The sequence below is a fragment of the Lentisphaera marina genome, assembly GCF_028745505.1.
GTDB lineage: Bacteria > Verrucomicrobiota > Lentisphaeria > Lentisphaerales > Lentisphaeraceae > Lentisphaera > Lentisphaera marina.
Window position 1 is genome coordinate 57,672 of sequence record NZ_JAQZZL010000001.1, and the last position, 461,373, is coordinate 519,044.

At 40.9% G+C, this 461,373-nt stretch carries 390 protein-coding genes, 7 tRNA genes, 6 rRNA genes and 2 pseudogenes (2 of these 405 running past the window's edge); 219 read left to right on the forward strand and 186 right to left on the reverse strand.

Annotated features, from left to right (window positions below; translation table 11 throughout):
• A protein-coding gene (locus tag PQO01_RS00255) for a LamG-like jellyroll fold domain-containing protein (protein WP_274312038.1) crosses the window boundary here: on the forward strand, positions 1 to 1,186 show its 3' portion. 413 nt of this gene lie to the left of the window's left edge; 1,186 of the gene's 1,599 nt are visible here — the last part of the coding sequence; its start codon lies beyond the left edge, outside the window; it ends in the stop codon at positions 1,184 to 1,186.
• A gap of 19 nt (positions 1,187 to 1,205) precedes the next feature.
• On the opposite strand, the gene PQO01_RS00260 is transcribed toward PQO01_RS00255, so the two are convergent.
• Positions 1,206 to 1,817 carry a c-type cytochrome gene (locus PQO01_RS00260; RefSeq protein ID WP_274312039.1) on the reverse strand — a complete coding sequence of 204 codons (612 nt, stop codon included), beginning with the start codon at positions 1,815 to 1,817 and terminating at the stop codon, positions 1,206 to 1,208.
• A gap of 270 nt (positions 1,818 to 2,087) precedes the next feature.
• Between PQO01_RS00260 and rpsT the strand changes: the two genes are divergently transcribed.
• The 9 genes and pseudogenes from rpsT (at position 2,088) to cspE (ending at position 9,438) form a co-directional block, all read left to right on the forward strand.
• A complete protein-coding gene (gene rpsT, locus PQO01_RS00265; RefSeq protein ID WP_274312040.1) occupies positions 2,088 to 2,354 on the forward strand; it encodes a 30S ribosomal protein S20 in 267 nt (88 codons plus the stop codon).
• A 78-nt stretch (positions 2,355 to 2,432) separates the two neighbouring features.
• Complete coding sequence (gene rpsB, locus PQO01_RS00270) at positions 2,433 to 3,494, forward strand: 30S ribosomal protein S2 (RefSeq protein WP_274312041.1); 1,062 nt, start codon at positions 2,433 to 2,435, stop codon at positions 3,492 to 3,494.
• A 59-nt stretch (positions 3,495 to 3,553) separates the two neighbouring features.
• Positions 3,554 to 4,345 (forward strand): translation elongation factor Ts, encoded by a 792-nt coding sequence (gene tsf / locus PQO01_RS00275; protein ID WP_274312042.1) that lies wholly within the window; start codon positions 3,554 to 3,556, stop codon positions 4,343 to 4,345.
• A 9-nt stretch (positions 4,346 to 4,354) separates the two neighbouring features.
• Positions 4,355 to 4,933: pseudogene (gene pyrH, locus PQO01_RS00280) on the forward strand (UMP kinase); the annotation flags it as partial.
• Positions 4,934 to 4,995: 62 nt separating this feature from the next.
• The gene (locus PQO01_RS00285; RefSeq protein ID WP_274312032.1) at positions 4,996 to 6,084 is read left to right on the forward strand and encodes a transposase; all 1,089 of its coding nucleotides are present in this window, start codon (positions 4,996 to 4,998) and stop codon (positions 6,082 to 6,084) included.
• Positions 6,085 to 6,271: 187 nt separating this feature from the next.
• A complete protein-coding gene (locus PQO01_RS00290) occupies positions 6,272 to 6,400 on the forward strand; it encodes a hypothetical protein (protein WP_274312044.1) in 129 nt (42 codons plus the stop codon).
• Positions 6,401 to 6,516: 116 nt separating this feature from the next.
• Positions 6,517 to 7,122 carry a flavoprotein gene (locus tag PQO01_RS00295; protein WP_274312045.1) on the forward strand — a complete coding sequence of 202 codons (606 nt, stop codon included), beginning with the start codon at positions 6,517 to 6,519 and terminating at the stop codon, positions 7,120 to 7,122.
• Positions 7,115 to 8,992 carry an SLC13 family permease gene (locus tag PQO01_RS00300; protein ID WP_274312046.1) on the forward strand — a complete coding sequence of 626 codons (1,878 nt, stop codon included), beginning with the start codon at positions 7,115 to 7,117 and terminating at the stop codon, positions 8,990 to 8,992. Before PQO01_RS00295 ends, PQO01_RS00300 begins: the two co-directional genes overlap by 8 nt.
• Positions 8,993 to 9,231: 239 nt before the next feature.
• Positions 9,232 to 9,438 carry a transcription antiterminator/RNA stability regulator CspE gene (gene cspE, locus PQO01_RS00305; RefSeq protein ID WP_274312047.1) on the forward strand — a complete coding sequence of 69 codons (207 nt, stop codon included), beginning with the start codon at positions 9,232 to 9,234 and terminating at the stop codon, positions 9,436 to 9,438.
• A 68-nt stretch (positions 9,439 to 9,506) separates the two neighbouring features.
• On the opposite strand, the gene PQO01_RS00310 is transcribed toward cspE, so the two are convergent.
• The 3 genes from PQO01_RS00310 to PQO01_RS00320 all read right to left on the reverse strand — a co-directional run bounded on the left by PQO01_RS00310 (position 9,507) and on the right by PQO01_RS00320 (position 13,184).
• A complete protein-coding gene (locus tag PQO01_RS00310; protein ID WP_274312048.1) occupies positions 9,507 to 11,609 on the reverse strand; it encodes a protein-disulfide reductase DsbD family protein in 2,103 nt (700 codons plus the stop codon).
• Between the two features lie 116 nt (positions 11,610 to 11,725).
• A complete protein-coding gene (locus PQO01_RS00315; RefSeq protein WP_274312049.1) occupies positions 11,726 to 12,523 on the reverse strand; it encodes an alpha/beta hydrolase in 798 nt (265 codons plus the stop codon).
• A 7-nt stretch (positions 12,524 to 12,530) separates the two neighbouring features.
• Complete coding sequence (locus PQO01_RS00320) at positions 12,531 to 13,184, reverse strand: hypothetical protein (RefSeq protein WP_274312050.1); 654 nt, start codon at positions 13,182 to 13,184, stop codon at positions 12,531 to 12,533.
• Between the two features lie 224 nt (positions 13,185 to 13,408).
• Between PQO01_RS00320 and PQO01_RS00325 the strand changes: the two genes are divergently transcribed.
• The 7 genes from PQO01_RS00325 to PQO01_RS00355 all read left to right on the forward strand — a co-directional run bounded on the left by PQO01_RS00325 (position 13,409) and on the right by PQO01_RS00355 (position 20,601).
• Positions 13,409 to 14,518, forward strand: a complete 1,110-nt coding sequence (locus PQO01_RS00325; protein ID WP_274312051.1) for a peptide ABC transporter substrate-binding protein — start codon at positions 13,409 to 13,411, stop codon at positions 14,516 to 14,518.
• A gap of 65 nt (positions 14,519 to 14,583) precedes the next feature.
• The gene (locus tag PQO01_RS00330) at positions 14,584 to 15,777 is read left to right on the forward strand and encodes an ISL3 family transposase (RefSeq protein ID WP_274312052.1); all 1,194 of its coding nucleotides are present in this window, start codon (positions 14,584 to 14,586) and stop codon (positions 15,775 to 15,777) included.
• Positions 15,774 to 16,316: an ABC transporter substrate-binding protein gene (locus tag PQO01_RS00335; protein ID WP_274312053.1), complete on the forward strand. Its 543-nt coding sequence runs from the start codon at positions 15,774 to 15,776 to the stop codon at positions 16,314 to 16,316. Before PQO01_RS00330 ends, PQO01_RS00335 begins: the two co-directional genes overlap by 4 nt.
• Positions 16,313 to 17,248, forward strand: coding sequence for an ABC transporter permease (locus tag PQO01_RS00340; protein ID WP_274312054.1), 936 nt, complete (start codon positions 16,313 to 16,315; stop codon positions 17,246 to 17,248). The genes PQO01_RS00335 and PQO01_RS00340 overlap by 4 nt, the downstream gene beginning before the upstream one ends.
• A gap of 1 nt (position 17,249) precedes the next feature.
• Positions 17,250 to 18,638, forward strand: coding sequence for an ABC transporter permease (locus tag PQO01_RS00345; RefSeq protein ID WP_274312055.1), 1,389 nt, complete (start codon positions 17,250 to 17,252; stop codon positions 18,636 to 18,638).
• Positions 18,635 to 19,648, forward strand: coding sequence for an ABC transporter ATP-binding protein (locus tag PQO01_RS00350; protein ID WP_274312056.1), 1,014 nt, complete (start codon positions 18,635 to 18,637; stop codon positions 19,646 to 19,648). Before PQO01_RS00345 ends, PQO01_RS00350 begins: the two co-directional genes overlap by 4 nt.
• Positions 19,645 to 20,601 carry an ABC transporter ATP-binding protein gene (locus PQO01_RS00355; RefSeq protein WP_274312057.1) on the forward strand — a complete coding sequence of 319 codons (957 nt, stop codon included), beginning with the start codon at positions 19,645 to 19,647 and terminating at the stop codon, positions 20,599 to 20,601. The genes PQO01_RS00350 and PQO01_RS00355 overlap by 4 nt, the downstream gene beginning before the upstream one ends.
• 221 nt (positions 20,602 to 20,822) lie before the next feature.
• Here PQO01_RS00355 and PQO01_RS00360 read toward each other — a convergent pair whose 3' ends face one another.
• The 4 genes from PQO01_RS00360 to PQO01_RS00375 form a co-directional block, all read right to left on the reverse strand.
• Complete coding sequence (locus PQO01_RS00360) at positions 20,823 to 22,334, reverse strand: serine/threonine-protein kinase (RefSeq protein WP_274312058.1); 1,512 nt, start codon at positions 22,332 to 22,334, stop codon at positions 20,823 to 20,825.
• A gap of 277 nt (positions 22,335 to 22,611) precedes the next feature.
• Positions 22,612 to 22,785, reverse strand: coding sequence for a hypothetical protein (locus tag PQO01_RS00365; RefSeq protein ID WP_274312059.1), 174 nt, complete (start codon positions 22,783 to 22,785; stop codon positions 22,612 to 22,614).
• 393 nt (positions 22,786 to 23,178) lie between these two features.
• Positions 23,179 to 24,132 (reverse strand): transposase, encoded by a 954-nt coding sequence (locus PQO01_RS00370; protein WP_274312060.1) that lies wholly within the window; start codon positions 24,130 to 24,132, stop codon positions 23,179 to 23,181.
• 114 nt (positions 24,133 to 24,246) lie between these two features.
• Complete coding sequence (locus tag PQO01_RS00375) at positions 24,247 to 24,891, reverse strand: 6-phosphogluconolactonase (protein WP_274312061.1); 645 nt, start codon at positions 24,889 to 24,891, stop codon at positions 24,247 to 24,249.
• Between the two features lie 93 nt (positions 24,892 to 24,984).
• Here PQO01_RS00375 and PQO01_RS00380 point away from each other — a divergent pair, with 93 nt between their 5' ends.
• From PQO01_RS00380 to PQO01_RS00400, 5 genes are all read left to right on the forward strand, one after another.
• Positions 24,985 to 25,272, forward strand: a complete 288-nt coding sequence (locus PQO01_RS00380; RefSeq protein ID WP_274312062.1) for a twin-arginine translocase TatA/TatE family subunit — start codon at positions 24,985 to 24,987, stop codon at positions 25,270 to 25,272.
• Between the two features lie 66 nt (positions 25,273 to 25,338).
• On the forward strand, positions 25,339 to 26,769 hold the full coding sequence (gene tatC / locus PQO01_RS00385) for a twin-arginine translocase subunit TatC (RefSeq protein WP_274312063.1): 1,431 nt from the start codon (positions 25,339 to 25,341) through the stop codon (positions 26,767 to 26,769).
• Positions 26,762 to 29,827: an SNF2-related protein gene (locus tag PQO01_RS00390; protein ID WP_274312064.1), complete on the forward strand. Its 3,066-nt coding sequence runs from the start codon at positions 26,762 to 26,764 to the stop codon at positions 29,825 to 29,827. Before tatC ends, PQO01_RS00390 begins: the two co-directional genes overlap by 8 nt.
• A gap of 118 nt (positions 29,828 to 29,945) precedes the next feature.
• Positions 29,946 to 30,188, forward strand: a complete 243-nt coding sequence (locus PQO01_RS00395) for a hypothetical protein (RefSeq protein ID WP_274312065.1) — start codon at positions 29,946 to 29,948, stop codon at positions 30,186 to 30,188.
• A 165-nt stretch (positions 30,189 to 30,353) separates the two neighbouring features.
• Positions 30,354 to 31,268, forward strand: coding sequence for an aldo/keto reductase (locus PQO01_RS00400; protein ID WP_274312066.1), 915 nt, complete (start codon positions 30,354 to 30,356; stop codon positions 31,266 to 31,268).
• Here the strand turns inward: PQO01_RS00400 and PQO01_RS00405 are convergent.
• On the reverse strand, positions 31,252 to 31,722 hold the full coding sequence (locus PQO01_RS00405; protein ID WP_274312067.1) for a GreA/GreB family elongation factor: 471 nt from the start codon (positions 31,720 to 31,722) through the stop codon (positions 31,252 to 31,254). The two genes, PQO01_RS00400 and PQO01_RS00405, sit on opposite strands and share 17 nt — an antisense overlap.
• A 127-nt stretch (positions 31,723 to 31,849) precedes the next feature.
• Here PQO01_RS00405 and PQO01_RS00410 point away from each other — a divergent pair, with 127 nt between their 5' ends.
• Entirely contained in the window at positions 31,850 to 32,854 is a 1,005-nt protein-coding gene (locus PQO01_RS00410) for a tRNA dihydrouridine synthase (RefSeq protein WP_274312068.1), read from the forward strand.
• Here PQO01_RS00410 and PQO01_RS00415 read toward each other — a convergent pair whose 3' ends face one another.
• Positions 32,855 to 33,598, reverse strand: a complete 744-nt coding sequence (locus tag PQO01_RS00415) for a hypothetical protein (protein WP_274312069.1) — start codon at positions 33,596 to 33,598, stop codon at positions 32,855 to 32,857.
• Between the two features lie 180 nt (positions 33,599 to 33,778).
• Entirely contained in the window at positions 33,779 to 35,872 is a 2,094-nt protein-coding gene (locus tag PQO01_RS00420) for a hybrid sensor histidine kinase/response regulator (RefSeq protein ID WP_274312070.1), read from the reverse strand.
• 228 nt (positions 35,873 to 36,100) lie between these two features.
• Here PQO01_RS00420 and PQO01_RS00425 point away from each other — a divergent pair, with 228 nt between their 5' ends.
• Positions 36,101 to 37,267 (forward strand): IS256 family transposase, encoded by a 1,167-nt coding sequence (locus PQO01_RS00425; protein WP_274312071.1) that lies wholly within the window; start codon positions 36,101 to 36,103, stop codon positions 37,265 to 37,267.
• A gap of 138 nt (positions 37,268 to 37,405) precedes the next feature.
• On the opposite strand, the gene PQO01_RS00430 is transcribed toward PQO01_RS00425, so the two are convergent.
• The 6 genes from PQO01_RS00430 to PQO01_RS00455 form a co-directional block, all read right to left on the reverse strand.
• Positions 37,406 to 38,455 (reverse strand): ABC transporter substrate-binding protein, encoded by a 1,050-nt coding sequence (locus PQO01_RS00430; protein ID WP_274312072.1) that lies wholly within the window; start codon positions 38,453 to 38,455, stop codon positions 37,406 to 37,408.
• 201 nt (positions 38,456 to 38,656) lie between these two features.
• On the reverse strand, positions 38,657 to 39,346 hold the full coding sequence (gene aqpZ, locus PQO01_RS00435; protein WP_274312073.1) for an aquaporin Z: 690 nt from the start codon (positions 39,344 to 39,346) through the stop codon (positions 38,657 to 38,659).
• Between the two features lie 101 nt (positions 39,347 to 39,447).
• Positions 39,448 to 40,254 (reverse strand): class I SAM-dependent methyltransferase, encoded by an 807-nt coding sequence (locus tag PQO01_RS00440; protein WP_274312074.1) that lies wholly within the window; start codon positions 40,252 to 40,254, stop codon positions 39,448 to 39,450.
• The gene (locus PQO01_RS00445; RefSeq protein ID WP_274312075.1) at positions 40,241 to 42,313 is read right to left on the reverse strand and encodes a serine/threonine protein kinase; all 2,073 of its coding nucleotides are present in this window, start codon (positions 42,311 to 42,313) and stop codon (positions 40,241 to 40,243) included. The genes PQO01_RS00440 and PQO01_RS00445 overlap by 14 nt, the downstream gene beginning before the upstream one ends.
• Before the next feature lie 146 nt (positions 42,314 to 42,459).
• Entirely contained in the window at positions 42,460 to 43,608 is a 1,149-nt protein-coding gene (locus tag PQO01_RS00450) for a glycosyltransferase family 4 protein (protein WP_274312076.1), read from the reverse strand.
• Positions 43,605 to 44,408, reverse strand: coding sequence for a lipopolysaccharide kinase InaA family protein (locus tag PQO01_RS00455; RefSeq protein WP_274312077.1), 804 nt, complete (start codon positions 44,406 to 44,408; stop codon positions 43,605 to 43,607). Before PQO01_RS00455 ends, PQO01_RS00450 begins: the two co-directional genes overlap by 4 nt.
• A 208-nt stretch (positions 44,409 to 44,616) precedes the next feature.
• On the opposite strand from PQO01_RS00455, the gene gnd reads away from it, so the two are divergent.
• Positions 44,617 to 46,065, forward strand: coding sequence for a decarboxylating NADP(+)-dependent phosphogluconate dehydrogenase (gene gnd / locus PQO01_RS00460; RefSeq protein ID WP_274312078.1), 1,449 nt, complete (start codon positions 44,617 to 44,619; stop codon positions 46,063 to 46,065).
• Between the two features lie 75 nt (positions 46,066 to 46,140).
• On the opposite strand, the gene PQO01_RS00465 is transcribed toward gnd, so the two are convergent.
• A complete protein-coding gene (locus PQO01_RS00465; RefSeq protein WP_274312079.1) occupies positions 46,141 to 47,019 on the reverse strand; it encodes an SGNH/GDSL hydrolase family protein in 879 nt (292 codons plus the stop codon).
• Between the two features lie 155 nt (positions 47,020 to 47,174).
• On the opposite strand from PQO01_RS00465, the gene PQO01_RS00470 reads away from it, so the two are divergent.
• Entirely contained in the window at positions 47,175 to 47,552 is a 378-nt protein-coding gene (locus tag PQO01_RS00470; protein ID WP_274312080.1) for a DoxX-like family protein, read from the forward strand.
• Between the two features lies 1 nt (position 47,553).
• Here the strand turns inward: PQO01_RS00470 and PQO01_RS00475 are convergent, their stop codons facing one another.
• Positions 47,554 to 48,717 carry a THUMP domain-containing class I SAM-dependent RNA methyltransferase gene (locus PQO01_RS00475; RefSeq protein ID WP_274312081.1) on the reverse strand — a complete coding sequence of 388 codons (1,164 nt, stop codon included), beginning with the start codon at positions 48,715 to 48,717 and terminating at the stop codon, positions 47,554 to 47,556.
• 153 nt (positions 48,718 to 48,870) lie between these two features.
• Here PQO01_RS00475 and PQO01_RS00480 point away from each other — a divergent pair, with 153 nt between their 5' ends.
• From PQO01_RS00480 to PQO01_RS00495, 4 genes are all read left to right on the forward strand, one after another.
• Positions 48,871 to 49,404, forward strand: a complete 534-nt coding sequence (locus PQO01_RS00480) for a 3'-5' exonuclease (protein ID WP_274312082.1) — start codon at positions 48,871 to 48,873, stop codon at positions 49,402 to 49,404.
• A gap of 174 nt (positions 49,405 to 49,578) precedes the next feature.
• Positions 49,579 to 50,571 carry a glycoside hydrolase family 5 protein gene (locus tag PQO01_RS00485; RefSeq protein ID WP_274312083.1) on the forward strand — a complete coding sequence of 331 codons (993 nt, stop codon included), beginning with the start codon at positions 49,579 to 49,581 and terminating at the stop codon, positions 50,569 to 50,571.
• A gap of 96 nt (positions 50,572 to 50,667) precedes the next feature.
• Complete coding sequence (locus tag PQO01_RS00490; RefSeq protein ID WP_274312084.1) at positions 50,668 to 51,585, forward strand: mechanosensitive ion channel family protein; 918 nt, start codon at positions 50,668 to 50,670, stop codon at positions 51,583 to 51,585.
• On the forward strand, positions 51,563 to 51,838 hold the full coding sequence (locus PQO01_RS00495; protein ID WP_274312085.1) for a YhbY family RNA-binding protein: 276 nt from the start codon (positions 51,563 to 51,565) through the stop codon (positions 51,836 to 51,838). Before PQO01_RS00490 ends, PQO01_RS00495 begins: the two co-directional genes overlap by 23 nt.
• On the opposite strand, the gene PQO01_RS00500 is transcribed toward PQO01_RS00495, so the two are convergent.
• Together PQO01_RS00500 and PQO01_RS00505 are read right to left on the reverse strand one after the other, a co-directional pair.
• Positions 51,835 to 52,344, reverse strand: coding sequence for a hypothetical protein (locus tag PQO01_RS00500; RefSeq protein ID WP_274312086.1), 510 nt, complete (start codon positions 52,342 to 52,344; stop codon positions 51,835 to 51,837). The two genes, PQO01_RS00495 and PQO01_RS00500, sit on opposite strands and share 4 nt — an antisense overlap.
• The gene (locus PQO01_RS00505; protein WP_274312087.1) at positions 52,341 to 53,039 is read right to left on the reverse strand and encodes a hypothetical protein; all 699 of its coding nucleotides are present in this window, start codon (positions 53,037 to 53,039) and stop codon (positions 52,341 to 52,343) included. The genes PQO01_RS00500 and PQO01_RS00505 overlap by 4 nt, the downstream gene beginning before the upstream one ends.
• Positions 53,040 to 53,161: 122 nt before the next feature.
• Here PQO01_RS00505 and carA point away from each other — a divergent pair, with 122 nt between their 5' ends.
• The 4 genes from carA (at position 53,162) to PQO01_RS00520 (ending at position 56,314) form a co-directional block, all read left to right on the forward strand.
• Positions 53,162 to 54,322 (forward strand): glutamine-hydrolyzing carbamoyl-phosphate synthase small subunit, encoded by a 1,161-nt coding sequence (carA, locus tag PQO01_RS00510; protein WP_274312088.1) that lies wholly within the window; start codon positions 53,162 to 53,164, stop codon positions 54,320 to 54,322.
• An 85-nt stretch (positions 54,323 to 54,407) separates the two neighbouring features.
• On the forward strand, positions 54,408 to 54,626 hold the full coding sequence (locus tag PQO01_RS00515; protein ID WP_274312089.1) for a maltose acetyltransferase domain-containing protein: 219 nt from the start codon (positions 54,408 to 54,410) through the stop codon (positions 54,624 to 54,626).
• Positions 54,627 to 54,826: 200 nt separating this feature from the next.
• The gene (locus PQO01_RS21565) at positions 54,827 to 54,952 is read left to right on the forward strand and encodes an LbetaH domain-containing protein (RefSeq protein WP_420792905.1); all 126 of its coding nucleotides are present in this window, start codon (positions 54,827 to 54,829) and stop codon (positions 54,950 to 54,952) included.
• 195 nt (positions 54,953 to 55,147) lie between these two features.
• Positions 55,148 to 56,314, forward strand: a complete 1,167-nt coding sequence (locus PQO01_RS00520) for a hypothetical protein (RefSeq protein WP_274312090.1) — start codon at positions 55,148 to 55,150, stop codon at positions 56,312 to 56,314.
• A gap of 1 nt (position 56,315) precedes the next feature.
• Here the strand turns inward: PQO01_RS00520 and PQO01_RS00525 are convergent, their stop codons facing one another.
• From PQO01_RS00525 to rpmA, 3 genes are read right to left on the reverse strand one after another with little or no spacing between them, the layout of a single operon-like run.
• Positions 56,316 to 57,104, reverse strand: coding sequence for a PP2C family protein-serine/threonine phosphatase (locus PQO01_RS00525; protein WP_274312091.1), 789 nt, complete (start codon positions 57,102 to 57,104; stop codon positions 56,316 to 56,318).
• Positions 57,105 to 58,280 carry a GTPase ObgE gene (gene obgE / locus PQO01_RS00530; RefSeq protein ID WP_274312092.1) on the reverse strand — a complete coding sequence of 392 codons (1,176 nt, stop codon included), beginning with the start codon at positions 58,278 to 58,280 and terminating at the stop codon, positions 57,105 to 57,107. It abuts the gene before it with no gap.
• Between the two features lie 60 nt (positions 58,281 to 58,340).
• Positions 58,341 to 58,595 (reverse strand): 50S ribosomal protein L27, encoded by a 255-nt coding sequence (rpmA, locus tag PQO01_RS00535; RefSeq protein ID WP_274312093.1) that lies wholly within the window; start codon positions 58,593 to 58,595, stop codon positions 58,341 to 58,343.
• Positions 58,596 to 58,961: 366 nt separating this feature from the next.
• Here rpmA and thiS point away from each other — a divergent pair, with 366 nt between their 5' ends.
• The 4 genes from thiS (at position 58,962) to PQO01_RS00555 (ending at position 63,664) form a co-directional block, all read left to right on the forward strand.
• The gene (gene thiS / locus PQO01_RS00540) at positions 58,962 to 59,168 is read left to right on the forward strand and encodes a sulfur carrier protein ThiS (protein ID WP_274312094.1); all 207 of its coding nucleotides are present in this window, start codon (positions 58,962 to 58,964) and stop codon (positions 59,166 to 59,168) included.
• Between the two features lie 28 nt (positions 59,169 to 59,196).
• Positions 59,197 to 60,612 carry a 3-isopropylmalate dehydratase large subunit gene (gene leuC / locus PQO01_RS00545; protein WP_274312095.1) on the forward strand — a complete coding sequence of 472 codons (1,416 nt, stop codon included), beginning with the start codon at positions 59,197 to 59,199 and terminating at the stop codon, positions 60,610 to 60,612.
• Positions 60,613 to 60,616: 4 nt separating this feature from the next.
• A complete protein-coding gene (locus PQO01_RS00550; protein ID WP_274312096.1) occupies positions 60,617 to 61,225 on the forward strand; it encodes a 3-isopropylmalate dehydratase small subunit in 609 nt (202 codons plus the stop codon).
• A gap of 204 nt (positions 61,226 to 61,429) precedes the next feature.
• Positions 61,430 to 63,664 (forward strand): hybrid sensor histidine kinase/response regulator, encoded by a 2,235-nt coding sequence (locus PQO01_RS00555; protein WP_274312097.1) that lies wholly within the window; start codon positions 61,430 to 61,432, stop codon positions 63,662 to 63,664.
• Here the strand turns inward: PQO01_RS00555 and PQO01_RS00560 are convergent.
• Positions 63,650 to 65,845, reverse strand: coding sequence for a B12-binding domain-containing radical SAM protein (locus PQO01_RS00560; protein ID WP_274312098.1), 2,196 nt, complete (start codon positions 65,843 to 65,845; stop codon positions 63,650 to 63,652). The two genes, PQO01_RS00555 and PQO01_RS00560, sit on opposite strands and share 15 nt — an antisense overlap.
• A 189-nt stretch (positions 65,846 to 66,034) precedes the next feature.
• Between PQO01_RS00560 and PQO01_RS00565 the strand changes: the two genes are divergently transcribed.
• From PQO01_RS00565 to PQO01_RS00575, 3 genes are read left to right on the forward strand one after another with little or no spacing between them, the layout of a single operon-like run.
• Positions 66,035 to 66,901 (forward strand): ATP-dependent zinc protease family protein, encoded by an 867-nt coding sequence (locus PQO01_RS00565; RefSeq protein WP_274312099.1) that lies wholly within the window; start codon positions 66,035 to 66,037, stop codon positions 66,899 to 66,901.
• Complete coding sequence (locus PQO01_RS00570; protein WP_274312100.1) at positions 66,901 to 68,433, forward strand: inactive transglutaminase family protein; 1,533 nt, start codon at positions 66,901 to 66,903, stop codon at positions 68,431 to 68,433. Before PQO01_RS00565 ends, PQO01_RS00570 begins: the two co-directional genes overlap by 1 nt.
• Positions 68,430 to 69,380, forward strand: a complete 951-nt coding sequence (locus PQO01_RS00575; protein WP_274312101.1) for an alpha-L-glutamate ligase-like protein — start codon at positions 68,430 to 68,432, stop codon at positions 69,378 to 69,380. The genes PQO01_RS00570 and PQO01_RS00575 overlap by 4 nt, the downstream gene beginning before the upstream one ends.
• Before the next feature lie 3 nt (positions 69,381 to 69,383).
• Here PQO01_RS00575 and folK read toward each other — a convergent pair whose 3' ends face one another.
• The 4 genes from folK to PQO01_RS00595 are packed head-to-tail and all read right to left on the reverse strand — an operon-like array spanning position 69,384 to position 72,348.
• Entirely contained in the window at positions 69,384 to 69,887 is a 504-nt protein-coding gene (folK, locus tag PQO01_RS00580; RefSeq protein ID WP_274312102.1) for a 2-amino-4-hydroxy-6-hydroxymethyldihydropteridine diphosphokinase, read from the reverse strand.
• On the reverse strand, positions 69,887 to 70,249 hold the full coding sequence (folB, locus tag PQO01_RS00585; RefSeq protein WP_274312103.1) for a dihydroneopterin aldolase: 363 nt from the start codon (positions 70,247 to 70,249) through the stop codon (positions 69,887 to 69,889). The genes folK and folB overlap by 1 nt, the downstream gene beginning before the upstream one ends.
• On the reverse strand, positions 70,239 to 71,144 hold the full coding sequence (gene era / locus PQO01_RS00590; protein WP_274312104.1) for a GTPase Era: 906 nt from the start codon (positions 71,142 to 71,144) through the stop codon (positions 70,239 to 70,241). Before era ends, folB begins: the two co-directional genes overlap by 11 nt.
• Entirely contained in the window at positions 71,137 to 72,348 is a 1,212-nt protein-coding gene (locus PQO01_RS00595; protein ID WP_274312105.1) for a class I SAM-dependent RNA methyltransferase, read from the reverse strand. The genes era and PQO01_RS00595 overlap by 8 nt, the downstream gene beginning before the upstream one ends.
• Before the next feature lie 86 nt (positions 72,349 to 72,434).
• Here PQO01_RS00595 and PQO01_RS00600 point away from each other — a divergent pair, with 86 nt between their 5' ends.
• The 3 genes from PQO01_RS00600 to PQO01_RS00610 are packed head-to-tail and all read left to right on the forward strand — an operon-like array spanning position 72,435 to position 75,981.
• A complete protein-coding gene (locus tag PQO01_RS00600; RefSeq protein WP_274312106.1) occupies positions 72,435 to 74,768 on the forward strand; it encodes a hypothetical protein in 2,334 nt (777 codons plus the stop codon).
• A gap of 5 nt (positions 74,769 to 74,773) precedes the next feature.
• Positions 74,774 to 75,601 carry a class I SAM-dependent methyltransferase gene (locus tag PQO01_RS00605; RefSeq protein WP_274312107.1) on the forward strand — a complete coding sequence of 276 codons (828 nt, stop codon included), beginning with the start codon at positions 74,774 to 74,776 and terminating at the stop codon, positions 75,599 to 75,601.
• A gap of 44 nt (positions 75,602 to 75,645) precedes the next feature.
• On the forward strand, positions 75,646 to 75,981 hold the full coding sequence (locus PQO01_RS00610; RefSeq protein WP_274312108.1) for a YraN family protein: 336 nt from the start codon (positions 75,646 to 75,648) through the stop codon (positions 75,979 to 75,981).
• A gap of 4 nt (positions 75,982 to 75,985) precedes the next feature.
• On the opposite strand, the gene PQO01_RS00615 is transcribed toward PQO01_RS00610, so the two are convergent.
• The 5 genes from PQO01_RS00615 to PQO01_RS00635 form a co-directional block, all read right to left on the reverse strand.
• The gene (locus PQO01_RS00615; protein ID WP_274312109.1) at positions 75,986 to 78,136 is read right to left on the reverse strand and encodes a cation:dicarboxylate symporter family transporter; all 2,151 of its coding nucleotides are present in this window, start codon (positions 78,134 to 78,136) and stop codon (positions 75,986 to 75,988) included.
• Positions 78,137 to 78,163: 27 nt separating this feature from the next.
• Complete coding sequence (gene thiC / locus PQO01_RS00620) at positions 78,164 to 80,017, reverse strand: phosphomethylpyrimidine synthase ThiC (RefSeq protein ID WP_274312110.1); 1,854 nt, start codon at positions 80,015 to 80,017, stop codon at positions 78,164 to 78,166.
• A 122-nt stretch (positions 80,018 to 80,139) separates the two neighbouring features.
• Positions 80,140 to 81,096 carry a hypothetical protein gene (locus tag PQO01_RS00625; RefSeq protein ID WP_274312111.1) on the reverse strand — a complete coding sequence of 319 codons (957 nt, stop codon included), beginning with the start codon at positions 81,094 to 81,096 and terminating at the stop codon, positions 80,140 to 80,142.
• Between the two features lie 153 nt (positions 81,097 to 81,249).
• Positions 81,250 to 82,005 carry an ABC transporter ATP-binding protein gene (locus PQO01_RS00630; RefSeq protein ID WP_274312112.1) on the reverse strand — a complete coding sequence of 252 codons (756 nt, stop codon included), beginning with the start codon at positions 82,003 to 82,005 and terminating at the stop codon, positions 81,250 to 81,252.
• A 1-nt stretch (position 82,006) separates the two neighbouring features.
• Complete coding sequence (locus PQO01_RS00635) at positions 82,007 to 83,608, reverse strand: site-2 protease family protein (protein WP_274312113.1); 1,602 nt, start codon at positions 83,606 to 83,608, stop codon at positions 82,007 to 82,009.
• Positions 83,609 to 83,711: 103 nt separating this feature from the next.
• Between PQO01_RS00635 and rpe the strand changes: the two genes are divergently transcribed.
• Complete coding sequence (gene rpe, locus PQO01_RS00640; protein WP_274312114.1) at positions 83,712 to 84,386, forward strand: ribulose-phosphate 3-epimerase; 675 nt, start codon at positions 83,712 to 83,714, stop codon at positions 84,384 to 84,386.
• A gap of 61 nt (positions 84,387 to 84,447) precedes the next feature.
• On the opposite strand, the gene PQO01_RS00645 is transcribed toward rpe, so the two are convergent.
• From PQO01_RS00645 to PQO01_RS00680, 8 genes are all read right to left on the reverse strand, one after another.
• Positions 84,448 to 87,090 (reverse strand): MlaD family protein, encoded by a 2,643-nt coding sequence (locus PQO01_RS00645; RefSeq protein WP_274312115.1) that lies wholly within the window; start codon positions 87,088 to 87,090, stop codon positions 84,448 to 84,450.
• Positions 87,091 to 87,105: 15 nt separating this feature from the next.
• Positions 87,106 to 87,705, reverse strand: a complete 600-nt coding sequence (locus PQO01_RS00650) for a paraquat-inducible protein A (RefSeq protein ID WP_274312116.1) — start codon at positions 87,703 to 87,705, stop codon at positions 87,106 to 87,108.
• A complete protein-coding gene (locus tag PQO01_RS00655; RefSeq protein ID WP_274312117.1) occupies positions 87,686 to 88,285 on the reverse strand; it encodes a paraquat-inducible protein A in 600 nt (199 codons plus the stop codon). Before PQO01_RS00655 ends, PQO01_RS00650 begins: the two co-directional genes overlap by 20 nt.
• Positions 88,286 to 88,403: 118 nt before the next feature.
• Positions 88,404 to 89,525: a 2-iminoacetate synthase ThiH gene (thiH, locus tag PQO01_RS00660; protein WP_274312118.1), complete on the reverse strand. Its 1,122-nt coding sequence runs from the start codon at positions 89,523 to 89,525 to the stop codon at positions 88,404 to 88,406.
• Entirely contained in the window at positions 89,522 to 90,295 is a 774-nt protein-coding gene (locus tag PQO01_RS00665; protein ID WP_274312119.1) for a thiazole synthase, read from the reverse strand. The genes thiH and PQO01_RS00665 overlap by 4 nt, the downstream gene beginning before the upstream one ends.
• Before the next feature lie 3 nt (positions 90,296 to 90,298).
• On the reverse strand, positions 90,299 to 93,010 hold the full coding sequence (secD, locus tag PQO01_RS00670) for a protein translocase subunit SecD (RefSeq protein WP_274312120.1): 2,712 nt from the start codon (positions 93,008 to 93,010) through the stop codon (positions 90,299 to 90,301).
• 13 nt (positions 93,011 to 93,023) lie between these two features.
• Complete coding sequence (gene yajC / locus PQO01_RS00675; protein WP_274312121.1) at positions 93,024 to 93,341, reverse strand: preprotein translocase subunit YajC; 318 nt, start codon at positions 93,339 to 93,341, stop codon at positions 93,024 to 93,026.
• 152 nt (positions 93,342 to 93,493) lie between these two features.
• The gene (locus tag PQO01_RS00680; RefSeq protein ID WP_274312122.1) at positions 93,494 to 93,946 is read right to left on the reverse strand and encodes an SEL1-like repeat protein; all 453 of its coding nucleotides are present in this window, start codon (positions 93,944 to 93,946) and stop codon (positions 93,494 to 93,496) included.
• A gap of 160 nt (positions 93,947 to 94,106) precedes the next feature.
• Here PQO01_RS00680 and PQO01_RS00685 point away from each other — a divergent pair, with 160 nt between their 5' ends.
• From PQO01_RS00685 to PQO01_RS00705, 5 genes are all read left to right on the forward strand, one after another.
• Positions 94,107 to 94,379, forward strand: a complete 273-nt coding sequence (locus tag PQO01_RS00685) for a WXG100 family type VII secretion target (protein ID WP_274312123.1) — start codon at positions 94,107 to 94,109, stop codon at positions 94,377 to 94,379.
• Position 94,380: 1 nt separating this feature from the next.
• On the forward strand, positions 94,381 to 94,848 hold the full coding sequence (locus tag PQO01_RS00690) for a hypothetical protein (RefSeq protein WP_274312124.1): 468 nt from the start codon (positions 94,381 to 94,383) through the stop codon (positions 94,846 to 94,848).
• A complete protein-coding gene (locus PQO01_RS00695; RefSeq protein WP_274312125.1) occupies positions 94,845 to 95,060 on the forward strand; it encodes a hypothetical protein in 216 nt (71 codons plus the stop codon). The genes PQO01_RS00690 and PQO01_RS00695 overlap by 4 nt, the downstream gene beginning before the upstream one ends.
• Positions 95,057 to 98,875, forward strand: coding sequence for an FtsK/SpoIIIE domain-containing protein (locus PQO01_RS00700; protein WP_274312126.1), 3,819 nt, complete (start codon positions 95,057 to 95,059; stop codon positions 98,873 to 98,875). The genes PQO01_RS00695 and PQO01_RS00700 overlap by 4 nt, the downstream gene beginning before the upstream one ends.
• A gap of 75 nt (positions 98,876 to 98,950) precedes the next feature.
• The gene (locus tag PQO01_RS00705; protein ID WP_274312127.1) at positions 98,951 to 100,000 is read left to right on the forward strand and encodes an aldose epimerase family protein; all 1,050 of its coding nucleotides are present in this window, start codon (positions 98,951 to 98,953) and stop codon (positions 99,998 to 100,000) included.
• A gap of 340 nt (positions 100,001 to 100,340) precedes the next feature.
• Here the strand turns inward: PQO01_RS00705 and rrf (PQO01_RS00710) are convergent.
• From rrf (PQO01_RS00710) to hemF, 9 genes are all read right to left on the reverse strand, one after another.
• A 5S ribosomal RNA gene (gene rrf, locus PQO01_RS00710) occupies positions 100,341 to 100,455 on the reverse strand.
• A 128-nt stretch (positions 100,456 to 100,583) separates the two neighbouring features.
• Positions 100,584 to 103,500, reverse strand: a 23S ribosomal RNA gene (locus PQO01_RS00715).
• 228 nt (positions 103,501 to 103,728) lie between these two features.
• Positions 103,729 to 103,805 (reverse strand) — tRNA-Ile (locus PQO01_RS00720).
• A gap of 8 nt (positions 103,806 to 103,813) precedes the next feature.
• A tRNA-Ala gene (locus PQO01_RS00725) sits at positions 103,814 to 103,887 on the reverse strand.
• A gap of 128 nt (positions 103,888 to 104,015) precedes the next feature.
• Positions 104,016 to 105,531 (reverse strand): 16S ribosomal RNA (locus PQO01_RS00730).
• The 16S, 23S and 5S rRNA genes sit together here with 2 tRNA genes alongside, the layout of an rRNA operon.
• A 332-nt stretch (positions 105,532 to 105,863) precedes the next feature.
• On the reverse strand, positions 105,864 to 106,550 hold the full coding sequence (locus PQO01_RS00735; protein WP_274312128.1) for a uroporphyrinogen-III synthase: 687 nt from the start codon (positions 106,548 to 106,550) through the stop codon (positions 105,864 to 105,866).
• A gap of 4 nt (positions 106,551 to 106,554) precedes the next feature.
• Complete coding sequence (locus PQO01_RS00740; protein ID WP_274312129.1) at positions 106,555 to 107,460, reverse strand: NHL repeat-containing protein; 906 nt, start codon at positions 107,458 to 107,460, stop codon at positions 106,555 to 106,557.
• A complete protein-coding gene (locus PQO01_RS00745; protein ID WP_274312130.1) occupies positions 107,453 to 107,767 on the reverse strand; it encodes a hypothetical protein in 315 nt (104 codons plus the stop codon). Before PQO01_RS00745 ends, PQO01_RS00740 begins: the two co-directional genes overlap by 8 nt.
• Positions 107,767 to 108,681, reverse strand: coding sequence for an oxygen-dependent coproporphyrinogen oxidase (hemF, locus tag PQO01_RS00750; protein WP_274312131.1), 915 nt, complete (start codon positions 108,679 to 108,681; stop codon positions 107,767 to 107,769). The genes PQO01_RS00745 and hemF overlap by 1 nt, the downstream gene beginning before the upstream one ends.
• A gap of 249 nt (positions 108,682 to 108,930) precedes the next feature.
• On the opposite strand from hemF, the gene PQO01_RS00755 reads away from it, so the two are divergent.
• Entirely contained in the window at positions 108,931 to 109,353 is a 423-nt protein-coding gene (locus PQO01_RS00755; protein WP_274312132.1) for a hypothetical protein, read from the forward strand.
• Positions 109,354 to 109,424: 71 nt separating this feature from the next.
• Here PQO01_RS00755 and PQO01_RS00760 read toward each other — a convergent pair whose 3' ends face one another.
• The 10 genes from PQO01_RS00760 to pth are packed head-to-tail and all read right to left on the reverse strand — an operon-like array spanning position 109,425 to position 119,773.
• The gene (locus PQO01_RS00760) at positions 109,425 to 110,231 is read right to left on the reverse strand and encodes a phosphoribosylformylglycinamidine synthase subunit PurQ (RefSeq protein WP_274312133.1); all 807 of its coding nucleotides are present in this window, start codon (positions 110,229 to 110,231) and stop codon (positions 109,425 to 109,427) included.
• A gap of 2 nt (positions 110,232 to 110,233) precedes the next feature.
• Positions 110,234 to 113,197 (reverse strand): phosphoribosylformylglycinamidine synthase subunit PurL, encoded by a 2,964-nt coding sequence (locus PQO01_RS00765; RefSeq protein WP_274312134.1) that lies wholly within the window; start codon positions 113,195 to 113,197, stop codon positions 110,234 to 110,236.
• A gap of 10 nt (positions 113,198 to 113,207) precedes the next feature.
• Positions 113,208 to 113,663, reverse strand: a complete 456-nt coding sequence (locus PQO01_RS00770; protein WP_274312135.1) for a Fur family transcriptional regulator — start codon at positions 113,661 to 113,663, stop codon at positions 113,208 to 113,210.
• Between the two features lie 8 nt (positions 113,664 to 113,671).
• Positions 113,672 to 115,927: an outer membrane protein assembly factor BamA gene (bamA, locus tag PQO01_RS00775; protein ID WP_274312136.1), complete on the reverse strand. Its 2,256-nt coding sequence runs from the start codon at positions 115,925 to 115,927 to the stop codon at positions 113,672 to 113,674.
• 8 nt (positions 115,928 to 115,935) lie between these two features.
• The gene (dnaB, locus tag PQO01_RS00780) at positions 115,936 to 117,396 is read right to left on the reverse strand and encodes a replicative DNA helicase (RefSeq protein WP_274312137.1); all 1,461 of its coding nucleotides are present in this window, start codon (positions 117,394 to 117,396) and stop codon (positions 115,936 to 115,938) included.
• A gap of 6 nt (positions 117,397 to 117,402) precedes the next feature.
• Positions 117,403 to 117,852 (reverse strand): 50S ribosomal protein L9, encoded by a 450-nt coding sequence (rplI, locus tag PQO01_RS00785; RefSeq protein WP_274312138.1) that lies wholly within the window; start codon positions 117,850 to 117,852, stop codon positions 117,403 to 117,405.
• A gap of 10 nt (positions 117,853 to 117,862) precedes the next feature.
• Positions 117,863 to 118,099: a 30S ribosomal protein S18 gene (gene rpsR, locus PQO01_RS00790; protein ID WP_274312139.1), complete on the reverse strand. Its 237-nt coding sequence runs from the start codon at positions 118,097 to 118,099 to the stop codon at positions 117,863 to 117,865.
• Between the two features lie 36 nt (positions 118,100 to 118,135).
• Positions 118,136 to 118,786, reverse strand: a complete 651-nt coding sequence (locus PQO01_RS00795) for a single-stranded DNA-binding protein (protein ID WP_274312140.1) — start codon at positions 118,784 to 118,786, stop codon at positions 118,136 to 118,138.
• Between the two features lie 25 nt (positions 118,787 to 118,811).
• Complete coding sequence (gene rpsF, locus PQO01_RS00800; protein WP_274312141.1) at positions 118,812 to 119,132, reverse strand: 30S ribosomal protein S6; 321 nt, start codon at positions 119,130 to 119,132, stop codon at positions 118,812 to 118,814.
• Complete coding sequence (pth, locus tag PQO01_RS00805) at positions 119,129 to 119,773, reverse strand: aminoacyl-tRNA hydrolase (protein ID WP_274312142.1); 645 nt, start codon at positions 119,771 to 119,773, stop codon at positions 119,129 to 119,131. The genes rpsF and pth overlap by 4 nt, the downstream gene beginning before the upstream one ends.
• Positions 119,774 to 119,888: 115 nt before the next feature.
• Between pth and PQO01_RS00810 the strand changes: the two genes are divergently transcribed.
• Complete coding sequence (locus PQO01_RS00810; protein ID WP_274312143.1) at positions 119,889 to 121,625, forward strand: response regulator; 1,737 nt, start codon at positions 119,889 to 119,891, stop codon at positions 121,623 to 121,625.
• Between the two features lie 4 nt (positions 121,626 to 121,629).
• Entirely contained in the window at positions 121,630 to 122,604 is a 975-nt protein-coding gene (locus PQO01_RS00815) for a bifunctional methionine sulfoxide reductase B/A protein (RefSeq protein ID WP_274312144.1), read from the forward strand.
• A 2-nt stretch (positions 122,605 to 122,606) separates the two neighbouring features.
• Here PQO01_RS00815 and PQO01_RS00820 read toward each other — a convergent pair whose 3' ends face one another.
• Genes PQO01_RS00820 through yaaA form a run of 3 tightly spaced genes read right to left on the reverse strand, consistent with a single transcriptional unit; the run spans position 122,607 to position 124,151 of the window.
• Positions 122,607 to 123,062, reverse strand: coding sequence for an MEKHLA domain-containing protein (locus PQO01_RS00820; RefSeq protein ID WP_274312145.1), 456 nt, complete (start codon positions 123,060 to 123,062; stop codon positions 122,607 to 122,609).
• On the reverse strand, positions 123,055 to 123,381 hold the full coding sequence (locus PQO01_RS00825) for a cupin domain-containing protein (RefSeq protein WP_274312146.1): 327 nt from the start codon (positions 123,379 to 123,381) through the stop codon (positions 123,055 to 123,057). Before PQO01_RS00825 ends, PQO01_RS00820 begins: the two co-directional genes overlap by 8 nt.
• Positions 123,381 to 124,151 carry a peroxide stress protein YaaA gene (gene yaaA / locus PQO01_RS00830; protein WP_274312147.1) on the reverse strand — a complete coding sequence of 257 codons (771 nt, stop codon included), beginning with the start codon at positions 124,149 to 124,151 and terminating at the stop codon, positions 123,381 to 123,383. The genes PQO01_RS00825 and yaaA overlap by 1 nt, the downstream gene beginning before the upstream one ends.
• Positions 124,152 to 124,341: 190 nt before the next feature.
• Between yaaA and fusA the strand changes: the two genes are divergently transcribed.
• Together fusA and PQO01_RS00840 are read left to right on the forward strand one after the other, a co-directional pair.
• Complete coding sequence (gene fusA / locus PQO01_RS00835) at positions 124,342 to 126,429, forward strand: elongation factor G (RefSeq protein WP_274312148.1); 2,088 nt, start codon at positions 124,342 to 124,344, stop codon at positions 126,427 to 126,429.
• 203 nt (positions 126,430 to 126,632) lie between these two features.
• Positions 126,633 to 128,102, forward strand: a complete 1,470-nt coding sequence (locus PQO01_RS00840) for an IS5 family transposase (RefSeq protein ID WP_274312149.1) — start codon at positions 126,633 to 126,635, stop codon at positions 128,100 to 128,102.
• Positions 128,103 to 128,105: 3 nt separating this feature from the next.
• Here PQO01_RS00840 and PQO01_RS00845 read toward each other — a convergent pair whose 3' ends face one another.
• Together PQO01_RS00845 and PQO01_RS00850 are read right to left on the reverse strand one after the other, a co-directional pair.
• Positions 128,106 to 130,433, reverse strand: coding sequence for a protein kinase domain-containing protein (locus PQO01_RS00845; RefSeq protein WP_274312150.1), 2,328 nt, complete (start codon positions 130,431 to 130,433; stop codon positions 128,106 to 128,108).
• Between the two features lies 1 nt (position 130,434).
• Positions 130,435 to 131,031, reverse strand: coding sequence for an RNA polymerase sigma factor (locus PQO01_RS00850; protein ID WP_274312151.1), 597 nt, complete (start codon positions 131,029 to 131,031; stop codon positions 130,435 to 130,437).
• A 167-nt stretch (positions 131,032 to 131,198) separates the two neighbouring features.
• Between PQO01_RS00850 and PQO01_RS00855 the strand changes: the two genes are divergently transcribed.
• Positions 131,199 to 134,966, forward strand: a complete 3,768-nt coding sequence (locus PQO01_RS00855) for a 3-keto-alpha-glucoside-1,2-lyase-like domain-containing protein (protein ID WP_274312152.1) — start codon at positions 131,199 to 131,201, stop codon at positions 134,964 to 134,966.
• Positions 134,967 to 135,063: 97 nt separating this feature from the next.
• On the opposite strand, the gene PQO01_RS00860 is transcribed toward PQO01_RS00855, so the two are convergent.
• Positions 135,064 to 136,233, reverse strand: a complete 1,170-nt coding sequence (locus tag PQO01_RS00860; protein WP_274312153.1) for a hypothetical protein — start codon at positions 136,231 to 136,233, stop codon at positions 135,064 to 135,066.
• A 304-nt stretch (positions 136,234 to 136,537) separates the two neighbouring features.
• On the opposite strand from PQO01_RS00860, the gene PQO01_RS00865 reads away from it, so the two are divergent.
• A complete protein-coding gene (locus PQO01_RS00865; protein ID WP_274312154.1) occupies positions 136,538 to 137,725 on the forward strand; it encodes a phosphoglycerate kinase in 1,188 nt (395 codons plus the stop codon).
• Positions 137,726 to 137,795: 70 nt separating this feature from the next.
• Here the strand turns inward: PQO01_RS00865 and PQO01_RS00870 are convergent, their stop codons facing one another.
• Both PQO01_RS00870 and PQO01_RS00875 read right to left on the reverse strand, forming a co-directional pair.
• Positions 137,796 to 138,491, reverse strand: coding sequence for a pirin family protein (locus PQO01_RS00870; RefSeq protein ID WP_274312155.1), 696 nt, complete (start codon positions 138,489 to 138,491; stop codon positions 137,796 to 137,798).
• A 14-nt stretch (positions 138,492 to 138,505) separates the two neighbouring features.
• Positions 138,506 to 138,964, reverse strand: coding sequence for a DoxX family protein (locus PQO01_RS00875; protein WP_274312156.1), 459 nt, complete (start codon positions 138,962 to 138,964; stop codon positions 138,506 to 138,508).
• Positions 138,965 to 139,069: 105 nt separating this feature from the next.
• Between PQO01_RS00875 and PQO01_RS00880 the strand changes: the two genes are divergently transcribed.
• Positions 139,070 to 139,945 carry a LysR family transcriptional regulator gene (locus tag PQO01_RS00880; protein WP_274312157.1) on the forward strand — a complete coding sequence of 292 codons (876 nt, stop codon included), beginning with the start codon at positions 139,070 to 139,072 and terminating at the stop codon, positions 139,943 to 139,945.
• A 4-nt stretch (positions 139,946 to 139,949) separates the two neighbouring features.
• Here the strand turns inward: PQO01_RS00880 and PQO01_RS00885 are convergent, their stop codons facing one another.
• Together PQO01_RS00885 and surE are read right to left on the reverse strand one after the other, a co-directional pair.
• Entirely contained in the window at positions 139,950 to 140,330 is a 381-nt protein-coding gene (locus PQO01_RS00885) for a RidA family protein (protein WP_274312158.1), read from the reverse strand.
• Between the two features lie 11 nt (positions 140,331 to 140,341).
• The gene (gene surE, locus PQO01_RS00890) at positions 140,342 to 141,118 is read right to left on the reverse strand and encodes a 5'/3'-nucleotidase SurE (protein ID WP_274312159.1); all 777 of its coding nucleotides are present in this window, start codon (positions 141,116 to 141,118) and stop codon (positions 140,342 to 140,344) included.
• 202 nt (positions 141,119 to 141,320) lie between these two features.
• Between surE and PQO01_RS00895 the strand changes: the two genes are divergently transcribed.
• Together PQO01_RS00895 and aspS are read left to right on the forward strand one after the other, a co-directional pair.
• Positions 141,321 to 141,623: an HU family DNA-binding protein gene (locus PQO01_RS00895; RefSeq protein WP_274312160.1), complete on the forward strand. Its 303-nt coding sequence runs from the start codon at positions 141,321 to 141,323 to the stop codon at positions 141,621 to 141,623.
• A 71-nt stretch (positions 141,624 to 141,694) separates the two neighbouring features.
• Positions 141,695 to 143,470, forward strand: coding sequence for an aspartate--tRNA ligase (gene aspS, locus PQO01_RS00900; protein WP_274312161.1), 1,776 nt, complete (start codon positions 141,695 to 141,697; stop codon positions 143,468 to 143,470).
• A 75-nt stretch (positions 143,471 to 143,545) separates the two neighbouring features.
• Here the strand turns inward: aspS and PQO01_RS00905 are convergent, their stop codons facing one another.
• Positions 143,546 to 143,695 (reverse strand): hypothetical protein, encoded by a 150-nt coding sequence (locus PQO01_RS00905; protein WP_274312162.1) that lies wholly within the window; start codon positions 143,693 to 143,695, stop codon positions 143,546 to 143,548.
• 463 nt (positions 143,696 to 144,158) lie between these two features.
• Between PQO01_RS00905 and PQO01_RS00910 the strand changes: the two genes are divergently transcribed.
• Both PQO01_RS00910 and PQO01_RS00915 read left to right on the forward strand, forming a co-directional pair.
• Positions 144,159 to 144,971 (forward strand): M90 family metallopeptidase, encoded by an 813-nt coding sequence (locus PQO01_RS00910; protein ID WP_274312163.1) that lies wholly within the window; start codon positions 144,159 to 144,161, stop codon positions 144,969 to 144,971.
• 83 nt (positions 144,972 to 145,054) lie between these two features.
• Positions 145,055 to 146,470: a hypothetical protein gene (locus tag PQO01_RS00915; protein WP_274312164.1), complete on the forward strand. Its 1,416-nt coding sequence runs from the start codon at positions 145,055 to 145,057 to the stop codon at positions 146,468 to 146,470.
• Positions 146,471 to 146,785: 315 nt separating this feature from the next.
• On the opposite strand, the gene PQO01_RS00920 is transcribed toward PQO01_RS00915, so the two are convergent.
• The 4 genes from PQO01_RS00920 to PQO01_RS00935 form a co-directional block, all read right to left on the reverse strand.
• Positions 146,786 to 148,492: a hypothetical protein gene (locus PQO01_RS00920; RefSeq protein WP_274312165.1), complete on the reverse strand. Its 1,707-nt coding sequence runs from the start codon at positions 148,490 to 148,492 to the stop codon at positions 146,786 to 146,788.
• Positions 148,493 to 148,539: 47 nt separating this feature from the next.
• A complete protein-coding gene (locus tag PQO01_RS00925) occupies positions 148,540 to 150,048 on the reverse strand; it encodes a sulfatase (RefSeq protein WP_274312166.1) in 1,509 nt (502 codons plus the stop codon).
• Positions 150,049 to 150,208: 160 nt separating this feature from the next.
• Positions 150,209 to 151,681, reverse strand: coding sequence for a sulfatase (locus PQO01_RS00930; protein WP_274312167.1), 1,473 nt, complete (start codon positions 151,679 to 151,681; stop codon positions 150,209 to 150,211).
• A 497-nt stretch (positions 151,682 to 152,178) separates the two neighbouring features.
• Positions 152,179 to 152,781, reverse strand: coding sequence for an RNA polymerase sigma factor (locus PQO01_RS00935; protein WP_274312168.1), 603 nt, complete (start codon positions 152,779 to 152,781; stop codon positions 152,179 to 152,181).
• 736 nt (positions 152,782 to 153,517) lie between these two features.
• On the opposite strand from PQO01_RS00935, the gene PQO01_RS00940 reads away from it, so the two are divergent.
• Entirely contained in the window at positions 153,518 to 154,306 is a 789-nt protein-coding gene (locus tag PQO01_RS00940; protein ID WP_274312169.1) for a hypothetical protein, read from the forward strand.
• Between the two features lie 417 nt (positions 154,307 to 154,723).
• On the opposite strand, the gene PQO01_RS00945 is transcribed toward PQO01_RS00940, so the two are convergent.
• The 3 genes from PQO01_RS00945 to PQO01_RS00955 form a co-directional block, all read right to left on the reverse strand.
• Positions 154,724 to 156,793, reverse strand: coding sequence for a serine/threonine-protein kinase (locus tag PQO01_RS00945; protein WP_274312170.1), 2,070 nt, complete (start codon positions 156,791 to 156,793; stop codon positions 154,724 to 154,726).
• Positions 156,794 to 157,072: 279 nt separating this feature from the next.
• Positions 157,073 to 158,824, reverse strand: a complete 1,752-nt coding sequence (locus PQO01_RS00950; protein ID WP_274312171.1) for a glycoside hydrolase family 27 protein — start codon at positions 158,822 to 158,824, stop codon at positions 157,073 to 157,075.
• 798 nt (positions 158,825 to 159,622) lie between these two features.
• Positions 159,623 to 159,703, reverse strand: a tRNA-Leu gene (locus PQO01_RS00955).
• 306 nt (positions 159,704 to 160,009) lie between these two features.
• On the opposite strand from PQO01_RS00955, the gene PQO01_RS00960 reads away from it, so the two are divergent.
• Complete coding sequence (locus PQO01_RS00960; protein ID WP_274312172.1) at positions 160,010 to 161,212, forward strand: hypothetical protein; 1,203 nt, start codon at positions 160,010 to 160,012, stop codon at positions 161,210 to 161,212.
• Between the two features lie 224 nt (positions 161,213 to 161,436).
• On the opposite strand, the gene PQO01_RS00965 is transcribed toward PQO01_RS00960, so the two are convergent.
• The gene (locus tag PQO01_RS00965; RefSeq protein WP_274312173.1) at positions 161,437 to 162,078 is read right to left on the reverse strand and encodes a hypothetical protein; all 642 of its coding nucleotides are present in this window, start codon (positions 162,076 to 162,078) and stop codon (positions 161,437 to 161,439) included.
• A gap of 111 nt (positions 162,079 to 162,189) precedes the next feature.
• Positions 162,190 to 162,861 (reverse strand): HAD family hydrolase, encoded by a 672-nt coding sequence (locus tag PQO01_RS00970; protein WP_274312174.1) that lies wholly within the window; start codon positions 162,859 to 162,861, stop codon positions 162,190 to 162,192.
• A 124-nt stretch (positions 162,862 to 162,985) separates the two neighbouring features.
• Between PQO01_RS00970 and PQO01_RS00975 the strand changes: the two genes are divergently transcribed.
• The 10 genes from PQO01_RS00975 (at position 162,986) to yihA (ending at position 174,137) form a co-directional block, all read left to right on the forward strand.
• Complete coding sequence (locus tag PQO01_RS00975; protein ID WP_274312175.1) at positions 162,986 to 164,209, forward strand: hypothetical protein; 1,224 nt, start codon at positions 162,986 to 162,988, stop codon at positions 164,207 to 164,209.
• The gene (xerD, locus tag PQO01_RS00980) at positions 164,209 to 165,087 is read left to right on the forward strand and encodes a site-specific tyrosine recombinase XerD (protein WP_274312176.1); all 879 of its coding nucleotides are present in this window, start codon (positions 164,209 to 164,211) and stop codon (positions 165,085 to 165,087) included. The genes PQO01_RS00975 and xerD overlap by 1 nt, the downstream gene beginning before the upstream one ends.
• Positions 165,088 to 165,089: 2 nt before the next feature.
• A complete protein-coding gene (locus PQO01_RS00985) occupies positions 165,090 to 166,400 on the forward strand; it encodes a hypothetical protein (RefSeq protein WP_274312177.1) in 1,311 nt (436 codons plus the stop codon).
• Positions 166,401 to 166,505: 105 nt separating this feature from the next.
• Positions 166,506 to 166,595, forward strand: a tRNA-Ser gene (locus tag PQO01_RS00990).
• A gap of 240 nt (positions 166,596 to 166,835) precedes the next feature.
• A complete protein-coding gene (locus tag PQO01_RS00995; RefSeq protein WP_274312178.1) occupies positions 166,836 to 167,219 on the forward strand; it encodes a hypothetical protein in 384 nt (127 codons plus the stop codon).
• 23 nt (positions 167,220 to 167,242) lie between these two features.
• Positions 167,243 to 168,508: a porin family protein gene (locus PQO01_RS01000; RefSeq protein WP_274312179.1), complete on the forward strand. Its 1,266-nt coding sequence runs from the start codon at positions 167,243 to 167,245 to the stop codon at positions 168,506 to 168,508.
• 78 nt (positions 168,509 to 168,586) lie between these two features.
• Entirely contained in the window at positions 168,587 to 169,444 is an 858-nt protein-coding gene (locus PQO01_RS01005) for a polysaccharide biosynthesis/export family protein (RefSeq protein WP_274312180.1), read from the forward strand.
• 15 nt (positions 169,445 to 169,459) lie between these two features.
• Positions 169,460 to 171,583, forward strand: a complete 2,124-nt coding sequence (locus PQO01_RS01010; protein WP_274312181.1) for a polysaccharide biosynthesis tyrosine autokinase — start codon at positions 169,460 to 169,462, stop codon at positions 171,581 to 171,583.
• Between the two features lie 10 nt (positions 171,584 to 171,593).
• On the forward strand, positions 171,594 to 173,423 hold the full coding sequence (locus tag PQO01_RS01015) for an O-antigen ligase family protein (RefSeq protein ID WP_274312182.1): 1,830 nt from the start codon (positions 171,594 to 171,596) through the stop codon (positions 173,421 to 173,423).
• A 99-nt stretch (positions 173,424 to 173,522) separates the two neighbouring features.
• Complete coding sequence (yihA, locus tag PQO01_RS01020; protein WP_274312183.1) at positions 173,523 to 174,137, forward strand: ribosome biogenesis GTP-binding protein YihA/YsxC; 615 nt, start codon at positions 173,523 to 173,525, stop codon at positions 174,135 to 174,137.
• Between the two features lie 1,406 nt (positions 174,138 to 175,543).
• Here the strand turns inward: yihA and PQO01_RS21575 are convergent.
• Positions 175,544 to 176,110, reverse strand: coding sequence for a glycine zipper domain-containing protein (locus tag PQO01_RS21575; protein ID WP_420792906.1), 567 nt, complete (start codon positions 176,108 to 176,110; stop codon positions 175,544 to 175,546).
• Between the two features lie 742 nt (positions 176,111 to 176,852).
• Between PQO01_RS21575 and PQO01_RS01030 the strand changes: the two genes are divergently transcribed.
• From PQO01_RS01030 to PQO01_RS01055, 6 genes are all read left to right on the forward strand, one after another.
• Positions 176,853 to 176,926 (forward strand) — tRNA-Val (locus tag PQO01_RS01030).
• A 132-nt stretch (positions 176,927 to 177,058) separates the two neighbouring features.
• On the forward strand, positions 177,059 to 177,613 hold the full coding sequence (locus PQO01_RS01035) for an RNA polymerase sigma factor (RefSeq protein ID WP_274312185.1): 555 nt from the start codon (positions 177,059 to 177,061) through the stop codon (positions 177,611 to 177,613).
• The gene (locus tag PQO01_RS01040; RefSeq protein WP_274312186.1) at positions 177,610 to 179,157 is read left to right on the forward strand and encodes a LamG-like jellyroll fold domain-containing protein; all 1,548 of its coding nucleotides are present in this window, start codon (positions 177,610 to 177,612) and stop codon (positions 179,155 to 179,157) included. The genes PQO01_RS01035 and PQO01_RS01040 overlap by 4 nt, the downstream gene beginning before the upstream one ends.
• Before the next feature lie 188 nt (positions 179,158 to 179,345).
• Positions 179,346 to 181,706 (forward strand): hypothetical protein, encoded by a 2,361-nt coding sequence (locus PQO01_RS01045; RefSeq protein ID WP_274312187.1) that lies wholly within the window; start codon positions 179,346 to 179,348, stop codon positions 181,704 to 181,706.
• A 239-nt stretch (positions 181,707 to 181,945) separates the two neighbouring features.
• Positions 181,946 to 183,331, forward strand: coding sequence for a sulfatase family protein (locus tag PQO01_RS01050; RefSeq protein WP_274312188.1), 1,386 nt, complete (start codon positions 181,946 to 181,948; stop codon positions 183,329 to 183,331).
• 82 nt (positions 183,332 to 183,413) lie between these two features.
• Positions 183,414 to 184,136 carry a GDSL-type esterase/lipase family protein gene (locus tag PQO01_RS01055; RefSeq protein WP_274312189.1) on the forward strand — a complete coding sequence of 241 codons (723 nt, stop codon included), beginning with the start codon at positions 183,414 to 183,416 and terminating at the stop codon, positions 184,134 to 184,136.
• A gap of 47 nt (positions 184,137 to 184,183) precedes the next feature.
• Here the strand turns inward: PQO01_RS01055 and PQO01_RS01060 are convergent, their stop codons facing one another.
• From PQO01_RS01060 to PQO01_RS01070, 3 genes are all read right to left on the reverse strand, one after another.
• Positions 184,184 to 185,584 (reverse strand): sulfatase family protein, encoded by a 1,401-nt coding sequence (locus PQO01_RS01060; RefSeq protein ID WP_274312190.1) that lies wholly within the window; start codon positions 185,582 to 185,584, stop codon positions 184,184 to 184,186.
• 107 nt (positions 185,585 to 185,691) lie between these two features.
• The gene (locus PQO01_RS01065; RefSeq protein ID WP_274312191.1) at positions 185,692 to 187,185 is read right to left on the reverse strand and encodes an arylsulfatase; all 1,494 of its coding nucleotides are present in this window, start codon (positions 187,183 to 187,185) and stop codon (positions 185,692 to 185,694) included.
• 272 nt (positions 187,186 to 187,457) lie between these two features.
• Positions 187,458 to 189,620: a DUF7133 domain-containing protein gene (locus PQO01_RS01070; RefSeq protein ID WP_274312192.1), complete on the reverse strand. Its 2,163-nt coding sequence runs from the start codon at positions 189,618 to 189,620 to the stop codon at positions 187,458 to 187,460.
• A 346-nt stretch (positions 189,621 to 189,966) separates the two neighbouring features.
• On the opposite strand from PQO01_RS01070, the gene PQO01_RS01075 reads away from it, so the two are divergent.
• The 3 genes from PQO01_RS01075 (at position 189,967) to PQO01_RS01085 (ending at position 193,527) form a co-directional block, all read left to right on the forward strand.
• A complete protein-coding gene (locus tag PQO01_RS01075; RefSeq protein ID WP_274312193.1) occupies positions 189,967 to 190,569 on the forward strand; it encodes an RNA polymerase sigma factor in 603 nt (200 codons plus the stop codon).
• Between the two features lie 10 nt (positions 190,570 to 190,579).
• Positions 190,580 to 192,670 (forward strand): serine/threonine-protein kinase, encoded by a 2,091-nt coding sequence (locus tag PQO01_RS01080; protein WP_274312194.1) that lies wholly within the window; start codon positions 190,580 to 190,582, stop codon positions 192,668 to 192,670.
• A gap of 77 nt (positions 192,671 to 192,747) precedes the next feature.
• Positions 192,748 to 193,527, forward strand: coding sequence for an AraC family transcriptional regulator (locus tag PQO01_RS01085; RefSeq protein WP_274312195.1), 780 nt, complete (start codon positions 192,748 to 192,750; stop codon positions 193,525 to 193,527).
• Between the two features lie 108 nt (positions 193,528 to 193,635).
• On the opposite strand, the gene PQO01_RS01090 is transcribed toward PQO01_RS01085, so the two are convergent.
• Positions 193,636 to 194,406: a type II secretion system protein gene (locus PQO01_RS01090; RefSeq protein ID WP_274312196.1), complete on the reverse strand. Its 771-nt coding sequence runs from the start codon at positions 194,404 to 194,406 to the stop codon at positions 193,636 to 193,638.
• Between the two features lie 188 nt (positions 194,407 to 194,594).
• Between PQO01_RS01090 and PQO01_RS01095 the strand changes: the two genes are divergently transcribed.
• The 12 genes from PQO01_RS01095 (at position 194,595) to PQO01_RS01150 (ending at position 211,088) form a co-directional block, all read left to right on the forward strand.
• Positions 194,595 to 195,914 (forward strand): IS1380 family transposase, encoded by a 1,320-nt coding sequence (locus PQO01_RS01095; RefSeq protein WP_274311999.1) that lies wholly within the window; start codon positions 194,595 to 194,597, stop codon positions 195,912 to 195,914.
• Positions 195,915 to 196,451: 537 nt separating this feature from the next.
• Complete coding sequence (locus tag PQO01_RS01100) at positions 196,452 to 198,026, forward strand: glycoside hydrolase family protein (protein ID WP_274312197.1); 1,575 nt, start codon at positions 196,452 to 196,454, stop codon at positions 198,024 to 198,026.
• Positions 198,027 to 198,044: 18 nt separating this feature from the next.
• Positions 198,045 to 199,001: an alpha/beta hydrolase gene (locus PQO01_RS01105; RefSeq protein WP_274312198.1), complete on the forward strand. Its 957-nt coding sequence runs from the start codon at positions 198,045 to 198,047 to the stop codon at positions 198,999 to 199,001.
• A gap of 2 nt (positions 199,002 to 199,003) precedes the next feature.
• The gene (locus PQO01_RS01110; protein WP_274312199.1) at positions 199,004 to 200,476 is read left to right on the forward strand and encodes a sulfatase family protein; all 1,473 of its coding nucleotides are present in this window, start codon (positions 199,004 to 199,006) and stop codon (positions 200,474 to 200,476) included.
• 4 nt (positions 200,477 to 200,480) lie between these two features.
• Positions 200,481 to 201,893, forward strand: a complete 1,413-nt coding sequence (locus PQO01_RS01115) for a sulfatase family protein (protein ID WP_274312200.1) — start codon at positions 200,481 to 200,483, stop codon at positions 201,891 to 201,893.
• Between the two features lie 28 nt (positions 201,894 to 201,921).
• Positions 201,922 to 203,430, forward strand: coding sequence for a sulfatase family protein (locus PQO01_RS01120; protein ID WP_274312201.1), 1,509 nt, complete (start codon positions 201,922 to 201,924; stop codon positions 203,428 to 203,430).
• Complete coding sequence (locus PQO01_RS01125) at positions 203,427 to 204,404, forward strand: endonuclease/exonuclease/phosphatase family protein (RefSeq protein ID WP_274312202.1); 978 nt, start codon at positions 203,427 to 203,429, stop codon at positions 204,402 to 204,404. Before PQO01_RS01120 ends, PQO01_RS01125 begins: the two co-directional genes overlap by 4 nt.
• A gap of 37 nt (positions 204,405 to 204,441) precedes the next feature.
• A complete protein-coding gene (locus PQO01_RS01130) occupies positions 204,442 to 205,404 on the forward strand; it encodes an endonuclease/exonuclease/phosphatase family protein (RefSeq protein ID WP_274312203.1) in 963 nt (320 codons plus the stop codon).
• Between the two features lie 90 nt (positions 205,405 to 205,494).
• Positions 205,495 to 207,366 (forward strand): sulfatase, encoded by a 1,872-nt coding sequence (locus PQO01_RS01135; RefSeq protein ID WP_274312204.1) that lies wholly within the window; start codon positions 205,495 to 205,497, stop codon positions 207,364 to 207,366.
• 84 nt (positions 207,367 to 207,450) lie between these two features.
• Positions 207,451 to 208,404 carry a metallophosphoesterase family protein gene (locus tag PQO01_RS01140; protein WP_274312205.1) on the forward strand — a complete coding sequence of 318 codons (954 nt, stop codon included), beginning with the start codon at positions 207,451 to 207,453 and terminating at the stop codon, positions 208,402 to 208,404.
• 17 nt (positions 208,405 to 208,421) lie between these two features.
• Positions 208,422 to 209,240, forward strand: coding sequence for an endonuclease/exonuclease/phosphatase family protein (locus tag PQO01_RS01145; RefSeq protein ID WP_274312206.1), 819 nt, complete (start codon positions 208,422 to 208,424; stop codon positions 209,238 to 209,240).
• Positions 209,241 to 209,348: 108 nt separating this feature from the next.
• Positions 209,349 to 211,088 carry an alpha-L-fucosidase gene (locus tag PQO01_RS01150; RefSeq protein ID WP_274312207.1) on the forward strand — a complete coding sequence of 580 codons (1,740 nt, stop codon included), beginning with the start codon at positions 209,349 to 209,351 and terminating at the stop codon, positions 211,086 to 211,088.
• 291 nt (positions 211,089 to 211,379) lie between these two features.
• Here the strand turns inward: PQO01_RS01150 and PQO01_RS01155 are convergent, their stop codons facing one another.
• Positions 211,380 to 212,207 (reverse strand): transposase, encoded by an 828-nt coding sequence (locus tag PQO01_RS01155; protein ID WP_274312208.1) that lies wholly within the window; start codon positions 212,205 to 212,207, stop codon positions 211,380 to 211,382.
• Between the two features lie 367 nt (positions 212,208 to 212,574).
• Here PQO01_RS01155 and PQO01_RS01160 point away from each other — a divergent pair, with 367 nt between their 5' ends.
• The 4 genes from PQO01_RS01160 (at position 212,575) to PQO01_RS01175 (ending at position 221,528) form a co-directional block, all read left to right on the forward strand.
• Positions 212,575 to 213,366 (forward strand): prepilin-type N-terminal cleavage/methylation domain-containing protein, encoded by a 792-nt coding sequence (locus PQO01_RS01160; RefSeq protein ID WP_274312209.1) that lies wholly within the window; start codon positions 212,575 to 212,577, stop codon positions 213,364 to 213,366.
• Positions 213,367 to 213,681: 315 nt separating this feature from the next.
• Positions 213,682 to 214,626, forward strand: coding sequence for an alpha/beta hydrolase (locus PQO01_RS01165; protein WP_274312210.1), 945 nt, complete (start codon positions 213,682 to 213,684; stop codon positions 214,624 to 214,626).
• A gap of 67 nt (positions 214,627 to 214,693) precedes the next feature.
• Positions 214,694 to 216,235, forward strand: coding sequence for a sulfatase family protein (locus PQO01_RS01170; RefSeq protein ID WP_274312211.1), 1,542 nt, complete (start codon positions 214,694 to 214,696; stop codon positions 216,233 to 216,235).
• 31 nt (positions 216,236 to 216,266) lie between these two features.
• Positions 216,267 to 221,528: a glycosyl hydrolase family 95 catalytic domain-containing protein gene (locus PQO01_RS01175; protein ID WP_274312212.1), complete on the forward strand. Its 5,262-nt coding sequence runs from the start codon at positions 216,267 to 216,269 to the stop codon at positions 221,526 to 221,528.
• A 432-nt stretch (positions 221,529 to 221,960) separates the two neighbouring features.
• On the opposite strand, the gene PQO01_RS01180 is transcribed toward PQO01_RS01175, so the two are convergent.
• Both PQO01_RS01180 and PQO01_RS01185 read right to left on the reverse strand, forming a co-directional pair.
• A complete protein-coding gene (locus tag PQO01_RS01180) occupies positions 221,961 to 222,746 on the reverse strand; it encodes a type II secretion system protein (protein ID WP_274312213.1) in 786 nt (261 codons plus the stop codon).
• Between the two features lie 226 nt (positions 222,747 to 222,972).
• Entirely contained in the window at positions 222,973 to 223,137 is a 165-nt protein-coding gene (locus tag PQO01_RS01185; protein WP_274312214.1) for a PadR family transcriptional regulator, read from the reverse strand.
• Between the two features lie 306 nt (positions 223,138 to 223,443).
• Here PQO01_RS01185 and PQO01_RS01190 point away from each other — a divergent pair, with 306 nt between their 5' ends.
• Positions 223,444 to 224,928: an arylsulfatase gene (locus PQO01_RS01190; RefSeq protein WP_274312215.1), complete on the forward strand. Its 1,485-nt coding sequence runs from the start codon at positions 223,444 to 223,446 to the stop codon at positions 224,926 to 224,928.
• 15 nt (positions 224,929 to 224,943) lie between these two features.
• Here PQO01_RS01190 and PQO01_RS01195 read toward each other — a convergent pair whose 3' ends face one another.
• From PQO01_RS01195 to PQO01_RS01210, 4 genes are all read right to left on the reverse strand, one after another.
• On the reverse strand, positions 224,944 to 225,780 hold the full coding sequence (locus tag PQO01_RS01195; protein WP_274312216.1) for a hypothetical protein: 837 nt from the start codon (positions 225,778 to 225,780) through the stop codon (positions 224,944 to 224,946).
• A 52-nt stretch (positions 225,781 to 225,832) separates the two neighbouring features.
• Complete coding sequence (locus tag PQO01_RS01200; RefSeq protein ID WP_274312217.1) at positions 225,833 to 226,741, reverse strand: alpha/beta hydrolase; 909 nt, start codon at positions 226,739 to 226,741, stop codon at positions 225,833 to 225,835.
• A gap of 75 nt (positions 226,742 to 226,816) precedes the next feature.
• Positions 226,817 to 228,415: an IS1182 family transposase gene (locus PQO01_RS01205; RefSeq protein ID WP_274312218.1), complete on the reverse strand. Its 1,599-nt coding sequence runs from the start codon at positions 228,413 to 228,415 to the stop codon at positions 226,817 to 226,819.
• Positions 228,416 to 228,834: 419 nt separating this feature from the next.
• Positions 228,835 to 230,217, reverse strand: a complete 1,383-nt coding sequence (locus tag PQO01_RS01210) for an amidohydrolase family protein (protein WP_274312219.1) — start codon at positions 230,215 to 230,217, stop codon at positions 228,835 to 228,837.
• A gap of 618 nt (positions 230,218 to 230,835) precedes the next feature.
• Between PQO01_RS01210 and PQO01_RS01215 the strand changes: the two genes are divergently transcribed.
• Positions 230,836 to 231,615: a DUF1559 family PulG-like putative transporter gene (locus PQO01_RS01215; protein WP_274312220.1), complete on the forward strand. Its 780-nt coding sequence runs from the start codon at positions 230,836 to 230,838 to the stop codon at positions 231,613 to 231,615.
• Between the two features lie 263 nt (positions 231,616 to 231,878).
• Here PQO01_RS01215 and PQO01_RS01220 read toward each other — a convergent pair whose 3' ends face one another.
• Both PQO01_RS01220 and PQO01_RS01225 read right to left on the reverse strand, forming a co-directional pair.
• Entirely contained in the window at positions 231,879 to 232,811 is a 933-nt protein-coding gene (locus PQO01_RS01220) for an IS3 family transposase (protein ID WP_337994444.1), read from the reverse strand.
• A gap of 23 nt (positions 232,812 to 232,834) precedes the next feature.
• Positions 232,835 to 233,143: a transposase gene (locus tag PQO01_RS01225; RefSeq protein ID WP_274312221.1), complete on the reverse strand. Its 309-nt coding sequence runs from the start codon at positions 233,141 to 233,143 to the stop codon at positions 232,835 to 232,837.
• A 418-nt stretch (positions 233,144 to 233,561) separates the two neighbouring features.
• Between PQO01_RS01225 and PQO01_RS01230 the strand changes: the two genes are divergently transcribed.
• From PQO01_RS01230 to PQO01_RS01270, 9 genes are all read left to right on the forward strand, one after another.
• Entirely contained in the window at positions 233,562 to 234,320 is a 759-nt protein-coding gene (locus PQO01_RS01230; protein WP_274312222.1) for a prepilin-type N-terminal cleavage/methylation domain-containing protein, read from the forward strand.
• Positions 234,321 to 234,598: 278 nt separating this feature from the next.
• Positions 234,599 to 235,372: a prepilin-type N-terminal cleavage/methylation domain-containing protein gene (locus PQO01_RS01235; RefSeq protein ID WP_274312223.1), complete on the forward strand. Its 774-nt coding sequence runs from the start codon at positions 234,599 to 234,601 to the stop codon at positions 235,370 to 235,372.
• A gap of 292 nt (positions 235,373 to 235,664) precedes the next feature.
• Positions 235,665 to 236,396 carry a prepilin-type N-terminal cleavage/methylation domain-containing protein gene (locus tag PQO01_RS01240; protein ID WP_274312224.1) on the forward strand — a complete coding sequence of 244 codons (732 nt, stop codon included), beginning with the start codon at positions 235,665 to 235,667 and terminating at the stop codon, positions 236,394 to 236,396.
• A 256-nt stretch (positions 236,397 to 236,652) separates the two neighbouring features.
• Positions 236,653 to 238,449, forward strand: a complete 1,797-nt coding sequence (locus tag PQO01_RS01245) for an FAD-dependent oxidoreductase (RefSeq protein WP_274312225.1) — start codon at positions 236,653 to 236,655, stop codon at positions 238,447 to 238,449.
• Between the two features lie 90 nt (positions 238,450 to 238,539).
• Positions 238,540 to 239,475 (forward strand): DUF4405 domain-containing protein, encoded by a 936-nt coding sequence (locus tag PQO01_RS01250; protein WP_274312226.1) that lies wholly within the window; start codon positions 238,540 to 238,542, stop codon positions 239,473 to 239,475.
• A gap of 157 nt (positions 239,476 to 239,632) precedes the next feature.
• Positions 239,633 to 240,262 carry a type II secretion system protein gene (locus PQO01_RS01255; protein ID WP_274312227.1) on the forward strand — a complete coding sequence of 210 codons (630 nt, stop codon included), beginning with the start codon at positions 239,633 to 239,635 and terminating at the stop codon, positions 240,260 to 240,262.
• A gap of 155 nt (positions 240,263 to 240,417) precedes the next feature.
• Positions 240,418 to 241,569 (forward strand): serine hydrolase domain-containing protein, encoded by a 1,152-nt coding sequence (locus PQO01_RS01260; RefSeq protein WP_274312228.1) that lies wholly within the window; start codon positions 240,418 to 240,420, stop codon positions 241,567 to 241,569.
• Positions 241,570 to 241,580: 11 nt separating this feature from the next.
• Positions 241,581 to 242,339, forward strand: a complete 759-nt coding sequence (locus PQO01_RS01265) for a sialate O-acetylesterase (RefSeq protein ID WP_274312229.1) — start codon at positions 241,581 to 241,583, stop codon at positions 242,337 to 242,339.
• A 196-nt stretch (positions 242,340 to 242,535) separates the two neighbouring features.
• Positions 242,536 to 242,862: a hypothetical protein gene (locus PQO01_RS01270; protein WP_274312230.1), complete on the forward strand. Its 327-nt coding sequence runs from the start codon at positions 242,536 to 242,538 to the stop codon at positions 242,860 to 242,862.
• Positions 242,863 to 242,933: 71 nt separating this feature from the next.
• Here the strand turns inward: PQO01_RS01270 and PQO01_RS01275 are convergent, their stop codons facing one another.
• Genes PQO01_RS01275 through PQO01_RS01285 form a run of 3 tightly spaced genes read right to left on the reverse strand, consistent with a single transcriptional unit; the run spans position 242,934 to position 245,873 of the window.
• The gene (locus PQO01_RS01275) at positions 242,934 to 244,298 is read right to left on the reverse strand and encodes a TRAP transporter large permease (protein ID WP_274312231.1); all 1,365 of its coding nucleotides are present in this window, start codon (positions 244,296 to 244,298) and stop codon (positions 242,934 to 242,936) included.
• A complete protein-coding gene (locus PQO01_RS01280; RefSeq protein WP_274312232.1) occupies positions 244,288 to 244,794 on the reverse strand; it encodes a TRAP transporter small permease subunit in 507 nt (168 codons plus the stop codon). Before PQO01_RS01280 ends, PQO01_RS01275 begins: the two co-directional genes overlap by 11 nt.
• A complete protein-coding gene (locus PQO01_RS01285) occupies positions 244,791 to 245,873 on the reverse strand; it encodes a TRAP transporter substrate-binding protein (RefSeq protein WP_420792894.1) in 1,083 nt (360 codons plus the stop codon). The genes PQO01_RS01280 and PQO01_RS01285 overlap by 4 nt, the downstream gene beginning before the upstream one ends.
• A 175-nt stretch (positions 245,874 to 246,048) precedes the next feature.
• Here PQO01_RS01285 and PQO01_RS01290 point away from each other — a divergent pair, with 175 nt between their 5' ends.
• Entirely contained in the window at positions 246,049 to 246,681 is a 633-nt protein-coding gene (locus PQO01_RS01290) for a hypothetical protein (protein WP_274312234.1), read from the forward strand.
• Positions 246,682 to 246,744: 63 nt separating this feature from the next.
• Here PQO01_RS01290 and leuB read toward each other — a convergent pair whose 3' ends face one another.
• From leuB to PQO01_RS01305, 3 genes are read right to left on the reverse strand one after another with little or no spacing between them, the layout of a single operon-like run.
• A complete protein-coding gene (leuB, locus tag PQO01_RS01295) occupies positions 246,745 to 247,821 on the reverse strand; it encodes a 3-isopropylmalate dehydrogenase (RefSeq protein ID WP_274312235.1) in 1,077 nt (358 codons plus the stop codon).
• Positions 247,822 to 247,823: 2 nt separating this feature from the next.
• Positions 247,824 to 248,375, reverse strand: a complete 552-nt coding sequence (locus PQO01_RS01300) for a LeuD/DmdB family oxidoreductase small subunit (protein WP_274312236.1) — start codon at positions 248,373 to 248,375, stop codon at positions 247,824 to 247,826.
• A complete protein-coding gene (locus tag PQO01_RS01305; protein WP_274312237.1) occupies positions 248,375 to 249,679 on the reverse strand; it encodes a 3-isopropylmalate dehydratase large subunit in 1,305 nt (434 codons plus the stop codon). The genes PQO01_RS01300 and PQO01_RS01305 overlap by 1 nt, the downstream gene beginning before the upstream one ends.
• A 311-nt stretch (positions 249,680 to 249,990) precedes the next feature.
• Here PQO01_RS01305 and PQO01_RS01310 point away from each other — a divergent pair, with 311 nt between their 5' ends.
• The 8 genes from PQO01_RS01310 to PQO01_RS01345 all read left to right on the forward strand — a co-directional run bounded on the left by PQO01_RS01310 (position 249,991) and on the right by PQO01_RS01345 (position 261,237).
• On the forward strand, positions 249,991 to 250,338 hold the full coding sequence (locus PQO01_RS01310) for a helix-turn-helix domain-containing protein (RefSeq protein ID WP_274312238.1): 348 nt from the start codon (positions 249,991 to 249,993) through the stop codon (positions 250,336 to 250,338).
• A 121-nt stretch (positions 250,339 to 250,459) separates the two neighbouring features.
• Positions 250,460 to 252,973 carry a hypothetical protein gene (locus PQO01_RS01315; RefSeq protein WP_274312239.1) on the forward strand — a complete coding sequence of 838 codons (2,514 nt, stop codon included), beginning with the start codon at positions 250,460 to 250,462 and terminating at the stop codon, positions 252,971 to 252,973.
• A 249-nt stretch (positions 252,974 to 253,222) separates the two neighbouring features.
• Positions 253,223 to 255,034, forward strand: coding sequence for a toprim domain-containing protein (locus PQO01_RS01320; RefSeq protein WP_274312240.1), 1,812 nt, complete (start codon positions 253,223 to 253,225; stop codon positions 255,032 to 255,034).
• A 2-nt stretch (positions 255,035 to 255,036) separates the two neighbouring features.
• The gene (locus PQO01_RS01325; protein WP_274312241.1) at positions 255,037 to 257,463 is read left to right on the forward strand and encodes a DNA topoisomerase IV subunit A; all 2,427 of its coding nucleotides are present in this window, start codon (positions 255,037 to 255,039) and stop codon (positions 257,461 to 257,463) included.
• Positions 257,463 to 258,149 carry a hypothetical protein gene (locus PQO01_RS01330; protein WP_274312242.1) on the forward strand — a complete coding sequence of 229 codons (687 nt, stop codon included), beginning with the start codon at positions 257,463 to 257,465 and terminating at the stop codon, positions 258,147 to 258,149. The genes PQO01_RS01325 and PQO01_RS01330 overlap by 1 nt, the downstream gene beginning before the upstream one ends.
• Positions 258,150 to 258,357: 208 nt before the next feature.
• Entirely contained in the window at positions 258,358 to 259,635 is a 1,278-nt protein-coding gene (locus PQO01_RS01335) for a Gfo/Idh/MocA family protein (protein WP_274312243.1), read from the forward strand.
• Between the two features lie 159 nt (positions 259,636 to 259,794).
• On the forward strand, positions 259,795 to 260,892 hold the full coding sequence (locus PQO01_RS01340) for a Card1-like endonuclease domain-containing protein (RefSeq protein ID WP_274312244.1): 1,098 nt from the start codon (positions 259,795 to 259,797) through the stop codon (positions 260,890 to 260,892).
• 3 nt (positions 260,893 to 260,895) lie between these two features.
• Positions 260,896 to 261,237: a hypothetical protein gene (locus PQO01_RS01345; RefSeq protein ID WP_274312245.1), complete on the forward strand. Its 342-nt coding sequence runs from the start codon at positions 260,896 to 260,898 to the stop codon at positions 261,235 to 261,237.
• A gap of 15 nt (positions 261,238 to 261,252) precedes the next feature.
• On the opposite strand, the gene PQO01_RS01350 is transcribed toward PQO01_RS01345, so the two are convergent.
• Positions 261,253 to 261,567, reverse strand: coding sequence for an HNH endonuclease (locus PQO01_RS01350; RefSeq protein WP_274312246.1), 315 nt, complete (start codon positions 261,565 to 261,567; stop codon positions 261,253 to 261,255).
• Between the two features lie 104 nt (positions 261,568 to 261,671).
• On the opposite strand from PQO01_RS01350, the gene PQO01_RS01355 reads away from it, so the two are divergent.
• From PQO01_RS01355 to PQO01_RS01385, 7 genes are all read left to right on the forward strand, one after another.
• Positions 261,672 to 261,881: a hypothetical protein gene (locus tag PQO01_RS01355; protein ID WP_274312247.1), complete on the forward strand. Its 210-nt coding sequence runs from the start codon at positions 261,672 to 261,674 to the stop codon at positions 261,879 to 261,881.
• Between the two features lie 76 nt (positions 261,882 to 261,957).
• Positions 261,958 to 262,647, forward strand: a complete 690-nt coding sequence (locus tag PQO01_RS01360; protein WP_274312248.1) for a hypothetical protein — start codon at positions 261,958 to 261,960, stop codon at positions 262,645 to 262,647.
• Positions 262,647 to 264,365, forward strand: a complete 1,719-nt coding sequence (gene recJ, locus PQO01_RS01365; RefSeq protein WP_274312249.1) for a single-stranded-DNA-specific exonuclease RecJ — start codon at positions 262,647 to 262,649, stop codon at positions 264,363 to 264,365. Before PQO01_RS01360 ends, recJ begins: the two co-directional genes overlap by 1 nt.
• A 3-nt stretch (positions 264,366 to 264,368) precedes the next feature.
• Positions 264,369 to 265,064, forward strand: a complete 696-nt coding sequence (gene rnc, locus PQO01_RS01370; RefSeq protein WP_274312250.1) for a ribonuclease III — start codon at positions 264,369 to 264,371, stop codon at positions 265,062 to 265,064.
• A 2-nt stretch (positions 265,065 to 265,066) separates the two neighbouring features.
• Positions 265,067 to 266,104, forward strand: a complete 1,038-nt coding sequence (gene rlmN, locus PQO01_RS01375) for a dual-specificity RNA methyltransferase RlmN (RefSeq protein ID WP_274312251.1) — start codon at positions 265,067 to 265,069, stop codon at positions 266,102 to 266,104.
• 64 nt (positions 266,105 to 266,168) lie between these two features.
• Positions 266,169 to 267,290 (forward strand): hypothetical protein, encoded by a 1,122-nt coding sequence (locus tag PQO01_RS01380; RefSeq protein WP_274312252.1) that lies wholly within the window; start codon positions 266,169 to 266,171, stop codon positions 267,288 to 267,290.
• A gap of 56 nt (positions 267,291 to 267,346) precedes the next feature.
• A complete protein-coding gene (locus tag PQO01_RS01385; RefSeq protein WP_274312253.1) occupies positions 267,347 to 268,765 on the forward strand; it encodes an aldehyde dehydrogenase family protein in 1,419 nt (472 codons plus the stop codon).
• A 50-nt stretch (positions 268,766 to 268,815) separates the two neighbouring features.
• Here the strand turns inward: PQO01_RS01385 and PQO01_RS01390 are convergent, their stop codons facing one another.
• The 10 genes from PQO01_RS01390 to guaB form a co-directional block, all read right to left on the reverse strand.
• A complete protein-coding gene (locus PQO01_RS01390) occupies positions 268,816 to 269,766 on the reverse strand; it encodes a hypothetical protein (RefSeq protein WP_274312254.1) in 951 nt (316 codons plus the stop codon).
• A 16-nt stretch (positions 269,767 to 269,782) separates the two neighbouring features.
• The gene (locus PQO01_RS01395) at positions 269,783 to 272,239 is read right to left on the reverse strand and encodes a hypothetical protein (protein ID WP_274312255.1); all 2,457 of its coding nucleotides are present in this window, start codon (positions 272,237 to 272,239) and stop codon (positions 269,783 to 269,785) included.
• Between the two features lie 9 nt (positions 272,240 to 272,248).
• Entirely contained in the window at positions 272,249 to 274,714 is a 2,466-nt protein-coding gene (locus PQO01_RS01400) for a hypothetical protein (RefSeq protein WP_274312256.1), read from the reverse strand.
• Between the two features lie 14 nt (positions 274,715 to 274,728).
• The gene (locus PQO01_RS01405; protein ID WP_274312257.1) at positions 274,729 to 277,281 is read right to left on the reverse strand and encodes a hypothetical protein; all 2,553 of its coding nucleotides are present in this window, start codon (positions 277,279 to 277,281) and stop codon (positions 274,729 to 274,731) included.
• 136 nt (positions 277,282 to 277,417) lie between these two features.
• Complete coding sequence (locus PQO01_RS01410) at positions 277,418 to 278,431, reverse strand: hypothetical protein (RefSeq protein WP_274312258.1); 1,014 nt, start codon at positions 278,429 to 278,431, stop codon at positions 277,418 to 277,420.
• Position 278,432: 1 nt separating this feature from the next.
• Positions 278,433 to 279,407: an Amuc_1100 family pilus-like protein gene (locus PQO01_RS01415; RefSeq protein WP_274312259.1), complete on the reverse strand. Its 975-nt coding sequence runs from the start codon at positions 279,405 to 279,407 to the stop codon at positions 278,433 to 278,435.
• Positions 279,407 to 281,182 carry a type IV pilus assembly protein PilM gene (gene pilM, locus PQO01_RS01420; RefSeq protein ID WP_274312260.1) on the reverse strand — a complete coding sequence of 592 codons (1,776 nt, stop codon included), beginning with the start codon at positions 281,180 to 281,182 and terminating at the stop codon, positions 279,407 to 279,409. The genes PQO01_RS01415 and pilM overlap by 1 nt, the downstream gene beginning before the upstream one ends.
• 9 nt (positions 281,183 to 281,191) lie before the next feature.
• Positions 281,192 to 281,848: a hypothetical protein gene (locus tag PQO01_RS01425; RefSeq protein WP_274312261.1), complete on the reverse strand. Its 657-nt coding sequence runs from the start codon at positions 281,846 to 281,848 to the stop codon at positions 281,192 to 281,194.
• Between the two features lie 89 nt (positions 281,849 to 281,937).
• Positions 281,938 to 282,888 carry a flotillin-like FloA family protein gene (locus tag PQO01_RS01430; RefSeq protein ID WP_274312262.1) on the reverse strand — a complete coding sequence of 317 codons (951 nt, stop codon included), beginning with the start codon at positions 282,886 to 282,888 and terminating at the stop codon, positions 281,938 to 281,940.
• 1 nt (position 282,889) lies between these two features.
• Complete coding sequence (guaB, locus tag PQO01_RS01435; RefSeq protein ID WP_274312263.1) at positions 282,890 to 284,392, reverse strand: IMP dehydrogenase; 1,503 nt, start codon at positions 284,390 to 284,392, stop codon at positions 282,890 to 282,892.
• A gap of 203 nt (positions 284,393 to 284,595) precedes the next feature.
• Between guaB and glgB the strand changes: the two genes are divergently transcribed.
• Both glgB and PQO01_RS01445 read left to right on the forward strand, forming a co-directional pair.
• Entirely contained in the window at positions 284,596 to 286,773 is a 2,178-nt protein-coding gene (gene glgB, locus PQO01_RS01440) for a 1,4-alpha-glucan branching protein GlgB (protein WP_274312264.1), read from the forward strand.
• Positions 286,773 to 289,280, forward strand: a complete 2,508-nt coding sequence (locus PQO01_RS01445) for a hypothetical protein (protein ID WP_274312265.1) — start codon at positions 286,773 to 286,775, stop codon at positions 289,278 to 289,280. Before glgB ends, PQO01_RS01445 begins: the two co-directional genes overlap by 1 nt.
• A gap of 34 nt (positions 289,281 to 289,314) precedes the next feature.
• Here the strand turns inward: PQO01_RS01445 and PQO01_RS01450 are convergent, their stop codons facing one another.
• Positions 289,315 to 289,839, reverse strand: coding sequence for an ankyrin repeat domain-containing protein (locus PQO01_RS01450; protein ID WP_274312266.1), 525 nt, complete (start codon positions 289,837 to 289,839; stop codon positions 289,315 to 289,317).
• 172 nt (positions 289,840 to 290,011) lie between these two features.
• On the opposite strand from PQO01_RS01450, the gene PQO01_RS01455 reads away from it, so the two are divergent.
• The 7 genes from PQO01_RS01455 (at position 290,012) to ttcA (ending at position 296,654) form a co-directional block, all read left to right on the forward strand.
• Positions 290,012 to 291,688, forward strand: coding sequence for a hypothetical protein (locus tag PQO01_RS01455; protein WP_274312267.1), 1,677 nt, complete (start codon positions 290,012 to 290,014; stop codon positions 291,686 to 291,688).
• Positions 291,688 to 292,491 (forward strand): DUF1189 family protein, encoded by an 804-nt coding sequence (locus tag PQO01_RS01460; RefSeq protein WP_274312268.1) that lies wholly within the window; start codon positions 291,688 to 291,690, stop codon positions 292,489 to 292,491. Before PQO01_RS01455 ends, PQO01_RS01460 begins: the two co-directional genes overlap by 1 nt.
• A gap of 82 nt (positions 292,492 to 292,573) precedes the next feature.
• Positions 292,574 to 293,869, forward strand: coding sequence for a lyase family protein (locus PQO01_RS01465; protein WP_274312269.1), 1,296 nt, complete (start codon positions 292,574 to 292,576; stop codon positions 293,867 to 293,869).
• 30 nt (positions 293,870 to 293,899) lie between these two features.
• Complete coding sequence (locus PQO01_RS01470) at positions 293,900 to 294,550, forward strand: EboA domain-containing protein (RefSeq protein WP_274312270.1); 651 nt, start codon at positions 293,900 to 293,902, stop codon at positions 294,548 to 294,550.
• Entirely contained in the window at positions 294,547 to 295,437 is an 891-nt protein-coding gene (locus PQO01_RS01475) for a TatD family hydrolase (protein ID WP_274312271.1), read from the forward strand. Before PQO01_RS01470 ends, PQO01_RS01475 begins: the two co-directional genes overlap by 4 nt.
• Positions 295,430 to 295,915 carry an LptA/OstA family protein gene (locus PQO01_RS01480; protein ID WP_274312272.1) on the forward strand — a complete coding sequence of 162 codons (486 nt, stop codon included), beginning with the start codon at positions 295,430 to 295,432 and terminating at the stop codon, positions 295,913 to 295,915. The genes PQO01_RS01475 and PQO01_RS01480 overlap by 8 nt, the downstream gene beginning before the upstream one ends.
• Positions 295,899 to 296,654 carry a tRNA 2-thiocytidine(32) synthetase TtcA gene (gene ttcA, locus PQO01_RS01485; protein WP_274312273.1) on the forward strand — a complete coding sequence of 252 codons (756 nt, stop codon included), beginning with the start codon at positions 295,899 to 295,901 and terminating at the stop codon, positions 296,652 to 296,654. Before PQO01_RS01480 ends, ttcA begins: the two co-directional genes overlap by 17 nt.
• Positions 296,655 to 296,657: 3 nt before the next feature.
• On the opposite strand, the gene PQO01_RS01490 is transcribed toward ttcA, so the two are convergent.
• The 3 genes from PQO01_RS01490 to PQO01_RS01500 all read right to left on the reverse strand — a co-directional run bounded on the left by PQO01_RS01490 (position 296,658) and on the right by PQO01_RS01500 (position 298,723).
• Positions 296,658 to 298,049 (reverse strand): SLC13 family permease, encoded by a 1,392-nt coding sequence (locus PQO01_RS01490; protein ID WP_274312274.1) that lies wholly within the window; start codon positions 298,047 to 298,049, stop codon positions 296,658 to 296,660.
• A 120-nt stretch (positions 298,050 to 298,169) separates the two neighbouring features.
• A tRNA-Ser gene (locus tag PQO01_RS01495) sits at positions 298,170 to 298,259 on the reverse strand.
• Between the two features lie 86 nt (positions 298,260 to 298,345).
• Complete coding sequence (locus PQO01_RS01500; RefSeq protein WP_274312275.1) at positions 298,346 to 298,723, reverse strand: LysM peptidoglycan-binding domain-containing protein; 378 nt, start codon at positions 298,721 to 298,723, stop codon at positions 298,346 to 298,348.
• 101 nt (positions 298,724 to 298,824) lie between these two features.
• Here PQO01_RS01500 and PQO01_RS01505 point away from each other — a divergent pair, with 101 nt between their 5' ends.
• Genes PQO01_RS01505 through PQO01_RS01515 form a run of 3 tightly spaced genes read left to right on the forward strand, consistent with a single transcriptional unit; the run spans position 298,825 to position 300,853 of the window.
• The gene (locus PQO01_RS01505; RefSeq protein WP_274312276.1) at positions 298,825 to 299,550 is read left to right on the forward strand and encodes a PTS sugar transporter subunit IIA; all 726 of its coding nucleotides are present in this window, start codon (positions 298,825 to 298,827) and stop codon (positions 299,548 to 299,550) included.
• The gene (locus tag PQO01_RS01510; RefSeq protein WP_274312277.1) at positions 299,547 to 300,176 is read left to right on the forward strand and encodes a phosphoribosylanthranilate isomerase; all 630 of its coding nucleotides are present in this window, start codon (positions 299,547 to 299,549) and stop codon (positions 300,174 to 300,176) included. The genes PQO01_RS01505 and PQO01_RS01510 overlap by 4 nt, the downstream gene beginning before the upstream one ends.
• Before the next feature lie 23 nt (positions 300,177 to 300,199).
• Positions 300,200 to 300,853 carry a DUF3313 domain-containing protein gene (locus PQO01_RS01515; protein ID WP_274312278.1) on the forward strand — a complete coding sequence of 218 codons (654 nt, stop codon included), beginning with the start codon at positions 300,200 to 300,202 and terminating at the stop codon, positions 300,851 to 300,853.
• A 51-nt stretch (positions 300,854 to 300,904) separates the two neighbouring features.
• Here the strand turns inward: PQO01_RS01515 and PQO01_RS01520 are convergent, their stop codons facing one another.
• The 5 genes from PQO01_RS01520 to PQO01_RS01540 all read right to left on the reverse strand — a co-directional run bounded on the left by PQO01_RS01520 (position 300,905) and on the right by PQO01_RS01540 (position 308,387).
• Positions 300,905 to 302,338 (reverse strand): replication initiation protein, encoded by a 1,434-nt coding sequence (locus PQO01_RS01520; protein WP_274312279.1) that lies wholly within the window; start codon positions 302,336 to 302,338, stop codon positions 300,905 to 300,907.
• 108 nt (positions 302,339 to 302,446) lie between these two features.
• Positions 302,447 to 305,278 carry an RNA polymerase-associated protein RapA gene (gene rapA, locus PQO01_RS01525; RefSeq protein ID WP_274312280.1) on the reverse strand — a complete coding sequence of 944 codons (2,832 nt, stop codon included), beginning with the start codon at positions 305,276 to 305,278 and terminating at the stop codon, positions 302,447 to 302,449.
• A 347-nt stretch (positions 305,279 to 305,625) separates the two neighbouring features.
• Positions 305,626 to 306,129, reverse strand: a complete 504-nt coding sequence (locus tag PQO01_RS01530; RefSeq protein WP_274312281.1) for a YgjP-like metallopeptidase domain-containing protein — start codon at positions 306,127 to 306,129, stop codon at positions 305,626 to 305,628.
• Positions 306,130 to 306,143: 14 nt separating this feature from the next.
• The gene (locus tag PQO01_RS01535) at positions 306,144 to 307,223 is read right to left on the reverse strand and encodes a TFIIB-type zinc ribbon-containing protein (protein ID WP_274312282.1); all 1,080 of its coding nucleotides are present in this window, start codon (positions 307,221 to 307,223) and stop codon (positions 306,144 to 306,146) included.
• Between the two features lie 9 nt (positions 307,224 to 307,232).
• The gene (locus tag PQO01_RS01540; protein WP_274312283.1) at positions 307,233 to 308,387 is read right to left on the reverse strand and encodes an SPFH domain-containing protein; all 1,155 of its coding nucleotides are present in this window, start codon (positions 308,385 to 308,387) and stop codon (positions 307,233 to 307,235) included.
• Positions 308,388 to 308,718: 331 nt separating this feature from the next.
• Here PQO01_RS01540 and PQO01_RS01545 point away from each other — a divergent pair, with 331 nt between their 5' ends.
• The 3 genes and pseudogenes from PQO01_RS01545 (at position 308,719) to PQO01_RS01555 (ending at position 311,247) form a co-directional block, all read left to right on the forward strand.
• Positions 308,719 to 308,871, forward strand: a complete 153-nt coding sequence (locus PQO01_RS01545) for a hypothetical protein (RefSeq protein WP_274312284.1) — start codon at positions 308,719 to 308,721, stop codon at positions 308,869 to 308,871.
• 100 nt (positions 308,872 to 308,971) lie between these two features.
• A complete protein-coding gene (gene ftnA, locus PQO01_RS01550) occupies positions 308,972 to 309,514 on the forward strand; it encodes a non-heme ferritin (protein ID WP_274312285.1) in 543 nt (180 codons plus the stop codon).
• Positions 309,515 to 309,735: 221 nt separating this feature from the next.
• Positions 309,736 to 311,247: pseudogene (locus tag PQO01_RS01555) on the forward strand (sulfatase family protein).
• Here PQO01_RS01555 and PQO01_RS01565 read toward each other — a convergent pair.
• From PQO01_RS01565 to PQO01_RS01585, 5 genes are all read right to left on the reverse strand, one after another.
• A complete protein-coding gene (locus PQO01_RS01565; protein WP_274312286.1) occupies positions 311,244 to 311,765 on the reverse strand; it encodes an IclR family transcriptional regulator C-terminal domain-containing protein in 522 nt (173 codons plus the stop codon). The pseudogene PQO01_RS01555 and the gene PQO01_RS01565 overlap by 4 nt on opposite strands.
• 69 nt (positions 311,766 to 311,834) lie before the next feature.
• The gene (locus PQO01_RS01570) at positions 311,835 to 313,403 is read right to left on the reverse strand and encodes a sulfatase (RefSeq protein ID WP_274312287.1); all 1,569 of its coding nucleotides are present in this window, start codon (positions 313,401 to 313,403) and stop codon (positions 311,835 to 311,837) included.
• Positions 313,404 to 313,569: 166 nt separating this feature from the next.
• Positions 313,570 to 314,541 carry a tyrosine-type recombinase/integrase gene (locus PQO01_RS01575; protein ID WP_274312288.1) on the reverse strand — a complete coding sequence of 324 codons (972 nt, stop codon included), beginning with the start codon at positions 314,539 to 314,541 and terminating at the stop codon, positions 313,570 to 313,572.
• Between the two features lie 137 nt (positions 314,542 to 314,678).
• Positions 314,679 to 316,601: a RecQ family ATP-dependent DNA helicase gene (locus PQO01_RS01580; RefSeq protein ID WP_274312289.1), complete on the reverse strand. Its 1,923-nt coding sequence runs from the start codon at positions 316,599 to 316,601 to the stop codon at positions 314,679 to 314,681.
• The gene (locus PQO01_RS01585) at positions 316,601 to 317,671 is read right to left on the reverse strand and encodes an A/G-specific adenine glycosylase (protein WP_274312290.1); all 1,071 of its coding nucleotides are present in this window, start codon (positions 317,669 to 317,671) and stop codon (positions 316,601 to 316,603) included. The genes PQO01_RS01580 and PQO01_RS01585 overlap by 1 nt, the downstream gene beginning before the upstream one ends.
• Before the next feature lie 142 nt (positions 317,672 to 317,813).
• Here PQO01_RS01585 and PQO01_RS01590 point away from each other — a divergent pair, with 142 nt between their 5' ends.
• Positions 317,814 to 318,470: a cupin domain-containing protein gene (locus PQO01_RS01590; RefSeq protein ID WP_274312291.1), complete on the forward strand. Its 657-nt coding sequence runs from the start codon at positions 317,814 to 317,816 to the stop codon at positions 318,468 to 318,470.
• Here PQO01_RS01590 and PQO01_RS01595 read toward each other — a convergent pair.
• The 4 genes from PQO01_RS01595 to PQO01_RS01610 are packed head-to-tail and all read right to left on the reverse strand — an operon-like array spanning position 318,465 to position 320,035.
• Complete coding sequence (locus PQO01_RS01595; RefSeq protein ID WP_274312292.1) at positions 318,465 to 319,283, reverse strand: hypothetical protein; 819 nt, start codon at positions 319,281 to 319,283, stop codon at positions 318,465 to 318,467. The genes PQO01_RS01590 and PQO01_RS01595 overlap by 6 nt on opposite strands.
• Positions 319,280 to 319,753: a hypothetical protein gene (locus tag PQO01_RS01600; RefSeq protein ID WP_274312293.1), complete on the reverse strand. Its 474-nt coding sequence runs from the start codon at positions 319,751 to 319,753 to the stop codon at positions 319,280 to 319,282. The genes PQO01_RS01595 and PQO01_RS01600 overlap by 4 nt, the downstream gene beginning before the upstream one ends.
• Positions 319,731 to 319,886 (reverse strand): hypothetical protein, encoded by a 156-nt coding sequence (locus tag PQO01_RS01605; protein ID WP_274312294.1) that lies wholly within the window; start codon positions 319,884 to 319,886, stop codon positions 319,731 to 319,733. The genes PQO01_RS01600 and PQO01_RS01605 overlap by 23 nt, the downstream gene beginning before the upstream one ends.
• Before the next feature lie 2 nt (positions 319,887 to 319,888).
• Positions 319,889 to 320,035, reverse strand: a complete 147-nt coding sequence (locus tag PQO01_RS01610; protein WP_274312295.1) for a hypothetical protein — start codon at positions 320,033 to 320,035, stop codon at positions 319,889 to 319,891.
• Positions 320,036 to 320,166: 131 nt separating this feature from the next.
• Here PQO01_RS01610 and PQO01_RS01615 point away from each other — a divergent pair, with 131 nt between their 5' ends.
• From PQO01_RS01615 to PQO01_RS01675, 13 genes are all read left to right on the forward strand, one after another.
• Complete coding sequence (locus tag PQO01_RS01615) at positions 320,167 to 321,324, forward strand: sensor histidine kinase (protein ID WP_274312296.1); 1,158 nt, start codon at positions 320,167 to 320,169, stop codon at positions 321,322 to 321,324.
• Positions 321,317 to 322,708: a sigma-54-dependent transcriptional regulator gene (locus PQO01_RS01620; RefSeq protein WP_274312297.1), complete on the forward strand. Its 1,392-nt coding sequence runs from the start codon at positions 321,317 to 321,319 to the stop codon at positions 322,706 to 322,708. The genes PQO01_RS01615 and PQO01_RS01620 overlap by 8 nt, the downstream gene beginning before the upstream one ends.
• Before the next feature lies 1 nt (position 322,709).
• Positions 322,710 to 323,219, forward strand: a complete 510-nt coding sequence (gene coaD, locus PQO01_RS01625) for a pantetheine-phosphate adenylyltransferase (RefSeq protein WP_274312298.1) — start codon at positions 322,710 to 322,712, stop codon at positions 323,217 to 323,219.
• Positions 323,191 to 323,673, forward strand: coding sequence for a YceD family protein (locus PQO01_RS01630; protein ID WP_274312299.1), 483 nt, complete (start codon positions 323,191 to 323,193; stop codon positions 323,671 to 323,673). Before coaD ends, PQO01_RS01630 begins: the two co-directional genes overlap by 29 nt.
• A 29-nt stretch (positions 323,674 to 323,702) precedes the next feature.
• Positions 323,703 to 323,879 carry a 50S ribosomal protein L32 gene (rpmF, locus tag PQO01_RS01635; RefSeq protein WP_274312300.1) on the forward strand — a complete coding sequence of 59 codons (177 nt, stop codon included), beginning with the start codon at positions 323,703 to 323,705 and terminating at the stop codon, positions 323,877 to 323,879.
• A gap of 5 nt (positions 323,880 to 323,884) precedes the next feature.
• Positions 323,885 to 324,883, forward strand: a complete 999-nt coding sequence (plsX, locus tag PQO01_RS01640) for a phosphate acyltransferase PlsX (protein ID WP_274312301.1) — start codon at positions 323,885 to 323,887, stop codon at positions 324,881 to 324,883.
• Position 324,884: 1 nt separating this feature from the next.
• Positions 324,885 to 325,868, forward strand: a complete 984-nt coding sequence (locus tag PQO01_RS01645; protein ID WP_274312302.1) for a beta-ketoacyl-ACP synthase III — start codon at positions 324,885 to 324,887, stop codon at positions 325,866 to 325,868.
• A 19-nt stretch (positions 325,869 to 325,887) separates the two neighbouring features.
• Positions 325,888 to 326,631, forward strand: a complete 744-nt coding sequence (gene fabG, locus PQO01_RS01650; RefSeq protein WP_274312303.1) for a 3-oxoacyl-[acyl-carrier-protein] reductase — start codon at positions 325,888 to 325,890, stop codon at positions 326,629 to 326,631.
• 76 nt (positions 326,632 to 326,707) lie between these two features.
• Positions 326,708 to 326,941: an acyl carrier protein gene (locus tag PQO01_RS01655; protein WP_007279998.1), complete on the forward strand. Its 234-nt coding sequence runs from the start codon at positions 326,708 to 326,710 to the stop codon at positions 326,939 to 326,941.
• A gap of 27 nt (positions 326,942 to 326,968) precedes the next feature.
• Positions 326,969 to 328,210: a beta-ketoacyl-ACP synthase II gene (fabF, locus tag PQO01_RS01660; RefSeq protein WP_274312304.1), complete on the forward strand. Its 1,242-nt coding sequence runs from the start codon at positions 326,969 to 326,971 to the stop codon at positions 328,208 to 328,210.
• A 2-nt stretch (positions 328,211 to 328,212) separates the two neighbouring features.
• The gene (locus PQO01_RS01665) at positions 328,213 to 328,383 is read left to right on the forward strand and encodes a hypothetical protein (RefSeq protein WP_274312305.1); all 171 of its coding nucleotides are present in this window, start codon (positions 328,213 to 328,215) and stop codon (positions 328,381 to 328,383) included.
• A 29-nt stretch (positions 328,384 to 328,412) separates the two neighbouring features.
• The gene (ybeY, locus tag PQO01_RS01670; protein ID WP_274312306.1) at positions 328,413 to 328,895 is read left to right on the forward strand and encodes an rRNA maturation RNase YbeY; all 483 of its coding nucleotides are present in this window, start codon (positions 328,413 to 328,415) and stop codon (positions 328,893 to 328,895) included.
• Positions 328,895 to 330,148, forward strand: a complete 1,254-nt coding sequence (locus PQO01_RS01675) for a hemolysin family protein (RefSeq protein ID WP_274312307.1) — start codon at positions 328,895 to 328,897, stop codon at positions 330,146 to 330,148. The genes ybeY and PQO01_RS01675 overlap by 1 nt, the downstream gene beginning before the upstream one ends.
• On the opposite strand, the gene PQO01_RS01680 is transcribed toward PQO01_RS01675, so the two are convergent.
• Both PQO01_RS01680 and fdhD read right to left on the reverse strand, forming a co-directional pair.
• Positions 330,145 to 332,358: an FdhF/YdeP family oxidoreductase gene (locus PQO01_RS01680; protein WP_274312308.1), complete on the reverse strand. Its 2,214-nt coding sequence runs from the start codon at positions 332,356 to 332,358 to the stop codon at positions 330,145 to 330,147. The two genes, PQO01_RS01675 and PQO01_RS01680, sit on opposite strands and share 4 nt — an antisense overlap.
• Positions 332,359 to 332,366: 8 nt before the next feature.
• Positions 332,367 to 333,149: a formate dehydrogenase accessory sulfurtransferase FdhD gene (fdhD, locus tag PQO01_RS01685; protein WP_274312309.1), complete on the reverse strand. Its 783-nt coding sequence runs from the start codon at positions 333,147 to 333,149 to the stop codon at positions 332,367 to 332,369.
• A 165-nt stretch (positions 333,150 to 333,314) separates the two neighbouring features.
• On the opposite strand from fdhD, the gene PQO01_RS01690 reads away from it, so the two are divergent.
• The 3 genes from PQO01_RS01690 (at position 333,315) to PQO01_RS01700 (ending at position 336,320) form a co-directional block, all read left to right on the forward strand.
• Positions 333,315 to 334,718 (forward strand): phosphohexomutase domain-containing protein, encoded by a 1,404-nt coding sequence (locus PQO01_RS01690; RefSeq protein ID WP_274312310.1) that lies wholly within the window; start codon positions 333,315 to 333,317, stop codon positions 334,716 to 334,718.
• A gap of 66 nt (positions 334,719 to 334,784) precedes the next feature.
• Complete coding sequence (fcl, locus tag PQO01_RS01695; protein WP_274312311.1) at positions 334,785 to 335,756, forward strand: GDP-L-fucose synthase; 972 nt, start codon at positions 334,785 to 334,787, stop codon at positions 335,754 to 335,756.
• A gap of 96 nt (positions 335,757 to 335,852) precedes the next feature.
• Positions 335,853 to 336,320 carry a hypothetical protein gene (locus PQO01_RS01700; protein WP_274312312.1) on the forward strand — a complete coding sequence of 156 codons (468 nt, stop codon included), beginning with the start codon at positions 335,853 to 335,855 and terminating at the stop codon, positions 336,318 to 336,320.
• On the opposite strand, the gene PQO01_RS01705 is transcribed toward PQO01_RS01700, so the two are convergent.
• From PQO01_RS01705 to PQO01_RS01715, 3 genes are read right to left on the reverse strand one after another with little or no spacing between them, the layout of a single operon-like run.
• Positions 336,317 to 336,595 carry a peptidylprolyl isomerase gene (locus PQO01_RS01705; RefSeq protein WP_274312313.1) on the reverse strand — a complete coding sequence of 93 codons (279 nt, stop codon included), beginning with the start codon at positions 336,593 to 336,595 and terminating at the stop codon, positions 336,317 to 336,319. The two genes, PQO01_RS01700 and PQO01_RS01705, sit on opposite strands and share 4 nt — an antisense overlap.
• Positions 336,592 to 337,026, reverse strand: coding sequence for a hypothetical protein (locus PQO01_RS01710; protein WP_274312314.1), 435 nt, complete (start codon positions 337,024 to 337,026; stop codon positions 336,592 to 336,594). Before PQO01_RS01710 ends, PQO01_RS01705 begins: the two co-directional genes overlap by 4 nt.
• A complete protein-coding gene (locus PQO01_RS01715; protein ID WP_274312315.1) occupies positions 337,023 to 339,047 on the reverse strand; it encodes an ABC transporter ATP-binding protein in 2,025 nt (674 codons plus the stop codon). The genes PQO01_RS01710 and PQO01_RS01715 overlap by 4 nt, the downstream gene beginning before the upstream one ends.
• Positions 339,048 to 339,136: 89 nt before the next feature.
• On the opposite strand from PQO01_RS01715, the gene gshB reads away from it, so the two are divergent.
• The 7 genes from gshB (at position 339,137) to htpG (ending at position 344,599) form a co-directional block, all read left to right on the forward strand.
• Complete coding sequence (gene gshB, locus PQO01_RS01720) at positions 339,137 to 340,126, forward strand: glutathione synthase (protein ID WP_274312316.1); 990 nt, start codon at positions 339,137 to 339,139, stop codon at positions 340,124 to 340,126.
• Complete coding sequence (locus PQO01_RS01725) at positions 340,119 to 340,355, forward strand: glutaredoxin family protein (RefSeq protein WP_274312317.1); 237 nt, start codon at positions 340,119 to 340,121, stop codon at positions 340,353 to 340,355. The genes gshB and PQO01_RS01725 overlap by 8 nt, the downstream gene beginning before the upstream one ends.
• Positions 340,355 to 340,609, forward strand: a complete 255-nt coding sequence (locus PQO01_RS01730) for a BolA family protein (protein WP_274312318.1) — start codon at positions 340,355 to 340,357, stop codon at positions 340,607 to 340,609. Before PQO01_RS01725 ends, PQO01_RS01730 begins: the two co-directional genes overlap by 1 nt.
• A gap of 9 nt (positions 340,610 to 340,618) precedes the next feature.
• Positions 340,619 to 340,936: a Grx4 family monothiol glutaredoxin gene (gene grxD, locus PQO01_RS01735; RefSeq protein WP_274312319.1), complete on the forward strand. Its 318-nt coding sequence runs from the start codon at positions 340,619 to 340,621 to the stop codon at positions 340,934 to 340,936.
• Positions 340,936 to 341,331, forward strand: a complete 396-nt coding sequence (hisI, locus tag PQO01_RS01740; RefSeq protein WP_274312320.1) for a phosphoribosyl-AMP cyclohydrolase — start codon at positions 340,936 to 340,938, stop codon at positions 341,329 to 341,331. Before grxD ends, hisI begins: the two co-directional genes overlap by 1 nt.
• Before the next feature lie 135 nt (positions 341,332 to 341,466).
• A complete protein-coding gene (locus PQO01_RS01745) occupies positions 341,467 to 342,561 on the forward strand; it encodes a mechanosensitive ion channel family protein (protein WP_274312321.1) in 1,095 nt (364 codons plus the stop codon).
• 145 nt (positions 342,562 to 342,706) lie between these two features.
• Complete coding sequence (gene htpG, locus PQO01_RS01750) at positions 342,707 to 344,599, forward strand: molecular chaperone HtpG (RefSeq protein WP_274312322.1); 1,893 nt, start codon at positions 342,707 to 342,709, stop codon at positions 344,597 to 344,599.
• 75 nt (positions 344,600 to 344,674) lie between these two features.
• Here the strand turns inward: htpG and PQO01_RS01755 are convergent, their stop codons facing one another.
• The 3 genes from PQO01_RS01755 to PQO01_RS01765 are packed head-to-tail and all read right to left on the reverse strand — an operon-like array spanning position 344,675 to position 346,458.
• Entirely contained in the window at positions 344,675 to 345,094 is a 420-nt protein-coding gene (locus tag PQO01_RS01755) for a hypothetical protein (RefSeq protein WP_274312323.1), read from the reverse strand.
• A gap of 35 nt (positions 345,095 to 345,129) precedes the next feature.
• The gene (locus PQO01_RS01760) at positions 345,130 to 346,149 is read right to left on the reverse strand and encodes a hypothetical protein (RefSeq protein WP_274312324.1); all 1,020 of its coding nucleotides are present in this window, start codon (positions 346,147 to 346,149) and stop codon (positions 345,130 to 345,132) included.
• A gap of 48 nt (positions 346,150 to 346,197) precedes the next feature.
• Positions 346,198 to 346,458: a hypothetical protein gene (locus PQO01_RS01765; RefSeq protein ID WP_274312325.1), complete on the reverse strand. Its 261-nt coding sequence runs from the start codon at positions 346,456 to 346,458 to the stop codon at positions 346,198 to 346,200.
• 172 nt (positions 346,459 to 346,630) lie between these two features.
• On the opposite strand from PQO01_RS01765, the gene cmoB reads away from it, so the two are divergent.
• Genes cmoB through tsaB form a run of 6 tightly spaced genes read left to right on the forward strand, consistent with a single transcriptional unit; the run spans position 346,631 to position 353,616 of the window.
• Positions 346,631 to 347,587, forward strand: a complete 957-nt coding sequence (gene cmoB, locus PQO01_RS01770) for a tRNA 5-methoxyuridine(34)/uridine 5-oxyacetic acid(34) synthase CmoB (RefSeq protein ID WP_274312326.1) — start codon at positions 346,631 to 346,633, stop codon at positions 347,585 to 347,587.
• Positions 347,588 to 350,164: an O-antigen ligase family protein gene (locus tag PQO01_RS01775; protein WP_274312327.1), complete on the forward strand. Its 2,577-nt coding sequence runs from the start codon at positions 347,588 to 347,590 to the stop codon at positions 350,162 to 350,164.
• A gap of 3 nt (positions 350,165 to 350,167) precedes the next feature.
• Positions 350,168 to 351,631 (forward strand): methylenetetrahydrofolate reductase, encoded by a 1,464-nt coding sequence (locus tag PQO01_RS01780; RefSeq protein WP_274312328.1) that lies wholly within the window; start codon positions 350,168 to 350,170, stop codon positions 351,629 to 351,631.
• A complete protein-coding gene (locus PQO01_RS01785; RefSeq protein ID WP_274312329.1) occupies positions 351,624 to 352,523 on the forward strand; it encodes a thiamine-phosphate kinase in 900 nt (299 codons plus the stop codon). The genes PQO01_RS01780 and PQO01_RS01785 overlap by 8 nt, the downstream gene beginning before the upstream one ends.
• Positions 352,520 to 352,942: a tRNA (adenosine(37)-N6)-threonylcarbamoyltransferase complex ATPase subunit type 1 TsaE gene (gene tsaE / locus PQO01_RS01790; RefSeq protein ID WP_274312330.1), complete on the forward strand. Its 423-nt coding sequence runs from the start codon at positions 352,520 to 352,522 to the stop codon at positions 352,940 to 352,942. The genes PQO01_RS01785 and tsaE overlap by 4 nt, the downstream gene beginning before the upstream one ends.
• On the forward strand, positions 352,939 to 353,616 hold the full coding sequence (tsaB, locus tag PQO01_RS01795; protein ID WP_274312331.1) for a tRNA (adenosine(37)-N6)-threonylcarbamoyltransferase complex dimerization subunit type 1 TsaB: 678 nt from the start codon (positions 352,939 to 352,941) through the stop codon (positions 353,614 to 353,616). The genes tsaE and tsaB overlap by 4 nt, the downstream gene beginning before the upstream one ends.
• 51 nt (positions 353,617 to 353,667) lie before the next feature.
• Here tsaB and PQO01_RS01800 read toward each other — a convergent pair whose 3' ends face one another.
• On the reverse strand, positions 353,668 to 354,168 hold the full coding sequence (locus tag PQO01_RS01800) for an RDD family protein (RefSeq protein WP_274312332.1): 501 nt from the start codon (positions 354,166 to 354,168) through the stop codon (positions 353,668 to 353,670).
• A gap of 194 nt (positions 354,169 to 354,362) precedes the next feature.
• Here PQO01_RS01800 and PQO01_RS01805 point away from each other — a divergent pair, with 194 nt between their 5' ends.
• Together PQO01_RS01805 and PQO01_RS01810 are read left to right on the forward strand one after the other, a co-directional pair.
• Positions 354,363 to 355,727: an AIM24 family protein gene (locus PQO01_RS01805; protein ID WP_274312333.1), complete on the forward strand. Its 1,365-nt coding sequence runs from the start codon at positions 354,363 to 354,365 to the stop codon at positions 355,725 to 355,727.
• 2 nt (positions 355,728 to 355,729) lie between these two features.
• Positions 355,730 to 357,895 (forward strand): serine/threonine-protein kinase, encoded by a 2,166-nt coding sequence (locus tag PQO01_RS01810; RefSeq protein ID WP_274312334.1) that lies wholly within the window; start codon positions 355,730 to 355,732, stop codon positions 357,893 to 357,895.
• Here the strand turns inward: PQO01_RS01810 and PQO01_RS01815 are convergent.
• Positions 357,876 to 358,436 (reverse strand): RNA polymerase sigma factor, encoded by a 561-nt coding sequence (locus PQO01_RS01815; RefSeq protein WP_274312335.1) that lies wholly within the window; start codon positions 358,434 to 358,436, stop codon positions 357,876 to 357,878. The genes PQO01_RS01810 and PQO01_RS01815 overlap by 20 nt on opposite strands.
• A gap of 73 nt (positions 358,437 to 358,509) precedes the next feature.
• Positions 358,510 to 359,661, reverse strand: coding sequence for an acyl-CoA desaturase (locus PQO01_RS01820; protein ID WP_274312336.1), 1,152 nt, complete (start codon positions 359,659 to 359,661; stop codon positions 358,510 to 358,512).
• A 430-nt stretch (positions 359,662 to 360,091) separates the two neighbouring features.
• Between PQO01_RS01820 and PQO01_RS01825 the strand changes: the two genes are divergently transcribed.
• A complete protein-coding gene (locus PQO01_RS01825) occupies positions 360,092 to 360,490 on the forward strand; it encodes a BLUF domain-containing protein (RefSeq protein WP_274312337.1) in 399 nt (132 codons plus the stop codon).
• A 15-nt stretch (positions 360,491 to 360,505) separates the two neighbouring features.
• On the opposite strand, the gene PQO01_RS01830 is transcribed toward PQO01_RS01825, so the two are convergent.
• The 4 genes from PQO01_RS01830 to PQO01_RS01845 all read right to left on the reverse strand — a co-directional run bounded on the left by PQO01_RS01830 (position 360,506) and on the right by PQO01_RS01845 (position 364,925).
• On the reverse strand, positions 360,506 to 361,177 hold the full coding sequence (locus tag PQO01_RS01830; protein ID WP_274312338.1) for a hypothetical protein: 672 nt from the start codon (positions 361,175 to 361,177) through the stop codon (positions 360,506 to 360,508).
• Positions 361,174 to 363,060 carry a hypothetical protein gene (locus tag PQO01_RS01835; RefSeq protein WP_274312339.1) on the reverse strand — a complete coding sequence of 629 codons (1,887 nt, stop codon included), beginning with the start codon at positions 363,058 to 363,060 and terminating at the stop codon, positions 361,174 to 361,176. Before PQO01_RS01835 ends, PQO01_RS01830 begins: the two co-directional genes overlap by 4 nt.
• Positions 363,057 to 364,121, reverse strand: coding sequence for a PQQ-dependent sugar dehydrogenase (locus PQO01_RS01840; protein WP_274312340.1), 1,065 nt, complete (start codon positions 364,119 to 364,121; stop codon positions 363,057 to 363,059). Before PQO01_RS01840 ends, PQO01_RS01835 begins: the two co-directional genes overlap by 4 nt.
• 81 nt (positions 364,122 to 364,202) lie before the next feature.
• Positions 364,203 to 364,925, reverse strand: coding sequence for an RNA polymerase sigma factor (locus PQO01_RS01845; protein WP_274312341.1), 723 nt, complete (start codon positions 364,923 to 364,925; stop codon positions 364,203 to 364,205).
• A 76-nt stretch (positions 364,926 to 365,001) separates the two neighbouring features.
• Between PQO01_RS01845 and PQO01_RS01850 the strand changes: the two genes are divergently transcribed.
• The 3 genes from PQO01_RS01850 to PQO01_RS01860 all read left to right on the forward strand — a co-directional run bounded on the left by PQO01_RS01850 (position 365,002) and on the right by PQO01_RS01860 (position 368,837).
• A complete protein-coding gene (locus tag PQO01_RS01850; RefSeq protein ID WP_274312342.1) occupies positions 365,002 to 365,907 on the forward strand; it encodes a serine/threonine protein kinase in 906 nt (301 codons plus the stop codon).
• A gap of 86 nt (positions 365,908 to 365,993) precedes the next feature.
• A complete protein-coding gene (locus tag PQO01_RS01855; protein WP_274311999.1) occupies positions 365,994 to 367,313 on the forward strand; it encodes an IS1380 family transposase in 1,320 nt (439 codons plus the stop codon).
• A gap of 393 nt (positions 367,314 to 367,706) precedes the next feature.
• Positions 367,707 to 368,837 (forward strand): tetratricopeptide repeat protein, encoded by a 1,131-nt coding sequence (locus PQO01_RS01860; RefSeq protein WP_274312343.1) that lies wholly within the window; start codon positions 367,707 to 367,709, stop codon positions 368,835 to 368,837.
• A 5-nt stretch (positions 368,838 to 368,842) separates the two neighbouring features.
• Here PQO01_RS01860 and PQO01_RS01865 read toward each other — a convergent pair whose 3' ends face one another.
• Positions 368,843 to 369,199, reverse strand: a complete 357-nt coding sequence (locus PQO01_RS01865) for a VOC family protein (RefSeq protein ID WP_274312344.1) — start codon at positions 369,197 to 369,199, stop codon at positions 368,843 to 368,845.
• A 94-nt stretch (positions 369,200 to 369,293) separates the two neighbouring features.
• Here PQO01_RS01865 and PQO01_RS01870 point away from each other — a divergent pair, with 94 nt between their 5' ends.
• The 4 genes from PQO01_RS01870 (at position 369,294) to PQO01_RS01885 (ending at position 372,232) form a co-directional block, all read left to right on the forward strand.
• On the forward strand, positions 369,294 to 370,160 hold the full coding sequence (locus PQO01_RS01870; protein WP_274312345.1) for a cell division protein FtsQ/DivIB: 867 nt from the start codon (positions 369,294 to 369,296) through the stop codon (positions 370,158 to 370,160).
• Positions 370,157 to 370,555 carry a Fur family transcriptional regulator gene (locus tag PQO01_RS01875; RefSeq protein WP_274312346.1) on the forward strand — a complete coding sequence of 133 codons (399 nt, stop codon included), beginning with the start codon at positions 370,157 to 370,159 and terminating at the stop codon, positions 370,553 to 370,555. Before PQO01_RS01870 ends, PQO01_RS01875 begins: the two co-directional genes overlap by 4 nt.
• Before the next feature lie 78 nt (positions 370,556 to 370,633).
• On the forward strand, positions 370,634 to 371,401 hold the full coding sequence (locus PQO01_RS01880; RefSeq protein WP_274312347.1) for a methylenetetrahydrofolate reductase: 768 nt from the start codon (positions 370,634 to 370,636) through the stop codon (positions 371,399 to 371,401).
• A 51-nt stretch (positions 371,402 to 371,452) separates the two neighbouring features.
• Positions 371,453 to 372,232: a hypothetical protein gene (locus tag PQO01_RS01885; RefSeq protein ID WP_274312348.1), complete on the forward strand. Its 780-nt coding sequence runs from the start codon at positions 371,453 to 371,455 to the stop codon at positions 372,230 to 372,232.
• Here PQO01_RS01885 and PQO01_RS01890 read toward each other — a convergent pair.
• From PQO01_RS01890 to PQO01_RS01900, 3 genes are read right to left on the reverse strand one after another with little or no spacing between them, the layout of a single operon-like run.
• On the reverse strand, positions 372,229 to 373,215 hold the full coding sequence (locus PQO01_RS01890; protein WP_274312349.1) for a DUF4340 domain-containing protein: 987 nt from the start codon (positions 373,213 to 373,215) through the stop codon (positions 372,229 to 372,231). The genes PQO01_RS01885 and PQO01_RS01890 overlap by 4 nt on opposite strands.
• Positions 373,212 to 375,794 (reverse strand): Gldg family protein, encoded by a 2,583-nt coding sequence (locus tag PQO01_RS01895; RefSeq protein WP_274312350.1) that lies wholly within the window; start codon positions 375,792 to 375,794, stop codon positions 373,212 to 373,214. The genes PQO01_RS01890 and PQO01_RS01895 overlap by 4 nt, the downstream gene beginning before the upstream one ends.
• Positions 375,791 to 376,516, reverse strand: a complete 726-nt coding sequence (locus PQO01_RS01900; protein ID WP_274312351.1) for an ABC transporter ATP-binding protein — start codon at positions 376,514 to 376,516, stop codon at positions 375,791 to 375,793. The genes PQO01_RS01895 and PQO01_RS01900 overlap by 4 nt, the downstream gene beginning before the upstream one ends.
• Before the next feature lie 118 nt (positions 376,517 to 376,634).
• Here PQO01_RS01900 and PQO01_RS01905 point away from each other — a divergent pair, with 118 nt between their 5' ends.
• Together PQO01_RS01905 and PQO01_RS01910 are read left to right on the forward strand one after the other, a co-directional pair.
• Positions 376,635 to 378,248: a fumarate hydratase gene (locus PQO01_RS01905; RefSeq protein WP_274312352.1), complete on the forward strand. Its 1,614-nt coding sequence runs from the start codon at positions 376,635 to 376,637 to the stop codon at positions 378,246 to 378,248.
• 165 nt (positions 378,249 to 378,413) lie between these two features.
• A complete protein-coding gene (locus PQO01_RS01910) occupies positions 378,414 to 378,908 on the forward strand; it encodes a thioredoxin-like domain-containing protein (protein ID WP_274312353.1) in 495 nt (164 codons plus the stop codon).
• 666 nt (positions 378,909 to 379,574) lie between these two features.
• Here PQO01_RS01910 and rrf (PQO01_RS01915) read toward each other — a convergent pair.
• The 3 genes from rrf (PQO01_RS01915) to PQO01_RS01925 form a co-directional block, all read right to left on the reverse strand.
• Positions 379,575 to 379,689, reverse strand: a 5S ribosomal RNA gene (rrf, locus tag PQO01_RS01915).
• Between the two features lie 128 nt (positions 379,690 to 379,817).
• Positions 379,818 to 382,734: ribosomal RNA gene (locus PQO01_RS01920) — 23S ribosomal RNA — on the reverse strand.
• Positions 382,735 to 383,057: 323 nt separating this feature from the next.
• A 16S ribosomal RNA gene (locus PQO01_RS01925) occupies positions 383,058 to 384,573 on the reverse strand.
• A 460-nt stretch (positions 384,574 to 385,033) separates the two neighbouring features.
• On the opposite strand from PQO01_RS01925, the gene PQO01_RS01930 reads away from it, so the two are divergent.
• A complete protein-coding gene (locus tag PQO01_RS01930) occupies positions 385,034 to 385,486 on the forward strand; it encodes a dihydrofolate reductase (protein WP_274312354.1) in 453 nt (150 codons plus the stop codon).
• A gap of 79 nt (positions 385,487 to 385,565) precedes the next feature.
• Here PQO01_RS01930 and PQO01_RS01935 read toward each other — a convergent pair whose 3' ends face one another.
• From PQO01_RS01935 to PQO01_RS01955, 5 genes are all read right to left on the reverse strand, one after another.
• Positions 385,566 to 386,039, reverse strand: coding sequence for a nuclear transport factor 2 family protein (locus PQO01_RS01935; protein ID WP_274312355.1), 474 nt, complete (start codon positions 386,037 to 386,039; stop codon positions 385,566 to 385,568).
• Positions 386,040 to 386,085: 46 nt separating this feature from the next.
• Positions 386,086 to 386,526 carry a cyanase gene (gene cynS, locus PQO01_RS01940; RefSeq protein WP_274312356.1) on the reverse strand — a complete coding sequence of 147 codons (441 nt, stop codon included), beginning with the start codon at positions 386,524 to 386,526 and terminating at the stop codon, positions 386,086 to 386,088.
• 104 nt (positions 386,527 to 386,630) lie between these two features.
• The gene (locus PQO01_RS01945) at positions 386,631 to 387,476 is read right to left on the reverse strand and encodes an ABC transporter ATP-binding protein (protein ID WP_420792907.1); all 846 of its coding nucleotides are present in this window, start codon (positions 387,474 to 387,476) and stop codon (positions 386,631 to 386,633) included.
• Positions 387,477 to 388,304 carry a nitrate ABC transporter permease gene (ntrB, locus tag PQO01_RS01950; RefSeq protein WP_274312358.1) on the reverse strand — a complete coding sequence of 276 codons (828 nt, stop codon included), beginning with the start codon at positions 388,302 to 388,304 and terminating at the stop codon, positions 387,477 to 387,479.
• 4 nt (positions 388,305 to 388,308) lie between these two features.
• Entirely contained in the window at positions 388,309 to 389,781 is a 1,473-nt protein-coding gene (locus tag PQO01_RS01955; RefSeq protein WP_274312359.1) for a CmpA/NrtA family ABC transporter substrate-binding protein, read from the reverse strand.
• 508 nt (positions 389,782 to 390,289) lie between these two features.
• Here PQO01_RS01955 and PQO01_RS01960 point away from each other — a divergent pair.
• Positions 390,290 to 391,468, forward strand: coding sequence for a trans-sulfuration enzyme family protein (locus PQO01_RS01960; protein WP_274312360.1), 1,179 nt, complete (start codon positions 390,290 to 390,292; stop codon positions 391,466 to 391,468).
• Between the two features lie 72 nt (positions 391,469 to 391,540).
• Here the strand turns inward: PQO01_RS01960 and PQO01_RS01965 are convergent, their stop codons facing one another.
• A complete protein-coding gene (locus PQO01_RS01965; protein ID WP_274312361.1) occupies positions 391,541 to 393,613 on the reverse strand; it encodes a serine/threonine protein kinase in 2,073 nt (690 codons plus the stop codon).
• 110 nt (positions 393,614 to 393,723) lie between these two features.
• Between PQO01_RS01965 and PQO01_RS01970 the strand changes: the two genes are divergently transcribed.
• Positions 393,724 to 394,329: an RNA polymerase sigma factor gene (locus tag PQO01_RS01970; RefSeq protein ID WP_274312362.1), complete on the forward strand. Its 606-nt coding sequence runs from the start codon at positions 393,724 to 393,726 to the stop codon at positions 394,327 to 394,329.
• A 73-nt stretch (positions 394,330 to 394,402) separates the two neighbouring features.
• On the opposite strand, the gene PQO01_RS01975 is transcribed toward PQO01_RS01970, so the two are convergent.
• The gene (locus PQO01_RS01975; RefSeq protein WP_274312363.1) at positions 394,403 to 395,872 is read right to left on the reverse strand and encodes an arylsulfatase; all 1,470 of its coding nucleotides are present in this window, start codon (positions 395,870 to 395,872) and stop codon (positions 394,403 to 394,405) included.
• Positions 395,873 to 396,008: 136 nt separating this feature from the next.
• A complete protein-coding gene (locus PQO01_RS01980) occupies positions 396,009 to 397,007 on the reverse strand; it encodes a ribonuclease Z (protein WP_274312364.1) in 999 nt (332 codons plus the stop codon).
• Between the two features lie 75 nt (positions 397,008 to 397,082).
• On the opposite strand from PQO01_RS01980, the gene PQO01_RS01985 reads away from it, so the two are divergent.
• Together PQO01_RS01985 and PQO01_RS01990 are read left to right on the forward strand one after the other, a co-directional pair.
• Positions 397,083 to 398,213 carry a MalY/PatB family protein gene (locus tag PQO01_RS01985; protein WP_274312365.1) on the forward strand — a complete coding sequence of 377 codons (1,131 nt, stop codon included), beginning with the start codon at positions 397,083 to 397,085 and terminating at the stop codon, positions 398,211 to 398,213.
• 70 nt (positions 398,214 to 398,283) lie between these two features.
• Complete coding sequence (locus PQO01_RS01990) at positions 398,284 to 399,132, forward strand: N-acetylmuramoyl-L-alanine amidase (protein ID WP_274312366.1); 849 nt, start codon at positions 398,284 to 398,286, stop codon at positions 399,130 to 399,132.
• A gap of 95 nt (positions 399,133 to 399,227) precedes the next feature.
• On the opposite strand, the gene PQO01_RS01995 is transcribed toward PQO01_RS01990, so the two are convergent.
• Together PQO01_RS01995 and PQO01_RS02000 are read right to left on the reverse strand one after the other, a co-directional pair.
• Entirely contained in the window at positions 399,228 to 400,124 is an 897-nt protein-coding gene (locus tag PQO01_RS01995; protein WP_274312367.1) for a 50S ribosomal protein L11 methyltransferase, read from the reverse strand.
• A complete protein-coding gene (locus PQO01_RS02000) occupies positions 400,121 to 400,813 on the reverse strand; it encodes a hypothetical protein (protein WP_274312368.1) in 693 nt (230 codons plus the stop codon). The genes PQO01_RS01995 and PQO01_RS02000 overlap by 4 nt, the downstream gene beginning before the upstream one ends.
• 90 nt (positions 400,814 to 400,903) lie before the next feature.
• Between PQO01_RS02000 and PQO01_RS02005 the strand changes: the two genes are divergently transcribed.
• Positions 400,904 to 400,995, forward strand: a tRNA-Ser gene (locus PQO01_RS02005).
• Between the two features lie 60 nt (positions 400,996 to 401,055).
• Positions 401,056 to 401,910, forward strand: coding sequence for a DMT family transporter (locus tag PQO01_RS02010; protein WP_274312369.1), 855 nt, complete (start codon positions 401,056 to 401,058; stop codon positions 401,908 to 401,910).
• Here the strand turns inward: PQO01_RS02010 and PQO01_RS02015 are convergent.
• A complete protein-coding gene (locus PQO01_RS02015) occupies positions 401,907 to 402,278 on the reverse strand; it encodes an ankyrin repeat domain-containing protein (protein ID WP_274314054.1) in 372 nt (123 codons plus the stop codon). The two genes, PQO01_RS02010 and PQO01_RS02015, sit on opposite strands and share 4 nt — an antisense overlap.
• Before the next feature lie 140 nt (positions 402,279 to 402,418).
• Here PQO01_RS02015 and PQO01_RS02025 point away from each other — a divergent pair, with 140 nt between their 5' ends.
• Positions 402,419 to 403,093, forward strand: coding sequence for an IS1595 family transposase (locus PQO01_RS02025; protein WP_274312370.1), 675 nt, complete (start codon positions 402,419 to 402,421; stop codon positions 403,091 to 403,093).
• Between the two features lie 3 nt (positions 403,094 to 403,096).
• Here PQO01_RS02025 and PQO01_RS02030 read toward each other — a convergent pair whose 3' ends face one another.
• Together PQO01_RS02030 and PQO01_RS02035 are read right to left on the reverse strand one after the other, a co-directional pair.
• Positions 403,097 to 404,218 carry an ISL3 family transposase gene (locus PQO01_RS02030; protein ID WP_274312371.1) on the reverse strand — a complete coding sequence of 374 codons (1,122 nt, stop codon included), beginning with the start codon at positions 404,216 to 404,218 and terminating at the stop codon, positions 403,097 to 403,099.
• A 69-nt stretch (positions 404,219 to 404,287) separates the two neighbouring features.
• Positions 404,288 to 404,977: an ankyrin repeat domain-containing protein gene (locus tag PQO01_RS02035; protein WP_274312372.1), complete on the reverse strand. Its 690-nt coding sequence runs from the start codon at positions 404,975 to 404,977 to the stop codon at positions 404,288 to 404,290.
• Positions 404,978 to 405,192: 215 nt separating this feature from the next.
• Here PQO01_RS02035 and PQO01_RS02040 point away from each other — a divergent pair, with 215 nt between their 5' ends.
• On the forward strand, positions 405,193 to 406,701 hold the full coding sequence (locus PQO01_RS02040) for a phospholipase D family protein (RefSeq protein WP_274312373.1): 1,509 nt from the start codon (positions 405,193 to 405,195) through the stop codon (positions 406,699 to 406,701).
• A gap of 3 nt (positions 406,702 to 406,704) precedes the next feature.
• Here the strand turns inward: PQO01_RS02040 and PQO01_RS02045 are convergent, their stop codons facing one another.
• On the reverse strand, positions 406,705 to 408,552 hold the full coding sequence (locus PQO01_RS02045; protein WP_274312374.1) for an arylsulfatase: 1,848 nt from the start codon (positions 408,550 to 408,552) through the stop codon (positions 406,705 to 406,707).
• Between the two features lie 243 nt (positions 408,553 to 408,795).
• On the opposite strand from PQO01_RS02045, the gene PQO01_RS02050 reads away from it, so the two are divergent.
• The 9 genes from PQO01_RS02050 to PQO01_RS02090 all read left to right on the forward strand — a co-directional run bounded on the left by PQO01_RS02050 (position 408,796) and on the right by PQO01_RS02090 (position 419,539).
• The gene (locus PQO01_RS02050) at positions 408,796 to 410,364 is read left to right on the forward strand and encodes a 3-phosphoglycerate dehydrogenase family protein (protein ID WP_274312375.1); all 1,569 of its coding nucleotides are present in this window, start codon (positions 408,796 to 408,798) and stop codon (positions 410,362 to 410,364) included.
• A gap of 153 nt (positions 410,365 to 410,517) precedes the next feature.
• Positions 410,518 to 412,134: an ABC-F family ATP-binding cassette domain-containing protein gene (locus PQO01_RS02055; protein ID WP_274312376.1), complete on the forward strand. Its 1,617-nt coding sequence runs from the start codon at positions 410,518 to 410,520 to the stop codon at positions 412,132 to 412,134.
• Complete coding sequence (locus PQO01_RS02060; RefSeq protein WP_274312377.1) at positions 412,107 to 412,919, forward strand: CPBP family intramembrane glutamic endopeptidase; 813 nt, start codon at positions 412,107 to 412,109, stop codon at positions 412,917 to 412,919. Before PQO01_RS02055 ends, PQO01_RS02060 begins: the two co-directional genes overlap by 28 nt.
• Before the next feature lie 277 nt (positions 412,920 to 413,196).
• The gene (locus tag PQO01_RS02065) at positions 413,197 to 414,564 is read left to right on the forward strand and encodes a c-type cytochrome domain-containing protein (protein WP_274312378.1); all 1,368 of its coding nucleotides are present in this window, start codon (positions 413,197 to 413,199) and stop codon (positions 414,562 to 414,564) included.
• A 147-nt stretch (positions 414,565 to 414,711) separates the two neighbouring features.
• Complete coding sequence (locus PQO01_RS02070; RefSeq protein ID WP_274312379.1) at positions 414,712 to 415,089, forward strand: hypothetical protein; 378 nt, start codon at positions 414,712 to 414,714, stop codon at positions 415,087 to 415,089.
• A gap of 21 nt (positions 415,090 to 415,110) precedes the next feature.
• Positions 415,111 to 416,460 (forward strand): phosphoglucosamine mutase, encoded by a 1,350-nt coding sequence (gene glmM / locus PQO01_RS02075; RefSeq protein ID WP_274312380.1) that lies wholly within the window; start codon positions 415,111 to 415,113, stop codon positions 416,458 to 416,460.
• The gene (locus tag PQO01_RS02080; protein ID WP_274312381.1) at positions 416,457 to 417,269 is read left to right on the forward strand and encodes a DapH/DapD/GlmU-related protein; all 813 of its coding nucleotides are present in this window, start codon (positions 416,457 to 416,459) and stop codon (positions 417,267 to 417,269) included. Before glmM ends, PQO01_RS02080 begins: the two co-directional genes overlap by 4 nt.
• Complete coding sequence (locus PQO01_RS02085; protein WP_274312382.1) at positions 417,270 to 418,262, forward strand: tRNA dihydrouridine synthase; 993 nt, start codon at positions 417,270 to 417,272, stop codon at positions 418,260 to 418,262.
• A complete protein-coding gene (locus PQO01_RS02090; RefSeq protein WP_274312383.1) occupies positions 418,259 to 419,539 on the forward strand; it encodes a beta/alpha barrel domain-containing protein in 1,281 nt (426 codons plus the stop codon). The genes PQO01_RS02085 and PQO01_RS02090 overlap by 4 nt, the downstream gene beginning before the upstream one ends.
• Here the strand turns inward: PQO01_RS02090 and PQO01_RS02095 are convergent.
• The 3 genes from PQO01_RS02095 to PQO01_RS02105 are packed head-to-tail and all read right to left on the reverse strand — an operon-like array spanning position 419,533 to position 422,042.
• Entirely contained in the window at positions 419,533 to 420,459 is a 927-nt protein-coding gene (locus tag PQO01_RS02095; RefSeq protein WP_274312384.1) for a TIGR01777 family oxidoreductase, read from the reverse strand. The two genes, PQO01_RS02090 and PQO01_RS02095, sit on opposite strands and share 7 nt — an antisense overlap.
• 13 nt (positions 420,460 to 420,472) lie before the next feature.
• Positions 420,473 to 421,165 carry a hypothetical protein gene (locus tag PQO01_RS02100; RefSeq protein WP_274312385.1) on the reverse strand — a complete coding sequence of 231 codons (693 nt, stop codon included), beginning with the start codon at positions 421,163 to 421,165 and terminating at the stop codon, positions 420,473 to 420,475.
• On the reverse strand, positions 421,152 to 422,042 hold the full coding sequence (locus PQO01_RS02105; protein ID WP_274312386.1) for an SAM-dependent methyltransferase: 891 nt from the start codon (positions 422,040 to 422,042) through the stop codon (positions 421,152 to 421,154). The genes PQO01_RS02100 and PQO01_RS02105 overlap by 14 nt, the downstream gene beginning before the upstream one ends.
• Before the next feature lie 137 nt (positions 422,043 to 422,179).
• Between PQO01_RS02105 and PQO01_RS02110 the strand changes: the two genes are divergently transcribed.
• The 3 genes from PQO01_RS02110 to PQO01_RS02120 all read left to right on the forward strand — a co-directional run bounded on the left by PQO01_RS02110 (position 422,180) and on the right by PQO01_RS02120 (position 425,533).
• The gene (locus PQO01_RS02110) at positions 422,180 to 422,716 is read left to right on the forward strand and encodes a GbsR/MarR family transcriptional regulator (RefSeq protein WP_274312387.1); all 537 of its coding nucleotides are present in this window, start codon (positions 422,180 to 422,182) and stop codon (positions 422,714 to 422,716) included.
• Positions 422,717 to 422,797: 81 nt separating this feature from the next.
• Positions 422,798 to 423,547 (forward strand): GDSL-type esterase/lipase family protein, encoded by a 750-nt coding sequence (locus tag PQO01_RS02115; protein ID WP_274312388.1) that lies wholly within the window; start codon positions 422,798 to 422,800, stop codon positions 423,545 to 423,547.
• A gap of 183 nt (positions 423,548 to 423,730) precedes the next feature.
• A complete protein-coding gene (locus PQO01_RS02120) occupies positions 423,731 to 425,533 on the forward strand; it encodes a SulP family inorganic anion transporter (protein WP_274312389.1) in 1,803 nt (600 codons plus the stop codon).
• Between the two features lie 70 nt (positions 425,534 to 425,603).
• Here the strand turns inward: PQO01_RS02120 and PQO01_RS02125 are convergent, their stop codons facing one another.
• The 3 genes from PQO01_RS02125 to PQO01_RS02135 all read right to left on the reverse strand — a co-directional run bounded on the left by PQO01_RS02125 (position 425,604) and on the right by PQO01_RS02135 (position 428,946).
• The gene (locus PQO01_RS02125) at positions 425,604 to 426,185 is read right to left on the reverse strand and encodes a hypothetical protein (protein WP_274312390.1); all 582 of its coding nucleotides are present in this window, start codon (positions 426,183 to 426,185) and stop codon (positions 425,604 to 425,606) included.
• A 94-nt stretch (positions 426,186 to 426,279) separates the two neighbouring features.
• A complete protein-coding gene (locus PQO01_RS02130) occupies positions 426,280 to 427,182 on the reverse strand; it encodes a histone deacetylase family protein (protein WP_274312391.1) in 903 nt (300 codons plus the stop codon).
• A 45-nt stretch (positions 427,183 to 427,227) separates the two neighbouring features.
• Positions 427,228 to 428,946, reverse strand: coding sequence for an NERD domain-containing protein (locus PQO01_RS02135; RefSeq protein WP_274312392.1), 1,719 nt, complete (start codon positions 428,944 to 428,946; stop codon positions 427,228 to 427,230).
• Between the two features lie 178 nt (positions 428,947 to 429,124).
• Between PQO01_RS02135 and nadB the strand changes: the two genes are divergently transcribed.
• The 4 genes from nadB (at position 429,125) to gpmI (ending at position 433,459) form a co-directional block, all read left to right on the forward strand.
• A complete protein-coding gene (nadB, locus tag PQO01_RS02140) occupies positions 429,125 to 430,774 on the forward strand; it encodes an L-aspartate oxidase (RefSeq protein ID WP_274312393.1) in 1,650 nt (549 codons plus the stop codon).
• Position 430,775: 1 nt separating this feature from the next.
• On the forward strand, positions 430,776 to 431,369 hold the full coding sequence (gene trmB / locus PQO01_RS02145) for a tRNA (guanine(46)-N(7))-methyltransferase TrmB (protein WP_274312394.1): 594 nt from the start codon (positions 430,776 to 430,778) through the stop codon (positions 431,367 to 431,369).
• Positions 431,369 to 431,713: a hypothetical protein gene (locus PQO01_RS02150; protein ID WP_274312395.1), complete on the forward strand. Its 345-nt coding sequence runs from the start codon at positions 431,369 to 431,371 to the stop codon at positions 431,711 to 431,713. Before trmB ends, PQO01_RS02150 begins: the two co-directional genes overlap by 1 nt.
• Before the next feature lie 102 nt (positions 431,714 to 431,815).
• Positions 431,816 to 433,459 (forward strand): 2,3-bisphosphoglycerate-independent phosphoglycerate mutase, encoded by a 1,644-nt coding sequence (gpmI, locus tag PQO01_RS02155; RefSeq protein WP_274312396.1) that lies wholly within the window; start codon positions 431,816 to 431,818, stop codon positions 433,457 to 433,459.
• 109 nt (positions 433,460 to 433,568) lie between these two features.
• On the opposite strand, the gene PQO01_RS02160 is transcribed toward gpmI, so the two are convergent.
• Together PQO01_RS02160 and PQO01_RS02165 are read right to left on the reverse strand one after the other, a co-directional pair.
• The gene (locus tag PQO01_RS02160; protein WP_274312397.1) at positions 433,569 to 434,276 is read right to left on the reverse strand and encodes an SGNH/GDSL hydrolase family protein; all 708 of its coding nucleotides are present in this window, start codon (positions 434,274 to 434,276) and stop codon (positions 433,569 to 433,571) included.
• 79 nt (positions 434,277 to 434,355) lie between these two features.
• A complete protein-coding gene (locus PQO01_RS02165; RefSeq protein ID WP_274312398.1) occupies positions 434,356 to 434,772 on the reverse strand; it encodes a DUF420 domain-containing protein in 417 nt (138 codons plus the stop codon).
• Between the two features lie 174 nt (positions 434,773 to 434,946).
• Between PQO01_RS02165 and PQO01_RS02170 the strand changes: the two genes are divergently transcribed.
• A complete protein-coding gene (locus PQO01_RS02170) occupies positions 434,947 to 437,274 on the forward strand; it encodes a hypothetical protein (RefSeq protein WP_274312399.1) in 2,328 nt (775 codons plus the stop codon).
• 32 nt (positions 437,275 to 437,306) lie between these two features.
• Positions 437,307 to 438,080 (forward strand): SDR family NAD(P)-dependent oxidoreductase, encoded by a 774-nt coding sequence (locus PQO01_RS02175; RefSeq protein ID WP_274312400.1) that lies wholly within the window; start codon positions 437,307 to 437,309, stop codon positions 438,078 to 438,080.
• A 112-nt stretch (positions 438,081 to 438,192) separates the two neighbouring features.
• Here PQO01_RS02175 and PQO01_RS02180 read toward each other — a convergent pair whose 3' ends face one another.
• The gene (locus PQO01_RS02180; protein WP_274312401.1) at positions 438,193 to 438,435 is read right to left on the reverse strand and encodes a hypothetical protein; all 243 of its coding nucleotides are present in this window, start codon (positions 438,433 to 438,435) and stop codon (positions 438,193 to 438,195) included.
• A 19-nt stretch (positions 438,436 to 438,454) separates the two neighbouring features.
• Positions 438,455 to 439,279 carry an LpxI family protein gene (locus PQO01_RS02185; protein WP_274312402.1) on the reverse strand — a complete coding sequence of 275 codons (825 nt, stop codon included), beginning with the start codon at positions 439,277 to 439,279 and terminating at the stop codon, positions 438,455 to 438,457.
• A 370-nt stretch (positions 439,280 to 439,649) separates the two neighbouring features.
• On the opposite strand from PQO01_RS02185, the gene PQO01_RS02190 reads away from it, so the two are divergent.
• From PQO01_RS02190 to PQO01_RS02200, 3 genes are read left to right on the forward strand one after another with little or no spacing between them, the layout of a single operon-like run.
• Positions 439,650 to 441,491 (forward strand): ABC transporter ATP-binding protein, encoded by a 1,842-nt coding sequence (locus PQO01_RS02190; RefSeq protein ID WP_274312403.1) that lies wholly within the window; start codon positions 439,650 to 439,652, stop codon positions 441,489 to 441,491.
• Positions 441,488 to 443,215, forward strand: coding sequence for an ABC transporter ATP-binding protein (locus PQO01_RS02195; RefSeq protein ID WP_274312404.1), 1,728 nt, complete (start codon positions 441,488 to 441,490; stop codon positions 443,213 to 443,215). The genes PQO01_RS02190 and PQO01_RS02195 overlap by 4 nt, the downstream gene beginning before the upstream one ends.
• Complete coding sequence (locus tag PQO01_RS02200) at positions 443,208 to 443,876, forward strand: MBL fold metallo-hydrolase (protein WP_274312405.1); 669 nt, start codon at positions 443,208 to 443,210, stop codon at positions 443,874 to 443,876. The genes PQO01_RS02195 and PQO01_RS02200 overlap by 8 nt, the downstream gene beginning before the upstream one ends.
• A 20-nt stretch (positions 443,877 to 443,896) precedes the next feature.
• On the opposite strand, the gene PQO01_RS02205 is transcribed toward PQO01_RS02200, so the two are convergent.
• The 3 genes from PQO01_RS02205 to PQO01_RS02215 form a co-directional block, all read right to left on the reverse strand.
• Positions 443,897 to 444,376, reverse strand: coding sequence for a hypothetical protein (locus PQO01_RS02205; RefSeq protein WP_274312406.1), 480 nt, complete (start codon positions 444,374 to 444,376; stop codon positions 443,897 to 443,899).
• A gap of 270 nt (positions 444,377 to 444,646) precedes the next feature.
• Positions 444,647 to 445,729: a type IV pilus twitching motility protein PilT gene (locus PQO01_RS02210; protein WP_274312407.1), complete on the reverse strand. Its 1,083-nt coding sequence runs from the start codon at positions 445,727 to 445,729 to the stop codon at positions 444,647 to 444,649.
• A 9-nt stretch (positions 445,730 to 445,738) separates the two neighbouring features.
• Positions 445,739 to 447,172 carry a type IV pilus twitching motility protein PilT gene (locus tag PQO01_RS02215; RefSeq protein WP_274312408.1) on the reverse strand — a complete coding sequence of 478 codons (1,434 nt, stop codon included), beginning with the start codon at positions 447,170 to 447,172 and terminating at the stop codon, positions 445,739 to 445,741.
• 367 nt (positions 447,173 to 447,539) lie between these two features.
• On the opposite strand from PQO01_RS02215, the gene PQO01_RS02220 reads away from it, so the two are divergent.
• The gene (locus PQO01_RS02220) at positions 447,540 to 448,823 is read left to right on the forward strand and encodes a hypothetical protein (protein ID WP_274312409.1); all 1,284 of its coding nucleotides are present in this window, start codon (positions 447,540 to 447,542) and stop codon (positions 448,821 to 448,823) included.
• A 54-nt stretch (positions 448,824 to 448,877) separates the two neighbouring features.
• On the opposite strand, the gene PQO01_RS02225 is transcribed toward PQO01_RS02220, so the two are convergent.
• From PQO01_RS02225 to PQO01_RS02255, 7 genes are all read right to left on the reverse strand, one after another.
• A complete protein-coding gene (locus PQO01_RS02225) occupies positions 448,878 to 450,176 on the reverse strand; it encodes an ABC1 kinase family protein (protein ID WP_274312410.1) in 1,299 nt (432 codons plus the stop codon).
• On the reverse strand, positions 450,176 to 450,805 hold the full coding sequence (locus PQO01_RS02230; RefSeq protein WP_274312411.1) for a hypothetical protein: 630 nt from the start codon (positions 450,803 to 450,805) through the stop codon (positions 450,176 to 450,178). Before PQO01_RS02230 ends, PQO01_RS02225 begins: the two co-directional genes overlap by 1 nt.
• 114 nt (positions 450,806 to 450,919) lie before the next feature.
• The gene (locus PQO01_RS02235) at positions 450,920 to 451,702 is read right to left on the reverse strand and encodes an ABC transporter permease (RefSeq protein ID WP_274312412.1); all 783 of its coding nucleotides are present in this window, start codon (positions 451,700 to 451,702) and stop codon (positions 450,920 to 450,922) included.
• A complete protein-coding gene (locus tag PQO01_RS02240; protein WP_274312413.1) occupies positions 451,699 to 452,391 on the reverse strand; it encodes an ATP-binding cassette domain-containing protein in 693 nt (230 codons plus the stop codon). The genes PQO01_RS02235 and PQO01_RS02240 overlap by 4 nt, the downstream gene beginning before the upstream one ends.
• Before the next feature lie 4 nt (positions 452,392 to 452,395).
• A complete protein-coding gene (locus tag PQO01_RS02245; RefSeq protein ID WP_274312414.1) occupies positions 452,396 to 454,399 on the reverse strand; it encodes a serine/threonine-protein kinase in 2,004 nt (667 codons plus the stop codon).
• Positions 454,400 to 454,996 (reverse strand): RNA polymerase sigma factor, encoded by a 597-nt coding sequence (locus PQO01_RS02250; protein ID WP_274312415.1) that lies wholly within the window; start codon positions 454,994 to 454,996, stop codon positions 454,400 to 454,402.
• A gap of 86 nt (positions 454,997 to 455,082) precedes the next feature.
• Positions 455,083 to 456,777 (reverse strand): sialate O-acetylesterase, encoded by a 1,695-nt coding sequence (locus PQO01_RS02255; RefSeq protein ID WP_274312416.1) that lies wholly within the window; start codon positions 456,775 to 456,777, stop codon positions 455,083 to 455,085.
• A gap of 234 nt (positions 456,778 to 457,011) precedes the next feature.
• Between PQO01_RS02255 and PQO01_RS02260 the strand changes: the two genes are divergently transcribed.
• From PQO01_RS02260 to PQO01_RS02280, 5 genes are all read left to right on the forward strand, one after another.
• On the forward strand, positions 457,012 to 457,500 hold the full coding sequence (locus tag PQO01_RS02260; protein ID WP_274312417.1) for a transporter substrate-binding domain-containing protein: 489 nt from the start codon (positions 457,012 to 457,014) through the stop codon (positions 457,498 to 457,500).
• A gap of 73 nt (positions 457,501 to 457,573) precedes the next feature.
• A complete protein-coding gene (locus PQO01_RS02265) occupies positions 457,574 to 458,470 on the forward strand; it encodes an MltF family protein (protein ID WP_337994433.1) in 897 nt (298 codons plus the stop codon).
• Between the two features lie 150 nt (positions 458,471 to 458,620).
• Positions 458,621 to 459,994 carry an alkaline phosphatase D family protein gene (locus tag PQO01_RS02270; protein WP_274312418.1) on the forward strand — a complete coding sequence of 458 codons (1,374 nt, stop codon included), beginning with the start codon at positions 458,621 to 458,623 and terminating at the stop codon, positions 459,992 to 459,994.
• Positions 459,991 to 460,914, forward strand: coding sequence for a ThuA domain-containing protein (locus tag PQO01_RS02275; RefSeq protein ID WP_274312419.1), 924 nt, complete (start codon positions 459,991 to 459,993; stop codon positions 460,912 to 460,914). The genes PQO01_RS02270 and PQO01_RS02275 overlap by 4 nt, the downstream gene beginning before the upstream one ends.
• Before the next feature lie 74 nt (positions 460,915 to 460,988).
• Positions 460,989 to 461,373, forward strand: partial view of an alpha/beta hydrolase gene (locus tag PQO01_RS02280; protein WP_274312420.1) — the 5' end (the start) only. The gene runs 461 nt beyond the window's last position; only the first 385 of its 846 coding nucleotides appear in the window; its start codon is at positions 460,989 to 460,991; the stop codon falls past the right edge of the window.

Below are 461,373 nucleotides of genomic sequence, written 5' to 3' on the forward strand. Positions count from 1 at the left end.
TAGCTCAAGTATCAATACTTATAACAATCGCCTGAAAGAAGGCCAAGATCTTAAAGCTGGTTGGCTTACAGTTAACAAGGGTAAAATAATACTTCAAATGAGTAGCGGCATGGAAATAAGCATCCAAGCTCCTACAAAACTCAAATTAATAAACAGCAGTTCCATACAATTAGATTTTGGTAAAATCCATCTTAAATCGGCTTTTGGAAGAAAAGGTTTTAGCGTCGACACCAAGTACGGAAAACTGAATGACCAAGGAGCGGAATTTGGCATACATATTGATTCCTCTATAGCTGCAAGTAATTGCTTCACAGGTGAACTAGCTTTTATTCAAGATGATTTCATTCAAATTATTCACGCAGGACAAAATTATTCTCTTAAAGATAGGCAGTTTATCGATAAAGAAATGTATGAAACTGCAGATAAAGTGAGAGCTCAAGTCAAAAAAGCCACTGCAGAGAAGCTCGCTTCCTGGCGTCAGTATTTACACAAACTTAAATACGATCCTTCGACCGCTTTCCTCTATCAATTCTCCCCTAATTCCGCAAGTCCACAAGAACTCATCCAAGAAGTCCATCGCAGTGAATTAGAGCCCGCCCACGGAAAAATTATTGGTGCCTCTTGGGAACAAGGGCGTTTCCCTGGTACACATAGTCTAAAATTTGATAGCCCAAATGACCGCGTTAAATTTTTCCTAAATGAAAAATTTGATGCCATGACTTATCATATGTGGGTTAAATTTGACAAACTCAATGAAAACAACAATCACCTAGGGATTTTCCTAAGTGAAAAATGGCACCCTCATCAAATCACACTGCAATATGTGAGCATTGCAAAAGGCTCATTTTTCAAAGTCCATAGCAAAGACAACTTTGGTCATAGTAGTACTTTTTTAAAACCAGAACAAATCTTGGGGAAATGGTTACTCATTTCCTTTACCTTTGATCTCGTAAATGAGCAAGTACACCTCTACCTCAATGGTAAAAATATTGATAAGACATTAAACATAAGTAGTACCCCATTGCAAGCTCCTTACATTGGCTGGTGCGACCTCATGAATTGGGTTCCCCTAAACTCTCAGGACATTCGAAACACACCCGGACAAGTAGATTTCCTCTCGATTCATCGACGAGCTTTTTCCGCTAAAGAAATCCTAGAGTTCTACGAAAAATCAAGGACTCCGTAAAACTCCAAAGTTTTAAGAACTAGCCTTTATCTTCCTCTACTTCATTGCTAAGCGTGCTTATATAAGCAAGTAAATCTTTCATTTCTTTTTCATTGGGATTTTTTCCCTCACCATGAGAACGGATACCCTGAGAAAACTTCTTAAACTGCCCTTGCAAGTACCAATCAATTTGTACATTCAGCGGTGGAGCTAACTTACTGCGAATCCCCAATCCTTTTTCACCATGGCAAGAAGCGCAGTCACGAGCATAAATTTTTGCACCTTGCTTATGATCACCTTCTTTTAAGGTCTGACGATTTTTCAAAGGTTTCATACCTTGAATATGCTTACCCAAAAAGGCAATACTCTTATCATCTAGAGTCTGAGTCATACTCTGCATCATTTTCCCTTCAAGATCCAAAGCATGTGCGCCACGTTTCCCATCACGGAAATGACGTAATTGCTGAGCCACATACCAACGTGGCAAACCCGCTATAGATGCAACTTTCATTGACTTCAAACCATGGCCATCATCCAAATGACAAGCCGTACAACGATCTTTAAATATTAGCTCGGCTTGCTCAGCCACTGTTGGCTCAGCTAAAATCGTAGCTGAAAATACACTACTTAATAAAACGAATAAAAACTTCATAGTTACCCTTAAACTTATTTTTTATAATCAAGTTAACATACTAAGCTTTATGTTACAAATATTATTGAGTTAACAGCTCTTTAAAAGATCTTGATAAAAAGTCCTTTGGCAAGCCACTAAAAATCCCCCGCAAACACCTTCATTTACATAGACTTAAAAATAAAGTATTTGACAGGCTTGAAAGTCATAGAAGAAACGCTATTTTCCGCGACCTTTTGTCTTCGGGCAATTGGAACAAGCATAATTATTAACAAATCTAGGAATTTAAATATGGCACACGCACCTTCTGCGAAAAGACATATAAGAGCCGACGAAAAAAAGCGCATCCGCAACAAGGCTCGCAAAAGCGCTATTACGACTTTTGAAAAGAAGTTCAACGCTTTTCTAAGCGAAGGCAACACTGAAGAAGCTAAAAAAGCTCTTCAAGTTTGTTTCTCTGCATACGACAGAGCAGCTAAAAAAGGCGTTGTAAAAAAGTCTACTGCTGATCGCAAGAAATCACGTCTTAATCTCGCTTTAAATAAAGCAAGTAAATAATTTAATACTACTAAAAAATACTTAAACTCGATTGCTTGATTACCGAAACTAAAGCATTCAAAACCAATAGGAAGAGATATGTCAATCAAAATTACTGACCTACTTGAAGCCGGCGTACACTTCGGCCACCAAACTCGTCGCTGGAATCCAAAAATGAAACCATACATTTACGGTTCTAGAAACGGTATCCACATTTTCGACCTGAGCAAAACTATGGTTGCTCTTAATAATGCTTGTAAATTCCTCTACTCAACAGTTGCTGATGGCGGCGATGTACTCTTCATTGGGACTAAGCGCCAATCACAAGAGATCGTAGAAGAAGCTGCAAAAGCTAGTAACATGCACTACATCTCATACCGCTGGCTGGGTGGTACTCTTACTAACCTTACTACTATCCGTAAGAGTGTTGCTAAGCTTAAAAAATACACAAAAATGGAAGAGGACGGTACTCTTGACGCAATGAAGAAGAAAGAAGCTTCACAAATTCGTCGCGAGAAAACTAAACTCGAAAACTCACTTTCTGGTATCATTGACCTTCAACGTCCACCTGCAGTAGTTGTTATTGTTGACATCAACAAAGAACACATTGCCATCAAAGAAGCTCACTCACTCGGTATTCCAGTTGTTGCTATCCTCGACTCAAACTCTAACCCTGACTCTGTTACTCACGGTATCCCTGGTAACGATGATGCTGTACGTTCTGTACAAGTTATCTTCGACCAACTCAGTGCTGCAGTTGTAGCTGGTAAAGGTATTGCTGACGCAAAAGCTGCTGAAAAAGCTAAAGAAGACAAGATCAAAGCTGAAAAAGCTAAAGCTGAAAAAGCTGAAAAAATCAAAGCAGACAAAGAAAAAGCTGAAAAAGCTAAAGCTGAGAAAGCTGAAAAGGCAAAAGAAGCTAAAGCTAAGAAAGCTGCTGAAGCTAAAGCTAAAAAAGCTGAAGAAGCTAAAGCCGCTCCTGCTAAAGAAGAGAAAGCTGAAGAAGCTGCTCCTGCTAAAGCTGAAGAAGCTGCTCCAAAAGCGAAAAAAGCTCCTGCTAAAAAAGCTGCTGCAAAGAAAGCTCCTGCTAAAGAAGAGAAGGCTGAAGAAGCTGCTCCTGCTAAAGCTGAAGAAGCTGCTGAGCCAGAAGCTAAAGCATAAGATTATTTTGATACCTTGCGACCTTCGGGTCGCATAAACAAAACTTAAGGAAAAAACAAATGGCTATTTCTGCTAAAGATATCGCTGCTCTCCGCAAAGCTACTAATTGCGGCCTCCTCGATTGCAAAAAAGCACTCACTGAATCCGAAGGCGACTTCGATAAAGCTGTTGAAATCCTCCGTAAAAGAGGCCAAGCTAAGGCTGTTAAAAAAGCTGGTCGCGAAGCTAACGAAGGTATTGTTGTTGCTAAAGTTGAAGGCAACAAAGCTGCGATCACACAACTTTCTTGTGAAACTGACTTCGTAGGTAACACTGACCGTTTCCGCGATTACGCTGCTTCACTTCTCGACAAAACTATTGCTAGCGACGCTAACGGCGACGTAACTGAAGCAATTGCTACACAAGAGAAAGACGACCTCATCTCAATGATTGCTACAATCGGCGAAAACATGCAAATCGTTTCAGCTCAGTCTTGGACCACTGAAGGTCAACTACACACTTACATCCACGGTAACGGCCGCATTGGTGTACTTGTTGACGTTGAAGGCGAAATTGACGAAGCTGGTTTAAAAGCTATCGGTATGCACATCGCTGCATTCAGCCCTTCTTATGTTGACGACTCTGCAGTACCTGCAACAGACGTTGAAAAAGAAAAAGCTATCTTTGCTGAAAAAGCAAAAGGTAAGCCTGCTGAGATCGCTGAAAAAATCGTTAATGGTTCAGTTCAAAAATGGTTCAAGGAAGTTTGCCTTGTAAACCAGCCTTGGATCATGGATGACAAAATCACTATTACACAAGCTTACCCTAAAGCTACTGTAAAGCGTTTCGCACTCTGCAAGATCGGTAAATAATCATTGCCTATGTCACCTGTATATAAACGAATCATACTCAAACTTAGCGGTGAAGTTCTTCGCTCTGACGACAACTGCATCAGCCCTGCCATTGTACAAGAAATGTCTGAGGCTATTAAATCAGTTGTCGATATGGGCGTCGAAGTTGCTCTAGTTATTGGCGGAGGAAATATCTTCCGCGGACTTAGCGCTTCTCGCAAAGGGATGGATCGTACCACAGGTGACTACATGGGAATGATGGCCACTTGCATCAATGCCCTGGCTCTTCAAGATGGCTTGGAGAGTCTCGGCATCCCAACTCGCGTTCAATCTGCCATTGCTATGCAGCAGATTTGCGAACCCTACATCCGACGTAAAGCCGTAAGGCACCTCGAAAAAGGTCGCGTCGTGATTTTTGCTGCTGGTACAGGCAGTCCTTATTTCTCTACAGACACAACAGCTGCACTTCGTGCTAACGAGATCAATGCTGAAGTCGTCTTAAAAGCTACTAAAGTTGATGGTATCTACGATAAAGACCCTGCAAAATTTGATGACGCCGTGAAGTATAAGGAAATCTCTTATACAGAGCCTTTTGCAAAAGTCATAAAACAAGCTGAATAAAAGTAGAAACATGTTATCTCAATAGTTACCAAAACAAAAAGAGAAAAAACATGAATCTACCCGGCTTATGGGATACCATAGAAAAGTATTTATTTCCAGGCTTAGAAGAACTTTTAGGCGGAGAATTAACTAAGAAAGAGAAAGAGTTTGTTCGCATCTGCACAATAACTGAGCTTGATCAGTTCAGCCATGAATTTGAATGGTGTGGATTTGGGCGACCTCCGAAAGATCATTTTAATATAGTGAAAGCTTACATAGCCAAATCCGTTTATAACTTCGATACAACAAGATCTTTTATAGACTTTCTCAAATCAAGTACAAAGATACGTCGTTTATGTGGTTGGGAATTTGCAAAACAGCTTCCTCATGAAAGTACTTTTTCTAGAGTATTTGCAGAAATCACCGCCTCTCAGCTCTGCCAAAGAATCCATGAATTCTTAGTGGTAAAACATTGTGGAGACACCTTAGTACCGCACATTAGTAGAGATTCTTCAGCAATTGAAGCTAGAGAAAAAGTCATGTCTGAACCAGGGGCTGAGCCTAAAGCCCCTAAGAAACGAGGGCGGCCTAAAAAAGGTGAGATCCGAATTAAAGAAAAAACCGTAGTGGAAAAGCAGGTCGACCGGTCACTTGAAGAAAACTTAAAAGAGCTCCCAACGCACTGTAATAAAGGGACAAAGAAAAACAGTAATGGTTATAAAGTTTCATGGAAAGGCTACAAGCTTCACTTAGATTGTATTGATGGAGATATACCAGTCGCAGGCCTATTGAGTTCAGCGTCTTTACACGACAGCCAAGCGGCAATCCCTTTAGCACAGATTAGCGCACAACGCATAACTAATTTATATGATTTAATGGATGCAGCCTATGATTCACCTTCTATCCATAAATTCAGCCATCTTTTAGGACATAAATCTATTATTGATCACAATCCTAGAAAAACTGGGGAGAAAAAGATTTTTGACCCGCCTGAAAAAGAACGGTACAAACAGCGGTCATCTGTTGAAAGAGTCTTTTCGAACTTAAAAGACAACTATGGTGGTAGGATGATCAGAGTACGAGGACATGCAAAAGTCATGACTCATCTAATGTTTGGCATTATTGCAATAACAGCAAACCAACTCTTCAAGACTATTTAGCAACTAACATAAAACTATACGTCATGATCAACTTGCGTCCATTTTTGGCTTGTTTATACTCACATGTATCCAATTTCGAGATACATGTGAGCGAGATCTTAAGATTTATCCTGGATGAACTTTTTAATCACTCTAATTCAGGACTTTTGCAAAAGGATCAGATTGTCTCAGTAAGCAACTTCAAGTCATGGACTCAACTGCTTTCACTTTATGCATGGACAACAACTTACCTATTATTGTTTTTGATTTCCATCAAGAAAACGTTCTGAAGAATATCCTCTGTGGCAACACAGATGCTGCAACAGTCGTAAAATAAGACTTTCTTTACCTCCCACTTAAAAGCCCTTTCATATTTAGCTCTTAGTCATTCGAGCTAAACTTGCGACTTTCGCACAAGGTCTTATATTGAGACCAAATTAATAGGATAGTCAAATGAGTGAGTGGAACTTTACACCTCCCCCATTAAGCACGCTCAGTGATCACGCAGTACGTAGCGATAGCCAAGCTCTAGCTGGAAAAACAATTGCTTTGTTTATTTCGGGAAGTATTGCCGCATACCGCTGTCCCGACCTCATTCGCGATCTCCGCAAACACGGTGCTCAAGTTCAAGTCTTTGTCAGCAAAAGCGCCCTGAATTTTGTTTCAGAAATGAGCCTCCATTGGACCTCGACTAAGGCCGTTATCAAATCTCTAAGCGCAGATGCTGAGCACCTGGAATCCGACTATGCTTACGACCTCTTCCTCATGGCTCCCGCGAGCTATAACAGTATCAACAAAATGGCCCAAGGAATTGCCGATAGTGCATTATCTACTGCCATGGCTTGCGCTTTAGGCTGTCTTGAATTCAAACAAACCCCCATCTTAATTTCCCCTTGTATGAATGGTATCATGCATAACAAAATCCTCATCGAGTCCATGAAGCGTCTAGATTCACTAGGCGTTAAGTTTATTACACCTCGTCAAGAAGATGGAAAAAATAAACTCCCCGAAATCACGACCATCACTCAACAATGCATCAAGGTTCTTACTAGTGAATAAACCCAACGGCATTTGCACCTACTTAATCATCCCTGGCATGGTTCTCATTGCCATGTTTACTTTAGATGTTTTTTCTTTTGCCACTTTCACCATGCTGCTTACCGGCTTGATGTTCATTTCGATCTTTAAAGACGTTGCTCAACCCTCTATCTGTGCAGTCGGGAGCTTTACATTTCTACTGCTTGGCTCAGTTATCTACGGTAAAGAACACGGGCTCACAAGTGAACAAATCCTAGAAAACAGCCGACAATTACTCTCGGGCTTTAGTTCTCCCACACTCATAACAGTCGGCGCTCTTTTCGTTGTTGCTGAAGGCGTCCGCTGTAGTGGGTGGCTGGAATACGCCTCTCAGAAAATTTTAAATAACGAAACTAACGAAAAGAAAGCGGCCCTACGCATAGCTTGCGCGGTCACTCCACTATCTGCTTTCATGAATAACACCCCTGTTGTGGCCATGTTCATTCCCGCCATCAAACGCTGGGCCAATCAACATAAAATCTCCCCTTCTCGCCTCCTCCTACCAATGGTATTTTTTACCACCCTCGGTGGCATGTGTACACTGATCGGTACTTCCACAAATCTCATTGTCCACGGAAAAATGCGACAATCCAACATTCCTGCTCTACAAGAAGGCCTTGGAATGTTCACCCTCACCCCCGTCGCACTCTTTTGCCTCGGCCTAGGCATAATTTGGATTATCTTTTTTGCCATTAAGCTCCTCCCAAAAAATGATAGTCACGACAGCGAACAAATCCGCACTTACATCATGAAAATGAAAGTAAGTCCTGTGAGCCCCGTAGACGGAAAGCGTGTTAAAGAAACAAACTTACAAAAAATTGATGGCCTTGTAATAATGAGTGCCAGCCGACCTTCAGGCAACACAGCTAACACAAACATCAGAAACTGGATCCTACTCAGCGGTGACATCTTAACTTTTTCCGGCGAAAAAAGCCATATGGAAGAACTGCAAAATATACCCGGTTTGATTCCTGTAGATTTAGATGCCGATAGTGAAGAATATCAGTTATATGAACTATTGATTCCACAAAACTCTGCACTCATGGGCAAGAGTATTGAGCAAATCTGGTTCCGTCAACGTTACATGGCGGCCGTGCTCTCATTACATCGTGGTTCTCAAGAAATCTCAAACTTCTTTAGTACTAAGCTAAAGACTGGCGATACACTTCTCATTGCCGCTCGTCCAACTTTTGTTGAATTCTGGCAAAACAGCTCTGACTTTACAATTTTATCAGAGATCGAACAGAGCGAAGATAAAAAGCCTCGCCCACCTCTATATCCTATTTTAATAACCTTCATCATGTCCGCTTTACCTGCTCTAGGACTTATCAACATCATGACTTCAGCCTTGACAGCTGCTCTACTGATGATTGCTCTAGAAAAAAATCTACAAGTTAGCCCCTTAAAATCCGTCGATCTCAACATCCTTGTTGTTATTGGTGCCGCACTCGGCTTATCGGTTGGGCTAGAGACAAGTGGTGCAGCAGCCCAAGTCGCCCATGGCCTCACCTTTTTAATCCCGGCCGACAATCCTCATTTAGCGCTTCTTTTATGCTGCCTCTTAACTTGGTTTTTAACTGAGCTAATCACCAACACCGCTGCCGTAGCCTTAACTTTCCCTATCGTTGTGGATGTTGCCAATTCCATGACTGTATCTCCGCTCCCCTTTGTCATTGGCTTAGCCATTGCTGGGTCTGCTTCCTTTGCAACTCCCATTGGCTACCAAACAAACATGATGGTTTATGCTCCAGGGAATTATAAGTTCTCTGATTACTTAAAAAGTGGGCTTCCGCTTTCGCTAATTGTCATTGCTTGCGCTTCGCTAATCATCCCTTTCTTTTTCAAATTTTAGAGGTTTTTAGCCTTTTTCACAAAAAACTTGCAAAAAATCAACACTATTTTAATGGTTTAGACTAAGTATTATAAAAATAAACCTATATCTTTCGACAGGTAAGATTTCAGTATCTACTTTATAGCAACACAACTTTTAGTGAAGTCGTTCCGTTCTTGGTAAGTAAATAATTTCTGCGTCTTTCCAGTCGTTGTGGTACTCAGTATCACGTGGTAATATTAAAACATTGGAGATTATTTATGTCTACAGTACAAGGCCGTGTAAAATGGTTTAACGAAACGAAAGGCTTCGGCTTTATCGAACAAGATGGTGGCAAAGATGTATTTGTACACTTTAGCGCAATCCAAGGTCAAGGTTTCAAAACTCTTGACGAAGGTCAAAAAGTAGAATTCGACGTAGAAGACGGACAGAAAGGTCCTCAAGCTGTAAATCTTACAGTTCTTTAAGAGCGTTTTCTTTTTATAAAAAAAGCCCCGCATCATTGATGCGGGGCTTTTTTTTGTCTTATCAAGACTTAGGGAATGGAATTAATTTCCTCAATCAACAAACCTTGAGTTAAAGTCGAAGGTAACACTCGCCATTTTGACTTACCATCATAAAGCACATACACTGGCACTGCTTTACGACCGTACTTCTTAATAGCCTCAGAAAGCTCTGGAGACTCATTCGTCATATCGGCCTCAAAGAGAGTCACACCCTTATCGATAAAAGCTTTGTAAGTATCCGCCTTACGAATGGCAGTGTTTTTATTCCACTGACAAATACCACACCACTTAGCAGTAAAGTCCACAAAATAAGGCTTGCCTTCCGCTTCTAACTTTTGAATCTCTGCCTCTAAATAAGGTTTCCAAACAATTTCTTCAGGTGCCTTTGTCGAAATAACTCCACCCTGCTGACTCGCGTCATAAGCAAAGGCCATACTAAAACCGCCAATCAACACTGCCAAAAGAATCGCGATCTTGCGAACTTTGGCTGACATCCAAGGTGTTCCCCAAGCGCCATAAATCCACAGAGCTAAAGCCAATCCTACCATGGCCGCCATGACGCGAATAGCCCAATCCACATCAATCATTGCCGCTAATGACCAGAAGAAATAAACCACCGCCAGCAACATCAAGAAACCCATCGATTGCTTAAAGCGCTCCATCCAAGCTCCGGGTTTAGGTAAAAACTTTAATAATTCCGGCTTAAAACCAAGAATTAAATAAGGTAAACTCAGGCCTAAACCCATAGCAGTAAAAGAAACTAAAAGAGGTAAAGTTGTCATCCCAAAAGTAGCTGCCAAGGCCGCCCCTAAAAAAGGCCCTGCACATGGAGTTGCCACTACAGTGGCAAGCACACCGCTCATAAAGGACCCACCATGACCATCTTTCTTAACCTTTTGACCTGCGCCCGTAAGCGAAACCCCCATTTCAAAGACACCAAAGAAATTCAGTGCTATCACAAATAAAAGCAGAACCATACCCAATAAAAATGCTGGATCCTGCAGCTGGAAGCCCCAAGTCAAATTAGGGTTTTTAGCTTTTAAAATAATAATGAAGAGGGAAAGCACCCAAAAAGAGAGGATAACCCCACCAGAATACGCTAGGCCATGACTAAGTGCGCTACCTTTCCCATCTTTTGATTGATTAAGGAAACTCTGGATTTTTAAAGCTAAAACAGGGAAAACACAAGGCATTAAATTGAGTAACAATCCCCCCACAAACATATAAGCTATTGTAATAAAGAAACCGGCTTTTTCCGTATCTTCTTCAAGGACTTCCTCATTTGCCCCTTCTTCAGTAGCACTAGCCTGTGAAGGCGCTACACTAGATAGTTTTGAACTATCAATCGAATAAGCTTTTTGTGTTTCGTCTGACTTAATTACTAAAGTCCCTAGCAAGACTTCATCCTGAGCTTCTGCGCCTTCAGCAAAATCGAGCTTTGCGATTATGTTTGATCCACTGTCTTGCCATTGCTGATCAAAAGGCACTAGATTCTGTGAATCATTAAAGAAATAAACTTTATCATTTGCATTCAACTTCTTTAAACTGAGTTCAAAACCTGATGCTTGACGCGCCACAGTCACCTCTAATTCTTCACTTACTTCTTGTGGTAAATAAGGCTGTGCTTTCTTTAAGGCTTCGGTAAATTTAGAGTTCGGCTGTTCGGAACCAAGCAACAAATTACTCGAGAAACTTAGCGTCTTCGGAGCAAAACAATTCTCATCATTACATACTTGAAACAAGTTATTTAACTCTATCTTTTGTTCGCCACTTAAACCCGCGTTCTTTTTAATCGTAAGCAAATGATATGAACCCCCTACGTAGGCAAATGTTTTTTGACCAAAGAACATTTTATATTTTGGCGCGCCCCAAAGAACATCAATCAACTCCATTCCTTCAGGCAACTTTGCCTCTATATCAAAAGGCACCCCACTCTCACCACCATTTTTCCAGTAATAACTAAAGCCATCCTTGATAGTAGTTTTTACCAAAACTCTCTGAGTATCTTTTTCCCAAGAGCTATACTCAGGAATTATTTCCGTACTAATCAAATCCTCATACGAGGGTGCACCAAATTGCGCCCATGTTGCGTGGCTCGCAAAAAAGCAAAGCAAAAGTAAAAGTTTATTCATGTTTCTATCCTATCTATTTTTAAAGACCTGTAGATAATTCCCTATTTAATAGGATTCCTTACAAGCCTTTTATGAAATTTGTCGATTTTAGCTATAAAGCATTAATTATTAACAAGTTAAAAACCACACTTAAAAAGCCATTGCTCACAGGAGTGGCGCCATTGACTATAATGGCTGTCCCTTCGATAATCTATAGTACCTAAGCCTACACCATGCGCGCCATCGGGATACACATGTAATTCATGAGGGATTTTTACTTTTTGCAGAGCCATTGCATACAAATATGAATTCTCGACAGGCACGGCATCATCTTCCGCTGTATGCCATAAAAATGTTGGTGGCGTCAAAGCATTGACCACTTTTTCGAGCGAGGTTTTATCAACTAAGCTTGGAGTAGGATTTTCACCTAAAAGATTTTCTTGTGAACCTAAATGCGCAAATTCACCCCAAGAAATTACCGGATAAGAAAGTATACATAAATCGGGACGCGCATTTACTTTTTCTAATTCATCCTGTACATCCTCATTGCCTTCGGCGTGTAGATTTGATAAACTTGCCGCCAAATGTCCCCCAGCCGAAAAACCAATCACACCCACTCTATTGGGGTCAATATTAAATTCTTTCGCATGCGCACGTATATACTGCATAGCACGACGTGCATCATTTAAGGCTTGTGGATATTTGCTAGGCGCCACCGAATAATCTAATACAAAGGCACTAATCCCCATGCTGTTAAACCACGCAGCAACCGGATCACCTTCTTGCTCTGAACAAAAGCCATACCCACCTCCAGGCAAAACTAAGACAGCGGCAAAATTTTCGCCACTTTCTAAAGCAAAGGGAGTCAAAGTTACCTTTTTAGGTAAGTTGGGGCATAAGTCACCCCACAAATTAATCTTATCGTATTTACTCATTTCTTTCCTAATTTTTATTGGCTTCATTTTTGATAAAGGCTGCAATGTATTCGAGTGCCTCATTTTTTAAGCCCCAACCAAATTTAAGCTCTTTAGAACCACCGCGAATATAAATAATTTTGACGGGTCGATTATTTTGTCTAACGGCGGAGTACTCCACGCTTACTTTCGTGCTTTTCTGATATAAAAATCGACGCTTCCAACCAATCGGCCCCACTCCTGAAAATATAGTCCCCCGACCATTTCCCATTGTAATAAGTCGTTTCCCAAATAACGAAAATAAACAAATAGAACTCAACAATATGGTACCGAATAAAAATGGCAGGCCAAAGAGCGACATGGTCAGGTTAAATTCACCCTTCATGATTTGAGTGCCATAAATCCCCCACATAGAAAAACCACCCCAAACCGCCGTAAAGGGGATGAGAAACAAAGCTATAGGGCTCATCTTTTTGTATACTAAACTTTTCCCATCCCCAAAATCTGGCTCGACTCTAAAACCCTTCGGCATCTGTAAATCTTTAAAGTCGGCAACTTGAGACTCTTCGCTCATCTCGGCAAAAGAATTCGTTTGCCCACAAGCCCTACACAAGGCTATATCGGCACTCACATTGACGTCGTCTAAATTAATTTCGCTATCACATCCTGGACACTTATACATAATCACTCCTCAGTTATCACTTCAAAATAACAAAGCCTTTGCTCTTCTACAAGCAATCTCGCCCTTTAATCTAAACATAGAGTCACTTTTTCATTTAAACTCAATAATTCACCCTCAGTAAATACATCGAACATTAACTTAGATAATCATTCTTTGCCTAATTATCTCACTTGAATACAGGCTCAACTCCGTTAAAATACATAGATCAATTAGGAGTACTCAACTTGTCGTTTTTTCGCTTTCTTACTTTTGCGCTTTTCGCAATAGCATTTTCTTCCTGTAAACAAGAAGGTGAAGGACTTAATTTTCAAAATCGTAGCATTGCCTACTCACTCTCACAAGAACCCCCCACTCTAAGTAGTATTGGCCCCGTATCTTCCGTAGCCTTCACAGTGCAGGCCCACATTTTTGAAGGCCTCATGCGCATGGACGAAAATAAAAAACTCGTCGGTGGAGTCGCAGAATCTTGGGAAATCAAAAAAAACTCCGCCAAATTTAAATTGCGCCACAATGCTACATGGTCCGATGGATCCCCCGTCACGGCTCACGATTTTGTCTTTGCTTGGCAAATCGCTAGTTCTCCTACTAATGAATATAATTTTATCATGGCACCAATTAAAAACTCTGCGCAAGTCGCTAAAGGCGAACTTGACTTAGATCAACTCGGAGTCAAAGCCATTGACGACCACACTTTAATTGTCGAATTCGCCTATCCCTGTGCCTACTTCCCCACCCTAACCACTTTTGTTAGCTTCATGCCCATCAAAGAAAGTTTCTTCAATAAATTTCCTGGCCGCGAGTATGCCTCTAATTCAGAAAAAATCCTTTATAATGGGCCTTTCACTATCAGTCGCTGGACCAAAGAAACTCAAATCAATCTCAGTAAAAATCCTCACTACTGGAATAGCGGTGAAGTTTGGCTCAACACGATTAAAATGCCGATCATTGATCAACCAAAAACTGTTCTCAATATGTTTGTTTCAAAAGATGTCTGCATGGCGTCCTTAGATGCCGACAACATCAAGAGTGCGCTTCAACAACGACTGCCCATGTCCACATATAAATCCGGTTTTGTTCTCTATGTGGAATATAATCAACGCGAGGGACGCTTAACTCAAAACAAAAAATTACGCAAAGCCATTTCCTTGGTCATCAGCTCCTATGATGTGGTTAACAAAGTACTCGGTACTCCCGGTAACCTCACTGCTCCAAGTATCTTCCCCTCATGGCTCCCCGGATCAGAGGGTGACTTGCACCGCGAGTACAACTTTGTACCCAATCCAGTGGACTATAAAAAAGGTTCTTCACGGATTTGCGTGATTTGCAATAATTAGTAAAAAAGTCGTTCTCATGATTAAGTTTGATTTACCACAATTAAACAAAATAAAGAGAACGACTTATGTTAACAGATAACTTCCTTTCAAATTTTTGGCAAGGTTTCGCAGTTGAAGATTTTTATATAGATAGAGATAAACTTAGAATTAAGCTTATCCCTCATAAAACGGCTTGCTGCGGACGTTGTGGCCTCATGGGCAATTCTATTCATGATATAAGCGAACGTAAGGTACGTGATTTATCATGTTTCGAATATAAAACATATCTAATAATACAAGTACGTAGAGTTAACTGCTTAGTATGTGGAGTAAGAACTGAGCACATACCGTGGCTAGCACCTTATTCTAGGGTGACAAAACGATTGAAGAATTATACTGAAGCTTTGTGCCGCATTCTTCCCATAAGTCATGTCTCGAATCTTTTAGGATTACATTGGACAACGGTAAAGGATATTGATAAGGGGCGTTTAATTCGTGAAGTTACAGAGCCAGATTATAGTAGAATCAAGCAGCTTGTAATGGATGAATTCGCTCTACACAAAGGTCATCGTTACGCAACTGTGATTGCTGATGCAAATACACAGCAGGTTCTATGGATTGGAGAAGGGAGGGCCAGGAAAAATATTCGACCTTTCTTTGAAGAACTCGGTGAGTACTGTCAGAATATTGAAGCAGTAGCAATGGATATGAATACATCTTTTGATTTGGAAGTGAAAGAACACTGTCCACACGCCGAGGTCGTTTATGATCTGTTTCATGTAATAGCAAAATATGGGCGTGAAGTTATTGATCGAGTTCGTGTAGATCGAGCTAATGAGTTGAAAGAGGACAAAAAAGCGAGAAAAGTAGTCAAGCAAGGACGCTGGTTATTACTGAAAAATAAATCTAATCTTCGCGGTTCTCAAGAAATTAAACTTCAAGAATTACTACAAGCCAATAAGCCTCTCGCTGTTGTTTACATGATGAAGCAGGCCTTAAAAGATATATGGTTTTGTCCCACAGTTAAAGAAGCCTTTAATAACTGGAGGTATTGGTTTAAGCAAGTGAAAGAATCAGGAATAAAGCCTCTTGAAAATTTTGCGAGAAAATTAAGACCCTACGTACGAGGCATTTTAGCATCCTCTAAGTTTCCATTAAACACAAGTGTTCTTGAAGGTATGAATAATAAAATCAAAGTAATCAAAAGAATGGCATACGGTTACAGAGATAGTACATACTTTTTCTTGAAAATCAGGGACGCCTTTCCCGGAAAACCGTGAAGAACCATAAAAAAGCGCAAGAGCTCATTGCGGAAGCTCGCAAAGAACTTGGCCTTGAACAAATAAAACTCAATTATTTAGTCACCGATTCTCCTGGCTCAATTAAAATGGCGGAATACATCCAATTTCAATTAAAAGATAAACTCAACATTGACCTCACTCTCGATATCCAAACCTTTAAACTTCGCATCGAAAAATCTAATCGAGGCGAATTTGACTTAGTCGGCGCCGGCTGGGGCCCCGATTATTACGATCCCATGACTTTTGGTGATTTATTTACCAGTTGGAACAATAATAATCGCGGTAAATTCAAAAATGCAGAATACGATCGACTCGTGACCGAAGCCAACGAATCCATTGACCCAAAAGTTCGCAGCCATAACTTTTTAAAAATGCATCAAATCTTGGTAGAAGAATGTCCCATTCACCCTGTCTTAGAGGGCGGAGGAATTTACGTCAGTGACCCACGCCTCAAAAACGTGCTCAGGGTTATCTCTGGTGGCGACCCCAACTTCACTTACGCTAGGATCGAAGAATGAAAAAATACCTTCTCAAACGACTCTGGCACGGGATTATCACCATACTCTTTATTTCTACCGCCACTTTCTTTGCCATGCACATGGTCCCAGGCGATCCACTGAGCAGTGAGAAAGCCATCACTCCCGAAACTCGTAAAGCTTTGGAAGCAGAATATGGCATTGATAAACCCTTATTCATTCAATACGGCATTTTCCTCAAAAAGACCTTCATCCATGGTGACCTTGGCTTTTCATATACTAATCGTAATACCAAGGTAAACGAAATCATTGCCAATCACTTTCCCGTTTCCGCTAAACTTGGACTCCTAGCTATTTTCTTTGCCACAAGTGGCGCCATCATGTGGGGTGCGATTGCCGCGAAATATCGCAATAAATTACCCGACTACACCAGTATGGTTCTCGTCATCCTTTTCATCTCTGTCCCCTCTTTTGTTTTTGCGAGTGGTGCTCAGTTACTCATTGTCAAACTCAATGCAGCTACGGGCTGGAACTTACCCTATCGCGGAACCGATTCCTTTGTCTCACAAATTGTCCCCGCCATGATCTTAGGACTTGGCACCATGGCCTTTTTAACGCGTATTATGCGATCTTCCCTACTCGAAGTCATTCATTCGGATTACATCCGTACTGCACGAGCTAAAGGCTTGAGCCCCAAACAAATTTTCTTTAGCCATGAGCTTCGCAATGCAGTGCTCCCCGTCATCACGATCATTGGCCCAGCAATCGCAGCCATTACCACGGGTAGTTTTGTCATCGAAACAATTTTCACCATCCCAGGCCTAGGGAAGTTTTTTGTCCAAGCCGTACAGCAAAATGATTACACCGTCATTATGGGCACCACCGTTTTCTACGGTAGCTTTCTCGTACTCACCGTTTTAGCAGTCGATATCGTTTACGGCTTTATTGATCCACGTATTCAGGTGGAGAAATAAAATGAAAAAAGCTACTGAAATCCCCGACATTGCAGAACTTGACTTTAGTCCTGTACCCAAAAGCGAAGCTCACGAAGAAAAAATGCGCCCTTCGCAATCTTATTGGCAAGATGCCATGCGACGATTTGTCAAAAACAAACGCGCCATGCTCGCGGCCTTAAGCCTAGTAATCATGCTTGGCATCTGCTTACTCGGACCTTTAGTTTGGCGAGTGGATCCAAACCTTCAGCAACTCAATGAAGCACTGCAATCTCCCAGCTGGAGTTTTGAAGGACGCACTGCAAAAGTTATTGCAGATCCCGATAATTCCCGAATGCAAACTTTTGTCCCTCAAGCTGGCATATTAAATTCCACAGTAGAAAACATCGTAACCGTCGGCCTCGCAAGTACTGTGCAGATACACTTAAGTTGGCAAGCCCCTCCCGGTGCCCACGCCTTCCAGATTTACCGTAACGAACTCCCACCACTTGATCGCAGCACTCTTGGTGTCCCTCTTGCCCTTGTGCGTGGACTCGAATACCGCGATGCTTTAAAGCTAGAGTTAATTGATTACTACTACTCTATTGTGGCTATTGACCAAGATGGTAAAGAAAGTGACAGCTACAAAACTCTACAGGTCAATGTCGAACAAGCCTTTAGTTTATCCGATGCGAAACGCTTGGGCTTTGATGTCGAAGTGGGAGATAGCGTAGTACTTAACGCCCACCCCCTAGGGACCGATAGCCTGGGACGCGATCTACTGGCTCGCATTATGAAAGGTGGTCAAGTCTCACTTTACATCGGTATTATTGCTCCTCTAATCTATATCTTCCTCGGCATCATTATTGGTGGGATTTCTGGTTATCTCGGTGGCAAGGCAGATAGCCTCATTATGCGATTCACTGACTTCGTCATTGCACTGCCCTTCCTCCTCTTTATGATTCTCTTCAAAGTCGCCGCAGGCAACTCCTCCGAAAACTCAATCAATATCATACTCTTCTCGCTGATTTTACTTTCTTGGCCAGGAAGTGCTCGCCTCATCAGGGGCCAAGTCCTCCAACTTAGAGAGGAACCCTATATTCAAGCTGCGCGCCTTTTAGGTGGTAGTCCTCTATATATCATATTTCGACACCTCTTGCCCAACACCCTCGGAGTCATTCTCGTGAGTTTAAGTTTCGCAATTCCTTCATGTATTTTTACTGAGGCCTTCCTTTCCTTCATCGGTATGGGCGTCGTTCTACCTGACACCTCTTGGGGTGCCATGTGTAACGAAGGTGTAAAACTCATGATCACTTACCCCTACCTGCTCATTGTCCCTTCAGTTTTCATTAGTATTACCGTACTCGCTTTTAATATCTTAGGGGATGGTCTACGCGATGCATTAGATGCAAAAATGAGGTCAAGAGAATGAGTAAAATACTTGAGATCAATAATCTTCACGTCGAGTTCGATACTTATGGTGGTACGGTTCATGCCGTGCGTGGGCTCGACCTCGCGGTTCAAAAAGGTGAAACACTTGCCGTGGTCGGCGAATCTGGCTGTGGTAAATCGGTGAGCTTCCAAGCTCTAATGGGACTTCTACCCATGCCTCCCGGACGTATTTCTTCTGGTTCCGCAAACTTTCAGGGGAATGATTTACTTAAGCTCAAAGAGTCTGAAATGCGCCCTTTGCGAGGTTCGCAAATCGCCATGATTTTTCAAGATCCCATGAGTTCTTTAAATCCCACAAAAAAGATCGGTGATCAAATTGCTGAGTCACTTATTATTCATAAAGGTATGAGCAAGCGTGATGCCCTTAAAGAAAGCCTAAAACTACTCGAATTAACTCGTATTGGAGAAGCACCAAAAAGACTTAATCAGTACCCCTTTGAATTTTCAGGCGGAATGCTTCAACGCGTTATGATCGCCATGGCAATCGCTTGTAAACCACAACTACTCATTGCCGATGAACCCACCACCGCTCTAGACGTGACTATCCAAGACCAAATCCTCGCCCTACTCAAAGACCTTCAAAAAGAATACGAGATGTCACTCATCCTCATCACCCATGACCTCGGCGTCGTGGCCCGTATGGCCGATCAAGTAGCCGTCATGTATGCGGGTCAAATAGTCGAAAATGGCTCGGTTGATGATATTTTTTATCGCTCGGCTCACCCCTACACTTTGGGTCTCAAGCAAGCACTTCCCAATTCCCAAGAAGGGAAATCGGCTCAGCTTATCCCCATCGATGGTAGCCCTCCCGATCTTTTCTCTCCTCCCAAGGCCTGTGCTTATGCCGCACGTTGTCCCATGGCTCGAAAAGTCTGCCTAGAGAAGGCACCACTCATTTTTGAAGCTAGCTCAAAGCATTTAAGTCGCTGTTGGCTTCAACACCCCCAAGCCCCCTCTCACCCTGAACTTTTTTGCGGAGAGCGCAAATGATCGAAATCAAACAAGTTTCCAAACATTTCCATCTCAGTAAAGGTCGCCATATCAAGGCTCTCGATCAAGTGAGCCTAGAAATTCACCCCAATGAGATCCTCGGCTTAGTTGGTGAGTCGGGCTCGGGCAAATCAACTCTTGGTAAAGTTCTTGCTGGGCTTCATCCCAAGACTATGGGATCGATCAAATATAAAGACGAAACTCTTCCTGATAATTATTCTGCAAAAGATTTCCTAAGACTCTCTAAAGAAATCCAAATGATTTTCCAAGATCCTTATTCATCTCTCAACCCGCGCATGACTGTCGGGGAAATAATTGGCGAGGGACTAAGCCTTAGAAAAGTAGCGAAAAAAACTATTCAGGAAAAAGTTCATGCGTGGTTACTCAAAGTCGGCCTACACCCCGATCATGCCTCGCGTTTCCCCCACGAATTCTCGGGTGGTCAACGCCAGCGCATCGGCATTGCACGCGCTCTTATTGTCGAACCTAAATTTGTCATTTGTGATGAACCCATCTCTGCCCTTGATGTATCAGTGCAAGCTCAAGTCATCCAACTTCTCCAAAAACTGAAAAATGATTTTGGCCTCACACTGCTCTTCATTGCCCATGACCTTTCCATGGTGCGCCACATTTCCGACCGCATCACCGTCCTCTATCTAGGACAAATTATGGAAATCGGTCCTGCTGATCAAGTTTTCTTTCATGCCAAACACCCCTACACACAAAAGCTCAATTCCTCTAACCCCCTACCGGATCCCAAGAGAGAACGAGAGCAACCCACAATTCAGGTGGATAATAGCGAGATCCCTTCGCCTTCCGAGATCCTTCGTGGATGCCCCTTCGCAAGTCGCTGCCCTCACGTCAGTCAAATCTGTAAAACCGAGCGCCCCGAACTCAAAAACATCGACAACAATCACCAAGTCGCCTGCCATCATTTAGACAAAATAAACTGAAACAACATTGAGAGTTATAATATTGTTATAGAATTATGAGAACGAATTTTTTAAGTTTAGAATAGGAACATGTAAACCAAACTTAAAGGACAGCTCATACTTAAAAATAATGACGTATAAATTTTATAGAAATAAGAAGTTCACTACCCCTTTAATAAGAACTGAAACCAACAAATACTTATACTTTAAGTTTTACGGCAATGCCAACAACTACACTAAGCTTATTGAATTTCTTTAATTAAACTAGCTAGCTCTGTATTCTGGGGAAATGTAGCTAAAGCATACACCAAACTTTCATTCGCTAATTCATAATCTTTATTTGAAATATAAAGATTGATTAGTTTTTTGTAGTTTTCTGGTGATGGATCCAGTGTCGCAAGTTGCTCAGTCAGAATGATCATCTCTGTTATATTTTTTTTATCTATATCAATTTTATCTAATTTTTCTTTGATCGATTTTACATGATTCCTGTACTCATTTACTTCTTTCTCCAACTTCAACTTTGCCAATAATTGCTTTTTATTTTTCATATTCTTAAGGTCTAATTCATGAGCTAAAGAATCTTTGTCTATAACCGTATTCGTGAAATTTAAATACCCTTGATAGCAAAATGATGTAAATGAAACAAAGAATAAAAAAAGCACCAAGCTTAAGCTCTTATTCCTACTTAAAACTAATTTGATTAACCTAATCTGACTAGCCTCTTCCGCGACGGTTGCAAAACCATGTAACCAAGCATCTATGTCCTCTTTTAAATCGTTTGTTCTTTGGTATCTTTCATTTAAATTTACCTGCATTGCTTTCTGAATTACAGGACTAATGGACTCCAAAGAGATTTTTGAACCCCACTTGTTAACATATTTTTCTCTGTACTTGGTATTCCCATTTATCTTATCTTGAAAAATGCCTTTAGTTGATTTTTTCAAAAATGGATCGGACAAATATACTATTTTATACAGTATGGCTCCAAGTGCATAGATATCTGCTCTCATATCAATTTCAAAATCAAGACATATCTGCTCAGGAGCCATATACATTGGAGTACCTAAAAATTGGCCATAGGCAGTTGTTTTACAGTTAAAATTATCCATCTGTCGTAGGGTGTGTACAAATGAATCCTCAAAATCGTAAACCGACTGCTTCCTTAAAAGTTGCTTAGTCTCCATAGGTGTACATACTTTGGCTATTCCCCAATCCATTACATACACTTCGCCATATTGACCAATCATAATATTATCGGGTTTTAGGTCTCGATGAACAATATATTTTGATGCTGCGTAGGTGATAGCGTCACATATTTTTATAAAAATCTGCAATAAAACATGTAGAGGGTACTTATCGACGTACTTTGGATTATGATCTGCTATTTGATTTAGGATCTCTTCTAGAGTTTCTCCCCTAACTAACTTCATAGCATAAAATGGCTCCCCATTATTACCTTGACACAAATCGTAAATTGAAATAATTGAAGGGTGATCTAATTGAGAAGTTATTTGAACCTCTTCTATGAAACGCTGTTTATCCAACTCCCCTATGTCTTTTTCCGGACTCATCATTTTCAAGGCCACATATCTTTGGCACTTAATGTCTTTTGCAAGAAACACATAAGACATCCCTCCTTTGGCAAGTAAACGAATAATTTTATATCTCGAATTAGAATCTATAAGTTTTGCTCCCGCATCAACCGTATCATCAACCGAATTTAATTGACTCGATATATCAAGTGTCTTCATAATCATTCCTCATTAATCCATTTTGTATAAGAAAGTTAATTCTCGAACGAAAAACAAGTTTTTTTTTTGGCGGGAATGCACCAAGTGAATTAAGTGAACCTTAAATGGACTAATGATTTATTAAAAAATCTCAATCCTCAAATAGATATATGAAAATCAAACACCCATGAATCACATTCATAAATGCTAAATTGACTATCACTTATATTTTGTAATAAACTAAAAAAGGCCCGTAAAAACGGACCTTTTTTGAGTGAATATGGATGCTAAGTCTAGATTATGCTTCTACTTGGCAAACCATTACTTCACCTTTAGTTGCACGTAAAAAACGTGCTAAGGGATAATCGCATGCGGGATCTTCTAAAGCCTCAGTAATGATCTTACCCTTTGCGCCATCTAATGCACCTTTGAATACTACGACCGTTTTCTTTGAACTAGTCAAAGCATTCATCGTCCAACTCCAGCGTTCTTTAGGTTCGTAAGATGCGGTAGAGAAAAAGAAAGAAAAAGAAAGGACAGGCCTTGGGGAAGAAAAAGAAAGGACAGGCCTTGGGGAAAGGCTAATCGAATAGAACTCCATGAAGAAAGAAAGGACAGGCCTTGGGGAAAGGCTAATCGAATAGAACTCCATAACTGATCTCGTTTCTTGTATTTAGGGTGTATTTAGGTGGTCAAAATCATCTATAAAAATTCATTTTATCTTTTTGTCAATAAAAGCGCAGAAATCGAGGAAAAACTTAGCCGAGGGAGTACAAAAACATCTAAAGTCAATGCAAGGGTCTCAAGACGGCTGTGAAGTCTTCCTGACTAAATTGAATATTTTGGATTAATTTGAGGGCTAAATTCAGCCCGATTTCCGCCTTGGCTTCAATGAATAAATATCATTCCATTCATTCTCAGTATAAGGCTTATGAATTCTTTTCCATTTCATCTTCTCTGAGAACTTGGCCAATTTCTCCCGGACGTACGCTTCTGAGCCAATGACTAGGCATTTTGTGAAGAATCTACACTTATGAATAAATAGATCATCCCAGGCGAGTTCTTCAGATAAATTAACTTCCCTAAAGAACTCGACCAAGGTTTGCGAATCAGCATTCTTATAACGACGTAGGCCAAGCATGTAAGCCCTAAAAACCTCTCTAAAATGCTTTTGCTTATCACTAACCCTCTTAGCTTCGATATCATAGCAAAAGAGATCAAAAAAATCATGGTCCGAATTTCCAACAGATCCTCCAGCGAGGCGATCAGCATACCCACAGAAAAAGAAATCTTTAGGATCAGTGACAAGCCCTGCTCTCACTGGATTCAGACTGATGTAAGCCATTACTCGAAGCAAAGAATCTGACTGAGGTGAAACCTCAATCATTTCTGAATCAAACCTCTGACCAAACAAGCGGCCCCAAGATGAATGTTCTCGATTAAACCACTGAACGAATCTTTGCTCAAAGTTTCCTATAATAAACGAAATATCATGAATTTTCTCTCTAAATTCATCACGCTGTGCTGAACTTATAAACTCAATCTCATCGTTTTGTTTAAACTTCCTGTAACGATTCAATAATGTGACATCATCCATTTGCTTAGTGGGTGGTACTTTTATTAAAAGATGAAAATGATTATCCATGAACACATAATCGATCACTTGATAGCTCAGCTTTGTATAGCCCGCAAAAAGTAATTCTTTGAGTTTATATTTCTCCTGATCTCGAAACAACATACGTCCACCAGCGACTCGATTGGTCACAAGATAATAAACTGCTTGATCTGAACAACTTTCTTTAATACGGTTATGAGCCATAACTTTCTCCTTTCCAATACGGAGAATATAAATCAATACATCATCAAAAGCAAATAACAAAAAAGGCCCGTTAAAACGGACCTTTTTTGAGTGAATGTGGATATTAAGTCTAGATTATGCTTCGACTTGGCAAACCATTACTTCACCTTTAGTTGCACGTAAAAAACGTGCTAATGGATAATCGCATGCAGGATCTTCTAACGCTTCAGTAAGAATCTTACCCTTTGCACCATCTAATGCGCCCTTGAATAGTACGACTGTTTTCTTTGAACTTGTCAAAGCATTCATAGTCCAACTCCAGCGTTCTTTAGGTTCGTAAGATGCTGTAGCACGTACGAGCCAATCAGCTTCTTTACCTTCTGTTTCTAAAGCATCAGAACCTGGAAACAAGCTCGCTATATGACCATCATCACCAAATCCGAGAAGTAGTAAATCAGCTTGCGGTAAATCGCCTTCACTTACTGACTGCATATAACCTGCAGCCATTTCTGCGTTGTCCGCAAATGGTAAAGGCACTAAGTCTTCATTACCTAAAAGTTCACGCACTTTACCAAAGTTACTACCAGAGTCATCATAGTCGACTAAACGCTCGTCATTCCAAGTCCAAGTCGTCTTTCCGTTTAGAGCTCCTAGGTCATTAAAACCTTGAATGAGTGGGGGGAGAGTCGAACCACCTGATAAAACTACGAGTCCCGCTAAGGAATTTTTCAGTTCGTCTGCTAAAGTGGCAAAACTATCATATTTCTTTATTTTATGCATTATTACTTATTCTCCTTGAGTATTTTGGCATGTAAATTAAAGTGAAGACCATAATTTTAAACAGCTTTCAAGCATAAACTTCAGGAATTAATTATGAATACAACACTTGCCTTCCTGGGTACACCAGAAATCGTTATGATTGTCGTAGCAGTACTCCTTATCTTTGGCCCTAAAAAAATTCCACAACTCGCCCGTTCACTTGGTAAAGCAAAACGCGAATTCAACGAAGCCAAAAGTGCCTTCAACGACGCTGTTGATGAGGAAGAATCTAAAGAAGAACCAAAAAAGATTGCACCTCCTGCTGAAGAAGAGATCGTAACTGATGAAGCTCCTACAGCGAAAGAGGAAGCAAAAGAAGAAGCTAAAAGCGAATCTAAATAAGCCCTCCTTTGCCAACTTTAATTTATCGCCACCCTATCAACATGGGGTGGTGTTTTTTTCTTGACTATGAATAACTACGACGATTATCACAACGCTGACGAGAACGATGAGAACCTACAAGAAATGGGTTTATTGGATCATTTAAATGATCTACGTGTGGCCATGTTTAAAGGCTTAATTGCTCTCTTGGTTCTTTTCCCTTTCGGCGCCTTTATGTCTAAACCGCTTATTGGCCAACTCACTTCAATGACCAAAGTCCCTACTCTACAGGCAATCATGCCGGCAGAGACTTTTATGGAACAACTCAAAGTCGGTCTCATCATTGCAGCATTCATGCTCATCCCCTACCTGACTTACTTGGCGTGGAACTTCATTTGCCCTGCCCTGTATGAAAAGGAAAAGCAATGGGGGAAAAACATTGTCGTTAGCTCAACATTGCTGTTTTTAGCAGGCTCCATGTTTGCCTACTTCCAAATCCTACCTGCCACACTCGACTTCTTTTATTCGCAAAATATCCCTGGCGTTGAATACAAACCACGACTCGCAAGTGTCACTGGTTTTGCATTGCAAATTTGCGGGGCATCTGGCCTCATGGCTCAGTTGCCGGTTATTACGACAATCCTCTACGCTCTTAATATTGTCAGCCTAGAGAAACTCAAATCTTCGCGAAGTATCGTATTTATTTCAATCCTCATTGTTTCTGCTTTACTCACTCCTCCAGATGTTTTTTCACAATGTATGATCGGTATACCCGCCTATGCCATTTTCGAAATCAGCCTTTTCCTTTGTGGCCTAATTGAGAGCAAACGTTCTGGAAAAAGCATACGACAAAAAATTCAGCAAGCTATTATTGCATTAATCATCCTTCTTGGGGGTGGCGCCTATTTAATGACCCGTGGCGCTGATTACTTAGAGAAACTCAAGAAAGATCGCGAAGCACCCGTGACTCAACTCAGCCAAGAAGAAGTACAAAAACTCATTACAGAACCCGAATCGCGCATTAAGCTCTTCGCAACTTTAGAGCAAGACAAGTTAGAGAAAAATGATCGACTGCTCATTTTGAACACAATGGCTAAAAACTGGTCTGAACTGAAGGGAATTGAGCGTGCACGCCTTATTCAAAACAACTTTATTTTAAAGCCTATTGAAGATAAAAACTCGCTAGATATTGAATTAGAGAACTTTATTAACCTCCCCGTTAATTTCCGTGCACAGTGGGCTTTTGAACTCAATGAGCAAACCTATTTGTGGCCAAACAATGAATTCACCTACCAATACAAGTACCAGGAAAATCGTGTTCTCGACCGTCTAATCTTAAAAAATATTAACCTAGCAATCCCTGCTCTGCAAAATATTAATGAGTGGTCAAATGTCACTCCTCTTCTACTCATTTTAGACGCCAAAAATATTGATGGCACTAACTTGACTGAACTCAATAAAATTTCTCAAGCAACATCAACTCCAGCTGCTAAACCACAGGCCGAAACACGTGATTGAATTTCTCAAAAAACATTGTCGCCCAGAAACTATTTCCTTAGCTCAACAGATTGCCGATGCCGGCATGGTCATTGCTCTTAGCCAACGTCCCAATGGCTTCAATGCCAAGATCGCTGCTCAACGTGGTCGATTGATGCAAGTCGACATTACGCTAAGCCCTGAGCAAGTTCACAACCGTTGCTCCTGCGGTGTCTCTGGCGCTCCTTGTGAGCACGCTGCGGCCGCTTTACTCGCTTGGGAAAAACGCTTCCCCGATAGCGCGCAATTTTTTCTCAATACAAAAGAAGAAGATTTGGCTCCGACTCAACCGCCTATCACTATCAGTCGTTCTAGTACGCCATCTTTGGAAAGCCTTTTACTCAACCTCAATCAGAAAAAAGCTGGCCTCGAAGTATTTGTCACTAGTGTCAACCCCACTCTTTTCACTTTAGAGATCAATATCACTTACGAGAAACGTAAATTTTCTTCCTCAAACTTTAAAAGTTTAACGGAAACAGGCACTGGCCCCGCAAAGCTTACAATTGATCACTTTGATATTGATGACCGCGAGATCATGAATCTCCTCGCAGATCTTCCCAAAGAAGGCCGTTTATGGACTGTGAAGGCGAGCTTACTCAATCGCGTCCTTAAACTTCGCCAAGGTCGCGAAATCAAACTTGAAGGTGAGATCGTACAAGTGATTGCCGATGATCTGCAAGCGGGCTTGCGTCGCACTTCGGAAAACGACGGTTTTGCCATCATCCCTGCCTTTCAACTAGACACTTTAGTCGACGTTAGCGAGTTCGAACTTTTCTACCTGCATGATGGTATTTGGGCATTGCTCAATCACAACCTTTGGAAAGTGAACGATAAGCTCCCTTATAAAACCATGAAAAAGTGGTTTGATGATGGGAAAATTCACCTCCCACGACTTCCTGAAGGCGATTTCATCCTCCCTCTCTTTGAAGATAATAAAGAAATTATTAAAGATCAAAGCTTACAACCGCGCCTCATTCTTGACTGGCAGGACATTTCAATTAAAATGGATCTCTTTTTTGATTATGGCGATGTACAATGCCGTTATAATGAAGAGACTTACGTCATTCCTTGTGGCAGCAAAACAATTTGCCGTGATCGCAACTTAGAAAGCGAATTTATCGAAGCCATCGAAAAAATGGGTTTCGTCGAAGAAAATAATTATTGGTGGATTGCTGGTTTTGATAAAATCGTCGCCTTTGCTATGGCATGGAAAGAGAATCGCCTCCCTCTACTATGGAACTTCTCTTGTTCACCTTCATTCCAGAAAGCTCTACTCAACAACCAAGTAGCGAGCTTAACTGTAAAAACTGAGAACGAAGGCCAACAACTCATTGATGTGGACCTCAAATTCCGTTCGCAGGACGAGCATTTAATTACTTGGAATGATTTACAAAAAGCCGTTCAACTCGACAAAGAATTTGTTTTCAGTGAAGATGGTACTTTAATTCGCATAGAAAATCAACTCAAAGAAACTGTTGCAGCACTTCCTGAGCTAAACATGACCAATCGTGGTAAAGTTCAATTCCCACGCCATCATGCCTTACTCATCAGCACACTCCTTCAACGCTTCTTTGACCCAAATGAAAAATCTAGCTGGTCCGGACTCTACGACATGGTTAATGGGCAAACTGCCGACCTCAGTCAGCTTGATAAAAGCCTCACAGAAATGCTACGTGATTATCAAGTCGATGGTCTTCATTGGTTAATCAACATGAAGAATGCCAACTGCGGCGCCATCTTAGCAGATGAAATGGGTCTCGGTAAAACCATCCAAACCCTCTCCATGTTGGCTTCATTAGATAAGACCGAGCCTTGCCTCATCGTCTGCCCTTCAAGTTTGATGGAAAACTGGCAAAAAGAAGCCAAACGTTTTACACCTGATTTAAAAACCTGTATCATTTCAGGCGATAGTACCGAGCGCAAAAAAGTTATTGGTGAGCGCTATGAATACGACATGCTTATTACATCCTACTCCTTACTTAGACGCGATATGGACCTTTATTCAAAAGTCAGATTCGATACGGTTGTCTTGGATGAAGCTCAACAAATCAAAAACCATCGTTCTCAGAGTGCTTTATCCTGCCGTAGCCTCCAGGCTGATAGCCGTTTAGCACTCACTGGTACCCCACTGGAAAACTCTGCTGCTGACCTTTGGTCAGTATTCGAATTTTTATCGCCAAGCTTGTTAGGTTCTAAGAAAAACTTTGAAGCGGCTTTCAAAGAAGACCAAGTTAACCCGAAGGCTCAGTATATTGCATTAAAGAAATTGCGCCCCTTCATTCTTCGTCGTCTGAAAAAAGATGTTTTGCCTCAATTACCTCCGAAACAGGAGCAGGTTATTGAGTTCAAACTTAGCGATCAAGAACAAGAACTTTATAAAGCGATTGCCGAAAACTTCCTACAAGATATTCTTCAGGATGAAACTGCATTTTCTAAGCGTCGTTTAGATATCTTATCGCTTATCACACGTTTGCGCCAAACCTGTTCTCACCCGGCTCTACTGCCAGAAGATTTTAAAGCTCAAGAAATTGAATCATCTAAATTTAAGCTCTTCCAAGAACTCGTTGAAGAAATTCGTGATTCGAGTCACCGAGCTCTAGTGTTCAGTCAGTTCACTTCCATGCTCAGTATCATGCGTGATTGGTTAGACGAACAAGGGATCAAATATTGTTACCTCGATGGTTCGACGAAAAAACGCCAGGACTTGGTTGATCAATTCAATGAAGATGAAGAGATTCAATTCTTCCTTCTCAGCCTCAAAGCTGGTGGTACAGGCCTGAACTTAACTGGTGCCGACACGGTTATTCACTATGACAACTGGTGGAATCCCATGGTCGTTAACCAAGCGAGTGACCGTGCTCACCGTATTGGTCAAACACGCAATGTAAACATCATTAAATTGGTTGCCCAAAACACTATTGAAGAGAAAATCATTCAATTACAGAAGACCAAAGAAAAGCTCTTTGATCAACTCGTTGAAGGTTCACTCAAATCCTCTTCTGAACTTTCGGAAAATGACATCCGCTTCTTGCTCGGCTAATCTTCATTTGACACTCAATCACTTCTATGGTATTATAAACTTGGAGTGATTGGAGGTAGTCAATAATATTTGACTTGCACACTCCTATATTAAAACATAAAAGAAAGGAGAGTGCCTTATGGAAGCACTAGCAGCAACATGTATGATAATTGGGGCAATAATTGCCATCATTTTTGGTTTCATTTTATTAATGAAAGCATTTCAAGAGTCAATTCTTTGGGGACTGGGTTACCTATTTGTACCATTCGTCAGCCTCATCTTTATTATTGTTCACTGGCAAGAAGCCAAAAGCCCCTTTTTGAAAGGTTTAATTGCCTTACCTTTTTACGGCCTGGGAATCGCATTAATGCCAACACAGTAAACTGACTGAGTTTTAAGCATTGGCTTGTATCCTGCGATACAAGCCTTTTTTTGTGGACCATTCAAAAACTCACCAAAACTTCATCCATTCTTACCCAAGTTTATTAGGCGAAATATAAATATCCTCATAAAGTAATAAATGAAAAAGATTTAGGAGTTCAACACAATGATCAATCGGCGTCAATTAATAAGTAAAGGTAGTGGACTGGCACTCGGCAGCTCTCTACTTCACCCCATACAAGCTACTCCCCAAGAGCTAAAAAAACTCGAGCTCATTGAACTCGGTAAAAGTGGGATTAAAACCAGTCGTCTTGCTCAAGGGACTGGCACTCGTGGTGGTGGACGCCACTCCAATCAAACACGACCTGGTTTTCAACATTTTGTCAAACTCATGCAACATGCTTACGATCGAGGTGTTAGGCTTTTTGACTTGGCAGATCAGTATGGCTCACATATTTATTTCCGTGAAGCACTACGACATATCCCCCGTGAAGAAATCACAATACTTAGTAAAGTCCAATACCGTCTTGATGGCAAAAAACCTCAAGACATGAGTCCTTCGGAGCAAAGACAATTCGCCAAAAATGCACTTGAACGCTTTCGATCTGAACTAAAAGTTGACGTGATCGACATTATGCTCATGCATAATATGACGACAGAAAAATGGGACGAAGAACTCGCTGGTTATATCGAAGTTTTACAGGAATATCAACAAGCGGGAAAGATTAAAGCCATTGGCATGTCTTGCCACACTCTACCTGCACTCAAGAGAGCTACTGAATTAGATTGGATGAATGTTGCTTTAACACGAATCAATCCCTATGGAAAAATCATGGACGGCCCTCCAGAAGAGGTGATGCCAATTCAGAGAAAATTTAAGCAAAAAGGTGTTGGGGTAATTGGCATGAAAATTTATGGTGCAGGAAAGTTACTTGATAAAAAAGATGAATGCATGCGTTTTGCACAAGGTCTCGATTACCTCGACTCTATGACCATCGGCTCTACAAGTACTGAGGAAATTGACGAAAATATTCGCCTCATGCAAAAATACCCTCACAGACTAACTAACTCAGTGAAATAATCTGATACCTCTGAGTTTTTCCATCGAGCTCTACACTTACTTGTTCTCCACAGTATTTCCCCAATAAGGCTTGTCCTAAGGGTGATGGTGGAGTGATTACTTGGATCCCATCTATTACGATTCCACCAGCTTGTGGACCCATAAATAAGTTGATCGAATCACTATGTTCATCTTCTAGTTCTATGAGTGCCGATAGTAAGATACGACATTTCTGATCAAAAGTGCGGATGCGCATCGCTTGATAAGCCGCAATTTCACTTTCCAACTCGGCATTGCGTTTCAATTGTCCCTCGACTAAATACGCAGCTTCCACAGATTTAGTTTCGTACTTACTTTTCGCTATATTTTCTTCATGAGTTGCGGTTTCCGCAGTTTCATTAATCGCCTCAAGCGATTCTTCATAATCTGCGCGCAAGCGCTCTATAATTCGTTCGACTAATTCATTCTTATTCATGGTAGGCAATGTACACAAACTAAGTCAAAACTTAAAGCCTTAGTGACAGGATTTTAAAGTCTTATTTTGATTGGTCTTAATGAAAAAATGTGCCATATTGCCGCCATATTTTATAAGGACAGATTTAATGAACAATTTTTGGAACGACATCAAAAGCCCTGGTATTGCTCTTGCCCCGATGGAGGATGTGACTGACACCGTTTTTCGCCAGATCCTTTTGGAAACGGCACAATCAAAAAATCTACAAGTTGTTTTTACAGAGTTCATTTCAACCGATGGCCTCTGTCATCCCATTGGGCACGACAAAGTTATTCACCGCTTCCTTATTTCTGATGAAGAGCGCAAACTTCTCAAAGAAAAAAATGTTAAAATTGTTGCTCAAGTTTGGGGTAAAAACCCTGATAAATTCTCAGAAGCTATTTCAAAATATGTTGACCCCGAAGTTTTTGATGGTGTGGATATCAACATGGGCTGCCCCGTCGCAAAAATCGTTAAACAAGGTGGTTGCTCTGCATTAATTGGCACTCCCGAAATTGCCAAAGAACTCGTTTTAGCAGCTAAAGCGGCAACCAAACTTCCCGTCAGCGTCAAGACTCGCACGGGAATTACAAAACACAAAACTGAAGAGTGGATCTCTCACCTTTTAGAAGTTGAGCCAGCCGCTATCACTTTGCATGGACGTACTCAAAAACAGCAATCTGAAGGTTTAGCAAGCTGGGAAGAAATTGCTAAGGGCGCACGTGTTCGAGATCAGCTCAAACCTCACATTCCCTTCTGGGGCAATGGTGATGTTCGCTCTATAGAGCAGGCTCATCAACTCTGTGAAGAACACCAACTCGATGGCGCTATGATTGGTCGAGGTGTTTTCCACAATCCATGGATTTTCAACACCGACTTACTTGGCGAAAATGTACTTCCTCCCGAAGAGAAAATAGCCTTGTTATGGCGTCATGCTTCACTCTACACATCATATTGGGGTTCACAGAAAAACTTCCTCACCTTGCGTCGCTTTTTCAAGATCTACGCACAGGGTTTCCCCGGAGCTAATGCCTTCCGGTCCGAGATCATGCAAACAAAAAAGCTTGAAGAAGTCCGTGCCCTACTGGAAAAGCACGAACTCTTTTTTGACTAACTAAGGTTCTTCAAGCTCAACACCTTCTGAATTTTCAATTCCTAGAAATTGATAGACATCATTTAGGCTTGGCTTCTTTATCAAAAAGAATATTAAAACTCCTATAAGCAGTATAGACAATAGACTCATAAGATAATTGATCTTAGATTTCTTAACTTGCGTTTGTGGACGACGACGCTCTCCACGTATTGTTTTGGAGGGGATTATTCTTTTGGGTTTTAAATAAGTGTCTTCAAATAAACCTTCATCCCGAAAAACTTCGACTTGGATTGGAAGGTCTTCTTCGGTCTTAGGTCTTGGTGGTGGGATTCGTTTACTACCTATTAAAAGGTCTAACTCAAGTTCGGGCTTTTCCACTTCATTTTCATCTGGCTCTACTAACTCTCGTCCAATAGAGCTTAAAGATTTAATTTCTTGGGTATCGTAAATACTTGTCTTTTCCCCATCTAAATTAATTGCTTCGCCCTCGTTCAAAGTTTGCTTGTCTGAATCATTCTTTAGCAAAGTTGGAATTTCATTCGATGGCTTAGAACTTAAACGACGAAGTGATTGAATCTCGTGTGTATCTAATGCATTTAGTTTGGCTTCCTCTGGGTCAAAGTAACGCGCCTCTTGTCCAGGCATGGGCACCAACATAGCTAAATTGCAACTTGCACAACGCACCTTGCAATCGATGTACTTTCTCGACGCTACTAAAGGTCGTTTACAACCTAAGCAATCAAATAGAACTTCTTCTGTCGACATTTTTTAACACCACCCAATTTGTATGGTGAAATTTACAATGGAAACAACTCGTCTTCAAGACATAAGTCGCTTTAGACATAAAATTCATGTTATAATCAAATGGGAATTTGAACATGTTCTATTGTTGCTTTCTTAAATAAATTAAACTCACAACACAAGACCGATTTAGCAACTACTAACTCAAATTTTATTTAACATTGAGTTTAAAATATGCTTTATTTCCATTTGGCTAAGTGGCTTTAACATAAAGCCATTACACACTTCTAAAGCCAATGCTCTTTGCTGTTCTCGTGTACTCAAAGCAATAATCTGGACATCTTTCATATGATCATCTTCTCTGAGGATTCTAACCACTTCAAAACCATCTAGTTTGGATATTTCTAAATCTAGGAAAATAATATCAGGCAAAAAATTCCTAGACTTACGCAATATCTCTATACCACTTTGTGCTTCCTCTATTTCACATTGATAAGATGAACAAGCTTTTTTGACAACATCTCGATTAAAAGCTTTATTATCTGCCACCAAAACTTTAAAAGTATCACCTTCAGTTATTTCCGAAGATTCAATATTATCTACTTCTTTAACTACAAGTTCAATATTTGGAATCCTGACTTCAAACACACTGCCTTTTCCGACCTCACTTTCAAAACTAAGGCTTCCACCCAAAAAGCCTAATAACTGTTTACACAAAGCCAAGCCTATGCCCACACCACTGCTGTCGTTATAATTGTCTGATTCATATTTTTCAAAAACATTAAAAATCTGATTTTGATGACTTTTTTCTATACCTGTACCAGTATCTTGAACAACAATCACTAAATCGACACATGTACTTTCAGCTCTTGAGGCATATGAAGATATAGAAACGCTAATGCCACCTTCTTCAGTAAATTTAATTGCATTATCAATCAAATGGCTCAAAATCTGATTCAATTTCATGCCATCAAGTAATACTAAGTCGGGAAGGCTGTCTCCATATTCAAACTTCATGTAGATACATTTTTTGGAACTCCTCCCCAAAAAGGATAATTCAATATCCCGAAAAAACGTCTTTAAATTCACAACAGAAAGCTCTTCTTCAAACTTCCCTGACTCTTGTTTTGAAAGGTCTAACAAATCATTAAGCATCTTAAGAAGAGTGTTTCCTGAACTCATGATATTTTTTAATAAATCTAATTTATTGGCATCTACTTCTTTTTGTTTCAATAATTGCGAAAAACCCAAAATCGCATTCATCGGAGTTCTAATTTCGTGACTCATATTTTTTAGAAATAAAGTTTTCGTTCTATTTGCTGCCTCTGCTTTATCTTTTTCATGAGCTAATTCTTCAGTTCTATCGATAACCAACTGCTGCATTTCATCTTGGTATTTCTCAATCTGACTTAACATATCATTAAACGATTCACCTAATACACTAATCTCTTCTGGAACGGTATGTGAGTTTGATGTTTGGTAGCGATCACCCTTGGCATACGATTTAATATTTTTAATCAGAGAGTCTAAAGGTCTTGAAATTGTGTAAGAAAAATAAATCCCCACAAAAACAACGACGAATAAAACTAAAACACTATAAATAATGAGTTTATTCAAACTCGCCTCAATCACAGAAATGACCGCATCATAACTTTGCGAGACTAAAACCGTAAACTGCGGACCTTGATAAGCACTACCATAGCGTAAGCCCTCTTTATCATACTCAAAACCTTTCTCACCTAAGCCTAACATCTCCTTTATAGAATTATCTACTGGCTGCAGGAGCTCTTTTTCACTAACCCCCGCGATAAAGCGACCATAGCCATCTATTAACTGAGCCTCCCCACTCTCACCAAAATCTAAATGCTCAATCACTTCTGTAACTTGATTAACGTTCAACTGAGCGCAAAGGACGTAATTCATTGCTCCTTCTTCACCATATACTGGTGAGGTGAAAGAAAAAACTATGTGTTGCGGGTCTAATGTAAAGTACGCGGGTGAAACTTGCGTTGTCTTTTCACTAAGTGTTTTTTTAAAATACTCTGAATGTTTAACTCCACCCGTGTAGTTGAAGTTAGTCGTCACTAAAACCCTACCTTCTATACTCACCAGAGAAATATTCTCAAAGTCTCCAATCAAGTCCTCTAACTGCTTAAGCTTAGCTCTTTTTTCTTCTATGGAGTAAGATTTTTCTCTAATAACTGGGTCTTCAACAATAAGGTTCATATCGCGTTCTGCATGAAGAAAAACTCTCTGAACATTATAATGGACTTCTTTAGCTAAAATATTTGAAGTCATCAAGTCTTTCGTCAACAAAGTTTTTTCTAAAAAATGGACTCCGCCAGGTAGTGTCCCAAATTTTCTGTAAATTCTGCTATAGCTCTACTTTAAGAGTTATGAATAGCTTCCGAGACTTCGCGAGAATGGGAACTTTCTCGTCGGAGCGAAATTGAGGAAGTTGTTTGTAACTCGGGGTAAAGAAGATGCAGAGTGGTGTTGCACCAAAACAACCCACAAGGAATTATTATGCACCACTCTACACACGAGAACAGTAGTGTCTTATTAGAAATGATCCACCAAGTCACAGAAAACGGCGAAAGCGGAATGCTTGAAGCTATGAGAGTATTACTAAATGAAGCGATGAAAGTAGAGAGAAGTAATTCTCTTGATGCTGCTCCATATGAACGCAATGAAAATCGCTTAGGTTATGCTAATGGCTATAAAAACAAAACCGTAAACACTCGACTTGGAGCAATGAAGCTCAACATTCCTCAAGTCAGAGGTGAAATCGATTTTTATCCAAGTTCTTTAGAAAAAGGCTTACGAAGTGAGCGAGCTTTGATGACAGCTATGGCCGAGAGTTATATTCAGGGAACTTCGACAAGAAAAGTCACGAAACTTCTAGAGAAAATGTGTGGTCTTTCCGTGAGTAAATCACAGGTGTCACGAGTTGTATCTGAGCTAGATGAAAGCTTAGAAAAGTGGCGTAACCGTCCTTTAGGGAAATATCATTACCTTTTGGTGGATGCGAGATACGAAAAAGTTAGAGTAGATAAGACTGTTCGAGATTGTGCTTTGTTAATTGCTTATGGGATAGATGAATCAGGAAAACGCTCAGTTTTAGGTACAAGTGTCTCTTTAAGTGAAGCTGAGGTTCATTGGAGAAACTTTTTCCTATCATTGAATGCTCGAGGACTTCATGGTCTTAAGATGATCACGAGCGACAGTCATTCGGGACTGAAAGCCGCTTTAACAACTGTCTTTGGGTCAATCCCATGGCAGAGGTGTCAATTTCATTTACAGCAGAATGCGGGGGCTTATGTGCCTAAGAAAGCGATGCGTTCAGAAGTTGCACAAGACATTCGAGATATCTTTAATACCCCTTCAAAACAGGACGCCGAAAGACTTTTAAAGCTTACTTGCTTAAAGTATGAAAACAGTGCTTCTCAATTATCTGAATGGATGGAATCCGCACTTCCTGAAGGCTTTTCTGTATTTGATTTAGATCGTTCTTGTTGGACAAAACTGAGAACCACCAATATGATTGAAAGACAGAATCGAGAAATTCTAAGGCGAACTAGAACCGTGTCTATTTTCCCAAATGAAGCTTCACTGCTTAGATTAGCGTCCGCTATTCTTATGGAATTAGATGAAACCTGGATAGCTACAAAAAGAGTTTATCTGTCTGTTTAACTAAAATTGGTCAACACCAATTTACAGAAACAACGGGACTCTATCCTCCGCCAACGCTTAAAGATGAAATGGCTATAACACTAATTAATACAAAATATATTAACACTCGGTGTTTTAAACTTAAGGCCTTGCCATTCATTATTTACCTGACTCTTGCAATTGATTAAAGAGGTAAAGGTAAAGTTCATTTATTACCTTGTTGTTATCTCTAATTTTCTCCTGTTTTTCACAGATCGCTAACAAACTCTCAGGCATATTAATCAATGGGTTTCTCAAAGACTCACTATCCAAATACTTCTCTGCTCCTTTCAATCCAGGAGCAGATTTAAATTGCAAGGCTATTTCAGCTGCCACTTGTGGGGTGTTGATGAATTCTAAAAATCTATAGGCATTAGCTTTATTTGGCGCATTTAAATTTACGCACATCATATCCCGCCATACACAGGGCCTATCTAAAGAATATATAAATTCAATATTGTCATTTTCTTCTTGATATAATAATGCATCTCCACTATACGCCATGGCAATCCAAACTTTCTCCTCAACTAAATCATCCAAGCCAGAATATAGATCTTGAAACACAGGTCGCATTTTTTTCACTTCTACTGCAAAATCATAAGCTCGATCATGATCTTTTTTACTTAAAGAATTCATGCTAAATCCCGCACCATTCATCAGCATATAAAAGATATCTGTCGGCTCATCTAATAATGAGATTTTACCTTTAAACCTTTTATCTGTAATGAGAAACCTGCAATCTTTAAAAGCCAAGTCCACATACCTTTTGTCAACTGCAAAACCTAATAGACCTATACTGTAGGGAACTCCGTAAGCCTCTGAACCTTTGAATAATGGGTGTGCACGTGAGTGTATTTTTACCGCAGCATCATCGATTTTTTCGATAATTCGTAGAGGTTCTAATATTGTAACAGCTTCATTCACATCTGCAATGGTTAAATCACAAAAACCGGGCTGTGATTGCAGAGTCGCCACCTGTTCATCAACCGTCTGAAACTCTTTTAGAATTACTTTAATCCCTGTCTCTTTCTCAAATTGCTCTAAGATATTCTGTGGAGTGTAATCCTCCCAATTATATAAAATCAACTCTTCTTGGGATGATTTTGGGTGCTCGGCAAGGGGGGCTGAGTCATGACAGGAACAATGCATCCACATGAGAGTTAAACTCATTAAAAGCCTCGGAATGTGTCTATTCATCTAATCCTCTTAAACCACACAATTTATAAATTCACCACCCCATAAATTACAACTGTGTTAACAGGGATACAAACGACTTTCAATTATATCGTACGCAATCTCATTCTTTTTAAATTTAAGACAAAAAAAGAGTAGCTATTTTCAGCTACTCTCTATTAAAACAAAGTAATTTAATTACTTATTATCTTTCTGGATAAAGCCATATATAAGAGCTCCTAAGACTGCTCCGATTATTGGTGCTACCCAAAACACCCATAGTTGAGATACAGCCCAATCTCCTACAAAAACTGCAACACCAGTGCTTCTAGCTGGATTCACCGAAGTATTGCTTACTGGAATACTAATTAAATGAATCAAAGTTAAACCTAAGCCAATTGCTATCGGCGCAAAACCCTTGGGAGCTCGCTCATCTGTTGCACCCATAATAATAAACAAGAACATCATCGTCATAACAATCTCACAAACTACAACAGCGACAAGGCTATATTGCCCTGGAGAGTGCTCTCCAAAACCATTTGAAGCGAAGCCTGCTGATAGTTCAAAACCAACCTTGCCACTCGCTATTAAGTAGAGTGCACCAGCACCTAAAACACCGCCGATAACTTGAGATACAATATATGGCAATAGTTCCTTTGATGAAAACCGTCCTCCTACGCACAAACCTATTGAGACTGCAGGATTTAAATGACAACCCGATATATGCCCAATTGCAAAGGCCATAGTTAATACTGTTAAACCAAAAGCTAGAGAAACTCCTACTAGACCTATACCTACTTCAGGAAAAGCCGCAGCTAAAACCGCACTACCACAACCGCCCAAGATAAGCCAAAATGTACCAACTAATTCTGCAATATATTTATTCATAATCCATCCTACTTTTATTTATCAAAGACGACTATATGTATTCTCTGTAGAAATAGTTAATGAAACACAAAAAATTAATAGGATTTTAACTAAAAGAAAAACTAGTCATTAAGTGTGGCGATATAAGTCACAACAAAGGGCACTTTCTTAATCTGAGGGTACATCTCTCGCCAAACTGTGCTGTCATAAGGCATAGATAAAAGAAGTTCATCCTCACTTTTGAATTCCAGATCTAAAGGTTTCAATTCCAAGACTCGTTCTATCTTAAAACCCGCTTCAATCAACCAATTTATATAAGTAGACAAGGGATACTGTCGAGTGCGTACAAAGCTTTCTTCATCTTCTGTAAATCGCACTTCACGTGGAGGTTCAAAATAATCGCTAAGAAACATCCCTTCTTCAAAATCATCTAATTGAATCCATTCACCTGCAAAGACAGGATGACCTGTTGTGATATGTAAGCGACCACCCGGAGATAAGATCTTAGCACATTTTTCTATGACAGCTTTCTGGTTTTCAGCAAAGGGAAATGCCCATGTACTATGAATAAAATCCCACTGCCCTAAATCTGAAGGATTAATATCATCCAAATCCAACTGTTGAAAGTCAAGCGTCAGTCCTGCCTCTTCGGCCATCTGTTTTCCATGAGCCAATTGCTCTTCAGAAATATCTGTCACTAAACATTTGGCACCTTGAGAAGCTAGATAAATAGAATTTTGGCCTGCACCTGCACCAAGCTCTAAACACCTTAAGCCATTGAGCTTTTCAGGTAATGCATTAACTGTGCTATCGCCAGGCAATAAGGGACCATAATGGAAATCATTTATTGATATTCGCGTTACTAACTGATACTCTTTTGAAGTCTCTTCCCAGTATTGTTTACTGCCGTTAAGCTCATTTTTTTCCACGTCTGGACACACTTTTTTTAAATTTCTCTTCTAGAGATTCAACTCTCTTTTTATTACTCTCGTAGAGCGACGTATTTTTATACTTTTGCTTGAGTGCAAGGATCTGAGCAATAGCAGAGCCCACTTCATTACGCTGCCAACTACTTTTGGCTTCTTGTAAATAATTCTCTAGGTCAAACTTTGCCATTCTTTTGGCTTCTTCTATCAAGAAGATTTCGAACTCAGAAACTTCTTCATTTTCATTCAAAGCACATGTTTGAAAGTTTCTAAACCAAAACAATAAGCTCAAGGCATCTTCTCTTGGTGACTGAGAACTGATAGACAATAAACTTTCTAGGCTCTTCAAATCAAAAGTACTTAGACTCAAACTTTTCAATTCACCACCCACAAGCCCCATAAGTATATCATTCTTTATAGAGCGCACTACAACTTCATCTTTGCCGTGCTTAATAACTAAGCCCATCAAAGAGACACCACCATCAACTAAGGAGTTTCTAACTTCACTCGATTTGATGATTATCTTCGACATTTGTTCTGACCACATGGGGTCATAAGCTTCACTATTTTTCAAGAATTCTAAAAGCTCTACACTGGATTTTTTCCCTAAGTAGAATCGCAAAATATCTCGTCTCATACTATCTCTTTCACTCTGTAAAGCCAAATTCCCTAAGTCTTGGTTCCCTAGGCTTGTATCTGAGTTTTCAAGCCCATCTCCTTCTTCCTTAGCTAGTTCTGATTCTTCACTAAAAAACTCATTTTGGCGACGTTCTCTAATCAAAATTTCTAAAACAGCTTCACGCCATTCTAGACATTCTTCTGCTTGGGGAGAACTAGGATATTTACTAAGGAATGATTCTATCTTTTTAAACAAACCGAAGGCTTCTACTGAGCTGATACTTTTATCCATAGATTGTGATAAAATAGTAAACTCACTTAGGCGTTTTTTATCGCCTTTATCAATTTTAATTGTTTTATCAACGGACTTATCGCTATTAAAAACAATTATCCCCACTAACAAAAGGACTGTTATCAAAGCCGTCAAAATCTGTAAACGCAAACTCTTTTTACGTTGCTGATTCCTTTTCTCGGTGAAACTAAAGCGTTTTTTAAAGATACGTGTAGAAAAGTTAGACGTTGTTGTCATATCATCCACATAGCGTCTTAAGAGACGTAAATCTTTAGCTAAATCACCAAAACTCATATAACGATCATCGGGATGTTTTGACATCATTTTGTCGATTACTGTCGCTAAATCTTTGGGCACGGAAGGATTCAAATCCTTAATGGTCGTAGCTTCATCTTCTAGGTGCTTCTTATTCACTTCTTTAATATTGCCATCAAAGGGTGCTTGCCCCGTCAAAGCTTCATATGCCGTCACACCCAAGGCATAAATATCTGCACGAGTATCTGTTTTTAAATTTAGAATCTGCTCAGGACTCGAGTATTTATAATCTCCATCTGAAAATCTTGATCTTGATCCCGCAAGCCCTATGTCGGAAATTTTAATTTGCCCTTTTGAGTCGATTAAAATATTTTCTGGCTTCACTGATAAATGTGGTAAGCCTTCGGAAGTCCAGGCATAATCTAGTGCATGGGCAATTTGAGATAATAAACGGATCGTCATATTCACTGGCAATTTGCCACGATCATCTATAAGTTGCCTTAAGTTCTGACCAAAAACATACTCTACTACTAAGTAATAGTAACCACTCTCTTCGTTTACAGAATAGGCTTGCACAATATTGGGATGATTTAAACGGGCAGCTACACGAGCTTCTTTAAAAAACTCAAGGATATGCTCTGAATGCTCTGCCATATCATTATCTAAAACTTTTAATGCTACGTCACGTACCAGAGTCTCTTGATAGGCTTTGTAAACCTCTCCCATACGACCTGAGCCAATGTGTTCTGAAACACAAAAATCGCCAATTATGTAACCTGGCTCAAAAGCTTTTGGCACCTTGAGAACCGTTCCACATGAACCACATTGAACTGCTTCCCCTGGCTTGCCATCATCTACTGAAACTGATTGTCCACAAGAAGTACATTTAAAACGCAAAACAACACCAATAATTTTTTTCAAATAATAATTTATAATTGAATAGACCTTTACTAGAAAGCAATTCGTCAAGATTGCTTTCATCGACTTCAAAAGAAGCTATAAGTCGTAAAAAACGCATTTTCTAAATTTAAAGACTCTATTGATTAACTGAAGGACCGAAAAACTTTCTCCATGTGACTGAAGTTTTTTTCATGAGTCAAGGGCTCTACCCTTTGACGCGCCTTCTCTCCGAGTACCTTTCTGTGATCCGTATCAAACAAACGCTCCATAGCAAATTCAAACTCATCTAAAGAATCTGGCCTGGTAATAACATAACCATTTTCACCTGAGTCAATCATCTCAGATGCTCCGTTGAAAGAAGTACTTATCACTGGCACTCCCGCCGCCATAGCCTCTAGCACAACTAAAGAACAAGGATCATACCACGTGGGCTGTAAATAGACATCCGAAGCCTGATAAACTAATTCCGGATTATCAACAGCCCCAAGAAATAGGAAGTAGCTCTCTAATCCCTTGGATTTTATTAATGCCTCATAAGCTTTCTTTTTCCCCTTACCCGCGACAACAACCAAGAAATTATCTTTCTTTTTGTGAAGGTGTTCTACCACCGAAATAATTTCTCGTAAGCCTTTAAGCTTAAAGTTGTGAGCCACTAAAGAGAAAATTATTTTATCTTCATCCAAGGAAAGTTGTTTTTTCGCTGCTTTCTTCTCTAAATCACTTGAAGGCTGAAATCGCTCAACATCCACTCCGTTATACACTAACTCTATTTGAGAATCATCGATATGATAAAACTCCTTCATGTGACTTTTTACCATTTCGCTAATGGCGATGAACTTAACATTTTTATCTGTAAAAATATCTCTTTCGATTTTCGCCGCCATTATATGCTTAGGGCTAATGGAATTTGATAAGCCTTTTAAGATTTGGTGTATGGGGCCCGTCAATAAACGATTCTGTTTGTGACTCGCTTTCGTGACTCCTCCATGGGGTTGGTACACATTAACTGCAGCACTGACGCCCGTTCCCATCACTACATCATACGAGCCTAACTTCACTCTCTTTTTAACCTGACTTAAAAAACTCCACCATTGAACCCAACGCATGGCTTTAGCTAGAGGCGAAAGCTTTATAATTTCAACACTCATCCGATCGTCAATCACATTCGTATCATGTGTGAAAAAGCTAACTTCATGACCCCGCTCAATAAGAAACTCAGCAAAGTCTCTCATATAAACCTGTTGTCCGCCGTAACGAGGGTTAAAGTGCTCAATAACAAAAGCAATCTTCACAATAAATACTCACCGTGCTTACTCTTCATGCGTTCCACACGTTGCATAACATGTTGCAAGAGTTTTTTATCCGAACTCGAAAGTTTTTTCGCACCCCTGTATGCCTTAAAAAAACGCATTTTATCACTCTGTGATACTGAGTCAGGAAAAGAGTAAAAGAGCTGACCTAAATCTTTCACAATCCATCGGCGTCTGAATTTATTGCGTTTTTGAACTCTCTGTAAGTCAATCAAAGAGAATAAATTCTTGTCTCCTGAAACATCTACAAAGATGTGACATAGATAAAAATCTCTATGATTGTAACCCTTTGAATGAAACTCCTTGGCAAAAACTCCTAATTGTGACCAGAAATCTTTTCTCTTCTGATCTAACAATTTGTGATCTCGCAAAAAATGATCACCTTGCACCCCTTTAACTTCTTTAGAGATGTAAAAGGAAACGGCTTCCCCACCGATCTTTCCTATTCCATAGGCCATTGGCACAGGGACATTTATATGGTCTTTGTGTAAAGCTTGTGTATTATCCCACTCAGTAATTGCTTCAAAATGTGGGCCAGATTTTCTAGTAGGCGAAGACTTTTTCCAATGACGTTTTAGGTAAATCATTTCATCTTCAAACTGTACCGAAACAGTCAAGCGACCGGGAACTTCTCGCATTGCAGTAAGGCCTTTACAAAAGAAAAAATCTTTAAAACTCAACAAGCCCACGCCAATTAATTTTTCTCTGTAATCGCGATTGACTTCAAATTTCTCAATTTCAAGCACACCACGCTGAAACGCGTCCGGGGGAGCTAAAGCCATTTATAAACCTACAATTTTAATTTAGAGTCTAAAATAACTGTAAGGGGCATTCTTACAACAACAATTTTGAAGAACTTTTTCGCCTATTTGTTGCATGTAACATTAACAGAGTGGCATAATTGCTTGTGCGTATATAGACTAAAAACAAACTAAGGCTATAGTCGAGAATCAACTGAAACAATAATATTGAATAAATTAGGAAAATCGTATGTCTCAAGCAGATATCGGTCTTATTGGTCTCGCCGTAATGGGCCAAAACCTAGTCATGAACATGAATGACCATGGTTATACTGTAGCTGTCTACAACCGCACAACTTCGAAAGTAGATGATTTCATGAATGGCGCTGCAAAAGGCAGTAATGTTATCGGCACTCATTCTGTAGAAGAATTTGTTAGCCAACTAAAAACGCCAAGACGCGTTATGCTCATGGTAAAAGCAGGCGAAGTCGTTGATAAGTTCATCAACACAATCGTCCCACACCTCGAAGCAGGCGACATTATCATTGATGGCGGAAACTCACTCTATACTGATTCAAACCGTCGTGTTGAAGAACTCGCGGCTAAAGGCCTTCGCTATATTGGCGCTGGTGTTTCTGGTGGCGAAGAAGGCGCTAGATTCGGCCCCTCAATCATGCCTGGTGGCGATCCCGAAGCATGGCCTGCAGTTAAAAATATCTTCCAAGATATTTCAGCAAAAGTTGACGGCGGCGAAGCTTGCTGTGACTGGGTAGGTAAAGGTGGCGCTGGTCACTATGTGAAAATGGTTCACAATGGCATCGAATACGGTGACATGCAACTTATCTGCGAAGCTTATCAACTCCTCAAGAATGCTGGTTTCTCCAACGATGAAATGCACGAGATTTTCAAGAAGTGGAATACAGGAGTTCTCGATTCTTTCTTAACTGAGATCACAACTGATATCCTTGGCTACAAACAAGAAGATGGTACTCACTTAGTTGACTCAATCTTAGACACTGCTGGTCAAAAAGGTACTGGTAAATGGACTGGTATTAATGCTCTTGACCTTGGCATGCCTTTGACACTTATTGCTGAATCAGTATTCGCTCGCTGCGTTTCTGCACTCAAAGATCAACGTGTTGAAGCTTCTAAAGTTCTCACTGGCCCGAATATTAAATTCACTGGCGACAAAGAAGCTTTCGTAAACGACGTTGAACAAGCTCTTTATGCTTCAAAAATCATTTCATACGCTCAAGGTTACATGCTCCTCAAAGAAGCTTCTGAAACCTATAAGTGGGATCTTGACTTTGGTGCTATCGCTCTCATGTGGCGTGGAGGTTGCATTATCCGTTCTGTTTTCTTGGGTAACATCAAGGATGCTTTCCAAGCAGATCCAAACCTTGAAAACCTACTTCTCAATGACTTCTTCAAAGATGCTATCCACACAGCCCAAGAAGGTTGGAGACGCACAGTTATCAAGGGTATTGAACTTGGCGTTCCTACACCTTGTTTCTCAACAGCATTAGCTTTCTACGATAGCTACCGCTCAGAAGTCCTTCCTGCTAACTTGCTCCAAGCTCAACGTGACTACTTCGGTGCTCACACTTATGAGCGTTTAGACAAGCCACGCGGTGAATTTTTCCACACCAACTGGACTGGTAAAGGTGGCGACGTTTCTTCTACAACTTACGACGTTTAAGAACTAAGCACCTCGCTTAAATAAAAAACCTCAGTGAAATCACTGAGGTTTTTTTGTACCAACTTTCGCTAGTGTTCAAGTAATAACATCAATCTCTTTCAATAACTCTGCCACACGTAATTCAGTCTCAGAAATTGAATCTGTTTTGAACACCTTAGCTCTCTCATAACCCACATACTTGAGCCAACCTCTGGATCGCAATTGGCGACGTTTCTCAACTAACTTGTAAAGTGGTGTTTTTTTAAGTTCAGTTAACTTTCCTCGCGACAATACGTCATGATTAAAGTTCAAATTTTTTAAAATAACTTGGGCTATAAATAAGTGCCCTTCCAAAGAGGGATGGATACCATCCTTACTGAAACAAAAATTTTTATTTTCTTTGCGCTGATCGCTAACATAAGTTGCCATAATTGAGTTGAGGTTTACACAAGTCACATTTTCTGGCGTCGCCGTACTCGTCCACTCTGAAAAAGCTGCCAAAGTTTCTTGGTATGCCTTGTATGGTGCTCGATAACTAAAATCTGCCGCTTCCGCATCTTGTAATAAGTTTGGTATTGCATGATCCTGAAAAAGTGGTGGAGTTATCAGGATGACTTCAGCCCCCACATTTTGACACTTCTTAACTAGCTCCAACATACCTTTCTTGTAAGCATCAAAGATATCTTTATTCAGTGGGTGATATATGCCATCATTCATACCATAACAAACAAAGACGACTTCAGGCTTAATTTTGCCTAAAGCACTACCCAAACGTTCATGTATACATGGGCGTGGAAAGGGGTGGTCATTTTCAGATAAACCTGAAGCTGTTTCTGAATTCAGCCCCAAACTGTAAAAATCAAAATTTTGCTCAGGTTTTTGCTTACGAAGAGCATACTCGATAAAACCGACATATTGCCCATCGTGAGTAATGCTATCGCCTAAAAATAAAACTCGCTTGTTACTTAGATCCATGTAATTACTTTCACTTCAAATTGAATAATAAAATGCAAAACAATCCCTGCTTAGATAAAAATCAAACTTTAGGCCCTAACAAATACCTGTAATGACGAAAAGGAAGTTTTCTTTTAAATGATTTTAGGATACAATTGAAACTAAAAGGCTTTATTATGACTGATCAATCAACTCAAAAAATATCTCGCTATAGTTTAGCTGCCATTTTTTTCTATCATGGTCTCGTTCCCAAATTACTCTTTAAAAGTGAGCAAGAAGTTTTAATGAACAATGCTTTTCTTCCTTTCATGGAGAAAGACTTTGCACTTACCTCTTCGGGGATAGCCGAAATCATCTACGCCTTAGCTTTAGTCATATTTTCTACGAACAAAAAACTTTTGTATCCTGCTATGGCCTTTAGCATACTCGCCACTCTTGCAATAATTATCCAACTACCGCAATTAATGACCCATGCGTTTAACCCTTTCTCAATTAATCTAGCCGTTTTTTCATTGGCCTTAATCGACCTAAAAAGCTTAGATCACAGCAAATAACTTAGGTCCATTTATTGCCGCGATACATCTCAAACTTACATAAGCGTCCGTCTAAGCCACCATTACTTAAAGGGAATTTTCGCGAAGGTCGCAAACCAATTTTCAAGATTAGTTTACGTTCGCCAAAATAAACCCATGCATTACTTCCAGAACATTTCTGCTTGAGGAAATCACCTATTTCACCTGTAAAAGATTCGACATCCTCATTTTTCATGAGGCGCATACCATACGGAGGATTTGTAATGATTGTACAAGGCTCAAGTTCCTCTAAGTCTTGAAAGCGACTTTGCGTGATTTTTATTTTGTCACCACCTGGTAGGTAGGATAAGTTCAGCATACTTGCTCTCACTGCCTCTGAATCCATATCAGAACCAGAAATCAAACCTTCCTTAGGGATTTTTATACGCGCATCAGCTTTTGCTTTAACCTCATCCCATATACCCTGATCAAAATCAGGCATATTTTCAAAACCAAAACGTTTCTTCAAATAACCAGAAGGAATTTTTGCTGCATACATAAGAGCTTCTGCTAAAATTGTGCCGGATCCACACATTGGGTCATATAGAGGAGTTTTGCCATCCCACTCAGAGGCACGAATAAAAGCCGCCCCTAAACTTTCCATCAAAGGCGCTTCAACTGAATCCTGGCGATAACCACGTTTGTGATGTGAACCACCTGAAAGGTCTAGAGCAATTGTCGCTTTATTTTTATTAATAAATAGATTGAGCCATATATCAGGATTTTTAGGATCTATATCGGGGCGCTCGCCACGTTTTTCACGTAAGCGGTCACAAATCGCATCTTTCATTTTTTGAGAAGCAAACTTCGAGTGATTAATTTTGCTGTTACCAACATTTGCAAAGATCGCAAATGTTTGGCCCGGCTGAATAATCTCTTCCCATTTCATTGTTTTAACACGCTGATAAAGCATATCTTCCGAGAGTGCATCAAAACGATGTAGTGGCGCCAAGAAACGCGAAAATAAACGTGAGCAATAGACGATTTTAAAGAGCGTTACCATGTCAGCATGAAAATGCATCCCTCGATAATCCTGTTGAATCTCTTGTGCGCCCAACTCTTTTAATTCATCTACACCAAGCTTTTTGGCTTCTTCAGAGATTTGTCCGTAAAACAAACCTGTTTTATGATATCTAAATTCTGTCATTTAAAATTTCCTAATTATTTTTGACAAAGTAATGCCAAAGTGCTTTTCGTCTCGTCCCCGCCTATTTTTCGTTAAAAATAAATCCCTATTCTACAAAGACTTTTGACTTCTCTTGTTCACGTTTTAAGATCTTAAAAACAAAAGTGAGCCAAAATGCTAGAATTCACCGCTATAGATTTTGAGACTGTACCTGGGGAACACGGCCCCATTGCAGCAGAGATCGGCCTAGTAGTTTTTAATGAATCTGGCGAAATCCTCCATTACTTCGAAGCTTCTGCTCCAGTCAATGACCTCTATGCAGCTTCAGCTCATTGCTGCGAATCAATAGTCTCGACCTGGCCAAAAATTAAACAGCACTTACAAAACAAGATTATCCTTGGCCATAATATTGGCTATGACTATGCCATCTTAAAAAAATGCTTCCCAGCTCTAACTATTGAACGCTCCATCGATAGCCTGCAAATTAGCCGCCAAGTTTACAGTAATACTTTTAGCGATTACAGCTTAACTTCCCTGTTAGAATGCCTTGATCTCAACAAGCAATTAGAAAAACTGCAAGTGAACGACCATTTCATTCCCCACCGTGCTTTATACGATGCCATGGGCTGTGCGCTTTTATGCCTTCATTTACTCAACAAGCCTAAAGGCCGGGAACTTATTTTCCCCCAGCAACAATCATTATTCTGAATATCGCAAGCCCTACAAAAATATTAGGTATTAATACACACTCTAGAACAAGTAAGAATGGCTGTTAACTCTACTGCATTCTACACAATTCCAAATAAATAAAAGAGCTCTCCTGTAAACTTTAGGCCCTCGCGTGCTATTAATAAGAATAAACAATAATCAATCCTTCAATTTATGAAAAACATTTTCTTTATCTTCTGTTGCTTCGCAGCTCTTGGCCTATACGCACAAACGCCATTTCAAAAATACGGTAAACTCCAATTAAAGGGCACTCAACTCTGTAGTAGTAAACAAGTGCCTATCCAATTAAAAGGCATGAGTACTCATGGTCTTCAATGGCATGGTTGGGGCAGTTTCCTAGGCGAAAAAAATCTAGATGTTTTAGCATATCAGTGGCAAGCAGACATTCTTCGTATTGCTATGTATTACGATGAAGGTGGCTACAAAACCAATCCAAAGAAATTCACCAAAATGCTTGATCAAGTAGTCGAAGAGACCCACAAACGTGGCATGTATAGCATTATTGATTGGCATATTTTAAAACCAGGCGATCCGTGGAACCGCATTGATGAAGCCAAAAAATTCTTTGCCTATATGTCCAAAAAACACAGCTCAAAAGGAACTGTTTTATACGAAATATGTAATGAGCCTAATGGTAAAGGGGTGGATTGGCCTCGAATAAAATCTTATGCCGAGCAAATCATTCCCATTATTAGAAAAAATGATCCTGATGGCATTATTTTAATTGGAACACCTGCCTGGGCTTCCTTAGGTATATCTGAAGGGAAAGTAGCGACTGACATTATAAGCAATGGCCTAAATCAAAAAAACTCACACAATGTCATGTTCAGCTTCCACTTCTATGCCGCGTCGCATAAGGACTTATACCGTAAAGAATTTAAAAAATTCTTAGGAAAAATCCCTTTGTTCATTACTGAATGGGGCAGTCAAGAAGCCTCCGGTGAAGGCAGGAATGATTGGCAGAGCGTTATGGAGTGGCATAAGATTCTCAATGAGTATAAAATCAGCTGGTGCAATTGGAATTACTCATCAGGTCATCGCTCAAGTGCGGTTTGGAAAAGCAACGTTAGCATCAATGGTCCTTTTGATGATTCACAACTCAAAGAATCTGGGCTCAAAGTGAAAGAACTTATCCGAGCTAAATGACCCATCTTCCTTAGCCTGTCAAAGATCCTCCCATTACGGTTTTTCGATTGTTATTAACACTTTATAGTAAAACAAATAACAAGAAAAGACATAATTATGGTACCACTCCCTAGCAATCCATCTCAACAACTCGAAAAAGGTCTTGAGATTTTTGACAGTTCTATAATATGGCTAATTATTGGCGCCATCGGAATTATCACTGCATCTATCTTATTTGCTTACATAGTCAATCGCACCTTAATTAAACGACTTGCTAAACAAATGAAGATGGACCGTGGCATTGAATTCGCCGTCCAAAAAGTAACTCAATATGTGGTAGTTGGTATAGGTGTTTATACGGCCTTTGCCTTTGTCGGACTTCCCGTGAGTGCTTTTGCAGGTGTTTTTGCCTTACTTTCTGTTGGTATTGGTTTCGGCTTGCAAAATATTACCGCCAATTTCATCAGTGGCATTATCTTACTCATTGAACGGCCTATAAAAGTCGGAGACCGCTTAACCGTTGGAGAAGTCTGGGGCGATGTTTCACGTATCAATTTACGTACTACTATAATTCAAACTCCTGACAACATGTCAATCATTGTCCCTAACTCAAAAATTCTTGATGATCAAATCATCAACTGGACTTTTGGCGATCATCGCATCCGAATTAAAATCCCTGTTGGCGTGGCTTATGGATCCGACATTCGCCTTGTAGAAAAAGCCTTGGGAGAAGCGGCTGAAAAACACAACCTTATCCTCAAAAAACCTAGCCCCCAAGTCTGGCTAAATGAATTTGCCGACTCTTCGCTTAACTTTGAGCTCCTCGTTTGGATAGAAAAAGCCACGGAAAGAGATCAAATTATAAGTGATGTCAATAAAATTATTTATAAGCTCTTTATAGACTACAATATTGAGATACCTTTCCCACAACGCGATCTAAACATTAAACAAAATGATCTCTTAAACATCAATCAAAGTCCCGACACTACCATCTCGGAACAACAGGAACAAAATGAAAAAAATAAGTGGCAGTGAAGCTCGTGCCCTACGAGCGCGCGGATCCAAACTCGAAGCAAGTGCAGTAATCGGTAAACGAGGACTCACAGAAGAAAACCTAAAAATCATTACTGAGGCCTTCCTAAAACAAGATTTGGTCAAAATTACTATTAGAAAGAAAGCTTTCGAGAACCCTAAGGAAGAAGCCATGAAAATTGCGGAGCAATTCGGAGCTACTATTGTACAACAATTAGGCAGTGCATTATTACTTTTTAAATCTTCAGAAGATTAAAGCTTTAACTCCGCACTCGAAGACACTTCTTCAGATTCTAGCTCCATTGGCGCTATAGCATAAACTATCTTTGCCTTAGCTAGGCTCTTTGGCACTTCAAAAAGAAGTCTTACACCAGCCCCTTCTTTAACCGTCCTAGAGCCTGACAAAGCAGGCTTAGGCTCTGACTTCCAACGCAATGATAATTTACTTGGAACATGGAACTCCCAGTTAATTTCATTAAAAGCTTCTGTATTAGAACCTATCAACTTACATTTATAGTCTTTAGCTCCTGCCTTTAAGACATAATCATATTTACCCAGACTACGACCTTCGCTTAAAATAAAGTTAAGAACAATAAATTTGTTGCCTTTCTCTGGTCTCAAGGTACTTGATTCACCAGAGCGCTCTATGACTTTTATTGATTCAGGCTTATTAATTTTAATAATATAACCTTCACGAAACACACTCTGACCTTGTACTAATAAGGCAGAAAAAACACATACGAAAACTAAATATAACTTCATTTATCAACACTCAATATTTTTTTCTGATGGGACTCAGCTTCAATTAATAAACCTTCAAGAACCTCCATAGGTTCCGTATCAACTTCCCAATCTCTGACAATAGAGAAATACATGGCATAATCCCCTCCGTCAACTCCTACGTCTTTCCATCGGGCAATTCTTCGCTTCAAAACATCTGTATATTCTTTGTCATCGGATGATACAATCAGTACTGCGGAACCAGAAATTGATAAATAGAGCTGATCTATTGTTTCGGATCTCTGCGCCACATCCTTAATATCCACCTGATCATTCAGAGTGACAACGAAAACTTCTAAATCACGTTCACCTGGAAAGCTATAAAATAATTGATAAATCACACCTGGGACCTGCTTACCAGGTAAAGTCGACATCAACCATCGTTTATACTTCACGAATGGCCGTCTTGATATCATTGTCACTTCTTTATCATCACTAAAGACAAAATAGCCGGCATCCAAAGCTTTTTCACGCTCCTCATCAGTAATGACTTGGTTGAGAATATACAAATCAATATCTTGGCGTGGTTTTTTGATCATAGTTTCATCTAAGTGTCCCACAAGAGCTACAAACTTAAATTCCGTCTTTTCCAGTTCAATTTCTCCTATTGCACACGAACTTAAAAAAGCGCATCCAAGCACTAAATAGATGAACCTTTTTATACATTTCATTTTCATAAACTTCATCCCATAAAGAAGATATTATTTTAACTCATAAAGGAGCTATAAAAGCAACTGGAAAAAACATGACTTGCGTTTAGATTCCCAACAATTAATAGAAAAATAAGGTAACATATTCAATGAGTCAAAGCTGGAATTGGAAAGTTCAAAGAGAAAAGCAAGCCTTTCTCGCTCTTGAAGACGGAACGATCTTCAGAGCTTACTCAATCGGAGCAGATAAAAACTGCTTGGGCGAAACTGTATTTAACACCGGAATGACTGGCTATCAGGAAATCCTCTCCGACCCATCCTACGCTGGTCAGTTTATTTGTATGACTTACCCTGAAATGGGTAATTATGGTACGACTCCAATAGACATGGAAGCACGAAAAACATTTTCCAATGGCTTAATCATACACAATAACAATGATGATAGCAACTGGAGAAGCGATAGTTCTTTGAGTCAATTCCTCAAAGATAATGGCATCCCTGCTCTCGCTGGCGTCGACACACGTGCCCTCACCTTAAAACTCCGTACTGATGGTGCAATGAAAAGTTACATTTGTTATGACGGATCAGTTAGTGAAGAAGAGGCCGTTGAACTTGCAAAGAACTGGAGTGGCTTAGAGGGACAAGACTACGCTGCAAAGGTAAGCTGCGACACTACTTTCGAATGGGATCCAGATGACTCTATTTCTTCTTCTTGGGGAACTGGGGCAGAGCTTCCAGAAGCTAAACACTCTTTAGTTGCCTATGACTTTGGTATTAAATGGAACATCTTGCGTGGCCTAAGGCGTAGTGGTTTTAAAGTAACCGTTGTACCTGCAAAAACTCCTGCTAGCGAAGTTATTGCCATGAACCCTGATGCTGTTTTCTTTTCTAATGGCCCTGCTGACCCCAAAGCCGTTACTTATGCAGTTGATGCTGCAAAAGAACTCATTGGTAAATACCCCATCATGGGCATCTGCCTTGGTCACCAAATCTTAGGCTTAGCCACTGGCGCAGACACCTACAAATTGAAATTTGGTCACCATGGCTGTAACCACCCCGTAAAAAACCTCCTCAAGGGTACAATCGAAATCAGTTCACAGAACCACAACTTTGCCATTGACCCCGATTCTGTTAATGACGACCTCATCGAAGTTACCCATATCAACTTAAATGATGATACAGTAGCTGGAATTCGTCACAAATCAGAAAAAATGTTTGCGGTTCAATACCACCCTGAAGCGGCTCCAGGACCTCATGACCCCTACTATTTATTCGAACAGTTCTACAAAATGGTAGAAGAAAGCAAATAATTTAAGTTTCACTTATAAAAATAGCTCTCCATTTGGAGAGCTATTTTTTTATCTATATATCCAAATTTAAACAGGAAAATGACTAATGAACAAAGAATTTGATAGCTCATTACCAAAACTCCTGAAACTAATCACTCGAGCCCGAAGCTTAAGCAATCAATACAATCAATTAGCTGCTGATAATAAAGATAAACTACACGAGATACTAACAGAGCTTTTGGGCAGCGTAACTGACGACAGTTATATAGACATCCCTTTTTATTGCGATTATGGCAAAAACATCCACATCGGAAAAAATGTTTAAATTGTACCTTTATCGACAATGACAAAATCACCATAGGTGATAACACACTTATCGCTTCTTCTGTAAACATCAGCACTGGCTTCCACCCTATCCCAGCTAAGTAGTGCGTTTTTCAAAGTGAAGATATAAGTAGTAAGTATAGAACGTTTAAGAAGCCTGTTACCATCGGAAAGAATTGCTGGATTGGAGCAAATGTAACAATTATCCCTGGAATAAATATTGGTGATAATACCACCATAGGTGCAGGTAGCGTTGTCGTAAAAGACATCCCAAGCAACTGTGTTGCCGTTGGCAACCCATGTAACGCGATTCGAAGCCTAGATTAAGCTACACCAAAGCTCTTATCATTACTTATGAGTCTCAGATCACACACTACACGAAGCAAGATAACGACCCGTCAACAACTATTCTGAGTATCCATGTCATGGATAGAATCAACCATGACTGTTGATATTCAGTAATTTAAGTGAAATCCTTTTGTTTTTATAAGCACCGCGATATATTGAGCAAAAGGATTTTTTATGCGCTTATTGTTTCTACTCATTTTCCCAATCAGCCTCTTTGCAGAAGTGGTTCTTACTTCGCAAAAAACACGACTCTACGCAATTAATGGCACAGTTTTAAAAAGTCTTGAAAAAGACCTTCGACTTGAAGTAGATTTATACGCTCGCGATAAAAAATATTATCAAATAAAGAACACCCAAAACCTAATCCTCGTTGCTGATACTATTGGTTTTGAGCAAATGCTTAATAATTCTGAAAAAAAGAAACTGAGTTTAGAGAATGCGTTCAATAGTCGTCAAAGAGAGCTTTTACGCATCAAATCTGAGTTAAAAACAATGGAAATTCAGATCCTAGAGACCCAACGTGACACCGCTCTCTCTTACCAATCAAGCTACCGCAGTGGCGGACGATACACCTACTCTTATACTCGGCTCATCTCAACAACAAAAGCCCGTAAAGTTATTGAGACCCTAAATGAAGAAAAAGAAAAACTTAAACTCGAACAAAATAAAATTTTTCGAGAGTCGATGAATATCAGTGCAGCACTCGGAGAAAACCAAGTCTATATAGAGAGGTTGAGCAAACTATTTACTGGCGCCGACAAAAACCATAACAAGTATATCATCACAAAAAAAGATGCCCCTGTATTCCTAGGAAGCCAAACCTTTACCCACCTCAAATTAGGTGAACTTGTGACAGCACGAGCTCATCCGAAGCATAGAAATTTCCACCAAGTCATTATCAATAAGAAAATCTACACTATTGCCTCTACTGACTTAGCAAATTTAAATGGACTCAAAATCGACTACAACAAGCGCATCACATCAAACTTGAGTGGCATCGAATTTCAAAAAAGGATTGTTGATGACTTGCAGACTTCTACCATTCTCCTGCAATCCATCATGCGGCAATTAACTGTCGACAAAGCTATTTCTGGTTATGTGAAAGTAAAAAACATGAGGGTACAGATCGACCCCAATACAGTACTCATCATCAATAACCAAAATGGAGATTCTGTTTACGTCCACAGTAATCGTGCGAAGAATGTCATTGAAGACTGGAGCTTAAGTCTAGCTGACAAAAAGCTTAAACTCAAAATCGCCGAAGCCAACTTACTGGAACGCCAAAAATTTAATGTGGATTTACGCCAAGAACAATCAGATGTCTTAGCACTACTGCAATAAACTAATCGTCAAAAATGACGATACCTGTAATATTATCTTTACCGCCTGCATCTAAAGAGCGATTGATAAGTTCAGTAAGAATTTTTTGCGGACTACGCAAATCAGTCATTAGGTCAGTCATGACTTGATGAGTTAATGAACCATAGAGTCCATCTGTACAAAACAAGTAACGATCACCTGCCCTTCGACGACAGATATTCACCTGCACATCGAGCGCTGAGCCTGCACCCATACAATTGGAGAGCAAATGACTTAGTGGATGGTTTTCAGCTTCCTCCGGCTTGAGATTACCGAGCTTCACCATTTTAGCAACCCAAGTCTGATCTTCAGTGATTTGCACTAAATTGCGACCGCGCTGCATATAAGCACGACTATCTCCCACTTGAGCAACAATCAGTCTACCAGGAACGAAAAGACCTGCGGTTATCGTAGTGCCCATCGCACGAGAAACATTGAGTTTTTCATTAATAGCAAAAATTTTATCATTGCACATCTTAATGGTTTCAACGAGGATTTGCTCTGATTCACGGAGTTTTGAGGTTGTCAAATCTGCCGATTGCCCCCAAATACGCCCAAGAGCTTCAGTCGCAAAATAACTGGCAAATTCGCCACCTTCGTGACCACCCATGCCATCTGTGACGACAACTAAAGTAACTTTATCACCTGGTAGTGTGACATAGAGATAAGAATCTTCATTATGTTCCCTTACTAAACCAACATGAGTCCCACCTGCCACCTTATCGGGGCTTATTGTAGAGCTCGGAGCTGCTTTTTTAAAGGCTTTAAACATTTAGATTTCTTCCTCATCTTCGTAGTCATCAAAATCATCATAATCTAAGTCCTCAACGTCAAATTCAAAATCGTCGTCAGAACTTATACCAAATTCATCGCCATCTGCCTCTAAATCAACAACAACTGCACCTTCTTTTCTATAGATATTCTTGAGTTTGGGCACATGTTTAACTTTTGCTTGACTGAGTTCCATGACGCGCTCATGAAGAAATTCTAAAACCCCATCAACCCCTTCGCGTAGTTCTGCGGTTACAGGGAAAATCTTTAGATCGGTTTCTTTTTGTAAACGCTCAAGATTTTCTTGTGACTCAGGAAAATCCATCTTATTCGCAAGGATCATGCAAGCGCGATCAGAGAGACCCTCTTCATAAAGATCGAGTTCTTCTTTGAGTTTGACTAAATCATCCAGCGGATCACGACCATCAGTACCATTCATATCAAGTACGTAAACTAAGCTATTAGTACGTTCGATGTGGCGTAAAAAGTGATGACCTAAGCCAATATTTTCGTGAGCGCCTTCAACTAAGCCAGGAATATCTGCAATCGTAATACGAGTAAAGTCAGGGAAATCTACCGTACCAACAATAGGATTGAGGGTTGTAAAGGGATATGCTGCGGTTTTTGCACCCGAGTTAGAAACTGAGTTCAAGAAGGTCGATTTACCCGCATTCGGATAACCCACAAGACCTACATCAGCAATTGTTTTTAATTCTAATAGAAGTACGAGCTCTTCACCCGGATAACCTTCTTCAGCTTGACGAGGGATGCGATTAACAGAGGTTGCAAAAGAGCGATTACCACGTCCGCCTTTACCTCCCTTGGCAATAACAATTTCTGATCCCGGTTCATCAATATCACAAATTTGATAGTTATCATTATTGATATCCATCACCACCGTACCAGGAGGAACTTTTACGTACAGATCATCACCTCGGTTACCATGCATATCAGAACCTAGGCCATTACCACCATGCTGAGCATCAATATGTTGGTTGAATTTTAAATCGACAAGGCTAGACGTCCCTGGGTCAGCCACAAAGATTACACTACCGCCGTCCCCACCGTTGCCACCATTTGGGCCACCTTTAGGGACGTACTTCTCGCGCCGGAAACTAATGCAGCCATTGCCACCATTACCAGCTTTTACATAGACTTTTATTCGATCAACAAACATAGGAAAAAAAAAGCCTCAAATCCTACGATCTGAGGCTAATTTCGAAATAAATTTCGATTTCTACTGTGCGAGTTCAGGAACGATGTTCACACGACGACCGTTACGGTCGAACTCTACACGTCCAGTTGAAAGTGCAAAAAGAGTGAAATCTCTTCCGCAACCTACGTTTTTACCTGGGTGAAATTTTGTTCCACGCTGACGTACGATAATAGTACCAGCGTTAACTTTTTGACCACCAAAGCGCTTAACTCCGAGCATTTTAGGATTGGAGTCGCGACCATTCTTGATACTACCTTGACCTTTCTTATGTGCCATAACAGTGTCTCTTATAATAAATTGTTAATAAATAAAATTGTAAAAAGTGATGCCCATAATAATCTAGTTCCTACAAAAGACAAGATCGACAGAAGGGATTTTTACAAAAAAAGTCTTCCTCTAATAAATCTACTTCATACCCAAGGCTTTTTGAACTGCCAGGACATAACTCAAGCTAACACAATCATTTGTATACGCAAGTAAAGACTAAGCTTACTCCTCATCCCTGAAGCAAAACACCTGCGCACATCGATAAGCTATGTGGGCACACAGATCCCATACTGTTGCAGAAATATACTGAATACTAAACTTCCCGTGAGTCAAAAGTGTGTTATAGTAGGCGCCGATTAAGTTTAAGGACAAGCAATGACAATAAATTTCAATGGCAAAGAAATGACTTTCAATTCTAGTATCAGTATTGCTGAACTACTCGAAAAAATTGAAGTCGACGGCCAACGCAACGGCGTAGCCCTCTGCCTCAATCTCGAAGTCCTCCCAAAAGACCTATGGGATGATACACAACTTTCTGATCAAGACCGCATCGACCTAGTCGTTGCTGCCCCTGGCGGTTAAATCTTTCTAAAATAACTAAGGAACTCAAATGGCTAAAAACCTTTATAATAAAGTCTTTGAAAAACACACGGTAAAAAAGCTCTCTTCTGGGCAGTACCAACTTTTCATGGGACTTCACATGATCCACGAAGTCACCTCACCGCAAGCTTTTGACATGATCAAAGAGCGCGGCCTAAATGTGCGCTACCCGCACAGAACTTTCGCGACAGTTGACCACATTATCCCCACCGACAACCAAGTTCGTCCACTGCGCGACACCATGGCCGAAGAAATGTTTAATGCTCTAGAGAAAAACACTGCCGCCAATGGCATCGAATTTTTCAATACTTCCACTGGCAAGCAAGGTATTGTGCATATCATCGCTCCAGAACAAGGCCTCACTCAACCCGGCATGACAATCTGTTGTGGCGACTCCCACACCTCTACTCATGGTGCCTTTGGCTCACTCGCTTTCGGTATCGGTACTTCACAAGTACGTGATGTCTTAGCTACACAAACACTTGCGGCCGCAAAACTCAAAGTGCGTCGTGTTGAAATCAATGGAACCCTAGGCGCTGGCGTTTACGCGAAAGACGTCGCCCTCTTCATCATTAATCGCTTGGGCGTAAAAGGTGGTGTCGGTTTTGCCTATGAGTATGCCGGTGAAGTTTTTGACAACATGAGCATGGACGAACGCATGACGGTCTGCAACATGGCAATTGAAGGCGGTGCTCGCATTGGTTATGTTAACCCTGATCAAACGACTTACGATTATCTTTCTGGGAAACCCTATGCACCTTCAGCCGATAAAATGGACGAAGCGATTGCCTACTGGGAAAGCATTAAATCTGATAAAGACGCCGAATATGATGACGTCGTTGTGTACAACGCTGCAGATATCGAACCTTTTGTCACTTGGGGCATCGCACCTGATCAATCAGTTGCGGTAAACGCAGAACTCCCTAAGGAAGAAGATTTCTCTGTTAATGACAAACCCCTTATTAAGGAGGCCTATGAATACATGGCTTTCACTCCTGGCGAAAAACTTATTGGCAAAGATGTTGACGTTGCTTTCATTGGTTCATGTACTAATGGCCGCCTATCGGACTTCGAAGAAGTCATCGACCTCATCAAGGATTCTGACTTAACTGTACCATCTACAGTAAAAGCACTAATTGTTCCCGGTTCACAAGAAGTTCGTCAAGAACTCATTCGCAAAGGCTATGACAAAATCTTTGAAGACAAAGGCTTTGAATTCCGTGAAGCAGGCTGCTCCATGTGCCTAGCAATGAACCCTGATAAACTTATAGGCAATCAAATTTGCGCTTCAACTTCGAATCGTAACTTCAAAGGTAGACAAGGTTCATCCACAGGGCGAACGCTCCTTATGTCTCCTGCCATGGTTGCGGCTGCCGCACTCACAGGCAAAGTTGTTGATGCCCGCGAAACTTTTAGTATAGGATAAGAACATGAATTCATCATCTATCACAAAAATCACCGGGACTGGCATTGCCGTACGAGGTAATGACATTGATACAGACCGTATTATTCCCGCACGTTTTTTAACCAAGATCACTTTTGAAGGCCTCGGTGCCGAAGCTTTTGCCGATGACCGTAAGCAACTTGCAGACAAGGGAGAAACTCATCCTTTCGACCAAGAAGCTCACAAAAACTCAAACATCCTACTCGTGAATAAAAACTTTGGTTGTGGCTCCTCTCGTGAACACGCGCCACAAGCGATCAAACGTCATGGAATTGACTGTATCATCGGCGAATCCTACTCGGAAATTTTCTTTGGGAATAACGTCTCTATCGGAGTTCCTTGCCTCAAGGTATCCGAAAGCGACATTGCGCTTTTACAAAATAAATGTGAAAGCGAACCCACTTGCGACTTCTCTGTTGACCTCGAAACTCTAGAGATCAAAGCTGGCGAACTCTCTGTCAAAGCCGAATTCCCCGAAGGTGCGCGCCAACAATTTATTGGTGGTACTTGGGACGTAACGGCTGAGCTCCTCCAAAACGACACGGATATCACTGCAACGGCAAATGATTTACCTTATTTCAATCACTGGCAATAAGCATTAAGCTAAAAGATTGATCCTATGAAGCCGCAAGAAAAATTCTTGCGGCTTTTTGATTCCTGCGAAAACGGCCTTATACCTTCTAGGCAAACAAATTAAATATTCATGAAAAACTAAAAACTCGCTCTTCTCACCGGAGAAAAACTTTGCAATCACAAAGACAAAAAGCTTATAGTTAAGAACTAAGCTAGCGAGTTTCTAATGAAAATAAAAAACCTATATCGAATTGCTATTTTAAGCATTATTTTACTCATTGCCCTCTTTAATTACACCTATGTTAAAGATACCGTAAAGCTTGAAAAAGAAAAACTTAACTACCTCAGCGATAACAATCTAAAAACCCTATCAGATCATCTAGATAGAGAAATCGTGAATGCGAAAATGAGTTTAGATCATATTCATCGACAGTTCACCATCTTTAAAACATCTCCAAGCAACTCTCGCATGAGCCGTGAACAACTAAGTGAACTCATGGCCCAGACAATTGCGCCTCACCAAAATCAATACAATACTTATTTCGCCCTAGAGCCTGAACTCTGCCAGAAACTTTTCAACACCCAAGCTCTCTCCAATGATGTTCACAAAAATTTAGTCCAATTGGGCACTCCAGAATACGGCAAAGCTGAAAATCGCATCGTAGAACATTTTAATGACCCTGAATACCAAAGCTCCCTAGATGAACAATGGTACCACATAGGCAAGCGTTCACAAGACTTTGAAATTACCGAAATATACTTCGACCACACCTACATGAAACAATGGATGTTTTCAGTCATCATCGGGCTCTACGACAATGACAAATTTGAAGGAGTTATCGGTGTCGACATCCTCCTCGATAGTTATTTTTCTTTAATCGAAAAGAACCACCTCAATAAAACAGGTGGCCTTTTTTTACTAGATCATCGTGACAACACCATCATAACTTCAGTTGATAGCAGTAAAGAACTGTCACCTTTTGCTGCAGATAAGAGAGGCAGCATGAAACTAAGTAGCCTACCCCATTGGTTAGAAGCGATAAATAACGGGCAACATGGCAGTGTAGTTCATGGGTCAAACGATGATAAATACCTCATTAGAAGTATCAGCTTGAAGAACCTACCATGGAAACTCGTCGCCTACCAAGACCTCCCGACGCTCTATAAAAACATTCGTCACAAAATCACTCTCATTATCGTCGGCTCGCTACTCATTATGGTTATTACAATTACCGGTTTTAATATTCTTTTTAAAATGATCAATGATTTGGTAGAAGATTTAGAGTATTCAAAAAATGAATCCGAAAAAGCGAAAAATCTAGCCGAACAATCCAATGCGGCCAAAAGCATTTTCCTAGCTAATATGAGCCACGAAATCAGAACACCACTCAATGCAATCATGGGTTTTTCTGAACTACTGCAAACCATGCCCCTTCAAGATAAGGCTTTAAACTATATAAAAAACATTTCTATCAGTAGCAAATCACTCACGAAACTCATCAACGACATCCTAGATCTATCAAAAATCGAAGCAGATAAACTCGAACTTTACTACAGTTCATTTCCTCTACAGAATTTCATTGAAGAGATCAAAGATTTATTCACCTATCGAATTAAGAAAAAGAAGCTAGACTTTGAAATCAAACTCGGCAAAGATCTTCCTAAATTTGTCAATCTTGATGAAGCACGCCTCAGACAGATCCTCATCAATATCGTTGGTAATGCAATCAAATTCACTAATTCTGGTTACGTGAGATTAAGCGTAAACCATGAAATAATCCCTGGCCCAGGCCATTATTGTAAGCTAATCTTTGAAATTGAAGATAGTGGTGAAGGCATTGACCTAAGCGAACAAGAAAAAATATTTAATGCCTTTCATCAAGTCCAAAGCCCCTCCAGTAAACGGCACGACGGAACTGGTCTCGGCCTCTCTATCAGTCTTCGCCTCATTAGAATGATGAATGGTAATATCAACGTAGAAAGTACACTTAACAAAGGATCTAAATTCAGCATTTATTTAAACCGTGTTCAAATCCCCGTAGAAAGTAAAATGGAGCTCAAAAGATTAAAAACTGCGCATAAATTCAACATAGCCGATTCGTGTATTTTAGTTGCAGATGATTTGGCCATCAATCGTGAATTAATTATTTCTTTCTTAGAAGACAAGAATAGCAAAATACTCGAAGCTAAAAATGGACGAGAAGTTATTGATTTATGTGAAAAAGAAAATGTCGACATCATCCTACTCGATATGGTAATGCCTGAAATGGATGGTTATGAAGCCGCCACCCTCCTCAAAGAAAATGAAAAAACCAAACAGATCCCTATAATTGCTGTAACGGCTTCCGCTCTAAAAGAAGACGAAATCAAACTGAGGAAAATCTGCGATGGCTATTTAGCCAAACCTTTCACTGGCGACAGCCTCATGGATGAACTTAAAAAGTTCCTATCGCCTTCTTAAATAAATCAGGGCAAAGTCTTCTAAACATTGCCAAAATTGACTTTCCTTGAAGGATTCAAAATCATCATCAAAGTACTGTGCATAATACTCCTTGAGTTCCCCATATGTAATAGCATCGTCATTTTCAATTCGCAACTGTGGCAACAAATGATACAACCACTCCGCCAAGGCTGCTGGTGCCGACAGAGTTAATTCTTTCGATTTGGAAACAAAGGTCAATTCACATTGTGGTTTATTTAAATCATCAATTAACACATCTCCACCAAGCCACAAAACTCTATCTTTGTCAAAGACTTTAACTGCTTTATAAAAGTCCTGTAAACGCTGACGAATTAAATGATTATCGTGACTTGTTTGAGGCACTTTATCTTTAAACCAAAAATCTAATTCTTCCTCGAAACCCAGGCCATGCATATAATTAAACAAGGCTTTTTTCAGACCTTCACTAAAGAAATCGTGATCACAACCAAGTGGATCTTCATGGCTAAGCTCATTTTTTGCGAAACCCGCAAATTCAGGCCCCGTGATTTTCACATCGTAACTATCGGGATCTTTTCCTATTGGACTATGTGCGGTAAGCGCAAAACGGTGCCAAAACCCCGAATCAATCATTTTTTCTTTAAAAAGCTGGCGCACCACCTCTAATGAATCAATTGTTTCTTGAGCCGTCTCAGTCGGAAAGCCATACATCAAATACGCATGGACCATAATGCCTGCATCGCTAAAAGCTTTTGTCGACTGACAAACTTGCGTAATGCCCGTCCCCTTTTTCATCTTCCTTAAAAGTCGCTCTGAAGCCACTTCCAAACCACCCGAAACTGCAATACAACCTGACGCTGATAATAGGCGACATAGATCTTTCGTGAAAGCTCGCTCAAAGCGTACATTAGTCCACCAAGATACTTTGATGCCTCTTACTAAGATCTCTTCTGCTAAATCTTGAAGTAAACTCGGAGGGGCGGCTTCATCGACGAAGTGAAAACCACTCACTCGGGTCTGCTCCATAAGTTTCACCATACGATCAACTAAAATTTTAGCAGGTGCTTCCGCATAGCGTTCAATATAATCCAAAGTAACATCACAAAAACTACAACGTTTCCAGTAGCAACCATGAGCCAAAGTCATCTTATTCCAACGCCCATCATTCCATAGCCTATGCATAGGATTGGCTAACTCAATAATAGATAAATAATTTTCTAAATCTAAACCCGTATAATCTGGAACACCCGTTTCTAGATGACTAAAATCTTCCTGTTGACAAGTGTTAACATATTCGACTTCACCCACATCATTCAACAGAAAAGTTCTAGATAAATTGCTTAAGTCACTCTCACCTTCCAACACTTTGAGAATCTGCGTCAAGGGTAACTCACCATCATCTAAACAAACAAAATCCACATAATCAAACAAGCGAGGATCGCAAAGCTCTCGTAACTCAGTATTAACGTAACCACCTCCCAAAACAATAGCACTCTCGGGAAAGCGTTTTCCTAGGTACTGAGCACACTTAAGGCCTCCGTACAAATTACCCGGGAAGGGGATACTCAAGGCAATAAGTTGAGGATTTAATTCAGAAACTTGATCTCCCAAAATCTCCAACATTTTAAGATCTAAAAAACTAGGCTCAGCTTGTAAAGCGTCATCCAAAAAATCAAATGAACTTGCTGCTACAGAGATCTTCTCTTTATAGCGTGAAAAACCAAAACCCGCATCCAAATTTTCACGAATAAAGTCCCCTAAATCTTCTAAGAAAAGCGTTGCTAAAAAGCGGGCAAAATCTTGCACCGCCATCTTACCAAAAATCTCTGAACTTAACTCATCCAAAATCTTGAACCTATCTCCCTCAGGTAAATAAGTCCTACTAAAAATACGTTGCGCTAAAGTGAGGTCTTTGTTTTGTAAAAAAATTATCACTGCATCAATAGTGGATTGATAATCTTTCCTTAAAGCCAAAGTTTTTTTTGCTTTCAAGCTCAAAGCTTCAGAACTTTCTTCAAGGTAGTTGAAAACTTGCCCTAAACCCGACGAAGAAAATACAGATAAAATCAAATCTAACCCCAAATCAAGCTGGCTAGCATGATAGCCTTGCGATTTTAAAAAATAATTTAAGTACGCCGTTCCCGGATAAGGAGTATTTAACTGAGTTAAAGGTGGTGTAATCAAAAGAACTTCAGCTTTCAAATGTTTTTCCTATTAATTATTTATTCTAAAAAACCACCTAAGTACAAATTTTCTAGCTCACTCATCAAAGTTTGCAAATAGACATCAATATTAACTAATTCTAAACTCGACTCAAGCAGTAATAATTTGCTTATTTCCTAGCTCACAAGTACTATGAACTTAGGAAAATCAAGTCAATTAGGAACCATCATGAAAATGCGCACATTATTTTTTATTGCCGTCGCTTTTGCACTCTTACCATCTTGCACGCAATTCAGTAAAGAGGAAGAAGTAAAAACTAGAAAAACTATCATCGGCGAAACTGCCTTTATTACGGTTGAAGAGGCCGGATTAGTTTACGATAGCCGAATCGATACGGGCGCTACAACCACCTCTATTAATGCCTTTGACATTCAAATTAAAGGAGGAGATAAAGAAAAGCAAAAGAACATCAATAAACTCGTGACCTTCAAGACTCGAAATAGAACTGGAAAAGTCGCCGTTATCTCAACACGTATCGTCAATGTCGTCATCGTAAGCAATTCACAAGGAAGAGAGTTCCGTTATGTTGTTGATTTAACACTAAACTGGAAAGGAAGCAGTCGAAAAGTTCGTGTCAATTTACGTAATCGTCAAGAAATGACCTATAAGCTGTTGATTGGAAGAAACTGGCTTAGCGGCAAATATTTAGTTGATGTCTCCAAGAAAGAACATGGTGAAGAAAGTGAAAATAAAGTGAAACATCGCGAAACTTTCCCTGTTAAATTACAAAATTACCAAAATGACTTAAGTGGAAGCTTCTGGGACAAATCTACATCGGCCATATATCCGAGTTCTTTCACGATGATAGAAGTAGATGGCAAACAAATGTTCCGCCTAAAATTCCCTGGGCAAACAAAGGCTGTAGATTTAGAGCTTGCTAAGCAATCAAAAAAATCCATCCCTGTAGCTCTTGCCATTTTAACAATCAATGGCAAACAAGTTAAACACCCCGTACAAATCATGAAGCACAAAATGGGCACAGACCTAAATATTGGTTCTGAACTCAAAGAACTCACATTTAAGGAACAAAAATAATGAGTGCAAAAGCGCAAGTTTACTTATGGTCCATGCTTCTTATCATCCTTGGTGCCGGAGCCATTTTTTATAAAAATGCAAAATTAGACATCCCTTTAACCCAAGGAGAAAAAAGAGATGTTTGGGTTGTAGAAGCACTGATTGAATTCCAAGCTCAAGACAAACCCGTAAAAGTCAAAGCCGCACTCCCAACCTACTATGCTCAATATAAGCTCCTTGAACAGCAAGGCTCCTCCAACGGCTATGGATTCTCTACTGAAGAAAGCCCTAATAAAAAGGCTGTATGGTCCAACCGCGCTCCCACACCCGGTAAACAAACGATATATTATACATTCAGTATTTTTGATACTAAAGAGATGCAATCGACTGCCGACAAAAACACCTATAAAATCGAAAGCCCTTATTTTGACCCCGCGTACAAAACTGCCGCCCTATCTTTAGTAGATTCTGCTTGGGCAAAATCTTCAGACAATAAAACTTTTGCTAAAGAAGTTATTCGCCGCTTGAACTTTGCAGACCCAGACCAAAACACCAACCTTGTTCGTAGTCTAATCAAAGGAACTTACACAGAAGCACACCTGGTTCGTGACTTACTCTTATTGAAGGAAGTTCCTGCAACTGTACTTCGAGGTTTGAAGCTAGAAGATGGTGTACGTAAGACAACTCCAGATAATTACCTAGCATTTTTCGACAAAACCTGGGGGATCATAAACCATGTCTCAGGTGAAGTTGGTGTGCCAAGCGATACTATATTCTGGGCTTTAACTTCTGTATTGGAAGTTGAAGGCTGTACCAATTCAAAAATCACTTTCTCTACAATCAAAAGTGAACAATCCGCAAAATCTTTAGCGATAAAAAACAGCTTAGAAGACTCTTCTCCTATTATGAGTTTTTCTATCTTCAGTCTACCACTTGAATTCCAAGCTGTTTTCAAACTACTCTTACTCATACCAGTAGGCACTCTTATCGTCGTAATCATTCGTAACTTAATAGGTCTATCCACTTCAGGGACTTTTATGCCTGTCCTTCTTGCGATTGCCTTTATTGAAACCGGACTCGTCAAGGGCCTTGTAGTCTTACTATTAATGATGACCTTAGGTCTGCTGATCAGGACTTACCTCTCTCGAATGAACCTCTTGCTTGTCCCTAGGATATCCGCCGTAGTTATTTGCGTCGTCATCTTGATGGCTTTTATCTCGGTCAGCTCTTATAAAATGGGCATTACTGGTGGCGTAAGCGTAACTTTCTTTCCCATGATCATTATTTCTTGGACCATTGAAAGAACTTCCATCATGTGGGAAGAACATGGTGGAAGGGAAGTCATAGAAAAAATGGGTGGAAGTTTAATCGTATCGGTAATCGTATACTTCGTTATGACTCATAGCTTTGTTAAATATTTCACTTTCACCTTCCCCGAAGTCATGCTCATCATGCTTGCCTTTGTCTTACTCATTGGAGTTTACACGGGCTATAGATTAACCGAACTCTTCCGCTTTGAACCTCTCCTTAAAGATGAGGACTTAAAACAATGAAATGGGCTTCACCATTTAAACTAAGAGAAAAGGGCATCCTCGGTATGAATGCTCGAAATTTTAGTTACGTCCTCTCCAAAAACAAGCGCGAATTATATCCTTTAGTCGACGATAAGATGGAAACTAAGCGCATTGCTTTACTTGAGGATCTAAGTGTCCCTGACCTCATCTGTTGCGTGAAGTACAATCACCAAATGAAGGAATTACATAATATCCTATCCACACAAAAAGAATTTGTGGTCAAGCCCGCAAAAGGATGTGCTGGCAAAGGAATTTTAGTCATTGTCGATCGTAACGAAAAAGGTTTCGTTAAAGCTTCCGGCTCAATTGTCACTTATGTTGAATTCAATCGTCATGTCGCAAGTATTCTTACAGGTATGTATTCACTTGGCGGAGTACCCGATTCTGCCATGTTTGAAAAACTTGTTCACTTTACAGACACCTTTAATGGATACACCTATCAAGGTGTGCCTGATATTCGAGTCATTATTTACCGAGGCTACCCTGTCATGGCCATGACCCGTCTTTCTACTAAAGTTTCGGATGGCAAAGCCAACCTACACCAAGGTGCCGTAGGCGTCGGACTGGATATTGTCACTGGGAAAGCAATCCAAGCTGTACAATTCAACAAGCTTGTCGATAAACACCCTGACACAGGACAATCCTTCGAAGGTCTAGCAATACCTAACTGGGACACCGTCCTCAAACTCTCAGCAAAAAGTTTTGATATTACTGGCTTGGGTTATTTGGGCGCAGACATTGTCTTGGACAAAGAACGTGGGCCCCTTATTCTTGAGCTAAATGCGCGCCCAGGATTATCTATACAAATTGCTAATGGTCACGGCTTAGGTCGTCGCTTACGCTACATAGATTCTGTAAATAAAAAGAGACGTAACATTGATGAAAAGTTGGCGCTCGTAAAAGAAAAATTTGTTGACTTTAAATAATTCTTAAATTTTATAATTTTCTTTAGCCATTTTATAAGCTTTCATTTCTCGCGTATCGTCACTAACTAAGTCTGATAATAACAATCCTTCTTTAGGATGCACTAGACCTGGAACTATCTCTAACAATGGCACATAAACGAAATCACGACTTAGGATTTCAGGATGTGGAATTTGCATGAATTCCGTATCTACTACCATTGAGCCATAAAGAACTAAATCTAAATCGAGTTTGCGTTCATCATGCTTATGCTCACCTTCCTGGCGGCCATACTTTTGTTCAATTGATCGTAGAACTTTATATTTCAAATCATAAGGGTCTAAATCTGTCTCAACTCGAACCACACCATTTAAAAACTCATGCTGACCTTCACTAGTTCCAAGGGCTCCATTTAGATAGAACTTTGACACTGCAGTAACTTTCAATACTTTTTCAAGCTCAATCAAAGCCGTACTAATACTACCAAAAGGATCTATATTTGAGCCTACTGCAATGTATGCGGTCTTCATTATTTCTCTCGATAAATTGAAATTGCTACATTATCAGCTAATTCCAATGCCTCTGGTTTATCAATCTTAATTTCACATGCTTGAACTAAATCTTTAGCCAAACATATTTTAGCGCAGAGTTCTGCTAACTTTTCAATCAATAAACATTCCGAAGTCTTTGCAATATGAGCTAACTCACGATGTAAGGAATCATAATCAACCGTATGATTAAGGTCATCACTTTGCCCTGCTTCTCTAAGATCTAAGTAAAGCTTTGCAGAGACAATAAAATCCTGTGGATTAATACGCTCTTCTGGATAGAGACCCAAAATAGCTTTGACTCGAATATTTTGGATATGAATAAGGTCAAACTTATTTATCATTGAGGTTCATCTCCTTCAAAAGGCCAATGCGATTCTGCCAATCTGGCATCACTTTCACAAAGAGGCGTAAATCGACAAATTTCTCAAAACTCTTCCCCAACTTACCTCTCGACTGGCGCTGAATCTCTTGTACCATTTTGCCTCCTGAACCAATCACAATTTGCTTCTGTGATTCACGCTCAACTAGTACAGTAGCTTCGATCTTAATTTTCTTCTCTCTCTCATCCCATTTATCTATCATCACTGCTAAGGAATGCGGCAATTCACTATGGAGAAGTTCTAAGGCACTTTCGCGAATGATATCTTCACCAATATCTCTCAGAAATGCATCTGCAATCTGATCATCTGGATATAGAAAAGGCCCCTTGGGGAGCATACCTTTTATCAATTCGAGCAAATCTGTGACACCATCATTTTTCAAGGCTGACATATGATGAATTTTGGGTTTTTCAGAAAAACGAGCGCAATAATTCAATTCCATTTCGCTAATTTCTTCTGCAGAGGCCTTATCACATTTATTGAACACTAAAATTGTTGGTTTATTACCTGCAGCTGCTGCCTTCGCGGCCATCTCATCTTCCATGCCAAATTCACGCATGGGGTCGCAGAGTAAAAGCGTGACATCATTTTTATCAATCGCTCGCTTAATCGTGCGATCCATCATTTCATCCATACGATTTTTACTCTCGTGGATTCCAGGTGTATCAGAAAAAATGATTTGTGCATCATCATCGGTATAAATCCCCACCCAACGTCTTCTTGTCGTGTGAGGGACACGCGATACTGCAGCAAGTTTATAACCTAAAGCTTGGTTGACAAAAGTTGACTTCCCCGCATTAGGACGCCCCACAATGGCAACATAACCACAGTTACCGTAACCGTAGTCTTCAAGCATTATCTAACTCAAGTAGAATTAAGGATTCAAAGTGAGATGTCTGCGGAAACATATCAAGCATTGCTAATTTTTTATGCTTATAACCCAAAGGCAAGATCTCTTTCAAGTCTCTTCCGAGAGTTCCTGGGTCGCAGGAAACATATAAAATCCATTTAGGAGATCTCTTACTAATTGCTTTAATTGTACCAGGCCCCACACCTGCGCGAGGTGGGTCTAGAATTAAGACTGTTTCGCCTATTAACTTACCTAGACGTTGACGAAGAAGTTTATTAACATCTCCCGCAATATACTTGTGCGTATCTAAAGATTGTTCTTGTGCATTAAAGTTTGCAGCTTCAACACCCTTAGGATCAATTTCCAAACCAACAACTTTAACTCCTCTCAAGCCCATGGAAAGGAAACCCGATCCACAAAAAGCATCAATGACAAAAGTACAGCCCTGCAAAGAAGCAATAACATCCGCACACATTCTCTGTAAAGCTTCGGCAACTTCTCGGTTAACCTGACTAAAAGAGCCGGCCGGCATCACGAACTCACGATCATTATAAACTTCTCGGCGCCAAGGAAGTCCTACAGGTGCCTTACCATAAAAGGCCACCGTTTCTTTATTGCCACTCGCATGACGAATTGTGGCTCGTAAAGGACGGTCGCGCTGACGATTTTTATGTCCCCATTTCGTTTTGTTTAAATCAGGAACCAATTCATTAACAGGCGGCTGAGCTAAAAGACATTCTTTAATTCTAACTAGGCTGCGATTATCACGCCCTATAAAACCGTATATCACTTCATCAGTTTCGCTACGACGAGCATTTAAACTAATTCTATTTCTATAATTCCACTTGTTACTGGAGCTCACGACTTCAACATCATCTTGATCAATATCTAGGCCACCAATTCGTTTCAAAACTTGACGAAATTGAGCTTCTTTAATTAAAACTTGTTCGTCATACTCGATGTGTTGATAGGCACAACCACCACATTCTCCAAAGTATTGACAGGGTGGATCGACGCGATTTGTCGAAGCCTCAATGACTTCGACAATTTCACCACGGCAAAAGTTTTTATTGTCTTTTACTATATTGACTTTAAGTTTTTCTCCTGGTGCAGAAAATGGGACAAAACAAACTCGTCCATCTTCTAGGCGACCAGCACCATCTCCGCCATAGGCGATATTATCAATCTCTAAAATTTCTTCACGTTCCATTATCTTCTCAAATTTATTTATGTACCATTATGTGACAAATACTCTACCATCACCTATAGTGATGAAAGTAAGCTTGGGTATAATTTATGAGTAGAATAGTTTTATTTATTTTTTTAGCAATAAATCTCTGTGCAGAAGAGACAACAAAGACAAGTCCCCCTGTACAAAAATCATTATTGAACACTAATCAAACTAAAGACTTTTTACGCTCTTCAGAAAAAGCTCTTAATGAGCACATCATAAAGCTTGTTAAAAACGACCCTTACAAACTCCTGAAAAATGCTGTTTTAGGCCAAGACCTAGTCATTTCCCAAGCTCTACAAAACTACCAGGCTCCTAGTATTAAAGTTTTTTCTACCGACACTTATTACCGCACCTTGATTCTTACGTGGCTGAAAGAAACAAAACCTCAATCCCAAGAAAATATTCTCCAACAAAACTCTTGGTTATTAAGTAAAGAATCTTTGGATTCTGTCATTTCTAAACTTCAAGACTTAGAACAGCAAAATAAAGATCAACTCTGGAACTTCCGCCTTAACTACGCCCTTAGTTTAGTCCATGAAGCCAAAGGCGACTTTAAAAAATCGCTAGATTCAATTAACAAAGCCTACACAAAACCCCAAGATCAAAATTCTCGATTCCTATTAAGACGAAGAATGATTATATGTTCAGCTCGCGCTGGCAACTTTTCTCACTACGAAAAATTCATCAATGAAACCTACAATGAAGAAGCTCGCAATCCCTTAATGGAGTATGAGAAATTACATGATCAACTCGCCCTCAAACTTCTCCAAGGCAAAGATAGTAGCACACTGCTGAAGCAAATTATCGATCACCAAAACGCAGACCTCGCACGTTCAATTCAAAGTTTAATTTTTACTGGTCAGCATCAAGAAGCTTATTTACTGAACCCAAAGGCAAGCTTACTCTTTCCTTTCCTAGTTGAGCTCAATCAATTTTCACTTGCCAAAAAACTACTCCCTGGAATTAAGGCTCCTCAAAAATCTTATTACTTCCTGAAGGTTTCAGGAACTATCCCAAAAGAACTTCAGTCAATATCGTCTCAAGCTGAGGAAGCAGAACAAGTCAGCCAAATATCATGGCTACTTAACAATAATTATCACCACGAAGAATATTACTCTAAGTTATATGACTTGAGTTTAAATAGCACTAATGCAAACACTAGTTTTTTAGCGCTAGCAAACCTAACTAAATCTAACAGTGCTGCAGAGCTCTATATGTATTTACAGAGTCGTCTACCAAAAAATGAGGCACTCAACTTCACCTGCTTGCTATCCTACACAAAAAATGCCAATTCCTTCTTGTCCTATATCGTTAAGATACAGCAACAACTTCGCCTCCAAGGCCCCGACTTAGATCAATTCATCAACCTATGCGCCTCCCTTGCTTTAGATAACAACCTCCCCGATGCTGCCCTTGGAAGTTTGAAAGTTATTGATGATAAGAACCAACACATCCAGCACATCATCACAGGGTCTATTGCCTTGCTTAGAAAAAAAGAATATTTAGGCGCCGCTCATAATGGCCTCATTAGACATGAAATGAAAATCCCAGAACTCATGGAGATCGCTACTTTTGCCTTAAATCAAAAAGGCTCGTTTGATAAAGCCCAAAAAGCTGACCAAATAGCCGAATCTTATTACCTCAATTTGGCACACCTCAACAAAACAGCTTTCTTTTTTAATAAAGTTAAGCAAAGAGACCTTCTCGAACAAATCTATTGGCGCCTGCAATCGCGTCCATTAGTCTTCAATAAAGATTCACTCATGCTCATCAATTCAGCGAGCACATATTTTTTACAACAAGAAGATCACCCGACTTGGGCAAAGTTTGCTGAACTCAAAGTGGCTTACGCTCTCCTTCAACCAAGCAAAGTCAACACTCCTGCTCAAGCCTTAGCCCTTCGCAAAGACTTATTGCGCTTACATCTTATCAAAGCTATTAACCAAGGGCAAGAAAAACGCATTATTCACTTTGCCAAAACTTGGGCGTCAGAGTTTACAATGGACATTGAACCTGTCCTTATTCTACATAAATATCAACTCCCCTACAGCGCTAAACTACTACAGCTAAAAACAGAGCTTTTTAATGATCGTTGGGCTAAACTAAGTAAACATATCAAACAATACCCAAAAGCAAGTATTCAACTAAACGAGATTGCTTGGATGGGAGCTTCCTGCTTCAAAAACCTTAACGAAGCTACACTCTATGCACAACGCGCCTATAGCCTTTCAAAACAAGCAGCTCACTTAGACACATGGGCTCAATGCCTCTATGCCACTGGCAAAATAAATAAAGCTGTTGAACTCTTGCAGGAATGTGTTAAACTCGAGCCAAATGTCAGTTACTTTTCGCAAAAGTTAACTCTCTGGAAAAACCACCTACCTGCACAGGAATAATCTGCATGAACAACAGCTACACCCTATTAGACTCTGGACACTTTAGAAAACTCGAAAATGTTGGTGGACAAATCATGGTTCGCCCTTGTCCACAAGCCTGCTGGGCTCCCAGCCTACCAAAGAAAGAATGGAATAAAGCTAAAGATATTTATTTGCGTAGCAATAAAGGTGGAGGTCAATGGAAATTTAATTCCCTGCCAGAACAATGGGATATTGTCTATCACAACCAAAAGATGATCCTTCGCCCAACAAACTTTGGTCATTTGGGTGTTTTTGCAGAAGCCGCAAGTAATTGGCAGTGGCTCAAAGATCAATCAAACTCAAATATTAAAGCCTTAAATATGTTTGCCTACACGGGCGGAAGTTCTCTAGCGATGGCAAAAGGTGGTGCACAGGTAACTCACCTTGACGCAGCAAAAGGAATTGTGGATTGGGCCAGACTGAATGCAGACGCCAATGATATTTCAAATATTCGTTGGATCGTTGATGACGTCAACCGTTTCCTTGATCGTGAAATACGACGCGGAAATAAATATGACGCTTTAGTTATGGATCCCCCCTCTTACGGCCGCGGGAGTAAGGGTGAGATTTGGAAAATTGAAGACGATATAATGCCCTACCTCGAACGATGTAAGGCCGTCATGAGCGACAAGCCAGCTTTTATTTTATTCACTTGTCATACGCCACACTTCACACCAAAGGTGCTAGATAATTTAATCTATACGGTGTGGGGTGAAAACCTTACCACTGAATCAGGCGAAATGACTATCCCACAAGATAGCTCTAAACGCACTATCCCCTCTGGTTTTTATACTCGCGTCACTTTCCCTTGAAAAAGAAGGCCAAACATTTAAAGACTGGCCAAAAAGGTGAAGCTATGGCCCTGCGCCAACTACGGCGCTGCGGCTTTGAAATATTGAGAAAAAATTACTCCCTAGAACATATAGGCGAAGTTGATATTATTGCTCGAGATGGCGCAACGCTATGTTTTGTAGAAGTCAAAAGTCGTCATCAAAATAAAACTCTAGACGTCCAACCTGCACAGGCGATTGATGCCAAGAAAAGACAACGTATTGCGAAGTGCGCAAAGTACTATCTTAAAAAACACTCCTTACTGCACTGTTCTTTTCGTTTTGATATTGTTGAAGTAGTTCTTGGTAAGTTTTTTTGGCAAGATAAGGTCTGTATTAGAACTCATGCTTTTGGGGAATAAAATTTTACCATAGCTTTAGTACATCACTACCAAAACACCAACGCTTTTTAACTACCTCAGCCCCCTTACCTAAAATCCAATAATCGTAGTTCTCTTTCTCAAAGCCATTTATTTCTTGTACTTTTAGCCATTGATTTAAGTAAGTCAAGAAACTTGCATCTCTCTCTGCTACTGCGCAAGCTAAAGCATAACGATGCACACTTGGCTTAGGTATCACCACACTATAGCCAGGGTGGTACAAGGTCCAAGCACTTCCTGCTTCTGCCGAAATCAGCAAAGCATCAAAATCGTTGTTCTCGGAGAAATACTCTCTTTCATCAGAAATAAACTGAAGCTCAATATTAGGCATTTTCTGCTCAATTGTATCAACGAATGGATTATTATCTAACACAGCGATTTTATAAGGATTATTTAAGCGATTTTCTTTCTTCGATAACTCTTTTTTCATATGGTCTTTCGTTACCAAAGCTAAATTAACCGTCATTACAGGATCCGAAAAACGTACACGATTGAGTAAGTCTGGTGAAAATGGCAAGCCGGACATCGCAATATCAATACTACCATTCTCTAAGAGCTCAGACATATTATCACGATCAAAGGGTATAAACTCTATTTTACACTTCAGGTTATGAGCCAAGCGATGAGCGTACTGAACATCAAAACCTCTAACTTCGCTTTGTTTATTTAAGTAAGTAAATGGCAGGTTTGCTTTCCGGTAACCAATACGAATAGCCCCACGTTCTAAGACACGCGTTTTGAGGTCTTTATCAAGCTGAGACTTTAATTCGGGCACTTTAGTAAATACAGTATTCTCTACAGGGTTGTAGATCTTTAAACGACTGAGAACTTCTCTTTTATTTTCAACATTTTTAATTGTTGCAGAAAAATAAAATTTCATTCCGACAAATGCCAATAAAGTTATAAGCATGGCCGGTATATTCGCCTTAAAAAGCTGGATAAAGGTAATCTTAAAACCCTCGGTCATAAATCTTATGGATATAAGAGTTAATGACACTAAGTGTATAGATGCTAATAAAATACCAAAACGCTTAGTCACAATTTCGGCCAACATAAACAGCTGGTACATATCTTCTGGTATCTGATAACTATTCAGTAAAAAAGGAATCGTTAAGCTTTTAGCACCAAAACTACTTAGCAGACCCGTAAGGGCGAAAGATGGATAACTGGTCAAAGGAACTTCCGTATTAACAAACCAACCTGCAAATAAAACGAACAAGAGGCTCATCACTTTCGCTAAATTTGGAAAGTTGAATGATATGGGAATAATAACATCAGCAAGTTCTTCATTTGTCTCATTAAGCCTTCCATTCATCTCCATAATTTTCTTGGAGCTATCCGCCAACATGGGTAGCACAATGAATAAGTTATTAAGTGTAAAAGCTGCTATTAATGGGTCTTTAATGCACTGGAGAATATCTTTATATTTATATCCTGTGATAGAACTAATTAGTGCCGGCAAAATAATAAAGGTCATTAAAATACAACAGACTACATAGGTGATAATAAAAACTTGTAGACGTTGTAATTCATCAGGTGAGATAGTCCCAGCCGCATTTGCTGTGATCGCAAAAACACCTATTGGAGAAAGACTTACCAGCTTTTTAGTAATCTTTGAAATGGCATCATTTAAGGTATTGAGATTATTCATCAAATGCTTTTTGGGTTCAATAGTAATTAAAGCAACACCTAATGCCATGCTAAAAATCACCACCGCTGGAACCGCTGAACTAGCTAAAGAATGAAATGGATTTGATGGTATATACAAATCATAATAATTAATAACTTTCGGCATAGCGACGGAACTCGCCTGAAAGAAATTCGCATTTTTTAATTCCGGAAAAACAAAAGGAACACACAATAACATAGCAATTGTGATAGCCCAGAGAGCCACAATAACCACACCGCCGCGAATAGCTAAGTTTTTTGCTTGCTCAAGAGAGAGTCCACCCAAGCCTTTGATCATCGATATTGTGATATAAGGCAGGATGGTCATCTGCATTATTTTAATAAATGCGTAACCTACATGGGACATCCATGCACATTTCTCACCAAAAAACAAGCCAACAACAAGGCCCAGACCAAGACCAATTAAAATCTTGGTGGACAGAGTCATTTTTTTCTTTTCTTTCGTCATCCCTTTTCCAGAATTTAACCTAAGCGATTAGCTCGGCTGATAAATTTCAGATCCTGAATCTTTGAACTCTTCGCTCTTCTCTTCCATGGCTTTTGCTAAGGCTTCTTCTTCTTTTAAGCCCTCTGCAGCTGCATAATCACGAACTTCTTGAGTAATCTTCATCGAACAGAATTGCGGGCCACACATTGAGCAGAAATGAGCAACTTTTGCGCCATCCTGTGGAAGGGTTTCATCATGAAAAGATCTTGCTGTATCTGGATCCAAACCTAAGTTAAACTGATCTTCCCAACGGAATTCAAAACGAGCTTTTGACAGAGCATTGTCGCGCGCCATAGCACCGGGGTGTCCCTTGGCTATATCTGCAGCATGAGCCGCGATTTTATAAGTAATAACACCAGTCTTAACATCATCACGATTAGGTAAGCCTAAATGCTCTTTAGGCGTCACATAACAAAGCATCGCACAACCATACCAACCAATCATTGCCGCACCAATCCCTGATGTAATATGATCATAACCTGGAGCAATATCAGTAATCAATGGGCCTAAAGTATAAAATGGCGCCTCATGACACCAATCCAACTGATTATCCATATTTTCTTTGATCATTTGCATTGGAACGTGACCCGGACCTTCATTCATAACCTGAACACCAAATTCCCATGCACGCTTGGTCAATTCACCTTGGACTTTTAATTCACCAAACTGAGCTTCATCATTAGCATCATTCACACTACCAGGACGCAGACCATCTCCAATAGAGAATGCCACATCGTACGCAGCCATAATTTTGCAGATATCATCCCAATGAGTATAAAGGAAGTTTTCTTTGTGGTGCGCCAAACACCATTTCGCCATAATCGAGCCACCGCGTGAAACAATACCAGTCAAACGACTTGCAGTCTTAGGCACATACTGGAGTAATACTCCAGCGTGAATAGTAAAGTAATCAACGCCCTGTTCAGCTTGTTCAATAAGAGTGTCTCTAAAGATTTCCCAGGTTAAGTCTTCGGCTTTACCGTTTACTTTTTCTAAAGCCTGATAAATCGGGACAGTTCCAATTGGAACTGGTGAGTTACGAAGAATCCATTCACGTGTCTCGTGAATATTGCGACCTGTAGAAAGATCCATTACATTATCAGCACCCCAACGAGTTGCCCAAACGAGCTTCTCCACTTCTTCTTCAATTGAAGAAGAAATCGCGCTATTACCGATATTAGCATTAATTTTAACTAAAAAGTTTCTGCCAATGATCATTGGCTCAGATTCTGGGTGGTTGATATTGTTGGGAATTATGGCACGACCAGCTGCAATTTCATCACGTACAAACTCAGGAGTGATTTGCTTTGGAGTATTCGCTCCGAAAGATTCACCTGGGTGAACAACCTTTTGATACATCTCCGCTTGTTGCATATTTTCACGAATAGCAATGTACTCCATCTCGGGAGTGATAATACCTTTCCTTGCATAATGAAGTTGAGTTACGCAGGAACCTTCTTTAGCTCGCAAAGGCTTGCGCTTACCTTCAAAGCGAATCTCATCCAAACTTGACTTCATACTGCGTGATTTTGTATATTCTGAGTTAATCTCAACTTCCTCTACATCTCCGCGAGCCAAAACCCAATCTGCACGCAAGGGCTCTAAGCCTTTAGTTACGTCAATTTCAATTGTAGGATCGGTATAAGGACCCGAAGTATCATAGATTAAAACAGGATCATTTTTCTCAGGGATATCACTCGTTTTAGTATCTGAACAAGTCACCTTACGCATTGCTACTTTAACTTCAGGGTGAATTTCACCCTGAACATATATTTTCTCTGAATTGGGAAAGGGATCTCTAGTGATCTTGTCCTGACTGACAACTTCCTGGTTTGTACTCATAATTTTTTCCTTGAATTAATAAATCTGCTCCAAAATAAGTTTTTTTTAGACTTATTCCACAGTTAGAACAAAAAAAGACCCGGACTTATTCCGGGCCTTTCAAAAAGTAGATTATGTAAGTCTTAGAAATTGCTTGCTTTTATATCCGATTCAATCAAATATGATTTAATTTTTACATTGTCGATTGCCATCTTCAAGCCTGATTTCCCTGGAGAAAAAGTAATATATTCACCTGAATTTCTACGAAAGCCATCTTTCAAAGAACTGGAATTTTTAGTGGTCATTACAACTTCACCGTTAAACAAAACAATATACTTACCGAGGAAACTATTCCATGAAATCGCAATATGATTCCATGCGCCATCTTTAAATGCATCCGCATTCATCTTTTTATCACAAAGAAAGTCAAAGTTTTGGCTCATGTATAAGCCATTTTTTTTCATCTCAGCTAATTCTTTCTCTGCATCATTTGCATAACGTTCTTTTAGGTCTTTTTCGACTTCTACATTTTCTGTCTCACTCAAAGGGCGATCATTTACAATATTATAACGCTTGCGATACATCCCTTCTTGCTCTTTAAGATCGGCTTCGAAATTCTGAGTTTTTTCTTCAATGATTTTTTCAACTGTCGGCAATTCTGCTACAAAAGTCGTAGCTCCACGCAAACTAAAACGACCAAATTTATCTAAAACTAAAGATAAAAAGGCCTCACTACCACGCTCTTCTACAATGATAGCTTCCTTATCTTTAACACCGAAGTCATTTTCAGTCGCCTTCAACCAAAAACCAACAGTAGCCACATTGGTGTCGTAAAATTTTTGGCCTACACGCAAGCGACCTTCGCTACGCCCTTTACCTTCGGTCAAATCGAGGGCATAACCTTCTTTACCAGCAATAAATTTAACTGAACCCTTAGTATAAAAATTGGACACCTCACCTGCAGCGGGAACAATTTGCGATGTATAACGGCTTACCTGCTTCACTTCTGCAGTATTAAAATTTTGATGATAAGTACTATCATCAGCAAGAAGAGCTGAACTCATCAATGCTACTGCACCTAAAAATAATGTATTTCTCATATAAAAACTCCTCAATTAATAAAATTCACTAAATAGACAATGATAAATTAATGAGGCCTTAGTCTTATGCAACCAAAAAGTTAATCGTATAGAGCCTGTCCTAAGAAAAAACCAACAAATCAGTACTTTTTCTTGTCTGCATTAACTTTAAGCTTAAAACTTAGAATGATTTGCCAAGCTCGCAAAAAGTTTGGTAAGCGAATTACATTGAGCTTGCTCTAGCACCTCGTCCTTGCATCCACTATAGACAAGTAAGCCTTTATGTAAGACCAATAATTTGTCACATAAATTCTCTGCTTCATCAAAATAATGTGTTGAATACATCATCATGCGCTGCGGACTTCGCATTTTCTTTATAAAGTCGGTCACTTGCAAGCGCGCCACGGGATCTAAGCCCGTTGTGGCCTCATCTAGAATTAATAAGTCTGGACCATGGATGAGCGCTCGGCAAATGTTTACTTTTTGTTTTTGTCCTGTTGAGTATTTATCTGTATAACGATCAACAAAATCGGCCATTTCCAAACGTTCGACAAAGTCATTAATTTGATTTTGTAAATCCCCCTCATCCATGGAGCACATGCGTCCAAAAAACTCCAAAGTCTCTCTTCCTGTCATGCGTTTGTAAAGCCCTGTACTCCCCGACAAAAAACCAACATGATTCCGAATTTTTTCATTTGCCTGCTCGTCGCCTTCAATATTATATTGAGAACCATTAAGCGAAAGCGAACCTTCGCTAGCTTTTAGTGTGGTCGCTAAAATACGTAAGAGTGTTGATTTACCGGCGCCATTCATCCCCAATAAACCGGCAGTATCACCAGGAGCTAATTCAAAACTAGCGTTTTTAAGTGCGTGTACCTCACCGGTACGTGCATCTCCAAAAGTACGACTGAGCCCCTTAACAATTAACATACTAAGAAATCTTAATTAATGACTCTACTTCTGACTTAGGTATTTCTTTCACCAATTCCCTTGTATCAACTTCTCGGCGCACATCATTAAATGTTGCGTAAAGCGCAAAAGTCATAAGTAAAAGCATGAACACTACGTAGATCGGCTGCAAAATCCCTGCGGGAACTTTGCGACGAGTGACCATCTCTAAGATAGCAATGACAATGTGACCACCATCTAAGACAGGGAAAGGTAGTAAATTAAAAATTGCCAAAGCCACATTAATCATTAAGACAAAACTCAAGCCTTCTACAAGACCAGATTGGCGAACGGTCTTATACATCCCACTAGAGATACCCACAAAACTTGACATCATCGAAATATCTACACCAGATTTAGGCGACACAAGCGCCTTCACTGTATCGTAAGTATTTTCCACAACTCGCGTAATCTGCACAACAGGATTAATTTTCTGTATGTCCATTTTTGGACCTACCCCAAGTTGCTTATAGCTGTGCGTAGGAACAAAAGCCAAATCTACTTCTTCATCACCACGACGAATTTTCATCTTCATCATCTCATTTTGATGCCGTGAAACTACTCCTTTAAAATCTTTGAGGTCGCTAACGGGATAACCGTTGACTTCTACAATTTCATCCCCTACTTTCATACCACCTTCTGCAGCAGGCGACTCAGCAACAACATCCATAACTCGAGGGAAGTCGCGAAAAATCATCCCCGCTCTCGCACTACTTTTCACTTGTGGACTAATTGTTAGAGTTTTTTCTTGACCATCACGCTCAATGACGAAAGTGAATTCACTTCTTTCGTCGGAATTGATAATATCACCAATTTGATAAAAGTAGCTGATTTTCTGATCATCAATTTGCTTGATAACATCACCACTTTGTAAACCGGTTTCCTCTGCAGCTGAGTCCTTTGCTATGCCTCCTAAATCTGCCGCATATAGAGATTCACTATCAAAACTCATTAAACGCAAACCTTCGTAATCCTTATTACCTTTAGGAGTGAAAGGACCTATGAGTAAACCTTTTTGGTCGCCTCGATCCACTTTCAAAGTGACGTCATCTCGCATGACGTATTCCATCATCGTCAATTGCTGACTAGTTGCAGCTTTACCATTAATTTCTCGAATGATGTCTCCAGACTTTAAACCCTTAGTGAACTCCACTGACTCTTTGGGAACCTTGGTAATTAACAAGCCTTCTGCCACAGGCGGCACGGGCTTGCCAACAAAATAAATTATCGTCCCCAAAACTAAGGCAAATAAAATGTTAAATAACGGTCCGGCTAAGGCCGTAATAATCCTATCGATTGGTTTTGCTTCAGGCAGTGGTTTACCATCTTCAGTTTGAGGTTCATTGGCCGCATCCATCTGGGGCAATGCCACATAACCTCCCAAGGGCAACCATCCAATGATGAAATCTATGTTTTTCCATCTTTTTGACAAAATCCTGTGACCAAAACCAATGGAAAATTTATCGACATGCATCTTCCTCCACAAGGCGGCTAACATGTGCCCCAATTCGTGAATAAATATACTAAAGCCGAAAAAGAATGCGACAAAAACAATTGATAAAATCCCTGCTAAGGCATCTGGCATAAAATTAACCTCTTTTTTCTAAAATCTGATTACCGTTCTACAATATTTAATCTAGTATATGCTCAATAAGCCTTCTTTCAATGATCATAGGACGACTCACGTTATGAAAATCTCTGCTTTCAAACCACAAGAAATCATCATCTCTCCATCTATACTCGCCGCAGATTTCGCAAACCTTGCCCCTGAGGTCAAAAGTGCTTATGAAGCCGATGCACAATTTCTCCACCTTGATGTCATGGATGGCCAATTCGTACCCAACATTTCCTTCGGTCCTGGAGTCATATCCAAATTGAAACCTCACTCAAAAGCTCTCTTTGATGCTCACCTCATGATTTGTCATCCACAAAACTATATCGAGGAATTTGCTAAGTCAGGTTGTGATCACGTTACTTTTCACATCGAGTCTGACTGCAATGCCCAAGAAGTCATTGATCAAATCCACTCTCATGGAATGAGTGCGGGCCTAACTTTAAAACCTGGCACTCCGATTGAAAGTATCCTACCCTATGTCGATAAAGTTGAAATGGTTTTAATCATGACGGTAGAACCCGGCTTTGGTGGCCAAAGCTTCATGCATGACATGGTTGAAAGAATAAGCATAGTCCGTAAACTAGCCGATGAAATAAACCCTAACCTTCACATACAAGTTGATGGTGGCATCAATAAAGAGACATCTAAAATTGTTCGTGAAGCAGGTGCTAACGTGTTAGTTGCGGGAACCGCATTCTTTCGCCATCCCGAAGGAATGAGTACCGCAAAAATAGATTTAAGCTCTTAATTCAAAACAGACTCGGACTAAACTTATGCTTATACCGTAAGAGCACATATAATTTGTAAAACTACTCTTTAACGATAACGGGCTTATATTCTAACCAATCTTCATCCGCTTCATTAAAGAGCTGAAAACGCTCCATTTCTCTAGCTAGACTTTGTGGCTTATCAGGAACAACCATAGTTATACCACCATGAATGATTGTTGATAAAGTTTCTGTACTCAATTTTACACCAAACAAACTGACATCCATGCCCATTGCAGTCGCATTATAGAAAATCGAGTTACGTCTAACTAAATAAGAGAATTCCGGATCAATAAATAAGCGCATCTCAACTCCAGTTGAATCTGTACTTAATTTAAATGCTTCAATACTTCCAATTTTTATCTGCCTATAAAAAACCGGAGAGCCCACACCTAAACTACTTAAGCGCTCACCTTTAAGAACTACCCTCAAGCCTTCTTTATTAATTGTATCAGCAGGTGCGGATTTCAAGAGTTCAAAATGAGATAAGCTATCCTGACGAAGCCCCTTATTCACTTTAATAAATGCACCTGTTACAATAGCTGCTGGGTTCTTAACTTGGTCAATATTAAACTCAAAATCTTCAATCCAAAAGATTGAGTCTTCTGCTAGAACATCTTTATACTCTTCTTGGATCAAGGTATCATAGCGTAATACATCTCGCACTAAACTTACTTTAGTCACTTGCCCTATAGTAATAGTTTTGTAAGTGATTTCACTACCGACTTTTAAACCTGACTCAAGCTCAGAGCTAAAACTTACTTCTATGTAAGAACTTTGAGCGTCATCTGAATTTTCGTATAAATTAAATTCATCTGGCAATGGGTCTTTACTAAAATCCAAAGGAGTTACATATGAAATCCCACCTGAAATAATACTTTCCACTGATCCTGTCACTAATTTTAACCCAGTCATATCTGCCTTGACTTCAAAGCCGCTCAAATCAAAAAACTTTGTGGATGCATTTACAGTATCTTTATAATCCCCTGTAATATAAATATCAACTTCTACTAAAGAGCTTTTCTTATTCAAATTATAAGACATGACTTTACCAACATCTATACCCTTGTAAATAATAGGTGAATCTTTTTTAATAGAACCAAGTTCCTTGCTTATAATGGTATAAAAAGCGCCACCATCTTCGGTGTAAATCTTATCTTTATAAGCTTTATGACTACCGAACAAAGAAAAAGTACTTTTCGGAACTTTATTACTTACATCTTTCGTCACTAAAGAGATCCCTGAATGAATCATCGAACTCAAGGACCCAACATTAAAGTACATACCTTTCAAGGAAATCTCACCTTCAACAGCACCTTGTAGATAAAATGAAGACGTTTCATTCACTAAATGCTTATATTCATCCGCTATAACAATATCAAAATCAACTTCATCCCCACCTTGTGTAATTCTTGAGCTAGTAAGCATCCCAATAATCAAATCATTATAGACGACATTAACTCCTGCCTTTAAATTATACGATTGATTCGCTTTCAAACGTAAATTCAAGCCTTCCATAATTGGCGGTGCAGTATTTAATGTGAATTCATTTATTAAATCATTTGATTTTGTGTGAGTTTCAAAAGTTATATATGGTCCTCTAGCCAAGGCATCTAAGCCTTGGACCTTAGTGAGCCCAATTTTGGGTTCAACAATCCAAAAGTAAGCATCCTTATTAGCTAAATGACGAAAATCTTTATTTAATTTAAGCTCAAATGTTGTTTCATCCTGCTTTGGATGATAAGACACCTTTTCAACAACACCTGCATGGATCCCTTTGTAGTATACATAAGTTGATTTCTCATCTATATTATAACCCTGTGGAGATGTAAGGTATATCAGATCATCTGCTAGAGCAGTTGCCTCATAATCTTCATATAATGTGTATTCAACACTGCCTTCACTGATTGCTTTACTATTCTCGGGCGAGCTCAATGATATACCACCTGCAATAACTGAAGCCAATGAATCCATACTAACACGAATACCTGCAAGTGATGCGCGTATATCAATCCCAGAGATCTTCCAGAATTTTGTTTTTTCTTTAATCAAGTGAGCATATTTTTCTTGAATATGAATAGAGTACTCAACACCTTGCTTTGTTAAAACAACATTCTCCACGTCTCCAACTACTATATCGCGAAACATGACAGGAGCACCTATTTTTAAATCGGAAGAATCCGCCAATAACTTGAACCTTAGCCCAGGATCAAAGGCATCGACCGGCGCGGTTGATTCCGCTTCAAAATCAAATTGATCTGGTAGACCCGCTAGTTTTATTTTGTCTTTACTTGGTGGCATCACCCCTATATAAACACCACTCAAAATAGTAGATAAACCACTAATCTCAGTCAAACTCACTTTTGGTTCAACTTTCCAAAAAATAGTTCCTCGTTTAGAAATGATCGCGGCTTTCTTCTCTAAAGTTAAAGTGGCATCTACCTTTGTAACGTCATTTTTATTAACTTCCAAACCCGTTATTTGTCCGATCTTAATGCCATTATAAACAAGAGGTGTTTTATCTACAGTTAAACCTTCTCCACTATCAAAAGTTATAACAACCTCAAAGCCTTTATTATCAAAAAATTTAAAAATCATCAGCCCTGCTACTGCCATAGCTACAATAGGGATAATCCAAACTACGTAAATTGGTTTTTTACTTTTCACCACTGCTTTTTGTTCCATCACATCTACCACTTTTTAATTATCAAACATTAATCTTGGGTCAAATTTTTCTGTGGCAATAATCGTAAAGATCACCGCTGCACAAAAAGAAATTGCCGCTGCACCAGTTTGGATTGTTGCCAAACCTTGAAATTGAACCATAGAAACCATCAAAGCGACCACAAAAATATCTAGCATTGACCATTTCCCTATTATATGAATTATATGAAAAAGCTTTAGCCCCAAAAGAGCTTTTTCTCTCTGCTTCAAATGTACGATCAGTAATAAGTAATAAACAACCGACAACTTAAATACAGGCACCGCCACACTAGCAATAAATATAATTAGACCTAAACCATAATCTTTATGGGACAAGAAATAAATAACTCCCTCCATTATAGTACTGCCCTCGTCAGAACCTAAACTCGTCACCACCATCATCGGCATTAAATTTGCCGGAATTAAAAACAATGTAGCTGCAATGACATAACCCCATGTTTGGGCAATCGAAGATGGCTTTCGTTGATATATCTCAGCACCACATCTTTGGCATTCATTATCACCTAATGAATGTAGTTCTTCACAGCTGAGGCACAAAACCCTACCTTCGCTAATATCAGTCTTCCATTTCATCATAGTGATTCCATAAATCTTCCGCATTAAACCAGCTCACAGTCACATAGTAACTCAGTAAGAAAAAAACAAATAAGTATAAGCCTGCATCAAGTTTTAGCGTTGCCATCCCAGCTAGTTTGACGATTGCCACAAATATAGATATCAAATAGACTTCAGCCATCGACCACGGCGCTAAGTGCTCATAATAAAGAAAAAGCTTTTTTAATTTCTTAATTGGCCGACCGATTTTTGCCGGGATAATCAAAGACATAATCAAAAACAACATGACCAAAGGAATAAATACCCCAACTGAAGATGCAATGATCGCAATAACGTAATACCCATCATGAAAAAAGAATAGAACGGCCTCCAGCAAAGTTACTGAATGAGATTGCCCCATAATTGTCAAAGTTAATATTGGCAAAAATAGTGTTGGAATAAAAAACAAAAATGCTGACAAAGCCATAACCAAAACTAAATCAAAAGATTCACCGGGTCGATAAAAAATAGACTGACAGCGCGGACAAGAGTACTGATGAGTCATATCAAAATGCTCAATCTCAATAATTAAACCACAATCTTTACAAGATGTTTCTTTCATAATTCCCTAACACTACCAAATAATACTAAGCTTATAATACTCGTGTTTATAAGTCTTCGCAAACATCACTCAATAAAGCTTAAGTAATTAGTCATGATAATAAATTATGAGCGTTCAGCTAGCCAATTAAACAAGGCTCCCAATCTTTCCACACAGCCTCATGATCACGGGATTCTATAATTGCAATAATATCATCAACATTTCTTTCATCCGTAATATCAAACTGCTTCAGAGCCGATTCAGGATTACAATAACCCCCAGGCTCCGTCGATGATTCGGCACTCATATGTGTCACACCCAAACCAATTAAGCCATCACGTAAAAAGGCTGGTTCACGAGTAGAGATATTGATCCCTAAATCAGGAAAGGCTAAACGCCAGGCCAAGATCAACTGCACCACATTCCGGTCACTCACATCTACCGCAGGCTTGTAATCAGTTTCAGATTCGCATAGGCGAGGTAAACTAATTGAATACTGAACACGCCAATAATTCTTCATCATCCAATCCAAATGCACTGCACAATTTAAGGTGTCTAATCGCCAATCTGGAGCCAAACCTAAGAGAACACCCATATTGATTTTTCTCATTTTTGCTTCAGCTCCTCGAGCAGGAGCATCCAAACGATAATCATAATCCTTTTTCTTCCCACGTAAATGTACCTGAGAATAAACTTCACGATCGTAAGTTTCTTGGTAAAGAGTTAGGGTATCGACTCCCGCCTCGACTAAATCTTCATATTCGTTTTGACGAAAAGGTGCCGTTTCAATCGCCACCGACGAAAAATAAGGTCGAACTGATTTTACCATTTTAGAAACATACTCTGACGTAACAATTTTCTGGTGTTCACCAGAAACTAATAACAGCTGACGAAAACCACGTTTATTAAGATAGACAGCCTCGGCTTCCATCTCTTTTTCATCAAGAGTTTTACGAGAAATCTTATTCTCCATTGTGAAGCCGCAGTAAGTACAGGTATTGGTACATTCATTGGACATATAGGCAGGTGCATAGAGGCGAATCACTTTACCATGACGCTCAAAAGTCAACTGACTCGAAAGTTGTGCTAATTCCTCTAAATAATGACTTGCTGCGGGAGATATGAGTAAAGAAAAAGTTTCTAAGCCCTCTTTTGGATATCCAGAATTAATAAGAGTTTCAATACGATCCTTATCTTCACAAGCTAAATTTGACTGAAGCTCACTTCGGTCAAAGGCATTAAAACTCTCTAAAAAACTCATTTCAGGAAGGAAGTAAGTGGGCTACTCGCAGAGGCTTGTGAACCTCGCTTTGCTAAGCCACATAAATAAGCTTTTCTACCAGCTTCTACTGCAACCGAGAATGCCTGTGCCATTCCGGCAGGATCAGAACTGGCAGCTAAAGCCGTATTAACCAAGACACAATCTGCCCCCATCTCCATGGCTTCACATGCATGAGACGGGGCACCTAAACCAGCGTCTACAACTACGGGTATGTTCGATTGCTCTATAATGATTTTTATCATTTCTTTAGTCTGCAAACCTTGATTGCAACCAATAGGCGCTGCTAAGGGCATCACTGTCGCACAGCCCACTTCTTCCAAGCGTTTAGCTAAAACTGGGTCTGCATTAATATATGGAAGAACAGTAAAGCCTTCTTTCACCAACACTTCTGCTGCTTTTAAAGTTTCAATCGGATCAGGTAGTAAATAACGTGGATCTGGGTGAATCTCTAGCTTCACCCATTTTGGCATACCTGCTGCATGAGCAAGCTTTGCCATAACCACGGCCTCTTCAGCCGTTGCCGCACCACTAGTATTTGGCAAAATCAAATATTTCTCAGGGTCTAGGGCATCAATAATGTTCTCACCCTTTTCACGTTCAAAATCTAAGCGGCGTAAAGCAACTGTTACTATCTCTGCTCCACTCGCCTCAATAGCCGACATCATTGCTGCATTATTTTGAAACTTACCCGTTCCCACAAAAAAGCGGGAACGAATTTCTCTACCAGCAATTACGAGCTTATCTGACATTGTTTATGATTCTTCTTCTTGGAAAACCGTTTGGTCGTTTTGACGCTTAATGTCACGCTCTTCACGATCCGCAGTAATGCGCTCAAGTTGAGTCGCCATACGGTTACAGACTATTGGTGCTGCTACGTAAATTGAAGAGAAAGTACCGATACCGATACCGATAGTAAGAACTGTAGCGAACTCTTGAACGCCGCCGCCAAGACAAAGAACGATAACAACAAATAATGTTGTAAGGGACGTAATAATTGTACGGCCTAGCATGTCATTAATGGCTGTATTCACAATTTCGAAAATTGAGCGTTTCTTAATATCGCCCGATTTCTCACGTATGCGGTCGTAAACGACAATCGTATCATTCAGTGAATAACCCATAATAGTTAATACGGCACCAATGATAGGAAGTGAAATTTGATTACCAAGAAGAACGAAAATACCAACTGCAATTAAGGCATCGTGCGCTAAGGCCGCAATCGCACCAAAGGCGAATACACTTTCAAAGCGGAAAGTAATATAGATAAAGATTGCTACCATCACCCATAGCATGGCGCCAAGAGCTTTACTCTTAAATTGTTCACCAACTAGACCACCAATACTTTCACCACCATTGTTGACAAAAGTAGCTCCCGTCTCTGAACCTAGTTTATTCAGTAATGCATCAACTTTCTTGGCAAATGCATCAGCATCTTCACCAGGTAGATCTTTGAATACAACTTCTAAACTCTTAGCATCTTCACCAACTGCTGTTTTGTATGCGAGTCGAGGGCTATTCACGCCCAAGTCAGAACTTAAAGCCGATGCAATTTTATCTTGATCGGGAGCATCGCCCGTCACTTGATAAGAAAGTGCCGTACCACCAGTGAAGTCCACACTTAAAGCATCTGAACCTTTGCTAACTAAGGTCACGATGGAAATAACACAAAGTATTGTTGATACTAAGAATGCTTTCTTACGGTTTTTCCAAAAATTGATATTCCATTTCTTTGATTGGCCTAAACCAGATATCATCTTCTTATCTCCACGCTCACCATTATTCATCCAATCGAAGAAAATACGAGATACGAAAATTGCTGTAAACATTGTTGTGATGATACCAATTGATAGTGTAATCGCGAAACCCTGAATTGGACCAGTACCAAAATTATAAAGAATTAATGCGGAGATAAAAGTTGTTAAGTTCGCATCGAAGATTGCTGTGAACGCACGAGCAAAACCTTCCCGACTTGCGTTATCTGCAATTCTACCAGTTGATAACTCTTCACGAATACGTTCAAAAATAAGTACATTGGAGTCAACCGCCATACCAAGCGTCAGTGCGATACCCGCAATACCTGGCAAAGTGAAAGTCGCACCATAAATCATCATTGATGTCGCTAGAAGAATTAAGTTAATCAAGAGACCCGCAGCTGCAAAAACACCTGGAAGTCTGTACCACCACATCATAAAGAGCATTACGCCGAGGACACCGATAATGGTCATCATCACGCCACTCTTGATTGAACTTGCACCTAGAGTTGCATCTGTACGTGATTCACCATCGATATTAATTTTAACTGGAAGTGAACCTGATTGAAGAACAAGTGCTAATTCAGCTGCTTCTTCGATACTGTCCATGCCATCGATCTGAGCGGAACCGCCATTAATGACAGTGTTAATTCTTGGTGCACTATAACAAACGCCATCGAGAACAATTGCTAAACGCTCTCCCACAAAACGCTCAGTAACTTCACCGAATTCTTTAGCACCAGTCTGGTTAAATGTTTTACTTACTACCCAGCTACCATTTTGGTCCTGGCCATAAGAAGTTTGAATAATGTCTTTACCTGTCATTTCAGGCTGAACTTTTAGAAGGAGAACTTCTGGTGGTCTTCCAGACTCATCTTCTTTACCGTAAACGATTTCATAGCCAATGTCTTCTGGCTGCTTCGGCCCATTTGGACGTGTTTCGTGAAGTGCGCGGAATTGAAGTTCTGCTTGACGAGTAATTAAAGATGCAATGGCATTTCTTTCTGCATCATTGACCACTGGAACACGTACGAGAACGGTATTTTCTGAGAAAGGACGGATTTCAGCTTCTGCAACACCCTTACTATCAATACGACGTTTAAGAACTTCAACGATTTTGTCGCGAACTTCAATAGCCGTGCCATCTGCTTCTTTTAATTCATTTGGATCAAAGGCAACGATAAATTCAACACCACCCTTAAGGTCAATACCGAGCTTCAAGCGACCTGTCACTTCACCTTGGAGGCGACTAACTACTTTCTTATTAGAGAAACGAGGCATATCAAAGAATTTAAATAGCTGTAAGCTCTCGCTGCGCGCGTTGTACATCAAAGCTTCAGAAGGGTTCATTGGTACTGGAGAATCCGCAGCTTTCTTTTTACCCGCTTTCACATCTGCTTCAGCTTGGTCGACGATTTTATTAAAAGTCTTAGCTTCTTCAGATGAAATATACTGATCTCTGACTTTTCTAAGAGCTCTGAGATCTCTAGCTTTATCACCAGTATTATCTTCGTTTGCCTCAATAATCAACTCAGATAGCTGCTTATCTAATTTCTCGGCTTCTGCATCATTTACTTTAGTTTGTAATGCTTTGGCAGATTCCTTGCGAATATGAGAAAATAAATCTTGGTTTTTAAGAGGCGTTGACTCCATCATCCATAGTGCGAGAACAATGAGAACCGCCAATAAACGGTATTTTACTGATTTTGACATTTTGACCCTCGCCTTACTTCTTTGACGCTTCGCTAACGACCGAGCGAACTGCGTTTTGATCTACTTTAACTACGGTCTTCTCTGCAATCTCAACTTGCAAAACGCCATCTTCGATAGCTTTAACCGAACCGTAAATACCACCCTCTAAGATAACTTCATCATCTTTAACCAAGGAGGCCACGCGTTCTTTGTGAGCTTGGACCTTCTTTTTCTGAGGTCGTAAAATTATTACGTAAAAAATCGCGTAGAAGACGACAAATATGGCGATAGTTTTCACCATTTCGGCGGGATTGCTCTGTCTTTGTGCTTGAGCTAATAAATCGAAGTTCATCAAACGAATATCCTATATTCTCTATAATTAAATTTTATTTCAAACCCTCAAGTTTAAACCCACTTCAAAAATTCTCCAGTCATCCCATGCTTTAGCAGAGATAAATATAGAGTTTTTGGCTCAAACTCATCAAAATACGGAGCGCGCGGCTCTTAGCGCGATCTTTCTAGGTAACGTAATTGGTGCCTTGCTTTAATGGAGCCTAGATCGGCTGCATTCTTCAGCCATTTCTTTGCAAGTGCCATATTGGGGCCGGGACCATAGTATCCATACTTGTGGATCATCGCCATTTGGTAACAAGCATCTTCATCACCTAACTCAGCCTGTGCGAGTGTTCTTTCATAGGCTTGACGACTCATTTTTCGGGTCACCAAAGCATAATCTGTCACCTCTTCATCTTTCATGACCTGCCCACTATTTTGAGCTGCTTTCATATTTTTCAGATACTCTGCCCTGTCTTTATCTGTATTGCTATCAAAGACTTTTTCATTTCGTGCGACAAATTCTTCTTCCTGAGTCATACCCTCGTAAGGATCTTCCTCATCTTCATTGGATTGACAGGAACAAAAGACACCAAGGCCCAGAAGGAAAATGATTTTTCTCATTTGATTGAATACCATATATTTTTTTGACTTATGAAAAACATTGAACTTATTTATTAATATCTCGTCTGAATTTAGCAAGTTTTAGGGTGATATTTTTTTATTGAACTGGAATTCTCCTTGCTCAATTATTAGCTTAAGGATGTAAACTAAGGACAACTGTATGGCCAAAGCTTCTATCGACCCGACCCAAGTTCGCGCGTTCGCCGCCGAACTCAAGAATTTCAACCAAGAATTACAGAATCGTATGCTCTCGCTTCGAGGACGCTATAAAGCACTAGGAGAAACTTGGCAGGACCAAGAACACGCTCGTTTTGCAGAGGAGTTCGAACGCGCAATGAAGAGCCTCAAGAAATTTGTTGAATGCTCAAATGACCAAGCGCCCCTTCTCATTAGGAAAGCCGACAAAATCGACGAATATTTAAAGCAAAGATAAAATGTCTAAGAAAGCCAACATCCAATCATTTGATGCCCTAGAGCAATTTGCCCTACATTTAAAAAAATCACGTGACCAAATCAATCAAGCCTCGGGCGAGATACGCAATGAAATACTGAGACGGCAAAAAACTATACAGGAAACCTTGCCACAACAAGTAAACAAGCAAATCCTTCATTGGCAAGAAGTCATCAAAAACACCAAGCAGCACTCGGGCTTACGCCCCTCTTCTGATGCGAAAGAAACCCTTCAGCGGGCCAAAGAAAAATTAACTGACTTAGAGAAAAAGAAATCTATCCTACAAAAATGGAAACAGAAACTCCCTGCCTTACTTGAACCTCACCAAGCACAGATAATTAAATTCCGCTCTTACACTGACTTAGAAATCCAACGCGCGAGCGAGACACTTATTAAACAAGTTCAGACTCTGGATGAGTACACACAAATCAAGGTGAAAAAACAATTATGAACTTTCTTACTCATCGTCAACACCTCTTAGAATTGAGTCAATTGAATCAACAAAAATGGATCAAACTGAAAATGCATTGGAAAGATGACAAAGCACTCGAATTCGATCGTGTTTATCTAAAAAATTTTCGCCGACATATCAGCCTAACGCTAGAAAGCTTAGATGAACTCGACCAAATCTTCAGACATTTTAAAGAGGAGTTTGACCAATGATATTCCCCTTAACTCCTGACAAATTAAAAAAGCAATTAGCCGAGCTAAACCATCATCAAAATAATGCTACCATCAAAATTGATAAGCTAAAAGATCAACAAGCACAAGACCTCGAAAAAACTCTCAGCATTTTCAATAATCAGAAGATGCATTTTTCAAAGGAACGCAACAAGATAAAGACTGAAATAGAAGAACGTTTTCGTGATCAAATTTTAAGTATCAAGCACAAGCAGCAGGAAGAAGTTCAACAAATTCAAAATGATTTACGTTATGAAGAGCAAATCATTCAAAACAAATATAACGAAATTGGTGATGTCGATCGTAAAAAAATGGCTGATGCCTGCAGAGAACACCGTGAAACATGGGATGAAGCTAGCCATGTGACTGAAGAACAATTCCTCGAACGATCTAGGAAACTGCAAGAAATCACCGAATCCTTAGATAAACAAACACAATTCTTCAAAAAAAACATTCGTCTCAAAGAAGCATTATTTACTGATGAAGCCTTAGAAGAGTTAATCTCTCAAGAACAAGAATTTGATCGCGAACTTGCTTTGGAAAGCTTAAGTTATGATGATGTCTTTAGCAAAGTTCAGCAACTTCATTTACAGCTCACAGATCTTTGTGGGAAGATAAAAAAGAAAATCATCTTTAAACTCTTTCAGATAATACGCCCTCTTATTGCTTATGCTATCATCGTCATTACCCACACGCCGTTGATCCTATTCTCATACAACTATAAGCCTGATTTTTTTCCAATATTGTACCCAGCTCTTTCAGCTACCATCTGTATCTGCCTGCTAAGCTCCTTATTACTTTTAAGAAAATCTTTATTAAACAAACTCTTACAAACAGCTAATAATGATCATGCACAAATTCAACCGCTGCTTAATTTCTGTAAAGAACTCGCAGAAAAAAATAAAGCAGACGCAGTAGAAAAACAGAGCGCTATCTTTATGAAGATTCAAAATCGAGAAGACATGAAGCTGGAAGAAAAACTACGCCTTATCGAAATTGAACAACTTGTTGAAATGGACAAAATCTCTAAAAGTTTTTATGAAAAAATCCACAAAATAGAAGCCGTAGGTAACAAAGCACTAGAACTAATCCTTAAGGAACGCCAAGAATTATGGGATCAACAAGACGTCAAAGCGAATGAATCTATTCGCAACCTCGTTGAAGAACATGAAACTGACTTAGCCAACATTAAAGAACACGCTGATTTAGAGCTAAAAGAAAAATCTGCGCAAGTTAAAGAAGAAATTGCCACTGCTTGTAAAACTTTACAAAAAAGTATTTCAGAAAGCTCTAAATACCAAGAAGTGCTCTTTCCCAACTTTGAACAAGCTCAAGAAACATGGAGTCCACAAAGTGACTTCCATAATCAAATTGCTTTCTCTTCAATTGAAGTCTCCTTGCATGATCAATTAAAGCACCCAGAAGACCCATATATTCAAGATCTGCTCCCAAAATCCATTACAGTCCCCACACTACTCGAACTACCCAATAACGCATCAGTCTATATAGACGCAGGGCAATCTAATAGAACTCGAGGATTACAGCTTTTACGCAATACGCTTTTACGTATTTTATTAACAATCCCTCCAGGTAAAGCACGCTTCACTTTTATAGATCCCCTTTCTTTGGGTGAAAACTTCGCCGCTTTCATGCACCTTAATGATTATCAAGAAATTCTAACAGGCGGAAAAATCAGCACAAAAGCTGGTCCTATAGAACAAGACCTCAATGACTTAAACGATCACCTCGAAACAGTTATCCAAAAATACCTCCGCAATGAGTACTCCAACATCTGTAAATATAATCTTGCTGCTGGCGAAATAGCCGAACCCTTCCGCTTCTTAGCTATCGCCGATTTCCCCTTCAATTTCTCTGAAGAAGCAATTAAAAGACTTATTACTATTGCTCAAAATGGTTCACGTTGTGGTGTCTACTTAGTCATCCACCACAACCCCGAATATCCCATCCCAGGCGGCTTACGTATAGATGAAATCAAGAACCACTGTATTTTCTTAGAACCCAAAGATGATAGCTTCGAGTGGAAAAAGGCTCCTTTCCGCCAAACACAGCTCAAGTTAGAAGCCATTCCATCTCCTGAACTAAGCAACGCGCTAATCAAGAAGGTTGGTGCAGCTTCATCAGATGCTTCCACCGTTAAAATCCCCTTTGAAAAAATCATCGAAAAAACGCCATGGAAAGCGAGCTCTAAGGACTCTCTTTCAGTAAGCATGGGACTTACCGGAACTCGTCAACAAGAACTTCACTTTGGTCATGGCACAGCTCAACATTGCTTACTAGCAGGCAAAACAGGTTCGGGCAAATCCAATCTCATTCATGTCATCATTACTAATATGGCAATCAAGTACTCCCCTGATGAACTACAATTCTTTCTAATTGATTTCAAAAAAGGTGTCGAGTTCAAAATCTATGCTAATGAGCTGCTACCACATGCACGTGCAATTGCCATAGAATCGGATCGAGAATTTGGGGTTAGCGTTCTTCGTGAAATTGATGCAGAACTCAAAAAAAGAGGCGATAAATTCCGCCATATAAATGCACAAAACATCAGCCAATTTCGTGATAGTTCCCAAGAAGTCATGCCTCGAATCTTGCTCGTCATTGATGAATTCCAAGAATTCTTCACTGAAGACGACAGCCTTGCTAAAGATGCCATCCTACTACTCGACCGTATTGTACGTCAAGGGCGTGCTTTTGGTATTCATGTTTTGCTAGGCTCTCAAACTTTGGGCGGTGCTCAAACTCTCCCACGTTCGACCATGGGTCAAATGGGAATTCGTATTGCCCTACAGTGTAACGAAAGTGACTCCTACCTCATATTCAACGAAAACAACAACGCAGCTCGTCTTCTCTCCAGACCAGGAGAAGCCATCCTCAACAGTCATTCAGGCCTACCAGAACATAACTCTCCCTTCCAAACGGCTTGGCTCAGCGAAGATAAACACCATAAGGAACTAGTAAAACTTAGGAGTAAACGAAGTGGTCATCCATTCATTTTTGAAGGCAATGTCCCTGCTCAACTCGTAACGTGTAAAGATTACATGGATTCCAAAGATTCATCCGAATTTTTTATTGGTGAACCCTGTGCCATTGAAGAAAGTCAAAAAATACAATTCACCAAATCTCCTAGTCAGAATGCTTTACTGATCACCTCTAATAAGGAGATAAGTCTGGGTATATTAATGAATGCCTTCGCTAAAGCACTACAATTAAATCAAGATAATCAGTTTTATTTACTCAATGGCTCAAAAGATGACAAGCAATCCCAAAGTTATTTCGATACCTTAACCGACAAAATCACCTCTGCTCTTCCTGGCAAAGCAGATACACTCATTGACCAACTCCATAAAACTTTACTTGAAAGACAAGAGCAAAGCGATGATCAAGCGATCTACGTCTTTGCTTCGAATTTTCAGCGTTTTAGAAATCTACAGAAAAAAGATGATTTCTCATGGGACGAAACTGAAAAATCGAGTGCTGATAAATTAGAAGAACTTATCCAGTTGGGGCCTGAAAACCATATCCACTTTTTCATTCACTGTGATTCCTTCTCAAGTTATTTACGCATCTTGAGCAACAAGCGCTTACAGGACTTTGATTATAGACTATTAAGTCAAATGTCTCAAACCGACTCATTGTCATGCATAGATAAAAGTGATGCAGCAAAACTTGAATTACACACAGCTTTACTGTATCAAGACCATAATGGCCTTGTGAAAAAGTTCCGTCCCCATGCTTTAGCTTCTATAAACTTCTATAAAGAACTCATCAGTCAGTAACTTAACACGTCATAAGCATTGTATAGGTCCGCACTGAAAGTATTTTGAAAAATCAATTTACTTAGGAATTATAAGATGAGCATCACAGCAGAAAACTTCACCGCAATCAAACTCTATACTTTACAAAACGAACAAGGCACCACGGTTAAAATCACTAACTTTGGAGCTATTATAACTTCCATAATTACTGCTGATCGCGATGGCAACTTTGCTGATATTGCTCTGGGTCATAATAGCTTAGATGAGTATCTCACAGCTGTGGATAAGCCATACTTTGGTGCCATTGCAGGCCCATACGCTAATCGTATTGCTAAAGGGCAATTCACTCTCAATGGTAAGACATACCAACTAGCTACAAACAATGGCGAAAACCATTTACATGGTGGAAACATAGGTTTAGATAAAGTCATTTGGTCTGCTACTGAACTAAAGGGTGAAGAATTCTCGGGACTTCAACTGAAATACACATCTAAAGATGGTGAAGAAAACTATCCTGGCGAAGTGAAATTCACCCTTGAGTATAAACTATGGGATAACAATGATCTAGAAATTACTTATCATGCAACAAGTGACCAAGACACTCCGATTACCCTTACAAATCATTCTTACTTCAATTTAAAAGGCGAAGGTAATGGCGACGTATTAGACCACCTTGTTTATATTAATGCTGATCACTACACACCCACTGATTCGACCGCCATCCCTACAGGTGAAATTGCACCAGTTGCCAATACTCCATTTGATTTCACTAATGAAAAAACTATTGCTCCTGTCATCTCTGCTAGCCATCAACAAATAGAATATGGCAATGGTTTTGATCATAATTTTGTTCTCAACAAAAATGATGATGAAAAAATGAGCCTCGCTGCTTCCGTTTATGAATCCAGTTCAGGTCGTTTCATGGAAGTTTTCACCGAAGAACCTGGAATCCAGTTTTATACTGGCAACTACCTTGATGGACGATTAAAAAGTAAAGCAGGGAAAAACTATATTCAACGAGGTGGACTTTGCTTAGAAACTCAGCATTTCCCTGACTCACCCAATCAAGAAAATTTCCCCTCCACTATTCTTAAAGCGGGCGACGTTTACTCAAGTAAAACGATCTATTCCTTTAGCACTAAGTAAAGTTCACATAAGATCCATTTATTTAAGCCACTGACATCTCAGTGGCTTTTTTGTATCTAAAACTATGGCTACGATTGGGTGTATATAACAGCGTAAGGATTAATCCCGTACAGATTCATTGTATGTAGTACAAACTTTAGTTTGCTTACGACTTCATGCTAATTAAATCTATATTTGAATTATCTATCACACGCTAAAGCGTGAACTACCTACCCTCTCCTTATACCTTAGAACCATCGCCCCCTATGCTAAATGCTTTCTATCTAACATCCTCATCCGCCCGTGCGGCAGCACAAAAAAAAGCACTGAATAATAAATTATTCAGTGCTTCGAAAAAAAAGGCTGGCAACGACCTGCTCTCCCACAGTCTTAACTGCAGTACCATCGGCGCTGGAGGTCTTAACTACCGAGTTCGGGATGGGATCGGGTGTGGCTCCTCCGCTGTGGTTACCAGCCGGAAAATGTTGGGAAGAAAACTTAGTGATGATTGAGTAGATCGCAAGACCTAACTTAGTAGAGTTAGTTACTTGTGTGCTTATTATCTTTTTTAGGTGGCATCGAGTTGATGACAACTAAAAAAGAGGTGGACAAGCCTCACGGCTGATTAGTACTGGTCAACTGAACATATTGCTATGCTTACATCTCCAGCCTATCGAACAGGTAGTCTTCCTGTAGCCTTTAGAGGATAAATCCTGGGATATCTCATCTTTAGGGGGGCTTGGCGCTTAGATGCTTTCAGCGCTTATCCTTTCGCGACTTAGCTACCCAGCAATGCACCTGGCGGTACAACTGGAACACCAGAGGTCACTCATTCCCGGTCCTCTCGTACTAGGGAATGCTCCTATCAAATATCCTACGCCCGCAGAGGATAAGGACCGAACTGTCTCACGACGTTCTGAACCCAGCTCGCGTACCACTTTAACCGGCGAACAGCCGGACCCTTGGGACCTTCTTCAGCCCCAGGATGTGATGAGCCGACATCGAGGTGCCAAACCGCACCGTCGCTATGGACGCTTGGGTGCGATAAGCCTGTTATCCCCAGAGTACCTTTTATCCGATGAGCAACGGCGATACCACTTTCCACCGCTGGATCACTAGGTCCTGCTTTCGCAACTGCTCCACCTGTCGGTGTTACAGTAAAGCCTACTTCTACCCTTACGCTCTACGTATGATTGCCGACCATACTGAGTAGACCTTCGAGCTCCTCCGTTACATTTTAGGAGGAAACCGCCCCAGTCAAACTGACCCTCTGAAACTGTCCCCCATCCGGATTCACGGACGTGGGGTTAGATGCCCAGACAGATAAGGGTGGTATTTCACTGACGACTCACAAACGCCTGACGACGCAAGTTCACAGTCTCCCACTTATGCTACACATATCTGCCCGAACAACAATATCAGATTACAGTAAAGGTTCATGGGGTCTTTCCGTCCATCTGCGGGTATCCGGCATTTTCACCGGAACTACAATTTCACCGAGATCCACGTTGAGACAGTGTCTGGATCGTTACACGATTCGTGCAGGTCGGAACTTACCCGACAAGGAATTTCGCTACCTTAGGACCGTTATAGTTACGGCCGACATTCACCAGGGCTTCATTTCGAAGCTTTGCCCGAAGGCTAACCTCTCCATTTGACCTTTTGGCATTGGTCACGTGTCACACCCTATACTTCCTCTTTCGAGTTTGCAGAGTGCTATGTTTTTGCTAAACAGTCGCCCAGACCTCTTAACTGCGACCCCCCTGAGGGGGCACCCCTTCTCCCGAAGTTACGGGGCTAATTTGCCGAGTTCCTTAACGTGGTTTCTCTCGCGCACCTTAGTCTACTCGACCTTCCTACCTGTGTCGGTTTTAGTACGGATAACTAAGCTTCAAACGCTTAGAAGCTTTTCTTGGCAGCATGGTTCCATGTTAGACGGTTCCACCCGAGGGTTTCTTCGCCCCATCACAGTTGGTTCTTATGTAAAGCGGATTTTCCTACTCTACGAATTGCCTGCTTGGTATGACTAATCCATCAGTCATTAACATTTTCCTTCCGCGTCCCTTCATCACTAAACTTAGCTAGTACAGGAATATTAACCTGTTGTCCATCGACTACGCCGTTGGGCCTCGCCTTAGGGTCCGACTAACCCTGGGGGGACGAACCTTGCCCAGGAAACCTTCGGATTTCGGTGACCAGGATTCTCACCTGGTTTTTCGTTACTTATGTCTGCATTCTCACTTCTATGCGGTCCACCTGTTGTTTCCATCAAGCTTCACTCCTGCATAGAACGCTCTCCTACCCCCAGCAAGCTGGGTCGCGTCTTCGGCAATGGGCTTTAGTCCCGATTATTTTCGGCGCAGAATCACTCGATCAGTGAGCTATTACGCACTCTTTAAATGGTGGCTGCCTCTAAGCCAACATCCTGATTGTCCAAGCAACTCCACATCCTTAATTCCACTTAGCCCATCTTGGGGGCCTTAGACGGCGATCTGGGCTGTTTCCCTTTTGTCTATGCGGCTTGTCCCACATAGACTGACTCCTGAGCTCATAAATTTACGGTATTCGGAGTTTGATATTTGTTGGTACCCCGGTAAGGGCCCGCGAAAAATCAGTAGCTCTACCCCCGTAAAGAAGCACTCAAGGCTAGCCCTAAAGCTATTTCGGAGAGAACCAGCTATCACTGAGTTTGATTGGCCTTTCACCCCTATCCACAAGTCATCCAAGCGTTTTTCAGCACGCAATGGTTCGGTCCTCCACCCGATGTTACTCGGGCTTCAACCTGCTCATGGATAGATCACTCAGTTTCGGGTCTACTGCATACGACTTAAATCGCACTATTCGTACTCGCTTTCGCTTCGGCTCCGTTTAATAACTTAACCTTGCCGTATACAGTAAGTCGCAGACTCATTATGCAAAAGGCATGCGGTACATCATATAAAGATGACCCACACTTTGTAGATGTATGATTTCAGGTTCTATTTCACTCCCCTTACGGGGTTCTTTTCGCCTTTCCCTCACGGTACTGGTTCACTATCGGTCACTAACGAGTATTTAGCCTTGGAAGGTGGCCCTCCCTGATTCAGACCGGGTTTCACGTGTCCGGCCCTACTTGGGATACCCGCTATATATTAAAGAAATTTCATCTACGGGACTATCACCCTCTGTGGTTCGATTTTCCAAACGATTCTACTATTTCTTCAATACAATGTTGCAGGTCCCGCAACCCCTAAAAGCATGCTTTTAGGTTTAGGCTCTTGCGCGTTCGCTCGCCGCTACTAGCGCAATCTCGGTTGATTTCTTTTCCTCTAGGTACTGAGATGTTTCACTTCCCTAGGTTCGCCTCCCTGACCTATTTATTCAGTCAGGGATAACTGGACATAACTCCAGCTGGGTTTCCCCATTCGGATACCCCCGGATCAAAGCTTTTTTGCAGCTCCCCGAGGATTTTCGCAGCTTAACGCGTCCTTCATCGCCTGTTAGTGCCAAGGCATCCATCATACACCCTTACTAGCTTGTCCACCAAAAATATTAAAAATAATATCTTCAGCGACACACCTAATTCTTACTAAGTCTTTCTTTGTCTTGTATTCTTTTGGTTTGCGATCTTGGTATAAATTGTTTTTTGGTTTGTTCTTTCAATTATAAATAATTAAAAGACCTCAATTATACTTTGACTCTTTCATTCTATTGTTTTCTTCCTTTCAAAGATCTAAAGCTTTTTCCCACTTTCGGGAAGGCTTAAATTCTGGTACGCGCACCAGGATTTGAACCTGGGACCTCATCGTTATCAGCGATGCGCTCTAACCAACTGAGCTATGCGCGTATCTAAAGTGGAGCCTATGGAATTCGAATCCATGACCTCCGCCTTGCAAGGGCGGCGCTCTAGCCAGCTGAGCTAAGGCCCCGTATTAAATACAGCATTAGATACTCAATGTCTGAATTATACGATAGTAACGGGGTAATAAGTCTTTTAAAAAAGTACTCTAATCAAGAAGTAAATCTTGAGTCGAGGTTAGTCTTTTTCATTCCTTAAAAAGGAGGTGATCCAGCCGCTGGTTCCCCAACGGCTACCTTGTTACGACTTCATCCCAGTCACTAAGCCCACCTTCGGCGTCTGCCTCCTGCAAGCAGGTTGGCGCAACGACTTCGGGTGAACTCAGCTCCCATGATGTGACGGGCGGTGTGTACAAGGCCCGGGAACGTATTCAATGAGCCGTAGCTGATGCCCATTTACTAGCGATTCCATCTTCATGGAGTCGAGTTGCAGACTCCAATCCGTACTGAGACCGGTTTTGGGGATTCGCTTCCTATCACTAGGTCGCTGCCCTTTGTACCGGCCATTGTAGCACGTGTGCAGCCCCGGGTGTAAGGGCCATACTGACTTGACGTCGTCCACACCTTCCTCCCGCTTAACACGGGCAGTCTCCTTAAGGTTCTCAGCATTACCTGTTAGCAAGTAAGGATATGGGTTGCGCTCGTTGCCGGACTTAACCGAACACTTCACAGCACGAGCTGACGACAGCCATGCAGCACCTGTTTTTGCGCCCCGAAGGGAATTCGACTTTCACCGAACGTCGCTCAATGTCAAACCCGGGTAAGGTTCTTCGCGTTGCCTCGAATTAAGCCACATGCTCCACCGCTTGTGCGGGCCCCCGTCAATTCCTTTGAGTTTTAGTCTTGCGACCGTACTTCCCAGGCGGTACACTTATCGCGTTAGCTTAGACACTGATCCGACTAACCAGACCAACATCGAGTGTACAACGTTTACTGCTAAGACTACAAGGGTATCTAATCCTTTTCGCTACCTTAGCCTTCGTCCATGAGTGTCAGTATTGTGCCAGTAAGCTGCCTTCGCCTTTGGTCTTCCTTGTGATATCTACGCATTCCACCGCTACACCACAAATTCCGCTTACCTCTCACATACTCTAGTCTACCAGTTTCAAATGCAGGTTCAGTGTTAAGCACTGAAATTTCACATCTGACTTAGTAAACCACCTGCGGACCCTTTACGCCCAGTAATTCCGAATAATGCTCGCCACCTACGTATTACCGCGGCTGCTGGCACGTAGTTAGCCGTGGCTTCCTCTGGGGGTACCATCATCGTTTTTCCCCCCTGACAGATCTTTACAACCCGAAGGCCGTCTTCGATCACGCGGCATTGCTCCGTCACGCTTTCGCGCATTGCGGAAGATTCTCGACTGCAGCCTCCCGCAGGAGTCTGGGCAGTGTCTCAGTCCCAGTGTGGGTGATCGTCCTCTCAGACCACCTAGCCGTCATAGCCTTGGTAAGCTTTTACCTTACCAACTAGCATAATGGCACGCGAACTCATCCCTAAGCGTAACCTTTAAATATTAGATCATGCGATCTTATATTCACATCCGGTTTTAGCAGTCGTTTCCAACTGTTGTTCCAAACTTAGGGGCAGATTATTCACGCGTTACTCACCCTTTCGCCACTTTCCATTCACCGAAGTGAATTTCTCGTTCAACTTGCATGCCTAATCCATGCCGCCAGCATTCATTCTGAGCCAGGATCAAACTCTCCAATCAATTGATTGTGTTTGTATCCGACTTAATTACTTAAAATATTTCTATTGAGTTTTCTCTCGAAAAAATTAACTCTTAAACCATCTCTGATTTAGGAGCCCGTTACTATCATATAATTCAACTATCAAACATCTTCTTTTTCTTGCTCGTAAAGCGCGCTTTCGGCTTCGTTTTGTACCCGTCGTTTCTGACAGGGCTCTTAGGATACCGCCAGTTCTTTTTTCCGCAAACGATTTTAGCTAAAAAAATTGATTTTTTTTGCCAAGTTCGCAAAACACCCACTACACATATTTTAAAAATGTTGATAATAAGATATTTACAAAAAACAAGAGATCTTAGATAAATAAAGCTTTTACCGTCTCTTCAGCATTAGCTTCTCGAGCAAGTGTGAAATCCTGGTCAGAATACTGCTTAAAAGTAACAGCTGTCGACCCACCTATAAGAGCAATCTTCTTGTTATTTAGTGAAGTCGATCCCTTAGATGAGAAGTAAGCTTCGACTGCAGATGAGCTAAAAAAGCAAATTGCATCAAAGTCTGGCAGCAAATCTAAGACTCTTTGCTCTGGAAGATAAAAATCATGCCGCGCTACACTTATCCCATGCGACGCCAAGTAATCCACTAAATCATTTTTAGCCAAACCTGAACAAGGAAACAAAATACGCTTGCCTATAAATTCATCTTTTCGCTTAATAATTTCTTTGGCTAATGAAGTCGCACAGAAAGAGGAAGTGGGCATTAAGGAACATGCCCTACCATAATCACTCTCTAAGGCATCCGCAGTAGAAGGGCCGACACAAGCTGCTTTATCAAAGTGATTCAGAGGATACAGATGCTGCATGTAAAGGCGAACAGCCGTAGGTGATGTGAAAATTACCCAATCACTTTTGCCTAGAAGCCCAATAGACCCCTTTATTATTTTCATTGTCTGTAATGGCAAATCCAAAGCCGTGGCAGAATAATCGTCTAAGACTTTTCTTGCTTTCTTATTAGTATCAGGAAAACCTGTAAGCAATACCCGCAACGGGTTACTCCTCAGAACTCGGTCTAGGTTTTAGAGCGGGAAGCAAACTTATTGTATTTGTGAAGTATTGCGGAACTAGCAAAGCATTTTTCTCTGGATAATAACTAATTGCCTGGGGTGTCACAATTCCGCTCTTAAACAATCTTGCTCCACGCTTACCACTCCAATCCAAATCAAAAAGGAAAATACTTTCTTTATCCTTATGAAGTAGATAAAGCTCTCCTTCAGAGCCTTGACATAAATCCATAAAGCCCTCGCCACCCGATTTCGCATTTGAGCTAAGCTTAATTGTTTTCTCTGCCTTATCAGTTTGACAATTGTAGACATACAAAAGATCTCTAACTGAACTTAATACATAGAGTCGGCCATCATCATATAACATACCACTAGGTCTAGGAATTTTATTAGTCATTGCTTTAACTTCTGGCTTGGCAGAATACAAGCCTTCTACCTTATAGAGAATATTTGCTTGTAAATCTGTAAAATACAAATCTCCAGAATCTGTCAAAGCCATTGATTTGAGGTGCTTCACTTTAGGTAAAGGAATCAACTTTTTAGGCTTTAAAGACAAGCCATCAATATCAAAGATCGCTATCTGCTTACAATCACCAACAATTAAAGACTTATTATCCAAGATCATCTTTACTGGCGCCTGAATATCTTTTCTTTTACCTGAGTTTGAATGCAAGACTTTAAAGACATTTCTTCTTGGCTTTTCAAAAGGGTTGGAAATCAGAACTATCTCTGCGTAGGAGTCTGCTACATTTTCTACACCTTTCATATTACTAACAAGAAAAGCTTTTTTGGCAGGGTAATAAACTATCGAAGAAGGCCTATCTAAACCAGGATTCTGTAATGCTTGACCAAATAGGCTAAATGTAAATAATAAGGCTAATAACAATCTAAACATATAATTTCCTAAACAAAGCTAAAGTAACGTAAGAGTCTAATTTGGCGGTCGAAATCATCAAGTGACTCCCCTGCCAATAGGCCTTGATATCCTGCTCTAAGGCAGATTCATCTTCAATTGAGATTTGGCGAAAAAAAGCTACTTCACTCTGCTCTGCCGGCTCGAAAAACACCCAGACTTCATAATCATTCTCGTAGAGACCATAAGCCTGCATAGGATTTGATGAACTAGCTATCTCTTTAAGGCGGACATTCGCATTATCAATACTGACAATTAAATCTTCTTTTGCAAATTTTAAAATTCTCATTAGACCCAATCCTTTGGCTTCAAAAAATAATCAGTCAATCGTGCTTCTTCAGAGCCTTTTGGATACTGAGCACAATAATCCCAGCTAACCAAAGGTGGCATAGACATCAAAATTGCTTCTGTTCTACCGCCAGACTGCAGACCAAAAAGTGTACCTCGATCATAGACCAAGTTAAACTCCACATATCGACCACGTCTCTGTACTTGAAAGTTCCTTTCTCGCTCTCCGTAGGGGTGGTTTTTTCTCTTTTCAGCAATCGGGAGGTAGGCATCCAAGAAAGAATCTCCTATAGCTTTCATAAAATCAAACGATTTATCAAAACCCCATTCATTAAGGTCATCAAAAAAAACACCGCCTACACCGCGCTGTTCATCTCTATGCTTTAAATAAAAATAATCATCACACCACTTTTTATAGCGATCATAAACACCTTCACCAAAGGGCTCGCAAGCTTTCTTAGCAGTACTATGCCAATGCTGACAATCCTCGTCAAAACCGTAATAAGGTGTTAAATCATAACCGCCGCCAAACCACCAAGTTGGATTTTCTTCACCTGCACTAAAGAAACGTACATTCGCATGTGTCGTTGGCATGTAGGGGTTCCGAGGGTGAAGTACTAATGAAACACCCGCAGCCTTAAAAGGTTTATTCGCAATCTCGCCTCTATGCGCAGAGGCTGAACCAGGTAATTTCGCCCCTTCGACACAAGAAAAGTTAACACCCCCCTTCTCGAAAACAGCCCCCTCTTTTATAACGGCACTTACACCAAAACCATTTAGTCCTGTCTCTCCATCTTTATCCCAACGATCAAACTCGAAAGATTGCTCTCCATCAAAATCTTCTAAGCCTTTGCAAATATTTTTTTGTAAGGCTTGTAGATAAGTAGTAATCTGATGGAAGTCCACCTGCGACATATATAACTCCGAATTTTCTATTGAGAGCCAATATAGTTTTCAATTGCTGAATGTTAAGTGGAAATACTATCGCGATCTTTAATTATACGTGAAGCCGGTGCATTTTTTTGCAATTAGACTGAATTATAAGTACAATAGATACAAATGATACTTATTTTAAGTAATCAACAGTAAATTTCCATTATCAACTTTTTGATTACAAAAGCTCTAGCATATTAAGTTAAACATACTCATTAATAAAGGATACAAATGAAACTTCTTTACACTCTAATTGCTTTTATCTCCATACAAACATTATATGCAGACAGCACTAAACAAAGTTTTCAAGAATTCATTTTAGGGCGCTGGGAATTTGACGTTCCTAACGCCATTAAAGAGCAAGAAAAAAACTTAAAAAAAGAGCTCCCAGAAAAACTCAAGAACCAAGTCAAAGAACAACTCGAGGGCTCTATAGTTATTATTAAAAAAGATGAGATCGAAGTTCTCCTCATCTCCTCTGAGAAAAAATTAAAATACACCGTAAAAGAAGTTGGTCCTAATTACATAAAAACTTCTATCACATACCCACTTGGTGGCGTTGAAAATAGAACATTCATCTATGAAAACGACCTTCTCTACGTACGTGAAGGAGACAAAAACTATATGATCCTCAAAAAGATCGTTAAAAAGTAAGCTTCACACCCTGTACACAAAAAAAGCTCTTCACAATGAAGAGCTTTTTTTATATCTAAATGGAATAAAGACTAGAGTAATTCCGCCTCTGCGAACTGCACTGCATTTCTAAATATCTGCATACCCAGACCTTCTTCAGGAAGAGTACCGTTAATTTTTTGCTGCGTCCAATGAGGGTGATTAAAAGGAGAAATATAAGCCTCCGGGTGTGGCATCAAGCCAAACACTCTACCAGACTTATCACATATCCCTGCAATACTATTCTGCGAACCATTTGGATTCATCGGAAATTCTTGTGTCGGTTCAATCGTCACTGGGTCTGCATAGCGAAGACAAACATGACCGCCTTCTTCAAGTTGATTTAAAGTCTCATCATCCATGGCTACTAATTTACCTTCGCCATGACGAATTGGAACTGGTAGAACATGAATCCCCTTTGTGAATACACACTGAGAATCCTCTTCGACTTTTAATGTCACCCAATTATCGCGGAAAGTTCCACAATCATTGTGCTGCAGTGCGACTTCTTGATTAAAAAGACCCTTTAAGGCTGGGACAATACCCAAACGAGTCATGGTTTGAAATCCATTGCAGATACCAATAATTAGCTTACCCGAATCAATAAAAGATTCTAACTCTTGACGCAAACCATGCTTAATACGATTCGCCAACACTGTGCCCGAACCCAAATGGTCGCCAAAAGAAAAACCACCAATGAATGCCAAGACATGGTACTCATTCAAGTTCTCAGGGGATTTAAGTAAGTCATTCAAATGAATCTTACTTGCACTTGCTCCAGCAGCTTCAAAAGCCACTGCAGTTTCTTTTTCACAATTAAGGCCAAGACCTGTAATAATTAATGCTTTAACGCGACTCATGATTAAACTCCATCCAATGTCTTTTTATAAGACTTAACTAAGTTTTCTAAATTAAGTGCAGCTACAATGTGCTTACCCTGACGAATAACTAATTCATCATCTAAGGTTACTACACCTACTTTCGCAAAAGACACACCGGCTAATGCTGCTTCGAATTCACTTGCCTTGTCAGGTGCTACCGTAGCTACCAAACGACTATTAGATTCAGAGAATAACAATTCTGTTTCACTTAAGTCATCAGATGGGATTGAGTTGATATCAATCTCCATACCCAAACGACCTGCAATGGATTTTCTCGCAAATGCTGCCGCTAGACCACCAAATGCTGGTGCATGTAATGAGTGAACTAACTCCGCATCAGTCGCCTGGTGAACTTGCTTATAAATTTTCTTTGCTTCATCTGCATTAACTTTAGGCACTTTATTACCTACATAGCCTTTGAGTGATGCATACTGAGAACCACCTAATTCGGCAAAAGTCTCACCAATTACGTAAACGTAATCACCCGCTCGCTTGGATGAAAGTGTCACTGATTTTGAAATATCTTTCATCGGTGCAATTGCAGAAAAAAGAAGCGTTGGAGGGATAGAAATTTTCTTGCCACCACGAGTGCTGTCGTTCTTCATAGAATCTTTACCAGAAATACAAGGAAGCATAAAAGCTTTACAGTAGTCATATAGAGCTTGGTTGGAGCGAACCAACTGAGCGAGTTTATATTGTCCATCAGGAGTTTTTGCAGATTCCACTGGATCCGGCCAACAAAAGTTGTCAAGGCCAGCAACTTTCTCAATTGAACCACCCACAGCAACAATCTTACGAAGGCACATATCAATAATAGATGCAGTCATGTGATAAGTATCGATATCTGAATACGATGGTGCAAGACCATTGGAAAGCACAAAACCTTCTTGAGTCATTGGCTCTGCCATGAAGACCGATGCATCAGAATCAACATCAGCTTCCACACCTACATAAGGTTTCACTACTGACAAAGCTTTCACTTCGTGATCGTATTGACGTGCTTTGTACTCACTTGAACACAAGTTTAAACTTGCTAGCAATTCGTGAATATCATCTGAGATTTCACTTTCAAACTCTTCAGGGATTTCTTCAAATACTGGAGCATCCCATTTTGCTTTTAACTGAAGCTTAGGGTTACCACCGTGCATAAAATCAAGATCTAAAAATGCTACCGTAAGTTCATTGTATACGAGGTGACATTTACCGGAGTCATTGAAAGTACCTAAAACGGTAGCTTCAACATCACGCTCACCTGCTAATGTAAGGAAAGCATCAACTTTCTCTGCGGGGACCGCAAAACTCATGCGTTCTTGAGCTTCAGAAACAAAGATTTCCCAAGGCTGAAGACCAGCATATTTTAAAGGTGCTTTAGCTAAATCAACGTAACAACCATTACACTCAGTCGCCATTTCACCAATTGATGAAGAAAGACCACCTGCGCCATTATCAGTAACAAAACGGTAAAGATCTGCGTCACGTGCTTCGTATAAAAAGTCAGCAGCTTTTTTCTGTGTGATAGGGTCACCAATCTGAACAGCTGCAACTGGAGAGTCTTTATGAAGCTCTTCTGATGAGAATGTTGCGCCATGAATACCATCTTTACCAATACGACCACCAACCATAACAATGAGGTCACCTGGTTCAATAGTCTTAAGAGATGCTGATTTACCATGCTGCTTGTGAGGTAAAATACCTACTGTACCACAATAAACTAATGGCTTACCAATGTAACGCGCATCAAAATACTCCCAGCCTAAGCCATAAGGAATACCCGATTGGTTACCACCTTCAATAACACCCTGGTGAACACCATCGCGGATTCGACGTGGGTGAAGTAGACCTTCAGGCACTTCACTGGAATCAACAAAAGGCGAACCTAAGCAATAGCCCCATACATTCACTAGCATCTCAGCGCCCGTGCCAGTACCCATGATATCACGGTTAACACCAACAATCCCAGTCATTGCACCACCGTAGGGGTCGAGTGCTGATGGACTATTATGAGTTTCTAGTTTAAATGCCAAGTCATATTTTTCGTTAAAAGTAATTACACCAGCGTTGTCGTGGAATACAGAGACTAACCAATCAACTTGCTCACCTATTTCAAAAGTCGACTTTTTGATATAACTCTTGTAGAGTGAGTTGATCGTCTCAACATTGCCTTCTGCATCCGTATACTCAATATCTGCCGCGAAAATTTTGTGTGAACAGTGCTCACTCCAACTCTGTGCTAAACATTCTAGTTCAGCATCTGTCAATTTACCTTTTAGACCAAGTGCTTCACGCTCAGGGTCATTATTGTTAATGGCATAATCGCGAATAGCCTGCATTTCGTCTAATTGAAGAGCTAAAGTCTTAGAATTAGAAATATCCATGAGCTCATCATCGCTAACGTCAATATTGATGAAATCTACTTTAGGTTCTTCGGTCGCAACAAATTCTGGAACATTAATGGGACTACCATTGTGCTTCCATTCTTCAAAAGACATGATTGCCACACTTTGAATCAACTCATTTGCTAATAAATCTTTAGCAATATGTTCTATGTCTGTCTTCTTTAAATTAGGTGAACTAATAAAATACTCTCTAGAACTATATACTTTTTCTTCTTCAGTGAGAGGGCGTCCGATAATATCACGTATAGCTTCTCTAGCCGTACGAGAAACATTATCAGTTACACCTGCCAAAAAGCCTACTGAAATAAACCAATCAAAAGTTCTTTCTTCAAAGGCGCCAATAACACCTTGCTGTAATACAGGGTTGACAATTTCTTTTAAAACTTCTTCAGCAGACTTTCTTGCGAAATTCGCATCTATTGTTAAAATTTCAGCCGTCTCTACCTTATTTAAATCATAAGATAAAATAGACTTAGCTTTTTTCTGAACCGTGTGTCCAGCAGGATCATCCATCCCGATTCGTGGGCTTATTTCCAAGCGATATATCATTTTATTACCTTTAATTATTGGCTTCAGCATCATCATCTGTACAATCACCACAGATTCCAAATAGCTGCAAGCTATGATCTTTTATTACAAAACCATGATCGAGACAAACTTTCTCTTGTAACTCTTCTATTCGTGGTTCTAAAAATTCAACAACCTTATCGCATTTCAGGCATACTAAGTGATCGTGATGAGCACGATCTACCATGTTTTCGTAATGCTGATGCTTATGTCCTAGGGTTGTTTTGTGAACAATCTTCATGTCATGAAGAATATCCAAAGTTCTGTAAACTGTCGCTCGCGAAACTTTAACACCACCAACACTGAGGTCGGCAGCAAATTGATCAGCATCAAAGTGATCTTTTCGTTTCATAACTTCTTCAAGGATAATCACCCTTTCACGCGTCACTTTTAAGCCCATGATTTTGAGCTGTGCTTTAAAACGATCTAAAATTTCTTCGTACGGCATAATTTATCCTAAAAGTTGTATCCCATATTAAAATGGAAGCTTCCTGAATCATCTTCTGTCTCAGAATTATCGACTACTGGTTTACCGTAATAGAGTTCAACCACACCAATTGGTAAGTTAATTCTAAGACCGGGCCCTGTAGTTAAACTGAGGTCACTTAAATCAGCAAAGTCATAGGAATCTTCCCACACATTACCCGCATCCACAAACCAAACCCCATTGAAAGTTTTATTAAATGGTACATCAAGCTCTGCTGATAGTAATAGGAATGAAGCACCACCTAAGGGATCTTCATTTGAATCAACTGGGCCTAATTCACGTTCATCATAACCACGAACTCGACCGATACCACCACCAAAATATCGATCGTAAATCGGATCATCGCCAATTAAGGTATTGACCTCGGCATGTAGTTTAAGCACTGACTCTTCAAAAGCTTCATTATACGTCGTCCAACGCACTTTAAATTTCCCCGATTCATTATCAGAGCCGATCACAATAGACTGTAATTCAGACGTGAATTGCATAATCCCACCTTCATTGGGGCGTCGAGTACTATTACGAGTATCTTTTCGTAAAGTTAAGATATAAGCTGATGAAATATCAGTTGTTTCTTCATCTTCCATTTCTTTAGATACATCATCATCCATGTCTAATTCAATTTGATATAAACGATGGGCATGACGGATGGTCCACAGAGGATATTTAGACAACCTTTTGGTCAAACCAACTTCATAACCTAGCTTTTCTTGATCATACTCATCATAATATCTTTCCGACATAAAAAATGATGTACTTAAAGATAAGGGTTTTCCCATAAACCATGGATCTACCCAACCAATTGATAAATCTTGTCGCTCAGAACCAAATTTCGCACGCGATTGAAATCTTTGACCACCGCCAATAAAAGGCCACCCTTCATACAAATCGAAATTTGATTGAGAAAATTCAATACTACCCACAAATGAATCTGCAGAAGAAAAACCGCCGCCAAGACCAATTTGCCCCGTACTCTTTTCTTCAACCTTTAACTGTAGATCTTTATAACCTTCTATTTCAGTATCAACTGCAGTTAGATCCACCTTTTCAAAATAGTTCATATTAATCAAACGCTTTTTAGACTTATCAATCAAGTCTTTATTAGCTTTATCATCTGGCTGAATTGCCAATTCTCGTCTGATTACATATTCTTTCGTGTCATTGTTACCTGTGATAATGATATCTCTAATCTTGGAAGGTTTACCCTCCACAATTCTGTAGTTGACATCAACAATATGTGTTTGTGGATTGGGATTTAATTGTGCTGAACAATACAGATCTAAATAACCTTCATTCTGATATTTCGTTGTCATCCGATCAATATCGGCATCTTCCACAAGCGTTGAATAAGTAAAGCCAGACTTAGCAGTCACTAATTTTTCTAAATCAGCGGTTGAGTAAATACTGTTGCCAGAAATTGTTACGTTACCCACGATATAAGGGCGCCCCTCTGTGATAAAGATATCCAACTCTAAGTATTCGCCATCGTCTTTTTTGACAACTTTTTCTATTTTAAAGTCTAAATAACCTCTCGATTTATACTGACGTTTAATTAATTTTTGGTCCGCATCAAAAATCAACTCATTAAAAAAACCTGTATCAAACATGTAACGCCAAAAACTGGGCTTAGTATTGATCATATCTGCTAAGTCATCATCTAGAAATACTGTGTTTCCGTGGAAGCGCACCTCATCAACTTGCAAACTACTTTTTTCATCAACTACAATACGTAAAATTACTTCTTCAGGATCGTTTGTCTTTTCAACATTAAAAAAGATATCGGCATTATAGTAACCTTCATCATCGTAAAGCTTTTTAATATTATGCTTATCTGCTGCCATCACAGCTTCATCCAGAGGCTCATCTACCACTAAATCAAGTTCGTCGATAATGTCTTCATCATCTAATTCTTCGTTACCTTCCACAAGGATTTCGATCAATTTGGGACGGCGTGTAACAGTTATTTTCAAGACGCCAGCATCTTCGTCAAACTCTGTTTCTACATTAATAAACTCATTAGTTTGATACAGTCGACGGATGTCACTTGATAAAACTCTTGGCGATAGAGTGGTGCCTGGTTTTGATTTAATATTATTGAGAACAAAACCCGATTGAATTTTTTCCCCTTTAGAATTATACACCTGAACTTCCGTAATATTTTTTGCCAAAGCAAAAGAAGTAAATAGAAATATAATAAGTATTATTTTATACGTTTGTTTTAACATGACACCCTCTAGAATTGATCACTATCATAATCACCCGCAAATCCTGCTTGGGGGTCATTATCTATAAATTTTGTATATTGTGGCATGAAGTTTAATTCAACAATGCCCGTTTCACCATTACGGTTCTTAGCCACAATCAGCTCTGTCATTATACCTTCGGCTTCAATTTTCGCCTGATCTTCCTCAATTTGTTGACCTCTATCTCTATGGAGGATCATAACAATATCGGCATCCTGTTCAATTGAACCCGATTCACGTAGTTGAGACAGCTTAGGTCGTGCGGCTTCTTTACTTGCCCCACCCTGCTCTGCTTGACGGTTCATCTGTGCCAAGATAATCACAGGTATGTTGAGCTCTTTGGCAATCCCTTTAATCGCACCAGAAATCTGCGCAACTTCTTGCTCACGACTGGCATTGCGATTAAGTCCACGACCTCGTAAGAGCTGCAAGTAGTCAATAACGATTAAGTCAACGTCAAACTTTTCTTTCATGCGTCGCGATTTCGCACGCAATTCCATTACGTCTAATTGAGCCGAATCATCAATGTGAATTTCAGTATCTGCCAAAATATTGGCAGCTTTCTGAATATTAGCAAAATCATTAGTTGTTACATTCATGTTGCCTATATCTTTCAAGCTTATTTCAGCTTCAGAGGCAACCATTCTCAAAACGAGTGATTGCGTATTCATCTCCAGCGAGAAAACTCCCACTGCAATGTTTTTATCACTCTGTCCTCTAGTATTTGCTAGAGCCACATTCGCGGCAATATTCATTGCCAAAGTTGTTTTACCAATCGATGGACGTGCGGCTAAAACAATCATCTCGCCCCGCTTAAGACCACCAATTTTATCATCTAAGTCGCGATAACCAGTAGAAAAACCTCTCTCACCTTTATCGCCTTCAGCGAGTCTGAAGATTGTCCCCATTGCCGCATCAAGCTCATCTTTTAAGGCAACAGATTCTTCCTTAAATAGGTTGTCGGAAATATCAATAACTTCTTTATGAAGTTGATCTAGCACTGCACCCGCTGTTGCATCATCCTGCAAACATTGGTCGAGTGTTTCACTTGAGCGTCTAATTAAACGTCTAAGTACAGAGGCATCTTGAACGATATCTAAATATTTATCAAAATTTGCCGTACTAGGAACTGAGTTCATCAATTCAAGTAGGTAAACTTCTCCGCCTGCCTGAACGAGCTCTGAGCCTTTCTTCAAAGCATTGGCTAAAGTTAATACATCGACTGCCTCTTCATTTTTTGCCATTTCGAACAAAGCGCCCGAAATATACTGGTGAGCAGCAGAAAAGAATGCTTCACGAGTTTTGAGGATCGACATCGAATTAACAATGAGAGAGGGGTCATTGAGCATACAGCCCAAGACCCCTTTTTCCGCATCTATATTATGCGGTAAAGGTCGCTCCCCTGAGAGGAGCGACCCAAAATTTACTGCAGTATCAGTTTTGTTTTCCACTGCTGTTTATGCTTTCACCACCCACACTTTAAGTGTAGCACTGACTTCTGCATGAACTTTCACAGATACTTCATGTACACCGAGTGTTTTGATAGCTTCGCCAACAGCAATTTTACGACGGTCAACTTCAATACCATCTTTAACAAGAAGGTCGTGAATTTCCGTTACAGTTACTGAACCGAATAACTTGTCATCTTCACCAGCCTGCATTGGGATAGTGATTGATGTTTCGTTAATTTTAGCTGCGAGCTCTTGAGCTACGGCAACTTCAGCTTCATGTGCAGCTGCAACTTTCGCGCGACGTGCTTCAATCTGCTTTAAAACTACTTGACTTGCGTGTACAGCTAAGTCACGTGGAAAAAGGTAGTTACGTGCGTAACCGTTTGCCACTTTAACTGTATCACCAACTTTACCGAGTTTTTCGATATTATCTAAAAGTACTACTTCGATAGCCATGATAAACTCCTTATTTCACCAATGCGATGTTACGTGCGCGCTTGATAGCCGAAGCAAGCATTGCTTGGTATCTTTTGCTAACACCTGTAATACGACGAGGAAGAATACGACCACCTTCAGTCATGAATTTTTTTAATACATCTGCATCAGTAAAATCGATGTATGTAACTTTTTGCTCGCTGAAGCGACAAACTTTTGCTCTTACTGCAGCTTTTTTACGCTTTGATTTTCTTCTTTGATTAGCCATTTGCTTTTTCCTTATAAATTAAATTGCTTCCAAAACTCAGAATGGAATATCGTCTTCCACGTCATCTACATCGAATACAGGTGCGGGAGGAATCTCTGCCTGCATCGACTGGGGTGCCTGTTGCGCTACTTGAGGTGCTTGCTGCACTGCTTCAAAAGTTGGCGGAGTTGCCACTGGAGCTGCATTCATTGCTTGTCCTTGGGGAGGCTGAGCATAAGAATTTTGCTGCGCAGGAGCAGGTGCCTGACTCGGCGCTACTGGTTCCATATAAGATGGTGCTTGTGGTTGTGCTGATGGTACAGGTGCAGCTTGCTGGTATTGCGAGTTTCCTTGCTGACTGCCACCATCACCTCTGCTGCTATTTAAGAACTGCACTCGCTCTGCGGTAACAGAATGACGTTGTCTGGCTTGACCAGTTGTCTTATCTTGCCATTGCTCGAGTCTAAGTGAGCCTTCAATAAAAACAGATGAACCCTTTCTGAGGTATGTGTTGGATGTCTCTGCTTGGCGTCCCCATGCTACTACATCTACATATAAAGTATCTTCGCGACTTTCTCCTGAGGCCGTACGATAAGGTCGGCTAACAGCCAAACGTAAAGTACAGACAGCTTGACCAGAAGCCAATTGCCTTAACTCAGGATCTCTTGTGAGATTGCCCATTAAAAATACTTTATTAAAAGATGCCATGGTTAATTCCAGTAAAGACCGTTAATTACTTATTAAGATCTAATGTTACCGGGTTTTCTGGGATCTCGTAGTTATAAACAACAGTTCTGAGAACTGTGTTATCCAAACGGTAACTTTCGATAAACTCACTTACTTTATCTTCTGGAAGATTAAGGAAGAAACGTAGGTAAAGACCTGAAGTACGCTTGCCAATGGCACGTGCGAACTGCTTTCTACCCATGTTTTTCACTGTAACATCGCCGCCACCTAGGGCTACGATTTGCTCTTCGACCTTTTTAGAGAAGGCTTCACCGCCATCTTCATACTTGCGGTCATTCAAGATGAATATTGCATCATATTTTTTCATTTCTTTGTCTCCTGATTCGGTTGACTTGAATCGTTCGGCACCGTGCCATTGAACGTATTCATTGCAGCATCACACCCTTTGGTGCAAAGCATCAGTACGGCATCCACAGACGTAGATACCGCCCGAGAAATAAGCTCCATTTCTAATAATGTAAAGTCCGATAAGACATAATCTGCAACATCTGCACCCTTTCCAGGATGATCCACACCAATTCTCATACGATAAAAGTCAGCCCCACCAAAATACTGTAAAATAGACTTCACTCCGTTATGCCCACCAGCACTACCTCCCAAACGCAAACGTAAACGCCCAACCTTGAGACTCATCTCATCGTAAATCACAATTATATCTTCAGACTTAACTGAATTCTTTTTTGCGAATTTCTTTATCGCTTCACCAGAATTATTCATGTAAGTCATGGGCTTAACAAAAATAAGACGATGACCTTCGTGCTCACATTCAGCATACTCTGCTCGCCATTTCTTCTTCAACTTCAAGGAGAACTGCTCAAGAAATAAATCAATGACTTTAAAACCCACATTATGCCGCGTGTTTTCGTAGGAAGCCCCGGGGTTACCTAAACCACAGATAAGATAAGTCTTTTGATCATTTCCATTCTGATTATTAAAAAAGGGAAACATTTCACACCTAATTTATTATTATAAAGCCTGAAAATAACTGTAAAAAAAGCTAATACACTCTCTCGTATTTGATCATTTTCTTTTTTTTTGAATTAAGTGGAGTTATTATTTCATCATGCCACATAACAAATCCACCATCTTAGCACTCTCAAGTGACTACGACACAAGGATGTTTTTCTTTGATCAGATCAAGCGAAAAGACGTCAACTTACTTGTGCGCCAAACACGCGAACGCGCCCTGCACCTTTTATCTATTTCTGATATCGCTCTTATCATTATCGACCGCAACTTAGAAGACTGCACCGGACTCGAACTCATCCAAGAAATCAAGCAGAGCAACCTCTACTTCAATGACACTCCGATATATGCGCTAGGACATCAAGACAAAGAAGAAGAAGAGTGCATAGAGTTTTTCGACTCTGGCGCCGACGACTACTCTCCCAGCCCTGTTTCACCCTCCGTTTTCCAAGCTCGCGTCAACAAACTCCTGAATTGGTCCATCAAACAGAAAAACAACCCTGTTAAACTTTCTACACAAATGGATTCAAAAGAGATTCCTGGCATCCTTCAACTCCTCGAAACTGAACAGTCAACAGGCATTTTACAGGCATCACACTCAAAAGACTATGCTCAAGCAATCCTGCACAAGGGAAAGATCATTGAGGCACATACTGAATACTGCACTGGTAAAGATGCCATAACAGAAATACTTGCCTGGCCTTTTGCACAAATTAAATTCACAGAAAACGATGACGCCCCAGATAAAGTCGAAAAACCAAAGACACTCAATATATCCGCGACACTGATGGATTGTGTTTTAGATGTTGACATTTACAACGATGCTAAACAACGCCTCAACGACACCGAACTCGCTTTTGAACATGGGACTAAAGCACTACCAGGAAACAGTAACCGCGTGGCCAAACAAGTCGTCACTATGGCAAACTCGGGACTCAGCCTTGGAGAAATTTACGACGCCATACGAGTTAACCAGCGTCACCTGACTTTAATGATCGATCAAATGATCAAAGTCGGTTACATCAAAATTGCACCACCGCCATTTGATAATTATTCAAAAGACAATGGCCAATCACTTCGCGCCATCCGCACAACGGACAGCCTTGCACAATGCAAAGAAGATCTCAGCAAACTCCGCTTTCCACTAAGCAAAGAACTAAGCGAAGTCCCCTACGCGAGCGCTTCAATTTTAATTGACCATAGCCAACCTTCACTCATTTTAGCTGGAGACAGCTCTAACACAGTTAAGTGCGCCTTTGAGACAATGCTCAAAGTCGCTGCCAACTCATCTCAAGTACACGCAAAAACGAGCTCGCAGAGAAAAGGCGAAAAACGAACGACCTTAATCTTTGATAAACACACCACAATTGACTTAGTATGTACCGCGCAGAAGCTAGACCATCATTATTTAAGCAATCTTCAAAAAGACTACTCAAGCTGTACATCAATCATTTATTGTATTTCATCACTCGATAACCCTTCTAATCAAGCCAACCATAGAAACATAAGAAAACTCCGCAATGTTTTCTCCGTCCCCTTCACAGTTGCCTTGTTATCGGAACCCGCAGAAGGTTATGAGCCCACTTTTACTTTTGAATGTGGCAAATGTACCCACAAACTCAAAATAGAAATGAGCCTCGAAGGCTCGATCGGCAAATGCCCCATTTGCAGTACCGAAGTCAAAACCCCCGACTGCCTAGCTTATGCCAAGGAAAAATTACACATCGTTGAAAATGTTCCTATCGTCACACTTCCAGCTAGGTCCGACTCTTCATGGAGCACCTTATTATCCATGATTTGCGATGATATTTTAGACACAAAAACCTATAGGTGACCCCATGCAAAAAAGCCTCCAAATCATTAGCCTAATCTTTTTACTTCAATTTTTTTGTTTTGCTGAAAACGCAAAGAATGATTCCCCAGACAAAGGAAAAACCATCATGTCCTACAATAAACTCACCCCAGAAGAAGCTTACGTCATTGAACAAAAAGGCACTGAACGTCCTTTCACTGGCGAATACACTAACAACAAAGCCAAAGGCACTTACATCTGCCGAAAGTGCAATGCCCCTCTCTACAAATCAGACGACAAGTTTGACTCACGTTGTGGATGGCCTAGCTTTGACGATGAAATTAAGGATGCCGTTCGCAGAGAAACCGATGCCGATGGACGCCGTACAGAAATCCTTTGTAAAAACTGCGATGGTCACTTAGGCCATGTCTTTTTAGGCGAAGGCTTTACGCAAAAGAATACTCGTCATTGCGTCAACTCACTCTCTATGAAATTCATTAAAGACGGCGATGATTTACCAAAAGTTGTGCCCGAGCCCAAGAAAGCCAAAGCCATTTTTGCTTCAGGATGTTTCTGGGGAACTGAATATTGGCTCCAAAAAGCTCCTGGCGTTCTCTCTGCAACCTCGGGCTATATTGGTGGACACGTCAAGAACCCAACGTATAAACAAATTTGCACGGGATTAACAGGTCATTACGAAGCTGTAGAAGTCGTTTACAACCCCGACATAACAGATTACGAGACCTTAGCCAAACTCTACTTTGAAACTCACAATCCAGAGCAAGCCAATGGTCAAGGCCCAGATATTGGCTCACAATATTTGCCTGCCGTCTTCTACTTTGACGACGAGCAAAAAGCTACAATAGAAAAGCTTTTACAGATCTTGAAAGACAAGGGGCTCAAGCCTGCGACTGAATTGAAAGAAGCTACTATTTTCTATCCTGCCGAAGTCTATCACCAAGACTACTACTTCAAGCACCGTAAACAGCCCTACTGCCACAAGTATAAAAAACTTTTTTAGTTCTAGCTTAAATCCTCACATTTCGAAAAGGCTGCCGCTTGACCGCGGTAGACACCTTTTTCGTCGACTAAATTCCACACCTTCGCTTCTTTGATTAAGAAGCGTTTTCCCGTGGACGAAATTCGTATTCCTTGATAATCATCAATAAAACCGTACTTAGTCACTCGATCTAAAAGTTCCTTACGTTCTTCGCGATTGGGAGCTTCCGCAGAATAACGGGATGGCAACTCTATCATTTGCCCCCAATTGAGCTCAAACTTATCCAAGGCAAATTGATTGGCAAAATTAAAAATGGGGTCATCTTGCACTCCGTGTGAGAGAATTGCGAAGTCCGCAAAATACATTTCCTCAAGTAAGTCATCGCCAGACTCAATATCCAACAGGCTTTCTCCAAAAAGCTTTGCGTACGTCGCAAAAATCAGCTCAGCCTGCTCTATACACTCTTTCCACTCACTCATTTGCGTCCTCCGCAAAAAAAACTGCTAACCAAATGCATTTTGGCTCTAGCGAAGTGCATTTCACCCTATGCTTAAGGTGCGCGGGAATAAAGGCGCAATCTCCTGTGCTTAAAGTTTTCACTGAGCCATCCTCGTATTCAAGCTCGGCACTACCCTGCAAAACACTTACCCACTCGTGCTCCACTTGATCATACCAAAAATCAGGATCTGAGCAATGACCTTGCGAGACAATACGTTCAATACGCACCTTCTTTTTATCCAGTAAAGGCGTCAATAATTCCTCAGGTAACTCTTGAGGAATATCTTCAAATAGGTTCATTACTGCTTGCGAGTAAAAATATATTTATCTTCTGTACTACGTTCTGGGCAATACGCATAACCTGCTGTGTCAAAGTTCATCAAATCTTCAGGCTTCTTTAAATCATTTTTTATGATATAGGCCGCCATCATGCCACGAGCTTTCTTGGCATAAAACGAGATGATTTTGTACTTGTCGTTTTTCCAATCAAGAAAATCAACTTCAATCATTGGACGGGCTAAATTCTTTTTCTTCACCGACTTAAAGTATTCATTTGAGGCGAGGTTCACAAAATGACTATGCCCCCCTACTTCAAGTTCTGCATTGATCGCATCAGTAATCTTATCTCCCCAAAATTCATAGAGGTTCTTGCCTTTTGAATTGGCAAACTTCGTCCCCATTTCTAAGCGATACGGATGAATCAAATCCATCGGCTTCAATAAACCATAGAGACCTGATAAAATACGTAAATGCTGATTCGCCAAGTCGACTTCTTGCTCATTAAATGAATACGGATCCATCCCTGTATAAACATCCCCTTTAAAGGCAAATACTGCTTGACGTGCTCCAGGCAAGGCCTGCTCTTCATTCCATTCAAGGAAACGAAGTTCATTCAAAGTCGATAATTTCTCACTCAACTTCATCAAGTTTGCGATATCCGCAGCATTAAGCTTTCGGAGTTCTTTAATGAGTTCTCCAGCTTCTCCCACAAATTGGGGCTGACTAATTTTATCAGTAGGTACCTGGCTCTCGTAATCTAAAGTTTTTGCAGGGGAAACAACACAAAGCATAACTAATCTCTCTTCAATATTAAGTCTTGGAACTCAGCTCATTTCGGGCTTTTAAAGTGATTTTAAGAAAGAGCGAATTTTTCAATTTGCAAGGGCTAAAAATCGGTTTACATTCACGAGCGATTTTTAACGTCTATATATAGATGTAAATATTTTGAATAACAAAACATTAAACAAGGAACTGACGATTATGTCTAGACCACTCGACAATGTAAGAAATATCGGTATTTCTGCACACATTGACTCTGGTAAAACTACTCTTACCGAGCGTATTCTCTTTTATACTGGCCGTATCCACGCTATCCACGAAGTACGTGGTAAAGATGGTGTTGGCGCAACTATGGACCACATGGAGCTCGAAAAAGAGAAGGGTATTACTATTACTTCTGCTTGTACTTTCGCTCAGTGGAACGATGACCGCGGTAACGAAATCAACATTAACATTATTGATACTCCTGGTCACGTTGACTTCACAATTGAAGTAGAACGTTCACTACGTGTACTTGACGGCGCTATCCTTATTCTTTGTGGTACTTCAGGCGTTCAGTCTCAGTCTATCACTGTTGACCGTCAGATGAAGCGTTACAATGTTCCACGTATTGCTTTTGTTAACAAACTTGATAACCCTGGTTCTTCTCCTTACATCGTAACTGAGCAGCTCCGTACTAAGCTTGGCCACAACGCTGTTATGTTCCAAGTACCTATCGGTGCTGAATCTGCACTTAAAGGTGTGGTTGACCTCGTTAAGATGAAAGCTTACTACTTCGAAGGCGACAACGGTGAAAACCTTATCGAAGACGAAATTCCTGCTGACCTCCTTGACCACGCTCAAGAAAAACGTGAAGAGCTTCTTGAAGCTGTTTGTGAATTCGATGACGACCTCATGGAAGCTGTTATGGAAGGTGAAGACGTTGCTGAGGCAGACCTCAACGCAGCTGCACGTAAAGGTGTTCTATCACTTGAATTAACTCCTGTTTTCTGTGGTTCTGCTTACAAGAACGTTGGTGTTCAAAAGCTTCTCCACGCTGTTTCTCTCTACCTCCCTTCTCCTTACGATGTTGAAAATGTTGCTTTCGACCTCGATAAAGACGAAGAGCCTGTAACTCTTGAATCTGACGCTTCAAAAGAATTTGTTGGTTACATCTTCAAACTTGAAGACGGTGCATACGGTCAGCTCTCTTACATGCGTATTTACCAAGGTAAAATCGCTAAAGGCGACACAATGATCAACATGACTAACGGTAAGAAACACACTGTTGGTCGTCTCATGCGCGTTCACTCTGCTGACACAGAAGATATTTCTGTTGCAGAAGCTGGTGACATTGTTGCTGTTTTCGGTATTGACTGTGCTACTGGTACTACTTTCACTAACGGTGACCTTAGCTACAACATGACTTCTATGTTCGTTCCTGCTCCAGTAATCGACATGAAGCTCATTCTTAACGACCGTAAAACTTCTGGTAACCTTTCTAAGGCTCTTAACCGTTTCGGTAAAGAAGACCCAACTTTCCGCGTTCGTGTTGACGAAGAATCTGGCGAAACAATTATTTCTGGTATGGGTGAACTTCACCTCGAGATCTATGTTGAACGTATGAAGCGTGAATACAAAGTTGACCTCGAAGTTGGTCAGCCGCAGGTAGCTTACCGCGAATCTATCGAGCAAGACTCACCTTTCGACTACTCACACAAGAAACAGTCTGGTGGTCGTGGTCAGTACGGTAAAGTTGTTGGTGTTCTTAAGACTACTGAAGAAGACTTCGTTATGGAAAACAACGTTACTGGTGGTAACATTCCTAAAGAATACATCAGTTCTTGTGAAAAAGGTTTCCGTGGTTGCCTTAAAGAGGGTGCTCTTATTGGTTTCCCAGTTGTTAACGTTATGGTTGACCTCCAAGACGGTGCTTACCACAATGTTGACTCGGATGACATTTCATTCCAACTTGCTGCACGTGGCGCTTTCCGCGAAGCATACAGCAAAGCTAACCCAATCATCCTTGAGCCTGTAATGCTTGTTGATATCGAAACTCCAACTGAGTTCCAAGGTACTGTAATGGGTAACCTCAACTCACGTCGTGGTATCATCACTGGTACAACTGAAGACGAAGCTTTCTGTAAGATTTCTGCAGAAGTACCTCTTTCAGAGATGTTCGGTTATGTTGGTGAGCTTCGCTCAATGACTCAGGGTAAAGCTGAGTACACGATGGAATTCGCTAAGTACGCTAAAGTACCTAAGACACTCCATGACCAACTAGTAAAAGAATTTGCTGAGAAGAAGTAATCATCTAAGCAAACATTCTTAATAAAAACCCGAGTCGAATGGCTCGGGTTTTTTATTGCCTAGTTCAACAGGATTTCTTTTAATTGGCTACTTAGGGCTCACTTATTAAGTCATATATTACTTATAGTCAATGAGATAAGTGGTAATTATGCTATATTACATGCAAACAAAACCCCTCAAAACAATCATTAGGTTTGCATAAGATGTATAAAAATACGGGCACAGAGCCCAAAATGGCCAATCTACCTTATTTTCTAGACGGAACACTCAATATCAATAATCGCTGGGTCAAGCTAGCGGCAACAATACCATGGAAAGATGTAGAAGAAATTTATGCACTAAATTTCACCAGCCATACTGGGCCCAAAGCTCTACCTGCAAGAACTGCATTTGGTTCCCTGATCATTCAAGTAAAGCTGAGTTTAACTGATGAAGAAACTGTAGAAATGATTTCTGAAAACCCCTACCTTCAATATTTCTTGGGGTTTGAAAGATATAAGCAGGAATCACCTTTTGATCCGAGTATGATGACTCATTTTCGAAAGCGTTTTGGAGCTCAGGATATTAAAGATATTGATGATTTATTACATAAAACTACACGTCCAAAAGAAGAAGACTCCGATAAGGATTCAGACAATGATCCTCCGTCAAATAAGGGTGCTTTAATTGTTGACGCTAGTTGTGTCCCTGCTGATATTCACTATCCAACAGATCTTGGTTTACTAAACAAAGCCCGCGAAAAAACTGAAGAAATCATCGATATTCTTTGGCGTCATCGCTTTAATACCGAAGATAAGGTCAAGCCTCGGACTTATCGTGAAGACGGCAGAAAAATCTTTTTAAGTGTTGTCCTAAAAAAACGTGTATCGAAAAAGAAAAGGCGTGAAGTGATTAATAGACAACTTCATTGTGTAAGGAGGAACCTCGCTAGTATAAATGAACTCAAAAAGCATGCCGATCTGGGGCTATTGAAACCTAGTTTATACCGCGAACTACTGGTGATCGGGACACTTTATCAACAACAGCAATACATGTATGATAATAAAGTAACAAGTGTTGATGATCGCATTGTAAGTATTCACCAACCACATATTCGTCCCATTGTTCGCGGGAAAGCTGGAGCTCATACAGAGTTCGGAGCTAAAATATCTATCAGTGTCGTCGATGGCTGGACCTTTGTCGATACGATTAGTTTTGATTCTTATAATGAAGGAACCGAACTAATTTCACAAGTTGAAAAATATAAAGAGCGTTTCGGTTATTATCCCGAATCAGCACATGCTGATAAAATCTACCGAACTAAAGAAAATCGAGCGTATTGTAAAAAACACGGAATAAGGATAAGTGGACCCAGTCTTGGAAGACCTCCCAAAGATGCGATTTTACGTGAAGAACAAAAGGAAATACAACGCCAGGATGAAGCTATAAGAAATGAAGTAGAGGGCTGTTTTGGTGTAGCCAAAAGACGCTATAAACTCGATCGAATCTTTACGAAAACCAGGACTTCATCCGAAACACTTATTGCTTTAGTATTCATGGCGATGAACTTGGATAAGGCTTTAGCCTTTTTGTCACTTTTCGGCCAGTATTATAAGCAGCTATTCGCGCACGTTTATTGTTTTATAAGTCTCATTAACGAGAATGAGCATTTCAAAAGGCGAGTAATTCAGTAAGCCCTACTTACTTATTTTACGGGATAAGTAATCTAGATTAAAGCAATGCTGGGTTTTCAACTTCATTCGCAGACTAATAATATTCTCACCTTGTTTCATAGCAACAGGCAAAGTGTGAGTAGCCCACTGCGTCCAACTTTTGGTCGACTTAAGAATGATCTCTTGTTCCACTCCGTTCACGCTAAATAAAACCACCGCATCATTGTAGCCTGCTGAATAACGGATAGTGAGAAGTTCTTCACCAACTTTTTCCGACTTTAATTTAAAGTTCACCTTTCCATTGAGGTTCATATAAAAACCGTCTAAAAACTTATTCGCTGTATAATTAATGTGATTATAATTGGTCTTCACTCCACCCGAGAAATCGGCTTCACTAGCAGCGTAGATCTCCACCAAATCTTTGCTAAAGCGACGCGAAAAACTCTCCAATTGTTCTTTGGGAATTTGCCCATCGGTAATCGTCACATGATCAAGACTCGGCAAGTCAAGTAAAGGCGATAAATCTTTGATTTGCGTATGCTGCAAATGCAGACTCCGCAAATTTAGCCCAGCAAATTCTTTGGCATCCATTATAGAATTATCAGCAACAAATAAATCTTTAAAATCTAGATACCTAAGTAAACTCAAGCGAGTTATAGGCGAAGTCATATACTCCAGCTTTGGCCCCCACAAATCAAGCTCATAATCTTTTAAACTAACCTCCACATTTCCATTCTCTGGGTAATAATGAAAAATCAATGATGAGATGATTTTGGGAAATCCAGGATTGTTTTGAAAGCGTTCAGCATTATAAGCGATCACCAACTCCATTAAGACTGGTAGGCGTTCACAAAAACTTACCATGGCCTTAAAATCTTCAAAATTAGGCTCTATCTTAGAGATATCACGACCTTTTAAATTTTTCTCGATAAAAGGCGCATAAAAAGGAAGCTGATCAGCGTGTTTTTTATGAAAATTTGCAAAGCCCGCAAAATCCATAGCAATAAAATAATTCGCTACCAAAGCTTTAATTAAATAAATATCATCTGGAGTCGTCTCGTAGGCCGCTTTGAGGTATTGATTAGATCTCTCTAAAGAAACCTTAGGCGTCATCAATAATTGATAATCACGATATTTTTGATTGTCCGAAAAAATACGATCCACAATCTTTTTGGGCATGTATTTTATCGACTCTTCCAGACTCTGGTTTTCTTTCAAAGTCTTTTCTAAATCTTCCGCGTAACGCTCCGATTTCTCTAAAGCTAACAAAGTATTTCTTTCGCTTTCCTTAATTTCTTTAAGAAAAAATAGAAGTGAAACAATGATGATAAAAAAGGAGCTCACAAGAATGCTACTCACATACTTATTTCGCCGCCATAAATAGCTCAGCTGAGTAATGAAGCCCGCTTCCTGAGCCATTGTTGGATAAGAATTTAAGAAGCGTTGCACATCATTCTTCAAATCTTCCACCGAGCTATATCGATCAATTGATCGCAATGCCATTGCTTTAGCGACAACTGATTTTAGGCTCACAGGTAAATCTGATTGATCGAGATCAGACAATACACCAGAACGACTCTCTTCTAAACGTTGATCCAGGTTTTTACCTTTCAACCTATCGGGATTCAAAATGGTGTACAACATCGCCCCAAGTGAGTATATATCTGTTCTCTCGTCTTTAGTCGTTCCTTGAAGCTGTTCGGGGGCCATATAGGCCGGCGTCCCCTTTGCTTCACCATACATAGTACAATGATTGAGCATATCTGCTTCAAGTTCAAAACTCGAAGTCTCATCCCCTGCTTCTTTACGAGTAATAATTTTACCCAAGCCCCAATCACAGACAATCACTTCACCAAAGGACCCCACCTGAATATTATCTGGCTTAAGATCTAGGTGAAGAACGCGCCGGGAATGCGCATAGGCAATCGCATCACATATTTTAATAAAAATCCCGAGCAAAATATTTCTATCATCCTCTTTCTGAAGAAAAGCCTCTAGGCTAGCTCCTGTTTTCAACTCCATCGTAAAAAAAGGTTCGCGAGCTTTTGATAAAGCTATTTGATAGATCTTGATAATATTGGGATGGTCAAGTAAAGCGGTAAGTCGCGCTTCGCGAATAAAGGCATCGCGCAACTCTACTTTTGAGGGATCATTAAGACAGGCCTTCGCTATATAACGATGAGTACTATTACAGAATACCTTGTAGATCTTCTTCATCCCACCTGTGGCAATAAGGACTTCCTGTGAATATTCATCAGCAGTGATCGGCAACTGATCACAGAGTGGAGAGCTTACCGTTACACCTTCCTCATAATCTTCCGATTCTTCGTATAATGATAAAAAACTATCCATCTTAAAACTCTAGAACCTGACGCAAATTATTCATTTCATTCAACAAACGATCTTTGACTCGATTTCGCAAGACATACACAGTGTTCACCGGGATATCTAACTGCTCACTGATTTCCTGTGTCTTTAAGCCCTTGGAGCTCAATAAAAAAACATCTATTGCCTTGCCCGAAAAAAACTGTCTTAAGTGTTCAACCACATGCTTCACCATATAATTCACCCATTCATCATTGATAAGCTCATCAATGCGACTTCTTTCTTCACCTTCCTGCTCTAAATCTACAATATTCAGTTCGAGCTCACGATTTTCTCGCTTGCGATAAGCACGCATATATTCTAGAATTGCATGACGAATAACCGTACCTAACCAAGTACGAAACTTAGCACTTTCTCGCGATTCATACCCTTGAAGAGCTTTCCATATTTTTATAAGAACTTCCTGCTTCAAATCATCGTGGATCTGAGTGGGAATCGTCATCTTATGCAAAAGCATTTCAATAAAGCCGGAATAATACTCAACAAATTCATTCCAGGCCAACTGATCATTGGGATCCTTTGCTCTTAGAAGAAGTGTTTTACGCGTATTAAACTGATCAGTCATTAAGAAGTCTCTAAATATTTCCTAGGAATAGAGTCATTATACAGCGTGAATTGCGAGCTGCGCAAAAAAAATAACATAAATTTTCTCATAACTGTAAAGAAACGTGTCTTCACCTTCACTTACATAGCTACTTATAGTTAATTTTTTGACCTAAATAAAGGAACCCCATGAAAATAAAAGCAAGTAAACGCCACTTCTACACCGCGCTATTGACACTCTGTACTGTCGCTCATGGCCAAGCCCCACATGAAATCTACGAAGCAGAAGACGCCAAAAGGGAACGAGTCACTAATGAAAATAATCACGCAGGATTTTCAGGAACGGGCTTTGCCGCTGGTTTTTATAACAACAATAAGGGTATTCTAACTTTTAAAGTAAAAGCTCCCAAAGCCGGCAAGCAGGACATTACTCTTCGTTATTCTGCGGGTTATGGCAATGCTGAAATCATCCTCGGAGTGAATGGCGAAACCCAAGACTTATCCATCCCGGGTACCGGTAGCTGGAAAGTCTGGAGCGACATCTTCATTCCCGTCACGCTAAAGAAAGGTGAAAACACAATCACCGTCAAAATGAAGCACTCCACCACTAAATGCCTCAACATTGACTACCTTGCCATGGGCAAACTCAAAGCGAGCGAAAACTCTTCTCAAGCTGTAAATGAATCCACCGAAAAAACTTTACGTGATGCTTTTTTCAATCCTCGAGGTTGGGAAAACATTGCCGATGCAAAGGCTGAGGGAAGAAAACTCATCGTCACTGAAGAGGGCACTGGACTCATTATCAATGGTCGCAAGGGAAAAACCAATAATATTTCGACAAAAAAACATTACAAAGACATCGAATTTCACTTAGAATTTATGCTAGCTGAAAAATCTAATGCCGGCGTTTATTTTATGGGTCGTTACGAAATCCAAATCCTCGATTCTTACGGCAAAGAAAAATGGGGCTTTGACGTTTTGGGTGGACTCTATCAACGTTGGCCTCCAGAGCGTGGTGCTGGCGTTGCCGCGAAAGTCAACGCAGCAAAAAAGCCCGGCGAGTGGCAAACTATGGATGCTATTTTCCGTGCGCCTCGTTTCGATGAGACGGGAAGAAGAATTTCTCAGGCTTATTTCAAAGAAGTTAAAATCAATGGTCAGCTCGTTCAAGAAAACCTGTACGCAGTTGGACCGACACGCTCTTCACAATTCAACGACGAAGCAGCCACTGGCCCCATTATGATCCAGGGCGATCACGGCCCCATTGTGATTCGTAAAATGACCGTCAAAGAAATTGATTTAGAAGATATTCAAACTAAAGAACTCAATGCAGACGAAAAAAGACCACTAGGGAAAAATGGTGACCCAATGGTTGAAATGATTGCCATGGGTAAAGATATCTTTCAAAATAAAGGTTGTATGGAATGCCATAATACCCGCACAGATAATTCCATTGTTAAAACTGGCCCAGCTATTTATGGGATTTTCCAAAAGAAACCCGTTAGTATCAAAGTTATGGAAAGTGCTGAAAGACATCTCGTGAACTTACCCGCTGATAAAGCTTACCTCTATCAGTCACTCCGTGAACCGACAGCTCATTTGTCTCTCAATAAAAACGATGGCGACAAACCCTACCTACCCATCATGCCTCCCTTCACACCAGAGACTCTAAAAGATAGTGAAATAGAAGCCCTTTACCATTACCTACTCACATTAAATGAAGATCAGAATGCGGGACCAAAGATCTCATGGCATAGCAAGCCCAGTGATCAGTATAATATTTGGAAAGACCGCGGCTCAGTAATAGTACAAAATCGTCCTCGTATTCAAAGAACTCATATACCAGGAACTTCTGCCCGTAGCTATTTCGTTGGTCTTCCTGGCAACCTCAACTATACTTTTGATCCACGTACCATGGGGATTTCGATGATATGGAATGGCCCTTTTGTCACTATCAATGGAATGATGAATGGTCGTGGAAAACCAAGCCGTATTGGCGACAAGGGCATCAAATGGACACAAGGCACCACAGATTTTTTCACTCCCTACCTAAGCAACGGTAAATTACTGGACAAATCTTGGGCTGAGCCAGCCAAAGCTGATTATCATTACGTTTATAAAACACTTCATTTCGAGGGTGATTATTTAGAAGAAGCCGCAAAAATTGATAGTAAATTCATCTCTGTCAATACAGTAAAAAACGAGATCCCAAAATTTAATTACGAAGTTGAAGGCAACCAGCTCGAACTCATTTTTAGCGTCAATAAAAACAACTCTATTAATGCTAAATTTAATATGAATCTCAAACGTGATTTAAGTTTACACATTCCCACGAGTAATTTCACTGATTTCAAAGCTAGCCTAGGGAAAATCGAAGCTGATAAGTGGACGATTCCAGCAGGCAATCACAAAGCCATTACATTCACCGCCAAGCGCAAAGCCAAATTCCAGAAAGTTCACACTGCTGGTGTTAATTCAGCTCCTAATGAGAATTTAAAAGGGCAAAAAATAAAGTGGTCGAAAGCTCCCGAAAAAGAACAGCAAAAAGCTGAAATGGACCCAGCCTATACTTTGCACAATGCTGAAGCTCCTACAGATATCCATGGTCGCAAACAGCTCTTCGAGCCACTCGGAATTGAGTTCCTTAACAAAGACATTGCTTTTGTCACCACTAGGACTGCCGGTATTTGGAAAGTCGTTAATGGGGAATGGTTTCTCTTTTCTGAGGGTCACTATGATTCACTAAGCCTCGTGATTGAGTCGGAAAACTCTGTTGTCATCGGTGAAAAACCAGGCCTCACTCGACTCATCGACACTGATGGCGATAACTGGTCAGACAAAAGAGAGAATGTCTCTGATCATTTCCGTTTTTGCGGCAATTATCACGAATACCTCCACGGCCCCATCCCCTATAAGGGAGGCTACCTCTACAACCTAAACCTAACTCACAACCTACCCTTTAACTACAAAGCTGGTGGTGCATTCATGGGGACGGGTGGCGGTCTGAAAGGCTGGATGTGTTATGTGGATAAAGACGGTAAGTTCTCCACTTTTGCAAATGGTTTCAGAAGCCCCGCGGGACTTTCATTATCACCTGACAAAGAAATCATCTACACAGAAAACCAAGGCGAATACGTTGGCACATCTAAAATCTTCAAAGTCGAAGAAGGTAAATTCTATGGTAATCCCACTGGTTTAGTCGATCTTCCTGGACTCACTTTCAAGAGCAAAGAAATTCAATGGGATTCCGTGAAAGATGGTCGAGAACAAGCCATAATTCTCTTGCCCCATAACAAAGTCATGAATGCTCCTGGTAATCCCACTTGGGATTTGACTAAAGGTGCCTTTGGGCCTTTTAAAGGACAAATGTTCTTAGGTGACCAAACTCAATCATGCATCTATCGAGTGGCGACAGAAACTGTCAATGGCATTGAACAAGGCGTGGTCCTCCCCTTCGCCAACAAGATGGCATCTGGTGTGATGCGCCTGACTTTCAATCCAAACGATAATAGTCTATGGGTGGGTCAAACCGGTCGTGGCTGGCGTGCTCAGGGTGGCGCAGAAAGCAGCTTACAAAAGATTAGCTTCAACGGAGAAACTCCAAACGCCATCCAAACAGTCAAAATTACCCCACAGGGTTTTGATATTCACTTTATTAAAGAACAAAATTCAGCAAACTTCGGTAACATCAATATCAGTTCCTGGTATTACATCGATTCCCCTGGTTACGGTTCACCTGAAAAAGGTGGACGCAAAGAAGCTCTAAGCTCTGTTAATTGGAGTAGCGATAAAAAGACTTGCTCAATTAAATTCGAAGACTTCAAACTCGACGAAGCATCAGATTCAGGTCATACGTCAAGAGTCTACTACCTCGACCTAACACAAACTTCCTTTGGCAAATCTGTTGGCCCCTTCCTTTCAAAAGCCTACTATACGCTCAATGCCATTCCTAAATAATACATTTCCTAAAATAAAAAAAGCCCGGCAAAGCCGGGCTCCAAACAAGGAAATTAAAATTTAAAATGCAGGTACCCCTACCTGCATTTTTTATGATTTAGAATTCGTAAACGTAAGAAACTGAGATACCAGGTCCTTCTGAGTCGTCTTCTTCTCCAACCTCTTTCATTTTCTGATAACCAACTTCAACACCTAAACCCATATCGAAGAAATAACCAAGCGACGCCTGAATAGCTCGGCCGTTATTTTCTTCATCTGATTCTTCATGATCTTGAAGATAGTCAGTGTAAGTACCACCAATACGCCAGTTATAATAGGAGAATGATGCACCCCAGTTAACTACAGTCATGTCGTATTCACTTTCTGCACCAACAGAACTAATATCAATAGTTTCATTCATGAAAGAGAAACGAGTATTTTCGTCATAGTGAAAGATATACTTACCACCAATAATAAAACGTTCTTCATCGTCACCATGTTCATCACTGTAATCAGCTTCTGCCTGCATTGCATAACCACCGAGGACAACGAATTCGTGGATGTATTCATCGCTCATAAAGTAGAGGTTATCGAGTCGGAAACCCAACGCATAAGATGAGAAATCTTCCGTATTGGCTGGACCGCCATCTTCATGATCAATATCTCCACCATCACGGTCATTAATTAGTGATTCATTTAATGCTGTATCAGAAAAGAATGTGGACGCATCTAAGGTCAATACAGATCCATTATCAAAGTTCATCGCGTATTTCAAATTAAAGGCAATTTTCTCGAGGAGCATCTGCTCTTCTTGAACCTCATAACCATAATAACCAGGGTACTCATGTAAACCAAAGCCCACTGGAATTCTCATTTTACCAGCTTGGAGTGAGAGGTCATCTACAAGAACTAAATCAAGATATAATTGATCAATATAGAGTACGTGATCTTCAAAATATTTATCATCATGATCTTCGTCATCATGACCGCCTCCATGTTCATGTCCATGAGAGTGATCTTCTTCCAGTTTCAAACCCGCAAAAACACCAATTCTATCTGTGAAATTAAGCATGAAATCTGCGTGAGTATGGGTCTTAGCAACTTCTTGATTATGCTCATTGAAGTCAAAGTGATTTATACTGTGGATGTGGCCTGTGAAAAATTGATCTTTACTGTGCTCACATTGTCCCGAATGAGCCGTATGAGTATGTCCCTTACCATTTGGTGCAGCCATCGCACTAGTTGCTGCTAGAAAAGTAAAAGCTGTTAAAAAGCGTTTTGTAAACATTTATGTGTTCCTTAGTTAATAATGATAATGATTTATCAATATTAATTCTAAATGATAATGGATTATCATTCAAGGCCTGTTTCTATATTTATTGATAATTAATTATCAAAAACTTGCTTTTTAAACTTAAAAACACCTCTCTAAAACTTTCAATACTAGATATTATCAAGATCTACACCGCTTAGGCATAGCATAATTCACCTGCTCTTATGTCACATTTTACACCCGTCTTTGTATGCGCTTTTAAGACTTCGTGTTATTATATGCGCGTCTATAATTTTAAAAGAACTGGAGAAACATAGAAATGAAAAAAACTGTTGATGATGTAAACTTCGAAGGTAAAAGAACTTTTATCCGTTGTGATTTTAACGTTCCTGTAGTTGATGGTGCAATCAGTAATGATCTGCGTATTGTCTCTGCTCTTCCAACAATCAAAAAAGTACTTGCTGATGGCGGCCGCGCCGTTCTCGCTTCACACATGGGTCGTCCAAAAGGCCAACGTGATGAAAAATTCAGCCTCAAACTCGTTGCTGAGCGCCTTACAGAACTTCTCGATCAAGATGTAAAACTTTTAAATGACTGCTTTGGTTCAGATGTTGAAGCTGCAGTTAATGCTCTCGAAAACGGCCAAGTTGTGCTTCTCGAAAACGTTCGTTTCCACGCTTCTGAAACTTCAAAAGATTCTGCTGACATTGAAGCAATGGCTGCGGAATTCGCAAAATTCACCGACATCTTTGTTGGCGATGCTTTTGGTTCAGCTCACCGTGCTCACGCATCGGTAGTTGGTCTTTCTAAGCACGTAGAAGCTGTATCTGGTTACCTCATGGCGAAAGAGCTTGAGTACTTCGGTAAAGTTCTTGAATCACCCGAAAAGCCTGTTGTCGCTATTCTTGGCGGTGCTAAGGTTTCTGATAAAATCATGCTTATCGAAAATATGCTCGACAAAGTTGATAAAGTTATTGTCGGCGGTGGCATGGCTTACACTTTCCAATATGCACAAGGTCGTGACGTTGGTAATTCACTCCTCGAAAAAGACAAAGCTGAGCTTGCTCTTTCACTCATCGAAAAAGCTAAAGCTAAAGGCGTTGAGCTAATTCTTCCGGTTGATACAGTTATTGCTGACGATTTTTCTGCCGATGCAAACACAGAAGTTGTTTCTGGCGATATCAAAGCTGGCTGGGAAGGTATTGACGTTGGTCCTGCTGCTGTTGAACAATTCTCTGCTGCTGTAGCTGATGCTAAAGTTGTAGTTTGGAATGGTCCTTTGGGTGTATTTGAAATCGAACCTTTCTCACACGGCACACGCGGTATGGGTGAAGTTCTTGCTAAGTCATCTGCGACAACAATTATTGGTGGTGGCGATACTGCTTCAGCAGTTGTTAAATTTGACATTGCCGATCAAATGTCTCACATCTCTACTGGTGGCGGTGCATCTCTCGAGCTTCTCGAAGGTAAAGTTCTTCCAGGTGTTGATTGCTTAAACGAAAAATAATCGTCTAAACAATCCCCAAAAAAGCCACTGATGCAAATCAGTGGCTTTTTTTTATGACTTTAGACTATCATCAAGCCATATTAAACAAGAGAATTTCCGAGTTATTTAAAGCTGTAATATTAATTTCTTGAGCTTTCTCAAAACTCACCCCATCTCCAGATCTTAATTCATGACCACATATATTAACAGAGCCTTTAGCTACCTGTAGCCAAAGTTGGCGATTTGATTGCAGCTCATAATCCAAACTATGCTCTGCCTCCAATTCCGTGGCATAGAATTTCACGTCTTGTGCAATCCTAAATGAATTGTTTTCTCCCAAAGGAGAGGCTATCAACTGCCATTGATTTAAGCGTCCTTCAGGTGGAAACTTTTTTTGCTCATAACGCGGCTCTAAGCCTTTTTCATTTGGTAGGACCCAAATTTGATAGAGGTGAACTGCTTCAGACTCAGAAGCATTAAACTCACTATGACGAACACCACTACCTGCACTCATATACTGAATCTCACCATGGCTAATCACTCCACCGTGCCCCATGGAGTCTTCGTGCTTTATTTTACCTGATAAAACATAGGTCAAAATCTCCGCATCCTGATGCGGATGCATTCCGAAGCCCTGCCCAGGTTCGACAAGATCTTCATTCAACACTCTCAAAGATCCAAAGCGCATCGCTCTTGGATTATAATATTCACCAAAAGAAAAACTATGTTTGGCTTCTAACCAATCATGATTAACATGTCCCCGATCTTCTGCTCTATGAATTTTCATCTTATACTCCAAAATTAGTTTTCTAACTTTTTGTGGATGATATTATCTAGCGACCACTTACCCGCTCCACTGACGAGTAAACTCAGCATCATGCCAATATAGAGAAGGTGAAATTCAAAGCCCTCGCCTTCTTGATTCCCGAACCAATTCATGAAGAAACCATTTGCCCAGTGCATTTTCAAAGCACCTAACATTATAATGGTATGACTCGCCGCCACAAACCTTGTCCCTACTCCACTCACTAACATCAAAGCTCCTAGTGATTCACCGATAATAACTAAGAATGCCACTAACCATGGAAGTCCTCCAGCTCCGGTCATAAAGTTCATGGTGCCTTCAAAGCCATGGCCTCCGAACCATCCAAATGCTTTTTGCGCACCATGAGGGAATATCACCACAGCAGCCATCACCCTAATTATAAGTGCTGCAAATTTGTCGTCAGTTTTTAAAAATTTTTCGATTAACTTTTTCATTTTCAATTTCCTTATTTATTTGTTGAAACTGACTAAAGGTAACCAGGCTTTGATATAAAGTAAATATATGTAATATTTAGGATAAACATAAATAATTTTTATATCATGACTTTAGAACAAATTCATATCCTCAAAACCGTTGTCGAAGAAGGCAGCTTCCGCGCTGCTGCCGATAAACTTTGGAAAACTCAACCAGCAGTTAGCATTGCAGTCAGTAAATTAGAGAAGGAACTTGGCATTCAACTGTTTGATCGCGGTCATCGCAGCACAAAACTCAGTGCTCAGGGCCAACGCATTTATGAATATGCTGAACAAATGCTTTACAACGTACAAGAAATCACTGATTTGAGTCAATACCTCAACAATCAACACGAAGAAGAAATTTCAATTGCCATTGATACCATTTGCCCTCTAAGTACGCTTTTGGCACTCTTGAAGAACTTCTTTATTAGCTACCCCAAGACACGACTAAAACTCAATTTTGAAGTTTTGGGTGGCACCATGGAGCGCCTTGAACAAGACGAAGCTCACATCGTCATTTCCAATCTTGAAAGCCCCAGTTTTTCCCTTGATAGAATTCTTCTTTGGGACATCGAAATGATTCCCGTATGCGCTCCTCAGACACTTATACTCAATAAAGATAAGTACATCTCTAAAATGGAACTTAGAAAATCTCCACAGATCATTATACCTGAGACTTCCAAAGAACGGAGTCATTCAAAAACTTTACTCCAAGGTGGGCAACGCCATTATGTTTCTGATCTCGAGATCAAAAAAGAAATGCTTCTGGCAGGCTTAGGCTGGGGAAGCATGCCTAAACACAAAATAACAAAAGAGTTAAGCGCCGGTCTTCTGATCTCATTTGAAAGCGATCAGATTCATTCTATATCTAAACCCTTTTACGCTTGCCGAAGCCAAGATAAACTCCATGGCCCAGTCAGTTCCGCATTATGGGAACAACTGCACTATCTCAATAACTAAATACTTAACGCTTTGCGATCACCGCAATTTCCACTAAAGATTGCATCGGCAAAGATGCGACACCAACGGCAAAACGCGCTGGCTTGGGTTCTGCCGAAAAGTACTTGACATAGATTTCATTAACTTCTGAAAAGTCATCCATATTGGTCAAAAACACCTCTGCTCTTACCACATCGCTATACTTTAATTCAGCAGCATTTAAAATGGCACCAATATTTTTCATAACCTGCTCAGTTTGAGCCTCTATCCCACCTTCAACAATAGATCCTAGCTGGGGATCGAGGGGGATTTGCCCCGACACAAAAACTAAATCACCCAAATCAATGGCTTGTGAATAAGGGCCGATGGCTCCTGGAGCCTCTGATGTTTGAACTTTCTTTTTCATGACTTCTCCAACTATAAATTAATTTTATCCTGTCCCAAAACTCGAATATCCAGTTTGGCCACACTCACATTCCCTTGGGCAATGATATTCACATCGGCATCTGGTCGCGGATCTAAATCATGCTTTTGCAGGTTATGCCCGTAGTTCCCACCTGCTTTTTTCTCAAATAAACTTCCGTAAAAACTATGGCCTAAGTAAGCAGCCTCTAAACTCCAATCTTCAGCTAAGTCCTGTGGCATTTCTATTTGCCAAGTTACTGGTTCAGATAAAAAATCGTCGCGCTTCATGATTTTTTCTTTGATTTCAGTCATGATCGCTTTCACTTCTCTACGTATTTGCTTCTCTTCTTCTTCGTTGAAGTAACGCTCATTCGACCAACGATGATAAGTTTCTGCCGCCATTCTTCTTGAAAGAGACAGAGCTGGAATTCCAGCGATATTCGCTTCAAGGCATGCACCTACTGTGCCAGAAGAAAGAATGTAGCTAACGCCACAGTTATAACCTATATTAATACCACTGATCACTAAGTCTGGTTTCTCTTCACCTAGGTGATAAACACCAAAATTGACACAATCGGCGGGTTTCCCCGACACAACACAAGCCTTTACTCCTGCTATTTCAGTTTCAGTACTCTCTAAAACTTCAAAACGGCTGATGCTTTTTCCCGTCCAAGACTGCTCTTCTTTGGGGACAACAATTTGCAAATCTCCCATGCCTTTCAATTCTTCTAACAAATACTCCAAAAGTGGCGAATCTTGGCTATCGTCATTTGTTACTAATATTCTCATTTTCAAACCCGTTTCATTATGCATTTTTTCAACTCTAAAATGCGCTGTTTTTTGCAAGTTTCAATTGCCCTTAATTTTCCTTACAAAATCATGGAAAACGCCTTGATTGATAGTGATTAAAGATTATGTTCTTGCCGATTTTAATAGCTCAATTGAGCAAAATTTTAACTCATTTAAGAATATTTATTTAAAGGATTTCACTATGACGAAACGTGACCTCGTAGTTCGCATCGCCGACGAATCAAAATTGAATCAACAAGAAGTGATGAATGTTGTTCAAAAGACTCTTGACTACATCACCAACGAACTTGCTGCAGGCAGAAATGTAGAACTTCGTAACTTCGGTGTTTTTGAACTTAAAGTTAGAAAGCAGCGCATCGGTCGTAATCCTAATAAACCAGAGAACGAAGTGCCAATTCCTGAGCGCGTAGTTGTTAAGTTCAAATCTGGTAAAGTCATGAAAGAAAAAGTATCTACTATTTCTCCAGAAGATATCGAAGCTTAATCCAAAGCACATGACTATAAGGCCGGCTTCAGCCGGCCTTTTTTGTATTAATTATTCAAGCGAGTAAAACTATGAAAAGAACACACCAATGCGGAAATCTCCGCCCCGAAAATAAAGATCAAGAAGTCATTCTCTCTGGCTGGATTAAAAGTCGTCGCGACTTAGGCGGACTCATTTTCCTCGACCTACGCGACCGTTCCGGTTTCGTTCAAGTCAACATCGAACCAGATGCTGGCGAAGCACTCATGACGCTTGGTAACTCACTCCGTGAAGAATGGGTTATCAGTGTAAAAGGTACAGTTCGTTGCCGCCCAGAAAGTATGGTCAACAAAAAACTCCCTACTGGTGGAGTTGAAGTCGTTGTCCAAAAACTTAAGATCGAAAACAAGGCTCGTCCCATGCCTTTCAATCTCGATGATGACAAAGTCAACGAAGAAATGCGCTTGCGTTATCGCTACCTCGATTTCCGTCGCCCTGCCCTCACAGAAAAAATGGTTCTTCGTCACCGCATCACAAAAACTATTCGCGATCACTTTGATGACCATAATTTCCTAGAAATCGAAACTCCAATTCTTTCTAAAAGTACACCCGAAGGTGCTCGAGATTACCTCGTCCCAAGTCGTGTTCACCCAGGTCAGTTCTACGCACTTCCCCAAGCACCTCAGCAATACAAGCAGTTGCTCATGGTCGGTGGTCTCGAACGCTACTTCCAAATTGCCCGCTGTTTCCGCGATGAAGATTTGCGCGCTGATCGCCAACCAGAGTTCACACAAGTCGACCTAGAAATGTCCTTCATTGATGAAGAAGATATTTACTCTTTACTCGAAAGTCTGATGAGCCGTATCATGAAAGAAGTTAAGGGCGTTGACATCCCGACCCCTTTCCCACGCCTCGATTATTTCGAAGCAATGACTCGCTACGGTAGCGACAAGCCCGACACACGTTTTGGCATGGAGCTCATCAACCTTGAACCCGCACTCAAAAATTCTGAGTTCAAAGTTTTTGCAGACACACTCGCAAATGGTGGTCGCATTGGCGCTATCAACGTGAAAGGTGGCAACAAATTCGCTACTAATAAAACGATCAAAGAGTGGACGGCGCACGCCCAACTCTACGGAGCTAAGGGTCTCGCCACTATTCAAGTTAAAGAAGATGGTAGCTGGAAAAGCTCGATCACTAAATTCTTAACTGAAGATGAAGTCCAAGCTATTACAGAAACGGCCAACTTAGAAGTTGATGATGTCTTGCTCATTGCTGCAGATAGCTTCACAACTTTTTGCGAAGTCCTCGGCCAACTTCGCCTGCATATTGCTAAGCAGACAGAAATGATTCCTGAAGATCAGTGGAATTACCTTTGGGTTACCGATTTCCCTCTCCTCGTCCAAGACGAAGAAACTCAAGAATGGCACGCCATGCACCACCCCTTCACGGCTCCTCATGAAGCGGATCGCGACAAAATGCAAAGTGACCGCGGCTCCATCAGAGCTCGCGCTTACGACTTAGTCCTCAATGGCTGTGAACTTGGCGGTGGCTCAATTCGTATTCACGATACACAGCTCCAATCTGAAATGTTTGATGCTCTTGGTATCAGTGAAGAAGAAGCCCAGCACCAATTTGGCCATATTCTTGATGCTCTTGCCTTTGGCGCTCCCCCTCATGGCGGTTTAGCTCTTGGGCTTGACCGTATGGTGATGCTCCTTACTGGTGCAAGTTCACTTCGCGAAGTCATCCCCTTTCCGAAGACTGCTAAAGCATCTTGCCTCATGACTCAATCACCTTCTCCGGTGAGCGATGATCAGCTTGAAGAGCTTTCCATCAAAACGGCAGTGAAAGAAAAGAGCGAATAAGCCCTTCTTTCACCCATTAAAAAAAGGCTTTTGTGAACTTCGCAAAAGCCTTTTTATTAAAAAATTTAGTCTTGTTTATTTAGCGGCACATGGTCCACATTCACACGATCCACCCGTACAGGCACAAACACCACCATCACTACCCGAACAAGTACATCCTGGATCACTACTCGAACAAGCCCATACAGAGCACAGAACAGCTCCAATCATTATTAATTTTTTCATATCATACTCCTTATTTTTCATAATCTAAAACTTCGCCACACTTAATCCAAATTTATTTGCCAAGTTTACTATTAATCTAGCGATGAATTAGATTTACTTTTGAGTGCTGAAAGCACGGTATAAACAGCTTAGCTCGTGAGATCTAGGTATATGTGAAACAAAAAACACGGGTTCTGAAGGAGCGACATAGTCGCTCTAAGCCATACTTACAGCATTCATAATATGACCATATACATTATTACCCCAAGGCTTACACTATTGGGCTAAGATGAATCTTGCTTTCAGCTTTATAATAAACTAGTAAAAATCAAGGGCAGTATTTCCTCAAAAAATAAACTTGCTAGATTAATAGCTTAATTTCAATCAAATCCGGGGTGCCCAAATATCAATATTTGCGCAATTCGCACTTACTATCAAATTTTATTTATTGCATTAAGTTTCCCTAATTAAATTTGGAGATTTCATGGCGACCTTAATAAGTATCACAATTATAGCTCTTGCTTTAGCACTAGGAATCCCTCTTTATAAAAAGAGCAAACGCCGTAAACTCATGTCATCTCCTGTCCCCCCAGAATGGGAGATTTTTTTACATGAAGAAGTCCCATACTTGGACAAACTTACCAACAAAGACCGTACAAAACTCTGGAGTCTCATCCACATTTTCCTAGACGAAGTAGAATTCATACCCTGCCAAGACCTCGTCATGAGTGATCGAATTCGAGTTGCGATTGCCGCGCAAGCCTGCTTACTCACACTCAACAACCCTACACAGAAACATTTTAATTCGCTCAATACGATCTACGTCTATCCCGATGCATTTAAGTCTAATGTGGAAGAGAACCAAGGTTCTTTCATTTCTAGCGAAGAATCCATTCGACTTGGTCAATCTATTCGAGGTAGCATTGTCTTGTCATGGAATAGCTGCCGCCAAGGAGCATCCAACTATCATGATGGTCAAAATGTTGTCTTCCATGAATTTGCCCACCAACTCGACCAAGAACACGGCAGCGCGGATGGAGTTCCTATTTTACAAGAAAGCTCCGCCTATTTGGACTGGGGGAAAATCATGTACAAAAAATTCTTATGGCTTAGAGAGAAGAAAAAAAGACATCAAGATACGCTCATCGATCCTTATGGCGCTCTTAATGAAGCCGAATTTTTTGCAGTCTGTACTGAGTGTTTTTTCGAAAAGCCCAAGCAACTCAAGAAGAAGCATCCAAATATTTACCGAGTCATGCAGAACTATTATGGTTTAGATCCAATTAGCTTAATCTAATTTTTTGTGAAATTTTGTAACTTTAGAACGAATATTCCGCTACTCAATACGTTTAGTTTAGAAAAAACCATACAGGAAATTTTATGAAGTACTTCTTTCTCTTACTCGTATTCTGCCTCAATTCATATTCACAGAAGTTCCCACACCCTATTAGTCCCATGTTTAACATGGAAGAAATTTATGATGTCTCAAGCTTAGATATAGAAGTCATCGAAGATTGGCATCATGTCGATGGCCCCACTCCAAGCCGTCAGAAATATATCAAAATTCGCGTTGGAGAATTTTGGCCAGGCCAAGATTATCGTGTTCCACTACGTTTAGTTGTCCCCGCAAATAAGAAAGCAAAAGGTTTTCATCTCACGGGTGGCAATAAACTCCAGATCATTTCAAAAGACCTTAAACCCCGTGGAGTCGATGAAGAACTACTAAAAGAAGGCGTCGGCTTAGCCTTCACTGTTGTGCAGGAATTCGGTTCTTGGGGACAAAGAGATTTAGGAAATGAAAGCAAACAGCGTTTTGCCAAAACTTTGAATCCCAAGCACTCTATTCAGTATTGGGCGTGGCCCGCGAGTTTAATGCGCTGTATAACCGCCGCATTTGCTGAATCGAATCATTTCGAGCAGGGAAAAGTCCTTCTTTCTGGCGGATCTAAAAATGGTGCCTCGCCCTCTGTTGCTATTATCCACGATCCAAGAATCACTGCAGTGCATGCTACCGTCTCACCCATTTGTGAATCCCCTTTGCGCCTTTGTGATGACAACGCCTGGGATGAACTTAAAAAGCATTACGCTAAAAACGATACAAAAAGTGAACATCGTTTTTTAGGTGGAACCTATGGCCCCATCTATAATCAATCGGCGATAGATTCCGGAAATACTTGGGCGCAAGTTCAAAATACAGCCAAGTCCTTAGCTCCATATATTTTCATCTCTAAAAACTGGGAGCAACTCATGAAACGTGGCTGTGAACTCTACTTTCACCCCGGCACACATGACTTTGTCTGCTTCGACATGGTCAGCCTTGGAAAGAACTATCCGCAAATCCCAACCTATAATCGCATTAATTCAGGACATGGAAAAAAGAATAATGGTGCCAAAGTTGAAAAACGCGACGCAAGTAAACAAGCTTTCATTCTGCAACATTTTCTAAGCCCTGGAAAGCAAATGCTCTCACCACCTCAAGTGACATATAAAATAGAGGACGGCAAAGCTCTAGTTACAGTCAGGTTTAAGACACAAGAAAAAGTAGAGTCTGGGCGTATCTATTGGATGTATGACCGAGCTCTCGAAGGAAGCTTAAGTTACATTCAGCAAAACTTCCCCGCTGAGAATTCTAAAGAAATGACGCAAAATAAAAATATTTTCACTGTGACCATCCCACTGGATAGCAATGCCAAACACATCGATTTCTATAGCAACCACCGCAAAGATATCAAAATCCAGCAGCAATTACTCCCGAGTCACATCTCGAGCCCATACATAAGAGTTAAACTTAAGTAGTTTATTTCCCACAAAAAAAGGCCGAACTTCTTTCGAAGTTCGGCCTTAAAGTACACGAGGTGGGAGTCGAACCCACACACCATAGGTACTGGAACCTAAATCCAGCGCGTCTTTCTCCTACAATATTCATTAACTACATCAAACAATCTGTAGGGCAATCTGATATAGTACCCTACTCTATAAAAAAACCCTTTAAACCACCATCCCGAGAAGGATACGTGTATTCGTTCTTCTCCCTGTACAAAAACAGACATTAGCATTACGCCAAATAAAAAATTTTATGCATATATTACACCAGAATAAATTTTATATTTTTTACTGAATGGCTTTCACTAGGCGGACAAAGTTGATCGTCACATCTTCACCTAAAGCAAGGATACGAAAATCAATTTTATTGTCACCACTGCCAAGTTGATTATTAAAGTTTATATTTTCAACTTTGAAAGTTGCCGTGCGAATGAATCCCGAGTCGCTACAATCGACGAAACGTGTATGCAACTTGTCCTGTAAGTCTTTATACTCGAGTTGTATTTTGCCTTTACCACGGTCAGTGTAGGTGATTTTTATATATACTGTTTGAGAACTAGAAAGCCAACGATTATCTACATCAAAAGAGATGGCGGGATTGCCAGAAGCTATATCTGTTTTACGTGCAGTATAATCGTAGTAATGATCTGGGTGACGGTTTCTAGACCACGCACGCCAAAGGGTTGGTTTTTTAGGGATTTTGATTTTTTCGCTATAAATGGGCGTATGTCCTGGAGAATCACGGTTATACAACCAGCGCTCATAATGACGTGTAGCTTTGGGTTCATTTTTCTCTTTTTCATCGCCAAGGTAGCTCTTACGTAGATAACACCAAATATCCGGTGTATCTTCCACGGTGCGACCTAGTGCAAGAGAGACATAATTCGCCATATTTAGGTTCATACTGACATTATAACGCATCACAAAATTACGGCGCATTTGCAAAATCCTTAAACTAGCTTCATGATAACGGTGAGGCCAATGGTATGAAGGTCCAAAACGGCTCTCGTGTTTCCCTACAATGTATTCTTCATTATCATCTCCCGAATAGCGTCCCTCAGCGATGATAGGCACACTTTCATCTACGCATAAATAACCTTCTTCATCTAGATACTGGCCAAGAGTTTCATCTTCCATACGAAGGAGGTACATCTCTGCAAAACCAGAACGCGTACCACCACCTTTTTTAGAAATAACATCAGCCCACGGCAACTCTGTAGTACCTCCAACTAACTTGTGCTTATCATCTCCCATCATATCAAACCAAGCATCCAGTCGCTCCAGCCAGATCTTATAGTTCTCACTGGTCGGACTCGGTTCTCCATGCTCTTCACCTAAGGACCCAGAAACTCCCTTAATAAAGACAGGTCCAATATGCTGATTTTTGAGAAGTCCTGTGTGCCCCAGGCTTCTAAGTAATTTCATATAGCGCTGATTGAATTCTGGTACATAAATTTCCGCATTTTCCAATCTGAATAAAGGCGTTGTATTTTGCCAGTTATATACCTTGGTTTTAAACCATGGATATTTAGCCATCCATTCTGGTACATTCCCTTGTTTAATTTGACCGTTTTTGAAATGTTGTTTCCATAAAGATCCGTAAATAAAGATAAGCAGAGTAGTGTTAGGATTTTTTGTTAAAGCTTTAGATATCCTTCTTTCCAAAACATCAAATCTGTACTTCCCTTCTATTGGTTCAAGCTCCCTCCAGCTTACTACAACCTCCGTTAAATGATTTCCTTGAAAATTGAACACCTGATTCTCTTTTAAAGTCCAAATATCTGGGCGCATAAAGCCCTTCGCTGAGGGCTTGACCCACTTAGGTAGTGACCAATCCCACCCTTCGATTGTATCTTCTTCCTCACGCCACTCACTTGTAGAATTATAGCGCGTCTTCATATCATCGGCTTTCGCCGATTGTTCGCCAGCCTGCAGTCCCATCGACAAGAAAATAAAGCTGAGTATTAAGCTAAAATTACATTTGAGATATTTCATATTTTTTTTCATTATGTTAATAATTTCGTTAAGATTTACTTTGATTTCTATTTTTCTTTTTCAGCAAAAAAACTGTCTAGGTCACGTTTATAAAATTGCTTCCTAAAATGCATTAACTTTTCTACATTAGGGTAGTCCACTCTCCAATATCTAGGGTTCTCACATGGCAAGGTATTTGGGGCATTAGTGTTCGGGATATACTGCCGCAGTTCTGATTTAATCGTTTCGCTGAATTCCTCATCAGAAATATTATTTATACCGTCTGGATCTTTCTTACGATCAAAAAGCTCCTCGGAGCCATCAAAATAGCGAATGTAATGATAATCTTCAGAAGTGATAGCATGAGAATTCCGGCCATGAGTAGTGACCGCCGGCCTTCTGGTTTGCTCTGGGTTTTTCATCTGTGACACCAAGCTCAATCCTTCTAGTTGATGCGCAGGTTTATCTACCACACACAGTTCTACCAGCGTCGGATAAATATCCAGAAGCTCCACTGGAGAATTACTTTGATGAGCAGTATATTTCATCCGGGGATCATACACAATCAATGGAACACGTGTTGATTGCTCATACAGGGTAACTTTACCCCAGTGACCTTTTTCCCCTAAGTGAAAACCATGATCAGAGCAAAGAACCACCACTGTATTTTCGGCCAGGCCTGATTCATCTAGAGCTAACATCACATGACCAACTAAAGCATCTATATATGAAACACATGCCATATAAGCTCTAACCGCCTCCCTGGTTTTTTCATAGTATTTAAGCTGCTCGTGTATTTGATATTTTAGATGAATAATACCCGCCCTGGAAAGCCCTTTTATACTCTGTGTCTCAAAATTAGGAACTTTAATTTTAGCCGGATCATACATGTCGAAATATTTACGCGGTGCAATCCAAGGTAAGTGCGGCTTCTTAAAACCGACCGCTAGAAAAAAGGGCTGTTCAGATTTTTCCTCACCTAATAATTTGAGTTTTCCAACTGCCCACTCTGCAGTTTGACCATCAAGGTCCTGAAAATCATTAGTTGCATTGGTAGAGAACCATTTGACGTACGATTTTTCAAAAATCAAATCATCTCTTACTACTTTAGATACTGGTCGGGGATAGACCTCTTTAATCGATGGATAGTATTCGTTCCAGTCACGAGCTAGAGGGCCGTTATTACCCACACTCGCTTTGCCATGGTGCAGTTTACCTCCACCATAAGTCGCATATCCATTTTTTTGGAAATGCCCGAATAAAGTTTCAACTTTCCCTGTAGCTTGATCTTTCCACGACTGGAACCCATAGACTCCTGTACTAGATGGTCGGAGACCTGATAACAAGCTGGCTCTTGAAGGCCCGCAAATAGGGGCATTGCAATGAGCATTTAAAAAAGTCATGCCGCGATTCCCCAGCGCATCTATATTAGGAGTCTTAATACCGCTTTGAGCATTATACGTACCCGCCCAATCACGATAATCATCGACAGCAATAAAGAGGACATTGGGCTTATCATTCGCGAAAGACGAATATGATATAAAAAAACAGGCAACGAGGAGTAATATTTTGTTCATGTTTGGCATTTCCTTGCTTATAAATAAAGTTCAAAAATATAATCGAAAGGGAAAAGACCTTCTTATCACGATAAATAATTATTTTTAATAATTTGGGGACTTTCTCTTTATCCTCGACGGCTATTTTTCAAGGTTTTAAATTTCTCGACACCGCTCAGTTTTACTGGATGTTTGAAGTTAGCAGCTTGAGCAATTTAGTGATAATTGCTTCTGTTTCTGGGTTATTGGCAATGTTATTATTCTCATCAGGGTCAATTTTATGGTCGTAAAGCTCCACAGCAACTATTTTTGGTTCTCTAATGTTTTTTTCTTTAACCCACTTAACCAAGCGGTAACGGTCGGTACGAACAGTATAGCCCATAAGTTCACCCATTTTTGTTTCACCATGACTGCGTGGGTATTGACTATATGCAGCGGCTTTTATATTTAATTCGGGTTTTTTCAATAGTGGCTTCAAAGAGACTCCATCTATATTTTTAGGTTTTGGTAAACCCGCTAAATCAGTTAGTGTGGGGTATATATCGATCAACTCAACAAGTTCACTGCATTTTACCGATTTTGTATTTACTTGCGGATATTTAATCATCAAAACTGATTTTGTATCAATCTCGCTATTGGAGTGCTTACTCCAAGCTCCGTGCTCACCAAGCTTCCAGCCGTGATCTGACCAAATAACAACGATAGTATTTTCTGTTAAACCCAAAGCATTTAATTCATTAAGAACTTTGCCAACCTGAGCGTCCACATAGCTGACTGAGGCACGATAGCCGTGAATAAGTTTTTGAGCTATACTACTTTCAACAGGACCCTCATTTGGAATATCGGTGTAAGCACGCAGTTCTTTCCAGTTTGAGGTAGAATAAGGGGGAGCATGTTTTGCAGGGTAATTGTTACTGGCTAAATGAATCTTTGAAGGGTCATACAAATCCCAGTATTTTTGTGGCGCCGTGAATGGCAAGTGTGGTTTACTAAAGCCAACAGCAAAGAAGAAGGGGGCTTCTTGCTGACTAAGAACACGGAGTTTTTCAACAGCTTTTTCTGCAAGCTTACCATCATTGTAAACGTTATCTGGTCCCGCTACAGCTTCTGCAGAAGGCCCTCTTGTTGCGTTAAAGAGAGGCACACCAACTAAGCCTTTTTCTCGTGCCTCACGGCTACGCCTTCTAACAGTATCTCGGTTTTTTTTATCGGCATATTTATCCCAATGCAAGCCAAAACACTCATCCCAAGATTCTTTTTCATCAATCTTGTAATAGTGGTATACCTTTCCGTAACCAACACTGTAATATCCATTTTGAGTAAAATATTGAGGAATCGTTAATGCATCACCAATATAATCACGCATTTTTTTTGCTTGTGCATTACCCAGGATTTTAGAACGATGAGGTCGTATAGAAGTCATGACCGCAGCCCGTGAAGGTCCGCAAACAGCAAACTGGGTGTAGGCATTAGTGAAACTAATTGCTGACTTGGCAAATTCATCAATATTTGGGGTTATAAGCCCCTTCTTACCATAACAGTTTAATTCCGGACGCAAATCATCAATAGAAATAAAAAGGACGTTGGGTTTATCTTTCGCTAAGGACGAATATGATATAAAAAAACTGAAGATGAGTAGTAGGATTTTGTTCATATGTGGTATTCTCTTTTTTATTATTTAGTTCGAAATCAATAATCTAATCGAAAGGGAAAAGGCCTTCTTATCACGAAAAAAGCCTTAGAGCGTATTTCACCTAAAAAAAAACATATCCTCATTGCAGTAAATAGTGGGGTTAAGGTTTTGGTCACGATCCCTAAAGATGCGTTAGACAAAACTTCTTTAAAATAAAGGAAAAACATCCCATTAACTGAGCCCTTGAAATAAATAATGTAAGTATAATTTTTTCTTAAATCACTATATGATAAATAGTAGTTAAGTTTGAATAAAGTTTCAGTGGTCATCGATACAGCGCGTTTTAGTAAGAAAAATCAGCTATGCATTTCACCTAATTTCAATAAACTGTCAGCTTGTCACAAAACACTCTTGCTAAATTCAGTCAAGCATCAATAGGTTTCTAACCATTCATAGGGGACTAGTAAACTAATATTGTTTATAAACGCATTGAACTTGAAGCAAATCGGGCGCAAAAACTACTCAAGCTCATCACGCAAATGCTTTATCTCATCTCTAAGCCGTTTTTTCACCCGGCTCTTTAAAAGGTAAACTGAACCAATTGTGAGATCTAGCTGCTCGGCAATCTCTTCATTGTCAACACCTTCAATACTCATATTAAAAGCCTGCAAGGCCTTACCACTGAAAAAAACCTTTACCTTAGCCATTGCTAAATTGGTAAGATAGAGTCTCCACTCATGCTCAGCCATTTGCTCAATCTCTGGTTGAGTTATCGAATTTAAATATGATAAAGCCTTTTCATTGGCGGCGGACTCATGCTTTTTGTCCATACTGACTTGTTTACGAATGTGTTCAACCACTGTATTACGTGTAACTGAGCCAATCCAAGTGCGAAATTTTGCTCTATTTTTATCGTATTCAAATGAAGGTAACTTTTGCCAAAGTTTTACTAAGACCTGCTGAAGAAGATCTTCACGAGCTGATTCTGCAACCTGCATTTTTCGAATAATCACATAAATATAATTTTTATAAACATCGATAAATTCCCGCCAAGCTTGTTCATCATCTTGATTCATAGCGCGTTGAAGCAAAGTAATTCGTGTATTGTAATTTTTGGTCATTTACCACTTACCTCTTTGGTCAATTTCTTGAAACAATATAGTTCTTCATGCTTATAACTCAAAACACCAAGGCATTTCCAATAAGCACAAACGGAGATTAATTAATGCTTAGAGCACGTGGTAATAGTTAAGCAAACAAGGGGCTATTACCCATTTTCTTTAAAGGTCGTATCAAACCACATAATAAAAAACTCACATTTTATGAAGATTAGTAATATAACCTTACTTCTCAGCATCTTTTCTATATCCTTTACTTCCGAGTTACTCAACTGAAGTTAAATTAAAGTATCTTAAATTCATTATTCCTAAATCCAATATATACTTGAGTGGAACTTACATATCCTCATTGTTTTTCACTAGTAATAAATCATTAGGATACGCAGTTATTAACCCTAAAAATAAATGGCTTATGGAAAATTTGTGAATCACACAAGCAACTTTATCTTCCAATCAAAAGCAGTACCTAAACACACAATCTGACTAGACTTTGAAAGCCTACTAGATGGCTAATCATACATCCATTTGTACGCTGACATTAATAATGGGACAACTTACTCCCAAAACAACTTGGTCTTTACTAAAACCTTTTTAGAAAAACCTATTTAAGCGTAGAGATGATTTAAAGTCGTAGAATCAAGCTTCACTCCTTTTTTTATTTTTGTCATTATTGTGTGATAAGGTATTTGTTTGTAGCTCGATTAACTTATAAAGTTATTAACATAAGTAAGGTGAAAAAATGACAAAAATCTATAAACATATTACACTTGTCGAAATTTTAATAGTCATTGGTATCATAAGTATTTTGGCCAGTTTACTTCTTCCTGCTCTAGGTGCCGCACGCAAAAAAAGTCTTGTTCAAGTTTGTGCACACAAACTCAAACAAGCCGGTTATACTATAACTATGTATCAACATGATAACCAAGGCTTCTACCCTGGAGCGGGGGCTTTTGACACAGAGGTTAGTTATGATGACCAGCTTGCAGACTATGATGGCCGCAACATGACAGAAGCACAAATAAAAAAAATCCATGGCACGGATGCTCCTTTCATGACAAAACAATATAAATGCCCTCTGGATACTGTCCCTGCGAATGACCCCGCCTATATGCGAAGAACCTATGTAATTTCTCAAGCATTTAAATTTTCGCCCTTAGCGGTCGGCCTTGTTCAAGATAAGGATGGAAGTTTCGCTATGAAGGGCTCGCAGGTGAACGAAGCCTCGAATACAATTGTTCTCTGGGAATTCACTTACCAATGGAACAAAGTAGGTAAAGGTGGTAATTCAGTAAAAAGCCCAGGGTCTGCTGGTGTGTTCGGGGGGGTCAGTAACCTAGACCCCGCAGCCGTTTATAATAATTTTTTCCATCACGACAAGAAAGCTGGTGGCAATTATCTCATGGGGGACACATCAGTTCGCAGTATGAGTTTCTTCTCGACTCTAAAAACTGTAAAATCTGAAAATTCAAATGACGGAGAATACCGTGGCACTATTTGGGATTCCGGCTTACCCAATCCGGCCTGGTAGAGCTATAATCACCTGTCCCATATCATGTCATGGATGTCAACTATACAAAGCTACGTAAGGAAGACGAGACTCGATGAATGAAATTCTGAAAAAGGCTAAAACTAGAATTTGCGAAAAGATTGAGCTCGTCTTATTTTGCATAAGCAAAAAAAGACAAACGCGCGAAACATCACACAGAAAATTGACAACAGAATTTATTTCCAATAATTTAAAGTTATTCACAGCTACTTAACTTAGCAGATACTATATAAAATTTAAAAAAGCCAAGATATCCCATAAGATCATCATTATTAATGAACTAATGTCTCGCAAACAAAAAAGACATAACAATCTATGAAGTACTTATGAAGATTGGGTTTCATTCAAAACAAATTATTAGAGCTAGTTTTAAGTAAGCTAAAGAGCTGAATAGGAAAATTAATCGGTAAAGATAATGCTTATGCCCTCTATAGGATATTTTTTGAGCTCTTTAATTTGGCCCTTGTGAATGATTAATTGCTTAGGTTTTTGCTTGAATTTCTTAAGGCTCCACAGCTCATTAACTTTTGTGTGGCTGATATCCAAAATATCCAGTTTAAGCTCACTGAGTTCATGGATATTAGAAAAATCCGTATGACTAAGGTTGAGAACTTTGGGGGCTAGTGTATCCAAAATAGAGTGATTAATAAATTGATTGGTGGCCAACTGTTTGACCGTTGCTAAACCATTACTATAAGCAAGAGACAAAGTCGGCCCTTGTTCAGATTTGGTAAAAATGAAATTAAGATCCTGGCTTTTCATGTCAGAGTTGGCAAGAAGGACGTATTCCCGTACGAGTTGACTGTGCTCTTCAGGTGTACTAACTTGTCCATGACGAATGAGTATATACATTTTCAGCCATCTTCGATGCCGCGGCAGTTCTTTAGCCAGTTGAACGGTTTGTTCAATCGTAAGAAGTTTACTATCATCAGGTTTGATTTTTTTATATTTTGTATTGAGACGGGTAATAACGAAGACGTGCGGGGCTTCGTCAGCACATTCAGCAAAAGCAAAATCAGCCTGTGTAAACTCCTGCTTAATCATGTGAACAAATGCCTTTTCGGCCCAAGCATTTACATTTTTAGGATTTTCACGGATGGCAAGATCACACAAAGCAAGTGCCATTTCAAAATCATATTTACGACTGTTGGAAATAGCCGTACCCACAAGGAGTCGGGAAAAGTGTTCATCAACATCTTTGTAAGCAATTAGATTTTTCTTAAAGGCCGCGATTGTCTGGTCAACTTCATTCACCATAAGTTCACGATTTAACTTTTCTTTTTTATAAAGAGTAAGTGACTTTTCAGCTCGTTCTTTAGCTAAACGTTCTTGAGTAGCACGGTTTTGGAGTGCTGTAATAAATAGTAAAGTCAGTACTATCGTCGCAAAGGTAAAAGTGATAGCACTTTGACAAAGGCGTTTATTTCTTTTATAAATAAGTTGGACTTGCTTTCCTAAATGAGCATGTTCAGCTTTAGTTGCATAGCCACGTAAATAAGCTTGAATATCGTCTCGAAAATCAATGGCCGACTCATAGCGTTGGTCCTGCTTGAGGCTAAGAGCCTTGAGACACACCGCTTCAAGGCTCTCGGGAATGATTTTTTCAGTTGACTCTAATTTAGCTATAATTCCTTTTCGAGTTTTAAAGAGTACTTCCTGAGGTGTAGCCGCCTGAATATGGGTCTTCCCGCTTAGTATATAAAAAAGCACTGCTCCCAAAGCATAAATATCAGTTTGTTCATTTTTTTCTTGACTAAGCCCTGCTTGTTCAGGTGCCATGAACCCTGGAGTACCTTTTAGTGAGCCTGTACGTGTCATATCGTTAAGCAAATTACAATTAAGAGAGAATTGATCTAGATACAGCTCATCATCGGTATTATTAATTATCTTAGCTAAGCCCCAATCGATAAGTAGAACATCGCCAAAAGCTCCCACTTGAATATTACTGGGTTTAATATCTAAATGTAGAGTTTGACGTGAATGGGCATATGCTACTGCGTCACAAACCTTGACCAAAACATCCAATAAATCAACGAGCTCCACACTTGGCTCTTGGCATTTATGATAAGCTATTATGAGCTTTTCTAAACTGTTCCCTCTGAGTAACTCCATAGTAAAAAAAGGCTTATCATCTTTATCAAGTTCAATATTAAAAACAGGAATAATATTCGGATGGTGTAAATTAGCCGTAATACGAGCTTCTCTTAAGAAGCGTTCATAGGCCTCTTGATTGTCTGCAATTGGACGAGCAAGTGCTACATGGCGGTCAGCATTAAAATCAAATGCTCTGAAAATATTCTTTTCTCCACCGTGATCAAATTTTTCTAACTCTTCAAAATGGAGTCTCTCCAGTAATTTCGCTTGAATTGGAAAAAGAACCTTACTATCATAATCTTCCGCTTCGTCATCATAGAACGGAAGGAGTTTTGGATTGAGCTCACCCAACACTGTCTCTGTATGTTTTTTCATAAGTTTTAATACCGATATTTATTACGATAATCAACCATAAATTTTAGCATTTTTCAATAAAAAATTAAATTATGATTGGCACCTAAGCTGCAATCATAACCAAAAATTTCTTTTTTTCCATAATATCATATCTTCCACCTCCCTAGTTAATAGATACAATATACAGCTCATACTTTCAACCATCCTCCACTCTGTTTACGCAAACTAACTCTTTGTAACAAAGTTTTCCCGCCCTGCCTATTGAAAATAGGATTAGTCAACCCAAGGCGGGAGTATTAACTATTGAGAATTACGCTCTTGAGATATCTTTAAAAATAATACGCCATGGCTGCTGACAATTGAAGAAAAAGATTGGTCCAAGATACCAATATCTCTCTGTCGCCAGAGATCGCGAAGCTTACCGCTCATACCTAAATCTTCTGCAGAAAAAGTGAGTATTTGATCCTTTTCTGAAATATTGAACAATGCAACGGCCTTATCACCGCCAGCAAGGTCCTTAGCCCAGATTTCATAACTGCCTTTCTGATTACTAATTCTATAACCTTGCTTACAAAGTGGATCCTGATTTACCGCTAGAACTTCGTCATTGGTGACAAGGTTAATGTCAAATTCATCCATACTTGTTATGTCACAGGATAATAATAAGGGCTGAGTGAGGATACACCATAAGCTTACCTGGTGATACTGCTCAGAAGCCGTCAAGGGAGAAGGTTTGAACACTACCTCCGCGCGATTCGGCTTACCAAGTGGTCCAATCTGCAGCATGTCGAGATCTCCATAGTGACCAGGACGCGTCAAAGACAAACGCTTCTCCATTTGAAAGGGAGCGATCATCATCTTCCAATCAGCATGAATATCACCGGTAAGGCGCCACAAATTACAATATTTGGAAACAAAAGTATCTTCAAGATCTTCATGTTTAGGAGAAAGACTTAAAATAATATCACGCTCAAGTTCGTAAAAATTATCATGCACCCGCTTTGTGATTCCTGACTCGGGAGTTTTAATTGATTTTTTTTTCGAAGGCCAATAACCTTTTAGTGCATTCTCTCCCAAATGTGGCTTTTTCTTAAGGATATGTGCAAGTTCTTTTTCATTTTTCTCCAAAGTCCATTCCTTCCAGTCATATTTCACGTAATCAATACCCCAATCGGCAAATTGTTGTGCGTCACGACCTACCAACCATACATCTCCGACTTTACAAAGGTTTTTTACAATGCCATGTGGGTATCGTCCGAAAACCTGATAGGGATTCTGGCGTTGAATTTCCGATAAATAAAACTCTGAATAATCACCTTCTTTATTTGGTGACGATCCGCCAATATAACCTGCATAGGTTGACATCCATGGTGTCGAATAAAGACCAAGCTTAAATCCTTTTTCGTTAACAAAAGCAACCAGTTGCTTCATATCACCAAATTTACCATTTGGCTGGATGGCTTGCGTGTTTGGATCACGTTCGCCCATCCAACAATCGTCGATATTCACATATGTCCAGCCATAGTCAGCCAGCCCTTTTTCCTCCATTGAGGAAGCGATTTCCCGGATAGCCTTATCACTGACCCCCTCGGAATGTACGTACCAGCTGTTCCAACCCATGGGCGGTGTCAGACAAATAGTATCACCCACGCGCAGAATAAACTTGCGTTTATCCTTTCCTTTGATATTGGTTGCGCTTAAGGTCAGTACCACATCTCCCTTTACTCCGGGAGCAAGACCGTTGATCCAGCCGCTTTTTTCATCAATAGTCACCCCCTCAGGTAAACCCTGAGCAGAATACTCAATAGGCTTTTCTCCAGTAGCCGACACACGAAAACGAATGGGATTACCAGGTCGCACACCAAATATAGCAGTACTAGTAATTTTTGGCTTAGGAGATGCTTTCGGCGTTAAAATCTCCTTGCCTTTAATTCGGGCATCATAAATATCTTGTTGACTAGCATTGAGCTTGACGGAAGCTATTGCACCACCCAAAATGGTCAATTTAATTAATTGTGTATATACTGCTAGAGCACATGATTTATTTTTCATCTCAATCCTTATGGCTAATATCTAAACTCTTAAAAGTGAATGATGATCCCAAGAAAGCCGAAAAGACTTTGTTCAGAAATCTACATTTATATCTATAATATCGTTAGTTAGTCGGCCTTCTTATCATAAGACAGCAATATTTATTTATAACAAATAACGCACTCTCTATAGAGAGTAACACATGCGGGCCTTTAGTGACGCGCAACGTAAATCGAGAAAAAAGTGAAAATCAGTTTGATTTAATATCGTATTTCAAAAAATAAGTGTACCTTAGTACTAAACAACGGCACAACTCCCACTGCCATATCATGTATGTCTAAGTCACCGGTTGTCCATCATCGGGTCGGTAAATAAAACTTATCATATTTTTTCTGGTGAACTTGTCCTTTTTCTAAAATACTATCAAACTGCCACAATGAACTTAGGCATAAAGGTTCACTCTTATCTGTACAAAGCCCCATAACTCGATTAAAGATTCTTTCAAAAACTGCCAGTTTAGCATCGCTATTCGCTCCCACAAAAAAAGGCTTTTCAGCCTAATAAGTACTGAAAGCAAAACTACATTTATGATCGAGCATCCAACTCATCCATTGACGTGAAACTGTAATTTCTACACTTTTTCATTTAAATTCATTTTACCCAGGTACCCTTATCTCAATAAATTTCATTATAATTAGTATAACTAATACACATGGATATGAGATAACAAAATCCGCACATCTCACTTTGACTAAAATCGCCATAGATAGCTCTGAGAAATAAAAAAGGCCGAGCTTCAAATGAAGCTCGGCCTTAAAGTACACGAGGTGGGAGTCGAACCCACACACCATAGGTACTGGAACCTAAATCCAGCGCGTCTGCCAATTCCGCCACTCGTGCGTTGCGGTCACAGAAAATGTAGTTATCTAAGGAAAAATCCAGTTAAAAAATACATTTTTTTAGTTTTTTTTCATTCTTGCCGATTCCAGCAAGATTTTCCCTCATTTTTTGAAGTCATTTACTAAGGGAGTCAAAGACCCCATCATTGGCCTAAATCAGTAAAAAACGACCCTACACACAGTCAACCACCCTTTTTAAGCCTAAGAATCGCTACTTTTTTGTATTTATTTCAAATTGAGTGCTTCTTGCAATTCACTTAATCAACTACCTTAGAGAAAACTTTATAATGCAATAGGAGCTCCTTTAATGAATCTTAAGCCTTTAAGCCTAATCGGCTCAATCCTTTTTCTTTTTTTATTTTCATGTACTAGTTCAAAACAAGAAGAACAGGCAACTGAAAGTAAATACCAAGTTTATCAAAATGGTAAAATACTAGATAAATACAAATCAGAAAGAATTGATCGTGAATGCTTAGTCTTAAAAGACGGCCGCTCTGTATTTAAAGGTGAACTCGAATACGCCAATGCACACTACAGTGATGCTGAAGTTGTCGATCTCAAGGGCCGTACTCTTATATATACAGAAAACAACGGACCTAGCGACTTTTCACAAGACATAGAAACACAAGTTGAAGAAATACCTCTTCACGAGCGTGCTAACTTCGCCCTTATTTACACAGATGATCAAGGTGCTAATACAGTCGAAACTATTGTCAAAGATGGCAGCCTTCACTACAAAAAGCCTGGCCCTAGTCCTGAAGAGCTTGCTGAACAAAAAGCGAAAGAAGAGGAAGAAGCCAAGATTGCCGCTGCGAAAAAGGAAGAAGACGACAGAATTGCTGCGGAAGCTAAGATCGCCGCTGCAGCTGCTTTAGCTGTTGCCAATGCTCAAGCCGATGCCGATGCCAAAGCTGCTAAAGAAGCTAAGGCTGCTAAAGAGGCTAAGGCTGCTGAGGAAGCCAGATTAGCTGAAGAGACCAAAGCCGCCGAGGAAGCTAGATTAGCGGCCGAAGCCAAAGCTGCTGAAGATGCTAGATTAGCTGCCAATATGAGAAATGTTATAACTATCAAATGTAATACTAGCCTAGATAAAGAAGCAACTGTTAAAAAAGGTGAACTCACTCTTATCTCAACTTTATTTTCTAAGAAATCAAAAGAAGACTTAGACAAAGTTGTTTCCTACAGAAAGGTAGAAAACTTCGCATCTTCAAGCGACTACACTATCGAGTACCACAACAAGCAAGCTAACAAGAAATACATCTATCACCTAGCCGTTGAGCTCAAACAAGGAGAAGAGGTATTATTCTCATCTACTGTACCAGTAACTTGTACTGAGAATGGAAAACTCGACCAAGAAGAAATCAACGTCATCTTAGGAGCTCCTGTCGTAGAGGAAGTTATCGAGACTGCTGAGACTGCTGAGACTGCTGAGACTGCTGAGACTGCTGAGACTGCTGAGACTGCTGAGACTGCTGAGACTGCTGAGACTGCTGAGACTGCTGAGAAGTAAGCAACTCTCCAACTATTTCAAGAAAGCCTTCCAAACGGAAGGCTTTTTTTATTTCATGATTAAGCAGTCGACCCTGTGAGCTCTTGCTTTCTTCTCACCGTATACCTAACAGTGTATGTTATTTAGATTGGTATAAAGCACCTATATCGTTAACTAGGCAATTATCTTTTATTGTTAACAATCCCACAAAGCTAGATCTCTGGCACACTCTAAACTTAAAGAATCTACTTAGCCTGGTAATGCTGAATAAAAGCATCCAAAATAACTTTCAGATGCTTATTAGATTTTGATTTTTCATAAAGCTTTAAAAGTGCCATATCATCTTCAGTAATGTCTTTTTTCTCAATGATATAAGACATCTTATTCCCGAACTTATCCTCCATTGATACTCTTATCCCCTGCTCGCAGCGAACGACGTCACTAAAAAAACTGCTACTATGATTAAATGTTTGTTTTGAAACTTTTCCCGTAGCTACCTGTACTTCAGCTTTGGGTTCTGGATCCGCATCCATAAGCTTTAAAACTTCTAAAGTCATCAACTCTAAAACACCTCCATCAACCCCTTCCAATTGAGATAATTGACTATCCAAAGCACGATGCTTCTGGATAGGCGTCATGCGACTCGCCTGCTTCTCTTGTGCTTTTAATTTTTCAACAATCAAATCTTTTTTTTCTTGATTATTAAGAGTTCGTTTTTTGGAATCTTTTATTTCAAGTGTTTTTGGGGAAGGTGGCTCGCTATGAGCTGCTTGCTCTCCCGCCACTTCCTGAATTTCTTCAGTCTCTACAGGTTCAAATCCCCCATTGAGGAAAATCACAAGCAGGATCACTAAGTGCAAAACAATACTGACAACAAAAGCTTTCATAGGAATATTTAATTGATAATTAGAAAGTTATAAAGCTAACTACTAAACCCATTGCCAAGCTTTTTCTAGTAAATCCCTAGCTTTTCTTTCTATAGCTAAGCTCAAGTAAGTCTATTTAAAAGATAGGATCGGCCAATTATTCAATTCGGCCGCTGCTAAGAGTTTTGGCGCAGGATTCACCGCAAAAGGCTTACCCACAGCCTCCATAATAACAACATCTGCAGAACTATCGCCATAATAAGCTGAACTATTCAGGCTCCCTCCATTTTCCAGAAAAAAGTCTTGCATTAATTCAACCTTCCCCTGACCTAAACAATACTTACCGCTACGCTTACCAGTGTAGATACCATCACGCATCTCGAGGCCACTAGCAATCAAATGCTCAAAACCTAGATATTCCTTTAGAGCATAAGCAATGACTGAGTTAGTTGCCGTAATTAAACAAAGCAACTTCCCCTCTTTCATCTGCTCACGAATCATTCGCTCCGCCTCGGGGTAAATCTTTTGCTTGACCACATCATTAAAATGTTGATGAGATAGCTCTAGCATTTGCTCTTCAGTCTTACCTTTAAACTCGGCCAACTGAAAGTCCATGAACTCATCTTGATCCAAAGTATTATTTAAGTAATCCTGATAATATTTATCCGCTAAGTCTAAAGCATTGGCAGGTGCGACACCTCGAGCATGTAAAAACTCTTTCCAAGAAACATCACAATCATTATTAATAATTGTGTGATCCATATCCCAAAAATAAACTTGTCTTTGATGATCTTGTCTTTGCATGTCTTTTATGTCGCCTTTTTTTCAAGCTTTAAGCTAATTTTTAGTATTTTTCCGATTGCATAGCTAATAATATCCTTCAATCTTAGACAATGTCGGATCAAATCAACTTACAGGGTTTAAAAAAATGAAAGTTTTCGTGTCAGTTCTTCTCAGTTTTTTTTCTATGCTTGCTTATGCACAGATAGATATCACAAAAAGCGCTCAGCTTACAAATCCACGTCTCTACCTCGAGACATCTTCAATTTCTCCTCAACTATCAACTGATATAAAAAGAAAGTTAATCTACTCAGATTGGTTCACGGTCAGCTCCAATAAAATGGAAAGTGAATATCAGCTTAAAATAAGTGGTTACCCAAAAGTAAAAGTTAGACTTTTTGATAAACTCAATCAAGCGGTTGATAATTGCAGCTTTGACATCAACCTACAAAAAGTCGGTAGTCAGTGGCAGGGAGCTCTCATTGTCGACCAAGTTCTCACTCGCTTTTTCAAAAGCCAAAGGTTCACCCAGCCCGCCTTAAACACTAGCCAAATTGCTTTCTGTGCTCGTGTTAATGGTAAAAAAGAAATCTACCTCTGCGACCTCGATGGCAGCAACTTAAGAAAGAAAACTAATTTCAAAAGTATTACGGCACTTCCGCGCTGGTCACCTGATAACCGCTACTTAGTCTACACAGTCTATGGTAAAGCCTCTACAAATATTTTCCAAACTGACCTTAGCACTGATAAACACCGTATACTCTCCCATTACCGCGGCATGAATACTGGTGCTGCCTTTAGGCCAAAAGGCAATGCCATTGTCATGACCCTATCAAAAGGTAACTCTGTAGATTTATACTGGATGGACCTCAATAATATCGGCAAACTTGGGCGTCTTACAAAAACAAGTAGCTTAGAAAGTTCCCCAGTATTTTCACCCACTGGCGCTCAAATCTGCTACGTATCATCTAGCGTATCATCTGCTGGAAAAGTCAGCACTCCTCGACTCTACGTAATGAATGCCTCAAAATTAACCACTGCCCCACTCTTTAATGACCGCAGCGAACGAGTGAGCCCCGATTGGTCAAAGACAAGTAATCTACTGGTTTACTCGAAAAAAATGGGCCGTCAGTACGTTATTGCAACATGCGACCCTAGAAATCCAAGCGGAACTGAAAAAATCGTTAGCAAAACAGCTGGCCACTGGGAGGATCCTTCATGGGCACCTGATGGTCGCCACATTGTCTGCACTCGTGACACTGGCGGAGAAAAGCAACTTTACATTGTCGACACACTCTATAACACAAGCAGAAAAATAAACACTACGCTTAAACATTGTAGCTCACCTTCTTGGTCTAATTTATACAAGTAATGCTATCACAGTTTAAATTATATCTTTCTCTAGAACGTGGTTTAAGCTCCAACAGTATTGATGCCTATATCAACGACTTAAACGATTTTACCGTATTCCAAGAAACCCAATTAAAAAAAAATCTCAAAGCTATACGCAAAGATGATCTCTTAGATTATTGCGAAGACTGCAAAAGCCGTGATTTAAATGATAGTACCATCTCACGGCGTTTGGTGACTCTAAAGATTTTCTTTCGCTTTTTACATCAAGAAAAGATCATCGCCAAAGATATAAGCGAACACCTTGAAAGTGCTCGCCTATCTCGCATACTACCTGATTACCTGAGCATCGAAGAAATTGAAAAACTCTTACAGCTTTATGATGAAAGCATTCCTTTAGAATTTCGAAATAAATTCATTATAGAGCTCCTCTACTCTTGCGGACTACGCATAAGTGAACTTTGCGGACTCCGCACAGATAGCTTCAATTACGAGAGTGGTTTCTTACGTGTAAAAGGAAAGGGCTCAAAAGAACGCTCTATTCCTTTTGGAACTCAAGTCGTAGCAATGAGCCGTCAGTACATCAAAAGTATCCGACCCCAATTATGTAAAAAGAATAACCCCCCAGAACTCATTGTCTCGAATAATGGTCGTCCTTTAACTCGCTCTAGGGTTTGGCAATTCCTCAAAGAAGCCGCTCACAAAGCAGAGATCAGTAAAAATCTTCATCCCCACGTCTTACGCCACTCTTTTGCCAGTCACCTACTCGCCAATAATGCCGACCTGAGAATCATCCAAGAATTGCTTGGCCATGCTGATATCGCTACAACTGAAATCTATACACATGTGGAAAAAACACGCCTTCAAAACATTCATCAAAAATTCTTCCCCAGAGCTTAATTATGAAACCTTTACTTAGCCTAATCTTACTCCTCTCAATTGTTTCTTGCGAACAAGAAGCCCCCACTGATAACTTAGCACGCTTACGCATGCCACCCAATCAACAAATCTCTATTGTTACAGAAGACCAAATGACTGGTGAAGAAAATAAAATAACTCTTAAACATACAGAAGGTGGCATCTTAGTTTACGGGATTGAAGAAGACACCGGCAGTGATGCGATCCCCTCCTACACAAATTTAGTTTCTCAGCTTATTGGAGGAAAAAACAAAAAGGCGAATAAAGGCAAACACCAATCTTTTCAACTACAAGACGGCCAATTCACCATAATGAACTGGCCAAAAGAAGAAGATTATCAAAGTAGATTACAATACATCTGGCAAAACCCCGCTCATCCAGAACTCCAGCATTTAATTAAAAATGAAAATTTGGCTCAAATCATTAAAGACAAAAATGAACTCGATAGCTTCATTGCTCTAAATAACTGGACTCGTGCCCAATGGCAACCGGGGAGCCCTAAGATTTATCCACCATGGAATGCCAATCGCATCCTACAAATGATCCGCCAAAAACAAACTGGCGGTTTCTGTGGTCAATACACTCAAGTCCTAGCCCAAGCACTAACTGGCCTGGGGTATAATGCTCGCTACCTCTGGCTCAATGCTCACTTTTCAATGGAAGTCTATTCGAACACTCTAAATAAATGGATCATCCTCGACCCCTTTTATCAGTGTATATTCAAAAAAGGCGAGGACTACTTAAATGCTTACGAAGTCTACAAACTTCTAGAAACTCCCAGCACAGACAAAGAGATCCAAGTCATTAATAGCTTAGATCAATCCATTATTGCTGGCGAGCAACGCCAAACTATTTTAAGTGCCTATCAACATTTCGTTATTGATTTAAAAATGAATCACCTAGAGGAAAACAAAGGTGGCACTTCCTATGTCATCAACTACTGGAAGCATTCTGCGATGCTCGCAGAAAAAAGAAATATGCAATTCGACTTTGTCTCCTTACCTCCATTACTCACTCCTTGGCCTCAGGACCTCTATGCAAAGCAAAACCAAAGCGCCTACAAAATAGTCGCACTTAATGACAAATTTATAAGCTTTGAGCTAAAGACCAACACCCCCTTCCATCAAAACTTTGAATTCTCAACTGATGGAAAAAATTTCAAACCCATCACGGGATACAAACTTAACATCCCCATACAAAGTGGACAACACAGCCTTTTAATACGCTCTAACAACTCAAATCAGATCAATGGCCCTAGTGCTGAATTCAAATATGAATACATAAAACAACCCTAGGCGCTAAGCTCCAGAAGAATCTTTAAAGAAAAGCAAAAAAATAGCAAAATCTGTACTTGACGTACAAAGTCTCCGCTCTATTATATGCACGCACAACCAAAAAGCGGAGAGGTGGCTGAGTGGTTGAAAGCGCGTCCCTGCTAAGGATGTGTACTCGCAAGGGTACCGAGAGTTCGAATCTCTCTCTCTCCGCCACACTTTTTCAAAAGCCGATGAGTTTATCTCATCGGCTTTTTTGATCACACACAAAACACACGGGTCATTCAGATTTAACAAAACTTTAATTTTTATATAAACCAATTATTAATAACATCTTATATATAACCATTCATGAAGTTTGATTTTTTTATTATATTGGACTATTGACTTTTATTTAATATATCTTATGATTCCTTAAATTGATATTTTTTTATAAAGAAACCACAAGGAAAGACTATGAAAACCATTACAAAACTATCCATACTATTAATAGCAATACTCAGCTTTAATATTGAACTTAAAGCAGAAGTGACGACTTCAGATTTAACCGCTATTGAGAGCCTAAATAGCTCTTCAACTCCAGAACAGGTCGAAAGTATCTTGAAACCAATTATACAAAAAAACAAAGATAAAAAATTCATACTTGCTTACATATACAACATGGTAGTAAACAAAATTGGCTCAGGAAATGCAGCAATTGTGGCAAGTGTAATAGCTAGCAACAGCGATTACACGGCCCCAATTATCACATCGACTGCAGCCGCCGTATCAAATATACTTAGCAACGACCAATCGCGCCAAAAAATCGCAACTAACGACAACAGTAGCCCAGCTAAATAAACCAACTTTCGAGGGAAACCAAGATGACAAAAACACTTTTTACAATTATAGGCCTGTCCTTAGCAACAAGTGCACTCGCACAGAACCAGCCTAACGCCCAAAAACGCGTAAAACTAAATGAACTGAACAAAGAATCATTCAGCCACAAAGTCGGAGAACTTTATTATAGCCCATACTTCAAAGCAAAAACTGGCTATGACACCAACTCAAACCGTGGCTACCAAAACGAAGAAGAAGGGGCGTACACTGAAGCATCTCTTGGTGCAAAGATTCATCACCAACTTTTTTCTGGCCTAACATTAGACACTGACTTTGAGATCGGCTACCGTGAAACATTTGGTAGTAATGACAATAGTGGCCTAATACTCGGGTCTGATTCTGGCAACGCAAAACTTGGCTTTGATTTTGATCTCAGTGAAAAAATGACTTTAAGTCTTTATAATAACGCAAGTATCGGTGTAGACAAACTTGCTGATGTCCGTGATAATGCAAATTCACAAAGCCAACAACTTTGGGATAATGATCTAGGATTACAGCTCCATCGCGAAATCACTGATGACACTGGCATTGCTGCTGCAGTTGGCTTGAAAACTAGACGTGACCTGAAAGACAACTCACCCCAAGAAGAATATGACGAAACATATTTTGGCTTGACTCTGGACCATCAAGCTAGTGGACGTTTAAAGCTTTCTCCATTCTTCAACTATAATGATCGTGAGTGGGAACAGGGTAGTAACGATGTTGAAACTATCGAACTTGGCCTTAGTACAGATTTCCTCGTTTCCGATCAAGTTAACTTAAACTTTACTGTTGCTTACTTTGAAATGGACTTCGACAACAATGTCGACAAAGGTGTTGGTACTTTTGGTGAACCTAGCGACAAAGAAGATGGCGTCAACTTTGGTTTTACTATTTCTCACTTTGCTACAGAACAATTTCAACACACTTTCCGAGTCGAACATGAAACTCGCGCTACAACGGTTGAATATGCTAATGCCAGCGAAGAAACACTTTTCGCTTATAACGCAGCATACCAAGCCAATGAAAAACTCAGATTCACTGGTGGTGTCACATGGTTCATGGGAGAAGACCAAGGCAATGGAAATGGTGGTGGTGAAGACTACGACATCTACCTTGTTGAGTTAGGAACTTCTTATAAATTAACCGAACGCCAAGAAGTAGGCCTGAAATATTCATATGAAGAAAAAACTTCTGATGTCGACGTAGCAGGTATAGATGCTGAATATGATAGACACTTAATTGAGTTGAATTATACATATAATTTTTAAGACAACTTAACCTTATATTCCTATAAAATCCCAACCTTATGGTTGGGATTTTCTTGCTTAAGTAAATCAGGAAACCACATGCGCACTATAATTACACTCTTATTATTAATGACATCAACTATCTCCGCAGAACAAAAAACTGCTCAACTCATAAGCTTTGGCGACCTTGTTCACGTCAGCATGAAAGAAGATCAAGAAGTCATCTACACTGGCGAAGTTAGCACCAACGGCTTTATCACCCTTCCTTACTTGGGAGCAATAAACATCTCTGAACTCAATGAAAGAGAGGCTGAGAGCAATATAAAACAAGCATTAGAAAAAGATCTTTATCAAAAAGCTACAATAAGCGTAGTTGTAGTTAAAAAAGCTGTCGGATATATATATATATACGGTGCAGTTGGAGTACCTGGAAAAGTTGAAATTCCTTTAGAAGGCGAAATTAGTTTAGCACAGGCCATATCTGAAGTCGGAGGATTCTCAAAATGGGCCGACCCAAAGAAAGCTTACATCATTAAAAAAAATCAGGAAAACACAGAACTCAAGCATCAATTCGTCGATTTTGAGGCTGTTTATAATAATCTTGCGAGTAAAGCTAACCTCAAGCTCCAAAAAAATGATATGATCGTCATCCCTTCACTTGCAGATGGTGCTGTAACACCTGGGTCAATTGAAGTTATCGTAGAGGGAAAGGTAGAAACACCTGGTACTATATTATTTGAACCAGGTGAACGCCCCACTTTAGTTCGTGCTATTATTAAAGCTGGAAACTTCAATAAGTTTGCCGATAAAAGTGATGTACGTCTTGTACGACGTTCGGCAGGCTCAACAAAAATCATCAAAGTAGATGTCAAAGAAATGCTCGAAAAAGGGCAAATTCACAAAGATATAAAACTCCAATCAGGTGATTTAATTATCATCGACGAATCCTGGCTCTAAACTATACTATTACATATGACTGAAAACCCTGAAAACACCGACCTTTCACAAGAAGTTAACTTTTTTTCCTACCTACTTATCGTCCTACGCTACTGGTGGGTAGTTGGCCCTGCAACAGCCATTGGAGCTATTGGAGCCTACTTTATAGCTCAATCTCTCCCCTCAAAGTATATTGCTACTTGCCGATTTGAAATCATCCAAAACCGCGTCGCTCAACTAGGTGAAAATGTCGAAGACAAGGCCTATAGAGTAAAATCCCCTTTAGATCGACATGTAGTGTTGCTCAAAAGCTCTAAACTAAATAGTTTAGTTACTAAAAAAACACTTGAACAACATAATGATATTGCCAATATCAAACTCCAAAGCTTCGCAGTTAATGCATCGCCAGTTAGAGGCGCAGAACAATCTATGCTAGACATAAGTGTCGTTTCATATAAAAAAGAAGCCGCATTCGATTACATAAATACTCTTTTAAAAGACTATGCAAAAATGCGCGTGGAAGAAAACAAGCTAACTTCTGCAGCAACAAGAGAGGCATTGACTAAGGAAGCTCTAAGCATTGATGAGGAAATCGTAAAACAAAATAAAATAATACTCGATTTCAAAACAAAAAACAACTACGTTTTTTTATCTACAAAAACAGAGTATGATAAACTATTCGTGGCAGAACTTTTTGAGAAAGCTAACCAAAGGCAATTTGAACTTGAGCTTCTTCAGCCTAAGGTTGATAAATTACTAGAGAAAGGCAAAGATGATAACAAAAACTTCGCAGCCGTTATTGATGCATTATTATCTAACCCAAATGCATCTTCATCTGGCTTTCTCTTAACAGATATAAGCGAATGGAAAAACCGTCAAATTGTCATGGGTAGTCTCAATGCCGAATATGACATTCTTTTAAAAAAATTCCGTTCAGCTCACCCCACCATGAAAGAGTTGAAAAAACGTATAGATATACTTGCAACGGAACTAAGTGCCTACAGACAAAATATCTTAGATACCATTGTTAGTCGTATGGAAACACTAAAGAGTGAAAAGGACTCCTACGTAAAACGAGCCATTGAAGTGGAAAACTCATTTGGAAACAGTGGTTCTTTAATCAATGAGCTAGACAACATGAATGCAAAGCTCGCACAATTATTGGAACTGAAAAATACAATTAGAGCAAAACTCATAACCATGAATGAAAACCACGATGACAAATATATCACTCGTATCATTCGTGAACCATTCGCAAACCCCGCACCCATTTTTCCCAATATACCAAAAATGACTGTCATGGGCGCCATTATCTTTAATTTAATTAGTGCCGCCATTATCATCTTCTTATTCATGGGAAAAACAAAAAAATACAACTTCTCGAAAATTATCAAAGATTATGACCTACCCGTATTGTCGGTCATCCCTCGTTACCCAAGCAAAGAAGCAAAAAAGAATCCCTTTTTCCTTAACGATTTACCAAAAAACTCAGTATTAGCTGAATCATTTAGGAGCTTGCGTTTGAATATCGAACAAAAATCACCTGGTAAATTAATTCTACTTACGTCTTTTGGCCCTGGAGAAGGTAAAACTTCCACATCTTTAAATACGGCTTTATGCTGTTCATGGACAGACAAGAAAATTTTAATTATCGATGCCGATTTTAGACGCTCAACACTTCGAAAAAGTTTTCCTGGCGTTACACATAAGGGCTTGTTGGATTATTTAAAAGACGCCAGCACTCCCCACATTGGAGATTACATTGCTAGCAATGTAAACGGTTCACTAGACTACTTACCTGCAGGACATAGTGAAGAGTATGTGACTGAATTAATCGATGGGAAGAGAATGGAAGATCTACTAATCCAACTACGGACGATGTATGATTTAGTTATTTTTGATACTGCCCCTGCAGTTAGAGTTGTAGACACAGTCCATTTAGCTGAAAAAACGGATGCAACTGTCATACTTGCACGTATTGGCAAAACTTATCCTCATGATATTGAGACCACCATTAAACGTTTACCGAAGAATAAACTAATCGGTTTTGTTCTAAATGATTTCAAACAATCTGATGTAAAGTTTTCTGCTCATAATAAAGATAGTACACAATCATACAACTACGGTTACAGCTACCAAAGCTACAATTCAAAATATTAAGTAGTTACGTATGCTTGCACTTATTACTTTAATTGTATGCTTAAGTCTCCTACATATCTTTGCAGGAGGCTTAAACCCTGAAGCTCTCTATGCCTCTTGCTTTATCTTAAATTTGAGTTGTTCAATCCAGCTCTATCTAAATGGCAAGAAACATATTTTGTGTAAAGTAGCAATACCAGTATTACTCTTGCTTTTAACTCTTGTCATCAGCATATTCTACATACCGTCTCTGAGTCCTTATGAGTCGTCTGAAAGACTAGAAATCATCAATGCAGTACACAATCTAATAATCGAAGGTAACAAACTTGGATTATGGGATATAACCTCCCCTAAGTTCCATAATGGAAGCGCCTATTGGGAAAGCTTTTTCCTAATCTTAAACTTCTTAATGATTCCTGCAGCAGTCTATTTATGCTCGATCATGAATCGACGTAATAAAATTCGCTTAACATACATCATGCTTTTTTGGGCTGTCGCTAATATTGGCATCAATATTATCGATAAAAAAATCATCTCCCTTGATGGTAAAATTTGGTCGATATTTGAAACCCAAGCGGGGAAAGCCTCCGGAGTTTTTGTTAATGAAAACCATTACGGTGTTTACCTTTGTTTTTTTCTTCCTTTGATTATTTCTCAAATACTCAAACAGTTTAGTAATAAGAATATAGGTATAACAACATTATACTCTTTACTGCTCGCTTTCTTTCTTTATGGGATACTACTATCAGGATCCAGAGGTGCGATGATTATTTGTGCTCTCTCTATACTACTAACTTTCCTAATTCACCATAATAAAGCGACACTTATCAGTTCAGGCCCACTAAAATATTTTATAATTACTGTTTCTATCATTCTTTTTGCCTTCTTTACACCAAACAACTTAAATGAAGAAATCAAAGAAAGCGGCATTCAATACGACCATAATCGGCAGCTGTTCTATTCTATAGTACCTAAATTAATTAAAGATTACCCACTAGGTACAGGGCCAGGTGGATATCGTCACACCGCACCTAGCTATCTTATTTATCCTGTAGATAGCAACACCATGCCACATCATAGTGAAAATACATATTTTCAACTTCTGATTGAAAATGGTATTATATCTTTCATAATTATATCTGGTATAATTTTATTAGTTTTAAAACAAATATCCACCAATATACAAAATAAAACTCTATCACATAGGTTGCAAACAACATCTATAGTAGCTCTCGCTGCCTTTGCATGCCATGCTGCATATGACTACCCCTTAGAAATCCCAGTTTACGCCTTAAGTGTTGCTATTTTTACTGGTTTTTTACTTACTCGAGGTGACCACTATCTAAAGGGGCCTAATAAGCCCTCAGAATTAAAATTTTCAAAAATAATATTTCTACTCCCATTAAGTGCTATCTTATTAATAATTATTATTTTTTCAAAGATAGGTGATAACTACAAAACTAAATCTACATTTGATTACAACTCATCCTTAAACCTAGAAGATTTGGTAAATAACCTAACATACAATCCTAGCGCATGGTATAATTGGTATTTTTTATATGATAAGCTCATCCAAGAACAGCATTACTCGCTCGCAGAGTTTTGTTTGAAGCAGGCAACAATAAATCATCCAAATCAATCTCAACTTTGGAAAGAATTAACTTTTATACGATTCAAACACCTTGACTTCGCGGGTGCTACTCGTTCATATAGAAGATACTTCTTGCTTAACTCACAAGATCGAAGATCAAAAATTAAAGATGAAGCCTTACTATTCTTCACTGAAGATGAGTACGATTACCTACTTCATCTCGAAATGCCCATGCAAGAGCGCACACGCGAATACATTCGTAGTATCTAAGCTAGCATTATAGATCCTTCTAGATAGCACCCTTTCATTGCAAATGTGGGCTAAGAGGATAATATTTATCTATAATTATAAATTCTCTAGGATATACCCATGGCCGTAAATTACATGACCAGTATTGGCGACCCCAAACAACTAAACTCCCTTCTTAAAGACGATGTTATAGCAGGGAAATCTGAAAAACGCATTGTTTTTGCTGGTCGTTCCAATGCTGGAAAAAGCTCTTTACTCAACAGTTTAACGCGGAGCAAGATTGCTCAAATCTCACGCGAGCCCGGAAAAACACGTAAAGTTAATCTCTTTTACTGCAGTTTTCTCAAACGTGTCCTCAGTGACTTGCCTGGTTATGGTTTTGCCAAGCGCAATAAAACCGAGCGTAAACTCTGGGAAGAACTTATCACCAGTTACTTAATTGCTGATAAAGAAAATATCGAACGCATCATCCTAGTGACTGATTGTCGCCATGGCCCTGCAGACTCAGATTTGGATGCGATGGATTTTTTCCAAGAACTCGGCTTTTCAGTGACTTTAGTTTTATCAAAATCCGATAAACTCAATCAAAAAGCTAGATCAAAGCGCAACAAAGAAATCAAAGAACTCCTACAAGATTCTAAACCAGAGAAAAAGTTTTGGATTTCGAGCCTTAAAGGAACGGGTGTCAGAGAATTAAGTAGAGATATCATTAATGACCCAACAACAACTGATTAATTTTTTAGAAGGCCACGCTAGGACTCAGAGCTTATCTACCCTGCGTAGATCCTTGTTGACTTATGTCAGCCTGCTCATTCCTTTTATCACGGTCTTCATAATCAGTGACCATTTCTTGAAATACGCCCCATTTATCCGATGGGGATTCTTCTTGAGCTTCCTCATTTACTCCCTCATATTTATTGCACAACAAATAAAGCAATCACAAGCTAAACTCAATTTATTATATGTCGCTAGAGAAATAGAAAAAGCTAAACCTGAACTAAATTCCTGCTTGAGCCATAGCTTGAGTAGTCGCCAAGATAAAATCATTGCTCATCTCGAGAATCATGATCTTCAAATACCTCCTCAGAAACATTCTCTCAGTCCACTCGGCTTTTCAATTATTGCCCTCATTGCCTACATTAGCCTTTCCCCCTACCCCAGCCAACTCAGTTTTCAAAGGCTCTTTCATCCTTGGAAAACCTTAAATACTCCTTCAAAAACTTTGATTCAAACGATTAGTCCCGCGCCCTCAAGCGTCAGTTACCAATCCAAAGCATGGCTACTCAAAGTCAACATCAAAGGAATCACTCCTAAGCAAGGGCATGTCAAATATAGTTTTGATCCATCAATTCCCGAAAAGGAATGGCAAGAATCGCCCTTGCTTCAAGAATTGAAAAATGAATTCATCGCCGAATTCCCTGCCGTCCAAAGTCGCTTCTATATCAAAATCCTTCTGGGTGATGCCGAAAGTTCCGTTTTTCATATTGATGTAAAACTGCCCACCACTATTCAGAAAATTGATTATTTTGTTTACACACCTGAATACCTCAAGAAAAAACCCTACAAAGTTGAAGGGCCAGATATCAGTGTCCCGAAAAATTCTTTCGTTGATATAAATGTGGATTTCGATCGCAGCATTATCAATAGTCAATTAAAACTCAATGCGAGCAACCGTCCCCTCACGCTCAGAAACAAATCTGCTTTCATAAAAAAAATCGCCATAAATGATGATGCTAGCTTCTCACTTATTAGTAAAGAATCAGATCTAGCTCCCTATGTTGAAAGTTCTCAATTTCATATTAAAGCTCTCAATGACCTTCCTCCAAAAATCACTTTCCCTAATTTCCAAAAAGAAAACTTCATCCATGAAGGTCAAGCCAACTTAGCTTTCCACATTAAAGTTGAAGACGATTGGGGGCTCAAATCCCTAGATTTGAAAATTAAAGAACGCTTCCAAAGTCAAGTAATTACTAAGAGTTATTATGACGGTTTCGATCGCCAGAAAAGTCTCAATCTTGAAAGCCAAATCCCACTTCTTAAGCTATTTCCAGAACTTAAAGCTAAAGAAAACTATCAATTCTATTTCGAAAGTGAGGATATCAAAGGACAGAAATCTCAAAGTCCGGTTTTTACAATTCAAATCAATCAGGCTCCACCTGTAGCGAATGACAATAAATCTCAAGTTCAACCAGAGAACCAACCAGAGAACCAACCAGAGAACCAACCACAGAACCAACCAGAGAACCAACCAGAGAACCAACCAGAGAACCAACCAGAGAACCAACCAGAGAACCAACCAGAGAACCAACCAGAGAACCAACCAGAGAACCAACCAGAGAACCAACCAGAGAACCAACCAGAGAACCAACCAGAGAACCAACCAGAGAACCAACCACAGAACCAACCACAGAACCAACCAGAGAACCAACCAGAGAACCAACCACAGAACCAACCAGAGAACCAACCACAGAACCAACCAGAGAACCAACCAGAGAACCAACCAGAGAACCAACCACAGAACCAACCAGAGAACCAACCAGAGAACCAACCAGAGAACCAACCAGAGAACCAACCAGAGAACCAACCAGAGAACCAACCACAGAACCAACCACAGAACCAACCACAGAACCAACCACAGAACCAACCACAGAACCAACCACAGAACCAACCACAGAACCAACCACAGAACCAACCACAGAACCAACCACAGAACCAACCAGGGGATAAGCCTGGGGATAAGCCTGGGGATAAGCCTGGCGATAAGCCTGGGGATAAGCCTGGGGATAAGCCGGGGGATAAGCCGGGGGATAAGCCGGGGGATAAGCCGGGGGATAAGCCGGGGGATAAGCCGGGGGATAAGCCGGGGGATAAGCCGGGGGATAAGCCGGGGGATAAGCCAGGTCAGCCAGGTCAGCCTGGTCAGCCAGGTCAGCCAGGTCAGCCAGGTCAGCCAGGTCAGCCAGGTCAGCCAGGTCAGCCTGGTCAGCCAGGTCAGCCTGGTCAGCCAGGTCAAGGCGGAGAGGGTAGTATAAATCAAGGGCCCGGACAACAAGCCCAAACTGGGGAAGCTCAGGATAAAAGTGGGGAATTAACCGATAATGCTAAGAAATCAGATTCTCAGCTGCAGTCCATTGGCGACAAGGGCTTAAAGCAAAACTTAGACCCAAATCAAAATAGAACTAAGCCCAAAAACCAAGCTCAATCACCCGAAATAAACAGCCCCATCAATAAACAAGAAATTGATATTAAAAGTAGTGAAGAAAAACTGGAAACTCGGCAACAAGAAATCGATAATGACGAACAAAGTATAAGCCCCGAAAATCAAAAAATTATCGACAACTACCGCAAGGCATTACAGAAATATCAAAAGTCACAAAAGAAATAGCTCGTTTTTTTGATTTTTATTACTTGAAAGCTTTGTCTTTTCGCTTATTATCTACCCACCTAATCGGGCGATTAGCTCAGTTGGCTAGAGCGCTTCGTTGACATCGAAGAGGTCGCTGGTTCGAGTCCAGTATTGCCCACTTAAAGACAGTTTCGAAAGAGACTGTCTTTTTTTGTGTTAAAATTTCACATGCTTTTTTAAAAAGTCATGTGTCAAAGCTGTTATTCATAACAATTAGCTTGTAGAATAAGCTTATTAACTACAGGAAAGCATGACTGATACTGAACTCATTATAGCGGCGCAAAAAGGCGATAACTCGGCTTTTTCTCAGCTCGTAGAGCGCTACCAACGCAATGTCCGCGCCTGCTTGGCCGTGCGTCTGAACAATCGTTTTGAAGTTGACGACCTAGCTCAGGATGCCTTTTTAGTTGCCTACCGTAAAATTAATGAGTTTGATAATTCCAAAGCCTTTGGCCCGTGGATTCGCAGTATCGCTTTCTACCTTCTCAAAAACTACTGGCGCAAACACAAGCCAGATGCCATAGGAGGCTCCGCAGAACTGCAAATACTCATTGACGAAGAAATTGGGCTCCAGTACTCAGAAAAGAATGAATCCGACTCCTTAGTGGCTTTAAAAGCATGTACAAAAAAACTCGATGAAAGTCTGCAGAAAATTGTTAAGCTCCATTATCACGATGGCTTATCCGTTGGCGAACTCACAAAACAACTTGATATGAAGCACTCCGCTATGACCATGAAACTGCACCGCATGCGCGATCAGTTACGTCGCTGTATCAATGAAACACGTGGAAGCTGTCAGCTATGAACGAAAATGAAGAAAAACTCATCTCTGCTTACATGGCAGGCGAAGATGTCGACGAAAAATTGCTTCAAGCATGTCGCGAAAACCCCAACTTGCTCAAAGACCTAGCAGATTTTGTTGCCACCGAACGCTTACTTCAGTTTGATGCCCAAGAAGACGATCTATTTGTCAAAGAATTTGAAACAAAATTGCAACTGGAACAAGAAGACCAGTTCACGACACAATTTGAACAAAAACTCGCAGAGAAACAGAAGTCTCGTTTTAACTTTCTCCAACTAGTTGCAGCAGCCTGCCTTATTCTCCTACCAGTATTTTATTTTTCTCAAGACAAGCAAAGTATTGAAACACCCGTAGTTGCGAGCATCGCAAAGAGTATTGGAAATCCTAGTTTAATAATGGGCAATGAACTCAATGCGGGTCCCTTTACTCTTGATAAAGGCTACGCGGAGCTAACTCTCAAAAATGGCGTGCAGCTCACTTTAGAAGCTCCGATAAAATTAGATTTTAAAAATCCTGACCTCATTCTCCTACATGAAGGCAATCTTGTCGCCAATGTCCCCAAGCAGGCCATTGGCTTCACCGTCTTAACTCCAAGTTCAGAAATCATTGATCTAGGAACTGAATTTGCTGTGGGTGTAAGCCCATCGGGAGCTTCCGAAGTCCATGTTATGCAGGGCGAAGTCAAAGCACGCTCGCTTAAAAATAATCAATTCGTCAATCTCTTCAAAGATGATGCACGCGCCTTTGATGCTCAGCAACAAATGTCTATTATTGAGAGTAACCCCATGCGCTTCCGCAGATCACTCCCCGGAGAATCTCCTGAAGATCCCGATTTTCTTCACTGGTCCTTTGACGACCAAGCAAATATTACTACCGCTTCTGGCAAAGGTTTTGATACCAGTCAATTCTCGGGTGAACTCAAAACCCTTAATCAAGGCCAAGGACCCATATATGAAAATGGTCAATTTGGCAAAGCCCTCTTCTTTAATGGTAAAGACGCCTATGTGGAAACAGCCTTCAAGGGTATTGGCGGAACCGAGCCAAGAACGGTAGCTTTTTGGGCAAAAATCCCAGAAGATTTCACCATCGACAATGGCTACGGCATGATCAGCTGGGGTTTACATAGACCAGGTAAGGCCTGGCAAATATCCCCCAACCCACTAAAACGTGAAGGTCCTTTAGGCCGTCTTCGCATTGGCACAATGCAAGCCACTGTGGTTGGTCAAACAGACTTGAGAGACCGTCGCTGGCATCATATTGCTATAGTCATGTATGGTGGAAGTGAAGTCGATACCTCAACTCACATCTTACTCTACATTGATGGCAAGCTGGAAAACACTTCACATAAAGCCGTACAAAGAATCGACACTATACTAGATCACAAACAATCTCGCCCGCTCATCTTTGGTCGCAACATGGCTTTCGATTACGATAACAAGCAGATTCGTCAAAAATTCTTCCGCGGTTGGCTCGATGAAATTTTTATTTTCGACGCCGCTCTCGATCAAGAGCAAATTCAGAACCTTATGAATTCGAATTCATTATAATAAGTGAGTTCTACTACAGGAAAATTAATTTTCTGAAAACACCAAACCGAACTCACTCAAATCAACGATTCGGCCATTCATCAATATGAACTAAATCGGCATTTTTTATAACAAAAATGTCAGAACATATGTGTCATCTCCTCTACTGCCTACAATTACTGGCAAAGAATAAAATAACGGAGAAATACATGATCAAAAATTTCATTAAAACATTTGCGCTCATCGCAAGTTTAAGCTTGGGGTTACAAGCACAAGATAACGCTCCCCAAAATATTGCCGGTGTCTACCCCTCCCTAACGATGTATAATAATGAAGGTGAATGTGGAACGGGTGCCCTCGTACCCTGGGGCGACTATTTGTGGGCCATTACCTACGCACCTCACAAACAAAGTGGCTCTTCTGACAAACTTTATCAAATCACTCCAGGCCTTAAGCAAATTATTCGCTCTGAGAGCGTTGGTGGTACTCCAGCTAACCGCATGATTCACATGGAATCTCAACAGCTCAATATTGGCCCCTACTTTATAAAAATGGATGGCACTGTCAGAACTCTCGATCCTAAAAAAATGCCTGGCCGTCACACGGCGACGGCACGTCACCTAACAGATCCTGAGAACAAAGTCTACATCGCCACTATGGAGGAAGGTCTCTACTCCGTAGATGTTAATACCCTGGAATTTACTGAGCATATCAAAGATGGTAATAGGCAAAAAGCGGTTGGCAATGGCGTTAAATCAAAACTACCTGGTTACCATGGTAAAGGGCTTTACTCGGGCCAAGGCTTTCTCATCTACGCAAATAATGGTGAACATGGTCGCGCTGCGATGACTCGCCCCGACACTTCTTCAGGTGCACTCGCTTCTTGGCAGGGAGAAGGAGACTGGAAACTGATTCGTCGCAATCAATTCACCGAAGTCACTGGGCCAGGAGGCATCTATGGCAATGCCAAAGAAAGCGATCCAATTTGGGCCATGGGTTGGGATTATCGCTCACTCATTCTCATGCTTCTACAAGATAAAAAGTGGCATACTTACCGCTTGCCCAAAGCCAGTCATTCCTATGATGGCGCACACGGATGGAATACCGAATGGCCTCGTATCCGCGACATTGAAGAAAAAGACCTCCTTGCCACCATGCATGGCACTTTTTGGAAATTTCCAAAGACTTTCTCTCGTGAAAATTCTGCGGGCATTACGCCACGCTCTAACTACCTCAAAGTTATTGGCGACTTTTCCATGTGGAACGATAAACTCGTTCTCGGCTGTGATGACTCCGCGCAAAAAGAATTCCTCAATCATCGTCCCTTTAAATCAACCAAGGGCGCACCCGTTCAATCTAATTCCAATCTCTGGTTTATTGATCCTGCACTACTAGATCAACTTGGCCCTGTCATTGGACGTGGTTCTGTTTGGCTTCGTGATGATGTGAAGGCTGACCAAGTCAGCGACCCCTACCTCTTCTCGGGTTATGACTATCGTAATATGGTGATAAATCACAATTCAAATAAGCCAGTTAACTTCACAATTGAAGTAGATCTAAAAGGTAATAATCAGTGGACACAACTAGAGAAATTCTCTGTAGAGAAGTCACTCATCCATCAGTTCCCCTCGACACAGAAAGGAGCTTGGATTCGTATTAAGACTGATCGCGATGCCAAGGCGGTCTCCGTTCACTTTAATTACTCAAACAAAGATTCGCGACCTACGCAAAATGATGCCATCTTTACGCCCATCGCAAAAATTGGTGAATCAGTTCAAACAAAAGGCCTTATTCGCAGTAATCGCAAAGTTCTCAGTCTCAAAAATGACCAAGGCTACTTTGCGGTGAACGCAAACTTAGAAATGAATTCAAGTGCAGATCAAGCAGCACTATTCAAAGGTTCTGAGCAACCCAAAAATATCATCAAAGTCGACGAAGCTTCAGCCTTAATAATAGAAGATGGTAAACGCTACCGCATCCCCAAAAATGATGCTTATAAAAACATCGAAGGCCGCATCTGCCGCGAAGTTGCCACTGAGCGCGACCTCTTTAACTTCCACGGAACTTTTTATGAACTCCCTGCTCGCAATGCTCAGGGCTTTGCCAAAATCCGTCCGATTGCGACTCATAACTTAGCTATCGATGACTATGCATCTCATTTCGGCCTCATGTTCATGACTGGCCTTTCTGACCGCAGTAATGATCGTGTGCTTAAAAATGACCAAGCTGCAGTTTGGGCTGGTGTCATTGATGAACTCTGGAAGCTTGGCAAGCCTCGTGGTTTTGGGGGTCCCTGGAAAGCTACTCAAGTGAAAGCGGGTGTTCCATCCGATCCCTACCTGATGACTGCTTACGATCAAAAGTCCGTTGAGCTCAGTTCCGACAAAGACTCTACCATAACGCTTGAAGTCGACATCGATGGTACTGGACTTTGGGTTGGCTACAAAAGTTTCGAAGTCAAAGCCGGCCAAAGTACTTCTTACACTTTCCCTGAAGGCTTCTCCGCCTACTGGGTACGCGCTACTAGCAGCATAGACAGTAAAGCCAGCGCTTTGTTCACTTATGAGTAGATTAAGTCTAGGGAAATGTAAAGAGTGGAAACTTAAGCTTATTTCTAAATTTTTTAGTCTGGCCCCGAGGGCTCCTCGGCCACCGGAGGTATTTATTATCTCGGGCTCCGCCCCACACCCCGCTTAAGGTACTGCCGTACGGGCCAAAAGTTTTCATCAGCCTGTGTGGCAACACCCCTTAAGAATCCCTACGCTAGTCGCTACACTCCTTCGCTTACTCTTTAAAAAAGATCTAAAATATGAAAAAAATTATTATCTTCTTATTCTTATCAGCACAGCTCCTCTGCGCCACTGACAAGCCCAATATCATCCTTATTGTAGTGGATGATCTGGGTTATGCCGATATGTCTCATACCAATACTGTAAACGATGTATCGACACCTAATATCGATGCTCTGGCTGAATCTGGCTTTAGTTTTTCAAATGCCTATGCCACTGCGCCGATCTGCAATGCCTCGCGAATTGCTATCATGACTGGCGCTTACCAACAGCGTCAGGGTCAGTATTGGTATGGCGGCCAAGGTTTACATAATCCTCGTTTCACAACAATTGCCGAGACTCTAAAAGAAAAAGGCTACGCGACCGGACTCGTGGGAAAGTTCCATCATGGAAAAACCGATCATATTGATGGTCGAGGCGTTCCATTGAATCACGGCTTTGACTTTTTTTATGGCTTCAGCGGCGGCACCAAGCATTACCTCCATCACAAAGATAGCTACCAAGACCGGAATCTCCATGAGGGGCCCATGTATGTGCAGAGAGAGAAAAAGAACGTGGAAGGTTTTACTACTGAGCTCTTTGGTGAGCAGGCCCGTTCATTCATCAACAAAAATAAGGATAAGCCCTTTTACCTGCACCTCTCCTTCAATGCCGTCCATAACTTCACTCATCAATTACCAGAGAGTTATATAAAAGACAAAGGCCTCAAGGGCTTTGCCGATAATGAGAGCAAGAAAACCTATTGGCAATGGCGTCAAAAAATCGGCTATCCGGCTCACCCCGAGGGACGAGATTACTACCTTGGCCAACTCTATTTTCTCGATCGTGAAATTGGCTTAGTTTTGAAAGAGCTCGACAAGCTAAAACTCACAGATAACACCGCCATTTTCTTCATCAGTGATAATGGTGGATCTTTGGTTACCTATGCCAATAACGGTAAATTAAATGGCGGTAAGTACACCTTATTTGAAGGCGGAAACCGAGTACCCTTCATCATAAAGTACCCGAAAATAAACAACACGAAAAAAGTCCTTGATTCACTTACGAGTACCATGGACATATATCCCACTATTTGTTCTTTAGTGAACGCTAAAACACCCCCTCATCTCGATGGTATAAATCTATTGCCCATCCTATCTAATGAAGTGAAGTTCAAAAACCGAAGTTTATTCTGGGACACCAAACTTCAGCAAGCCATGCGGAAAGGAAAGTGGAAGTATCTCAAAACCAACAAAACACCCAACAAGAGATTACAAATAACAGAAACCCCGCGAGGAGAATTCCTATATGACCTCGAGCTTGACCCAGGAGAGAAAAATAACCTCATCTCAAAGTACCCCGAAGTCGCCCTCGAGCTCAAAAAACACCTAGAAAATTGGCGAAATGAAATAAAAACAGATAAATAAACCTACCAAACAAGTCTTCATTATATAGGCCATAAGACCACCCAAATCGTTTCATAACCACATCCAAGGAATTGACCTTAACATGATAAAATATAAGCTTAATAAAATAAAATTATCCTACACTTTATTATTAGTATGTTCATTGACTTTTCTTCATTGCACAAGTTTCGCTGCTGACTCAGTAAAGCCAATACATAATAACACTCCTACATCAATACTTTGCCTAGGAGATTCCATTACCGAAGGGGGTGCTACATTCAAAGTTTATCGTCACCCACTTTACAAGAAACTGATTAAATCAGGCTATAATGTAAAATTCATTGGACCGAAAAGTTCTGTTGAAGATGGCATTCGACTTGGCCACGCTGGCTATGGTGGCAAAAATGCTGAACAGATCAATGCTAAATTCAAGGGTATCTACAAACAATATCCTGCCGATATTATCCTTATCCATTCAGCTCATAATTATACTCAAGAACAAAAACCCATAAAGACGGTTATTGCAAGTTTAAAATCAATCATCGCTAGCGCAAAAGAAGTTAATCCTGAGGTGATTATATTAATAGCTAGAGCGATTCCTAGTGGTAAACTCCCTAAATATGCCTATCTACCCAAACTTAACCAAGAAATAACTTTACTTGGTAAAAGTATGAAATCAACAAGAATAATTATTGTAGATCAAGACAAAGGCTTTAACTGGAAGACTGACACTATAAAAGACAATGTTCACCCTAATGCCTTCGGAGCGGAAAAAATGGCGGAAAAATGGTTTGAAAGCTTACAGACTGTATTAGTGCAGCAATAAGTATATAATATGTACCATCAAATGATGGTGCATATTAATTCATAAATTTATTGAGTTTTAGTCCAAACTGGGCGAGCGTTTGCGGTGATTTCTGCATCGAGTTCTTGCATGCGTGACTTGAGTTTTGCTACAAGTTCAGTTTGCTGCTCCGCAAGATTATTTTTCTCTGACATATCACTTTCTAAATCAAAAAGGAATAAAGCTTCTGCTTGGCTTTTTTTCTTGTTTTTAGATTTCTTAGCTTTTTTCACTAAGAGTTTCCATTTACCTTGACGCAGACCTTCAAGATCACCACTTCTTGAGTAATAAATAAATTCATTTCTCGCACTCTTCTCTGACTTTCCTGTAATAAGTGCGGATTGATCAATGCCATCGATTTTATTCTTTCCTGGCAGAGTGGAAGAACTCAAGGCTGCAAATGATGGGAGTAAATCAATTGTCGTCATAAGCTCGTTTGTTTCTGTTCCCGCAGGAATTAAACCTGGAGCCCACATGACACAAGGAACGCGTTGACCGCCCTCAAATGTCGTACCTTTACCATCTCTTAACTCACCTGCAGAACCACCGTGATGCTTAAAAGGAAGCCATGGACCATTATCACTTGTGTAGATGACAATCGTATTTTTATCTAAAGCAAGCTCTTTTAACTTAGCAGTTATGCGACCTACTTGATCATCCATGTGTTCAATCACGTTGATGTAAGCACGCTTTGGGTCCGGATCACGAATTTCATCGGGAACATAGAGGGGAATATGCGGCATAGAATGTGGGAGGTAAACAAAGAAAGAATTATCCTTATTCTTTTCAATAAAACTTATAGCTTTATCTGTGTAACGGCGAGTCACTGTACGTTGATCAACAGGAAGCTCAACAATCTTGTCACCTTCCATCAAAGGCGTTTTCCATTTTGTCAGAGTCGACTCAGGATCATTCCAAAGAATATCCATACCATCTGCGCCGCCCTTTGGTTTATTTTTATTATCCGGGTGATTCATATCATTGGAATAAGGAATGCCATAATACTCATCAAAACCATTACTGATAGGCAGAGTTTCGGGGTGGTGGCCCAAATGCCATTTACCATAACAGGCCGTTGCATAACCAAGTGATTTAAAGTGATCTGCAATCGTGTATTCTGCTGGATTAAGTCCCGTTTTTGAACCAGGAAACAAGACTCCCTTGTGAAGCCCCACACGCTTTGGATAACTTCCCGTCAAAAGCGCTGAACGAGATGGCGTACAAACTGGCGATGCCACCATAAAACTTGTGAACTTACGTCCCTCTTGAGCCATTTGGTCGATATGGGGAGTCTTAATTGTCTCGGAGCCAAAACAGCTTAAGTCACCGTAGCCTTGGTCATCGGCAAAAATTAAAATCACATTGGGTTTTGCTGCCCAAGCATTTAGAGCAAAGAAGAAAAGAAATAAACTGTATATCGTTTGATGCATTATTGGCCTCGTGGTTAATTTGTCTGATTTAAATACACCATAACATCAAGCAAATTACATCAAAGCAATTTTTAACATTAATTTTAGCTAAATTATGATCTTTATAGCTATTTCTTAGTTCGTCGGTTTGCTTCAGGGTTTCCCGCATCACCATCATGAGCTATCATGATTGGAAATTGATCATTCCACCACTTGCTATAGGCTTTCTTCATTTCTGCAACTAATTCGGGGTACTGAGAACTCAAATCATTCTTATTAGCGGGGTCATTTTTTACATCAAAAAGCTGCCAGTCTTTAGAAACGCCCCAGTGAAATTGAGCATTCTTTGTCGTGTAGGTCGCATGCTGAAACCCTTTTTTAACATTTCGTAAAGTTGTACATTGGCTTGGGTATTTTTTACAAGTTTTGTCTTCACAGCCCTCACTATGAACTAAAAGGAAATTGCCTTTGCGCACTCCGCACATGGCGAACTTGTGAGCCTCAGCAGTTCCACTTGGCCAACGTCCGACATTTTGGTAAAGTAAGCGATTATCATGAGCCCATTCGCCTTTTTGTAAAAGCGGCAAGAGGCTAAAGCCTTCAAGTTCCTTCTTAGTTTCCTCAGGAATTGCGACATCCGCAATTTCACATAAAGTCGGAAGTACATCCAAATGAGCAGTTAAATTATTCACTGTTTGGGGCTTCCACTTCGCTGGCCAACGCCAAAAAGAAAAGGCTCTTGTACCACCTTCCCAAATAGTGCATTTCGGTCCACGCATACCTGCGTTATAAACATCGAGGCCCACCGTCACACCATTATCATTCATAAAAATAACAATCGTATCCTCGTACATTTTTTGTTCTTTTAGAAAAGTATCTAAGCGTCCAAGATTGTCATCAATATTCTCGATCATTGCCAAATAGGCTGCATGACTTTCATTCAATCCTTTAGCTTTGTATTTCTCCAACAAGTCGGCGGGTGCACCGAGAGGCGTATGAGGTGAATACGTGCATAAGTACAGAAAAAAAGGCTGATCTTTACTCTCAGTAATAAAAGTCATAGCTTCATCAAAAAAAGCATCTTCACGAAAGCCCTTGCTTTGAAAACGCTTACCATTGCGAATCATCTCCACATCAAAATGATTATGTGGTCCTTTTGCGTTCTTCGCATACCAATCAAAACCTCGGTGTTGAGGGACATAACCTGTACCACCGCCAAGGTGCCACTTACCAATAAAACCAGTCTTATAACCAGCCGTTTTGAGTAAGTAGGGTAAAGTTACGGCATCTTTATGCAAGTGCTCACGTGGCTGAATCGTATGAGTCACACCATTCTTAAACTCATGCATCCCCGTCAATAAAGCTGCGCGAGTTGGTGAACAAGATGGACTCACATAAAAGCGATCGAAGCGCACGCTTTCTGCATGCATCTTATCCATACTCGGCGTATCCAGATACGGGTGCCCATGCACAGCTATATCGCCATAACCCTGATCATCTGTTAGAATGAAAATGATATTGGGTTTTTTATCGCTATCCTTGATGCCTTCTTGCCCAAAAACTGACAATGAAAATAACAACATTAACAGTGCTGTTTTAAAAAAATTGCTTGTATTCATCATTAAAAAAATCTCTTTCTTATTCATTTGTTCCGAGCTTAATTTTAAACTCAGCTTTAGATGCCAAATATCTTCTTGACCTAACATAATTTATTGTAGATATATAAAACACATTTAGTCCATAGCTGTTACGGTTTCAAAATCAAAAATAAGGTAAAAACATATTGATTGCTTTAAAAAATGATCTTGGTAAACCTTCTTTCTTGTATAGATTAGTATGAGCTCGATTTTGTTGCTAGGTATATCTCAGCCTACAAATATAAGCAACAATTTCTTCACTTTTTATTCAATTCCTCAATCGTCCAAGGCGCCTTGCGCTTACGATACTTTTTGCGAACCAGTCTTACGTCGTTCTCTGTAAGCATCCTTGCTGAATTGCCCCAGGAATTGCGAATATAGGTCAAAACTTCTCCCAAATACTTATTATCGTTATTCTTTAGAGCCTCCATGGCCCCAGGATAAGTTTTGCCGTCAATTGGCCCCGTTAATCCATGTAAAGCAATTCGGATAAGTTTATCTGGGGCACCGATAACTCGTTTTGAGCCCTTCAAAGGCGCTGCCAACATCATATCTGTACCCGCCATTTGTACCCCTTCACCATTTTGTCCGTGACAGGCAAAACACAAAGATTTATAATGCTTCTCTCCCGCTTGCATGGTTCTCTCAAAAATTGGCCCTTTGCCTTTGAGTGCATCGACAAATTGCTGATGCTTACGCTTTGCTTCATCATCCTTGGATTTTTGCGCTATATGCAATTTAAGCACTGAGTTTTGAGCGTGCTTCTTTTCAAAATCACGTAAAAACTTCTCTCTAAGTTCTTTGGGACCATAAGTAATCATACTCCAATAAGCTTGCTGCAATACTTCCGGTCTCGTTTCATCTTTTAAGATCGTTTCATAAGCCGCTAAGGTACCACGATCAGAATTGCTGAGAAAGGGGTCTGATGCCTGTAGACCATGAACTACTAAACGCGTATCTGAATCATTTCTCAAAAACTTCAAGCTAAATCCTGGGCCGATAGCACCGAGTCCATCCAGAGTCCAGAGGATCTCGATTTGTTCTTGAGTATTTTTTGAGCGATTGAATGCCGCGCGTAAATTTCCGTATAGTTCTTTTTCATTTCTTAAAACGATCAATTTTCGCACTGTTGTTCTTATCGATCCATTTTCATGTCCTAAATAAGGAATTAATTCTTTCGTTGCCATCTCGAGAAATTTTGGATGAGTAAAAGTTTTCTTATGCCCTTTGGGAACCAAACGATAAATGCGCCCCATGCCTTTATTTTTAGCAAGTCCATATTCATCTATCACCTTGCGTAGGTAAGAACCTTTTGCGGTCCAATTCCCCTCTTGTATAATACCGCGATACATATCCACAATATAGAGTGCTCCATCTGGCCCAGTCTTAAGGTTGACTGGACGAAAGTTGGCGTCGGTCGAACGGATAAACTCACTTTTAGGGTAAGGATTATTGAGTTGACGGTAGCCCTGTGATTTATCTATTTTTGCCATTCTCACTAAACGGCCAACAGGCTCACAGATAAGGTAATTACCATAAAACTCTGGCATCAACTCACCTCTATAAACACCATGGCCACAAGCGGCTGTCATGTGATTGAGTGTATTGTCCTTACGTATACGAGCTAGTCCCCCTTGTGAATCAGGAATATTGTCGATCGGCCAAACTTCATTAAAGCCTTTTTCTAACTCCTCTGGAAATTCAGATCGCGTGTACTTTGTAGGACTTTGAAAAAACTGAAAGCTTTCTTCGCGCCCAGAATGACCCGTGGCAAAATGGCCATCATCATCACAAGCGAGCCCCCATTGAGTACTCACACTACCACGCTCATCACTTACAACTTTCCCATCGACAATTTTGAAGCGTTTCGTTCCCTTGGTGACATAAATCCAGTTATCTAAATTCCATATCAAGCCACTAGCCTGATGCTCTAAGTTACCTTGTTTGGGGCCACCTTTATACCAAAGCTTTTTTTCATCTGCTTTACCATCATTATTTGTATCGCGATACGCATAAATATCTAGCGTATTCGTCTCACAAATAAGGATTCGATCATCGAGGGGAAGAATCATTCTAGGCAGTAGCAAGCCATCAACAAAGACCGATGATTGATCCATTTTGCCATCACCATCTATATCGCTCAATTTCATCACACGACTGGTACGTTCAAACTGTCCCGTGGCATCGGCATCCTGCATATACGTACTCATCTCAATCACATAGAGATTGCCATTGGCATCCCATACACAATCCACCGGTTCTTTAATCATCGGTTCTGAAGCCACAACTTGTAGTTCATAGCCCTTCGGCACCTGGATTTTCTTCAGACTTTCTTCGGGTGATAAAGCTTTTACTAAAGCGTATTTATCCGCGGCAGTCCCGTACAGGGACAAAAGAACTAATATGTAAAATATGCGCATAGCGATCATCCAAATAATTGATTTGAGTTCTGTGAATCTGAGAAAGTTAAGGTCTTGTTCATGATGGGCCTTTGAAATTTTATTGAGTTAATAATGGTTTTATATCAATACTAAACACAGAATAATTTATTTAGTTACTGTATAAAGAATATTTTTAACTGTAAAAAGAATTCTCTATTTTATTTAAAAGACTAGAGAAACAGCATATCTTTTTTGATCAGTCTCAACGCTGAATCCGAGCGCTAGCTTTAAGAAAAATTAGAACAAAACTTGTAAGCGACCTAATGACACTTAAACTTTTACCTCACAGCCTAATACTAAGCAATACATGTAACCTTGAGTTTTTATGGAAAAAAAATACAACACACGTCAAACACTTTTGTCAAAAATTGTGCAGGCTGATGATGATCATTCATGGGAAGAATTTGTCCAATATTACCAAGGCTATATCTATGCCGTCATTCGCAATCTCGGTGTTAAGCAAGAACTGATTGAGGATTTACTGCAAGATGTCTTACTCAAAATCTGGAAATCTTTACCCAATTATGAATACCGCAAAGGCGAATGCACTTTTCGAACGTGGTTATGCCTTGTAATTAAAAGTATTGTTTATAATTATTTCCGTAAAAAATCGACCCGAAATGATGCTAAAAATACGGATTACGACGCTACGCTTCACAGTCTTGATGCCATTACTGAGCCGGAAATAAATATCATTGCCGAAAAAGAATGGAAAATTTACGTCTCTAATCTGGCTTGGAATAATGTGAAAGACGAATTCCCACAACGCTGTAGAGAAATTTTTGAAGCCTCCATTCATGAAGCAAATAATGAAATCTTAGCCAAACGCTTTGATATAACTGAAAGCTCCGTTCGCGTTTATAAGTCTCGAGTCAAAAAAGTCTTGCTCCGAGAAATGTCACGCTTAAACCACGACCTAGGAGCTTAGTCGTCCAAACATGAGTCAAGGTAATGAGTATTTCGATGAAAAATTAGCTGATTTCTTTGATGAGCTCGATGACCTCGATAACTTACCGATCCTCGATACTATTGCCTCCATCACCGAGCGTTATTGTGACTTCAAATATCTTGATGAGGGTGGAATCAAAATCATCCATAGTTGCCGTGATTTAAAAACTGGTCGTGAAATAGCCATGGCCAGTTTAAAGGAATCTGCCAAAGACCCTGAAAAAGAATTGTTTTTAAAAGAAGCTCGCCTAACGGCAGCTTTGCAACATCCAAATATCATCCCATTACATGATTTAGGACTCAAGGGCGAGCAGCCCTGGTTCACAATGAAACTGGTTTCTGGAGCATCTTTAGAACAAGTTTTAAAAAACCTAAAAAACGGTAAATCTCAGCAACTCGACAATCTCAGTGAACGCTTAGATCTTTTCTTAAAAGTCTGTGATGCCATTGCTTACGCACATTCTAGGGGTGTCCTTCACCTCGATATTAAGCCCGATAATATACAAATTAGCGATTATGGCGATGTCTTAGTCTGTGATTGGGGACTCGCCAAAGTTATGGCCTCAGTTTGTGACGAAGAACTTCTAGAATGTTACACCTTTAATCCCAAGGATATTGATTTAACTATTGATGGCCTTGTTAAAGGAACTCCAGGCTATATGGCTCCCGAACAAACCCGTTTGATAAAAGCTAAAAAAGGTATTCATACCGACATCTTTTCTTTGGGCTGTGTGCTCTACAAGATCTTGACTTTAGAAAAGCCCTTCAAGGGTGCCGACTTAATGTCGGTGATGAATAATACCGTCAATGGTAAATTTCCTAAACCCAGCGAGATCAATCCCAATGTTCCTTTATCCCTCGAAGCCGTTTGCTTAAAGGCTCTCTCCACTGATCCACAAGATCGCTATGCGAAGGTCATTGACTTACAGAAAGAAATTTCAGATTACCGCCAAGGCTTTGCGACCAACGCAGAAAATGCCACATTATTGACTTTAACACGCCTTTGGTATAAACGGCACCGTACGCTCAGTATTGCCTCGATAATTATCACTATCATCAGCCTTTGCACCGCCTTTTTTGCCTTCAACAACCTTAAACTCGAAAAACTTAATGCCCAACAAACTTCCGTAAGATTAAAACTCGAAGCGGACAAACTGCAGTTGGAAAATGAATTTCATAAAAAATTTAATAAGGGTGCCGCTCCACGTTTTCTGCGAAGAGCTCAAATTGCTTTCGACACCTATAATTTTGACGACGCCGTAAACTTTTGTGATAGTGCAGTAGAACTCGACCCGAGTTTAAGCGATGCCTGGGCTTTAAAAGGCCTGCTTCACATCATTCACGAAGAATTCGGTGCAGCGGTATATGCCTTAAATAAAAGCCAGCAAAAAAACACTTTAAATCAACTAGCTAATGATTTTTTCCAAATAAAAAAAGACGATCAACAAGCGCTCTCCCTCGAGCATTTTGTGGACTTATTTCATCGATCGACAAATTCTGGTCTAATGAACTTAAGTGGAGCTTTAATTCATAACAAAGCCTATAGCAAGGTCCCCCTCAAGGAACGTATTGAATTTTGTAAAGCCATCATTCCAGTTCACAACGAAAAAAGTTTACGCAGACATCGCGGTAATAAAAATTTGAACTTCTCCTATGATCCAAAACTTAAAAAACTTGACCTCTCGAATAATCCTTGGGTGCAAGCTGCTTTAATTGTACAAAATTTCCCCGCTCATGTTGCCGATTTCTCTCATACAGGAATCAAAAACTTCATCTGTTTTAGGCATCAACCACTCCGTTCACTCAATGTAAGTGGAACACAAATTATTGAGCTTCGAACTTTAGAAAACAAAGATTTAATAAGCTTAAATCTCTCTTACACTTCAATTGGAAACCTCACCAAATTAAGAGAACTCCCCCTGCTAAAAAAGCTCAACATCAGCCACTCTGCGGTAAGAAACACCGGTATTTTAAAAGAGCTCCAAGAGCTAGAGAGCCTCACCATTCACCCAGGACAACTCACAGCTCAGGACCTAAAAAAATTAAATCCTGCGACAAAAGTTATTTATTCAACAAAATAAGCTGCTTTGGCTGTATAAACACAGCAATAGACTGTAAAATCCATTGATAGACAAATTCTGCACTCTACATTTACTTCATGAATTTTTATCAAAATAGTCCATTCACTTTCCTCGAAGGAAGTCAAATAAATTTTGACTCCTCTTGGATAAAAGAGCTCGAAAGTTCCAGCTCATACAAACTCATATACCTGAATGAAGGCGAAATCACTCTCTCCGTCAGTGGCAATAGCATCCCACTAAAAAAGCGATCTCTCTACCTTATACCCCCTAATCAGGCCATTAGCTTTCATAGTCAATCGACTGGAGAAATCTTTCATTGTTCCTTTGAATGCTCCTTTCCCAAACAACTTGATCTTTGCGCTCACCGCAAAAGTTTTGAGAGCCTACCCTCAGAGAATCCCGTTTTCAGCCGAGAACTTTTCAATCGACTCATCAACCCAGATTTGGATGATTATGAGCGTTCTAGCATCCTTCAACTTTTGCTCTACCCCTTCATTAAGCAAAGCCAACGCAAGAGCCAATCAAAAGCATTCCATCGCTTGCAAGTAGTTTTTAATTACATCGACAAAAATATTAACTACTCACCAAGAATCGAAGATTTGGCGAAGCTGCTTGATCTTGATAAAAACTATTTCTCTAGCTTCTTCCGTAAAAACATGGGCGTTTCCCCCGGCCAATATATTCAGCAAAGAAAAATCCTCGTAGCTTGTACGATGCTACAAAATCACTCCAGCGTATCAAAAATATCTAAAGAACTCGATTTCTACGACACCGCGCATTTCTGCCATATCTTCAAAAAAGAAATGGGCGAAACCCCGAAAAATTACTTGAAGAGAATTAATGTTAGCTCTAAATGAAAAAGCTTATTTAGAGCTCCAGACTTCGCTCTAATACCGACAAACACAAGATATTTATTAAACTTGTAGGTTTATTTTAGCTGATTTTTGAAACAGTATTATTAAACCCTATTTTGTCGCGTCCCACATGCTGCCTCGAACGTCATTCAGTATAGCCCCGTAAGGCACCACTGTACTCATAAGCTGCAAGCCCTCCACGTGTCCATCAACCATAAGGTAATTCAGCTTATTACCTCCATCATGTAGCATTGGGTTCACCGAGTTATTAGAATTAAGATGTGCGCCTGATCGAGCACTTAGGTATTTTCTACCTAAATGGTTACTTGAATGAATATATTCATAAAGCATGATGGTTTCAGCTGGATCACCTATTTGGCTAAGGTTGGATGAATCACCGTTATTGTTATTGTGAATACCTATCTCACGATTATTAACCCCTGTATAATAACTCGGGATATAAGTACGACCTACCCTGGCACCCCACCTGCCTGGTTCTTCAACTGGACACCTATACACGGCACCATAATCATCACCATAGGTAGCTAGCGCTAAGCCATTCGCCTGTTTTTCTGTATCGCTTAAAGTTTCACGACCATCGTAGCCCGCGAGTTGATCATCCCAAGTCCTTCTACTAGGACTGATAGAAGATCCGGGGAAATAGCCCTCGCCATCAGTTGTATAAATGAATATGGCTGTCCCTAGTTGTTTTAGTTGGTTAACACATACGGCGTTTCTAGATTTTTCCCGTGCTTTACCAAGAGTAGGTAAAAGTAGAGATGCGAGAATACCGATAATGGCCACCACCACGAGTAATTCAATCAATGTAAAGGGCTTGTGTAAACACCTTCCATTTTTACTTTTCGATAATACCATTTTCATAAAGGCCTCATAAGTATTTGATTAGATTAAACTATCAAACCCACAAAAAAGCCCTCTGATACTGTATGGTAATATTTATATACTCCTGAATCCGTGAGCTGATCTTAAAAAACAGCTTAAAAACAAGAAAACCTGTTGGTTTATAGTAATTTAAGTTACGACACCAAAATCACCCAACAGGTTTTCTCATGAATAAAGCATTTAAACTCGACACAGGCAATGATTCCCTTCACAGTATTGGCGGAATATTTTTAGGTGGCCAAGTCCTTCAACAAAGTGAAATTGACGATGAGTTCAATACAGATCACAAGGCCAATCATATCTTTCAAGATCTAGATATTTTCAAATCACAGGTGGGGTTACTGATTCAGGGGCGTGAACGCTTCACAGATATTAGTCAGTTTCGTGAAAACGAAGTCTTTATGAAATCACTTGGATTAAACAAAGTTCCATCCGAGGAACGTTTGCGTCAACGACTAGAAATCATGTCTTCTGAGCATGAAGTGCATTTAAAATCAGCGAATACAAACCTGCTCAAAAAACAGTGTATAGGTAATATATCAAAAGGGGGGATGAATTTTATTCCACTCGATATGGATGTATCACCCATGGATAACTCCGGTAGCCATAAAGAAAATGTGAGTTGGACATATAAAAATCATGACGGATTTTCTCCCATGTTTGCCTACCTTGGAACTGAGGGCTTTATGCTAAATAATGAGCTGCGTCCAGGTTCACAGCATGCACAAAAAGGGATGCCAGAGTTCTTAGATGACAGCTTTACTATGATCAAAAAATTAAAGCTTAAGCACCCCGTACTACTTCGTTTAGATTCCGCTCACGATGCTGAGGTTAATTTCGGACACCTTCCTGATGATCAATATTTTCTGATTAAACGGAACCTTAGAAAGGAATCTAAAGAACAGTGGCTATCCAACGCACGGCGTTTAGGGCGACAGCTTAAATCTCGAGATGGTAAGAGTGTCTTTGTCGGTGAACTCCATCACAAACATCCTGGAAACAATGAAGAACATAAAGTGGTTCCTGTTATTTTTAAAGTTACGGAACGACTCGAAGATCAAGATGGCAATCGACTTTTGATGCCAGAAATCGAAGTGGAGACCTATTGGACGAATTTACCTTTAGAAGCCGAGGATGTGATCGAACTTTATCACGATCATGGAACCAGTGAGCAGTTCCATAGCGAATTGAAGAGCGATATGAATGTAGAGCGTTTACCCTCAGGGAAATTTAAAGCGAATCAATTCTTTTTGCACTGCGCTATGCTCGCTTTTAATGTGCTCAGAGTCATTGGTAATCACCTTATCCATAATAAATCTTTGGCTCCAATTAAAATCAAAGCCCAACGACGCCGCCTACGGTGCGTGATACGTGACTTGATTTTAACCGCTTGTAAACACGTAAAGCACGCAGGAGATGAAACTCTCAAGTTTGGTCGACATAGCCCTTGGTTTAAGCTGTATCAAAAAATATCATTTAGCCTTTAATCCACTAATAAGAAGTTTATTGCAAAGCTCTTTTATTGAGTTTTGTGCTTTACTCTGTCCAAGTTGGGTGAATTGCCTTAGAAATTGCTATATTTACTATCCTTAGACACCTGATCACGAGCGATAGGCTTAAGAAATAAGGACATCTCACAATCTGGGATAAAAACGATCTAAGAATTACTCGACCAAACAATTATCTCATGAATCTCAAAACCTGATCACGGATTCAGGTTACTGTATAATTATTATTTATTTTATGATTAGGCCTAAATTAAATCGACCTCCATAAAGAACGATTATCAAAAAGACAAGCGACCAATAAACACAAAAATATACAATTTTATAAAATCTAAATATTTCCTTTTTCTTCGTGATTAGTAGTAGCAAACTGGAAAAGTTCTGGTTAGTCAGTGACAAAGCAAATAATTAAATCAGCTAAACATCAATACGATTTATAGAATTATATCAGTTTTGAATTACAGCCCGTATACTTAACAAGTGCCAAACAGCTAAAAATAGAATTAACATGGAAGCCATATGAATTTTCTTAACACTCTCAATCGCTTATCTAGCCTCATTATTTGCACTAGTTTTAGTCTATATGCAGCTAATGAAACCACCTCAGAAAATAAAACTTGGCGTATCGCGAGCTCTGAAGAATGGGCCCAAGCCTCGGATGAAATCCAAGGCCTCACAACTGAAAACGACCTCCTCAGCCTTCGTGATCAAGCAGGACTCTACAAAAGCAAACTGCAAAGATTTAATTCAAAGAGCTCGGCTCAATCATTAACCATCAGTGCATCAACAATGTGGGAAAACTGGGAGCCAACAAAGACAAAAATAACTCCACCCACCCTTGGTGACGCCCCCATTTTCCTCGTCAAAGGCCCCAATGATTATTGGATTATGGGCCGCAATAAAGCAGCTAAAGGCAAGTCTAAGAAATTTAAAGCAAAAGAAACAACCCTAGAAGGTTTTGATACTCCACTAAAAACCACCCCCTTCCCCAATCTTTTCAATGCTCCCGGCGGCTTGACCAAATCGCAAGGAGGCTACCACGCCTGGCAGAGCCGCGATATGGTTAACTGGGTTCATCATGGCTCAGTCACTCCCAAGCACGCAAAATGGTCCACCACGGCCGAATTTGTCGATGGGAAAACCTACATTTATTATGACTTCCCCAATGATCAGGACCCCCACCTCTACATCGACGACGACCTCACTGATGGCAAACCTGGCAAGGATATGGGCATGGTTTTCAAAGACCCCTCCGATGGCTCAGATTGCGCCATCATTCGCGACCTCGACGGCAAATTCCACCTCATTTATGAAGATTATAGCCCCATCAATGCAAGGAAACATTCCTGGGATTCCCCACTAGCGGGGCATGCCGTCAGTGAAGACGGTAAAGACAAGTTCAATATCCTTTCTCCTGCCGTAGATGATCGTACCGAACCCACCGGGAAATTTGCTGAATACCCCCACCCCCACTGGCATCTTGAAGATCCGAAAAACTTCCCTGGAAAAACGATACAAGAAGAAAATCGCGAGTATCGCCTTAAAAAGGGCGATACTCGAGCCTTTGCTAAATACGAAATACACGCGCCCGAACAAAATGCCTATGGTGATTGGGCGGCTATTTCCATTGGCGGTCAATACTACCTCGTGGGTGACTATCATCCCGCTCATAAAAAAATCCGCATCGGCATTTTTACCTCTCCGAGCATAGATCAAAAATTTGAACTCATCGGTGAATTGGGAGATGGCCACCCCGACCCAGACATCGGCTTTGCCGAAGGTAAATTCTACCTCATCAACCAAACCAAACATGATTACGTCAGTCCTGGTCCATGGGTCGAGAAAGTAGAAGCTCGCGTCGGTGTCGACACCACCAATGATGGCAAAGCCGATAGTTGGAGTGATTGGCAAGAAATCAAGGAAAGCTACGACTACATCAAAGGCTTCTCCAAGCAAGTCAAACGCATTCCCGCATCAATGGATTTGAGTCAAGTCCCCGAGGGCTATGGTTTCTGCTTTGAACTCAAACTTAGCGATACCACCAAAAACAAATCAAAACCCATGCTCGATAGTATCAACATCGAGTTTAAATAATAAAAGACGACGGGACCAATGAGAATATTCAGACTCATTTTTATTTGCTCGACCTTAGTAAGCGCTATGGTTTTACAGGCTAATCAAAGCTCGGAACAGACAGCAATCAATCTAAAAGCAGACATCGTCTACAAGACGATTGCGGATAACAAGCTACACCTAGATCTCTTTTATCCAGCGTCTGAACTTAGCGGTCCTTACCCCCTAGTCATCTACACTCACGGCGGAGGGTGGGCTGCGGGCAGTAAGAATAAGGCTCAAGGCCGTTCAAATATCGCCAGAACCGTTCGCGGCCTAACTGACGCCGGCTTTTGTGTCGCTGCAGTTCAATACCGCCTCTGCAAAGATGGAAAAACCAGCATCCGCGATTGTGTCACCGATTCTATCGATGCCCTACGCTACTTGGCCAAAGAGAGCAAAGCTCTCCATCTCGATCCAAACCGAGTTTTCACTTATGGCGACTCTGCGGGTGGCCAGCTAGCCCAAATGTTACTGCTTAGCCAAGCAAGTGACTTTCCGGGGGCTGCTGAACTCGCGGGGCAGCACTACACCATGCTTGGCGGTGTTTCCTGGTATGGTCCCTGTGACTTCGAGAAAACCCAGCTCTTCAATCACGATGACCGTCCAAAATTCCGCGATCGCTTTGGACCTCGAGTCCTCAAGTCTGAAACTAAGCCTAAAGATAAACTGCGCTTGTACCGTGAAGTCAGCCCCGTTAATTACCTTCAAAAAACTAGTCCCCCATTGCTCATGATTCAGGGTGACGGAGATACCACTATTCCCGTCAAGCACGCCTATTACATGAAAGAAAAGGCTGATCTGATTGAAGCACCCGTAGAAATTATGATCATCAAAAATGCTGGACACAATTGGCGAAAGGCCGATGGCTCAAGCCCCATTGAACCATCCCACGATGCTATCATCAAACGCACCATTGACTTCTTAGTCAGTGAACTAAACCGAAGTAGAGACTAACAATGAGAAACAGCGCCTTATCGAACATTATTTCTATGACCATGATTATTGGGATAATAAGCTCTTTTATCACTAATGTAATGGCTGAGGAAAACACGGTTTATAAGCCCAACATCATCTACATTATGGTAGATGACCTCGGCAAAGAATGGATCAGCTGCTACGGCGCCGAAGACATTCAGACTCCAAATATTGACGCCCTGGCTGCAACAGGAATGAAATTTAATAATGCTTATTCCATGCCCGCATGTACACCTTCGCGCACGACTCTTCTAACTGGCAAATACCCCTTCCGAACGGGCTATGTCAATCACTGGGATGTGCCGCGCTGGGGAATTGGCTATTTCGACTGGAAACAGAAAGAGAACACCACCTTTGCTCGTTTGATGAAAGAACAAGGCTACGCCACTTTTGCAACAGGTAAGTGGCAACTCAATGATTTCCGGCTAGAGCCACTAGCGATGCAGAAACACGGCTTTGATGATTGGGCCATGTGGACGGGTTGTGAAACTTCAAAGGATAAACAACACGAGAAGAAATCGACCCAACGCTACTGGAATGCTCATATCAACACCAAAGAGGGATCAAAAACCTACGAGGGTAAATTCGGGCCAGACATCTACACCGATCACCTAATCAAGTTCATGCGTCAGCACAAAGACAAGCCCATGTGCCTCTATTACCCCATGGTACTACCTCATACACCTGTGGCTGCCACCCCTGACGAACCCAAGGCCAAAGGCGTGCTCGGCAAGCACAAAGCCATGGTACGCTACATTGATAAGATGGTGGGTAAACTAGTAAAAGAGTTGGATGATCTCGGTATTCGTGACCGCACTATTATAATTTTAACTACGGACAACGGCTCTGCACCGCCTCCTCGTGGTGTCATTGGCACCCGAAATGGAAGAAAAATTGTGGGCGCAAAATCGACGGAAACGGAAGCCGGCGTCAACGCTCCCTTTATTGTTAACTGCCCGGGGCTCGTCCCAGCTGGAGTCGAAACTGATGCCCTCACCGATTTTACGGATATCCTCCCTAGCTTTGTAGAACTTGGCGGTGGTGAAGTCCCTAAAGATCTTATTATCGACGGCTCCTCTTTTGCGCCCTTAATCTTGGGTGAAAAACAGGATTCAGATCGCAAGTGGATCATGGCTCTTGGCTATGGAAGTGCTACCTTAGATGATAAGGGTGTGCGTGGAGCAAAAGATTTTTCCACTAGAGTGATTCGCGATAAGCGCTACAAGGTCTGGATTTCCAATGAGAGACAAATCATTCGTTTACACGATCTCAAAAAAGACCCATGGGAAGAAAACAATCTCATCACTATTGATAAGCCAGAACACAAAAAAGCTCTAGAGAAATTTCAAAGTGTGCTCGATTCTCTCCCAGAAAAGGATGCCCGCCCTTTGTATGAAGCGAGGGCAGCCAATCCCTGGGATCGAAATCTTATAAAAAGAAAAAAGAAAAAATAGATTCATGATGAAAAGTAAACTTTTAAGCCTTTTATTTTTCTTAAGTTCTTTATCAATTTGTGCTGATGAAGATAAAAAAATAAGCCAGCCCAATATCCTTTTCATCATGTTGGATGACCTCGGCAAAGAATGGCTGAGCTGCTACGGTGCCGAAGACATCAAGACCCCAAATATTGACGCCCTAGCAGATGGTGGCATGATCTTTAACAATGCCTACTCCATGCCCTCCTGTACACCTTCGCGAACGACAGTTCTAACTGGCAAATATCCCTGGCGTACCGGTTGGACCAGTCACTGGGATGTTCCGCGCTGGGGTGTGGCTTACTTTGATTGGAAGAAAAAGGAAAACACCACCTTTGCCAGCCTCATGAAAGCCAATGGCTACTCCACTTGCGCTGTGGGTAAATGGCAGATCAATGACTTTCGGCTTGAGCCTCAGGTCCTGAAAAAACATGGCTTCGATAAATGGGCCATGTGGACGGGCTTCGAAACGGGCAATCAAGCCAGTGCGGATCGCAATTACAGCCCTTATATCAATACCCCTGAAGAGGGCAGTAAGTCATATAAAGGGAAGTTCACGCCTGATGTCTGTACTGACTACTTACTCAAATTTATTCGTCAGTACAAAGACAAGCCCATGTGCCTTTATTACCCCATGCCGCTCCCCCACCCTCCACTCGTTGCCACCCCTGATGAGCCTGAGGCAAAAACCCGCCTCGATCGGCACAAAGCCATGGTACGCTACATAGACAAAACTATCGGCCAGATAGTTACGACTCTTGAGAAGCTAAAAATTCGTGAGCGCACCATCATCATCTTTTCAACAGATAACGGCACCATCCCCGGCATGACGGGCACAGTGAATGGACAGCCCATCAGGGGCGAAAAGGGAAGAACTTCTGAACGAGGCGTTTGTGCTCCTTTTATTGTCAACTGTCCAGGACTCGTTCCAGCAGGAGTCAAAAGTGATGCCCTCACCGATTTCTCTGACTTATTACCTACTTTTGTAGAACTCGCCGGTGGCGAGATTCCTAAAGACCTCATCATCGATGGCAAATCATTTGCGCCTTTAATTTTGGGTAAGAAAGAGGACAGCCCACGCGAGTGGATCATGTCAATCGGCCAAGGCGACGCTCAACTCACTAAGGACGGCGTTCGCAACAAAGATGCCTTTGGCAAACGCGTCATTCGTGATAAGCAATTCAAAGTATGGGTCTCGGAGAAAAAACTGATCATTCGCCTGCACTACCTTAAGAAAGACCCAAGAGAAAAAACCAATCTTCTCAATAGCAATCTTCCAGAGCACAAATTGGCCCTCAAGAAGTTCCAGGACATCGTCGACTCTCTTCCCGATAAAGATGCCAATCGAGCATATACGCCCAGGACCACAAACCCCTGGGATATGAAACTCAAATAAATCAAAAAAGGTACTAAGAGGTATATAAATGAAATGTCGAACGATGAGCACTAAGCTTACACAAACCATTAACTTTTTCGTGGTCATAAGCTTGCTGAGCTCAAGCGCAGTGCTTGCCAAAGACATCAAGCAAAAACCAAACTTTGTCATCTTGCTAGCGGATGACGTAAGCTCAGATAGCATCGGCTGTTATGACTCTCCCAACCCCCACACGACGCCCCATATCGATAACTTGGCCCAAAACGGCATTAAATTCACTAATATGTTTCTTAGCGAAGCCATGTGCGCACCCGCAAGAGCAGAATTGTACACCGGTTTAATGCCCCAAAGAAATGGCACTTATCGCAATCACAAGGCTTCAAATCCCAATATTAAAAGTGTAGTGCATTATCTGAACGATCTTGGATACCGCGTTGGCCTCGCAGGAAAAAAGCACATCTCACCCGAGAAAGTATACCCATTTGAAACGGTTCCTGGTATTTGTGGTAAAGCTGCTGAAGCAAATCCCAAAGCCGATGACTGGAGCGGAGTTCAAAGCTTTATCAAACGCGATGCCAAGCAGCCCTTTTGTCTTGTCATTGGCTCCATTCATGCCCATTCACCCTGGACTGTCGGGGATACCAAATACTGGAAAGAAGAGGACGTCGTCCTGCCGCCAAATTTAGTTGATACGCCACAGACAAGGTCTGCTTATTGGCACTACCTGGCTGAGGTAAGGGAATTTGATCGACAAGTAGGTGACACCCTGAAAATTCTCAAAGAAAATAATAAACTGGATAACACAATCATTATTGTACTGGATGAAAATGGCACTGGTATGGTGGGAGGTAAATGGACGGTCTTTGACTGGGGAGTTCGCTCAGCCTGTGTCATTAAATGCCCCGATAGCTGGAAAGCTAACTTTGAGACGGACGCCATCGCTCAGTACTGTGATATCGTGCCGACTTTGATTGATGCCGCTGGTGGTACGCCCCCCTCTAGTCTAGATGGTAAAAGTTTACTCCCTCTCATAAAAGGGGAAACAAAGGACCATCGCAAACAAGCCTTTTTCCTCTTTAATAGCCGCGTCCATGAAAGCAAAGGCGACCCTCATTTCAGCATACGAGCCGTGACCAATGGTAAATATAAATTGATTTGGAATCTTACACCAGAAAATCTTTATGTGGTCAATGTCACTTCCACCGATTTAACTGGCAGAGTACGACCCACAGATCATGGCCGCATATATGCATCCATGATTGATCGCATGAAGACGGATGAACATGCCAAAGCAATGGTCAATAGGATCCGATCCAGACCTCAGTATCAACTCTATGATTTACAAAACGATCCCTATGAACTCAATAATTTAGCAGAAAATCCCGAATATTCTGCCATGATTTCAAAATTCAAAACAGAGATCAAAAAATGGATGAACGATCAAGGCGATGACGGCCATGTAGATCCTGAGGGAATGAACGTCATCAAGTATAATGAGTATCAATTCCCCTATCCCAGAAAAACGAAGTTAATCGATGAAAATAGGACTAAAAAATGAACATAAGAAGTCTAACCATATTTTTGACTTTTGTACAAGTGCTTGCGAGTTGCGCATACGCTCAAACTGAAGCACCCATCATGAAGGTCATGAGCTACAATATTCATCGTGGGGGCACCGTCCACCTCAAGCAACCCTTATCTCAAACGGCTAAGGCCATAAAACTTGCCAAAGCGGATATTGTCGGCATCCAAGAACCAAGAAGTCCAAAAGGATTCACTACGAAAAAACTAGCTGAATTATTGGGCTGGAATCACTCGGCGAACATTAGAAAAGGAATCATCTTGACGCCTTATGAAATTGTCAAAAATCTCGATAATGGCATCAAAGTCAAATTACCTACGGGCCAAGAAGCTTATGTATTTAGCTTGCACTTGCCCTCACATCCCTATCAACCTTATCAACTCTTAGGCATCCGACCATCATGGCATAAGCACACCAATGACATCGAATTTATCAAGACTGAAGCCGAAGCTATTCAATGGGCCAAAAAGGCCCGTGGAGAACTAATTTCAGACCTTCTCAAACAAATAAGTGAGCTCCCCGACAATGAGGCCCCCGTTTTCGTTGTCGGTGACTTCAATGAACCCTCACACCTGGATTGGACCGAAGCAGCCGCCAAAGCCGGTCGTCATCCCATAAAAGTCGCCTATCCAACTTCCTCAGCCATGGTCAAAGCTGGCTTTAAGGATTCTTACCGCGTCATTTATCCAGACGAAATGAAAAACCCAGGCTTAACCTGGTCACCTAAATACAAAGCCGATGATCCCACAACCCATCTCGATCGCATCGATTTTGTTTACTTCAAAGGCAAAAACTTAAAAGTAACTGATGTGAAAATTGTCGGCGAAAACAAAGAGAAGGCCGATATCGTCATATCTCCCTATCCCTCTGACCACCGCGCCGTGGTAGCCACTTTTACTCTAGCCAAGCAAGCAGACCCAAAGAAGCCTCAAACTCGCGACAGCAAATAGCCGCCCCTGCGCAGCTATTAACACAGGATAATTAGATTTGAATAAGAATAGATTACGCACAACTACTGCCACAGCAATGCTGCTCGCTGCAGTGGCGTCTTTGATCACGCCTCTGCAGGCTGAACCGAAAAAGCAAGAGGATGCGTCCATCGTAAGAGTCATGACCTATAATGCCTGCCGTGGCGGCACGGCTCAGGGACAAGCCCTGTCCCAGTCAGCCAAGCTGATCGAGATGGCAAAAGCGGACATTGTGGGCATGCAAGAGATCGGGACGAATATTCCAAAACTAGCCAAACTGTTGGGCTGGAATCATTGGGGGACCTTTCTTAGCCGATATGAAATAGTGGATCATGCTCAGGGTATTGGTAAAAGACCGTGGTATGGGATAAAAGTAAAACTGCCATCGGGTCAGCATGCCTATGTCTTCAACGCTCACCTCCCCAACCCACCCAATCAGGCCTATCAGCTTCTGGGGCTTAAAGGTGGCTACCGAGTCTACCCCAAAATTGATACCGAAGAAGAGGCGATAGCCGGGGCAAAAAAAGCACGTGGAAAATACATCAGCCGCCTTCTCAAGCTCATCAAAAGTTTCGCGCTTACTGATGATCCTATTTTTGTGGTCGGGGATTTTCATGAACCCTCCCATCTCGAATGGACCGAAGCCGCGGCCAAAGCTGGACATCACCCCATAAAAGTGGCATTCCCCACCTCGCTGATGATGGCCGAGGCAGGCTTCACTGACTCCTATCGCACGATCCATCCCGACGAAGTAGCAAAGCCCGGTCTCACTTGGTCACCGGTGTATGAACCTGCACACCCCGATCACCACCTTATGCGTATTGATTATGTGTATTTCAAAGGCAAGGGCGTCAAAGTCATCGACTCAAAAATTATCGGCGAAGATAAAGAACATGCCGACATCGTCGTTTCGCCCTATCCCTCAGACCACCGCGCCGTGGTGGCCACTTTTACTCTAGCCAAGTCAATTGAAAACGACTAAACTAGATGCAGACAAAATCAAATAACAAAGTATCCACAAATCTCCAAAGGAATCGTAAGAATGAACCCTAAAAACAAGAGATTGAGTCATATGAAAAAAATATTCCTAATAGGATTGCTGACGGCAGCTTGCTGTTTTGCCGCCCGTCCTGAAAAACCCAACGTGATCCTGCTCTTGACTGACGACCTCGGCTGGCAAGACGTGAAGTGTTACGACATCGATGCGCCCTCCCCCATGGAGACGCCCAATATTGATAAGCTAGCGAAAAAGGGTGTGCAGTTCTGGCAGGGCTATTCACCCGCACCGAGCTGTGCGCCGTCGCGAGCTGCGATCCTGAGCGGAATCCATCCCGCTCGAGCTCAGCAAACACATGTTTCCGGAGGCACCCCACCAGCTCCATATCACAAGACGCGGCACCGTATGATGCCCCCCTGGTATAGAGCAAGTATGCCCATAGAAACCTTTACACTTGCCCAAGCTCTACGAGATAATGGCTACATCACCGGACATAGTGGCAAATGGCATTTATCTAAAGTTTATGGTGGCTATCCGCAACCGCAGGATCATGGCTTTGATTGGAGCCGTAATAACCACGGAATTCTCACTGCAATGAAACCTCATCGCTTAAGCGGATTTGCCACAAATCAGGCCGACGACCCCTATCGCCTCGACGAAAAGGGCTTCTGTACCGACCAAAATAGTGAAGACGCCCTCACTTTTGTTCGCGAAAATAAAGACAAAGCCTTCTTCCTCTATTACGCCACCTTTCTCGTTCATACCCCAGTTCAAACACGCAATGAACGACTGCTGAAAAAATATTGCGATAAATTGGGAGTGAAACTTCCTAAAAACCCTAAGGAGTGGAAGGGAGAGGGACAAACAAACCCCTTTTACTGTGCCATGGTTGAAGAACTCGACTATTATGTAGGCGAGCTATTCAATTATCTCGATACCACCGAGGATCCGCGTTGGCCGGGACACATGTTAAGCGAAAATACCTATATCATTTTCACCTCCGATAATGGCGGCATGGAAAAAATTCCTGGCGAGATCATCACCGATAACTTCCCCCTGCATCGCGGCAAAATCTCAGCTATGGAGGGCGGCGTCCGTGTTCCACTCATTATTACCGGCCCTGGAATTGCCGCCGGTCAGCAATCCGATGTCATGATTAATGGCCTCGATTTTTATCCCACCATCCTTTCCTGGACGGGAACTCAAAAACCCAAAGATAAAAGCTTGGATGGTTGCGATATTTCCACTCTACTAGCAAAAAATCCCGCTGACCCAGCCCTAGTCCGAGAGCAAAATGGATCGGTTCGCGACACAATGATTTGGCACTTCCCATGTAGTGTGGCCTTGGAAAGCACAATCCGCATCGGCGATTATAAACTGATCCGTAATTATGATCACTTCAATAATACACATGCGCCCGAGTTAGAGCTCTATCGTTTATACGAAACTCGCGAGGGCAAACAAGTCCGCAGTGACATCGAAGAATCGAAAAACCTCGTAAACAGCATGGCGGAAAAAGCCCAATCAATGAATCAAAAACTTACTGAAATCCTGGAAGGTATGAAGGCTAGCTATCCCTATTACAACCCTCATTACAAAAATCCCCTTCCGGGCAAAGAGCAAGTGCCTACGGTACTATCCCACAAGCAGCAAGGCTCGGTAGTGGAATTTACTTATCAGGAAAATGGGGCAAAAGTACTGCGGGCCAACCTCCTGTATACCCTAAACGGTGGCGAGCCTGCAGAAGAATGGTTCCGAATACCCGCCGAGCTCATGACCGGGATGAAGGTTAGGGCCTCACTGCCTAAAGGGACGACACACTACCTCATTAACTTAATTGATGAAAACAATTTCCTCGTCAGTTATCCTAATATGGATAAGCCTACACATAAGAAGCCGGCTTCAGCTAAAGCACTTGTCAGTAGCGAAGCAGTCTACTCTCAATAAAAAGAGTAGCAGTCCTCAAAAAAATTGGTTTAGTAGTCTAAAGACCTTTGTCTAAACACACTTTAAAACGAAAGGAAAACCGAGATGCCCATCACACTTCCTCCCATCACTCGTCGGCAATTCGTCAAGCATTCGCTCGCTCTAGGTGGTACGACTTTAATAGCGCCTAGCGCCTTGGCCTCCGCGGAGGGTGAAACCGTAGCCTTGGATCCTAACCGCGTCGCTTTGTTTTCGGATACTCACATCAGTGCCAACCCCAAGCAATCTTACCCAGGAACCAAGTGGCCAGGCTCACCCGTTGCGGAATCTGATCATGAATGGGTTAACATGGCGGATGCTTTTACTCAGGCAGCCAATAGCGTCATTGCACTCAATCCGCGACCAGCTCATCTCATCATCAATGGTGATTGCGCACTCAGCAATGGTAAAGAAGGCGAATACAAAGAGCTATTTAGACTTATTGAGCCGTTGCGTATGGCAGGAATAACTGTTCATGTGACGATTGGCAATCACGATAATCGTGAGAAGTTGTGGGAATTGCTCCCCTTCCTAAAGAAACAGCAAATGGGCATTCATGCAGATGTGATTGAGCTGCCGCATGCAAACATCATACTTTTAGATTCAAAGACCCGTTCCTTAGGTGGCAAGCAGTTGACCTGGCTCAGCAATCAACTCGACCAACGAGCCGACAAGCCCGCCCTCATTTTTAGTCATTATAATCCCTATCCCAATCGTGGCGTGCGTCCCATCCCTGGCCTGCGCGATGGCAAAGCACTCTTAAACCTCCTTTCCAAACGCAAGCACGCAAGGGCCTACATTTATGGCCATACTCATGAGTGGCAACACGATCAACAGGATCATCTCCATATCGTAAATCTCCCCGCGGTCGCCTACTACTTTGGCAAAGGTCACGCCAATGCTTGGGTTGATATGAAACTTTCAGAAAATTCCGCTGACCTCGAGTTACAATGCATTAATCCCAAACACAAGCAGCATGGTGATCGGAGACAGCTCATATTAAAAGATAAGGTCACATAAAATTGCAGAAACTTAAAATGAACTCCATTAAATTATTAACCCTTACTTTTGCCTGCTTGTGCATCTTCCCAAGCAATCTCACCGCTTCAAAGGCTGACAAATCCATTACCGTGCGTGTCGCTTCTTATAACGTGGAATTCGGCAAAAGCGCCACTCCGGAGCAAATTGGCGAAATGTTCAAGCCCTACAAATTAGACATCATCGGTTTTGACGAAGCTCCCAATGGTGATTGGACCGCTCGCGTCGGCAAAGTCCTAGGGATGAAGTATAGCTTTGTGGGTAAAATATCTTCAGCCAATCACAAGGACAAATACAAGACGATTCTCAGTCGGACACCTCTGGAAGGAAAAGTCGAGCACGATCTAAGTGTTGAGCGTAGACGCTGCTGGAACCCCGCATCGGCAGTCAGAGCAGTGACTAAAATTGATGGTGTTACCATCGCATTTTACTCTCTTCATATCTGTAGTTCACGAGATCGCGAAAAGACTGGCCATGCCTACAAGCTTGCCAATGAAGTTTTGCCGAAAGAAACGACAGAGAGGGTGATCATCGTCGGAGATTTTAACAACAATATCGGTGACAAGGCCATGAACACTATTGAGAAAGCAGGCTTCAAAGCAACGTGGAAAGACCTGAAGATTGATCCCGCCAAGGAATACACCTACAATGCCTTTGATCCAAAAAAAAATCATGGTGTCATCGATCATATCCTCTACAAAACGGCTACAAAGGCTAAGACCACTGACGGTGGCATCATCGAACTCAAGAAGCCCTTGTCTGACCACAAACCCATCTGGGCAGAAATCGTTTTTGATTCAAAATCAAGCAAGAAATAGATGTGAACTATTTAACAAGAAAAGCACCTTTGACAGTTACACAGTCTTAGCCTCGCTCGTTTATAATTATGGAAAATTAAATTCATATCAAAACTGGACTTAGAAACAATGAAAAAATTATCACTTATTCTGGCAATATTAGCCATCATTCCCATCTCTTTTGCAAAAGAAAACCAAGAGCAATTCGATTCTCGAATGCAGTGGTTTGACGAAGCTAAGTTCGGCATGTTCATCCACTGGGGTTCTTATTCTACTCTCAAGGGCATTTGGAAGGGGGAGCCTATAAAAAAGTACGCTGAATGGATTCAGGCTAACGCAGATATTCCCAAAGAAGAATATGCTCCTATTGCCAAGCAATTTAATCCCTCAAAATTTAATGCTGACGAATGGATTCGAATTGCTAAAGAAGCGGGGATGAAGTACTTCGTTATCACCAGTAAACATCATGAGGGCTTTTGCCTATGGGATTCAAAATACACAGAATACGACATCAAAGATGCCTCGGGTGTTGACCGTGACCTTCTTGGAGAACTCAGTGCAGCCTGTAAAAAATACGGTGTGAAATTCGGTACATATTATTCCATCATCGACTGGCACCATCCAACTCAGAAACCGCGTAAATCTGGTAATGCCTGGAACAAGTGGGGTAAACCGGAGTGGGCAAGCCCAATAGCAAAAGATGAATATGTGAAGTATATGAAGGCTCAACTTAAAGAACTCGTTGATCTTTATGATACGCAAATCTTTTGGTTTGATGGCGATTGGTGGCCCAATTGGAGCATGGAAGATGGTGAGGATCTCTATGCCTACCTTCGCCAAATTCAACCCAATGCCATCATCAACAATCGAGTAGGAAAACGCGATCGTTCCAAAATCGATTTTGGAACACCAGAGAATTTTACGCCAGGCTCTAAACTCGATTATTACTGGGAAGCGTGTTGGACAATCAATCATTCCTGGGGTTACAAAGAGCACGATAAAAACTGGAAAACGACTAAGGAGCTGGTTCAAAAACTCGTGGCCATTAATTCAAAAGGTGGCAACCTCCTACTCAATATAGGCCCCACTGCTGAAGGTGAATTCCCTCATGGCTGCCTTGATCGCTTAGCGGGCATGGGCGATTGGCTTAAAGCCCATTCCGAAGCTATTTACAAAACGAACTTTCCCGAAGTCCCCCTTCAATCTTGGGGACGAGTACTTCAAAGAGGTAACAATTATTACTTCCACGTCTTTGAGTGGCCTAAAAATGGCCTCATCGAAGTGCAAGGCATGAACGCCGAAGTTGAATCCATCAGTCTAATGAATTCCGATGCGAAAATTTCTGCTCAAAATAAAGCAAGCTCCATGACTCTCACGGTTCCCAAAAATGGTACTAACCCTTATAGCTCCGTCATTAAACTCGTTGCTAAAGCTAAGTCGGTAAAAACTTTTGATAAGAATAATGACATCCCTCTCAGAAATGGTGATTTACTCCTTTTAGCCAACAAAGCTAAGATCTCTGGCAAAGGTGATTTAAGATTCGAGACTAAAGGCAAGAACCTCGGGTACTGGACATCTACGGGAAATATAGCGAGCTGGAATCAGGAAGTCGTTATTCCAGGAAAATATGAGGTCATCTTTGTTTATGCCTCAAAAGGTGGTGGCAGCACTTTTGAACTCCGAGTGAAAGGGCAAAAACTATCTAAGAAGATAAAGAACACTGGATCTTGGACCGTTTATAAAACTATGAGTGCAGGCACCGTCAACCTGCCCGAACTCACCAACTACAACTTCAAAGTCAAAATGGTCGAGAAGAAAGGCGAGGCCTTATTCAACCTTAAATCCATTATTCTCCGCCCAAAAAAGTAAATCATTTCACCTGAACAAAAAAGCTAATCACTAACAAGGGGAGAATAAGGGACAGCTGAAGAATAAGGGACAGCTGATTTTGAGGTAGAAATAAGATCTTTGTAGAATTTGTTGCTTATATATCGGTGAATATGGTGGGACTAGGCAAGCAAAGGCCTTTTAATGACTCTTAGTTTTCTTAGCGTAGGTCTCGAGCTTTATTTTCTTGTTGTTTTTGAGGTTTTTTGTGTTCAAATGACTTAATTCAAGCAAAGCAGTAGCTAGGATTTAAAGTCTTATGTATTGCTTGTTTTAGATGAAGCAGATATCACTTGTGCTTTTTATGTCCGGAGAAAGCTGACAATACTTTTTGATTAGCTTAGTAATGAAGTTTTTACTACCTATAATTTTACTATGAGTCCAAATGGATTGACGTGTACTGAATTCTTTTGTTGATGCATCACAGATTATTGTTTCAATAGTTTGATGAAAGCACCTTATTGTTTTTTTTGATTTTGAGCCTAATGCTGTTGGTAGATGTTTAAGCAGATTTGCTTCTAATGGATGTTTTTTACTTGTCTTATAAATGCCATAAGATGAATAAATATAATTATTATTTTCATCTAAGATATCGGCTCTGAGTGGGTTTAATTCAACATATTTAATACAGCGAAGTAGGGAGTTTCCTCCTCCCAGAATAACACTTTTAAAACGATCTGCCCAAAAATGGCCACGCCTATTATGAGTTCGATTATACCAAGCAGTAAATGACTGCTGAAGAACTTTCATAAAGTCGGAAACATCACTCAAACGTTGCCCCCATTGTTCAATTGTCTTTGGAGATTCCCATAAGGGTTCAGGGTGATAATGTCCTTTTGAGTGTCCGTAGAAATCTTGCCAACGATTTTTTATTTCTTCTGTGGAGATTCTTCCTGGGCTGTAAAGAACCAAATGAAAATGATTGGACATAATGCAGTAAGATAAGAGCTCAATTTTATAGAGCTTTAAATACTTGTTCATTAGATCAATGAACATTTGTTTTTCCTTATGATCAAATGGGTAAAAGTTCTTTTCTCCCGCAATACGGTTCATCACATGGTAATAGGTCCCACTGACTGGTTTTAGTCTAGCTAATCTCATACAAATTCCTCCACAGAATATACTAATAAATATATGTTATATGATGATTTGATAAAAGGCAACTCTTATCCTTTTTAAAATCACCTGTCCCCATCCATTCCATAGTTGGCCCTCGTGTTCCTGTCCGCAAGATACTGCCGTATAGGAAAATGCTTTTTATCCTCCTATCTAACCATATCTTTTACTAGGCGACTGAGGCTCTGCTCCTTTGCGTGAGAAAATCCTTATAGTTTTTGACGAAAAAGTTACAATTTATTTACTTTCATATATTTATGAAATAAAATATTAAACTTTTTTGTAAAAATACATAGCACCATAACAAATATTGGGTTTATCAAAAAAAACTAATGAACAGGATATTTAAACGATGAATAAAAGCATGGCAACAAATAAATTTACTCTCATCGAATTACTTGTGGTTATAGCCATCATCGGCATTTTGGCATCACTCCTTCTTCCCGCTCTAGGAAAAGCACGTAAGAAGAGCCAAGCTGCCGTTTGCCTAAGTAATCTAAAACAAGTCGGCATTTCCTTATATTCGTTTGCAGACGACAATGATTTTTACGCACCCTATACGGGCCTGGATCCGAACCCGGGAGCGAACCCGAACACACCTGGTAAATATACTTGGGATGATTATTTAGCTGGTTATGATGGGCGTGATAGTTTAAGCACTGCTGAGTTTGGAGCACATAAGTTTAGAATTAGTACTCATGGCGAAGGCTATGGTTCTCTTTATCGTTGCCCAGCAGATGCTGTAGAAAGAGATCATGGGGGGCCAGATGTTTTGGGAAGAAGCTATACAATAACGCCCTTGACGCAAGGTTATAAGGACCCAGATCAAGGCTTCTTAGGTATGTCATCCAACAAGAAAAGAAGAAATCTTGGTGAAATTTCTAATGCTTCCAACACCATAACACTCTTTGAATATCATTATAAACATAACCTTTTAGGTAATCAGTTGAGGGATGACTTAAATGCTCAATACTATTACGATCAAGAACAATTAGGCGCTACAGCACATGATGACAAAGCTAATTTTCTCATGGCAGATGGACATGTAGCAAAATTTACCCTGAATCAAACCTTGCAAAGGTCTGATGGTTCTATGGCTAGCCCTGACGATATTTCCACCACTGCCTGGGATGCTACTAAGTAAAATAATACACGCTTGTTTGCGAGGCAATGTGTGCTCCCACCAGAGCTGAAGTATCTACAGGATGGTAATCAGAACTCAACAACACAGTCGACAAGGCCTTGCACGGTAGCTCCATCGGCCAAGTAGTACTTGGCTAATCCTACACCTCCCCGCAAGTTGATTTGAGTGCAAAAATCATGAGATAAAGATCAAAATAGTAGTATCACTCATAAAAAGTTAGGGTTAATCGCTTTCAAACACTTTTATAGTAACACACTCTGAACTCAAACCCTAAAAAACTACAAGCGCAAAGAGTAATACGCTTAAGAATAAAATATGAGACGAAGATTACCTAGTTTGATTCTGGCTTTGATGGCCTTGAGCTCGACCTCCACGGCAGAGCAGTCGAGTTCTCCTGTGAAGGCTCCCGCCTACCATGCATCCGTTCCAAAAGCAACTTTCTCAAACATCCCCTATGGTAAACAGCAAAGACATATCCTCGATTTTTGGCAAGCTGTCTCTAACAAGCCGACGCCACTAGTTTTCGTCATTCACGGTGGTGGCTGGAAGAATGGCAGTAAAGAACGTCTCAATCGCTTTGTCGATGCCTCTGCATTATTAAAACAAGGCATCTCAGTCGTAGCCATTAACTACCGCTTAATTAGAAAAGACACCGATATCAAACCACCCGTCAAAGCTCCCTTATATGATGCCGCTCGTGCTTTACAGTTTGTCCGTAGCAAAGCGAAAGAATGGAACATAGATAAGAATCGCATTGCGGCCGCAGGAGCCTCTGCAGGTGCTTGCTCAAGTCTTTGGTTGGCCTTTCATGATGACCTTGCCGACCCGGAGAATGCTGATCCCATTGCCCGTGAATCAACACGCCTTTATTGCGCGGCCGTGAATAATGCTCAAACAACTTTAGACCCAAAGCAAATGAAGCAATGGACCCCCAATAGTAAATACGGCGGTCATGCGTTTGGCCTCCAAAATTTCGATGAGTTCCTCGCCGAACGAGCCGAGATATTACCGTGGATACAGGAGTATTCACCTTATGCTCTTGTTTCACCTGACGATCCACCCATTTTTTTATCTTATAAGTCAGCTCCCGCTCTTGGTAAGAAGCAGAAAGACCCCACCCACACAGCTAATTTTGGCGTGAAGCTTCAGGAGCGTTGTATGGAACTGGGAGTCAAGTGTGAACTCGTTTATCCAGGGGCTCCTAAGGTCAAATATAAAACAGCGACTGATTATTTAATTGCAAAATTGACAAACCCCTAAAGAACTGAGCAAAAATGATCATTGAAGTTAAGTGCAAATCCTGTGACAATATAGAGATATCAATTTAATGAAAAAATACCTTTATCTAAGTACAATCTTATTAATCGTGAGTTTAAACCTCTCGATAATGCACGCAAAGGGAAGCAGTAAGCACCCCAATATTGTCATTATTTTGACCGATGACCTGGGTTATGGCGACGTCTCATTCTTGAATCCTGAATCGAAAGTGCGGACTCCGCATATGGATGCTTTGGCTAAAGCAGGCACCTGGGCTACAGATGCACATTCGCCGAGTACAGTTTGCAGCCCTAGTCGTTATTCCCTACTTACGGGTCGCTATGCCTGGCGTGGAAAATTGCGTTCTGGCCGTTTGAATCCCTGGGAAGAATCCGCCATCGAAAAAGATCGAGTGACACTACCAAAAATTTTGAAGAACAAAGGCTACTTTACCGCTTTGATCGGTAAATGGCATTTAGGTTTTGAATGGCCATGGAAAGGGGGTGAAAAACCGCCGGAATCCGTCATTGGCAAGGGCACGAGCAAAGCAACCTGTGATATGTTTGACTGGTCCAACCCCATTGAAGGTGGGCCATTGGGCGCTGGCTTTGACTATTACTTTGGAGACGATGTACCCAACATGCCTCCCTATGCCTTTATTGAAAATCAGCACTTAACTTGTGATCCCATTGATGTGGATGGGCGAAAATTCATGAAACAAGAAAGTATGAGGGCAGGTTATATCCATGGTGTCGGGCCTGGTGAGAAAGACTGGCAACTAGAAAAAGTCATGCCCACGATTACGGCCAAAGCCGTCGAATTTATTCAACAAAGAAGTAAAAAAGAAAATCCCTTTTTCCTCATGTTCGCTCAAACTTCACCACATAGTCCCATTGTCCCGCTCAAGAAATACCAAGGTCTGAGTCAAGCTGGTCCCTACGGGGACTTCATCGTACAAACGGATGATTCAATTGGTCAAGTTGTTGCGGCATTGAAGAAAGCTGGCGTTTATGAAAACACTCTCTTAGTTATCTCCAGCGATAATGGCCCTGCCCCCTTCATGCGCGAGCGTATCCAATCTCATAATCACAACCCCTCGGGACCCTTACGTGGTTTAAAGCGCGACCTACTTGAAGGTGGACATCGCGTACCATTTATTGCCTCCTGGCCCAAAGGTGGAATCAAAGGCGGTCGCAAAATTGATGCCCTACTCTCCCAAACTGACCTCTTTGCCACTATTGCAAAAATCATTGATCACCCACTCGCCGATGGTGTTGCAGAAGATAGCCTGAATATTTTACCGACACTTCAATCCAACGAGTCCGTACGGCAGGAGCTCGTCTATCACGCGGCCAATGGAAAGCTGGGACTTCGCCAGGGATCATGGGCTTATTTACGCCGAGGTGGAATCAGTTCAGAGCCCGAGTGGTTCAAAAAATTATGGCAGGGTGGCTCTACTGATGTACCCGGCTTATTGTTCAACCTTTCCAATGATCTCGGCCAAAGGATCAATTTGTATGATAAATCACCAGAACGTATTCAGCGTATGGAGTCTCGTCTCGCTGAAATTCAAAAAGGTAAATCCACGCGCCAAGCACAAAAATCAAAATAATTATTAGCTAAATATTTAGGAAACAAAAACAATGAAAACCATCATCATGCTGACTTTATGTCTAGCACTCGCGTCGCTCGGCAATTCATCACCGAGAAAATACGAACTCTGGGAAGTAAAACCCGCGCCCAATAATGGCAGGACGAAATGGGAAGAAACAAAAAAGAGCAGACGACCCAATTCCTATGATAAAGATTGGGAACGTTGGTCTTATCCGATCGGCAATGGCTACACAGGGGCTAATCTTTTTGGGCGGACGGATACCGAGCGTATTCAGATCACTGACAAAACCCTTCATAACAGAGGTAAATATAACAAGGGTGGACTGACTAGTTTCGCGGAAATACTGCTAAATTTCAGACATCATAAATTTACGGATTATCGTCGCTCACTCAATTTAAACGAGGCCATTGCCCATGTGACTTATTCACATCGTAATGTGACCTACAAGCGCGAGTATTTCGCCTCATACCCAGATAATATTGTCGTGATTCGTCTTACAGCTGACAAAAAAGCTTCGCTTTCATTTGATCTTCGTCCTGAAATCCCTTATTTGGAAAAAAAAGAGCGAACTGGCAAAGTTTCTGTAGATAATAACCTTCTGACCCTCAAGGGAAGCATCCCTTTATTCAGCTGTAATTTTGAAGGCCAGATTAAGGTTTTAAATGAAGGTGGCACTATATCGCAACATCCAACTCAAGGCATGATTAAAGTCAAGAATGCGGATGCAGTCACACTTCTTATTGCCACTGGCACCAATTACCGCCTCCATGAAAACACCTTCCGCAATGCGCCCGCAAAAAAACTTAACCCTAAAGAATCCCCTCATGAAGCTGTTTCTGCCCGCATGCAATCAGCTGAAAAACTGGGCTATGACCAACTCAAAGCCAGACACCTTGAAGATTACCAAAATTTATTTGGCCGCGTTGCAGTCAATCTTAATTCAAAGCCTTCAATAGATCCCACTCACCTACTTTTGGAAAAATATAAAGCTGGCAAAACAAACACCTGGCTAGAGGAACTGATGTTTCAATATGGTCGCTACCTACTCATTTCTAGCTCGCGCGAAAAGAGTCTGCCCGCTAACCTACAAGGCGCTTGGAGTCAGGATTATTTCACACCCTGGTCAGGCGGTTTTTGGCACAACATCAATGTGCAGATGAATTACTGGGGCTCCATGAGTACTAATCTTGCCGAGTGCTTTCAATCCTATACTAATTTTTACAAAGCCTACCTTCCCATTGCTCGTGAACATGCTACAGACTATGTCCGCAAATATAATCCCACTAAGGTAGTAGAAGGTGGTGATAATGGTTGGATCATTGGTACTGGTGCTAACGCCTATCTCATCCCAAGTGCTGGTGGCCATTCGGGTCCAGGCACGGGAGGTTTTACGGCTAAACTGCTCATGGATTATTATTTATTCACTAAAGATAAAAAATATCTCGAAGAAGTCGCCTACCCAGCGATGTTATCCTTGAGTAAATTTTACTCAAAAGTCTTGGTTCCCCATGAGGACAAACTTTTAGTCGAACCATCCGCCTCACCAGAACAGCTTGCCAAGCCTGAGCAAGTGAAAAACATGCCGGGAACACTCAAGGGAGGTAAATATTACGTCACAGCGGGTTGTACCTTTGACCAAGGTTTCGTTTGGGAAAGCTATTCCGATACACTCAAACTAGCTGATGCCTTAGAGAATACGGATCCTTTCCTCGATACGATTCGTACTCAAATCGACAAGCTCGATCCGATTTTAATTGGTGCCGATGGTCAGATCAAAGAATACCGCGAAGAAAATCATTACAGTGATATCGGTGATAAAAGACACCGTCATATCTCTCATCTCTGTCCCCTCTTCCCCGGAACGCTGATCAATACTAAGCCCGACTGGATGCTGGCATCAATCAAAACCCTCGATCTCCGCGGCGATAAAACCACTGGTTGGGCATTGGCTCACCGCATGAATTGTCGCGCTCGACTTGGTGAAGGCGAGAAAGCCTATGAAGTTTATAAGCGTTTTATACGTGAACGCACCGTGCAGAATCTCTGGACCCTGCACCCACCCTTTCAAATTGACGGTAGCCTCGGCACCATGGCAGGCGTAGCAGAAATGCTTCTACAGAGTCACAATGATTCTATCTCCGTCCTGCCTGCCTTGCCAAAAGCCTGGAAAAACGGGCATTTTGATGGCCTAGTCGCACGAGGAAATTTTGTGGTCTCCGCAAAATGGCAAGAGGGCAAGGCCAATTTAATTTCTATCCAGTCACGCAGTGGTGGTCAATGCCGCGTCAACTATCCTGGAATCGCAAGTGCCACTATTACAGACAGCAATGGAAATACAGTAGAAGTCACGGGTGACGAAAAAGATCAGATTCACTTTTCTTCCACACTCGGAGAAATTTACCATGTTAAATTTGATCAAGAACTGCAGGCCAATACCAATCAGATCAAATTATTTGTCAGCCCTCAAGGTAATGATACTTCCGCAGGTACAAGTAAAGAAAAGCCTTTGGCATCACTCGCCCAAGCTCGTAAGCTCGCTCGCAGCTATGCAGGAAAACAAGCCGTCAGCATACAGGTCGCCGACGGGGTTTACTACTTGCCCGAAACTTTAAGCTTCTCACCCGAAGACTCAGGAACGGCTGAATTCCCCATTGTTTACCATGCCGAAAATGAAGGCGGTGCAGTTCTGAGTGGTGGCTCTAGACTCGAACTTGAATGGAGCGCTCACAAAAACGGCATCGTCAAAGCACAAACTCCGCAAGACTTAGAAATTGACCAAGTCTTTATCAACGGAAGTGCCCAGCGCATGGCGCGTTACCCGAATTACGACCCAAAAAAGAAAACCGATGCTTATCAAGGCTTTTCCGCCGATGCTTTTTCTAAAGATCGCGCGGCCAAGTGGGCCGATCCAGTAGGTGGCTATATTCACGCCATGCATGTTCACCGCTGGGGTGGCTATCACTACCGCATTACGGGAAAAGACCCTAAGGGTGAAGTGACTTATGAAGGCGGCTGGCAGAACAACCGTCAAATGGGCATGCACAAAGACTTCCGTATGGTAGAGAATATTTTCGAGGAACTCGATGCCCCAGGCGAATGGTTCCACAATGCCAAGACCTCTACCCTCTACTACATGCCCGCACCCGGCATAGATTTAACAAAAGCTAAGCTCGAGGTCGTGCGTCTCCGTCACCTCATAGAATTCAAAGGAACACAACAATCTCCTGTGAAGCACATCTCTCTCCAAGGCTTTACGCTGCGCCACACCGCAAGAACTTTTATGGAGTGCAAAGAGCCTCTATTGCGCTCGGACTGGGCAATCTACCGCGGTGGCGCCTTTTTACTGACGGGAACAGAGGATATCAATATTCTTGATTGCGAATTCGACCAAGTCGGCGGCAATGCCATTTTTGTGAATAACTACAATCGTCGTGTTCAGGTTAAAGGTTGCCATATTCACGATGCAGGTGCTAGTGGCGTCTGTTTTGTTGGCGATCCAAAAGCCGTGCGCAATCCACTTTTTGAATACAAACAGGTCACTTCATTCGAAAAAATCGACCAAACTCCAGGACCAAAAAGCGATGATTACCCAGCCGACTCAATCGTCGAAGATTGCCTCATCCACGGTATTGGCAGAGTTGAAAAGCAACCCGCTGGGGTTCAAATTTCCATGGCTCAGGGCATCACTGTTCGTGACGTCTCCATTTACGACTGTGCACGTTCAGGCATTAATATAAGCGAAGGAACTTGGGGTGGCCATTTAATCGAGGGCTGTGACGTCTTTGATACCGTCTTAGAGACTCATGACCATGGCTCATTCAACTCCTGGGGACGCGATCGCTTCTGGCACCTCAAAAATGCACCCGCAGACAAGCTTCCCGAATTAGCCTTACTCGATGCAGTAAAAACGAGCACCATCCGCAATAGTCGCTGGCGCTGCGACCACGGATGGGATATTGACCTCGATGATGGCTCAAGCAACTACGACATCTATAATAACTTGCTACTCGCCAGTGGCCTCAAATTGCGTGAGGGTTTCCGTCGCCACGCTTGGAATAATATCATGGTGAATAATGGTCTACACCCCCACGTTTGGTATCTTGGCAATGGGGACGAAGTTCACGGTAATATCCTCATGAGTCGACATCGCCCGGCACGGATGAAACGCCCCAATGCCGATGCTGCACGCGTTGATAAAAATTTCTTTTATGTTGCCAATGAAGCTCCAGTTAAAGCGACTTCAAAAACTTTAGGCTGGGACAAAAACTCGATCTTCGGCAACGCACAATTTACTGACCCAAGCAAGGGTGATTTTTCTGTCAAAGACAATTCGCCCGCTCTGAAAATTGGCTTCAAAAACTTCCCCATGGACCAATTCGGGGTTAAGAAACCTTCGCTCAAAAAGATCGCTCGTACGCCAAATTTACCTACTGTAAAAACTCAATCCGAGCCACAACCTCAGAAACGGACCCCCTTAGCGGACAGCTCTCAAATTATATGGTTCGGTGCAAGTATCCAAACCTTAGCAGGCGAAGAATTCTCCGCCTATGGCGTCAGTAAAGATGATGGTGGTGTGGTTTTAGTTGAGGTATCCACAAATTCCGAGGCGGCTCGTCATGGCTTCGAAGAAGGTGATGTGATTCAGCAAATCAATGGCAAAGCTATTCGCACAAGTGAAGACCTGATTCAAACTTATACTACAGCTGGAAAAAAAGCCCTCAAGATCAAATTGGTTCGCGCTCAGCAAGCGAAGGAAATCCTCATTGAAAAACATAGCTGGATCCAGATTGAGAACGCAGAGTCGCAAGCTGACTTTAAGCAAATACCTTTGGCCGCAGCCCAGAGTTTTCCTATCACGAGTAATAGTAAAACCGATAATGACCCCTTAAAATCTTTAGTAGATGGAAAATTAGCGAAAAGCTATGGCCCCGTTTTTGCCAATGGAGTCAAGAGTGGTGCCTACAGAGTTGATTTGGGAAGTAATAAAACGATTTCGGCTATTAACACATGGTCATATCATCTTGGTCCACGTGGTGAACAAAAACTTACTCTCTATGGCAGTGCGGCAAAAAAAGCACCAGGCTGGGACTCTAATCAGTGGACGGCTATCGGCAGTATCGATACCAGAGGACAAAAAAAGCGTGACTTTACCGCCGTTTCTCTACGCGCTACTGAAGGTAAATCACTCGGTGAATTCCGCTGGATCATGTGGAAGGTCGCTCCCGTTAGCTCCCGCAAAGAAAACACCGCCTTTCAGGAACTTCAGCTTGAATTCATGGGCAACAATTAAGATTCTAATCAAACAAATTAGCTTAAGGCACGGACTCATCTAATGAGTCCGAGAACATTATGAACTATCCTGTGGCGTAAGCCACAGGATATTCGTGAAAATGTTAATAAGGGCTCACTTGTGAGTCCAGCATTAAAGTGTCGAACCCAAAATTGGGCCCTTTCTGATTGCTAGGGAGATGGTACATGTACCTCACGGTAGCATCTTATACTCTATCGCTGCGATGCACCTAAGTCTGAAACTCCGCAATCTAACGCTTAGTCGCAGGGCTAATGAAGCGAAGTCAGTGCTCAAACCTTCGGAGAGGGTGACTATGATTAAAATATCCTAGATCAGAAAGATATGATAAATTTCATTCTCGATAAGGATGAATGAATTGTCCCCCCCCTCTTCAATGATATTAATTTGGTGGCTAGAAGTTTTAAAAGCAGCTTATTTGTACACATCCCACATACTGCCATTAGATCTCCAAGCAGTCGCACCATAGGGAATAAGAGTCGAATAAAAATCCATACCCTGAACATGCCCGTCGACAAAAAGATAGTTCACCTCATAGAAACCGTGCATCATGCCATCGCTTTGTAGTGTTTCCCACTTTTCAAGATCTGTTGCTCTAACGATATTATCGACATTTCTGCCCATTCGGGTAGTATTACTTGAACGGTTATAGTCAAAAAGCATTATTGATTCAGCAGGCACCGTTACATTACTAAGTTTTGCAGCATAACCAGAATTATTCATAATTCCTTGTCCACTAAACCATTGTGTCTCGGGCTCAGGTGCTTTAAACTGGGAGATAGCATAAGACATTTCTACATAAGTAGCAGTAGCAGTTTCCTCATAAAGTGGGCACCTATAAACTTGAGCATAGCTGTCCCCAAAATCACTTTTAGGGAGGTTGTTCGGAGTTTTTTGCGCGTCTGTTAATGTCGGGCGACCATCGTAGCCAGAAAGTTGGTCGTCCCATGACACATGAGCGCTAGGTGAGGGCACATAGCCATCATTATCATCCGTAAACATGACTAGGGCATAATTTATTTGCTTTTGATTACTCGTGCATACGGCAATCCTGGCTTTTTTCCGCGACTTACTGAGTGTAGGCATAAGTAATGAAGCCAAAATGCCAATAATGGCCACGACAACCAGTAATTCAATTAAGGTGAAAGATTTATTGCAGTTCTGTCTTATTCTCTTTTCACAAGCGACATTTCTCATCATAAGCTCCAAGTAGTTCATTCAATATAACTAATAAACCCATGTAAAATCAAGATGATACTGTATAATTATTTTTATTTACTGTAAAAAGATTATATATACTTTTTATTCCAAATTTTTTGCGAAATCGTGACAGGCATTAATGAATGCTCATACCTCGTATGTAGTCCACTCTTGGAGCCTGTGTAAAAAACAAATAATCATTTGAATCAAGCCTCTTCACCAATATTCATTGGTGAAGGCAGGGGTAAAGCGTCCCTGCTTTCCACTGAAACTCCCCATTGGTGCGCTCATGAACTTCTTTGATAATTTCATAGCCATACATCTCTCTTTCATTGAGCAATCTCAATACAACGGGGACTGCAATACTTCTTAATAAATCACCTTCGAACATAATAAACTCCTTTTTATACTTTGTCTGTCTAGGTATTAAATTACATACCTAGCCTCACTAGGTGTCAAGGGCTGTTTTGGTTTTTCTATAAATCCATGTGTCAAAGGCAGCTTTGAAAACAATTTATCATTAAAGCTATATAATTAGGAATATCATAGCGTTAATATTGTCCTTAGATTATTTATTTCATGGACAAGAAAACACTATATTAATCCGGGATATGAATCACTTAAAGCTAAGTAATACTCATAAAATGAACGCAAGAAAACTTTAAGATTTCAGCAAGCTTACAGATAAAAGGGAAAAATGAAATACTTACTCATATTGTTATTATCTTTGACGAATTTAAATGCTAAAGAGGATGAAAAACCCAATATTGTTATCATCCTTCTAGATGACATGGGTTATTCCGACATCGGCTGTTTTGGCGGTGAAATAGAAACTCCAAATATTGATCAATTAGCTGCTACGGGAGTTCGATTTAATCAATTTTACAACACAGGTCGTTGCTGTCCCTCACGTGCTAGCCTCATGACTGGAATGTACTCACATCAAGTCGGCCTCCCTGGAATGATACCTCAAAATAATTTCAGTAATGATTGCACCACAATTGCGGAGGCTCTATCCTCCAATGGCTATCGTTGTATAATGAGTGGAAAATGGCATTTAGGTACTCGTAAAGGCGATAACCCTTGGGAAAGAGGTTTTGATAGGTTCTACGGCATTCCTAAGGGTGGAGGCGTTTATTTTTGGCCCAGCACTCTTGATCGTGATATCATTCGCTATGACAAAGAGCATGGCCCAATTGTTACAAAACCGAAAACAGGTTTTTATTCTACGGATGACTTTACCCATTATGCCATTGCCCAAATTGAAGAGGCCAAAGAAGATAATGTGCCATTTTTTTTATATCTGCCTTATGTCGCGCCTCATTTTCCCCAACAGGCTAAAGAGCAAGATATTCAAAAGTATTTAGGACGATATAAAGCAGGATGGGAAAAACTTCGCGAAGAGCGCTACCAACGACAAATTGAAATGGGAATCATCTCAGCTCAACATGAACTTAGTCCCTTTGATGGTGCCCCCTGGGACAGCCTTTCATCAAAACAACAAACTGCCATGGATCGACAAATGGCGGTCTATGCGGCACAGATGGATAATCTCGATCAAAATGTTGGCAAAATATTAAATTGCCTAAGCAAGCAACAACTAGAAGACAATACGCTCGTCCTCTTCCTCTCTGACAATGGCGGTCAACTCAACGCTAATCTTGGCTTCGAAAAAAACAAAAAAGCTATATTTGGTAGTGCTCAATCATTTGGTGGCTACGCAAAAGGCTGGGCCAATATGAGCAATACTCCCTTTAGAAAATTTAAAATCACCGAACACGAAGGTGGCAACACCTCGCCTCTGATCGCCCGCTGGCCAGCTCGAATCAAAAACACCAAGGCAATCTGTCCTCAAGTTTCCCATATTATTGATATTATGCCCACTTGTCTCGAAATTGCTGGTGTCAAAGAAGATAAGCTAGAAGGAAAAAGTATCCTCCCCTATTTAATTAACCCCGAAAAGGAACCCGAGTCACGTCAGCTTTTCTGGGAACATTTTGGCAATCGAGCCGTGCGTATTGGTGATTGGAAAATGGTTGCACTCAAGAAAAAAGCGTGGGAACTCTATAATATGAATGATGATCGTACCGAACTTAGAAACCTCATAGAGACACATCCCGAACGAGCCAAAGAACTCCTTAAAGCTTATAAAAGCTGGGAAGCTCGCTGCAAAATGAAATAAGAAGTTTATTGGAATTCATTTTCGAGGAATATGAGTCAGAGAAATAGACTTGTTTTTTATGATACCCCAGAGAAGAGGCGTTTTTGAGGAGCGATCCCAAGCAATGGCCTGCCCATAAAAACCAAGCTTATCTTCTGTCCTCACATAAGTTAATTGATTATTTTTATCGATGCTTAAGACATAAGCTCGATTATGATCATGTCCCGTGGTATAGAGTAATTTATCTTTTCCCCAAGAACCGCCAGAGCAACTCCACCTCCCCCACTGAGCAATTACTACTTTAGGGAAAAACCAAGACTCCACTTCGACAAATTCATTTTTATCATAACGGTATTTCACTAACTTTGTACGATGATTATCCTTCCCATAAACCGCGTAACACATCCACCAAAAACCATCAGGACTACGATCTATCCAAGTTAAAGAACCATATTTTCTGGGCAGGCTAATGCTCCGCTCATGTACGAGTACTTTTCCCTTTACATCCCATATCTCCACCGTGCAGTCATTGGGATCCACCGCAAAACGCGAATGAGCGCAATAGAGTTTTCCTTCTATCACGGTTCCGCTATTCATGTGTTTGAAATGTTTAAACTTTTCACCCCGAGCATGCCAAGTCGCCACCAGCTTATTGTTGAGCTTATTATGCTTAGTGATTTTTGTGTTGCTAATCGCGTAGAAGTAATGCTCATCCACTGCCACACCCTGACTGGCTTTTATGGGGATCTTTTTTAAAACTTTATTGCTCTTGGAGCTCGGCAGATCATCACCCAAGAGGGGCGAACTGCAGATCATCATTACAAGGAATGAATAGCTGATTAAAAGAACTCGTGTTTTAAAAAGTGGAATCATCTAAGTCCTGGATTATTTCGAATTTAACTAGCTTGCTTAAAGATAAAGCAAATTATTTCTCACCCAAGAGGATCGCATAAATAAACGCTTTTTGATCGGCATAAAATTTATTTTTTTGATGCTTGGCAATATCGAGAAAAACTTTATCGTGCCCTACTTTTTGGGACTTCTCTTTCATCTTCACGCCAAACATGCCGTGATGAATCCCACTTCCGAAAGACTCCGCAGGAACTTCCATGTGATTGCCATAAGATAAATACAGTGGTGGATCATCCTTGCTGAGGTGATTGATGGGTGAAAATTCTTTAAAGAGCTTTGCGTGCTTCGCATAATTTTTAAATACTGCATCAATATCCTTTTCTCCCACGGCTTGAATAATCATGCCATGGTAAACTTTTGGGCCAATCCACGGTCCCGCTTGCTTGGGGTCAATGGATGTTTGTCCTCCCGCGACCACAATGCCAGAAATTCGAGTCGATTCACGTTCGATTGGATCACTTGATTCGGGCTTAGCTAAATCATCGTGACAGGCAATCCACATGGCTGAACAGGCTCCCGCACTATTCCCTGCCAGAAGAACTTTACTTTTATCTATATTCCATTCTTTAGCTTTGGAACGAACAAACTGCAGGGCTCGCGCGGCATCATAAACTGGTGCGGGTAAGATATCCGTACGGGTGCGACGATAATTAATTGAGACGACAGAAATTCCCTTGTCCAAATAATCTTGGACGCGAAACACTCTCGATTTATCGCCATTAATCCAGCCACCACCATGAATGAAAAAGTAAAGCGGGCGAGGCCCTTCTCCCGGCGCTTGCCAAAAATCCAAAACATTGCGTTCATGGGGCCCATAAGCCACATTCCTATGAGTGGCTTCGGAATTCTTATTGGCTGGATTCGCCATGAGGCTTGAGCTAATCATAAATAGGCTGAGTAAAGTAAACAAGTTTGATTTCATAAAATGAGTTCTTTAATTAATTGAGGATTAATAAACACCCTTGAATTAAGCTTTTTAGATTTTAAATCACGCACACTAAAGAGGCTGTGTGAAAAACAAGCGCCGTACTTCATCCCGGCTAAATTTTGTAGAGCACATGAATTGTGTTGTACATTTATCAAAAATAATCTCCAAAGCGAAGGTAATGTATTTATTATACTTTGATAAGGCCATTAATTTGCAATATGTACTCATCTTTTCGTCAAGGATTTTCATCAAGTCATCAAATTTCATAATGTTTAGAACTCGTTTCAAATTATAGGCCAAATGTGCAAGCGAGCATTCAGCCTGGACCATTTCCTTACCGCGAACTAAAAAACCATTGGTAAGAAACTGAGTTTTAATTGTCCCATATGGGTGCTCAACAGTTCCTTTACGTGTTGCCATCATCTCTTTGTTTTCGAGAATCCTTTGTGTTGCTCGTTCTTGATATTGCTCATGCTCCCAACGTGATAAAATGCGTTTTTTTGCTTTCGTACAACGGTGCTTTATCGAACAGGTTTCACATGCACTTTTGTTAGCATATTGATTAAATAATCGGCCTCTTTGGGATGTAGTTCTAATTTTCTTTAAAGTACTTTTATTGGGGCACAGATAAGTATCTTTTTGAGGATCATAAATAAAGGCTTCTTTCCCATACATTCCTTGTTGTACATTTGATGACTTATTAACTGTCGGTAAGTAGGGGATCATCCCCATATCTTCGCAATCCTTCAGATCATCTAAGACATAGTAACCAGAATCCGCAGGAAGATTACATGGTTCTTTTAGGTTCAGTAATTTTTTTGTTTTTTTAGCCATTGGAGCAAGAAGTCCTAAATCATTGACTTTGTCCGTGACTTCACAGCATACTATGAGCTTATGAAGACTATCAACAGACGTTTGAACATTATATCCTACAGAGGACCTGCCTCTTTTATGGATTGATTTACTATCTGTGTCAGTTAAAGAAAGATGATTATTAGGGGATTCATCCAAAGACTTTTTAAGTGCACTGAGTCTTTCTTTTTCCCGCTGTCTATATTCCAACTTGTGCTCTATATCTTCCTTACGTTGGTTTTTATCTGGTGCGGGATCATCATCCAACTTCTCAAGTTCTTTAAGGTAGCGTTCGACTAGATCTTCATTTTCCTTCAAGTTCTTCTCAAGCTTATTTGAGCTCCAGCTTTTAGAAATATTATTTGAGGCTTTTATTATTGTTCCGTCGACAGCAATTGTTTCCCCTGCAATGAGCTTTAATTCACGGCATAATAATGTGAATTGAGCTGTTGCTTGTTTAAAAGCTTTTCGATTGTTTTTGCGAAAGTCGCAAATAGTTTTAAAATCAGGTTTCAAGCGCTTTAACAGCCATATCAATTCGAGATTAATGTGACAGTTTTTTTCCAGTTTGCGCCCTGAACGAACACCATTGAAATATCCGTAAATAAAAAGTTTCAGTAAATCCGCAGGATTATAAGCCGCGCGACCACGTCCCTGCGGATCTTCTTTGGGAAATTTAAAACCACACTCCCTTAAATTGAGAGAGTCAACAAAATGATCAATTATCCGTACTTCACTATCCGAGTCAATGTAATCATCTAGGCATTGAGGAAAGAAAATACTTTCTCTCCGATCATCACCTTGTATCAAGTTCATTTTGTTCTCCTAATTAATACTAATATAAAATACCATGTATATATTAGTATTAAAGTTGTGTTTGTTTTTCACACAGCCTCTAAAGTGTGTACTACATACAGAAAAAGGTACCTAGTTCAAACTTCAGTTTGTTAACTTTTATCTCAATTCAATTGCATTAATAAACAGCGTATATCCATACTTGATACAGAAATAAGAAATTCTGTTTCTAAACACACCTCAGAATGCAAACACAAATTACTCATCTAACAAGCATTGAGGATTAAATTCGACTAAAGTAACTTATGCACATGGTCAAGGAATGGTAATCCCTTGCAGAGCTTGGGGCAGAGCCCCATACATAATTAATAAAATAAGCTTAAATGCCCATCCATTAGGGGAGCTCGAGGAGGACGGCGTCCCTCTCGATTTCTATCAACTTAAGAAAGTTCTTTTCCTTTGTGGATGACCGCGGCTACGCTACCAGGAAAGGTTTCACCGTGGAAAGGAGTCCATGATGAACGGCTTTTAATTTCCTCGTTCTTGGCGGTCCAAGGTGTATTGGGATCGATGACTGTGAATGAGCCAACATAACCTTCGGCAACTTTACCGAAAGGAGCTTCGATAAACTGATCGAACTGATTCACAAAATTACCTGGATTCCAAGCGGTGACTTTTGCGACATCCGCAGAAGTAAAGCCCTGCTCCTTCATAAGCCAAGTGGTGAAAGCTCCGTAAGTATCCAATTGTGACGTACCCGAAACACCATCAATATCTGCGAGACCCGCAAAGCCTTCCTTATCTTCCGCTTTCATCTTCTCAAAGTTCTCAAGGCAGATGCGATCGAGCTCAGTAATTTCTTCTAAGCTAAGAGCAGCAAGGTTGCCAATCTTTTTTCTGATTCCCATGGGTTGATAACGACCGAGTTTTTCGCAAATTCTATGGGGTGCATGATCCGTTGCAATAAAGTCAACCGTGCCATCAAGTAAGCCAGCAAGAAGTCCCTTGCGATCAATTTCATCGCGGAAGGCCGGATTCATCTGCAACCAGGGTTTATTATTCTCATCAAGTGAAGAAGTATCCCAGTAGAGTTGCTGGGGAGTTGTTTCGACTGTGACGGAAACTCCTCGTGCTTTAGCCGCACGAACGAGTTCCAAACCATCGCCCGTAGAGAAGTGGCAGAGCTTGCCATTGAGCTCGTATTTTTCAATGAGGTAAAGGGCAAAAGCCGTTGCGGTGTTCGCAGCACCACGAGGACGTCGTTCACTATGAGTGCCATTATCTTTTGAAGTCTCAAGAATATAGGGATCTTCGCAGTGAAAACTTACGTGGCAACCTTTGTAGCGCTTAATTGTTTCCTCTAACTCTTGCTGCGAGTTAAAAAACAAATCACCAATAGAAGGCCCCATGAAAGCCTTGTAAGGAACTTTTTGAGAAAGAGGATTGGTATCGGGTCCAATACCTGCATAAAGAGTGAAGTGAACGTCTATATCTTTGCAGAGTTCGCATTTTTTTGCGTACTTCGCATCATCTACAGGAGCCTCAGGATTATTGGGCATGTCGGCAACGTGAACAACCCCACCGTGAACGGCTGCCGCAGAAGCCGTTGCAAAAGATTCTTTATAGAGTTGCTTACCAGAAACATCTTCACGAGCATGGATATGAATATCGCCCATACCTGGAAAAATCATTAGACTCTCATCGTATTTAAAGTCAGCTGTGCCCAGTCCCTTGCCGATGGCCTCAATTACGCCCTTATCATTTACTTGTACCTGACCACAAAATTCGCCATCGTGGTTACAAAATCTGCCTTCAATAATCATCTTTCTTCATTCCTTAATTTTTTGCTGACAACTCTAGCTCATGCAAGCCGAGAGGCAAATGACAAATATTAATATCCTCGCTTCTCTACTTAGCTACACTCGGAAAAATCAAAAAACCCAAACCAATTTGATGTGTCATAGTTTCGATTCGCGAGAATTAACTTGTATTGAGTTAACTTAAAGCGAGACATAATGGTGTAAGCGGATCAAATTATTTATATACAGATGGACATGTATCAAAAAGTCAGTTTTTTCAGGCAATTACAAAATCAGATGAATCAATTGCAGGCACATCAAATATAACAGATACCCAGTGGGCTGCAAAATAGGAGATATTAAAATAAATAATTTTGTTTTATTAGAGGAGACCGATTTAGGTGATTATGCAAATAAGTGATCACTACTCCTCAACAATATTTGTTTTGGAGCACTAATTAAGTCTGTGCGCAACAAGAACCTCTTTTCGAAAATACACCTAAATATGAATTAATAGCCATAAACTCATGTTCAAAAATTATCAATCAATTGAAAAATATTAATTTTTTCAAAAAAATGTAGCGCCCGACAAAAAAACTTGCTTACTTTATATTATAAATAAATTTATTCTCGGATAAACATATGAAACGCAAGTCTTTTACATTGATTGAACTACTCGTTGTGGTTGCCATTATTGGCATCCTGAGTTCTCTATTACTCCCCTCTTTAGGCAAAGCTCGCGAAAAAGCAAAAAAAGCCGTATGTAAAAACCATTTGAAACAACTTTCCATCGCCAGCTACTCTTATCAAGATGATAATGATGGCAACTTCTCTTCTGGTGTTACAAGTACCTCTGGCATAAGTTGGGATGATTTACTGAGCTTATACGATGGGCGAAACTTAACGCTTGCTCAAATGCAAACCGGTCATGGAGTTAATGGAAGATGGGGGATGAGAGTTGAAGATATGCCAGAAGGCGCTGATCACGGCCCCATGTATCGTTGTCCTTCAGACCCAACTATTAACACAGGTGGTATTCTTCTTAATTATTACCCGACTCAAAATAACAATTCTTCTTCTGCAGGCGATTCCTATAATGGTATATTTGGCATTGAATCTTGGATCGATCCTGTTGCCACTTTTTGGTCAAAACGTGTAAATGATATCAGTCAAACTTCACAAACTATTGTCTATACTGAAGCGCCAGCCAAACTCAATATGGGAACTTCATACGAATGGGGAGGCATCACTGCCGACAATATGATGAATTCAACCATCCTTCTCCATAATAATGAATCCAACTACCTCAAAGCTGATGGTTCCATTGAATCCATGACTCCTTTACAATCTTTAGTCAAAAATGATGGTTCTATAGGCGGTACATCTAATATAACAAATACCCAGTGGGACAGTTTTAAATAAGCGTATACTGGATTCATAAAACTAATTTGTTATTTAGTTTGGTGACATGACATATTATAATAAGTCCGCCTTATTCTTTGAGAAAAATTGTTTCTAACTATCACTAATAATTAGTTCTACCACAACATACCCTCAAACTCTTTGTCCTTAATTTTTTATGTTAGATGACCATTTCGCAAACATGGGATGATGGCTTGTGCTGCTTCAGCGGAAATTAGACAGTTAGGCATTTTTTCTTAGCTGAGATTTGTTACATTACTGGCTTATGAAGCTTCTGCAAAGAACTCTAACCTACGAATTTTTGCCTCAGCGAGTTTTCTTTTTCTTTCTTGAATAATACTCACATCTTTACCAATAAGTTTATCGCTTGGAGTAATGAAGCCAATAGAACTATGAAGACGGGTGTTGTTATAGTACTCCACGTACTGCGTGACAACTCTTCTCGCATCCTCTACACTCAAGGGAACTTTTGGCCGGATTGAGCCCTCTTTCAAAGTGTAATGAAAACGTTCTAACTTTCCATTGCTCTGTGGATAATATGGAGAAGTTCTAACATGAGTGAGACCATGGATGGCAATGAATTTTTTGAATTCCTGCCCTGTATACTGAGAACCATTATCAGTAATAATCCTAGGTCTTGCTTCTGGAAACTTCTCCAAAGATCTTTTAACCACTATTTCGGCATCCTGCTCATCCATTGATTCTCGAATTTCCCAATGAAGTAAACAACGACTATAACCATCTAAGACGCCTATAAAGAAGTAAAACCTTTTATTGATCTTCACGTAAGATATATCAGTATGCCAGTGTTCATGAGCTTGTAGTGGTTGCTCAAATCCATTTCCTTTACTGGATTTCTTTGTGGTTTTAGTACGCATAAGCCCTACATCTGATAAAATACGATAAACAGAGGAGCAACTCATATACGCAATATCTTCATCAATCATCATATACGTCACAGCTCGGTAGCCTTCTTGATGATGAGACTGGTAATACTCAATGACAGTTCGTTTTTCATCTTCAGTAATCCAAAAATCCTTGGGTTGTTTACCATTATGTTGATTATCCTTGCCTTCTCGTATTTTCCATTGATAAAATTTACTAGGATGAAGGGCTAAGGTTTTGAGCATACTACGAAGACTGATTTGCGTACGCTCATGCCAACTATACAGGTATTGAACGACCTGATCTCGGATGTTTTTACTAACCCAGTTTCCATTTAGATCAGGCCACGTTTCTTTTTTAAGCTTATATTCTCCGCCACGAGTTCAGCGATAACATCATTTTTCTGTGAAGTAGTCGCTTGGAGTAGTGTATTTTCTTTTTCTACCTTCTTTAAATTACTATCGTTATCCTTGGTGAAGGCTCGAGAACCATTTTCAAAGAACTCTTTTTGCCAACGATAAAATAGCGTCGTTGTAATATTGAGTTCATCACAAATATCAGATACAGGAGTTCGCTCAAGTAGGTGTTTACGAATGGCGACAACTTTCTGGTCGGCACTAAAATAACGGCGTTTTTTAGACATAATTCATTTCCTTTTCGGAGGGTTACAATTTTAAAGTAACTCAACTAAGAAAAAAAGTGATGTGTCCTATTTCAACTGAAGCGTAACAGGCTCACTTGCCAGTGCTAGCGACGTAAGTGGATCAATATGGGATTCCACTAGGTAGTTTTTAAATTATCATCATAAACCTTATTGCCTTACCTCAATTTACATATGCGTAAATCCCTTGAGTAAATGCTAGAAGCGCTCAAGGCTTAACTCACGAATATCCACACATGATAAATGTGTGGGAATTGTGTTAAAATACTTAGAAACAACATAAGACAAGCTAGTTAAAAATCATAAGTGTATCATTAATAACAACTTAACAAATAAATATATTTATTGGAATATCATATTCTTGTTTATGTCCACAAAGCATAAAAATAAGGACAGAAAAATGAAAAAACAATTTTCACTCATAGAACTCTTAGTAGTGGTAGCAATCATCGGAATTTTGGCCTCTCTAATTCTTCCGACTTTAGGAAAAGCTAGAGAACAAAGTAAAAAAGCACTCTGCAAAAGCAATCTCAAACAACTGGGATTGACTATGTTTATGTATGCTGATGATAATAACTACAAGGCGCCTTTTACTAGTCGTGCTTGGGGTGGACGACAAACTTATGACGATTTCCTCTCTGGCTACGATGGTCGCGACACTCTAACAAATGCACAATTAGCAGCCGCAATGTTAAGTAGTAACACTTTTGGAGAAGGCTCCACAGAGATTTATCGTTGTGCCTCAGATGATTCTAAATGGAAATACGGCAACAATTCAACTGCGCTTGGAAGAAGTTATGCCATAACAGAGATGAGAAATAATGATAACAATAAAAGGTTCCTCGGTATGTCACACGGGACTATAAGCAGAGAATTTAATGAATTAAACAAATCGAGTAACACGATATTACTGGTAGAATTTCACACAGCTGGAAATTTATTGGGCAATGGCTGGAACGATAATAAAAGAGCGCAAACCTATAATTCTAATGATGCACAAGGCAATACTCCCCACGACAGTAAGGCCAATTTTTTAATGACCGATGGCCATGTGGAATCATTGACCGCAAACCAAAGCCTGATAAAATCTGATGGTTCTATGGCCAGCACAAACAATATCTCCAACACAATGTGGGATGCCAGTCCAAATAGAAATTAGTAGAATACCAAGCTTATCAATGCATTGTTTTAAACTAGCCAATGACCTCAGTGGGTTGCTCATAAAGGCGGATAAAGTCTTTACTCAAAAGACATCTTAGCTTAGCAAAACTCTATGGGCGATATTCATCACCAAGGCCTCATAAATCTGATAATAAATTGTTGATATATAACTATTAATAAAAAGAAAATTATAGTTTTTTTTCAAAAGAGGTAGCACACCTATAAAAATGCTTGTTTAATTTTTATTATAAGCAAATTTATTTTGGGAATAGGCGTATGAAACAACTAAAATTTTCTCTCATCGAGATACTGGTCGTTGTGGCTATTATTGGTATCCTGAGTTCTCTATTACTTCCGTCATTAGGCAAAGCACGTGAAAAAGCTAAATTAGCAGTATGTAAAAATAATCTAAAACAAATTGCTATTTTTTTCGAGTTAAATGCAGATGATAATGAAGGACGTTTTCCTGAATCCACTAGTCATCAATGGCCAGGTTATGGGCCCGTCTCGTGGGATGACAACTTAGGAGATTATGATGGGCGTAACTTATCAGACACTCAAAAAAATGCAGGAAAGCTAAATGGAAGTGATTTTAATAACGATTCCGGTATATATCAATGTCCAACTGACGATGTCGTAAGGTTATTTGGAACTGATGCAGACTGTCTGCCTTTGACATATAGCGCATCTTCATTTTTTGATAATAATGGAATTTCTAATAATAGCAGAGGCATTATTGGAGTTACCTGGGTCGGTAGAATGCCTTATGCGATAAAATTTAATGAAATTAGTAAGCCCAGCAACACAATAGCTTTGGCTGAGCTCATGAGAGAGGGTCAAATGGTAGGTAGATACTGGGGTAGTGGTGTAAATGCTGACACGATGAACAGTACCCCAGAAATAATACCTCATGATGGTGTAACTGGCTCCAACTATTTATATACAGATGGACATGTATCAAAAGTCAGTTTTTTTAAGACAATTACCAAACCAGATGGATCAATTGCAAGCACATCAAATATAACGGGTACTCAGTGGGATGCACAATAGGATATATTAAAATAAATGGTTTTGTTTTATTAGACGAGACTAATTTAAGTGACTATACAAAAATGAAATTGCTAAGCAGCATTTGTTTCGCAAAAGACATCTTAGTTTAATAAAACTCTGTAGCTCACAGCTTCGTGCCGAAAACACACAAATTTATGCTTAAATAGTCATAAATATCTGTATTTTAATAAGTAATGATTTAAAAAAATTGATTTTTTTCAAAAAAACGTAGCAATGCTATAAAGATTCTTGTTTAATTTACGTATAGGTAAATTTATTCTCGGATAAACATATGAAACGCAAGTCTTTTACATTGATTGAACTACTCGTTGTGGTTGCCATTATTGGCATCCTTGCATCTCTTCTTTTGCCGTCATTAGGCAGAGCCCGTGAAAAGGCAAAAATGGCCGTCTGTAAATCTAATCAAAAACAAATTTCTATAGCTCTCTTCAATTTCACCGATGACAACGATGACTACTACCCCATTAATCAGGCGAATGGTTGGTCATGGGACGATCAGCTTGGGACTTATGATAGTAGAAACCTATCCGATGCCGATAAATCTCTAGATGGACTTAGTAATGGTTCGTCGGGAGTCTACCTATGCCCCTCAGATCAAACCACTCGTAGTGACGCCTCTAAGCTCACCTTGAGCTACGCTTTAAGTCTTGGTCGTGGGGAGCCTGGAGCCTGGCTGTTCAATTATCCAGGTATCACTTCCTGGCCAGGAGGAATGACAACTGGGTCGTCACGCCAATCAGATATCATCGACCCTTCTAACGTCATTGCTATGGCAGAGCGCCCCACGGCAGGCAACATCTTAGGCACAAGTTCAATTCATGAAAATTTAACTGCACAACATGTGCAATCAGGAATCACAGATCACCATAAAGGTTTAAACGGTACCAATTATCAATTAATTGATGGCAGTGTTCAACTTTTAAGCTTTAACGAAACCGCCGCAAGTTCCCTTGGAGGTTACCAAGCTCATGGCAGTATGTGGGATGCTCATAAAGGCGAATAAATTCTTTACTCCCAAGATATCCATTCAATTAGATATAGCTACATAGCTTTCCCCCCAGTGAATTTAATGTTGAAAGTTCTCATTTTATAACACACTCATAAAAACAAGTGGAACTAGCGTACTCGCGACAATCACTAGTGATGTTTCAGATAGCTACTGGGATTCATCTAGATAAATATTTCAATTATTTTCAATAATCCATGTGTCAAAGCTCACCGCCGTGACAATTCCTTGAAAACAAGACAAGGAATTAAACATGGACAGAAGACAATTTATTCGTATTATTGGTGGAACTTCAATCGTAACGGCGGCCGCTCCGGCCTATGGCTTTAGTAAATCAAAATACTCCACAAAAGGCGTTTTAGTTGAAGCCTGTCAATTCCAAAAAACTGGCGGTTGGGTTCTCGACACTCAGTTCTACCAGCAGATGGGTGGCAACCAACTTCTGGCTCACGGCATGGGCATTCCAGTTGAGGATGCACTCACCAGTGCAAAAATTTCTGAAGCGGGAAAATATTATATCCACGTTCGCACGCGCGATTGGTGTCCAGGTGAATGGGGTGCTCCCGGACAATTTAAAATTTCTATCAATGGACAGAAACTTACACCTACTTTCGGTACTGAACCAGGCTGGGCCTGGCAAAAGGGCGGTAGCGTAGAACTGCCAAAAGGACAAACAAAGATTCAACTTCATGACCTCACTGGTTTCGAAGGTCGCATTGACGCTATTTATCTCTCCAAGGAAGAAAATCCGCAACTGCCCAATAATGCCAAAGACGTGATTGAATGGAAGGATGAAGCCTCGGGTCGCAGTCAGTTGAAAATCGAAGAAAACGATTTCGATCTCGTTGTTGTTGGCGGTGGCATGTCAGGCTGTGGTGCTGCGATTGCCGCAAAAAAAGCTGGCCTCAAAGTAGCCCTCATTCAGGATCGCCCCCTCTTTGGTGGTAATGCCAGTTCAGAAGTTCGTGTTCATACACTTGGAATTAAAGGCAAGAATGAGTCCTTAATTAAACTGATCGATACCAAGCACTGGCCAAATGGTCACGCCGATGCTATAAAAGACCAGGCTAAGCGTGAAAAAAACATGGCTGAGAGTGGTGTTGACCTTTTCCCAAATGAAATGGCTATTGGCCTCAGTAAAACGGGCAAGGCTATCAACTCCGTTGATGTTCGTCACACCAAGACTGGTATCATCACACGCTTTAATGCTCCCGTATTCGTCGATGCCACCGGTGATGGCTGGCTCGGTTTCTGGTCAGGAGCTGAATTCCGCTACGGTCGTGAGGCAGCTTCAGAATTTAATGAGGCCTGGGACAAACACGGTGATCTTTGGAGTCCAAAAGTTGCGGATAACAAAGTCATGGGTACAAGTGTTCTCTGGAATTCACACAAAGGTAAAAAGCCTTCCCGCTTCCCATCTGTACCCTGGACAAAACCCGTAGCGAAAAATTCAGCTAAAATTCAAGGTGAATGGTTCTGGGAATACTCTCATAATGATCTCAACCAAATCGATGATGCCGAGCAAATTCGTGACCACATGTTCCGCGCGATTTACGGCAATTTTGCCAATGCTAAAAAATCTCCAAAACACGCATTACAAGAACTCAAATTTGTGGCTCACATTGGTGGGCGCCGCGAATCACGTCGTATTATGGGCGATCACATCTACAAGATGAGCGATGCCACCAGTGGTAAATATTTTGATGATACGGTAGTAGAAGAAAAACGTGAGTTAGACACACACTTCCAACGCAAAGAAATCGGGGATTCTGCAGACTACCTCTCGAAAGCACTGTTTCATCATACCAAAAAATACTATATTCCCTTCAGAAGCTTTTATTCCAAGGACATCTCTAATCTCATGATGGCTGGCCGTTGCTTCAGTTGTACTCACATTGGCCTCACTGGCCCACGCGTCATGAATACTTGTGCGCAAATGGGGATTGCGACGGGTTATGCCGCTTCTCTTTGCAAGAAATACAAAACAAGTCCACGCGAAGTTGGTAAAAGCCATATCAAAGAACTACGTTCTCTCATCGGCTATTCTTAATCCTTCCTCCTGGTCAAGGACTAGCAAGTCCTTGCGGGGTGCGCGAGGGGCAGAGCTCCCTCGCCATTAATCCATTAGGTATACTCTTAAATGCGCCACTTCGTTAATATCGCTTTACTCCTCTGCTTTGCGACCCTCGCAGTTAGCGGCATCATGTCCTATGCCTTGCCCTTCGACATCGATACCGCACGCGTGCATATTGTTTTCGGTTTGGCCACACTCATTCTCATTGGCCTGCACTTGTTTGGTAAAGGCAAGTACTTCAAAGCTATTTTATCTTCTAAATCGAAACTCTCTGTCCCAAAAAAAAATCTTGCCCTCATTTTTATTGCTTGGCTCGGTTTGCTCTTGGCTTCGATCAAAAATGCGGAGCCCGCAAAATTGATTATATCTCAGAGTTACGAATCACGTCGTGCCCATGAGATTGTGCGCCCCAATCCACTCATTCAATCAATGACTGATAAAAACTCCCATAACACCACCCGTATCAAAGAGTCTAATCAGCAAAAAGCCCTTGCGGTTCACCTCAATTTTAATTCCAAACTAAAAGCCCCTCCGGCACTCGCCATCTGGGCCGAATCTAAAGCCGGAACACTCATCGAAACTTTGTATATCTCACCTGAACTCGCCTATTCCGAGAAAGTCACTTGGAATGGAACTCCGGCTGAACGTCAGGACTTGCTTCCCGTCTGGCGTCATCGCTATACCCTGCTCACGGGTATTGACCCCGATGGTGAGCTCGATCTAGTTAGTGGCGCCACCTCCAACCATAGTTTTTCCCTTGAGAAGTACCTCAAAACTGACGGCGATGAATACGCCTTATTCGTGGAAATTAAAGAGCCAGGCTTTGACTCAGTAATCTACTCCACATACGTCGACCATAGCGAAGAGAAAAAGTTCCGTCTCCTAGAAGTCACCGGAAGTAGTAAACATATCGAAGACACCACTAAAGGCAGTATCAACTACGACACCGAAGTCATTAAAAATCACCCACTTGATCTAGGGTTAATTGAAAGTCTTAACTAAATCTTCACATAAATCACACGAAAGCATATGTGACATTTCGCACAAAATTATTTTTTAATAGTTGTAAACAACTATAAACAATAGACTTAAGATCCTTAAATAAGTATTGGCATGAACTTTTCATATACATCCTTATCTTAAAATTCGGAGACAAAAAATGAAAAAGAAATTCAGCCTAATTGAACTGCTAGTAGTTATTGCTATCATTGGTATTCTCGCAAGCATAATCTTACCAGTACTTGGTAATGCTCGTGAGTCTGCTGTAAGAACCAGTTGTAAAAACAAACTTAAGCAAGCTACTTTTGCCAACATCATGTATGCAGATGATAATAATCAATATATTTTTCCGTCTACTAACGGGACAATCAAATGGAATAAACAACTATTTGAATCTGGTTATTTATCTAAAAGTGGTCTAAAAACAGATAATCACCCATTTCATTGTCCAAGTGGTGTGACATTCCAATGGAATTACGAAACTAATTATTCTATGAATAAAAATTTAACTCTTGCTACAGGCTCTAATAAACCAAAAAGCTTGGCATCTACACATTCTTCTAAAACATTATTCATGATTGATGGTTATAATAAAAGCAATATAATTTGGCCTGCACACTTAAAAGATGTAAATAAAGTTTTGAAAGATACTGCAACAAAACGCATGGCCAGACATGATGGTAAACTCAACATTACTTACATTGATGGACATCTAGAATCACTTGATGGAAATCAAGCGTTAAGCATTGGGAACAACTCAAATAACTCAAGTCAACTTTGGACTCCATAAAAAAAGTAGATCTGTCCCGAAGTGAGAGGCCGCTGCAATGCGGTCTTTTGCTTTTCAACTATATTCAATCAAAGTATTAATTAGAAGTTAGAAATCGTCTTTGGCCTACGTAGTGATTATTGAAAACTCATGATCAACTCAAAGCAAGGCACAACATGAAATTGAATAAAACCTTATTAAGTTCAGTAAATTATTTAATCATATCAGTCAATTTGTTAGCTCAAAGTCTACCTACATTGGATCAGAATTTAGACCAAAAAAATCAATCGAGTAAAGAACAAAAGAAAATTTCTTACTTAAGTTCCGCATACGCAAGCACACGTCCCGCGGATCTAAAAGATGGTATCAAAGTCGGCAGCTGGGATAAAACAGGAGTGGACGAAGCCGTCCAATCTTTCCTCGCCGACGACAAGAAAGGGAAGTACCAAAATTTGGACAGCCTACTGATTCACAAAGACGGCAAACTCATTTTTGAAATGTACAATCGCCGTGGCCGTGTCGATGGGCCACATTACACCATGTCGATCACCAAAACCATGACTTCTGTTTGCCTGGCTAGGGCCATACAACTTGACTTGTTATCTATCAATGATTTAGATCACCCCATCATCGATTTCATGCCCGGAATTGATAGTACAAAAATACAAAAAGGGGTTGAGACCATCACTCTACGCAATGCATTATTCATGAAATCGGGGCTCAGATTCAAAAGTAAAAACATTATGCTTAGCTTAGAAAAAAAGTATCAAAAGCAAGCCTACTTTCAAAAGGTTTTCGAAGCTACTAGTCCCATCACTGAAGCGAGTAAAGAATATAAGTACTCTGGACTCGACGCCACCATGATCATGATGATTATTGATATCAAGACTAATGGTCAGGTCCAAAAATGGATCGAAACTGAAGTCACCAATAAACTCGGCACGGTTTATTGCTGGAATGATAAAACTAATGCTATCCCCGCCTGTGGAGCAGGCAGTAATTTCACCTCCCGCACACTTATCAAAGTGGCTAATTCCATACTTAATGGAGGGCAATTAAATGGCCAGCAGTGGTTATCCCCTGAATACGTAAAACTCATCATGGATAGCAATAAAGGCGAAGGCTACTTTTACTATTTTCATAATCGCCGTAAATTTACCAAAGGTGATAAAGTTAATTTTATTAGTGGCATTGGTGCGGGAGGTCAGTACATGAGTATTTACCCGAATCACAATATGATTATCGTTGCAACCTCACACAATAAAAAAGCAATTGATGCTCCTTTAAAAGCCATTGGCGACCACTTTATTAAACTCTTAGAAAAATAAGGAATCACATCATGAAAATCAGTTCATTAATCATTTGTTTCGTATCCCTTCTCTCCACTTATGCAGAAGAAGGTAAGTACCTCTTTATCCTCTCTGGGCAATCCAACATGCAGGGTATGAACCAGAAATTCACTTTTGAACCACGCGTTAATAAAGAATTCGGTAAAGACAAGGTGCTTATCGTTAAAGAAGCCATTGGTGGGCGTCCGATTCGCATGTGGGTTCACGATTGGAAGCCCGCACCTGATTGGAAAATTGATCCCAATATCCCCAATACAAAAGACCCTAAACCAGCAGAAAATGGCGTCATGTATAAAAGCATGATGAAAAAAATTGAGAAGGCTACCAAAGGACAGAAGCCCAAGGCCATCGCTTTTTGTTGGATGCAGGGCGAGCGCGATTCACGCGAACGTCATTCAGCGGTCTATGAACGTAGCCTAAAAGCCCTTTTCGCTCAACTTAAGGACGATTTCCCCGATACACCCATAGTATTCGTGATTGGTAAGCTCAGTGATTTTGGCAAAGGCAACAAAGAAGCTCTTTATCCCGAGTGGGAAGAAATCATTGCCGCACAAGAAAAAGTCGCTCGCGATACTCCGAACTGTAAAATTATTGAAACTCATGATCTCAATACGGGTGATTCACCGCCACATTGGAAGACTAAAGAAATCCGCAAGTATGTCGATGATCTGCACATGACTGATGAGGGATACAAAATTTTGGGGACACGTTTTGCGGAAGCCGCCATTGAATTACTAAAAAAACAATAATTGCTGATCATAGATAAAAAAACTTTATAATTGCTCAAATAATGACTGCTTTTTCTCCAAAGCCCCGCTTTGCTTACTTGTCAGTCATTAATTTCATAACTTTCTTATGGTCTAATGTAATATTATTGATCTGAAGTTCGATATATTCATAAGCTCCTCATTAGAGGATGAATTTAATAAATAACAAAGGTACCACATGAAAAAAATTCTAAGTCTCCTACTTATCTTACTTATGGCTTCTCCACTTATGGCTGCAGATAAAAAAGCGAAAGCAATTAAGGGTAAAGTTATCAGCATCACTGCTGATGCCATTAAAATTAAAGTTAAAAAAGAAGAAAAAGAATTTAAGATCGACGAGAAAACAAAAATCACTGACAAAGAGGGAAATGCCGTTGCCGCTGCTGATGCTAAGTTTGCTATGGCGATGGTAAAAGCTTCTAAAGCTGACCCTAGCATTGCTGGACAAATCAAAGAGTTTGCTGGCAAAGCTCCAAAGGGAAAGAAAGAAAAGAAGGCTGAGTAAGCTTTCTTCCGGTCCACTTTCAAAAAGTCTCCTAATTCACTTAGGGGACTTTTTTTGTACTCACAGCCTAACTAAGCCGCCAACGAAGGCAAGTAAAGTACGATTGAAGGGAATAAGAAAATGAGTATCAAAATCAAAACCTGAAGAAGAATAAAAGGTATGACCCCCTTGTAGATATGCTTCAGTTCAATTTCCGGTGGTGTCACTCCCTTGAGGTAAAACAAGGCAAAGCCTACTGGAGGAGTTAAAAAGGAAGTCTGTAGGGTAACTGCTACGAGTATGGCAAACCAAATTAATTCGGCCTGCTCTAATCCGTGTCCAGGCATTTCTAAACCCATCGCGGAAATAATTGGTGCAACAATGGGAATCATCACTAGAGTAATTTCGATCCAATCCAAGAAAAAGCCCAAAAGAAAAATCATTGCGAGAATCGCTAAAATAATGCCCGTATGGCCGAAGGGTAAGGCCATAATATTTTCACGAATAATTTCATCACCTTCAAGTTCTTTTAGGGTCAAAGAAAAACAGGCGGCCCCAATGAGAATCGCCATGATAAAACTCGTTGTTTTCCCCGTTTCCATCACACTCAGACGCAAAGTTTTATAGTCCAGTTTCTTACTCGTAAAGGCCAAAACTAAGGCACCGAAAGCTCCCAGACCACTCGCCTCAGTAGGTGTGGCAATACCAAAGAAAATGGAACCTAAAACTAAGATCATGAGTAGCATTGGAGGGATTATCGCGAGAAAAAGTTTTTTTAGGTCTCCCTTCTCTAAGGGCACGACGCTTGCACGATCAACTTTTTGAGCTTTAAAGAAAATGTAGATGCAATAAGATGCAGTCAATAAAAGACCAGGAATAACTGCGGCGTGAAAGAGATCACCCACCGAAACACCCGTTTGACCCGCCAATAAAATCAGCATTATACTCGGGGGGATTAGAATCCCCAAACAGCCTGCCGAGCACACGGTTCCACAGGCAAGTTCTTTACTGTAGCCATTTTTCAACATGGTCGGGATCGACATCATGGCAAGTAAGACAACCGAAGCCCCTATAATACCTGTCGAAGCAGCCAAAAGTAAACCTATTAAGGTAACCGCGAGAGCGAGGCCACCACGTACAGAGCTAAAAATCTTTTGGAAGGACTCCATCAGGTTTTCTGCTAAGCCCGATTTCTCCAACATAATACCCATAAAAACAAACATCGGCAAGGCCACGAGTAGACTGCTCGACATCAAGGAATAGACGCGATTAACGAGCAGGCCCAAGTTATTAAAATCCGCAAAGAAATTGGTCTCGAAATACTTATTGCAGATAACGCAAAGGGCCGTGGTCAACATTCCCGTCCCTGCAATTGCGAAGGCAATGCGCACACCGAGAAAAATAAATAAGAGTAGGATGCCAAACATGGCTATGAGCATTAATTCTTCAGGATACATTTTTAGCTCGCAAAGAATCGATTACACGTAAAATTTTTGCGACTGCCGCGAAATTAATCAGTAAACAAGCCAAAGGAATCAAAGCCTTAATCAAGCAACGGTATGGTAAGCCTCCTGGAGAACTCGACATTTCACTTACTGCGTAGGAACGTTCTACATAACTTATACTATATAATAAAATCAATGAAAAGAAGGGAATCACACAGAGTCCCATTGTGACCAACTCAACAATCCCTTGCCATTTTTTTGTGAATTTTGCAAAGAGTATATCGGCCCTTACATGGCTCCCTTCAACTATTGCATAGGCCACTCCAGTGAACATCGCCAAGGCAAAAAGGTGCCATTGTAGCTCTTCCAATGAAGCCCAAGTAAAATTGAAGACATAGCGCGCCACTACCTGGAAAACAATTAGAAAAATGAGTAGAAAATTGGCCCACAAGCAGCATTCGCAAAACTTCTTGAGAGCGTTTTCAATCCAATTGGCAAATTTGCTCATTTCCGTTTCCGAGGTAAATAAGCATTATCTTCCCAAAGAGCATAATTTTTTCGGAACTGCGATAAGTCGGTCCAAACTTCATTAAAAAACTGATCTTTTGATGATTCTTCTTGTACAACTTCCTTCCAAGCTTGTTCATAAGCATGCAACATGGCATCATCCCAGCGCTTGATATTCACATCATATTTTTCCACATTATCGCGCATTACCTGAAATTGACTACCTTCTCCCTGAGCTAATGAATTCATCAAACTCTCGTTACAAGCCATTTCGATGAGGGCTTTTTGCGACTCTGGCAACTGATTCCATTTATCCTTATTGATGATCAATTCTAGCAAAGTGGATTGCTGGTGCCAACCAGGGAAATAATTATATTTAGCAATTTTATAGAGACCAATCTTTTTATCAATCACGGGCATAGAAAATTCGGTCGCATCGATCACGCCCTTCTCCATCGCAGGATAAATTTCTCCTCCGCCTAAAAGCATGGTGGACACATCCATTTTTTCCATGACACGAGCACCCAAGCCAAAAAACCTCATCTTGAGTCCTTTTAAGTCGTCTGGATTATTGATTTCTTTTTTAAACCAACCCGAGGTCTCAGGGGGTAAAACTGTGCATAAAAGGACTTTCACATTATAGCCAGCATCATCGTACATGCGTTGATAAAGCTTCATGCCATTGCCCTGCTTCATCCACGCTAAATAAGGCCCTGCTTCGGGGCCAAAAGGCACCGAAGAAAAAAGAGGTCCTGCAGGAAGTTTCCCCGCCCAAAAACCCGCTGAACCATAACCCGCATCAACTTTTCCTGAACTAACAGCTTCCAAAATCGCCTGTAAACCACCGACATCTTGTGGCTCCATGAGGCGCACCGTGATCGCACCCCCACTCGAAAGCTCCAAACGATCTGCCATGATTTTTACTGAATCGCCTAAAATTGGTAAAGCACTATTATATGAAGAAGCGATTTTGAGACGTGTTTTCACGCCTCCATGCGCCGCTTCTTTTTTGCGACGAACGCAAGCACCAAAGCTGAGGCTCAGCACTATAAATACAAGAATTAACTTTTTCATTCTCATCCCATTTAACACTTAATTATCAACGCTAAACACAATGCGTGAAGTCATAAAATCTGCAAGCCCTTGATAATAGTGACTAAGCTCATTAAGTAGTTGAAATTTACTTTACAGAGCCATTTAAACGTACTTTATTGAAGCTCAGTTATAAATACAACTAACCCCCTCTCAGGTGTCTATGAAAAAATTTCTTTTTATCTTTACAGGCTTAATCCTAACTTACTTTGTCCTAACAGATTCAAGTTCACCCTTAAATATTAGTTCGAACCGCGCTCCTCACCCTGGGGCAGTCGAACAGGAACCTCAACAGGTCCAAATCACTACGCCAAGTAAAATTAAGATGGGGGCTTACACAATTCATGAGCTCGCTAAGTTTCGCATTCGCGCCCGTATACTCTCGAAAACTAATTATCACATGGGTCGAGAAACCGACCTCTCGCCCACTGACTTGGCCTTGGGTTGGCAAAAAATGTCGGATCTAAAAGTTTTGGATAAAATATCCATCAGTCAATCTGGGCGATGGTATTATTGGCGAACCTCCAACTTTCCCATCCCACGCCGTGACATCGAAACGATGAGTGCCAATATGCACCTCATCCCTGCTAACGATGCCATTGAAGATCAAATTGAGGAAACTCAGGAAGGCGATATCATCGAAATCACTGGCAGCTTAGTGAAAGTCACTTCAAACACAGATAATTGGAACTGGAAAAGCTCACTCACACGTAGTGACACGGGCAATGGAGCCTGTGAAGTCATCCTCGTTAAAGAACTTAAAATAACGGGGACCAATGAAGCTCAAGTACGCTAAAAATAAAAAGCTCCGTGGCCGAGGCCACGGAGCTTTTTAAAGACTTGTTGGTAAGCTTAGAGCTTAGAGCTTAGACGCTACAAGTGCACCCATTTCAGAACATGATAGACATTCTTTGCCGTCTTCCATGATATCTGCAGTGCGGTAGCCCTCAGCGAGAACTTTTGCTACTGTGTCTTCAATGAGATCAGCTTCAGTATCGAGATCGAAGCTATAGCGAAGCATCATTGAAACAGAAAGGATTGTTGCAAGTGGGTTAGCTTTGCCAGTACCAGTGATATCTGGAGCAGAACCGTGAATTGGCTCATAAAGGCTTACTTTGCCATCGCCAATTGATGCTGAAGGAAGCATGCCAATTGAACCAGTGATCATTGATGCTTCATCAGAAATGATATCGCCGAAAAGGTTACCTGTCACGATTGTGTCGAATTGACCTGGGTTGCGAACGAGCTGCATTGCTGCGTTATCAACATACATTGTGTGGTAATCCACGTCAGTGTAGTCTTTTGCAACTTCTTCAGCAACTTCGTTCCAAAGCTGAGATACGTCAAGAACGTTAGCTTTCTCTACTGAGTGAAGCTTGTTACCGCGCTTGCGAGCGATTTCGAAAGCAAGCTTTACAATGCGCTTAACTTCTGACTCTTTGTAAACCATTGTGTTATAAGCATAGCGCTCGCCATTCTCGTCAACGCCTTCACCACGTGGCTCACCGAAGTAGATACCACCGATAAGTTCACGAACAACCATGATGTCGAGACCATCGCCAATCACTGAATCTTTGAGGAAAGAAGCGTCTTTGAGCTCTTCCCAGAGTTTTGCAGGACGTAGGTTTGCGTAAAGACCAAGAGCCTTACGAATACCAAGAAGACCACGCTCAGGACGGATTGACTTGTCAATTTTATCCCATTTAGGCCCGCCGATAGCGCCCATAAGTACAGCATCAGAAGCGAGACACTTGTCGATTGTATCTTGTGTAAGAGGTGTGTTGTGAGCATCGATAGATGCGCCACCAATGATTGCCTCGTCGAGTGTTAAGTTGTGACCAAATTTCTCACATACTTTTTCGAGGACTACTACAGCTTGTTCGATGATCTCGGGTCCGATACCATCACCAGGTAATACACAGATTTTTAAATCCATTATTATTCTCCCATCTGCTTAGCGTATTTGAAAACGTCACCAGCTTCCATAATGGCTTTAATATCACCAAGTGGATTGAGATCGTATTCTTTACCTGAAGTCAGATTCTTTAGTTTATTAATTTCAAGATCGATTTCGAGTTCGTCACCAGTAGCAACTTCCTCATTGATTTTTACGGGTGTCTCAGAAGGAACGAGGTAGCCACCATTTACACTATTACGGAAGTAGATACGTGCGAAAGATTGAGCAACTACGATTTCTGCGCCAGCTTCTGCGAGTGCAAAAGGAGCGTGTTCACGTGATGAGCCACAACCAAAGTTTTCACCAGCAATAATGATATTGTAATCAGATTTATAACCTTCGCTTACATAGCGAATATCGCCACCGGGGTAACCTGACTCGCCTTCGGGTACACCGAAGAGAGCGAATTTACCAAAGTATTTCTTCTCTTCTTCGTTTGAAGGGTCGTAAGAAAGATATTTTGCAGGGATAATTTGATCCGTATCAATATTATCTCCAAGAACAAATGCTTTACCTTTGATGAGTGAATTCATTATTTTGACTCCAAGTATTCATCAGGTTGAGTAATAACACCAGTTAAGGCACTTGCCGCAGCAACATAAGGTGATGCGAGGTAAACTTGTGCTTGCATAGAACCCATACGACCTGGGAAGTTACGGTTAGTGGTAGAAACAACAATCTCATTGCTATTAGCACGACCGAAAGTATCTTCTGGTCCACCGAGACATGCTGCACAACCTGGAGGGCCGATTCGGCAGCCCGCTTCAAGAAAGATTTCCATGTAGGTCTTATCTTTGTATTTAAGTGTGCGAAGATCTTTTTCTACGAAAGTTGTTGAAGGCACCACAAAAGTATCCATCGCAACTTTCTGACCATACATAACTTCTGCGGCAGCCGCGAAGTCTTCTGTTTTACCACCAGTACAAGAACCGATATAAGCACGTGTTAATTCAGTACCTTTAATCTCGCTAACGCCTTTGCGCTTATCGGGAGCAGAAGGAATCGCTACTGTTGGTTCAAGCTCACTGCAGTTGATCACATAAACGTCTTTGTAGTCTGCATCAGCATCAGCTTTAAATAAAGTGTACGGAACATCTGTACGCTCTTTCACGTAAGCTTCAACTTTTGCGTCAGCCGCAATTACGCCGTTCTTACCGCCAGCTTCAATTGCCATGTTGCAAATAGTCATACGCTCTTCGATTGAGAGCTCATCGATAACTGGGCCTTCGAATTCCATTGCACAGTAAGTCGCGCCAGAGAAACCGATCTCACCAATCATGTGAAGAATGAGGTCTTTTGCCATCATTGTCTTAGGGAGCTTACCTTCGAGGACAAACTTAATTGTCTCTGGAACTTTTAACCAAGTTCTACCTGTTCCCATTGTGAAAGCAGCATCAGTATTACCAATACCTGTTGCAAAAGCACCAAGTGCACCATGCGTACATGTGTGTGAATCTGTCCCAAGAATGATTTCACCAGGACGAACGTGACCTTTTTCAGGAAGAGTTACGTGGCAAACACCCATATACGTGTCTGTACCTGGTTGGTAGTAGTGAGGAAGCTCCTGCTCTTTGGCAAAATCCGTTAGGATATCGATATTACGGAGAGCACGTTTATCTTCCGTGAAGATGTAGTGATCAGGAATAATCACAACGTTTTCTTTGTCGAAAACTTTGGCATCAGCACCAAATTTATCTTTGAAGATACCAATTGTACCAGGTCCACAAACGTCGTGAGTCATTAGAACATTGACGTTCACCCAGACATTCTCACCAGCTTTTACAGAGTCACGCCCTGCAGCATTGGCAATAATTTTTTCAGTTAAGGTCATTCCCATGAGGAAGTCTCCATTGTTTTTTAATAAAAATCTCTCATGTCCTAAAAATATTGAATTTTTACTGACATAAATAATAGCCCATAGTTTTAGCACAAGCACATAAAAAAGCAACTCGAATATCTGCTCCAAAAGCCATATTGAATTCTTATCTAAAGACTTTTAAATCAATGTCCTAATCCGAAAACTCAGCAAGACTTGATAAATCTTTGATTAAAATGCCTATTTGTTTTCATCATCTCACAATTTTTTTCTTGGTTTTAATCTTTTAAAGCCATAGCTTTTTAAACTAGGATGTGTCAGAAGGAGTCAAAATGAAAACATACGATTGGTCAGAGTTAGTTAGCGATATCATTGGGCATTTGCATATAACCCAATCACAACTCGCAGAAAAATGCATGGTAACCCAACAGTCTATTTCCAACTGGAAGAAGGGTTCGCGTAAGCCGGGAGTCTATGCTCAAGAAAAAATCTTTTCACTTTGCCAAGAGGCAAACTTAGAATTGAGTAATTATGTCGAGATCCACAATTGGGAGGAACTCGACCCCAAAGACATGATACGTTCATGTCTCAAAGGACTGCATAAAGATCAGCAAAAAATTGCCCTGCACATGCTCTTAACCCTCACAGAAGATTTCCGTCAGCAAAATCTGATGGAATAAGCTCGCTTAGAAAGCTCCTTTCATCACCCTATTGATAAAATCAATGAGGGGTATAACAATAATTCATTGCATATATGGGCATTGAGTCGCTACAGTCCATGAATCACATAGAGGAGTCCTTATGAATAAATTAATATCACTTTGCTTACTACTAAGTTTCACAGTTCTTGCTGAAAGTAAAAACGAACTCAATTGCTACATTTCACCTACTGAGGAGTTCGCTCTAGTAGAAATAAAACAAGCTAATTATTATGGCAAGGTAGCTATTCGCCCAAACAAAAAACACCCATTGCTCTACCCTGTATTCATTAAAAATGGCAAAGAAATTCATTGCCTAGCTTTGAGTCGCAAAGAATTTATTCCAAATGTAAAAGAAGACTTCCCTTGGAGCCTAACACAAAACCCTAAAAACAATAAACAAAATCGCCAGAAGATCACCGACAAGCAACAATATGAAAAAATACACCAAATTTGGCAAGAACAATTTCGCAACAACCTTAATTCACGGGCAAAACTCTACGAAGATTCCGAACTAGAATACCTACTGCACCTTAAATTTTTCAAAACTCCCATTACAGGCTCATATAAATCCTGGAAAAACGATAAGCTAAGTAATTTAATCTGGAGTTTTAGCGGTTTACAGGACATTCGTTACGCCATCCCTTTAAATAAAACGACACCACTAAAAAATCACGAGTATACAGAGCTCCCTCCAAAAGCCATTTCCCTACCTCAGGTTAACAACAATGTACCTGAAGCGAAAGCTGAGCAATATCCCTTAGCCTGTTTAACGCCACGCAGCTGTTACTATTGGGAATTTTCGAGCCTCGAAGAAATGAAGCAGCTTATCCAGCAAAGTTCAGATTTATTTAATCAATGGTCACCGGGGACTTATCCAAAGACTTTTCAACAAGCACTAGATCAAATCTTTAAAGACATGAACATTCAGCTCGACACATTAAAATCAGAAGAGCACGGTCGCATTGCCATTGCTGGTTGGGATCCCTTTTTCCAATCCGGTACAAGCTTATTGATTATCAGCGAGAAAGCCCCTTTAAGTGACAACCAAGCTTTTTCTTTTAGTTCAAATTGGGGTCATGCGACCAGTAACAGCCTCAAACTTCTCAACATGGCAAAGTCAGCTTTCCTCAAGAAAAAAAGCCTTTATCACGATAGCAACTTCATTCATGCACGTGCAAAAATCCCCAAGGATGAAACTGAACGTCTTTACTTTTACCTCAGTGACTATTGCCTCAGCAACTTCCTTTCTCCTCGTTGGCAAATCCTCAACAAGCGCCTAATTCAGTGTGATGCCCGTATTCGACTTGCCACTTTATTACGTCTTGTAGAAAAAAAGGAACAGGGACTCAAAGAACTACCTAGCTTAAACGCCCTCGAAGAACAGTACAAAAACCATCCACAAATCACCTATTTACTTAAAGATTTGATACTTGATAAACGAAATGATTCCATCGTTCACCGCGAACTAGGAGGGCTTTATCAGCACCCTGCCATAGATCAAATCAAGTTTGATAAAGTTTCGCCAGTAGAGAAAAAATTCTATGATAACTTTGCCCAAATGTACATGCGTAATTGGCGAGCTATGGACCCTATTGCTTGGCAACTAAATCAAGAAAAAAACACTTTTAAGAGCCGGCTCTACATATCCCCTATTAGTAGACTTTCCGATTTTCGAGAAATTTCGCAAGTAGTTCTAGCCGAAAAGCAAAAACATCAACTTAGAGAAATACCACAAACGGCAGCAGGCATAAGCCTAATTTTTCAAACCCAACTCATGGCACCATTCGTCAGAAAGAAAATCCCACAACAGATACAAGTTTCGGCACGCAGCTACGACTTTGCTCCACGTGTCAATTCACTACAAGCCATCCACAAAAAGGATACAGGACTGGATCCATGGTCTTATATTCGCACCCCCGCCCTCATCGAAATCCCTACTTTAATTGCTCAATTAGGTTTAACTATGTCGAACTCACAGATCCAAGACTGTGAATACAAAGGGCTTCGCGAACTAAACCTAAGATCCAATGATTGGCTTCATCGCATTTTTACTCATACGGGTGATCAAGGCTACACTCGTGTTAGTTTACACCCAAGCATCCTGCAGAATGCCACTACTCAAATGGGTGAGCTTAAAGAAACGACTATCCCGTCAGACATCTATGCTTACCTAGATTTTAAGAAAGCTTACCTAATGCACCGCTTTCTCTTAATTGAGGCCGCCAAAAACCGTATTTACGCACATTGGCGCCGTCATCAACGCCTGCGCTGGATTGAACAACAACTCGGTAATGATTTTGTCCAAAAAAATCTTTTCCCACTACCACAGCAGGCTTATAAAGGAGCCTATTTCAACCTTCCTGAACCCGATTCAGATTTCAAGTCATATTACCGCAGCATTGGTCCCTCGTCCTACACCAAACATCTCCCCCCCGTACTCAAACGCTTAGACAAGCTTGAACAATTCATCTCAGTAGAGCCTAATGCCTTATTCTTTGAAACTCATCTCAAGCTCAAAGATAAACCCGCTGCGACGAAGCCTCTACAGGCTCCCGCCGTTGTCAATCCACAAAATGCACAAAGTGACGGCGTTTTGGATTTCGATAGCGAATGAATATCAAAAGGCAGTTCTAACCAGGCATTAAATGAGGGGCATTTTACCTCACAGAAGATTCCCGTCAGCTAAACTCATTAGTAAGTGACTTATTGTAAGTCAAAATTTGACATTGCTCGTCTTCGACACCCCATGCCCTTAATAAAAGCTAAGCAAAGAGGAAAAGCTTCTGAGCTCAAATTGACAAAGAAAAAGCACCATCTTATATTCCTAGATATTACTTGATCCACAAAACACACGGGAATGTCAATGGCCGATAAGAAATCTCCTGCCGAGTACGACGAAAGCAAGATCCAAACACTTGACCCTTTAGAGCACATCCGCAAAAGACCGGGTATGTACATCGGGCGCCTCGGCAACGGCACCAATCAAAATGATGGCATTTACGTCCTACTGAAAGAAGTCGTCGATAACTGTATCGATGAATTCATCATGAATCACGGATCAAAAATCATTATCAAAATCGACATTGAAGCCGGCACTTTTTACACACGTGACTTTGGTCGAGGCATCCCTCTTGGTTCTGTAGTAGACTGTGTTTCAAAAATGAATACCGGGGGTAAATACGAAGGCAATACTTTCGAATTTTCTGTTGGTCTCAATGGGGTAGGTACCAAAGCAGTTAATGCCCTTTCAGCTTTCTTTCGAGTCAAATCCTTTCGCGATGGCAAATTCAAAGAAGCTTATTTCGAAGAGGGTATACTAGTCAGAGAGAACGAAGGCTCCACCGAGGAAGAAAATGGTACCGAAGTCGAATTTTCTCCCTCTCGCGAAATTTTCCCAAAATTCAAAATCGATCTTGGTTTTATTGAACGGCGTATGTGGGGCTATGCTTACCTCAACCGCGGATTGAGCCTTCAGCTCAATGGGCAAAAATTTTATTCTCGCAATGGTCTACGTGACTTTATTGAAAAAGAAATCAATGACGAAAAGCTCTATGATGTCATCTATCACCGTGACAACACCATCGAATTTGGTTTTTGTCACACCCCGAACTACGGTGAAAACTATTACTCATACGTCAATGGTCAATACACCAATGATGGTGGCACTCACCAACAAGCCTTTCGCGAAGGCATCCTCAAGGGCGTCAATGATTACGCTGGCAAAAACTTTGATGGTTCAGATGTAAGAGATGGCCTCTTTGGCGCCGTTGCCGTCAAAATCAAAGAACCGATTTTTGAATCTCAAACCAAAAACAAATTGGGCAATACCGAGATCCGCTCCGAAGTCGTCAGTAAAGTAAAAACTTTTTTAACTGACTTCCTTCACAAAAATAAAACTATTGCTGATCGTCTTTTAGAGAAAATCACTCTCAATGAGAAGATGCGCAAAAACATTACTGATCTAAAGAAGCTCGCTAAAGACAAGCAGAAAAAAGCCTCTTTCAAGATCCCTAAGCTACGCGACTGCAAACATCATCTCAACGACAAGTCGACCTTGGGCGAAGAATCGATGATTTTCATCACTGAAGGTGACTCGGCCACGGGCTCGATGATTTCCTGCCGTGACGTTCTAACGCAAGCCCTTTTCCCACTGCGAGGCAAACCAAAAAATAGCCACAACATGAAACGAGAATTCGTCTACAAAAACGAAGAACTCTATTTCATGATGAAAGCCATCAATATCGAAGATAGCCTCGATGACCTGCGCTACGCAAAAGTTATTATTGCAACGGATGCCGACCAAGATGGTCTTCATATCCGAAATTTACTGCTCACTTATTTCCTCACTTTTTTCGAGGGTCTCGTCACCAATGGTCACCTCTACATTCTAGAAACTCCAATTTACCGTGTTCGCAATAAGAAAGAAACTGTCTATTGCTACGATGAAGAAGAGAAAGATGAAGCCGTTGCAAAACTCGGTCGCGGCCACGAAATAACTCGATTTAAAGGACTTGGTGAAATTTCTCCCAACGAATTTGGTCAATTTATTGGTGACGACATGCGCATCATCCAAGTGAACATCGAAAAAATGAGTGACATACCGCATGTCTTGGACTTTTTCATGGGCAGTAACACTGGCGATCGCAAACAATTTATTATGGATAACTTGGCTTAATCATGGAAACTGACGACACAGCAGACATCATCAACCCAAACCCCGAGCAGTATGATCCCCTAGCTGCAAAAATTGGCTTTCACCCCTTTTCTACGCACCTGAACCGCATGATGACGGGCAACTTCATCGATTATGCCTCCTATGTAATTAAGGATCGTGCCATCCCAGATGTGGATGATGGCCTCAAGCCCGTTCAGCGCCGCATACTCCACACACTATTTAAGGCTGACGATGGTAAATTTCACAAAGTTGCCAATATCGTTGGTGCCTGCATGGCCTACCACCCTCACGGCGACAGCTCCATTTATGGTGCATTAGTTACGGTAGCCAACAAAGAGTACTTCATTGAGAAACAGGGGAACTTTGGTAACATCCTCACCGGCGACAATGCTTCCGCAGCACGTTATATCGAATGTCGTCTTTCCCCCCTAGCGAGAGAGACGCTATTCAATCCAGAGACCACTGAATTTGTCGATAGCTATGACGGCCGAAACAAAGAACCCGTTTGTCTTCCTGCCAAAGTCCCCGCCCTACTCATGATGGGTACCGAGGGTATCGCTGTTGGTATGGCAACCCGTATTCTACCACACAATTTCAACGAACTTCTCAAAGCCCAAATCAAAATCCTTCGCGGTCAAAGGTTCGAGATATACCCCGACTTCCTATGCGGTGGCATCATGGATGTTTCCCAATATGATTTTGGCCGTGGCAAAGTCACTGTTCGCGCCAAAATTGACGTCCTCAACAACAAAACTTTGGTTATCAAAGAAGTTGCTCCTGGCACCACAACTGAGTCCCTGATGTCTTCTATCGAAGACGCCGCCAAAAATGGTAAAATTAAAATTGCTTCGATCCAGGACTACACGGCAGAAAACGTAGAAATCGAGATCAATCTACCGCGTGGTGTACAATCAGACTGGGCCCTCAACGCCCTCTACGCCTTTACCCAATGCGAAGTCAGCCTGAGCCCCAACATAACTGTGATTCAAAAGGGACGTCCAAAGGAAATTCACGTCGGCGAAGTCTTGCATCACAACACTCAAACACTCGTCAATATGCTGCGCTGGGAATTGCTCAATGAGCAGAATAAACTCAACGAGAAATATCACGATCGTACCCTTGAGCGCATTTTTATTGAAGAACGCATCTATAAAAAAATCGAAGAATGCACCAGCCAAGCAGATGTTTTTGAAGCTGTTCGCAGCGGCTTAAACCCCTTCCTTGACCAACTTAGACGCGATGTGTCTGATGAAGATATTGAACGTTTATTACGCATCCCTATTCGTCGTATTTCACTCTTTGATATCAACAAGAATAACAAAGAATTAGAAGAAATCCTCAAGGCCCTTAAGGAAGTTGCATACAACCTCGAGCACCTCAAAGATTACACTATTAACTTTATCAAGAATTTAATCTCCAAATACGGCAAGAAATATCCTCGCCTCACTGAGATCAAGAGCATAGAAAAAGTGGATGCTAAAGAAATTGCCGTCGCCAACGTCAAACTCGGCTACGACAAAGTTGGTGGCTATATTGGCACACAGATCAACAACGGCAACTATATCAAATGTACTGAATTTGATCGTATCATTATTGTAACTAAAGATGGTAAATTTAAAGTCACCAATATTTCTGACAAACTTTTTGTCGGGCGCTTTAGTGAGATTTTTGTCGTTGATAAAGAGCAAATTTACTCAGTGATTTATACTGATAAGAAAAGCGGCATCTCCTATCATAAACGCTGCATGATCAACAAATTCATCCTCGACAAAGAGTACCTGCTCTTCCCTAAAGGTAACAAGCTAGAAATAATGGACACCAATTACGGCATTGTCCTCGATTGTCACCTGGAAGATACCTCGCGCTCAAAAGACGTCACTGCCGAACTTATTTTTGATGATGTCCCCATTCGTTCTGCAACGGCGAAAGGCTTCAAGACGGCTTCACGCCCCATAACAAAATTCCTCAAAAAGAAACGTGGCTCAGAAAGTAAAACTCAAGTCGAAGAGGAAGAAGCTCAAGTTGAGGCGGAAAACGCTGAAGAAGAAGCCAAAAACAAATTCACTTGGAAGGCACCAAAAATCAACTTCACTCAAGATGAAGTCGAAGAAGCCGCCGCCGAAAGTGCCAAACTTAAAGCTGCTGAACTCGAGCAACTCGAAGCCAAACGGATTGCGACTTCCGCAAAATTTGCCAAGTCCGTAAAAACTGAAGCTCCAAGCGAAACCATTGCTGAAGAAACTCCTACTCCAGCGGAAACTAAAGAGGCTCCGCAAGAAGATGATTCAACAGAGACTGAAGACGTAGAAAAAGTCGAAGAGACGAAAGAAGAACCCGCACCAAAGACTAATACAGACGTCATGGGCGATGCCCCCACACCTTTTATTCGTAAAATTGACCCTGATTCAACCTTCACGCTGGAACCTTAATGTATCGTCAGCTCAACTTTCAGAAAACCCACCTCACCCTGCAATGCCTGAAGCAACGTATTACTGAGCGCTTTCCAAAATCCAGCCTAGTTGAAGTTTGTGCTGAACTCGAAGCCCTTTCATCAGAGACCGAAGAGAAAGCCAAACATATCGCAGAGCCAAACACCACCCTGCGGACAATCATTGGCTTTACCATTGTTTCGGCACTCATCCTTATTGGTGTTAGCATCAGCATGATGGAATTTAAACCGCAAAAAATCGCCATTCAGGAAATGCTACCACTTATAGATGCCGTCCTCAACGAAATTATTATTTTTGGTGCCGCCATCTTTTTTCTCGTCACTCTGGAGGCCAGAATCAAGCGTGCTAAAGCCCTCAAAGCCCTTCATGAGTTTCGAGCCATAGCACACGTCATTGACATGCATCAACTCACAAAGGACAACGAAGATCAAGCCAATAACACCGCATCTTCCCCCCTACGCAGCATGAGCAACTACGAGCTCAGCCGTTACCTAGATTACTGCTCAGAAATGCTTTCTCTCACAGGTAAACTCGCCGCCTATTATGCGCAAAACATGCCCGACGCCGAAGTTCTCTCGGCCGTTAATGATGTAGAAGATCTATGCAATAGCTTCGCTCGTAAGATCTGGCAAAAAATCATGATCATTAAGCAACAAGAATCCTGATCCCCACCTAATTTAGTCATTCTCACAGCGTGTAAATTCAGCCTAAGTTTTCTTTATGGCCTACTGCTATTCGACTGTAAACTACAGCAAATACTTAGACTAGTATAAAAAAGTTTATAAAAAATTCATTTTAAGCGCAAGATCCACAAGAACTTGCGTAGTTAATATATAAGAAGTCCTGAATTTCAATCAAACCAAAGGAACACTTATGGATTCATTTAACCGTAGAAATTTCGTCAAAGGCGCCGCCATTTTAGGTGCTACTAGCTCAGTAAAAGCCTTTGATATCAAAAAAAACGTAAGTAATGACAAGCCTTTAAAAATTGCACTCATTGGCTGTGGAGGTCGAGGAACTGGCGCAGCTATGCAGGCACTTAAAGTGCGCAAAGGTGTACAGTTAGTAGCAGTGGCAGATGCATTTCAAGATAAAGCAGAAGGAATTTTCAAGCGTTTAAGCCGTCACCCACAATCCAAAGTAAGTGAAGATAATGTCTTCCACGGTTTTGATGCTTATAAAAAAGCTATTGACAGTGACTGTGACTTGGTTATTTTAACAACACCACCTCACTTCCGCCCAATCCATCTGGAATATGCGGTTAAGAAAAACAAGCACGTTTTCATGGAGAAACCTGTCGCCGTTGATGGCCCAGGTATTCGTTCGGTTATTAAATCATCTAAGTTAGCTGAAGAGAAGGGCCTTATGTTAGCCTGTGGCCTACAGCGTCATCACCAATTTGATTACCGCGAATCAATTCAGCGTTGTCAAAATGGTGACATCGGCAATTTCCAATACGCTAAAGTTTACTGGAATAGTGGCGGTGTGTGGACTCGCAAACGTCAGGAAGGCATGAGCGAAATGGAGTATCAAATGAAAAACTGGTACTACTTCAACTGGCTCTGTGGTGACCACATTGTAGAACAGCACATTCACAACCTCGATGTAATCAACTGGCTTAAGGGCACTCACCCAGTATCATGCAGTGGCATGGGCGGGCGTCAGGTTAGAACTTCTAATGACCACGGCGAAATTTATGATCACTTCTTCACAGAATATCAATATGCAGATGGCACTCAAATGTTTAGTCAGGCTCGACACATCAAGGGCTGCGACAATGCAGTAGAAGAAATTGCTTATGGCGATAAGGGTACATGCCATTTCAAAGCACATCAAATTTCAGGAGCTGTCGACTGGAAGTTCAAAGGCAAACGCGTTAGTGGACACCAACAAGAATGGTATCACCTTATCGAAGCCCTTGATCAAGGTAAAGTATACAATGAAGGCATCAATGGAGCCGAGGCTACCTTGACTGCTATTATGGGTCGCATGGCTAATTACTCTGGCAAAAAAGTCACCTGGGAACAAGCGCTTAATTCTACGGAATCTTTAGTTCCAGATGCATATACTTGGAGTGGTGCACCTCCGACGGCACCTAATGCTGACGGCAGCTACAACATCCCAACTCCCGGTCGCTATAAAGTTATCTAGGAGTCATTAATTGACTAAGTTCTGAATACTATTTAGTCTTCAGATAAATGAGCCTCCTTTTTAGGGGGCTTTTTTATGACTGTGTTTATAAGATTCTCAAAGAGAACTTGACCATAAGCGAGGTCACAGGTAATTTTGAAGAATCAAACTGGAGGTTGAGTGAAAAAATTTAAAACACATATTTGTTTAGTCAATGAAAATGCCATGGAGAACATTCTCCCTCTGCTAGATCCGCATATTGCCCCTGAGCGAGTTATCTTATGTTATTCTCCAAGCCATGAAGATGATGCTAAGATGCAGCGGAACTTTTGCCTAAGCAAAGGCTTAGAAGTGGAAATGCTTGGTCTCTCCCAAAAGCATGAGCTTTCTTGCCTCCAAGAAAGCTTCCTTCAAGTTCAAGTCGACCCTTTGGACTGCGCCCTCAACTTATCTTGCGGCAGCAAGCTCATGTGTTTAGCTGCCTACGAATTTTTGGATGATGATATCTTTCGATTTTGTGTTGAAAAGGATCACCTTTTCCCTATCACTGATCCCGGGGCTTTTGATTATTACGACCTCGACAATCAAATAAAAATCGAGGATTACTTCGCTTTGCATGGCTGGGAAGTACAAAGCTTAGTTAGAACAAAAACCGTGAAGCATGAAAAATTAATGGATGAACTCTTTGAACGTGTTCAAGAATTTGAAAAGGCTATTGGCTTGCTAAATAAACTGGCGAATGACGCCGATGATGATGGCGTTTTAAACATGCGTCATCACCGCAAGTTCAAAGATGAGCAACTTGAGTTAATGGGAAAACTTTACGAAGCCAATTTATTGACTTATTACGATGCTAATTCAATCACTTTTGTAGATCAAAGTGCGGTCGATTTTTGCCGGGGTTTTTGGATCGAAGATGCCGCGTATTTAGCCATGAAAGAAATTGATGTACAAGATTGTGCCATTGCGGTGGAGATCCGTAATCAGCAAGGGATTAAAAACGAAATTGACGCCGCCTTTTTACACGAGAACCAACTCTACCTCATGGAATGTAAAACAGCACATTTAGCGCGCGAGGGCAAAGGCACTCAAACGCTCTATAAAATGGATACTTTAGTTGACTATGCAGGCTTACATACCAAAGGTATTTTGGCATCTTATCGTGCTTTGGAAGACTACGACTTAAGACGGGCACATGATTTAAATATTAGCATAATTCAGGGCAGTGCGCTTAAAAACTTTTCGACTCACCTCAAAAAAATCATTGCAGAACAATAGGTCATGAGCGAGTTTAAAAATATTGAAAAATATCAAGATGCGATGACCAAGAGCTCCGACTCCAGTAACAATAAACCCGCAAAAATTGTTCTGGCGATTATCATTGCGATCTTCGCAGATATCCTTAGTATTGTACTTTCTTTTGCACCTGAAATTGCGATTCCTGCAAATATGCTTTTGGTCGCGACACTCAGTTTATTATTGGGCTTTAAATTTGTTTACCTTCCGGCAGCAATGATTGAAACTTTCCCATTTTTATCGGCCATGCCCTTCTGGACTGCAGCTACACTTTATTCGATCTATAAAAACAAACAGGATACTAAGAAACCCGGAGGGTCCGAATAGAACTGCTCAATATTTTTATGAATCTTCTTTGGGTTTATTCAAATTTTTCAAATACTCCTGCCACTCGATAGGCAATAGGTATTTTTTTTGACTGTTGCATTCTTGGCAACATGGCACGCAATTACTCTTAGTTGTTTTCCCACCACGTACAATGGGAACCAAGTGATCCATAGTTAAATCAGAGGGGTGAAAGTCCTGTTTACAATAATAACATAAGCCCTTGCCTTTCTGATTCTTCCACCATTGTGACTGCCTTAATTCGCGCGCTTTATTTTTTTCACGCTTGCGATGTTCATCGTCCGCAGATGAAAAGCCATCAAAAGAAAACATATTTTTACTCCGTAAAATTCGAATTAGCCAAAATTAGCCCCTCTGCAGAGGTTGCATAGTCAAATTTAGAGGCTTTTTTATTATAATTAAAAAGGAATAGAAACATGAAACTAAAAGCAAAATATTTTGGCTTTTGTCTAATAGGAGCATTAACACTGCTTTCCTGTAAGGAAGCTGCAGAGGGCGTTGATCAAACTGCAGACCAATTGACGGGTAAAAACCAAGTAAAACAAATGAAAAAAGCTGAGGCAGACCTCAACAATATTAACAAGCAACACAACAAACAACTCGAAGAAGCCACAAAAGAAAATTAGTTCTTTTCCCTTTTTGAGTTCAGATGTCGACTACGTCGCATTTGTGTTTGCTTAACATATTATATGAGTATCTTTCATGTCCAGTTCACCTACACCTCCGCCTAAGCCGGAGATTAAAGGAGCGAGCCGCTCTTTTATCATCGGTGCTAGTGCCTCTTTCGTCCTACTTGTGCTTGCTATTGCACTTGGCTGGGTCTCCGTTGCATCTGGCATTAGGCATATCAAAAAATACAGTTCTAAAGAATCCCTTACTTTCAGTTTCCCTGAGAGTAAAGCGCAATACCTTGCCGTCCTTGATAAGCTTGCCAAATCCTTGGCCATGGCCAATAAAGGACAAGAAAGCGAACTTCGTTTAAATAGCCAAGAACTCAACAGCCTGATGGCACACGATGTAAGCTTTGACGATTTCCGCAAATATGCACGCGTCAACAAAATCACTGAAGAAGCGATATTTGTCGACATTAGTTTCCCTATTGACAAGCTCAAGTTTGCCTCGTGGACTGATGTTGAAGGTCAGTTTCTCAATGGTCAAGTTTTGTTAACTGGGCGATTAAAAAAAGATCACTTCTATCTAGAGATCAATCAAGTTCAGCACGATGGTAAAAAGATCATGCTCGACACTATTGAATCACTCAAAGAACACAATGCTCTGACTTTCTGGCCTGGTGCTGAAGAATACCAAAAAGATTTAAAGCTAGTTCGAGGATTTATCCTCGAAGAGAATGAACTTGTCCTGAACATTGCTCCTTTTCCGGAGGATGACTAATGTCTGAATCAAGCTGTATAGAGGATTGGTATCCCAAGGAAGTAGAAGACAATGAGTTGATCGACATCCAAGATCGTTTTCAACTCTCTCTTCCTGCTGCCACAGTTTTGGCAAATCGCAGTTTACTGAAAAAGAATGCGGATTGCTTTAATGCATCTTTGTCGAGCTTGAGTGACCCCTTTCGCTTTCCAGATATGCAAAAGACAGTAGAGCGAATTTTCAAATCGATCAATAATAATGAGAAGATTGTTGTTCACGGCGATTACGATACTGATGGCGTCACTTCTTCTACGCTACTTAATTGGGTAATCAAATCTTACGGTGCAGATACGAGTGTTTTTATTTCCAACCGTCTCCATGATGGTTATGGCCCCACTCCCACAACAATGAAGAATCAAATTGAAGCTGGTGCCTCCTTAGTCATTTCTACGGATTGTGGCATCACTTCCTTTGAAGCAGCTGATTACGCCTATGAGCATGGCTTAGATTTTATCATTACCGATCACCATAACCCAGCTGATTCATTGCCGAAAGCTTATTCCATTATCAATCCGCGTATTCACACTGAACTCATCGATTTATACTCACTTGCGGGTGTTGGCGTTTCATTTAAACTCTGTCATGCTCTCTTAAAGTATGGCTCGAAAATTGGCAAAAAAGCGACTATTGATTTACGAAACGGCCTTGATCTAGTTGCTTTGGGAACGATTGCCGACTCTTGCCCATTGATTGGAGAAAACCGTTCTTTAGTAAAAAATGGTCTCAAACTACTCAATGTAAATCCTCGTCCGGGAGTACGCGCACTCTATGAAGCGACAACTTTAGATACACATATCACAGCTGCGGATATCAGCCGAAAAATATCTCCAAAAATTAATGCCGCTGGCCGGGTTGGCGACCCCATGGTATCTGCTAAACTCCTTGCCTCCAATAGCATTCATGAATCTCGCCAATTGGTGGGGCAATTGAAGAATTTCAATCGTATTAGACGCAATGCCGAAAAATCTGCCTATATGGAAGCCTTTCAAATTGCTAAAGAGCAGGCTAAAACTGCTCCTCCCCTACTCTTAGTTGTTGGCCCTAACTGGCACCCAGGAGTAATCGGCCTCTTATCCACGAAGTTAACCAAACACTTTGGCTTACCTTCGATTGTTTTGTCGAAAGATAAAAATCCCGATGAGCTCTTGGGTTCTGGCAGAAGTTGTAATGGCATCAATTTACTTGAAGGCTTAAAACACTGCGCTGATCTGCTCAATAATTTTGGTGGCCACCCAATGGCTGCTGGACTTTCTCTAGCAGTCGATGACTTAGAAGAATTTAAAGAAAAAATCATTGCTCTCCTAAAGAGTGACCTCTTAGATAAAGTTGAAAAGAAGCGCAACCACCAATACTACGATGGCGAGTTCTCCTTCCAAGACCTCGACGAACAATTTATTGGTGATCTCGAGCGCATGGAGCCTTTTGGCAATGGTAATGATGCTCCAGTATTCCTCTTTAAGAATGTTCAAATCAGAGATACCCATCACCCCATTAGCGCTGTATTATCTGGTTATGCTGTAGATAAGTTTGGTACTAAAATCGCCTTTACCTACTACACTCCTTTTGACTACAGTGAATTTGAAGCTGGTCGACTCTATAACATAATTGCGACCCCCTACAGAAACTTTGAAAACAAAACATGTAGGCTTTTACTACATGATGTTTTTGCCGCGAAATAAGACATGAAATCTTCACTGACAGCCTTAGAAAAAAAAATTAATTGCCGATTTAAGTCCATTGAACTTTTAAAAGAAGCTATGACACATCGTTCATACAAATTTGAAAGTCAAATTCCCATGAACGACAATCAACGCCTAGAATTCTTGGGTGATGCCGTTTTAGAACTCATTGTTTCCCGCTATTTATTCGATCGCTATCCCGAGGCACCTGAAGGAAATCTAACGAAATATCGTGCGGCCTTAGTCAAGGAATCTGCACTCTTTGAGTGTGCTCAAAGTATTGCACTTGGAAAATATCTTTTGTTGGGAAAGAGCGAATTAAAAAGCAAGGGCAATGAACGACCTTCGAACCTCTCCGATGCCTATGAAGCTTTGATTGCGGCAATCTACCTAGATCAAGGTTATGAAGTTGCACAAAAATTTCATGTCACCACTTTAGAAAAACTGTGGAATGAACCTGCCGATTTACTCTTAGTACAGAACCCTAAGGGCACTCTACAGGAGATAACCCAAAAGAATCATGGCTCCCCACCGAAATACATCACCATCTCAAAAACTGGCCCTGAACACGAACCTCTATATAAAGTTGATTGTATCTTGAATAAAGAACTCATTGCAAAAGGACAGGGAAAAACGCTAAAAGCTGCACAAGAAGATGCGGCGAGACAAGCTATTGCGAAGCTTGCAGAGGAAAAATAATTATGAACCGCGAACGAATCCAAGCTATTGTTGAAGAATACAAATTACCAAAATTTAGGGCCAAGCAATTAAAAGAAGCTTTCTTTGAACACCATTATAGTTCCTTTGAACAACTGACCAATTTCCCCAAAGACCTAAGAAATAAACTTACTGAAGAGAACCAAGTTCTGTGCTTAAACGTTAATAAAGTCTTTGCTTCTTCTGACAAAGTAACTTACAAAGCACTTTTAGAACTCCATGATGGGTTGAAAATTGAATCTGTACTGATGAGCCCTAAACCAGGTTTATGGACTGCTTGTATTAGCTCTCAAGTAGGCTGTGCAATGAAATGCAGTTTTTGTGCCACCGGCACCATGGGTTTAACACGTAACTTGACTTCTGAAGAAATTTCCGATCAAGTCCTTTTTTGGCGGCAATTCATTGCCAAAAATGATATTGACACTGAAAGGTTAAACAATGTGGTTTATATGGGTATGGGCGAGCCGCTACACAATACCAAAGAAGTTTTTAATAGTATCGAAGAATTAACTGCGGAAGATGGTTTTAAAATTGGTTCACGCCATATCTCGGTTTCTACTTCAGGCCTCCTCAAGGGTGTTAAAGAAATGGCCGACAAATTCCCTCAGGTCAACTTAGCTCTTTCCCTTCACGCAGCAAAAGATGAACTACGCTCATCGATTATGCCCATTAATAAGGCTTTTGATTTGGAGAAAATCAGAGAATGCCTTGATGAATATATCGATACGACCCACCGTAAAGTATTTATTGAATACGTCTTATTAGAAGGTGAAAACAATGAGTTATCGCATGCTAGTGAACTGAGTGCATTTCTCAAGTCTCTCAAGCGACCAGAATTAACACACACTAACCTCATTGTATACAACGAAACCGATAGCGAACATAAGGGTTCCACCAAACAAAAAGCCGATCAATTTAGAAATCATCTAAAATCAAAAGGCTTGAGTGTGACAATACGCAAAAATTTAGGCCGTGATATTGATGGCGCTTGTGGTCAACTAGCTGTAAAAGAAGAGAATTAAAGCATAGCTACATGGAAAGTTGTAGACGCTAGATTATCTTGATTCATTAACATTCGGAGTACATATGTCAAAACTAATTTTAAGCTTATTTATTAGCTGTTTCCTTATTTCTTGCGCCAATCACGATGGCCCTTACACACAAAAACATATTGGTGAAAGAGAAAATGTTTTTCGTAGATCATACTTAACCACAGCCTTTGACCTCTATCAAGACTTATACTTTTCTCAGCAAGCTTTTTCCGCAGACCTCGACTTATTAATTGAGAAGCCCCGCAAAGAGCAAATAGAGAAAACTATTGCAAGCCTGCAACAGTTTAGAAGCACATATAATAAAACCACCCCTTTTCGCCATATCCATGGCCCACTAGATTACCCCTACCTTAAAACTGAACAGAACTTGTCAGAACTCATTTTTGCGGAAAGTGCAGATTTTAATGGTGATGAATCAATTCTTGCATTAGTTAACGGCACTGAGGCCATATCGCTTGAAACTCTTTACGAAAAACATTTAGACGATTCTAGTGGACAAATTTATTTGGGTATTCCTGCTCTCGACTACGTCTTACAACAAAGTGAACTCATTCTAGATAAGAATGAACGTTTACAAGCCTATCTCAAACTTAGTAACAGAGCCTTGACTACACAAGTCAAATTTTTACTCGATGACTGGTCTCCATACATTGCAGCCAACTTTCATCACTTAGTCAAAACAAGAAAGCAAGAGCAATTTTTGGGTTGGACTTACACTTCTTTTTTAATAAACCAACAAGAGGTACTCGGCAAAATCAAAACTAAGAGCACTGAGCTCAATGAACAGGATCTTAACGAACGTTTAAATGCCCTAATGAACCTATGGGAAGGACAATACATTCTCAATGATAATCGTCAGTACATTAGAGCTGGACTGAAAAGCTTAGTGAAAAGCCCTGAGATAGACAACTATTTTAAAACTTTAGCCATCTCTAAAGTAAAAAACGATACTGAAATGAGCTTAACAGCAATGATGGCTATGCAAAAAGGTATTCTCAGAGAAATATCCAAAGGGAACTACGACAAAGACGTTCAATCACTTCCTTACATTATCCCAAACCCAAAACTGCATAAATTGAGTAAGTCTAAAAAGCATACAAAAGATGCTCCTTTTGGTGAATCGAATACACCCTATTCAAATCAACTATCTTTATAATACTCAGTACTCATGAATATCTATGAGGTGAGTACTAGGCATGAGGGATTATTGATATGAAACATTATCCCATTTATATTGGCGGTGAAGAAGTACGTACTCAACAAAGCAAAGAAGTAAAGGCTGTATACTCGGGACATATATTAGGTAAAATAAGCCTAGCATTAGATCAAGATATAGATCAGGCTTTGGAGATCGGCTCGAAGGCAACAAAAGTCATGAGGTCTTTGACTGCTTATGAGAAACGAAAAATCTTACTGGAATGCAAGCAATTATTTGAAGAAAGATTTGAGGAATTCGCAGTAACAATCACACAGGAATCGGGTAAAACGATCAATGAATCACGCGCAGAAATGCAACGAGTGATTTCGACCTTTGACTATGCATCCATTGAAGTCATGCAAATGGATGGAAATATGTTGGCGATGGACACACATCCTAGTTCGGAAAACTTTGAATGCTTAATTAAACGTTATCCCAAAGGTCTTTGTACATTCATTACGCCCTTCAATTTCCCAGTAAACCTTATTGCCCACAAAGTCGCTCCCGCCATTGCAGCTGGCTGCCCATTTATTATAAAACCTTCTGATAAAACACCACTTTGCGCCTTAATGTTTGCCGAAGTGCTAAAGAAAAGTTCTTTACCCAAGGAAGCTTTTTCTGTACTCCCCTGCTCCAATGAGGACTCTTTAAAATTAGTTAAAGATGATAGAGTTAAGTTTTTGAGTTTCACTGGATCAGAAAAAATAGGCTGGATGCTAAAAAAACTCGCTGGGAAGAAATCAGTATGCCTAGAACTTGGTGGAGTTGCATCTTGTATCGTTTATCCTGATACAAATTTAGAAATAGCTAGTAAAGAAATCATCTCCGCTGCTTTTAGCCAAGCGGGGCAAAGCTGTATTAGCTTGCAAAAACTCTACATACACAAAGATATTAGCAATAACTTAATTCAATTAATTAAAAGAGAAGCTGAAAAGATTGTTATGGGCGACCCATTAAGCCCAGAAACAAAGCTAGGGCCTATGATAAGTAATAATAGCCTAAGTTATATAGAAGACTTAGTTAATAAAAGCCTTACTCGAGGATCTAAAATTATTACTGGTGGTAAAAGAGTAAATAATTTTTACCAAGCAACAATTATGCGGAATGTGCAAAATGATGACCCTCTTTATGCAAATGAAGTCTTTGCACCATTATTTATTATAGAAGAATTTTCAGATACTGATCAAGTCTTTGAAAAAATCAATACCTCTCCCTATGGGATCCATGTAGGTATTTATTCAAAAGATATTCAGTTAGCTATGAAGGCTTGGGATAAACTAGAATGTACTGGTATCATATATGGTCATGTACCCACTTGGCGCTCAGATAAAATGCCCTATGGTGGCATCAAAAACAGTGGCTGTGGACGCGAAGGCATAAGGTATGCTATTGAAGAAATGAGCGAACTAAAATCATTGCTCATCAAGAAATAAAAAACGCTGAAATTTTCATCTCAGCGTTTTTAAACAAGTGTTAAGTAAACTTAACTGCCTGCAATTTTGAACATTTCCATGTATTGATCAATGTTCTTGAATACAGTAAAACCCAAAACGCCTGAAGCAGCTAAAGCTACAAGTATAGTGACAATACCTGGTTTACCTTTAGTGTCTTGCTCCAATAGAGCTTCATCACTTTCGGATGATTGAGCTTGAGCTCTTCTTTGAGCTTTTGGTGCAGAAGCCGTTTGAGTACCAGCAGTTTTAAGTTTGAGCGTTCCACCAGCAGCATCTGGATCAACTTTTAATGTTTCATCTGCTGATACAGGAGCTTTAATCTTAAGCGTACCTGAAGCACCTTGAGTTGGGCCAGATGCTTTGATCTTAAGTGTTCCGCCACCATCTGGAGTTTTAATTTTAAGTGTTCCGCCACCATCATCAGGTGACTTAACTTTAAGTGTACCGCCAGTATTACTTTGTTCAGAAACTGGTGCTTGAATTTTTAATGTCCCAGCTGATGAAGGTTGCGCAGAAACAGGAGCCTTAACACGTAGTGTACCCGCTGATGCAGGACCAGAAACTTTAATTGTACCTGTGTCTGTTGATGTTGGGTCAGCAACTTTTAGCGTTGAAGCAGCATCTTTTTGCGGAGGAAGTTTAAGCTGCTGAGTCATAACTGTAGAATCAGTATTGCGCACTTCAGGAGATTTTGTACCAGCTGAAGGTGGTCTTAAACGAATTGTTTGACTCGCTGTGAGAATACCAGAAAGTTGCTTTTTACGTTCTTTAATAACTTTGAGGTGAACTGTATCCGTATAGTTTTCGCCATCTAAATTGATATTTTGTGTACTTGGTGATACGCGTTTTAACTTAGTCGTATCTGTATCACGAATCATTAATGGATCTGTTTCAGCCGTTTCAATCTGAGGGGATTGAGCTGCTTGAGAACCTAAGTTTACAGTTTCTGTGTTTTCTATATCATTTTTATTGTCAGACATAATTACTTCTCCTGGTCTACAGTTGCTGGAAGTCAGGAAGACCTCGAACTGTCATTTTCTTATATGGTGTACCCACTGGGCTAATCAATCTTCCTGTAACAAAAATTAATAAATTAGTCTTCTCTGATCTCTCACCCTTGTTCTGAAAGAATCTACCGAGATAGGGAATATCAGATACATAAGGAATTGAGTCATCAACTGAATATACTGTCTCTTTTACTAAACCACCAATTAGTAATGTCTCGCCATCCCAAATTTGAGCACGAGTTTCAACTTGTCTAACTTCAATAACTGGCATAGCATAATTGAAGAAATTAGGGTAAGAAATCGTATCACCAAAATTACTTAAATCAGAGTTTAATTCAGTATCATAACCTATAAGTTCCACCTGCTGAGGATTTAAATCCATGCTGATAGTATTGTTATCTGCAGAAACTTCGGGAGTAACTTCCAAGATCACACCAATATCACGTGCTTCACCAAAAGTTGGAGTCGTTGGAATAATTGCATCAGTGTCCAGTTGAGCCTCTTCCCATTCTTCAGGTAAAAAACGTTCTTCCACAACTCGAAGTACAACTGTGTTACCACTTTGAGTTACCGCATTAGGTGAACTCAATAATTCAGATGTATCTGACTGATCTAGAGCACGGATCATCATTTGTAGTTCTTGATTACCAAAAACTAAATCTGCGGCTAACTGAACAGGGCCTTCAACACCTGTAGCTACTTCAGAAATACCTCTAATATTATTATCAAATCTTTCCGCCGCAGTAGTTGGATCATTTGATTGAGCAAAAATACGATCACCTGTTAGTGTATGATTGGGAGTCGTCGGACCTGTCCATCTCCACATAAAACCAAGCTCTTGAGTTGTATTAAAATCGACATCAATAAACTTTGTTTCGACAGAAATTTGAGCACTAGGCCTTCCTAATTCATCAATAATACGCTTGATAAGTTGAATGTTTGCTGCTGTATTTGTAACAACAAGACGATTAACATTACTTACAAATGATATTTTTGAGCCCGCTGGAAAGGTCACCCCAGATTTCTGGAAATAATCTTGCCAATTGGTCTCTTCAGAATTTCTGACTAAACCATCGTCTGTAAGACCTCCACCTGCATCACCTACTACCTCAATCATAGATAAGGGAACATCAAAAAAGACCGTTTCCGTTTCCTCTAGAGGATAATCAGCATCAGCAATATATACAGCGTGTTTATCAATTTTTACTTTTAAGCCTAATATTTCAGTGATTTGATTAATCAGCTCACCTAATTGCATATCTTCTACGTTTAAAAACAAACGAGCTTGTTTAGTTTCGCTTGCAGCAGGAGCTGCGGCTGGATCATCAAAGCCACCGTCATCAAAGCCACCGTCATCAAAGCCACCGTCATCAAAGCCACCGTCATCACCAAAACCATCATCTACAGCATCAACTGGTCCTTGAGCTTGTTGTGCCTTTGCCTTAGAAGCAAAATAAACAATATTGATCCCTTTTCCTTCAGGATCAGGATCAAATTCTTTAGATTTTCTGATCAAATCTTCTACAATTTCGTTGATACCGTCACCATCGTAACTAACTGAAGGTATATATATTCTTCTTAGACGATCATGTATAGATGTTGTATTTTCAGCATTTACATTGATACTTGTCGAATTTAATAGTTCAGCATCTAAATCAGCACTTACTCGAATTTTATCTTCCCATTTCCATGAAGTCTCTGCTAAGAGGTCTGATTGAGTTACTCTATTTCTTTGTTTACCAAGAATCTTAATTTCTTCATAAACACGGAAAAGTAAGTGACTTGCAGGAATATTAAATTTATCAATTAATAGTAAATCTTCTAACTCTTCTCTTGATCTTTCTAGGTTGCCCTGGTCAAAGTAGAGTTGAGCACGTTGCATTTTGATATCAATGCTTTCTTTCTTAACTAATTCTTCTTCAGTAATTTGTTCTTCACCTACGAGTAACCTGTACTCATCTTGAATAATTAACTCATCAATCTCTGCTAACTTAGCTTGATAGAGTTTTTTATTATCAGGATCAATTTCAATGAGTTCTTTCAAATATGACTGTGCTAAATCAAAAGACTTATTCTCTTTTGCATTTTTTGAATCGTTTAGTTTTTCTGCAATTAAGTTTTTATAAACTACGATCTTCAATTTTTCAACATTTGAAAGTTTGTTCACTAATCTATTCGACGAACTTTGTGCACTTTTATAAACTTCTTTCGCTTTTGCTAGATGATTCAAAGCAACGTGATTAGAAGAATCCTCTACTGCCGCCATTGCTTTGTAATAAAAACCATCCGCCTCAAGCTCTAGTTGCTGTTTACGAATTTGTTCATTGTTAACAAGTGTAGTAGTATCAACTGGCTCACTTTTTTTACTTTCTTGAGCCACTGTATTCATTGAAATTAAAGAACTTATAAAAACAAAGGTTTTTGCATAATTATTAATTTTTAACATAAGTTTACCCTAAATTTTCTTGAAGTCAGGAAGCCCTGGAACTTGATTGATTCGTAATGGCAGGCCACTCTCAGTTATCAAGCGAGCTGTAATAAACATAAGAAGTGATCTTTTCTCTGATGCTTCACCCTTATTTTGAAAGAGGCGACCAATGAATGGGATATCAGAAATATAGGGAATTGAATCATCAACTGTCCAAACATTTTCTCTAATTAAACCACCAAGTGTAAAGGTTTGACCATCCCAAAGCTTAACTCGCGTTTCAATGGATCTAACTTCGAAGATAGGCATTGAATAGATAAATTCGGCTTCATAAGTAAACGGTGTGCCCGCTATATCGAATAGCTCTAAACTTGTTGATGTATTTAATGAGGTATCATAACCAATAAATTCAACAAATTCAGGATTAACTTCCATTGTAATTACTGTGTTATTAGGATCAACCTCTGGAGTGACACTGAGAACAAAACCAATATCTTTTTCTTCACCAAAAGTGGGCGTACTAGGAACAATTTCTTGGTTATTACTGAATTCACCTTCTTCCCATTCTTCGACAAATTGTTGTGATGTCACCACTCTGATCACAGCTGTTTCACCACTTTTCGTAAGAACATTGGGAGCCATTAGAATTTCATTTGTATCTGATTGATCTAAAGCACGAATCATCATTTGAAGTTCTTGATTACCAAATATCAAATCAGCTGCTAACTGGACTGGACCTTCTTGCCCAGTGACAACTTCGTTTATACCTCTGATATTATTATCAAATCTTTCTCCTGGAGCCGTAGGGTCATTTGTTTGTGAAAAAATCCTATCTCCAGTTAGCGTATGATTAGGCGTTTCAGGGCCTGTCCAACGCCATAAGAAACCAAGTTCTTGCATTGCATTCCAAGTTATATCTACAACTTTAGCTTCCACATTAACTTGAGCTGCTCCAGTATTGAGATTATTAATTATCTCTTGAATCAGCTGATTGTTATTAACTGTGTTGGTTACTACCAAGCGGTTAACACTAGCCACATAAGAAAGTTTAGCTCCCGCAGGAAATGTCACGCCCATGTTTTTGAAATATGCGGTCCAATCTTGTCCACCATCACCACCGCGCTCTCCGAGTCCTGCATCGACTAGATCTAAACTTCCTGCGGTAGGTATAATTTCTAACATACCTGCAGGAACATTGAAAAACTTAGTTTCCAATAGATCTAACTGAACATTTGGCTCAGCAATGACAACCATATGATCTTCAATCTTCATGCTCAAACCCTGTGACTGAACAATAAGCTCCAGTAGTTTACCCATGGGAACCTTCTCTACGTTCAATCGTACTGGGTAGTTATTCACTGTCTGCGGAGCACTATCTTGTACTACAGAGTCATCCTCAAATGATTCATCATCAAAACCTGTATCGCCAAATGCATCATCCACATCACCAAACTCATCTTCTACTGCAGTTGGAGCTGGTGTTGATGCTTTTGTTTCACGTAGAAAAACAATATTGACGCCCTTGCCCTCGATATCTTGTTGCTTGCTAATCTCTATAAGGTTTTCGATCACTTCTGCAAGTGGCTCACCATCATAGTTGACAACCGGAATTTCAATCTCTAGCTTCCTGTATATAGCTCCAAAGTTTTCATCATCACGTTCTACATTGCTTACGAGAACGTTGGCCTTATCTGCTGATTTGACAATAGGATCAACCCATTTCCATGAATTTTCAGATGAAAGTTCTTCCGATAAAGATGTCTGTCTTTCATAACCTTTTTCTTTGATAATCTTTGCAAGCTGAAATTTCAAGTGACTCGCGTCCACATTAAATGGATCCAAAGTTAAAATCTTATCAAGAACGCTTAAAGCTTTCGTATATTCGCCAACACTTTTTAAGATCTTGGCCTTTTCGTAATAAACTTTAACTTCTTCATTAACTTCATTTATTTCAGAGTTAATAGCATCCGCATTCACAGTTTCCACATACTCTAGCTCAAGAAATCTTTCATCTAGATCTTCCTTAAGAGAAAGATATTTCTTTTTATTTTCTGGATCAAGTTCAATTGCATGATCTAGTAAATCACTTGCTTTTTGTATTTGTGTGGTACTACTTGCTCTGTCCACAGTATTCAAAATGTCATCTATTTGATAAACTAAGTAATCAACTTCAATACTTTTTAGCTCAGCCTTCAATTGTATTGCAGACTCAGATGAAGACCCTAAAGTTTTCAAACCTGCTTGAGCTTCTAGTATCCCATCGCTTAGACCATCGACAAATCCAGCATTTAAACTTTTTCTCAATTTGGAGATTTTAATCTTGAGCTCGAGGAATAGTTGTTGTTTTCGTACAACCTCATTCCCTTTGACTACCGAAGAAGATATATCTTTTTCGTCATCAGATAATATTTTATCTGCAACTAACTCTGCATCTTGCCCATGCAGAGCAGCGACACAAAGCATTTGGTATACAAAAGTTTTTCCAAACTTCATCACATTAACCTCAACTATAGTCTTTTAAAATCAGGTAAACCACTCAATGTTCCGGGGCTTACTGGTAGACCAGATGGGTCAATTAATCTCGCTGTCACAAAAATGATTAAATTCTGTTTCACTGAACGTTCACCATTAGATGTGAAAAATCTCCCCAAGAATGGTATGTCACCTAAATATGGGATTTTGTCTTCATAGGTTGTCTTGTTTTCACTAATCATACCACCTAAGGCAAGCGTTTCACCATCCCAAACTCTAACTGTCGTGTCAACTGTACGCGATTCAAAAATAGGCATACTAAACTTCTGTTCGAAAGCAGTATAGACCGTTAAAGTAATAGGGTCACCTATAATGGGTACAAAGGTGACTTCTTGACCTACTAACATATCAACATTGAAAGTGTCATCATAATCTACAAATTCGATCACTTCAGGCTTTAGTTGTAATTCGATAACTCGTTGGTCTGGGTCAATTTGAGGGGTAACCGTTAGTACTGCACCAATATCACGTGCCTCACCAAAGACTGGTTTAGAAGGTGTTACTGTCGAGGCACTACCACCATCGCCTTGTGAGTTTTGCTCAACTTCTGGTTCTTCCCACTCTTCTGGGAAGTAACGTTCTTGAACAACTCTTATTTTTGCTGTGTGACCATTTTGAGTTGTGACTTTTGGAGCATTAAGAACATCCTCACCACTTCTTTGTTGTATCGCACTTACTAATGTGTTAAAAGTTGTATCACCTAAAATTGAAGCGAACTTGAAGGTACCTTGACTTAAGCCCGGCGCTCCTAGAACTGAACCTAAGCTACGTACAGCAGACTCTAAGCCATCGCCACCAGCACTTGTTAAGTCACCACTTTTATCCAAACTAAAGCCATCGCTTAAAAAGTCATTCAACGACCCATTTGGATCACCATTAACACCACCTATATAGCCTGGATCTCTACCTATGTAACCTGCGTTGGGGTCAGTAAAACCAGAACCGTCTTCAATCCTCGCGATTGACCATTCAAATGCTAATTCGTCGATGTCATCTTGGTTAATCTCATAGAATTTCGATTCAATAATAATTTGATTTTCTGCAGGAGCTAATTCTTTAATAATCCTATCTATCTTACCGTGTTCTGAGGGAGTATTCTTCACTACTAAACGATTGACTGATTGAACAAAAGAAATCTCTGAACCCGCTTCAAATTTTACACCAAATTCATCAAAGTACTGTCGCACATCTTTTGCTGTGCCACCATCACCATCGCCACCGACATCATCGATTAAGCTTGCACCAGCGGTATCTAGATTTGGTTCAATTAAATCCAAGAAACCTGCTGGCACATCATAAAAACGAACTTCCATTGTGTCTAAAGGTATACTTTTATCTGCTATAATAACCGCATGCTCAGTAACTTTGTATTTCAAATCTTGCTGCAAGCAAATAAGTTCGATGATTTTAAGAATTGGCACGTCACTTAATCGTAAAGACACACCATTCTGTTGTGGCGCCTCAGCCTCCACCTGTGCATCATCTTCAAAAGCTGCCTCTTCTCCAAAAGCTGCCTCTTCTCCAAAAGCCGCTTCTTCTCCAAAAGCTTCATCAATTGGTGCCTCACTTGCTTTGGCCGTCTCATTGATACGCAATATAATATTCACGCCACGTTTAACTGGATCGGGGTCATAATCCTTTGACATCTGCTTCAATCTTGCAACGATTGAATCCAAGGAGTCATTATCAAACACAACACTTGGTATTTTTATGCCATTTAATTTATCAAAAACATCTTTAACTCTTGCATCATCATTACGAATTCGACCATCTGTTGCTACATTGACTGCTGTACCAATCTGAGTACTTGGCCTCAACGGCTGATTCCATTCCCATTCAACCTGAGCTAAACGCTCTTCTCGGGTAGCTTTTCTTCGAACTCGACCTAATTCTTCAACTCGTGCATTTACTCGACGCAAAAGAGCCATTGCTTCTGAATCAAATGGGTTAACAACAAGAATCTGCTCTAGAACATCTTTTGCATCCATATATCTTCTATTTGCAAACAAGATCTCCGCTTGTTCATATTTAATAGCATTAGGACGATCAACTTCATCTTCCCTTATCTGACGTATCCCCTGTTCATCTACTTTTTTAACAAAGACCAACTGCTCTTCTATCGCCATGTATTCAGCTAATTTAGCATTAATCTCATCTTCTCTGCCCGGGTTAACTAATTTTGCAGCATTTAGAGTCGAGATTGCCTCAGAATAAAGCTCCGCATCAACTTCTTGTTGAGCTCTAGACATCAACTGAGCGGATTTTAAAACCATTGCTTCAGCCTTATTCTTCTTGGCTAAATCTATCTTTTCTAGTACATCCGAACGAGTTTTGGAAACACTTACAAAGCCTGTAATTGCCATATCATAATTATCAATAGCTTTATCGTAATCACCTAAAGCAAAACTCTTCATTGCTTTGTTTAATTTCAACTCAGACTCGATCAAACGTTGTTGACGACGTATCTCTTCACTTCTTGTAACAGCGGATGGCGCGACACTGGTGGCTCCGTCCGTAGGCTTATTCAAAATCTCTTCTGACACTTTCGCTGCTTCATCTTGAGATATCGCTGAAAGAGATAGCGACAAAGCTACAACTGCCGTCAATTTAGTAAATAATGACGTATTGTTCATATTTAAAAGTCCTCGTTCTCTATTGATAAATTTATTTAATGGGAGTTAATATCGATTTCCTACTATCGATTTCAAACTCTTCATTTGTTTTTCTACTGAATATAATGGCCTTTAAGACCTTTTCTTCGCCAATTCTTCGCCATCCTCTGAAGTCTACCACTTCCTTAACTCCATCTAAGCCAATCAAGTCATGCTTTGAATCATCCGCCACAAAAGCTTGTTTTCCATCTAGGCTATTATAAATAATCATACCACTACTATTAGGTGGATATATGTATTTACCCTTACTGACCTTAAGCACTTCTCCATCGGATTTTTTAATTGACAAGATGGCCTTGCCACCGGATTTTTCGATATCTACTAGATTGTAGCCACTAGAAAATATTTCACCGCCTATTCTAACCCATCTAGTTTTTCGACGTGCATCTACAAACTGGATTTCCCACAAAGACTTATCAGCTGCAGCCATTTGATCAGATTTATAAATAAACTGCAAAGCCTTTGCTTTTTTAGGAATAGCCTGCATGAAGTTCAACATAGAAGGATAGCTCGATGGATCATCAATCAATGTCGGAACTCCATTAATACCCACCATAATTTCATCATAATTACTAAAAGCATCCTTGTCCCTATCCTCTAGCGCATCATCTGGATTATTAGGATCCATATTATGCTCCGCCTCAATCTCATCCGGAATACCATCACCGTCACTATCACCTGGACCCTTTGTTATATTTTCTTTAACCTGAGTCTTACACCATGGACACTTTCGGAAATCATCATGAAAAACCCTTTCGCAATCATCATTTCTACAAACTAAATATTGACTATTCTCAAAAATGGTTTCCAGACGCAAAGCTTTGACTGGCTTGGGAGCCTCAGCCTCTCCTGAAACCTCAGCCACCTTTTGATTTCCAGTCAATTTAATTAACTCAATAGGATTCACATCTACCGTAGCAACTACAAAAACTGCTACAACAACCAGAGCTGCCATAACGAGAATCAATAGAACTTTCTCAATATTTGCTTTTATAAATTCTTTCATACTATTTTTCCAAGTAACTTTCTTTAAACTGAATCCAATCCAAACTAATACTCACAGTCTGAGAAGGCACTTTAAACGCCCTTATATTCACTTTTTCTTCTGGCTTCTTCTCAACAACTTCTTCTTTTTCCTCCAAAGCCTCTTCACCAACACCAGTCAGGAGGTCATCGATACTTTCAGCTACAGGCTTATCTTGCTCTTCGACGACAGACTCCGCTTTTTGCAAGAGCAAAGGAGCTAAATCTTTATCTACTTGTGCGTCGGTAACCATACTTACGCTATTTATTCTATAGTAAAACTGTTTATCATTTGTGATTTTATTAAGCAAACTACCAAAACTTTCTGGTGGGACTTTTATCACTAGCTTAAATGTATAAACCTTCGCATAAGCCTCTTTCACACTTGTTTCACTCAAAATATTAGGTCTCGCCAAACCCTCCAATGAGTCAGCTCCACTACTAGCTATAATTTTAGTCAGGTTTTCTACAGCAGCTAACTGTTCCATAACTTTAACTTTATCTCGCGGCTCCATCTGAAAAACTCTCGAAACCTCATCATCAAAAGAAAACTTAAATTCTTCACCAACCACAACACCAGCTCGTTCGCAAACTTTATTTAACAATTCTAAAGACTCTAAAAACTTATCTTGAACATCCTCTGAACGCATTTTTGCAACATCAGACCTATCATGATTGTAGTTATCCATCAAATCTTGATAATACAAATTAAAGCCATCCTTTAACAAGCCCGCATTTTTTACAGCTATGTCATTATTGACTTGATCTAATTTATATTGTGTCCCATTAATCTGCTGAGTATCATTTGCAAGTCGCACTTTTTCTTCCTGCAATTTTTTTGTCTCAGCCTTATAAATAAAAGACAATTTAAACAACACTGCACTCACTATCACAACTACTAGTAATAAGATTACATTTGCCTTATTATCTTTTATAGCATCTAAAATTTTATCTTTCATTAATCTACTCTACCAATATTCTTAACACCCAATTGAGCTTTAAAGTACGCAAAAGCTTTATTTTTGCTCTGCTGCTTCTCTAAAGGACCTGTTATACCAGGAGGATCAACTAAGACATACTCTGATATTGCGATATCTTCTAACATTTTAGACAATACCTTTTGCCTCTGCCCCGTACTCTCCAATGCTGGATATTGCACATAATAACCCTCAATAATCACTGCACCAACATCACTTGACTGGGTCTGACTATGCAAAGCCTTATCCCTCTCTGCCTTCTTTGCTGCAAATTTAGTTAATTGTTTTTCATCTGATTTAATCACAGCACCTTTTAATACACTTTCAGCTCTACCTGCAACTGGAGTGATTGATGTAATCCACAAAGGCTTAGGCTTATATTTCCTCAAGTCATTTAAAAAACTAAGCCACTCAAAGCGCTCTTCATTCAAGAGCTCCAACTCAGCAATCTTACCCTTCACTGCTTCATTGAGCTTATTTTGATTATTTATTTTATCTAAAATCTTCTTGTATCCTTCTATTTTAACTGCCTTACCATCAATCTGTCCATGATAATGCAAACGCTCTCTAAACGAGCCTGCTAAAATTATTAATGGGATCAAAATGGCAACTGCAGCTGAAGCATAATTGTAGGGCATTTTACCCTTTTTCAATATCTGTTTTTGAAGCGATTCAGGCGTCAGAGATATCTCTACTGGACATTCACTGATCCTTAGGACTAAACCGATCACTTCACTAAACAAATGCGCCAATTCAGCCAATTCCTGTCGATCAACATCTTTTCCTAGGGTAACCCCATTCTGAAAGGGATTGAAGTACTTAACGTCTATCTTCATTTTTTCTTGAAAGAATGTTTCTGTAAACAACATTGTCGAACTACCGCCAGACAAATGCATAATCTCAGGTTTGGCACCTTTCTGCTGGTTTTTAAATATATTAATCGAACGACTAACCTCACCATGCAGGCGAGTCATCACATTCCTTACAATCTTAGAAATTGTTGCAGCAACTTCAGACTCTGGCTCTTCGTAGGCACCCCCTAAAGCAACAAAACCGTGACGTCTCTTAAGCTCTTCCGCCTCTTCAAGCCCTATACCAAATTCTTTAGCGACCTGCTGTGTAACTGCGTGACCTGCAATCGGAATATTTCTTGAAAAGAAACTTGTACCGTCCGAAAAGATCAGATTTGAAACTCTAGAACCAATATTGAGCACCATCGCACATTTATCAAAACCAATACGATTCACCCTGATCGCATTGTATGAACTTGAGGTCGCAATATCAACAATCTCAACCTTTAATCCACAATCTTCCACCGCAGAGACTAACTCTTCTACAATCTCGTTTTTGATTGCAACGAACATCACCTCAACCTCTTCCGCATCAGCCGAAGATATTAATTGATAATCCCAGATAACCTCATTCATCTCAAAAGGCACATTTTGCCTTGCTTCAAACTCGACGACTTGACGAATTTTTTGCGCATCATCACCAACTGGAGGGAGCTTTACAAATTTAGTAAAAGCCATTTGAGCAGAAAGACTTATATAAGCTTTTTTTGCCTGAACTCCACGCTCTTGAATTAACTTATTTAAAGTTGTTTTGACTAAAGCAGCCCTATTACTCTCCGTCTGCACTTCTTCGTATTCGCGGCAGCCAAATCTTTCTAAGGTAATAACCTTATGATCAACTTTGAATTCGCCTAGTTTTACGCTGGAAGCACCAATATCAATTGTGACTACTGATTCTGAAGCCATATACCTGACCTATTTTTTATTAGAAATTTTTGGAAAAACTTGCCACTGAGTAGAAGCCCACGGACTCATGTCTTTTGACATAAATATGCCCTCAACAGTATCTAAATTCTCACTATCAAACACTCTCTCATTAAAACCTTGTGCTAATGCTCTTTGTCTTTTTCCATTTTGAACATAAATCTTTGTATCTAACTGAGTTTTACCATCCACTTTAAATACAGCATATATACTCAAATTCTTCGATACATTTTTGGGACCACCCAAGTAGCGGTTCACCACTGAGGGATCAATGAGAATAGTTGCAAAATACTCACCATTTGTTAAACTCTCGTACTTAACTTCTCTTTGAGTTTTCTTATACTTACCGTCACGAGCTTTAAACAATCCTTTCCAAGAAATGCTAACTTTATCCAACCATGAACCATCATCTAATGCGTTCGCTTTCTTGGCCACACCTTCAACCTTAAACCTAACAGTCACTGACGTCCATTCTCCACTACTTGGAGATGAACTCTTAACAATATTGTTAACGGTAATTGGCGGCGCCAACTTACTATTGACATCCACTTTTAAAATCTTTACTACAGAAGGACTACTCTGCGCCATAACATTCGAAACTCCTCCAAACATGAACGCCAGCACTAAAAACGAAGCTATTTTTTTCATAGATTTTCCTTATTAAATCCTTGTTTTTTTCTAAAAAATATTAACACATCAGTAAAAAAGCTAGTTTGTGTTAACAAGGATTCAAGCACTTAAAGTACTTGTGAACGCCATTGAGATACGTTTTTTACTCTAGATTCACGACTTCCTATAGCGCCATCGTCAATTCCAGTCTTTATAGCAGATGGCAAGACTGCTCTTGCCAACACCACTTCAGCACCCATTTCCTGTAGCTTGGCTTTCATCTCTTGCTGCCTTGCTTTCGCCTCGGCTCTCTTAGCCTCGGCTCTAGATTCAGCCACCATTTTATCTGCATCAGACTGAATCGAATCTAACTTAGCCTTTAAGTTATCCAAAACCTTAATTCCCGAAACATCCACTGAAACTAATGTGAAGTAGGTCCCCTCTAAAGTATCCGAACCCAGCTGTAGATGCTCAACCAATGCAGACGGATTATTTAAAATTTCTTTATGAGTTTCCGCTGCACCAACCGCACTCAGCACCTTCTCTTGCACTCTTGCCTCAACCGTCGATATGCCTGCACCACCTATTAATTTTTCTAAATTCGACCTAACCGTCAACTTCACACTTATCCCCAAACGAATACCATCTTTTGGTACAGTAACTATGTAACCAGGACTCTTTGCACTTGGGCAATCTATCACAATCGGATAAACATAGCTATCCACTGCTGACACCACATCCCTACCAGCTAAATCGAGCGCACAAAGTTGCTCGAAATTCATCTCCAGCGAGGACTTTAGGGCTGAAACCGAGGCATCAACAACTGCTAGCACATCTCCGCCACATAACGCATGAGTCTCTATCCTTGCGTAATCAATTTCGACTCCAGCCCTCAATAGCGTCACATAGGCATCAACTAACTGATCTGGGTTCAACCCCCTCAAACGCGAAAAAACGATATTGACAAAACTCAAGTCAATACCGTTTGATTTTACTTTTACATAAGCACCTACATTTATCAACACCAAGAAGACCAGTGCTAAAAGCACTAAAATTCCCAGTGTTAATAAAAAGTACATACTATACTGTGCGATAATTAGGTGCGTCTTTCACCATTTGAATATCATGAGGGTGAGCCTCACGCAAACCCGAAGGTGTCACACGATACAAAATACCTTTTCTCTGTAAATCAGGAACAGTTCTTGCACCACAGTAACCAAGAGAGAACTTCAGACTACCCGCAAATTGATGCAACACACTACCTGCAGTACCTCTATAGGGAACACGACCTTCAACTCCCTGAGGAATAAGCTGACTAGAATCTTCTACATCACCCTGAGAATATCGCTCACGACTGCCCTTGCCACTCTTCATAGCCTCCAAGCTACCCATACCACGATACACCACAAATCTACGACCTTGCATCATGATTTTTTCACCTGGGCTCTCTTCCGTAGCCGCCAACAAGCCACCCATCATCACACTACTCGCTCCTGCAGTAATAGCTTTTGGAACATCTCCAGACTGCTTAATTCCGCCATCTGCAATAATGGGCACATCTGACGGCACTGCTCTTGAAGCTTCGTGAACTGCAGTGATTTGTGGAATACCCACACCACAAACAACTCGAGTCGTACAAATGGAACCCGGACCAATACCAACTTTAACTGCATCCGCGCCTGCATCCGCAAGAGCTTTTGCTCCAACTGCAGTACCAACATTACCTGCAATCACATCAATAGAACTTCCCATACCCGACTTTAACTCTTTAACCGTATCAATCACACCTTTCGAGTGGCCGTGAGCTGTATCAATAACAATGGCATCTACACCTGCATTAATTAACGCTTCCGCTCTACCAAAATCATATGGGCTTATAGCTGCCGCACAACGAAGCTGATATTTTGAGTCTAAGTTCTCTAATTTCGACGTCCCAGTAATCAAGGCATTCACATCGTGGAAGCTATACAAACCAGCCAAAGCACCATCATCACACAACAATGGCAATTTACCGATTTTTTTATCTATCATGATTTTGTAAGCGTCTTCAAGTGTGGTGCCTTCTTTTGCTGTCAAAATCGAGCTAGTCATCACCTCTTTTAGAGTCAACCTTGTATCATTACAAAATTTTAAATCTTTCGCAGTCAAAATACCCGCAACACGACCATTCGCATCCACAATCGGAAAGCCGGAAAATGGCAAGCGTTTATCATCCTTGTAATTAAGTAGTTCCTCAACAGTTTGAGTCTCACGAAAACTTACAGGATCCTGAATCAAGCCATTCGAGTGTAATTTAACTTTCCTAACAGCCTCTGCATGCAAAGCAATATCCATGTTTTTGTGAATAACACCAATACCACCGAGACGAGCCATGGTAATTGCCATAGATGGCCCCGTAACCGTATCCATTGCTGCACTTACAAAAGGAATATTAAGATCTATATTTCTACTAAATTTTGATTTGATACTTGTTTCTTCTGGGAGAAAATCTGCGTATTGAGTAACTAATGTTACGTCATCGAAAGTCAAACCTTGCAATTTTGTAGACTGCATAAGTTCGTCAACTTTTTCATTCACTATCATTATTAGGACCTTCAATTTAAAAATTATCTACTATAGGTCTGCCAAAAATACATGAGCATTCAAATCATGCAAGCCCTTAAGATCTCTGTTTAAAAAAATCATATTTCACTGACACAATCTTAAGTTCTTATTTATTTGCATACTACTAATCTGACTCTATACTTTACCTTATATATAATAGGAGAATAACCATCGAGGACTATATGATTTCCCCCGAGCAACAAAACGCCATCTGTGAACTACATCACGAATCTCCCCATAGCTACCTTGGACTACACCAACACGGCTCAAAATGGATCGTGCGCAATTACGAGCCCTACGCAGAGAAACTTAGCATCACTAGCTCTGGCAAAACTTACGACTCAACAAAACATGAAAACGGCTTCTTCACCACTACATTAACGAAAAAGCCTAATTCCCCATATCAAATTAACACACAGTACCCCAATAGCGACAAACTAACAAAGTACGACGCATACTCTTTCCTCCCCACCCTTGGAGATCTAGACGTCCACTTAATGCATGAAGGCAACCACCTAGAGCTGTACAAAGTTCTAGGTAGTCAAGCCACTACATCTAACAATATCCCTGGCATCAGTTTCAAAGTCTGGGCTCCCGATGCGCGTGGCGTCTCTTTAATTGGGAACTTCAATGGCTGGAATCGCGCCATTAATCCTATGAGAAAACTCATTGGCAGTAATGGCATCTGGGAAATCTTCATGCCCGAAATGTCTTTAGGAGAATACTATAAATTCGCCATAAAAACTCAAAGTGGCGAAATCATAGAAAAACAGGATCCGCTCGGAAAACTCTCCGAACTTCGACCAGGCACCGCCAGCGTTGTGTGGGACAACAGCGCCATCACTTGGTCCGACGACCAATGGCTTAAGCAACGAGAAAACACAGACCCATTAAATTCTCCTCTATCAATTTATGAAGTTCACTTGGGCTCTTGGAATCACCCCGACCTAAAAAGAGAAGGTGAATTTGCCAACTACCGTGACATCGCACACACTCTTGGACAATACATAAAAGAAATGGGTTACACCCACATCGAATTACTCCCTATTACTGAATTTCCTTACGACCCTTCTTGGGGCTACCAAGCAACTGGCTACTTTGCTCCCAGCTCTAGATTCGGCACCCCGGCTGACTTCGCCTATTTCGTCAACCACCTCCATGAACTCAATATTGGCGTCTTAATTGATTGGGTCCCCGCACATTTCCCTACAGACCGCCACGCACTAGGACAGTTTGATGGAAGCTCACTTTACGAGCACGACAACCCTGACGAAGGCTACCATCCTGACTGGAACACCTTCATTTTTAATTTCGGCAGAACGGAGGTCTCAAACTTCCTCATCTCATCTGCGCTCTATTGGTTAAAGGAATTCCACATTGATGGCCTAAGAGTAGACGCAGTGGCCTCAATGCTATACCGGGACTACTCACGCAAAGAAGGTGAATGGCGCACAAACAAAGACGGAGGCAGAGAAAACTACGAAGCGATAGAATTCCTAAAACGCCTTAATACTTTAGCCCACGAACACTGCCCAGGAACTATGGTTATTGCTGAAGAATCTACCGCATTCCCAAAAGTCTCAAGACCCACTTACGATGGTGGATTAGGCTTCACGATGAAATGGAACATGGGCTGGATGCACGATACACTTGCCTACTTCTCCACTGAACCTATACATAGAAAGTACCACCAAAACCAACTCACATTCTCATTAGTCTACGCCTTCAACGAAAACTTTGTACTTCCTTTAAGCCACGACGAAGTTGTACATGGAAAAGGATCTCTCATACAAAAAATGCCTGGCGACACATGGCAAAAATTCGCCAATTTACGCTGTTTATACGCATACATGTACGCTCACCCAGGAAAAAAAATCTTTTTCATGGGCAGCGAGATCGCTCAATGGCACGAGTGGAGTGAGTCAAAAAGCCTTGACTGGGCAACACTTAATAATGGCGACCACCTAGGCATTCAAAAAATCAGTAAAAAGCTTAATCATATATACCAAAACGAGAGTTGCTTCTGGGAAAATGACTTTAGCCATGAAGGCTTTGAATGGATTGATGCTCAAGACAGCGAGCAAAGCGTGCTATCATTCATCAGGAAAAACTCTAAAAACGAGCAGATTCTATGCATCATGAATCTAACACCAGTTCCACGAGACCACTACACCATTGGTGTACCTCATCCGGGTTCATACAAAGTCTTATTAAATACTGATGACTGTGACTATGGTGGAAGCGACTACTTATCTCAGTCACTATACTCATCCTCACCCAATTCAGCTCATAACAAAGATAACAGCATATCCATTAACCTCCCCCCTCTCTCTGTATTATACCTAAAACTGAGTGATTGATGCTACTAAAAACCTGGCATATTTTTAGAGGAGTTTTCTCCTTGGCAGGAATGACTCTTTGCGTTCTAATACTCATCTTAGAAATCAAAGGTCTTCCTGAAAATTTAATCCTAGGTATTAGACAAGAGCTCGACTCGAAGGATCTCCATTATTCGATTGATGAAGTTCACATGGGCCCCATAAGCGGAATCAAAATCAATAACATCACTATCGAGGATCCATCACAAGAAATAGACATCTACCAAGCCGAAAAAATTCAAATACTCTTTAATTTGGTAGATCTATCCCAAGGATTATTCACACCTGAATCACTTGAAGTTAGAAATGCTAATTTCAATGTGAACTTAAAGCTATCCGACGAAGAAGAATACCTTAAAGTACATAACGCCAACCTCAACGCTAAAATCATCGACGCAAAAAATATTAAGATCAATTATTTTGAGTGTAGCACTGACCACCTCAACTTAAACATCCAAGGCGAACTCGTCAACTTATCAAACACACAAAACAAAGATCCCCAAACACCCGCCCGACTACCCAACGCCACCGACTTAAACAAACTCATCCCCAGCCATATAAAAGAAGCAATAATCAATATCAATGATGTAGCTAACACACTCAACTTGACTGATAAAACCTCTGTAAATATTAATTTTTTTTATGATGGTCACAACTCCGTTAACAATACAGCCACAATCGACTTTTCTTTACCGGAATTCCTCTATCTTGGAAACCTCATCACAAGTACAAAATTTAGTCTAAAACTCAAAAAGGGAATCATTTCTGTACCTCAGTTTGAAATCAATGCTGACAACAATGAATCTCTATCAGGGTATTTTGAATATGAACTCGAGAGCAAAAAACTAAACGCCAACCTAAAAGGTCAATTTTTTCCCTTTAAATACTTAAAAATATTTGCACCCCAACTCATTCAACACATCGATTTCATAGCTTTCACAGAAACCCCTCCCCAACTAAATCTTTTCATTAGCACCCCAGATATCAGTGACTATAAAAAATGGGAACTCCATGGCGACATAAAAGCTTCCAATTTTAAAGTCCAGGGCCTATACGTAGACCTCGTAGAAGGCCCCATACAATTCAAGAACCTAAACTTCCAGACCGAAACATTAAAATTATCTGGTCCACAAATCAACGGCAAGGTGCAAGTACGATACGACTTCACCAACAATAAAGTCTCACTCTACGCAGACGCAGCAGGCGACCCAAGACACATCAGCCATTTCATCTTCAATAAAAACGGGCGACAAAACTACTTAAACGTCTGGGAACGCTTTTCATGGGGCCGCACCGCAATCCCGACTTGGTCTGGCTATTTCGATTATCGCTATGATCCAATAAGCGATGAAGATCTAATGACTTTCGATGGTGAGTTCAAAGCAGATGGTGCCTCTATAAACGGCGTCAATACACAAAAATTAGCCGCTAAAGTTTACATGCAATTCCCCGAACAAATCCTCGTCCATAACATCCAACTTGACACCACCGACACTCACGCAAGAGGAAATCTAGGCTTTAAAAATGTCACCACGGACTGTACGATCGATTACCAATTCTATTCAACCCTTTCAATCCCTCAAACTTTGCGCGTTGCCAATGGCGACTGGAAAGGACTACTCAACACCCTCAACCTCCCTAACAATAGCTACGCCAGAATCACTGGTCATTTAAACTTAAGTGACGCTCTCAATGCTCGGAGCGAGGCCTATATAGAGCTTCCTGAATTTTCTTTCAACGAACTAAAACTTGAGTCACCTCGAATCACCTTTAATATGCGCGACAAAAAAATCATGATTGCTTCGCGGCGAGCCAAATTCTACTCAGGCGACATGCATTTTGTCTATCAAGACAATCTAAAACTCAACCAACAAGCCTTAAAAATCAACGCTACTAATGTTGACCTTGCGGGACTAATCTCTGAACTCCAGAAAGACTCCTTAAACACTGCTGCTGGTCGGGTCAACTTTGGAGCTGACGTCAACCTAAAAAGTCAAAATGGTGAAATACAGAGTATCTTAGGCGAAGGCTTCGTTCATATTTACGACGGCCTATTTCTTGAGATCCCTTTCCTATCGACTTTCTTCAATCGCTTGGAGTCCATCCTCCCATTTGTATCTGCTGCAAAAGTCAAAGAAATGTCTGCCGAACTCAAATTTTTTGATCAACAAGTAAACATAGACAACTTTTTTAGTGACGGCAAACTTATTGCCCTATCGGGCAAAGGTTGGTTTGATTGGAGGCAAACAATGTACTTCTTTAACATCAACACTCACTACTTGAAAGATATCCTAACACTGCCAAAGCCCTTAAATGTAGACATTCTTAAAACACTATTCAGTCCACTTTCAGTATTAGTGCAAGCTGAAGTTCGCGGAGATCGCAATGGCTATGAGTGGACCATTAACAGCATGGATAACTTCAAAAAGTCAATTAACCGAACACCATCACGCTTCATGAATATATTTAAATCTAAAGAAGAGAGATAAAAAAAGCGAGTTATAAAAACTCGCTTTAAAATTCTTAGCTCTCGCTTTTTTTCTTCAACATTGCCTGCCGCTGAGCCTTTAACTCTCGTTCAGCTTTCGCTTGAGCTTTCTTAGCTGCGTTTCGTTTAGCGGTCTCAGCCTTACGCTCTTCTCTTCTTTTCAGAATTTCAGCTTTATGCCTTGCCTCTTCTTCCGCCTCGAGCCTCTTCTTCTCTTCAAGCTCAGCTTTCTTTTCTTCATCCTTAACTTTCTGACGCCTCTGAAAATCGACATCTTCCTTCAAGATAATCGGCTCACCGTGCTCAGCATCGAATTCCATTAGAGTTTGCTCAACTTTATCATTGGGTGCGTAATCCAAAGGCGTTAAACCTTTTTTATCACGTATATTCACATCCGCTCCACTAGCAATCAATATCCTAATGATTTGAATATTTAATGCATAATGCAAAGCTACTTTCCCGTGAAGATCCTTCTGATTTACTTCAAAATTGGGGTCCTGCAAAGCTCTATAAATATCTGCAAGTTTCTCATCTTTAACGAGTCTAAAAAAATCAATCATTCATCCATCCAAAATCTGGTAATTATTTATCTATCTATATAAAAAGTCACGAATTATAACATAATTTAATAAAATTTCAACATGATAAACTTGCCAGTAGCTTTTCTACTTGCTCAGTAGAATTTTAGCGGTATCCTATTTGAATTGAATTTAAAATACACTGAGGCGAAACATGAAAGTCATCTCCAAAAACAAGTTTTTTTTGCTAATGCTAGCACTAGCTATGCCCTTGATGGCAAGATCAACAGAAGACTATCAATTACTACTTAAAAAAACGATCGAATTATACCCCGAGTTTGAAGATGCCCTCCCAAACACAAGTTTAAGCAACAGTATCACATCTTTCGTACCCGTAATCACCAACAAAGACGTCCTTGGCATTAGTGCGATCCCGCAAAGCCCACTCGACAATAAAGATATCGCTCGACTTAAAGAAATGGTGATTTATAACACAACTCGTCTACTTGAGCCGAATTCTCTTCCAATCATCTTTGAGATGCTAACTAAATCCATCGCTGCTCAAGACAGCATGCAAATCGGATTCTGGACTGCGTGCCTCAGTAATAATATCGCCAACTATAGTGACTTGAGCAATCTAGCAGAAATCAACTATCTAGCCGAGTATATCCCTGCACTAGCTCCAGACCTCAAAAACTCAGAAGGCACCCCAATTTCTATGCGTGGATCAGCTTCAGCATCATTCGCCGATGTTTTTAAACATGATTTAATGGATGAGCTTTACCAAAAAAATAATGCTTCATTTAAACCACAAATCATTACTAAGCAAGCTGAATACATGACGACCTTTCTACTACAACGCCCTGTATCAATACTAAAAAACTCACAGCTGCACGCCAACAAACTCGCACAAAACCTTCAACGCGCAGCCTTAACTGAAGACAAGACTACTTACAATGGTAAGCTTGCGGTTTTAAAATCGTCATCTGCCAGTATCCAAACAACAGCATCCATACTTCGCACTGCCGTTGAATTTGCAAAAAACAAAATCAAGTACACTTCACCCAGCAGCAAAGCTATAACTGAACTTGCGAGTAAACATAGTCAAGCCATCGCCCCTGAACTAAGCTTATACCTAAAAGAAGCCATCGAAAAACAAAGTAAAGAAGGCAACATTGGGATTCTCATAGAGCCCCTCTCTACTAAGCAAGGCTCCTTACTAGGTAATCAAACACTCGTTTTAGCTTCCCAAATCAGCTCCGCGCTAATTAAAAGAAAAGTTGAGTATTCCCTTTTAAATCTTGAATCTATTTTAAGAAGTCACTTCCCATCAGCTAAACAAATGCCCGTCCTCATCATCCCATGTGTTAAACTTTCTGCACGTTCTGGATGGTACTTACAAAGTGAACTCAATAAGCGCATCAATGAATACAAAGAACAAGGTGGCCGCATCATGTGGGTCTCATCTCACAGTGTCAACTTCTTAAATGAGCTCTCTCGAAACCTCCAGAGCGCAACCTCTCTGTCAAACATCAGCCTTGATAATTCTGAAGAGATCATGGTTCACAAAGTCTTAAACGCCTCCGGAGAAGAAAGCTACATAGACATGCTTAGATCACCCGCTCAATTCAATAAAACACTTCCTGTGGGCTACACAGTTAAAGATAATGAAAACATCACACCTTTAATGTCTCTAAAGTTTGATGACGAACTTGTGACTATTGCGGCTATCAACAACGATAAAACTGCTGCGTACATCAACCCGCTCATTCTTTATCCCGCCGCAGTTGATACGCAAGTCGAAGCTTTAATCCCAGCTAGATTTGAGCAATCTATAGAAGATGCCTTCATGTCTAGTCTAAGACTCTTAATGGACCCCAACGCTCTCTAATGCAGAAAGTCGCTGCCTTCTTTAGATTTTATACTAATTTCTACCAAAAAGAGCAACAGCTAAATGCGCTAACTAAATGGCGCAATGGCCTGCTCTTTTTACTTATTCTATCGATATATTCCGCAATACTCCCTTGGCGGACGTCAACAAATAACTTCAAGCAGTTCTATGCCATTCAAGTGAGCCCCGTACTTAGCGAGCTCCCAGAACTCTACATAGAAAACGACTCGATCACTATCGAAAACAAGCAAGAGTTCAAATCTCTGGAAAACGATAAAGTCATCATTTCGATTGATGCGAAAATTGATTTAAACAAAAAAATCCCCATCCAAATCAGCCGAGATAAGCTCGCCATTCTCCACCCCGACTTTACTCAAATACTACCTCTCAGTACTTTCACCCACCTTGAATCAACTCAAAGCTTTCTAAGTCAAGAGGAAGCTAGAACACAAATCCCTTTAAACGACTACTTGAAAAACAACTCAGATTTTATTAGAAGTATTCAAGTTCATCAATTTTTTGCTAGTATTCGATCACTACTTTTTACCAACGTCATTCAATGTGCCTTTCTGGCGGGTTTATTCTTTTTTTTACATCGTCGCATTGTTCGAGCCCCCTTCATCGATTTCTTCAAAATAAGTGTCTTGGCATCAGTCCCCTTCTCTCTTAGCCTTGCGGTTTTCCTCTTTTATGAAAACGTCTCATTCTTTTCAACTTTGGTGCCCACTGTATTACACTTTTTTTTCTTTTTCCGTTCTATCCCTTCTCTCATTGAATATCAAAATGCTAAAGCGCTAAAATAAATTGCCACAAAGATGGGCTCCACTTGCATATTAAGGGCTTTAAGCTTAATTCAAAAAATCAAATTACTCTAGGAGAAATCAAATGGCTATCTGGTCAACCTCTGCCAACGACGAAGGCTTCAACTCTCGCCTTCATGAAATATGCTTCAAAACCAACCTTGATTACGACAACAAGCTCCTCCCTTGGGATATTATTGCACTAATTTCTCACGGGCGCATGCTCGCTAAATGCGAACTCATTTCCGCAAGTGATGCTGAACTCATTGAAACACATCTTCAAGATATGAAGCAGGAAGCACTCGATGGCTCACTTAAAATGCTTCCTGAGCTCGAAGACTGTCACTCACTTATTGAAGATGAGCTCATTAAACGCGCTGGAGATGCTGGTAAACAACTTTACATGGCTCGTAGTCGCAATGACCAAGTCGTATCAGCGACTCGCCTCTTTGGTAAAGATAAGCTCACAAAAATCAAGCAAACTCTCAAATCCTTTATTGATGAACTCCTAAGTTTCGCGAGCAAACACGAAACTACCCCCATGCCGGGTTACACACATACGCAACGCGCCATGCCTTCATCCGTTGGCTTGTGGGCTTCTTCTTTTGCAGAAATTCTTATTAATCAAAAAGAAGCTATTGACGCCGCCATTTCTCTCAATGATGTCAATGTCTTAGGTTCGGCCGCCGGTTATGGCACTGACTTTCCAATTGATCGCGAATTCGTCACTAAGGATCTCGGTTTAGCTAGAACCCAAGTCAATTCACTTTCTTGCCAGTTGAGTCGTGGCCAAGTAGAATGCCAAAGCCTGCAGGCTCTATGGGGTACAATGTTTGTTATCAACAGACTCGCAAACGACATGGTATGGATGACAAGCGCTGAATTCGACTTTTTAGATGTCGGTAAATCCTGCACTACTGGTTCAAGTATCATGCCGAACAAGAAAAACCTTGACCCCTGCGAAATCATCCGTAGTCGTTACCACCTTTTTACTGGTCAAATCAGCCAAGCTCAAGGCGTTATATCCAACCTATTTTCAGGATACAATAGCGATTACCAAGAGACCAAGGGAGTCTTCATGGAAGGCCTCACTCTCGTTGAAGAATCTCTTGAAGCTATGGGCATTGTCATTTCCAATACCAGTATCAAGGAAGAACGTTTACTCAGTTTTTTCTCGAAAGACATCTACGCAACAGATCTCGTCAATCGCCAAGTAATTGAAGGCAAAACTTTCCGCGATGCCTACATAGAGGTTAAAAAGTCACTTGACTCAGTCGAACTCGAAGATCCCTATGAAAACGTCAAGCGAAAAACTCATCTCGGTGCACCTGGAAACCCCGGCCTCGATATTCTTAAAGAACGCTTAGCTAATTTCATTTGAAAAGCACCACTTTTTGCCTCATCTTATAATATGAAAATTGATATCCTCAAAAACATTTTACTCCGTCACGCTCCCCGACAAGGGCGTACCGCAGGCTTTTATGATTTTTTAGAATCTACCGATTTCCAATCGAAAGAGTTTCTCATTCAATTTTCTGGTGTTCCACGTAAACTTGGGCGACAGATTCCAGATTACGATGACGAGGAAACTCAGCAACTCAATGAACTTGCTCCCGCACTAGCTCTTCTTAGTATTGGCAACTTAGGCCGCGTCTTATTAGCCTCTAAATTAGCCTCAAGATCTGACCTTCAGGAATTACTCCTCCGCGGAGATGATTTTGAAAAGGCCACCTCATTACTAGCTTTGAATTTTCGCGATGATGGCAAAGAATTACACAATGATGTTGTTAATGTCTGCCGCACCAATTCACTCGATACATATAAAGCACTTGCTATCAATAACCCCTACCCTTCGGAACACTTTACAGAAGCTGAATTCATCCAACTCACTCTTAAAGTTCTGTTTATGGGACTACCCTTCGATAAAATATATGGCTTAGAAAAACGTTGTAACGATAAACTAATCGAAGCTGTATTATTCTTTTACACTGAACGCACTGCAGCCAAACGCACTGTACCAGATGTTTGTATTAATTTTCTTAAGGAGAAAAATGCTCTATGAAATACTTTGACCCACATATTCACATGACTTCACGTACTACAGATGACTATATGGCCATGTACAAAGCTGGTATACGCGCTGTAATTGAACCCGCCTTTTGGCTCGGGCAACCTCGAACACATGCTGGCTCTTTCGACGACTATTTTCAGTCTATCACGGGTTGGGAACGCTTCCGCGCTTCACAATTTGGCATACGCCATTTCTGTACTATTTGTCTGAATGCAAAAGAAGCTAACAATCCCGAATATGCAGATGAAATTTTAGAGTACCTCCCTCGTTACCTCGAAAAAGATAATGTTGTGGGCGTCGGTGAAATCGGCTACGACGACATGACGGATCATGAACACAAGCTTTTCAAAACACAGCTAGAAATGGCTAAAGAACGCGACCTCCCAGTTATTGTACACACACCACACCGCGACAAACTCAACGGTGTCCAAGCCACTATTGATCTCATTAGAGATGTTGGCATTGATGAAACCTTAGTTGTCATTGATCACAATAACGAAGAAACTCTTCCTATGGTTCTCGAAACAAACTGCTGGGCCGGCCACACCATATATCCTCATTCAAAAATGGATGCTGACCGCATGGTTGACCTCATTCAACAATATGGTTCTGACCGTATCCTCGTTAATAGTTCTGCTGACTGGGGGATCTCCAATCCTCTTGCCGTTCCTGTAACAGCCGGGCTCATGAAAGAACAAAATTTCAGTGATGAAATCATTCAAAAGGTGATGTGGGACAACCCCATTGCTCTCTTTGAAAAATCTGGCGCGTTTACAAAGGCAGAACTCGAAACCGAATTAGAGTTTGATCAAAGCTTACTCTTCCAAGGTAACTCAGTACTTCGCGGTCAACGCCCTGAAAAAAGCAGCAATGCTTAAGTTTCTAACACTTTTACTTTTTAACCTTAGTTTAGTATCAGCCGCCGAAAAAATCGCTGATACAAACGAGGTTAAAGAAGAGAAGACTGAAGAAGTTATTATAACTTCTGACACACTTGATTTCTTCAATCAAGACAAAAAGCGCATGGCCATCTTTGAACACAATGTTCATGTGACTCGTGGAAAAATGACCATGACCGCAAAAAAAATGACCTGTTACCTAAACACTAAAAATGAGATCCATCTCATTATTGCTGAAGGCGATGTGGTCATTACCGAAGAAGATAAAAAATCGACTTCCCAAAAAGTGGCTTACTCTCCCAAAGAAAAGAAAATTATTCTCATTCGCCAACCAGTCATTTATATGAATGAAAATAAAATTGAAGCTCGACGCATCACCATCTACCAAATAACTGGCGATGTGTTTTTTGATGAACCCGTGATGCACACCCTTATCAAAGATGAGCCAACTAAGTAATTCTCTTCGAAAGCAAGTCTCAAAAGCTCTCAACGATTTTAATATGATCGCTGAAGGTGATAAAATTATGGTGGCATGTTCAGGTGGCAAAGACTCCTCAATCTTACTTCTGGTTTTAGAGGAAATCCGTAAAAAAAGTCCTGTGAATTTCACCCTTCATCCCGTCATGCTTGATCAAAAACAACCTGGCTTTGATGCCGTTGAATTCATTCACTTCATGCGTGAACACAATTTAAATATCACACTACTCCAAGAAGATACCTATTCGATAGTGAAAGACAAAACACCCGAAGGCAAAGCCTTTTGCGGTGTTTGCTCACGCCTCCGTCGAGGAATCCTTTACACCCACGCGAAAACTAAGGGATACACAAAAATTGCTCTTGGTCATCACCGCGATGATATGAATCAAACTTTATTAATGAATATCTTTTTCTCTGGGAAAATTTCTGCGATGCCCGCAAAATTAAAATCAGATGATGGTGCTAATACTTTAATCCGCCCCTTGGCGTATTGCGCTGAAAAGGATTTAATTGCACTCGCTGAAGAATACTCCTTCCCCGTTGTTCCCTGCAATCTCTGTGGGACTCAAGAAAATCTACAACGTCAGGAAATGAAGAAGCTTCTGGGAAATTTAGAATTAAAGCACCCCAACATTGGTGCTGTTATGCAAAATGCTCAGGCGAATATCCGCCCCTCACAATTACTTGATTCAAAGCTTTGGGACTTCTCCAGTCTTTAAGCCCTACCAAAGAATAAAGCGGATCCATATCAGGGAAGATATAACCCCCACCACGGCCGCAATAATGCCCGTGATTAAAAAGTCACTGGCTTTCAATAAACCAGAAGAAGACGCTAAAGCATTTGGCGGAGTAGATACCGGCATGCACATAGCTGTTGATGAAGCTAAGGCGATAACTACAAGCATAGGTTTTTCGTAACCGACTGCCATGGCCGCTGCGATCGGCATAATTATATTAGCTGCCGCTGTATTACTCATAAAATTAGAGACTATACAGGCCATAAAAGCCATCATAATCACTAAAACGAACATATTATCACCAGCACTTGGCATCGCCTCTACTAGGGTGTATGCAAGTCCGCTTTTCTCTACTGCTACGCCTAGTGTTAAACCACCCGCTAATAATATTAACACATCCCAAGGTAAACTGCGCATATCATCGGCTTCTATCACTCCATTCAAAGGCAAGAGCACAATGGGGACAAAAGCCACAACTGAAGCAGGCACACCATGTAAACTTCCTGTACACCAAAGAATAACAGTAAGTAAAAAAACTCCCATTACGAAGGCGGAGTCTTTATTCATGGGAACTAGCTCGAAGTCGAACTTCGTTTCGTTTTTCCCTTTGCACGAATAAGTGGTTCTCAAATAAAACCACAACACAAAAAGACAAACTAAAGCTGGTGGCATTCCGTACCACATCCAAGTCAGAAAATCAACACCCTCACCTCGCGTCTCAAGCAAAGCTGCGGCGACAGCATTTGGAGGCGTGCCAATTATACTTCCCATGCCACCAATGTTTGCACCCAATGGAACCGCCATGATATAAGCTTTTTTACGCTTATCGCCTTTTGCGAAGTTCGCTAAAACGGGCCCCATTAAGCCTAGCATCATGGCCGCGGTCGCAGTATTACTCATGAAATTCGAGAAGATAAAACTTAAAAACATGATCCCAAACAAAAGTATTGAATGAGATGAACCCAGTTTTGTGAGCAAAATAGATGAGACTCGTTTATTAACCCCAGTTTTTTCAGCGGCTCGCGCTAATACTAAGCCTCCCATGAAAAGCCATATAATCGGACTCGACCAAGTCTCGGTAAAAGTTTCCCAGGGAATATCTCCACCTTTTTCAGGGGACAAGAGAAAAATTGACAAGCCAATAACCAAAAAGCCAACCGCAAAGGCTGGCAAAGCTTCTGTCATCCAAAGGCTCGCGGACAAAATCAAAATAAATAAAGCTCTGCGCTCTGGAATGGGCATTTCGCCGTAAGTAGGATAGAAAGCTAAAAATAAACTCATCGCAGTAATGAATATAAGCTTTATCGTATCGCGATAAGGATGCTTGTGGTAAATCCCCATTAACTGCTTTAAATGACGTCTTGAACTTAACTGCAAATGATTCTCCTCAACTTAATCACCAGACTCTACTCTCTTGCTTTTCTAAAACAAAATCACTTACTGCATCTATGACTAAAAATAAGGGCAGCAATTGCTTGCTGCCCTTAAGAAAATGAATGGCGGAAGAGGTGAGATTCGAACTCACGGAGGACTTGCACCCTCTTCGGTTTTCAAGACCGACGCCTTAAACCACTCGACCACTCTTCCGCTTGAGTGTGCACAGATAATATCGCCACTTCATTCTTTGTCAAACAAAGTTTTCTAAAGAAAATTAAGTTTTTTAAGGATATATCTTAATCTAGGGGAATTGTCAATTTTTGACCAATAAAAATGCGATTCTGATCTTTAATATTATTCGCCGACATCAATTTCTTCATACTCACGCCATAGCGTCCAGCAATCACCGATAAGCGATCACCACTTTTCACTTCATAAGTCTTTGTTCTCGGCGTTGGGCTAGGTGTTGTCGTTCGAGGCGTATTGACTTTACGATTTGACGTGGGAGTTTCTTGCACAGAATCCTCAGGCCCTTCATTTTGTAACTGCTCGACTTCTTGAGCATCACCTGCCGCATGTTCCCCTGTATGACGCGTTACAACCCAAGTCACGCCTCCAACTATAAAATGCACCGCCAAAACGGCAACAAATAAAGCGAATGATTTGATTTTCATAAATTAACCTGCACAAAATTAAAAAAGCGATATAAATTCCAATATAGCTTTACCTTAATAATTGCAACTCAAAGAAATTGAAAACTTAAGACCTCTTTACCATGCCTTACTCAATGCTCAACATGAACGAAGCTGCAGACTACCTGCATTTAAGCCTTAACGAACTAGAAAAACTAGTGAGTAAACGCTCCATCCCTTTTGATAATCTGCGTGGGCAAATTGTTTTTAGAAAAATCGAACTGCGCGATTGGTCTAATCAAGGTATGCTAGAATCCTGCAAAAAAACTATTACAGCGACTCACAAAAGGATTGACTCACACCTCTTCGACACACCAGATGATAATCAAGCTTTTCTATCTGAATGTGTCTTCCCAGGTTGTATGATTCCTGAATTGGCGGGGCGTACTCGCAAAAAAACCCTACAGGCACTTGCGAAGGCTGCATTCGACACAGGCTATGCGACAGATGAGGAAGAAGTTCTAAGACTTCTAGAAGAACGTGAAGAACTTTGTCCCACAGGTATTGCAGGCGGTATTGCTATCCCACACACGCGCATTCATAGTCCTTACTTATATTTGGAAAACATGATCATCATCGGCAAATCAAGTCGCGGTATCCCTTTTGGATCTTCCGATCATAAATTAAGTGATATCTTTGTCATGCCTTGTACGGTAGATGATCGCCACCACCTCTACATGCTTTCGCGAATTGCCCTACTTTTTCAATCCACTGATTTTGCCAACCTCCTTCGTGAAGCACATAATGCCGAAGAAATGCAGGAAGCCTTAGTAATATGCGAAAAAGAAATAATAAGTAACATAAAATGACTCCTTACATAAAAATATGCGGTATTAGCAAACAAGAACACATCGAAAAACTAATTGAACGCAAAACCGATGCGATCGGCTTTGTTGCCTACCCACCTTCACCACGCTTTGTCACTCCCGAACAGGTTCGTGAACTCTGTGAAAATATTCCGCCAAATATTGCTCGTGTACTCGTTGTCGTTGATATGAAGCCCCACGAAATCCAAGCCTATCTCGATGCCGGAATCAATACTTTACAATTTCATGGTGATGAAGATGCGGACTTCGCAAAATTATTCTCCTGTGATATTTGGCGAGCGGTTCGCTTGAAAGATGAAGAGCAAATTGATGCCGAGTTAAATTTCCCATGCTCAAAATTTGTGCTCGATGCCGCACCAAAAAACGCTAGCCTTCCCGGGGGCACAGGTGAAGTGGGCGACTGGGATTTAAGTAAACGCTTTGTCGAAAAATCTGAGAAAGACGTCCTCATTGCTGGTGGCATTAAACATGAAAACTTCCAAGATGCCTTAGCAATTACCCAAGCAGCTGGGCTCGACCTCTCTTCTGGCGTCGAAGACTCACCTGGACATAAATCTTCGCGAAAAATCGATCTCTTCTTTGCTACATTAAACAGTAACTCACAATAAATTATTAACACAAGGTCTTAACAATGAAAAAATTATTCCTCTCCCTACTCCTGTATGCTTTATTCTTAGGCTGCGCCAGTAAAACTCCTGATGAAGATGAATACTCTGGCTTCCTCAAGAGTTATAAACACTTAAAAGAAGTCGAAGCAAGTGATGGCGTTGATGTATTGGCTTGGACAAACGAGAACTTTAAAAAGGGAAAGTATCATTCTATCCTACTCGACCCAGTAGCACTCTACCCCGACCTCCCTTCCGATGATGACATGTCAAAAAACACGACCAAAGCCATGCTCGACCATTTTAACAAGGCACTCAAAGCAGAGCTCTCGAAAACTGTCAAGCTAAGTGATGCGCCTGGTCCGGGTGTGGTTCGCCTTCGCATTGCAATTACTTCTATCGATAAAACGATTCAAGACTACAAATGGTACTCGTACATCCCTCTTACCTTTGTGGTAACTTCCGCCGGTGAATTAACAGGCCTGCGAGATAAAGCTAGTGTTCTAAACGTCGAAGCTGAACTCGTCGATACGATGACGGATGAAGCACAAGTTTCTGTAGTCAGAAAAGACTTCGGCAGCAATCTTGATGGTGACGATCAAATCACTATGAAAGAGATTAAGAAAACACTGGATAAATGGGCTAAAAACACAAGTACTTATATGAAGAAAAATCTGTAAAGATCCAGCTGATTTTATATTATGAGTGATGCGAAAGCATCACTCATTTTTTTAGACATCCATTAAGCGACCGCGCCTCATGAGGCGTGCTTTAATGTCTCCTTCATTTTCAATGACATAACCCTGATCCTCCATAAAAACCTGCTTATTAAATAAGTCTTTCAGATTTTCACTCTCCACAATCCAGCTCTGGAAATAAGCTTTGACTTGAGGGTGATTCAGATCATGTGTAAGTAATAATTCATTTATGGGAGCATAAATTCCTTGTTCGGGCTGAGTCATTAAGTATTTAGAAAAAGCCTTGATATGCTTTCCACCATTGGACTGAATGAATCTCTCCACGGCTTTTTTATACCAAGCTTGATGAGCTCTTTCAACAAAAGCTTCAATCGCACGGCGACGATCACCTTGAGCTGACGCCACCTCGGCTGGAGTCGCTGCAGTGACTTCATCATTGTCAGCGGCATAATTTCTCATTATTGCGGAACGCGCATAACGAGTTATATCCGTTTGGATGCCACGCTTGCGATTTTTTAGGACTCGATCCAAAGTCAATTTTAAATTGGCCTCTAAATAAGTCTCATCATACTTCATCGCGAGGACATGGGCTTCTTCACGCTCAAATTGAAACTCTTCAACAAGGCGCTGAAAAATATTTTTTAAGTCATCGGGAATTTCGTCAGGCAATTCATTCTTGCTCAAAGATTTTTCTTTATCTTCTTCAGACTGCCCTGCAAAGTCTTCACTACTTCCCAAGTAATTGTATTTCTCCAAACCATCTTTAATAAAAGCATTATTTGGATCGGGCTTAATCTCAAAATTAAGGCCAGAAATTTTTCGACCCTCTTTCACTTCTTGATAAGCCACATTGATATCGGAAAATTTATTAATCTCTTCAACGGCAGGCTCTAGAACTTTAACTCGGAAATTTGAGTAAAGGGGGTACTTACGCTCCAAGCCCAACATCACACGTAGTTTTTCCATTGTCACGGTACGTTTACCTATGGTTTCATATTGCTTCAGAAGTTCATAAACCGACTCCGAATAACAGTTTTCCATATGGATCAAATTAATCATCTTGTAGCGTGTATAAAACTTCTTGAGTTGAATGAGGTAGCGCTTCAAAGATGGCGTGAAACGAAAAGTGAAAATCTTCTGTTTCTTATGGTATTTAGCTTCACTCAACCAAGTGGCTGTAAAGCGTTCAACGTCGTTCTCTACCGTAAATGGTTTCGACATAATACCATGAGCAATGCGCTCATATTCTTTGGGAGCATTTTTGTCTTTAATGGAGAAGAATTGAATAAAGTCTTCAATGGGGAAACGGTATTCTTTAAAGTCATCATCGTAGGGGCTAATGCAAGAAACCATGTAAGCGACAAGTTTGCGCTCACGAGTAGTTAAATGCATACTGCGCTTCGCCTCCACCAGGTCATTACCCTTGGCGACATAACGGTCTTTTCTACTTTTCGCAACTTTATTCATTTAAACACACCATTTTTGAGAGGCATACACTCTAATTTCATTATTTTCCCTTTACAAGTAGCTCAGCTATTGCTCGGCATGATTATACCTAGCTTTTAACTTGATCACTTACGCATCTAAATAATTTTCTGAGCCTTTCCAGATTAAACGTAGAGCATCTTGGCGAATGCGCGATTTGGGAATCTCTTTTAATAAAATTTCGTAGGCTTGATTTAGCTCCGTAATTTCACCTTCTTGAATCAAGCTATTCTTAGCCTGTAAATCTTTTAAACGCGCCAATTCGCTTTCGAAATATGCCTTCACTTTTTCTTTTGCATCCACAAGTATGGCTTCAGCTTTTTCATGGGCTAATTTTTGCGTAATGCGCAACATTTCGGGAAGTAGCTGCTCTTTCACTGCGGCTTTATCTAGGAGCCTCATGGGGTCTCCCATTTCCAAGTCACTCTCATCATATAAATCTTCTTCACTGATATTGCGACCACGGTGATCCACTCGTACGAAAATTGGCGTTGGTGGTAAAAAACGATTGATTCCACTCTTTGCTGGCAGCAAACATTCTAAGACTAAAACCGCTTCTAAAATTATACTTCGACTCGATGGATCCAGGCAAAGAGCAAAGCAATTATTCCCTGAATCTCCTGAAGCAATAATATCCATACCCGAACGTAATAAAGGATGCTCCCAAGTCATCAGTGCCACATCTTCTCTCTGTAGAGTTTCACTGCGCTGAGTCGCAATCAAATTGCCTTCGCGACTTAAGCCCGGTAAATCACAAAGCAAATTTTGACCAGGTTCAATTTTATAAACGGCGTCTTCCACATCGCGGCAATCCACCCCTAGGTAATCAAATAAGTCTTCGAGGTAAGTAAATAAGGCTCCATCATTATCACTTTTGCGTAGTTTCTGACATATATCGAGGCCGCGATCTGGATCAAATGAGTAAAGCTCTAATAAATGATCTCGACCCTCATCTAATTGCTTTTTGGTTTCTTTGGCCAATTTCTTACTGACTTTTAATAATTCAGCTAAAGCTTTTTGAGTCCCGTCCATTTTCTCTGCCCATTGAACAATAACTTCTTCCAAATAAGGTCGAAGTTCTTGAGTCATTTTTTCACCTCCATGCAAAGGGCGAGCAAAGGCGTCGAGACCTTGGCTATAAAAATCTGCTAATACTGATTCAACACTATTCTTTCTGTAGGGGTAATAAATTTGTATATCGGAGGTCTGACCAATTCTATCCAAACGCCCAATTCTTTGCTCCAGCAAGCCTGGGTTCATGGGTAGATCAAAAAGAATTAAGTTTTGACAAAACTGAAAATTTCGTCCTTCAGAACCAATTTCAGAACAAATGAGTAAACGTGCCCCTGCTTCTTGAGAAAAGAATACTGCGTTGCGATCGCGTTGATTTAAACTCAAGCCCTCATGGAAGACCGCCATCTTTAAATCCATATGCTCACGAATACCTTTTTCAATCGCCTCCGCTTTTTCACGTGTCGAACAAATGAGTAGAAACTTTTCATCAGCCTTTTGCTTCAGAGTTTCACAAATCCACTGCACCTTCACATTCTTTTCCGGAGCCACAAACAAATCGAAATCAACTTCTTCTATAATCTGCTGCGCATCCTTTGCCACTGACTCAACTTCAGTCGCTTGCAGAGCAATGGCTTGCGGGCATCGCACTGGGAAGTTTTCCATCACTTTGCGTGTATTTCGAAAAATCACTCTAGAGGTTCCGTGACGGTCAATTAATTCACGTAATAGCTCATGGCGAACTTTGCCTTCAAAAGGCTCCTCTTGTAAGCGCCCCAAAAGCGGATGTTTTTCACCTAATAAGTTTTTACAGAGTGCCATATTTTCGGCATCAAGCTTTTCTGCATCTAATAATTTGTCGAGTCCTTTGACTTTGCTGCGGTACTGCAATTGCTCATTTTTAAATACTTCTAAATCATAAAAGCGATCGGGATCCAACAAGCGTAAACGAGCAAAATGCGACTCTTCACCGAGTTGATCTGGTGTGGCGGTCAACAGGATTAATCGTTCAACACTTTTCGCCAATTCTTCCACCAAACGGTACTCGGCAGAAACCTGCTCCGCACTCCAAGATAAGTGGTGGGCTTCATCAACGATAATTAAATCCCATTCACCCGCCACAATTGCCTCAGAAACCTTTGCGGAAGCCGCAGCATATTCCGTGCTGCAAATTATGAGGGGATCATCTAAAAAAGGGTTTTGATTATCTGGGTTGGCTTGCACTGCTTTGAAGCGTTCATCATCAATTAAGGAAAACCATAAATTAAACTTGCGATACATCTCTACAAACCACTGATTTTGCAGTGCATCGGGCAACAAAATCAACACGCGTGTCACATCGCCTCTCAATAACATCCTATGGAGAATGAGCCCCGCTTCAATCGTTTTACCTAAACCAACTTCATCCGCCAATAAGACTCGTGGCTTTGCCATGGAACTCACTTCGTCCGCAACGTAAAATTGGTGTGGCAATAAATCTAAACGTGCTCCTTGAAAGCCGTATATCTCTGAACTCAATTGCTCACTTTGGTGACTGAGTGTTCGGCGTCTTAAATCAAATAAATGTGCTTCGTCAAAGCTTCCCATCATTAAACGATCTTCTGGACCACTTAAACTTAATTCATTCGGTAGTTGGAATTCTCTAATTTCTTGAGCTTTCTCATTGAGATAAATAAAGTTGCCATCCTCTTCACGAATTTCAGCAATTTTAAAGTCTTCATCATCTACATTAAAAGATTGCCCTACTCGCAAGGCCACCCTTTTTACTGGCGCACTTTCACTAACATACAATCTTCTTGTTTCTGTAGCGGGAAACAAGAGTTCCAAATTGCCAAATTCATGTTTTAATACCACTCCTAAACCTAGTTCGGGCTCAGATTCGGAGAAATAGCGTTGACCTGCTTTATACATTGTGAAATCCTTTTTTAATTCCTTTCCTATAAACCGAGCTCATTTTTTGTCAACCTCACTCGTAAGGCTTAGCAAAAAACATGTAAAAAGCTTAGAGATAAGCTTTTTACAGAAAAAAACCGTAAATGTAGGCTCATTTACTACACAAAGTCTTTACAGGACTTAATTCATCCAATAAATTATATGCAGTTTTCAAAATAGGAAGGACTCAAGAGTGAGTCACAAGGCCAATTGAGTACTGGCCGAATGGTTGAAAGGATACCTTGAGCTTCGGCTCAGCTTAGCAAGTTCATTGCTAGTACAAGCCCTGATTTTTATCAGGGCTTTATTTTTTTTAAGTCTGAAAGTTAATATAAACTTCCCTGCATATCGTAATATGTCAGATAAACTCGTAAGTCGAATTCCAACTGAAAGTATTTGGCTTCCATGTGAGTACAGAGCTTATAAAAAGCTTTATTATGCTCCTTCTCTTTCAAATGCGCTAATTCATGAACTAGGATGACGGATAGAAACTCCATCGGCACATTCTTTAAAACGCTCGCAATTCGAATTTCATTTTTTGCTTTGAGTTTTTTCCCCTGCACACGGGAAACATAACTATGTAAACCTAGTGCTTGTTGTTTAAGAGATATTTTATTATCGTAAAGTACTTTACTGAGTGGGCTCGATTTCTTAAGATAGCGATTCTTGAGTTCCATCGCTAAATCATAGAGCGCTTTATCAGATTTAATATCGTGACTGCGGGGATATTTTTTCAGTAAATATGTGCCCAACTTCCCCTGATCAATCAAGGCCTGAATTTGTTGAATCAAGTCCTCTGGGTAGCCTTTCAAATAATCCAAGTCACTCATGTGAGTTCAAAAATTTATTTATTAGCGAGTACAACAATAATGGCAATCAGTGCCACAGCCGCCAATACCGCTAAGCTGATTTTTACCCAACTATAAGGACGTTCACCCTGAACTTCTCCCGTACGAGCATTGATCACAACGCGATAAACTTTGTCATGAAAACGATAGGCTGAAACCCACACAGGTAAAAGAATATGTTTAAAAGTAACCTCATTCCAATCCGTGTATGAATTATGCACACGCTGCTCATCTCCACCTATGTCACGTCTTATGGATTGATCAATTTTAGGCTCGGCTTCCTCTTTCGCCATATCAAATCCTTGACGTAAACTAACGGAATAATGCTCAGATTTAAAGCCACTTAAATACTCATCGGCAAAAGGCACCAACTCATGTAAATCCCAAGGCTCAAGTTCCTTGGTATACTTTCTAGGCAAGGAATCATTGGCCACAATCAAAATATCGTCAAATACATTATAAACATGGCCACAGACTGGGTACCAGCGCGTTTTCCGTACTTGCTTAGTCTTGCGATTACCCTCGGAATCAGTGTATGATTGAGTTACGTAATAGTACTCACCCCGTGAACCACTATAATCTGTAGATGTACTCGTATCGTAAGTCCAATGCGCTAAATAAATTCCTTGCAGCTTTTCCGAACGACGAGCATATTCTTTAAGCTTATTTGGGGCAAACCAACGACTCGTAACCCAAGACTCAAATTGTTTCATCCCTTGCTTAGAATCAATCTTGAAAGGGAGTAAAGCATGTGGCTTAATCACTTTTTCGCTATGAGGCTCCGTCACAAAAGGTGTATCACAGAAGGGGCACGAACCCGCTTGGACTTCAGTTCCCAAAGTTGTTTTGGCACCGCAGGCACCACAATCAACTTCTTTCACTTCCACTAAATCGGCGTCATTCGGACACTCCTCTAGTTCGCGCATTTTAGCTAAGTAATCATGCTCAACTACATCTTCAGCAGGAACCTCTAGCTCATTGGCACTGCCACAATAGGGGCATTCCATTTTACTTGAACCAGGTAAAAATAGCAGATCTGCTCCACAAGAATTACAGGGGAATTGTCGCTTGGCCATATTTTAGTCCTACATTGGGGGTGGAGGGGGAACGGAAGCTCCAGGCGCCGGAGGTGGGCTCGGAGGTCCAAATAAATTTGCGAGTTCCGCAACTTGTCCTGCTGGCATCCAGTTCGCCATTCCTTGTCGCCATACCATACTGTCGCCAGTAATTTGCCCGGCTTGCACATGTTGTGCGAAAGCATTCATATCATAAGGCCCATAAGATTGTCCATTCACACTAACGTGAAAGGCTACATTTGCGGGCGCCGCACTTGGGGGTGGCGGTGGTGCCGAATTTCCTTGAGGTGCAGCCTGGCCACCAGACATAGCGCTCCCCATTTGATTCGCCATGGCAAAACCCATACCCATGCCCATGCCGCCGCCCATTGCGCCACCTGCTTCACCAGGATTATTGGCAGCAGCTTCCATTGCATTCGCCGCTTGGAATTGCGTGTATTGATTCATATTGCCCAAGATACCCATGCTAGAACGCTTATCTAAAGCTTCTTCAACTTCTGGTGGGAGGGCAATGTTTTCTATTAAGAACTTCGGAAGTTCAATACCATACTCTTTGAATTCTGGTTCAATTTTATCGTGAATTATATCGGCAATTTCATCATAATTTGAAGCTAAATCTAGAGCGGGAACTTTGGCTTCACCCAATTTATCCGTAAAACGAGAAACAATAATATTCCGCAACTGATCAGTTAAATCATTGGCCTCAAAAGTTCCGTCTGTACCTACTAGAGTGGTAATAAAGGAACTTGGGTCCACAACTTTTATCGCATAGGTACCAAAAGCTCTCAGACGAATGGGACCAAATTCAGGATCTCGCAACATGATTGGGTTTTTAGTCCCCCATTTACGATCCACGATTTGCGAAGTTGTCACAAAAATAACTTCAGCTTTAAAGGGGCTCTCAAAACCATACTTCCAACCCTTCAAGGTCGATAGAATTGGCAAGTTACTCGTTTGTAATTCATACATACCTGGCTCAAAAACATCAGCAATTTGTCCTTCATTGACAAAAACGGCTGCTTGCCCAGGGCGTACGGTTAGCTTAGCGCCGTACTTAATCTCATTTCCATAACGCTCAAAACGCCATGCTAAAGTTTCTCGATCATCATTTGTCCATTCAATAATATCGACAAATTCACCAGTTAATTTATCCCATAGTCCCATAACACTCTCCTTTTTCTATGTTTGTAACTGTCCTCACCATCATGAGGGCTCTTTACATTATTCTAAGGACTCCATCACCAAATTCAAGTCCCACAGATATTTTTTCATATTACTACAGCCTGCATAAAATTAATGACTTAGAACAAATTCATCATGAAAAAAGCACTCCACCAAGACTTAAATCTGATTCAAATTCCTTAAAGAATTCAACAACAAGCCAAGCTCGTGACACACAACGCTTAACAACTTGTTAATATTTAGACTTGTAAAAAGCTCTTATTGAGATTATATCTTAATATAGATACGAGCTAAATAAACGAAACCTACGACCATGAAAAAAACCATTTGTAAACTAAGTAAGAGTGACTTGCGAGATAAATTACAAGAACTAGCGACTATTGTCTCTAGCCCTCAATACTTATGTGCCAAATGTGGCCGTGCCGCCAATAAGAAGCGCAATTTGTGCAAAAGTGTTCAGCTCTAATTTTTAATTAAGACTTAGTCTAATTTTCGATTTCATTCTAGGCATTGTATTTAGCCTGTTGTCGCATAATTTCATCCACAAATAAACACAAGGATGTATCATGCTCAGCGACAAAATGGTCGATTTACTCAACAAACAAATCAATTTAGAATTTTATTCTTCAAACCTCTACCTACAAATGAGTGCTTGGTGTGAATACAAAGCACTAGAAAGCTGTGCGGAATTTTTACGTCTTCACGCCGAAGAAGAAATGACTCATATGAACCGCCTCTTTAAATATGTAGCAGATACAGGTGCCCTAGCAAAAATTGGCGCTATTGATTCTCCTAAAGCTGAATTTTCAGATGTCATTGAACTTTTTAAAGATATTTATGCCCACGAACAATTTATTACTGCTCAAATCAATGACTTGGCCCATGCCGCTTTTAGCGAAAAGGATTACTCTACCTTCAACTTCCTCCAGTGGTATGTTGGCGAGCAACACGAAGAAGAGAAGCTCTTTAAATCTATTCTCGATAAAATCGAAATGATCGGCACCAGTGGCAATAGCCTCTATTTCTTTGATAAAGAGATCGCTGCCTTAACAAAAGGTGAAAAATCACTTCAATCAATGGTTAATTTATTCCCAGGTAACGAAGCCTAATCACCAAGACTTTTTTGACTGAAAGCAATCACCTAGAGTGATTGCTTTTTTTGTGTCTAAATCATTCAAATCATCTAAGTGCAAGCAAGTGACTTAAGAACCGAGACCATCATATTTTATACTTTTTGACAAAAGTAAATAAAAGTACTTTTTAAAGAGTCAAGCATTTTAAGTCATCACGTATTGTGTTTTGTGACCACAAAAAAAAATAGGATTCTAAAATGAAAAATAAATTATTCCTCTTAGCTTTAAGCTTTCTTGGCTTTGGAGTTTTGGCTCTCGAAAAGCCTAACATCCTAATCATTTATGCCGATGACATGGGACATGGCGACATCTCTGTCATGAACCCAGAGAGTAAAATCCCCACACCACATCTAGATACATTAGCTGCTAGTGGCATGCGCTTTGATGATGGTCACAGTTCCTCTGGGATTTGTACACCCAGTCGCTAAGCCCTACTCACAGGTAATTATCACTGGAGACGTATGTACGGAATAGTGCACTCTTTCGGTGGATCTGTCTTTAAAGAAAATGAAATGACCTTGCCTCGTATGCTTAAACAACAGGGCTACAAGACGGCCGCAATTGGTAAATGGCATTTAGGTTTTGATTGGAAAGCCATCATGATTGATCCGCAAGCCAAAACAAAGGCTGGTAAGAAATCCGCCTATAAGCCCGAAGCTTTTGACTGGTCAAAATCCATCCCTGGCGGCCCATTGAGCATTGGCTTTGATTATTACTTTGGTGATGGAGTTATTAACTTCCCTCCCTACTGCTGGATCGAAAACGATAAAGTCACTGAAACTCCTACGGTTATGCTCGACCTTAAAGACACCAAGCCACCAGAAGGAAACTGGGAATGCCGCCCTGGGCCAGCAGTAAAAGATTGGGATCACTACGAAGTACTTCCCACTCTGACAAACAAAACTCTCGAGTACCTAGATCAACAGACAAAAGACGAAGCCTTCTTTCTCTACTTTGCCCTGCCTGGTCCACATGCTCCTATTATTCCCAATAAAGAATTTATCGGAAAATCACAAGCGGGTCCCTACGGCGATTTTGTTTATCAAATTGATTGGATCACAGGTCAAGTCATCAACAAACTAAAAGAAAAAGACCTCTACGACAACACAATCATCATTTTTACTGCTGATAATGGCCCCGAAAAATACGCCTACTCACGTGCCGACAAACATCAACATATAAGTTCTGGTGAACTTAGAGGCTTAAAACGCGATATATATGAAGGGGGTCACCGTGTACCTTTTATTGTCTCTTGGCCCAACAAAATTAAAGCTACAATCTCAAATGAAACTATTAGCCAAGTCGACTTTATGGCGAGTTTCGCAAAACTTACGGGTGCTTCTTTAAAAGAAAATGAAGCTGTCGATAGCTACAACATGCTCGACATTTTCATGGGTCAGACACCTTCGGCTCCCGTGCGTGAAGCCACTGTACAAAATACTAAAAAAGATATATATGCCATACGTCGTGGCGATTGGGTTCTTTTAGATACATCTACTGGTCACCATTCCGGGGTTAAAAGTGAATATCTCAAAAAACATGGCTTCCATGCCATCAACAGAAAAGCACCTGGGCTTCTTTACAACTTAAAAAATGACCTCTCGCAAAAAAGCAATGTTTATGATCAACATCCTGAAATTGTTAAAGAGCTTAAAGATCTTCTAAAGAGCTACCGCAATGGCACGCGCAGTGCTCCCATCCTAGATTAAAGTTTATATTCAATAGATCTTGCAGTCGCTAAACAGTGCTGCAAGATCTGTTCCATATCTTCTGCGTGAACATTGTGACTATTAATTGTCACTCCCACAGAGCCCACTATTTTGTCTTTACCGAACACGGGGACACAAATTCGAGTGATATCGGCCCGTTCATATCTTTCTTTTCTGATAAAATATTTCTTTTCTCGAATCGCATCAAAGTCATCCTTGACCAAGCTTTCATCAAAATTAAAAACTAATTCATTTTTTGCAAAAAAACTATCGCTCTCTTGAGTGGGTATAAAGGGTAGAATTGAATAGATGAAGGCATTATTAGGGGAGTGCACATCACTACTCAAAAGCTTTAGGTAATGATATGAATTAGCGACTTCAGATTTAGCAATCAATTTGATTTCTTTCCCATCATATTCAAAAAATGCCGCCGACTCCCCTGTAAGTCCCGCCAAATCTTTGACAGCTATACTGGCAATATCTTGCAGTAAATTTTCTTGCAGTATCGTCTTCGCCAAGCGTGATTGGTATTCCGCTGACGGTCGACTCTACAATTTAGGCTTACGCCTTGCCATCGTACCTGAAAATTAACGGATTTCCAAATAACCATTAGAACGCTGTTTGCCATTTCCTTTATAGTTCTTGTCCAAGTAACGAGCATGAGATTTTTCTAAAGCTTGCATTTGCTTCTGCTCTTTATTCTTCAGAGTCATTTGCGCTGCTTCTGCTTTATAGCGTTGATCTTTTTGAGGGAACTTCGCCTTCTTCTCAGCTAACCAAGAGTCGAGCTTTTTAGCCAATTCTTGTGCTTTCTCAGGATGGCTAGAAGCCAAATCATTTTGTTCACCAAGATCATCACTAATTTTATAGAGTTCCTTACGGCCATCCTCGTAGTAGTGAATCAACTTCCAATCACCTGAACGTATAATTGACGAGGGCTCGCCACCTTGGTTACCGTAGTGCGGGTAATGCCAAAAAAGATCTCGCTTAGGCATGGGTTGCCCCTGCATCGCCGCTTTTAAACTCACACCATCTACATGCTGCTCCGGTTTTAATTCCAAACCCGCTAAGTCTAAGATCGTCGGATAAAAGTCGGCGCCCGTTGCGGGAACAGCTATGAACTTTTCTTCATCGGCAATTCCCGGGACATGGATATAAAATGGTTGGCGAATTCCGCCTTCCCACTGGCGACCCTTGCCTCCTCTAAGAGGTAAACATGATGTTGCATAAGCATCACCAGAGGAAACTCCACCATTATCAGAAGTGAAAATCACTACCGTATTCTTATCTAAACCAAGTTCTTTGAGTTTCTTTAAAACGACGCCCACGCCTTCATCCATGCTCTCCATCATACCCGCATAAATCGGGTTATCTTGTACTTGGCGAACGGCCTGTGTACGATCGAAAATAAAACGTTTATCGTTTTCTACCAAACCCATCTTTTCGGCTTTCGCACGATATTTTTCCCACAGGGAATGCGTCGTCTGAATGGGAGCATGCACGGCATAAAATGATAGGTAAGCAAAAAATTTCTCATCCTTATTAGCTTCAATAAATTTAGCTGTTTCCATTCCTAAACGCACACTCAAACTCTCCCCTTTTGGTCCGTCTTCCATTTTTGGATTGCCGTAAGGCGAGAAAAAACCACCCACTTTTCCATTACCATAAGGCCCACCCTTTTCATAGCCACCTATGTTGACATCAAAGCCATGATCTTCCGGATAAGAGCCTTTGCCACCAAGGTGCCATTTACCCGTAAAGAACGTCTTATAACCAGCCGCTTTCATGGCTTCGGCAATGGTCACATCTTCAGCTGGTAAAGCTCGCACATATTCAGCCGGCATCACTTTAGTATTGCGCTTCCAAGCCAAGCCCGATGCAGCTCCAATATATTCTGTAATCCCATGTGTAGCGGGGTATTGACCAAGCATAATACTAGCTCTTGAGGGACTACAAACTTGGCAAGTCGAATAACCATCAGTAAAGCGCGCCGAGCTCTTAGCTAAGCCATCGAGATTTGGTGTCTCGTAAAAAGTACTACCTTCTGCACCCAGGTCTTTTATACCCAAATCATCTGCGAGAATAAAGACAAAATTCATGGGCTTTGCGTATATCGCACAATTAATCAACAAGAATAAGGCGAACAGTTTTTTCATTTTTAACTCCAAGTTTTTGATTATACTAAATTTCTACGACCAAATCTAAACATCTATTGAACAGATCCCAGGACGGACTTTTTAACTCAATTCGCAAAAAAATCTAAATCTTTCTCTTTTTGAATAACTCGACTTAATAATCTCGTCCAAAACATCGTTAAAGCCATCAATCACCGCTGTAATTACTTTTATTCTCGCTTAAAAGCTTAAATTCATGAGACCCATATGAAGATAAATTTAAAATTTCATTTGATGAATTATTCAAAAAACTCAAGGGTGACATCAGCCTACGTATTTGGTCATAACGGTTTTCATAAATAACTTCCGTTAATCGTGTGTAAATCATTGTTGTCTTTATATCTCGATGCCCTAAAACTTCTTGAATCGCCATAATAGGAACACCTGATTCCATAAGATGAGTTGCGTAACTATGTCTTAAATTATGCACACTTACTCGTTTCATAATACCACTTTTCTGAACCGCTAAACGAAACGCTCCTTGCACTGCACCTATATACATGGGCTTACTTATATTCACCATATTTGATTTATCTCTTATTTGCGGAAAAATATAATCCGGACTGCGATGGCTGAGCCAAAAGTCATTAATCATTTGCATGCTTAATTCCGGAAGTGGAACTAAACGGTCTCGACAACCCTTACTATTTCTAATGTGTAGGACTTTGCGATCAACGCAAATATCACTTGGTCGCATATTGAGTGCTTCGCTAATCCTTAGCCCCATGCTATAAATCACCGTTAAACAAACGCGATGTCGCCACCTTTTTACATATCCCAAAACCATTGCCACTTCATTTTGGCTCAAAACACTTGGCAACTTATGGACAACTTTTATACGAATAATTTTGCTCCAATTAAACTCGCGAAATAAAACGTATTCATAAAAAAAGCTTAAGCCACAACGATCTCCCTTAACGGTTGGCATGGAATAATTTTTCAAAAGCTGTAGAAAATATTGTTTTAAATCATCTTCATCAATTTCATCCAAACTGATGGGACATAACTTATTGATTCTTCGCAGAGCCCTTAGATAGGAATCCCTAGTCTTTTTAGCTTTCCCTTGTAAAAATAGGGTGTTTATCATTAAATTATAAAAGTGATCAAATTTAGTTTTCATTTTTGTATCCTTTGGTTTTTGTTAGGAAACAAAGGGTATAAAGTCACGAAAAAAAATTACACCAATTTATATTGAAATTTTCTTAAGTAACTAAATTAATAAATCGTCGCTAGAGAGCATGAAAGTAAAGGCTTATTTCAAATAATTGCCTTCACTAAATTTCGTATCTCCTCATAAGTCAGTTTCTCACAAGTCGCAAAGCCGGGCAGTGATTGCACTTTATTGCGACTAAAGGCCGGTACTTTAATGCCTGCTAAAAAACGACAGAATAATTCTTGGCTAAAGTTATACTGTCCTCCCTGTGGGAACTTTTTGCGAAAATCACTTAGGTAAGACTGCAGTTCATCAGGGTGCGGTTCAGGATTATTTTGCGAATACTGCAATTCGGCCACTTGTCCGCGACAAACACTGCAATGACCGCATGACTGCAGGTTTTGATGATCATCAAAGTACTTCGCCAAAGAAAGGCTCAAGCATTTATCTGTTTCAAAAAACTTTACTAAATTGGCAATTCGTTTAATCTCGCTCAATTCTTTATTGTGGAAATATTCCGATAAAGAAGTCGCTAAATTGCTATCTTGAATGGCTTGCTCATTGACTTGATAGACATCAGTAATTTTTTTACTCTCAAGAATAATCCAGTTCTTTTCATGTAAATACTCCAGCGCCGTCACCATGCGATTACGATCAGCTCCGGCCTGCTGAAAATTTGGTTCACACCAAACGCGCTTTCGCGAAGCCGACTGAAAAATATTCTTGAGGAAAGTTTGTCTTTCGCCCTGAAATTTGTTTAAGATTTCATTTTCATCCAAATTAAATCTAAAACGAAAATCCGCGTAATAAGAAAAGAGCGATTTGATTACGCCAAGTAACTCCAATTGCACCAGGAGAGTTTTTAAGGGGAGCTGACGAATATTGCTGGCATTAGAAAGAGTGTTGAGCTGAACTTCCCAGCGTCCCTGCGCCGTCTCCTTTTTAATTGTCTGAATGACATGGTCGACGCCGCTTAACTCGGGAGTATCGCCGTAAACAAAATTCTCAACCGTATTTAAACCATCTAAATTGGCTAAAGTAATGCATTGCGATGCTAAACCATCGCGCCCCGCACGCCCAATCTCTTGACTATAATTTTCAATTGACTTGGGTAAATCATAATGGATCACAAAGCGAATATCTGCTTTATCAATCCCCATGCCAAAAGCTATGGTGGCAACAATAACTTGATCTTGACTCTGCATAAACTGATTTTGAATCATTTGACGCTTATCATTACCCAAACCAGCATGATATGCCACCGCATTTATGCCTTGCTCAGATAAATAGCCTGCGACTTCTTCGGCACTGTGTTGCAAGGTCACATAGACGATTCCTGCTCCGCTCTTGCCTCGTAAAAGCTCACTCAAATGATTTAACTTTTGATTTTGCGCAATCGGCAAAACAGTCAAATCCAAATTCTTGCGGTAGAAACCAGTTTGAACCACGTTTGCTGAATCAATAGAAAACTTGCGGCACATATCCTCTTTCACTTCTCGCGTCGCAGTCGCCGTTAGCAGTAGGACCAAGGGGATTTTAAATTGATTCCTATACTCGGGTAATTTGAGGTAATCGGGACGAAAATTATGCCCCCATTCCGAAATACAGTGAGCTTCATCAACCACGAGCATGGAAAGCTCAACTCCCTCAATAAAGCTTCGAAAGCGTTCATTTTTGAAACGCTCAACCGACACCATGAGAATCTTAATTTCGCCACGACGAATACCTTCTAGAGTCACACGCTGCTGATCAAATGTTTGTGTTGAGTCAATACTCGCAGCCGCTATTCTCTTCGAATGTAAAAAGTCGACTTGGTCCTTGATCAAAGCTAGCAAAGGCGAGACTACCAGAGTCAGCTTAGGCAGATGCAATGCCGCCAATTGATAACACAATGACTTACCCGACCCCGTGGGGAAAATGGCTAAACTACTCTTACCCTCTAGTAATTGTCCGATAGTTTCTTGCTGACCTTCACGAAAGCCATCGAAGCCAAACTTTTCTTTTAGTGAATCAGTTATATGATTCATTACGCTTGCTCATTCAAGTGATTTAAAACTTTCTCACTTGCCGTAGAAATATGTTCTTGCGTTTTATCCCAAGCTAAGAAGGTAAAATCGCGGTCATTTAAAATACCTAAATCACGAAAATCGAGCTCATCCATAGCTTTCCAATGATTGCGAATGCGATAGCGCGTTATCGCAGTAGTAATTTGCTGGGAGGAATAATTTGCAACTTCCGCAAAGGGGTATTGCTTAAGGTCTTTGTCCTCCGATTCTATGATGGCCGTTGGTAATTCCCATTGATCCTTGAGCCATTCGCCTTTGCGTTTCTTGTAAAACAGCAGCTCACCCTGCTTATTTTTGATTAAAAAACGAAGCAATTTAAGCTCGGAAATGGCTACTTTCTTCTTGGCGGTTTTCACCGGAATACAATCAGTTTTCTGCACCTTTAGGGCTTCACAGGAATCCGCTAAGGGACATTCCCCACATTTAGGATTGCGCGCTTTGCAAATCGTCCGCCCCAAATCCATGAGGGCTTCATTAAATTTGCGAGGTCCGCAATGCTCAAGAGTTTTAGCAAAACTTTTGTTTTGTATCAATGAATGAACTGCTTTTTGTAACTTTGGTCCCTGCTCAACTTCTATCAAGAAATAACGACTCAATACCCTTTGTAGATTTCCATCGACTGCTAAAGCTAGTTCATTCCTTCCTATGGCAGTAAGTGCTGCCGCCGTATAGGGGCCAACACCGGGAACTTGCTGTAGCTTTTCTTCACCTTGGGGAAATTCACCTCCCGATTGATGAATCATATTGACTGCTTTATAGAGGTTTTGAGCGCGACGATAGTAGCCCAAACCCTTCCATGCTAAAGCCAGGTCATTTTCCTCCGCATTTGCGAGATCCGCTAAAGTGGGAAATTGCTCAAAAAAACTCTCATAGCGAGGCAAAACCGTAGCCACCGTCGTCTGTTGTAACATCACTTCAGAGACCAAAACACGATACAAATCCCGCACTTCAGTACGCCAGGGTAAGTGAGCATAATTTTCACTCGACCAAGAAAGTAATTTTTCGAATTCTTTAACTCGATTTTTAAGCATGAACTTCTCTTCTCACTATTAAAAAATAATCCTATAAGATAAAGTCTAGTTCAGCTTTACTTCGCTTCAATAAACAAACTTGAAAAATCCCCAGTTCCGATCAAAGTTAATCCTTAAGTAAACCCCATAAGGAGCCTGCTCAATGCTCAACATGAATTTCAATACCAGATCGGTCATCCTTTGGGATCAACAAGATTGGCTCGAGAGTCCTCTGGCAGGAGTTTACCGCAAGCCTTTAGAACGAGAAGCGGCTGAGCATGGCCATGTGACGAGTATCGTAAAATACGAAGCTAAGTCATATTTCAATGAACACAGTCACCCTCTTGGCGAAGAGATTTTTGTTCTCGAAGGAACCTTTTCAGACGAAACTGGTGATTTTGGTCCAGGCACTTACATTCGCAATCCCCCTGGAAGTAAGCATAAGCCCTTCAGTCATGAAGGTTGCGTCATCTTTGTAAAGCTCAATCAATTTCATTCAGATGACAAAGACTTCCTGCGAATTAATACCCATCAAACTGATTGGCTCCCGGGCTCCGGCAATCTACAAGTCATGCCCCTACACAATTTTGCGGGACAAAATACTGCCCTCGTCAAATGGCCAAAAAATGAAGTTTTTCAGCCTCACCGTCACCTCGGTGGGGAAGAGATTTTTGTCATCGATGGTGAATTCATCGACGAACATGGATCTTACCCAAAGTACACTTGGCTCAGGAATCCCCACAATAGCCAACATCACCCCAGAGCAGAACAAGAAACTCTCATCCTAGTCAAAACAGGCCACTTAGCTCAAGGTCTATAAGATTTCTCCCAAGGATAAACCTAAGACAAAAGTGAAGGCAAAAAAACAGGGATAGAATAATCTAATTCTTGGATCAAAATCTTGCTTCAGAGCATGAGCATAAGCCAGGCAACAAAGAATGAGAGAAAAGCCAGTCACGGTTGCTACAGAATAAGTCGTAATCATAAAGACAATTAAACAGGCATGGGTCAAAACCGGCTTTTTATTCCAAAGAAACAAAATCCCAATCAAGGCTTCAATCAAAACGGTCCACCACGTCAAGAAAATTGCCAAGGCATTGACTTCTTTTAGACCCTGCAGAGTCATACTGAGGCCTTGCGAATCCCGCATCAATTTCATTGCCTCTCCATTAGCATCTAAAATCGTTTTATCCACACTCGTAAACAAGATCGTAAACACCTTGAAGCGCCCATCCATTAACAAAGTATAGCGGAAAAAATCACCATTTATATAATCGCCATGAATCAACTTTGCGACAACCGCAAAGAGCATTGCCCCTGCTATGAGGTAGCGTGCCGACTGACTACAAAAATCCACACATGCTTGTTTATTATTCTTGGTGAATAAGAAGGCTAAATACAAAGTTAAAAACCAATAGGCAATCAGGTACTTATGATTGTCACTACTGCCCCAACTAAAAAATATGGCAAAGACCTGCAATGAAGTAATCGCCAACCAGAAGTCATGGTTTTTACCCAACTTGGGAAAAAAGAGTGCTAACAAGACTAGGCAATGAAAAGCCGCCGCCACATGCCCCTTGGGTGCCGCCGCCAACAAAGCCAATAAGAGCGACATTCGCAATAGCATTGTCATGGCTTCACCCACTTATAAGTCAAAAGTTCTTTGGAGGTCACAGTCCCTTTTTCATAGACAAGTTCTGCAACACCAACTTCTATACTCTTGGCATTTTCACCTGTAGAATTAATGCGCACAAAAGTTTCTGCATCACCGTGGCGGTGTTTCCACTTTAATAATTGAAGCTCTTCTATAAAATCTTTGAGCTTAGCCTCTTTGGGGAAGGCTCTCAACTGATCATAAGATGCCATCTTTGAAAACTGCTTGGATGACACCCACTTACTTTGACCATCCGCAAAATTGACTTTTACAGTGACGCGACGCATACCAGGGTTTTTCAAACTAGAGAACATCCCAAAACCGCCACCTTTCCACGGACTTAGGACATCAAAGTTACTCATCACCAATTGAAAAATGGCAATAAAAATCAAACTCAAAATGGGGAGAGTGTAGAGAGGAGGGAATTTACTCTTCAGCAACGCGTTCATATTCTTCAATTTCGTTCTTGCGCTCCTCTTCCTCTTCTTCGCTAAAGGTATACATCTTACATGAACAAGACGTAGTACTTACAAAGAGAAAGGTAAGACAAATAATGAATAAGGGTCGTAGAAACGTTTTCATAATTACTCTTCTGCAAGGCGCTCGTATTCTTCGTCTTCATGCTCTTCTTCATGTTCATGAGTCGTATAAAAACCACAGGAATAAGTTGTATTGTGGGCAATAATAAAACTCAAACAAATGATGATGAAGGGGCGAATAAATGCAGCCATGAAGAAAACACTTCCAAATTAATTCTTTTTAAAAGTATAATTCTAGGGTTTTGTAATGCAAGTGAACACAGATTTTTTGGGCATTTGCCGTAAGGTGTGCTAAAGTAGCCAAATTAATTTTTTGGTGCCAAATGAAAGCAGATATTATTGATCGTTTGAGCGAGAGACTCAAGCACTCGGAACTTGGGGAAGAGCAATCTTTCCTACTACACCTCGTACGTGAAAAAAGCTCTCTCGATACGATATTCAACACGATCCGAGAAGGCATTGTCGTATTAGACGAGGCTTACGACATCACTTATCACAATCAGGCTGCCTTGGAACTCTTGGGTCTCACCAGTGATGCCAAAGGCCAAGCCCTTTCAAAATTTGTCCCCGAACTCAAAATCCAAGAAATGATTCCTTCCGAAAATGGTTTCAAACGCCAAGAAATTGAGATCTCTTACCCTGAATTTCGCCATCTCATTTGCACCATTGTGCAACAAAGTGAAATTGATGGCTACATCATTGTCATTCACGATAACACTGACTTACATAATCAAAGTCAAACGCAAAACGAAAGCGAGCAAGTGCGCTTACTCACCATGCTTGCCGCAGGTGTTGCTCATGAATTGGGGAATCCACTCAATAGTTTAAATATCCACCTGCAACTTCTTGGGCGCTTGATGAAACAAGTCGATGGCGATGAAGGCACTGAAGCTAGAGACTTGCTCAATGTTGCGTCGGGAGAAATTCAACGCCTCGATACGATTATACGTCAATTCCTCGGAGCTTTACGATCAGATAAACCCGAAATGAACCCCATTGAATTGAGTTCTATTTTACGTGAGGCCATCGAGTTCATGACCAAAGAAATCGAAGAACGTAATATTGAGCTCGAAATTTCCATCCCCGAGCGCACACCTTCTATTGAAGGTGATGAAACACAACTCAAACAGGCCTTTTTCAATATCATGAAAAATGCTATTCAAGCCATGCCGCAAGGAGGGAAGCTCGCCTTAATCTGTACTGGCGACGATGATTTCCTGCATGTCAGTTTTGCCGACAATGGTGGTGGAATTGAACTCAATAAGATCGGAAAAATTTTCAACTCCTATAAAAGCGATCGCCATAGCGGCACAGGCTTAGGCATTTTTATTGTCGAAAAAATCATCCGTGAACATGGTGGACGACTCGACATTAGCTCTGCCGAAGATAAAGGCACCATCCTTACAATATCCTTGCCACGCCTCGGAAAACGAATTCGCATGATAAGCACAAAAAACAATCAAGAGATTTCAGATGAATAAGAAAAATATATTAATCGTTGATGATGAGATCCACACCTGCCAAGGCTTAGCCCGCGCCCTCAAATATGAATGGGAGACCTTTACTGCGGCCAATGGCAAAGAAGCGATTACAATCTTTGAAGAAAATCCCATCGACATCATTTTAACCGACGTCAAAATGCCTGGCATGAGTGGCATAGAACTGCTCCGCAAGCTAAAAAATATTCGCCCCGAAGTTCCTGCTATCGTTATGAGTGCCTACAACGAAACGGAAACTGTGGTCGATGCCGTCAAAGCGGGTGCTTATGACTTTATCACCAAACCCTTTCGACTCGACGACCTTGATGGCGTCCTAAAAACTGCGGTTGAAAATGGCCACAGCCTACAACTTCCAAGTACCAACAAAACTAGCAATGCGCAATTGCCTGCCAGAAGTCAAGCCAACAAGGGCTCGGAAAATTCACCACAGATCATCTATAAATCTATGCTTATGGAAAAAGTTTTGCGCACTGTTCAACAAATTGCCCCTGCACGTTCATCTGTGCTTATCACTGGTGAGAGTGGCACGGGTAAAGAAGTCATTGCCAAAGCCATTCACGCTGCGAGTACTCGTGCCAACAAAGCTTTCATTGCTGTCCATTGTGCGGCTTTAAATGCCAATCTTTTTGAAAGTGAACTCTTTGGCCATGAAAAAGGTTCTTTTACTGGTGCTAACGAAAAACGCATTGGACGTTTTGAAGCCGCGGATGGCGGAACTCTGTTTCTCGATGAAATCGGCGAAATTGATGCCACCACGCAAGTTAAACTTTTGCGCATCCTTGAGAGTCGCTCCTTTGAACGAGTCGGCGGTAGCGAAACACTTTATTCAGACGTGCGCCTCATAGCGGCCACCAATCGCGACCTTCGCAAAATGGTCCAAGCCGGTGAATTCCGCGAAGACCTTTATTATCGACTCGATGTAATCAACGTAGAGCTCCCCCCCTTAAGAGAGCGTCGAGAAGACATCCCTGCCTTACTCCAACACTGGCTGATTGCCTCAGTAAGTGATAATCAATTAAATGTCAAAGGTTTCACAGCCGATGCGATGTCGCGCTTGTGCACTTATGATTGGCCCGGCAATGTTCGCGAACTCCGCAATGTGGTCGAGCGCATGGCAGTTCTCTCCCATCAGGAATACATTGACCTCCCCAACTTGCCCGATCATGTCTTACTCGGTGATCAACAATTGAGTACACAAACAAAAATAGAAGAAAAAGACAAAGCACTTGACGTGGCAGAAAATGAAAAAGTCCTTATTTTGAAGGCCCTCAAAGAATCTAACAACAATCGCACCCTTGCAGCAGAACGCCTTGGCATGAGTCGCCGCACACTGCATCGTCGACTGAAGCAATTTGGAATAACTTAAAATGTCTGATGAAAAAATCGCCATCTATCCCGGATCTTTTGATCCCCTGACTTTTGGTCATTTAGATGTTATTGAAAGAGCTGCAAAGCTCTTTGATAAACTCATTGTGCTCGTCGCCGTCAACGCCTCTAAGCAAGCTCACTTCACACTGGATGAGCGCAGCTCCCACATAAGAGAGATTTGCAAACACCTCCCCAACATTGAAGTCCATTCAATTAGCGGCCTCTTAGTCGATGCCCTCAATAGCTTTGATGCCTGCGCCGTGGTGCGAGGCCTACGTTCGATTTCTGACTTTGAATACGAAATACACATGGCCATGATGAATCGTGACCTCAACCCCAAATGCGAAACTGTTTTTTTAATGCCGAGCCCAGAAACTTCTTTTGTTTCTTCAAGAATGATTCGCGAAATCGCTCGCTTGGGTGGTGACATTGATAAGTTTGTCCCCCCCATTATCGCCAGTGCCTTAAAGGAGAAATATCATGCCCCTTCATCCTCTACAGATAAATAAATTTCACATCCCCGAATTTGGCCTCAAGCTCCAAGATGAAGTAGACTCATCTTTACTGGAGCTGCCGCAATCCTATCGTGAAAAATCTTATGGCCCGCTAAAGGCTCAACTCGATATCAGTTTACTTGACCAAATGGACACCTTATTAATAAGGGGACAAGCTAGCATCGATATGCAATGTAATTGCGATCGTTGTAACTCAGACTTCACTCATCATCTTGAGTCCGAAGAAATTTGTCATCATATTGAAAACTGTCCGGACATTATTGATTTGACAGAATACATACGTGAGGATATACTCCTCACTTTTCCGCAACACTACCTGTGCAGTGATGACTGCGAAGGATTATGCCCAGGATGTGGTGCGAACCTCAATAAAGAGAGCTGCCAATGCTCAAAACCGGATAACGGTGGCTCTTTTGACAATATTTTAGACAATCTAAATTTTGACTAATTTTTTAAAGTTAAGACAAGGGAAATAACATGGCACAGCCAAAAAGAAAAACATCTAAGATGAAAAAGCGTCAGCGCAAAGCATCTTACGCTTGGAAAGGTATCCAAACTCAACTATGCGATTGTGGCGCTCCTCGTGTACCACACCGCGTTTGCAGCTCTTGTGGCTCTTACAACGGTCGCCAAGTAATCGAAGCTGGCAACTAGATAGCATGATCATTGCGCTTGACGCAATGGGCGGAGATAATGCTCCACAGGAAATTATCTCCGGAGCCGTCCAGGCTCTAGAGGAAATCCCCGCCGACGTTTCATTCAAACTCGTCGGGGATGAATCCCTCATCAAAGCCGAGCTCGACAAATATAAAGTTGATCTCGCACGATTTTCTATCGTCCACAGTAGTGAAGTTGTCACTATGGATGACCCTCCCACAGCCGCCATCCGCGGTAAAAAAGATTCCTCCATCGCCATAGCCGTTAAATTGGTTAAAGAAGGCGAAGCCGATGCATTAGTATCCGCTGGAAACACAGGCGCCTCTGTCGCCTGTTGTGTCCTTAAACTAGGACGCCTCCCAGGCATTGACCGCCCAGCAATTGCCACTGTCATCCCTGCTCCCGAAGGCAAATTTGTGCTCTTAGACTCCGGCGCCAACGTAGATTCCAAGCCCGAAATGCTTAATCAATTCTCCATCATGGGAGAAATTTACGCCAAGGCAATCCTGGAACTCGAATCACCACGAGTCGGCTTATTTTCAAATGGTAGTGAAGATGGAAAGGGGAACGAAGTCACCAAAGCAACTTTTAAACTTCTCAAAGAAAACGATTACAACTTCATTGGCAATGTAGAAGGCACTGACCTCTTCAAAGATAAAGTTGATGTTGTTGTGTGCGATGGATTCATCGGCAACCTAGTACTAAAAAGTTGTGAAGGCATTGCCAAAGGCATCTCTGGCATGCTCAAAAAGAATATCAAGAAAAAGCAAGTTCGAAAAGTAGGTTACGCCCTCTCGAAAGGCGCTTTTGATGAACTCAAAGAAAAAACCGATTCACGCGCCACAGGTGGAGCTCCACTTCTTGGCGTCAATGGGATTTTCATCAAAGCCCACGGCAGTTCAGATGCATACGCACTGAAAAATGCCCTAAAAGTAGCCCACGAACTCACATTAAAAGAAATCAATAAACAAATCATCGCAGGAATTGAACAGGAGGCTTAAGATGAAAGGCATTAAAATTATTGGCACAGGCAAATACGCTCCTGAGAACATCGTCACTAATGATGACTTAGCGGAAAAAGTCGAAACTTCCCACGAATGGATTGTGACACGCACGGGAATTGAACAGCGCCACATCGCTGCAGACGATCAAGCGACATCCGACCTCTGTGTCCCTGCCGCACAAAACGCTTTAGACGACGCTGGACTGACAGCGGAAGACCTCGACTTAATTATTGTGGCTACACTTTCACCAGACAAACCCTTCCCTAATACAGCCACCATTTTACAAAGAAAAATTGGCGCTAAAAACGCTGCCTGCTTTTCAATTGAAGCTGCCTGCACTGGTTTTGTCTATGCAATGGAAGTGGCTTCATCTATGCTTCGTTGCGGAAACTACAAAAACGCCTTAGTTATTGGTGCTGAAAAACTGAGCTCGCAAGTAAATTGGTCAGATCGCAACACCTGTGTTTTATTTGGCGATGGTGCGGGAGCCGCAATTCTTGAGAGCGTTGAAGAAAAAGATAATTCACTACTCAACTCTATCCTTGCTTCAGATGGCACACACGAAGAACTTCTGCACACAGCTATTGGTGGATCTGCGACTCCTGCAACTGCAGAGAATTTAGATGATCCGGGTCGCTACCTACAAATGCAGGGACGTGAAGTCTTCAAGCTCGCGGTTACCAACATGGCGAATTCAGTCAAAAAAGCCCTCGAAGAAATCAACTTAAGTGTTGATGATATTGACTGGCTCATCCCCCACCAAGCCAACGTAAGAATCATTAGTGCCGTAGGCGATAAAATTGGCATCAATAGTGAAAAAGTTTTTGTCAATGTACAGAAATATGGCAACACCTCTGCCGCCACTATCCCCATCGCCCTCGACGAATTAGCTCGCAGTGGAGAACTCAAGCGTGGACAAATCTTGGTATTTGTCGCTTTTGGCGGCGGCTTCACTTGGGGTGCAACGGTTTTAAAATACTAAATTTAAGAAAGGAAATATCATGAGCGTAAAAGATAAAGTTTGTGTTGTAACTGGTGGTTCACGTGGAATCGGTCTCGAAATCTGCCGTCGCTTAGTTGCGGATGGCGCAAAAGTTGCCCTGATTGGCACAAGAGAAGAAACGGCTCAAAACGCGGTAAAAGAACTCGGCGCAACTGCTGATCAAGTTAAGGGCTATGCCTTAAACGTTGCTGACGGCACTGCTGTAGGCGAAGTGTTCACACAAATCCTTAGCGATTTCGGTCAAGTAGACGTTTTGGTCAACAATGCCGGCATCACTCGCGACACACTCATGATGCGCATGAAAGAAGAAGACTGGGATCTTGTGATGGCAGTCAACCTCAAAGGTGCTTTCAATTGCACAAAAGCCGTCATGCGTCCCATGATGAAATTACGCAAAGGTCGCATCATCAATATTTCCTCAGTTGTTGGCCTCACTGGCAACGCTGGACAAGCTAACTATGCCGCTTCAAAAGCTGGCCTAATTGGCTTCACAAAATCAAGTGCGAAAGAACTATCAAGTCGCAACATCACTGTAAACGCTGTGGCTCCTGGCTACATCGCAACTGAAATGACTGATGCTGTGTCTGACGCAGCTCGTGAAGCTTTCTTAAGCAACATCCCCTTGGGACGTGCTGGCGAAGCGAAAGAAGTTGCTGCAATGATCGCCTTTTTAGCTTCCGACGAATCTGCATATATCACTGGTCAAACATTTAATGTTGACGGTGGTTTGGTTATGCAATAGAGTTTGCATTTTTAATACATGCAATCATTTTACACAGTTCACAAAACAAACTAATACAAAACTTAGGAGAAGAGTTATGTCTTCAACAGCCGATAAAGTTATCGAAGTAATCTGCGAAAAACTCAGCGTAACTGCTGACCAATGCCTTCCTGAGGCGAAATTCATCGACGATCTCGGTGCTGATTCACTCGACACAGTAGAACTCGTTATGGAACTCGAAGAGCAGTTCAACGTAACTATCCCAGACGAAGTAAGCGAAAACATCCTCACGGTTGGCGACGCGATCAAATTCGTTGAAGAAAACGCTTAATTAAATTTATTGACGGCAGCAAAAACTATGGAATTAAAACGCATCGTAATCACTGGCACAGGTGTAATCTCACCAGTCGGTAATACTACCCAGGACTTTTGGTCTGGACTTTTATCCGGAAAAAGTGGCTTGGATACTATTAAAGGCTTCGATACTGAAGGACACCGTTGTACTATTGCAGGCGAAGTCACTGACTTTGACCCAACTCAGTACATGGAACCTGCAGCAGCCAAAAAAATCGATCGCTTCTGTCAGTTTGCTATTGCTGCCTCAAACGAAGCTGTGGAAGAGGCGGGTCTTAAAGATTCGTCAATTCCTGCAGAACGCATTGGCGTTCTCATTGGTTCGGGTATTGGCGGTTTAGCTACTCTCGAAGAAGAAGTAGAAAAGCTCGTCACTAAAGGCCCCCGCCGCGTTTCTCCGATGCTCATTCCCAAGATGATTGGTGATATGAGCTCAGGAATCGTTTCAATCCATCACGGATTCAAAGGCCCCAATTTCACTGCAGTCTCTGCCTGTGCTTCATCAACTCACTCCATCGGAGAAGCTTTTTGGATTCTTCAGCGTGGTGATGCCGATGTTATTGTTACAGGTGGTGCCGAAGCTGCAATCACTCCAGTAGGTATGGCCGGCTTCGCTTCAATGCGAGCTATGTCAACTCGCAACGACGATCCTCAAGGTGCGAGCCGTCCTTTCGATAAAGACCGCGATGGTTTTGTCATGGGCGAAGGCGCAGGCATCCTCGTTATGGAAACTTTAGAAAGTGCTGAAGCACGTGGCGCTAATATCATAGCTGAGTTCATTGGTTATGGTGCTACTGCAGATGCTAATCACATTACATCTCCTGCAGATGATGGTTCAGGTGCTGCTGCGGCTATTACAATGGCAATGAAGCACGCTAAAATTGACCCTTCTGAAGTGAGCTACATTAATGCACACGGAACTTCCACTCCTATGAATGATAAGTTCGAGACTCGTGCAATTAAATCTGTCTTTGGTGACAATGCGCCAAACATTCCTATCTCAAGTACAAAGTCAATGACTGGTCATGGTCTTGGTACTGCTGGAGCTTGGGAAACAATTGTTTGTGCTCTTGCCGTTAAAAATGACAAAATTCCTCCCACTATGAACTACACGACTCCTGATCCAGAATGTGATTTAGATTACGTTCCCAACAAGTCTCGTGAAGTCAGTGTTGATATTGCTCTTAACATCAACCTTGGTTTTGGTGGACATAATGCAACTGGTTTAGTAAGGAAGTTCAAATGAAAATGAAAGCTTTAATCGCAACGATTTTTTTAGCAGCACTTTGCTTCTCTTGTGCCAATGACCCACAAATTGCTAGCCACCAGCTTCCTGCTATGGAACAATCATGGGCTGAAGCAATCCAGGCTTCTCACCCAGAGTGGAAAGCCCCAAGCTACGCACCGATCGACCAGTAAGGAGCTCGGCCGACTCAGTCGGCCACACCATGAACATCTCTATACAGTCTGATACAGATAAATATACCTTAACTGAGTTCCGTCACATAGAAGAAATTGCTCTTTATTTATGTGATCACTGGGGGCTCAGTAAACAACACTGCTCTCTCAATATTAGCTTCACCGACGATGCCGGAATAGAACCAGTAAATGTTCAATTTCTCCAGCACGAAGGCCCGACAGATGTCATTAGTTTTGACTATCTTGACGACTATGAAGCGGAATTCGCTGATCCAGATGACCCCTTCGTGTTAGGGGAATTACTCATCTCTTTAGAGACTGCTCAAAGCCAAGCCAAAAACTACGACTCATCATTTAACGATGAAGCCCTGCTCTATTTAGCTCATGGCATATTGCATCTTTGTGGCTTTGATGATCACGAAGAAAACGATATCAAGGAAATGCGTCGAGCTGAGCAAGTCTCCATGAAACTCATTAAAGAAAACTTTTCACAAGCTAGGATTATTGCCTAATGGAAATGTTTGCCTTACTCATTCTTTTATGTTTAGCTTGCTGGACGGGCTCCTGCCGCTCTTCACTTCGTAAGCTCACTGGTGGTTTGCTTAGAACCCTAGAAGATAGAATACAAAGCAATTGCCAATACTTAGATGATCATCGCCCGCGATTTGGTTTTGTCCTACGTGCAGCAAGCTTTATTTTCACCACTACATACACGCTGATTTCTTATAAATTTTTCATCTTGGATGGTGCTAAAAATACTCATACAGAGAACGTCACTTATTTTGTTTTAGTCCTCGTACTCTACCTTCTGACACGTGAAGTCCTTGGGTCGATTTGGACACGTAATTACGGCATTAAAATCCTCAGCAACTCTCTGCCCGCACTCAAAGTCCTTAACATCCTTTTCTTCCCTTATATTACGATTGTTTTAAGCCTACACCATAATCACGAAGCCCGTTTAGAGGAAAGTGATAACAACACGAAAGTAAGTGCTGAAGATGAAATACTCTCCTTAGTTGAGGAAGATGAAGAAAATGATCGTGAAGACTCTATTGAAGACGAAGAAGCCCGTATGATTAAAGGCGTATTTAATTTGGATGACACCACCATACGCGAAGTTATGATCCCCAGAACTTCTATAACTGGAGTTGAGAAAGACACTCCCTTAGAAGAGATTAAAAAGCTTTTCATTAGCAGTGGCTATAGTCGCTTACCCGTATACGACGAAAAACCCGACACGATCATTGGCTTAGTTTATGCGAAAGACTTTTTAGATTACAGTAAAATCTGTCAATCGAAACTCAATGATCTACTCCGCCCCGTTGAATTTGTCCCCGAAACCGAGACTCTGGACATTACACTTCCGAACTTTCGAAAGAAGAAAATTCATCTCGCAATTGTTCAGGACGAATTTGGTGGCACAGCAGGCTTAGTCACCATGGAAGACTTACTTGAGGAGATTGTTGGTGAAATCCATGATGAATTTGACACAGAAGAAGAAAGTCATCTTCAAGCACTTGAAAATGGTAGTTTAATCTTAGATCCACGCGCTACCATTAGCGAAATCAACCAAGCTCTCAACAGCAATATTCCCGATGAAGAGTTTGATACCATTGGAGCCTATGTCTACAGTATTACCGGAGATATCCCCAAAGCTCAAACGAAAGTAGAATGCGATTTTTTCCAAGTCGAAATCCTGGAAGCTGACGAAAGAAACATCATCAGTTTAAGCTTGCAAATTAATTCTGAAACAGAAAAAGCTTAAAGCTTTTCTAAACTAATTATAACAAATTTTGACATGGGCGTAAAACTGCGCTTAGCATGATCACTCAAGCCTATGAGTGGATTTGTCTCGGGGAAATAAGCGCCAGCACAATTTTGTGGTATATCGTATTTTACTGGACGAAAACCATCGACAGAACGCTTCTGACCATCACTCGCATAGCTTATAATTCTGAGTGAGTTCTTTTCACTAATACCGAGGTTCTTCATATCCTGCTCGTTTAAAAATATGACTTTCCGTTCATTCTTTATACCGCGATAACGATCATCCATCCCATAAATTGTCGTATTATACTGATCGTGTGAACGCATAGTCATGAGACGTAGTTTACCGTCTTCCAAATCGTGCTGCGGAAGTTCATTGGCAATAAAACGCGCCTTATCAGTAGCCGTCTTCCACTCTCGCAAACGGGCCGAATTTCGCAAATGGAAGCCACCGGGTTGCTGAATCTTTTGATTGTAATTTTCAAAGCCGGGAATAACGGCCTCGATTTTACTGCGAATATTAGCATAATCCGCAATTAAATCATCCCAATCTACTTTGTCAGAACCAAACAAGGCTTTTGAGATTCCCGCAACAATGGCAGGTTCAGATTTCAAATCTGTGGATGCAGGTTCATTACTCCCTGTCGAAGCATGTACCATTGACATCGAATCTTCTACAGTCACACTCTGCAAACCAGATTTCTGTAAATCCTTTTCTGAACGTCCTATACAGGGAAGGATCAAAGCTTTCTTACCATGAATCACATGGCTTCTATTTAAATGAGTTGAAACATGTACAGTCAATTCACAAGATTGCATCGCCTTAAACGTTTTTTCTGTATCAGGTGTTGCCGAGGCAAAATTTCCGCCCATACCAACAAAGACTTTGGCTTCTTGCTTTTCCATAGCCTCAATTGCGTGCACTGCACTCATACCGTGTTTGCGTGGCGCCGTGAATTTAAATTCTTTTTCTAAGCTGAGTAAAAAATCTTCTTTAGGGAATTCAGTGATTCCCACTGTGCGATCACCCTGAACATTACTGTGGCCTCGAACTGGGCACGCACCCGCACCTTCTTTACCGATATTACCTTTGAGCAACAAGAGGTTGATCACTTCCTGTATATTAGCAACGCCATGACGGTGCTGAGTCAGCCCCATTGCCCAGCAGGCAATAACTCGATCTGAATTGGCATACACGTCCGCTGCCTCAATAATCTGCTCACGCGTCAGACCTGATTCCTTGATGATCTCGTCCCAAGAGGTGGATAAAACTAGCTGTTTATAGTCATCAAAACCCGAACAATGTTCTTCAATAAAGGCCTCATCTAATGTCGCACCACTTTCAAATAAATGCTTAATCATCCCTCGAATAGCCGCCATATCGCCACCAATCAAAGGTTGGTAATAATGACTGGAAATTGGGCTAACTTTATTTAAACCCATCCCCACTGGATCTTGTGGGTGAATAAAGCCTTTCAAACCTGCTTCTAGCAAAGGATTGAAACTTAAAATTTTACAACCGCGCTTTGCCGCAGCCTGTAACTCGCTTAACATGCGTGGGTGATTCGTGCCTGGGTTTTGACCAAAAACATAGATGGCATCGGCTTTCTCAAAATCATCTAAAAGCACAGTTCCTTTACCTATACCTACACTTTCTCCCATACCGACCCCTGTCGATTCATGACACAAGTTAGAGCAATCAGGGAAATTATTAGTGCCGTACATGCGCCCCATGAGTTGATACAAGAAAGCCGCTTCATTTGAAGTACGTCCCGAAGTATAAAAAAGTGCCTCATCAGGATTATCTAAGGCCTGCAATTCCTTGGCGATCATCGCAAAAGCATCGTCCCAACTTATCGGCTCATACTGATCGCTAAGTTCATTATAGCAGAAAGGCTCGGTTAAACGCCCTTGGTCCTCGAGCTTAAAATCTGACCAAGTCTGCATTTCACTGACCGTATTTTTCATAAAAGTCGCACGCGACGCACGTTTTTTCGTCGTCTCATAGGTCAAGGCTTTCACTCCGTTCTCACAAAACTCGGTCATCGATGCGTCTTTTGGATCTGGCCAAGCACAACCGGGGCAATCGAAGCCCTTGGGCTGATTCATTTTAAAAAGTGTTTTTGCGCTCTTCGCAAAGGCTTCCCTTTGCATAAACTTCATCGATGATTTTAAAGCACCCCAGCCACCGGCATATTCTTTTGACATATCTTCTCCTAAACGACTTCTCTTGCACGCTCTAATGACGAATAAAAAGTCACACGATCTTCTCGACAAAACGCAGCTAAAGTCATATTTAATTTTTCTGCCCATTCTACCGCAAGCGATGATGGGGCCGATATTGAAGCTAAAATTGGTATATTAGCACGATTGCACTTTTGAATAATCTCGAAAGAAACGCGCCCACTCACAGTCAGTAATTTTGCCTGTGCCAATAAATCTTTTTCTAATAAAAAGCCAATCACTTTATCCACCGCATTATGACGACCCACATCTTCAAATAAACATAAGACCTGTCCCGCTTGGTCAAAAGCGGCGGCGGCATGACTACCTCCCGTTAAGGCAAAGAGCAACTGATCTTTCCGAGCGCTACTAAAAGCCTCTTGAATAAACTCAGCTGATACCAAAAAATCATCTTCTAAGGCTTCCAAGTTACTGAATAATTGTTCTACATTGCGTTTTCCGCATATCCCGCAAGATGGACTGGAACCAAATCGACGTCCTTGAATTTTATCTTGCTCAAATATTTTAAGCCGCGCAATAATCCCCTGCTCCCATTCCTCTAAAGAGAAACTCTCAAAAGCATGAGAACTAATTCCTTCGCTATGCAGTAAGCCTCTTACCAAATATCTTTCATCACCAGGTGTCTGCATCGTCAAAGACAAATCCTGTCCATTGACAATAATCTGCAAAGGCGTTTCAACTAAGAGACAATCATTTTGCCTTTGGTTTTTTCCTTCTGTGCACTTAAAGCTAGCTGCTGATTGAATTTTTTGCATAAAGAGACCACTAAGTTAGATTCCATATACAATAAGCGTCTCTCAAGGAAACTCTTGTACTTTTCGATCATTTTTTAGTTCAATTAAGGCAGTACTCATTAGATAAATCAACTTTAGTAAGCAAAGTGAATAAAAAACCTTTCTTACACTATATAGAGTAGATACATGAAGATAAGTTTAAATGGTTTCACGCCCTACGATTTGCGCGCCAAATTGGGAGAGCAGCTTAACAGCGACATTGCCTATGCAATGGGTCGAGCTTTTGCACTCACCCAAAAAGCCAAAAGAGTATGCGTCGGCGGTGACATCCGCCTCAGTTCAGAAGAACTTAAAAACTCCTTGGCTCGTGGTTTAGCTGATGCAGGCTGCGAAGTTATTGATCTCGGACTAACGGGAACTGAAGAAGTTTATTTTGCCACAGTTCACTTTAAACTTGATGGCGGAATCCAAGTGACGGCTAGCCACAATCCAAAAGATTATAACGGCATGAAGTTTGTCGGTCCTAATGCCATTCCGATTGGCATGCAAAACGGTTTACAGGATATCAAAAAATCCGCTGAACAATTCCTTAATCAAGATGACGAGGAAAGCCCTAATATCACTAGTGCTTCAATTATAAAATCGAGCTGTTTTGAGGCCTACATTTCCCATATCCTAAATTTCATCGACCTCGCGAAACTTCGCCCCATGCGCTTACTCATGAACGCGGGAAATGGCACTGCAGGTCACATCATTGATGCCATTGAAAATGAATTTAAAAAGCATCATATTCCCATAGAGTTTATTAAGATTAATAACGATCCTAATGGCAAGTTCCCAAAAGGAATCCCCAACCCTTTGTTACATTCTTGCCGTGCTGAAACAGCTCAAGCTGTCCTCGATAACAATTGCGATCTCGGAATTGCTTGGGATGGTGATTGTGATCGTTGTTTTTTCTTTGATAACAAAGGTGACTTTATCGAAGGCTACTTCATTGTAGGTTTTTTAGCAGAAGCTTTTTTAAAACATGACCCCAATCAAATTATACTTCAAGATCCTCGCTTAACTTGGAATACGATTGACATCGTTAAGGAAGCGGGTGGCCAATGCTTTAAAAGTAAAACGGGGCACGCTTTCATTAAAAAAGACATGCGAGAACGCGATGCCGTCTACGGTGGTGAAATGTCTGCTCACCATTACTTTCGGGATTTTTTCTATTGTGATAGTGGCATGATTCCTTGGCTTCTAGTTATCGAACTCTTATCTTCAAAACAAGCTGACTTACACGAACTTCTCTACAAACGCATTGAAATGTTCCCCAACCCCGGCGAACTCAACTATACGATCAACCAGAAAGATGCAGCCATTAAAGCTATCGAGAAGTATTTTAGAGAAGCTGAACTTAAACCCTTGGCCATAGAATACTTCGATGGGCTCAATATCGAATTCGACGATTGGCGCTTTAGCCTACGCCGTTCAAATACTGAGCCACTCGTCAGACTTAATATAGAAACTCGTGCGGATAAAGAACTCTTAAAAAACAAACTAAGACTACTCAATAGCTTACTGGACAAATGGCTTGATTCGTAGCACATTCACTTTCAATAAATATTAATGATTAAGGAGTCGCTCTCCTTTTAACCATAAAGGATAAATATGTCTCTCGACTCAAAAATCTATATTGCTGGCCACAGAGGCATGGTAGGCTCAGCTATTAAACGTCAGCTCGAAAGCCTGGGCTACAGCAACATTATTACGCGAACTCGTCAGGAACTCGACTTATTAAATCAAGAAGCCGTCGCTAATTTTTTCAAACAAGAAAAGCCCGACGTCGTCTATTTAGCTGCGGCAAAAGTTGGTGGAATTGTCGGAAACAATACTTATCCAGCACAATTTATTTACGAGAATCTCACGATTCAAAACCACATCATTCATAATGCTTATTTGAATGGCTGTAAAAAATTACTTTTTCTGGGTTCTTCATGCATTTATCCAAAGATGGCTCAGCAACCTATGTTAGAGACTGAACTTCTCCAAGGAAGCTTAGAACCTACCAATGAACCCTACGCAATCGCAAAGATTGCGGGCATCAAAACCTGTGAATCATACAACCGTCAGTACGGCCTTGATTATCGCTCAGTCATGCCGACAAATCTTTACGGTACAAATGATAATTTTCACCCTCAAAATAGTCACGTTATCCCTGCCATGTTGCGTCGTTTTCATGAAGCAAAGGAAAGCCAAGCTAAAGAGGTTGTCGTTTGGGGCACGGGAAAACCAATGCGCGAGTTTTTACATGTCGATGACATGGCAGCAGCTTCTATTTTTGTCGCTACTTTAGACAAAGAGAAATACGACTCCATCATTGATCCCCGCTGCTCACATATTAACGTCGGAACTGGAATAGATTGCACTATTCGCGAACTAGCAGAAACGATTGCTAAAGTGGTCGGCTTCAAAGGTGAACTCATTTTCGACACCAGCAAACCAGATGGCACTCCAAGAAAACTCATGAATGTCGAGCGCTTAAAAGATCTGGGTTGGTCAGCACAAATTTCTCTTGAAGATGGACTTCGTCAGACTTATGCTTGGTTCCTTGAAAATGCTCTTAATTTAAGAGAAGCCTAAAGACGATATCAGCATTATTAAAAATCTATTAAGGCTGTCAAACTTATTGGGTCCTAGTTTATTCATTGATTAACTACAAATAAACTAGGACACACCATGAAATACCTTTTACTCTTATTGCTCTTGTCATTCAATACATGGGCATTAACTATTCAAGAATACCAAGAACTTAAATCTGCTGCTTACCAAAGCATCAAAGATCACATGGAAGTTCATCAGAATGAAGAACTAAGAACTATTCAAAAATTCATCTTCCCTGCACAAGCTAAACTCTTAAAAGCAGTATCAGCTGTAAATGCTGAGATTGAAAAACTCTTTGCAGAACTCAAGGAGAGTGGTCAATCTAGCGATAAATACAAAATCTTACGAAATATCGAGTTCCAACTCATCACAGAAGTCAAAGGTGAAGAGGAATACGCTGAACTCTACCAAGCTTGGAACCAAGCAAGACTTGCATATGAAAATAAAAAAATTGCTCTACATATCAAGAAGGATCATCAAGCTGGTAAAGCCTACCAAAAGAGCATGAAGAAAATTCAAGCTTTGCGTGCACCGCAAAGTTAATCGCGATAATAAACTTCCACTAAGTGATAACCAAACTTAGTTTTTACTGGCCCGTGAATCACATTAAGCTGCTTCTTAAAGACAATTTGATTGATTGCGGGAAGCAGTTGCCCATGGCGTATCTCCCCTAGATCTCCACCCCTCTTAGCCGAATTGCAGGTCGAGTGTTTACGCGCAAATTTGGCAAAGTCGGCACCAGATTTTAACTTTTCTAAAATTTCTTCGGCATCGCGCTTCTGTTTCACCAAGATATGGCGTGCCATCGCGGATTTCATTTACTCAAAGCCTTGAGTTTAACTTCGAGTTCTTGTAAGCGCGGATCCTTCATTAACTCATTATAGATTTCTTCATTGAGTTTATTGATCTTATCAATAATTTCTTTCTGCTCTTCCGCGAGTAAAGCATCATTTTGAATCAGTTTATCTTGTAAGGCATTAATCTTTTTGACCGCAAGCTGACGTTCTTTACCGAGCTTCCCCGGAAGAGATTCTATTAAGGTTTTTAGTTCCTTATTACGCTTAAAGAGCTCACTCAATTTTATGTATAAACTTTGAACACGACGATCCAAGCTTTTTAATTTGATGTCTTTTCCCATCTTTTCGATACTAATACGATGGTACTCTAAACGAAGTGTATTCCAGTCATCATGCTTGTCAGCAAAAATGCTACAGCAAAAAGCAACAGTGATCAGCATCCATTTAATCATGATTCCGTTTCCTTAAATTGGGTATTCCATAAACGTGCATAGAGGCCGTTTTGAATGAGCAGATCTTCATGTGAGCCATATTCCGCCACACAACCCTTGTCCATCACATAAATACAATCGGCATCTTTAACCGTACTTAAACGGTGAGCTATGGCAATCACGGTTCTATCATCCATCAATTGATTGATAGCTTCCTGAACTAATTGTTCTGTTACATTATCTAAGGCACTCGTTGCTTCATCCAAGACCAAAATGGGCGGATTCTTCAAAATGGCTCTAGCAATTGCCACGCGCTGACGCTGGCCACCCGAGAGTTTTGTCCCGCCTGTTCCGACATTAAACTCAAAACCTTCCTCTTTATCTTCAATAAAGCCTGTAACATCTGCCTGTTTCGCTGCCTGCTGAATTTTTTCATCATCAGCACCTTCAACTCCATAAGCAATATTATATTTGACACTGTCATTAAATAGAGTCGTGACTTGATCCACAAAGCCGATCAAATTCCTTAATGACTTATTGCTAATATCGCGAATATCGGCGCCATCAATGCTAATGGAGCCCTCGTGAATATCATAAAAACGCGCCAACATATTGACTAAAGTCGTTTTACCTGAACCAGCCTCACCTACAAATGCAACAAAATGCCCCTTGGGAATCGTTATGTTCACGTTTTTCAACGTTTGTTGTCCATCATAAGAGAAGCACACATCTTTAAAAGTAATCTCTTTTTCAAAGCTTGGGAGCGCAGTTACCTGAGCCTTTTCTTTGATTTCATAATCCATGTCTAAGTATTCAAAAATCCTTTCCGAGGCTGCCACCGTCTTAATGATATTCGCCTGAATTTTCGTTAATGACTTAAAGGGTTTATAAGCTAAATTGGCCGCAATACCGAGCGCGGCAATTTTATCGAAAGTCACCCCTTCTATCACACTGTAAATCAGAAAAATTACCGCAAAACATATAGCTGCGGCTTCAGTCATTGGCGCGAGAAGCAATTCATAGCGCTTGGATTTCATGGTCAATTTAAAAAAGCGATTATTTGAATCTTCGAAACGATTCTTCTCATATTTTTCCATATTGTAAGCTTTCACCAAACGTACACAGGAAAGAGTTTCTTGCATCCTCACCATCACATTGCCAATTTGCTGCATAGTTTTCTTGGCATACTTCTTCAAACGTCCGCCAAGAGCAAAAATTGGCAGTAAAAATACTGGCATCCCCAAGAATAGAAAGATCAATATTCCCGTTAAATCATTTTGAATTGAGAACCAAGTGATAAAGCCCACAACAGAAAAAATTTCTATCGGACTACGTGTGAGCTGACCAATATTTTCTGAGATCGCCGATTGAATTGTTCCCGTATCATTCTGACAGCGGCTCATCATTTCACCAACTTCTTCAGAATTGTGAAACTCCATGGATTGATTCATCAGCTTAGCAAAAAGTTTAGCTCGTAGATCTGCGACAACTCGTAAGCCAACCCAACGCATAAAGTAGCGATTGAAAAAAGTCCCGATACTCTTTAGAGCGAGGGCAATCATTAAGAAAAAGGCACCAATAATAAGTATGGCTCCCGTGGGCTCACCACTTATGGGGTCCTGTAATTCTAGACCGCATTTCTTTTCTAAAAAGTCTCGTAGGAAAAGAGGGATCTTTGCAACTTTCTCATCCCATTCTTTACGCTTACTTTGATCAACACTTACGACGTCGACAACATCTAATTTCTCGCCTTTGAAAACCTGTTCTTGGTATTCGCCTTGCTCATTTTCGCGATTTTCTACCAATATTTCCAAATCAGTTTCATCTGCTTTTTGAACCACATAACGGCTCACTGATTGAACTTGCTCGTCATTTCCAACCACTTGTCCCATAACTGATGCAGTCTGAGTCAATAAACCAAAAATCGAGCCACCTGTCACAAAACCAAAAAAGATCCCCAAGAGAAGTCTTCCTTTATAGGGCTTCACATAGCCCAGCAAACGTATATACGTTGCCCAATTGATCTTTTTCTTTTTGCTCATATTATCTCGTTAAATTTTTGATTTTGCAATATAGGGCAATAGCTTCAAAAGTATATACAATATATTTAAAGAATGACTGGAGTTTCACCATGCGTTTTGTTTTCCTTATGGATCCCATCGAATCAGTTAAAGCAAGGACTGATACTTCCTTCATTTTTATGATTGGTGCTCAGCGTCACAATCACGAAATATGGTTTTGCGCCACTCGCAATATTTCTATTCTAGACGGCAAAGTTCACATGAACGCCCAAAAACTACGTGCCATTGAACCTGCTGGACTTTATGACTTAGATGGAACAGAGAATCCTAGCTGCCCCTTTGAAGTCCTAGAGTCTCGTACTTTGATTGATGACGAAATTGACGCCGTTTTCATTCGAACTGATCCTCCTTTTGATTCTGGCTACTTGATGAATACTTGGATGCTCGATCACTTGCCCCCGACTTCTGCAGTCATTAATTCTCCCCAAGCAATCCGTGATGTTAATGAAAAAGTTTGGTGTTCGCGCTTTACCGAGTTCACCCCACGTACATTAATTACCGCTGACATGGATCTCTACCTCAAATTCCTTGACGAAGAAAAACAAGTCATAGTCAAACCTTGTGATGGCTTTGGTGGTGCAGGTATTTTCCGCATCGAACAGGGCAAAGCTAATGCTCGAGTCGCGTTTGAGACCCTCTCCAATCGTGGCCAAGAGGAAGTCATTGTCCAAGCTTACGTCAAAGAAGCGAGCCAAGGAGACAAGCGCATCCTCTTGCTCAATGGTGAGATTTTAGGAGCCGTCCTGCGCGTCCATGGTGCCGATGACCACCGCAACAACTTTTATGCCGGTGGATCTGCCGTCGCATGTGAAATCACTGATCGTGAAAAAGAAATTTGTGCCGCACTGAAACCCTGCCTTCAGGAAAAAGGACTTTACTTTACTGGTATTGATTTCCTTGGAGATAAGCTCACCGAAGTCAACGTAACCTCCCCTACCTGCATGCAAGAAATGAATCGCCTTTACGATTTAAAACTAGAGGATACAGTAATCGCCTTTGTTGAAAAATTAATTATAAGTAAAAGGAACTCAAATGCCTGAGCTCAAACTTTATTCCTCTAATGGATGCCCATTTTGCCGCAAGGTAACAAGCTTTATGTCTGCCAATGGCATTAAAGTTGATATCGAAGACCCCTTCTCAAGTAACGACGCCATGTTTGCTTTCAAGGGTTTAACTGGTAAAACACAAGTCCCTTGCCTCATAATCGACGGCAAGCCTATGCATGAATCAGATGACATCATCCAATGGATGAAGGAGAACCTAGCCTAATGAAAGAGCAAATCGAACAAGCCATCCTCGCCGTCCTTCCCGACGCACAGGTTCACATCATCGACCCTGATGGTGCACACTTCCAAGGCCTCGTCATCAGTGCTAGCTTTGTTGGCGTCCCTTTACTCAAGCAACACAAGTTGGTGATGAACGCCCTCAAAGAAAAGTTTGCGACTGACACAGTTCATGCCCTACAACTCAAAACTTTCACTCCCGAAAAATGGGAAGCGCAAAAATCTAATTATATTAACTAAGGAAATATTATGTCTGACATTAACGATAAAATCAAAGCTGAGCTCGATGCTCACCCAATTAAAGTTTTCATGAAGGGTGTTCCTGCAATGCCACAATGCGGTTTCTCACAAACTGTTGTTCAAATCCTCAGCTTCTACGACGTTGAGTATTCCGCAATGAATATCCTTGAAAACCCTGACTTCCGTCAAGGTTTAAAAGATTACTTCGAATGGCCTACTTTCCCACAACTCGTTGTCAATGGCGATCTCGTTGGTGGTTGCGATATCATCATGGAACTCCACGAAAGCGGCGAACTTCAGGAAGTTCTTGACTCAGCTAAAAAATAATGGCTAAAGTCCCCGACACTATGCCCGACTTCAGTAAATCTGAAGACGGGCTTATCCCCGCTGTCGCGCAAGATGCGGCCACGGGTGAAATTCTGATGCTTGCCTACGTCAACCAAGCAGCTTGGGATGAAACCCTAAAATCGGGTCGCGCTTGCTATTGGTCTCGCTCACGCTCCAAGCTTTGGAAGAAAGGTGAAGAGTCTGGCAATTGGCAGGAGATTAGAGAAATCTTAGTCGATTGTGATGGTGATTCAATCATCTACAAGATTGAACAAATTGGCGGCATTGCCTGCCATACAGGGCGAAAATCCTGCTTCTTTCACAAATATGAAGACGGTGATTTCAGCATTAATTCTGAGCCCATAGTCGATCCGGATCAACTCTACAAAAAGTAGATACTTTTTCTCAAGGTCATAAAACTTATGTTTTATGACCTTTTTTTTATTTCCAGATCCAAAAAATTTAAAAAGTTTAAAGTGGCAAATGACTGAAAGGAAGTATCTTACTCCCAATTAACTAGGAGAGAGAATATGAACTTTTATCAAATCATTGCACAAGCTGAAGTTGCCGGAGACTTTTGGCAAAGAACTTACTATGGGAACACCGTCTCACTATGGCTAACTAGCTTTGGTTTTGTCCTCGGCAGTGTCATTCTTGGCAAAAGTATTTACTGGCTCTTTTCTAAGTTGGTTAAAGCTCTAACGAGCAAAACTAAAAATACTTTGGACGACCTCATTGTCGACCTCATCGAAGAGCCCATTGTCGCGGCTTTCATTGCTTCCGGCATCTACTTTTCACTCAGCATCTTACAACTCCCAAAAATGCTTGAAGGAGTCATCGCCAAATCCTACACTATGGTGGTCACCCTATTAGCCGCTTGGTTAATCACCCGCTTTTTCGAAGCTTTTTATCAAAACATTGTTCAACCCTGGGCAGAAAAAACCGAGAATGATCTAGATGATCAGCTCCTCCCAATTATCCGCAAAGGTGTGCGCTCAATCATTTGGATCGTGGCCTTCATCATTGGCTTAAACAACGCTGGCTACGATGTCGGCGCTATGATTGCTGGTTTAGGTATCGGTGGTTTAGCTCTTGCGATGGCCGCAAAAGATACCGTTGCTAATGTCTTTGGCGGCTTCACCATCTTCACCGACAAGCCCTTCAAAATGGGTGATCGAATCCAGGTTGGTGGAATCGACGGTACGGTGGTAGAAATCGGCATCCGTAGTACACGTATCAAAACTCTTGCCGGCCGTGTTGTAACCATGCCCAATAGCAGCTTCTCCGACTCACCAGTTGAGAACGTGACCATTGAGCCCAGCCGCAAAATCGTCCTCAACCTCGGGCTCACTTACGATACAAAGCCCGAACAAATTGAAGAAGCCATCGAAATTCTCAAGGACATTGTCGCTAAGAATGAGTCTACAGAAGAAGACGTCATCACTTCCTTTAATGGCTTCGGTGATTTTGCCTTAAACATCATGTTCATCTATTACATCACGAAAGATGAAGACATTGCGCAAACGCAAACTGATATGAATTTAGAGATCCTGAAACGCTTCAATGAAAAGAAACTCGACTTCGCTTTCCCCACTCAAACTCTCTACAATATCCAAGCTTCATAAGGTGCTTGTCTCTCATGCGTCAATTTGGGGTGACAAATTGGCGCAAATTTTGTCACAGCAAGGACTTAAAAGCTCCTTGAGAGCACTTGCCTAAGACCTATATTCATCCTGTTTTTAAAAAATAACAAACAGGAGAAAATCCCAAATGGAAAAACAATTCCAAACAGAAGTTAGTGAGCTCCTAAAGCTCGTTATCAATTCGCTCTACTCAAACCGCGATATCTTCCTTCGCGAACTCGTTTCTAACTCTTCAGATGCCATCGACAAAGTGCGTTTCAACTCACTTTCAGATAAGTCACTGCAAGTCAATAGCGACGAACTCAAAATCAAAATCATTGCTGATAAAGACAAAAAAACTTTCACTGTTATCGATAATGGCGTTGGTATGACTGAAGCTGAAGTTGAAGAAAACATTGGTACAATCGCTCACTCAGGCACTAAATCATTCGTTGAAAAACTTCAAAATAGCAAAGAAGAAAACGCTCCTGAACTCATCGGTCAGTTCGGTGTAGGTTTCTACTCGGCTTTCATGGTTGCCGATAAAGTTGACGTTTACACTCGTAGCGCCAATGTCGATTCTAGCGAAGGTGTTCACTGGCATTCAGAAGGTACTGGTTCTTATACCATCGAAAAAACTGAGCTCGCTGAGCACGGTACAAAAATCGTCCTTCATCTCAAAGAAGATGCTGAAGAATTCCTCGAAGAATGGAAAATCCGTAAGATCGTAAAAACTTACTCCGATTTCCTTTCTTACCCCATAACTATGGACGTAGAAAAAACTCTCCCTAAAGCTGACGAAGATTCTGAGCCCGAAACTAAAATTGAGGAAGAAACTCTTAACTCAATGAAGGCTATTTGGACAAAAGCGAAAGCTGACGTCACTGACGAAGAGTACAGCGAATTCTACCGTCACGTTTCTCACGATCACCAAGAGCCTGCAGAAATCATTCACTACCGTGCCGAAGGTAACCTCGAATTTGATTCCCTTCTATTCATTCCTGAGCGCGCTCCCATGGACATGTTCATGCAGCAAGAAAACAAAGGTGTTTGCCTCTACGTAAAACGCGTTTTCATCATGGACAACTGCAAAGAGCTCGTCCCTGATTACCTTCGTTTCGTCAAAGGTGTGGTCGATTCGGCTGACTTACCCCTCAATGTTTCTCGCGAAATCCTCCAAGAAGACCGCGTCATTCGCACAATTCGCAAAAACATCATTAAAAAAGTTATCTCTACCCTTAAGAAAACTAAGACCAAAGACTTCGATAAGTATAGCAAGTTCTGGGCTGAGTTTGGTAAAGTGCTCAAAGAAGGTATTAGCAACGACTGGGAAAACAAAGACAAGCTCACTGAGCTTCTCGTTTTCGAATCTTCCTCTACTGAAGCAGGTAAATTCACTAGCCTCGACGACTATGTAAAACGCATGCCAGAAGACCAAAAAGAGATCTACTACATCACGGGTTTAAGTCGTGCTGCTGTTGAAAACTCTCCTCAGCTCGAAGCTTTCAAAAAGAAAGGTTACGAAGTTCTTTTCTTCATTGATCCAATCGACGAATGGGTGACACAATCACTCACAGAATTCGATGGCAAGGCCCTCAAATCTGTTGCTAAAGGTGACCTTGAACTCGACGAAAAAGAAAAAGAAGAACTCGAAAAAGAAAACGAAAACTTCAAAACTCCCCTCGAGTCAATCCAAAAAGTTCTCGATGAAGATATCAAAGAAGTTCGTTTCTCTAGCCGCCTAACTGATTCACCTTGCTGCTTAGTAGCAGATGAAAATGGCATGGGCGTCAACATGGAGAACATCTTCAAAGCTATGAACCAAGACATTCCTCATCAAAAGCGTACACTTGAGCTCAACAAAGATCACGTCATTGTTCAGCACATGCTCAAAGAAGCTGAAAAAGATGCGGGCTCAGAAAACCTCAAAGATTGTGCAACTCTGCTCTACGATCAAGCCCTCCTCAACGAAGGCTCTGCGATCAAAGACCCTGCACGTTTCACTGCTTTGATCACTAAGTTCATGTCAAAAGCTATCTAAGTTCCTCCGAACTGAACCAAAAAAGCCACCGCTTAAACACGGTGGCTTTTTTGTTTCTATTCTATGTATCAAAACTCAATCCAAATGCCAAATAGACCTAATCAAAATATATTCATTACCTATATCTAATTCTCTGTAATCTAACGTTGTCAATTCCATACCCCAGAAGGTCGGATAAACTTCCAAGCTAAAAATTGAATCGAATTCTTGAATTTCCTCAGGGATCTCATACTCCTTATATGGGTAGAGTTTGTGCCCTGCTTCATAATACGATAAAACTACATTACCTTGTGAAGCCTCATAAAAACCAACTTTTTTAAATTCCGCATTTTCATCCATTTGATGTAAAATATCTCCTCCACTAAGTCGCGTTCGATCTCCATACATTAAAAGAATATTTGAATCATAATCTCCTTCAACTTTAAACGAGAGGTAGAAACAAAGACACATAGTCAGAGCCATTATTACTATAAGTATTTTCCATCTTTTTTTCATAACAAAACCTCAAATTAAATTTTTATATTACTGACTCAAAAATAACATCTTTTAGTTTCGGTCTTATTAGTGTAATCAAATTCAACATAACGGTTTTTAATGTCAACCTTTAACTGTTTCCCCGTCCACATGTCTTTTGGTATTTCAGATAAGACCGCCCCAGCAATCATCGCGTTAAAATTTTTTGGAAGTCTCTTATACTTCAATTCATATTTGCGGATCGCTACAATAAGCAATAAAGCTTGGCGGTGATTTTCTCCCCCTGCCACCCCTCTCAAAGTCGAATAGTATATCGGACCCATAGCTATTCTACGTAAAAGTTGATTCGAAATCCCTTTTCGCTTGCCCAAGTATTGCTTGAAGTTTTTATGATCTTCAAGTGGCTGATTTTTCACATCAGCTAAAAATGCAGTGGAAGCTTGAAGAAAATCACGAAAAATAAACGAATACAAGTTTTTTACAGCCATAAATTCAACTGCATCATTCTTAAAATCTTTGAGTTCTTCTTTACTTACATCTTCTTTCTCAAAGTCTTCATCAGAAACTTTCTCCAATTCTTTATCAAAAATCTCTATAATCTCTGCGATGTCTTCTACTAATTCGAGATCTAACGGGGTGACTTCGAACATTTTCAATGAAAAAAACATTTCATATCTCACTGTATCGTCCCACAGTTTTGCTGGTGGCTGTAATACTCCTAAAACTTTTTCCAATTCTTCAACCTGCTTAAAGGATTGATTTTTGTGCCTCAAAACCCAAGAAATCCTCTCGTAAATAATCCCTTTACAGGCCATAACAGTTAATTGATCAATCAAAGCCCCTTTTCGTCTCTCAAGCTTTTGCGTTACATACACAGCTTGCTCTAAGAGCTTAATAGCCTTCCCATATTCCTTTTTCCGATACGAAATCAGTACTTTTACATTATAATACTGTATTGCCGAACGAAAAAGAGCTAGATCAAAACTTAGAAATGTGGGTTCGAGAGGGATTAAAACGTGAGGACGATCATTAATACACAACTGAAATTGATCAAAGAATATTTTTTGTTTATCCAAAGTATGAGTTAAATCTCTCAAGTCTTTCGAACTAACTTTTTTAAAATCCTAAATATTCTGTATAGTCTGCCTCTCCTGGTTACTGAATCGAGGCACATCTTTCTCTTTCAAAAATTCCTGGAGATCTAAAAAACTATTATTCGGGATTTCAGGAACTTCGTAGCGTAATTCTTCCGGGATTAAGGCTTTTAATGCCTCAAGTTCCGAGGCACTAAGAAACTTTCCTTCTTTATTAGCTTCCAAAGTTTCCTGTTCAGATGAAAAGACAAATAAACTCAAACAAAAACATATGTATGTAAATAAACGCATAAAACCCTCCCAAGTATTAGCTTATCTTAGCTCTTCATTCACTTCGTGTCAATTGACATCCATTAAACCTAGCCCGATAAAGAAATCAAGTAAATCTATATTTCTAGTGAAAAAAGTTTACTTTGTGGGTGCAGGGCTTAGAGTAGCAAAAATAAATTATTTAAGTTGAAGCATGACTGATTATCTCGAGCATTACAAAGACGAAATTGACGGCGATGCGGTTCGCGAACTTCGCAAAGAGCCAACGCGTATCATGAACTCCAAAGGCAATAAGCCTTACCTTGAACTCATTGAGCAATTGACCAATTATCAATTTACTGATAATGACTTCAGTCAAAAAGCCGTACGCTTTGGTCAAAAAGGTTCGATTAACGATCAAGAGCGCGCCCAACTCAAGGAGCAACTCAAGGGCTTAATTCCCTGGAGAAAAGGCCCCTTTGATATAGCCGGAATTGAAATGGATACGGAATGGCGCAGTGATTATAAATGGGATATGCTCGAAGGCTACTTACCCGACATGAAAGGCCAGCGCATTTGCGACATTGGCGCCAACTCTGGTTATTACATGTACCGCATGCTCGCCGATGATCCTGAATTCATTTTAGGTATGGATCCAACGATCAAATACTACCTTCAGTTCCAAGCTCTCCAAAAACTCACTGCGCCCAACTGTTTACACTACGAAGCTTTTGGTATGGAGCACTTAGTGCATTACCCCAAATTTTTTGACACTATTTTTTGCATGGGCATCCTCTATCACCATCCAGATCCCGTGGGAATCCTGCGTATTATCAACCAATCCATGAAACCTGGTGGCAACCTCATTATCGAGAGTCAGGCAATTCCTGGCGATGATCATGTGGCACTTTTTCCCGATGATACCTATGCTTTAGTGAAAGGAACTTACTTTGTCCCAACGGCCAACTGCCTAATCAATTGGCTCAAAAAAGCCAAGTTTGTCGATATTGAGTTCTTCAAATCTCACCCCATGAGTTCCAATGATCAACGCAAAACGGAATGGATGCCCTTCCGTTCTTACGAAGACTTTGTCAATGAAGAAACGGGTTTAACTGTCGAGGGTTACCCCGCTCCCATACGCATTTATTTGCGCGCCAAGAAAAAGGCTTAAATGACAAAAAATCCATCAGTTTTTTTGACTTTAGAGAGTCGCTCTTTCTCGTGGATTTTTGCGCTTTTATTGCTCATTGGCTTTCCTCTTGCACTCATCGCCCCCCAAGGTTTGGGCATGGAATCGCAATGGCTCATTAAATTTTTAGGTGATGAAAAACTTGCCTTCAATGCCTTTCGATTTAAAATTCCGGCGATTGCAATTGCCTCTTATTTAAGTTTGGCTCTGCTCATCATTCGCACAAGCTTTGCTTCACTACCTAGCATAGAGAAAAAGACTTGGATCTTTGCGGCTATCTTTTTGCTTTTTACCCTAATATCCGGCTATACCCATCACTCGGGTCCCTTCGAGACTCTGAGCCTATGCGCTTTTGTTTTTGTTCCTTTAGCTGTGGCTCAGTTGGGAAAACCAAAAGCTCTTTTGGCTTACTTCTGTGGAATTTATTATTTCCTCAACCTCGCTTATTATTTTTTACTCGATTCTCCCACGGGAATTGCCGCAAATAAAAACTGGCTTATCGCAGGCTTACTCGCCACCAGCCCTTGGGCAGTCATTTGCCTGCGTAAAGTACTTTTCAAATGCCTCGTTTTTCTTCCAAAATCATCGCGCAATGCTAGCTCAAGCCTACTTTCCTTCCTCTTGGTTTGGAGCTGTACGCTAGTCAGTTTAAAACAATTAAATTCACGCGCCGCTTGGCTGGCTCTGGCGATCATTTGCTTTTATCAAATTTTCCGAGGCGCCAGTCAAAAAATAAAAGTTGCCCTGCTTTTATGCTTACTGATTTCAATTATTGGCGGAGCTTATTACGCCAAGCAAAATTATGCTTCGCTCACCCACAATGAGTTGCGCCCCTTACTCTGGCAAGGAACTGCTAAAATGATTGAGGTTGCTCCCTTGCTGGGAAATGCAGGTCCAGGACAATTCAGCAATACCTTTCCCAATTATCGACTTCCCGAGCAATTAATGCTCCCGATTGCGGCACCAAACTCAAGTCACCCTCATAATGAGTTGTTGCGAATTGCGAGCGAAGTTGGCCTACCTGCCTGCTTAGCCCTACTCTGCTTTTACCTCCTCATTCTCAAATCCCCTGGCAGAAAAGCCTATCCAGCGCTACATGCCGTCATCGTAATTGGTACTTGCTCATTCTTTGATAAGCTTTTGATCGAAAATGCGACTACTTTACTTTTCCTCTTTAATATGGGACTACTGATCACACCAAAAACAATGAACCATAGTCTTAAGCAGTCCGCCTCTTTCCGTAGAGTATTTGCTTTGATCATCATTGCATTTGGCTCCTTTATCGCTTTCAACAAATCATTGGCATCTTGGCATTACCGCCAGGGTTTCAACGATCAAAATGCCGCTCTACTCAGTTTTGACCTCGCTAAGAAAAATAGTTATTGGCAAAGCTCTTTTGCGAACTACGCAAAAGCTGCCAACAAAGCACCCTATAATACGCGCTATAATTATCATGCCGCCAATGCCGCCCTGATGGGTTTACAAGATGCTAGCAAGGCCGCCCCCTACTTGAGTGTATTACTTGAACGCGCGCCCAATTATATCAACACCAATCGCCTACTTTGTTATTTCCAAGAATTGCGCTTTATGCAAAAATCTTCGCCAAATGAAAAGTCGCAAGCAATTCAATTAGCCATACAAGCGAATGCCAAGGAATTACAAATAAATGGTGCCCGTTTGAGCAACATTAATGACGGTCTACTTTTCGCCCTGCGTCATCAATTCATTCCCTTAGCACTCAAAACTCAACAAGCTTACAAAGAGCAATCCCTACGCTTAGGACAATACCTTTTCCAAGAAGAATTAAATCAGAAGCTCCAAAGCTGGCACCAAGCCATCTTGAACAACGAAATGCAGGAAGCCCTCACAATTGCTAACTCACTTCATGCGATCAAAGGTCTACGCTACATTGACCCCCTCTATCTCCGTGTCGCAAGTAAAGAGTTCAAAGATGCCAAGCTTTTGGACCCTAAGCAATTCACTCCTGCAGACTTCTATTTCTGGAAGGAAATCATTACTTTGCGTCAGGAAATTAGCCGTCATGAAAACTTTGTGGATTTTTGCCATAAGCAGCTCAAAAGTATTCAAGTCGATGCTAAATCTCCCTTTAGTTCAACAGATAAAATCTTAAGCACTCAACGCGCCAATCAAATAGCTTTTTCAAGTTTCTTTGCCCAGAGTGCCAGCATCCTTGGGCGACCTCATCTCATTCTTGAGGGTGCCAACCATGAAGCTTACATACTTATTCAAAATGGTCGTCATTCCCTCTTAATTGACATACAAAAACAAACCCTAGAAAACTTGCCCCATGAGCAAATTATTTCTTTGATTCGCAAACAAAACTTAAAAACTAGCTTCTTCTCATCTCCTCAGAGCTTTTTCTCTGCGAATACCTACCTCTTTTCCCTTTACAATTCTCAATTTAAGGAGCAAAGTATATCCCTTAATACTCCTTCACTAAACTGGATGGTAAGTAAACAAGCCTTGGGTAAAAATTCTGCGCTTCAAATTCGCACCGAAAGCTTTTTTCACTTAGCTCAACAACTCAAAGATTTTTAGTTCATGACTCAAGATGACGAACAGTTAAATATAAATTTTAACGAAAGCAATCCCTTTCAAGATGCCCTCGCTGGCGGGAAATTTTCAATGATTATTGAACTTGATCCCCCACTCGAAGGCGAAGCTGATAGCGATAATATGTTTACCTTGGAGAAAATTGCCGAAGAATGCTCACGTCATGAAGAAATTGTGGGTATCTCGATTAGTGACCGCATGAATGGCCCCACTCATATGGCCTCTTGGAAATTAGCTGAGCGTCTAAGTCGCATTTCATCCAAGCCCGCCATATCTCACATTAGTGGTCAAGGGCATAATCAATCTAGTTTTGAAGAAGAAATTGCCAGCGCAAGTTCAGCGGGCATCAATAATCTTTTATTACTTAGTGGTAATCTAAAAGAAGGCGAAGAGAAATACCTCGAGAGTACTGAGCAGCTGAGAACTTGTTCTCACAAGCATGAGAAAATCAATACTGGCGCCGCCGTTAATCCCTTTAAGTATTCAGTGAACAGCAGTTTTGCCCAGTACCTAAAAATGATCCAAAAGATCAATAATGGTGCTCAATTCATCACGACTCAAGCAGGTTTGGACATGAGAAAGTACGATGAACTCCTACGTTTTTGTACTCACCGCGAAATCACTGTTCCACTCATTGCACGACTCTCATTAATTTCCCACGACTGCCTGCCAATGATTACTGATCTGCAAATGGAACCAGGCGTACCGCTTTCACGTGAAGTGTCTTCTCTCATTCTACGAGAGCTGAATGAGGCGCAAGATCATTCCTCTTTCATGAACATTCAATTGCGTCGCCTCTGCTTACAAATCAATGCCTGTGCACTGATGGGCTATAGCGGCGTCCAAATCAAGGGCATCAAAAATGCTGTTGAACTCCATCAAGTGATGATTCGCATGCGAGCATGTATGGAAGAAATCATTAGTCTTGAACAATTTTATCAAGAATGGGATGCACTCAACCAATCTGTTTCCTTTTCACCTGGAAGTAGCATCCTACAATCTTTGCCCAACCAAGATGTGAAAAGCTCAAATCACGCACAAACGGGAACTTACTACATCTACAAAAAATCGGAATTGCGCCCCGTCGATGAATCACTCAGTAGCGATAATACCGATGATTTAATCTACGCCGATTTTAATCACCCAAGTGACTTTGAACTCTTCCGCACCAAGTTAGCCAAGAAACTCAATCTAGATGAAAAAGACGGCTCTATTGCTCGCCTCCTGAAGAAAACTATTGCTGGCATCTCTGATGAAAGTCCCGCTGACTTGGCAAAAACTCAATTCACCGACTTAAGTACTTGTCCAAAAAAGCTTATTCACGGCTGCTGTGGTGGCACCACGAGTGACGATCTTTGCGAAGATGGCAAGAATAGCTGTATTCATTTAGAACGGATTGGCATGGCTGCGAGCCTCAATCAACTCGACTTATTGGAGCAAGCAAGTGACTGAGGATGATTTTTTAAAAGATCTCTTCTCCAAGCTTCCAAGTGGCGACGCATCTCTTACAGTTCCCAATGGCGATGATGCCGCTGCATTTGCGCCCACGCAAACTATGCAGACCCTTATTGCTTGTGATCAATTGATCGAGGGACGTCATTACCTTGCAGAAACTCCCGCCGCAGTTTGCGGTGCCAAATTACTTAAAAGAAACCTTAGTGACATTGCTGCCATGGGTGGCACTCCACGCTATGCTGTTCTCGCATGCAATGTCGACCCCACTTGCCCTGAGCAATGGCTCAAGGACTTTCACCAAGGCCTTCTCAACTGCGCAGAAAAATATAAAGTTCAACTCATCGGTGGTGATTTAGCGTCGAGCCCTGGCTCCAATTCTTTTAGCCTGACAATCACTGGCGAGTCTGCAAAGCCAATTCAACGACGTGGCGCTGAAGACGGCGATCTGCTTTTTGCTACCGGTGAATTTGGTCTCTCTTTCCCCAGTGAACATCACCTACATTTTTCGCCTCGCGTAGAGGAAGGGAAGTTTTTGGCTCAATTTGCCAAGGCAATGATCGATGTGACTGATGGCTTACTCTTGGATTCGCAGCGCCTGCTTAAAGCTTCTTCCGAAACATTAGACCTTAATTTAAGCACCAAAAATTTGCCGGCTCGCTCTTTCAATAATCAAGTAGCCTCACTAAAGGAAATCCTCTGTGACGGGGAAGATTATGAGCTCATTTTTGCGGTCTCCGCAAAGCAGGAAGTGGAACTCATTAAAGCGTGGCCCTTTGCCACTCAACTCAGCAAAATTGGTGAGTTTAAGAAAGGCACTGGAAAAATCTACGATGACGAGCACATTCTCATAGATTTTATTAACAAAGGCTTCGATCATTTTCAATCATGATTTCTCATTCTGAACAAGAAACTTCTAAAATTGCTGCGGACTTCGCAAAAGCAGTTTCCGCCCCTAGCGTAATCACTCTATGCGGTGACTTAGGTGCCGGCAAGAGTTGCTTTGCCCGTGCCTTTCTACAGTCACTCGGTGTTAAAGAAACCATTACTAGTCCCACCTTTAGCTTAGTGAACCTTTACCAAAGTACTGATGGCATTCAACTAGCTCATATGGACCTCTACCGCTTAGAAGATGATGAGGAAGCCTACCAAGCTGGAATTGAAGAAATCTTGCACGATCCCAACACAATTTCTCTCGTCGAATGGCCCGAACGTCTTTCATGGATGCTTCCCAAAGATCATATCCAAATCAACATTTCTCATCAAGGCGATAATCAACGCCAAATCGAACTACCGGAAATCCCCACATGATTGCCTTACTCGACACCTCTACTGACACCGCTGTTTTTGCTCTGATGAAAGATGGAGAAACACTTTTCCACGCCGAAAAAACAGGTCGCTTCGGCGCCTCGGTTATTTTACCCAAAATGATTGAATCCGCCCATGAACAAGGACTCAATATTGCCTATGTCACATCATGGCTCGTCGGCAAAGGTCCCGGAAGTTTCACCGGTACTCGCGTCGGTATTGCTTTTGCACACGGAATCTCCACTGGCTTTGGCACCCTCATGAAAGGCTGCAATAGCGCCTACTCTTTCCTAAAATATGCCATTGACGAGAATCCCAATGCGCAATCTATTGCTATCCTCCACGATGGCCGTCGCGACGAAGTTATTGTCAATACTTTCAAACTAATTGAAGGTCAATGGACTGAACATGATATCTTCATTTGTAAAATTGCGGAAATTGCAGAAAAAACTTCCTCTTACGATGTCCTTGTCAGCCCCATGCCTGAAGAGAAGTTAGCCGAAGTCAAGGCTTCAGCACCACTCATTTATGAAGTGAAACCCCACATCCAAGGTTTATGCCTTGACCCTGCGCCTCACCCCAAAGATCCAAGCGAAGAAGCATCAAATCTACAGCCGATCTACGTTCGCCCTGCCGTCTTTGTGGAACCCCTAAAAACGCGTAATCCGCAAATATAAAAAAAGCCTAATGCTAAGCATCAGGCTTTTAAAATCAACTTAGAAAATTTTCTAAAGTGCGACGACTTTGGTCCCACCAATATAATCATGCCCACAACGCTTTGCTGAGCCAAAAATGATCACGGCATTGATAAGCGACAAAATCTGTCCCGCTACTGGTATAACGCTGATGAAATTGTAAAAAGCATAACGCTTGAGTATGTGCCCTCCAAAACTTGCGGGCTCACCATCGTTTGTGACAATTTTAGTTTTCACTGCTTTCTTACCAATTGTCTGACCATCATCTTTAAGGAATTTAAAATTAATGCCTATAAAGACTACAAAGCTAATGATAGTCATCACTGCTGTGTAGGCAAAACTAGGCTGATGACCCTCACTTAGACCATCAAAACCACCCGTAAAATACATCAATGGCAAAGTCACACACAACATAACTAAACCATCGACAAATGAACCGACAAAACGCTGCCCACGTGAGGCTAAGTTATAATTGATATTGACTTCATCTAAAACCTCAGCTTGAGGTGCCGCATAAATATTATTCTCTTCCATAATCCCTTCCTTTTTTATTTTAAGAATACTAATGTGAACTAATTTGAAATAAATGCACGCTTCCCGATCGAGTGAGGGAATAATTTCTCACTATTTTTCAAGAAATTTTAACTTGAACGCGCCCTTATTTTCTAAGTGCCTATAGCTTATATTAAATCTCTTTATCACAAGTATACGAGCCCTCCAATACCCACATGAAACTCGCTTTCGACATAGCCAAATTCATCACAAGTAAAGTCTTTAAATTACTTTTAATTGTGGTGCTGATCCTTGCTGCCATACAATTAAAAAAGCGTGTGCAGCAATGGTATGAAGAACGCGCCAAAGTAGAAAGTGATATTGTTCTTTTAAATGACAGCCTTTCACAATTTAAACAGAAACAGTTGGATGTTCTAGAATTGATGAAAGCGAACAAATTAAAAATCCAAGAGCAAATTGACCTACAGGAATCACTGAAAAAATCTATTCTGCAACACAAAGAAAATGAACCCTTATTTTTTCTCATTGAAGATCGACTCAAATGGGAAGCAGAACTCAAAATTCTTGAAACGAGCCTAAGTAGCTCAGAAAAGCTCCAGCAGAATTTCTTTTCAATTGCTCGACAAGGACGCAAAACTCAAGCTCAACTAAAACTTGAACGCGACCAAAAAATGCGTCTCCTAGATCAAAAAAAGGAAGAATTAATACAGTATAATTGGTACGAAAAACACGTCAAAAAGATTAGTAGCACCATTATTTTAATTGCCCTCTTAGTATTATTAGCCCCCTTAATCAATCGCTTATTCTGGTATTCCCTCCCAGGTGCATGGGTAGAAAAACGTCCTCCTTACTTGCTTGATCCCGATGGTATTTCTAGCGAAATTTCATTTTCTTGCGACTCTAGCAAACAATTAAAAATCCAATTAAACGAAGCTGAAAAAATCTGCGTCAAACAAAATTGCTACAATAGCTTCGACGAAGACCTCGAACGCAAGAATCGCTTTCTTTGGGATCCGAAAGCTTGGTTAATTTCTTATTCTGCAGAAATGATCAACATGACTGATTTTCATAACCCTAATCCTCAAGAAGCTCAAATCACTTTAGTAGCACCTAAAGCCGAAGATGACCTTTGTAAAATATCCTTAAACGAATGCCATGGACTCATTCTCAAACCTGGACAAATCATCGCCGTCAAGGGTGATGTTCACTTGAGTACCCAATGGAATTTCTTTAGCATTCACAACTGGCTACGTTTAGTCTTTCGACATATTATTTTTTCTGGCACTGGGGATATCTATCTCTACCTACATGGTGGTGGTGATCAGATCAAAGGAGAAAGCCTACGCATAAAAGAAGATCACCTCGTTGGCTATCAGACTTCCTGCCCAGTAGGCTTAGTGCGCAATGAAAATCTTTGGCATTACCTCTTAGGTAAATGTAATCTCTTTGACTATCGCTTTAAGTCCGATAAGTTTATCCTTATGCAAAACCAATCTTCACCTACTGATAATAATAAAACTCCTGGCGAGCGCTTCTTCGATGCTATATTGGGCACAGTTGGTAAATTTCTCGGATTTTAATTATGCCTAAAGATGATCTCGACTTACAGCGCGCCTTTGACAAAACGTCAGAATTAATCGCTGATTTTTATCACGAAGAAAAAAAGACTCCCCCTTCGCGCATCCAAGAACTTAATATTCCCCTATCACCTATCAACAGCTCTAAATTTGATAAGCAACATCAAATTGATACCGGCGGAATGAAAGACATTTTTGAAGTCGTTGACCGAGATACCACACGTCATTTAGCCATGGCCGTGCCCAAAAGTAATAATAAAGAAGACTGGAATGATTTCATTTTTGAAGCACGTGTTACGGCTTTATTAGAACACCCCAACATTGTGCCCGTCCACGATATTGGCCTCTACGAAAATCGCCCTTGCTTTACCATGAAATTGATTAATGGCGATACCCTCACTCAAATCATCAAACGCTTTAGTCAACAGGGTAAACAAGCGCCATCCACTCTTCACGATCTCATCAATATTTTCTTGAAAGTTTGTGATGCCCTGGCTTATGCTCACTCAAAAGATGTTTTGCACTTGGATTTAAAGCCAGATAACATTCGTATTTCCGATTATGGTGAAGTCCAGGTCTTGGATTGGGGTTTGGCTCAATTCTATAAGACCAGCGACTTTCATACTCGCTCACATACACAAGAACTCAGTATTATCCATCAAACTGACACAAAGAATTTAGACGGCATCATCCTTGGTAGTCCGGCCTATATGTCGCCAGAACAAGCCTGTGCGGATTACGCGAGCCCACGCAGTGATATCTACTCACTTGGAGCCATCTTATACTCCATTATCACTCTTCAGCCACCTTTTGTCGATGATGATTACCGCAGAGTACTGAAGAAAACGATTAAGGGAGATTTCCCGAAACCAAGTGAACTCAAACTCAATTGGTCCGTCGACCCTGGCTTAGAAGCTATTTGCCTTAAAGCTATGGCACTCAAGAGTAGGGACCGCTATAAACTTGTCAGCGATTTGGCAGAGGACCTACGTAAATGGAATAGCGGTTATGCGCCTCTCGCACTTAATGCACCCCCGTTGCATTTAACGAAACTCTTTCTCAAACGCAATAAGCTCTTATTAGCTTTATCGTTGGGCTTCCTTTTGGTCATATTCATATCTACGATAGTCTCGTACAATAACTTAAGTAAAAGTGAGGCTTTGGCCAAAATCAATGCTAAAAAAGCATCTGATGCTTTAGATGACCTAGAAGTCACACAACGCAATAATAGAGAAAATTTTCGTAAGCTCATGAATAGTCGTGTGAAGATCCAAGAGACGATTGATAAACTCCATGAAGTCTCGGAAGAAAAAATTACCATTGCCCAAATAGCTGCAGATCAATTCATACAAGATGCTTACAATGCCTTCAACCAAGGAGCTTTTGCTAAAGCGAAGCTCTATGCCAATCAAGCCCAATCGCTTGCCCCTGACTACAAAGCCGTCATTAATTTATTCGGTAAAATTAATCTGCTAGAATTCAACCTAGCCGAAGCCAATAAATACTTCCTACAAATCGATAAGATCAAGTACGCCTACTTTGACGAGAACAAAATCAAAAAGGGCAATGTCGAGGAAATCCTCAGGCTCATTAAGACCATTCAAGAAGACAAAAGCTTTAATAAGCACAAACACGCTATATTCCTTGGACTTAAAAAGGTGCGTTTATCGAAAAAGAGCATTATCCGTATCTTCCAAGAAACCCTTTTAAAAGAAGGTGATGAACTTACACCAAATCGTTTTGTGACTTCCCAGGATAATTTCCCTATCTTCACCTTATCAATTCTTCCCATCAAAGAATTTATTGCTAGGAAACACCTTAAAACACTCAATAAGCAAATTTCATTCTTGAAAAGTATATCTTACTTGGAGCTTCATAATCAAGTAAATATTCCCCTGCGCCAACTCACTTTGATGACAAATATAAACACCATGAAGCTAAACAACTGCCAAATCAATGCCTTCATCTGGTCTAGTCACAAAGATAGAGAATCACTTGAGAACCTTATCCTTATTGATTCGCCTTTAGCTGATTACGCACCCTTGTTGAAAATCTCATCATTACAAAAATTGAGCCTAAATAAATCTTCTAATTTAAAGAAAAATTCAGAAACGGCAAAACTCTTGCGCGAAAAGGGTATAAAGATTGAGTTTATCCAAACTCAGAATTGAGGTAGGCAATCTCTTCTTGTAAGCGGTCTTGGACACGCTTTTTATAAACATATATGGAGCTTTCACTGACACCGAGTTCTTCTGAGATTTTTTCGACTCCTTGGCCTTCAATACTCATCAAGAATGCGCGACACACTCCTTCACTAAAGTGTTTTTTAACTTTTTCCCAAGCCAAATTTGAGATATAAGTTTTCCATTCTTTTTCAGCAATCTCTTCAATTTCAGGTATGCTGATGGACTTATCTAGTTCGGCACTTGAGTCTGGTATTTTGCTTAGGGATAGGTTTTTACCACGCAAAAAATCTCGTACTTGATTCGCCGTTACTGTGTACAACCAATTGCGAAATTTACCGCGATAATTATCGTAGCTAAAATCAGGCAATTTTTTCCAGAGTTTGATAAGGACAAGCTGCACAATTTCTAGCGCATCATGGTGATTCAATTCCATGCGACGAACAACATTATAGATGTATTGCCTATATGTGGCAACAAATTCTTCCCAAGATTTTTCGTCATACTGATCCTTCAAACGGATCAGCATTGTCTTTCTAGTACTCCAATTATCCATAGACAAAAAAAAGGGAAGCGCTTGGCTTCCCTTAAAGATCTCTTTCTTAACCGAGTGCCGGTGCTGAATGCGGATTCGTAAAGATCGAATTAACCGCTGCACAGAACTCATCTCGCTTGGAGAGTAAGGCAGTCTGTAAATCTTTCACTTGCATTTTTGCATCTTGGCAAGTTTTACTTTTGCGACGAGCTGCAGACCAAGCTTCTAAAGCTTGCTTCCACTCGTCATAAGTCTTCTCGAGTTTTGCTTTAAGCTCAGGCATATCTTTAGTCTTTAGCTGCTCCATGGCGCCTTCCAAAGATTGGATACCCCAAAACTCTTGCTTCTTGTGGTTGATTTGCCATTTCTGCATACGCTTCAACTTCCAAGTCATACCTAATTTAGAAGCTGTCCAAATGATCCACTTTGATGGGTCAAACTGCCAAGCACGCACACCATTGCGGTAATCCGCCTGGAAAGTGTGGTGGAAGTTATGGTAACCTTCTCCGTAAGTCACAAGTGCTAAAAGGAAGTTGTCACGTGAAGTATCTTTCTTAGCGTAAGGTTGTGCACCCCAGATGTGAGCTAATGAGTTGATGAAGAAAGTAAAATGATGGTTAAGTACGAAGCGCAATAGACCTGCAACGAGGAACATAGCAATCATACTGTGTAAAAGACCATTCGGATGAGGATTAAGTACGTGACCGATATAACCAATCACAGCTGGCAATACAAAGTTGCCAAAGATAAGAATTGGCATGTAGTACTTTTCCTGAAAGACACAAATCTTGTTGGCTAAAAGATCTTTAACGTTTCCGTAGTCCTTGTCCGTACGTGTATCTTGGAAAATCCAAAGGATGTGTGAGAACCAAAAACCTTTTTTCGCTGAGTAAGGATCTTTTTCATTATTATCTACATATTTGTGGTGATCGCGGTGGTCACGACTCCAAGAGATAATAGAGTTTTGCGCTGCGACAGCACCCCAGAAAGCAAACCAAGACTGAAATACAGCATTAGCTTCATAAGTTTTGTGTGACCATAAACGGTGGTAGCCCACAGTTATACCCGTTCCTGTAAAGACCATGAAAAAGCCAAAAATAGTCCATTCAAAACCAGTAAAACCGTACTTCATTCCATACCAAGGAACAAGAGTACATGCAAGGATAAAGGTAACACTTAGACTTATCGTATTAAGCCAGTTGTATTTTTTTTCTGTCATATATTTCTCCAAATTTTTTAAATTGTTTTACACCCTTCTCATTTTATCCACATATAATCATTCTTGAAAAGGAGGCACAGCAAGTTAACACAAAGTTCATTTTTTTCAATCTCTTACTGCAAAGAGATTCAAGTAGTAATAAGTGCGGGAAATTGTTTTTTTGACTCGTTCGCTAGAATACACTCCAAAGCTCACCCAATCTATTTGGCCATCAGAGTCTTTTCTAAACCTAAGAAAAACATAAGTCACTCAATTCATCATATAGGCATATAACCGTCTAAGATGATATTTTCAAAGAAATCTGTTGATTCAATATGCCTATTAGCAAATAGCTTACAGATAAAATCGGCAACTTTTCATCACATCTTCCCACAACTAGACTTTGAATCAAAACAAAGCCGATTATCTTTATAAAAAATTTGAGATTTCTATGCTTTACACAGTTATTTACATCAGCAAGGCTACGAGAGAGATTAGCCCACATGACCTAGAACAAATATTAACATGCTCTAGGAGCAACAATAGTGGCACAGGCGTCAGCGGGATGCTCATCTATAAAAACAATGAATTCATGCAAGCCTTAGAAGGCGAAAAAGAAACTGTTCTTGAATTAATGGCACGTATAGACCAAGATGAGCGCCACCAAGACGTCACCATTTTATCACAAAAGGCTATCCCTCACCGCTACTTTAAAAACTGGTCAATGGGCTTTGAAGACATATCGGACAATCAACAGGAAGGACAAGTTGAATTAAATTCTTTTGTTGGATCTTCAAATAAACAAAATGATACTGCTCACAACTTCCTCAAAAAGTTTTATACGCTTTAAAATTTTGCAGCTGAATTAATCACTTCCAATTAATTCTGATAGGAAGCTACTTTTATCCCACACATACTTTCTCAACAAAGGCTTAGAGGACTTATTGTTCTCATTGTCTGATTCAAACGCCATACCCCAAAGGTGCTCTTTACCCTCAGGAAGTTCACTCTCTTGCTCCTCATCAAGAGTCCAAGTTCCCTGCACATATCCCATCTGAATTTTCTGAAAAGCAATTTTTAATGCTTTTAAATCCTCGCCATAAACTATCAAGGATTGATTTGGCAAACCTTTTCTTATCCCCAAATAACGCGCCTTTAAGAAAAGTGGATTAGGACTTAAGCCTAAATAGCTTATTGCTCCTGTGTATAAACCTTGCTCCGTATAAGATTTTGACGGGCTATTTAATTTAACCCCCTGTTTACTCACATCCATTAAGAGGTTTTTCTTGCCGACAATCAGCAAAAAGTTGTTCGTATAATAAGTGAAGAATTTTTTAGCATAAACATCGCTAATTAACATATCTTCCGCTAAAGAATTGTTACCTTGAGAGAAAAACGCTGCCATTTGCTCACATAACTTCAATTCGCTTTTACTCGCATCCGCAGAGTGAATAATTTTGATGGTTTTTGCTTCAGGCCATTGCCCCATAACTAAAAAGCTAAGACTAAAACATAAAATGAATAAGTTTACCTTCATCGCTCGAGCTCCGTAAATTCATCTTTGAGACCCTGATACAATTCCAGCATGTAGGAAAAGCGTAAGTCATTAAATTCTCGCTGCTTGTCTGGCGAAGCTTCGTAAGCCATCGCATCCACCCACTCTAGGTAAGCTCTTTTTTCAAAACGGTCTTGAGTATACCCCTCTCCAAACTTATTAAAAAATTGCCATTCAACGTCTTTACCATTCACATGAGCTGAAATAAGCTGATCTCTAAAATGGGGATAGAGATAAATTCCAATGGGCTTCCCATCTGGCATTAATGTCATCAATGTAAGCTCTTGATTAGTCCCGCGTAAAAGATTAAATTTATTGTAAGCCTCCGTTTCTTCACAACCCAGAAAATAAGATAAAATCTCTGACAAACCGTCAATTTTATTCAAATCTAAGCGTTGGGTCAATTTCTTATTTTCCTTGAACACAAGCGTCACTGCATCCATATCAGGCGCACCGATGCTCGCTGAATTGATCGCTTCTATTGAGACAAGTACTTGAGCAAAGTCTCCCTTTTTAATGAATTTATCAAACACCTTTTTATTGTTCACATAAAGCTCACATTTTTTTAAGCCTTGTGATGCCAAATCTATCTGCAAGCTTTTACCTTTGAGTGCAAATTGATATGCATGTTGCGGTGCTCGCAAATTAAAGTCCGAAAGTACACCTTTCTTTAGGTAGGGCTTTAAGATCTTCCCATTCACTTGCATCTCGATTATATTTTTACCTAACTTAACATTCTCAAGCCTCAGACCATGCGGCCCAAACAATTTGGAACGACCATTAACTTTGATAAAGGGTGGGACTAAGCTTTCCCCCGTCCTCCAATAAGAATTTGGCACCGTCGGCTGAGATCGAAAAAGCATATTCACACCCATGTCTAAATCCTCTTGAGTACAAATGATCTCACTTTTCAGAATGACAGTATCTAATTCAGCTCCATTAAAAATGAGCTTTTGTCCGCCATCAGACTGAGTCCCCGAATAAAAAGAAGACTCATACAACCACTCACGATCATCTAAAGTTTTCCATTGAAGTGTCTCTTTATTTTGTTTTGTGAGTTCTTCAAAAAAAATGAGCCCTGGATCAGACCCCATCTTCCAAGTTTTACTTACATACAACAATTCATTCTCACCATTTTTTAAAAGGCCCTTAGGAAGCACTTGAGGATAGGAAACTTTTTCCCCATTCAGCCATATTTCGTCAATATCACTGGGGAAGTGAAGTCTGTATTGTTTTTTATCATCATCACAATGATAAAAGCGCTTATAGCGAAACACTTCGGCATCTTTGAGTTTTAACTGAGTTTTTGAGTCTACTGAAAACCAAGCGTTTTCAGCTTTAGTATCTTTAGTGTATTCCTGAACCCATTCATACTCAGAGTAAACATTGGCCCACACTAACGCCCGGTGCGCCTTTCTTGAGGAAAAACGCAAGATTAAATTTTCATAAAAGGATGGCAAAGTCGACAGATCAAAAACCAAGTTCCCCTTACCCGCAGCAAGGTGGCGACCTTCATTTAATATCTCAATAACAGCATGATCATCACTGAAAATTTCTAAAAAACCTTTTTCGGGCAAAGTTTCTACAGGCCAACGGTAAAAGACCTCACCTCTTGCTAGGTATTCGCCCCTCTCTGACCAAATTTTATACCCTCCCGCGCCTGACTGCATTTCTTTAGCAAAATCCTCTCCTCCAATCCATGACTCGAAATTCTTACCATATGGAGCTGCCACTCTATCAAAAAACACAGCTTCGGCTTCAATCGGGTCCATAATGGCCCGCTCAACCTTACCATTGTCAGGTAAAAGTGTGACTTGGGCAATTAAAGAAAATGAGAAACATAAAAAAATAAAGGCTTCTTTCACTGCACCCAATCCACAATTTTATAAATGGTTCCTTGACTGAAACTCATCAAGTAAAGTTCGCCTGCAGAATCTTCTGCAAAACTGGAAACTTGTAAGCCTTCCTGTTTAATACGATGGCTTGAAACAATCTTCTCCCCTTCCTTTTTCAAAAGCCAGTAGGCCCCTGACGCAAAGTCACTCATCACATACCAACCTCGTAAGTGTTCAATGGCTTGCCCGCGATAGACAAAACCACCCGTGATAGATAAACCTTCTTTTCTTGGATAAGTAAAAAGTGGATCCTGAAAAGGACCTTCTTGATTAGCCGTCTTGCGTTTACTGATCGAGTTTTTTTTCTTTTTCTTGCGCTGAACAAAGACATAGGGTTCAAAACCTTCTCTTGCATTCCAGCCATAATTTAAACCCGGCTCAATCAAGTTGACCTCTTCAAATTTATTTTGACCAACGTCACCACACCAGATCTCGCCATTCTCTTTATCAAAGGAAAAACGCCAGGGATTTCTTAAACCCCATGCAAAAATCTCTGCTTCTACATCTTCTTGACCAACAAAAGGGTTATCTTTGGGAATAGAGTAAGAGTCTTCATTTAGAACTTTGATACGCAAGATACTCCCGTGCACATTACTTAAATTTTGTCCATAGGCTTTAGGGTCTCCGGCAGAACCACCATCTCCAACGCCCACATATAGAAACTGATCAGGCCCAAAAGCTAATTGACCTCCATTATGATTACCGTATGGCTCTGGCATCACTAAAATTTTCACTTCTGATGACAAATCAATCTTATGGTCTTTTAAGGTGAAACGAGCGACGACTGATTGCCGAGGATTTTTATCGGAATAATAAATATAAACTTGCTTATCACTCTCAAATTCAGGTGACTTCACCATACACAGGAGCCCTTCTTCGTTTGCTGTCCCTAAACGCTCTGAAATATCAACCACAAGAGATTTCTTTTTACCCCCCTCACAAAACCAAATCTTGCCTCTTTGCTCAAGTACATACCAAGAAGATTTTCCTGCCTCAATTAAACCAATGGGCCGCTCAAAAGTTTTTTTCATGAATAGAGCCTCTAATTTCAGCTCATTCCCAAAAAGGGAGCATGTTAACGCCATCAATAATATTAGTCTCATAAACAGTCCTTATTTTTGTAAAAGAGAAATTAAAAAATGGAGTTCTTCCTGAACTTCAGAGGGGTCATTCAAAGTATCCGCCACTAATTTACGGAGAACTTTTGAAAAATCACGTCGTAAGCGATGCACTGCAACCGTAAAAGCATTTTCACTCACACCAAGTAAATCGGCCCCCTCCCGTAAGCTAGCTTCACTATCACCATTTAGATATGGTTTCATCACTTGCCAGCGTTCCTCATCACCACGTTCTAGAAAACGCTGCTCTAATTCGAGCATGGTTTGATCTAAAAGAGTTAGAGCCCACGCTCGTTGATAGGCTTCATCCGCTCCTAATTCACTCATATCCTGAAGGGAGTACTCAGCAGCCTCATAGTCCACTTTAACTTTATCACCACCTCGTTTCTGAGCTTGACCGCGCTGCCATTCATTCTGCATAAAACGCTTAAATAAAGTCAGGATAAAATTCCGAAAGCGCCCCTTCTCGGCATCAGCTCGCTGTAAGACATCTCTCTCAAGTAAATAAGCGAAAAAACCCTGACTCAAGTCTTGTGCGTCCTCCGCACTTCTTCCCGAACGCCTCGCAAAAGCATAAAGCGGATGCCAGTAACGACGACAAAATTCCGCGAGCTCACCACTTTGACCTGAGCTTGCTTTGAGAATCAAACTCCAGCTCGTAGGGTTAAAGCCACGCCCTGCTGCATTAATATTTTCTTGATACTTTGTGTCAGACATGCTGTAAGGTTTTCTATTATTTTTGCAATTATGGATATCTAGAACTAAACTTATCCCAACTTATTAAGGATGCACAATGAATAGAAACCCTCTTTCAAATTCCGACAAGTCCGCCGACTTGTTGAAAATGGCATTACTAGATGAAGATGAACAAGACCGTTACTTAATTTGTGATTCTCTTGCATCTGGCGGAATGGGAATGATCTACAGAGCTTATGATAGCCATACGGAACGCTATGTTGCCTACAAAGTCATTCACCCCGAATTACAGAAAAACAAAGCTATTTTTGAAAGGTTCACTTACGAATCCGAAGTTGCTGCACGACTTGAGCACCCAAATATCATGCCCGTATACGACGCCGGACACGATAGCGATGGCCGCCCTTTCTACACGATGAAACTCCTCAAAGGCCAAACCCTTGCCAAATTTATCCAGAAACTCAAAGATAATCAGAGTTCTTCAAGTTTTGAAAATATGATCGAGATTCTGATCAAAGTATGTGATGCAATATCTTGTGCACATGAACAAGATATTATCCATCGTGATTTAAAACCTGACAATATTATGATCGGGGATTTTGGTGAAGTTCTCGTTCTCGATTGGGGTCTTGCAAAAATCCCTAATAAAAAAGACACTGCCATTGATAGCCTCTCACCCTCAACACCTAGCGAATTCAGCCAAATGGGCGCCGTCATTGGCACTCCTGCCTACATGGCACCCGAACAGGCTCAAGGCAAAGAAGTTGACCCGCGTGCTGACATCTACTCTTTAGGAGCTCTCCTTCAGACGATGCTAACTTTTGACCCTCCCATCAATGGCGACAACACTGAAGAAATCCTTTCCCGAGTCTCTTCCGGACAAATTCAATCACCAAATACAAATGACCTGCTACCCGAAAGTTTAGGTGAAAAAAACCAACGCATCCCTCGATCAGCTTTGGCGGTAATCAAAAAAGCCACCCAACCTGAATCCGTGAGCTGATCTTAAAAAACAGCTTAAAAACAAGAAAACCTGTTGGTTTATAGTAATTTAAGTTACGACACCAAAATCACCCAACAGGTTTTCTCATGAATAAAGCATTTAAACTCGACACAGGCAATGATTCCCTTCACAGTATTGGCGGAATATTTTTAGGTGGCCAAGTCCTTCAACAAAGTGAAATTGACGATGAGTTCAATACAGATCACAAGGCCAATCATATCTTTCAAGATCTAGATATTTTCAAATCACAGGTGGGGTTACTGATTCAGGGGCGTGAACGCTTCACAGATATTAGTCAGTTTCGTGAAAACGAAGTCTTTATGAAATCACTTGGATTAAACAAAGTTCCATCCGAGGAACGTTTGCGTCAACGACTAGAAATCATGTCTTCTGAGCATGAAGTGCATTTAAAATCAGCGAATACAAACCTGCTCAAAAAACAGTGTATAGGTAATATATCAAAAGGGGGGATGAATTTTATTCCACTCGATATGGATGTATCACCCATGGATAACTCCGGTAGCCATAAAGAAAATGTGAGTTGGACATATAAAAATCATGACGGATTTTCTCCCATGTTTGCCTACCTTGGAACTGAGGGCTTTATGCTAAATAATGAGCTGCGTCCAGGTTCACAGCATGCACAAAAAGGGATGCCAGAGTTCTTAGATGACAGCTTTACTATGATCAAAAAATTAAAGCTTAAGCACCCCGTACTACTTCGTTTAGATTCCGCTCACGATGCTGAGGTTAATTTCGGACACCTTCCTGATGATCAATATTTTCTGATTAAACGGAACCTTAGAAAGGAATCTAAAGAACAGTGGCTATCCAACGCACGGCGTTTAGGGCGACAGCTTAAATCTCGAGATGGTAAGAGTGTCTTTGTCGGTGAACTCCATCACAAACATCCTGGAAACAATGAAGAACATAAAGTGGTTCCTGTTATTTTTAAAGTTACGGAACGACTCGAAGATCAAGATGGCAATCGACTTTTGATGCCAGAAATCGAAGTGGAGACCTATTGGACGAATTTACCTTTAGAAGCCGAGGATGTGATCGAACTTTATCACGATCATGGAACCAGTGAGCAGTTCCATAGCGAATTGAAGAGCGATATGAATGTAGAGCGTTTACCCTCAGGGAAATTTAAAGCGAATCAATTCTTTTTGCACTGCGCTATGCTCGCTTTTAATGTGCTCAGAGTCATTGGTAATCACCTTATCCATAATAAATCTTTGGCTCCAATTAAAATCAAAGCCCAACGACGCCGCCTACGGTGCGTGATACGTGACTTGATTTTAACCGCTTGTAAACACGTAAAGCACGCAGGAGATGAAACTCTCAAGTTTGGTCGACATAGCCCTTGGTTTAAGCTGTATCAAAAAATATCATTTAGCCTTTAATCCACTAATAAGAAGTTTATTGCAAAGCTCTTTTATTGAGTTTTGTGCTTTACTCTGTCCAAGTTGGGTGAATTGCCTTAGAAATTGCTATATTTACTATCCTTAGACACCTGATCACGAGCGATAGGCTTAAGAAATAAGGACATCTCACAATCTGGGATAAAAACGATCTAAGAATTACTCGACCAAACCATTATCTCATGAATCTCAAAACCTGATCACGGATTCAGGACCCAACTCAAACCTGAAGATCGCTATGCTTCAACCGCGGAATTTGCCCAAGAATTGAAACAAATCTTAGGTGGATTTGCTGCAAACGCGGAAAATGCAGGGGCTTTCCGTTTATCGCTTCTGTTAATCCAGCGCCACAAAATCGTCTCCTCGGTAAGCCTCATGTTTAGCTTATTATTTATTATTTTCGGCGTAAAATCCATTAATGCAATTCATCAGGAACGCAACTTTGCTCTCGAACAACACGAAATTGCCAAACACAATTATTTTGAGGCTCAACATGCTCTTAATCAACTGCGGGAAAGCGCTGGAATTTACTTATCACGTGCGCGTTATAATATTGGCAAAGGTGAATTTGATGCCGCCCTCATGGATGTAGAAACTTACCTCAAACTCAATCAACACAACGCAGAAGCCTATCTCTTATTAGGACGTATTAATCAAGCCCAGAAAAATTTTGGTGAAGCCGCCAAAGCTTTCAAAAAGGCCCAAGTTCATGGAGACAAAAGTGCTCTTGCTTCTAATAGCCTAAAAATTGCGACTGACGCACAAACGTGTGTAGAAAATCATGGTCACCTTGCGAAAGACGAAATTTTTTCTATTTATTGTCAATTAATATCCAACTCTCAAATACCAGAAGCATCGCAGTTTCTGGATGACCTTTTGAGTAATGAAGAATTCTCCAACCGAGTTTTTAGTGAACTCTTTGTTCATACAAAACTATTAGGTAAATTAAAATTCTGTCCCAAAGGCATGCTACATATGAGGCTCAGCCCGGAGAATAAAGACTTCACTCCACTTCGTTATTTCCAAAAAGCTTTTTTTGGAACTCTGGCCATGCCAGGCACCATGCTTAGCTCTTTGCACCCCCTAAAAGGTTTAGCCATTGTAACTTTGGACATACGAGGTACACAAGTCTCTTCACTGAAGCCACTCTATAACTCAACCGTTTATAATTTATTGATCGACGATACACTAATTGATGACTTTTCACCTTTGAAAGGCCATACAATAAATGTTTTATCCATGCGTAATACACCCATTAAATCTCTTGCTTCCCTACAAATGGTAGACATTAAACACTTAGATATTGCGATGAGTCCACTGCGTGAGCCGAATTTAAAACACCTCTCCCACGTTCCATCTCTAGTCCTTCCAATTTCCTGGCGTGGGTATGTAAAAAACGATACTTTCCCCGAAGGAACAAAACTCATTTGGGCACAAAAAGAAATTCATCCAGAAGCTGAAAGACTACGCTTGAGAATTAAACAAAAAGTATTTACGGAATTATAAAAAGCCTACTGAGGCTTTTGCGCTAAAGTAAAGCGATTGCCTTCTGGGTCAGAAAATATCTCGGCCTTGAGTCCAACGGGAGGCGCGGCTATTTTGAGTGGTGCAAAACCTGCATCCAACAACTGCTCACGAATATCACCGTAATTCACGGAATAATAAACCCACATAGTGTTGCAACCCTTTTGCACAGAGGCATTTGGTTGCTGACGCACACCTAAAACGAGACCATTGCTCAATTGAAATTCAACCCAATGATTGGAGTCGACTACAGGTGCACCGAGTAATAATGTATCACGATAAAATTCACGCGCTCTATCTAAATCATCAACACTGATGATGATACCATAATTTCTTTCGTACACTTAAGTGCTCCTTTATTTTTTCATTTTAGGACGAAAATCTTGAGTTAAAGGCTACTTTAAAGCAACTTACTCAAATAACAATTAGGTTTTGTTAATGTCCCGTTCGAAATTGCTTGCTAAGCGAGAAGAGAAGATTCTAAAAATCCGCCAGCAACTCATTACTGGCTTCACTTGGTTACTCTGCTTAGCCATGGTGCTTGGCACTTTGCTACTTTTAGTTTCGGGCCTGCGTCTCCTTCTATTGAGCTCGAACCCTCAATTTGTTTTAGAAAAAATTGAAATCCAGGGCAATACACATATCACACCTGACGAGACCATTTACCAGCAACTCTACGACCTTGAAGTCATCGAAAAAAAGATCAACCTCTTCCAAATCTCACCTTCTGAAGTCCGCGAGAAGCTTGAAGCCAACCCTGCTATCCATGAAGTGAAAGTCGATCGCATTTTACCAAGCACACTTGCTGTCACCATAAGTGAAAAGCAAGCTCGTGCCCAACTCCTTAAAGATGGCAAAGTTTATCTTGTCAGCAATGACTCAACTCTTTTACCATATGGAGAAAATCAGCAATCTTATTTACCCCTCATTGCCGTAAAAGTCGATGGCGAACTAAAGCTCGGCCAACAAATTAGCACTGAGGAAAACCAAGTCGTTTTTGATTTCTTAAACTACTACGATAGCTATGCCATCAAACGCAATGGCGAAACTTTTTTCCCTTCTCAAATATTTAAAGTGGCACGCATTAGGCAAGACCCAAAGGGGGACCTTGTCCTCTTTCTTAAACAATCTGGCATTAGTGATAACTTCAAAATCGCTCGCAATAATGTTCTGATCAAACTAGACAGTTCTGAACTCGCTCTGAGCTTAGACCGAGCCTGTATTTATTTAATTGAAAACCGCATCGAAGGTAAAGCTATCGAAAAGTATATTGATGCACGTTCACATAGGGTATTTGTCGAATGAAAGAAAATCATATTGGTTTAAGAAAAACTAAACAAAGAGAACTCATCCTCAACGTGATAAGTTCTGCACCTGGGCCCGTTTCTGTTAACGAAATTGCTCAATTACTTGAAGACTGCGATAAAAGTACGGGTATAGCGACTATCTATCGCACCGTTAACCTTTTGTTAGATAATGAACTCATTCAATGTGTGCGTCTCCATGATGCTGTCCAGCGCTATGAGCCCACCAACATCCCTCATCACCACCATTTTCATTGTAGTCAATGTGACAAAGTCTATGACTTAGAGGGTTGCTATTTGCACCTACATGAATCAACTTTGAAAGAAGGCCACCAAGTAAATTCTCACGAAATCACTTTCCGTGGTATATGCAAAGACTGCAAAGAAAGCTCTTAAGTCTTGATCATTTATACTTGAATAAGTCAGAAAACTCACAATATTCACATATTCGAATAAACAGATATAAAGAATCTAATGACTAAAATTTCCATTGAACTTGTTCCTCATGCGGCTGAAGAAATCACTTCAGAGCTCAAAGGAATCCAAGAAGCTTTCCCAAAAGTAAATACTGTAAACATACCAGATATTGTTAGGCTCCCCACTCGAAGCTGGGAAGCTTGTGGCTTTTGTGCCACCATGCTCGATCGCGATATCCCTCATCTACGAGCTTGTGATTTTGACCTTAATGAACCAAGCCTCATTCACGACATTATGTCTAATTATAAATTCTCAGAAGTCTTACTTGTGGGAGGCGATTTTTTTGAAGGCCGTGAACATTTCGAAACTTCTACCATTGATTTTATCAAATTTTTCAAAGCACATTACCCTGAAGTAAAAGTCTACGGTGCCATCGACCCCTACAGGACTGATTTCAACAGCGAAATGGCTTATCTTAAAGAAAAAATTGATGCTAATATTGATGGTTTTTTCACCCAACCTTTCTTTGACTTAGAGCTCCTAGCCAAATGGATTGAAGCTTTAAAAGGTCATGTTGTTTATTGGGGATTAAGTCCCGTTTTGAGTTCTAAGAGCCAAGCTTACTGGGAAAAACGCAACCTCGTGAATTTCCCCAAAGACTTTGTCCCTGAACTCGAATGGAATGCACAATTTGCAGCTGATGCCATTGAGCTCATTGATCGCTACAATTCTTGCCTCTACTTTATGCCCATTCGCATTCCCGTAGTCGACTATCTAAATGCGATCATTCCCAAAAGCTCAATTCTCGAGTCACTCTTAAAATAAAAAATGAACAAGTTTCTCTCTTTGTTCCTGTTAATGCTGGGCTCATCCTGCATGACACAAAAGCAACGAGTAGAAATTGCTCAAAATGAGCTCAATTCACTATTACGAAGTAAGGCAGCCTCACTCCGTCAAGTAATCCTAATTGATGATGCTCGCTTCACACTTATTCACGTCGCACAGACTCATTATTCGAAGCTATATCTCAATTTATTACTCGAAAAATTCACTCATTGGGAATCACTGAGCGATAAGACAGCTATCCGTAAAGAACAAGAAAAGTATTTTGATTTAATCAATCAAATTAATTCTGAACAAAAGTTAATTATTGATTTCCTCGTGACTCACAGAGATCACTATGATTGCCTCTATGTCGAGGGTCTATCTTACCCAGGAACTTACAAGAGAAAGAATCCTCTGAAGGATATTGAGAACACCCAAAATGAGGTCCAAGAAGCCCTCTCCTTTTCAAATGGTCATTTTAAGGCTCCAGAACCAGCATATTTTGCAGGGGCTTCCTTATTTTTATACCAACAACATGAAATCCCCGTGCTCGGTGTTGAGCACCAAGGTCTACTCCGTTTAACGCACCAACTTTACAATAAAGCACCCCTCCCTAAAGTCTCTCAAAACGACTTCATCATTGCTTGCCATGATGAAAGGGAAACTCAAATGCTTAAGAACATGAGCAAAAATTACGAAGCTAATAATCGTTACGATCACAGCTTAAAATTTCTTCTATGTGGATCTCTTCACGACTTCGAAAATAATATTTCTGAATGGAACAAAACCCACCCAAAGATGAAGTATAACTTATTTGTCTTGGAGCTTTAATTACTCTTCATTTGCATAAAGGGAAGCAATCGCTCGGACAGCATAAAATGCCACTCCGTAAGCGTTTGCTTAATATCATCATAGTCTTTAGAACCACTCAGATCAGCCTCAGTATTAAGGCGCATGCGACATTTAATAAACTTATCGATATGCGATACTAATTCCAATGTATAACGCCTTCCCACGTGATCCACAAATTCTAAACGCTCTCCTTCAAAATCTACTTTGGTTATGGGACGAGCTACTTCTACATCAAGGTAACGAGATTGAAAGATCTGCGACATGAAACCATGTGTTTGCTGATCCGTCATCTTAGTCAATTGAGAGGGGTATTTGAACTTAAATGGCTTATTCAACTGACTTCTACCCGCTTGCCAAATCAAGCGTTCACGACTGAAGTAGGAAACAGACAACACCCCTTGATAATCTGGCAAAAACTTGCGTAGCCAAACACGCGGATCGGCTTGCGTATTTCGCAAAATTTGTGTCGAGATAAAAACCCCATTGCTCGAGGGATCTAAGTAATAACGCCCAGCTGTTTTACCCCCTTGATTATGAGGCTTGCCAATATATAAAGTTTTTTCACTATTATCATTATAAATCAAACTCAATTCTACGGGTCTCTCACTCATATGTTTGGAGTCTTTATCTAAAGCGTAAAACTTCATATCTTGGCTGCGAGTATCTACTGTTTGCGCGACTTTCATATTCTTTAGATCTTCTAGTACATCATTAATTTGTTTTTGATCCGCAATAAAATCATGACGATTTTTCACCACCCAATCTCCATCAACTTGATGAAGTTCAGTTTTAAATGGACCTTGCTCAAGTTTAAAACTTTTGATCTCTTTAAAATCTTTAAAGACGACATCACCTGAATTAAAAGCACCACGGTTAATCTTTTCATCTTTACGCGTTAAGAAAAACAGGATGAGTAGTCCCAAGCTTATGAGTAAAACTTTATATAATTGCTTTGGTTTCATGCTGTTCTCCTTTTATAACTGACACTCAGTAAATACCTCAACAATAAAATCATCAGAACCAAAAATGGCGGTAAATAAAGGTTCCAATAAAAGACCTTTTTCTCAAAATTCTGAGCACTCGCTTTGAGCTCTGATTCAATTTCTTTGAGTCTTAGATCAGCTTTATCACGACTCTCTTTCTTTTCTGTTAAAGTTTTCTTTTCTTCAGGATTTAAAATTAATTGGCGCACCATTTTACTCTCGAGTAGGCTTACGTTGCGACTCGCTTTGGCGTGCTCCAGATCCAAGCTTTCAATCTCGTCGAGTTGAGCTTCATATTCATCAATTTGACGCTGATACACCAATCCAAAATTACGACGTTTAAAGCGACGACCTCGCAAGCCTAACAATGAACCTTCATTCAATGCCGTATCCAGTATGTTGAGAAATAACACCGTATTATCACTGATAGAAACGCGCTCACGACGACCATTAAATAAGTGTTGTATATTGGTCTGAAAACTATCGTGTAACATATCCGCATCACTAAACAAAATAACTTCTCCAGTTTTTGTTCCTTGCTTCAAATGTTTTTTAATATCTACGTCATTGGGTAAATACTTCTGAAAGGCACTTTTCATTTTGCCACTCACTCGCATTGCCAAAATTTTCGGATCGCTTTTAGCTGTAATTTTTTGAAGAACTTCACGACTTTTTAAGGCTTCCTGACGCTTAACCCCCAAGTTGTATGGGCTACTCTCCATGAGAACGTCGTACTTCAAACCTTCAACGGGGCGATAATCTAAATAGCCCGCATACGGAATGTGTAGCTTATTGACGTTCGTAAAAAATGCCTCGTCTGATTTTAAATTATCTGGCCCTAAACTCAGCATAAAGGGATTTTCTTTCCCTTTCACAGGTGTCTTTAAAGCTCTATCTGCCACGAGCTCTTCAGGCACATAACGTACGCCCCAAGCTTCAGAGAAGCCTAGTAAAGTACTCATTTGGGAAAGACGACCCTTCTGACTAGTACCTTTGTTAAATTTCCCTTCCACTAAGGAGAAATTATCGAGGAAGCACAAGATCTTACCACCTCTCATCAAGTACTGATCGAGAGCATACATACTTTCTTCCGAAAGAGTTTCTGGGTGTACTAGAATAACCATTTTTACTTTGTCGGGTATTTCTTTTACTTTGGGTGGCATCTGCAGCAGCGTATAATCTATGCGCATTTCTGTGATGATCGACCACTCTGGTTCATCTTTAATTCTGCCAGAACTAGGATCCGCTTTTAAACCCAAAACAGGCAAAGCAGACTGAAATAGCACTACGGGCTTCTCCTGCTTTTGAGCAGAGTGCAATAGACGCGTTACGTTGAGCTCCATTTGATCTTCTTCATCTGCAGTAAAAGCAGGAATCGTCATGACTTTATCTTGATAAGAAACCGCCACACCCAAATACATTACGCCTTGTTGGCCAAGTTTAATTTCTTGCAAACCATCAAAACGAGCCGAAGTCTCCCCAGGAGTCCCCGCTTGAGGATCTATCACCTCTAGCTTGAGCTTACCATTTGATTCTTCGGCATATTCACGTAAAAGATCCTCCACACGGCGAGCCAAAGCTTTTTGCTCCATACTGACTCCAGGTGTACTGCGTGAAAAGTAAAAGCGAATACGCCCTGGGCTATCCATTTGCTGAATAACTTTTATGCTTGATTCACTTAGGGTATAAAGCTTATCTTCAGATAGATCGATACGGTAAGAAACATTGCGGAAAATCAAATTCAGAATCACCACACTGACAAATACCAAGCCTATCACTAAAGCCGTAATTGGGCGATTAAATTTATGCGAAGCTTTACGGCAACGAAGGATAGCGACTGTACTTCCGAGGCCAAAAAGCATGATACTGAAGAAATAAATGAAATCCCTAAGGTCAAAGACACCACGTGCTAAGCTAGCAATATGGGGAATGATACTGAAGAAAATTAAAGTCTCGACCACTTCTTTCGGTAAGATGCTATTTAAAACCGCTTCGATACCTAGCTGCTGCATACCTGCAACCATAAAAATCAACATCAAAAGAAAACTACAAATATAGCTCGTCACTTGATTTTGTGTCAAAGATGAGCAAACACCACAGAGGGCTAAACACATCCCTCCAAGTAGCAAACTACCGCCATATCCAGCAATAATTCTTCCCGTATCAGGGTCTCCTAGGTAATATGTGGTCACAACCATCGGGAATGTCAGTAAAAGTGCTGTAGCTAAAAAAGCCCACGCAGCAATAAATTTACCAATAACCGCCTGCCAAACAGTAACGGGCATGGTCAATAAAAGCTCTAAACTTCCGACGCGATCTTCTTCCGACCACATGCGCATCCCCACTGCAGGGATAAAGAATAAGTAGAGATAGGGATGGAAGTCAAAGAGCAGTCGCATACTCGCTTCATTAAGCTTATACCAATCCGCAATCTTAAAACTAAATACGGCCGATGTGACCAAAAAAGCAATCAAAAACACATAAGCTAAAGATGAACTGAAGTATGATTTATACTCGCGTTTGCTAATTGCCTTTACTGAACGAAAAAAACTACTCACCAGTCTGCGCCTCCGTTAGGCAAAGTTAATTCACGGAAATTATCTGCCAATTTATCTCCTCGAGATTTAAAATCGTTCACACTTTCATTCGCCACTACTTCTCCTCGTCTCATCACCACCACACGGGTGCATAAGGCTTCTACTTCTTCTAAAATATGTGTTGAAATCATCACAGCTTTCTCTTTGCCAAAGCCCTCAATAATTTTGCGTATTTCAAATTTTTGATTCGGATCCATCCCGTCAGTTGGTTCATCTAAAATCAAAATTGGCGGATCGTGTAAAACTGATTGCGCAAAACAAGTACGTTGACGGTAACCCTTTGACAAAGTTCCAATATTTTGATAAGCCACTCGATCAAGGAAACACTTCTGAATAACAGCATCGACGGCAGTTTTTCTATCTGCCCCATCAATCCCTCTTAGCTCAGCAGTAAAAGCCAAAAAAGCTTTCACTGACATATCGTGATAAAGAGGTGCAGTCTCGGGTAAATAACCAATTTGTGATTTACAGTACATTTCATTGTCGACCATGTTCTTGCCACAAATTTTCACTTCACCTGAACTTGGACTTAAATAACCCGTAATCATCCTGATAGTTGTTGACTTCCCTGCTCCATTGGGACCAATAAACCCTAAGATGTCGCCTTTTTCTACCTTTAAGCTAACCTGATTCACTGCCCGTATATCACCAAAGTAGCGCACTAAATTATTAACTTCTATCATTATTGTCCTGCCTAGGTATTGTGCATTTATTTAACTCCGCTAAAATAACACCTAATAACAATTTTGAACTCATTTTGCGTACAATTTTTGCGCTTATAGCAAATAAAAAGGAAATATCATGGCAGACTTTAGCTACAGTCCCATCTTCCAGTTTGGTAAAGATGAAACCCAGTACAAATTTATCGGTAAAGAAGGTGTGAGCTCCGTAAGTTGTGGAGATCAAGAATTTCTTAAAGTTGAACCTGAAGCACTTCAAAAAATCGCTTGCGAAGCCTTCTATGATGTCAGCCATTTCTTGAGAGCGAAACACTTAGATTCGCTCTCCTCTATACTCCGTGATCCCGAAGCTTCTGAGAATGATAAGTTCGTTGCGGGTCAATTATTGAAAAATGCTGTTATTGCTGCACAAAAAGTACTGCCTTCATGCCAAGACACTGGTACAGCTATTATCATGGGCAAAAAAGGCGAGCGCGTTATCACTGGTTTTGACGATGCCGAAGCACTCTCTCGTGGTGTTCATGAAATATACACAAGAGCTAACTTGCGCTTCTCACAAGTTGCTCCACTCGATATGTATACAGAGAAAAACACAGGCACTAACCTTCCTGCACAAATTGATATTTACTCCACTCAGGGCGACGAATATAAATTCCTCATGCTCGCTAAGGGCGGTGGCTCGGCCAACAAAACTTATCTTTATCAAAAGACCAAGGCATTACTCAACGAAGATTCGATGCTCGAATTTGTCAGAACTCATATAACTGACTTAGGTACTGCGGCTTGCCCTCCTTATCACTTAGCGCTTGTCATTGGCGGCACTTCTGCGGAGATGAACCTCAAAACACTTAAACTTGCTTCTGCAGGTTACCTCGACACACTACCTACTGAAGGCGATATGACGGGTCGTGCTTTCCGCGATACTAAACTCGAAGAACAGATTCTTCAGATTTCCCGTGAATGTGGCTTAGGTGCACAATTCGGTGGTAAATATTTCTGTCATGATGTTCGCGTCATTCGCCTCCCTCGTCATGGTGCTTCTTGTCCCGTCGGCATGGGTGTTTCTTGCTCAGCTGACCGCAATATTAAAGGCAAAATCACTAAGGAAGGCATCTTCATTGAACAGCTCGAAGAGCATCCAGAGAAATATCTCCCCGACACAGCTAACAATCCAGCTGAAAAAGTTGATGTCATTGACCTCAACCTAGATGATCCTATGGCTGATAACTTAGCGAAACTCAAAGATTCCCCTGTCATGACTCGTGTTAATCTCTCCGGTACCATCATCGTGGCTCGTGACATTGCTCACGCCAAGCTTAAAGAACGCTTAGATGCCGGCGAAGATATGCCTGATTACATGAAGAAATATCCCGTCTATTATGCGGGTCCCGCAAAAACTCCCGAGGGTTTAGCTTCTGGTTCCTTCGGCCCAACAACTGCTCAGCGCATGGATCCATATGTTGCTCCTTTCCAAGCCGCAGGTGGCAGCATGATTATGTTAGCGAAAGGCAACCGCACTAAACAAGTTCGTGAAGCTTGTGGTCAATATGGTGGATTCTATCTTGGCTCAATTGGCGGACCTGCTGCTATTCTCGGTAGAGACGTCATTACTAAAGTTGAAGTTCAAGAATACGAAGAACTAGGTATGGAAGCTATCTGGAAAATCCAAGTAAAAGATTTCCCTGCTTTCGTTATTATCAATAACAAAGGTGAAGACTTCTTCGCTGGTATTTAATCAATCCTACTAATTTCTAGCTTAAAAGCCACTGAGCATCTCAGTGGCTTTTTTGTGTTTCAAAACAAGTCTTTTTCACATTTTTAATCATAAAAATATTTGGACTTTAAGCAATTCATTTCCATAGTAATACTTCAACCTCGTCAATATAAGGAAAGAGAGTTAATGAAAAAGATAGCATTAATTATGTTACTACTATGTTTCGGTGTAAACGCAAAAGACAAAACAGTTGATTACACAAAAGCTGCATCATGGAAAAGTTTAGAGAAATACCTCGTCAATGAAAAAGGACGTAAAATTAAAGGCCTCGATCTTTCAAAAAAAGATTACATCATGATCTACTTCTCGGCTAGTTGGTGCCCGCCTTGCCGAAAGTTCACTCCTGGCTTAGTTGAGTATTATAACAAACATGCTAAAACAGATAACTTTGAACTCATATTTTACACAAGTGATCGCAGCGAAAAGGCTTCAGAGAAATATATGCAAGACTATAAAATGCCTTGGCCCACAGTGAAGTTTAGTAAAATGAAGTATGTCGACTTAGATCAGTTTAGTAGCACAGGGATTCCCCACTTAGTCTTAATCGATAAAGAAGGTAAAGTCTTAGCTAAAGGTCAATCTGTTACCCTCAGAAAAATGGATGAATTAATGGGGCGTTAATTCAACTACAAATAACTCAACTAATCCGTAGTCTAAACAACTGCGGATTTTTTTATACTCATTCCTCAGTTCTTGTGCTAAGTTGGGATAAGTTTCGTACAGACCCATTGTATGTAGTACAAACTTTAGTTTGCTTACGACTTCATGCTAATTAAATCTATATTTGAATTATCTATCACACGCTAAAGAGCTTGTGTGAAAAACACTCTTTTAGGTGCAGAGCACCGATAGAGAGTAGCGTGTGGCGCAGCCACACGTTTGAAAGAAAAATATATCTAAGGTGCATCGCACCGACACAAGATATTGAATGTGTCGGACTTACAGCCCTCTATTTTAGTAGAACTCACAACATGCACCTCACGGTGCACGCTACAATTTGTCGGGCTTTCAGCCCTAATGTGAGCTGTATTTTTGTTTTTCACACAGTCTCTAAAGCGTGCACTACCTACCTCTCCGGAAGTAGAAAAATCTATCTAACAGCCTCATCCGCCCGTGTGGCAGCACAAAAAAAAGCACTGAATAATAAATTATTCAGTGCTTAAAAATGTTCCGGACTTAGCCAGATTGCTATAGGATAGTAAGTATAATAACCTACCGCCCTTACGGAAGTATTTCGCAGGCATAAAAAAAGCATCCAAACTTACGTTTGGATGCTTCGAAAAAAAAGGCTGGCAACGACCTGCTCTCCCACAGTCTTAACTGCAGTACCATCGGCGCTGGAGGTCTTAACTACCGAGTTCGGGATGGGATCGGGTGTGGCTCCTCCGCTGTGGTTACCAGCCGGAAAATGTTGGGAAGAAAACTTAGTGATGATTGAGTAGATCGCAAGACCTAACTTAGTAGAGTTAGTTACTTGTGTGCTTATTATCTTTTTTAGGTGGCATCGAGTTGATGACAACTAAAAAAGAGGTGGACAAGCCTCACGGCTGATTAGTACTGGTCAACTGAACATATTGCTATGCTTACATCTCCAGCCTATCGAACAGGTAGTCTTCCTGTAGCCTTTAGAGGATAAATCCTGGGATATCTCATCTTTAGGGGGGCTTGGCGCTTAGATGCTTTCAGCGCTTATCCTTTCGCGACTTAGCTACCCAGCAATGCACCTGGCGGTACAACTGGAACACCAGAGGTCACTCATTCCCGGTCCTCTCGTACTAGGGAATGCTCCTATCAAATATCCTACGCCCGCAGAGGATAAGGACCGAACTGTCTCACGACGTTCTGAACCCAGCTCGCGTACCACTTTAACCGGCGAACAGCCGGACCCTTGGGACCTTCTTCAGCCCCAGGATGTGATGAGCCGACATCGAGGTGCCAAACCGCACCGTCGCTATGGACGCTTGGGTGCGATAAGCCTGTTATCCCCAGAGTACCTTTTATCCGATGAGCAACGGCGATACCACTTTCCACCGCTGGATCACTAGGTCCTGCTTTCGCAACTGCTCCACCTGTCGGTGTTACAGTAAAGCCTACTTCTACCCTTACGCTCTACGTATGATTGCCGACCATACTGAGTAGACCTTCGAGCTCCTCCGTTACATTTTAGGAGGAAACCGCCCCAGTCAAACTGACCCTCTGAAACTGTCCCCCATCCGGATTCACGGACGTGGGGTTAGATGCCCAGACAGATAAGGGTGGTATTTCACTGACGACTCACAAACGCCTGACGACGCAAGTTCACAGTCTCCCACTTATGCTACACATATCTGCCCGAACAACAATATCAGATTACAGTAAAGGTTCATGGGGTCTTTCCGTCCATCTGCGGGTATCCGGCATTTTCACCGGAACTACAATTTCACCGAGATCCACGTTGAGACAGTGTCTGGATCGTTACACGATTCGTGCAGGTCGGAACTTACCCGACAAGGAATTTCGCTACCTTAGGACCGTTATAGTTACGGCCGACATTCACCAGGGCTTCATTTCGAAGCTTTGCCCGAAGGCTAACCTCTCCATTTGACCTTTTGGCATTGGTCACGTGTCACACCCTATACTTCCTCTTTCGAGTTTGCAGAGTGCTATGTTTTTGCTAAACAGTCGCCCAGACCTCTTAACTGCGACCCCCCTGAGGGGGCACCCCTTCTCCCGAAGTTACGGGGCTAATTTGCCGAGTTCCTTAACGTGGTTTCTCTCGCGCACCTTAGTCTACTCGACCTTCCTACCTGTGTCGGTTTTAGTACGGATAACTAAGCTTCAAACGCTTAGAAGCTTTTCTTGGCAGCATGGTTCCATGTTAGACGGTTCCACCCGAGGGTTTCTTCGCCCCATCACAGTTGGTTCTTATGTAAAGCGGATTTTCCTACTCTACGAATTGCCTGCTTGGTATGACTAATCCATCAGTCATTAACATTTTCCTTCCGCGTCCCTTCATCACTAAACTTAGCTAGTACAGGAATATTAACCTGTTGTCCATCGACTACGCCGTTGGGCCTCGCCTTAGGGTCCGACTAACCCTGGGGGGACGAACCTTGCCCAGGAAACCTTCGGATTTCGGTGACCAGGATTCTCACCTGGTTTTTCGTTACTTATGTCTGCATTCTCACTTCTATGCGGTCCACCTGTTGTTTCCATCAAGCTTCACTCCTGCATAGAACGCTCTCCTACCCCCAGCAAGCTGGGTCGCGTCTTCGGCAATGGGCTTTAGTCCCGATTATTTTCGGCGCAGAATCACTCGATCAGTGAGCTATTACGCACTCTTTAAATGGTGGCTGCCTCTAAGCCAACATCCTGATTGTCCAAGCAACTCCACATCCTTAATTCCACTTAGCCCATCTTGGGGGCCTTAGACGGCGATCTGGGCTGTTTCCCTTTTGTCTATGCGGCTTGTCCCACATAGACTGACTCCTGAGCTCATAAATTTACGGTATTCGGAGTTTGATATTTGTTGGTACCCCGGTAAGGGCCCGCGAAAAATCAGTAGCTCTACCCCCGTAAAGAAGCACTCAAGGCTAGCCCTAAAGCTATTTCGGAGAGAACCAGCTATCACTGAGTTTGATTGGCCTTTCACCCCTATCCACAAGTCATCCAAGCGTTTTTCAGCACGCAATGGTTCGGTCCTCCACCCGATGTTACTCGGGCTTCAACCTGCTCATGGATAGATCACTCAGTTTCGGGTCTACTGCATACGACTTAAATCGCACTATTCGTACTCGCTTTCGCTTCGGCTCCGTTTAATAACTTAACCTTGCCGTATACAGTAAGTCGCAGACTCATTATGCAAAAGGCATGCGGTACATCATATAAAGATGACCCACACTTTGTAGATGTATGATTTCAGGTTCTATTTCACTCCCCTTACGGGGTTCTTTTCGCCTTTCCCTCACGGTACTGGTTCACTATCGGTCACTAACGAGTATTTAGCCTTGGAAGGTGGCCCTCCCTGATTCAGACCGGGTTTCACGTGTCCGGCCCTACTTGGGATACCCGCTATATATTAAAGAAATTTCATCTACGGGACTATCACCCTCTGTGGTTCGATTTTCCAAACGATTCTACTATTTCTTCAATACAATGTTGCAGGTCCCGCAACCCCTAAAAGCATGCTTTTAGGTTTAGGCTCTTGCGCGTTCGCTCGCCGCTACTAGCGCAATCTCGGTTGATTTCTTTTCCTCTAGGTACTGAGATGTTTCACTTCCCTAGGTTCGCCTCCCTGACCTATTTATTCAGTCAGGGATAACTGGACATAACTCCAGCTGGGTTTCCCCATTCGGATACCCCCGGATCAAAGCTTTTTTGCAGCTCCCCGAGGATTTTCGCAGCTTAACGCGTCCTTCATCGCCTGTTAGTGCCAAGGCATCCATCATACACCCTTACTAGCTTGTCCACCAAAAATATTAAAAATAATATCTTCAGCGACACACCTAATTCTTACTAAGTCTTTCTTTGTCTTGTATTCTTTTGGTTTGCGATCTTGGTATAAATTGTTTTTTGGTTTGTTCTTTCAATTATAAATAATTAAAAGACCTCAATTATACTTTGACTCTTTCATTCTATTGTTTTCTTCCTTTCAAAGATCTTATATCGAAGTGGCGTTCTCGCCGCTTGATATTTGAATTATACGATAGTAACGGGGTAATAAGTCTTGTAAAAAAGTACTCTAATCAAGAAGTAAATCTTGAGTCGAGGTTAGTCTTTTTCATTCCTTAAAAAGGAGGTGATCCAGCCGCTGGTTCCCCAACGGCTACCTTGTTACGACTTCATCCCAGTCACTAAGCCCACCTTCGGCGTCTGCCTCCTGCAAGCAGGTTGGCGCAACGACTTCGGGTGAACTCAGCTCCCATGATGTGACGGGCGGTGTGTACAAGGCCCGGGAACGTATTCAATGAGCCGTAGCTGATGCCCATTTACTAGCGATTCCATCTTCATGGAGTCGAGTTGCAGACTCCAATCCGTACTGAGACCGGTTTTGGGGATTCGCTTCCTATCACTAGGTCGCTGCCCTTTGTACCGGCCATTGTAGCACGTGTGCAGCCCCGGGTGTAAGGGCCATACTGACTTGACGTCGTCCACACCTTCCTCCCGCTTAACACGGGCAGTCTCCTTAAGGTTCTCAGCATTACCTGTTAGCAAGTAAGGATATGGGTTGCGCTCGTTGCCGGACTTAACCGAACACTTCACAGCACGAGCTGACGACAGCCATGCAGCACCTGTTTTTGCGCCCCGAAGGGAATTCGACTTTCACCGAACGTCGCTCAATGTCAAACCCGGGTAAGGTTCTTCGCGTTGCCTCGAATTAAGCCACATGCTCCACCGCTTGTGCGGGCCCCCGTCAATTCCTTTGAGTTTTAGTCTTGCGACCGTACTTCCCAGGCGGTACACTTATCGCGTTAGCTTAGACACTGATCCGACTAACCAGACCAACATCGAGTGTACAACGTTTACTGCTAAGACTACAAGGGTATCTAATCCTTTTCGCTACCTTAGCCTTCGTCCATGAGTGTCAGTATTGTGCCAGTAAGCTGCCTTCGCCTTTGGTCTTCCTTGTGATATCTACGCATTCCACCGCTACACCACAAATTCCGCTTACCTCTCACATACTCTAGTCTACCAGTTTCAAATGCAGGTTCAGTGTTAAGCACTGAAATTTCACATCTGACTTAGTAAACCACCTGCGGACCCTTTACGCCCAGTAATTCCGAATAATGCTCGCCACCTACGTATTACCGCGGCTGCTGGCACGTAGTTAGCCGTGGCTTCCTCTGGGGGTACCATCATCGTTTTTCCCCCCTGACAGATCTTTACAACCCGAAGGCCGTCTTCGATCACGCGGCATTGCTCCGTCACGCTTTCGCGCATTGCGGAAGATTCTCGACTGCAGCCTCCCGCAGGAGTCTGGGCAGTGTCTCAGTCCCAGTGTGGGTGATCGTCCTCTCAGACCACCTAGCCGTCATAGCCTTGGTAAGCTTTTACCTTACCAACTAGCATAATGGCACGCGAACTCATCCCTAAGCGTAACCTTTAAATATTAGATCATGCGATCTTATATTCACATCCGGTTTTAGCAGTCGTTTCCAACTGTTGTTCCAAACTTAGGGGCAGATTATTCACGCGTTACTCACCCTTTCGCCACTTTCCATTCACCGAAGTGAATTTCTCGTTCAACTTGCATGCCTAATCCATGCCGCCAGCATTCATTCTGAGCCAGGATCAAACTCTCCAATCAATTGATTGTGTTTGTATCCGACTTAATTACTTAAAATATTTCTATTGAGTTTTCTCTCGAAAAAATTAACTCTTAAATCATAAATGATTTAGGAGCCCGTTACTATCATATAATTCAACTATCAAACATCTTCTTTTTCTTGCTCGTAAAGCGCGCTTTCGGCTTCGTTTTGTCCCCGTCGTTTCTGACGAGGCCCTTAGGTTATCCCCAGTTCTTTTTTCCGCAAACCGCTTTTGAATCTTTTCTTAACTTTTTCTTGATTTTACAGCGTCAGCAACAAGCCTACTTAGAGCCTTTTGTTGATTAGCAATAACTTAGGGAGATTAGAAGTTTTTCATTTTTTTACTTAAGTTTCGCTAGTCCTACTTAGTTTCTCTCAAGCTAAGCTCATTTCACTATAGATTTGATTATCCTGAGCTCTAAAATATATTCAAAATCTAACTAAAAGGGAAGAGTCATCATGCTATCTATCATTAGCGCCATGGATAAAAATCGCCTTATCGGCACTGGCCAAGGTTTGCCTTGGAATATAAAAGAAGAGTATCAGCGCTATTTAGCCACGGTAAAAGGGCATCCCATTATTGTCGGTCGTAAAACTTTTGAATTGTCCGGCAAAGATCTACAGGAAGAGAAAGTCTTTATCTTGTCTACAAGCCAAACTGGTGACAATTACTTCTCTAATATAGAAGAGGCCATAAAAGCTTGTGGTGATGATGATATTTTTGTCACTGGTGGCGCCGAAGTTTATAAGCTAGCGATGCCTTTTGCTGACACCCTATATATAAGTGTCATTAAAGGTGAATATGAAGGCTGTATTTATTTCCCCGAAATTGATCCAAATACCTGGACTATTATTCAGCATGAAGAATGTCCAGAATATGATTATTATATCTACAAGAAGCTTGGTAACTAAGGATTATTACTAATATAGCACCTAAACTCTAGGCCCATTATATTACAATCATTACTATAAAACTTACATTACCTTTAAACTAAAGGCCTAAATCTGATAAACTGGGATGATCAATGGGTCTTGGCCCTAATTCCCAAAAAAACTTACGTTCGGACTCACTAATGACCAGATCATTTATACTGGCAAACCTAGTTTTCATTTGACCATTGCTATCAAACTCCCAGTTTTCATTGCCATATGATCTGAACCATTGTTTATTGATATCATGCCATTCATAGGCGAATCTTACTGCTATTCTATTTTCTGAGTAGGCCCAAATCTCTTTAATCAACCTGTACTGTAACTCAGTTTGCCATTTCTTTTCTAGAAATGCAACTATTTCGTCTCGACCATTAATAAATTCGGATCTATTTCTCCACATGCTATCTTTGGTATATGCCATTGCAATACTTGCTGCTTGTTTAGTATTCCAAGCATTTTCTGCCATACGTACTTTCGCTACTGGAGCTTCTTCGTTAAATGGTGGAAATGGAGGTTTTGATTCATTCATCATTAGAACTCTTTTTTGAATTTATTAATGGTCGTAATTACCCGAATTTTTACCATGCTTTGTAAGGCAAGAATTTTCCATTTAGGATTATTTTTACTCTATCGCCTTTGGGGTCTTCTTCTCTTTCAATGTCAAGTTTAAAGTCAATGGCACTCATAATTCCATCACCAAACTCTTCTTGAACAACCTGTCTTACACTTTCACCATACACTCCCGCGATCTCATAAAAGCGGTAAATTAATGGATCTGTTGCAACAGTCTGATCCCATATCTTAGGAGGGAATTCAGACAAAGCCTTTGTAACTTCGTCATCTAATCCTAAAAAATCGCTAAGTATTGTGGCTTTTTCAGGAACTATACTATTCATACCTAAGCATACTGAGGCTAAATAAACTGGTGCCACACCAACTTCACTGGCTATAGCCTCCCATGTTAGCTCCTTGCTTTCCTTAGCTGCGATTATTTTTTCGGTCATTATTGATTTATCCATATTACTTTCTCCAGTTTTTAATTTTATTAATTATTTAGTTTTGATTTTGGTTTTAATAATTGTTCAGTGTTTAATGTTTTAATTTTATTCTCCTTGTAGTTAATTTAATTATCTTGAGTTGGGTCAACGGTTATAGGACTCTTCCGAACTTTATCACCGGTGAAATCTGAAGACCGCTCCACTAGAAATTTGATTAAATGTTTGCGGATTTTGTAATAGCCAGGGTCATCTATTACTTTACCTCTTTCCCTAGGCCTAGGGATATTGACAAGAACTTCTTCGGCTATACAGGCACCTGGTCCATTTGACATTAATATAATTTTATCGGCAAGTAAAATTGCTTCATCTACATCATGGGTGATCATGAAAACAGTCTGTTTCGTTTCATTCCAAATTTTGATGAGTTCGTCTTGAATATTCCCCCGTGTCAAAGCATCTAAAGCTCCAAAAGGTTCATCAAGTAAAAGTAGTTTTGGATGAGTAGCAAATGCTCTGGCAATACTAACTCGCTGACGCATCCCCCCTGAAAGTTCAGATGGCTTTTTATTGACATTTTCACCCAAACCCACCATTTGCAGATATTTTAAGCTATGTTCTTCGACTTCCGCTTTACTTTTATTAGGAAAACGAGCTTTCACTCCAAAGGTCACATTCTTTAAGGCTGTCAGCCAAGGTAAAAGACTGTAATTTTGAAATACAACGCCCCTATCTAAACTAGAACCTACTACTTCTTTACCCTCCATTGAAATGTAACCTGTCGTAGGCTTATCTAGTCCAGCTAAAACATTGAGAATCGTCGACTTACCACACCCAGAATGGCCAATAATACAAACAAACTCGCCTTTCTCTATTGTGTAGCTAATATCATCAAAAACTACATAATCAGAATCTGTCTTTTTACCTGGAAACTTTTTGCTCAAACATTCTAAGGTCAGAAAGCTCTTCATAATTTATTCCTCATAGACCACGAGCCGAGATAATGCATTCAAGATTAAATCCAAAGTCATCCCCACAAGGCCTATCATTATAATTGAAAAAATCACACTATTTAGGTCAAGGTTATTCCATTCATTCCAAACGTAATAGCCAATACCTGTACCCCCAACGAGCATTTCTGCTGCAACAATCACTAACCATGCGATCCCAATCGAAATTCGCATGCCAGTAAAGATGGTTGGCGCCGACGCAGGAAGGATGACACAGAAAGCCGTTTTTAACTTACTGAGCTCGTGAGTTTGAGCGACTTTTATCCAGTCTTTTCTTACATTAGATACACCGAAAGCTGTATTGAGTAACATTGGCCAAATTGAACATATAAAAATTACAAAAACTGCTGATTTTTCTGAATCTTTTATGATAAATAATGCCAAGGGCATCCACGCAAGTGGCGAGATTGGTTTGAGTATTTGAATGAAGGGGTTTAGAGCTTTATACATCAACTCAGACATCCCAATTACAAATCCTAAGGGTATGGCTATTGCTGCGGCAGCGCCAAAACCAATCAAAACTCTAACGAGTGAGTAAAAAAGTTGAATACCTATACCCTTATCGTTGGGTCCTGCATCATAAAATGGATCGCTCAATTCTTTGTATGCATGTTTGAAAACTTTTGAAGGAGGAGGCACTCTGGCCTCCTTGTCTTCACCGCCCATTAACAATGCAAACTCATCGAGTTCTTCAGTCGCTTTAGGTGCTTGATTGAAAACTTCCCAAAGAGCGAGCCCTACAAACAATATTACTATTGAGAGGAAGGCCGCCTTAATATTTAAGGAGCTCAAGATTTTACCTTTTTATCGAGAAGCTATTGATGTATTCTTCTGGCTTAGCGTAATCAAACTCTTTACCCATTATTGTATGTTTTTTGTATGTTGTCTTAGGTGGTTCAAAACCTAATTCTTTCATGACTTTTGCCGTGTCAGTTGCAATGTATACCTGCTCGGCAATAGCTTTATAGTCAACATCACCTTTAACATAGCCCCAACGCTTCATTTGAGTTAAAATCCAAATTGCCATTGAGTGCCACGGGAATGGGTCGAAATCAATCCTGTCTGGTTCATTGAATACTTTTCTCTCTAAACCATCTACATAACGACCTGTTAGGACCTGCCTAACGACAACTTCTGGTTGATTGAGATAATTTTTAGGGGATATAGCTTTCGCAATGTCTGCTCTATTTTCAGCTTTAGCAGAAAACTCTGTAGCGTCAATAATAGATCGAAATAATGCTCCAAATGTATTGGGCATTTCTTGAGCAAATTTTAATGGGCACGCAAATGCACAACATGGGTGTCCTTCCCAAATATCTTTTGTAAGCATGTGAAGGAAACCTACTTTTTCATAAACAGCACGCTGATTAAAAGGGTCTGGAGATAAATAACCATCTAAATTACCCGCACGAAGATTTGCGACCATTTCGGGTGGTGGAACAACACGTATTTGTATATCTTTGTCAGGATCTAAGCCATGCTCTGCTACGTAGTACCTAAGTAATAAATTGTGCATAGAGTAATCAAACGGAACACCAAACTTAAAGCCTTTCCAATCTTTGGGGTTTCGCTTATTTTTATGCTTGGTATGTAAGACAATTGCTTGTCCATTTATATTCTCAACCGTTGGCATTATATAAGGTTCAGCAATAGATCCTGCCCCCATGGTCATTGCTAAAGGCATTGGTGTGAGCATGTGAGAGGCATCATATTCGCCATTTAAAGACTTATCCCTTGCCACAGCCCACCCAGCTGTTTTTATCACATCAACATCTAGTCCGTATTTATCATAGAATCCCATGGGCTTTGCCATGATAATAGGAGTCGCACAAGTAATAGGCACAAAACCAATTTTTAATTTCTTCTTTTCCAGCTTCCCAATAGATTCTTTTGCTTGAGCCTTGAGGTCATTCATGGGGAACATAGTAGATAATACCGATGCGAATGTCCCCGTACCCACTAACTTCAAAAAACTTCGTCTACTAGCATCGTTATGACCAAAGATGCCTCGAATCAGTGCACTCTCTATAGCACGATCAAAGTAATCATCTGAACTTTTGAGACCTTCATCAGTAGTACTTTTATTAAAATCTTTGGAACTTACCGTTTCCATACTTTCCGCTTGTTTCTCAAGCGCGATGGTTCTCTCTTTGTCTGTTAACGGCACCATAGAAGACTTCTCAGCACAACATGATTCACATTTGCAGTTTACGGTGTGTGTTAGACTTTTGTCCCCATCAAATGGGTTACCTAAACTTTTAATACTCATTCTGAATTCCTTAACTTGTTTTTATAAATAGTTAAAAAACCCTTCTCTAAATTCGCCAGAATTTTATTAATTACGATATTGTTATCTTTTTTGTGAAAAATACTTTTAACGTAATAGCTTTAAATAAAATCCATAAAAAGTAATATTCAAGAAAGAGGACGATAAAAAGTAAAGAAACTTAAGCCCCCCTATAGAAAATCAATCTTGAAATCCATCGATTATTTTTTATAAAAACATGATTAATAGTCACTTACTTAATTGTGTGATCTACTTACTCTTGTGCATTATATTGTTGCTCAAATCCTCTCTACATACTCTAATTAGCTTGTGAAACAGCAAAACACATCGTGGCTAAGCGACTTCTAATATGATCGCAATTATGAAGAACTTTGCTTGCAGTAAGTTGAGCATTGCTTAACAATTTAAATATATAGTCGAAAGACTTAACTTTGCCCTCATGGATTTATCGTGTATTATAGCGCACTTTTAAAATCATTTGGAACTTAATATGTCTGATAAAAAATTTGAAACAAATGCGATTCGCACCCAATGCGAACGCTCTCCACACCGCGAACACTCGGCTCCCATCTACATGACTTCGAGCTTTACTTTTGACGATGCCGAACAAGCTCGTGCGTTATTCGCCGATGAAATCCCGGGAAATATTTACACTCGTTTTTCTAATCCCAATAATAACGAGTTCATTGATAAGCTCTGCCAAATGGAAAATTGTGAAGATGGCCTAGCTACTGCATCAGGTATGGCGGCGATGTTCGTTACCCTCGCGGGTCTCTGTAAATCTGGTGACCATATTGTTGCTTCGCGCTCACTCTTTGGTTCCACTCACCAAATCCTTACACAGATTTTACCACGCTGGGGCATCACGCATACTTATGTTGATATCATGGATTCCGCGGAAAACTGGGAAGCTTCCATTCAAGAAAACACCAAGATGATTTTTATTGAGACTCCTTCCAACCCAGCTCTCGACCTCATTGACTTGGAGTGGTTAGGTGGACTCGCGAAAAAACATAATGTTCTCTTCGCAGTTGATAATTGCTTTGCGACTCCTTACCTCCAACGCCCTGCTGATTTTGGCGCTGATATCGTTGCGCACTCCGCAACAAAATTCATCGATGGCCAAGGTCGCACAATTGCAGGTGCTATCTTAGGATCAAAAGAAGTCATTCAAGAATTGCGCTTCTTTGCTCGCCATAGCGGCCCATCACTTTCTCCTATGAATTCGTGGATCTTGTCCAAGAGTCTCGAGACTCTTGCTGTACGCATGGAGCGTCATTGCTCAAATGCCCTTGAGCTTGCTCAATTTTTAGAAAGCAGTGATCATACTGAATTTGCCAAGTACCCCTTCTTGCCTTCTCACCCACAACATGAGCTCGCCAAGAAGCAAATGGGTTTAGGTGGTGGAATTGTGACCTTCGAAATTAAAGGTGGCGTTGACCGCGGCCGTAAATTCCTCAATGCATTGAAAATGTGTTCCTTCACTGCCAACCTTGGTGATACTCGCACGATTGCGACTCACCCGGCTTCAACAACTCACTCAAAATTGAGTGAAGAAGATCGCATGGCCGTTGGCATCAGCCCTGGTCTTGTACGTATTTCGGTGGGCCTTGAGCATATCGACGATATTATTGCCGATATTCAACAAGCTTTCGAGGCTTCACTCTAAGGTGAATCCAAGCATTTATCATGACCAAAAAGGGAGAGGCATTTTGCCTCTCCCTTTTTTCATATGCTCAGCTCATTGAACTTGATGAATCACTTCGAACGACTCTTTCAGTACATCCATTGATTCTTTGCTATAGAGAGATTCATCTATAATAATTTTTTTGAGCTTCATGTTTTGTAAAGCTTTTATATTTCCAAGATCAATTTCTCGCACCCAACAGCCACTTAAATTAATTTCTTCTAATTTGAGGCCGGCAATCTGCCAAAACTCAAAAAACGGCGTGTGGCTTAAATTCAACTTCTTCAATTGGAGCCCCTGCAAAACATTAAGCGAACTATCACCCATACGGCTTCGAAACATTCTGTATCGCGTATGAGATAAATCTAAAGAAAAACCATTTTTATAGGGTACTAATTGGCGTTCCAAGGGCGCCGTATTCCAATAATTATTACTCATCATCAACATCGCTTTTGCCAATGGCCAGTACTGTTCTGGGTTACGTTCCAAGGGCTTCCGACGTCTCATATGTTCAAAATACAGGGAAGGAATAATTAAGCGTTGAGTATGAGACAAATAATTAATGACCTCAGCAAGTTCGGCATCCGATAAAATCTCAGGCTCTTCTTTAAGGGCCCCATACTCGGAGCACACCTTTAATAACTGACGCACCTCTCTGGACGAAGGCGCTTTTCGTAAAAATCTCTCTGCTTGATTAAATTCTTGCAAAATGAAATGAAGTATTGCTAACTTAAAATGAATTTGTTTTTTTGTCTTAGGCTCTAATTCCCACTCAAGGGCTTGGCTTAAGACCACTAAGCTTTCTCGCGGTTTTGAAAGATCATTACTTTGAGCGAGTTCTTCTAAGAGTTGTACGAGATCTCTATTCTGTTTTTGAGTCAAGTCTTGTTCATTTTTGTAGAGTCTCAAAGTTTCTTCTGCCACCGCTTGCTGGTGAAGTGCTGAAGTTTCAGCTTCTAGTGCAAGCTCGCGTTCTACTTTGATTTTCTTAAAAGAAATCAAAAAGAAAACCGTGAAACTCAAAACAAATATGAGTGCGGCTCCCAAGATCAAACGATTGCGCTTAAAAAGCAAAATCATCTGCTTATAAAAACTGGCATTCTCTGCGCTTGTCGCAAAACCTTGGGTATATTTATTTAAATCTTCTCTGAGGCTTCTGACATCTTGATAGCGCTGATTTGATTCATTATTTAAAGCCTTACGACTAATGGCGGCTAAACTTTCTACTGGCTCCATATCAAATTCGAAAAAATCTCCCCTGCGGGTTCGATCAATCAATTCAGTCAAATCTCCAGTCCCAAAAGGACTTTTATAATCTAAGATTGAATAAAGTAGTGCTCCCAAAGAAAAAACATCTGTACGCTCATCTTTTTTGCCTTTGGTCTCCAACTGCTCTGGCGCCATAAAACCCGGCGTCCCCTTTAACTCTCCATTCAGCGTCATGGTATTCAACAAATCTGGGTCTAAGTCTAGAGGCCAAGCATTTTCAGTGAATTCTGCCTCTAAATCAGAATCAATAATTTTACTCAAACCCCAATCACATAAATGGACTTGGCCATAATCATTAATATGAATATTGTCTGGTTTAATATCGAGGTGGACTACATGCTGAGAGTGCGCGTATGCCACCGCGTCACATATTTTTGAAAACACATCGATCAAGACTGCAGAAGTATACTTCTTTCTATAACTTTCATTTCCTGAAGAAAGGCCTTTGATGATCGCGCCTAGAGTTTCGCCCATCAACAATTCCATGATAAAGAAAGGTTGACCACTTTTGTCTAGGCCAATATCATAAATGGGAATAATATTGGGGTGTTGAAGGCTAGATGTTAAACGCGCCTCTCTGAGGAAGCATTCAATTTCAGCGGAATTAGCGACTTTTGATAATGTCGCTTTCGCCACCCATCGTCCTGTCCATAAATCCCGTACTCGGTAAATGCTTTTCATCCCCCCTTGAGCTAAAAATTCTTCATCGACATAGCGAGAACAATCTTGTTTTAAGTCGTGCTGTATGGGAAAGGCTAAGGATAATTCTTGCTCAGAAACATCATCAAGATTCGCATTAAAAAATGCGCTCAAGTTTTCATCTAGTGAATTGACATTCTTTTCGAGTTTAGGATTCATGCTGAGTAGTTTACTTGTATAAATGAAATGACACAAGCAAAGCTCACAATTGAATTGTTCTCAAAAGTCGTTAAGCTAAATCTCAACCAAGTACTGGAATAGCTACTCTCATGCCAAAGACCTATCGAACTCGCCATACCCTTCTGGATCGTATCAAAAACCCTAATGATGCTGATGCGTGGCAAGAATTTATGGAGTTTTATAAGTCATATATTTATGTTATCATTCGATCAATGAATATAAAGGCTGACGATGCTGATGATATTTTACAGCAAATCAGTTTAAAGCTATGGAAGAACCTTCCGCAACATCAACATGACCCCGAGAAAGGCAAGTTTCGCGCCTGGGTCAGTACCGTAAGCAAAAACACTGTCATTAGTTTTATTAAAAAGCAGCAAGTCCTCACTCAAAAGTTGGATATACTCCAACAAAAAGAAGAAATGGATTACCTGCAGTCGATAAAAGCCCCCGAAATTGAGCAAATTGCCCAGAAAGAATGGGAAGTTTTTATCACCAATACGGCATTGAGAAAACTAGAAGAGTACTTCACCGCAAAAGCCATTGAAGCTTTCAAGCTACATCTACAAGCTATTGAAGCGGCGGAGATCGCCAACACGCTTGCGGTATCCCGCGATTCAGTCTATAAATATATTAGTCGAGTGAAATTACGCTTTATTGAAGAAATCCAAAGACTTAAAGAGGACTTAGACATTTAGCCTTCAAAGAATTTTCACACGATTAAAAATATGATTTGAGCACCAAATTTTATGGTGCCCAAAAATCAGAACTCTATAGGGAAGGTTCCTTCCAATTGGGGATTCCACCTGCAGCTTTTTGCTTTCTATAGAGTTCAATAAAAGGCTTACCAGTATCTAATGGTGCATCTTCATTCACCATGAGTGGACGAACTTCTAACCACCAAGCATCGAATGATTTCAACATTTCAGCAGCAATTTCAGGATATTGAGAACTTAGGTCTTTAGTCTCACCTGGATCGGCCTCAACATCATACAGAGCCTTACCTACCAAGCGCCATTTTTCATTGCGAACCGCAAATTTTTTATACTTCGAACCCTCTGGAGTCGTATCCCCTTTGCCCCAACGGTCCCCTGCACCCGCTTTATTCCAACGACCTGCGTGAAAAAAAGTATTGCGATCTTTCCACTCAGTTTTTGGGTCTTCAATGAGTGGAACTAAACTACGTCCATCGCGTCCAGCAGGAAATTTGCCCCCTGCCATCTCGACAAGGGTTGGAACCATGTCGTAATGGCGAGCCATACGATCCACGTCCACTCCAGGCTTAATTTTACCCGGTAAACGCATGAATAAAGGTACGCGTGATCCGCCTTCATTCGTACTTCCTTTACCGCCTTTCATACCCGCATTAAAAATTCTTGAACCGACTGCACTACCATTATCAGTCATATAAATCAATACAGTATTATCTGCTAAATCCCATTTCTCGAGCTTATCCATGAGCAAGCCCATATTTTCATCGATGTTGGTGATCATCCCAAAAAAAGCTCGTTGCTTATCTACTTTGCAGTCCGTTGCATACATTTCTTTGTAATTGTCCGCCACGATAAAAGGTCCGTGAGGGGCATTCGTTGCGATGTAAGCAAAAAAGGGCTTCTCTTTTTGCTCTTTCATCCAGCCTAAGGCCTGCTTAAAGAAAACATCTGTGCAGTAACCCTTGGTTTTGACAATTTGACCATTGTGTTTAATGAAGGGGTCAAAGTAACTTGTTCCTGGAACTGCACCTTGTGTCCCAGGATAATTTTGACCAATACCACCAGCGCCATGAATAAAGACTTCATCAAAACCACGATTATCGGGTTGGTACTCATCGTCATCACCGAGGTGCCATTTACCAAATATACCTGTTGTATATCCTGCTTCTTTAAGCATTTCTGCTACCGTTGTTGTCTTTAAAGTCATGCGCTCACGTTCAAGTATCGTGTGGGTAATACCATTTTTAAATGGAGCATTGCCAGACATAAGAGCGGCACGAGTAGGAGCACATGTAGGACTTGCATGAAAATCGGTAAAACGAGTGCTTTGAGTATAGAGTTTATCTAAATTGGGCGTCTTCACAAAGGGGTGGCCGTGGCAGGCTAAATCACCATAGCCTTGATCATCCGTCATCACCAAAATAATATTGGGCTTAGAGCCTTTCAGGGTTTTTTCATTATCTGCAGACATGACTGCCGGCGAGGTCGTGGCCAATAAAGATAGGGCGACAAAAAACTTATTTAACATATGAACTCCTGTGTTTATTAAAGTCAGTTATTGAATAAGTACTCTTGAGAATAAACAGATTGGATGCCCAAAGCAAGTTTTTATAAAAAAATGTCTTAAGTCCTTCAATAAGCTTCCATCATTAATAATGAAAAAACTAAGATTTATGATTGCCTCGGTAACGACTATCAATCAATTGAAGCTTTGAATCGCGGTCAAGTTCATAGACGTCGTAATCTCGCGCCATATGGAGATCTTTATGAAAAAACTCACTGGCTTCATCTTCTATTTCATTAACACATTTCATCCCTTTGCGGGGCTTAGTGATGAAACGGGGGCTAAAGTGAGTTAAGATAAGATTTTTTACGGCATTTTCTTCTGCGATTTTCGCAACGCGCTTGGCTGTAGAATGCCGACTTTTAAAGCTGAGGCCCGCCATCGCTTCTTCCGTATGCGTGGCTTCGTGAATCATTACTGCCGCAGCTTTTAAATAATCGCCAAATAATTGTGGACGATCATTATCGCCACCAATTAAAGCAACTCGCCCTGGCTGTGTCTCTCCCACATAATCCATCCCATTGACTTCTCGACCATCATCTAAGGTCACCATCTCGGAATTCTTTAATTTTGAATAGATGGGGCCAGGCTTAATGCCATCCTTAATTGCCTTAGCTGAATCAAAGGAACCGGGTCGATCTTTTTCTTTCACCACATAACCCCATGAAGGGACATCATGTGAAAGACGGACATTATAAACAATAAATTCATCGTCGGAGAATAACTCCCCTGCTTCATCGAATTCGGTAAAAGTAAGCGGTGCACTCAAATTCACATAAGAGAGTTTGAGAACTGTTTGAATCATTTCTTTAATGCCCTTCGGCCCATAAATATGTACTGCTTCTTCACCGCCACTCATTAAGCCACGGCTCGTCAACAAGCCAAAGAGCCCATAGCAGTGATCGCCATGCATGTGGGTGATGAAAATTTTATTGAGCTTGGGGAGCGACAAAGACGACCTGAGAAGTCTTTGCTGAGTTCCTTCTCCACAGTCAAAAAGCCACCAATTTTTGCGCCCCCTAGGCATAAAACCTAAAGCGGTCACATTGCGCTCTATTGTGGGGCTTCCAGCCGAAGTCCCTAAGAAATGAAATTGCAAAACAAAACCTCTGCTTGTATACTTTCTTTCACAATAAACACCCTGAGCATCTTTACAAACACCCGAGTTCAATGCATGACAAATTTTGATTACCTTCCCAATCGCCACAATACCGGATCCTATAAATGGGATAAATATAAAAATACTGACATCATTCCTCTTTGGGTTGCCGATATGGATTTTGTTTCTCCTCCCTGCATTAGTGAAGCCCTAATTGAATCGGCACAATTCGGTATTTTTGGTTATTCAGAAGCCACCGAAAGCTGCTCCCAAGCCTTTATAAATTATGTGAAAGAACACCACCAGATCGAGCCCAAAGCACAAGAGCTCTTTTGGCTCCCCGGTTTAGTATGTGCCTTGCATGCCGTTTGCCGTGCCTACACGCAGCCAGGCGATGAAGTCATTACGTTCACTCCTATTTATCCCCCTTTCCTCTATGCCCCAGGCAACTCAGGAGCCAAGACGGTTGAAGTTCCCCTCGACCCAAAGACTCATCGTCCCAACATGGATCTTCTTCGCTCTGTTATTAATGAAAAGACTAAAGTTCTTCTCCTTTGCAACCCTCACAATCCTGTGGGCATCTGCTTCAGTAAAGAGGAACTTGCGGATATTGCAAAAATTTGCCTCGAAAACAATATCGTTTTATGTTCGGATGAAGTTCATTGTGACCTCGTTTTAGATACCGAGATCAAACACCATAGCATCGCCACCATATCTCCAGAAATTGCTCAACAGAGCATCACTTTAATGGCTCCGAGTAAAACTTGGAATATCGCTGGTCTCGGCTGTTCCATTGCTTACATCCCCAATGATTCTCTTCGTCGCAAATTTATTCGCGAATGCCGTGGCAAAATTCCAGAAACTAATATTTCCGGTCTCGTAGCCGGCGAGGCAGCTTATCGCGATGGCGAAGCTTGGCGCTTAGAGTTACTCGACTACCTGCGTGGCAATCTCAAAATCATCATGGAATTCGTTGAAAAACACAGCGATAAAATCAGCATGCAAAAAGTATCTGCGACTTACCTCGCTTGGCTAGATTTCCGTCAGAGTGGTTTAGCGAATCCCGCAAAAGAGCTAGAAGCCGCCGGAGTTGGACTCTCCGATGGTAAAGATTTTGGTTTTGCAGGCTACATGCGTCTGAATTTTGGTTGCCCAAGAAGTCTTTTAAAAGAAGCTCTCCAGCGAATAAGTGATTGCATTAATTAAATGCACTGCTTTGCATTTGTGTATCTCTTTATTCCTGTTAAGTTCAAAGCACTAAATAATTGGGGTTTGAATGAAATATATAAAACATATTTGTTTTCTCGGGCTAATTGGCTTGCTCTACGCTTGCTCAAATTCTTACCGTCATAATCCATCTGCCCATAAGCCATACATCCCTCCGGCTCCAGCTAAATTACCCGAGGCTCCTGAGCCCAAACCTGAAGAGCCCACACAAGCCACACCAAATTATCTTATCCACATCGTAAAAAAAGGCGAGACCTTAAGTGCTATTTCAAAGCGCTATAAGACAACAGTTAACTCCATTGCTCATACCAACCGGCTGAAAACATCTACCATTCAAGTTGGGCAAAAACTTTATATTAATAGCTCTTACAATCCCTATAAAACTTCCCGTAAAAAGCCCACTCTGCCTAGCCAAGTCAGGGTTGTCCCACGCACTTCTTGGTGTGAGACTAATATGAAAAGCAACGTCAATCCGATGGGGCGTATTAAAAAGATCACCGTTCATCATACCACTGCGCCAAAAAACTTAGCCAAAATGAGCGATATTCAATACCTCAATATAATTGAAAAAGCCCATAAAAAGAAAGGTTGGGCCTCAATTGGCTATCACTACATCATCGGTCGAGATGGCACCATCTACCAAGGTCGCCCTATCAATTATCAAGGCGCCCACGTCAGCGGCGCTAATTCCAATAATATTGGTGTCTCTCTCATCGGTGATTTCAACAAAAAACTTCCCAACCGCAGCCAACTCAATGCGCTCAATACAATGCTGGGCTACTTACGTAAAAAGTACCAACTCCCCGCAACTAAAGTCTATGGACACAAACACCTCGGAACTTCAGAATGCCCTGGGATTCAGCTCGAAAAATGGCTCATTCAATACAGAAAGAAATAAGTTAATCAGTAGCAAAACTCTGCCAGCGGTAGATTCTGACCACATCATCAAAGCAAGAATTACTCTGCTTCGATGAGTCAGTAGAGACTTACTCTTTAAAATTTAAAGACTCCACTTGTCCATTCATCGATTTGCGCTGAGCGCAATTCTGTGAGGCCCAAAGACTCAAAATGACTTTTTATTTCAGGGTATTGCTCAGTCAAAATTCCCGCTAAGATTAAGCGTGAATTTTCGCCAGTTTTCAAATGCTTCATCAACTTATCTGATGCTCCCAATAAGACCGGAGCTAGGATGTTAGCCGCAATTATATCGTACTGCTTGCCCAAATCTAAAGTCGTTAAATCCGCTTGAAAAACATTAATGCGGTCAAGAGCATTGATGTCTTCAAAATGACGCCTCGTGCAATCAACTGCCTCGGGATCATAGTCAAAAGCTTCCACCGGTGCGCAACTGAGACGATCTGCCGCAAGTGAGAGGATACCTGAGCCACAACCAGCATCTAAAAAGGACATGCCCTGTTGAACAGCAGAGGCTTCATCAATAAATTGTAAGCAAGCTTTAGTAGTTCCGTGATTGCCCGTGCCAAAACTCATACCTGGGTCAATTTCCAAAACGACTTCATCCGCTTCTTGAATTTCATATTCTTCCCAAGAGGGTTTAATCACAATGCGATCGGATACTTTCACCGTATGAAAAAATTTCTTCCAAGTCTCTGACCAATCTTCGCGCAGCACTTCCTGAGCAATAAGATCAACTTCATCCGTATCGATAAAGCTCGCCCAATTTTCCAAGGCATTTTCTAAACGCCCTTGAACTTCATCGCGCTCTGCTTCCGTTTCGTAATACAAGGACATGCGAGCTATATCATCGTCTTTATCAAAATATGATGTGGGATAAAGCTCTTCCATGGGAAGCATCTCATCTAACATCTCTCCTACTGCAGTGTTTGTTAAAAGACTAACTACGTATAAAATTTCTTGGGGTTTGCTCATATTAAATCCTCGTCACTAAGCTGTTTCTCTAATCCATCTGCGACTTGGGCTAAGCGCGTTAAGACTGTTTTCTGTTCAGCTGGCGAAGATTCCCGTTTTATGGCGTAATGCAAGCTTAAAGCTCGAACTCCGCCCTCTTTGTCTTCTATTTTCAATTCCCCTAAATCTAGGCTCTTATTTAGACTATCGAGCTGCTCCACAACCTCATCTTCAGCTGGTCCGCATTCCGTATAGATATGGTAATGATCTCCCTCTTCCATCAAAATCATTTCATGCTTACGAGTTAAATCCGTTTTTAGAACAAATGAGAAAAACGCGCCCTTATCACTAAAGGCAATAAGGTCGATTCCCAACAAAGTACGCAAGTCCGCAAAGGGGTTAATTGAATCGTCAGGACTAATTTCACTAAGTTCGCCACTAATATCTTCTTGCGCCGCTCTAATATCCCATGTTAATGAAGGATAGTTTTCCATCACTTGTGGCAGAATATCTAGAGTGGCTTTATAAGAATGCTTTTTCATAACCTGCAAAGCAGCCCAAATACCATTTTCATGAGCATCAACACGAGCCAAATAATTCATTAGCAAAGGGCACACTTCATCTGCCGGTAACAGAGCGAGTTCTTTTCGTGCTTGGAATCGTGAATTAAAATCTTCTAATGCACTAATTAATTGTTCTATTTTTCCCATGGTCAAGGTCCTCTACAAAAGCTATTTTTTAAACTTGCAATACACTAAAGCTACATTACTATCTGTTCAGCTTATTTCTAAGCCCTAAGCGGAGAGATGACAGAGTCCGGCTTAATGTGCTCGCCTGGAAAGCGGGTGTACTGGCAACAGTACCGAGGGTTCGAATCCCTCTCTCTCCGCCATTTTTATTCCTCCCTGCGACAAGATGGTTTAGTGATCCTATCACAATATAACGAGTCCAAATGCCTCCTATTCTAAAAGTTATTATTGCCTCAATTCTATGGGGCGCTTCTGGTGTTTACGTCAAGGAAGCCGATAACATGCCCGTAATTGCGATGGCGTTTTTTCGTTCTTTAATCCCTAGCCTATTCATTTATATTTTTCTAAAAAATGCTAAAACGCCTAAGAAAATACTCCGCAAAAATCATAAATGGATGCTTTTCGCTTCCAGCCTCAATAGTGCCAGAACAGTTCTTTTCTTTATTAGCTTTGCGCATACCACGATTGGCAATGCTCAAATCACTTTATATAGCTGGCCAATCTGGGCGGCGATCTTAGCTTATTTCTTTCTAAAAGAGCATCTATCACGTGTTCAAGTAGCTTTACTCTGCCTGACATTTTTGGGCCTCATTTGCATTTTTAGTCAAAGTGAATTGAGTTTGAATAACCATAATTTCATTGGAATTGCCGCCATGGCACTGAGTGCTTTTTTACATGCCTGTTCAATGATTATTTTCAAAAAATATGGCGATGATTACAAAAGCGAAGAAATTGTCTTCTTCCAAAATATCATGACACCTATTTTACTCTTTGCTTTCTGTGTCCCCTTATTTGCAGAACTCAGCATGAAGCAAGTTGTCATTGCTTCTTCATTTGGATTTATTAATGGAATTATTGCCTTCTCTCTCTTTTTCTCAGCACTAAAAGAAATGAAAACGGCGAATGCGGCTCAAATCACATATATCGAACCCATTTGTGGCCTCATCTGGGGATACTTTCTTTATCAAGAACAAATTGGCTTCATGCAAATTTTAGGTGGTTCACTGATTCTAGGCTCAACCTTCATACTTTCATCTCTGAAAAGTAAAACGCCCTAAGAAACATCCTTGTCACTAAGAGCACTAAGCGCCACCGAATGTAGTGGTGTGTAACCTCGAATATTGGCGATATCAGGATTTGAACCATGATCCAAGAGTAGCTCAACCACTTTTAAATCACCCTTCAAGGTGGCAAAGTGCAAGGGTGTGTCCCCGTGGTGATTCTGCATCGAAGAGTCTGCACCTGCTTCTAAAAGTATTTTGACTGATTTAAAACACAACTCTTGGACAGCAACATGCAAGGGTGATTCACCATAAAAATCTTTGGCATCTATATCGGCTTCTTGGCCGACTAAAAACTGCATGACTTTGGGGTAGTGAATAGCCACATGAATCGCTCTGCGGCCGTCAAAATCATGTGCCTTTATATTTGGTTCTTCACGGTTTTCCGGGAAAGGCGTCCCTAATTTTCAAGAAAAAGTATGTACTATCTCTGTAACCGTATGCCATTCTTTTGATTACTTTGATTGGGTCTTGTAAAGTTTAGACACAATTATTAGTGTTTAATATGAAGAATAAATACATAAATCGTGCTCATATTACTGAAAAAAAGTTCCGAGAAGTCCTTAAATTTTTTGCCGCAGATTTTTCGGTCTCTCAAATCAGTGATTTAACACACCTTAGTAGGGTTACAATTAATAACTTAATTCAAAGAATTCGGCAACGAATCTTTAGTCTAACTTGTGAAGAAAATCCATTATTATTAGGAGATATAGAAGCTGATGAAAGTTATTTTGGAGCCCGTAGAGCAAGAGGTCGCCGAGGCCGTGGTGCCAGTAATAAAATTAAAGTTTTTGGACTTCTAAAAAGAGAAGGGAAAGTCTACACTGAAATAGTAAATGATGTTTCAGCTAAAACACTATTAGGTATTATTAGAGGTAAAGTTGAACTCGAAAGTGTGATTCACACAGATGGATGGAAAGCTTATAATGGTTTAGTTGATCTAGGTTATAAAAAGCATTATAGAGTTATTCATAGTGAGAATGAATTTGCGAATAACAAATCCCATATTAATGGAATTGAGTCCTTCTGGGGGTATGCAAAACATCGGCTCACAAAATTCAAAGGATTGAAGTCTGAGTACTTTGATTTACATTTAAAAGAATCAGAGTATAGATTCAATAACCGAAAGCAAAATTTATACAAAATTTTGCTTAAAGAATTTAGAGAAAATCCGCTCTAAAGTTTACAAGTCCCCTTTGATTTTATTATTCATACCTTCAAGAACACTTGTGTTTAATGGAAACTTAGAGGATGCTAAAATGCCTCGTACGTAGGGTCTTAATTTTCTCGCAAAATTTTCAAGAGGCTTTATTCCTGATTCTTTCACTTGCTTAAACCAATACCTCCAGTTATTAAAGGCTTCTTTAACTGTAGGACAAAACCATATATCTTTTAAGGCCTGCTTCATCATGTAAACAACAGCGAGAGGCTTATTGGCTTGTAGTAATTCTTGAAGTTTAATTTCTTGAGAACCGCGAAGATTAGATTTATTTTTCAGTAATAACCAGCGTCCTTGCTTGACTACTTTTCTCGCTTTTTTGTCCTCTTTCAACTCATTAGCTCGATCTACACGAACTCGATCAATAACTTCACGCCCATATTTTGCTATTACATGAAACAGATCATAAACGACCTCGGCGTGTGGACAGTGTTCTTTCACTTCCAAATCAAAAGATGTATTCATATCCATTGCGACTGCTTCAATATTCTGACAGTACTCACCGAGTTCTTCAAAGAAAGGTCGAATATTTTTCCTGGACCTCCCTTCTCCAATCCATAGAACCTGCTGTGTATTTGCATCAGCAATCACAGTTGCGTAACGATGACCTTTGTGTAGAGCGAATTCATCCATTACAAGCTGCCTGATTCTACTATAATCTGGCTCTGTAACTTCACGAATTAAACGGCCCTTATCAATATCCTTTACCGTTGTCCAATGTAATCCTAAAAGGTTCGAGACATGACTTATGGGAAGAATGCGGCACAAAGCTTCAGTATAATTCTTCAATCGTTTTGTCACCCTAGAATAAGGTGCTAGCCACGGTATGTGCTCAGTTCTTACTCCACATACTAAGCAATTAACTCTACGTACTTGTATTATTAGATATGTTTTATATTCGAAACATGATAAATCACGTACCTTACGTTCGCTTATATCATGTATAGAATTGCCCATGAGGCCACAACGTCCGCAGCAAGCCGTTTTATGAGGGATAAGCTTAACTCTAAGTTTATCTCTATCTATATAAAAATCTTCAACTGCGAAACCTTGCCAAAAATTTGAAAGGAAGTTATCTGTTAACATAAGTCGTTCTCTTTATTTTGTTTAATTGTGGTAAATCAAACTTAATCATGAGAACGACTTTTTTACTAATTATTGCAAATCACGCAAATCCGTGAAGAACCTTATATTTGCGCCACAGGCAATGAGTTGTTCAACGGCTTCCAAGGCACCTTTTTTCGACGCTAAATGCAATGGCATCGCTCCGACTAAGTTCGCGTACTCTGTGTTGGCTCCCGCCATGATCAACATTTTGATCATCCTCGGCATCGTCCATGCTATGTGCAGGGGAGTGTTGCCCTCTTCGTTAGGAATTTCTATATTCGCTCCACAAGACATTAAGCATTCTAGGGTTCGTATTCTTCCACTATGTACGGCAACGTGAATAGGAGTGTCTCCTGTATGACTTCTCGTATTAAGGGGTATACCAAGAGAAGATAAGTACTCAATAATATTATCTGAGCCCGCTTCTGCCGCTAAATGCATAAGCCCAAAACCATTTTTTTGTCTATAGTTAATTAATTGAGGGTGTTTTTTAAGCAGGTTTTTTAAGCTAGTTAAATTCCCCGAACGCATACTCGACTTAACAGCACTATGCAGTTCTGCGGAGTATTGTTGATGGACAACTTGTGCACCACCGCCTAAAAGGTATTTCACACTATCAAGATCTCCTGCAGACACTGAAATATCCAAGGGTGTTTGGCCCGCGTCATTAACCCGATTAGGATCAGCTCCCGCTACCAAAAGCGACGCCATTATATCCTGTCTTTTTAAAGTTTTCATTGTGATCTCCAGTATGTGATTATAAAAATAAAATCGTGCTAGCATGCAAACACAAATAATTTAGAAATTAAGTTCTAAGTTTTTTAAATATCTGTTAAATCATTAACAGCACATGATCACAAAAGAGCCCTTTTCTGGTGACCAAAAATCTTAAGTAAACTTTTCATTATGGGCTTTAAACTGTAGTGTTTGTCAAAAAAATTGTAACTACCCCAATGTCATATTTAATAAAGATCCTTCTACAAACTATTTTAGTATTATTTACTTTAAGTCTTTGCTATTCATGTACTGGACTTAAAGCCACTCACAATACTTTTGAGGCGGCTCAGCGACCAACAACTGACGGGATCTGGACGGAGCTCAATTTTAAGCATAACCGTAGTTTCTTCATGCCCCTAGACAATCATTTTGATTCACTAAAATGGCGTCTGCGTGCGCTAGAATCGGCGGAGTCCTCCATCGACATACAGATTTTTTTATGGAAAAAGGATCATTCAGGTAAACTCATCATGTCAGAAATTTTAGCCGCAGCGGATCGTGGCGTGAAAGTTCGACTATTAATTGATGACACCTTCACTATTCAACAGGATCAAATCCTTACCAACATCAATCATCACCCCAATATTAATATACGTATCTACAATCCTTTCAAGAGACGCTACAACTCCTTTAGCATGCGCTTTTTAATGAATGTCACTGAGTTTTCTCGTATCGATCACCGCATGCATAATAAAGTTCTCATTGTAGATAATCATGTAACCATCATGGGGGGACGCAATTTAGGCGACGAATACTTTGGCTTGCACCCCGACGCCAACTTTCGCGACATGGATTTGTTGGCCAATGGGAATATAACCCCCTTTATTAGTACTATTTTTGACATCTATTGGGCTAATCCCTGGTCATTCCCTGTCGAAAAAATACTTCGCAAAAGGCCTAAGGACATAGAGATTAAAACCCGTCCTCGAACCCTCTTTTTTCCCTTAAATGAAAATCATCAACAACGAATCACTGCTTGGAAACGCTTTAAAGAACAAGCTACTGAAGCGGAATACTCTGTCCTCTATGACTTGCCTTTAGAAGCTAATCCTAAAAACCGTACTGATGACAACTTTACCTTAGATATTTATAAACTCATTTCAGATGCAAAAAGTAGTGTCGATATCATTAGCCCTTACTTCATTCCCACACCTGAATTAGAAGAGGCTATTTTTAATGCAGAACAACGTGGAGTAGAAGTTCGTATACTTACTAATTCTCTACAATCCAACAACCACACAATTGCTCATAGTTTTTACCGAAAACACATGGAGAAATATGTCGATAGTGGGGCTGAGTTACACGAATATCGCGCCTGGGCAAGAGACCGTAACTTATTTATGTATCCTCCAAGCGAAAACAAGACTCTTGGTCTGCACGCTAAAATAATTTTAATTGATGATGATTTGAGTCTAATAGGTAGTGCCAACCTCGATCCGCGCTCACTCAACATCAATTCTGAACTCGGAATTTTACTAAAAAGTGAAAAACTATGTGCTCAACTACGCAAATTATTAGAAGTCGATTTTCATCCACGGAATTCTTGGAAAGTCGAATACAACCAAGAAGGCAATATCCTGTGGCGGGGTGATGACAAAACCCTTCATAAACAACCACGAAACTCTAGGCTCCAATTATTTGAAGCCTGGTTCCTCGGTTTACTCCCTGTAGAAAGTAAAATTTAAAGTTTATTTTTTGGGGTATCTAATTTTATCAAATTCTAGACATTGCTCCGGGAAGTCGATAGTGATTGGCGCTGCTAAAGGTAAGCCTAAACCCTCACGACTTTGCCAAGCACTAGTATCACCTTGGGCAATGCTTTTATTCAGTACGTAAGCATAAAAACTTGATTGGCGTTTTCCTTTAGCATCAACAAAACCTGTGTAAAGATCTTTTTGACCCGCTTTTAAGCGAACTTTAAAAGTTACTTCTTTAGCACCTGCAGGAATATCTTTTTCTAGATCAATATCATCTACTTTTATGAAAGCTTTCACAACACCCATCGGCTTTTTGGCTTCATACTTTTCATTAATACCCTTGTCGGCTTCTGCTGCCCAGCGACGTACAGAAATCTCGTACTCACCATCACTTTGTACACGGACAACCCAAGGAGCCAAATGATTACTATTACCATTGACACTTGGTTGATTCCATTTGGGCAAGCCCTCTTCAACCATTTGGTCATGAGACGTTAAAGTCACAGGATTCTCTTCTTTTGCGCCAATAACTAAGGGACTGAAAATGTGGTGCTCTGAAGATAGGTCTGCCCAACGAAGGTCATAAGCCGCTAATAAACGCTGCATCACTTCTGGATGCTGACTCGAAACATCATTCTTTTGCGCAGGGTCTTTACGAATGTTATAAAGTTGCTTAGCATTGAGTAAACGCCACTGATCGCTCATCACTGCTGTATTTCTCCATTTTTCAGGTGTCTTTACGCGTTGTGATTCAACCATGAGGACGCGATCTCTTAAAGCTGCTTTATCGCCTTTGATAATCCCTTTTAAACTCGTCCCATCAAAATCAATTTTTGGCGCCTTTAAGTTCAGCATATCAATTAAGCTCGGTAAAATATCCATATGTGCAGTCAATTGATCGATATCGCGAGCACCACTGATATCTCCATTAGGCCAAGAGAAAATGAAAGGAACGCGGTGACCACCATCGAAGTTGCTATTTTTAGCCCCCGTCATACCTGCATTAAAAACTTGCACCCCTGATGATGAACCATTATCTGTCGTATAAACTAAGATGGTGTTGTCTTCGACTCCCTCAGCTTTTAAAAATTTGCGGAGTTCGCCAAAGTTATCATCAATATTTGTGATCATTCCAAAGAAAGCTTCGAGCTTCGTTCCTTTGACTTTAGTCGTATTGTACATGTCCAAATATTTTTGCGGGGCACGCATAGGACCATGAGGTGCATTCGGCGTGATATAAGCGAAAAATGGCTTTTTCTTATCAATTTGAGTTTTCATGAATTTTTTGGCTTCATTGAACCAAACGTCCGTGCAAAAACCTTCAAATTTTACGAATTCACCATTGGCGTAATAAGTGTCATTGAAATAATCATTTCCCCAATAATCGGGAACTTGGCCAACGCCACCCGCACCATGAGTAACCACATGAGTAAAACCACGGTCTTCGGGACGGTAGGGGTAAGCATCGCCTAAATGCCATTTACCAAAAATCCCTGTGGCATAACCATTGTCTTGTAAAATATCTGCCATCGTTACTTCGCGCTCACGCATCAAGTGACGCCCCTGAACCGTGTGCCAAACGCCGACGCGAGCACTGTAACGCCCGGTCATTAGAGCGGATCGAGTCGGTGCGCAAGTTGGATCGACATGGTAATTAGTTAAGCGTGGAGATTCTTTCTGAAATTGATCTATATGAGGCGTTTTAAGAATGGGGTTACCGTGGCAGCTCAAATCGCCATAACCTTGGTCATCGGTCATGACAATGATAATATTAGGTTTGTCTTGTGCGCTTAAAAAAGTCCCTAAGACAAAGGTAACTAAAGCTAATAACTTATTCATCGTGTCTCCGTTTATTAAAATTTTGTTGTTTTTACTATGATAAGTTAAACTAAAAAAGTGACAATAAGTTACATTTCTCCATGTGTTTAAAGTTTAAAGTTGACTATTCAACCATTGAATATTGTAAGTTTTTGGCAAATGATCATTTATGTGACAGAAAAGAAAGCCATATAAGATTGCGAAAAAATGAGATGGATTAATATTGGGTGACCTAAACAATACCCATAAATTATGGAGACAAAAATGTCACAAAAAGTTTTAATCCCAACAAAACTTTCTACGGCTGCAAAAGGCATTCTAGAAGGCAATGGTTTCACTGTTGTGCAAGAGCCTGGCGTAGACCTCGTTGAACTCGCAAAAACGCATAGCGATACAGAAGCTATGATCCTTCGTAGTGAGAAACTCACTCCCGAAGTTATTGACCTATATCCAAATCTAAAAGTTGTTGTACGTGCTGGTGCAGGTTACAACACAATTGATATCCAATACGCTCGCAGTAAAGATATCACTGTAATGAATACTCCAGGCGCTAACTCAAATGCTGTTGCTGAAGAAGCTGTAGGCATGATGATTTCTTGCGCTCGTTTCTTCATCGAAGGTGACCGCTCAACTCGTGCTGGCGAATGGAAAAAAGCTCAACTCCAAGGTTTCGAACTCACAGGTAAAACTGTCGGTATCGCTGGCTTCGGTAACATTGGCCAACTCCTCGCAAAACGCCTCAGTGGTTTCGATGTTAAAATCCTCGTTTTCGACCCCTTCGTTTCAGAAGACAAGCTCGCTGAATTCGGTGCAAAAAATGTTAGCCTCGAAGAACTCTTCGCTGGTTCTGATTTCCTCTCTCTTCACATGCCTGCGACTAAAGAAACGGCGAACATCATTAGCACGGATCTTCTCACTAGCATGAAAGATGGTGCGGTTCTCGTTAACTGCGCACGTTATGAAATTCTTGACGAAGAAGCTCTTCGCGAAGTTAAGAAAACAAAAACGATTTACTATGCAAACGATGTTTATCCAAAAGACGCAGCAGGCGACAAGTCAATTGCCGACGTTTCAGACATCATGCTTCCTCACTTGGGTGCTTCTTCAATCGAAGCTAACACTAACGCTGCTGTTATGGCCGCTAACCAAGTTTCCAATTACCTCGCAAAAGGCATCAGCGTCTTTGTAGTAAACAAAGTTCTTCCAGACGGACTCGCTCCAGAATACCAAGAACTCGCTTACTCAGTTGCTAAGGTCGCAAAAGCTTGGATGGGTGATAGTCAGCCATACGAGATCAATATCTCACTTTATGGCGAACTTAAAAAATTCGACAAATTCCTCGTTCCTGCAATTATTGCTGGCGCATCGGCTAACGATAAAATCGTTAACGCTGAAAAAGCTGCTTCAATTCTTGAATCACACGGTATCAAACTCGACGTTCGTGAAGTTGATGATTCCAAAAAATATGGTGAGTCAATCACTGTAGACCTCATCAAAAGCAACAACTCAAAGCTCGAGCGCCTAAGTGTTCGCGGTACAGTTGCTGAGGGTAACATCATTATCTCACGTATCGATGATTTCGACAAGCTCTACTACGCAGCAGATGGTTTTAGCACTGTGTTCATCTACAACGACCGCCCAGGCGTTCTTGCAGACATCACACAAATCCTTGCTAGCGAAGGTATCAACATCGAAGATTTGCGTTCACCGCATAATACAGAGAAACAGCGTTCCATTGCTATCGTTAAAACTAACAACGAAGTCAGCAATGACGTGATCAACAAAATCAATGCGAAAATCGACAGCGAAGCAGCTTTCCAAGTTAGCCTCTAAAACGATTCTCTAGCGATTTAAAAAAGCCTCCCAATGCGGAGGCTTTTTTGTTTTATATTCCTCCTTAAAACCATGCGGTGAAATGACTTGAATTTGTGCATCATGCTTTTACTGTAAGCGCCAAATTTTAATCTTATCTTTTAGGTCCTCTTTATGATCGCTGTATCCAACCTTTCAATCCGCTTCGGGAAGCGTACCCTTTTCGAAGAAGTGTCTGTTAAATTCTCACCTGGCTGTCGCTACGGTCTTATTGGTGCCAATGGCGTCGGTAAATCAACTTTCATGAAAATCTTAGCTGGTGAACTCGATTCGTCTACTGGACAAGTTTCTATTGATTCTGGTTGTCGCATGTCTTTCCTACGTCAGGATCACTATAAGTATGATGACTTCAAAGTTATCGAAACTGTGTACACAGGTAACGATGAGCTTTGGAAACTTCACCTCAAACGCGATGAACTTTATGATCAAAGTGATAATGGCACCATTAGTGACGAAGACGCAGACTATCTTTACGGTGACTTAGAAGCCGAATACGGCGAAAAAGGTGGTTACACCATGGAAGGTGATGCCGCCAAACTTCTTACAGGTTTAGGCATCCCCGCAGACGAACATCACCGTAAAATGAACGAAATTTCTGGTGGTCTTAAACTACGTGTCCTCTTAGCTCAAGCACTTTTTGGTGATCCCGATATCCTCTTACTGGACGAACCTACCAACCACCTTGATATGGATACAATCGAATGGCTCGAGAATTTCCTCAAGCGTCATGAAGGTACTGTGATCGTTATTTCTCACGACCGTCACTTCCTCAATAGTGTTTGTACTAACATTGCCGACTTAGATTACCAAGCCATGCGTTTATTTACTGGTAACTACGATGACTTTATGATTGCCAATCAGATTCAACTTGAACGTCAGCAAAGAGAAAATGATAAGAAAGAAAAACGTGCCGATGAATTAAAAACCTTCATCTCTCGTTTCGGTGCCAATGCCTCAAAAGCAAAGCAAGCCACGGCACGTCAAAAAGAACTCGACCGTTTACAAATCGAAAAATTTAAGCCTTCCAGTCGCGTCGCACCTTACATCCGTTTTGAAGCGAAGACTAAAATTGGTGCAAAAGTTATTCACGCAGAAAAGCTTTGCAAGAGCTACGACAAGCCCCTCTTCAAGGACTTAAACCTGCACATGAATAACGATGAAAAAATTGCTATTATCGGTACCAATGGTGTAGGTAAAACGACTCTTCTCAGAACTCTATTAGGTAAGACTGAACCCGATTCAGGCATACTTGAAATTGGTCAAACTGTGGAGCTTTCCTACTTCCCTCAGGATTCTCAAGAGGTACTTGACGAAAACATGAAAGCTATTGATTGGCTAGGTAAATTTGCTCCGGACGAAGGTATTACCGAGACTGAACTACGTGCTGCCATGGGCCGCATGCTCTTTAAAGGAGAAGACTCCCTTAAACCAGTGAATGTTTTATCTGGTGGCGAACGCGCCCGTTTAATCGTTGCCTCTATGCTACTTGAGGGTGGTAACTTCATCGTTCTCGACGAACCTACCAACCACCTTGACCTAGAAGCGATTGAATCACTCAACTATGCTTTGACACTCATTCCCGAACCCGTGATTTTCGTGAGTCATGACCGTGAATTTGTGAATTCTTTAGCTACTCGTATCATTGAATTACACGGTGATGGTACTTTTACAGATTACCCAGGTAACTTCGAGGAGTACGAATCATGGAAGAACAGCCAAAAGAAGAAATAGACTCACTCGAGAATATTCCTCGCAAAGAATTTGTCCCCAATTTTGGGGCCAATGATTTGCCTATAAAAAAAGATGATCGCCAAAATGGCCCTAAGCTCTCGGATGAGAGCTTGGCCTCCGTCCCCCACTTGCTCAGTTCTAAGCAACTGACTATATGGGGTATTGTGGAAGCATTTGCCATTATCCTTCTCCAACAGGCCCTCATGATCATCTTTACCAAAATCTTTGGTATTGGACTCATTGTTGCGGCTTCCTACGCTGCCACGGTCATTCTTTTTTATTATATCTTCCGCAGCTATATCATGCAGAAGTCATTTAAGATTGAGAAGCAGGGACAAAAGATTAAGGATAACTTGATCCTTATTGGTCAAGGTATATTCCTGTGCTTTCTCGTCGCTTTTGCCTATGACTTTATTCTTAAGCTTTTAGACTACACGCCCAAAGCTCAACAAGTTGAACTCTTGCTACAGCAAAAAGATTTCAGTCTTGTTGCCGCTTATTTCATGCTAGTTTATTCCGCTCCCGTTTGGGAAGAAGTGGTTTTTCGTGGCATCCTGCAAGATGGCTTAGAAAAAAGTCTTTCGCCCACTACTGCAATCATTTCTACTGGAACTATTTTTGGACTCATTCATTTTGACCCCGATCAAATGATCCCACTGATTTTACTCGGATGTATTTTTGGTTGGATGTACCATAAGAGCCAATCCATCTTCCCTTCCATCATTGCCCATAGTGTTGTTAATACCCTCGGAGCCGTGAATCTATTTGGTGGCTTTGATAAATAAATCACTCAAAGAGTGTAACAAAACAGCTGTTTAGAACAATAGTATAGTGACAGTGAAGGTGAAATTAATAAAAAAATGTCATTATCACCGTCTAATTCTGTTAACTTTGGGAGTAATAGAACATAAACTTTATTAAATAGTCGGCAGATTTTACCTAAGCTCGACGATCTATAAGTACAGGGTGCATATTTCACTGCCGTCACATGCTTGATAAACAGTAAAATTCCCGTATGATTAGTACATAAAACTTTCAACTACTAAGAACACAAAGGTTCCTATGAGAAATAATAAACTTTACCTCGTCATTTCTTCTCTCTTTTTTAGTTTTGCGGCCTTCGCAAATGAAGCCGCTGCCCAGGTAGATCCTGACGCTCAACAAACCCTATTCATGAAGTTTATTCGTGCGATCACTTTTACTTCCGATGGCAACATACCCGATTTTTTCATTTTCCTTGGCCGTCACCACCCACTCATTCTTCACCTCCCCGTTGGTCTTCTTGCCGTTATTGCCTTTCTCGAAATCTTCTCTTGGTGGAGAAAAGTTGAAATCTATGACGAAGCCATGTATATCCTCTGCTGGCTTGCTGCACTCACTTCCGTAGGTGCTACTTTCTTCGGTATCTTACTTGCCCTCCCAGGCGGTTATAATCCCGAACTTCTTTCACGTCACGGCTGGCTCGGCATGGCCGTTGCGGTTGCCGCAATTATTGCCCTTTATTTGAAGCACCACTACCGCAAAGACAAAGTTATGGCTAAGCGCCACCGTTTCCGAGTCGCTATTTTTGTAGCCTGTGTGATTATGGGTTTTGCTGGTCACGATGGTGGTTCACTCACTCACGGTACTGAATACCTCTTTGAATATGCTCCCGATCCTCTTCGTAAAATGACTGGTCGCGAAGCTAAAAAAGTTAAAAAACTTGATGAGGACTCAAAGAAACCTAGAAAGCTCCCTTATTTCGAAGCCAAAGTTCTCCCCATTTTCGAAGCTAAATGTGTCTCTTGTCACGGTGATGAAAAAATGAAGGGCAAACTCAAACTCAACAATATCCTGGGTATCATGCGTCGCTACGACAAAATTATTACTCCTGGCCACGCAGATGATTCTGAGCTCTATGCTCTACTTGTCACTGATGATTTAGAAGAGATCATGCCTCCAGAAGGCAACCAAGCTCTCACTGCTGATGAAATCAAAATCATCGAAAATTGGATCAATGCTGGCGCCTCATTTAGCGATGTTGAACTCAAGCCAATGGCTTCTCCTAGTCCCGTAAAAGAAGCGGAAGTTAAAGCCGAGGAAAAGCAAGAGGCTGAAAAAGCTCCTATCGACCTCGCGAACATGACTGTGGATCAAAGGTTTGTTCACGAAAAAATCATTCCTTTCTTTGAAGCGAAGTGTACAAAATGTCATGGTGAAGAAAAAGACAAGGGTGATGTTCGCTTACATACTGTAGAAGTCATTAAAGCCACTTTTGAAGATGAACTCATTGTTCCTGGCAACCCAGAAGACTCTTGGCTCTACGATTCACTCATTACTGATGACGAAGACTCACTCATGCCTCCACCGAAAGAAAAGAACCCTGCAACTAAAGAAGAAATTGCCATGATTAAAAAGTGGATTGCAGATGGTGCAAAAGGCTTAGATTAAGTTTTAGTCGAACACTCATAGGCTTAGTCCATGTGCGACTGAGCAAATAAACTCAAAAATACCGCCTGCCTAGGCGGTATTTTATTTTATTATGATCAGCTCATGCTAAAGTAGCCAAAATTGTAAAATGTACTGGAGTCCAAGCTAATGGATAAAATGACTGCTTTAGTCGACTTTCTCTGTCTCGATGAGGAATGTGGCAAGACGGTGAACTTTAATGTTATGGAACTTAAAGAAAAAGAAGGGCTTCTCACTTGCCCTCACTGCTACCGTCAGTACTCCTTTTCTGATAGTAGCTTCATCGACAAATTAGAAAAATTGCGTAACTTGCTCATCGCAGTTAAAGATGCTGAAGATATTTTGGGAGATGTAAACGTCGGCGTTAATACGATTGCGGGCTCCGCAAAAATCCCCTACCGCCTTTTACTCACACGTATGAACACCGTGATCACCCTAGAAGTGGGCGGCTTTAAAATTGATTTTAACTTTAGAGTCGAACCTGCTAAGTCAGGCGACTTTCACTAAATATTATTTGAGGAGATAGACATGGGAAAATTATTTGGAACTGACGGTGTGCGTGGACGCGCTAATGAATACCCCATCACACCAGAAATGGCCTTGCGTATCGGTAAAGCCATCGCTGCAGTATTTGGTGATTTGAAAGGAAAAAAATCTCGAGTTATCATTGGTAAAGATACGCGTTTATCTGGTTACATGCTCGAGACCGCTCTGACTTCTGGTTTAATCTCTATGGGCATGGATGTTTATCTCGTTGGTCCGATGCCTACTCCGGCCGTTGCGCTCTTAACTCGCTCCATGGTTTCATCTGCAGGCATTATGATTACTGCCTCCCATAATCCCGCCGAAGATAATGGCATTAAAATTTTTGGAAGTGACGGCTTTAAATTAACTGATGCAATTGAGAATAAAATTGAAAAACTTATCCTTTCCGAAGGTCCTATAAATCCTGAAGCTGGTGCATCCGTTGGTAAAGCCTATCGTATTGATGATGTTGGTGGTCGCTACATTGAATATGCCAAAAACTCAGTCGACCACATGGATTTAAGTGATCTTCGCATCGTTCTCGACTGTGCCAATGGTGCAGCCTATCATCTATCACCGATTTTAATGAAAGAACTTGGTTGCGAAGTCATTAAAGAATACGTAGAACCCGACGGCCTCAATATCAATCACAACTGCGGAGCTACATACGCTGAACGCTTAGCGGATTCAGTTAAAAAATACCGTGCGGATTGTGGTATCGCTCTCGATGGTGATGCTGACCGCGTCATTTTTACTGATCATGAAGGCACCGTAGTTGATGGCGATCGCATTATTGCAATTTGTGCTCTAGCCATGAAAGAAGCGGGAACCCTTACTGGCAATGCAATTGCTGTAACTTCCATGTCTAACATGGGCTTGATAAAACTTATGGAAGAAAATGGCATCAAATGCGTCGTTACAGACGTTGGTGACCGCCATGTTATTGCGGCTATGAGGAAAGATAATATCAAATTAGGTGGCGAGCAGTCAGGCCATATCATCTTTGGTGATTATTCAACTACTGGCGATGGTACTGTAGGTGCTTTACGTGTCCTTCAACTCATGAAGAAAACAGGTAAAAAATTAAAAGACTTAGCCTCTGTCATGGAAATATTCCCACAAAAATTAGCTGGTGTCATGGTTAAAAGTAAACCGGCACTCAATACTCTACCTGGCATCACTGGACTCATTGCTGAATGTGAAAAAGAACTTGGTAAAACGGGTCGTTGTATCTTACGTTATTCTGGTACCGAAAAGAAACTTCGTATTCTCGTCGAAGCCCAAAACAAGAAAGATGTTGATAAGTGGATTAAAAAATTTGTTGCACAAGCTGAAGAGGAGATTGGCGCATGAAGTTTGATTTTATCGCAGGTGAAAACCCCAGTTATTTCGAAGCCCTACGTCACGATGCTAAAATAAGTGAACTCACTATAGCAGGCACAACTGTTCGCCAAGCTCAAATTGATTTTCTCGAGGCTGCCGATCATGAATTCTCCAAAGATGCTCCCGATATATTACTAGCGGACAACTTTTGGTATGCTCCTGAGGATTTAGAAAATTTTTCTCGTGGTGAAGAACTTTCCGAAAATAGCTTTGCTCTACGCTTCCCCTGGGATTTACTCAAACTCAACGAAATCTTAGTCGCTCATATCGATACTGATTTTATCCAAGCCAAAGTTTATGATGGAGCTCTAAACGAAGGTTTTCTCTACGCTGGCGAAGGTACAAAAATTCTTCCTGGCGTCTTTATTGAAGGCAACGTGATCATCGGCAAGAACTGTAAAATTGGTCCCAACTGCTACATCAGAGGCAATACTTCCATCGGCGATAATTGCCATATTGGTCAATCTGTAGAAATCAAAAACTCTCTTATCATGAACAACACTAATGTGGGTCATTTATCCTATATCGGTGATTCTGTTTTAGGTGATAAAGTGAACTTAGGTGCAGGAACTATTAGCTCTAACTTACGTCATGATGGTGCCAATCACCGCTCAGAATTTCACGGCGAACTCATTGATACTGGACGTCGCAAATTCGGCGTAATAGTAGGCGATGGCGTTCACACGGGAATCAACACCTCCTTTTATCCAGGCCGCAAACTCTACCCAGGTGTGACAACTCTTCCTGGAGAGATTGTTCAAAAAGACCTAAAAGCGTGAATGACCTCCAGCTTTCCCTTTAAACTTAGCCTCGCTCCCATGGAGGGTGTCACTCATCCCCTCATGAGAAATCAAATTGCCCAGCATGGCGGTTTAGATCTGCTATGCACTGAATTCATTAGAATCTCTAGTCACAAGCCCTCCTTACGATCACTTAAGAAACAAATCGTAAAATCTGGCGATATCCCCCTGTCAGTTCAAATCATGGGCAATAATGCCGAACTCATGGCGGAATCCGCAAAACTTGTCGTGGACTGTGGTGCCGATGTCGTCGACGTCAATATGGGCTGCCCCACTAAGCGTGCCGTCAAAGGTGGCGTCGGCTCTGCCATGCTCAAAGACCCCAAGCTTTGCTATAGCGTACTGGCCTCCATGCGCGAACAAGTCCCCTGTGCACTCTCCGCAAAAATTCGTGCCGGCTTTGATAACAAAGAGGATGTTTTTGAGATCCTCAAAGCCATTGTCGATTCCGGCGCCGATTACCTTGCTGTACACCCGCGCCGACGCGTGGATCATTACGAAGGTCATTCTGACTGGCGAATTATTGCCGCGCTCAAAGAGAAGTCACCTATTCCCGTCATCGGAAATGGCGATGTTCGCACCGCAGCAGATGCCATACGCATGTTCAAAGAAACTCAATGCGATGGCGTCATGATTGGTCGTGGTGCGCTTGCTAATCCTTGGATCTTTTTGCAGACCTCGCAAATCCTTTCTGAGCAAGAAGTTTTCATCCCTCAATGGCAAGACATCTACGAATTTTATAAAGGCATGTGTGATGCTTTTGAGGACTTTTGCGCCAATGAAAGTGGCGCTTTGAACAAGACTAAAGAAATGTTAATGTACTTTTCTTTAAATTTACCTGATCCAGCCCCCTTCCGCAAAGCTATAGGCCGTAGTCAATCACTAGAAGAAATGATGAACAAACTCCATAACTTACTAAAAGAAAACCAAGAACTTTGTGGCACAGAAATATGCTCCATAGGAGTGTTATGATTTTTCATCTCCCAGATGTTTACGAAGCCTATCAACGTTGGAAACTTAATCCAACGGATAAATTGATCTGTTCTCAGTTCATGATTGCCAAACTACCCAATCACTGGGGTTACGTCATTAGCTCGGGGATTCGCGTTCTGGCTGAACACCTGCAAACTTTCGAAGCCGATGAAAAGTTTTTAAATGACTTAGAAAAAGCTCTCAAAACTTGTGTGGATGAAGATGTCAATGATTTCTTAACCATGATTCACAATGTCAAAGCTTCTTGGCGCGTTGATGCTGTACACGATGGAACCTTTCTCTTCGGTAGTCAGCCTTGCCTCTGTATACAGGGAAATACTTTTTTAACGCTCATACTCTTGAAGTATTTTCAACAGATTATCGAAGAATCCATCAATACTGCCACGCGTGTCTCACGCCTTAAAACGGCCCTAGGGGAGGCTCCCGTAGCCTTGATCAGTAAAAACCAAATCAGTGCCCGTGCAGGTTTAATTGGCGGTGCTGAAATCGTCTTAAATCATGGCGATGCTTCCGAAACCACTCTACTACTCGAATACGATGCCTTCGTTCTCGAGCACAATCCTCATGCCCTTTTGCTGCTCAGTGCGAGTGCTCCCAGTGAGAAAAACTTTGAGCTTCTACGCTCACTCCCCTTCCCACCGAAAGGAATTATCATCCCCTTCAATGGCGTCGATTCAGAGCTAGAAAAATACCGCAGCATTCTCAACGATCGTACCTGGTTACACTCCAAAATTTATTGCGCGGCCCCCAGTAGTGAACAAGTTCTGAAAAAACAAAAAGCGACTGGCGTCCAACCCGATTTTTGGTTACTAAACTTTAAACGTGAACAAAGTTCTTTGGGTTATGTGAAGATACACGCTTTGAAGAGCGCTATTTGCAATGCGGAATCCAAGTGGCAATGGTTACACTCCTTTGCCGATGATTGCGCTTTCCCACGCCTTCCTGGCTTCCTCAATATTCGTCGCTATGGCAAGCGACGTCCTTCTGGCGACATGATTGTCAACGAACACATCAAAGCTAGTGCCAATATCATTAATGACCGCGAGTTCTTGACCCGCAGCTTTAGGGGTGATTTCCACATTTTACTCGAGCCCGTCTTCATGGGCCGTCACTTCACCCTACTCCAGGATGAAACTGCCGATGCTAAACATGCAGAAGCCCAAAAAGAATACTTCGGCAAAAATTATACTTCCCTCGACTTTCCCGCCGCCTACCCCAGCGGCCTCGAAGAAAGCTTCTTTAATACACTTCAATAGTCAGTCTTATAAATATCTGATAACGCCTTGTTTAAATCTGAGAATTTAAACTCAAAACCCTCATCCATTAATCTTTGGGGTTTACAATAACGCCCATAGATAGCCAGTTCTGGATCTGTTTTCATTATTAAGGGTGCCGCTAATTTAACCAGACATTCAGGTGCGGGTAGACCGCAAGAAACAGATAGATTCTTCCGCAATTCTCGCATAAATTCAGTATTGGATAAAGGCTGAGGTGATGAAGCAATATAAATCCCCTTCATAGTTTCATCGCTAATCGCTCTTAGAAAGATTCGATTAATATCGTCTTCATGAAGCCAGCTAATTCCCTGCTTGCCATCACCTACTTTTCCTCCGAGCCCCAATTTGACTAACTTAGCTAAACGTGGTAGTGCTCCACCATCGCGCCCCAACACAAAGCTTGTCCTAAGAATGACTTGGCGCATATTTGGCAGTACTGATTCATCATAAGCTTTTTCCCATGCTTGTCCCACAAAGGGCGCTAGACCGTAACCGTAGGGTGAATCCTCTGTACAAACTATGTCTTCGGGGTCACCATATATATGCGCTGTTGACATTTGCACCCATAACTTGGGTGGATTCTTTATTGCCCTCAGTGCTTTGCCAATTAGTTTCGTACTTTCCACACGCGATCTCAAAATAGCGTCGCAGTTAGCTGGATTTTTAATGCAATCCACACTACGGCCCACCAAGTTGACAATAGTATGAGCGCCTTCTAATTCACGACACCAGGAAGCAAGTGATTGCGAATCCCAAGTACAGAATTTCCACCCTCCATTAAACTTTGGCTCATTTCTAGAAATGATACTCACCGCAAAGTCTTTTTGAATTAAGTACTTGGCTAAATTTGAACCTAAAAAACCCGTTCCACCAAAAATAATGATTTTCTTTTTATTCATTCTCATCAATCCTCTAATGAAATTCCCAAGTATACAAACTTCCCGCACTCTCACGTAGATCGCCAGTAAACACATGCTCACCTATTCGCAATTTTGCTGTTACGCCATTATGAACATGAAAGACCGAGGGTTTCTCTTTTATTAAATCTACTCGCTTAGAAACTGAACAATCTTTACCATAACTATAACTAATGACACCATCAGCTATGTGTTGATCAAAAGCCTTATCCTTCATGATTTCTCCTGGAAATTTTTGAGTGGTTTTCTCGAACTCCCACTCGGGAGTCGAAATTTTTTCACCCTGCTTGTTGAGATTCGTCGAGAATCCATGTAGACCGAAAAACTTACTCGCACCCACCAAGAAATTGTCACTATATCGCGTATCCACCCAAACACAGTTTTCTCCCGTGTCTTGATCAACACACGATATGCGCAGTGCGCAATTAAAGCTTTTAGGCAAAATATCCAAGGGCATCCAATCGGGTGCCACGGAATCCATCCAGATCATGCATAAACTCAGTAATGCCTTGCCATTTTCATCTTGCCATAATCGCAAATGCTTGGGGATTTTGAAAATTTTTGTTAGTTCTTGTGGTTTTAATTTAAAGTTGGCTAATTGTCTTTTCGTCACACTCGCTTTGATGGCATTAACAACTCGATACTCCAAGCTCCATTTTTTTTGAGTTTGCGGATCAATTAGTTGCATCTTTCACCTTCCTTGCACTAATAATTTTATAGGAAAATTTGTGCATTTGAATTGCTAGAGGAATACATAAAAGGCAAGACTGCATGTGCTCCCAACGGGAGCGATTACATTTTCCTTTAAAAATAAGTATCATCAAATGAATTAGGACTAAAAAGGGAACTTGTAGTAAGGAAGGAATAAGATTTTTCGAAACATCTCGGATCTTAATGTCTTCAAATTCATTATTGCTTAAAGCTTGCTCCACTTTATCTAAGCGACCGATCTCAGCAATCCCCCAATTATCACCCCATTTTTTTAAAACTTTAGCCGTACACTCATCTAATTTTACATCTGCTTTGATAAAAAAATCAGCTATAACTAAACGACCGCCGGGTTTTAGAACTTTTGCGGCTTGCGCAATTAAATCATTTTTGGACTCTCCACTCGCGTAACAAGAACTCTCCATCGCTGTACAAACATCCATTGATTCTTGTGGATATGGTAAATTTCGAAAATCTCCTAAACAATAATTAAAATCACTCTCTTCAAAAGTTTTTGCTTTTTCTATTTGTTCTTCGACAAGTGTAATACCGTGAAGTTTCAGGCTTTCATTATCCTTGTGGGTACTTCTTAAGAATCCTCCTATACCACAACCCAAATCGAGTAAATCTTGTCCATCTTTTAATTCACATGCCTTCAAGACTTGTTTATTCATTTCCTTAATTTGTTCTTCGCGATTAAAAAAGCTTAAGCCAGGACGCCAATAGCCAAAATGCATATTGCCTGATGGACTCCAAAACAAATAGTCCTCTAGATTTTCTCTGTAGTGTTCTTTGATTGCTTCTTTTTGCCGAATCTTGGGTTTCAAAATCCCTTTCTCTTTTTCATAAACTGGCATACTCACCTCCTATACATTATTTTTATTTCAGTAATTTCTGTCTATACAGAAACTAGTGTAATTTCAGAAATAAATCAAGTTTACTTTGAAAAAAAAAGAATTTTGAGCATCTTTAAACAAAACATTAAGGATATTCTATGGACTCAGAAAACTTTAAAATCACCGCCTCGATGGAAGCATATATCTTGCATTGGGGTGAAATGGGCCCGCAATGGGGCGTTAATCGAACAGTCGCACAAATTCACGCTTTGCTTTACTTAGCCGATGAAGCACTAGATGCTGATAGCATTACCAAATTACTCGGCATTGCTCGCTCAAATGTATCCAATTCACTAAAAGAATTGAAAGACTGGAAGTTAATTAAGAGTGTCCCTGTTCTAGGTCGTCGCAAAGAACATTTCACCACCGATAAGGATCCTTGGAAAGTGTTTCAGATTGTCTTAGAGGAGCGCCGGAAAAGGGAATTAGACCCCACTATTTCTGCGGTAAAAGAATTTATTGAGATGGCGGAAGATGAAGATTTATCCGATCATACATTGAAGGCCATGAAAGAATTAAGCCAACTCATGGAGAATTTAGCCACGCTCCATGATTCCTTTTCCAAGCTGCCATTACCGATCTTAAAGAAATTGGTCAAAGGTGGAACCTTACTCAAGTTGTTTACTAAGTCATGAACTTACACTAACTTTAATTTCTGCAAGATTACGCTAGGATAGAAATCCACTATATTTTTTATAAAACACTAGGTCTCGCTTATGAAAAAAACACTTCTATCTCTTTGTCTTGCCATCTTTTTATTCACCACTTCTTGTGCAACAAATAATCTCGGCGAGCCCGTCAAAAATACGGGTCGTTCCACCACTCCCGTACAGCAGGATGCGAAATGGGCCGTAAAATGGTGGATGCCTAGACACGAAGAAAAACTCGCTCAAAAAGAGAAATTAGGTGACGTTCAATTAGTGTTCCTCGGTGATTCCATTACTCACGCTTGGGATAGACAAAAAGAGACTTGGGCAAAATACTACGCCAAGCGCAAAGCCCTCAATATTGGCTTTAGTGGCGATCGTACGGAGCACGTCCTCTGGCGCTTAGATCATGGTGCCGTTGAAGGTATCAATCCTAAAGCACTCGTATTGATGATTGGCACCAATAATGCCGGTCACCGCCAAGAAGCATCTGCGGAAACCGCAAAAGGCATCAAAGCCATCCTCCAAGAACTGCGAATTAAATTGCCAAACACAAAAATCCTCATGCTCGCCATTTTCCCACGTGGCAAAGACGACAATGATAAATTGCGTAAACTCACCATGGGAACTAATGAGATCATCAAAACCTATGCGGACAACAAAAATATCTTCTATATGAATATCAATAATATCTTTTTGGATGATAAAAGAATCCTCCATAAGAGCGTCATGGGAGATCTCCTCCACCCCAACAAAGAGATGTACCCCAAGTGGGCAGAAGCTATTGAGCCAAAACTCGTGGAGTTAATGGAGGAATAAGCCTCCACTGAAGATCAAACATTCCTGTCATAGAGGGCTGAAACTTTCACAAAAAAAAGTTTTAGCCCTTTACATTTTTATTCGAGACTTCATTGTCTGAGCTTTTTAGCGAAGTATACAGAGCAATAAGGGCTTATAACTCTCGACATAGCCGCTCTCATTAGAATTTTATTAGGAATTAACATGTTTGATATAATATTAAAGCATTCAGGGAATTTAAAGAATGATATCCTGGCGGGTTTAACCGCCGTACTGACACTCATTCCCGAAGCTGTTGCATTTACATTTGTTGCGGGTATTGACCCGATGATGGGCCTTTACGGCTCCTTTTTTATTGGCTTTATTACTGCGGCATTCGGTGGTCGTCCCGCCATGATTTCTGGCGCAGCGGGCTCCATGGCAGTTGTTACCACAGCCTTCATCATCATGTTTGGCCTCGAATATCTCTTAGCCGCTGTGATTTTAACGGGTATACTTCAGGTCCTCTTTGGTGCCTTTAAAATGGGTAAATTTATTCGCCTCTTACCCCATCCAGTGATGCTAGGTTTCGTCAATGGCCTCGCTATTGTGATTGGTATGGCGCAATTCGGTCAATTCAAAGAAAACACTCGCGTGGTTTACGACAAGCAAAACGATATGTTCACTTATGCTGGTGACTGGATGGCTCTCACTAGTCCCGCCATGCTAACGATGATGGGCATGATTGTATTAACGATGTTAATCGTTCACTTCCTCCCAAAATTCACCAAGGCTATTCCAGCTCCCTTAGCCGCTATCGTTGTGTGTACACTTTTAGCTACTTTCACTCCTTTAAAAGATCACTCCAAGCGCGTTTCAGACGTCGTCCTTGGTCAACGTACTTCGATGACGGAAAAAGAAATCATTACTGATGAATTTAACGCCAAGAAAGAAACTGTTCTTCACCGCGAATACACTGCTGCTGCAGAAGCTACCGTGGCTAAAGGTGTTAATGAACAAGAAATCCAAGAGCGTTGGGACCTCAATCAAACTCAACTCATTGCCGAGGGTAAAAAAGACGAAGTCGATGCTCTAGACGGCAGCCTCAAAGGACGTTTACCTAGCTTCCACTTACCGAGTATCGGTTGGGATATGAGTAATCCTGAAAACCGCGATAAAGCTGTCAAAGTCTTTATCCTCGCTCTCATCCTTGCTTCGGTTGGCCTAATCGAAACACTCATGACGATGTCACTCATTGACGAAATCACCGAAACTCGTGGTCAAGGTAATAGAGAATCTGTCGCGCAAGGTACTGGTAATATTGTCAGTGGTTTCTTTGGAGGTATGTGTGGTTGTGCGATGATTGGTCAAAGTGTGATCTGCTTAAACTCTGGAGGTCGCGGTCGCGCCTCTGGTATTGCAACGGCAATTTTTATGTTGATTTTCATCCTATTTGCTCCGCAACTCATTGAAATGATTCCCGTTGCTTCACTCATTGGTGTGATGTTCATGGTTGTGATTGCGACTTTCGAATGGTCTTCACTTCGTTTATTTGGTAAGATTCCAAAATCCGAGATCCTCATTATCATCATCGTTTCTGCCGTCACCGTTTTTCTCGACCTCGCAGTCGCAGTTGGTATTGGTATCATCATCTCTGCGCTTATCTACGCTTGGAACTCTGCAAAAGAAATCAAAATCAAAGTAACAAATGAAAGTGAAGCTGAAAAAACTTACTCAGTAAGTGGCAACATTTTCTTCGGTTCGATCACTTCTTTCAAGGAGCTTTTTGATCCTAATAATGACCCTCAAGATGTCTACATCGATTTTGCTGATTCAAAAGTTTGTGACCACTCGGGTATCGAAGCGGTTCACGGCTTGAGCGAACGTTATAAAGCTGCAGGCAAAGTGCTTCACTTACGTCATTTGAGTCCCGAATGTGCGACCCTCCTTAAGAAAGCAGGTGACATCGTGGAAGTTAATATCCTAGAGGATCCCAAATACCACGTCGCCGACGACGCTCTTGCGTAGATAACAAAATCACCTCACAAAAAAAGGGATGCCATTTAGCATCCCTTTTTTAGTTTAAGTCAATTGAGTCTTAATGACGTCCTGCTGCTTCAGCCATACTCACTGCAAGTGCAACAGCCCCTACCGAGAGTACAATAAACGCAACCATTACCCCAAGTAAAATCTTGGCTGTTTTATCCAAAGTTTTATGATCGGCATAACCTTCTGGGCAACAAGCCAGGCGGAAACTTACCAAAATATTATAAAATGGAATAAGCACTGTCCAACCATACCACAGGTTATAACCCAAGTTACGGCAACGTTCACGAATAATGTAAACTGCACCGGCAATGAAGACAATTATGCCAAGTATTGGAATAAGGCTAACAAAATTTAATCCAAAATTCCAACCCCAATAAGGCCCACGAGTCATACCACCATATTCCATCACTTCTCCGCTATCATTTACTGATAGAGTTTCAGACGTACTTGGCGCGGCATAGGGGTTGACCGCCGCTTGCTCTTGAGTTTCTTCAGCTGCTGCTGGAAGCTCTTGGGCTCCTGGGTTGGTAATGACAAAATCATTCTCGCAAGACGGGCATTCAGCCGATTGTCCTAAAAAAGAATCCTCTACCGTATCGCTCCACTCACAGTTTGGGCATGCTGCAATCATGTATATCTCCATATCTTTTATTTTGTAGAATTTGTATTCTACAAATGACAATCTCCTCAAGCAATATTGTGAATTTTAATTTTTTATTAAATCATTAAGTAAAAACTTTACTTGCTAGTCGAAAAACTTGACTATGGGCATCGATGATTTTGGCTAAGGATCGGCTATACCCCCCGCCCATAGTGATCACAATTGGAATGCTTAATTGCTTACATAAACTGAGTACATATTCATCACGATTATACACGCCTTGCATGGATAGAGATAAACGACCAAATCGATCCCCCTCCAAAACATCAACTCCTGCAAGATAAAAAATAATATCTGGCTGATGTTCATCAATTATACGCGGTAGATGCTCCTCTAAAGTATTCAAATAAATCTCATCCCCCGTCTCACACTCAAACGCTAGATCTAGATCAGATTTTTCTTTCCTCGTCGGATAATTTCGCGCTCCATGCATCGAAAACGTGAATACACTTTTGTCCTTTTCAAAGATCTCTGCGGAACCATTGCCTTGGTGAACATCTAAATCCACAATAAGCGCTCGTTCAATCATTTGTCGATGCTGTAAGGCCCGTATCGCAATGGCGTGATCATTTAACAAACAGTAACCTTCACCGTGATCACTGAAAGCATGGTGGGTTCCACCTGCAATATTTAAACCACAAGCATTTTCCAAAGCCCAAAGGGCGAGCTGAAAAGTTCCCCCTGTTATATCGAGTTCTCGATCCAGAAGCTCCTGACTCAAAGGAAAGCCGACCTTCTTCATCTCCTTGTCACTAATCTGTAATGACTCAAGCCTATGCCAATAATCACTTGTGTGGCATAAGAGTATGTCTCTTACTGAAATAGCTTCTGGTTCAAAAAAACAATTATCTTCTAAAATTCCTTGATGCTGAATTTGTTTACGTAAAAGCTCATACTTTTCCATTGGGAAAGGATGGTTCTTCCATAGGCTATGGGAGTAATTATCTTTATAAGCGACCTTAATCATATGCACTAACTTATGCTTATAAACTAAATAAAAAACTTTATTTTATCACTTCGTAAACACCACATGCAATATTTGACGTGCTCGGCTCGCCCCAATGAAAAGGCTCTGACATTGCTGTTCATCATTTTGAAAATCGGCATCATAACCTACTAAAAAAGCCACTTTAGTTTCCAGGCCCTTCACTTTATTAGCTGAGATATACAAAATTTTATTCCTCTCGGGGAAGAGGCCATTATTAATTTTTACTCCTCCCATTTTCCCACTGGGGAGCAAGCGACGATTTTTACTAAAAGAATTGGCAATGATCATGATTTCTTCGGGATAACAAACTTTGCGCTTTAATAAATCGGCAATGGTATCGTCGAGATATTTTGGAATCTGATGATGTTTAAGTACCTTCTCAACTACGGGTTCGCCCGCGGGTAAATCCGATGCGGGAGTTAAATCCATGGTACGAATTTTTGATGATGTCGACTTTATCTTAATGAGATATTTGAAAATGTTCATCGTGTAGCGATAACTCTCATATAAATTTAAACGCAGAGGATTAGCTTCTAAAGTTGAATAGAGTTTTTCTACATCAAAACCATTCATCCCACCCCTTCGAAAACTCGGGCGTTGGTCAGAGTCGTAAAGCACCGCAATACGCGACTTGGCACCTTCTTTCAATAAAGATAGATACAGCGACCACCAACCGGGTCCATTAGTTCCATGAATGGGAAATTCCGTGTCGTGATCTTGAGCTTCATCCACAATCAGACAATCGTATTCCGGGAGGATTTTACCTTGAGCGACTAAGCCTTCTAAAGTTAAAGGCAGTTGTGATTCATAAAACTGATTGCGTGATTCGTGGTCATCTGGGACGACAAACTCAAGTCCATTTTGCTTATAAATATCTCGGGCTAGGTCTTCCCAGAGTTTTACAGTAATTTTCCCCTTGCGGGCTTGCCCCCCCTGTTCAATTTTTTCCGCAATAACTTTTAACTTATTGCGAAGAGCGCGATTATAACAGAGAATCAAAACCGAGCCACCACGCTCACGTCGCCTGCCGGCCCAAATCCGTGCCAAGCCAAGGGCCATCCACGACTTACCACTTCCCGGCGCTCCCTTGACGACAAATTGACGATTATGAATCAAATGATTAAGCACGCGTGTGACTTTGGAATTAATCAATTTAGTTAAGTATTTGTCGGTTTCTTTAACTGATTTAGGGTCGATCCCACTCTCTTCTTCATCGACGAAAGCCTTGCGAAACATTTTTTCCGCTTCTACGGGCTTCAGCTTCATGACACGACCCAAGTTTTTATCCATCTTGGGAACAAAGTTCTCTAAATCTTGTCGATCCATGATGAGCTCACGGGGGAGGCCTTGGTACTCATTATAATCTCCACGAATAAATAGGTCTGGACAAGCTAACACACCTTTGACCACCATCTTATAGGCTCCGCCTGCACGAGCTAAAATATCTCTCACACCTTGAATCTCGCGGAATAATTGCGCATCCGGCGCGGTGCGATTGTGAGTATTCCATTCGCCCGTCTTTTTATTACGGCGCAACACACCGCCTTTGGCTTCAATAACTAAAACGCCCGCATCGGGATTGAAGACTAAAAAGTCACCCTCACGTGCCACTCCGCGTGGTCCTTTGTAATAATAACCCCAAACAACAATCCAATGAGCCGGTAAGCCCTCGAGTAAAGTGGCAACTTTTTGTTCGGATTCATGACATTTGTATTCTGGGCGCAATCTAATGAACTGAGGCATTTTCCTTCCTAATCTAAGTCTATCAACACATAAACAATTTATCCGTGAGGTAAGTGATTAAAACCCTACAGTCACTAGAAAAAGCTTTTTTCGAAGCATAAATGACACAAAAGATCAACTCGGCTTGCCAGTAGCACGCCTTCGTGTAATTTAAGCAAATTTTTTAGGATAAACACATATGAATAAAGTCGAGTACGATTTCTTGATCATCGGTAGCGGTTTAGCGGGCATGTATTGTGCGCTACAAGCAGCCGAACATGGCTCGGTTGCCTTGGTCTCCAAGCGAGAACTCAGTGAGTGCAACAGCAAATATGCTCAAGGAGGAATCTCCTGTGTGATGACGGAAATCAATGATAAAGATAGTTTTGAGCTCCACGTCTCTGACACGCTAAAAGCTGGAGCGGGTCTCTGCAATGAGGAAGTAGTCTCTGATATCGTATCTGCTGGACCCAAAGCGATTAAAAAACTCATCGACTTAGGTGTTAAATTTACTCGCCGTTCAGAGGTTGATGAGAGCGATGATGATGAAGCTGGGCAATACAACTTAGGTCGCGAGGGTGGACATAGCCAACGACGTGTTTTACATGCGGGCGATATTACCGGAACAGAAGTCATTCGTGCCCTCGAAAAAGCCTGTCGCCAAGAAAGCCGTATCGAAATTTTTGAGAATTACCACGCCATCGATCTCATCACCACGGGAAAACTCGGTTGGGGCTTAGATAAAAATAATTGCCTCGGGGCTTATGTCCTCGATAAAAGCAATGAGAGCGTCACGACTTTTTTAGCCAAGTCGACGATCCTCGCTACAGGTGGTGCAGGCAAGGTCTACACCTATACAACGAACCCAGACATTGCCACTGGCGATGGCATTGCTATGGCTTACCGTGCTAATGCGGACATCGCAAACATGGAATTTTTCCAATTTCACCCCACTTGTCTCTACGATCATCGCATCAATAGCTTTCTCATTTCTGAAGCTGTTCGCGGCGAGGGCGCCATCCTTAAGATCCGTCGCAAAGGACAACTCGTTGATTTTATGGAAAAATATCACCCTCTCAAAAGCTTGGCTCCGCGTGATGTTGTGGCTCGTGCTATTGACCGCGAGCTCAAAGAAACGGGTGAAAAATGTGTCTATCTAGATATTACTCATCACAGTGAAGAATTCCTGCGCAAGCGTTTCCCCAAAATCTTTAATGTATGTGAATCCATTGGCCTCAATTTAGCCAACGATCCCATACCCGTTGTTCCAGCTGCCCATTACTGCTGTGGCGGAGTTAAAACTGATATCTGCGGAACCACGAATATCACTCGCTTATACGCCATTGGTGAAACGGCCTGCACTGGCCTGCACGGCGCAAATCGCCTCGCGAGTAATAGCTTGCTCGAAGCCGTTGTCATGGGTGGTAAAGCCGCTCAATGTGCGGCTGAAATGAATGCCTCGCTCTCAAATTCAATTTTAGAAACACAAATGAATGCCGTTCCCAGCTGGTCGAGTGGCAATGCCACTAACTCAGATGAACAAGTTGTCATCACCCACAACTGGCAAGAGATTCGCTCATTCATGTGGGACTTTGTGGGGATTTTCAGAACCAACAAACGCCTTCAACGTGCCAAGCGACGGATTCGCAATATCCAACACGAAATAACCCATTATTACTGGGATTTCAACATTACCCCCGACTTGATTGAGTTGCGTAACCTCGCATGTTTAGCCGAACTTATTATTGATTGTGCCCTCTCGCGCCAAGAGAGTCGTGGATTGCACTTTAACCTTGACTACCCAGAAAAATCAGATCAGGCCATAGAGAGCCACCTAAGGAAATTTTAAGATGTTAGAAATTAAAAAGCCCCTTGAACTCATTGGTGAATTCAAGCGTTTGGATACCATTGTCGACTTTAATCACCCTCGCATTGAGCTTGATATGGGCTGTGGGAAAGGGCGTTTTACAACTGAGCTCGCCAAACGCCACCCAGAAGCACTGGTCATGGGTGCCGACATTAAACTTGATCGCCTTCGCAAGCTCAATGGTAAGGCCGCTCGTGCGGGCTGTGGCAAGGTAGAAGCACTGCACTGCTTAGGTTGGGAACTTTTTGGCTTTCAACTCCCTGACCTCTCCATTGATCGCGTCCACATTCTTTGTCCTGATCCCTGGCCTAAGAAACATCACCGCCGTAATCGCATGCTCTCTAGTGAGTTCATGTACCGCGTGACTCGCAAAATCAAAAAGGGTGGGAGCCTACATTTATCCACTGACGACCTCCCCTACCTCGAGTGGATGAAAACCGTTACTTCTCAACTCCCCTGCTTAGAACCAGATCAATCTGTCTTAGAAGATATTGCCGATGTTCAAACTGAGTTTGAAATGAATTTCGCTAGCCAAGATAAGCCCGTGACTCATTTGGGTTTTCGCGTCCTCGCCTAATGTCAAACTTACTGGAAGATGTCAATAAACAATTTGCGCTTTGGGTAGCTGAAGAAGCCCGCCAATTGCGCATTATTGAAGAATCGGCTGCCAATTTAGTGGCGGCCGCCAAGACTCATCCAGCCCGAAAACCTCACCTCAAGCGTTTGCGGAATGCGCAAAAAGCTTTAGAAACGGCCAGTGAACAATGCGTGCACTTCACTGACTTGGCCGATTTCCTCAATTCTAAAGAAGAGTATAAAGATCTCCCAACTAATCAAAACATCTCTAATAGTCTAACTACTTTAAAACTCGCCCCAGAAATTGCCCCCCTACTAGAGTCCCTTCAATTTATTAATAAATGACTCTAACTCAAAAATTTTAAGACAGGCTTTGTAGATTGCTTAACTTGATGGCTTTTGGAGCTGTGATATTTTTGCCGAGATAAATAATTAAGGAAAAATACCATGATCTTAGATAAACACCCCTTCATTACTCAGCGCCCAGGCCCTGTAGTTCTCTGTATTCTCGATGGTGTCGGCTACTCCGACCACACAGAAGGTGATGCTTATAAAGCCGCTCACACACCAAACTTAGATTGGCTCCACGCCAACTGCCAAAACCGTCCGCTCAATGCGCATGGTACACATGTGGGTCTTCCATCTGATGCCGACATGGGCAACTCGGAAGTGGGTCACAACGCTATTGGTGGTGGTCGCATTGTTGCGCAAGGCGCAAAACTCGTTAATACGGCTATTGAAACGGGCGCACTTTTCGAAGGTGAGATCTGGCGTAAACTCTCTGGCAATGTACGAGAAAAGAGTTCTACCTTGCATTTCATTGGCCTTTTCTCAGATGGTGGTGTTCACGCACATCTCGACCATTTACAAGCCATGGTGGAACAGGCTAAAGCGGAAGGAATCAAGAGTATTCGTTTCCACATTTTACTTGATGGTCGCGACGTTAGTGAAACATCTGCGCTCGAATACGTCCTTCCTTTTGAGGAATATTTGAAGGGACTAAATTCTGAAGGCATTTCAGCTAAAATCGCTTCCGGTGGTGGTCGTATGACTATTACTATGGACCGTTATGGTGCGGAATGGGATATGGTTGAACGCGGTTGGAATACTCACGTTCACGGTGAAGGCCGTCAGTTCGCATCTACTGAAGAAGCCATTAAAACTTATCGTGAAGAAGGCGATTTTATCGACCAGTACTTACCTGCTTTTGTCATTGCTGAAAATGGTCAGCCTGTTGGTCGTATTTGCAATGGTGACTCCGTCATTTTCTACAACTTCCGCGGTGACCGCTCCATCGAAATCTCGCAAGCTTTCGAGGATGATGAATTTCCTCATTTCGATCGCGGCGAACGCCCCGATGTTGAGTACTCAGGCATGATGGAATACGATGGTGACGACCACATTCCTAAGCAATACCTCGTAGCACCTCCTGCAATTGATCAACCCATGTGTGAATTCCTTTCAGCTAATGGCGTTGGACAATTAGCTATTTCTGAGACTCAGAAATATGGTCATGTGACTTTCTTCTTCAATGGTAACCGCAGTGGTAAATTCGATGACAAAGTTGAAGATTTCATTGAAATCCCCTCTGATGTCGGTGGCTATGACCTACGTCCTTGGATGAAAGCGGTCGAAATTACCGATTACCTCGTCCCTGCTATTTGCGAAAATCGCCAGCCATTTGTTCGCGTTAACTACGCTAATGGTGATATGGTCGGCCACACAGGCAACTTCAATGCTGCGCGTATGGCGGTAGAAGTTGTCGACGTCCAAGTTGGACGCCTCATGGCTGCCGTGAAAAAAGCTAATGGTATCTTGCTCGTCACGTCAGATCATGGTAACTGTGATGAAATGTTTGAGTTCGATAAAAAAGGCGAAGTGAAACGTGGTGACAATGGCCAAGCGAAAGCCAAAACAAGCCACACACTCAACAAAGTCCCCTTTATCGTCTATGACCCTGCAAGTCTCAATGAATTCGCTCTGAGTGAAGTTCATGATGCGGGCCTCAGCCATATTGCTGGTACCGTTTTCAACTTGCTTGGTTTCCAAGCACCGGATGTCTTTAACCGTACTTTACTAGAAAAAAAGTAAGCTTAAAACATCAACAAAAAAAGCCTCGCTTACGCGGGGCTTTTTTGTGTCTCTGTGTTAAAGAAGTTCGCTAAAACAACTAGCTCGGCACTAAGATTGAGTCCCGAAATTATTTAGTAAATTGACTCGCCCATTTTTTAACCTGATTTGCCTCAATACTAGAGAAATCTCCATTATATTTTACTTGCTCTGGAGTCTTGTTCTCTAAGCTGCAATAAAGACTCAAGGCCACTAGGTAAGCCCCCTTATTGCTGGGGTGACTTCCATCTTTTTTGTACAGGCTTTTGCCTAAGTCCAAATCATTCTCCATTACGGCGCGCCAGAGCTTATTGGTGGGCAATTCTGTCATCTTATATTTTTTTGCGCCCTCCGCAAAGGCTTCATCTAACATGCCCTGCATTTTTTCGTAAGTTGGTGCTGCTTTTTTATTCTGCTTATCACCATCTCGTCGACCCCATGAAGTAAAAAGGTAGATGGGCGTTTTATCCTTTTTATACATTTGCTGAATCTTTTTTAAACTATCAAAATAGCCACCACGAAAATTTGAGTAGGCGGGTGTTTGACTCTGTTCCTGAAGAATAATGGCATCCCATTTTTTAGACTTCATTATTTCTATATTTTGCGGATTATTCAAATGTTTCTCTAAGGTAAAACCACCCTTAGTGATAAAGGTCATATTCCAGCTCACTTGCTCAGACTTTAATAGATTTTGTAAAGCTGCACGGCTTTGCATCGTATAGGAATTGCCAATAAATAAAACTTCCTTGGCAGATAGTAAAGAGCTGAGGCATAGAGATAAAAGAATGAGTAAACGCATAATAGATCCTTATTTAAATAAATAATAAGCTACAAGGAGTCCGCAAAATAATAAGCTGACGACTTAAAAAGTTCTGGATTTAAAAGAAGAGTAATGCGGAAATCAGTGTTCCAAACCAAAAAAACAGGGTGAGTTTCCCCATCTGTTTATGGAGCTTATATTTTTTTACTGCGCCACTAAAAGTCGTGATCAATAAGGTAATGAAAAGTAGATTTGAAAAAGTTCGGTGAATGATGAGGCGGGTTTTCATTTCTGCCGGGCCTAAGTTGATCATTGCTTCGTCGGTAGAAATACTGCTGTAATCAAAACCAAGCATTTGTGAACTGACAACGAGTCCAATCACCGCCACCATCACTACTAAGACAATTCCACCATTTATGCGCTTATGCAATTTAATATTGCCTTTGGCTGCCTGAACAATACCAAAAAGCAAGATTGGGGTCATTAGTGAAACAGCTATTTGCAGGAAACGCAAATACATGATTTCTTTACTCATTATGAAGTCCTTGTTAATTCGGCGCTACTCTTCCACCATGTCATTAAAAGTCAAGAACTTCTACAAAGCTAATTACCTATAGTTTTTACTCAAATAATACATTCCTGCTAAAGTATACATTTGTATTAAGCTGCTCCTGTAAACATATTTAGGGCACATCAATTGGAGAATCATATGAAAGCTTTTGCCCCTCGCTTAATCACTTATTTTATTTTCGTAATTCTATTTAATTTTTCTGCTCTCGCTGAAATCCAAGAATCCCCGCCCCTTGAATGGCCTCGCACTTACGAAAAAGGCGGTCACGAACTCATTGTCTATCACCCTCAAGTTGATGCTTGGGAAAATCATAAAGTGCTAAAATTCAGAGCCGCCATAAGTCTGACACCAAAAAATGAAAAAGCCCCCATGTTCGGGGCTATTTATTTTCAGACTCGTACGCTCACACACAAGACTAAACGGCTTATTCTCCTTAAGGACTTACAAATTCTAGAAACACATTTTCCTCAAGTAGATGAAAAACTTGCTCCCAAATTAACGGCTTTGATCGATGCTATCCTCCCCAAGGGGAAAAAAATGATTATGTCACTTGATCGCGTCAATGCCATGGTAAATGATGATCAAAAAATAGATCGTGAGCTCAAAGTTAACCTCGATCCCCCTCCCATTTTTTACAGTAATGGCGATGCCTCGCTCGTCATCTTTCTTGGGGAAGAAAAGTTTGAAGCGATTAAGGGCACGGACTTACTTTTTGCAGTCAACACTAACTGGGACCTTTTCCTCGACAAGACGAGTTCTGAGTACTTCTTGCTCCATGGTGATTCATGGCTAAAAACCAAGGATTTAAAAAAAGGCCCTTGGACCGTCGCCACACAAATCCCCAGTGACCTAAATAAACTCCCCGATGATGCCAACTGGAGCGAAGTCAAAAAAAGACTTAAACCAAAACCACTCAATAAAGTCCCCGAAATTTTTGTCAGTAATAAACCCTCCGAACTTTTAGTCACGAAAGGCGAAGCTTCTTTCACTCCCATCGCAGGAACGCGTTTACTCTTTGTCAATAATAGCGATGCCGACCTCTTCCTCTACTCGCCCGAAAATCTTTATTACTACCTCGTAGCAGGCCGTTGGTTTAAAGCTCAAAGCCTCAAAGGTCCCTGGAAAAGTGCCGCAGGAAATTTACCTGCTGACTTCGCAAAAATTCCTGAAGATCATGAAAAATCTTTTGTTCTTGCCTCTGTTCCTGGAACTGAAGATGCTAAAGCGGCCGTTCTACTTGCCTCTGTACCACAAAAAGCTACGGTTAACAAAAACGATGTCAGTTTTGAAGTCACTTATGATGGCGAACCCATCTTTGAAGAGATCAAAGGTACCGATTCTTCCCTCTATTATGCCGTCAATACTGATAAAGCTGTACTTAAAGTCGAAGATACTTATTATGCCTGTGATAAGGCTATTTGGTTTGTTTCACCTAGTCCCAAAGGCGCTTGGGCTGTTGCCACACAGATCCCCGAAGTTATCAGCTCAATTCCTTATGAACACCCTCTATATTACGTCACATTCGTAGAAATTTATGAAGATAATTCCGATACTGTTGTCGTCGGTTACACCTCTGGCTATTACGGGAATTATGTCTATGATGATGTCGTTGTCTTTGGCGTTGGATACTGGTATGGTCGTTGTCATCACCATCATCACTGTCATTGTTACCACCATGTCCATCACTACTCTTATGGCTGTGGTGCTCGTTATGATTATTATCGTGGTGTCTACTACCGTGGCGCCAAGTATTATGGTCCATACGGAGGCGCAGGACGACTCGCCACCTATAATCCTTCTACAGGCACATACACTCGAAGCGCTTATAAATATGGCCCTTATGGAAGCGCTTATGCGATGACTGCCTACAATCCTTATAACGATCGTTATGTGGCGCGTGCTGGAGGAAATACTCCCTACGGTTCATGGGGCAAAGGCGTCGCCGTCGATGGCAATGATTGGGTAAAGGGTGGCTATAAATCTAATTACCAAAAATCTACTGTAGGACTCAAAAACTCTGAGGGTGCAGGCATCATCGCAGGTAAAAATAAAATCACTGGCAACAAAGGCTTTATTGCCAAAGATAAGCATGGCGATATTTATGTTGGTAAGGATGGCAACATCTATAAGCGCGAAGGGGATACTTGGAAAAAACGCGAGAATGGTTCTTGGAAAACCTTTAATAGACCCACCACTAGGCCCACAAGTCCGACTAAAAGACCCGTTACTCGACCAACTACTCCCACTCAAAGACCTACAACGCCAACAACACGACCGAGTACTAGACCTGCGAGCACACCTGAAGCTCAAATTCGTCAGAGTAAACTGCGTCAATATCAATCTAGCCAACGCTCTAAAGTCTATAATTCACTACAAAATTCATCGCGCTCTCGTAGCATGGGCAATAGCCGTGCACGTTCTTATCAACGTTCAGCTAGATCGAGAAGCGTAGGTAGAAGAAGATAAAAATCACAAATATAATAGAGGAAAGAACATCAATGAATAAATTGTCAGAAAAAATCGTTTTAGTGACTGGATCAACAAAAGGCATTGGGCGATCTATTGCCGAACATTTCGTCGCTTTGGACGCTCATGTGATTGTTCACGGGCGCAATGCTGAAGAAGTTGAAAAAATCCGTCAGCAAATGGGTGCTAAATATGGTGTCGCTGCAGATCTATCTAGTGCAGAAGGCTGCAATAAGCTTATTGATCAAGTCTCCGCAATTGGTTCACTTGAGGTGCTAGTTAACAACACAGGCATTTTTGGCGTTAAAGATTTTTTTGAAACTGATGATGATGAATGGGAGAAGTATTTTCAGGTCAATATCATGAGCTCGGTGCGCTTATGCCGCCAATTCATGAAGACTATGCTCGATAATAATTCAGGTTCCGTCATCAATGTCGCTAGTGAGGCCGGTTTTAAACCACTTCCTCAAATGATTCACTATTCAGTTTCGAAAACGGCACTGATCAGTCTCTCTAGAGGTTTAGCTGAAATCACCAAAGGCACTCAAGTCACTGTCAATAGCATCCTCCCTGGACCTACGTGGACTGATGGTGTTGAAAAATACTTCGATGGTCTCGCTAAAGAAGAAGGTAAAGAAATTGATGAGGTCATTTCCTCTTACTTCGATGAACATGAACCTACTTCACTCATCAAACGCTTTGTCGATGTTCAAGAAGTCGCCGAAGCCACTGTATTCTTATCTACAAACAAGGCCATCAATGGGAGCGCCCTGCGCGTAGAGGGTGGCATCATCCGCAGTATATAAGTTATGATTAATAGCCTTGTGTTTGTTGAAGCACAAGGCTATTTAACTTATTCCAAGTGCTTATTCATGGCTTTCGATAAAGTATTTTATTGAGCGATAAAACTTGATCAAACTAATCACCCATGTATTTTCCCCACAAGTGGGAGAGTTCTTCGATCATCTTTTCTCCGGCAATAAAGCCCCATAGAGTAAAAGCTAAAGTGAATATACCTCCCGCAAATAAAAGCTTATCAAGCCCTATGCGGAACACGACATAACAACTGCCGCAAATGAGTGTGAATAATAATGCTGACGAAAAAAAGCCCATAAAGGCATATGTGCAACGGTGAGCAAAGCCCATTTTTTCTTCTTTCATTTCCCCTCCTCCTCAGGATTTATTCTTGTATCGTTTTTCCTATAACAGAAATTTTGGCCCTATCCAAAGCCTCTAAGACTCGTTCTTTCTCAATAAAAAGTGTGCGTTTAGCTTCCACCACCAAAGTCTTTGCCTTGGCTTGAATTAAGGAATCCACCGTTCGCATACCAATGCAGGGCACATCAAAACGCATATCATGATTGGGTTTAGTCACTTTACAGACTGTAACGCCACCGCGTCCGAGTTCTCCTCCACGAATAATAGCTTTGTCCGTCCCTTCAAAACCCTCTACTGCCAAAATGGTTCCGCGTTTAACAACCACAGACTGACCAATATCCATACGGCTAACTTCCTTGGCAACTGAAAAAGCATATTCGGCCTCTTGTAAGCGTGACTTATCTGCCTTTACTTTGTTCAGCAAACCTTCTCCTGCTAAGTGATCATCCAAATACGATATAGCCGATAGGATAGTTATGCCCGACTTTTGAAATTCATTGCACACCGCACTAAAGAGTGTATCGGCATTGCGCTCCTTGAGCTTACCTAACATCATCATTGTACGTAAGTCAGGTCGTAAGCCCGTGAACAACCTAGAGGGCTTGACCTGCCCCACCATGACTGCTTCGCTAATACCTTGTTTTTGAAAAAATTTAATCGTTCGGTTAATTTGCCCTGGGTATACCCATGCCATTGCATCAGATTCTTTTTCTAAGTCTGCTGAGGCATCTCCTTCAATTGCGGCGACCGCAATTTTTTCGACTCCATGTTTTCGCGCTTCTCGCAAAATCAAAAAGGGGTAATGCCCACGTCCCGCGATTATACCAAGTTGTTTCGTATTTTTCATATTTCTAAGGTGGCACAGGCTGGTAAGTAAGCAACTCCCAAAAATTAAAAAAATGACTTTGACTAATAATAAGTTCCTGCTACCTTAGGCGCCGTACTTTGATTTAACAAAAAATAAAGAGTTTAATATGGGTAACCTCCGTAAAAAAAGACGCTCTAAGATCGCTAAACATAAGCGTCGTAAGCAGAGCAGAAAGAACCGTCATAAAACTAAGTAGTGTTTTATAGGTGACGTAAACTTATCAGTTTATCAAAAAACCCTCGGTACCCCGGGGGTTTTTTTGTGCCCAAATCCATTGCTGATTATAAATATTTGCGCCTCATTCTTATCACAAGATTTCCAATTAAAGACATTGGCCTATATTGCTCCTATGAATAATTACCCCAATGTCAGACGATTCTTAAAAGAATACCCCCCAAAGAAACTCAGTATTTACTTTTGGGGTGTTTTGTGCCTAATTATCACCATTGTCATTCACAGTTCCATACCCCTCATTACAGGTCGACTCATTGGCGCTCTCGACGATCAGCAATTCCCCTTAAATGAAGCCACCAAAGGCGAGCTTAGTCATGTGGCCACTTATTTACTTTTAGCCGCCATAGGACTGATCGTTTTCAGAACACTTTCTCGCATCCTTATTTTTATTCCTGGGAGACAAATTGAATCGGAGGTGAGAGAAAGTATGTACCACTCACTACTTGGACTCCCACATTCTAGCCCATGGACTTCCGGTGACCTCATTAGTACCGGAACTAACGATGTAACTTCAGTTCGAGTCATGATATCAATGGGCGTTTTACACGTCATCAACACTTTTGGCATGATCTGTTTCTGCCTCTATCACATGCTGAACTTAAGTGTTCGCTTGAGCCTTTATTCACTCATCCCCCTCATCTTAGTTGTGCCCGTCACCAAAGTCATTTCAAAAAAAATGATGGCGACTGGACGAAAAAATCAAAAACTCCTCGGGGATCTAACCGAAGTGATTCGCGAGCATTTTCGCGCCCATGCCCTCATGGCCGTCTTTCCCGTGTACAATTCAATTATTAAACGCGTAGACAAAGCCAATGCGGACTACGCAAATACCGCCGAAAAGTTCATGACCTTACGGGTATTCATCATGCTGATGGTTAGTATGATTACGGGATTTGGCATCTACATTCTCCTACGCTATGGCCTCATCAAAAATGACCTCATTGATAGTAGCGAAGGCATTGCTACAGTAGTTTCCTTTATGCTTTACCTCTGGATAATTCAGCAACCCTTGCGTGCAGCAGGCTTCCTCTTACCACTCCTACAAAGAGGTGAAATTTCACTTGAACGACTTTATAAAGTTCAAGATGCCGCCAAAGAAGCACAAGAAATTGAACTCCAGCGCCCCATAAAAACGCGCCAGGATCTCGATCAAAAAGGCAATCAAAATGCGGCTATGATAGAAATCAAAGATCTCGACTTTACTTATAAACCTCAGCGTGACAATGAATTTCAATTTGAATTAAAAATTGATTCTCTCGTGATTGAAAAAGGCAAAAAATATGGATTTTTTGGGAGTACGGGATCAGGAAAAACCACCCTCATCAACATCATTTCTGGGCTCTTGGAAACTAAGGAGAATACTTTAAAAATCTATGGTGTTGATCGCTGCGATATTCAACAAAAAGTCCTAACTGATTTGTTCTCTCAAGTTAGCCAAGAATGTCGCCATTTCGGCAAAACTATACGCGAAAATATCAATATAGTTGAGGCAAATTCACCTCATCAAGGCCAAAGACTCAGTTTTGAAGAAGCCTTAGCCATCAGTTGCTTAAGCCCTGACTTAGATAAACTTTCTCAAGGAATCAATACTTTGCTAGGGGAACATGGGATCAACCTTTCCGGCGGGCAGAAACAGCGCCTTTCTATTCTACGCGCCCTTGTCCGTAAAGCGGAGCTCGTGATTATGGATGATTTCATCTCTGCTGTCGACCACGCCACAGAAGTCAATATTATCGAAAAACTTTATGAGGCCACTGAAGACAAAACTTTACTGCTTATTTCTCACCGTATTTCGGCCCTTAAGAACTGTGATAAAATCTTCCTTTTGGAAGCTGGAAAAATCATTGATTCTGGTACCCATGAAGAGCTATTGAAGTCTAATCCCTCTTACGCGAGTGTGAGTGAGTATCAAGAAAAGAGCGATGTCTTAGCGCAAATTGAAGAGGCTCAATCATGAGTGATATCAAGAACCTAGGCACCTTTACTGATCTAGCGAAGAAGTATAAAAAGCGTTTTATATTTTCTTTCCTTCTCATGCCTTTAAGTGTTTGCTTAACCATTCTAGGACCAGCCTTTGTCCAACAGGCGATTGATGATGGCTTCAAAGCCGACCGCGCTGACTTGCTCATTAAATACGCCACTCTATTCATTGTCGTGATCATTGCCGATGCCCTCGTCAGTACTTTAATTAATGTCTTAATTCAATCTGGGGGTATTAGAAGCCTTAGCGAACTCCGCAAAAAAGTCGTTGAGCACGTATCTTTTATGGGCCGCTGGGATTATGAAAAGCGCCCTTCTGGAGTTTTAGTCAGTCGCGCTACCTCTGATGTTGAAAGTATTGGAGAAACTTTCTTGCAAGGGGTCTCTTACCTCATCACTGATTCACTAAAAATCATTGGTATCATAGGCTATATATTTTACGAAAACTCTACTCTTGGATGGATCACTTTACTCGTCTTTCCTCCCGTTATTATCATCGTCAATTTCTTCCGTATCAAACTGCGAAAACTCTACGATGGTATTCGCTCAGTGAATGGGTATTTAAGTGCCTCAATCAATGAATCCGTGGCCATGCGTAAAGAGATCCAACTCTTTAACTTAGGTGATGTCCAGAGCCAAGGATTCTCCAACCTCAGCCATGAATATCGCGATAAATCAATAAAAGCCATCAGTATGGATGCTTTTCTTTACTCCTTCTTAGAGGGCTTACTTTATTTAACGCTTGCTATTTTTGCTTTGTTTCTGATCATTTACTCGGATTTTGATCCTGGAATCAAAACGGGATTACTCGTTGCTTGGATTCAGCTACTCCATCAACTCTTTGACCCCATCAAAGAAATGGGCTCGCGTTTTGCTGTCTTACAGGCGGCTTTTGCTGCCATGGGGAAAATTGGCGATATATTATCCATTGCACTACCAATCGACAAAGGAACTCAAGATATTAAAAATTCTTCGGTTCAACTTAAAGATTTAGGTTTTCACTATATTGAGTCCGAGCCAGTACTCAAAAATATTAATCTCAATATTCCTCAAGGCTCAAGCTTAGCACTCGTGGGTCCAACTGGATCTGGCAAAAGCACCCTGCTCAAATTACTTGCTCGCTTATATGAACCTACCCAAGGTGAGATTACTGTTGGCGATATAAAACTCGGAGAGATTCAGCGCGAGGTCCTTAAGCATCATATTGTCATGGTCCCCCAAGAACCTGCTATCTTCCATGAGAGCCTTCATTTCAATATTACTTTAGGGCGTACAGATATTTCTTTATCCATGATTGAAGATGTGGTCGAGCGCGCCGGCTTACAACACTTTGTGAAATCTCTAGAAAATGGCTATGACTCTATTTTAGATGAAGGTGGAGAAAGTTTATCTGCTGGTCAGCGCCAATTAGTAGCACTCATGCGTGCCTTGGTTTCTCCTGCACAAATCCTTATTTTTGATGAGGCCACGGCTAACATAGATACCGAAACTGAACGACTCATTCAATCAACCATTAATTTTGCCATGACCAAGAAAACCGTGATCATTGTCGCCCATAGGCTCTCTACCATTCGCGATGCGGATCAAATTGCCGTTTTACTGAAAGGTGAACTCAATGGTCTAGGAAGCCATGCTGAATTGATCAAAGATTGTTATTATTATCGCTGTTTACACGAATTGGAGGATATTCATAATGTATGAAATAAAGAGTCTAAAATTAGGTCATATGGATAACTTCATCTACCTCATCAAAGATAAAAAAACTTCAAGTATCGCGGTTATTGATCCCGCCTGGGATGTGGATGCTATTTTTCGTGCTGCTGAAGAAATGGATGGTGAAATCAATAATATTTTCCTCACTCATAGTCACTACGATCACGTCAATGGTGTGGATCAAGTTCTTCACCGTAGCGATGCCCAATTACATGTCCACAAAATAGAAGACCGCTTTTGGGGTGGCGCTGGACGCAATGCACAACTTCATTCTGGGGGCGATTTTTTAAAACTCGGTTCTATCGAACTTAAAGTTCACCACACACCAGGTCATACTCCTGGCTCCGTTTGTTATGAGCTCGATGGCCATCTCTTTACTGGAGATACAGTGTTTGTCTACGGTTGTGGTCGCTGTAACTTACGCGGCGGCGATCCTGAAGCCATGTATCATACTCTTAATAAAATCGGGACCAGTTTTGACCCTTCGATGAAGGTCCTACCTGGACATGATTACGCGACATGTCCCACTAGCACAATAGGCGCCCAATTAAAGGGCAATCCTTTTTTCAATATCAAAACACTACATGAATTTGTCGATTATCGCATGCATAAGCATAATCGCTCTATACCCTATTCAGCTGAATTATAATATAGAATGCCTACAATCAACTAAGCGGACTCTAAACTCTCCAAGTTTTGATCATCAATCTCAATTTTTTGCTTGGCTCTGCTTTTAATTTTCCCTAAAACATTTTGAAAAATTGGCGGCATTAAAGCTGAGCTAATTAATGTCACTGCAAAAAAGAAAATGGTAAAACTTAACTCTGGAGAATCCATTTTGACTTTAGGCCAAAAGATGAAGTTCATTACTATAAAAAATACATAATTCCTTTTTGTCCAAAATAAGTTTGAGCAAGCGGCTCCGATAAGGCTTAAAAGAAACATGGGAATGATATATCTAGGCAATATGTGCAACCAATATTCCGTAATAAAAACTTGACTCTTAGTCAGCATCAAATCACCAAATACTCTGTGCGCACTGTCGATCGCACTTAGATATAATTTACCCTGAATAATATATGATACGGCAAAAAATAGTGGTAAAGCGGTGGCTTGGATCATCAAGCTCACTGAATCTTCTTTTTTCATCTCTTCTCCATTCTCGTTTGAAAAGACGAATTTTAATTGTTAGATCTTATTTGTCAAACCTTTATAAAACCTAAAAAATAGCCCCCAACAGAAAGGCACTTCTAGACGAAGTACATTTAACATTAAATTAATTTTAGACTATCACTTATCGTCAAAGACAACACAGGAAAAGTTCAAAGAAAACATTTATTCAGAAATTTACAAAAAAAGTACCGATGCTAATAGGCGTCGATACTTTTTTAAATTAAAACAGGTTCTATTTAAACTAAATTAACTCTTATCATCAAAGTAGCCCGCAGGTAAGAACTCTTGGAAGGCTGCTTTTTCAGCAGCTTTCATGTAGGCTTCTTCACCTGATATGCGCCCTTCTTTATAGAGGCGTAACAAGTCCATATCCATGGTTTTCATACCTTGTTTCACACCCGCTTCAATAATACCGCGAATACTACTTAACTTACCTTCGCGAATTAAGCCTGGAAGGGCTGGGTGGAATAGGAGAACCTCATGTGAAGCACAACGTTTCCCATCAGTGGTTTTACAAAGTAATTGCGAAATGATCGTACGCAGAGTACTTGCGAGCATCGCACGAATCTGTGGTTGTTCTTTAGCAGGGAAAGCACCAATGATACGGTCAACGGTCTTTGGTGCATTATTGGTGTGTAGAGTACCAAAAACCATCAGGCCCATGGCCGCACAAGAAAGTGCCAAACCAATAGTTTCTGGGTCACGCATTTCACCAACCAGTACAATATCCGGGTCGGCACGCATGGCACCCTTTAAAGCGATATTAAATGAGGTCGTATGGTCGTGAACCTCACGTTGAACAATGACACTTTCTTTATTGGGGTGAACAAATTCAAGTGGATCCTCAATGGTAATAATATGCTTACTTTGAGTTTCGTTGATGTGATTTATCATCGCCGCCAAAGTGGTGGATTTACCTGAACCTGTCGGTCCTGTCACCAAAATAAGACCCGAACCTTGTTCCACAACACCCTTAAAAGTATCCGGTAAGTTAAGTTGTTCCATAGTCATAATTTCGGTGGGAATTGTACGCATAACTGATGCCATCCCATCGACGGTGCGCATGTAGTTCACACGGAAACGCGCCACACCAGTAATTTCGTAGGCAAAGTCTAAGTCAAAGTTTTCAACGTACTGCTTCCACTTTGCATCGGGGCAAATTTCTTTTAAAATGCCCTCCATTTCATCGGGGCCAATCACCCCTTCGCCTTCGATTGCCACCAAGTTACCGCTTTTGCGAATCTTGGGGACGTGATTACTCAATAAGTGTAAATCTGATCCACCCTTATCAAACATGTATCTCAAAAAATCATCCATTCTTGCAGCCATAATCTACTCCTATGCGCCTTCTATTTCACGTCGTTTTGCATCTGACACAATATGTGGCAGCGCTGTCTCTGCTGATATCTTACCTTCTTTATAGAGGCGTAAGAATGAATCTTCTTTCAAAACCATGCCCTGTTTTTTCCCAACTTCGATGACCGAAGTCAACTGCGATGTCTTGTTATCTTTAATGAGGTTGGCTACCGCAATGTTACCAATTAGAATTTCTGGTGCCATGAGTAAGCCCGTTTGATCAATATTGGGTACTAAATACTGACAGATGACCCCACGTAAACTTTCTGCAACCATCGCACGTATTTGAGACTGTTGGTCGGGTGGGAATACATCTAGAATACGGTCTAAAGTTGCTGATGCACTATTGGTGTGTAGCGTTCCAATAACTAAGTGACCCGTTTCGGCCGCAGATAATCCCATTTCAATAGTTTCTAAATCTCGCATTTCACCTAAAATAATGATATCTGGATCTTCACGTAAAGCGGCTTTTAGCGCGTTCGCAAAACTCTTTGTTCCCGTGTGTAGTTCACGCTGACTCACATTACAATCTTTGGATGGAATCAAAATTTCAATGGGGTCTTCCACGGTAATGATGTGGTCTTTTCTCGCCTTATTTATCAAGTCAACCATCGCGGCAAGTGTCGTTGTTTTACCAGAACTTGCTGGACCAGTAATGAGAATAAGACCCTGGTGGTAAGTCGTTAATTTTTCCAATACTGCAGGCTCTTGGAAACCAAGTTCCCCTAGAGTTTTTATACCTTCACTAACAATTCGATAACTGCCCTCAACGCCATCATTGTGAACCATGATATTACTGCGGTAACGCTCTGTTCTTGAAAAGGAATAACAGTAATCTAAATCACCGGTTTCTTCAAAAGCTTTTCGGTCTTTATCACTCAGCAAAGATAAATTGAGTTTTTTCGCCATATCGGGCGTCATGATCGCCTGCTCTCGTAAAAGGTAATTAATACCAAAATGACGTACAAATGGATAGGCTTCCGCAGATAAATGCGCATCTGAAGAGCCATTGCGACGTGCTGCCTGAAGGAATTTAATCATGAGCTCTTTACATTCTTCCATCGGCAAGTCAGCTGCTTGACTCAAATCAGGAAAGTCTTGTGTCGAAAATGGGTAAGGGCTTCCTGGGTCTCGCGGTGGAGCCGCTTGAGTTGGTGCCGCTTGAGCAGGTTCCGCTGCACCACCACCTAATAGGCTATGGGGGCAAGGGCCACTTTGATTGGCATAATAAGCCGCATGTTCTAAAAGTTGTTGTACACTCTCCATTGTTGCCAAGCCGTTGTCTAACACCGCCTGTGCGAAACTCATTAAGTCCACATCGTCGGGACTAATCTGCATTAATTCGACAATTGTATTTTTGTCAAAAAACTGATTCTCTGCACCAAGATAACAGAACCATTCTACTTCATTGATCATAAACTTTCCTTAGTTTGAAAAAACACCATAAATTATAGAAGTGCAAACAAGCTCACGCAAGAGCTAAAAGTCCCACTCCATAGCTTGTGGGACTGCATTCAGATAATTTCTTTGGATTTTATTTACAATTTTATTTATCCGGGTAATTTATGGAGATTTTATTGAGCTTTCAAAGTAGGATTTATCATCACTTATTATCAAGAAACATCCATATTCGAGGGCTAAGTTCGTATACTGACTTGTAAGTATATGAGTTAAATAAATCAATCAGTTAAATTTGACTTCCTCCAAACCCAAGTGATACAGTATAAACACCTAACCTATGAAAGGGGTTATCTTACGAGTATCAATAGCAGGAGTCTTTATTGTGAAATTAACTAAGTACAGCACGAGTTTTTTATGCGGCTTATTGTCCCTAACAAGTTTTGCCGAAGAATTTAGTTCCAAGCCCACAACAGATACAGATAAATTCATCACGTGGCTAGAGTCAGGGGAATCCCGACTCCAATTAGGTAACTTTACGAGTGTAGGTAGGGTGCAGGATGATGATCGCCTTATTTTTGGGCGAGTCGACGGGGACAAAACAGTGGGTTATTCAAGTACTTATATTGAAGGCAATTACCTAACTCCACAGGTATCAGGCTTACAATTTGGTATTGGGGCTTATGCTCATGCAAAGACTTGGGATCTCCAAGATACTTACGGAGAAAAATACCCCGATAGTCAAGACGCGTATTTTACCGATGCCTTTATTCGTTATAATTTTACCGAAGACTTATTTATTCAAGGCGGTCGCTTCAACGTTCGAAATATTGCGCAACGTTTTGACCCCCAATACGGTCAAGGACTCTATTTGCATTACAATAACGAGAAATTTAGTATTGATTTGGGTGCTGTAGATAAACTTGCTTATTACTTCAACGACTATGTGGTCGATTACACCAGTAATGATGACAAAGATTTGTGGGGATACGAAGATGATGTGGATAGTGTCATTTATTTCGCTGAACTGAATTTTGGGGTCTGCGATAAAGTCAAAATGAACCCCTACGCCTACTACCAAGATCAATATGTTGGGTGGTATGGTTTGGACACACAAATCGTCTTTCACAAAACAGCTACTTACGAATATGGTACAAAAGTTTTCACGTACTATATGGATGCTTTAGAAGATTCTACGACGGATGATGAAGGTCGCGGAAGCTTCAACTATAGTATCAACCCCTTCTACCACCGTAAAAAATGGAAGTTTGATATTGGTTATTCTGAATTTGGAGATAACTCCAAGAATAATCGCCCTGCTTGGGGCTACCGCTACTTCACCAATGTCCTCTACCATGATGGCGGTGTTGGTGATATCGAAATCATTGACTACAACCCTCTCTATGGCACAAAGGGGACTGACATTTACTTTGGCCGCGTCGGTTACCACGAAGAAAAATGGACTCTTGGTTTTACCGCAGGGCTGTATACTCCTGAAGATAACGACACTTACCATAATATTTGGGAATTTCAGTTTGGCGGCAGTTATATCTTTAATGAGCACCTCAACGTCGGTGGACGTTTAGTAAATCTGACTGCGGACGAGCGAGGTGGGGTTGTTGACCAGGATGCTAATTATTTAGAAGCTTGGCTTGCCTACATTTTTTAACCATTCACCAAATTAATCTCTTCGAAAGAGGGACTGTATAAGAGTCTTTAAATATTAATGAATGGCTCTTATTTTTACTTTGGCTTTCAAAAGTGACAGAATATTATACAAACCATAATACGTACGGTTTGTATAGATAAAGTGCTTGGAACCTCGATTATGAGAGTGACCTTCTTTATCTTGTTCGCGTTTAATTCGATCTCCCATTTCATAGAGCTCCATAAAAAAGCTTTCATCCGCAAAATCAAACTCAGAAAAATGAAACGGTCGCATGGCTAGGTTCATTAATTTTTTAAAATTCTTAGTAAAGAACTTCACTGCTTTGGGATTATCATCTGATCGTAAAATCTCTAAATCTAGCAGGTTTTTATGGAATCGTTTATCATCATTAAATAAAGATTTATCCACGCCCAAAAAGTAATTGTCATAGAAGCTCTTGGGGACTTTTTTCATACAGCCAAAATCTATTACGTTAAGTTTTCCCGTCTCATCAATCAAAAAATTTCCTGGATGAGGGTCGGCGTGAAGCCAATGTAAATTGTGCATTTGGACATGATAAAAGTCCCATAGCTTTTGGCCGATTGCATTGCGTTTCTCTTGAGGGATATCTTCACTAAAAAACTCATCAAGATGTTTACCATGTAGCCACTCCATTACCAATAATTTATTGGAACTGATTTCAGAGAAATATTTGGGGAATTTCACATAATCTAGATCTTTGCATTTATCTGAAATACTCATGCCTTGTTCGAGTTCCTGTAAATAGCGCGTCTCCTCCAGCATCTTATTTTCAATCTCGCTGAAGTAGGTTTTGACTTCATCGGACTTTAATTTCAAGAGTTTGAGCGCAAAGGGTTTAACTAATTTAAGATCAGAAGAAATACTCTCGGCAACACCGGGATACTGCAGTTTTATAGCGACTTCTTGACCTTCGTACTCAGCTTTATGAACTTGACCAATTGAAGCCGCTCGTTCGGCCTGAGGGCTAAATTTTTGAAAAACTTTGTCTGCTTTCTTACCTAATTCGCGTTTTAAAATTTTTTGTACCAAAGGAGCTGAGAGTGGAGGTGATTGATATTGCGCTAAAGCGAATTGATCCGTGTAGGCTTTTGGCAAAGCTCCTCTATCCATACTCAACATTTGGGCCACTTTTAAAGCACTACCCTTCATTTCACTCAAACAACCATAAACATCTGCAGCATTGGCTTTATCTAAATCTTCTTGGGTCGAAGTTTGCCTACTTACTTTCTTGCCGTAGTGCTTGAGGTAATTACCTCCTATCTTCAAACCTGCTACGGCGACCTTGCCAGCTCGCCCTACTTTGCTAGAAGGTATAGATTTTAGGGGTTTCACTACTTGGACTGCCTATGTTTCATCAAGTCGACAAAAGTATCAAAGATATTAGGCGCTAAGCTATCAAAGAAAAAAATCATGCTTTTTTCAAGCAAAGCGTCCATATACTCTTCTTTTTTTTGTTTTGCTTTGTGATCACAGTTTTTCCATAGCTTTAAATTCATAAAAAACAAAGCTGTAAAAAAATCACACATGTATTTGTCCTGCATACCTCGTTGCTTAAATTCTTGGCATGCCATGCCATCTTTTATGAGTTTCTTTACAAATTTTTTCAGATGTTTTTTAAAGTCATTAGTTCCATACATAAAACTTGGTGACTGCATGCTAGAACAATTGCGGAAATATTTTTTATTTTCATCCATAAATTCAAACCAAGAATACATGAATGCTAAGCCACGATCTCGTTGATTATATGATGAGTACTCACTTGATAGGCCAAGATGGCTTAACACATCTTTTAAGCCATTCTTCCAAATATCCAACTCCACCTGATGCAGGGATTCATACTTTAAATGAAAATCTTCTTTGGTAATTTCGGCAAATTCTAAGAACTTTTTTAATTTCTTAGGCGGTGACTTCTTTGCCATTATATATTCATAATACTTCTTACGTATTTTCTTCTTTTTCATATGCTTACGCCTTTAGTTCTAATTTTGACTAAAGGTATTCTATAATACATAGCTTCCCAAGTTTTCTTTGTGAACTTATGTGAAAAGCTGAAGAAATTTATATGAACGAATTATCTAACCTTGTAGCTGCTGCTTTTTATTGAAGCATTTCTTGGCCACTTGACTGACGACAAGCATAGAGCCTAAGGCCGTCGATACACAGATAATCAGCATGATCATGATCTGATACTTTGCTGCTGTAATAGGATCTTCGCCGCCTAAAATCTGTCCCGTCATCATTCCTGGAATAAAAACTAAACCAACCCCAGCTAGATTATTAATAGATGGACTCATGCCTGCTTTAATGGCGTCACGCACTAGCTCATTAATCGCATCTTTAGTTTTCATCCCCAGGAGAAGGTTTTGCTCCACTTCTGTTCGACGATTTTTTAAATCGGAGAAAAAGCGTTCCAAAGAAACCGCCATTGCATTCATCGAGTTACCTACAATCATACCACCAATAGTAATGAATATTTGAGGCGCGTACCATGTTTCTGCTTGCAAGAAAACTCCCAAGGAAACGATATTTAAGGATAAGTAAGATCCAAGCATGGTCAAGAAAATAGTTTTAAACAAAGGGAAAGGAGGATTTTCTATTCGTCCAGAAATAATTTTTGCCGCCCAAAAAATCATCCATACATAAACCCCCAAACTTATGAAAGGATTCGGGTACTTAAAGATGTAGACGAGGGCAAATCCCATGAATAGCAGCTGCACATAAGTACGAATACTTCCGATTATTAAGTTTTTCCCCACACCTAATTTTAAACGATATGAAATAAAAGCGGTCAATAAAACAAATAAACTAAAACTCAATAATTGGAGGTTGGAGATCTCTAGAGCTGCTATTAAAATCATAATTCCCTCAAACCTTCGCCACTTATGGCGAGTCGTTTGAAATTTGTACTGGAATGAAAACTTTCTTCAATATGACTGACAAAGATCACGGTCATTTCACTACAATAATTGCTGATAAAGTCCTCGCTTAATTCACGGCTAGTTTGATCTAAACCTGCGCTAATTTCATCGCATAATAAAGCTTGTGGTTTTAATAAAAATGCTCTAAGGAGTGCTAAGCGATGCTTTTGACCGCCCGACAATTCTAATGCATTCTGCTGCAATTCTAAACCTTCAGGAAACAGTTTTTCAATATAAGCTTTCAATTCTTTATCTGTGGGTATTGCTAATTGATGGTACTCCAATGCCAAGATCAGGTTCTCGTGGACCGACTTATCATAAATATGGGCACTTTGTCTTAACCATTGGCAATTCTTGCGGTGTTGATAATAATCCAGTAGAGGCTGATCATTTACTATAATCTCACCTTCACTTGCCTCTTCTAATGAAGAAATGAATTTGAGCAGAGAGGATTTGCCACAGCCTGAGGGGCCTTGGACGAGGTATTTTCCTTTGGATCTAAAGCAATAATTGAACTTAGTGAAGACAACTTTTCCCTCTGGAGAAAATCCTAAATTCTTAAGTTCTATTTTCATGGAGCCCTCGCTTAATTTATCCACCAACTTATTGCCAACTAAGATAAACTGCAATGAATTACTCTCGAATTATTTCGACTCCCTTTAAATTCAAATTTGGATTTTGCTTTGAATTCAAAATGAGCTTCTCTAAATGATTTAACAAACGCATTGAGTAGCCCGAGATATGACTGCCACGAACATCGAGTTCTTTCACCGATGAACCCATCAATGAATCGACATCTTTTAAAGACGTATTGGACAAATTGAGCTTGCGAATGGGTAGTTTTCTTAACGCTTCTAAACTAAAGAGGCGCTTATTATTAGATAAATCTATATCGACTTGAGATTCAAAGGTCGAGTACTTTATGTTCTTTTTGACGGGATTGGTCAAACTTAATGCGAGCCCCGCTAAATGCATCTTTTCATCAAGAGTATATTGCGAAACCGTATAAGAATAATTGACGATGTGAACTAAAAATTTCATGCTCTCATTTGCTTTCACCGGTATGACAAAAGTGTTACTCATATCCATGATATAGGCTTCTAACTCGGCTAAGTTTAAAAAGAGTTCATCTTCTTTTTTGACTTGTGCATATTTAGCACATACATCTGCCGTTCTTCTCCTTGGGAAAGATGGACTCATGATAGCTTTGAATATTTGATTAGCTTCAGTAAAACGTTGGGTAATCATTAAAATCCTTCCCAAATACAATTGCGCTTCTTCGTTTTGCGGATCCCACAAAACGGCGAGTCGCGCATTGGCTAAGGCGGAATCATAATCGAAACGAGTTAAATCATTGCGTGCGACATTAACTAAACGTGGGCTAGCCGCCTTACTAATCGCTTCTCTTTCTGCTTGCTCAAGCATTTGTAATTGATAAGCTTTTTCGGCTCGATCCTTCTCGGCTATGGCGACTTCACTTAATTCTTCCGCGCGATTTTTTTGCTCAAGAGCAAGCTGGCTCAAATCGACCGCTCTTTGTTTAGCAAAAAATAAAAATCCAGAAAAGATAGACGAAGAGCTAAGTAATAGAACTAGCCAAAAACTTAACTGCTTGTGGCGTTTAAGAAGATAGAGGAGCGATTTCCCAACACTATGATCTTCCGCTGAAGTCATGAAGCCACTTTGGAATTTATTAAGATCTTCAATGAGCTCGGATACCGATTGATAGCGCTTGTCTCGGTCCTTTTCTAAAGCTTTTAAAATTATAGATTCTAAACCCCGCGCTAAAGCTTTATTTATTTCTCGAGGTCGTTTCCGTTTACCCTGTAAAGTTTGCTCTAATAATGCTTTGCAGCCTTCCGCTGAATTCGCCCGCTTTCCACATAAGAGTTCATAAAGAATGGCACCCAAGGCATAGATATCACACAGTTCATCGCGTTTGCCTAGGCTCTTCTCAATTTGTTCTGGAGCCATATAACCCGGCGTTCCTTTTAGCACTCCATGATGACTATGTTCATCATAAATATCTTCGACTAAGAGTTCCTCGCTTAAGCATTCCTCATTAGAACCCCGCGCTAAGCCCCAATCACCCACTAAAACTTCCGAAAACTCGCCCAAATAAATATTTTCTGGCTTCAAATCCAAATGCACGACTTTATTGGCATGCGCATAGGCCATAGCATTACAGATTTTCAAAAAGATATCTAAGCTTTCTTGATCATATTTAGCCCCTGTCGCTTTTCGTTCCTCAAAATAATTTTTTAAGGTTTTTTTTCCTACGGGCTTCATCGTGAAAAAAGCTTGTCCCTCGCGATCATATCCAGCGTCGTATACCGGAACAATGTTGGGGTGTTGTAGCTGTGCAGTTATTCGTGCTTCGCGAAAAAAGGACTCTGTTTTTTGATCGTCTTTAGAATCTAATAACTTGGCTTGGGCCACTTTTCTCGAGGTGAGCTTATCTTCACTCAAAAGAATTTTCTTCATTCCACCGCGCCCTATTTCATCGCCAGTGGTGTATCGCCCTTCCCTAAGCTGCATCTCGGAACTTATGGGGTACTCAAATTCCGTGTCATCCTCATTGAGCATTTGGCTCAAGCCTGAGGTTACTTTTACATAAGCTTTTTTATCTGTAGCCATTTAAGCTAACTCAGATTTTAAACGCCGAATTTCATCTTTTAAACGATCTCTAATGCGTTTGCGATAAACGTAAATCACCTTGGGTTTCAATTCATATTCCACTTCTAGGTCTTGAGCACTCTCGCCTTCCACCAAGCGCAAAAAGATCTCGATTAAACGCTCAGAGAAGTGAGGCTTTATATTTTCTAAGGCCATGGAAGCTAAATAATCATTCCATTCACTTTCAGCGACTTTCTCTACTTCGGGCAATGATAATTTATCAATTTGTTGATCCTGTACTTTACCTTTGAGGCGGCTCTGGCTATTGATTTTACGAAAAAAATCTCTCCCAGTATTCTGTATAACTCGACAAAGCCAGCTGCGAAAACGTTTCGATTCATCATATTCAAAATTGGGAAAATGATTCCACAATTTAATCAACACCTGTTGCACAACTTCATCTGCATCGTGGTGAGACATATCCATTTTACGGCAAATCAAGTAGATAAAACCTTGATAATACTGAACAAAATCTTCCCAGCTTTTTTCATCTTTATCATGAATAATTCGCTGAAGTAGGGTGACACGTGTGCCATATGTTTCATTTTTTTCACTCATAGGTGAATCTATGCTTTCGGTAAACACTTGTCAATATTCCTCTACTTCAGATACTTGCGATCATCGCATTAATAGCTTTTTTTCTCTTATTGAGTCATTTCTGGTCGTTGCCAATCACTTTCTGCCTTGGTCTTTCCCTTTGCTGGTTTGAGTACCGTGATCACTTCCGCATTCGGATCATATAAATCCCAATCGTCGGATCTAAAAGGTGACGCCGGAATGCCTTGCTTATTGTATAATAAATTGCGTTCAGAAGGATTCATCGCCCAAGCATAGCGCACAGCAACTGGCTTCCCGACTTTTGCTGAGCTAAGGATGATTTTATTACCTTGAATTTGAGCCTCGGCCCAATGCCATTTTTGATCTTCTCCCGCAATCGCAAAAGTATCAATTTCACCTGCTTTCGCTGCCATCATTCCAGAACCAATAGAATCGAATTCCACAATCATTTTTGAACCATCTACTGTGTGAGATTTATATCTTGGCCCATAATCAACAAAGTCTTTCCCATAAGTATTTTTAAGTGCCAAATAGGCATGTCGAATCCCAATTGGTTTTTTGTTCTTGGGATGAAGCTGAATCGCATCGCCCGTATCAATAGCAACTGACATGTAGGCATTTTTGACATCTTCAGTCACTAAACGCATCATCTCGCGATTGATTGACCATACCGCTTCGGGGCCTTCTACCGGCTTCGTCTGAGCGGGGTTCCAGCTGGGCAACTGAGTGAATTGAAAAGGAAAATAGCGCTCTGTGTTGCCTGCACTCATTTCGTGCCAACTTTTACGATAGTAGTCGATCAACTGAGCTAATTGCTTACGATAATTAATGGCTTGAGCGGCATCTTTTGAATTGCGTTCACCTTGGTACCAAATAGCTCCTTTGATCCCATAGGGACGAACAGGGTTAATCATCACATTAAAAATATGTGAGGGGTACTGATGCCCCATGTTGGATGGTTTTGTTATAATTGGTGGAGCGATTTTTTTAACTTTATTCTTCATTATGTCACCCGCCGCAACACGTTTATTATAGGTCGCCAATTCTTTAGCATGCTGAGCTAAGGATTTTTCCGCACTAATCCCTTTCTGCTTGAGCTTCTCGCTCATTTCATCCATTTGTTTCATGCCCGCAACTGTGCGTTCATCGTTCATTTGAATTTCTTTGGGCATCCAGCCTTCAATTGGGGTTCCCGCAAAAGCTTGAACGACAATGCCCACTGGAATCCCAAGTTCTTGATGAAGTTTCTTGCCAAAATAATATGATACTGCAGACGTTTCTAAAGCCGATTCTTTATTACATAATTTCCATTTAGCCATCTTATCACGCGCTTCATCAAGTGGTTCATGCCAATGCTCGCGAGCTGACTTATAGATGCGGAAATTTGGCAGATCAACTGTTTCAGCTTCCTCTTCGCCACCAAAAGTTGAGCCTACTGCCCACCCCATATTTGATTGTCCCGCACAGAGCCAGACTTCGCCAATAGCCACATTTTTTATATCTAGCTGATTATTTCCTTTAATGCTTAAACTAAAGTCCGTCCCATAACTTGGTGTAGCTAACATCACTTTCCACTTACCCTCTGAATTGGCTTTCGTCTTAGCTTTAGAACCCCAGCTTGCTTTGACTTCTACCTCTTCTCCGGCATCTGCAAATCCCCAGATGGCATTCGAGGTCTGCTGTTGCAAAATCATATTATCTGTAAATAATGTGCTCATCCGCACATCTGCGATCAAATTAGACGCGGCCAAAGCGAAAGCCGTTAAAATCATTTTTTTCATTAAAATCTCCAGGTTATTTATTGTTCTTACCCTCAATACGAACACTTACGAAGTCATCTAACATCTAATTAAATTAGTTTTACGTAAAATAAAAAGCCCAGCTTCAGACGCTAGGTAAATATACTTCCCCAGAGAAGGTGATTTTACTTTCAATTACTTGGAATTAGAACTTTTATAAAAAAACCGAACCTTTAGTTTGATCTAACGATAAACTTTTTTGTTTGGATTTTCATTTTGCGTAAACATTTTTTAATATCATTTATTCTCTTATTTATAAGCATTTCATTAATTGCCTTTATTCAAGCTTCTAGCTCTGAAGACATTCATGAAGAGCATTTTTCACTCAATGTCCAAACACAACTGGTAAAAGATCTGAACAAATGGGACGACATCAAAAACCTGGAACAATTACGAGTCTTAGTCTCCCCCAATCGTAGTAATTTTTTCATCGCCAAAGATCAGGCTCGTGGCTTTGAATATGAGATGTTTGAGCAATTAGAGAAAGACCTGCAAAAATCTTTAAACAAAAAGAATTTTCAGGTTATTTATGTTCCCGTTGCTCACAACAAGCTAATGAGCTCTCTGATGCAAGGCTATGGAGATGTTGCAGCTGCAATGCTAACCATAACTCCTGAACGCCAAAAAATTGTCGATTTTAGTACGCCTTATTTAACTGGTGTCTCAGAAGTTTTGATACGACACAAATCTGCCCCCCCCCATTAATTCCATAAAAGATCTCTCTGGTAAAAAAATCTACGTCGCGGATGGCTCGAGTTATCTAAGTTCATTGACCAAGTTGAATAGGGAATTTGAATTAGAAGGACTTGCGCCTATAAGCATTAAAACTTTCAAAGAACTGAATACTGGAGATGTAATCGAGCTTCTAAACACGGCACTATTTGATTATACTTTTGCCGATCACACCTTGGCAGAACTATGGTCAGAAGTTTTGCCCAATATTATTATCAATAATAAAATTAGTATTGGAAATCAAAAAGAAATGGCTTGGGCGATTCGCAAAGATTCTCCTCAGCTTAAAGAAATCCTCAGCAATTTTGCGAATAAAAACCGCAAGGGAAGTCTACTGGGCAATATTTTTTTTAAAAGATATTACCAAAAACCTTACTGGTTAGACAATGCTCTTTTAAATAATTTAGGTAAATTTAATGACTACAAAAGCTTTTTTATTGAAGCAGGAAAAACCTACGACTTTGAACCAATTTTTTTGGCTATGCAGGCTTTTCAAGAATCAAGTTTAAATCCTAATGCAAAAAGTTCTGCGGGAGCCCTTGGCATCATGCAACTACTTCCGAGCACGGCTAAAGATATGGGGGTCAAAGATATCTATGATCCTCAGCAAAATATTATGGGAGGAGCCAAATATATGGACTGGATTCGATCTCATTACTTTAAAGATATCCAAGACAAGAACAAGATTTATTTTTGTTTGGCTGCTTATAATGCTGGTTTTCGCAGAGTACAAAATTGGCGAAAAGAAGCGCCTTTATTAGGTTATGATCCCAATATTTGGTTTGGTCATGTCGAACATGTGGCTCTGCAAAAAACGGGACTAGAGCCCGTGCAATATGTTGCAAAAATCTCCAAGGCTTATACCGCTATATCTCAGTACCTAAAAATAGTAGAAGAGAAAGAAAAAATTATCCAAGCGGCAAAAGATAGTAGTTCAAATTAATCATTGATTTACTCACTAGACCCTTAGCTATTTTATTAAAAATGATCAAAATAGGCAAATTTAGTATCTATACTATAGAGATCCCCTGTAATTATAATGTTATGCATGGGTATAGAATATATAAACACAAATAAGGTAGGTCTCCATATTATGATTAAACATATACTTTTTCTCTTCGCTCTTTTTTACACTCCTTTAGTATTTGCCAAAACCGACTTTGCCAACGGAATGAAAATTGGTGAAGTCACTGCGGATTCCGCAATTATTTGGACTCGCCTCACCGATGGTCCCGCACGATTTTCCACCACAGAAGAACAAGACCGAGAAAAATTCAGTAAAATGCGGCCCCCTCAGGTCGCCCCTGGCTTAGCTGGGACAGTAAAATTAACTTTAACTAGCAGTGCTCAGGTAGTTTACAAAAGTGAATTAACAAATGTAGATCCAAATAAGGACTTTACGCATCAATTTAAAATCAATGAACTCAAAGCGGCAACTCAGTATGAAGTACTTTTAGAAGCTGATTCAGGTAAAACGATCACGGGGAAATTTACTACGGCGCCCCTGAAAAACACAAAAAGTGATGTCGCATTCAACGTTGTGACTTGTCAGGCAATTCGTTCTGCTGAGCAACATAGAGTAGGTCACTCTGTCTATGGACAAATGCTAAAAATCAATCCTGATTTTTTTATTCATACTGGCGACATCGTCTACTACGACAAAGGTTATTTAGCTAAAAATGTTACTGATGCGCGCCGTAAATGGAACCATACTTTTGCACTTCCACTCAATCGTGATTTTTCAGCTCAAGTGCCTTCTTTCTTCATGAAAGATGACCATGACACGGTAGATAACGATTCTGACCCAAATTCCGTTTACGGAGACCTCACTTTTAAACAAGGTATTGAAATTTTTAAAGAGCAAGTCCCCATGAGAGAACTCTCTTATCGTCGCATACGTTGGGGTAAAGATCTTGAAGTCTGGCTAACTGAAAACCGTGATTATCGTTCAATTAATAAAATGAAGGATAGTCCCCAGAAAACGATTATAGGGGAAAAACAAAAAGCATGGCTCAAAAAAACGATTTCTGAATCTGATGCCACATTTAAGTTTATTGTCACCCCAGGCCCAATAGTAGGCCCCGATAAAAAAGGGAAAAATGACAATCACTCAAACAAGGGCTTTTTTCACGAAGGTGAAGAATTGCGCAAATTCATTGCCTCACAAAAAAACCTCTATGTCATTTGCGGTGACCGCCACTGGCAATACGCCTCTATTCATCCCGAATACAAAATTCGCGAATTCGGCTGTGGCCCCATCAATGGTGAACATCTTTTTGGTGGCGCACCAAAAATGGATCCTAAATGGCATGAGTTTTTAAATAATCGCGGTGGGTTTCTCAATGTCAAAATATCTAGAGAAAACGACATCCCTAAAGCGACTTTAAGTTGGTATGATGCGGAAAAAACAGATGTAAAAACCGGCCTGCAAAAAATCAATAATCAAATTATCTTGGAGCACAAATGAAAAGTGTTTTCACCCTGATATTCCTACTTGTAAGTGTCAGTTCTTTTGCTCAAGGCAAGGTCGAAAAGTGGCTTCAATCTGTTGAAGAACATATTCCTTCTCAAACCACAATTACTGCAGCAAAGAAAAAGGTCCTACTTTTTTCTCTTGCTACTGGTTATAAACATTCTGTCATCCCCTATGTCGATGCCGTCATGACTCGCATGTCGGAGAAAACCGATGCCTTTGAGCTTGTGGTGAGTGATGATATTGATTATTTCACTAAAGCAAAAATATCTCAATTCGATGCCATTATCCTTAATAATAATTGCTCCGATCGCAAAGAACGTAACCTTTTTCGCGATGTCCTCATAAATAAAAAAGATAAGTTTGGTGCCAAATACAAGGATTTAAGCTCTTCGGAATGTGACCAACTTGCTGCTCAATTAGAACAGAATCTCCTCGACTTCGTCTACGAAGGCAAAGGTCTCATGGTTCTTCATGGAGCTATCAACATGCTCAATAATTCCGAACGCATTAGTAAAATGATTGGTGGCAGTTTTGCCTATCATCCCAAATTCCAAACAATCACACTCAAACTCGTCGATCCTAAGCACCCAATGGTAAAAGCTTTTGGCGGCAAGGAAGTCGTTTATAAAGATGAACCCTACATTTTAAATAAGGCTTACAGCGACTTTAACTTCAAACCTCTCTTGGAAATGGATACCAATAAACTCGTCAAAATAAAAGATTCCGTCAAAGAAATGCCGCGTTATATGGCCTGGATAAAAAAGCATGGCAAAGGTCGTGTCTTTTATACCGCACCTGGACATAGTGAAAAAACTTACGAACGTGCTAGCTTTCTGCAGTTTTATCTCGATGGTTTGCAGTACACTCTCGGTGACTTAAAATGTGATGACTCCCCGATAAAAAAGCAATAATTTTATTCTTTTTGAGTCAAGTAAAGATTATCGTGGTGTATTAAAGAACTATAAACAAGCACAAAGGACAACACATGAAAAAAATATCTGCCCTCATCCTCCTCCTCTTGACTGCCATTAGTCTTCAGGCACAAAACTTTAAAGCTAGCGAAGTCGTAGACTTTAAAAAAGTGGGCGATGGCGACCAACTTCAACTCCACTTCTTTCTACCCGCTGATTTCAAAAAAAATGATGGCAAAAAGCGCCCTGCAGTAGTGTTTTTCTTTGGTGGCGCTTGGTCCGGTGGTTCACCTAAACAGTTTTTTCCCTTTGCAGATCACTGTGCAAAAAATGGCATGGTTGCGATCTCCGCACAATATCGTACAAAAAAAAGCCACGGTGTTATCCCCTCTGAATGTATCAAAGATGGCAATTCCGCCATTCGCTGGGTTCGCAAAAATGCCGCTATTTACGGCATCG

What these genes read in the sequence shown, in the direction of transcription:
- PQO01_RS00690 (WP_274312124.1), top strand. Translation starts at nt 94,381, where the DNA reads ATGTCTAAGAAAGCCAACATCCAATCATTTGATGCCCTAGAGCAATTT.
- PQO01_RS01000 (WP_274312179.1), top strand. Translation starts at nt 167,243, where the DNA reads ATGACAAAAACACTTTTTACAATTATAGGCCTGTCCTTAGCAACAAGT.
- PQO01_RS00895 (WP_274312160.1), top strand. Translation starts at nt 141,321, where the DNA reads ATGACGAAACGTGACCTCGTAGTTCGCATCGCCGACGAATCAAAATTG.
- PQO01_RS00745 (WP_274312130.1), bottom strand. Translation starts at nt 107,767, where the DNA reads ATGAGAATTTTAAAATTTGCAAAAGAAGATTTAATTGTCAGTATTGAT.
- surE (WP_274312159.1), bottom strand. Translation starts at nt 141,118, where the DNA reads ATGAGAATATTAGTAACAAATGACGATAGCCAAGATTCGCCACTTTTG.
- rapA (WP_274312280.1), bottom strand. Translation starts at nt 305,278, where the DNA reads ATGTATAAAGCAGGTCAACGCTATTTCTCCGAATCTGAGCCCGAACTA.
- PQO01_RS01360 (WP_274312248.1), top strand. Translation starts at nt 261,958, where the DNA reads ATGTCCAGTTCACCTACACCTCCGCCTAAGCCGGAGATTAAAGGAGCG.
- PQO01_RS00610 (WP_274312108.1), top strand. Translation starts at nt 75,646, where the DNA reads ATGGCCCTGCGCCAACTACGGCGCTGCGGCTTTGAAATATTGAGAAAA.
- PQO01_RS00985 (WP_274312177.1), top strand. Translation starts at nt 165,090, where the DNA reads ATGAAACCTTTACTTAGCCTAATCTTACTCCTCTCAATTGTTTCTTGC.
- PQO01_RS00350 (WP_274312056.1), top strand. Translation starts at nt 18,635, where the DNA reads ATGAGTAAAATACTTGAGATCAATAATCTTCACGTCGAGTTCGATACT.
- PQO01_RS01600 (WP_274312293.1), bottom strand. Translation starts at nt 319,753, where the DNA reads ATGAACGCGTTGCTGAAGAGTAAATTCCCTCCTCTCTACACTCTCCCC.
- PQO01_RS01645 (WP_274312302.1), top strand. Translation starts at nt 324,885, where the DNA reads ATGAAAGGCATTAAAATTATTGGCACAGGCAAATACGCTCCTGAGAAC.
- PQO01_RS01185 (WP_274312214.1), bottom strand. Translation starts at nt 223,137, where the DNA reads ATGTTCGAAGGTGATTTATTAAGAAGTATTGCAGTCCCCGTTGTATTG.
- PQO01_RS00655 (WP_274312117.1), bottom strand. Translation starts at nt 88,285, where the DNA reads ATGAAAGAAACATCTTGTAAAGATTGTGGTTTAATTATTGAGATTGAG.
- ftnA (WP_274312285.1), top strand. Translation starts at nt 308,972, where the DNA reads ATGCTCAGCGACAAAATGGTCGATTTACTCAACAAACAAATCAATTTA.
- PQO01_RS02070 (WP_274312379.1), top strand. Translation starts at nt 414,712, where the DNA reads ATGGATAAAATGACTGCTTTAGTCGACTTTCTCTGTCTCGATGAGGAA.
- PQO01_RS00765 (WP_274312134.1), bottom strand. Translation starts at nt 113,197, where the DNA reads ATGATATATCGCTTGGAAATAAGCCCACGAATCGGGATGGATGATCCT.
- thiS (WP_274312094.1), top strand. Translation starts at nt 58,962, where the DNA reads ATGACAATAAATTTCAATGGCAAAGAAATGACTTTCAATTCTAGTATC.
- PQO01_RS00995 (WP_274312178.1), top strand. Translation starts at nt 166,836, where the DNA reads ATGAAAACCATTACAAAACTATCCATACTATTAATAGCAATACTCAGC.
- PQO01_RS01350 (WP_274312246.1), bottom strand. Translation starts at nt 261,567, where the DNA reads ATGTTTTCTTTTGATGGCTTTTCATCTGCGGACGATGAACATCGCAAG.
- PQO01_RS01095 (WP_274311999.1), top strand. Translation starts at nt 194,595, where the DNA reads ATGAATAAAGCATTTAAACTCGACACAGGCAATGATTCCCTTCACAGT.
- PQO01_RS00850 (WP_274312151.1), bottom strand. Translation starts at nt 131,031, where the DNA reads ATGACTGATCAGTTTAATACGCGTAAAACACTTCTTCTAAGAGCAAAG.
- PQO01_RS01615 (WP_274312296.1), top strand. Translation starts at nt 320,167, where the DNA reads ATGAAAGCAGATATTATTGATCGTTTGAGCGAGAGACTCAAGCACTCG.
- PQO01_RS00975 (WP_274312175.1), top strand. Translation starts at nt 162,986, where the DNA reads ATGAAAGTTTTCGTGTCAGTTCTTCTCAGTTTTTTTTCTATGCTTGCT.
- PQO01_RS01070 (WP_274312192.1), bottom strand. Translation starts at nt 189,620, where the DNA reads ATGCGCATATTTTACATATTAGTTCTTTTGTCCCTGTACGGGACTGCC.
- PQO01_RS01570 (WP_274312287.1), bottom strand. Translation starts at nt 313,403, where the DNA reads ATGAAAAAACTGTTCGCCTTATTCTTGTTGATTAATTGTGCGATATAC.
- PQO01_RS01265 (WP_274312229.1), top strand. Translation starts at nt 241,581, where the DNA reads ATGAAAATCAGTTCATTAATCATTTGTTTCGTATCCCTTCTCTCCACT.
- PQO01_RS02200 (WP_274312405.1), top strand. Translation starts at nt 443,208, where the DNA reads ATGTATGAAATAAAGAGTCTAAAATTAGGTCATATGGATAACTTCATC.
- pth (WP_274312142.1), bottom strand. Translation starts at nt 119,773, where the DNA reads ATGTTTCCCTTTTTTAATAATCAGAATGGAAATGATCAAAAGACTTAT.
- PQO01_RS01800 (WP_274312332.1), bottom strand. Translation starts at nt 354,168, where the DNA reads ATGGAAGAGAATAATATTTATGCGGCACCTCAAGCTGAGGTTTTAGAT.
- PQO01_RS01145 (WP_274312206.1), top strand. Translation starts at nt 208,422, where the DNA reads ATGAACTCCATTAAATTATTAACCCTTACTTTTGCCTGCTTGTGCATC.
- PQO01_RS01380 (WP_274312252.1), top strand. Translation starts at nt 266,169, where the DNA reads ATGTCAAAACTAATTTTAAGCTTATTTATTAGCTGTTTCCTTATTTCT.
- PQO01_RS00520 (WP_274312090.1), top strand. Translation starts at nt 55,148, where the DNA reads ATGCGCTTATTGTTTCTACTCATTTTCCCAATCAGCCTCTTTGCAGAA.
- PQO01_RS01205 (WP_274312218.1), bottom strand. Translation starts at nt 228,415, where the DNA reads ATGAACTTGATACAAGGTGATGATCGGAGAGAAAGTATTTTCTTTCCT.
- leuC (WP_274312095.1), top strand. Translation starts at nt 59,197, where the DNA reads ATGGCTAAAAACCTTTATAATAAAGTCTTTGAAAAACACACGGTAAAA.
- PQO01_RS00455 (WP_274312077.1), bottom strand. Translation starts at nt 44,408, where the DNA reads ATGGCTTTAGCTCCCCCGGACGCGTTTCAGCGTGGTGTGCTTGAAATT.
- PQO01_RS01715 (WP_274312315.1), bottom strand. Translation starts at nt 339,047, where the DNA reads ATGAGCAAAAAGAAAAAGATCAATTGGGCAACGTATATACGTTTGCTG.
- PQO01_RS01140 (WP_274312205.1), top strand. Translation starts at nt 207,451, where the DNA reads ATGCCCATCACACTTCCTCCCATCACTCGTCGGCAATTCGTCAAGCAT.
- xerD (WP_274312176.1), top strand. Translation starts at nt 164,209, where the DNA reads ATGCTATCACAGTTTAAATTATATCTTTCTCTAGAACGTGGTTTAAGC.
- PQO01_RS01400 (WP_274312256.1), bottom strand. Translation starts at nt 274,714, where the DNA reads ATGAAGTTTGGAAAAACTTTTGTATACCAAATGCTTTGTGTCGCTGCT.
- PQO01_RS02180 (WP_274312401.1), bottom strand. Translation starts at nt 438,435, where the DNA reads ATGAAAGAAGAAAAAATGGGCTTTGCTCACCGTTGCACATATGCCTTT.
- PQO01_RS01710 (WP_274312314.1), bottom strand. Translation starts at nt 337,026, where the DNA reads ATGATTAAATGGATGCTGATCACTGTTGCTTTTTGCTGTAGCATTTTT.
- PQO01_RS00905 (WP_274312162.1), bottom strand. Translation starts at nt 143,695, where the DNA reads ATGAAAAAATTAATAATGATTGGAGCTGTTCTGTGCTCTGTATGGGCT.
- PQO01_RS01860 (WP_274312343.1), top strand. Translation starts at nt 367,707, where the DNA reads ATGTTTAGCTTATTATTTATTATTTTCGGCGTAAAATCCATTAATGCA.
- PQO01_RS01845 (WP_274312341.1), bottom strand. Translation starts at nt 364,925, where the DNA reads ATGTCTGACACAAAGTATCAAGAAAATATTAATGCAGCAGGGCGTGGC.
- PQO01_RS01955 (WP_274312359.1), bottom strand. Translation starts at nt 389,781, where the DNA reads ATGAGTATTAAAAGTTTAGGTAACCCATTTGATGGGGACAAAAGTCTA.
- PQO01_RS00680 (WP_274312122.1), bottom strand. Translation starts at nt 93,946, where the DNA reads ATGAGAAAAATCATTTTCCTTCTGGGCCTTGGTGTCTTTTGTTCCTGT.
- coaD (WP_274312298.1), top strand. Translation starts at nt 322,710, where the DNA reads ATGTCTGATGAAAAAATCGCCATCTATCCCGGATCTTTTGATCCCCTG.
- PQO01_RS00605 (WP_274312107.1), top strand. Translation starts at nt 74,774, where the DNA reads ATGAACAACAGCTACACCCTATTAGACTCTGGACACTTTAGAAAACTC.
- cspE (WP_274312047.1), top strand. Translation starts at nt 9,232, where the DNA reads ATGTCTACAGTACAAGGCCGTGTAAAATGGTTTAACGAAACGAAAGGC.
- PQO01_RS00810 (WP_274312143.1), top strand. Translation starts at nt 119,889, where the DNA reads ATGCCACATAACAAATCCACCATCTTAGCACTCTCAAGTGACTACGAC.
- PQO01_RS02165 (WP_274312398.1), bottom strand. Translation starts at nt 434,772, where the DNA reads ATGAGTAAAGAAATCATGTATTTGCGTTTCCTGCAAATAGCTGTTTCA.
- PQO01_RS01245 (WP_274312225.1), top strand. Translation starts at nt 236,653, where the DNA reads ATGGACAGAAGACAATTTATTCGTATTATTGGTGGAACTTCAATCGTA.
- PQO01_RS01730 (WP_274312318.1), top strand. Translation starts at nt 340,355, where the DNA reads ATGAAAGAGCAAATCGAACAAGCCATCCTCGCCGTCCTTCCCGACGCA.
- PQO01_RS01805 (WP_274312333.1), top strand. Translation starts at nt 354,363, where the DNA reads ATGAAACTCGCTTTCGACATAGCCAAATTCATCACAAGTAAAGTCTTT.
- PQO01_RS01425 (WP_274312261.1), bottom strand. Translation starts at nt 281,848, where the DNA reads ATGAAAAAAATAGCTTCGTTTTTAGTGCTGGCGTTCATGTTTGGAGGA.
- PQO01_RS01815 (WP_274312335.1), bottom strand. Translation starts at nt 358,436, where the DNA reads ATGCTGATCCGTTTGAAGGATCAGTATGACGAAAAATCTTGGGAAGAA.
- PQO01_RS00910 (WP_274312163.1), top strand. Translation starts at nt 144,159, where the DNA reads ATGGCGACCTTAATAAGTATCACAATTATAGCTCTTGCTTTAGCACTA.
- PQO01_RS01480 (WP_274312272.1), top strand. Translation starts at nt 295,430, where the DNA reads ATGCTTAAGTTTCTAACACTTTTACTTTTTAACCTTAGTTTAGTATCA.
- PQO01_RS01105 (WP_274312198.1), top strand. Translation starts at nt 198,045, where the DNA reads ATGAGAATATTCAGACTCATTTTTATTTGCTCGACCTTAGTAAGCGCT.
- PQO01_RS01010 (WP_274312181.1), top strand. Translation starts at nt 169,460, where the DNA reads ATGACTGAAAACCCTGAAAACACCGACCTTTCACAAGAAGTTAACTTT.
- PQO01_RS00480 (WP_274312082.1), top strand. Translation starts at nt 48,871, where the DNA reads ATGCTAGAATTCACCGCTATAGATTTTGAGACTGTACCTGGGGAACAC.
- PQO01_RS00625 (WP_274312111.1), bottom strand. Translation starts at nt 81,096, where the DNA reads ATGAGAAATACATTATTTTTAGGTGCAGTAGCATTGATGAGTTCAGCT.
- PQO01_RS01235 (WP_274312223.1), top strand. Translation starts at nt 234,599, where the DNA reads ATGAAACAACTAAAATTTTCTCTCATCGAGATACTGGTCGTTGTGGCT.
- PQO01_RS01195 (WP_274312216.1), bottom strand. Translation starts at nt 225,780, where the DNA reads ATGATTCCACTTTTTAAAACACGAGTTCTTTTAATCAGCTATTCATTC.
- PQO01_RS00485 (WP_274312083.1), top strand. Translation starts at nt 49,579, where the DNA reads ATGAAAAACATTTTCTTTATCTTCTGTTGCTTCGCAGCTCTTGGCCTA.
- PQO01_RS01080 (WP_274312194.1), top strand. Translation starts at nt 190,580, where the DNA reads ATGAGTCAAGGTAATGAGTATTTCGATGAAAAATTAGCTGATTTCTTT.
- PQO01_RS01655 (WP_007279998.1), top strand. Translation starts at nt 326,708, where the DNA reads ATGTCTTCAACAGCCGATAAAGTTATCGAAGTAATCTGCGAAAAACTC.
- tsaB (WP_274312331.1), top strand. Translation starts at nt 352,939, where the DNA reads ATGATTGCCTTACTCGACACCTCTACTGACACCGCTGTTTTTGCTCTG.
- PQO01_RS02270 (WP_274312418.1), top strand. Translation starts at nt 458,621, where the DNA reads ATGATTAAACATATACTTTTTCTCTTCGCTCTTTTTTACACTCCTTTA.
- PQO01_RS01500 (WP_274312275.1), bottom strand. Translation starts at nt 298,723, where the DNA reads ATGAAAATCAAATCATTCGCTTTATTTGTTGCCGTTTTGGCGGTGCAT.
- PQO01_RS01665 (WP_274312305.1), top strand. Translation starts at nt 328,213, where the DNA reads ATGAAAGCTTTAATCGCAACGATTTTTTTAGCAGCACTTTGCTTCTCT.
- PQO01_RS00380 (WP_274312062.1), top strand. Translation starts at nt 24,985, where the DNA reads ATGAATACAACACTTGCCTTCCTGGGTACACCAGAAATCGTTATGATT.
- PQO01_RS00420 (WP_274312070.1), bottom strand. Translation starts at nt 35,872, where the DNA reads ATGACTTCAAATATTTTAGCTAAAGAAGTCCATTATAATGTTCAGAGA.
- aspS (WP_274312161.1), top strand. Translation starts at nt 141,695, where the DNA reads ATGAAAAGAACACACCAATGCGGAAATCTCCGCCCCGAAAATAAAGAT.
- PQO01_RS00695 (WP_274312125.1), top strand. Translation starts at nt 94,845, where the DNA reads ATGAACTTTCTTACTCATCGTCAACACCTCTTAGAATTGAGTCAATTG.
- PQO01_RS01315 (WP_274312239.1), top strand. Translation starts at nt 250,460, where the DNA reads ATGAATAAATTAATATCACTTTGCTTACTACTAAGTTTCACAGTTCTT.
- PQO01_RS01250 (WP_274312226.1), top strand. Translation starts at nt 238,540, where the DNA reads ATGCGCCACTTCGTTAATATCGCTTTACTCCTCTGCTTTGCGACCCTC.
- PQO01_RS00820 (WP_274312145.1), bottom strand. Translation starts at nt 123,062, where the DNA reads ATGAGTGAGTGGAAAGAGTGTATAGAGCAGGCTGAGCTGATTTTTGCG.
- rpmA (WP_274312093.1), bottom strand. Translation starts at nt 58,595, where the DNA reads ATGGCACATAAGAAAGGTCAAGGTAGTATCAAGAATGGTCGCGACTCC.
- PQO01_RS02230 (WP_274312411.1), bottom strand. Translation starts at nt 450,805, where the DNA reads ATGAAAAAGAAGAAAATACGTAAGAAGTATTATGAATATATAATGGCA.
- PQO01_RS00945 (WP_274312170.1), bottom strand. Translation starts at nt 156,793, where the DNA reads ATGAAAAAACATACAGAGACAGTGTTGGGTGAGCTCAATCCAAAACTC.
- PQO01_RS02050 (WP_274312375.1), top strand. Translation starts at nt 408,796, where the DNA reads ATGTCACAAAAAGTTTTAATCCCAACAAAACTTTCTACGGCTGCAAAA.
- PQO01_RS01905 (WP_274312352.1), top strand. Translation starts at nt 376,635, where the DNA reads ATGGCAGACTTTAGCTACAGTCCCATCTTCCAGTTTGGTAAAGATGAA.
- PQO01_RS01520 (WP_274312279.1), bottom strand. Translation starts at nt 302,338, where the DNA reads ATGAATAAAGTTGCGAAAAGTAGAAAAGACCGTTATGTCGCCAAGGGT.
- PQO01_RS01180 (WP_274312213.1), bottom strand. Translation starts at nt 222,746, where the DNA reads ATGATGAGAAATGTCGCTTGTGAAAAGAGAATAAGACAGAACTGCAAT.
- PQO01_RS01820 (WP_274312336.1), bottom strand. Translation starts at nt 359,661, where the DNA reads ATGACAGAAAAAAAATACAACTGGCTTAATACGATAAGTCTAAGTGTT.
- bamA (WP_274312136.1), bottom strand. Translation starts at nt 115,927, where the DNA reads ATGTTAAAACAAACGTATAAAATAATACTTATTATATTTCTATTTACT.
- PQO01_RS00405 (WP_274312067.1), bottom strand. Translation starts at nt 31,722, where the DNA reads ATGAATAAGAATGAATTAGTCGAACGAATTATAGAGCGCTTGCGCGCA.
- gshB (WP_274312316.1), top strand. Translation starts at nt 339,137, where the DNA reads ATGCGTTTTGTTTTCCTTATGGATCCCATCGAATCAGTTAAAGCAAGG.
- PQO01_RS01460 (WP_274312268.1), top strand. Translation starts at nt 291,688, where the DNA reads ATGCAGAAAGTCGCTGCCTTCTTTAGATTTTATACTAATTTCTACCAA.
- PQO01_RS01755 (WP_274312323.1), bottom strand. Translation starts at nt 345,094, where the DNA reads ATGAAAAAAAGATGGAAAATACTTATAGTAATAATGGCTCTGACTATG.
- PQO01_RS00845 (WP_274312150.1), bottom strand. Translation starts at nt 130,433, where the DNA reads ATGGATAGTTTTTTATCATTATACGAAGAATCGGAAGATTATGAGGAA.
- PQO01_RS01775 (WP_274312327.1), top strand. Translation starts at nt 347,588, where the DNA reads ATGACAAAAAATCCATCAGTTTTTTTGACTTTAGAGAGTCGCTCTTTC.
- PQO01_RS02080 (WP_274312381.1), top strand. Translation starts at nt 416,457, where the DNA reads ATGAAGTTTGATTTTATCGCAGGTGAAAACCCCAGTTATTTCGAAGCC.
- PQO01_RS01395 (WP_274312255.1), bottom strand. Translation starts at nt 272,239, where the DNA reads ATGTTAAAAATTAATAATTATGCAAAAACCTTTGTTTTTATAAGTTCT.
- PQO01_RS01970 (WP_274312362.1), top strand. Translation starts at nt 393,724, where the DNA reads ATGCCAAAGACCTATCGAACTCGCCATACCCTTCTGGATCGTATCAAA.
- PQO01_RS02115 (WP_274312388.1), top strand. Translation starts at nt 422,798, where the DNA reads ATGAAAAAAACACTTCTATCTCTTTGTCTTGCCATCTTTTTATTCACC.
- PQO01_RS00875 (WP_274312156.1), bottom strand. Translation starts at nt 138,964, where the DNA reads ATGAAAAAGTTAATCGAAAAATTTTTAAAAACTGACGACAAATTTGCA.
- PQO01_RS00815 (WP_274312144.1), top strand. Translation starts at nt 121,630, where the DNA reads ATGCAAAAAAGCCTCCAAATCATTAGCCTAATCTTTTTACTTCAATTT.
- PQO01_RS02025 (WP_274312370.1), top strand. Translation starts at nt 402,419, where the DNA reads ATGAAGAATAAATACATAAATCGTGCTCATATTACTGAAAAAAAGTTC.
- PQO01_RS01015 (WP_274312182.1), top strand. Translation starts at nt 171,594, where the DNA reads ATGCTTGCACTTATTACTTTAATTGTATGCTTAAGTCTCCTACATATC.
- PQO01_RS01990 (WP_274312366.1), top strand. Translation starts at nt 398,284, where the DNA reads ATGAAATATATAAAACATATTTGTTTTCTCGGGCTAATTGGCTTGCTC.
- PQO01_RS00615 (WP_274312109.1), bottom strand. Translation starts at nt 78,136, where the DNA reads ATGACGAAAGAAAAGAAAAAAATGACTCTGTCCACCAAGATTTTAATT.
- pilM (WP_274312260.1), bottom strand. Translation starts at nt 281,182, where the DNA reads ATGGCTTCAGAATCAGTAGTCACAATTGATATTGGTGCTTCCAGCGTA.
- PQO01_RS02245 (WP_274312414.1), bottom strand. Translation starts at nt 454,399, where the DNA reads ATGGCTACAGATAAAAAAGCTTATGTAAAAGTAACCTCAGGCTTGAGC.
- PQO01_RS00365 (WP_274312059.1), bottom strand. Translation starts at nt 22,785, where the DNA reads ATGAATGCTTTGACTAGTTCAAAGAAAACGGTCGTAGTATTCAAAGGT.
- PQO01_RS01985 (WP_274312365.1), top strand. Translation starts at nt 397,083, where the DNA reads ATGACAAATTTTGATTACCTTCCCAATCGCCACAATACCGGATCCTAT.
- PQO01_RS02120 (WP_274312389.1), top strand. Translation starts at nt 423,731, where the DNA reads ATGTTTGATATAATATTAAAGCATTCAGGGAATTTAAAGAATGATATC.
- PQO01_RS00285 (WP_274312032.1), top strand. Translation starts at nt 4,996, where the DNA reads ATGAATCTACCCGGCTTATGGGATACCATAGAAAAGTATTTATTTCCA.
- PQO01_RS00555 (WP_274312097.1), top strand. Translation starts at nt 61,430, where the DNA reads ATGAAAATAAAAAACCTATATCGAATTGCTATTTTAAGCATTATTTTA.
- plsX (WP_274312301.1), top strand. Translation starts at nt 323,885, where the DNA reads ATGATCATTGCGCTTGACGCAATGGGCGGAGATAATGCTCCACAGGAA.
- fusA (WP_274312148.1), top strand. Translation starts at nt 124,342, where the DNA reads ATGTCTAGACCACTCGACAATGTAAGAAATATCGGTATTTCTGCACAC.
- PQO01_RS00525 (WP_274312091.1), bottom strand. Translation starts at nt 57,104, where the DNA reads ATGTTTAAAGCCTTTAAAAAAGCAGCTCCGAGCTCTACAATAAGCCCC.
- leuB (WP_274312235.1), bottom strand. Translation starts at nt 247,821, where the DNA reads ATGGATTTAAAAATCTGTGTATTACCTGGTGATGGTATCGGACCCGAG.
- PQO01_RS01055 (WP_274312189.1), top strand. Translation starts at nt 183,414, where the DNA reads ATGATAAAATATAAGCTTAATAAAATAAAATTATCCTACACTTTATTA.
- PQO01_RS01965 (WP_274312361.1), bottom strand. Translation starts at nt 393,613, where the DNA reads ATGAATCCTAAACTCGAAAAGAATGTCAATTCACTAGATGAAAACTTG.
- PQO01_RS02065 (WP_274312378.1), top strand. Translation starts at nt 413,197, where the DNA reads ATGAGAAATAATAAACTTTACCTCGTCATTTCTTCTCTCTTTTTTAGT.
- PQO01_RS01225 (WP_274312221.1), bottom strand. Translation starts at nt 233,143, where the DNA reads ATGTCTAAAAAACGCCGTTATTTTAGTGCCGACCAGAAAGTTGTCGCC.
- ttcA (WP_274312273.1), top strand. Translation starts at nt 295,899, where the DNA reads ATGAGCCAACTAAGTAATTCTCTTCGAAAGCAAGTCTCAAAAGCTCTC.
- PQO01_RS01345 (WP_274312245.1), top strand. Translation starts at nt 260,896, where the DNA reads ATGAGCGAGTTTAAAAATATTGAAAAATATCAAGATGCGATGACCAAG.
- PQO01_RS01585 (WP_274312290.1), bottom strand. Translation starts at nt 317,671, where the DNA reads ATGCTTAAAAATCGAGTTAAAGAATTCGAAAAATTACTTTCTTGGTCG.
- PQO01_RS00355 (WP_274312057.1), top strand. Translation starts at nt 19,645, where the DNA reads ATGATCGAAATCAAACAAGTTTCCAAACATTTCCATCTCAGTAAAGGT.
- PQO01_RS01290 (WP_274312234.1), top strand. Translation starts at nt 246,049, where the DNA reads ATGAAAAAATTTCTTTTTATCTTTACAGGCTTAATCCTAACTTACTTT.
- PQO01_RS01310 (WP_274312238.1), top strand. Translation starts at nt 249,991, where the DNA reads ATGAAAACATACGATTGGTCAGAGTTAGTTAGCGATATCATTGGGCAT.
- PQO01_RS01850 (WP_274312342.1), top strand. Translation starts at nt 365,002, where the DNA reads ATGAATAGAAACCCTCTTTCAAATTCCGACAAGTCCGCCGACTTGTTG.
- PQO01_RS00375 (WP_274312061.1), bottom strand. Translation starts at nt 24,891, where the DNA reads ATGCATAAAATAAAGAAATATGATAGTTTTGCCACTTTAGCAGACGAA.
- PQO01_RS01255 (WP_274312227.1), top strand. Translation starts at nt 239,633, where the DNA reads ATGAAAAAGAAATTCAGCCTAATTGAACTGCTAGTAGTTATTGCTATC.
- PQO01_RS01445 (WP_274312265.1), top strand. Translation starts at nt 286,773, where the DNA reads ATGCTACTAAAAACCTGGCATATTTTTAGAGGAGTTTTCTCCTTGGCA.
- PQO01_RS01065 (WP_274312191.1), bottom strand. Translation starts at nt 187,185, where the DNA reads ATGATGAATACAAGCAATTTTTTTAAAACAGCACTGTTAATGTTGTTA.
- PQO01_RS02035 (WP_274312372.1), bottom strand. Translation starts at nt 404,977, where the DNA reads ATGAAAACTTTAAAAAGACAGGATATAATGGCGTCGCTTTTGGTAGCG.
- PQO01_RS01870 (WP_274312345.1), top strand. Translation starts at nt 369,294, where the DNA reads ATGTCCCGTTCGAAATTGCTTGCTAAGCGAGAAGAGAAGATTCTAAAA.
- hemF (WP_274312131.1), bottom strand. Translation starts at nt 108,681, where the DNA reads ATGTCGCAGGTGGACTTCCATCAGATTACTACTTATCTACAAGCCTTA.
- PQO01_RS00515 (WP_274312089.1), top strand. Translation starts at nt 54,408, where the DNA reads ATGAACAAAGAATTTGATAGCTCATTACCAAAACTCCTGAAACTAATC.
- rpsT (WP_274312040.1), top strand. Translation starts at nt 2,088, where the DNA reads ATGGCACACGCACCTTCTGCGAAAAGACATATAAGAGCCGACGAAAAA.
- PQO01_RS01285 (WP_420792894.1), bottom strand. Translation starts at nt 245,873, where the DNA reads ATGAGAATGAAAAAGTTAATTCTTGTATTTATAGTGCTGAGCCTCAGC.
- fcl (WP_274312311.1), top strand. Translation starts at nt 334,785, where the DNA reads ATGTCTCTCGACTCAAAAATCTATATTGCTGGCCACAGAGGCATGGTA.
- PQO01_RS00310 (WP_274312048.1), bottom strand. Translation starts at nt 11,609, where the DNA reads ATGAATAAACTTTTACTTTTGCTTTGCTTTTTTGCGAGCCACGCAACA.
- PQO01_RS01410 (WP_274312258.1), bottom strand. Translation starts at nt 278,431, where the DNA reads ATGAAAGAATTTATAAAAGCAAATATTGAGAAAGTTCTATTGATTCTC.
- PQO01_RS01810 (WP_274312334.1), top strand. Translation starts at nt 355,730, where the DNA reads ATGCCTAAAGATGATCTCGACTTACAGCGCGCCTTTGACAAAACGTCA.
- secD (WP_274312120.1), bottom strand. Translation starts at nt 93,010, where the DNA reads ATGTCAAAATCAGTAAAATACCGTTTATTGGCGGTTCTCATTGTTCTC.
- rpmF (WP_274312300.1), top strand. Translation starts at nt 323,703, where the DNA reads ATGGCACAGCCAAAAAGAAAAACATCTAAGATGAAAAAGCGTCAGCGC.
- PQO01_RS00470 (WP_274312080.1), top strand. Translation starts at nt 47,175, where the DNA reads ATGACTGATCAATCAACTCAAAAAATATCTCGCTATAGTTTAGCTGCC.
- PQO01_RS01540 (WP_274312283.1), bottom strand. Translation starts at nt 308,387, where the DNA reads ATGGGACTATGGGATAAATTAACTGGTGAATTTGTCGATATTATTGAA.
- fabF (WP_274312304.1), top strand. Translation starts at nt 326,969, where the DNA reads ATGGAATTAAAACGCATCGTAATCACTGGCACAGGTGTAATCTCACCA.
- PQO01_RS02030 (WP_274312371.1), bottom strand. Translation starts at nt 404,218, where the DNA reads ATGTTAACAGATAACTTCCTTTCAAATTTTTGGCAAGGTTTCGCAGTT.
- PQO01_RS01280 (WP_274312232.1), bottom strand. Translation starts at nt 244,794, where the DNA reads ATGAGCAAATTTGCCAATTGGATTGAAAACGCTCTCAAGAAGTTTTGC.
- PQO01_RS02125 (WP_274312390.1), bottom strand. Translation starts at nt 426,185, where the DNA reads ATGATTGCAGCATGCCCAAACTGTGAGTGGAGCGATACGGTAGAGGAT.
- PQO01_RS01260 (WP_274312228.1), top strand. Translation starts at nt 240,418, where the DNA reads ATGAAATTGAATAAAACCTTATTAAGTTCAGTAAATTATTTAATCATA.
- PQO01_RS00930 (WP_274312167.1), bottom strand. Translation starts at nt 151,681, where the DNA reads ATGAACAAAATCCTACTACTCATCTTCAGTTTTTTTATATCATATTCG.
- recJ (WP_274312249.1), top strand. Translation starts at nt 262,647, where the DNA reads ATGTCTGAATCAAGCTGTATAGAGGATTGGTATCCCAAGGAAGTAGAA.
- PQO01_RS02095 (WP_274312384.1), bottom strand. Translation starts at nt 420,459, where the DNA reads ATGAATAAAAAGAAAATCATTATTTTTGGTGGAACGGGTTTTTTAGGT.
- PQO01_RS01390 (WP_274312254.1), bottom strand. Translation starts at nt 269,766, where the DNA reads ATGTCTGACAATAAAAATGATATAGAAAACACAGAAACTGTAAACTTA.
- PQO01_RS00960 (WP_274312172.1), top strand. Translation starts at nt 160,010, where the DNA reads ATGAATCTTAAGCCTTTAAGCCTAATCGGCTCAATCCTTTTTCTTTTT.
- PQO01_RS00295 (WP_274312045.1), top strand. Translation starts at nt 6,517, where the DNA reads ATGAGTGAGTGGAACTTTACACCTCCCCCATTAAGCACGCTCAGTGAT.
- PQO01_RS01725 (WP_274312317.1), top strand. Translation starts at nt 340,119, where the DNA reads ATGCCTGAGCTCAAACTTTATTCCTCTAATGGATGCCCATTTTGCCGC.
- PQO01_RS02185 (WP_274312402.1), bottom strand. Translation starts at nt 439,279, where the DNA reads ATGAAAAATACGAAACAACTTGGTATAATCGCGGGACGTGGGCATTAC.
- PQO01_RS01210 (WP_274312219.1), bottom strand. Translation starts at nt 230,217, where the DNA reads ATGATTATTGAAGGCAGATTTTGTAACCACGATGGCGAATTTTGTGGT.
- grxD (WP_274312319.1), top strand. Translation starts at nt 340,619, where the DNA reads ATGTCTGACATTAACGATAAAATCAAAGCTGAGCTCGATGCTCACCCA.
- PQO01_RS00885 (WP_274312158.1), bottom strand. Translation starts at nt 140,330, where the DNA reads ATGAAAAAGAAAGTTCAAACATCAGAGGCTCCAGGAGCCATCGGCCCT.
- PQO01_RS01050 (WP_274312188.1), top strand. Translation starts at nt 181,946, where the DNA reads ATGAAAAAAATTATTATCTTCTTATTCTTATCAGCACAGCTCCTCTGC.
- PQO01_RS00645 (WP_274312115.1), bottom strand. Translation starts at nt 87,090, where the DNA reads ATGGAACAAAAAGCAGTGGTGAAAAGTAAAAAACCAATTTACGTAGTT.
- PQO01_RS01305 (WP_274312237.1), bottom strand. Translation starts at nt 249,679, where the DNA reads ATGGGAATGACCTTAACTGAAAAAATTATTGCCAATGCTGCAGGGCGT.
- PQO01_RS01830 (WP_274312338.1), bottom strand. Translation starts at nt 361,177, where the DNA reads ATGAAGGTAAACTTATTCATTTTATGTTTTAGTCTTAGCTTTTTAGTT.
- PQO01_RS00685 (WP_274312123.1), top strand. Translation starts at nt 94,107, where the DNA reads ATGGCCAAAGCTTCTATCGACCCGACCCAAGTTCGCGCGTTCGCCGCC.
- fdhD (WP_274312309.1), bottom strand. Translation starts at nt 333,149, where the DNA reads ATGCAAAAAATTCAATCAGCAGCTAGCTTTAAGTGCACAGAAGGAAAA.
- rpe (WP_274312114.1), top strand. Translation starts at nt 83,712, where the DNA reads ATGAAAATCTCTGCTTTCAAACCACAAGAAATCATCATCTCTCCATCT.
- PQO01_RS01630 (WP_274312299.1), top strand. Translation starts at nt 323,191, where the DNA reads ATGCCCCTTCATCCTCTACAGATAAATAAATTTCACATCCCCGAATTT.
- PQO01_RS02190 (WP_274312403.1), top strand. Translation starts at nt 439,650, where the DNA reads ATGAATAATTACCCCAATGTCAGACGATTCTTAAAAGAATACCCCCCA.
- PQO01_RS01190 (WP_274312215.1), top strand. Translation starts at nt 223,444, where the DNA reads ATGAAATACTTACTCATATTGTTATTATCTTTGACGAATTTAAATGCT.
- thiH (WP_274312118.1), bottom strand. Translation starts at nt 89,525, where the DNA reads ATGAGTTTTTTAGAGAGTTTTAATGCCTTTGACCGAAGTGAGCTTCAG.
- PQO01_RS01200 (WP_274312217.1), bottom strand. Translation starts at nt 226,741, where the DNA reads ATGAAATCAAACTTGTTTACTTTACTCAGCCTATTTATGATTAGCTCA.
- PQO01_RS02085 (WP_274312382.1), top strand. Translation starts at nt 417,270, where the DNA reads ATGACCTCCAGCTTTCCCTTTAAACTTAGCCTCGCTCCCATGGAGGGT.
- tsaE (WP_274312330.1), top strand. Translation starts at nt 352,520, where the DNA reads ATGATTTCTCATTCTGAACAAGAAACTTCTAAAATTGCTGCGGACTTC.
- PQO01_RS00425 (WP_274312071.1), top strand. Translation starts at nt 36,101, where the DNA reads ATGCACCACTCTACACACGAGAACAGTAGTGTCTTATTAGAAATGATC.
- PQO01_RS00970 (WP_274312174.1), bottom strand. Translation starts at nt 162,861, where the DNA reads ATGCAAAGACAAGATCATCAAAGACAAGTTTATTTTTGGGATATGGAT.
- PQO01_RS00430 (WP_274312072.1), bottom strand. Translation starts at nt 38,455, where the DNA reads ATGAGTTTAACTCTCATGTGGATGCATTGTTCCTGTCATGACTCAGCC.
- PQO01_RS01880 (WP_274312347.1), top strand. Translation starts at nt 370,634, where the DNA reads ATGACTAAAATTTCCATTGAACTTGTTCCTCATGCGGCTGAAGAAATC.
- PQO01_RS01155 (WP_274312208.1), bottom strand. Translation starts at nt 212,207, where the DNA reads ATGAGATTAGCTAGACTAAAACCAGTCAGTGGGACCTATTACCATGTG.
- PQO01_RS02215 (WP_274312408.1), bottom strand. Translation starts at nt 447,172, where the DNA reads ATGATCAATGAAGTAGAATGGTTCTGTTATCTTGGTGCAGAGAATCAG.
- era (WP_274312104.1), bottom strand. Translation starts at nt 71,144, where the DNA reads ATGCTTGAAGACTACGGTTACGGTAACTGTGGTTATGTTGCCATTGTG.
- PQO01_RS02170 (WP_274312399.1), top strand. Translation starts at nt 434,947, where the DNA reads ATGAAAGCTTTTGCCCCTCGCTTAATCACTTATTTTATTTTCGTAATT.
- PQO01_RS02195 (WP_274312404.1), top strand. Translation starts at nt 441,488, where the DNA reads ATGAGTGATATCAAGAACCTAGGCACCTTTACTGATCTAGCGAAGAAG.
- PQO01_RS00755 (WP_274312132.1), top strand. Translation starts at nt 108,931, where the DNA reads ATGAAACTTCTTTACACTCTAATTGCTTTTATCTCCATACAAACATTA.
- PQO01_RS00760 (WP_274312133.1), bottom strand. Translation starts at nt 110,231, where the DNA reads ATGAGTCGCGTTAAAGCATTAATTATTACAGGTCTTGGCCTTAATTGT.
- PQO01_RS01325 (WP_274312241.1), top strand. Translation starts at nt 255,037, where the DNA reads ATGGAAACTGACGACACAGCAGACATCATCAACCCAAACCCCGAGCAG.
- gnd (WP_274312078.1), top strand. Translation starts at nt 44,617, where the DNA reads ATGTCTCAAGCAGATATCGGTCTTATTGGTCTCGCCGTAATGGGCCAA.
- PQO01_RS00920 (WP_274312165.1), bottom strand. Translation starts at nt 148,492, where the DNA reads ATGAAATATCTCAAATGTAATTTTAGCTTAATACTCAGCTTTATTTTC.
- trmB (WP_274312394.1), top strand. Translation starts at nt 430,776, where the DNA reads ATGTTAGAAATTAAAAAGCCCCTTGAACTCATTGGTGAATTCAAGCGT.
- PQO01_RS00565 (WP_274312099.1), top strand. Translation starts at nt 66,035, where the DNA reads ATGAAAATGCGCACATTATTTTTTATTGCCGTCGCTTTTGCACTCTTA.
- htpG (WP_274312322.1), top strand. Translation starts at nt 342,707, where the DNA reads ATGGAAAAACAATTCCAAACAGAAGTTAGTGAGCTCCTAAAGCTCGTT.
- PQO01_RS00575 (WP_274312101.1), top strand. Translation starts at nt 68,430, where the DNA reads ATGAAATGGGCTTCACCATTTAAACTAAGAGAAAAGGGCATCCTCGGT.
- PQO01_RS00740 (WP_274312129.1), bottom strand. Translation starts at nt 107,460, where the DNA reads ATGTTTAGATTGTTATTAGCCTTATTATTTACATTTAGCCTATTTGGT.
- PQO01_RS00475 (WP_274312081.1), bottom strand. Translation starts at nt 48,717, where the DNA reads ATGACAGAATTTAGATATCATAAAACAGGTTTGTTTTACGGACAAATC.
- PQO01_RS01230 (WP_274312222.1), top strand. Translation starts at nt 233,562, where the DNA reads ATGAAAAAACAATTTTCACTCATAGAACTCTTAGTAGTGGTAGCAATC.
- PQO01_RS01745 (WP_274312321.1), top strand. Translation starts at nt 341,467, where the DNA reads ATGAACTTTTATCAAATCATTGCACAAGCTGAAGTTGCCGGAGACTTT.
- PQO01_RS00870 (WP_274312155.1), bottom strand. Translation starts at nt 138,491, where the DNA reads ATGAAAATTCATAGAGCAGAAGATCGGGGACATGTTAATCATGATTGG.
- PQO01_RS01330 (WP_274312242.1), top strand. Translation starts at nt 257,463, where the DNA reads ATGTATCGTCAGCTCAACTTTCAGAAAACCCACCTCACCCTGCAATGC.
- PQO01_RS01935 (WP_274312355.1), bottom strand. Translation starts at nt 386,039, where the DNA reads ATGATGAATGAATCAAAACCTCCATTTCCACCATTTAACGAAGAAGCT.
- PQO01_RS01470 (WP_274312270.1), top strand. Translation starts at nt 293,900, where the DNA reads ATGAAAATTGATATCCTCAAAAACATTTTACTCCGTCACGCTCCCCGA.
- PQO01_RS00795 (WP_274312140.1), bottom strand. Translation starts at nt 118,786, where the DNA reads ATGGCATCTTTTAATAAAGTATTTTTAATGGGCAATCTCACAAGAGAT.
- folK (WP_274312102.1), bottom strand. Translation starts at nt 69,887, where the DNA reads ATGAAGACCGCATACATTGCAGTAGGCTCAAATATAGATCCTTTTGGT.
- yihA (WP_274312183.1), top strand. Translation starts at nt 173,523, where the DNA reads ATGGCCGTAAATTACATGACCAGTATTGGCGACCCCAAACAACTAAAC.
- PQO01_RS00865 (WP_274312154.1), top strand. Translation starts at nt 136,538, where the DNA reads ATGAAAAAAACTGTTGATGATGTAAACTTCGAAGGTAAAAGAACTTTT.
- PQO01_RS01100 (WP_274312197.1), top strand. Translation starts at nt 196,452, where the DNA reads ATGAATTTTCTTAACACTCTCAATCGCTTATCTAGCCTCATTATTTGC.
- PQO01_RS01275 (WP_274312231.1), bottom strand. Translation starts at nt 244,298, where the DNA reads ATGTATCCTGAAGAATTAATGCTCATAGCCATGTTTGGCATCCTACTC.
- PQO01_RS00595 (WP_274312105.1), bottom strand. Translation starts at nt 72,348, where the DNA reads ATGGAACGTGAAGAAATTTTAGAGATTGATAATATCGCCTATGGCGGA.
- PQO01_RS00315 (WP_274312049.1), bottom strand. Translation starts at nt 12,523, where the DNA reads ATGAGTAAATACGATAAGATTAATTTGTGGGGTGACTTATGCCCCAAC.
- PQO01_RS01115 (WP_274312200.1), top strand. Translation starts at nt 200,481, where the DNA reads ATGATGAAAAGTAAACTTTTAAGCCTTTTATTTTTCTTAAGTTCTTTA.
- PQO01_RS00465 (WP_274312079.1), bottom strand. Translation starts at nt 47,019, where the DNA reads ATGGATCTAAGTAACAAGCGAGTTTTATTTTTAGGCGATAGCATTACT.
- carA (WP_274312088.1), top strand. Translation starts at nt 53,162, where the DNA reads ATGAGTCAAAGCTGGAATTGGAAAGTTCAAAGAGAAAAGCAAGCCTTT.
- PQO01_RS01855 (WP_274311999.1), top strand. Translation starts at nt 365,994, where the DNA reads ATGAATAAAGCATTTAAACTCGACACAGGCAATGATTCCCTTCACAGT.
- fabG (WP_274312303.1), top strand. Translation starts at nt 325,888, where the DNA reads ATGAGCGTAAAAGATAAAGTTTGTGTTGTAACTGGTGGTTCACGTGGA.
- PQO01_RS01780 (WP_274312328.1), top strand. Translation starts at nt 350,168, where the DNA reads ATGACTCAAGATGACGAACAGTTAAATATAAATTTTAACGAAAGCAAT.
- PQO01_RS01160 (WP_274312209.1), top strand. Translation starts at nt 212,575, where the DNA reads ATGAATAAAAGCATGGCAACAAATAAATTTACTCTCATCGAATTACTT.
- PQO01_RS01385 (WP_274312253.1), top strand. Translation starts at nt 267,347, where the DNA reads ATGAAACATTATCCCATTTATATTGGCGGTGAAGAAGTACGTACTCAA.
- PQO01_RS00495 (WP_274312085.1), top strand. Translation starts at nt 51,563, where the DNA reads ATGAAAAAAATAAGTGGCAGTGAAGCTCGTGCCCTACGAGCGCGCGGA.
- PQO01_RS01690 (WP_274312310.1), top strand. Translation starts at nt 333,315, where the DNA reads ATGAAGATAAGTTTAAATGGTTTCACGCCCTACGATTTGCGCGCCAAA.
- PQO01_RS01175 (WP_274312212.1), top strand. Translation starts at nt 216,267, where the DNA reads ATGAAAACCATCATCATGCTGACTTTATGTCTAGCACTCGCGTCGCTC.
- PQO01_RS01545 (WP_274312284.1), top strand. Translation starts at nt 308,719, where the DNA reads ATGAAAAAAACCATTTGTAAACTAAGTAAGAGTGACTTGCGAGATAAA.
- PQO01_RS00650 (WP_274312116.1), bottom strand. Translation starts at nt 87,705, where the DNA reads ATGATGAAATGGAAGACTGATATTAGCGAAGGTAGGGTTTTGTGCCTC.
- thiC (WP_274312110.1), bottom strand. Translation starts at nt 80,017, where the DNA reads ATGAGTACAAACCAGGAAGTTGTCAGTCAGGACAAGATCACTAGAGAT.
- PQO01_RS00410 (WP_274312068.1), top strand. Translation starts at nt 31,850, where the DNA reads ATGAACAATTTTTGGAACGACATCAAAAGCCCTGGTATTGCTCTTGCC.
- PQO01_RS02110 (WP_274312387.1), top strand. Translation starts at nt 422,180, where the DNA reads ATGGACTCAGAAAACTTTAAAATCACCGCCTCGATGGAAGCATATATC.
- yaaA (WP_274312147.1), bottom strand. Translation starts at nt 124,151, where the DNA reads ATGCTTTGTGTTGTTTCCCCTGCAAAAACTTTAGATTACGAGAGCCAG.
- PQO01_RS01995 (WP_274312367.1), bottom strand. Translation starts at nt 400,124, where the DNA reads ATGAGCAAACCCCAAGAAATTTTATACGTAGTTAGTCTTTTAACAAAC.
- PQO01_RS01120 (WP_274312201.1), top strand. Translation starts at nt 201,922, where the DNA reads ATGAAATGTCGAACGATGAGCACTAAGCTTACACAAACCATTAACTTT.
- PQO01_RS00400 (WP_274312066.1), top strand. Translation starts at nt 30,354, where the DNA reads ATGATCAATCGGCGTCAATTAATAAGTAAAGGTAGTGGACTGGCACTC.
- PQO01_RS01450 (WP_274312266.1), bottom strand. Translation starts at nt 289,839, where the DNA reads ATGATTGATTTTTTTAGACTCGTTAAAGATGAGAAACTTGCAGATATT.
- ybeY (WP_274312306.1), top strand. Translation starts at nt 328,413, where the DNA reads ATGAACATCTCTATACAGTCTGATACAGATAAATATACCTTAACTGAG.
- tatC (WP_274312063.1), top strand. Translation starts at nt 25,339, where the DNA reads ATGAATAACTACGACGATTATCACAACGCTGACGAGAACGATGAGAAC.
- PQO01_RS00360 (WP_274312058.1), bottom strand. Translation starts at nt 22,334, where the DNA reads ATGAAGACACTTGATATATCGAGTCAATTAAATTCGGTTGATGATACG.
- PQO01_RS02000 (WP_274312368.1), bottom strand. Translation starts at nt 400,813, where the DNA reads ATGGGAAAAATAGAACAATTAATTAGTGCATTAGAAGATTTTAATTCA.
- PQO01_RS00570 (WP_274312100.1), top strand. Translation starts at nt 66,901, where the DNA reads ATGAGTGCAAAAGCGCAAGTTTACTTATGGTCCATGCTTCTTATCATC.
- PQO01_RS01505 (WP_274312276.1), top strand. Translation starts at nt 298,825, where the DNA reads ATGCCTTACTCAATGCTCAACATGAACGAAGCTGCAGACTACCTGCAT.
- PQO01_RS00505 (WP_274312087.1), bottom strand. Translation starts at nt 53,039, where the DNA reads ATGAAAATGAAATGTATAAAAAGGTTCATCTATTTAGTGCTTGGATGC.
- glmM (WP_274312380.1), top strand. Translation starts at nt 415,111, where the DNA reads ATGGGAAAATTATTTGGAACTGACGGTGTGCGTGGACGCGCTAATGAA.
- PQO01_RS01090 (WP_274312196.1), bottom strand. Translation starts at nt 194,406, where the DNA reads ATGAAAATGGTATTATCGAAAAGTAAAAATGGAAGGTGTTTACACAAG.
- PQO01_RS01125 (WP_274312202.1), top strand. Translation starts at nt 203,427, where the DNA reads ATGAACATAAGAAGTCTAACCATATTTTTGACTTTTGTACAAGTGCTT.
- PQO01_RS00965 (WP_274312173.1), bottom strand. Translation starts at nt 162,078, where the DNA reads ATGAAAGCTTTTGTTGTCAGTATTGTTTTGCACTTAGTGATCCTGCTT.
- aqpZ (WP_274312073.1), bottom strand. Translation starts at nt 39,346, where the DNA reads ATGAATAAATATATTGCAGAATTAGTTGGTACATTTTGGCTTATCTTG.
- PQO01_RS02135 (WP_274312392.1), bottom strand. Translation starts at nt 428,946, where the DNA reads ATGCCTCAGTTCATTAGATTGCGCCCAGAATACAAATGTCATGAATCC.
- PQO01_RS00550 (WP_274312096.1), top strand. Translation starts at nt 60,617, where the DNA reads ATGAATTCATCATCTATCACAAAAATCACCGGGACTGGCATTGCCGTA.
- folB (WP_274312103.1), bottom strand. Translation starts at nt 70,249, where the DNA reads ATGATAAATAAGTTTGACCTTATTCATATCCAAAATATTCGAGTCAAA.
- PQO01_RS00855 (WP_274312152.1), top strand. Translation starts at nt 131,199, where the DNA reads ATGAAAATAAAAGCAAGTAAACGCCACTTCTACACCGCGCTATTGACA.
- PQO01_RS01590 (WP_274312291.1), top strand. Translation starts at nt 317,814, where the DNA reads ATGCTCAACATGAATTTCAATACCAGATCGGTCATCCTTTGGGATCAA.
- PQO01_RS02045 (WP_274312374.1), bottom strand. Translation starts at nt 408,552, where the DNA reads ATGAATAAGTTATTAGCTTTAGTTACCTTTGTCTTAGGGACTTTTTTA.
- PQO01_RS00860 (WP_274312153.1), bottom strand. Translation starts at nt 136,233, where the DNA reads ATGTTTACAAAACGCTTTTTAACAGCTTTTACTTTTCTAGCAGCAACT.
- PQO01_RS01075 (WP_274312193.1), top strand. Translation starts at nt 189,967, where the DNA reads ATGGAAAAAAAATACAACACACGTCAAACACTTTTGTCAAAAATTGTG.
- PQO01_RS01085 (WP_274312195.1), top strand. Translation starts at nt 192,748, where the DNA reads ATGAATTTTTATCAAAATAGTCCATTCACTTTCCTCGAAGGAAGTCAA.
- PQO01_RS00950 (WP_274312171.1), bottom strand. Translation starts at nt 158,824, where the DNA reads ATGAAAAATAAATCATGTGCTCTAGCAGTATATACACAATTAATTAAA.
- PQO01_RS00260 (WP_274312039.1), bottom strand. Translation starts at nt 1,817, where the DNA reads ATGAAGTTTTTATTCGTTTTATTAAGTAGTGTATTTTCAGCTACGATT.
- PQO01_RS01605 (WP_274312294.1), bottom strand. Translation starts at nt 319,886, where the DNA reads ATGAAAACGTTTCTACGACCCTTATTCATTATTTGTCTTACCTTTCTC.
- PQO01_RS02160 (WP_274312397.1), bottom strand. Translation starts at nt 434,276, where the DNA reads ATGCGTTTACTCATTCTTTTATCTCTATGCCTCAGCTCTTTACTATCT.
- PQO01_RS01890 (WP_274312349.1), bottom strand. Translation starts at nt 373,215, where the DNA reads ATGAAACCAAAGCAATTATATAAAGTTTTACTCATAAGCTTGGGACTA.
- PQO01_RS01165 (WP_274312210.1), top strand. Translation starts at nt 213,682, where the DNA reads ATGAGACGAAGATTACCTAGTTTGATTCTGGCTTTGATGGCCTTGAGC.
- PQO01_RS01475 (WP_274312271.1), top strand. Translation starts at nt 294,547, where the DNA reads ATGAAATACTTTGACCCACATATTCACATGACTTCACGTACTACAGAT.
- rlmN (WP_274312251.1), top strand. Translation starts at nt 265,067, where the DNA reads ATGAACCGCGAACGAATCCAAGCTATTGTTGAAGAATACAAATTACCA.
- PQO01_RS01975 (WP_274312363.1), bottom strand. Translation starts at nt 395,872, where the DNA reads ATGTTAAATAAGTTTTTTGTCGCCCTATCTTTATTGGCCACGACCTCG.
- PQO01_RS02060 (WP_274312377.1), top strand. Translation starts at nt 412,107, where the DNA reads ATGGAAGAACAGCCAAAAGAAGAAATAGACTCACTCGAGAATATTCCT.
- PQO01_RS00840 (WP_274312149.1), top strand. Translation starts at nt 126,633, where the DNA reads ATGTATAAAAATACGGGCACAGAGCCCAAAATGGCCAATCTACCTTAT.
- gpmI (WP_274312396.1), top strand. Translation starts at nt 431,816, where the DNA reads ATGATCTTAGATAAACACCCCTTCATTACTCAGCGCCCAGGCCCTGTA.
- PQO01_RS01705 (WP_274312313.1), bottom strand. Translation starts at nt 336,595, where the DNA reads ATGAAATCCGCGATGGCACGCCATATCTTGGTGAAACAGAAGCGCGAT.
- PQO01_RS01510 (WP_274312277.1), top strand. Translation starts at nt 299,547, where the DNA reads ATGACTCCTTACATAAAAATATGCGGTATTAGCAAACAAGAACACATC.
- PQO01_RS01900 (WP_274312351.1), bottom strand. Translation starts at nt 376,516, where the DNA reads ATGATAGAAGTTAATAATTTAGTGCGCTACTTTGGTGATATACGGGCA.
- PQO01_RS02150 (WP_274312395.1), top strand. Translation starts at nt 431,369, where the DNA reads ATGTCAAACTTACTGGAAGATGTCAATAAACAATTTGCGCTTTGGGTA.
- PQO01_RS02275 (WP_274312419.1), top strand. Translation starts at nt 459,991, where the DNA reads ATGAAAAGTGTTTTCACCCTGATATTCCTACTTGTAAGTGTCAGTTCT.
- rpsF (WP_274312141.1), bottom strand. Translation starts at nt 119,132, where the DNA reads ATGAAAAAATATGATGCAATATTCATCTTGAATGACCGCAAGTATGAA.
- PQO01_RS00925 (WP_274312166.1), bottom strand. Translation starts at nt 150,048, where the DNA reads ATGAACAAAATATTACTCCTCGTTGCCTGTTTTTTTATATCATATTCG.
- PQO01_RS02235 (WP_274312412.1), bottom strand. Translation starts at nt 451,702, where the DNA reads ATGATTTTAATAGCAGCTCTAGAGATCTCCAACCTCCAATTATTGAGT.
- PQO01_RS00345 (WP_274312055.1), top strand. Translation starts at nt 17,250, where the DNA reads ATGAAAAAAGCTACTGAAATCCCCGACATTGCAGAACTTGACTTTAGT.
- PQO01_RS01270 (WP_274312230.1), top strand. Translation starts at nt 242,536, where the DNA reads ATGAAAAAAATTCTAAGTCTCCTACTTATCTTACTTATGGCTTCTCCA.
- PQO01_RS01580 (WP_274312289.1), bottom strand. Translation starts at nt 316,601, where the DNA reads ATGAATCATATAACTGATTCACTAAAAGAAAAGTTTGGCTTCGATGGC.
- PQO01_RS01150 (WP_274312207.1), top strand. Translation starts at nt 209,349, where the DNA reads ATGAAAAAATTATCACTTATTCTGGCAATATTAGCCATCATTCCCATC.
- PQO01_RS00915 (WP_274312164.1), top strand. Translation starts at nt 145,055, where the DNA reads ATGAAGTACTTCTTTCTCTTACTCGTATTCTGCCTCAATTCATATTCA.
- PQO01_RS01825 (WP_274312337.1), top strand. Translation starts at nt 360,092, where the DNA reads ATGCTTTACACAGTTATTTACATCAGCAAGGCTACGAGAGAGATTAGC.
- PQO01_RS02250 (WP_274312415.1), bottom strand. Translation starts at nt 454,996, where the DNA reads ATGAGTGAAAAAAATGAAACATATGGCACACGTGTCACCCTACTTCAG.
- PQO01_RS01005 (WP_274312180.1), top strand. Translation starts at nt 168,587, where the DNA reads ATGCGCACTATAATTACACTCTTATTATTAATGACATCAACTATCTCC.
- PQO01_RS01840 (WP_274312340.1), bottom strand. Translation starts at nt 364,121, where the DNA reads ATGAAAAAAACTTTTGAGCGGCCCATTGGTTTAATTGAGGCAGGAAAA.
- rpsR (WP_274312139.1), bottom strand. Translation starts at nt 118,099, where the DNA reads ATGGCTAATCAAAGAAGAAAATCAAAGCGTAAAAAAGCTGCAGTAAGA.
- PQO01_RS01595 (WP_274312292.1), bottom strand. Translation starts at nt 319,283, where the DNA reads ATGACAATGCTATTGCGAATGTCGCTCTTATTGGCTTTGTTGGCGGCG.
- PQO01_RS01300 (WP_274312236.1), bottom strand. Translation starts at nt 248,375, where the DNA reads ATGAATTCACTCATCAAAGGTAAAGCATTTGTTCTTGGAGATAATATT.
- PQO01_RS00290 (WP_274312044.1), top strand. Translation starts at nt 6,272, where the DNA reads ATGGACTCAACTGCTTTCACTTTATGCATGGACAACAACTTACCTATT.
- PQO01_RS00940 (WP_274312169.1), top strand. Translation starts at nt 153,518, where the DNA reads ATGACAAAAATCTATAAACATATTACACTTGTCGAAATTTTAATAGTC.
- PQO01_RS00630 (WP_274312112.1), bottom strand. Translation starts at nt 82,005, where the DNA reads ATGTTAATTGTTAAGGGGCTCAGTCGTACTTTTGGAGATGCACGTACC.
- PQO01_RS01960 (WP_274312360.1), top strand. Translation starts at nt 390,290, where the DNA reads ATGTCTGATAAAAAATTTGAAACAAATGCGATTCGCACCCAATGCGAA.
- PQO01_RS02210 (WP_274312407.1), bottom strand. Translation starts at nt 445,729, where the DNA reads ATGGCTGCAAGAATGGATGATTTTTTGAGATACATGTTTGATAAGGGT.
- PQO01_RS01060 (WP_274312190.1), bottom strand. Translation starts at nt 185,584, where the DNA reads ATGCATCAAACGATATACAGTTTATTTCTTTTCTTCTTTGCTCTAAAT.
- PQO01_RS01465 (WP_274312269.1), top strand. Translation starts at nt 292,574, where the DNA reads ATGGCTATCTGGTCAACCTCTGCCAACGACGAAGGCTTCAACTCTCGC.
- PQO01_RS01575 (WP_274312288.1), bottom strand. Translation starts at nt 314,541, where the DNA reads ATGAAAACTAAATTTGATCACTTTTATAATTTAATGATAAACACCCTA.
- PQO01_RS02090 (WP_274312383.1), top strand. Translation starts at nt 418,259, where the DNA reads ATGATTTTTCATCTCCCAGATGTTTACGAAGCCTATCAACGTTGGAAA.
- PQO01_RS01110 (WP_274312199.1), top strand. Translation starts at nt 199,004, where the DNA reads ATGAGAAACAGCGCCTTATCGAACATTATTTCTATGACCATGATTATT.
- PQO01_RS01455 (WP_274312267.1), top strand. Translation starts at nt 290,012, where the DNA reads ATGAAAGTCATCTCCAAAAACAAGTTTTTTTTGCTAATGCTAGCACTA.
- PQO01_RS01675 (WP_274312307.1), top strand. Translation starts at nt 328,895, where the DNA reads ATGGAAATGTTTGCCTTACTCATTCTTTTATGTTTAGCTTGCTGGACG.
- PQO01_RS00700 (WP_274312126.1), top strand. Translation starts at nt 95,057, where the DNA reads ATGATATTCCCCTTAACTCCTGACAAATTAAAAAAGCAATTAGCCGAG.
- cmoB (WP_274312326.1), top strand. Translation starts at nt 346,631, where the DNA reads ATGACTGATTATCTCGAGCATTACAAAGACGAAATTGACGGCGATGCG.
- PQO01_RS02055 (WP_274312376.1), top strand. Translation starts at nt 410,518, where the DNA reads ATGATCGCTGTATCCAACCTTTCAATCCGCTTCGGGAAGCGTACCCTT.
- PQO01_RS01355 (WP_274312247.1), top strand. Translation starts at nt 261,672, where the DNA reads ATGAAACTAAAAGCAAAATATTTTGGCTTTTGTCTAATAGGAGCATTA.
- PQO01_RS01700 (WP_274312312.1), top strand. Translation starts at nt 335,853, where the DNA reads ATGAAATACCTTTTACTCTTATTGCTCTTGTCATTCAATACATGGGCA.
- PQO01_RS01040 (WP_274312186.1), top strand. Translation starts at nt 177,610, where the DNA reads ATGAACGAAAATGAAGAAAAACTCATCTCTGCTTACATGGCAGGCGAA.
- PQO01_RS01535 (WP_274312282.1), bottom strand. Translation starts at nt 307,223, where the DNA reads ATGGCCAAGCGACAATTCCCCTGTAATTCTTGTGGAGCAGATCTGCTA.
- PQO01_RS01765 (WP_274312325.1), bottom strand. Translation starts at nt 346,458, where the DNA reads ATGCGTTTATTTACATACATATGTTTTTGTTTGAGTTTATTTGTCTTT.
- PQO01_RS01515 (WP_274312278.1), top strand. Translation starts at nt 300,200, where the DNA reads ATGAAAAAATTATTCCTCTCCCTACTCCTGTATGCTTTATTCTTAGGC.
- PQO01_RS00665 (WP_274312119.1), bottom strand. Translation starts at nt 90,295, where the DNA reads ATGTCAGATAAGCTCGTAATTGCTGGTAGAGAAATTCGTTCCCGCTTT.
- PQO01_RS00500 (WP_274312086.1), bottom strand. Translation starts at nt 52,344, where the DNA reads ATGAAGTTATATTTAGTTTTCGTATGTGTTTTTTCTGCCTTATTAGTA.
- PQO01_RS01240 (WP_274312224.1), top strand. Translation starts at nt 235,665, where the DNA reads ATGAAACGCAAGTCTTTTACATTGATTGAACTACTCGTTGTGGTTGCC.
- PQO01_RS00340 (WP_274312054.1), top strand. Translation starts at nt 16,313, where the DNA reads ATGAAAAAATACCTTCTCAAACGACTCTGGCACGGGATTATCACCATA.
- PQO01_RS01215 (WP_274312220.1), top strand. Translation starts at nt 230,836, where the DNA reads ATGAAACGCAAGTCTTTTACATTGATTGAACTACTCGTTGTGGTTGCC.
- PQO01_RS01430 (WP_274312262.1), bottom strand. Translation starts at nt 282,888, where the DNA reads ATGTACTTTTTATTAACACTGGGAATTTTAGTGCTTTTAGCACTGGTC.
- PQO01_RS00635 (WP_274312113.1), bottom strand. Translation starts at nt 83,608, where the DNA reads ATGCCAGATGCCTTAGCAGGGATTTTATCAATTGTTTTTGTCGCATTC.
- PQO01_RS02105 (WP_274312386.1), bottom strand. Translation starts at nt 422,042, where the DNA reads ATGCCAGTTTATGAAAAAGAGAAAGGGATTTTGAAACCCAAGATTCGG.
- PQO01_RS01530 (WP_274312281.1), bottom strand. Translation starts at nt 306,129, where the DNA reads ATGAGTGACTTGGATTATTTGAAAGGCTACCCAGAGGACTTGATTCAA.
- PQO01_RS01320 (WP_274312240.1), top strand. Translation starts at nt 253,223, where the DNA reads ATGGCCGATAAGAAATCTCCTGCCGAGTACGACGAAAGCAAGATCCAA.
- rpsB (WP_274312041.1), top strand. Translation starts at nt 2,433, where the DNA reads ATGTCAATCAAAATTACTGACCTACTTGAAGCCGGCGTACACTTCGGC.
- PQO01_RS00935 (WP_274312168.1), bottom strand. Translation starts at nt 152,781, where the DNA reads ATGACCAAAAATTACAATACACGAATTACTTTGCTTCAACGCGCTATG.
- PQO01_RS01875 (WP_274312346.1), top strand. Translation starts at nt 370,157, where the DNA reads ATGAAAGAAAATCATATTGGTTTAAGAAAAACTAAACAAAGAGAACTC.
- PQO01_RS01610 (WP_274312295.1), bottom strand. Translation starts at nt 320,035, where the DNA reads ATGGCTGCATTTATTCGCCCCTTCATCATCATTTGTTTGAGTTTTATT.
- PQO01_RS00880 (WP_274312157.1), top strand. Translation starts at nt 139,070, where the DNA reads ATGACTTTAGAACAAATTCATATCCTCAAAACCGTTGTCGAAGAAGGC.
- hisI (WP_274312320.1), top strand. Translation starts at nt 340,936, where the DNA reads ATGGCTAAAGTCCCCGACACTATGCCCGACTTCAGTAAATCTGAAGAC.
- PQO01_RS01135 (WP_274312204.1), top strand. Translation starts at nt 205,495, where the DNA reads ATGAAAAAAATATTCCTAATAGGATTGCTGACGGCAGCTTGCTGTTTT.
- rplI (WP_274312138.1), bottom strand. Translation starts at nt 117,852, where the DNA reads ATGGCTATCGAAGTAGTACTTTTAGATAATATCGAAAAACTCGGTAAA.
- PQO01_RS01885 (WP_274312348.1), top strand. Translation starts at nt 371,453, where the DNA reads ATGACACAAAAGCAACGAGTAGAAATTGCTCAAAATGAGCTCAATTCA.
- PQO01_RS01680 (WP_274312308.1), bottom strand. Translation starts at nt 332,358, where the DNA reads ATGTCAAAAGAATATGCCGGTGGCTGGGGTGCTTTAAAATCATCGATG.
- obgE (WP_274312092.1), bottom strand. Translation starts at nt 58,280, where the DNA reads ATGTTTGTTGATCGAATAAAAGTCTATGTAAAAGCTGGTAATGGTGGC.
- PQO01_RS00705 (WP_274312127.1), top strand. Translation starts at nt 98,951, where the DNA reads ATGAGCATCACAGCAGAAAACTTCACCGCAATCAAACTCTATACTTTA.
- PQO01_RS00370 (WP_274312060.1), bottom strand. Translation starts at nt 24,132, where the DNA reads ATGGCTCATAACCGTATTAAAGAAAGTTGTTCAGATCAAGCAGTTTAT.
- PQO01_RS02040 (WP_274312373.1), top strand. Translation starts at nt 405,193, where the DNA reads ATGTCATATTTAATAAAGATCCTTCTACAAACTATTTTAGTATTATTT.
- PQO01_RS01910 (WP_274312353.1), top strand. Translation starts at nt 378,414, where the DNA reads ATGAAAAAGATAGCATTAATTATGTTACTACTATGTTTCGGTGTAAAC.
- PQO01_RS02100 (WP_274312385.1), bottom strand. Translation starts at nt 421,165, where the DNA reads ATGCAACTAATTGATCCGCAAACTCAAAAAAAATGGAGCTTGGAGTAT.
- PQO01_RS02175 (WP_274312400.1), top strand. Translation starts at nt 437,307, where the DNA reads ATGAATAAATTGTCAGAAAAAATCGTTTTAGTGACTGGATCAACAAAA.
- PQO01_RS01035 (WP_274312185.1), top strand. Translation starts at nt 177,059, where the DNA reads ATGACTGATACTGAACTCATTATAGCGGCGCAAAAAGGCGATAACTCG.
- PQO01_RS00825 (WP_274312146.1), bottom strand. Translation starts at nt 123,381, where the DNA reads ATGAACCTATTTGAAGATATTCCTCAAGAGTTACCTGAGGAATTATTG.
- PQO01_RS00490 (WP_274312084.1), top strand. Translation starts at nt 50,668, where the DNA reads ATGGTACCACTCCCTAGCAATCCATCTCAACAACTCGAAAAAGGTCTT.
- PQO01_RS02130 (WP_274312391.1), bottom strand. Translation starts at nt 427,182, where the DNA reads ATGATTAAGGTCGCTTATAAAGATAATTACTCCCATAGCCTATGGAAG.
- PQO01_RS01415 (WP_274312259.1), bottom strand. Translation starts at nt 279,407, where the DNA reads ATGAAAGATAAAATTTTAGATGCTATAAAAGATAATAAGGCAAATGTA.
- PQO01_RS00320 (WP_274312050.1), bottom strand. Translation starts at nt 13,184, where the DNA reads ATGTATAAGTGTCCAGGATGTGATAGCGAAATTAATTTAGACGACGTC.
- PQO01_RS00330 (WP_274312052.1), top strand. Translation starts at nt 14,584, where the DNA reads ATGTTAACAGATAACTTCCTTTCAAATTTTTGGCAAGGTTTCGCAGTT.
- yajC (WP_274312121.1), bottom strand. Translation starts at nt 93,341, where the DNA reads ATGAACTTCGATTTATTAGCTCAAGCACAAAGACAGAGCAATCCCGCC.
- rnc (WP_274312250.1), top strand. Translation starts at nt 264,369, where the DNA reads ATGAAATCTTCACTGACAGCCTTAGAAAAAAAAATTAATTGCCGATTT.
- PQO01_RS01045 (WP_274312187.1), top strand. Translation starts at nt 179,346, where the DNA reads ATGATCAAAAATTTCATTAAAACATTTGCGCTCATCGCAAGTTTAAGC.
- nadB (WP_274312393.1), top strand. Translation starts at nt 429,125, where the DNA reads ATGAATAAAGTCGAGTACGATTTCTTGATCATCGGTAGCGGTTTAGCG.
- PQO01_RS02205 (WP_274312406.1), bottom strand. Translation starts at nt 444,376, where the DNA reads ATGAAAAAAGAAGATTCAGTGAGCTTGATGATCCAAGCCACCGCTTTA.
- glgB (WP_274312264.1), top strand. Translation starts at nt 284,596, where the DNA reads ATGATTTCCCCCGAGCAACAAAACGCCATCTGTGAACTACATCACGAA.
- PQO01_RS01170 (WP_274312211.1), top strand. Translation starts at nt 214,694, where the DNA reads ATGAAAAAATACCTTTATCTAAGTACAATCTTATTAATCGTGAGTTTA.
- PQO01_RS01930 (WP_274312354.1), top strand. Translation starts at nt 385,034, where the DNA reads ATGCTATCTATCATTAGCGCCATGGATAAAAATCGCCTTATCGGCACT.
- PQO01_RS00415 (WP_274312069.1), bottom strand. Translation starts at nt 33,598, where the DNA reads ATGTCGACAGAAGAAGTTCTATTTGATTGCTTAGGTTGTAAACGACCT.
- PQO01_RS00395 (WP_274312065.1), top strand. Translation starts at nt 29,946, where the DNA reads ATGGAAGCACTAGCAGCAACATGTATGATAATTGGGGCAATAATTGCC.
- guaB (WP_274312263.1), bottom strand. Translation starts at nt 284,392, where the DNA reads ATGATAGTGAATGAAAAAGTTGACGAACTTATGCAGTCTACAAAATTG.
- PQO01_RS00600 (WP_274312106.1), top strand. Translation starts at nt 72,435, where the DNA reads ATGAGTAGAATAGTTTTATTTATTTTTTTAGCAATAAATCTCTGTGCA.
- PQO01_RS02255 (WP_274312416.1), bottom strand. Translation starts at nt 456,777, where the DNA reads ATGAAAAAAATGATTTTAACGGCTTTCGCTTTGGCCGCGTCTAATTTG.
- PQO01_RS01335 (WP_274312243.1), top strand. Translation starts at nt 258,358, where the DNA reads ATGGATTCATTTAACCGTAGAAATTTCGTCAAAGGCGCCGCCATTTTA.
- PQO01_RS02010 (WP_274312369.1), top strand. Translation starts at nt 401,056, where the DNA reads ATGCCTCCTATTCTAAAAGTTATTATTGCCTCAATTCTATGGGGCGCT.
- cynS (WP_274312356.1), bottom strand. Translation starts at nt 386,526, where the DNA reads ATGGATAAATCAATAATGACCGAAAAAATAATCGCAGCTAAGGAAAGC.
- PQO01_RS01620 (WP_274312297.1), top strand. Translation starts at nt 321,317, where the DNA reads ATGAATAAGAAAAATATATTAATCGTTGATGATGAGATCCACACCTGC.
- PQO01_RS00770 (WP_274312135.1), bottom strand. Translation starts at nt 113,663, where the DNA reads ATGCCGTACGAAGAAATTTTAGATCGTTTTAAAGCACAGCTCAAAATC.
- tsf (WP_274312042.1), top strand. Translation starts at nt 3,554, where the DNA reads ATGGCTATTTCTGCTAAAGATATCGCTGCTCTCCGCAAAGCTACTAAT.